This window comes from Tardiphaga sp. 20_F10_N6_6 (assembly GCF_052076045.1).
Lineage (GTDB): Bacteria > Pseudomonadota > Alphaproteobacteria > Rhizobiales > Xanthobacteraceae > Tardiphaga > Tardiphaga robiniae.
In genome coordinates this window covers 1,190,884-1,641,266 of the sequence record NZ_CP197239.1, presented here as the reverse complement: position 1 = coordinate 1,641,266, position 450,383 = coordinate 1,190,884, and the positions used below count along the sequence as shown (strand labels likewise).

452 protein-coding genes, 1 tRNA gene and 3 pseudogenes (1 of these 456 running past the window's edge) are annotated in these 450,383 nt (G+C 61.9%); 277 read left to right on the top strand and 179 right to left on the bottom strand.

Annotated features, from left to right (window positions below; translation table 11 throughout):
* The first annotated feature begins 2 nt into the window (after nt 1-2).
* The 30 genes from fusA (at nt 3) to AB7813_RS07765 (ending at nt 19,110) form a co-directional block, all read left to right on the top strand.
* Complete coding sequence (gene fusA / locus AB7813_RS07910) at nt 3-2,075, top strand: elongation factor G (protein ID WP_089268268.1); 2,073 nt, start codon at nt 3-5, stop codon at nt 2,073-2,075.
* A gap of 39 nt (nt 2,076-2,114) precedes the next feature.
* Nucleotides 2,115-3,305, top strand: a complete 1,191-nt coding sequence (tuf, locus tag AB7813_RS07905; RefSeq protein WP_184517871.1) for an elongation factor Tu — start codon at nt 2,115-2,117, stop codon at nt 3,303-3,305.
* A gap of 83 nt (nt 3,306-3,388) precedes the next feature.
* Nucleotides 3,389-3,697 carry a 30S ribosomal protein S10 gene (gene rpsJ / locus AB7813_RS07900; RefSeq protein WP_013166261.1) on the top strand — a complete coding sequence of 103 codons (309 nt, stop codon included), beginning with the start codon at nt 3,389-3,391 and terminating at the stop codon, nt 3,695-3,697.
* 51 nt (nt 3,698-3,748) lie between these two features.
* Nucleotides 3,749-4,474 carry a 50S ribosomal protein L3 gene (gene rplC / locus AB7813_RS07895; RefSeq protein WP_068731496.1) on the top strand — a complete coding sequence of 242 codons (726 nt, stop codon included), beginning with the start codon at nt 3,749-3,751 and terminating at the stop codon, nt 4,472-4,474.
* 1 nt (nt 4,475) lies between these two features.
* Nucleotides 4,476-5,096, top strand: coding sequence for a 50S ribosomal protein L4 (rplD, locus tag AB7813_RS07890; protein WP_120291944.1), 621 nt, complete (start codon nt 4,476-4,478; stop codon nt 5,094-5,096).
* Nucleotides 5,093-5,392: a 50S ribosomal protein L23 gene (locus AB7813_RS07885; protein WP_068731492.1), complete on the top strand. Its 300-nt coding sequence runs from the start codon at nt 5,093-5,095 to the stop codon at nt 5,390-5,392. Before rplD ends, AB7813_RS07885 begins: the two co-directional genes overlap by 4 nt.
* Nucleotides 5,393-5,404: 12 nt before the next feature.
* Nucleotides 5,405-6,238 carry a 50S ribosomal protein L2 gene (gene rplB / locus AB7813_RS07880; RefSeq protein ID WP_068731490.1) on the top strand — a complete coding sequence of 278 codons (834 nt, stop codon included), beginning with the start codon at nt 5,405-5,407 and terminating at the stop codon, nt 6,236-6,238.
* A 12-nt stretch (nt 6,239-6,250) separates the two neighbouring features.
* Complete coding sequence (rpsS, locus tag AB7813_RS07875; RefSeq protein WP_089268170.1) at nt 6,251-6,529, top strand: 30S ribosomal protein S19; 279 nt, start codon at nt 6,251-6,253, stop codon at nt 6,527-6,529.
* Between the two features lie 10 nt (nt 6,530-6,539).
* Nucleotides 6,540-6,926, top strand: coding sequence for a 50S ribosomal protein L22 (rplV, locus tag AB7813_RS07870; RefSeq protein ID WP_068731486.1), 387 nt, complete (start codon nt 6,540-6,542; stop codon nt 6,924-6,926).
* A 19-nt stretch (nt 6,927-6,945) separates the two neighbouring features.
* Nucleotides 6,946-7,644: a 30S ribosomal protein S3 gene (rpsC, locus tag AB7813_RS07865; RefSeq protein ID WP_068731624.1), complete on the top strand. Its 699-nt coding sequence runs from the start codon at nt 6,946-6,948 to the stop codon at nt 7,642-7,644.
* A gap of 32 nt (nt 7,645-7,676) precedes the next feature.
* Complete coding sequence (gene rplP, locus AB7813_RS07860) at nt 7,677-8,090, top strand: 50S ribosomal protein L16 (protein ID WP_089268171.1); 414 nt, start codon at nt 7,677-7,679, stop codon at nt 8,088-8,090.
* Nucleotides 8,091-8,094: 4 nt separating this feature from the next.
* Nucleotides 8,095-8,304 (top strand): 50S ribosomal protein L29, encoded by a 210-nt coding sequence (gene rpmC / locus AB7813_RS07855; protein ID WP_089268172.1) that lies wholly within the window; start codon nt 8,095-8,097, stop codon nt 8,302-8,304.
* Between the two features lie 10 nt (nt 8,305-8,314).
* Nucleotides 8,315-8,563 (top strand): 30S ribosomal protein S17, encoded by a 249-nt coding sequence (gene rpsQ, locus AB7813_RS07850; protein ID WP_089268173.1) that lies wholly within the window; start codon nt 8,315-8,317, stop codon nt 8,561-8,563.
* 41 nt (nt 8,564-8,604) lie between these two features.
* Nucleotides 8,605-8,973 carry a 50S ribosomal protein L14 gene (gene rplN / locus AB7813_RS07845; RefSeq protein ID WP_068731479.1) on the top strand — a complete coding sequence of 123 codons (369 nt, stop codon included), beginning with the start codon at nt 8,605-8,607 and terminating at the stop codon, nt 8,971-8,973.
* Entirely contained in the window at nt 8,973-9,287 is a 315-nt protein-coding gene (gene rplX / locus AB7813_RS07840) for a 50S ribosomal protein L24 (protein WP_068731477.1), read from the top strand. Before rplN ends, rplX begins: the two co-directional genes overlap by 1 nt.
* Nucleotides 9,280-9,840 (top strand): 50S ribosomal protein L5, encoded by a 561-nt coding sequence (rplE, locus tag AB7813_RS07835; protein WP_120291946.1) that lies wholly within the window; start codon nt 9,280-9,282, stop codon nt 9,838-9,840. Before rplX ends, rplE begins: the two co-directional genes overlap by 8 nt.
* Before the next feature lie 43 nt (nt 9,841-9,883).
* Nucleotides 9,884-10,189 (top strand): 30S ribosomal protein S14, encoded by a 306-nt coding sequence (rpsN, locus tag AB7813_RS07830; RefSeq protein WP_089268175.1) that lies wholly within the window; start codon nt 9,884-9,886, stop codon nt 10,187-10,189.
* Between the two features lie 12 nt (nt 10,190-10,201).
* Entirely contained in the window at nt 10,202-10,600 is a 399-nt protein-coding gene (gene rpsH, locus AB7813_RS07825) for a 30S ribosomal protein S8 (RefSeq protein WP_089268176.1), read from the top strand.
* A gap of 13 nt (nt 10,601-10,613) precedes the next feature.
* On the top strand, nt 10,614-11,147 hold the full coding sequence (gene rplF / locus AB7813_RS07820; protein WP_089268177.1) for a 50S ribosomal protein L6: 534 nt from the start codon (nt 10,614-10,616) through the stop codon (nt 11,145-11,147).
* Between the two features lie 11 nt (nt 11,148-11,158).
* Nucleotides 11,159-11,521, top strand: a complete 363-nt coding sequence (gene rplR / locus AB7813_RS07815) for a 50S ribosomal protein L18 (protein WP_068731467.1) — start codon at nt 11,159-11,161, stop codon at nt 11,519-11,521.
* Between the two features lie 87 nt (nt 11,522-11,608).
* Nucleotides 11,609-12,181, top strand: coding sequence for a 30S ribosomal protein S5 (rpsE, locus tag AB7813_RS07810; protein ID WP_068731465.1), 573 nt, complete (start codon nt 11,609-11,611; stop codon nt 12,179-12,181).
* A gap of 80 nt (nt 12,182-12,261) precedes the next feature.
* Nucleotides 12,262-12,456 (top strand): 50S ribosomal protein L30, encoded by a 195-nt coding sequence (rpmD, locus tag AB7813_RS07805; RefSeq protein ID WP_068731463.1) that lies wholly within the window; start codon nt 12,262-12,264, stop codon nt 12,454-12,456.
* 115 nt (nt 12,457-12,571) lie between these two features.
* A complete protein-coding gene (gene rplO, locus AB7813_RS07800) occupies nt 12,572-13,057 on the top strand; it encodes a 50S ribosomal protein L15 (protein WP_068731461.1) in 486 nt (161 codons plus the stop codon).
* Between the two features lie 150 nt (nt 13,058-13,207).
* Entirely contained in the window at nt 13,208-14,539 is a 1,332-nt protein-coding gene (gene secY, locus AB7813_RS07795) for a preprotein translocase subunit SecY (protein ID WP_089268179.1), read from the top strand.
* A complete protein-coding gene (locus AB7813_RS07790; RefSeq protein ID WP_439083238.1) occupies nt 14,536-15,465 on the top strand; it encodes an adenylate kinase in 930 nt (309 codons plus the stop codon). The genes secY and AB7813_RS07790 overlap by 4 nt, the downstream gene beginning before the upstream one ends.
* Before the next feature lie 179 nt (nt 15,466-15,644).
* Nucleotides 15,645-16,013: a 30S ribosomal protein S13 gene (gene rpsM, locus AB7813_RS07785; RefSeq protein ID WP_068731455.1), complete on the top strand. Its 369-nt coding sequence runs from the start codon at nt 15,645-15,647 to the stop codon at nt 16,011-16,013.
* Nucleotides 16,014-16,120: 107 nt separating this feature from the next.
* Complete coding sequence (rpsK, locus tag AB7813_RS07780) at nt 16,121-16,510, top strand: 30S ribosomal protein S11 (RefSeq protein WP_068731453.1); 390 nt, start codon at nt 16,121-16,123, stop codon at nt 16,508-16,510.
* Nucleotides 16,511-16,609: 99 nt separating this feature from the next.
* Nucleotides 16,610-17,641, top strand: coding sequence for a DNA-directed RNA polymerase subunit alpha (locus tag AB7813_RS07775; RefSeq protein WP_089268181.1), 1,032 nt, complete (start codon nt 16,610-16,612; stop codon nt 17,639-17,641).
* 124 nt (nt 17,642-17,765) lie between these two features.
* Nucleotides 17,766-18,179, top strand: coding sequence for a 50S ribosomal protein L17 (gene rplQ, locus AB7813_RS07770; protein ID WP_320444597.1), 414 nt, complete (start codon nt 17,766-17,768; stop codon nt 18,177-18,179).
* A 136-nt stretch (nt 18,180-18,315) separates the two neighbouring features.
* Nucleotides 18,316-19,110, top strand: a complete 795-nt coding sequence (locus AB7813_RS07765; protein ID WP_439083239.1) for an SDR family NAD(P)-dependent oxidoreductase — start codon at nt 18,316-18,318, stop codon at nt 19,108-19,110.
* Nucleotides 19,111-19,205: 95 nt separating this feature from the next.
* On the opposite strand, the gene AB7813_RS07760 is transcribed toward AB7813_RS07765, so the two are convergent.
* Both AB7813_RS07760 and AB7813_RS07755 read right to left on the bottom strand, forming a co-directional pair.
* Nucleotides 19,206-20,651 (bottom strand): porin, encoded by a 1,446-nt coding sequence (locus tag AB7813_RS07760; RefSeq protein WP_439083240.1) that lies wholly within the window; start codon nt 20,649-20,651, stop codon nt 19,206-19,208.
* Between the two features lie 365 nt (nt 20,652-21,016).
* The gene (locus AB7813_RS07755; RefSeq protein WP_439064212.1) at nt 21,017-22,030 is read right to left on the bottom strand and encodes a zinc-binding alcohol dehydrogenase family protein; all 1,014 of its coding nucleotides are present in this window, start codon (nt 22,028-22,030) and stop codon (nt 21,017-21,019) included.
* 119 nt (nt 22,031-22,149) lie between these two features.
* Here AB7813_RS07755 and AB7813_RS07750 point away from each other — a divergent pair, with 119 nt between their 5' ends.
* The 12 genes from AB7813_RS07750 to AB7813_RS07695 all read left to right on the top strand — a co-directional run bounded on the left by AB7813_RS07750 (nt 22,150) and on the right by AB7813_RS07695 (nt 33,461).
* Nucleotides 22,150-22,554: a winged helix-turn-helix transcriptional regulator gene (locus AB7813_RS07750; protein ID WP_439064211.1), complete on the top strand. Its 405-nt coding sequence runs from the start codon at nt 22,150-22,152 to the stop codon at nt 22,552-22,554.
* Between the two features lie 65 nt (nt 22,555-22,619).
* Nucleotides 22,620-24,032, top strand: coding sequence for a DegQ family serine endoprotease (locus AB7813_RS07745; protein WP_120292498.1), 1,413 nt, complete (start codon nt 22,620-22,622; stop codon nt 24,030-24,032).
* A complete protein-coding gene (locus AB7813_RS07740; protein ID WP_439064210.1) occupies nt 24,029-25,360 on the top strand; it encodes a replication-associated recombination protein A in 1,332 nt (443 codons plus the stop codon). Before AB7813_RS07745 ends, AB7813_RS07740 begins: the two co-directional genes overlap by 4 nt.
* Nucleotides 25,357-26,817 carry an RluA family pseudouridine synthase gene (locus AB7813_RS07735; protein ID WP_439064209.1) on the top strand — a complete coding sequence of 487 codons (1,461 nt, stop codon included), beginning with the start codon at nt 25,357-25,359 and terminating at the stop codon, nt 26,815-26,817. Before AB7813_RS07740 ends, AB7813_RS07735 begins: the two co-directional genes overlap by 4 nt.
* A gap of 52 nt (nt 26,818-26,869) precedes the next feature.
* Entirely contained in the window at nt 26,870-27,502 is a 633-nt protein-coding gene (bluB, locus tag AB7813_RS07730) for a 5,6-dimethylbenzimidazole synthase (protein WP_439068993.1), read from the top strand.
* Nucleotides 27,503-27,531: 29 nt separating this feature from the next.
* A complete protein-coding gene (locus tag AB7813_RS07725) occupies nt 27,532-27,855 on the top strand; it encodes a hypothetical protein (RefSeq protein WP_439064208.1) in 324 nt (107 codons plus the stop codon).
* A 75-nt stretch (nt 27,856-27,930) separates the two neighbouring features.
* A complete protein-coding gene (locus AB7813_RS07720) occupies nt 27,931-28,722 on the top strand; it encodes an ATP12 family chaperone protein (protein ID WP_439064207.1) in 792 nt (263 codons plus the stop codon).
* Between the two features lie 57 nt (nt 28,723-28,779).
* The gene (gene fliK / locus AB7813_RS07715; protein ID WP_439064206.1) at nt 28,780-30,504 is read left to right on the top strand and encodes a flagellar hook-length control protein FliK; all 1,725 of its coding nucleotides are present in this window, start codon (nt 28,780-28,782) and stop codon (nt 30,502-30,504) included.
* Complete coding sequence (locus tag AB7813_RS07710; protein ID WP_093761235.1) at nt 30,501-30,767, top strand: EscU/YscU/HrcU family type III secretion system export apparatus switch protein; 267 nt, start codon at nt 30,501-30,503, stop codon at nt 30,765-30,767. Before fliK ends, AB7813_RS07710 begins: the two co-directional genes overlap by 4 nt.
* Before the next feature lie 238 nt (nt 30,768-31,005).
* Nucleotides 31,006-31,455, top strand: a complete 450-nt coding sequence (locus AB7813_RS07705) for a hypothetical protein (protein ID WP_320444588.1) — start codon at nt 31,006-31,008, stop codon at nt 31,453-31,455.
* The gene (locus tag AB7813_RS07700; protein WP_439064205.1) at nt 31,448-32,677 is read left to right on the top strand and encodes an HlyD family secretion protein; all 1,230 of its coding nucleotides are present in this window, start codon (nt 31,448-31,450) and stop codon (nt 32,675-32,677) included. The genes AB7813_RS07705 and AB7813_RS07700 overlap by 8 nt, the downstream gene beginning before the upstream one ends.
* A 112-nt stretch (nt 32,678-32,789) precedes the next feature.
* Nucleotides 32,790-33,461 carry a carboxymuconolactone decarboxylase family protein gene (locus AB7813_RS07695; protein ID WP_231080301.1) on the top strand — a complete coding sequence of 224 codons (672 nt, stop codon included), beginning with the start codon at nt 32,790-32,792 and terminating at the stop codon, nt 33,459-33,461.
* A 9-nt stretch (nt 33,462-33,470) separates the two neighbouring features.
* Here the strand turns inward: AB7813_RS07695 and AB7813_RS07690 are convergent, their stop codons facing one another.
* Nucleotides 33,471-33,929: a DUF4260 domain-containing protein gene (locus AB7813_RS07690; RefSeq protein ID WP_093761539.1), complete on the bottom strand. Its 459-nt coding sequence runs from the start codon at nt 33,927-33,929 to the stop codon at nt 33,471-33,473.
* A gap of 178 nt (nt 33,930-34,107) precedes the next feature.
* On the opposite strand from AB7813_RS07690, the gene AB7813_RS07685 reads away from it, so the two are divergent.
* The 4 genes from AB7813_RS07685 (at nt 34,108) to AB7813_RS07670 (ending at nt 37,784) form a co-directional block, all read left to right on the top strand.
* A complete protein-coding gene (locus tag AB7813_RS07685; RefSeq protein WP_309945196.1) occupies nt 34,108-35,640 on the top strand; it encodes an acyl-CoA carboxylase subunit beta in 1,533 nt (510 codons plus the stop codon).
* Complete coding sequence (locus tag AB7813_RS07680) at nt 35,637-36,587, top strand: hypothetical protein (RefSeq protein WP_439083241.1); 951 nt, start codon at nt 35,637-35,639, stop codon at nt 36,585-36,587. Before AB7813_RS07685 ends, AB7813_RS07680 begins: the two co-directional genes overlap by 4 nt.
* A gap of 138 nt (nt 36,588-36,725) precedes the next feature.
* Nucleotides 36,726-37,373: an alpha/beta hydrolase gene (locus AB7813_RS07675; protein WP_441227967.1), complete on the top strand. Its 648-nt coding sequence runs from the start codon at nt 36,726-36,728 to the stop codon at nt 37,371-37,373.
* Nucleotides 37,374-37,472: 99 nt separating this feature from the next.
* A complete protein-coding gene (locus AB7813_RS07670; RefSeq protein WP_439064201.1) occupies nt 37,473-37,784 on the top strand; it encodes a twin-arginine translocation (Tat) in 312 nt (103 codons plus the stop codon).
* A gap of 23 nt (nt 37,785-37,807) precedes the next feature.
* Here the strand turns inward: AB7813_RS07670 and AB7813_RS07665 are convergent, their stop codons facing one another.
* The gene (locus AB7813_RS07665) at nt 37,808-38,077 is read right to left on the bottom strand and encodes a hypothetical protein (protein WP_139212566.1); all 270 of its coding nucleotides are present in this window, start codon (nt 38,075-38,077) and stop codon (nt 37,808-37,810) included.
* Between the two features lie 122 nt (nt 38,078-38,199).
* Here AB7813_RS07665 and AB7813_RS07660 point away from each other — a divergent pair, with 122 nt between their 5' ends.
* A complete protein-coding gene (locus AB7813_RS07660) occupies nt 38,200-38,832 on the top strand; it encodes a trimeric intracellular cation channel family protein (protein ID WP_439064200.1) in 633 nt (210 codons plus the stop codon).
* A gap of 9 nt (nt 38,833-38,841) precedes the next feature.
* Here AB7813_RS07660 and AB7813_RS07655 read toward each other — a convergent pair whose 3' ends face one another.
* The 4 genes from AB7813_RS07655 to AB7813_RS07640 form a co-directional block, all read right to left on the bottom strand.
* Complete coding sequence (locus AB7813_RS07655; RefSeq protein WP_439064199.1) at nt 38,842-40,086, bottom strand: glycerophosphodiester phosphodiesterase family protein; 1,245 nt, start codon at nt 40,084-40,086, stop codon at nt 38,842-38,844.
* 120 nt (nt 40,087-40,206) lie between these two features.
* Nucleotides 40,207-40,467 (bottom strand): GCG_CRPN prefix-to-repeats domain-containing protein, encoded by a 261-nt coding sequence (locus AB7813_RS07650; RefSeq protein WP_320444581.1) that lies wholly within the window; start codon nt 40,465-40,467, stop codon nt 40,207-40,209.
* Between the two features lie 188 nt (nt 40,468-40,655).
* The gene (locus AB7813_RS07645; RefSeq protein WP_439064198.1) at nt 40,656-41,663 is read right to left on the bottom strand and encodes an alpha/beta fold hydrolase; all 1,008 of its coding nucleotides are present in this window, start codon (nt 41,661-41,663) and stop codon (nt 40,656-40,658) included.
* A gap of 73 nt (nt 41,664-41,736) precedes the next feature.
* Complete coding sequence (locus AB7813_RS07640) at nt 41,737-42,450, bottom strand: ArsR/SmtB family transcription factor (protein WP_439058814.1); 714 nt, start codon at nt 42,448-42,450, stop codon at nt 41,737-41,739.
* 70 nt (nt 42,451-42,520) lie between these two features.
* On the opposite strand from AB7813_RS07640, the gene AB7813_RS07635 reads away from it, so the two are divergent.
* Nucleotides 42,521-42,829, top strand: coding sequence for an NIPSNAP family protein (locus AB7813_RS07635; RefSeq protein WP_309945212.1), 309 nt, complete (start codon nt 42,521-42,523; stop codon nt 42,827-42,829).
* Between the two features lie 61 nt (nt 42,830-42,890).
* On the opposite strand, the gene AB7813_RS07630 is transcribed toward AB7813_RS07635, so the two are convergent.
* Entirely contained in the window at nt 42,891-43,352 is a 462-nt protein-coding gene (locus AB7813_RS07630) for a hypothetical protein (protein ID WP_439064197.1), read from the bottom strand.
* Nucleotides 43,353-43,447: 95 nt separating this feature from the next.
* Here AB7813_RS07630 and AB7813_RS07625 point away from each other — a divergent pair, with 95 nt between their 5' ends.
* Complete coding sequence (locus AB7813_RS07625; protein WP_439064196.1) at nt 43,448-44,236, top strand: formyltransferase family protein; 789 nt, start codon at nt 43,448-43,450, stop codon at nt 44,234-44,236.
* Here the strand turns inward: AB7813_RS07625 and AB7813_RS07620 are convergent.
* Nucleotides 44,233-44,484, bottom strand: a complete 252-nt coding sequence (locus AB7813_RS07620) for a hypothetical protein (protein ID WP_184517809.1) — start codon at nt 44,482-44,484, stop codon at nt 44,233-44,235. The two genes, AB7813_RS07625 and AB7813_RS07620, sit on opposite strands and share 4 nt — an antisense overlap.
* A 210-nt stretch (nt 44,485-44,694) precedes the next feature.
* On the opposite strand from AB7813_RS07620, the gene AB7813_RS07615 reads away from it, so the two are divergent.
* The 3 genes from AB7813_RS07615 to AB7813_RS07605 all read left to right on the top strand — a co-directional run bounded on the left by AB7813_RS07615 (nt 44,695) and on the right by AB7813_RS07605 (nt 50,339).
* Nucleotides 44,695-46,182, top strand: a complete 1,488-nt coding sequence (locus tag AB7813_RS07615) for an ATPase domain-containing protein (protein ID WP_120291987.1) — start codon at nt 44,695-44,697, stop codon at nt 46,180-46,182.
* Between the two features lie 2 nt (nt 46,183-46,184).
* A complete protein-coding gene (locus tag AB7813_RS07610) occupies nt 46,185-46,550 on the top strand; it encodes a response regulator (protein WP_068731403.1) in 366 nt (121 codons plus the stop codon).
* 300 nt (nt 46,551-46,850) lie between these two features.
* A complete protein-coding gene (locus AB7813_RS07605) occupies nt 46,851-50,339 on the top strand; it encodes an indolepyruvate ferredoxin oxidoreductase family protein (RefSeq protein WP_439064195.1) in 3,489 nt (1,162 codons plus the stop codon).
* Nucleotides 50,340-51,220: 881 nt separating this feature from the next.
* On the opposite strand, the gene panC is transcribed toward AB7813_RS07605, so the two are convergent.
* Entirely contained in the window at nt 51,221-52,072 is an 852-nt protein-coding gene (panC, locus tag AB7813_RS07600; RefSeq protein WP_439083243.1) for a pantoate--beta-alanine ligase, read from the bottom strand.
* A 234-nt stretch (nt 52,073-52,306) separates the two neighbouring features.
* Between panC and AB7813_RS07595 the strand changes: the two genes are divergently transcribed.
* A complete protein-coding gene (locus tag AB7813_RS07595; RefSeq protein ID WP_439083244.1) occupies nt 52,307-53,230 on the top strand; it encodes a division plane positioning ATPase MipZ in 924 nt (307 codons plus the stop codon).
* A 7-nt stretch (nt 53,231-53,237) separates the two neighbouring features.
* On the opposite strand, the gene AB7813_RS07590 is transcribed toward AB7813_RS07595, so the two are convergent.
* Nucleotides 53,238-53,417, bottom strand: a complete 180-nt coding sequence (locus AB7813_RS07590; protein ID WP_439083245.1) for a hypothetical protein — start codon at nt 53,415-53,417, stop codon at nt 53,238-53,240.
* A 209-nt stretch (nt 53,418-53,626) separates the two neighbouring features.
* Between AB7813_RS07590 and AB7813_RS07585 the strand changes: the two genes are divergently transcribed.
* The 3 genes from AB7813_RS07585 (at nt 53,627) to AB7813_RS07575 (ending at nt 56,072) form a co-directional block, all read left to right on the top strand.
* The gene (locus AB7813_RS07585) at nt 53,627-54,502 is read left to right on the top strand and encodes an alpha/beta fold hydrolase (protein WP_089263722.1); all 876 of its coding nucleotides are present in this window, start codon (nt 53,627-53,629) and stop codon (nt 54,500-54,502) included.
* 70 nt (nt 54,503-54,572) lie between these two features.
* Nucleotides 54,573-55,295, top strand: coding sequence for a VWA domain-containing protein (locus tag AB7813_RS07580; RefSeq protein ID WP_320444569.1), 723 nt, complete (start codon nt 54,573-54,575; stop codon nt 55,293-55,295).
* A 51-nt stretch (nt 55,296-55,346) separates the two neighbouring features.
* Nucleotides 55,347-56,072, top strand: a complete 726-nt coding sequence (locus AB7813_RS07575; protein WP_439083246.1) for a DnaJ domain-containing protein — start codon at nt 55,347-55,349, stop codon at nt 56,070-56,072.
* A 217-nt stretch (nt 56,073-56,289) separates the two neighbouring features.
* Here the strand turns inward: AB7813_RS07575 and AB7813_RS07570 are convergent, their stop codons facing one another.
* Nucleotides 56,290-58,113, bottom strand: coding sequence for a serine hydrolase (locus tag AB7813_RS07570; RefSeq protein ID WP_439083247.1), 1,824 nt, complete (start codon nt 58,111-58,113; stop codon nt 56,290-56,292).
* Nucleotides 58,114-58,511: 398 nt separating this feature from the next.
* Here AB7813_RS07570 and AB7813_RS07565 point away from each other — a divergent pair, with 398 nt between their 5' ends.
* Entirely contained in the window at nt 58,512-58,847 is a 336-nt protein-coding gene (locus tag AB7813_RS07565; protein WP_439083248.1) for a phasin family protein, read from the top strand.
* Nucleotides 58,848-58,919: 72 nt separating this feature from the next.
* On the opposite strand, the gene AB7813_RS07560 is transcribed toward AB7813_RS07565, so the two are convergent.
* Nucleotides 58,920-60,287 (bottom strand): TadE/TadG family type IV pilus assembly protein, encoded by a 1,368-nt coding sequence (locus AB7813_RS07560; RefSeq protein WP_116661847.1) that lies wholly within the window; start codon nt 60,285-60,287, stop codon nt 58,920-58,922.
* Between the two features lie 522 nt (nt 60,288-60,809).
* On the opposite strand from AB7813_RS07560, the gene clpS reads away from it, so the two are divergent.
* Both clpS and clpA read left to right on the top strand, forming a co-directional pair.
* Nucleotides 60,810-61,142, top strand: a complete 333-nt coding sequence (gene clpS / locus AB7813_RS07555; protein WP_068734422.1) for an ATP-dependent Clp protease adapter ClpS — start codon at nt 60,810-60,812, stop codon at nt 61,140-61,142.
* 252 nt (nt 61,143-61,394) lie between these two features.
* Entirely contained in the window at nt 61,395-63,794 is a 2,400-nt protein-coding gene (gene clpA / locus AB7813_RS07550) for an ATP-dependent Clp protease ATP-binding subunit ClpA (protein WP_089263729.1), read from the top strand.
* Between the two features lie 212 nt (nt 63,795-64,006).
* On the opposite strand, the gene AB7813_RS07545 is transcribed toward clpA, so the two are convergent.
* Entirely contained in the window at nt 64,007-64,357 is a 351-nt protein-coding gene (locus AB7813_RS07545) for a PilZ domain-containing protein (RefSeq protein ID WP_068734400.1), read from the bottom strand.
* A gap of 145 nt (nt 64,358-64,502) precedes the next feature.
* Complete coding sequence (locus AB7813_RS07540) at nt 64,503-65,438, bottom strand: glycine/sarcosine/betaine reductase selenoprotein B family protein (protein ID WP_439083249.1); 936 nt, start codon at nt 65,436-65,438, stop codon at nt 64,503-64,505.
* A 90-nt stretch (nt 65,439-65,528) separates the two neighbouring features.
* Here AB7813_RS07540 and AB7813_RS07535 point away from each other — a divergent pair, with 90 nt between their 5' ends.
* The 5 genes from AB7813_RS07535 (at nt 65,529) to tsaA (ending at nt 69,251) form a co-directional block, all read left to right on the top strand.
* Complete coding sequence (locus AB7813_RS07535) at nt 65,529-66,500, top strand: transglycosylase SLT domain-containing protein (protein ID WP_414716944.1); 972 nt, start codon at nt 65,529-65,531, stop codon at nt 66,498-66,500.
* Nucleotides 66,501-66,591: 91 nt separating this feature from the next.
* A complete protein-coding gene (locus tag AB7813_RS07530; RefSeq protein WP_315842666.1) occupies nt 66,592-67,326 on the top strand; it encodes an AzlC family ABC transporter permease in 735 nt (244 codons plus the stop codon).
* Entirely contained in the window at nt 67,323-67,667 is a 345-nt protein-coding gene (locus AB7813_RS07525) for an AzlD domain-containing protein (protein ID WP_309945246.1), read from the top strand. Before AB7813_RS07530 ends, AB7813_RS07525 begins: the two co-directional genes overlap by 4 nt.
* Nucleotides 67,668-67,757: 90 nt before the next feature.
* A complete protein-coding gene (locus AB7813_RS07520; RefSeq protein WP_309945247.1) occupies nt 67,758-68,744 on the top strand; it encodes a Bug family tripartite tricarboxylate transporter substrate binding protein in 987 nt (328 codons plus the stop codon).
* Nucleotides 68,745-68,759: 15 nt separating this feature from the next.
* The gene (gene tsaA / locus AB7813_RS07515; RefSeq protein WP_089263736.1) at nt 68,760-69,251 is read left to right on the top strand and encodes a tRNA (N6-threonylcarbamoyladenosine(37)-N6)-methyltransferase TrmO; all 492 of its coding nucleotides are present in this window, start codon (nt 68,760-68,762) and stop codon (nt 69,249-69,251) included.
* Nucleotides 69,252-69,295: 44 nt separating this feature from the next.
* On the opposite strand, the gene AB7813_RS07510 is transcribed toward tsaA, so the two are convergent.
* The 4 genes from AB7813_RS07510 to AB7813_RS07495 form a co-directional block, all read right to left on the bottom strand.
* The gene (locus AB7813_RS07510) at nt 69,296-69,727 is read right to left on the bottom strand and encodes an HIT family protein (protein ID WP_320444560.1); all 432 of its coding nucleotides are present in this window, start codon (nt 69,725-69,727) and stop codon (nt 69,296-69,298) included.
* Between the two features lie 71 nt (nt 69,728-69,798).
* Entirely contained in the window at nt 69,799-71,034 is a 1,236-nt protein-coding gene (locus AB7813_RS07505) for a GNAT family N-acetyltransferase (RefSeq protein WP_439083250.1), read from the bottom strand.
* 102 nt (nt 71,035-71,136) lie between these two features.
* On the bottom strand, nt 71,137-71,883 hold the full coding sequence (locus AB7813_RS07500) for a glycerophosphodiester phosphodiesterase (protein WP_439083251.1): 747 nt from the start codon (nt 71,881-71,883) through the stop codon (nt 71,137-71,139).
* Nucleotides 71,884-71,961: 78 nt separating this feature from the next.
* On the bottom strand, nt 71,962-72,429 hold the full coding sequence (locus AB7813_RS07495) for a RidA family protein (RefSeq protein ID WP_092144382.1): 468 nt from the start codon (nt 72,427-72,429) through the stop codon (nt 71,962-71,964).
* Between the two features lie 252 nt (nt 72,430-72,681).
* Here AB7813_RS07495 and AB7813_RS07490 point away from each other — a divergent pair, with 252 nt between their 5' ends.
* On the top strand, nt 72,682-73,557 hold the full coding sequence (locus AB7813_RS07490) for a cell envelope integrity EipB family protein (protein ID WP_093761299.1): 876 nt from the start codon (nt 72,682-72,684) through the stop codon (nt 73,555-73,557).
* A 175-nt stretch (nt 73,558-73,732) separates the two neighbouring features.
* Here the strand turns inward: AB7813_RS07490 and AB7813_RS07485 are convergent, their stop codons facing one another.
* Nucleotides 73,733-75,112 carry a malonyl-CoA decarboxylase gene (locus AB7813_RS07485; RefSeq protein WP_068732361.1) on the bottom strand — a complete coding sequence of 460 codons (1,380 nt, stop codon included), beginning with the start codon at nt 75,110-75,112 and terminating at the stop codon, nt 73,733-73,735.
* Between the two features lie 174 nt (nt 75,113-75,286).
* Between AB7813_RS07485 and AB7813_RS07480 the strand changes: the two genes are divergently transcribed.
* The gene (locus AB7813_RS07480; RefSeq protein ID WP_120292027.1) at nt 75,287-76,273 is read left to right on the top strand and encodes an ABC transporter substrate-binding protein; all 987 of its coding nucleotides are present in this window, start codon (nt 75,287-75,289) and stop codon (nt 76,271-76,273) included.
* A 179-nt stretch (nt 76,274-76,452) separates the two neighbouring features.
* Here the strand turns inward: AB7813_RS07480 and AB7813_RS07475 are convergent, their stop codons facing one another.
* Nucleotides 76,453-77,457, bottom strand: coding sequence for a flavin reductase (locus AB7813_RS07475; RefSeq protein WP_439083253.1), 1,005 nt, complete (start codon nt 77,455-77,457; stop codon nt 76,453-76,455).
* 140 nt (nt 77,458-77,597) lie between these two features.
* Between AB7813_RS07475 and AB7813_RS07470 the strand changes: the two genes are divergently transcribed.
* Nucleotides 77,598-78,644, top strand: coding sequence for a peptidase M29 (locus tag AB7813_RS07470; protein ID WP_439083254.1), 1,047 nt, complete (start codon nt 77,598-77,600; stop codon nt 78,642-78,644).
* Between the two features lie 28 nt (nt 78,645-78,672).
* On the opposite strand, the gene AB7813_RS07465 is transcribed toward AB7813_RS07470, so the two are convergent.
* The 5 genes from AB7813_RS07465 to AB7813_RS07445 all read right to left on the bottom strand — a co-directional run bounded on the left by AB7813_RS07465 (nt 78,673) and on the right by AB7813_RS07445 (nt 85,749).
* Nucleotides 78,673-81,828, bottom strand: a complete 3,156-nt coding sequence (locus AB7813_RS07465) for an efflux RND transporter permease subunit (RefSeq protein WP_439083255.1) — start codon at nt 81,826-81,828, stop codon at nt 78,673-78,675.
* On the bottom strand, nt 81,825-83,240 hold the full coding sequence (locus AB7813_RS07460) for an efflux RND transporter periplasmic adaptor subunit (protein WP_439083256.1): 1,416 nt from the start codon (nt 83,238-83,240) through the stop codon (nt 81,825-81,827). The genes AB7813_RS07465 and AB7813_RS07460 overlap by 4 nt, the downstream gene beginning before the upstream one ends.
* Nucleotides 83,237-83,644 (bottom strand): FixH family protein, encoded by a 408-nt coding sequence (locus AB7813_RS07455; RefSeq protein ID WP_439083257.1) that lies wholly within the window; start codon nt 83,642-83,644, stop codon nt 83,237-83,239. The genes AB7813_RS07460 and AB7813_RS07455 overlap by 4 nt, the downstream gene beginning before the upstream one ends.
* A 519-nt stretch (nt 83,645-84,163) precedes the next feature.
* Complete coding sequence (locus AB7813_RS07450; protein ID WP_093761315.1) at nt 84,164-85,459, bottom strand: DNA polymerase IV; 1,296 nt, start codon at nt 85,457-85,459, stop codon at nt 84,164-84,166.
* Nucleotides 85,456-85,749, bottom strand: coding sequence for a DUF3572 domain-containing protein (locus AB7813_RS07445; RefSeq protein ID WP_092144364.1), 294 nt, complete (start codon nt 85,747-85,749; stop codon nt 85,456-85,458). Before AB7813_RS07445 ends, AB7813_RS07450 begins: the two co-directional genes overlap by 4 nt.
* A 221-nt stretch (nt 85,750-85,970) precedes the next feature.
* On the opposite strand from AB7813_RS07445, the gene AB7813_RS07440 reads away from it, so the two are divergent.
* Together AB7813_RS07440 and AB7813_RS07435 are read left to right on the top strand one after the other, a co-directional pair.
* Nucleotides 85,971-86,336 (top strand): response regulator, encoded by a 366-nt coding sequence (locus AB7813_RS07440; RefSeq protein WP_068732379.1) that lies wholly within the window; start codon nt 85,971-85,973, stop codon nt 86,334-86,336.
* 10 nt (nt 86,337-86,346) lie between these two features.
* The gene (locus AB7813_RS07435) at nt 86,347-87,720 is read left to right on the top strand and encodes a PleD family two-component system response regulator (RefSeq protein WP_089263751.1); all 1,374 of its coding nucleotides are present in this window, start codon (nt 86,347-86,349) and stop codon (nt 87,718-87,720) included.
* 7 nt (nt 87,721-87,727) lie between these two features.
* Here AB7813_RS07435 and AB7813_RS07430 read toward each other — a convergent pair whose 3' ends face one another.
* The 4 genes from AB7813_RS07430 to AB7813_RS07415 form a co-directional block, all read right to left on the bottom strand.
* Nucleotides 87,728-88,501, bottom strand: a complete 774-nt coding sequence (locus AB7813_RS07430; RefSeq protein WP_439064175.1) for a hypothetical protein — start codon at nt 88,499-88,501, stop codon at nt 87,728-87,730.
* Between the two features lie 262 nt (nt 88,502-88,763).
* Complete coding sequence (gene rpmG, locus AB7813_RS07425) at nt 88,764-88,931, bottom strand: 50S ribosomal protein L33 (RefSeq protein ID WP_068732385.1); 168 nt, start codon at nt 88,929-88,931, stop codon at nt 88,764-88,766.
* A 126-nt stretch (nt 88,932-89,057) separates the two neighbouring features.
* Nucleotides 89,058-90,383: an LLM class flavin-dependent oxidoreductase gene (locus tag AB7813_RS07420; protein ID WP_439064643.1), complete on the bottom strand. Its 1,326-nt coding sequence runs from the start codon at nt 90,381-90,383 to the stop codon at nt 89,058-89,060.
* Between the two features lie 211 nt (nt 90,384-90,594).
* A complete protein-coding gene (locus tag AB7813_RS07415) occupies nt 90,595-91,509 on the bottom strand; it encodes a LysR substrate-binding domain-containing protein (RefSeq protein WP_439064174.1) in 915 nt (304 codons plus the stop codon).
* A 117-nt stretch (nt 91,510-91,626) separates the two neighbouring features.
* Here AB7813_RS07415 and AB7813_RS07410 point away from each other — a divergent pair, with 117 nt between their 5' ends.
* The gene (locus tag AB7813_RS07410) at nt 91,627-92,364 is read left to right on the top strand and encodes an SDR family oxidoreductase (protein ID WP_089264610.1); all 738 of its coding nucleotides are present in this window, start codon (nt 91,627-91,629) and stop codon (nt 92,362-92,364) included.
* 51 nt (nt 92,365-92,415) lie between these two features.
* Here the strand turns inward: AB7813_RS07410 and AB7813_RS07405 are convergent, their stop codons facing one another.
* The 5 genes from AB7813_RS07405 to topA all read right to left on the bottom strand — a co-directional run bounded on the left by AB7813_RS07405 (nt 92,416) and on the right by topA (nt 99,132).
* The gene (locus tag AB7813_RS07405) at nt 92,416-92,643 is read right to left on the bottom strand and encodes a hypothetical protein (RefSeq protein ID WP_092144352.1); all 228 of its coding nucleotides are present in this window, start codon (nt 92,641-92,643) and stop codon (nt 92,416-92,418) included.
* A gap of 117 nt (nt 92,644-92,760) precedes the next feature.
* Complete coding sequence (locus tag AB7813_RS07400; RefSeq protein ID WP_184517759.1) at nt 92,761-93,498, bottom strand: NUDIX hydrolase; 738 nt, start codon at nt 93,496-93,498, stop codon at nt 92,761-92,763.
* A 54-nt stretch (nt 93,499-93,552) separates the two neighbouring features.
* Complete coding sequence (locus tag AB7813_RS07395; protein WP_089263757.1) at nt 93,553-93,975, bottom strand: DUF983 domain-containing protein; 423 nt, start codon at nt 93,973-93,975, stop codon at nt 93,553-93,555.
* A 4-nt stretch (nt 93,976-93,979) separates the two neighbouring features.
* On the bottom strand, nt 93,980-96,376 hold the full coding sequence (gene rnr, locus AB7813_RS07390; RefSeq protein WP_439083259.1) for a ribonuclease R: 2,397 nt from the start codon (nt 96,374-96,376) through the stop codon (nt 93,980-93,982).
* Between the two features lie 11 nt (nt 96,377-96,387).
* Nucleotides 96,388-99,132 (bottom strand): type I DNA topoisomerase, encoded by a 2,745-nt coding sequence (gene topA, locus AB7813_RS07385; protein WP_089263759.1) that lies wholly within the window; start codon nt 99,130-99,132, stop codon nt 96,388-96,390.
* A gap of 232 nt (nt 99,133-99,364) precedes the next feature.
* Here topA and AB7813_RS07380 point away from each other — a divergent pair, with 232 nt between their 5' ends.
* Nucleotides 99,365-99,568 (top strand): hypothetical protein, encoded by a 204-nt coding sequence (locus AB7813_RS07380; RefSeq protein WP_439064172.1) that lies wholly within the window; start codon nt 99,365-99,367, stop codon nt 99,566-99,568.
* Here the strand turns inward: AB7813_RS07380 and AB7813_RS07375 are convergent.
* Nucleotides 99,557-100,006 carry a winged helix-turn-helix transcriptional regulator gene (locus AB7813_RS07375; protein WP_439058756.1) on the bottom strand — a complete coding sequence of 150 codons (450 nt, stop codon included), beginning with the start codon at nt 100,004-100,006 and terminating at the stop codon, nt 99,557-99,559. The two genes, AB7813_RS07380 and AB7813_RS07375, sit on opposite strands and share 12 nt — an antisense overlap.
* 126 nt (nt 100,007-100,132) lie before the next feature.
* Between AB7813_RS07375 and AB7813_RS07370 the strand changes: the two genes are divergently transcribed.
* Both AB7813_RS07370 and AB7813_RS07365 read left to right on the top strand, forming a co-directional pair.
* A complete protein-coding gene (locus tag AB7813_RS07370; protein ID WP_089263762.1) occupies nt 100,133-100,906 on the top strand; it encodes a glucose 1-dehydrogenase in 774 nt (257 codons plus the stop codon).
* A 150-nt stretch (nt 100,907-101,056) separates the two neighbouring features.
* Nucleotides 101,057-101,212 carry a hypothetical protein gene (locus AB7813_RS07365; protein ID WP_170849816.1) on the top strand — a complete coding sequence of 52 codons (156 nt, stop codon included), beginning with the start codon at nt 101,057-101,059 and terminating at the stop codon, nt 101,210-101,212.
* A gap of 71 nt (nt 101,213-101,283) precedes the next feature.
* Here the strand turns inward: AB7813_RS07365 and AB7813_RS07360 are convergent, their stop codons facing one another.
* On the bottom strand, nt 101,284-101,892 hold the full coding sequence (locus AB7813_RS07360; RefSeq protein WP_120292059.1) for an FMN-dependent NADH-azoreductase: 609 nt from the start codon (nt 101,890-101,892) through the stop codon (nt 101,284-101,286).
* Between the two features lie 97 nt (nt 101,893-101,989).
* On the opposite strand from AB7813_RS07360, the gene AB7813_RS07355 reads away from it, so the two are divergent.
* Nucleotides 101,990-102,370 (top strand): winged helix-turn-helix transcriptional regulator, encoded by a 381-nt coding sequence (locus tag AB7813_RS07355; RefSeq protein ID WP_439064171.1) that lies wholly within the window; start codon nt 101,990-101,992, stop codon nt 102,368-102,370.
* A gap of 4 nt (nt 102,371-102,374) precedes the next feature.
* On the opposite strand, the gene dprA is transcribed toward AB7813_RS07355, so the two are convergent.
* A complete protein-coding gene (gene dprA / locus AB7813_RS07350) occupies nt 102,375-103,493 on the bottom strand; it encodes a DNA-processing protein DprA (RefSeq protein WP_439064170.1) in 1,119 nt (372 codons plus the stop codon).
* Between the two features lie 108 nt (nt 103,494-103,601).
* Here dprA and AB7813_RS07345 point away from each other — a divergent pair, with 108 nt between their 5' ends.
* Nucleotides 103,602-104,066 (top strand): hypothetical protein, encoded by a 465-nt coding sequence (locus AB7813_RS07345; RefSeq protein WP_081421847.1) that lies wholly within the window; start codon nt 103,602-103,604, stop codon nt 104,064-104,066.
* A 28-nt stretch (nt 104,067-104,094) separates the two neighbouring features.
* Here the strand turns inward: AB7813_RS07345 and AB7813_RS07340 are convergent, their stop codons facing one another.
* The 7 genes from AB7813_RS07340 to AB7813_RS07310 form a co-directional block, all read right to left on the bottom strand.
* Entirely contained in the window at nt 104,095-105,291 is a 1,197-nt protein-coding gene (locus tag AB7813_RS07340) for a carboxymuconolactone decarboxylase family protein (RefSeq protein WP_158596846.1), read from the bottom strand.
* Nucleotides 105,292-105,442: 151 nt separating this feature from the next.
* Entirely contained in the window at nt 105,443-105,874 is a 432-nt protein-coding gene (locus tag AB7813_RS07335; RefSeq protein ID WP_120292065.1) for a MerR family transcriptional regulator, read from the bottom strand.
* A gap of 213 nt (nt 105,875-106,087) precedes the next feature.
* The gene (plsY, locus tag AB7813_RS07330) at nt 106,088-106,678 is read right to left on the bottom strand and encodes a glycerol-3-phosphate 1-O-acyltransferase PlsY (RefSeq protein WP_120292067.1); all 591 of its coding nucleotides are present in this window, start codon (nt 106,676-106,678) and stop codon (nt 106,088-106,090) included.
* 58 nt (nt 106,679-106,736) lie between these two features.
* Nucleotides 106,737-108,038, bottom strand: coding sequence for a dihydroorotase (locus AB7813_RS07325; RefSeq protein ID WP_320444539.1), 1,302 nt, complete (start codon nt 108,036-108,038; stop codon nt 106,737-106,739).
* A gap of 4 nt (nt 108,039-108,042) precedes the next feature.
* A complete protein-coding gene (locus AB7813_RS07320) occupies nt 108,043-108,996 on the bottom strand; it encodes an aspartate carbamoyltransferase catalytic subunit (RefSeq protein WP_089263769.1) in 954 nt (317 codons plus the stop codon).
* Nucleotides 108,997-109,222: 226 nt separating this feature from the next.
* A complete protein-coding gene (locus AB7813_RS07315; protein WP_120292069.1) occupies nt 109,223-110,362 on the bottom strand; it encodes an MFS transporter in 1,140 nt (379 codons plus the stop codon).
* A 99-nt stretch (nt 110,363-110,461) separates the two neighbouring features.
* A complete protein-coding gene (locus AB7813_RS07310; protein ID WP_120292071.1) occupies nt 110,462-111,019 on the bottom strand; it encodes a TetR/AcrR family transcriptional regulator in 558 nt (185 codons plus the stop codon).
* A gap of 331 nt (nt 111,020-111,350) precedes the next feature.
* Here AB7813_RS07310 and AB7813_RS07305 point away from each other — a divergent pair, with 331 nt between their 5' ends.
* The 3 genes from AB7813_RS07305 to AB7813_RS07295 all read left to right on the top strand — a co-directional run bounded on the left by AB7813_RS07305 (nt 111,351) and on the right by AB7813_RS07295 (nt 114,599).
* Nucleotides 111,351-112,094 carry a M15 family metallopeptidase gene (locus AB7813_RS07305; RefSeq protein ID WP_439062669.1) on the top strand — a complete coding sequence of 248 codons (744 nt, stop codon included), beginning with the start codon at nt 111,351-111,353 and terminating at the stop codon, nt 112,092-112,094.
* A gap of 67 nt (nt 112,095-112,161) precedes the next feature.
* The gene (locus tag AB7813_RS07300) at nt 112,162-113,808 is read left to right on the top strand and encodes an acyl-CoA dehydrogenase family protein (RefSeq protein ID WP_439064169.1); all 1,647 of its coding nucleotides are present in this window, start codon (nt 112,162-112,164) and stop codon (nt 113,806-113,808) included.
* Nucleotides 113,805-114,599: a lysostaphin resistance A-like protein gene (locus AB7813_RS07295; RefSeq protein WP_439064168.1), complete on the top strand. Its 795-nt coding sequence runs from the start codon at nt 113,805-113,807 to the stop codon at nt 114,597-114,599. The genes AB7813_RS07300 and AB7813_RS07295 overlap by 4 nt, the downstream gene beginning before the upstream one ends.
* Before the next feature lie 62 nt (nt 114,600-114,661).
* Here AB7813_RS07295 and AB7813_RS07290 read toward each other — a convergent pair whose 3' ends face one another.
* The 3 genes from AB7813_RS07290 to AB7813_RS07280 are packed head-to-tail and all read right to left on the bottom strand — an operon-like array spanning nt 114,662 to nt 116,689.
* Nucleotides 114,662-115,588 carry an AEC family transporter gene (locus tag AB7813_RS07290; RefSeq protein WP_439064167.1) on the bottom strand — a complete coding sequence of 309 codons (927 nt, stop codon included), beginning with the start codon at nt 115,586-115,588 and terminating at the stop codon, nt 114,662-114,664.
* A gap of 4 nt (nt 115,589-115,592) precedes the next feature.
* Nucleotides 115,593-116,084 (bottom strand): Holliday junction resolvase RuvX, encoded by a 492-nt coding sequence (ruvX, locus tag AB7813_RS07285; protein WP_089263773.1) that lies wholly within the window; start codon nt 116,082-116,084, stop codon nt 115,593-115,595.
* Between the two features lie 47 nt (nt 116,085-116,131).
* Nucleotides 116,132-116,689, bottom strand: a complete 558-nt coding sequence (locus tag AB7813_RS07280) for a GNAT family N-acetyltransferase (protein WP_439064166.1) — start codon at nt 116,687-116,689, stop codon at nt 116,132-116,134.
* An 80-nt stretch (nt 116,690-116,769) separates the two neighbouring features.
* On the opposite strand from AB7813_RS07280, the gene AB7813_RS07275 reads away from it, so the two are divergent.
* The 9 genes from AB7813_RS07275 (at nt 116,770) to AB7813_RS07235 (ending at nt 126,412) form a co-directional block, all read left to right on the top strand.
* Nucleotides 116,770-116,994 (top strand): hypothetical protein, encoded by a 225-nt coding sequence (locus AB7813_RS07275; RefSeq protein WP_093761358.1) that lies wholly within the window; start codon nt 116,770-116,772, stop codon nt 116,992-116,994.
* A gap of 148 nt (nt 116,995-117,142) precedes the next feature.
* Nucleotides 117,143-118,219, top strand: a complete 1,077-nt coding sequence (locus AB7813_RS07270; protein WP_439064165.1) for an NAD(P)H-dependent flavin oxidoreductase — start codon at nt 117,143-117,145, stop codon at nt 118,217-118,219.
* A 90-nt stretch (nt 118,220-118,309) separates the two neighbouring features.
* The gene (gene gatC / locus AB7813_RS07265; RefSeq protein ID WP_093761362.1) at nt 118,310-118,597 is read left to right on the top strand and encodes an Asp-tRNA(Asn)/Glu-tRNA(Gln) amidotransferase subunit GatC; all 288 of its coding nucleotides are present in this window, start codon (nt 118,310-118,312) and stop codon (nt 118,595-118,597) included.
* 31 nt (nt 118,598-118,628) lie between these two features.
* Nucleotides 118,629-118,862 (top strand): hypothetical protein, encoded by a 234-nt coding sequence (locus tag AB7813_RS07260; RefSeq protein ID WP_439058739.1) that lies wholly within the window; start codon nt 118,629-118,631, stop codon nt 118,860-118,862.
* Nucleotides 118,863-120,341: an Asp-tRNA(Asn)/Glu-tRNA(Gln) amidotransferase subunit GatA gene (gatA, locus tag AB7813_RS07255; protein WP_439064164.1), complete on the top strand. Its 1,479-nt coding sequence runs from the start codon at nt 118,863-118,865 to the stop codon at nt 120,339-120,341.
* Between the two features lie 147 nt (nt 120,342-120,488).
* The gene (locus tag AB7813_RS07250; RefSeq protein WP_439064163.1) at nt 120,489-121,586 is read left to right on the top strand and encodes a sensor histidine kinase; all 1,098 of its coding nucleotides are present in this window, start codon (nt 120,489-120,491) and stop codon (nt 121,584-121,586) included.
* 201 nt (nt 121,587-121,787) lie between these two features.
* Nucleotides 121,788-123,176 carry a patatin-like phospholipase family protein gene (locus tag AB7813_RS07245; RefSeq protein ID WP_439064162.1) on the top strand — a complete coding sequence of 463 codons (1,389 nt, stop codon included), beginning with the start codon at nt 121,788-121,790 and terminating at the stop codon, nt 123,174-123,176.
* An 87-nt stretch (nt 123,177-123,263) separates the two neighbouring features.
* Nucleotides 123,264-124,748 carry an Asp-tRNA(Asn)/Glu-tRNA(Gln) amidotransferase subunit GatB gene (gene gatB, locus AB7813_RS07240; RefSeq protein ID WP_439064161.1) on the top strand — a complete coding sequence of 495 codons (1,485 nt, stop codon included), beginning with the start codon at nt 123,264-123,266 and terminating at the stop codon, nt 124,746-124,748.
* 1,394 nt (nt 124,749-126,142) lie between these two features.
* Entirely contained in the window at nt 126,143-126,412 is a 270-nt protein-coding gene (locus tag AB7813_RS07235) for a hypothetical protein (protein ID WP_068732448.1), read from the top strand.
* A gap of 155 nt (nt 126,413-126,567) precedes the next feature.
* Here AB7813_RS07235 and AB7813_RS07230 read toward each other — a convergent pair whose 3' ends face one another.
* On the bottom strand, nt 126,568-126,960 hold the full coding sequence (locus AB7813_RS07230; protein WP_439064160.1) for an AprI/Inh family metalloprotease inhibitor: 393 nt from the start codon (nt 126,958-126,960) through the stop codon (nt 126,568-126,570).
* Nucleotides 126,961-127,111: 151 nt separating this feature from the next.
* Here AB7813_RS07230 and AB7813_RS07225 point away from each other — a divergent pair, with 151 nt between their 5' ends.
* Nucleotides 127,112-127,420 (top strand): hypothetical protein, encoded by a 309-nt coding sequence (locus AB7813_RS07225; RefSeq protein WP_439064159.1) that lies wholly within the window; start codon nt 127,112-127,114, stop codon nt 127,418-127,420.
* A 174-nt stretch (nt 127,421-127,594) separates the two neighbouring features.
* Here the strand turns inward: AB7813_RS07225 and AB7813_RS07220 are convergent, their stop codons facing one another.
* The 3 genes from AB7813_RS07220 to AB7813_RS07210 form a co-directional block, all read right to left on the bottom strand.
* On the bottom strand, nt 127,595-128,518 hold the full coding sequence (locus AB7813_RS07220) for an HpcH/HpaI aldolase/citrate lyase family protein (RefSeq protein WP_441227966.1): 924 nt from the start codon (nt 128,516-128,518) through the stop codon (nt 127,595-127,597).
* Nucleotides 128,515-129,681 (bottom strand): CaiB/BaiF CoA transferase family protein, encoded by a 1,167-nt coding sequence (locus AB7813_RS07215; protein WP_439083260.1) that lies wholly within the window; start codon nt 129,679-129,681, stop codon nt 128,515-128,517. Before AB7813_RS07215 ends, AB7813_RS07220 begins: the two co-directional genes overlap by 4 nt.
* Nucleotides 129,682-129,782: 101 nt before the next feature.
* Nucleotides 129,783-130,694 carry a LysR substrate-binding domain-containing protein gene (locus AB7813_RS07210; RefSeq protein ID WP_439083261.1) on the bottom strand — a complete coding sequence of 304 codons (912 nt, stop codon included), beginning with the start codon at nt 130,692-130,694 and terminating at the stop codon, nt 129,783-129,785.
* Between the two features lie 207 nt (nt 130,695-130,901).
* Here AB7813_RS07210 and AB7813_RS07205 point away from each other — a divergent pair, with 207 nt between their 5' ends.
* Nucleotides 130,902-131,864 carry a Bug family tripartite tricarboxylate transporter substrate binding protein gene (locus tag AB7813_RS07205; RefSeq protein WP_439064155.1) on the top strand — a complete coding sequence of 321 codons (963 nt, stop codon included), beginning with the start codon at nt 130,902-130,904 and terminating at the stop codon, nt 131,862-131,864.
* Nucleotides 131,865-132,068: 204 nt separating this feature from the next.
* On the opposite strand, the gene AB7813_RS07200 is transcribed toward AB7813_RS07205, so the two are convergent.
* On the bottom strand, nt 132,069-132,986 hold the full coding sequence (locus AB7813_RS07200; protein ID WP_089263791.1) for a LysR family transcriptional regulator: 918 nt from the start codon (nt 132,984-132,986) through the stop codon (nt 132,069-132,071).
* Between the two features lie 163 nt (nt 132,987-133,149).
* Here AB7813_RS07200 and AB7813_RS07195 point away from each other — a divergent pair, with 163 nt between their 5' ends.
* The 8 genes from AB7813_RS07195 (at nt 133,150) to AB7813_RS07160 (ending at nt 141,486) form a co-directional block, all read left to right on the top strand.
* Entirely contained in the window at nt 133,150-134,760 is a 1,611-nt protein-coding gene (locus tag AB7813_RS07195; protein ID WP_441227965.1) for a flavin-containing monooxygenase, read from the top strand.
* 267 nt (nt 134,761-135,027) lie between these two features.
* A complete protein-coding gene (locus AB7813_RS07190) occupies nt 135,028-136,290 on the top strand; it encodes an ABC transporter substrate-binding protein (protein WP_439083262.1) in 1,263 nt (420 codons plus the stop codon).
* Nucleotides 136,291-136,437: 147 nt separating this feature from the next.
* Nucleotides 136,438-137,343, top strand: a complete 906-nt coding sequence (locus tag AB7813_RS07185) for a branched-chain amino acid ABC transporter permease (protein ID WP_439064152.1) — start codon at nt 136,438-136,440, stop codon at nt 137,341-137,343.
* Nucleotides 137,340-138,344 (top strand): branched-chain amino acid ABC transporter permease, encoded by a 1,005-nt coding sequence (locus tag AB7813_RS07180; protein ID WP_439064151.1) that lies wholly within the window; start codon nt 137,340-137,342, stop codon nt 138,342-138,344. Before AB7813_RS07185 ends, AB7813_RS07180 begins: the two co-directional genes overlap by 4 nt.
* Nucleotides 138,344-139,111 (top strand): ABC transporter ATP-binding protein, encoded by a 768-nt coding sequence (locus tag AB7813_RS07175; RefSeq protein WP_439064150.1) that lies wholly within the window; start codon nt 138,344-138,346, stop codon nt 139,109-139,111. Before AB7813_RS07180 ends, AB7813_RS07175 begins: the two co-directional genes overlap by 1 nt.
* On the top strand, nt 139,111-139,824 hold the full coding sequence (locus AB7813_RS07170; RefSeq protein WP_439064149.1) for an ABC transporter ATP-binding protein: 714 nt from the start codon (nt 139,111-139,113) through the stop codon (nt 139,822-139,824). Before AB7813_RS07175 ends, AB7813_RS07170 begins: the two co-directional genes overlap by 1 nt.
* A gap of 62 nt (nt 139,825-139,886) precedes the next feature.
* Entirely contained in the window at nt 139,887-140,672 is a 786-nt protein-coding gene (locus AB7813_RS07165) for an SDR family NAD(P)-dependent oxidoreductase (RefSeq protein ID WP_439064148.1), read from the top strand.
* Nucleotides 140,673-140,742: 70 nt separating this feature from the next.
* Nucleotides 140,743-141,486: an SDR family NAD(P)-dependent oxidoreductase gene (locus AB7813_RS07160; RefSeq protein WP_439064147.1), complete on the top strand. Its 744-nt coding sequence runs from the start codon at nt 140,743-140,745 to the stop codon at nt 141,484-141,486.
* Nucleotides 141,487-142,500: 1,014 nt separating this feature from the next.
* Here the strand turns inward: AB7813_RS07160 and AB7813_RS07155 are convergent.
* Nucleotides 142,501-142,591, bottom strand: a tRNA-Ser gene (locus AB7813_RS07155).
* Nucleotides 142,592-143,263: 672 nt separating this feature from the next.
* On the opposite strand from AB7813_RS07155, the gene AB7813_RS07150 reads away from it, so the two are divergent.
* Nucleotides 143,264-144,796 carry a porin gene (locus AB7813_RS07150; RefSeq protein WP_439064146.1) on the top strand — a complete coding sequence of 511 codons (1,533 nt, stop codon included), beginning with the start codon at nt 143,264-143,266 and terminating at the stop codon, nt 144,794-144,796.
* A 173-nt stretch (nt 144,797-144,969) separates the two neighbouring features.
* Here the strand turns inward: AB7813_RS07150 and AB7813_RS07145 are convergent, their stop codons facing one another.
* Nucleotides 144,970-147,129 carry a lytic transglycosylase domain-containing protein gene (locus AB7813_RS07145; RefSeq protein WP_439064642.1) on the bottom strand — a complete coding sequence of 720 codons (2,160 nt, stop codon included), beginning with the start codon at nt 147,127-147,129 and terminating at the stop codon, nt 144,970-144,972.
* Nucleotides 147,130-147,465: 336 nt separating this feature from the next.
* Between AB7813_RS07145 and dapA the strand changes: the two genes are divergently transcribed.
* The 4 genes from dapA (at nt 147,466) to AB7813_RS07125 (ending at nt 150,028) form a co-directional block, all read left to right on the top strand.
* On the top strand, nt 147,466-148,359 hold the full coding sequence (gene dapA, locus AB7813_RS07140) for a 4-hydroxy-tetrahydrodipicolinate synthase (protein WP_120292101.1): 894 nt from the start codon (nt 147,466-147,468) through the stop codon (nt 148,357-148,359).
* 99 nt (nt 148,360-148,458) lie between these two features.
* Nucleotides 148,459-148,875 (top strand): large conductance mechanosensitive channel protein MscL, encoded by a 417-nt coding sequence (gene mscL, locus AB7813_RS07135; protein ID WP_089263809.1) that lies wholly within the window; start codon nt 148,459-148,461, stop codon nt 148,873-148,875.
* Nucleotides 148,876-148,940: 65 nt separating this feature from the next.
* Nucleotides 148,941-149,414, top strand: coding sequence for an SsrA-binding protein SmpB (gene smpB / locus AB7813_RS07130; protein WP_068732465.1), 474 nt, complete (start codon nt 148,941-148,943; stop codon nt 149,412-149,414).
* 38 nt (nt 149,415-149,452) lie between these two features.
* The gene (locus AB7813_RS07125) at nt 149,453-150,028 is read left to right on the top strand and encodes a peroxiredoxin (protein ID WP_120292103.1); all 576 of its coding nucleotides are present in this window, start codon (nt 149,453-149,455) and stop codon (nt 150,026-150,028) included.
* Between the two features lie 53 nt (nt 150,029-150,081).
* On the opposite strand, the gene AB7813_RS07120 is transcribed toward AB7813_RS07125, so the two are convergent.
* Both AB7813_RS07120 and AB7813_RS07115 read right to left on the bottom strand, forming a co-directional pair.
* A complete protein-coding gene (locus tag AB7813_RS07120; protein ID WP_120292105.1) occupies nt 150,082-150,792 on the bottom strand; it encodes a uracil-DNA glycosylase in 711 nt (236 codons plus the stop codon).
* Complete coding sequence (locus AB7813_RS07115; protein WP_068732474.1) at nt 150,773-151,399, bottom strand: LabA-like NYN domain-containing protein; 627 nt, start codon at nt 151,397-151,399, stop codon at nt 150,773-150,775. Before AB7813_RS07115 ends, AB7813_RS07120 begins: the two co-directional genes overlap by 20 nt.
* Before the next feature lie 369 nt (nt 151,400-151,768).
* Here AB7813_RS07115 and rpoZ point away from each other — a divergent pair, with 369 nt between their 5' ends.
* From rpoZ to arsC, 17 genes are all read left to right on the top strand, one after another.
* Nucleotides 151,769-152,161, top strand: a complete 393-nt coding sequence (gene rpoZ / locus AB7813_RS07110; RefSeq protein WP_068732476.1) for a DNA-directed RNA polymerase subunit omega — start codon at nt 151,769-151,771, stop codon at nt 152,159-152,161.
* A 153-nt stretch (nt 152,162-152,314) separates the two neighbouring features.
* On the top strand, nt 152,315-154,636 hold the full coding sequence (locus AB7813_RS07105) for a RelA/SpoT family protein (protein WP_093761398.1): 2,322 nt from the start codon (nt 152,315-152,317) through the stop codon (nt 154,634-154,636).
* A 32-nt stretch (nt 154,637-154,668) separates the two neighbouring features.
* Nucleotides 154,669-155,433: a pyridoxine 5'-phosphate synthase gene (locus tag AB7813_RS07100; RefSeq protein ID WP_439064145.1), complete on the top strand. Its 765-nt coding sequence runs from the start codon at nt 154,669-154,671 to the stop codon at nt 155,431-155,433.
* A complete protein-coding gene (gene acpS / locus AB7813_RS07095; RefSeq protein WP_175368494.1) occupies nt 155,430-155,849 on the top strand; it encodes a holo-ACP synthase in 420 nt (139 codons plus the stop codon). The genes AB7813_RS07100 and acpS overlap by 4 nt, the downstream gene beginning before the upstream one ends.
* A gap of 285 nt (nt 155,850-156,134) precedes the next feature.
* Nucleotides 156,135-156,893, top strand: a complete 759-nt coding sequence (lepB, locus tag AB7813_RS07090; RefSeq protein ID WP_089264616.1) for a signal peptidase I — start codon at nt 156,135-156,137, stop codon at nt 156,891-156,893.
* Nucleotides 156,890-157,711, top strand: a complete 822-nt coding sequence (gene rnc, locus AB7813_RS07085) for a ribonuclease III (RefSeq protein ID WP_089263817.1) — start codon at nt 156,890-156,892, stop codon at nt 157,709-157,711. The genes lepB and rnc overlap by 4 nt, the downstream gene beginning before the upstream one ends.
* Nucleotides 157,701-158,654 (top strand): GTPase Era, encoded by a 954-nt coding sequence (era, locus tag AB7813_RS07080; RefSeq protein ID WP_184517685.1) that lies wholly within the window; start codon nt 157,701-157,703, stop codon nt 158,652-158,654. Before rnc ends, era begins: the two co-directional genes overlap by 11 nt.
* A 33-nt stretch (nt 158,655-158,687) precedes the next feature.
* A complete protein-coding gene (locus tag AB7813_RS07075) occupies nt 158,688-159,080 on the top strand; it encodes a hypothetical protein (RefSeq protein WP_089263819.1) in 393 nt (130 codons plus the stop codon).
* Nucleotides 159,081-159,124: 44 nt separating this feature from the next.
* Nucleotides 159,125-159,874, top strand: a complete 750-nt coding sequence (gene recO, locus AB7813_RS07070) for a DNA repair protein RecO (RefSeq protein ID WP_089263820.1) — start codon at nt 159,125-159,127, stop codon at nt 159,872-159,874.
* Between the two features lie 81 nt (nt 159,875-159,955).
* Nucleotides 159,956-160,444, top strand: a complete 489-nt coding sequence (locus tag AB7813_RS07065) for a hypothetical protein (protein ID WP_439061703.1) — start codon at nt 159,956-159,958, stop codon at nt 160,442-160,444.
* A 77-nt stretch (nt 160,445-160,521) separates the two neighbouring features.
* Nucleotides 160,522-160,815: a hypothetical protein gene (locus AB7813_RS07060; RefSeq protein ID WP_439064144.1), complete on the top strand. Its 294-nt coding sequence runs from the start codon at nt 160,522-160,524 to the stop codon at nt 160,813-160,815.
* Nucleotides 160,816-160,824: 9 nt separating this feature from the next.
* The gene (locus AB7813_RS07055; protein WP_439064143.1) at nt 160,825-162,285 is read left to right on the top strand and encodes a TolC family protein; all 1,461 of its coding nucleotides are present in this window, start codon (nt 160,825-160,827) and stop codon (nt 162,283-162,285) included.
* 13 nt (nt 162,286-162,298) lie between these two features.
* Complete coding sequence (locus AB7813_RS07050) at nt 162,299-163,684, top strand: multicopper oxidase family protein (protein ID WP_439064142.1); 1,386 nt, start codon at nt 162,299-162,301, stop codon at nt 163,682-163,684.
* A gap of 52 nt (nt 163,685-163,736) precedes the next feature.
* Nucleotides 163,737-164,198 carry a cupredoxin domain-containing protein gene (locus AB7813_RS07045; protein WP_439064141.1) on the top strand — a complete coding sequence of 154 codons (462 nt, stop codon included), beginning with the start codon at nt 163,737-163,739 and terminating at the stop codon, nt 164,196-164,198.
* Between the two features lie 88 nt (nt 164,199-164,286).
* Nucleotides 164,287-164,541 (top strand): copper-binding protein, encoded by a 255-nt coding sequence (locus tag AB7813_RS07040; protein WP_244528470.1) that lies wholly within the window; start codon nt 164,287-164,289, stop codon nt 164,539-164,541.
* Nucleotides 164,542-164,722: 181 nt separating this feature from the next.
* Entirely contained in the window at nt 164,723-166,981 is a 2,259-nt protein-coding gene (gene parC, locus AB7813_RS07035) for a DNA topoisomerase IV subunit A (RefSeq protein ID WP_439064140.1), read from the top strand.
* A gap of 11 nt (nt 166,982-166,992) precedes the next feature.
* Nucleotides 166,993-167,340, top strand: coding sequence for an arsenate reductase (glutaredoxin) (gene arsC / locus AB7813_RS07030; RefSeq protein ID WP_439064139.1), 348 nt, complete (start codon nt 166,993-166,995; stop codon nt 167,338-167,340).
* 175 nt (nt 167,341-167,515) lie between these two features.
* Here arsC and AB7813_RS07025 read toward each other — a convergent pair whose 3' ends face one another.
* Complete coding sequence (locus AB7813_RS07025) at nt 167,516-168,484, bottom strand: amidohydrolase family protein (protein WP_439064138.1); 969 nt, start codon at nt 168,482-168,484, stop codon at nt 167,516-167,518.
* 424 nt (nt 168,485-168,908) lie between these two features.
* On the opposite strand from AB7813_RS07025, the gene AB7813_RS07020 reads away from it, so the two are divergent.
* Together AB7813_RS07020 and AB7813_RS07015 are read left to right on the top strand one after the other, a co-directional pair.
* The gene (locus tag AB7813_RS07020) at nt 168,909-170,387 is read left to right on the top strand and encodes an MmgE/PrpD family protein (protein ID WP_439083309.1); all 1,479 of its coding nucleotides are present in this window, start codon (nt 168,909-168,911) and stop codon (nt 170,385-170,387) included.
* Between the two features lie 142 nt (nt 170,388-170,529).
* Entirely contained in the window at nt 170,530-171,990 is a 1,461-nt protein-coding gene (locus AB7813_RS07015) for an MmgE/PrpD family protein (RefSeq protein WP_439083310.1), read from the top strand.
* Between the two features lie 29 nt (nt 171,991-172,019).
* On the opposite strand, the gene AB7813_RS07010 is transcribed toward AB7813_RS07015, so the two are convergent.
* Nucleotides 172,020-173,321: a hemolysin family protein gene (locus AB7813_RS07010; protein ID WP_439083311.1), complete on the bottom strand. Its 1,302-nt coding sequence runs from the start codon at nt 173,319-173,321 to the stop codon at nt 172,020-172,022.
* A 386-nt stretch (nt 173,322-173,707) separates the two neighbouring features.
* Between AB7813_RS07010 and AB7813_RS07005 the strand changes: the two genes are divergently transcribed.
* From AB7813_RS07005 to AB7813_RS06995, 3 genes are read left to right on the top strand one after another with little or no spacing between them, the layout of a single operon-like run.
* The gene (locus AB7813_RS07005; protein ID WP_439083312.1) at nt 173,708-174,856 is read left to right on the top strand and encodes an efflux RND transporter periplasmic adaptor subunit; all 1,149 of its coding nucleotides are present in this window, start codon (nt 173,708-173,710) and stop codon (nt 174,854-174,856) included.
* Nucleotides 174,853-178,020, top strand: coding sequence for an efflux RND transporter permease subunit (locus AB7813_RS07000; RefSeq protein WP_439064134.1), 3,168 nt, complete (start codon nt 174,853-174,855; stop codon nt 178,018-178,020). Before AB7813_RS07005 ends, AB7813_RS07000 begins: the two co-directional genes overlap by 4 nt.
* 51 nt (nt 178,021-178,071) lie before the next feature.
* Entirely contained in the window at nt 178,072-179,334 is a 1,263-nt protein-coding gene (locus AB7813_RS06995; protein ID WP_093761424.1) for an adenylate/guanylate cyclase domain-containing protein, read from the top strand.
* Here AB7813_RS06995 and AB7813_RS06990 read toward each other — a convergent pair.
* The 5 genes from AB7813_RS06990 to AB7813_RS06970 all read right to left on the bottom strand — a co-directional run bounded on the left by AB7813_RS06990 (nt 179,331) and on the right by AB7813_RS06970 (nt 185,925).
* Nucleotides 179,331-180,557 (bottom strand): multidrug effflux MFS transporter, encoded by a 1,227-nt coding sequence (locus AB7813_RS06990; protein ID WP_309945372.1) that lies wholly within the window; start codon nt 180,555-180,557, stop codon nt 179,331-179,333. The genes AB7813_RS06995 and AB7813_RS06990 overlap by 4 nt on opposite strands.
* Nucleotides 180,558-180,687: 130 nt before the next feature.
* On the bottom strand, nt 180,688-182,550 hold the full coding sequence (locus AB7813_RS06985) for a TRAP transporter large permease (RefSeq protein WP_309945374.1): 1,863 nt from the start codon (nt 182,548-182,550) through the stop codon (nt 180,688-180,690).
* A complete protein-coding gene (locus AB7813_RS06980; RefSeq protein ID WP_120292142.1) occupies nt 182,547-183,215 on the bottom strand; it encodes a TRAP transporter small permease subunit in 669 nt (222 codons plus the stop codon). The genes AB7813_RS06985 and AB7813_RS06980 overlap by 4 nt, the downstream gene beginning before the upstream one ends.
* A gap of 118 nt (nt 183,216-183,333) precedes the next feature.
* The gene (locus AB7813_RS06975; protein WP_439064133.1) at nt 183,334-184,467 is read right to left on the bottom strand and encodes a TRAP transporter substrate-binding protein; all 1,134 of its coding nucleotides are present in this window, start codon (nt 184,465-184,467) and stop codon (nt 183,334-183,336) included.
* A gap of 198 nt (nt 184,468-184,665) precedes the next feature.
* Nucleotides 184,666-185,925, bottom strand: coding sequence for an MFS transporter (locus AB7813_RS06970; protein WP_439064132.1), 1,260 nt, complete (start codon nt 185,923-185,925; stop codon nt 184,666-184,668).
* Nucleotides 185,926-186,079: 154 nt separating this feature from the next.
* Here AB7813_RS06970 and AB7813_RS06965 point away from each other — a divergent pair, with 154 nt between their 5' ends.
* Complete coding sequence (locus tag AB7813_RS06965) at nt 186,080-187,474, top strand: Nramp family divalent metal transporter (protein ID WP_439064131.1); 1,395 nt, start codon at nt 186,080-186,082, stop codon at nt 187,472-187,474.
* Between the two features lie 347 nt (nt 187,475-187,821).
* Here the strand turns inward: AB7813_RS06965 and AB7813_RS06960 are convergent, their stop codons facing one another.
* Together AB7813_RS06960 and AB7813_RS06955 are read right to left on the bottom strand one after the other, a co-directional pair.
* Complete coding sequence (locus tag AB7813_RS06960) at nt 187,822-188,502, bottom strand: peroxiredoxin-like family protein (RefSeq protein ID WP_371424942.1); 681 nt, start codon at nt 188,500-188,502, stop codon at nt 187,822-187,824.
* Nucleotides 188,503-188,521: 19 nt separating this feature from the next.
* On the bottom strand, nt 188,522-191,848 hold the full coding sequence (locus AB7813_RS06955; RefSeq protein ID WP_439083314.1) for an adenylate/guanylate cyclase domain-containing protein: 3,327 nt from the start codon (nt 191,846-191,848) through the stop codon (nt 188,522-188,524).
* Nucleotides 191,849-192,190: 342 nt separating this feature from the next.
* Between AB7813_RS06955 and AB7813_RS06950 the strand changes: the two are divergent.
* Nucleotides 192,191-192,679 (top strand): annotated as a pseudogene (locus tag AB7813_RS06950) (divalent metal cation transporter); the annotation flags it as partial.
* 59 nt (nt 192,680-192,738) lie between these two features.
* On the opposite strand, the gene AB7813_RS06945 reads toward AB7813_RS06950, so the two are convergent.
* The 3 genes from AB7813_RS06945 to hemB form a co-directional block, all read right to left on the bottom strand.
* Nucleotides 192,739-193,515: an arginyltransferase gene (locus AB7813_RS06945; protein ID WP_089263842.1), complete on the bottom strand. Its 777-nt coding sequence runs from the start codon at nt 193,513-193,515 to the stop codon at nt 192,739-192,741.
* A 99-nt stretch (nt 193,516-193,614) separates the two neighbouring features.
* A complete protein-coding gene (locus AB7813_RS06940) occupies nt 193,615-194,196 on the bottom strand; it encodes an RDD family protein (protein ID WP_439083315.1) in 582 nt (193 codons plus the stop codon).
* A 143-nt stretch (nt 194,197-194,339) separates the two neighbouring features.
* Nucleotides 194,340-195,401, bottom strand: coding sequence for a porphobilinogen synthase (hemB, locus tag AB7813_RS06935; protein ID WP_441227964.1), 1,062 nt, complete (start codon nt 195,399-195,401; stop codon nt 194,340-194,342).
* 228 nt (nt 195,402-195,629) lie between these two features.
* Here hemB and AB7813_RS06930 point away from each other — a divergent pair, with 228 nt between their 5' ends.
* The 7 genes from AB7813_RS06930 to AB7813_RS06900 all read left to right on the top strand — a co-directional run bounded on the left by AB7813_RS06930 (nt 195,630) and on the right by AB7813_RS06900 (nt 200,541).
* A complete protein-coding gene (locus AB7813_RS06930) occupies nt 195,630-196,109 on the top strand; it encodes a DUF6163 family protein (RefSeq protein ID WP_175368516.1) in 480 nt (159 codons plus the stop codon).
* Between the two features lie 55 nt (nt 196,110-196,164).
* Complete coding sequence (locus tag AB7813_RS06925) at nt 196,165-197,727, top strand: AMP-binding protein (protein WP_441227963.1); 1,563 nt, start codon at nt 196,165-196,167, stop codon at nt 197,725-197,727.
* A gap of 339 nt (nt 197,728-198,066) precedes the next feature.
* The gene (gene ldtR, locus AB7813_RS06920; RefSeq protein WP_068732529.1) at nt 198,067-198,579 is read left to right on the top strand and encodes a transcriptional regulator LdtR; all 513 of its coding nucleotides are present in this window, start codon (nt 198,067-198,069) and stop codon (nt 198,577-198,579) included.
* Between the two features lie 201 nt (nt 198,580-198,780).
* Complete coding sequence (locus AB7813_RS06915; RefSeq protein WP_439064128.1) at nt 198,781-199,140, top strand: hypothetical protein; 360 nt, start codon at nt 198,781-198,783, stop codon at nt 199,138-199,140.
* A gap of 136 nt (nt 199,141-199,276) precedes the next feature.
* The gene (locus AB7813_RS06910) at nt 199,277-199,930 is read left to right on the top strand and encodes a hypothetical protein (protein ID WP_439064127.1); all 654 of its coding nucleotides are present in this window, start codon (nt 199,277-199,279) and stop codon (nt 199,928-199,930) included.
* Between the two features lie 123 nt (nt 199,931-200,053).
* Nucleotides 200,054-200,284 (top strand): hypothetical protein, encoded by a 231-nt coding sequence (locus AB7813_RS06905; protein WP_089263849.1) that lies wholly within the window; start codon nt 200,054-200,056, stop codon nt 200,282-200,284.
* 35 nt (nt 200,285-200,319) lie between these two features.
* Nucleotides 200,320-200,541: a hypothetical protein gene (locus AB7813_RS06900; RefSeq protein WP_068732570.1), complete on the top strand. Its 222-nt coding sequence runs from the start codon at nt 200,320-200,322 to the stop codon at nt 200,539-200,541.
* Nucleotides 200,542-201,514: 973 nt separating this feature from the next.
* On the opposite strand, the gene AB7813_RS06895 is transcribed toward AB7813_RS06900, so the two are convergent.
* On the bottom strand, nt 201,515-201,883 hold the full coding sequence (locus tag AB7813_RS06895) for a nuclear transport factor 2 family protein (RefSeq protein ID WP_439064126.1): 369 nt from the start codon (nt 201,881-201,883) through the stop codon (nt 201,515-201,517).
* 222 nt (nt 201,884-202,105) lie between these two features.
* Here AB7813_RS06895 and AB7813_RS06890 point away from each other — a divergent pair, with 222 nt between their 5' ends.
* From AB7813_RS06890 to AB7813_RS06840, 11 genes are all read left to right on the top strand, one after another.
* Nucleotides 202,106-202,732 carry a glutathione S-transferase family protein gene (locus tag AB7813_RS06890; RefSeq protein WP_439064125.1) on the top strand — a complete coding sequence of 209 codons (627 nt, stop codon included), beginning with the start codon at nt 202,106-202,108 and terminating at the stop codon, nt 202,730-202,732.
* 54 nt (nt 202,733-202,786) lie between these two features.
* Complete coding sequence (locus AB7813_RS06885) at nt 202,787-203,047, top strand: BrnT family toxin (protein WP_093761454.1); 261 nt, start codon at nt 202,787-202,789, stop codon at nt 203,045-203,047.
* Complete coding sequence (locus tag AB7813_RS06880; RefSeq protein ID WP_120292169.1) at nt 203,037-203,321, top strand: BrnA antitoxin family protein; 285 nt, start codon at nt 203,037-203,039, stop codon at nt 203,319-203,321. The genes AB7813_RS06885 and AB7813_RS06880 overlap by 11 nt, the downstream gene beginning before the upstream one ends.
* Before the next feature lie 203 nt (nt 203,322-203,524).
* Nucleotides 203,525-204,826: a serine hydroxymethyltransferase gene (gene glyA, locus AB7813_RS06875; protein ID WP_184517620.1), complete on the top strand. Its 1,302-nt coding sequence runs from the start codon at nt 203,525-203,527 to the stop codon at nt 204,824-204,826.
* A gap of 72 nt (nt 204,827-204,898) precedes the next feature.
* A complete protein-coding gene (gene nrdR, locus AB7813_RS06870) occupies nt 204,899-205,381 on the top strand; it encodes a transcriptional regulator NrdR (protein ID WP_068732542.1) in 483 nt (160 codons plus the stop codon).
* Nucleotides 205,378-206,532, top strand: a complete 1,155-nt coding sequence (ribD, locus tag AB7813_RS06865; protein WP_439064124.1) for a bifunctional diaminohydroxyphosphoribosylaminopyrimidine deaminase/5-amino-6-(5-phosphoribosylamino)uracil reductase RibD — start codon at nt 205,378-205,380, stop codon at nt 206,530-206,532. The genes nrdR and ribD overlap by 4 nt, the downstream gene beginning before the upstream one ends.
* A complete protein-coding gene (locus AB7813_RS06860; RefSeq protein WP_439064123.1) occupies nt 206,532-207,146 on the top strand; it encodes a riboflavin synthase in 615 nt (204 codons plus the stop codon). The genes ribD and AB7813_RS06860 overlap by 1 nt, the downstream gene beginning before the upstream one ends.
* Before the next feature lie 211 nt (nt 207,147-207,357).
* Nucleotides 207,358-207,849, top strand: a complete 492-nt coding sequence (gene ribH / locus AB7813_RS06855; protein ID WP_089263855.1) for a 6,7-dimethyl-8-ribityllumazine synthase — start codon at nt 207,358-207,360, stop codon at nt 207,847-207,849.
* A gap of 19 nt (nt 207,850-207,868) precedes the next feature.
* On the top strand, nt 207,869-208,381 hold the full coding sequence (nusB, locus tag AB7813_RS06850; protein WP_092144204.1) for a transcription antitermination factor NusB: 513 nt from the start codon (nt 207,869-207,871) through the stop codon (nt 208,379-208,381).
* Between the two features lie 2 nt (nt 208,382-208,383).
* Nucleotides 208,384-209,382, top strand: a complete 999-nt coding sequence (gene thiL / locus AB7813_RS06845) for a thiamine-phosphate kinase (RefSeq protein ID WP_439064122.1) — start codon at nt 208,384-208,386, stop codon at nt 209,380-209,382.
* Between the two features lie 358 nt (nt 209,383-209,740).
* Nucleotides 209,741-211,861 carry a sodium-translocating pyrophosphatase gene (locus tag AB7813_RS06840; protein ID WP_439064121.1) on the top strand — a complete coding sequence of 707 codons (2,121 nt, stop codon included), beginning with the start codon at nt 209,741-209,743 and terminating at the stop codon, nt 211,859-211,861.
* On the opposite strand, the gene AB7813_RS06835 is transcribed toward AB7813_RS06840, so the two are convergent.
* Nucleotides 211,858-212,118 carry a hypothetical protein gene (locus AB7813_RS06835; protein WP_244558270.1) on the bottom strand — a complete coding sequence of 87 codons (261 nt, stop codon included), beginning with the start codon at nt 212,116-212,118 and terminating at the stop codon, nt 211,858-211,860. The two genes, AB7813_RS06840 and AB7813_RS06835, sit on opposite strands and share 4 nt — an antisense overlap.
* Between AB7813_RS06835 and AB7813_RS06830 the strand changes: the two genes are divergently transcribed.
* On the top strand, nt 212,117-212,359 hold the full coding sequence (locus AB7813_RS06830) for a hypothetical protein (protein WP_439064120.1): 243 nt from the start codon (nt 212,117-212,119) through the stop codon (nt 212,357-212,359). The two genes, AB7813_RS06835 and AB7813_RS06830, sit on opposite strands and share 2 nt — an antisense overlap.
* An 88-nt stretch (nt 212,360-212,447) precedes the next feature.
* Here AB7813_RS06830 and AB7813_RS06825 read toward each other — a convergent pair whose 3' ends face one another.
* A complete protein-coding gene (locus tag AB7813_RS06825; protein ID WP_441227962.1) occupies nt 212,448-214,820 on the bottom strand; it encodes a xanthine dehydrogenase family protein molybdopterin-binding subunit in 2,373 nt (790 codons plus the stop codon).
* Nucleotides 214,821-215,037: 217 nt separating this feature from the next.
* Here AB7813_RS06825 and AB7813_RS06820 point away from each other — a divergent pair, with 217 nt between their 5' ends.
* Together AB7813_RS06820 and AB7813_RS06815 are read left to right on the top strand one after the other, a co-directional pair.
* Nucleotides 215,038-216,102: a Ppx/GppA phosphatase family protein gene (locus tag AB7813_RS06820; protein WP_439064118.1), complete on the top strand. Its 1,065-nt coding sequence runs from the start codon at nt 215,038-215,040 to the stop codon at nt 216,100-216,102.
* 90 nt (nt 216,103-216,192) lie between these two features.
* On the top strand, nt 216,193-216,903 hold the full coding sequence (locus tag AB7813_RS06815; RefSeq protein WP_068730972.1) for an RlmE family RNA methyltransferase: 711 nt from the start codon (nt 216,193-216,195) through the stop codon (nt 216,901-216,903).
* A 21-nt stretch (nt 216,904-216,924) separates the two neighbouring features.
* On the opposite strand, the gene AB7813_RS06810 is transcribed toward AB7813_RS06815, so the two are convergent.
* The 4 genes from AB7813_RS06810 to AB7813_RS06795 form a co-directional block, all read right to left on the bottom strand.
* Nucleotides 216,925-217,791: a DMT family transporter gene (locus AB7813_RS06810; RefSeq protein WP_439083318.1), complete on the bottom strand. Its 867-nt coding sequence runs from the start codon at nt 217,789-217,791 to the stop codon at nt 216,925-216,927.
* Nucleotides 217,792-217,857: 66 nt separating this feature from the next.
* Nucleotides 217,858-218,394 carry a TetR/AcrR family transcriptional regulator gene (locus AB7813_RS06805; protein WP_231080403.1) on the bottom strand — a complete coding sequence of 179 codons (537 nt, stop codon included), beginning with the start codon at nt 218,392-218,394 and terminating at the stop codon, nt 217,858-217,860.
* Nucleotides 218,395-218,596: 202 nt separating this feature from the next.
* A complete protein-coding gene (locus AB7813_RS06800; RefSeq protein WP_231080404.1) occupies nt 218,597-218,860 on the bottom strand; it encodes a hypothetical protein in 264 nt (87 codons plus the stop codon).
* Between the two features lie 3 nt (nt 218,861-218,863).
* A complete protein-coding gene (locus tag AB7813_RS06795; RefSeq protein WP_115029190.1) occupies nt 218,864-220,339 on the bottom strand; it encodes an MFS transporter in 1,476 nt (491 codons plus the stop codon).
* Between the two features lie 310 nt (nt 220,340-220,649).
* Between AB7813_RS06795 and guaB the strand changes: the two genes are divergently transcribed.
* The 3 genes from guaB to AB7813_RS06780 all read left to right on the top strand — a co-directional run bounded on the left by guaB (nt 220,650) and on the right by AB7813_RS06780 (nt 224,129).
* Nucleotides 220,650-222,137 (top strand): IMP dehydrogenase, encoded by a 1,488-nt coding sequence (gene guaB / locus AB7813_RS06790; protein ID WP_089263865.1) that lies wholly within the window; start codon nt 220,650-220,652, stop codon nt 222,135-222,137.
* A gap of 255 nt (nt 222,138-222,392) precedes the next feature.
* Nucleotides 222,393-223,019, top strand: a complete 627-nt coding sequence (locus AB7813_RS06785) for a hypothetical protein (RefSeq protein WP_089263866.1) — start codon at nt 222,393-222,395, stop codon at nt 223,017-223,019.
* Between the two features lie 87 nt (nt 223,020-223,106).
* Nucleotides 223,107-224,129, top strand: a complete 1,023-nt coding sequence (locus AB7813_RS06780) for an NADP-dependent oxidoreductase (RefSeq protein ID WP_231080406.1) — start codon at nt 223,107-223,109, stop codon at nt 224,127-224,129.
* 24 nt (nt 224,130-224,153) lie between these two features.
* On the opposite strand, the gene AB7813_RS06775 is transcribed toward AB7813_RS06780, so the two are convergent.
* Together AB7813_RS06775 and AB7813_RS06770 are read right to left on the bottom strand one after the other, a co-directional pair.
* Entirely contained in the window at nt 224,154-225,005 is an 852-nt protein-coding gene (locus AB7813_RS06775; RefSeq protein WP_231080407.1) for a metallophosphoesterase family protein, read from the bottom strand.
* A gap of 70 nt (nt 225,006-225,075) precedes the next feature.
* Entirely contained in the window at nt 225,076-225,771 is a 696-nt protein-coding gene (locus tag AB7813_RS06770; RefSeq protein ID WP_231080408.1) for an acriflavin resistance protein, read from the bottom strand.
* Between the two features lie 165 nt (nt 225,772-225,936).
* Here AB7813_RS06770 and AB7813_RS06765 point away from each other — a divergent pair, with 165 nt between their 5' ends.
* From AB7813_RS06765 to AB7813_RS06750, 4 genes are all read left to right on the top strand, one after another.
* A complete protein-coding gene (locus AB7813_RS06765) occupies nt 225,937-226,287 on the top strand; it encodes a hypothetical protein (RefSeq protein ID WP_231080409.1) in 351 nt (116 codons plus the stop codon).
* A 40-nt stretch (nt 226,288-226,327) separates the two neighbouring features.
* Nucleotides 226,328-227,635, top strand: a complete 1,308-nt coding sequence (locus tag AB7813_RS06760; protein ID WP_231080411.1) for an RsmB/NOP family class I SAM-dependent RNA methyltransferase — start codon at nt 226,328-226,330, stop codon at nt 227,633-227,635.
* 172 nt (nt 227,636-227,807) lie between these two features.
* Entirely contained in the window at nt 227,808-229,415 is a 1,608-nt protein-coding gene (gene guaA / locus AB7813_RS06755; RefSeq protein WP_231080413.1) for a glutamine-hydrolyzing GMP synthase, read from the top strand.
* Nucleotides 229,416-229,574: 159 nt separating this feature from the next.
* Complete coding sequence (locus tag AB7813_RS06750) at nt 229,575-231,950, top strand: DUF262 domain-containing protein (protein WP_439083321.1); 2,376 nt, start codon at nt 229,575-229,577, stop codon at nt 231,948-231,950.
* 185 nt (nt 231,951-232,135) lie between these two features.
* On the opposite strand, the gene AB7813_RS06745 is transcribed toward AB7813_RS06750, so the two are convergent.
* Both AB7813_RS06745 and AB7813_RS06740 read right to left on the bottom strand, forming a co-directional pair.
* A complete protein-coding gene (locus tag AB7813_RS06745) occupies nt 232,136-232,735 on the bottom strand; it encodes an NADPH-dependent F420 reductase (RefSeq protein WP_439083322.1) in 600 nt (199 codons plus the stop codon).
* A gap of 109 nt (nt 232,736-232,844) precedes the next feature.
* Nucleotides 232,845-233,579 (bottom strand): SDR family NAD(P)-dependent oxidoreductase, encoded by a 735-nt coding sequence (locus AB7813_RS06740; protein ID WP_439083323.1) that lies wholly within the window; start codon nt 233,577-233,579, stop codon nt 232,845-232,847.
* Between the two features lie 262 nt (nt 233,580-233,841).
* On the opposite strand from AB7813_RS06740, the gene AB7813_RS06735 reads away from it, so the two are divergent.
* The 5 genes and pseudogenes from AB7813_RS06735 (at nt 233,842) to AB7813_RS06715 (ending at nt 239,525) form a co-directional block, all read left to right on the top strand.
* On the top strand, nt 233,842-234,738 hold the full coding sequence (locus AB7813_RS06735; protein ID WP_439083324.1) for a LysR family transcriptional regulator: 897 nt from the start codon (nt 233,842-233,844) through the stop codon (nt 234,736-234,738).
* A 312-nt stretch (nt 234,739-235,050) separates the two neighbouring features.
* The gene (locus AB7813_RS06730) at nt 235,051-237,837 is read left to right on the top strand and encodes a bifunctional aconitate hydratase 2/2-methylisocitrate dehydratase (protein WP_439083325.1); all 2,787 of its coding nucleotides are present in this window, start codon (nt 235,051-235,053) and stop codon (nt 237,835-237,837) included.
* A gap of 106 nt (nt 237,838-237,943) precedes the next feature.
* Nucleotides 237,944-238,228, top strand: a pseudogene (locus AB7813_RS06725) (GMP synthase (glutamine-hydrolyzing)); the annotation flags it as partial.
* Between the two features lie 89 nt (nt 238,229-238,317).
* The gene (locus AB7813_RS06720; RefSeq protein ID WP_439064108.1) at nt 238,318-239,190 is read left to right on the top strand and encodes a restriction endonuclease; all 873 of its coding nucleotides are present in this window, start codon (nt 238,318-238,320) and stop codon (nt 239,188-239,190) included.
* 80 nt (nt 239,191-239,270) lie between these two features.
* Nucleotides 239,271-239,525 (top strand): hypothetical protein, encoded by a 255-nt coding sequence (locus AB7813_RS06715; protein WP_439083327.1) that lies wholly within the window; start codon nt 239,271-239,273, stop codon nt 239,523-239,525.
* 18 nt (nt 239,526-239,543) lie between these two features.
* On the opposite strand, the pseudogene AB7813_RS06710 reads toward AB7813_RS06715, so the two are convergent.
* Nucleotides 239,544-240,193: pseudogene (locus tag AB7813_RS06710) on the bottom strand (glutathione S-transferase family protein).
* A 371-nt stretch (nt 240,194-240,564) separates the two neighbouring features.
* Between AB7813_RS06710 and AB7813_RS06705 the strand changes: the two are divergent.
* The 8 genes from AB7813_RS06705 to AB7813_RS06670 all read left to right on the top strand — a co-directional run bounded on the left by AB7813_RS06705 (nt 240,565) and on the right by AB7813_RS06670 (nt 246,736).
* Nucleotides 240,565-241,818 (top strand): serine hydrolase domain-containing protein, encoded by a 1,254-nt coding sequence (locus AB7813_RS06705; RefSeq protein WP_439064105.1) that lies wholly within the window; start codon nt 240,565-240,567, stop codon nt 241,816-241,818.
* Nucleotides 241,819-242,698: 880 nt separating this feature from the next.
* Complete coding sequence (locus AB7813_RS06700) at nt 242,699-243,856, top strand: substrate-binding protein (RefSeq protein WP_439083328.1); 1,158 nt, start codon at nt 242,699-242,701, stop codon at nt 243,854-243,856.
* Between the two features lie 91 nt (nt 243,857-243,947).
* The gene (locus AB7813_RS06695) at nt 243,948-244,292 is read left to right on the top strand and encodes a Lin0512 family protein (protein ID WP_439083329.1); all 345 of its coding nucleotides are present in this window, start codon (nt 243,948-243,950) and stop codon (nt 244,290-244,292) included.
* Between the two features lie 130 nt (nt 244,293-244,422).
* Nucleotides 244,423-244,746 (top strand): ArsR/SmtB family transcription factor, encoded by a 324-nt coding sequence (locus AB7813_RS06690; protein WP_093761570.1) that lies wholly within the window; start codon nt 244,423-244,425, stop codon nt 244,744-244,746.
* Nucleotides 244,743-245,153 (top strand): SRPBCC family protein, encoded by a 411-nt coding sequence (locus AB7813_RS06685; protein WP_175366199.1) that lies wholly within the window; start codon nt 244,743-244,745, stop codon nt 245,151-245,153. The genes AB7813_RS06690 and AB7813_RS06685 overlap by 4 nt, the downstream gene beginning before the upstream one ends.
* Nucleotides 245,154-245,209: 56 nt before the next feature.
* Nucleotides 245,210-245,437, top strand: coding sequence for a hypothetical protein (locus AB7813_RS06680; protein WP_439083330.1), 228 nt, complete (start codon nt 245,210-245,212; stop codon nt 245,435-245,437).
* 12 nt (nt 245,438-245,449) lie between these two features.
* Nucleotides 245,450-246,109 carry a TenA family protein gene (locus AB7813_RS06675; protein ID WP_439083331.1) on the top strand — a complete coding sequence of 220 codons (660 nt, stop codon included), beginning with the start codon at nt 245,450-245,452 and terminating at the stop codon, nt 246,107-246,109.
* 27 nt (nt 246,110-246,136) lie between these two features.
* A complete protein-coding gene (locus AB7813_RS06670; RefSeq protein WP_439083332.1) occupies nt 246,137-246,736 on the top strand; it encodes a YdeI/OmpD-associated family protein in 600 nt (199 codons plus the stop codon).
* A gap of 30 nt (nt 246,737-246,766) precedes the next feature.
* Here the strand turns inward: AB7813_RS06670 and AB7813_RS06665 are convergent, their stop codons facing one another.
* Together AB7813_RS06665 and AB7813_RS06660 are read right to left on the bottom strand one after the other, a co-directional pair.
* Entirely contained in the window at nt 246,767-247,405 is a 639-nt protein-coding gene (locus AB7813_RS06665; protein WP_439083333.1) for a Vgb family protein, read from the bottom strand.
* A gap of 31 nt (nt 247,406-247,436) precedes the next feature.
* Entirely contained in the window at nt 247,437-248,657 is a 1,221-nt protein-coding gene (locus tag AB7813_RS06660; protein WP_175366194.1) for a helix-turn-helix domain-containing protein, read from the bottom strand.
* A 122-nt stretch (nt 248,658-248,779) separates the two neighbouring features.
* Between AB7813_RS06660 and AB7813_RS06655 the strand changes: the two genes are divergently transcribed.
* Both AB7813_RS06655 and AB7813_RS06650 read left to right on the top strand, forming a co-directional pair.
* Nucleotides 248,780-249,529, top strand: coding sequence for a DUF899 domain-containing protein (locus tag AB7813_RS06655; protein ID WP_246297412.1), 750 nt, complete (start codon nt 248,780-248,782; stop codon nt 249,527-249,529).
* Entirely contained in the window at nt 249,522-249,815 is a 294-nt protein-coding gene (locus tag AB7813_RS06650) for a hypothetical protein (RefSeq protein ID WP_439083334.1), read from the top strand. Before AB7813_RS06655 ends, AB7813_RS06650 begins: the two co-directional genes overlap by 8 nt.
* Nucleotides 249,816-249,830: 15 nt before the next feature.
* On the opposite strand, the gene AB7813_RS06645 is transcribed toward AB7813_RS06650, so the two are convergent.
* Nucleotides 249,831-250,328: a peptide deformylase gene (locus AB7813_RS06645; protein ID WP_439083335.1), complete on the bottom strand. Its 498-nt coding sequence runs from the start codon at nt 250,326-250,328 to the stop codon at nt 249,831-249,833.
* A complete protein-coding gene (locus tag AB7813_RS06640; RefSeq protein ID WP_439083336.1) occupies nt 250,325-251,905 on the bottom strand; it encodes a winged helix-turn-helix domain-containing protein in 1,581 nt (526 codons plus the stop codon). The genes AB7813_RS06645 and AB7813_RS06640 overlap by 4 nt, the downstream gene beginning before the upstream one ends.
* Before the next feature lie 254 nt (nt 251,906-252,159).
* Between AB7813_RS06640 and AB7813_RS06635 the strand changes: the two genes are divergently transcribed.
* Both AB7813_RS06635 and AB7813_RS06630 read left to right on the top strand, forming a co-directional pair.
* Nucleotides 252,160-253,164 (top strand): alpha/beta fold hydrolase, encoded by a 1,005-nt coding sequence (locus AB7813_RS06635; protein WP_439064641.1) that lies wholly within the window; start codon nt 252,160-252,162, stop codon nt 253,162-253,164.
* 12 nt (nt 253,165-253,176) lie between these two features.
* On the top strand, nt 253,177-253,683 hold the full coding sequence (locus tag AB7813_RS06630) for a cytochrome P460 family protein (protein WP_439064095.1): 507 nt from the start codon (nt 253,177-253,179) through the stop codon (nt 253,681-253,683).
* Nucleotides 253,684-253,692: 9 nt separating this feature from the next.
* On the opposite strand, the gene AB7813_RS06625 is transcribed toward AB7813_RS06630, so the two are convergent.
* The gene (locus AB7813_RS06625) at nt 253,693-254,352 is read right to left on the bottom strand and encodes an HD domain-containing protein (protein ID WP_439083337.1); all 660 of its coding nucleotides are present in this window, start codon (nt 254,350-254,352) and stop codon (nt 253,693-253,695) included.
* Between the two features lie 140 nt (nt 254,353-254,492).
* Between AB7813_RS06625 and AB7813_RS06620 the strand changes: the two genes are divergently transcribed.
* Nucleotides 254,493-255,407 (top strand): hypothetical protein, encoded by a 915-nt coding sequence (locus AB7813_RS06620; protein ID WP_439064093.1) that lies wholly within the window; start codon nt 254,493-254,495, stop codon nt 255,405-255,407.
* Between the two features lie 54 nt (nt 255,408-255,461).
* Here the strand turns inward: AB7813_RS06620 and AB7813_RS06615 are convergent, their stop codons facing one another.
* From AB7813_RS06615 to AB7813_RS06605, 3 genes are all read right to left on the bottom strand, one after another.
* Nucleotides 255,462-256,010 carry a disulfide bond formation protein B gene (locus tag AB7813_RS06615; RefSeq protein WP_439064092.1) on the bottom strand — a complete coding sequence of 183 codons (549 nt, stop codon included), beginning with the start codon at nt 256,008-256,010 and terminating at the stop codon, nt 255,462-255,464.
* Between the two features lie 7 nt (nt 256,011-256,017).
* Nucleotides 256,018-256,176 (bottom strand): DUF5993 family protein, encoded by a 159-nt coding sequence (locus AB7813_RS06610; protein WP_175366187.1) that lies wholly within the window; start codon nt 256,174-256,176, stop codon nt 256,018-256,020.
* Nucleotides 256,177-256,248: 72 nt separating this feature from the next.
* Nucleotides 256,249-256,662, bottom strand: a complete 414-nt coding sequence (locus AB7813_RS06605; protein ID WP_089264628.1) for a MarR family winged helix-turn-helix transcriptional regulator — start codon at nt 256,660-256,662, stop codon at nt 256,249-256,251.
* A 240-nt stretch (nt 256,663-256,902) separates the two neighbouring features.
* Here AB7813_RS06605 and AB7813_RS06600 point away from each other — a divergent pair, with 240 nt between their 5' ends.
* Together AB7813_RS06600 and AB7813_RS06595 are read left to right on the top strand one after the other, a co-directional pair.
* Entirely contained in the window at nt 256,903-257,478 is a 576-nt protein-coding gene (locus tag AB7813_RS06600) for a DUF308 domain-containing protein (protein ID WP_439064091.1), read from the top strand.
* Between the two features lie 143 nt (nt 257,479-257,621).
* A complete protein-coding gene (locus AB7813_RS06595) occupies nt 257,622-257,969 on the top strand; it encodes an ArsC family reductase (protein ID WP_120292243.1) in 348 nt (115 codons plus the stop codon).
* Nucleotides 257,970-257,972: 3 nt separating this feature from the next.
* Here AB7813_RS06595 and AB7813_RS06590 read toward each other — a convergent pair whose 3' ends face one another.
* Complete coding sequence (locus tag AB7813_RS06590; protein ID WP_120292245.1) at nt 257,973-258,575, bottom strand: hypothetical protein; 603 nt, start codon at nt 258,573-258,575, stop codon at nt 257,973-257,975.
* A gap of 404 nt (nt 258,576-258,979) precedes the next feature.
* On the opposite strand from AB7813_RS06590, the gene AB7813_RS06585 reads away from it, so the two are divergent.
* The 9 genes from AB7813_RS06585 to AB7813_RS06545 all read left to right on the top strand — a co-directional run bounded on the left by AB7813_RS06585 (nt 258,980) and on the right by AB7813_RS06545 (nt 267,573).
* Complete coding sequence (locus AB7813_RS06585; protein WP_089263895.1) at nt 258,980-259,735, top strand: ABC transporter ATP-binding protein; 756 nt, start codon at nt 258,980-258,982, stop codon at nt 259,733-259,735.
* Nucleotides 259,728-260,474 (top strand): ABC transporter ATP-binding protein, encoded by a 747-nt coding sequence (locus AB7813_RS06580; protein WP_089263896.1) that lies wholly within the window; start codon nt 259,728-259,730, stop codon nt 260,472-260,474. The genes AB7813_RS06585 and AB7813_RS06580 overlap by 8 nt, the downstream gene beginning before the upstream one ends.
* A 70-nt stretch (nt 260,475-260,544) precedes the next feature.
* The gene (locus AB7813_RS06575) at nt 260,545-261,768 is read left to right on the top strand and encodes an ABC transporter substrate-binding protein (protein WP_439083339.1); all 1,224 of its coding nucleotides are present in this window, start codon (nt 260,545-260,547) and stop codon (nt 261,766-261,768) included.
* Between the two features lie 37 nt (nt 261,769-261,805).
* A complete protein-coding gene (locus AB7813_RS06570; RefSeq protein ID WP_089263898.1) occupies nt 261,806-263,026 on the top strand; it encodes an ABC transporter substrate-binding protein in 1,221 nt (406 codons plus the stop codon).
* 66 nt (nt 263,027-263,092) lie between these two features.
* Nucleotides 263,093-263,968, top strand: coding sequence for a branched-chain amino acid ABC transporter permease (locus AB7813_RS06565; protein WP_089263899.1), 876 nt, complete (start codon nt 263,093-263,095; stop codon nt 263,966-263,968).
* A gap of 1 nt (nt 263,969) precedes the next feature.
* Nucleotides 263,970-264,938, top strand: coding sequence for a branched-chain amino acid ABC transporter permease (locus tag AB7813_RS06560; protein WP_439072054.1), 969 nt, complete (start codon nt 263,970-263,972; stop codon nt 264,936-264,938).
* Between the two features lie 7 nt (nt 264,939-264,945).
* Nucleotides 264,946-265,620 carry a class I SAM-dependent methyltransferase gene (locus AB7813_RS06555; protein WP_439064087.1) on the top strand — a complete coding sequence of 225 codons (675 nt, stop codon included), beginning with the start codon at nt 264,946-264,948 and terminating at the stop codon, nt 265,618-265,620.
* A 277-nt stretch (nt 265,621-265,897) separates the two neighbouring features.
* Nucleotides 265,898-266,542 carry a DUF47 domain-containing protein gene (locus AB7813_RS06550; protein WP_089264630.1) on the top strand — a complete coding sequence of 215 codons (645 nt, stop codon included), beginning with the start codon at nt 265,898-265,900 and terminating at the stop codon, nt 266,540-266,542.
* A 14-nt stretch (nt 266,543-266,556) separates the two neighbouring features.
* The gene (locus tag AB7813_RS06545) at nt 266,557-267,573 is read left to right on the top strand and encodes an inorganic phosphate transporter (protein WP_175366181.1); all 1,017 of its coding nucleotides are present in this window, start codon (nt 266,557-266,559) and stop codon (nt 267,571-267,573) included.
* A 6-nt stretch (nt 267,574-267,579) separates the two neighbouring features.
* Here the strand turns inward: AB7813_RS06545 and sugE are convergent, their stop codons facing one another.
* Nucleotides 267,580-267,894: a quaternary ammonium compound efflux SMR transporter SugE gene (gene sugE / locus AB7813_RS06540; protein ID WP_439064086.1), complete on the bottom strand. Its 315-nt coding sequence runs from the start codon at nt 267,892-267,894 to the stop codon at nt 267,580-267,582.
* A 183-nt stretch (nt 267,895-268,077) separates the two neighbouring features.
* Between sugE and AB7813_RS06535 the strand changes: the two genes are divergently transcribed.
* A complete protein-coding gene (locus AB7813_RS06535; RefSeq protein ID WP_439083340.1) occupies nt 268,078-269,697 on the top strand; it encodes a peptide chain release factor 3 in 1,620 nt (539 codons plus the stop codon).
* Between the two features lie 281 nt (nt 269,698-269,978).
* On the opposite strand, the gene AB7813_RS06530 is transcribed toward AB7813_RS06535, so the two are convergent.
* Nucleotides 269,979-270,437, bottom strand: coding sequence for an SRPBCC family protein (locus AB7813_RS06530; protein ID WP_439083341.1), 459 nt, complete (start codon nt 270,435-270,437; stop codon nt 269,979-269,981).
* A 271-nt stretch (nt 270,438-270,708) separates the two neighbouring features.
* Here AB7813_RS06530 and AB7813_RS06525 point away from each other — a divergent pair, with 271 nt between their 5' ends.
* Entirely contained in the window at nt 270,709-272,079 is a 1,371-nt protein-coding gene (locus AB7813_RS06525; protein ID WP_439088853.1) for a GGDEF domain-containing protein, read from the top strand.
* A gap of 98 nt (nt 272,080-272,177) precedes the next feature.
* On the opposite strand, the gene AB7813_RS06520 is transcribed toward AB7813_RS06525, so the two are convergent.
* Nucleotides 272,178-272,843, bottom strand: coding sequence for a VOC family protein (locus tag AB7813_RS06520; RefSeq protein ID WP_439083343.1), 666 nt, complete (start codon nt 272,841-272,843; stop codon nt 272,178-272,180).
* A 198-nt stretch (nt 272,844-273,041) separates the two neighbouring features.
* Between AB7813_RS06520 and AB7813_RS06515 the strand changes: the two genes are divergently transcribed.
* Both AB7813_RS06515 and AB7813_RS06510 read left to right on the top strand, forming a co-directional pair.
* A complete protein-coding gene (locus AB7813_RS06515) occupies nt 273,042-273,647 on the top strand; it encodes a hypothetical protein (protein ID WP_439083344.1) in 606 nt (201 codons plus the stop codon).
* Between the two features lie 287 nt (nt 273,648-273,934).
* Nucleotides 273,935-274,312: a hypothetical protein gene (locus tag AB7813_RS06510; RefSeq protein WP_439083345.1), complete on the top strand. Its 378-nt coding sequence runs from the start codon at nt 273,935-273,937 to the stop codon at nt 274,310-274,312.
* 71 nt (nt 274,313-274,383) lie between these two features.
* Here the strand turns inward: AB7813_RS06510 and AB7813_RS06505 are convergent, their stop codons facing one another.
* Complete coding sequence (locus tag AB7813_RS06505) at nt 274,384-275,379, bottom strand: Bug family tripartite tricarboxylate transporter substrate binding protein (protein WP_439083346.1); 996 nt, start codon at nt 275,377-275,379, stop codon at nt 274,384-274,386.
* A 150-nt stretch (nt 275,380-275,529) separates the two neighbouring features.
* On the opposite strand from AB7813_RS06505, the gene AB7813_RS06500 reads away from it, so the two are divergent.
* From AB7813_RS06500 to der, 6 genes are all read left to right on the top strand, one after another.
* Nucleotides 275,530-276,114 (top strand): NnrU family protein, encoded by a 585-nt coding sequence (locus AB7813_RS06500; protein ID WP_439083347.1) that lies wholly within the window; start codon nt 275,530-275,532, stop codon nt 276,112-276,114.
* A gap of 4 nt (nt 276,115-276,118) precedes the next feature.
* A complete protein-coding gene (gene panB / locus AB7813_RS06495; protein WP_439083348.1) occupies nt 276,119-276,967 on the top strand; it encodes a 3-methyl-2-oxobutanoate hydroxymethyltransferase in 849 nt (282 codons plus the stop codon).
* A gap of 95 nt (nt 276,968-277,062) precedes the next feature.
* Nucleotides 277,063-277,317, top strand: a complete 255-nt coding sequence (locus tag AB7813_RS06490) for a hypothetical protein (RefSeq protein ID WP_441227961.1) — start codon at nt 277,063-277,065, stop codon at nt 277,315-277,317.
* Nucleotides 277,318-277,489: 172 nt separating this feature from the next.
* Nucleotides 277,490-278,143: a tetratricopeptide repeat protein gene (locus AB7813_RS06485; RefSeq protein WP_068731023.1), complete on the top strand. Its 654-nt coding sequence runs from the start codon at nt 277,490-277,492 to the stop codon at nt 278,141-278,143.
* Nucleotides 278,144-278,215: 72 nt separating this feature from the next.
* Entirely contained in the window at nt 278,216-278,767 is a 552-nt protein-coding gene (locus AB7813_RS06480; protein ID WP_184517489.1) for a hypothetical protein, read from the top strand.
* A gap of 53 nt (nt 278,768-278,820) precedes the next feature.
* Nucleotides 278,821-280,206 carry a ribosome biogenesis GTPase Der gene (gene der, locus AB7813_RS06475; RefSeq protein ID WP_439083350.1) on the top strand — a complete coding sequence of 462 codons (1,386 nt, stop codon included), beginning with the start codon at nt 278,821-278,823 and terminating at the stop codon, nt 280,204-280,206.
* A 58-nt stretch (nt 280,207-280,264) separates the two neighbouring features.
* Here the strand turns inward: der and mddA are convergent, their stop codons facing one another.
* Nucleotides 280,265-281,047: a methanethiol S-methyltransferase gene (gene mddA / locus AB7813_RS06470; protein ID WP_439083351.1), complete on the bottom strand. Its 783-nt coding sequence runs from the start codon at nt 281,045-281,047 to the stop codon at nt 280,265-280,267.
* A gap of 54 nt (nt 281,048-281,101) precedes the next feature.
* Entirely contained in the window at nt 281,102-281,737 is a 636-nt protein-coding gene (locus AB7813_RS06465) for a hypothetical protein (protein WP_439083352.1), read from the bottom strand.
* Between the two features lie 81 nt (nt 281,738-281,818).
* On the opposite strand from AB7813_RS06465, the gene AB7813_RS06460 reads away from it, so the two are divergent.
* Nucleotides 281,819-282,859, top strand: a complete 1,041-nt coding sequence (locus AB7813_RS06460) for an AraC family transcriptional regulator (RefSeq protein WP_439058642.1) — start codon at nt 281,819-281,821, stop codon at nt 282,857-282,859.
* A 16-nt stretch (nt 282,860-282,875) separates the two neighbouring features.
* Here AB7813_RS06460 and AB7813_RS06455 read toward each other — a convergent pair whose 3' ends face one another.
* The 13 genes from AB7813_RS06455 to radA form a co-directional block, all read right to left on the bottom strand.
* Nucleotides 282,876-284,186 (bottom strand): HlyD family type I secretion periplasmic adaptor subunit, encoded by a 1,311-nt coding sequence (locus tag AB7813_RS06455; protein WP_439064074.1) that lies wholly within the window; start codon nt 284,184-284,186, stop codon nt 282,876-282,878.
* Nucleotides 284,176-286,020, bottom strand: coding sequence for a type I secretion system permease/ATPase (locus AB7813_RS06450; protein ID WP_439064640.1), 1,845 nt, complete (start codon nt 286,018-286,020; stop codon nt 284,176-284,178). The genes AB7813_RS06455 and AB7813_RS06450 overlap by 11 nt, the downstream gene beginning before the upstream one ends.
* 14 nt (nt 286,021-286,034) lie before the next feature.
* Complete coding sequence (locus tag AB7813_RS06445) at nt 286,035-286,790, bottom strand: hypothetical protein (protein WP_439064073.1); 756 nt, start codon at nt 286,788-286,790, stop codon at nt 286,035-286,037.
* 145 nt (nt 286,791-286,935) lie between these two features.
* The gene (locus AB7813_RS06440; RefSeq protein ID WP_439064072.1) at nt 286,936-287,751 is read right to left on the bottom strand and encodes a hypothetical protein; all 816 of its coding nucleotides are present in this window, start codon (nt 287,749-287,751) and stop codon (nt 286,936-286,938) included.
* A 74-nt stretch (nt 287,752-287,825) separates the two neighbouring features.
* On the bottom strand, nt 287,826-290,465 hold the full coding sequence (locus AB7813_RS06435; protein ID WP_439064071.1) for a TonB-dependent hemoglobin/transferrin/lactoferrin family receptor: 2,640 nt from the start codon (nt 290,463-290,465) through the stop codon (nt 287,826-287,828).
* A gap of 154 nt (nt 290,466-290,619) precedes the next feature.
* Nucleotides 290,620-291,564: a FecR family protein gene (locus AB7813_RS06430; protein WP_184517463.1), complete on the bottom strand. Its 945-nt coding sequence runs from the start codon at nt 291,562-291,564 to the stop codon at nt 290,620-290,622.
* A 112-nt stretch (nt 291,565-291,676) separates the two neighbouring features.
* Nucleotides 291,677-292,207: an RNA polymerase sigma factor gene (locus tag AB7813_RS06425; protein WP_439064070.1), complete on the bottom strand. Its 531-nt coding sequence runs from the start codon at nt 292,205-292,207 to the stop codon at nt 291,677-291,679.
* Between the two features lie 311 nt (nt 292,208-292,518).
* Entirely contained in the window at nt 292,519-293,331 is an 813-nt protein-coding gene (locus AB7813_RS06420; RefSeq protein WP_439083354.1) for a class I SAM-dependent methyltransferase, read from the bottom strand.
* A 248-nt stretch (nt 293,332-293,579) separates the two neighbouring features.
* Entirely contained in the window at nt 293,580-294,713 is a 1,134-nt protein-coding gene (locus AB7813_RS06415) for a hypothetical protein (protein WP_439083355.1), read from the bottom strand.
* 173 nt (nt 294,714-294,886) lie between these two features.
* On the bottom strand, nt 294,887-295,627 hold the full coding sequence (locus AB7813_RS06410) for an SDR family NAD(P)-dependent oxidoreductase (protein WP_439083356.1): 741 nt from the start codon (nt 295,625-295,627) through the stop codon (nt 294,887-294,889).
* Between the two features lie 163 nt (nt 295,628-295,790).
* The gene (gene purF / locus AB7813_RS06405; protein WP_081421779.1) at nt 295,791-297,284 is read right to left on the bottom strand and encodes an amidophosphoribosyltransferase; all 1,494 of its coding nucleotides are present in this window, start codon (nt 297,282-297,284) and stop codon (nt 295,791-295,793) included.
* A gap of 35 nt (nt 297,285-297,319) precedes the next feature.
* Nucleotides 297,320-297,952, bottom strand: coding sequence for a CvpA family protein (locus tag AB7813_RS06400; protein WP_068731040.1), 633 nt, complete (start codon nt 297,950-297,952; stop codon nt 297,320-297,322).
* 238 nt (nt 297,953-298,190) lie between these two features.
* Nucleotides 298,191-299,651, bottom strand: a complete 1,461-nt coding sequence (gene radA / locus AB7813_RS06395) for a DNA repair protein RadA (RefSeq protein WP_120292301.1) — start codon at nt 299,649-299,651, stop codon at nt 298,191-298,193.
* A gap of 108 nt (nt 299,652-299,759) precedes the next feature.
* On the opposite strand from radA, the gene AB7813_RS06390 reads away from it, so the two are divergent.
* From AB7813_RS06390 to AB7813_RS06380, 3 genes are all read left to right on the top strand, one after another.
* Nucleotides 299,760-299,927: a hypothetical protein gene (locus AB7813_RS06390; protein WP_439083358.1), complete on the top strand. Its 168-nt coding sequence runs from the start codon at nt 299,760-299,762 to the stop codon at nt 299,925-299,927.
* 197 nt (nt 299,928-300,124) lie between these two features.
* The gene (locus AB7813_RS06385; RefSeq protein ID WP_439083359.1) at nt 300,125-300,391 is read left to right on the top strand and encodes a hypothetical protein; all 267 of its coding nucleotides are present in this window, start codon (nt 300,125-300,127) and stop codon (nt 300,389-300,391) included.
* A gap of 276 nt (nt 300,392-300,667) precedes the next feature.
* A complete protein-coding gene (locus AB7813_RS06380) occupies nt 300,668-301,021 on the top strand; it encodes a hypothetical protein (protein WP_439084225.1) in 354 nt (117 codons plus the stop codon).
* 90 nt (nt 301,022-301,111) lie between these two features.
* On the opposite strand, the gene AB7813_RS06375 is transcribed toward AB7813_RS06380, so the two are convergent.
* Entirely contained in the window at nt 301,112-304,588 is a 3,477-nt protein-coding gene (locus AB7813_RS06375; RefSeq protein WP_439083360.1) for a bifunctional diguanylate cyclase/phosphodiesterase, read from the bottom strand.
* Between the two features lie 369 nt (nt 304,589-304,957).
* The gene (locus tag AB7813_RS06370; RefSeq protein ID WP_309945537.1) at nt 304,958-305,686 is read right to left on the bottom strand and encodes a sulfite exporter TauE/SafE family protein; all 729 of its coding nucleotides are present in this window, start codon (nt 305,684-305,686) and stop codon (nt 304,958-304,960) included.
* Nucleotides 305,687-305,763: 77 nt separating this feature from the next.
* Here AB7813_RS06370 and AB7813_RS06365 point away from each other — a divergent pair, with 77 nt between their 5' ends.
* Nucleotides 305,764-306,150, top strand: coding sequence for a tautomerase family protein (locus tag AB7813_RS06365; protein WP_184517443.1), 387 nt, complete (start codon nt 305,764-305,766; stop codon nt 306,148-306,150).
* Here AB7813_RS06365 and alr read toward each other — a convergent pair.
* Together alr and AB7813_RS06355 are read right to left on the bottom strand one after the other, a co-directional pair.
* Entirely contained in the window at nt 306,147-307,337 is a 1,191-nt protein-coding gene (alr, locus tag AB7813_RS06360) for an alanine racemase (protein WP_439083361.1), read from the bottom strand. The two genes, AB7813_RS06365 and alr, sit on opposite strands and share 4 nt — an antisense overlap.
* 98 nt (nt 307,338-307,435) lie before the next feature.
* A complete protein-coding gene (locus tag AB7813_RS06355) occupies nt 307,436-308,935 on the bottom strand; it encodes a replicative DNA helicase (RefSeq protein ID WP_068731048.1) in 1,500 nt (499 codons plus the stop codon).
* A gap of 357 nt (nt 308,936-309,292) precedes the next feature.
* On the opposite strand from AB7813_RS06355, the gene AB7813_RS06350 reads away from it, so the two are divergent.
* Complete coding sequence (locus tag AB7813_RS06350; protein ID WP_093758286.1) at nt 309,293-309,523, top strand: hypothetical protein; 231 nt, start codon at nt 309,293-309,295, stop codon at nt 309,521-309,523.
* Between the two features lie 6 nt (nt 309,524-309,529).
* On the opposite strand, the gene AB7813_RS06345 is transcribed toward AB7813_RS06350, so the two are convergent.
* The gene (locus AB7813_RS06345) at nt 309,530-310,780 is read right to left on the bottom strand and encodes an SAM-dependent methyltransferase (RefSeq protein WP_184517437.1); all 1,251 of its coding nucleotides are present in this window, start codon (nt 310,778-310,780) and stop codon (nt 309,530-309,532) included.
* 256 nt (nt 310,781-311,036) lie between these two features.
* Between AB7813_RS06345 and AB7813_RS06340 the strand changes: the two genes are divergently transcribed.
* Complete coding sequence (locus tag AB7813_RS06340; protein ID WP_120292323.1) at nt 311,037-312,161, top strand: hypothetical protein; 1,125 nt, start codon at nt 311,037-311,039, stop codon at nt 312,159-312,161.
* A gap of 89 nt (nt 312,162-312,250) precedes the next feature.
* Here the strand turns inward: AB7813_RS06340 and rplI are convergent, their stop codons facing one another.
* The 4 genes from rplI to rpsF all read right to left on the bottom strand — a co-directional run bounded on the left by rplI (nt 312,251) and on the right by rpsF (nt 314,696).
* The gene (gene rplI / locus AB7813_RS06335; protein WP_089263933.1) at nt 312,251-312,835 is read right to left on the bottom strand and encodes a 50S ribosomal protein L9; all 585 of its coding nucleotides are present in this window, start codon (nt 312,833-312,835) and stop codon (nt 312,251-312,253) included.
* Nucleotides 312,836-312,884: 49 nt separating this feature from the next.
* Complete coding sequence (locus tag AB7813_RS06330) at nt 312,885-313,853, bottom strand: hypothetical protein (RefSeq protein WP_175366147.1); 969 nt, start codon at nt 313,851-313,853, stop codon at nt 312,885-312,887.
* A 124-nt stretch (nt 313,854-313,977) separates the two neighbouring features.
* Nucleotides 313,978-314,217, bottom strand: coding sequence for a 30S ribosomal protein S18 (gene rpsR / locus AB7813_RS06325; RefSeq protein ID WP_002711478.1), 240 nt, complete (start codon nt 314,215-314,217; stop codon nt 313,978-313,980).
* A gap of 5 nt (nt 314,218-314,222) precedes the next feature.
* Nucleotides 314,223-314,696 (bottom strand): 30S ribosomal protein S6, encoded by a 474-nt coding sequence (rpsF, locus tag AB7813_RS06320; RefSeq protein ID WP_439064061.1) that lies wholly within the window; start codon nt 314,694-314,696, stop codon nt 314,223-314,225.
* Between the two features lie 369 nt (nt 314,697-315,065).
* Between rpsF and fabD the strand changes: the two genes are divergently transcribed.
* The 12 genes from fabD to AB7813_RS06260 all read left to right on the top strand — a co-directional run bounded on the left by fabD (nt 315,066) and on the right by AB7813_RS06260 (nt 326,318).
* Nucleotides 315,066-316,025 carry an ACP S-malonyltransferase gene (gene fabD, locus AB7813_RS06315; RefSeq protein WP_439064060.1) on the top strand — a complete coding sequence of 320 codons (960 nt, stop codon included), beginning with the start codon at nt 315,066-315,068 and terminating at the stop codon, nt 316,023-316,025.
* Nucleotides 316,026-316,046: 21 nt separating this feature from the next.
* Complete coding sequence (gene fabG, locus AB7813_RS06310) at nt 316,047-316,784, top strand: 3-oxoacyl-[acyl-carrier-protein] reductase (RefSeq protein ID WP_309945593.1); 738 nt, start codon at nt 316,047-316,049, stop codon at nt 316,782-316,784.
* A gap of 296 nt (nt 316,785-317,080) precedes the next feature.
* Complete coding sequence (locus AB7813_RS06305) at nt 317,081-317,320, top strand: acyl carrier protein (RefSeq protein WP_006020277.1); 240 nt, start codon at nt 317,081-317,083, stop codon at nt 317,318-317,320.
* Between the two features lie 124 nt (nt 317,321-317,444).
* Nucleotides 317,445-318,710 carry a beta-ketoacyl-ACP synthase II gene (gene fabF, locus AB7813_RS06300; protein WP_309945642.1) on the top strand — a complete coding sequence of 422 codons (1,266 nt, stop codon included), beginning with the start codon at nt 317,445-317,447 and terminating at the stop codon, nt 318,708-318,710.
* 114 nt (nt 318,711-318,824) lie between these two features.
* Nucleotides 318,825-320,108, top strand: coding sequence for an endolytic transglycosylase MltG (gene mltG, locus AB7813_RS06295; protein WP_175366145.1), 1,284 nt, complete (start codon nt 318,825-318,827; stop codon nt 320,106-320,108).
* Between the two features lie 118 nt (nt 320,109-320,226).
* Nucleotides 320,227-321,114: a YicC/YloC family endoribonuclease gene (locus AB7813_RS06290; RefSeq protein WP_175366144.1), complete on the top strand. Its 888-nt coding sequence runs from the start codon at nt 320,227-320,229 to the stop codon at nt 321,112-321,114.
* A 2-nt stretch (nt 321,115-321,116) separates the two neighbouring features.
* Nucleotides 321,117-321,791: a guanylate kinase gene (gmk, locus tag AB7813_RS06285; RefSeq protein ID WP_093758293.1), complete on the top strand. Its 675-nt coding sequence runs from the start codon at nt 321,117-321,119 to the stop codon at nt 321,789-321,791.
* A gap of 4 nt (nt 321,792-321,795) precedes the next feature.
* The gene (locus AB7813_RS06280; RefSeq protein ID WP_309945645.1) at nt 321,796-322,419 is read left to right on the top strand and encodes a TIGR00725 family protein; all 624 of its coding nucleotides are present in this window, start codon (nt 321,796-321,798) and stop codon (nt 322,417-322,419) included.
* Between the two features lie 85 nt (nt 322,420-322,504).
* On the top strand, nt 322,505-323,293 hold the full coding sequence (locus tag AB7813_RS06275) for an ABC transporter permease (RefSeq protein ID WP_309945647.1): 789 nt from the start codon (nt 322,505-322,507) through the stop codon (nt 323,291-323,293).
* The gene (locus AB7813_RS06270) at nt 323,290-324,330 is read left to right on the top strand and encodes an ABC transporter ATP-binding protein (RefSeq protein WP_120292339.1); all 1,041 of its coding nucleotides are present in this window, start codon (nt 323,290-323,292) and stop codon (nt 324,328-324,330) included. The genes AB7813_RS06275 and AB7813_RS06270 overlap by 4 nt, the downstream gene beginning before the upstream one ends.
* An 11-nt stretch (nt 324,331-324,341) precedes the next feature.
* Nucleotides 324,342-325,421, top strand: coding sequence for an extracellular solute-binding protein (locus tag AB7813_RS06265; RefSeq protein ID WP_309945652.1), 1,080 nt, complete (start codon nt 324,342-324,344; stop codon nt 325,419-325,421).
* Between the two features lie 72 nt (nt 325,422-325,493).
* Nucleotides 325,494-326,318, top strand: coding sequence for an ABC transporter permease (locus AB7813_RS06260; protein WP_439064059.1), 825 nt, complete (start codon nt 325,494-325,496; stop codon nt 326,316-326,318).
* 13 nt (nt 326,319-326,331) lie between these two features.
* On the opposite strand, the gene AB7813_RS06255 is transcribed toward AB7813_RS06260, so the two are convergent.
* From AB7813_RS06255 to AB7813_RS06235, 5 genes are all read right to left on the bottom strand, one after another.
* Nucleotides 326,332-326,829 (bottom strand): hypothetical protein, encoded by a 498-nt coding sequence (locus tag AB7813_RS06255; protein WP_441227960.1) that lies wholly within the window; start codon nt 326,827-326,829, stop codon nt 326,332-326,334.
* Nucleotides 326,830-326,835: 6 nt separating this feature from the next.
* Nucleotides 326,836-327,333: a hypothetical protein gene (locus AB7813_RS06250; RefSeq protein WP_120292355.1), complete on the bottom strand. Its 498-nt coding sequence runs from the start codon at nt 327,331-327,333 to the stop codon at nt 326,836-326,838.
* Between the two features lie 29 nt (nt 327,334-327,362).
* Complete coding sequence (locus AB7813_RS06245; RefSeq protein ID WP_120292551.1) at nt 327,363-328,742, bottom strand: caspase family protein; 1,380 nt, start codon at nt 328,740-328,742, stop codon at nt 327,363-327,365.
* A 71-nt stretch (nt 328,743-328,813) separates the two neighbouring features.
* Entirely contained in the window at nt 328,814-329,872 is a 1,059-nt protein-coding gene (locus AB7813_RS06240) for an alcohol dehydrogenase (protein WP_439064057.1), read from the bottom strand.
* Nucleotides 329,873-329,978: 106 nt separating this feature from the next.
* Nucleotides 329,979-331,292 (bottom strand): HdeD family acid-resistance protein, encoded by a 1,314-nt coding sequence (locus AB7813_RS06235; RefSeq protein ID WP_439088854.1) that lies wholly within the window; start codon nt 331,290-331,292, stop codon nt 329,979-329,981.
* A gap of 96 nt (nt 331,293-331,388) precedes the next feature.
* On the opposite strand from AB7813_RS06235, the gene AB7813_RS06230 reads away from it, so the two are divergent.
* The gene (locus AB7813_RS06230) at nt 331,389-332,558 is read left to right on the top strand and encodes an MFS transporter (RefSeq protein WP_439064055.1); all 1,170 of its coding nucleotides are present in this window, start codon (nt 331,389-331,391) and stop codon (nt 332,556-332,558) included.
* Here AB7813_RS06230 and rsmA read toward each other — a convergent pair.
* The 6 genes from rsmA to lptF form a co-directional block, all read right to left on the bottom strand.
* Complete coding sequence (gene rsmA / locus AB7813_RS06225) at nt 332,542-333,414, bottom strand: 16S rRNA (adenine(1518)-N(6)/adenine(1519)-N(6))-dimethyltransferase RsmA (RefSeq protein WP_439064054.1); 873 nt, start codon at nt 333,412-333,414, stop codon at nt 332,542-332,544. The genes AB7813_RS06230 and rsmA overlap by 17 nt on opposite strands.
* Complete coding sequence (gene pdxA, locus AB7813_RS06220) at nt 333,411-334,415, bottom strand: 4-hydroxythreonine-4-phosphate dehydrogenase PdxA (protein ID WP_439064053.1); 1,005 nt, start codon at nt 334,413-334,415, stop codon at nt 333,411-333,413. The genes rsmA and pdxA overlap by 4 nt, the downstream gene beginning before the upstream one ends.
* 42 nt (nt 334,416-334,457) lie before the next feature.
* A complete protein-coding gene (locus AB7813_RS06215; RefSeq protein WP_439064639.1) occupies nt 334,458-335,387 on the bottom strand; it encodes a SurA N-terminal domain-containing protein in 930 nt (309 codons plus the stop codon).
* Between the two features lie 94 nt (nt 335,388-335,481).
* Nucleotides 335,482-337,875, bottom strand: coding sequence for an LPS-assembly protein LptD (locus AB7813_RS06210; protein WP_439064638.1), 2,394 nt, complete (start codon nt 337,873-337,875; stop codon nt 335,482-335,484).
* Nucleotides 337,876-337,973: 98 nt separating this feature from the next.
* On the bottom strand, nt 337,974-339,071 hold the full coding sequence (gene lptG / locus AB7813_RS06205; protein ID WP_175366134.1) for an LPS export ABC transporter permease LptG: 1,098 nt from the start codon (nt 339,069-339,071) through the stop codon (nt 337,974-337,976).
* On the bottom strand, nt 339,068-340,237 hold the full coding sequence (lptF, locus tag AB7813_RS06200) for an LPS export ABC transporter permease LptF (protein ID WP_089263952.1): 1,170 nt from the start codon (nt 340,235-340,237) through the stop codon (nt 339,068-339,070). The genes lptG and lptF overlap by 4 nt, the downstream gene beginning before the upstream one ends.
* Nucleotides 340,238-340,740: 503 nt before the next feature.
* Between lptF and AB7813_RS06195 the strand changes: the two genes are divergently transcribed.
* The 3 genes from AB7813_RS06195 (at nt 340,741) to AB7813_RS06185 (ending at nt 343,383) form a co-directional block, all read left to right on the top strand.
* Nucleotides 340,741-342,243, top strand: coding sequence for a leucyl aminopeptidase (locus AB7813_RS06195; protein ID WP_439064052.1), 1,503 nt, complete (start codon nt 340,741-340,743; stop codon nt 342,241-342,243).
* 9 nt (nt 342,244-342,252) lie between these two features.
* Nucleotides 342,253-342,705 (top strand): DNA polymerase III subunit chi, encoded by a 453-nt coding sequence (locus tag AB7813_RS06190; RefSeq protein WP_093758304.1) that lies wholly within the window; start codon nt 342,253-342,255, stop codon nt 342,703-342,705.
* A gap of 84 nt (nt 342,706-342,789) precedes the next feature.
* Complete coding sequence (locus tag AB7813_RS06185; RefSeq protein ID WP_246297406.1) at nt 342,790-343,383, top strand: hypothetical protein; 594 nt, start codon at nt 342,790-342,792, stop codon at nt 343,381-343,383.
* Nucleotides 343,384-343,423: 40 nt separating this feature from the next.
* Here AB7813_RS06185 and AB7813_RS06180 read toward each other — a convergent pair whose 3' ends face one another.
* The 3 genes from AB7813_RS06180 to AB7813_RS06170 form a co-directional block, all read right to left on the bottom strand.
* Nucleotides 343,424-345,286: an ABC-F family ATP-binding cassette domain-containing protein gene (locus tag AB7813_RS06180; RefSeq protein ID WP_439064051.1), complete on the bottom strand. Its 1,863-nt coding sequence runs from the start codon at nt 345,284-345,286 to the stop codon at nt 343,424-343,426.
* A gap of 85 nt (nt 345,287-345,371) precedes the next feature.
* The gene (locus AB7813_RS06175; RefSeq protein ID WP_175366131.1) at nt 345,372-345,548 is read right to left on the bottom strand and encodes a hypothetical protein; all 177 of its coding nucleotides are present in this window, start codon (nt 345,546-345,548) and stop codon (nt 345,372-345,374) included.
* A 180-nt stretch (nt 345,549-345,728) separates the two neighbouring features.
* Nucleotides 345,729-345,992 carry a sulfur globule protein precursor gene (locus AB7813_RS06170; protein WP_068731077.1) on the bottom strand — a complete coding sequence of 88 codons (264 nt, stop codon included), beginning with the start codon at nt 345,990-345,992 and terminating at the stop codon, nt 345,729-345,731.
* A gap of 278 nt (nt 345,993-346,270) precedes the next feature.
* Here AB7813_RS06170 and ndk point away from each other — a divergent pair, with 278 nt between their 5' ends.
* Nucleotides 346,271-346,693, top strand: a complete 423-nt coding sequence (gene ndk, locus AB7813_RS06165; protein WP_068731078.1) for a nucleoside-diphosphate kinase — start codon at nt 346,271-346,273, stop codon at nt 346,691-346,693.
* 83 nt (nt 346,694-346,776) lie between these two features.
* On the top strand, nt 346,777-347,610 hold the full coding sequence (locus AB7813_RS06160; protein WP_093758307.1) for a TerC family protein: 834 nt from the start codon (nt 346,777-346,779) through the stop codon (nt 347,608-347,610).
* Between the two features lie 74 nt (nt 347,611-347,684).
* Here the strand turns inward: AB7813_RS06160 and AB7813_RS06155 are convergent, their stop codons facing one another.
* Nucleotides 347,685-348,842, bottom strand: a complete 1,158-nt coding sequence (locus AB7813_RS06155) for an autotransporter outer membrane beta-barrel domain-containing protein (protein ID WP_439083365.1) — start codon at nt 348,840-348,842, stop codon at nt 347,685-347,687.
* A gap of 463 nt (nt 348,843-349,305) precedes the next feature.
* On the opposite strand from AB7813_RS06155, the gene AB7813_RS06150 reads away from it, so the two are divergent.
* The gene (locus AB7813_RS06150) at nt 349,306-349,509 is read left to right on the top strand and encodes a cold-shock protein (protein ID WP_089263958.1); all 204 of its coding nucleotides are present in this window, start codon (nt 349,306-349,308) and stop codon (nt 349,507-349,509) included.
* A gap of 123 nt (nt 349,510-349,632) precedes the next feature.
* Here AB7813_RS06150 and AB7813_RS06145 read toward each other — a convergent pair whose 3' ends face one another.
* Nucleotides 349,633-350,016 (bottom strand): hypothetical protein, encoded by a 384-nt coding sequence (locus AB7813_RS06145; RefSeq protein WP_439064049.1) that lies wholly within the window; start codon nt 350,014-350,016, stop codon nt 349,633-349,635.
* Nucleotides 350,017-350,301: 285 nt separating this feature from the next.
* On the opposite strand from AB7813_RS06145, the gene AB7813_RS06140 reads away from it, so the two are divergent.
* Nucleotides 350,302-352,269 (top strand): adenylate/guanylate cyclase domain-containing protein, encoded by a 1,968-nt coding sequence (locus tag AB7813_RS06140; protein ID WP_439064048.1) that lies wholly within the window; start codon nt 350,302-350,304, stop codon nt 352,267-352,269.
* Nucleotides 352,270-352,326: 57 nt separating this feature from the next.
* The gene (locus tag AB7813_RS06135; protein ID WP_439064047.1) at nt 352,327-352,908 is read left to right on the top strand and encodes a TetR/AcrR family transcriptional regulator; all 582 of its coding nucleotides are present in this window, start codon (nt 352,327-352,329) and stop codon (nt 352,906-352,908) included.
* Here the strand turns inward: AB7813_RS06135 and AB7813_RS06130 are convergent, their stop codons facing one another.
* Complete coding sequence (locus tag AB7813_RS06130) at nt 352,909-353,859, bottom strand: fatty acid desaturase (RefSeq protein WP_439064046.1); 951 nt, start codon at nt 353,857-353,859, stop codon at nt 352,909-352,911. It abuts the gene before it with no gap.
* 20 nt (nt 353,860-353,879) lie between these two features.
* Nucleotides 353,880-354,917: an alpha/beta fold hydrolase gene (locus tag AB7813_RS06125; protein WP_231080487.1), complete on the bottom strand. Its 1,038-nt coding sequence runs from the start codon at nt 354,915-354,917 to the stop codon at nt 353,880-353,882.
* Between the two features lie 337 nt (nt 354,918-355,254).
* Between AB7813_RS06125 and AB7813_RS06120 the strand changes: the two genes are divergently transcribed.
* A complete protein-coding gene (locus AB7813_RS06120; RefSeq protein ID WP_439058599.1) occupies nt 355,255-356,079 on the top strand; it encodes an alpha/beta fold hydrolase in 825 nt (274 codons plus the stop codon).
* 267 nt (nt 356,080-356,346) lie between these two features.
* Nucleotides 356,347-358,323: a DNA/RNA non-specific endonuclease gene (locus tag AB7813_RS06115; RefSeq protein WP_439083366.1), complete on the top strand. Its 1,977-nt coding sequence runs from the start codon at nt 356,347-356,349 to the stop codon at nt 358,321-358,323.
* A 45-nt stretch (nt 358,324-358,368) separates the two neighbouring features.
* Here the strand turns inward: AB7813_RS06115 and purN are convergent, their stop codons facing one another.
* Entirely contained in the window at nt 358,369-359,025 is a 657-nt protein-coding gene (gene purN, locus AB7813_RS06110; protein ID WP_439064044.1) for a phosphoribosylglycinamide formyltransferase, read from the bottom strand.
* A gap of 7 nt (nt 359,026-359,032) precedes the next feature.
* Nucleotides 359,033-360,106: a phosphoribosylformylglycinamidine cyclo-ligase gene (gene purM / locus AB7813_RS06105; protein WP_441227959.1), complete on the bottom strand. Its 1,074-nt coding sequence runs from the start codon at nt 360,104-360,106 to the stop codon at nt 359,033-359,035.
* Between the two features lie 168 nt (nt 360,107-360,274).
* Between purM and AB7813_RS06100 the strand changes: the two genes are divergently transcribed.
* From AB7813_RS06100 to AB7813_RS06080, 5 genes are all read left to right on the top strand, one after another.
* Nucleotides 360,275-360,829, top strand: a complete 555-nt coding sequence (locus tag AB7813_RS06100) for a CDP-alcohol phosphatidyltransferase family protein (RefSeq protein WP_068731090.1) — start codon at nt 360,275-360,277, stop codon at nt 360,827-360,829.
* Nucleotides 360,830-360,875: 46 nt separating this feature from the next.
* Entirely contained in the window at nt 360,876-361,553 is a 678-nt protein-coding gene (locus AB7813_RS06095) for a chromosomal replication initiator DnaA (protein ID WP_439064042.1), read from the top strand.
* 156 nt (nt 361,554-361,709) lie between these two features.
* Entirely contained in the window at nt 361,710-363,911 is a 2,202-nt protein-coding gene (locus AB7813_RS06090) for an RNA degradosome polyphosphate kinase (RefSeq protein WP_089264645.1), read from the top strand.
* Nucleotides 363,912-363,923: 12 nt separating this feature from the next.
* Nucleotides 363,924-365,429, top strand: a complete 1,506-nt coding sequence (gene ppx / locus AB7813_RS06085; RefSeq protein WP_439083367.1) for an exopolyphosphatase — start codon at nt 363,924-363,926, stop codon at nt 365,427-365,429.
* Nucleotides 365,430-365,567: 138 nt separating this feature from the next.
* Nucleotides 365,568-365,861 carry a hypothetical protein gene (locus tag AB7813_RS06080; protein ID WP_089263970.1) on the top strand — a complete coding sequence of 98 codons (294 nt, stop codon included), beginning with the start codon at nt 365,568-365,570 and terminating at the stop codon, nt 365,859-365,861.
* 94 nt (nt 365,862-365,955) lie between these two features.
* Here AB7813_RS06080 and rnd read toward each other — a convergent pair whose 3' ends face one another.
* The 3 genes from rnd to AB7813_RS06065 form a co-directional block, all read right to left on the bottom strand.
* On the bottom strand, nt 365,956-367,104 hold the full coding sequence (gene rnd, locus AB7813_RS06075; RefSeq protein ID WP_089263971.1) for a ribonuclease D: 1,149 nt from the start codon (nt 367,102-367,104) through the stop codon (nt 365,956-365,958).
* Between the two features lie 101 nt (nt 367,105-367,205).
* Complete coding sequence (locus AB7813_RS06070; RefSeq protein WP_439064040.1) at nt 367,206-368,681, bottom strand: protein adenylyltransferase SelO; 1,476 nt, start codon at nt 368,679-368,681, stop codon at nt 367,206-367,208.
* Between the two features lie 50 nt (nt 368,682-368,731).
* Nucleotides 368,732-370,411, bottom strand: coding sequence for a methyl-accepting chemotaxis protein (locus AB7813_RS06065; protein ID WP_175366118.1), 1,680 nt, complete (start codon nt 370,409-370,411; stop codon nt 368,732-368,734).
* Here AB7813_RS06065 and AB7813_RS06060 point away from each other — a divergent pair.
* The 4 genes from AB7813_RS06060 to AB7813_RS06045 all read left to right on the top strand — a co-directional run bounded on the left by AB7813_RS06060 (nt 370,383) and on the right by AB7813_RS06045 (nt 375,722).
* A complete protein-coding gene (locus AB7813_RS06060; protein WP_158596856.1) occupies nt 370,383-370,610 on the top strand; it encodes a hypothetical protein in 228 nt (75 codons plus the stop codon). The two genes, AB7813_RS06065 and AB7813_RS06060, sit on opposite strands and share 29 nt — an antisense overlap.
* Nucleotides 370,611-370,919: 309 nt before the next feature.
* Nucleotides 370,920-372,692, top strand: coding sequence for an aspartate--tRNA ligase (aspS, locus tag AB7813_RS06055; protein ID WP_175366117.1), 1,773 nt, complete (start codon nt 370,920-370,922; stop codon nt 372,690-372,692).
* Between the two features lie 67 nt (nt 372,693-372,759).
* A complete protein-coding gene (locus AB7813_RS06050; protein WP_068731100.1) occupies nt 372,760-375,069 on the top strand; it encodes an NADP-dependent malic enzyme in 2,310 nt (769 codons plus the stop codon).
* Nucleotides 375,070-375,266: 197 nt separating this feature from the next.
* Complete coding sequence (locus AB7813_RS06045) at nt 375,267-375,722, top strand: DoxX family protein (protein ID WP_439064039.1); 456 nt, start codon at nt 375,267-375,269, stop codon at nt 375,720-375,722.
* A 7-nt stretch (nt 375,723-375,729) separates the two neighbouring features.
* On the opposite strand, the gene AB7813_RS06040 is transcribed toward AB7813_RS06045, so the two are convergent.
* The 4 genes from AB7813_RS06040 to AB7813_RS06025 all read right to left on the bottom strand — a co-directional run bounded on the left by AB7813_RS06040 (nt 375,730) and on the right by AB7813_RS06025 (nt 379,697).
* A complete protein-coding gene (locus AB7813_RS06040; RefSeq protein WP_439064038.1) occupies nt 375,730-376,287 on the bottom strand; it encodes a dihydrofolate reductase family protein in 558 nt (185 codons plus the stop codon).
* A gap of 22 nt (nt 376,288-376,309) precedes the next feature.
* On the bottom strand, nt 376,310-377,254 hold the full coding sequence (locus tag AB7813_RS06035) for a polysaccharide deacetylase family protein (RefSeq protein WP_439064037.1): 945 nt from the start codon (nt 377,252-377,254) through the stop codon (nt 376,310-376,312).
* Nucleotides 377,255-377,404: 150 nt separating this feature from the next.
* Entirely contained in the window at nt 377,405-377,980 is a 576-nt protein-coding gene (locus tag AB7813_RS06030) for a glutathione peroxidase (RefSeq protein WP_441228966.1), read from the bottom strand.
* A gap of 97 nt (nt 377,981-378,077) precedes the next feature.
* A complete protein-coding gene (locus AB7813_RS06025) occupies nt 378,078-379,697 on the bottom strand; it encodes a L,D-transpeptidase family protein (RefSeq protein ID WP_439064036.1) in 1,620 nt (539 codons plus the stop codon).
* Nucleotides 379,698-379,926: 229 nt separating this feature from the next.
* Between AB7813_RS06025 and AB7813_RS06020 the strand changes: the two genes are divergently transcribed.
* Nucleotides 379,927-380,442: a CreA family protein gene (locus AB7813_RS06020; protein WP_439064636.1), complete on the top strand. Its 516-nt coding sequence runs from the start codon at nt 379,927-379,929 to the stop codon at nt 380,440-380,442.
* Between the two features lie 36 nt (nt 380,443-380,478).
* Here AB7813_RS06020 and AB7813_RS06015 read toward each other — a convergent pair whose 3' ends face one another.
* Entirely contained in the window at nt 380,479-380,724 is a 246-nt protein-coding gene (locus tag AB7813_RS06015) for a hypothetical protein (RefSeq protein ID WP_439064035.1), read from the bottom strand.
* Between the two features lie 333 nt (nt 380,725-381,057).
* Between AB7813_RS06015 and AB7813_RS06010 the strand changes: the two genes are divergently transcribed.
* The 4 genes from AB7813_RS06010 to AB7813_RS05995 all read left to right on the top strand — a co-directional run bounded on the left by AB7813_RS06010 (nt 381,058) and on the right by AB7813_RS05995 (nt 383,114).
* The gene (locus AB7813_RS06010) at nt 381,058-381,219 is read left to right on the top strand and encodes a hypothetical protein (protein WP_175366113.1); all 162 of its coding nucleotides are present in this window, start codon (nt 381,058-381,060) and stop codon (nt 381,217-381,219) included.
* Nucleotides 381,220-381,266: 47 nt separating this feature from the next.
* Nucleotides 381,267-381,653: a hypothetical protein gene (locus tag AB7813_RS06005; RefSeq protein ID WP_439064034.1), complete on the top strand. Its 387-nt coding sequence runs from the start codon at nt 381,267-381,269 to the stop codon at nt 381,651-381,653.
* A 211-nt stretch (nt 381,654-381,864) separates the two neighbouring features.
* Nucleotides 381,865-382,278 carry a nuclear transport factor 2 family protein gene (locus AB7813_RS06000; RefSeq protein ID WP_439064635.1) on the top strand — a complete coding sequence of 138 codons (414 nt, stop codon included), beginning with the start codon at nt 381,865-381,867 and terminating at the stop codon, nt 382,276-382,278.
* Entirely contained in the window at nt 382,278-383,114 is an 837-nt protein-coding gene (locus AB7813_RS05995; protein ID WP_439064033.1) for an SDR family NAD(P)-dependent oxidoreductase, read from the top strand. The genes AB7813_RS06000 and AB7813_RS05995 overlap by 1 nt, the downstream gene beginning before the upstream one ends.
* A 15-nt stretch (nt 383,115-383,129) precedes the next feature.
* On the opposite strand, the gene AB7813_RS05990 is transcribed toward AB7813_RS05995, so the two are convergent.
* The 3 genes from AB7813_RS05990 to pdxR form a co-directional block, all read right to left on the bottom strand.
* A complete protein-coding gene (locus tag AB7813_RS05990; RefSeq protein WP_439064032.1) occupies nt 383,130-383,375 on the bottom strand; it encodes a DUF6719 family protein in 246 nt (81 codons plus the stop codon).
* A 13-nt stretch (nt 383,376-383,388) separates the two neighbouring features.
* Nucleotides 383,389-383,541, bottom strand: coding sequence for a hypothetical protein (locus tag AB7813_RS05985; RefSeq protein WP_165826841.1), 153 nt, complete (start codon nt 383,539-383,541; stop codon nt 383,389-383,391).
* Between the two features lie 122 nt (nt 383,542-383,663).
* Nucleotides 383,664-385,157: a MocR-like pyridoxine biosynthesis transcription factor PdxR gene (gene pdxR / locus AB7813_RS05980; RefSeq protein WP_439083368.1), complete on the bottom strand. Its 1,494-nt coding sequence runs from the start codon at nt 385,155-385,157 to the stop codon at nt 383,664-383,666.
* A gap of 118 nt (nt 385,158-385,275) precedes the next feature.
* Between pdxR and AB7813_RS05975 the strand changes: the two genes are divergently transcribed.
* Complete coding sequence (locus AB7813_RS05975; RefSeq protein ID WP_439064634.1) at nt 385,276-385,983, top strand: pyridoxamine 5'-phosphate oxidase family protein; 708 nt, start codon at nt 385,276-385,278, stop codon at nt 385,981-385,983.
* Between the two features lie 41 nt (nt 385,984-386,024).
* On the opposite strand, the gene AB7813_RS05970 is transcribed toward AB7813_RS05975, so the two are convergent.
* The gene (locus tag AB7813_RS05970; RefSeq protein ID WP_439064030.1) at nt 386,025-386,807 is read right to left on the bottom strand and encodes a cobalamin-binding protein; all 783 of its coding nucleotides are present in this window, start codon (nt 386,805-386,807) and stop codon (nt 386,025-386,027) included.
* Nucleotides 386,808-386,920: 113 nt separating this feature from the next.
* Here AB7813_RS05970 and AB7813_RS05965 point away from each other — a divergent pair, with 113 nt between their 5' ends.
* Both AB7813_RS05965 and AB7813_RS05960 read left to right on the top strand, forming a co-directional pair.
* Entirely contained in the window at nt 386,921-387,319 is a 399-nt protein-coding gene (locus AB7813_RS05965) for a PaaI family thioesterase (RefSeq protein ID WP_093759062.1), read from the top strand.
* A 173-nt stretch (nt 387,320-387,492) separates the two neighbouring features.
* Nucleotides 387,493-388,125 carry a GNAT family N-acetyltransferase gene (locus AB7813_RS05960; protein WP_309945721.1) on the top strand — a complete coding sequence of 211 codons (633 nt, stop codon included), beginning with the start codon at nt 387,493-387,495 and terminating at the stop codon, nt 388,123-388,125.
* A gap of 89 nt (nt 388,126-388,214) precedes the next feature.
* Here the strand turns inward: AB7813_RS05960 and AB7813_RS05955 are convergent, their stop codons facing one another.
* On the bottom strand, nt 388,215-388,514 hold the full coding sequence (locus tag AB7813_RS05955) for a hypothetical protein (RefSeq protein ID WP_089263988.1): 300 nt from the start codon (nt 388,512-388,514) through the stop codon (nt 388,215-388,217).
* Between the two features lie 126 nt (nt 388,515-388,640).
* Entirely contained in the window at nt 388,641-389,324 is a 684-nt protein-coding gene (locus AB7813_RS05950) for a DUF2161 domain-containing phosphodiesterase (RefSeq protein WP_439064029.1), read from the bottom strand.
* Between the two features lie 128 nt (nt 389,325-389,452).
* Here AB7813_RS05950 and AB7813_RS05945 point away from each other — a divergent pair, with 128 nt between their 5' ends.
* Both AB7813_RS05945 and AB7813_RS05940 read left to right on the top strand, forming a co-directional pair.
* The gene (locus AB7813_RS05945) at nt 389,453-389,932 is read left to right on the top strand and encodes an MgtC/SapB family protein (RefSeq protein WP_093758331.1); all 480 of its coding nucleotides are present in this window, start codon (nt 389,453-389,455) and stop codon (nt 389,930-389,932) included.
* Between the two features lie 264 nt (nt 389,933-390,196).
* The gene (locus tag AB7813_RS05940) at nt 390,197-392,302 is read left to right on the top strand and encodes a DEAD/DEAH box helicase (RefSeq protein ID WP_441227958.1); all 2,106 of its coding nucleotides are present in this window, start codon (nt 390,197-390,199) and stop codon (nt 392,300-392,302) included.
* 141 nt (nt 392,303-392,443) lie between these two features.
* Here AB7813_RS05940 and fabG (AB7813_RS05935) read toward each other — a convergent pair whose 3' ends face one another.
* From fabG (AB7813_RS05935) to AB7813_RS05920, 4 genes are all read right to left on the bottom strand, one after another.
* The gene (gene fabG / locus AB7813_RS05935; protein ID WP_439064027.1) at nt 392,444-393,124 is read right to left on the bottom strand and encodes a 3-oxoacyl-ACP reductase FabG; all 681 of its coding nucleotides are present in this window, start codon (nt 393,122-393,124) and stop codon (nt 392,444-392,446) included.
* A gap of 12 nt (nt 393,125-393,136) precedes the next feature.
* Nucleotides 393,137-394,354: a multidrug effflux MFS transporter gene (locus AB7813_RS05930; protein ID WP_439064026.1), complete on the bottom strand. Its 1,218-nt coding sequence runs from the start codon at nt 394,352-394,354 to the stop codon at nt 393,137-393,139.
* Nucleotides 394,355-394,400: 46 nt separating this feature from the next.
* The gene (locus tag AB7813_RS05925; protein WP_439083369.1) at nt 394,401-395,549 is read right to left on the bottom strand and encodes an MFS transporter; all 1,149 of its coding nucleotides are present in this window, start codon (nt 395,547-395,549) and stop codon (nt 394,401-394,403) included.
* Between the two features lie 223 nt (nt 395,550-395,772).
* Nucleotides 395,773-396,360 (bottom strand): TetR/AcrR family transcriptional regulator, encoded by a 588-nt coding sequence (locus AB7813_RS05920; protein ID WP_068736841.1) that lies wholly within the window; start codon nt 396,358-396,360, stop codon nt 395,773-395,775.
* 199 nt (nt 396,361-396,559) lie between these two features.
* Between AB7813_RS05920 and AB7813_RS05915 the strand changes: the two genes are divergently transcribed.
* The 4 genes from AB7813_RS05915 to AB7813_RS05900 all read left to right on the top strand — a co-directional run bounded on the left by AB7813_RS05915 (nt 396,560) and on the right by AB7813_RS05900 (nt 402,960).
* Nucleotides 396,560-397,768, top strand: a complete 1,209-nt coding sequence (locus AB7813_RS05915; protein ID WP_093758336.1) for an efflux RND transporter periplasmic adaptor subunit — start codon at nt 396,560-396,562, stop codon at nt 397,766-397,768.
* Nucleotides 397,769-397,894: 126 nt separating this feature from the next.
* The gene (locus AB7813_RS05910) at nt 397,895-401,125 is read left to right on the top strand and encodes an efflux RND transporter permease subunit (protein WP_439064024.1); all 3,231 of its coding nucleotides are present in this window, start codon (nt 397,895-397,897) and stop codon (nt 401,123-401,125) included.
* 194 nt (nt 401,126-401,319) lie between these two features.
* Complete coding sequence (locus AB7813_RS05905) at nt 401,320-402,027, top strand: GrlR family regulatory protein (RefSeq protein ID WP_439064023.1); 708 nt, start codon at nt 401,320-401,322, stop codon at nt 402,025-402,027.
* Nucleotides 402,028-402,108: 81 nt separating this feature from the next.
* Entirely contained in the window at nt 402,109-402,960 is an 852-nt protein-coding gene (locus AB7813_RS05900; protein ID WP_439083370.1) for a tetratricopeptide repeat protein, read from the top strand.
* A 5-nt stretch (nt 402,961-402,965) separates the two neighbouring features.
* Here the strand turns inward: AB7813_RS05900 and AB7813_RS05895 are convergent, their stop codons facing one another.
* Complete coding sequence (locus AB7813_RS05895) at nt 402,966-403,427, bottom strand: ClpXP protease specificity-enhancing factor SspB (protein ID WP_439064021.1); 462 nt, start codon at nt 403,425-403,427, stop codon at nt 402,966-402,968.
* A 131-nt stretch (nt 403,428-403,558) separates the two neighbouring features.
* Here AB7813_RS05895 and AB7813_RS05890 point away from each other — a divergent pair, with 131 nt between their 5' ends.
* The gene (locus AB7813_RS05890) at nt 403,559-403,840 is read left to right on the top strand and encodes a hypothetical protein (protein ID WP_089263998.1); all 282 of its coding nucleotides are present in this window, start codon (nt 403,559-403,561) and stop codon (nt 403,838-403,840) included.
* Nucleotides 403,841-403,857: 17 nt separating this feature from the next.
* On the opposite strand, the gene AB7813_RS05885 is transcribed toward AB7813_RS05890, so the two are convergent.
* Both AB7813_RS05885 and AB7813_RS05880 read right to left on the bottom strand, forming a co-directional pair.
* The gene (locus AB7813_RS05885; protein ID WP_184517320.1) at nt 403,858-404,475 is read right to left on the bottom strand and encodes a CPBP family intramembrane glutamic endopeptidase; all 618 of its coding nucleotides are present in this window, start codon (nt 404,473-404,475) and stop codon (nt 403,858-403,860) included.
* Between the two features lie 183 nt (nt 404,476-404,658).
* Nucleotides 404,659-405,120 carry an MEKHLA domain-containing protein gene (locus AB7813_RS05880; protein ID WP_439077353.1) on the bottom strand — a complete coding sequence of 154 codons (462 nt, stop codon included), beginning with the start codon at nt 405,118-405,120 and terminating at the stop codon, nt 404,659-404,661.
* Between the two features lie 328 nt (nt 405,121-405,448).
* Between AB7813_RS05880 and AB7813_RS05875 the strand changes: the two genes are divergently transcribed.
* On the top strand, nt 405,449-406,432 hold the full coding sequence (locus AB7813_RS05875; protein WP_439083371.1) for a Bug family tripartite tricarboxylate transporter substrate binding protein: 984 nt from the start codon (nt 405,449-405,451) through the stop codon (nt 406,430-406,432).
* 30 nt (nt 406,433-406,462) lie between these two features.
* On the top strand, nt 406,463-407,257 hold the full coding sequence (locus AB7813_RS05870) for a class II aldolase/adducin family protein (RefSeq protein ID WP_068736808.1): 795 nt from the start codon (nt 406,463-406,465) through the stop codon (nt 407,255-407,257).
* Nucleotides 407,258-407,489: 232 nt separating this feature from the next.
* Here the strand turns inward: AB7813_RS05870 and AB7813_RS05865 are convergent, their stop codons facing one another.
* The 3 genes from AB7813_RS05865 to AB7813_RS05855 all read right to left on the bottom strand — a co-directional run bounded on the left by AB7813_RS05865 (nt 407,490) and on the right by AB7813_RS05855 (nt 409,933).
* The gene (locus tag AB7813_RS05865; protein WP_089264009.1) at nt 407,490-407,807 is read right to left on the bottom strand and encodes an NIPSNAP family protein; all 318 of its coding nucleotides are present in this window, start codon (nt 407,805-407,807) and stop codon (nt 407,490-407,492) included.
* A 33-nt stretch (nt 407,808-407,840) separates the two neighbouring features.
* Entirely contained in the window at nt 407,841-408,815 is a 975-nt protein-coding gene (locus AB7813_RS05860; protein ID WP_089264010.1) for a Bug family tripartite tricarboxylate transporter substrate binding protein, read from the bottom strand.
* A 218-nt stretch (nt 408,816-409,033) separates the two neighbouring features.
* The gene (locus AB7813_RS05855) at nt 409,034-409,933 is read right to left on the bottom strand and encodes a helix-turn-helix domain-containing protein (protein ID WP_089264011.1); all 900 of its coding nucleotides are present in this window, start codon (nt 409,931-409,933) and stop codon (nt 409,034-409,036) included.
* Nucleotides 409,934-410,267: 334 nt separating this feature from the next.
* Here AB7813_RS05855 and AB7813_RS05850 point away from each other — a divergent pair, with 334 nt between their 5' ends.
* Together AB7813_RS05850 and AB7813_RS05845 are read left to right on the top strand one after the other, a co-directional pair.
* On the top strand, nt 410,268-410,690 hold the full coding sequence (locus AB7813_RS05850; protein ID WP_439083372.1) for a group III truncated hemoglobin: 423 nt from the start codon (nt 410,268-410,270) through the stop codon (nt 410,688-410,690).
* Nucleotides 410,691-410,774: 84 nt separating this feature from the next.
* Nucleotides 410,775-410,996, top strand: a complete 222-nt coding sequence (locus tag AB7813_RS05845) for a hypothetical protein (RefSeq protein ID WP_093758344.1) — start codon at nt 410,775-410,777, stop codon at nt 410,994-410,996.
* Nucleotides 410,997-411,090: 94 nt separating this feature from the next.
* Here AB7813_RS05845 and yghU read toward each other — a convergent pair whose 3' ends face one another.
* Complete coding sequence (gene yghU, locus AB7813_RS05840; protein WP_439083373.1) at nt 411,091-411,963, bottom strand: glutathione-dependent disulfide-bond oxidoreductase; 873 nt, start codon at nt 411,961-411,963, stop codon at nt 411,091-411,093.
* A gap of 197 nt (nt 411,964-412,160) precedes the next feature.
* Here yghU and AB7813_RS05835 point away from each other — a divergent pair, with 197 nt between their 5' ends.
* Complete coding sequence (locus tag AB7813_RS05835; protein ID WP_439083374.1) at nt 412,161-413,408, top strand: MFS transporter; 1,248 nt, start codon at nt 412,161-412,163, stop codon at nt 413,406-413,408.
* A gap of 20 nt (nt 413,409-413,428) precedes the next feature.
* On the opposite strand, the gene AB7813_RS05830 is transcribed toward AB7813_RS05835, so the two are convergent.
* Nucleotides 413,429-413,833, bottom strand: coding sequence for a GFA family protein (locus tag AB7813_RS05830; RefSeq protein WP_120292451.1), 405 nt, complete (start codon nt 413,831-413,833; stop codon nt 413,429-413,431).
* Between the two features lie 96 nt (nt 413,834-413,929).
* Nucleotides 413,930-414,817: a BJP family subclass B3 metallo-beta-lactamase gene (gene blaBJP, locus AB7813_RS05825; RefSeq protein WP_120292453.1), complete on the bottom strand. Its 888-nt coding sequence runs from the start codon at nt 414,815-414,817 to the stop codon at nt 413,930-413,932.
* A 177-nt stretch (nt 414,818-414,994) separates the two neighbouring features.
* On the opposite strand from blaBJP, the gene AB7813_RS05820 reads away from it, so the two are divergent.
* Nucleotides 414,995-415,978: a putative zinc-binding metallopeptidase gene (locus AB7813_RS05820; protein ID WP_120292455.1), complete on the top strand. Its 984-nt coding sequence runs from the start codon at nt 414,995-414,997 to the stop codon at nt 415,976-415,978.
* Between the two features lie 75 nt (nt 415,979-416,053).
* On the opposite strand, the gene AB7813_RS05815 is transcribed toward AB7813_RS05820, so the two are convergent.
* Both AB7813_RS05815 and AB7813_RS05810 read right to left on the bottom strand, forming a co-directional pair.
* Nucleotides 416,054-417,034 carry a tripartite tricarboxylate transporter substrate binding protein gene (locus AB7813_RS05815; RefSeq protein WP_120292580.1) on the bottom strand — a complete coding sequence of 327 codons (981 nt, stop codon included), beginning with the start codon at nt 417,032-417,034 and terminating at the stop codon, nt 416,054-416,056.
* A gap of 826 nt (nt 417,035-417,860) precedes the next feature.
* Nucleotides 417,861-418,514, bottom strand: coding sequence for a cation transporter (locus AB7813_RS05810; RefSeq protein WP_439083375.1), 654 nt, complete (start codon nt 418,512-418,514; stop codon nt 417,861-417,863).
* A gap of 61 nt (nt 418,515-418,575) precedes the next feature.
* Here AB7813_RS05810 and AB7813_RS05805 point away from each other — a divergent pair, with 61 nt between their 5' ends.
* Entirely contained in the window at nt 418,576-418,968 is a 393-nt protein-coding gene (locus AB7813_RS05805; RefSeq protein ID WP_120292459.1) for a MerR family transcriptional regulator, read from the top strand.
* Nucleotides 418,969-419,427: 459 nt separating this feature from the next.
* On the opposite strand, the gene fabA is transcribed toward AB7813_RS05805, so the two are convergent.
* Complete coding sequence (gene fabA, locus AB7813_RS05800; protein WP_120292461.1) at nt 419,428-419,961, bottom strand: bifunctional 3-hydroxydecanoyl-ACP dehydratase/trans-2-decenoyl-ACP isomerase; 534 nt, start codon at nt 419,959-419,961, stop codon at nt 419,428-419,430.
* 407 nt (nt 419,962-420,368) lie between these two features.
* On the opposite strand from fabA, the gene AB7813_RS05795 reads away from it, so the two are divergent.
* On the top strand, nt 420,369-420,659 hold the full coding sequence (locus AB7813_RS05795; protein WP_089264020.1) for a hypothetical protein: 291 nt from the start codon (nt 420,369-420,371) through the stop codon (nt 420,657-420,659).
* 84 nt (nt 420,660-420,743) lie between these two features.
* Here the strand turns inward: AB7813_RS05795 and AB7813_RS05790 are convergent, their stop codons facing one another.
* The gene (locus tag AB7813_RS05790) at nt 420,744-422,075 is read right to left on the bottom strand and encodes an aspartate aminotransferase family protein (RefSeq protein WP_439061675.1); all 1,332 of its coding nucleotides are present in this window, start codon (nt 422,073-422,075) and stop codon (nt 420,744-420,746) included.
* 147 nt (nt 422,076-422,222) lie between these two features.
* Here AB7813_RS05790 and AB7813_RS05785 point away from each other — a divergent pair, with 147 nt between their 5' ends.
* A complete protein-coding gene (locus AB7813_RS05785) occupies nt 422,223-422,771 on the top strand; it encodes a cupin domain-containing protein (RefSeq protein WP_089264656.1) in 549 nt (182 codons plus the stop codon).
* A gap of 20 nt (nt 422,772-422,791) precedes the next feature.
* Here the strand turns inward: AB7813_RS05785 and AB7813_RS05780 are convergent, their stop codons facing one another.
* The gene (locus AB7813_RS05780; protein WP_120292463.1) at nt 422,792-423,418 is read right to left on the bottom strand and encodes a TetR/AcrR family transcriptional regulator; all 627 of its coding nucleotides are present in this window, start codon (nt 423,416-423,418) and stop codon (nt 422,792-422,794) included.
* Between the two features lie 236 nt (nt 423,419-423,654).
* Here AB7813_RS05780 and AB7813_RS05775 point away from each other — a divergent pair, with 236 nt between their 5' ends.
* From AB7813_RS05775 to AB7813_RS05765, 3 genes are all read left to right on the top strand, one after another.
* Nucleotides 423,655-423,933 carry a hypothetical protein gene (locus AB7813_RS05775; protein ID WP_439061674.1) on the top strand — a complete coding sequence of 93 codons (279 nt, stop codon included), beginning with the start codon at nt 423,655-423,657 and terminating at the stop codon, nt 423,931-423,933.
* A 23-nt stretch (nt 423,934-423,956) separates the two neighbouring features.
* Complete coding sequence (locus AB7813_RS05770; protein WP_439084226.1) at nt 423,957-425,168, top strand: patatin-like phospholipase family protein; 1,212 nt, start codon at nt 423,957-423,959, stop codon at nt 425,166-425,168.
* A gap of 66 nt (nt 425,169-425,234) precedes the next feature.
* Nucleotides 425,235-425,723 (top strand): hypothetical protein, encoded by a 489-nt coding sequence (locus AB7813_RS05765; RefSeq protein ID WP_089264023.1) that lies wholly within the window; start codon nt 425,235-425,237, stop codon nt 425,721-425,723.
* A gap of 36 nt (nt 425,724-425,759) precedes the next feature.
* Here the strand turns inward: AB7813_RS05765 and AB7813_RS05760 are convergent, their stop codons facing one another.
* Nucleotides 425,760-426,056 carry a type II toxin-antitoxin system RelE/ParE family toxin gene (locus tag AB7813_RS05760; protein WP_120292466.1) on the bottom strand — a complete coding sequence of 99 codons (297 nt, stop codon included), beginning with the start codon at nt 426,054-426,056 and terminating at the stop codon, nt 425,760-425,762.
* Nucleotides 426,056-426,289, bottom strand: coding sequence for a hypothetical protein (locus AB7813_RS05755; RefSeq protein WP_089264025.1), 234 nt, complete (start codon nt 426,287-426,289; stop codon nt 426,056-426,058). Before AB7813_RS05755 ends, AB7813_RS05760 begins: the two co-directional genes overlap by 1 nt.
* Nucleotides 426,290-426,401: 112 nt before the next feature.
* Between AB7813_RS05755 and AB7813_RS05750 the strand changes: the two genes are divergently transcribed.
* The 5 genes from AB7813_RS05750 (at nt 426,402) to AB7813_RS05730 (ending at nt 431,414) form a co-directional block, all read left to right on the top strand.
* Nucleotides 426,402-426,761, top strand: a complete 360-nt coding sequence (locus AB7813_RS05750; RefSeq protein ID WP_089264657.1) for a hypothetical protein — start codon at nt 426,402-426,404, stop codon at nt 426,759-426,761.
* 215 nt (nt 426,762-426,976) lie between these two features.
* The gene (locus tag AB7813_RS05745) at nt 426,977-428,233 is read left to right on the top strand and encodes an amidohydrolase family protein (protein ID WP_089264026.1); all 1,257 of its coding nucleotides are present in this window, start codon (nt 426,977-426,979) and stop codon (nt 428,231-428,233) included.
* Nucleotides 428,234-428,475: 242 nt separating this feature from the next.
* Complete coding sequence (locus AB7813_RS05740; protein WP_439083376.1) at nt 428,476-429,948, top strand: amidase; 1,473 nt, start codon at nt 428,476-428,478, stop codon at nt 429,946-429,948.
* A gap of 68 nt (nt 429,949-430,016) precedes the next feature.
* Nucleotides 430,017-430,964 carry a Dyp-type peroxidase gene (locus tag AB7813_RS05735; protein WP_439083377.1) on the top strand — a complete coding sequence of 316 codons (948 nt, stop codon included), beginning with the start codon at nt 430,017-430,019 and terminating at the stop codon, nt 430,962-430,964.
* 48 nt (nt 430,965-431,012) lie between these two features.
* Complete coding sequence (locus AB7813_RS05730; protein WP_439077340.1) at nt 431,013-431,414, top strand: DUF1330 domain-containing protein; 402 nt, start codon at nt 431,013-431,015, stop codon at nt 431,412-431,414.
* A gap of 42 nt (nt 431,415-431,456) precedes the next feature.
* Here the strand turns inward: AB7813_RS05730 and AB7813_RS05725 are convergent, their stop codons facing one another.
* Nucleotides 431,457-432,920 (bottom strand): L-lactate permease, encoded by a 1,464-nt coding sequence (locus tag AB7813_RS05725; RefSeq protein ID WP_439077339.1) that lies wholly within the window; start codon nt 432,918-432,920, stop codon nt 431,457-431,459.
* A 187-nt stretch (nt 432,921-433,107) separates the two neighbouring features.
* Between AB7813_RS05725 and AB7813_RS05720 the strand changes: the two genes are divergently transcribed.
* The gene (locus tag AB7813_RS05720; protein WP_439077338.1) at nt 433,108-433,452 is read left to right on the top strand and encodes a hypothetical protein; all 345 of its coding nucleotides are present in this window, start codon (nt 433,108-433,110) and stop codon (nt 433,450-433,452) included.
* A gap of 8 nt (nt 433,453-433,460) precedes the next feature.
* Here AB7813_RS05720 and AB7813_RS05715 read toward each other — a convergent pair whose 3' ends face one another.
* On the bottom strand, nt 433,461-434,138 hold the full coding sequence (locus AB7813_RS05715; protein ID WP_120292480.1) for a nitroreductase: 678 nt from the start codon (nt 434,136-434,138) through the stop codon (nt 433,461-433,463).
* Nucleotides 434,139-434,404: 266 nt separating this feature from the next.
* On the opposite strand from AB7813_RS05715, the gene AB7813_RS05710 reads away from it, so the two are divergent.
* The 6 genes from AB7813_RS05710 to AB7813_RS05685 all read left to right on the top strand — a co-directional run bounded on the left by AB7813_RS05710 (nt 434,405) and on the right by AB7813_RS05685 (nt 441,409).
* Nucleotides 434,405-434,863 (top strand): ester cyclase, encoded by a 459-nt coding sequence (locus tag AB7813_RS05710; protein ID WP_439058547.1) that lies wholly within the window; start codon nt 434,405-434,407, stop codon nt 434,861-434,863.
* Nucleotides 434,864-435,105: 242 nt separating this feature from the next.
* On the top strand, nt 435,106-435,465 hold the full coding sequence (locus AB7813_RS05705) for a hypothetical protein (protein ID WP_439083378.1): 360 nt from the start codon (nt 435,106-435,108) through the stop codon (nt 435,463-435,465).
* Between the two features lie 54 nt (nt 435,466-435,519).
* The gene (ihpA, locus tag AB7813_RS05700) at nt 435,520-436,791 is read left to right on the top strand and encodes a divalent metal ion exporter subunit IhpA (protein WP_439077335.1); all 1,272 of its coding nucleotides are present in this window, start codon (nt 435,520-435,522) and stop codon (nt 436,789-436,791) included.
* Nucleotides 436,788-437,798 carry a divalent metal ion exporter adaptor subunit IhpB gene (gene ihpB, locus AB7813_RS05695; protein ID WP_439083379.1) on the top strand — a complete coding sequence of 337 codons (1,011 nt, stop codon included), beginning with the start codon at nt 436,788-436,790 and terminating at the stop codon, nt 437,796-437,798. Before ihpA ends, ihpB begins: the two co-directional genes overlap by 4 nt.
* A gap of 21 nt (nt 437,799-437,819) precedes the next feature.
* Complete coding sequence (locus AB7813_RS05690; RefSeq protein ID WP_439083380.1) at nt 437,820-441,041, top strand: efflux RND transporter permease subunit; 3,222 nt, start codon at nt 437,820-437,822, stop codon at nt 441,039-441,041.
* Entirely contained in the window at nt 441,041-441,409 is a 369-nt protein-coding gene (locus tag AB7813_RS05685) for a hypothetical protein (RefSeq protein WP_439083381.1), read from the top strand. The genes AB7813_RS05690 and AB7813_RS05685 overlap by 1 nt, the downstream gene beginning before the upstream one ends.
* A gap of 65 nt (nt 441,410-441,474) precedes the next feature.
* Here the strand turns inward: AB7813_RS05685 and AB7813_RS05680 are convergent, their stop codons facing one another.
* From AB7813_RS05680 to AB7813_RS05670, 3 genes are all read right to left on the bottom strand, one after another.
* Nucleotides 441,475-442,272 (bottom strand): lytic transglycosylase domain-containing protein, encoded by a 798-nt coding sequence (locus AB7813_RS05680; RefSeq protein WP_439083382.1) that lies wholly within the window; start codon nt 442,270-442,272, stop codon nt 441,475-441,477.
* A 16-nt stretch (nt 442,273-442,288) separates the two neighbouring features.
* Nucleotides 442,289-442,465, bottom strand: a complete 177-nt coding sequence (locus AB7813_RS05675) for a hypothetical protein (RefSeq protein ID WP_439071931.1) — start codon at nt 442,463-442,465, stop codon at nt 442,289-442,291.
* A 210-nt stretch (nt 442,466-442,675) separates the two neighbouring features.
* Entirely contained in the window at nt 442,676-443,224 is a 549-nt protein-coding gene (locus tag AB7813_RS05670) for a hypothetical protein (RefSeq protein ID WP_439083383.1), read from the bottom strand.
* 341 nt (nt 443,225-443,565) lie between these two features.
* Here AB7813_RS05670 and AB7813_RS05665 point away from each other — a divergent pair, with 341 nt between their 5' ends.
* The 6 genes from AB7813_RS05665 (at nt 443,566) to AB7813_RS05640 (ending at nt 449,195) form a co-directional block, all read left to right on the top strand.
* A complete protein-coding gene (locus AB7813_RS05665; protein WP_439083384.1) occupies nt 443,566-444,834 on the top strand; it encodes an alpha-hydroxy acid oxidase in 1,269 nt (422 codons plus the stop codon).
* A 146-nt stretch (nt 444,835-444,980) separates the two neighbouring features.
* On the top strand, nt 444,981-445,235 hold the full coding sequence (locus tag AB7813_RS05660) for an ester cyclase (protein WP_439083385.1): 255 nt from the start codon (nt 444,981-444,983) through the stop codon (nt 445,233-445,235).
* Nucleotides 445,236-445,349: 114 nt separating this feature from the next.
* Nucleotides 445,350-445,490 carry a helix-turn-helix domain-containing protein gene (locus AB7813_RS05655; protein ID WP_309946277.1) on the top strand — a complete coding sequence of 47 codons (141 nt, stop codon included), beginning with the start codon at nt 445,350-445,352 and terminating at the stop codon, nt 445,488-445,490.
* 254 nt (nt 445,491-445,744) lie between these two features.
* Entirely contained in the window at nt 445,745-446,575 is an 831-nt protein-coding gene (locus AB7813_RS05650) for an alpha/beta fold hydrolase (protein ID WP_093758371.1), read from the top strand.
* A gap of 148 nt (nt 446,576-446,723) precedes the next feature.
* Nucleotides 446,724-448,379 (top strand): acetolactate synthase large subunit, encoded by a 1,656-nt coding sequence (locus AB7813_RS05645; protein WP_439083386.1) that lies wholly within the window; start codon nt 446,724-446,726, stop codon nt 448,377-448,379.
* 444 nt (nt 448,380-448,823) lie between these two features.
* Nucleotides 448,824-449,195, top strand: coding sequence for an alpha-hydroxy-acid oxidizing protein (locus tag AB7813_RS05640; protein WP_439083387.1), 372 nt, complete (start codon nt 448,824-448,826; stop codon nt 449,193-449,195).
* Between the two features lie 121 nt (nt 449,196-449,316).
* Here the strand turns inward: AB7813_RS05640 and AB7813_RS05635 are convergent, their stop codons facing one another.
* Nucleotides 449,317-450,383 carry the 3' portion of an ImmA/IrrE family metallo-endopeptidase gene (locus AB7813_RS05635; RefSeq protein WP_439083388.1) on the bottom strand. It continues 97 nt past the right edge of the window, so 1,067 of the gene's 1,164 nt are visible here — the last part of the coding sequence; the start codon falls outside the window, past its right edge; it ends in the stop codon at nt 449,317-449,319.

Genomic DNA, 450,383 nt, shown 5'->3' with positions numbered 1-450,383 from the left:
CCATGCCTCGCGTACATGCCATTGAGGACTACCGTAACTTCGGTATCATGGCGCATATCGATGCCGGTAAGACGACAACGACCGAGCGCATCCTCTATTACACCGGCAAGAGCCACAAAATCGGCGAAGTGCACGAAGGTGCCGCGACGATGGATTGGATGGAGCAGGAGCAGGAGCGTGGCATCACCATCACGTCCGCTGCCACCACTGCATTCTGGAATGGCCATCGCCTGAACATCATCGACACCCCCGGCCACGTCGACTTCACGATTGAAGTCGAGCGTTCGCTGCGCGTGCTCGACGGCGCCGTGTGCGTTCTCGACTCCAACCAGGGCGTCGAGCCGCAGACCGAAACCGTCTGGCGTCAGGGCGACAAGTACAAGGTTCCGCGGATCGTTTTCGCGAACAAGATGGATAAGACCGGCGCTGACTTCTACAAGTGCCTGCAGGACATCATCGACCGTCTCGGCGCGAAGCCCGTTGCGATCCAGCTGCCGATCGGCGCTGAGAACGACTTCGTCGGCATGGTCGATCTCGTGATCATGAAGGCCTATATCTGGAACAACGAGGCCCTCGGCGCGAAGTACGAGACCGTCGACATTCCGGCTGACCTGGTCGAGAAGGCCAAGGAATATCGCGAGAAGCTGCTCGAAGCCGCCGTCGAACTCGACGATGAGGCGATGACTGCTTACCTCGACGGCACCGAGCCGGACGAGGCGACCCTCAAGCGTCTGATCCGTAAGGCCGTGCTGACTGGCGCGTTCTACCCGGTTCTCTGCGGCTCGGCCTTCAAGAACAAGGGCGTGCAGCCTTTGCTCGACGCGGTTGTCGATTATCTGCCGTCGCCGGTTGACGTTCCTGCCATCAAGGGTACGGACGAAGACGGCAACGAGATCCTCCGCAAGGCGGACGACAAGGAGCCGTTGGCTCTGCTCGCATTCAAGATCATGGACGATCCGTTCGTCGGCACCATCACGTTCTGCCGCATCTATTCGGGTGTTCTGCAGAGCGGCACCGGTGTCGTGAACTCGACCCGTGAGAAGAAAGAACGTATCGGCCGCATGCTGCTGATGCATGCGAACAACCGTGAAGACATCAAGGAAGCCTTTGCCGGCGACATCGTCGCTCTGGCTGGCCTCAAGGAAGCCCGCACCGGTGACACGCTTTGCGATCCGGACAAGCAGGTCATTCTCGAGCGCATGGAATTCCCGGAGCCGGTGATCGAAATCGCGATCGAGCCGAAGTCCAAGGCCGACCAGGAAAAGCTGGGCGTCGCTCTGGCGAAGCTCGCTGCAGAAGATCCGTCGTTCCGCGTGTCGACCGACCACGAGTCCGGCCAGACCATCCTGAAGGGCATGGGCGAACTCCATCTCGACATCAAGGTCGACATTCTGCGCCGTACCTACAAGGTCGACGCGAATATCGGCGCACCGCAGGTGGCGTTCCGTGAGAAGATCACGAAGCGCGCTGAAGTCGACTATACCCACAAGAAGCAGACCGGTGGTACCGGCCAGTTCGCCCGCGTCAAGTTCGTGGTCGAGCCGGGCGAGCCGGGTTCGGGCTTCGTGTTCGAATCCAAGGTCGTCGGTGGTTCGGTTCCGAAGGAATACATCCCCGGCGTCGAAAAGGGGCTCAACAGCGTCATGACCTCGGGCGTGGTCGCGGGCTTCCCCGTGGTCGACGTTCATGTCCAGCTGGTTGACGGCGCCTATCACGACGTCGACTCGTCGGCACTGGCCTTCGAAATTGCTTCGCGCGCGGCACTCCGCGACGCGCTGCAGAAGGGCAAGTCCGTTCTGCTCGAGCCGATCATGAAGGTCGAATGCGTGACCCCGGAAGACTACACCGGTTCGGTCATCGGCGACTTGAACTCGCGGCGCGGTCAGATCCAGGGTCAGGACATGCGCGGCAACGCCAACGTCATCAACGCGATGGTGCCGCTCATGAACATGTTCGGTTACGTGAACACGCTGCGCTCGATGAGCCAGGGTCGTGCAACGTTCTCGATGTCATTCGATCACTACGCGGAAGCGCCGGCCAATGTGTCGGCAGAAGTCCAGAAGAAGTTTGCCTGATTGTCGTTAGCGACAGTTGACGACTAAACGGAGAGAGTCATGGCCAAAGCAAAATTTGAACGTAACAAGCCGCACTGCAATATTGGTACGATCGGTCACGTTGACCACGGCAAGACGTCGCTGACGGCGGCGATCACGAAGGTGCTGGCAGAGACGGGCGGTGCCACGTTCACCGCTTACGACCAGATCGACAAGGCGCCCGAGGAAAAGGCCCGCGGCATCACCATTTCGACCGCGCACGTCGAATACGAGACCGCCAACCGGCACTACGCCCACGTCGACTGCCCCGGCCACGCCGACTATGTGAAGAACATGATCACCGGCGCCGCGCAGATGGACGGTGGCATCCTGGTCGTGTCGGCCGCTGACGGCCCGATGCCGCAGACCCGCGAGCACATCCTGCTCGCCCGCCAGGTCGGCGTGCCCGCGCTGGTCGTGTTCCTGAACAAGTGCGACATGGTCGATGATCCGGAACTGCTCGAGCTCGTGGAAATGGAAGTGCGCGAACTGCTCTCGAAGTACGACTTCCCGGGCGACGACATTCCGATCATCAAGGGTTCGGCGCTGGCCGCTCTCGAAAACTCGGACCAGAAGCTCGGTCACGACGCCATTCTCGAACTGATGAAGAATGTCGACAGCTACATCCCGCAGCCGGAGCGTCCGGTTGACCAGCCGTTCCTGATGCCAGTGGAAGACGTGTTCTCGATCTCGGGCCGTGGTACGGTCGTGACCGGCCGCGTCGAGCGCGGCATCGTCAAGGTCGGCGAGGAAATCGAAATCGTCGGCATCCGCGCCACGCAGAAGACGATCTGCACCGGCGTTGAAATGTTCCGCAAGCTGCTCGATCAGGGCCAGGCCGGCGACAACATCGGCGCGCTGCTGCGCGGCACCAAGCGTGAAGACGTCGAGCGCGGCCAGGTGCTGTGCAAGCCGGGTTCGGTGAAGCCGCACACCAAGTTCAAGGCCGAGGCTTACATCCTCACCAAGGAAGAGGGTGGCCGTCACACGCCGTTCTTCACCAACTACCGTCCGCAGTTCTACTTCCGCACCACCGACGTGACCGGTGTGGTGCATCTGCCGGAAGGCACCGAAATGGTGATGCCGGGCGACAACATCGCCATGGAAGTGCACCTGATCGTGCCGATCGCGATGGAAGAAAAGCTGCGCTTCGCCATCCGTGAAGGCGGCCGCACCGTCGGTGCAGGCGTCGTCGCTAGCATCATCGAGTAAGGACGCGAACAGGAAGTCGTGAGTAGCGGGTCTCGCTACTCGCTACTCGCAACAACCATTCGCTTTCAAAGAAAGACACGGCAATGAACGGCCAGAATATCCGCATTCGTCTCAAGGCGTTCGATCATCGTATCCTCGATGCATCGACCCGTGAGATCGTAAGCACCGCGAAGCGCACGGGTGCACAGGTCCGTGGACCCATCCCGCTGCCGACGCGCATCGAGAAGTTCACGGTCAACCGTTCGCCGCACGTCGACAAGAAGAGCCGCGAGCAGTTCGAGATGCGCACTCATAAGCGTCTTCTCGATATCGTCGATCCGACCCCGCAGACAGTCGATGCTTTGATGAAGCTCGACCTGGCCGCCGGTGTCGACGTCGAGATCAAGCTCTAAGTATTTAGGTCCCGTCCGGTCAAACGGACAGAAAGAACAGGAAGCACGCCGATGCGCTCCGGAGTGATCGCACAAAAGGTCGGGATGACCCGGGTCTTCACAGACGCCGGTGAACATATCCCTGTGACCGTGCTCAAGCTGGGTAACTGCCAGGTGGTTGGCCACCTCACCAGCGAGAAGAACGGTTACGTCGCGCTGCAGCTCGGATCGGGCTCGCGCAAGACCGTGTATTTGCCCAAGGCTGAACGCGGCCAGTTCGCGGTCGCCAAGGTTGAACCCAAGCGGAAGGTCGCGGAATTCCGCGTGTCGGAAGACGCGCTGATCCCGGTCGGCGCCGAGATTCAGGCAGACCACTTCGTGGTTGGCCAGTTCGTCGATGTCACCGGCACCTCGGTCGGTAAGGGCTTCGCCGGTGGTATGAAGCGCTGGAATTTCGGCGGTCTTCGCGCCACGCACGGTGTGTCGGTTTCGCATCGTTCGATCGGTTCGACCGGTGGTCGTCAGGATCCCGGCAAGACCTTCAAGAACAAGAAGATGCCCGGTCACATGGGTGTCGATCGTATCACCACGCTCAACCTGCGCGTCGTGCAGCTTGATGTCGAGCGCGGCCTGATCCTCGTCGAAGGTGCCGTTCCCGGCTCCAAGGGTGGCTGGATTTCGGTTCGCGATGCGGTGAAGAAGGCTCTGCCGAAGGACGCGCCGAAGCCCGGCAAGTTCAAGCTGGCAGGAGAGGGTGCGACCGTTGAAGCACCTGCGGCCGAGCAGGAAGGAGCGTGAGATGAAACTGAACGTCACCACGCTTGAGGGCAAGGACGCCGGCTCGATCGAGCTGTCGGATGCCATCTTCGGTCTCGATCCGCGCGCCGATATCATCCAGCGTTGCGTCAACTGGCAGCTCGCAAAGCGCCAGTCGGGCAACCACAAGGCCAAGGGTCGCGCCGAAATCTGGCGCACCGGCAAGAAGATGTACAAGCAGAAGGGCACCGGCGGTGCTCGTCACGGTTCGGCTCGCGTTCCGCAGTTCCGCGGCGGCGGTCGTGCCTTCGGTCCGGTCGTTCGCTCCCATGCGTTCGATCTGCCGAAGAAGGTCCGTGCACTCGCGCTGAAGCATGCTCTGTCGGCGAAGGCCAAGGACGGCGGCTTGATCGTGATCGAGAACGCCAACCTGGAAGCCGCCAAGACCAAGGCTCTGCTCGGTCACTTCTCGGGTCTCGGCCTGACCAATGCGCTGATCATCGATGGCGCCGAGGTTCATGTCGGTTTCGCTCAGGCGGCCCGTAACATTCCGAACATCGACGTGCTGCCGATCCAGGGCATCAACGTCTATGACATTCTGCGTCGTCAGAAGCTGGTTCTGACCAAGGCGGCGCTTGATGCGTTGGAGGCGCGCTTCAAATGAAGAATATCGACCCGCGCCATTACGACGTGATCGTCGCCCCTGTGGTGACGGAAAAGGCCACTGTCGCTTCTGAATTCAACAAGGTTGTTTTCAAGGTCGACGGCAAGGCCACCAAGCCGCAGATCAAGGAAGCCGTCGAAAAGCTGTTCGACGTCAAGGTAAAGAGCGTGAACACGCTGGTTCGCAAGGGCAAGACGAAGATCTTCCGTGGCAACCTCGGTTCACAGTCGAACGTCAAGCGTGCGATCGTGACCCTCGAAGAGGGCCACCGCATCGACGTTACGACCGGACTGTAAGGGCGATCAACGATGGCACTTAAGACATTCAACCCAACGACACCCGGCCAGCGTCAGCTGGTCATGGTGGATCGTTCCGCGCTGTACAAGGGCAAGCCTGTCAAGGCTCTGACCGAAGGCAAGCACTCGGCTGGCGGTCGTAACAACACCGGTCGCATCACGGTGCGCTTCCGTGGCGGTGGCCACAAGAAGTCCTATCGTATCGTCGACTTCAAGCGTTCCAAGGTCGACGTTCCGGCCGTGGTCGAGCGTCTGGAATACGATCCGAACCGCACCGCGTTTATCGCGCTGATCAAGTACACCGATGGCGAGCAGGCTTATATCCTGGCGCCGCAGCGTCTGGCCGTTGGCGATACCGTCATCGCCGGCAGCTATGTCGACGTGAAGCCGGGCAATGTCATGCCGCTCGGCAACATGCCGATCGGCACGATCATCCACAACGTCGAGATGAAGATCGGGAAGGGCGGCCAGATCGCTCGTTCCGCTGGCACCTATGCCCAGCTCGTCGGTCGTGACCATGATTACGTGATCATCCGTCTGAACTCGGGCGAACAGCGTCTGGTTCACGGGCGTTGCACCGCCACCATCGGCGCTGTGTCGAACCCGGATCACATGAACATCTCGATCGGCAAGGCCGGTCGTACTCGCTGGCTCGGCTGGCGTCCGCATAACCGCGGCGTCGTCATGAACCCGATCGACCATCCGCACGGTGGTGGTGAAGGTCGTACCTCGGGTGGTCGTCACCCGGTTACGCCCTGGGGCAAGCCGACCAAGGGCAAGAAGACCCGGTCGAACAAGTCGACCAACAAGTTCATTCTCATCAGCCGCCACAAGCGGAAGAAGTAAGGATCGCCGGACATGGTTCGTTCAGTCTGGAAAGGCCCGTTCGTCGAGGGTTCGCTGCTCAAGAAGGCAGATGCCGCTCGTTCGTCTGGTCGTCATGATGTGATCAAGATCTGGAGCCGTCGCTCGACGATCTTGCCGCAGTTCGTGGGTCTCACCTTCGGCGTTTACAACGGCCAGAAGCATGTACCTGTCGCTGTGAACGAGGAAATGGTTGGTCACAAGTTCGGCGAGTTCTCGCCGACCCGTACCTTCCATGGCCACGCCGGCGACAAGAAAGCCAAGAAGGGCTGAGGACTAAGTCATGAGCAAGCCAAAGCGCGAACGGAGCCTCCCGGATAACGAGGCCAAGGCGATCGCCCGCATGTTGCGCGTGAGCCCGCAGAAGCTGAACCTGGTTGCGCAGATGATCCGCGGCCGCAAGGCTTCGGCTGCACTCGCCGATCTGCAGTTCTCGCGTAAGCGGATCGCGGTCGACGTGAAGAAGTGCCTGGAATCGGCGATCGCTAACGCCGAGAACAACCATGACCTCGACGTTGACGCACTGATCGTCTCCGAGGCGCATGTCGGCAAGGGCATCGTGATGAAGCGTTTCAGTCCGCGCGGCCGTGGCCGTTCGGGCCGTATCTTTAAACCGTTTGCGCAGCTGACGATTGTCGTTCGTCAGGTCGAAGCAGAAGCAGCAGCGTAAGCAGGCGCAGGAGAATAAGATGGGTCAGAAGATCAATCCAATCGGTCTGCGTCTTGGCATCAACCGTACGTGGGATTCACGTTGGTATGCCGGCAAGAACGAATACGGCAAGTTGTTGCACGAAGACGTCAAGATCCGCGAGATCCTGCACAAGGAGCTCAAGCAGGCTGCCGTCGCCAAGATCATCATCGAGCGCCCGCACAAGAAGTGCCGCGTGACTATTCAGTCGGCTCGTCCGGGTGTTGTCATCGGCAAGAAGGGCGCTGACATCGACAAGCTTCGCAAGAAGGTTGCCGACATCACCTCGTCGGACGTGGTGATCAACATCGTCGAAATCCGCAAGCCGGAGCTCGATGCGACCCTGGTCGCCGAGTCGATCGCGCAGCAGCTCGAGCGCCGCGTTGCGTTCCGCCGTGCGATGAAGCGGGCAGTGCAGTCGGCAATGCGTCTCGGCGCCGAAGGCATTCGTATCAACTGCTCGGGTCGTCTGGGCGGTGCGGAAATCGCGCGTATGGAATGGTATCGCGAAGGTCGCGTGCCGCTGCACACGCTGCGTGCGGATATCGATTACGGCGTAGCCACCGCGTTCACGACGTTCGGCACCTGCGGCGTCAAGGTCTGGATCTTCAAGGGCGAAATCCTCGAGCACGATCCGATGGCTCAGGACAAGCGCATGGCCGAGGGTGACAATTCCCGGCCGCGTCGCGACGCCGCTTGAGCGTTTAATTAGAAGGTTTGAGGGCGTAAGCCATGATGCAACCAAAGAAGACCAAGTTCCGGAAGGCGCATAAGGGCCGGATCCACGGCGTTGCGACTTCGGGCGCCACGCTGGCTTTCGGTCAGTTCGGCCTGAAGGCAATGGCGCCGGAACGTCTGACCGCGCGTCAGATCGAAGCTGCCCGTCGCGCGCTGACCCGTCACATGAAGCGTGCCGGCCGCGTCTGGATCCGGGTGTTCCCGGATCTTCCGGTTTCGAAGAAGCCCGCTGAAGTCCGAATGGGCTCCGGCAAGGGTACCCCGGAACTGTGGGTTGCGCGCGTCAAGCCAGGCCGAGTGATCTTCGAGATCGACGGTGTCACCACGCAGATTGCCAAGGAAGCGATGACCCTCGCTGCCGCCAAGCTGCCGATCAAGACGCGTTTCGTTACGCGCATTGCGGAGTAGAGCCATGGCCGAAATGAAAACCAGCGATATCCGCGCAATGAGCCCCGATCAGATGGACGACGCCGTCCTCAATCTGAAGAAGGAGCGTTTCAACCTGCGCTTCCAGCGCGCCACCGGGCAGCTGGAAAACACCTCTCGCCTTCGTGAGGCGCGTCGTGATATTGCACGAATCAAGACCATCGCCGCGCAGAAGCGCGACGGTAAGTCGAAGTAAGGGGCCGAACATGCCGAAACGTACTCTGCAGGGCGTGGTCGTCAGCGACAAGCAAGCCAAGACGGTTGTTGTTCGCGTTGACCGTCGCTTTACGCACCCGATCTACAAGAAGACCATTCGCCGTTCGAAAAACTACCATGCCCACGACGAGAACAACGAGTTCAAGCCGGGCGACATGGTGTGGATCGAAGAGAGCAAGCCGATGTCGAAGCTGAAGCACTGGACGGTTGTCCGGGGCGAACAGAAGAAGACTGCCTAAAAATCGCGCATTAGCGCATAAACAGAGGACGAGGTGCATCAATGATTCAGATGCAGACCAACCTCGACGTGGCCGATAATTCAGGCGCACGCCGTGTCATGTGCATTAAGGTGATTGGTGGATCCAAGCGCCGTTATGCATCCGTTGGCGACGTAATTGTCGTATCGATCAAGGAAGCCATCCCACGCGGGAAGGTGAAGAAGGGCGACGTCATGAAGGCGGTCGTCGTGCGCGTCCGCAAGGACATTCGCCGCCCGGATGGCTCTGTCATCCGCTTCGATCGCAACGCTGCCGTGCTGATCAACAATCAGTCCGAGCCGATCGGTACCCGTATCTTCGGGCCCGTGCCGCGTGAGCTGCGCGCCAAGAACCACATGAAGATCATCTCGCTTGCGCCGGAGGTGCTGTAATGGCTGCCAAAATTCGCAAGGGTGACAAGGTCATCGTGCTGAACGGTCGCGACAAGGGCCGTACCGGCGAAGTGTTTGAAGTGCGCCCGACCGAGGGCAAGGCGCTGGTTCGCGGCGTCAACCTGGTCAAGCGTCACCAGAAGCAGACCCAGGCACAGGAAGGCGGCATCATCTCGAAAGAGGCGCCGATCCAACTGTCCAACATCGCGATCGTCGGCAAGGACGGCAAGCCGACTCGCGTTGGTTTCAAGATCCAGGCTGATGGCACCAAGGTGCGTATCGCCAAGCGTTCGGGAGCAGAGATCGATGTCTGAGACCGTCTACATTCCGCGCCTGCGCGTCGAATACGACAAGTCCATTCGTGCCAAGCTGACTGAACAGTTCGGCTACGAAAACGTCATGCAGGTTCCGCGCCTCGACAAGATCGTCCTGAACATGGGCGTTGGCGAAGCTGTGAACGACCGCAAGAAGGCCGAAACCGCTGCCAGCGACCTGTCGCTGATCGCTGGTCAGAAGGCCATCGTGACCTATTCGCGCGTTGCTATCGCGACCTTCAAGCTGCGTGAAAACCAGCCGATCGGCGCCAAGGTGACTCTCCGCAAGACGAAGATGTACGAGTTCATCGATCGTCTGGTGAACGTCGCTCTGCCGCGCGTGCGAGATTTCCGTGGCCTGAACGCCAAGAGCTTCGACGGCCGTGGCAACTACTCGCTCGGTCTCAAAGAGCACATCATTTTCCCGGAAATCGATTTCGACAAGGCCGGGGATACGCCGCTGGGCATGGACATCACGGTGTGCACCACTGCGCGCACCGACGACGAGGCCCGCGCTTTGTTGACCGCTTTCAATTTCCCGTTCCGGCAGTGAGTAGCTGAAAAGCTTCTCAAACGCGGTAACCCAGGAGCCAAGCATGGCAAAGAAGAGTTCGATCGAGAAGAACAACCGTCGGAAGAAGATGTCCGCGAACGCTGCGCCGAAGCGCGCGCGTCTCAAGGCCATCATCGCCGACAAGACCAAGCCGATGGAAGAGCGGTTCGCCGCAACGCTGAAGCTCGCCGAGCTTCCGCGCAATTCGTCGCCCGTTCGGATCATGAACCGTTGCGAAATCACCGGTCGTCCGCATTCGGTCTATCGTATCAACAAGCTCAGCCGTATCGCGCTGCGTGAATTGGGCTCGAAGGGCCTGGTTCCCGGGCTCGTGAAGTCCAGCTGGTAAGGGGGGCGGAACATGTCGACCCACGATCCAATCAGCGATCTCATCACCCGTATCCGCAATGCGCAGATGCGTACCAAGTCCAAGGTTTCGACCCCGGGCTCCAAGATGCGCGCCAACGTGCTCGAAGTGCTGAAGAACGAAGGCTACATCCGTGGCTTCGCCAGCGTCGAGCATTCGTCGGGCCGTTCGGAACTCGAGATCGAACTCAAGTATTTCGATGGCGAACCGGTCATCCGCGAAATCGAGCGTGTTTCGAAGCCAGGACGTCGCGTTTACGTCTCGGTGAAGAACCTGCCGCGCGTGAAGAACGGCCTCGGTATCTCCGTTTTGTCGACGCCCAAGGGAATTATGGCCGACCACGACGCGCGCGACGCGAATGTGGGCGGTGAAGTTCTCTTCACGGTGTTCTGAGGAAGGATCAGTCATGTCACGAGTTGGCAAGAAGCCAGTGGCGGTGACCGCGGGAGTTACCGCGTCCGTCGAAGGCCAGACCGTCAAGATGAAGGGCCCCAAGGGCGCTCTTCAGTTCGTCGTGCACGACGACGTGGTGGTGAAGATGGAAGAGGGCGCAATCAAGGTTGCTCCTCGCGTCGAAACCAACCGCGCCCGTGCACTGTACGGTACCGCTCGCGCGCAGATCGCGAATCTGCTCGAAGGCGTTACCAAGGGTTTCGAGAAGAAGCTCGAGATCACCGGCGTCGGTTATCGTGCGGCCCTGCAGGGCAAGAACCTGCAGCTGGCGCTCGGTTACAGCCACGATGTCGTCTACGCGATCCCGGAAGGCATCACCATCACGGTGCCGAAGCCGACCGAGATCAACGTCGCCGGCAACGACTCGCAGCGCGTCGGTCAGGTAGCCGCGGAGATCCGCAGCTATCGTCCGCCAGAGCCTTATAAGGGCAAGGGCGTACGTTATTCCGACGAGTTTATCTTCCGCAAGGAAGGCAAGAAGAAGTAACGGAGCCGGTCATGTCGAAACTCAAGATTACGAATGCCCGGCGCAAGCAACGCGTGCGGCTCTCGCTCCGCCGGACTGCCAATGGCCGTCCGCGCCTGTCGATCTTCCGCTCGTCGAAGCACATCTACGCGCAGGTCATCGACGACCTGAAGGGCGAGACGCTCGCTTCCGCGTCGTCGCTGGAGAAGGCGATGCGCGAAACCGGCAAGACCGGTGCGGACGTCGATGCGGCGCAGGCTGTCGGCAAGCTGCTGGCAGAGCGCGCGGTCAAGAATGGCGTCAAGGAAGTGGTGTTCGACCGTGGTCAGTATCTGTACCACGGCCGCGTCAAGGCGCTGGCAGATGCGGCTCGCGAAGGCGGGCTCAGCTTCTAAGCGATTTCACTTTCGTTGATTTGCAAGTTGCAGATTTGAACGGACACAGGGTTAGAAGCGAAAGCTTCGCAAGGATTGGAAAACACCATGGCAGGTGAACGCGAACGCGGCGGACGCGACCGGGGCCCCCGGGAAGAGCGTGATAGTGAGTTCGTCGACAAGCTCGTCCACATCAATCGTGTGGCGAAGGTCGTCAAGGGCGGTAAGCGCTTCGGCTTTGCAGCTCTGGTCGTCATTGGCGATCAGAAGGGCAGGGTCGGGTTCGGTCACGGTAAGGCCCGTGAAGTTCCGGAAGCAATCCGCAAGGCAACCGAGTCGGCCAAGCGCAACCTGACGCGCGTCGCTCTGCGCGAAGGTCGCACGCTGCATCACGACATCGCTGGCCGTCATGGCGCGGGTCGCGTGTATCTGCGTGCTGCTCCGGCTGGTACCGGCATCATCGCCGGCGGTCCGATGCGCGCTGTGTTCGAAACGCTGGGTATCCAGGACGTCGTGGCCAAGTCGATCGGTTCGTCGAATCCTTACAACATGGTTCGCGCCACTTTCGACGCGCTGAAGCATCAGGATTCGCCGCGTTCGGTTGCTGCTCGCCGCAACATCAAGGTGTCCACCCTGCAGTCGCGCCGCGTTGGCGGTGACGCCGAGCTGGTTGCCGAATAACAGGCATGATTCGGAAAAGTGGATCTCCACTTTTCTGATAAGGATCATGCCCTCTAAAAAGACTTTTTGGAGTTATCACGATGGCCAAGGCCGCAAAGATGATCAAGGTCGAGCAGGTCGCCAGCGCAATTCGCCGGCACCACTCGCAGCGTTCTACGCTGATCGGCCTCAAGCTCAACAAGATCGGTCGCGTCAGCGAATTGCAGGACACTCCTGAAGTTCGCGGCATGATCACCAAAGTGCAGCACCTCGTCCGCGTGGTCGAGGATAAGTAAGTTCACGTCGTCTCACTGCGGCCGCCAGGTTGCCGCAGGGATGACACTGTTGACCTTCGAGGTCCGGATCTGCCGGTAAGCCTCGGGAAGACAGGGCGAAACAGGGAAAAGAACGATGAAGCTCAGCGATATCGCCGATAACGCCGGCTCCCGTAAGAAGCGTATGCGCGTCGGCCGTGGCATCGGCTCCGGCAAGGGCAAGACCGCGGGCCGCGGCGGCAAGGGCCAGACCGCGCGTTCCGGCGTCCGCATCAAGGGCTTCGAGGGCGGCCAGATGCCGTTGCATCGTCGTCTGCCGAAGCGCGGCTTCAACAACATCTTCCGTCTCGATTACGCCGAGATCAACCTGGACCGTCTCCAGGACGCGATCGATGCGAAGACCATCGACATCAAGGCCGTGATCAACGCTGAATCGCTGGTGAAGGCTGGCGTTCTGCGCCGCTCGAAGGCCGGTGTGCGTGTTCTCGGCCGTGGCGAGATCAAGGCCAAGATCAACATCGAAGTGCACGGCGCCACCAAGACGGCGATCGAAGCCATCGAGAAGGCCGGCGGTTCGGTGAAGATCATCGCGCCGAAGAAGGCCGACGGCGAAGCTGCGTAACATCTGCGGCATCGCCTGCGTCTGTGGGCGGCCTTGCGTGATGTGGCAGTAGATTTTATCAATGCCGAGCACCAAATAATGTCCGGCCTCCGCTGCATGCCCCGCTCTTTCGGGGCATGATGGCGAAAGGGGCGCGGGAGAAAGCCAAACATGGTCTCTGCAGCAGAGCAATTAGCAGCAAACCTCAACTTTTCGGCCCTCGGCAAGGCCGATGAACTGAAGAAGCGCATCTGGTTCACACTGGGTGCGCTGCTTGTTTATCGGCTCGGCACCTATATTCCGCTGCCCGGCATCGATCCGGCCGCGTGGGAACAGGTGTTCAAGCAGCAGGCCGGCGGCATCCTCGGCATGTTCAACATGTTCGCGGGCGGCGGCATCAATCGCATGGCGATTTTTGCGCTGAACATCATGCCGTATATTTCGGCATCGATTATCATTCAGCTGCTGACCACCGTGTCGCCCCAGCTCGAAGCTCTCAAGAAAGAGGGCGAGGCGGGCCGCAAGACGCTGAACCAGTACACCCGTTACCTGACTGTCATCCTCGCTGCATTCCAGTCCTATGCCATTGCGGCGGGTCTGCAGGGCGCCGGCAATGTCGTCAGCGAGCCCGGCATGTTCTTCCTGATCTCGACCTCGGTCACGCTGACCGGCGGCACCATGTTCCTGATGTGGCTGGGTGAGCAGATCACCTCGCGCGGCATCGGCAACGGCATCTCGCTGATCATTCTGGCCGGCATCGTGGCCGAGCTTCCGTCGGCGATCGCCAATATGCTCGAACTGGGTCGTCAGGGCGCACTGTCGACCGGTCTGATCCTGGTCGTCATCGTGATGGCCGTGGTCGTGATCGCCTTCATCGTGTTTATGGAGCGCGCCCAGCGCCGCCTGCTGATCCAGTATCCGAAGCGCCAGGTCGGCAACAAGATGTTCGAGGGCCAGTCCTCGCATCTGCCGCTGAAGCTCAACACCTCGGGCGTGATCCCGCCGATCTTCGCGTCGTCGCTGCTGTTGCTGCCAGCGACCATCGCGAGCTTCAACGCAGGCAAGGGGCCGGAGTGGTTCCAGTGGCTGACCACGCAGCTCAGCCATGGTCGTCCGCTGTTCCTGATCATGTATGTATCGTTGATCGTGTTCTTCGCGTTCTTCTACACGGCGATCGTGTTCAACCCGACCGAGACTGCCGACAATCTGAAGAAGCATGGCGGCTTCATCCCAGGCATTCGCCCGGGTGAGCGGACCGCGGAATACATCGACTATGTGCTCTCGCGCATCACTGTGCTCGGCGCTGCCTATCTCGCCGTGGTCTGCTTGATCCCCGAGATCCTGATTTCCTACGCCTCGGTGCCGTTCTACTTCGGCGGCACGTCGCTGCTGATCGTGGTCAGTGTCACCATGGATACTGTGGCGCAGGTGCAAGGCTATCTGCTGGCGCACCAGTATGAAGGTTTGATCCGCAAGTCGAAGCTGAGGGGCCGGCGCAAATGAGGTTGATTCTTCTCGGGCCGCCGGGGGCGGGCAAGGGAACTCAGGCACATCGTCTTGTCGAACGTCACAACATCGTTCAGCTGTCCACCGGTGACATGCTGCGTGCTGCCGTGGCTGCCGAGACCGAAGTTGGCCTCAAGGCCAAGGACATCATGGCCGCTGGCGGCCTGGTGCCCGATGATATTGTGATCGGGATCATCTCGGATCGCATCGAGCTGCCGGATGCCGCCAATGGCTTCATCCTCGACGGCTTCCCGCGCACCGTGCCGCAGGCTGAAGCGCTGGATGCACTGCTGAAGTCCAAGGGGCTTCATCTCGATGCTGCTGTTGAGCTCCGCGTCAACGAAAGCGCGCTGTTGCAGCGTGTCGAAGCCCGTGTCGCGCAGATGATGGAGCGCGGTGAGACCGTGCGCATCGACGATACGCCGGAAGTGCTGTCGAAACGCCTGGCGAGCTACCGCACGTCGACCGAGCCGCTGGTCCACTACTATTCGGAAAAGCGGAAGCTCGTGACCATCGATGGCATGATGACCATCGAAGAGGTGACGGCTGAGATCAACCGCGTGCTGGCAGCGATTCTCGCCGCCGATGAGTCGGCAAAGAAGCCGGCCCGCAAGCCCGCCAAGAAGGCTGCTGCCGCCAAGCGCGGATCTGCTCCGGCCAAGAAGGCAGCCAAATCGGCCAAAAAAGCCGCGAAGGCAGTCAAGAAGGCCAAGAAGGCGCCGGTAAAGGTCGCCAAGAAGGCAAAGGCGGCCAAGAAAGCCGTAAAGAAGACTGTCAAGAAAACGGTCAAAAAGGCGGTAAAAGTAGCCAAAAAGGCTGCAAAATCGGCTTCGAAGGCCAAAACCAGCAAGTCGGCCAAAAAGCCAGCCAAGAAGGCCGGTAAAGTGGCCAAGAAAGCCGGCAAAAAGCGCGTCAAACGCTAGAGCAGGTTGACGAAACGAAGTCGAATACTTTAATAAGGCCCTCATCCAGTCGGAAGATTCCAACGATGCCGGGCCCCACTGAAATCCAGGGGACGGGCGTCGTGTTCGCGTTTGTGAATACCCGCCCGACAAATGATGATAATGCCGGTTCGTGATGGACTGGTGACAGGAGAGAAGTTGTGGCCCGTATCGCCGGTGTAAACATCCCGACCAACAAGCGCGTGCTGATCGCGCTGCAGTACATTCATGGCATCGGCCAGAAGAACGCCGCCGATATCATCGAGAAGGTGAAGATCACTCCGGAGCGCCGCGTCAATCAGCTCAGCGACGCGGAAGTTCTGCAAATCCGTGAAGTCATCGACCGCGACTATCTGGTCGAGGGCGATCTTCGTCGTGAGACGGGCATGAACATCAAGCGTCTGATGGACCTCGGCTGCTATCGTGGCCTACGCCATCGTCGCGGTCTGCCGGTTCGTGGTCAGCGCACGCATACCAATGCGCGCACCCGCAAGGGTCCGGCCAAGTCGATCGCCGGCAAGAAGAAGTAAGCTTTCGAATACGAGTTTGCGGAAGCGGATGATCATCCGCTTCTGCAATTATTTTTGGTGTAGCCGCTGGCATTACGGCGGCGTTGAGATCCTCAGAAAGGTTAGAGATGGCAAAGGAAGCCGGACGTATTCGTCGCCGCGAGCGCAAGAACATTGCATCGGGCATCGCGCACGTGAATTCGTCGTTCAATAACACGACCATCACCATCACCGACGCGCAGGGCAACACCATTGCCTGGTCGTCGGCTGGCACGATGGGCTTCAAGGGCTCGCGCAAGTCGACCCCGTACGCAGCGCAGGTTGCTGCTGAAGACGTGTCGAAGAAGGCGCAGGAACACGGCATGCGAACGCTGGAAGTCGAAGTCGGCGGTCCGGGTTCGGGTCGTGAATCGGCTCTCCGCGCTCTGCAGGCCGCGGGCTTCACGGTTACCTCGATCCGCGACGTGACCTCGATCCCGCACAACGGTTGCCGCCCGCGCAAGCGTCGGCGCGTTTAATACTTTTTGATCGCGGGTGGCTCGGCTGCCCGCGATCGCTTTTGCGATGCGACTTACGCGGACTGATCCGCGATCTCCAACGCCAGTGAGTTTGATGGCATGGGTGACACAGTGACGATCCAGAAAAATTGGCAAGAACTTATCCGGCCGAACAAGCTGCAGGTAACGCCTGGCAGCGATCCTACCCGTTTTGCGACCCTGGTTGCCGAACCGCTCGAGCGTGGTTTCGGTCAGACCCTCGGTAACGCACTCCGCCGCATCCTGCTGTCCTCGCTGCAGGGCGCTGCCGTGCAGTCGGTGCACATCGACGGCGTGCTGCATGAATTCTCCTCGATTGCCGGCGTGCGCGAAGACGTCACCGACATCGTGCTGAACGTGAAGGACATCTCGATCAAGATGCTGGGCGAAGGCCCGAAGCGCATGGTCGTGAAGAAGCAGGGCCCGGGCGTCGTGACCGCCGGCGACATTCAGACTGTCGGCGATGTGACCGTTCTCAATCCTGACCTGCAGATCTGCACCCTCGACGAGGGCGCCGAGATCCGCATGGAATTCACCGTTGCCGGCGGCAAGGGCTACGTCGCTGCCGAGCATAACCGTCCGGAAGACGCGCCGATCGGCCTGATCCCGATCGACAGCCTGTACTCGCCGGTTCGCAAGGTGTCGTACAAGGTCGAGAACACCCGTGAGGGCCAGATCCTCGATTACGACAAGCTGACGATGACCATCGAGACCAACGGCGCGCTGACGCCGGATGACGCGGTCGCTTATGCCGCGCGCATCCTGCAGGACCAGCTCAACGTGTTCGTGAACTTCGAAGAGCCCCGCAAGGAAGTTGCTCAGGAAGTCATCCCGGATCTCGCTTTCAACCCGGCTTTCCTCAAGAAGGTCGACGAGCTCGAGCTCTCGGTGCGTTCGGCAAACTGCTTGAAGAACGACAACATCGTTTACATCGGCGACCTCGTTCAGAAGTCGGAAGCAGAAATGCTCCGCACTCCGAACTTCGGCCGCAAGTCGCTGAACGAAATCAAGGAAGTGCTCGCCCAGATGGGTCTGCACCTCGGCATGGAAGTGCCCGGTTGGCCGCCGGAAAATATCGACGAGTTGGCCAAGCGCTTCGAAGATCACTACTGAGCATCACGAGCGGCGTGGCCGGGGTCTAACCCGGCCATGGCGTTATGGGCGAACGCAGGCAGCCCACCTGCAACATGATGTCCGACGAACCGTCGCGGCAAACTGAAATATAAGGAATATTCCAATGCGTCACGGCAAGGTTCATCGCAAGCTCAACCGCACCGCAGAACATCGCAAGGCGATGTTCGCCAATATGTGCGCGTCGCTGATCAAGCACGAGCAGATCATCACCACGCTTCCGAAGGCAAAGGAGCTCCGCCCGATCGTGGAGAAGCTCGTCACCCTCGGCAAGAAGGGCGGCCTCCACATGCGTCGCCAGGCCATCAGCGAGATGAAGGACCAGGATCAGGTCCGCAAGCTGTTCGACGTGCTGGCCAAGCGCTACGCTGATCGCCAGGGCGGTTACACCCGCATCATCAAGGCCGGCTTCCGCTACGGCGACAACGCCCCGATGGCTCTGATCGAATTCGTCGATCGCGACGAAGACGCCAAGGGTAAGGATTCGGGTCCGGTGCAGGGCACGTCCGAAGCGGCATAAGCCGCGTCACATCAGATTTTCGGAAAAGCGGCGCCTTGTGCGCCGCTTTTTTGTTGTGCTTTCGTCTTTTGGATGCAGTTGCATCTTTCAATCCGCGTTCCGATATCAGCTCCGTCATTCAAACGGGAGTACGCATATGAAAATCGATCTGACGGGCAAGACAGCACTCGTGACGGGCTCGACCTCGGGCATTGGTCACGCCATTGCCAAGGGCCTGGCCGCCACTGGCGCTCAGGTTGTTGTGAACGGCCGCAGTCAGGGCAAGGTGGACGCGGCAATCGCCGCGATCACCAAGGCCGTGCCCGGGGCCAAGGTGACAGGCGTCGCTGCCGACGTGTCGACAGCGGAGGGCTGCAACGCGCTCGCCTCGGCACTCCCCGAGGTCGATATCCTCATCAACAATGCCGGCATCTTCGAGCCCAAGGGTTTCTTCGACATTCCCGACGAGGACTGGACGCGCTTCTTCGAGGTCAATGTGATGTCGGGCATCCGTCTATCGCGCGCCTACATGCAGGGTATGCTGAAGCGCAACTGGGGCCGCATCGTTTTCATCTCATCGGAGTCCGGACTGAACATTCCCGGCGAGATGATCCACTACGGGATGACGAAGACAGCGCAGCTCGCGATCTCGCGTGGCCTCGCGGAGCTCACCAAGGGCACGGCCGTAACGGTCAATTCCGTGCTGCCCGGACCGACCATGTCGGAAGGCGTGGAGACCTTCGTCAAGGATCTCGCCAAACAGAATGGGCAATCGGTCGAAGAGGCGGCTTCCAACTTCGTCAAGCAGCACCGTTCGACGTCGCTGATCCAGCGTTTTGCGACCGTCGAGGAGATCGCGAACATGGTCGTCTATGTTTCGTCGAAGGAGGCATCGGTGACCAACGGTGCAGCGTTGCGTGCCGAGGGCGGGATCGTCCAGACCATCGCATAAGTGTACGCCCCGCAAAGATAAAAAGGCGGCGCCGAAGCGCCGCCTTTATTCGTTGAGGACGTCATGCCGCGAGACCGCGGAGACGATGCGTGCGCTTAGAAGGCCACCTGAGTGCGCATCGCGAACGCGTCATAGTCGGCACCGGTGTTCACGTTGCTGTTGACGGCGAACTTGTCGACGGTGCCGTGGATCCAGTTGAACATGAAGCGCATGTTCTGGTTCACGTACCAATTCACGCCGACCGTGGTGTTCTTCAGTTCACCGCCGCGAATGACGCCGTCATTCAGGCTGGCATAGCTGTAGCGCACCGCCAGTTCCCACGCACCGAGATCGCCGGTTGCGAAGTTGACCGGGCGAGCCGGGTTGATGCCGCCGAAGGCACCGGCCGATGCGTTGTACTTGTGCTGTTCGCCGGTGATGACGTAGCTGGCCTGGCCGTAACCGCCATTGAAGCTCAGGTCGGACAGACCGTTGCTGCGCTGGATGTTGTAGTCGAAGTATTCGCCCGATGCCATGAAGCTGCCGAACTTGACGGCGGCTTCACCGCTCAGCACACGGGCATTGTTCACGAAGTTCATGGTGCCGGTGTTAAGCAATGCGTTGGTCGCCGGATCGACGCGAACTTCGATGCGATCGGACATGCCGAGCGTATTGTTGGTCACACCACCGGGCTGGGCGAGATACAGCGCATCGAAGCCGACCAGCACGGTGCCAACTTCGTTGTTGATCGGCAGGCCGACCGCACGGAAAGTTGCGCCGAGCGGCTGCGGCTGGCTGTGATTGACGTTGAGGCCGGTCGTCGGACCGGTCACGTAGGCGCCGACCCAGTATTGATCGCCGAATACCTGACCACCGAACGCGGCGCGGTTGTCGCCTGCCGCGAGGCTGGTCGCGAGAACCTGCGAAGCTGCGCGTTCCATGAACATGATGTTGTTCGAGCTGGTCGCTTCGTCCAGCGTATAGGGGACGTCGATGTAACCGCCTTGGATCAACAGGCCTTTGACGCCCTTATAGGCGACATAGGCGTTGTTGAGCGTGACGTCGCCATCGGTGGTACCGCCGGCATCGACAATCACGCCGTATTCCCAATCCTTGTTGAAGGTGCCGATCAGGCCGAGACGTGCGCGACGGGCATTGATGCCGTCATTCACGCTCTGCGGGCTGGTGCCGGCGGACTTCGGCGAGAACGAATAGGCGGCAGTGTCGAGGTGCAGACGGCCGGTGATGGCGATGCAGTTCAGACCGTCGTCGGTGCAGAAGGTCGGACGGTTGCCGGGCATCGTCAGGTTCGCGTTGATGAAGGGCACAGCCTTCTTGTGCATGGCAGCGTTGGCATTCGCGAAGTTCTGCTTGACCGTTTCCGTCTGCTTTTGCGTCGTGTTGGCCTGCTTCTGAACGTTATCGAGCTTCTTTTCCAGCGCGCGGAGCTGCGCTTTCAATACGGCGATCTCATCATTCGATGACTGCGCATGCGCCGGGCCTGCGGCCAGCGCGCCGATCACGCCGAGCGTGCCCAGGATTTTGTGTGTCGTGAAAGACATGGAGTACCCCTGTAGAAGACAAAATCCGACACGCCCCGCGAATTGCTCCGCAGGTGATGGACGCGTATGGATCTGTGTTTGTGATCTTGCGAAAGAGAATGTCCGGAGGCTCTCGCCAGGGGCCGTTCTCATTTAACAAGCGAGCTACCGTTGAGCTCGCGGGCAACCTAGGCAAGCTTTGCGACAGTTCTGTAAAACCCGCATCGCATTGTGGTGAACGACACCGCTGTGTCGCTTTTCGATCACAAGCGATTTAGATAATTAGCTATCTTAATTAGCTATTATGCGAGAAGAGCGCATCCATGGATGCGCTCTGTTATCGTAGGTGTCTCCAGGCGGGAATTTTGTAGGTAGCAGTTTCGTGATCACCAGCCTTCAAGCACGATCTTGCCGTGCGACTTGCCGGATTCGAGCAGCGCATGCGCGCGCTTGAGATTCGCGGCGTTGATGGTGCCGAAGGTCTTGTCGAGCGTCGTGCGCAGCACGCCCTTGTCGATGAGGTCCGCGACGTCGTTGAGGAGGTAATGCTGCGCGATCATGTCGGGCGTCTGGAATGACGATCGCGTGAACATGGATTCCCAGTGCACCGAGACGGCCTTGCCTTTGAACGCGGACATGTTGAACTCAACGGGATCGTCGATCAGCCCCAACTTGCCCTGCGGTGCGATCAGGTCGGCAAGCGCCTTGTAGTGCTGTTCCGTCCCCGTGAGGCTGGCGACGAGTGAGACCGGCGGCAGTTTCAATGCGTCGATCTGCTCCTTCAGCGGCTTACTGTGATCGATCACCGCATGTGCGCCGAGATCCTGGCACCACTTGATCGTCTCGGGTCGCGATGCCGTTGCCACTACCGTGAGGCCGGTGAGGCGGCGTGCGAGCTGGATGAGGATCGAGCCGACGCCGCCGGCACCGCCCATGATCAGCAGCGTGCGCGGATCGAGGCTCTTGCCGGGTGCAACGCCGAGTCGATCGAAAAGCAGTTCCCAGGCGGTGATCGCGGTAAGCGGCAACGCCGCAGACTGTGCGAAGGAGAGCGAGGAGGGCTTGCGGCCGACAATGCGCTCATCGACCAGATGGAACTCTGCATTGGTGCCCTGGCGCTGGATCGAGCCGGCATAGAACACCTCGTCGCCCGGCTTGAACATCGTCACATCGGGGCCGACAGCATCGACGACGCCGGCAGCGTCATAGCCGAGGATCTTGGTTTCGCCGGTCGGCGGCGCCGCGCGCTTGCGCACCTTGAAATCGACGGGATTGGCCGAGATCGCCTTCACCGATACGCGGATGTCGCGACCGGTCGGTTCGGGCTTCGGAGCCTCGAAATCGACCAGCGCGTCAGCGGCGTCGATCGGGAGGGATTTGGTGTAGCCGACTGCCTTCATTGGGTGCGCTCCATGCTCCTGGCGGGAATGTCCCGAAGAGGTGTCCCGAGGCGACAATAATTGCAAGTACTGTCATTTCAGGGATATAGTCACCGAATGGATACTATTGGGTATTTGCGATGAAACGGCGTGATTTCGGCAATGGGCCGGGCTGTCCGGTCGAGGTGACGCTCGATCTGATCGACGGCAAATGGAAGGGCGTGATCCTGTATCATCTGCAGCAGGGGCGGCTGCGTTTCGGCGAACTGCGCAAGCTGATGCCACGGATCACCCAACGTATGCTGACCAAACAGCTGCGCGCGCTCGAGGAGGATGGGCTGATCGTCCGGACGGTCTATGCCGAGGTCCCGCCGCGGGTCGAATATGCACTGTCGGAAACCGGGCTCGGATTGCGCCCGGTCATCGATGCCCTCAAGGCGTGGGGTGATGCGCACAAGATGCGTCAGAAGTCGGTCGCGGCCGTAGCGCCCCAGCCGCGCAAAAAAGCGCCGGTGGAGAAGGATGTGCCGGCGGACGCAAGCTAGTTCCCGCCCTTCTATTGCCCCGCTCAGCAGCCTATATTCGCCGCGATTTCCTCAAAGAGGCCCCGATGATCCCATTTTTCCGCAACGCTGCGACCGCTTCCGCTCTGTGCGCCATTGTCCTGTCGTCCGCACTCGCGCCGGCTGTTGCACAAGATCGCCGGGTCCCGACATCGCCGACGGAAATGAAGCTGTCCTACGCGCCGATCGTGCAGCGGGTGCAGCCGGCCGTGGTGAATGTCTATGCAGCCAAGACGGTGCAGAACCGCAATCCGCTGCTGGACGATCCGGTGTTCCGCCGCTTCTTCGGCGGCCAGGGCATGCAGCCGGAGCAGATGCAGCGTTCGCTCGGTTCGGGTGTGATGGTCGACGCATCGGGCCTCGTCGTTACGAACAACCACGTCATCGAAGGCGCCGACCAAGTGAAGGTGTCGCTGGCGGACAAGCGCGAGTTCGAGGCCGAGATCGTGCTCAAGGACAGCCGCACTGATCTGGCGGTGCTGCGCATCAAGGACAGCAAGGAGAAATTCCCGACGCTGGATTTCTCGAACTCGGATGACTTGCTGGTCGGTGACGTTGTCCTCGCCATCGGCAATCCGTTCGGCGTTGGCCAGACCGTGACCCACGGTATCGTGTCGGCGCTTGCGCGCACCCAGGTCGGCATCACCGACTATCAGTTCTTCATCCAGACCGATGCTGCGATCAATCCCGGCAATTCCGGCGGCGCGCTGGTCGACATGACCGGCAAGCTGGTCGGCGTGAACACCGCGATCTTCTCGCGCTCCGGCGGCTCGCAGGGCATCGGCTTTGCGATCCCGGCGAATATGGTGCGCGTCGTCGTTGCCTCCGCCAAGAGCGGTGGCAAGGCCGTGAAGCGTCCGTGGCTCGGCGCGCGGCTGCAGAACATCACGCCTGAGATCGCCGAGACGCTCGGCCTGAAGACGCCTTCGGGTGCGCTGGTCGTCAATGTCACCGCGAACAGCCCGGCTGCAAAGGCCGGTCTCAAGGTCTCCGATCTCGTGACTGCCATCGATGGCCAGGCCATCGAGGATCCGAATGCATTCGAGTATCGCTTCGCGACGCGGCCGCTCGGCGGCACTGCGCAGCTCGATGCACAACGCAGCGGCAAGCCGGTGAAGCTGACCGTTGCGCTCGAGGCGGCCCCTGACACGGGCCGTGACGAGATCACGCTGACGGCGCGTTCGCCATTCCAGGGCGCCAAGGTCGCCAATATCTCGCCGGCCGTTGCCGACGAGTTGCGGCTGGATTCCAGCACCGAAGGCGTCGTCATTACAGAGCTGACCGATACGGCCACAGCGGCTGGCGTCGGCTTCCAGAAGGGCGATCTCATCATCGCGGTCAACGGCACCAAGATCGGCAAGACCAGCGATCTCGACAAGGTGACGCGCGAGGGTGCGCGGCTGTGGCGCATCGTGGTGGTGCGCGGCGGTCAGCAGATCAACGTTACACTCGGCGGATGAGCCCGAAACAACCCACTCTGTCCGCAAACCTGTTTGCCGCAGCCGGGCTGGAGCAGGACGCGCCGCGCCCGTTGCCGGAGCGGCTGCGGCCGCGTGTGCTGTCCGATGTGGTCGGGCAGGATCACATTCTCGGTCCTGATGGTGCGCTGACGCGCATGCTGGAAACGCGCACGCTGGGTTCGCTGGTATTCTGGGGACCGCCAGGCACCGGCAAGACCACCGTTGCGCGGCTGCTTGCGGACGCAACGGAGCTTCAATTCGAGCAGATATCTGCGGTGTTCTCTGGCGTCGCCGATCTGAAGAAAGTGTTTGAAGCTGCGCGCGCGCGCCGCGAGATGGGCAAGGGCACGCTGCTGTTCGTCGACGAGGTGCACCGCTTCAATAAGGCGCAGCAGGACTCGTTCTTGCCTGTGATGGAAGACGGCACCGTAGTGCTGGTCGGCGCCACCACCGAGAACCCGTCATTCGAACTCAACGCCGCTTTGCTGTCGCGCGCGCGCGTGCTGGTGTTCCAGTCGCTGGATGCGGCCGCCATCGAGAAACTGTTCGTGCATGCGGAGAAGGTCGAAGGCCGTGCATTGCCGCTCGATGCCGAGGCGCGCGCCGTGCTGGTGCGGATGGCCGATGGCGATGGCCGCGCTGCACTGACGCTGGTCGAGGAGGTCTGGCGCGCCGCGCGGACCAATGAGATCTTCAATGCCGCGCAGTTGCAGGACATCCTGCAACGCCGTGCGCCGATCTACGACAAGTCGGCCGATGGCCACTACAATCTGATCTCGGCACTGCATAAGTCGGTGCGCGGCAGCGATCCCGACGCAGCGCTGTATTACCTGTGCCGGATGTTAGACGCCGGCGAGGACCCGCTGTTCCTGGCGCGCCGCGTGGTGCGGATGGCCGTGGAGGACATCGGTCTTGCCGATCCGCAGGCGCTGGTGATCTGCAATGCCGCCAAGGATGCCTATGATTTTCTCGGCCATCCCGAAGGCGAACTCGCCATTGCGCAGGCCGTGATCTATATCGCCACCGCGCCGAAATCGAATGCCGCCTATATGGCCTACAAGGCCGCGATGCGGACAGCGAAAGAAGGCGGTTCGCTGCTGCCACCGAAGCACATCCTGAACTCGCCGACCAAGCTCATGAAGTCCGAAGGCTATGGCGACGGGTACCAATACGACCACGACACGCCAGAAGGTTTCTCCGGGCAAGACTATTTCCCGGAAGCCTTGGGGCGGCAGACCTTCTATGATCCGCCCGAGCGCGGGTTCGAACGCGAGATTCGCAAGCGGCTAGATTACTGGACCAGACTGAGGAACGAGAGACAATCATGAGCCGTCGCGACAAGAAGCCTCTCGCCAAGCGTGGTCCCGGTGGTGAGCGTAGCAAGGCGCCGCGTGGCAAGGGCGCCGCGCCGAAGGGCGCTGCCTCCAAAGCCGCCGCGTCGAAGGGCGAGCGGCCGTCATTCGGCAAGGCCGGCCGCGTGAGCAGCGATCGCCCGATGAGTGCACGTCCGCCGCGTGCGCGTGCCGGTGAACGCTCTGAGTGGGCCGAGCGGCCGGAACGTGCCGAGCGATCCGAACGCCCTCAGCGTGCCGAACGAGCCGAGCGCTTCGATGCGCCGCAGCGCTCCGAGCGTCCGGCCGGCAAGCGTCCACCAAGCGCGCGTCCTTCCGGTTCGCGTCCGGGCGGCAAGGCCGCGCCGCGTTATGGTAACGCGCCGCTGCGTGAGCCGCGGATGCCCGCGCCTTATCTCGATGAAGAACCGGCGAAGCCGGAAGTTGCGCCGGCGCCGCTGCCCACCGCCGTGCAGAACGTCATTGTTACGCCTGATGAGAATGGCATGCGCGTCGATCGCTTTCTCGAAGCGCATTTTCCCGGCCTGTCATTCTCCCATATCCAGCGCATCGTCCGCAAAGGCGAGCTGCGCGTGAACGGCAAGCGCGCTGACAGCAAGGACCGGCTGGAAGAAGGACAGACCGTCCGCATTCCGCCGCTGAAGCTCGATGCGCCGAAGGTCGTCGGTGAACTCTCGGAGGCTGCCAACAAAACTCTGCAGGCGCTCAAGGAGATGACGATCTACGAGGACGCCGACGTCATGGTGTTGAACAAGCCGGCTGGTCTTGCCGTGCAGGGCGGTTCGGGCATGACGCGTCACGTCGACATGATGCTGGAGGTGATGCGCGACGCCAAGGGACAGAAGCCGCGCCTGGTGCACCGTCTCGACCGTGAAACGTCGGGCTGCCTGTTGATCGCCAAAACGCGCTTCGCCGCCACCAAACTCACCGGCGCGTTCCGCGAACGCTCTGCGCGAAAAATCTATTGGGCGCTGGTTGCCGGCGTACCGAAGCCCAAGCAGGGACGCATCTCGACCTATCTGGCCAAGGAAGAGAACGAGGAAGACACCATCATGCGCGTCGCCAAGCATGGCGACGAGGGCGCAAGCCACGCGGTGACCTATTACGCCGTGGTGGAGACCTCGGCGCAGAAACTCGCCTGGGTGTCGCTGAAGCCGGTGACGGGGCGTACGCATCAGTTGCGCGCGCATATGGCGCATATCGGCCACGCGATCGTCGGCGACCCGAAATATTTCAACATCGAGAACTGGCAGTTGCCGGGCGGCATTCAGAAGCGTTTGCATCTGCTGGCGCGCCGCATTGTGATCCCGCATCCGCGTGGCGGCGTGATCGACGCGACGGCGCCGCTGCCGCCGCATATGCTGCAATCGTGGAACTTGCTCGGTCTCGAACACGACCGGTTCGATCCGATCGAGAACGCACCGGAAGAGTAGGGCGTTGTCGGGCTCCGACAACATCCCGTGCGCGACGTCGGCAACCGCCGACGTGCCCGATTTCGACGCCGCGTTTCGCGCGCGTCTGCATGATCTGTTTGTGTGGCGCCGCGATATCAGGCGCTTCAAGTCCGATCCACTGCCTGCGGGCTTTCTCGATCGCCTGCTCGATACCGCGTGCCTCGCGCCTTCGGTGGGCCTGAGCCAGCCATGGCGCTTTGTCATCGTCGACGATGCGTCACGTCGTCAGGCGGTGTTGGAGAATTTCAGCGCCTGCAATGCCGAGGCGTTGAGCGCCTATACCGGCGAACTCGCGCAGAGCTATGCGACGCTCAAGCTCGCCGGTCTGCGCGAAGCGCCATGCCACCTCGCGGTATTTGCAGACCACGCGACGGATGTTGGCCACGGCCTTGGCCGCCGCACCATGCCGGAGATGGCGGACTATTCGGTGGTGACGGCGATCGCAACCATGTGGCTCGCCGCGCGCGCTGAAGGCATCGGCATGGGCTGGGTCTCGATCCTCGATCCTGCTGCGATTGCCGTGACACTCGATATACCTCGTGACTGGCGGTTGATTGGCTATTTCTGCATCGGTTATCCGGAGATCGACGACGATCGGCCGGAACTCGAGCGCGCCGGATGGGAACGCCGTCATGCGGCAGCGGATCACATTGTCCGGCGCTGACACTTGATGTGATGCGGGATCGTGACAACATGAGACCAATGAGACATCGCTCCATCCCATTCGCTGTGTTGGTCGCCGTTGCGGCGGCGCTCTCTGCTGCGCCTGCGGTCGCGCAGGTTATCGGAGTGCCCGGCAACCCGGCTTTGATCACGCCACTGCCGCCCGCACCGCCACCGCCGCGGATAGAAGTACCTGTCGTGCCGCAACTCGGCGATCTGCCACGACAACAGAGTGTGCCGCAGGCGCGGCGCTCCTTCAGTGATCGCATCACCGACTGCCTTCAGGACGGGGCCGCTGCGGGTCTCGGCCCGAATGATCGTGCGACCTATTCGCGGGCCTGTGCCAATCGCTGACACGAGCGATTTGGTCTCGCGTGGCGCCCGTCTGTCGCGTAAATTGACGGCTGCGAACAGGAATTGAGACCATCGATGCGTGAATTGTTTGACGAAGTGTACGGCCAGTCGCAGCTCGATCCGCAAGAGGCGGTGCGACGGTCGACGCGAGGTCCGCAGCGCAAGCGCTTCTACAAGACCGTTGGGCTGAGCGAGACGCCGGATGGCTTTGCCATCATGCTCGACGACAAGACCGTACGCACGCCGTCGCGCCATCCGCTGGTCGTTCCTACATCAGCCATTGCCGAGGTCATGATTGCGGAATGGGATGCGCAGCAGGATGTCATCGACCCCACGAGCATGCCGGTGACGCGCCTTGCCAATAGCGTGATCGATGCGATCCGCGATGAGGCGCAGACCCAGGCAGTGGCTGACGATATCGCAAAATACTTCAGCACGGATCTGCTGTTCTATCGCGCCGGCTATCCCGAGGCGCTTATCGCGCGCGAGGCTGCGGCATGGGACCCTGTCTTGTTCTGGGCTGCCGATGATCTCGGCGCGCATTTCATCCTGGCTGAGGGCATCGTGCATGTCAGCCAGCCCGAACAGGCCGTCGCATCTGCCCGCGCGGCGCTGCCGAGCGATCCATGGGCGATCGCCCCGCTGCATCTGGTGACGACGATCACCGGCTCGGCGCTGCTCGCGCTGGCGCTGCTCCATGGCCATCTGAATGCCGATCAGGTCTGGACAGCCGCCTTTGTCGACGAGGACTGGAATATCGAGAAGTGGGGCCTCGACGAGGAAGTCGCTGCGCGGCGCGCAGCGCGACAAGTGGATTTCAAGGCTGCCGTGCTGGTGCTGAAGGCGGTCACGCCGTCAGCGGGTTAATCGGAAGTTAACGACCGTTAACTAGCGTAGCTGCACCATTGTCCGGTGCCGCTCACCATGCCGACTCCCGTCAACTCGATCTTACCGGTTGTCTCCGCGCAGGGCGTGGCGAGCGAAGTCGCGTTTCAGCCCGGCAGCGTGATTGCCGGCCGCGTGCTCTCGGTCTCGCCAGACAATCAGGTCCGTATCGCCATCGGGCACAGCACGATCGACGTGCAATCGCAGGTGCCGTTGCAGGCCGGGCAGGTGCTGCAATTCGCAGTGTCGAAGACCGACAACGGCAATGTCCAGCTTGCCATCGTCACACCGCAGAATACAGGTGCGGGGCAGGCGGGCGGTACGTCCTCCGGCGACGTGACCCTCGCGCCAGACCTGCCGATCAATCTCGCCAATGCCATCGCGACCTCCAAGATCCAGCTGACATCGCTGGAAGCACAGGCGGTCTCCACCGCCACGCAAAGCGCCGTGACGCAGCAGGCGAGCCTTGCGACGCTATTTGCCAATCTCGGTGTCGCCACTTCGTTGAAGGGGCTGCCGCAGCAGTTGCAGCAGGCTGTCGCGCAGGTACTGGCGCAACGCCCGCCGCTCGACAGCCAGCTCACCGGCGAGGAAGTCAAATCGGCATTCCAGAATTCCGGCCTGTTTCTGGAATCATCGCTCGCCAAGGGATCGCTGCCGCAAGGCGGGCTGCCCGACATGAAAGCAGCATTGATCGTGCTGCGTCAGGCGTTGGCGACGACGCTCGCCACAGCGAGTCCGACCCAGAGCACGACGCCAGCGACGGCGAATGCAGCGACACCGGAGCAGCCAGCATCGGCATTGGCAAACGCGCTTCCCAGTGTCGCGGCGCAGGTCGCTGCACAGCAGGCGCAAGCCGCTGCAGCGACAGTGGTCATGCTGCCCAAGACCGGCATCAAGAACGATCCGCTGCAGCAGGCTGGACTTCTCGCCGCAGACGAGCACGTGCTCGATGTCCCGGCTCAAGCCGCACCGGGCGTGGCAAAAGCTCCCGAAGCGGCTGCACGCTTGGCGACCAATGGCGCAGCGCTCAACCTGCTTAGGGAAGCGCTGCAGACGGCTCCGAAGGGCATGGGAAGCGCAGCATCGCTGGTGTTCGACGACAGCATGATGATGGATCTGCTGCCCGCCGCGAAGGCGCCAGCGGGCCAGCCGGGTGCCGAAACGAACATCGCGCGCAACACCCTTCCGCCGCCGCCATTGCGCGGCGGGCTGCCGACGGCGCAGGCGATGGCACTGCCGACGCTCCCGACAAATGTGCCGCTGGGCACCACCGTGCATCATCTGCTCGCGGATACCGATGCGGCGCTGGCGCGCCAGACCCTGCTGCAGGTGGCATCCTTGCCGGATCGTGCGGATGGTCTTGCAGCGCCGCGGCTCGATCAGGCATCGCCGCGCTGGAGTTTTGAAATTCCGTTTGCGGTGCCGGCCGGCACGGCCATGGCGCAATTCGAAATTTCGCGTGATGGCGGCAATGGTAGTGAGGCTGAAGCGGCCAAGCAGGTCTGGCGTGCGCGCTTCTCACTCGATGTCGAGCCCGCTGGCCCGGTCCATGCGCTGGTCTCGCTGACCGGCGACAAGACGTCGGTGCGGATGTGGGCCGAGCGTCCGGCGACGGCGCTGCAGTTGCAGGCCGGTACGGCGCAGCTCAATCAGGCGCTGATCCGCGCCAATCTGCAGCCCGGGGATATCGTGGTCCGCGAGGGCGCACCGATGCAGCCCGCGCCGGCATCGGCGGGGCATTTTCTGGATCGCGCGCTATGATCGTGCAGCCCAAAAGATCGCTGGCTGTCGCGCTGCATTACGACAAGACCGGCGCGCCTGTTGTCACCGCGAAAGGCAAGGGCGCGATCGGTGAGAAGATCATCGAGGTCGCCAAGGCCCACGACATTCCCATCGAGGAAAATGAGGTACTCGCCGGCGCACTCTCGAATGTCGAAATCGGTGATGAGATTCCAGCCGAGCTCTACAAGGCTGTCGCGGAAGTGCTGGTCTTCGTGCTCAGGCTGTCGGGCCGCGCGCACTAGCCTCGTCATTTGACTGCGATACATGTCAGATCGTTGAGCTGTTCTGCAGCGACCTTTCGAGGCTGGTGATCTCGCATCCGCGAGCTATCAACCCGCAGTCCGCCCGTTATGAATGTAGATTTGTTGCAGCGCATTTCCTATCGCGCACAAGCTCATGCTTGCCAAGTTCCAGCTTTGTGCAACTATGAAACCCGGGAGAGGCTAGTGCTCGCCTGACGCTGTTGGAATGGGGGATCACGTGAGTGAGACGCTGCATCCGAACGCTCCGCATCATCTGCCTGGCTTCATTACCGCTCCCGGCGAGACTGACACGCTCATGGTTGTGGTCGGAATCGTTCTGATCGGCTCCATCATGATGGTCGGCAATCTGTATCTGCGCCTGCACAGCATGCCGGAGCGCATGGCGCACAAATCGCAGAAGCTGCAGTTTGAAATCGTGGCCGTGTTGGGTTTGATCGCGTTGTTCACCCACAACCATCTGTTCTGGATAATCGGGCTGTTGCTGGCGATGATCGATTTGCCGGATTTCAGCACGCCATTGCGCAGTATCGCAGGATCGGTGCGAAAGATTGCCGACGGCGATGCTACCAGCGAAACCACCGAGCTGTCCGGTGAACCACCACCGCTCCCTGTCACGGCAGAAACTTCGAGCCGTCCCGGCGAAGCCGGAGGGCACGGTCATGCTTGAACTTCTCCTCTGCTCGCTGCTGACGGTTTTTCCGGACTATCTCTATCGCCGCTACGCACAAGGCAAGCGCCTGGGGCGGGAGATCACGTTCTATTCGGTGTGGTTCGAACTCAGATGGGGAATCACGGCCTGCGTCATGCTGACCGTCGCTCTGATCACCGTCATCTTCTATTTTCATCCGTCGACGACAAGCGCGACCTTGTTCTATCGGACCGTGCCGATCCTGCCCGAGGTCAATGGCCGGGTGGCGGAGGTGCACGTTCAGTTCAGCGCGCCGGTCAGGAAAGGCGACGTGATCTTCCGGCTCGATAACGCCAAGCAGGAAGCGTCGATGGAGACCGCGCGGCGCAAGATTGCCGAGGTCGATGCCGCCATGCTGGCGGCGCAGGCCGATATTCTGAAGGCCGAAGGGCAGGCGCAGGAGGCCAAGGGTTCCTATCAGCAGACCTCGGACGAACTCGATACCAAACGTGAGTTGCAGAAGCGCAATCCCGGCATGGTGCCGCAACGCGACATCGAAAAACTCGAGGTGCTGCTGACCGGCCGTCAGGGGGCGCTTGATGCGGCCATGGCCGCGCGACAATCCGCGATGACGCGTATCTCCGCGCTGCTGCCGGCGGAGAAGGCCAGCGCGCAGGCGGCACTCGCGGAGGCGCAAGTCGATCTCGACAAGACGTTCATTCGCGCAGGCGTGGACGGGCGCGTCGAGCAGTTCACGCTTCGCGTTGGCGATGTCGTCAATCCCGTCATGCGATCGGCGGGCATTCTCATTCCGGAGAATGCGGGCCGCGTGCTCTCTGCAGGATTTGGGCAGATCGAAGCGCAGGTGATGAAGGTGGGCATGGTTGCCGAGGCGACCTGTATTTCGAAGCCGTGGACCGTCATCCCGATGGTGGTGACCGGCGTCCAGAACTATATCGCGGCCGGTCAGTTTCGCGGCGGTGAGCAGTTGGTGGAAGCGCAGCAAGTCCGCGCACCGGGCACCATCCTCACATTCCTGGAGCCAATCTATCAGGGCGGTCTCGACGGCGTGACGCCCGGCAGCAGTTGTATCGTCAATGCCTATACCAGCAATCATGACGCCATCGCCGCGAAGGGGATCGGTTCTTTCAAGTGGCTGGCGCTTCATGCCGTCGATGCCGTTGGGGTCGTCCACGCGATGTTGCTGCGGATCCAGGCGTTGTTGCTTCCTGTCAAGACGCTGGTGATGAGCGGTCACTGAGCTCCGCGCGTTCTGCGGGGCGAGGCGATCGTTCTGGGACGCTCCGGAACTGGCGCTGTCATGCCCGTTGAACTAGCCTTCGTGAACAAGAAAAAAGCTCACGGAGGAAATCATGAAATCACCATCGCTCTGGATGTCGTCCATCGGACTGTCGTCGCTCGCGCTCGCCGCAGCCAGCGGCTGGTTCGCCGCCACGATGTTTGCGCAGCCTGCCACCAGCAAGGAGCCGCGGTTTCCGCAGCTCACCATGGATCAGCTCGACGCCAGGCAGAAGCCGCTCGGCGAGCAGGTGATGAAGGTCTCAAGCGTGGGGCTCGCCGGTCCCTATAATCCGATGATGCGCAGCCCGGTGCTCGGGCAAAAGCTGTTCGATCTGTTCGCGTATCTGCGCTGGGACACGTCCGTTCCGGTCAAGCTCAACGAATTCGCGATCATCATCATCGGCCGGCAATGGCGATCGCAGGTCGAGTGGTTCGCGCATGCGCCGCTAGCGCAGAAGGCGGGGCTGTCGCCCGATATCATCGCCGATCTCAAGGCCAACAAGCGGCCGGCGAACATGGCTGAAGACGAGGCGACGGTGTATGACTTCGTCACCGAGCTGACGGGCACGCACAAAGTCTCCGACGCGACCTATGCGCGCGCCAAGAAGATCTTCAACGATCAGCAGATCGTCGATCTCACGGCCGTGGCCGGCAATTATGTGATGGTGGCGATGTTACTGGCGATGGCAGAGGAGAGCACACCGCCCGGCAAGGAGGCGCCGTTCAAGCCCGGCGAGCCGTGAGGCCGCGCGTCAGGCAGCCTTGATCGGGTTGCCGGTTGTCGGGTTTTCCGCCGTGGCCGGTGCGGTCGCATCCTTGCCGATGCGGCCGAGATGGGTGAAGCGGAAACCGGCGTCGTATTTGAGGCCGTAGCCGAGCGCGCGATCGAAGCCGATATGGGCGAACCAGACCAGTGCGATCGAACCGGCGATCGGCTCGGCGGTGGCGATACCGGCCAGCGCGAGCAGCAGCGGCGCGATGGTCGCATGCACCAGATTATAGACGCCCGCGCCGATCCGCGGGCCCGCCAGATAGGCCAGCATGCTGAGGTCCGGGACGAAGAAAAACAGGGCATAGATCTGCCAGGGCGCGCCCGAGATCCAGTAGAACAGCGTCATTCCGACAAACAGCGCCACGCCTTCCCAGCGCAGCAGGTCACGCACGCCACCCGTGGCTGCGCCACTATTTTCATTGATCACGATATTGGTCATCCGGCGCTCTCCCTTGTCTGACCCGATATAGGCAGGATCGTCGCCGGCGCCATGCGATTTTGGGGGATTCAACCCTTCCTGACGGGCGTTTCCACCGCCGAAAACCCCATGCTAGAACCTCGCCCAAACCCTGCGGCTGCCGCGGGCGATAACACGTGACATTGACGGGCTGGAGCACATGAAAGACATCCTGGACACCCTCGAAGCGCGTCGTGCAGGCGCCAAACTGGGCGGCGGCGAGACGCGCATCGAGTCGCAGCACAGCAAGGGCAAGCTGACCGCCCGCGAGCGCATCGAGCTGTTGCTCGACAAGGGATCGTTCGAGGAATTCGACATGTTCGTCGAACACCGCTCCGTGGAATTTGGCATGGAAAAGTCCAAGATTCCCGGTGACGGCGTCGTCACCGGCTGGGGCACCGTCAACGGCCGCAAGACCTTCGTCTTCGCCAAGGATTTCACCGTGTTCGGCGGCTCGCTGTCCGAAACCCACGCGCTCAAGATCACCAAGCTGCAGGACATGGCGATGAAGGCGCGGGCGCCGATCATCGGCCTCTATGACGCCGGCGGCGCGCGCATCCAGGAGGGCGTCGCGGCCCTCGCGGGCTATTCCTACGTGTTCCGCCGCAACGTGCAGGCCTCGGGCGTGATCCCGCAGATCTCGGTCATCATGGGACCTTGTGCCGGCGGTGACGTCTATTCGCCGGCCATGACCGACTTCATCTTCATGGTGAAGAACACCAGCTACATGTTCGTCACCGGGCCCGACGTGGTGAAGACCGTGACCAACGAGGTCGTCACCGCAGAAGAACTCGGCGGCGCCAGCGTGCATGCGACGAAGTCCTCGATCGCCGACGGCGCCTTCGAGAACGACGTCGAGACGCTGTTGCAGATGCGCCGGCTGATCGACTTCCTGCCGGCCAACAACACCGAAGGCGTGCCGGAATGGCCGAGCTTCGACGATATCGAACGCACGGATCTCTCGCTCGATACGCTGATCCCCGACAATCCGAACAAGCCCTATGACATGAAGGAACTGATCCTCAAGGTCGTGGACGAGGGCGACTTCTTCGAGATCGCGGAAACCTTCGCCAAGAACATCGTCACAGGTTTTGGCCGCATCGCCGGCAAGACCGTGGGCTTCGTCGCCAACCAGCCGATGGTGCTGGCCGGCGTGCTCGACAGTGACGCCTCGCGCAAGGCGGCGCGCTTCGTGCGCTTCTGCGACGCCTTCAACATTCCGATCGTCACCTTCGTCGACGTGCCGGGGTTCCTGCCGGGCACCGCGCAGGAATATGGCGGCCTCATCAAGCACGGCGCCAAGCTGCTGTTCGCCTACAGCCAGTGCACCGTCCCCCTGGTGACCGTGATCACCCGCAAGGCCTATGGCGGCGCGTTCGACGTGATGGCCTCGAAGGAAATCGGCGCCGACATGAACTATGCTTGGCCAACGGCGCAGATCGCCGTGATGGGTGCCAAGGGCGCGGTGGAGATCATCTTCCGCCAGGACATCGGCGACGCCGACAAGATCGCCGCGCGCACCAAGGAATATGAAGACCGCTTCCTGTCGCCCTTCGTCGCGGCCGAGCGCGGCTATATCGACGACGTGATCATGCCGCACTCCACCCGCAAGCGGATCGCGCGGGCACTGGCGATGCTGAAGGACAAGCATCTGGAAGTGCCGATGAAGAAGCACGACAACATGCCGTTGTGAGCAAATCTGCCCACGATATCTACCTGAAGGAGATGCGAAAGCGCATCCGCAAGGTCTATCGCCAGAAAGGAGTACGTCGCGCGAATCAAAGCTCTCCGGGAGAGGAGCTGCGCTTGATCGTTAAAGAATACCGAAAAACTTTGAACGATATTCCTTCAGATCTAGAGCTTTGGGTTGCACTGTTTGATGAAGCTGCAGCATTCTGGCTCGCTGTTTGGGCAACATATCGCGAGAGGCTCGTTGAACCGGCAGATAAGCGACTCTTGTGTTTGATGACGCTTGGGGGCCGCGCTCTCCAAGACATTCTGTGTGTGCGTGAGTTGATTGTTGGGGGATTTTTCGTTCAATCGAATGTGGTTACTCGTTCTTTGATTGAAGCTATCGATGTGATGCACCTTATTAGCAGCCATCCTGAGTTAGCAGGCGAGTTTGCGCAGACGAAAGACAATGATCGAGCGTCGGAGTTTTGGCATGAGCATTGTGCAAGAGGTAGGATAGGAAAGCTCGTCAAAACGCGCTGGCTATGGTTCTTTAATGGGGCTGAGGAGCCCGCCGTTGCTTTTCCCAGCGTACGACAGAATTACATTGATTTAATGGGCATGTCTGCGCATCCGAGTTTTGGAGCTTCTTTCTCTACTTTTATGGATTCGCAGAAGGTGGATTCCAACATCGCAAAGAACGCGATGGGGGTTATCTCACCGATGTCAAAATTCACCATCCATCTCATCCTGCTGCGCGTATTCGAATACGGAATTCTTTGGGCTGGACCGGAGAATGCGATCTACAAAGGCGACGATCAGCTAGCGAATAAATCGACACTTCATGAAAATCTATCAAAGGGGTTGAACATGATGCTGTCGATTGTGATGATGTTAAATGAGCGCTCGGATGGTGATCCATTTTTCCCCGAGTTCAAGACGTATTGGCCACAAGTGAATTTTAAGTAGCTTAACTCGTAGGCTGGATTGGCGCAGCAGTATCAACTGCTTGTGACAGCATGCATTTCAGGCCGGAGATTTGCGAGGATGCGCACGATGAACGCCCATACCAGGATTGTCCTTGTCGCTGCCGCACTAGTTTGTCTTATGACCACGACCGCCCGCGCCGACGAAACCGTGACCGTCGGCGGCTCACGCGCCGTGCTCATCAAGCCTGCGTCGCCGCGCGCCAGCGTGATCTTGATGCCCGGCGGCAGCGGGGCGATCAATCCGGGCGAACATGGCGAGATCAACGGGCTGAAGGGCAATCAGTTGGTCCGCACCCGCAGCGCCTATGCGGCGCGGGGTCTGGCGGTGCTGGTGGTCGACGCGTCAGTCGATCTGCAGAGTGCGGTGCAATACATGGCCGCGATCAAGCGCCCAGTCACGGTGGTGGCGACCAGCCGCGGGACGCAACGTGCCGCCGAAGGCATTGCGCGCGGTGCGCGGCCGGATGCACTGGTGCTGACCTCGGGCTTTCTCAGTGCGGAGTCGGGTGGCGGCAGCAATGTCATGTCGATCATCGGCTCGCCGTCGGCGCTGCCGCGCACGCTGGTCATCCATCATCGCAACGACGGCTGCAAATTCACTGCGCCGGCGGGCGTCGATCCATTCGTGAAATGGTCGGCCGGGCGCGCTCGCGTGGCGTGGCTGAGCGGCGGACGCAACGAAGGCGATCCCTGCGAGGCGTGGGGATATCATGGTTTCAACGGCCTCGATGGTCAGGTCGTCGGACTGGCCGCGGGCTTTCGATAACGGCGAGATGTCGAATGTGCGAGTTCCCACGCGCATTCAGTTTCCATTCATGCCGCTGGTCCGATCCTGATGCCCTCACGGATATCAGGAGGGATCGCGATGGAACGCCGTCATTTTCTGAAGATCGCCTTCGGCTTTGCTGCGGGCGTCGGCCTGGCCGCTCAGGCCATCACGCAGGCTCAGGCCGCGCCGCTGCTGCCGGCCAATCCGCTCGATAACTACAAACCGGACACAGAACCTCAAGCCGCGGTGGCGTCGCAGGACGACGTCGATCGTCTCCAGCCTGAGCAAGTCCAGTGGCGTCGCCGCGGCTGGCGTCGGCGTCGTTTCTGGGGTTATCGCCGCCGGCATTGGGGCTGGCGTCGCCGTTATCGGGTCCGTCGTCGGTACTGGCGCCGCCGGTACTGGTAGGGCAAGCCCGTTTGTGCTGACGCTCAGTCTCTCCAGGGCGTCAGCGGTTTGGTCTGGCCGGGTTCAATGCCGCTCAGGTGGCGACGCACGTTGTCATAGCTGCGATCGCCGGGGGCAAAGGTCTGCGAGCCGTCAGCCGGCTTGCCGTCCACCGTGCGGGTGAAATGCAGCACCAGGCTGTCATCGGCATTCATGGTGGCGCTGCCGTAATAGGGCATCGACAGCCGCGCGTCCTCCGCCATGGCCGCGCCAGCCATGAGTAGAATGGGGAGGGTGAGAAACAGACGGGTCATGACACCTCCTGCTGTGAGGTTGTGATGGAGGCTCAGGAAGATGGCGGGGATTTGTCCGCCGCCGGTCACCGCATGCACGGATTTGTGTTACAGGTCGCCGTCATCCGCTACCGACGAGTCCCATGCCCCATACCGAAGCCCTGCTGTTTCCGCTCGCCATGATCGCGCTCGTTGCCGAGGCGATGACGGCTGCGCTGGCGGCCGGGCGGCGCAAGATGGACTGGCTTGGCGTTGCCATGCTCGGCTGCATCACGGCGCTCGGCGGCGGCTCGGTGCGCGACATGCTGCTCGGGCACTATCCGCTGTGGTGGGTGAAAAGCCCTTATCTGCTGTTGCTGACCGGCGGCGCGGCGCTGCTGACCATCGGGCTTGCGCGCGTGGTGCATCGCTTTCACGCGCTGTTTCTGGTGCTCGATGCCATCGGTCTTGTGGTTTTCACCATCATGGGCTGCAACATCGCCCTCGCCATGGATCAGCCGCTGCTGATCGTGGTCGTGGCCGGGATGATCACCGGCTGCGTCGGCGGCGTGCTCCGCGACGTGCTGTGCAACGACGTGCCCCTGCTGTTTCGCGCCGAACTCTATGCCAGCGTGTCGATCGTCACGGGGCTTCTGTATATCGGCGGCATCAAATACGGATTCAGTCCCGATCTCGTGACGCTGGTCGCCGCCGCGACCGGTTTAGTATTCCGCCTGCTGGCAATCCGGCTGAAGCTGGAGATGCCGAAATTCGTCTATGACAGCGACGCCAAATAGCGTGCTGCGTCAGCGCAGCCGCATGCAGCTCGCATAGAACGTGGTCGTCGCCGGCCAATCGGAAAACACACCGCGCACGCCGACGTCTCTCGCCAGCACGTCCAGCACCGTCAGCGTGTCGCCCTCGCGATCGATGGCGGGTTTGATCGAGCGATGGAAGAAACCGCCGCCGTTTGCGAGCGGCCCGTCGCGCTCCAGCGACCATGTGATCAGATCGAGCCCGGCATCGCGCGCTGCTTTGGCATAAGGGGAGGGCACGATCTGACCGCTGCCATCGAGCGTCAGCAGCATGTAGATCGGAGGCGCGAGGATCTTCACGCCGGTGGCTTTCAGCTCCGGCATCGACGGTTTCCACGTCTCTTGTCGCATGTGATCAAAACCCGGTGTTTCATAGCGGCCGTCGAGATAGACTGCCTGCGCGCCGAAGTCCGGCGCGGTGCGGATCCAGAACTTGATGTCGTTGAGATCGAAGCTCTGGGCAAATACGTCGCCAGGCGGAATGCCGGCGGCGCGATACTCGTCGAGCATCTGGGTCGCGTACTTCTCCGGACTATAATCGCCGTCGAACGGCATCGGCACCTCCGGCGCCTTCAGCTCCGGCGTGAATTTGGCGCCGAGGCTCTTGATCAGCGCGATGCTCTCCGCGTGGGTCATCAACGTGCCCGAGCTCGCATAAAGGTCGGTGCGCCAGCGCGGCGTGCCGTTCTGATAATCCGCGACGGTCGTGGCAGAGGTGTTGGCGGCATCCATCTTCGCCGTCAGCGTCCTGAACTCCGCCAGCGTGATGTCGCTGGTACAGCATTTCGCTGATGCCTTCTTGCCGGTGGCGAGATCGGCGGGGCTGAAGGGTTGTGTGCACTTCGCTGCAAGCGACGGCACCGACAGGATGTTCGTTGTCGTGTGCAGGTCGCATTGCGAATGACGGCAGACCAACTGGCGGTCCTTGGTGAAGGTCACGTCGCATTCGATTACGCCGGCACCCATGCGTGCGGCGGCCAGATAGGACTCGCGGCTGTGCTCGGGGAATTGCAGCGGCGCGCCGCGATGGGCGATGGAAAAATCGCTCTTGCGAAACGGCCCGGTACAGGTGCTCAGCTTTGCCTTTAGCGGGCCGTCTTTCATCTTGTCGACGAGATAGAATGGCCGCGGACCGAGCTGCGGCTCGGGCAGTGCGATGGTGTCGGCGCGGCCGGTCGTCAGCGATGAGAGGCCGAGCAGCCCGGCCAGTATGAGACGACGCAAGGTGCGCGACATGACGATCTCCAGAATAGCGAAGTGCCATTCTGTCATCTTCGTGTGACGGCTGTAACCGGCGCGTGGGCAACAGAAAACCCCGCCAGTGGCGGGGTTTTCGTCGTCAGGATTGTGCAGCGATCACCAGCGGCGGATGCAGCGGCCGTAGGGATTGCGGAAGAAGCCGGGGGGGCAGTAACCCGGGCCGCGCGGCGGCGGGCCGCGGAACATCGGGCGGCAACCGCCATAGGGACCGCGGGCATAGCCGGGGCCGCAGCCCTGAGCGACCTGGATTACGCCAGCCGTCTCGACTGCGCTGAGCGGCGCCAGTGGCATTGCATTGGCGGCACCAAGGCCTCCGACGCTGACGGCGAACAGAGCCGCAGCAAAGATCGTCTTCATTCGTGTTCTCCCTCGATGGTGCCGCGATGCGGCGCAGAGAATAATGATGGCATCGCATCACCCGCTGCAGGACTCTTACGGGGCAAGAAAATTGCTGGGGATCAACGCTGCACAGCACGATTAAGCCGATTCGATCTGAATACAGCATGAATGTTTCGGGATATGCGCGTAGCAGGGCGCGGCAGTTGCTACTTCGCCGCGAGGAAGCCCAGCATCAATTCGTTGAATTTGGCCGGTGCATCGAGAAACACGATATGGCCCGCGTCCGGCAGCACCTCGGCCTTCGCGTTCGGCATCTTCGCCGCCAGCGCCTTGGCCAGATCGGCGTTCTGCCCCATCTTCGACCGTAGCGCCTCCGGCGCATTCGGCTTGCCCGGTGCGTTATGATCGTCGGCGCCCATGATGAACAGGGTCGGCAGCGCGATCAGCGGAATTTCGTGGACCACGGGTTCGCGATAGATCATCTGCGCCGAACTGACGAAGGCGCGCAGCCAGCGCGGATATTCCGGCGACCCCTTGATGTTGAAACGCGCGTCGATAAAGGGCGTTACCTGGTCGGGCTGCATCTTCAGCGAATAGTTCACCTCGAGCTGTTTGCGGTAACCTTCCGCCGTCAGCTTGTCTTCGTTCTCCAAGATCTTCTCGGTTGGTGTCGGTGGCACATAGAGCCGATAGTCCTCAAGCCCGATCGGCGCCGCGAGCAGCAGGTGATCGATACGATCGGGATAAGCGCGGGCAATGCGCACGCTCAACATGCCGCCCAGGGAATGCGCGACGATGTCGAATTTCGCGATCCCGAGGTGATCCATCAGCGCAACAGTGTTGCGGGCAAGGTTGTCAAAATGCAGATCGCCTGATGGCTTCGACGATTTGCCGAAGCCGATCTGATCGGGGACCACGACGCGGTAGCCGGCTTCGTTCAACGTGCCGATCACCGGCGCCCAGTAGCTCGAAGGGAAATTGCGGCCATGCAGCAGTATGACGGTTCGACCATTGGGCTTGGTCGATGGCACGTCCATATAGGCCATGCGCAGCTGTTCGCCGTCATTGACCAGCGGCAGCATGTTGACGCGGTAGGGATAGGGGAAGCCTTCGAGGCCGATGCCATAGGGCTCGCGTGCCGCAGGAGGCTCGGCCGCCTGCGATGAGGTGAAAGGCAGGGTTGCAATCAGCGCGGCGAGCAGCAGGCGGTTCATTAGGAAAAGCTCCGGGAGAAAGAAGGTCCGGCGCGGTTTCGGGCTGCATTGCGGCGAAGGTAAGCCGGCGTCTTCACGTTTTCCGGATGGCGTCGCCGGTGGTGCCGAACAATGCCTCGAAGCGCTTCTCGCCGCTGCGGGTGAAATGCACCACGCGGCTGCCGGGCGAGGGGTCTCTGGCCGCCCATTTCATGGCAGTAAATGAGATCATGATGGCGGCGCCAAGTGTCCCGGCCAGATGGTGGCGGCGCTCGCTCCAGTCGAGGCAGGCCTTGCAGACCGGCCGGCGCGGATGCGCCAGCGTCGTCGGATCGATCCTCAATTCTTCAGCAACGAACCTGCTGCCCTGGGTCGTGAGTTCGATGACCCGCTCGGTCTGCCGGATCAGCTTCTGTGCCCGCATACTGTCGAGCATCTGCACGCCGAGATCGCCGGCGAGATGATCGTAGCAAATCCGTGCGCGGCGCAATGCGGGTTCTTTCGGCCCGGTGCGAACGCGAAGATGGCCGGCGCGGGCTGCCAGGCCGGCCAGACCTTCCAGCACTCCGGCGACATCGGGACCGGTGAGGCGATAATAGCGATGGCGCCCTTGTTTTTCCGGCTCGATCAGGCCACCGGCTTCGAGCTTGGAGAGGTGTGAGCTCGCGGTCGGCGCCGTAATCCCGGCTTCCTGGGCGAGCTCGCTCGCAGTCAACGCACGGCCTGTCATGAGTGCCGTCAGCATATTGGCGCGTGCAGGGTCGCCAACAAGTGCGGCGACCATGGCGATGTCCGGACCTGCTTTCATACTTCGACGCTAATCGAAGTATCACAGTCGATCAAGCGGCTATATCCAGGCATCTGCAGAGGGAGCTGTCATGACGATCACTGTCTTCATTCGCTATCAGATCGATCCGTTCAAACGCACATTGTTCGAGGCCTATGCCAAGCGCTGGCTGACGATTATTCCCAAATGCGGTGGCGATCTGCAGGGCTATTGGATGCCCCATGAAGGAACGAACAACGTCGCATTCGGCCTGATCTCGTTCCCAAGTCTCGCGGCCTATGAAGCCTATCGCGCCAGACTGCGGAGCGATGAGGAAGGCGTTGCGAATTTCGCGTCGGCCGAAGAGCACCAGTTCATCCTCGCGGAGGAACGCACGTTCCTGCGTCAGGTGACCGTATAGTCCATGCGCAACAAGGCCGCGGGCATCGATGCCCGCAGCCTTAATCTGCCCGGTCGCGCCGTTACTTCGGCGCGCCGCCCTTCGTGCTGTCAATCTCGGTGCCGGTCGGAGCCGATTGCGGAGCCTGCGGCCGTGCCGGTGCCGCACCGGTGGTGACGCCGGGCTGGTTGTTGGTGGGCGTCACGTCACGTACGCCGGGAGCCACTGGCGGCTTCGAATAGGAATCCGCGACGTTGTTGGTTGGCGCCGGCGCCTTTGGCGTGCTGTCCTGCGTCGCCGGGGCGGATTGGGATGCGGTCTTCGTCGCGTCGCCCGGATTCATCGATGTATTGTTCAGGCCGTAGAATACGGCGCCGAGCAAGACAACAATGCCAAGTGCATAAATAGCCATGCGGCTGCCGCTCGCTGGCCCTTCCGCGAGTTCAGGATCGGCCTGCAGCTCATTGTCGAGCCGCGCAGGATTGCGGATGTCATCAGCGGGATTTGGACGATACGGATCATTGGGATTGGGAATGTTCGCCATGTCGTGTCCTCCTGTGCGGCAAGACAATCGTCAGATGAGGTGCATGTTCCAGAGATTGTGCCATTCCAGAGCCTCATCCTATGTGGCAATGCAGCGTGATCGGGGCTGCTCATCAGATGTTAAGGCCTGGCTGCGACGCTGAGGCGATTATTGATTCGCAGAAGCGCGTGGCAGCCCGAATGTTCGATACGATTATCCTCCTGACGGGTCCTGCTGAGCACTCGGTCTTTACAACCCTGCTCCGTGGTCACAATCCGGCCCTCACGGTGCTTCCTGTTTTCACTGCTGAAGATCTGGCGGCGATCGAGCCCGACTGGCTGCGCCGAGCGCGGATGATTTCGTTCACCACTGGCGTCATAGTCCCCGGTGCGGTGCTCGATCAGCTTGGCTTTGGCGCCTACAATTTCCATCCCGGTCCGCCGCAATATCCCGGCTGGGCCCCGGCACATTTTGCGCTCTACGATCATGCGACCGACTTCGGCTGCACTGTCCATCGCATGATTGCACGTGTCGATGCCGGACCGATCGTGGATGTCGAGGCGTTCCCAATTCCGGCGGACATCAGTGTCGCGGGTCTGGAAGAGATTGCCTATACGAAGCTGGTCCAGACTTTCTGGCGGATGGCACGCGTCCTGGCCACACAGCCGGTGCCGCTCATCGAGCGGGCGCTGCGCTGGGACAGCACGCGTCACACGCGTAAGGCCTATGAGCAGATCTGCGATATCCCGGTAAGCATCCAGAAAGACGAATTGCAGCATCGGGTCAAAGTCTTCGGCACCGACCATTTCGGCATCGTACCGACGATCGGTCTGCACGGCTTCCAGTTTCGGGTCGTCGTGCCCGACACTGAAAGCGCTATTGCGGACGAAGCTGTCGAAGCCTAGCGGTTAGCCGCGAAGCTCTGGTGCTGCGCGGGCGGGGTCGCTGACGTGTGCGTCTTGGACACCTTGCCGTTGAATTCATAGAGCAGGAAACTCAGCACCACGAGTAGTCCCACGCCGATGATGGCCTTGGTCGGCTTGTGATCATGCTCTTCGCCGCAATCCGGATGATAAGAACCGTCATTCGTCGACGCCATATCGCTGCCGGCGAGTTCAGGCTGCGACGTCCAGGTATTCAGCTTCTGATCCATTTCCGTCCTCCATGCCTGATGTTGTCAGGGTGACCGGACAGCAATGGCCCGTAAAGGCCGATGTTCCGTTTCGGGTGCGCTATTAGCGGGATGCTGCCTTGCTGAGAGGCAGCGTTTCGAAATATTTCTGAAAAAGCTTTGGAACCCATCGCTCCCCGACACGTTTCAACATCTCACCGGTATAGGTGACACGTTAGGGGCAGTTTCGGAATGAGTGGCGATAACGGCCGGTTTGCAACCGGCGTACCGGGTCTCGATGCGATCCTGGGCGGGGGCGTTTTCGACGGCGGCATCTACATCATTCAGGGCGCCCCGGGCGCCGGAAAGACGATTCTGGGCAACCAGATCTGTTTCGCGCAGGCCGCGCAGGGGCGGAACGCGCTTTACATCACGCTGCTTGCCGAGAGCCACGCCCGCATGATCGGACACATGCGGCGGATGACCTTCTTCGATGAAGCAGCAATTCCCGACCGCATGTCCTATGTCGGCGCCTTCAAGACGCTGGAAGACGACGGGCTGCGCGGACTGCTGGACGTGGTCCGCCGCGAGGTTCGCACGCGCAAGGCCAGCATCCTCGTGCTCGATGGTCTCATCACCGTGCACGAAAAGGCGCGCTCCGAGCTTGAGCTGAAGAAGTTCATCCACGAATTGCAGACCCAGGCCGCCTTCAGCAACTGCACCATGTTCCTTCTGACCAGCGCCTTCGATGCCGATGCGCATCCGCCTGAGCATACGATGGTGGACGGTCTCATCGAGCTGCAGTCGGCACTGCATGGCCGCCGCGCCGAGCGGTCACTTCAGGTCCACAAGCTGCGTGGCACCTGGTTCATGGGCGGCAAGCACTCCTATCGCATCACCGAGAATGGACACGCCATCTATCCGCGTATCGAGGCGCTGCTGGAGACACCCAGCGTCTGGGACAGCGCCGACGGTCCCATGGTGTCCGTCGGCATTGGCGGCGTGGACAAGATGCTCGGCGGCGGCGTCGATACGCATTCGGTGACAGTGGTGCTCGGGCCTTCCGGGTCGGGCAAAACCACGGCCGGTCTTCAGTTCCTGACCGGCGGTCCCGCCAATGAACCGGCGATGCTGTTCGGGTTTCACGAGAATCCGATGGCGCTGCGGATCAAGGCCGACAGCCTCAAGCTGCCGCTGAAATCGCGGGCCGACAAGGTCACGCTGATGTGGCGCCCGCAGACAGAAGCGGTGCTCGACGAGGTCGCAACCGAGCTGCTCTCGACCATCAGGCAGAACGGCGTGCGCCGTCTGGTGATCGATGGCATCGAAGGCTTCTCGAAGCTCACCGACGAAAAGGAGCGCATCGGCTCTTTTTTGTCGGCGCTGTGCAACGAGTTGCGCGCACTCGGTGTTACCACGCTGGCAACCGCAGAAACGGACCACGCTGGCATGACACCCGGGCAGCCGCTCAAGGGCGTTAACCAGACGGGTCTCTCCGCGGTTGCCGAGAACATCATCGCGCTGCATCTCGCAGCCCTGCGCTCGGAAAACCATCGTCTGATGACCATTCTGAAATCGCGTGACCGCCGGACCGATATGCGCATGCGCCGCTTTGAAATTCTCGACGGCGGCATCGTTCTCGATGCCGATTTCCAGAGCGCGGAGCGCATCCTCAGGGACATTTCTAGTCAGGGACCTGCACCAACTCCATCGACGGATCTTAAGTTGACTGGAGAATAGCGGTGCGAACTGTCCTGATTGTCGAGGACGAATGGGCGATCGCCGACTGGCTCGAAGTCCTGTTGAGCGAATATGCCTTCAATGTCCTCGTAGCCGGCAACGGCCGTGAGGCGCTCGACATTCTGCATCGGGACACGCCCGATCTGGTGCTTACCGATTTCATGATGCCGTTCCTCGACGGCGCCGGCCTGATCGCAGCGATGGGGCAGGACGAGCGGCTGAGCGGAATTCCGGTGGTCGTCATGACCTCGTTGCTGGAGCATGTCGTACGCGACCGGGCAGGGCGTTTTCGCGCCTATCTGCGCAAGCCGTTTCGCGAGGCCGATCTGATGAAGATCATCAGCGAGATATTCCCGGGCGAGGCCTGAGCCTCCTTTGGCAGTTTGTGCTGCATCGCACTGCAGCGTGAAGCCGTTACGTCCTTGCGCCAAAGGCCTTTGCGGCGACACAACGTGACAAGTCTACCGGCCGCATTCATCACGAAATTGCGTTCTTTGGACGCGGGGCTCCATTGCCCAGAATTGTGGTGCGCCCCGTTCAAAATCCAACATAGACTGTTTCTAAGGGAGTCGAACGACCCCAGATAATAGGCGCGAGCAGGCCGGACGGTGCAGTCCGGGGCGATAGCCCCGGGCGACAGCTCAGAGGCCGCAGTGACGAGGGTGGGAATGGGAATTAATCAAGGCGCGATCAGTCTCGATCAGAAATACACCCAGGGCTCTGGCCACATCTTCCTGACCGGCATTCAGGCGCTGGTGCGACTGCCGATGGCGCAGGTCCGCAGGGACCGCGCGGCGGGTCTGAACACCGCAGCCTTTGTGACCGGCTATCGCGGCTCGCCGCTCGGCGGTTACGACCAGCAGCTCGTGGCCGCGCGGAAACATCTCGATCAATACGGCGTCAAATTCCAGCCCGGCGTCAACGAAGATCTCGCAGCCACCGCGATCTGGGGCACCCAGCAGCTCAATCTCTCGCCCGGCGCCGAATATGATGGCGTGGTCGGCATCTGGTACGGCAAGGGCCCCGGCGTCGATCGCTGCGGCGATGTCTTCCGCCACGGCAATGCCGCCGGCTCCGCGAAATTCGGTGGCGTCCTCTGTCTCGCCGGCGACGACCACGGCGCCAAGTCCTCGACCGTTCCGCATCAGTCCGACCATGCCTTCATATCGGCGCTGATGCCTTATCTTTATCCTTCGAGCATCCACGAGATGATCGAGATGGGTCTGCTCGGTATCGCGATGTCGCGCTATTCCGGCTGCTGGGTTGGCATGAAGGTGATCACCGAAACCGTGGAGACCACGGCGGAGATCAACCTCAATGACGAGATGACGCCGTTCAATATTCCCACCGATTTCGAACTACCGCCGGATGGTCTGAACCTGCGCTGGCCGGACGACCGCTATGTGCAGGATCGCCGCTTGCAGGACTACAAGGGCTTCGCGGCGATTGCCTTTGCCCGCGCCAACAACATCAACCGTGTCACCATGGACTCGCCAAATGCGCGCTTCGGCATCATGGCCTCCGGCAAGAGCTATGAGGACGTGCGCCAGGCACTGCGCGAGCTCGGCATTACCGAAGAGGTGGCCGCGAAGATTGGTCTGCGGCTGTACAAGATCGGCATGCCGTGGCCGCTGGAGCCGGAAGGCGTGCGCAAGTTCGCGGTAGGTCTCGATGAAATCTTCATCGTCGAGGAGCGCCGCGAGATCGTCGAAAACCAGGTCAAGCAGGAGCTGTTCAACTGGCGCGACGATGTGCGGCCACGCATCGTCGGCAAGATGGATTCCCACGATCATCGCTTCCTGCCATTCGCCGAAGAACTGAGCGTCGCCAAGGTCGCGACCTCGCTGGTGGATCGCCTGCTGGCGATGGAGATAGACCCCGAGATCGCCGCACTGCTGCGTGCCAAGGCCGACTGGTTTCACGGCCGCGAGGCCTCGCAGGTCCAGAACGTCGTGCCGATCACGCGCACGCCGTATTTCTGTTCGGGCTGCCCGCACAATACCTCGACCAAGGTTCCGGAGGGCTCGCGTGCGCTGGCCGGCATTGGCTGCCACTTCATGTCGCTGTGGATGGATCGCTCCACCGAGACCTTCACCCATATGGGCGGTGAGGGCGTGCCGTGGACCGGCATCGCGCCGTTCACCAAAGAGAAGCATATCTTCGCCAATCTCGGCGACGGCACATACTTCCATTCCGGTTCGCTGGCGATCCGCCAGTCGATCGCCTCCAAGGCCAACATCACCTACAAGATACTCTACAACGATGCGGTGGCGATGACCGGTGGTCAGCACCATGACGGTGACCTGTCGCCGCAGAAGATCACGTTCCAGCTCCACAGCGAGGGCATCCGCGACATCTATCTCGTGTCCGAGAATCCCGATGCCTATCCCGCCAGCACCATTGCGCCGGGCGTGAAGCTGGCGCATCGCGACGAACTCGACAACGTGATGAAGACGCTACGCGACGTGCCGGGCTGCTCGGCCATCGTGTTCGTGCAGACCTGCGCTGCCGAGAAGCGTCGCCGCCGCAAGAAGGGCATTCTGGAAGACCCGCAGCGCCGCGTGCTCATCAACCCGGCAGTCTGCGAAGGCTGCGGCGATTGCTCGGTGCAGTCGAACTGCATTTCGGTGGAGCCGCTGGAGACCGCATTGGGTCGCAAGCGCACCATCAATCAGTCGTCCTGCAACAAGGACTATTCGTGCCTCAAGGGCTTTTGCCCGTCCTTCGTCACGGTCGATGGCGGCAAGCTGAAGCGCAAGGCGCCCGTCGAACTTGGCGCCATCGGTGCATTGCCGGAGCCGGCCACGCGGCCGACCCTCGACAAGCCCTATAATGTCGCCGTCGGCGGCGTCGGCGGCACCGGCGTGCTGACCATCGGCGCGCTGCTCGGCATGGCTGCGCATATCGAGGGCAAAGCCTCGATGATCCTCGACATGTCCGGCCTCGCGCAGAAGGGTGGCGCGGTGCTCAGCCATGTGCGTCTCGCCAACGACACCGGCGACGTCACCTGTTCGCGCATCGTCACCGGCACAGCGGATGTCCTGATCGCGGCCGATGAAGTGGTGGCCATTGCCAAGGACACGATCTCGCTCTGCGAGAGCTCGCGCACCTATGGCATCGTCAACACCCATCTCATTCCGATCGCGGATTTCGTGCGCAACCGCGATTTCAATTTCCAGTCCCGCAAGGTCAACAACGTGCTGGAAATGTCGCTGCGCAAGGAATCGACATTCCTCGACTTCACCAAGGCGGCCGAAGCGCTGCTTGGCGATTCCATCGCCACCAACATGATGATGATGGGCTTTGCCTATCAGCAGGGGCTGCTGCCGTTGCAGGCGGCGTCCATCGAACAGGCCATCGAACTCAATGGCGTCTCGATCAAGATGAACATGCTGGCGTTCCAGCTTGGCCGTCTTGCCGCCGCCGATCCGGCACGGCTCGCCAATATGCTCAAGGGCGCCGATGAGACCATCGCGCCAAAGACGCTGGATGAGATGAGCCTCGACGAGATCGTCGCTCATCGCAGCGGATTGCTGACGGACTATCAGAACAGCAAGCTCGCCGAGCGCTACCAGGCGATGGTCGATCTGGTCCGTGAGGCCGCCATGCGTGGTGGCTATGACGATGAACTGCCGCGCGCGGTGGCGATCAACTATGCCAAGCTGCTCGCCTACAAGGACGAATACGAAGTCGCGCGGCTCTATACCGATGGCAAGTTCGAGAAGCAGTTGCGCGATCAGTTTGAGGGGGACGTCAAGATCAGCTTTAACCTCGCACCGCCGATGCTGCCCGGCACCGATGCGTCGGGCCGCCCGAAGAAGCGCGCCTTCGGCGCCTGGATGCTGCCGCTGTTTCGCATTCTGGCGAAGCTGCGCACCTTGCGCGGCACGCCGCTGGATGTGTTCGGCTACAGCGCCGACCGCAGACTGGAGCGCGATCTGATTGCGGGGTACGAGAAGGACGTCGCGACGGTGTTGAACCTGCTGTCGCCGCTCACGGTGGATACGGCCGTGCAGCTCCTCTCGTTGCCGGACAGCATTCGTGGCTACGGCCCGGTGAAGGAAGCCTCGGTGCAGGCCGCGAAGGTGCGTTACGCCGAACTCGCCAAGGACCTCGTCAATCCGCCGCCGGCGCCGCGCCAGATCGCAGCGGAGTAGGGCTCTTGCTTTTCCCTCCCCCAAGCGGCGAAGCCGCGCAGTGGGGGAGGGACACCTTTGACGCCTGCGCGTCATCGCGGATTTGAATTTCAAACAGCCACTACCCTTCAGACATGCGTCATCGCCCCCATTATTTGCGGCGCGGGGGCGCCGTCGTGTCTCGCATTCCTGCCCCCTGGTGAGAGGGCGTGCGGAACGCCGGGTGCCCGTTGCACCCTTGGGCCTGATGCGAATGCGGTCTTCCGCAGAGTAGTGTGCATCAGGACTTTCGGAGGCGCCGAGCGATTGCCCGACGTTCCGCCTGCGGTGTTTTTTCGGTTGCCTGCACATCTGCCTTGGCGAACGGCCCCATCACCAAAATTAGTGTCCCAGGGCGGAGGGACAGGGTAGCCTCAAGCTCTTGGCCGGACGCGTTTCGATTTGGTCGTCCGTCACACTGTCCAGGGCTCTTTCCATCTCAAGGTCGGCCGTCTCCTTGCCAGTGGCAGTGCTGGCGCAGATCCGTCCTGCCCGAAGACAGACGTCCCCCGTGAACCGCGTAACGCCGCATCTCCGGCGTCCACCGCATCCCACCCCGCGAACGTGACGATCGCGATCGCCCCTCTCGGTGGGGCAGGACGAAGGGGAATATAAACCTGGTGGGGATGTTGTCAACGGGAGATAGGAAAAAATGTTTGGGTGCTGTCTTGCCGCCCTACACTGTCATTCCCCGGCAAACCAATTGGTTTGCCTGAGGGCGCGGCCGGCACTTGCCGGACGCGAACCCGGAATCTCGGCATGGGAGTCTCTTGTCAGTGCAAAACACTCTGGGATTCCGGGTTCGCACTTCAGCGGCTTCGCCGCTTTCGTGCGCCCCGGAATGACGAGTCAGGACGAAAGCCTCACACCCCGATATTGTCGATCAAGCGCGTCTTGCCGATCCTCGCGGCCACCAGCAGTCGCACCGGGCCGTCCTTCATCGAACTGACCGGCGCCAGTGACTCCGCGTGGCGCGCCTCGAAGTAGTCGAGTGCGAAGCCTGCCGCGGTGATCATCGCGGCGCCACCGGCCATGGCGGCTTCAAGGTCATCGCCCGCCTTCAGGCGCTTGGCGGTTTCTTTCATCGCGCGATACAGCACCGGCGCCGTGGCGCGGTCGTCCGGCGAGAGATAGACGTTGCGCGACGACATCGCGAGACCGTCGCGCTCGCGCACCGTGGTTGCGCCGGTCACCTTGACGCCGAGATCGAGATCCCGCGCCATGCGCGTCACGACCTTGAGCTGCTGGTAGTCCTTCTCGCCGAAGAACGCCATGTCCGGCCGCACCTGCGTGAACAGCTTGCCGACGACTGTCGCGACGCCGCCGAAGAAATGCGGGCGGAAGCGATCTTCGAGGTCGGCGGTGGCCGGGCCTCCGGTCGTGATCTTCGTTGCGAAGCCTTCCGGATACATCACCTTGGCGTCGGGATTCCAGATCAGGTCGACGCCGGCTTCGGTGAGTTTGGCGACGTCGCTTTTCCAGGTGCGCGGATAGGAGCCAAAGTCCTCGGTCGGCGCGAACTGCGTTGGATTGACGAAAATCGACACCACGACCTTGCTGGTGCGGCGCTGGGCGAGGCGCACCAGCGAGACGTGGCCATCATGCAGTGCGCCCATGGTCGGCACCAGGCCAATGGTCGCCTTGCGTGCCCGCAGGCCTTCGAGCGCCTTCCGAAGGGCAGGCAGGGTGCGGGCGACGATCGGGGTGCGGGGCATTGCGGCTCGTTCTTGTTGTTGGCTGCGGCGGGTGAGGGCGTGCGCGCCCTGCTTATCAAAGCTCGCGGGATCACCCAAGCCTCACGATACCGGGCTGGCGGGTGTCCTGATGCCGCAACCGGCCGCCGGGATTCATGATTAAGCGCGGCTGATCGCCCGCACAGCAGGATGCCCCTGTATTTAGCTTGACCCTTGCCACGCCTCGCGATTTGAAGATGATCGAAGGATCGCGCGATGTTGATGCAAACCACCCAGGGCCAGTCCGGCACGGCGCATGTGATCGTGCTCGGCAATGAGAAGGGCGGGTCGGGCAAATCGACCACTGCGCTTCATATTGCCGTGGCGCTGCTGAAGGCCGGTCAGCGCGTCGCCACCATCGATCTCGATAGTCGCCAGCAGAGCTTCACGCGCTATATTGCCAACCGCGCAGCCTGGGCACAGAGCGCCGGACTTGCGCTGGAAGTGCCGACCCATAGCTGCGTCAAGCTCGGCGAGACGATGCAGATCGCCGACAACGAAGCCTTCGAACTCGATCAGTTCATGACCGCGGTGAGCGCGGTAGAACGTACCCACCATTTCATCGTCATCGACACGCCTGGCAGCGATACCTATCTGATGCGTCTGGCGCATTCGATGGCCGATACGCTGGTGACGCCGATCAATGACAGCTTTCTCGACTTCGACGTGCTCGGCGCCGTCGATGCTACAAGCTACAAGGTGACCGGCGAGAGCCACTATTCGAAGATGGCGCGCGAAGCCCGGAGCAAGCGCCGTCAGCACGATGGCTCCACCACCGACTGGATCGTGGTGCGCAACCGGCTCTCGGTGCTCGGCTCGCGCAACAAGATGCTGGTCGTCGGCGTCCTTGATCAACTTTCGCTGCAGCTCGGTTTCCGCGCCATCGACGGTCTCGCCGAGCGCGTGATGTATCGTGAGTTCTTCCCGCGTGGCCTGACGGCGCTCGACGATCTCAACGAAGCCACGCTCGGGCGTCGCCCGAGCATGGGCCATGTCACGGCGCGCGAGGAAGTCATCGAACTGCTGCGCAAGTTGAAGCTGCCGCTCGATGAGCGTGGCCGTCGCCGCGCCGCCAATCGCGCCGAGTGGTTTGCCCAGGTCGACAAGCCGCTGGATGTTCACGACATCCTTGGCAACTGAGTCGCGTTCACTGTGCAAAGCCAGCGCTGCCGGTTCGGCAGGCCATGAACGATCCCGCACTCAACTTCACGCTGATACCACAGGTATCATTTTCTTTTACCGGGGAACGAGTCACCCGTTCGACAGTTGATTTGTCGTTGAAAACAGGGCGTTTTTGAAATTCCGATCCCTTGCGAAACTTGTTCAAAATCGCTCAATTCGACCGTGGCTTTCTTTAGCAACTGCACAAGAAACGGGTGCGGCGCACAATAACATGGCTCGGAATTCACAATATTTAGCCTTTCTGTCACCGGGCTGTGACATATATGCTGTTGAAGCAGCCGCTTGAGGCCATTCCGGCCCATAAGTGCTGTAGCCGGCTGAGACCTATCTCTAGCTGGCCGATCAGGGACGAACATGAAACGCGGACTTCTCATTCTGCTTTCGGTTTGCGTGCTGACCACCGCCGCGTACTTCACCGCGTCGAAGTGGGCCATTCGGCATGAGACGCTGACGTTCTTCGACGCGTCGCGTAATCGTCCTGTGCAGGTCGACATCGCCGTTCGCCGCGACAAGGAAATGCAGGCCAATGCCGGCATGATCACTCTGCCAGTCGCGGTCCTCAATCACGGTAACACCGTCAAGTTCACCGAATACTCGTTTCTTGCGAACGTGTTTGCGGCGCGCGGCTATATGGCCGTCAGCATCCAGCACGATCTCGATACCGACGCTCCGCTCGTGACCAAGGTCGGCGAGCTCTATGTCGGCCGTCTGCCGGTCTATGAGCGCGGCGTTCAGAACATCAAATATGCGGTGAAAGAGCTGAAGAAGATTCAGCCGAACTCCGACTACGATCATCTGACGCTGGTCGGTCATTCCAACGGCGGCGACATCTCGATGTTCTACGCCAAGGAATTCCCTGATGACGTCAAGAAGGTCGTAACGCTGGATAACCTGCGCGTGCCGTTCATGACCGATGGCAAATTCAAGATCCTGTCGTTCCGTTCGCACGATACGGTGTTCAAGCCGGATCCCGGTGTCGTGCCGGATGACGAGATCTGCGAGAAGGCCGGTATCACGGTCGTCAACACCGGCGCGCAGCACACCGACATGAGCGATCGCGGTCCGGAAACCCTGAAGACCAAGATTCAGGGGCTGCTCGACAAGTTCCTCGACGACGACAGCAAGCTGTCGCCGGTCACCGGCAAGCCGAAGATCATCGAGCAGCCTGCGCAGCAGAGCAGTGCGACTGATCCGAACAAGATCGCGCAGTATACGCCCAGCGTGAACTGAGTTCTGCGCTGCGCGGTTGACCGCGCGGCCTATGCTCGCCACATGAAGCTTGCAGCAAGCGCGAGTTCAAATGGCCAGCGATCCCACGATCCCCAAATCGAAAACCGATGCGCTGGCGCAGCCATCGGCGTCGGCTGACATTGCCGCCTTCGTCGCTAAGGCGAAAGCAATGGCGCCGCATGCAGCGGGCGGGCGCGGGCGGCTGGTGTTTGCACTCGATGCCACCATGAGCCGGCAGCCGACCTGGGACATGGCCTGCACGCTGCAGGCCGACATGTTTCGCGAGGCCGCATCGATCGGCAGTCTCGATATCCGTCTCGTCTATTTCCGTGGTCTCAGCGAGTGCCGCGCGACCGGCTGGATTTCGGACACCGCACAACTGGCGCGGCTGATGGGCAAGATCGCTTGCCAGGGCGGTCAGACCCAGATCGGCAAGGTGCTGTCGGAGACACGGCGCGAGGCGGTGGCCTCCGGCGTGCGTGCATTGGTGTTCGTGGGCGACGCCATGGAGGAGTCCGTCGACGAGCTCTGTGCGCGGGCCGGTGAACTCGGCCTGCTGAAAGTACCGGTCTTCATGTTCCAGGAAGGGCAAGACCCGGCGGCCGAACAGGCGTTTCGCGAGATTGCCCGGCTGACTGGTGGCGCCTGGTGCCGGTTCGATCCGGGAGCCGCTGCACAGCTCCGCGAATTGCTGCGCGCGGTAGCCGCCTATGCCGCGGGCGGACGGGAGGCGCTGACGCGGCTGGCGTCGTCGGCGCCGGGTGCGGCAAAGCTGCTCGGCCAGATGCGATAAACGGTCTGCAAAACCGTTTCGCGGATCGCGGCAACCGACTATCTATCCCTCATGCCTACTTTGATCGCCGGCGCGCTCGCCGTCTTTGTGCTCTACATGCTGCTGCAGATGTTCCGCTCGGCCAACCCGGCGCTGCTGGCGCGCGGCATCAAGCTGGCTGGCGGCGTGCTGGCGCTGGCGGTGGCGGCCTTCACCGGGATCAAGGGCGAACTGGCCGTGGCGATCCCGCTCGGCATATTCGGCGCGGGTCTCTTGGGCTGGGCGCCGTTCGGCACCGCGGGCTTCAGCAATATCGGCGGCATGTTCGGGGGCGGGACCAAATCGTCGGGCCAGACTTCGCAGGTCCGCTCGGCGTTTCTCGAGATGACCCTCGATCATGACAGTGGCCAGCTCAGCGGAAAGATCGTCGCCGGCCCCTATGCCGGGCAATCGCTCGATGCATTCGATCTGCCGCAACTGGCGGCGATGATGGCCGGCTTCGATGCGGAGAGCGTGGCGCTACTTGAAAGTTATCTTGACCGCCGGTTTCCCGCCTGGCGTCAGAACGCGCAGGGCGATACGGCAGGGCGGCACGACCGCCCGGCGTCGAGCAGTAAAATGACGGAAGAGGAGGCTTATCAGATCCTTGGCGTGAAGCCGGGTGCGACCCGCGACGAGATCAGCCGCGCGCACCGATCCCTCATGAAGAAACTGCATCCCGACCAGGGGGGCTCGACGTACCTGGCGGCCCGTGTCAACGAGGCCAAGGACACTCTGCTTCGCACGCATCGTAGCTAACTCCAGCACGCTTTTACGCTACAACTGCGAGCAGCTTCCGTTTCTCTGAGAACGCCCCGTCGCCCGCCGTTGCCCGGCGTGGTCGATCAATCCCCTGTCTGAATTTGTACCGGCTAAGTCTTGACGAGAAGTTGTCGCCACGGGGATTTATGGTGACCAAAAGCAAAATGGCCGGGACAATGTCCCGGCCATTTGCGTATCCGACGGTATCAGTCGATCAGTTCTTGATGGTGATGCAGGAGATCTCGGAACGCTTCAGCGTCTTGCAGACGGCTTCGGCTTTTTCGCGGTCGAGGCCGGCGAAGCGGGCACGGTAGAGTTTCCTGTCGCCCTTGCCGACGACGGCTTCAGTGAACGGGTCGGCCTTGCCGAGCAGGCCGCGGGCCTGTTCACGCGCGGCGTCGAGGCGGATCCGTGCTTCGCTCTCGCTCTCGAGGGCACCGACCTGAATGATCCAGCCGGTGTGGATCGCGGCGGGTTTGATAGCGCCGCCCTGTTGTACCGTCTGCGGAGCGGGAGCCTGAGGGGCTGGCACGTTACGCGGGGCAGGGTCGGCATAGGCCATCTGGGTGCCGCCCTGAGCGGCGCCAGAGGCTGGAAGAACACCGAGAAGTCCATTGCCGGTTCCGAAGCCTGCCGGCTGGCGCGGCATCTCCGAGCGGGCATAGAGCGAATTGGTGGTCTCGGGCGAGCGGGCGGCGGGCTCAGAGCGCGCCGTGATGGCATTGGTGGCGGCCGGAGGGGCGGGTTGCTCGCCGCCGGCGGAGGCCAGCTTGTACTGACCGGACTTGACCTGGACGGTGCGGACCCGAACCGGCTTCATCGGCTCTGACGAGCCCGGAATGGTCGAGATGGGCTCGGATTGGATGACACCTGAATTCAGCGGGCCAGGCTCGGGCTTGCGGGCCTGCGGCATCGGCGCTGCCGGGGGCAGGGCTGCGGTGGCGGCGGCGAAGACCGACGGGCGCGCCGCTGGCGCGGCGGGACGAGCCGGGGGCTCGGAGACGGGTTCAGCGACCACCGGCGTTGCAGCAGCCACCTGAATGGCGCCGTTGACCTGTTTGGTTTCGATCGGACGCGCCTGGGCCTCGGCTTCGGCGACCTCGGTCGCGGCTTCGGACGGATTGCGCTCGGTGATCGCGGCCACGGTGCGGCGGGTGGCACCCTTGTCCAGGTTCTCGGCAAGCAGGTTGCGCATGGCCGCGTCGCGGGCGCCGCCGCTGCGGCCGCCAAGCACGACACCGACCAGATGGCGGTTGCCGCGCTTCATCGACGAGACGAGGTTGAAGCCGGAAGCGCGGGTGTAGCCGGTCTTGATGCCGTCGACGCCTTCGACTGACCCGATCAGGCGGTTGTGGTTGCGGATGTTGCGGCCGCGATAGTTGAACGAGGCGGTGGCAAAGTAGCGGTAGTAGCGCGGGAAGCGATCCTGGATGGCACGGCCGAGTACCGACTGGTCGCGCGCGGTGGTCACCTGCGCATCGTCAGGGAGGCCGGAGGCATTGCGATACACCGTGCGGCTCATGCCGAGCGCGCGGGCCTTCTTGGTCATCAGCTTGGCGAAATCGTCTTCATCGCCGGCAATGGCTTCGGCGATGACAACGGCGGCGTCGTTGGCGGAGCGGGTCACCAGGGCCTTGATCGCGTCCTCGACGCGCAACGTCTGACCAGGGCGCAGGCCCAGTTTGGTCGGAGCCTGCACGGACGCGTGCTGCGAGACGTCCATTTCGCTGTCCAGCGTGAGCTTGCCGGATTCCAGCTTCTCGAACAGCATGTACAGCGTCATGATCTTGGTCAGCGACGCCGGATGCCGCGAGCCATCGGGATTGTTGGACGAGAGGACCGCACCGGAATTGCCATCGACGATGATCGACGAGAAAGCGGGATTGTAGCTCGAGACGCGCGCGACGTGGCTTCGCGATTTATGTCGCCGGCGGGCATCCGCACTGTCAGTCGTAAAGATGACCGCGATGCTGAGAGTTGCCAGCCCAAGAGCGCACACCCGCAAGGTGCGCGACGAAGCAAACGTTGTGCGAAGCATGGACTTCCCCGTCAGATCAGTCTCATTCCCCGGATCGTGAGGCTAAATTATGCCCAACAACCGGGGATGTGTCTCAGTTTTAAGCGTCAGCCTGAGCGGTTCTCTCGGCGGGATGGCAGAAGCATACGCGGCCATTCTGGCTAAGAGTATGTACTCATGCAGTTTTTGGGCTTTTTGGCCCCAACGCACCAATGCAAGAAATCAGGGTAGGTCCGGCGAGTTTCCAAAAGGTTAAGCAACCCTTGCCAGTTACCCGTGCATTTATTGCCAATGGTAAAAATTGTGCATCGCACAGGATTCTTGACGTCATTGTGCACTGCACGATAGATGAGCGGGTCAGATCAGACCGGGGTCCACCCGGCCGCGGCTGACCCGTCCAATCCGGGAAAGGATTTGCAGTGATCAAGGTCGAAGACATCCAGCAGTACGGCAAGGAGCAGTTCGAGAGTGCAGTCGCATCGGCGGCCACGCTTCAGAACGGTGCACAGGCTATCGCTGTCGCGGTTGGCGACTACACCAAGAAGTCGTTCGAGGACGGCAACGCCTTCGTGACCAAGCTGTCCGGCGTGCAGTCGCTCGACAAGATGCTCGAAGTGCAGACCGAATACGCCAAGTCGGCCTATGAATCCTTCGTCGCTGAATCGCACAAGATCAGCGAACTCTATGTCGATCTCGCCAAGCAGGCGTACAAGCCGTTCGAAGGCTTCGTCGCCAAGATGACCCCGGCGCGCTAAGCGATACGGTCTTCAAATCAAAACGCCCGGCCTGATGGCCGGGCGTTTTTGTTTGAAGGTGTCGCCGCCGCTTTACTTTGACACGCGCAATGCGTTGAGCGAGTTGCCGATTGCCTTGAAGGCGTCGGCGATGCCGGCGTTGGTGCTTGTAGGAAAGAAATTGCCGGGATCGGCGCAGGATTTCAAAACTGCGGACTCCGGATCGCCGCCCGTGTTGACCTGGATCGTATAGATCACGGTGTCCTGCTTGTTGGTCACCGGGTTCAGCTTTTTGATATTGGCACACAGTAACTTCTGTCGATCGTCAACCAGTGTCGACCAATTGGCGCCGTCACCGTACCATCGGTCCTTGGTATTCATGCCGTCCGACAAGATGATAAGTGCATCTGTGTATTTGTAGTTCGAATCCTTGGCCGGTGCCGGGAATGGATCGCTACCGATCTGCAAGGTGCGCCAGGCCCAGGCCATGCCGATCGGCTGGTTGGTGCCGCCATTCGCCGACAGGGCATCGATCTTGTCTGTCAGCGTCTTAACGTTGGCAGGACCATAAGCCGATGTCATCCCAAGAATGGCTGAGGGGCATGCATTGTATTGGTAGGCCGGATAACGTGCTGTGCCCGACGGGGCTTCGTTGGTGGTGTCGTAAGGCTGATCACGGTCAGTGACGCAGCCATTCCAGGCGTTCTTGTTGGAGCTCGCGTTCCAGGTTTGGCCAGCCGCTTGGCACTCGGCTTTGGTGTCGTAGTACGGATAGCTGCAGGATCCATATTCGTCCCATTTGAGCCAGGTCGCGTTCTTGTTCGACGCGCCGACATTGACCATCTGCGCAAACGGAATGATCGAGATATAAGTGTCCTCGGTCATGCGCGAGTTGGCGCTCAGCGTCTTGATGAGACCCGTTGCTGCGTCCTGCATCGCCTTCAATTTGCCGGTCCCCATACCCATCGACCCGGTGACGTCGAGCGCCATGGCGACGCGCATGCGCGTCGAGCCCCAGGTCGTGGTCGAGCCGCTGCCGATCCCTAGTTGCGGGAGGCCGACCATCTTCATGAAATCGGTTGCGACGGCGCCGGAGCCGTTGACCGTGACCGTGGAGCCGTCCTTGGTGTTGGTCGTGTAGCTCGCCGTCACCGTGATCTGGCCGGCATTCGTGTTGGTGTACAGCGCGTTGAAATAGGCCTTCGCCTTGTCGGTGACATCGGTCGCCGACATGGTCGGATTGGCGGACAGGTCCTTCGAAACCATCAAGGCTGCAGAGTCGAGCGCCGCTTGCATCGCCGAGCGGGCAGCGTTGGCCCGGGAGTAGTCGACGGCGGCGCCCACGAAGCCGAGCAGGGGCACCAGAGCGACGGCGAAGGTCATCGCGATATTGCCGCCATCGTGGCGTGCAAATCGGGATGCGATGCGCTTCGCCTGGCTTGAAATCGATTGAATAAACATCGTGACCGCCAATGGTGAGTTTCTGGAGGTCATTTCGGGGGCGGCGGCTGAACAGGTGGTAAAGGCGTCCTCAGAAAATCGGTAAAAGGCCAACTATTGGCGTGCCGCTGCGTCAGCGCCCGGTATTATCGTGAACGACGGTTAAATGGCTCGTTTGCTTGTCCGGTCAAATCGAGCACGATCGGTTAACCCTGACCGGACCGGGGGCCATCAGGCGGGGGCGCGGCGAGCCATTCCAGGTGCTTGCAGTGTGCTTGCGAGAACGGCCACAGGAACCCATATTGGCTCCATCGGTCCTGTAACGGACAGCGTCGCACCCATGCGGCGACCCGGGGCGCCTCTGTGCCCGAGGCGTCCGGCAGCACGTCGTGGCTGGGGACGCTGTCAATTCGGGGCTGGCCAATATCGGCTAGGGACTTTTATACAGGCGCTATGTTCCAGAAACCTTCGAAATTCATGCCTGACGGCATCCTGATGCCTGTGGCCGGCGCCCTCGACGATCGCCGCCGGCGGCCGCGTGGCATGGCAGAGGACGACAACCGGTCCAATGCGCCCGGTGGGCCGGCCACCTCGGTCATCACCAAGGTCAAACCCAAGACCAAGCGTCCCAACCTGTATCGCGTGCTGATCCTCAACGACGATTACACGCCGATGGAATTCGTCGTGCATGTGCTGGAAAAGTTCTTCCAGAAGGACGCCGAGGCGGCGACGCAGATCATGCTCCACGTTCATCATCACGGGATCGGGGAATGCGGCGTTTTCACCTATGAGATCGCCGAAACCAAAGTGACGCAGGTGATGGATTTTGCGCGCAAGCACCAGCACCCTTTGCAATGCGTGATGGAAAAGAAGTAGCCTCGCGTGAATTCCCGGAAACTGGGAACGGGTCTTGCATTGAACTGATGTGAGTCGAACGCGGTCGTTCGGCTGCGTCAACAGCGCATGTGACAATGCGCTGGAATGAACAGACGTGCTCTGCGGACGCGTCACAACAAGCAGCGGGAACCAGCCTTTCACCACGATCAGACATCACTATATGTGAGAAAGGTTCTTGTTGCCTGACCCGGCAACGACGATCATGATGGTGGGGGCCAACGAGGACGCGGAATGCCAACTTTTTCTCAAAGCCTTGAACAATCGCTGCATCGGGCGCTCTCGATTGCGAACGAGCGGCACCACCAATATGCGACGCTGGAGCATCTCCTGCTGTCGCTGGTGGATGACAGCGACGCAGCGGCAGTGATGCGGGCGTGCAGCGTCGATCTCGACAAGCTGCGCGGCAGTCTGGTCAATTATCTCGAAACCGAATTCGAAAACCTGGTGACGGATGGCGCAGATGACGCCAAGCCGACTGCCGGTTTCCAGCGCGTGATCCAGCGCGCCGTCATTCATGTGCAGTCGTCGGGTCGCGAAGAAGTGACCGGCGCCAATGTGCTGATCGCGATCTTCGCCGAGCGCGAAAGCCATGCCGCGTATTTCCTGCAGGAGCAGGATATGACGCGCTATGACGCAGTGAATTACATCAGCCACGGCATTGCCAAGCGGCCGGGCGTTTCCGAGGCGCGGCCGGTGCGCGGCGTCGATGAGGAGACCGAGACCAAGAACGGCGACGACGCCAAGAAGAAGGGCGAGGCGCTCGATACCTATTGCGTCAACCTCAACAAGAAGGCGCGTGACGGCAAGATCGATCCGGTGATCGGGCGTACGGCCGAGATCAATCGCGCGATCCAGGTCCTGTGCCGCCGGCAGAAGAACAATCCGCTGTTCGTCGGCGAAGCCGGCGTCGGCAAGACGGCGATTGCCGAAGGTCTGGCCAAGCGCATCGTGGACAGCGACGTGCCGGAAGTGTTGTCGGCGGCTACCGTGTTCTCGCTGGACATGGGCACGCTGCTGGCCGGCACGCGTTATCGCGGTGACTTCGAAGAACGCCTGAAGCAGGTGCTCAAGGAACTCGAAGCGCATCCGAATGCGATCCTGTTCATCGACGAAATCCACACGGTGATCGGCGCCGGCGCCACCTCGGGCGGCGCGATGGATGCCTCGAATCTGCTCAAGCCCGCGCTGGCTTCGGGTGCGATCCGTTGCATGGGTTCGACCACCTACAAGGAATATCGCCAGCACTTCGAGAAGGATCGCGCATTGGTGCGCCGGTTCCAGAAGATCGACGTCAACGAACCGACTGTTGAAGATGCGATCTCGATCCTGAAGGGCCTCAAGCCGTATTTCGAGGATTACCACAAGCTCAAATACACCAACGAGGCCATCGAGGCTGCGGTGCAGCTCTCGTCGCGCTATATCCACGACCGCAAGCTGCCGGACAAAGCGATCGACGTGATCGACGAGTCGGGTGCGGCGCAGATGCTGGTGGCCGAGAGCAAGCGCAAGAAGACAATCGGCATCAAGGAAATCGAGACCACGATCGCGACCATGGCGCGAATCCCGCCCAAGAGCGTGTCGAAGGACGATGCCGAGGTGCTGCGGCATCTTGAGTCGACTTTGAAGCGCGTGGTGTTCGGGCAGGACAAGGCGATCGAAGCCTTGGCGGCATCGATCAAGCTGGCGCGTGCCGGCCTGCGCGAGCCGGAGAAGCCGATTGGCAGCTACCTGTTCTCGGGCCCCACCGGCGTCGGCAAGACCGAAGTGGCGAAGCAGCTGGCGTCGTCGCTGGGTGTCGAGCTCATTCGGTTCGACATGTCCGAATATATGGAGCGGCATACCGTGTCGCGCCTGATCGGCGCGCCTCCCGGCTATGTCGGCTTCGATCAGGGCGGTTTGCTCACCGATGGCGTGGACCAGCATCCGCATTGCGTGGTGCTGCTCGACGAAATCGAGAAGGCGCATCCGGATCTGTACAACGTGCTGCTGCAGGTGATGGATCACGGCCGTCTGACCGACCACAACGGCAAGCAGGTCTCGTTCCGCAACGTGATCCTGATCATGACAACCAATGCCGGCGCCGCCGACATGGCGCGTGCGGCCTTCGGCTTCACGCGCGGCAAGCGGGAAGGCGAGGATCAGGAGGCGATCAACCGGCAGTTCGCGCCGGAATTCCGCAACCGCCTCGATGCGGTCGTGTCCTTCGCACATCTGAATTCGGATGTGATCGGCATGGTGGTGGAGAAGTTCGTGCTGCAGCTCGAAGCCCAGCTCGCAGACCGCGACGTCACCATCGAACTGTCCGATCCCGCCAAGGCCTGGCTGATCCAGCACGGCTATGACGAGCAGATGGGTGCGCGCCCGATGGGCCGCGTGATCCAGGAGCACATCAAGAAGCCGCTGGCCGACGAACTGCTGTTCGGCAAGCTCAAGAATGGCGGCCACGTCCGCGTCATCCTGAAGAAGGACGAGGCGGTGCTCGGTGTCGAGCAGGAGAGCATCGGCTTCGAATTCGTCGATGGTCCCGTGACGCCGAAGCCGGAGAAGCTGCCGGCGAAGCGTGGTGCCGCCAAGAAGCCGAAGTCGGGCAAGGGGTCGGGTTCAGCCAAGGGGCCGCTGGAGAAGGCGTAAGCCGCCAGCCAATTGAACAAATGAAAACGGCCGGTGAGAGATCACCGGCCGTTTTGTTTTGGGAGATACGCTCTCTGTCCTCATGGTGAGGAGGCGCCTCTTCGGCGCCGTCTCGAACCATGAATGCATATGCACCCATCCTTCGAGACGCGCGCAAGCGCGCTCCTCAGGATGAGGGCTGAGTTTGCGGTTTTGTTATTTGGCCAAACGCCTTACTGCCCCAGCAGTTTCTGAATCTGCTTTTGCAATTCGCGCTTTTTCTTCTCGCTCTTGCGCAGGCGCTCTTCGATGTCGGAGCTTTCCTTGCTCTCCACCGGCGGATCGGTGAAGGCGACGCCGACGATGTTGTCGCGCCACCAGACGATCCTGGCGAGGAACGAACGGCCCTTTCGCGCGATGTTGAGCGTCAGCTCATCCTTTGGCAGTCGCGCGCCGCTTCCAAATTCGATGCGGGCGCCATCCTCGGAAATGTCGCGCACGACACATTCCTTGGCCTTCTGGTCCTTGGACGCGACGGCACCGTAGATCACCTTGTCCCTGACGTTCTTGCGCCGCTCGTCCATGTCCTGAGGTCCCCTGAGGTTGCAGGCGGGGACTGTACGCAGTTCCATCCGCCGGGGAAGGCTTTCGCGCGGATTGAGCGGATTTAACGTAAACCAAAGTTAAGGGCGATCGCCGAAAGACGGGGTGATCGGCCTCAGGGCGGGCTCAGGCCGCCGTCTCGCGTAATCCGCGGGCGATGTCCTTCTGCTTGTCGAATTCGGCCCGGCGGCGCGCCAGTTCCTCGGCGCTGAGCAGGGCGACATTGTTGTAGTCGCGCTTCCAGATGGCATCGCTGGCCCAGCGCTGCGGCGACTGCAGGGTCGTTTGCGGACCCACGGCGGATTCCAGCAGGCGCAGGGCCAATTCTAGGGTTTGCGCCTGCGAGGCCTTGTCATGCGGCTTGCCGGCGGAATTGCCCAGGGGGAAGTCGCTGAACAGAAAACGGGGCACGGCAGCGTGTTCGACAATGTCCTTGGCGCAGCCCGTTACCACGGTGGCAATGCCATTGGCCTCCAGCTCGCGGGCGACGAGACTGATGGTCTGGTGGCAGACCGGGCAATTCGGCACCAGGACGGCGACATCGACACCATCGGCCTTGGCGCGCTTGACGATCTCCGGCGCATCGGTCTCAAGGGTCACGCGGTGGCTGCGATTGGTTGGTGCGCCATAGAAGCGCGGCGCGACCTCGCCGATGCGTCCGGATGCCGCGAGTGCGCGTAGCGCGGGCAGGGGAAACCAGGTGCCGCTGTCGTCCGCCCTCGTGTGCACGCGATCATAGGCGATGTGCGAGATGCGCAGGTCATGATCGACCGACGTATCGCCGTCATAGACCTGATAGAATTTGGCGCCGCCGTTATAGAGCGCGCCCGGACCCTGATCGCCCTTGGCGGGATCGAAGGGCGCTGCGGTGGTGACGATGGCGACGCGCGACTGCGCCAGCGGCTTCTTCAGCGGCTGGAACGGCGTGTCGATGTGATGCGCCCAGCGATAGGGAACGTCATAGCCGATCGCCTGATAATAGGCGCGGGTGCGCGCCATATACTGGATCGGAACATCGTCGTCGCTGGCAAAGCCGGATGTGTCGTCGCGCGCGTCGGCCATTGTTTGCACTCCCGCTTTTGCCGTCTTTCATTCATAGCTAGCTGCTGGGGTCCCGCTGTCAAGGCGCGGGGAATCCGCGCGGGATAAGGCATGGCGTTCGGAAGCATCATCGGCCGGATAATTTGCCTCGCGGCGCTGTTGCTTGCGCCGGTCGCGGGCGTGCGCGCCGAGGAGCTCCCGATCAGCGAACTGGCGAAGCCCGGCGCGGACCGGATGCTGCCAATGGCGACTCCGGAAAAGCCTAATCTGGCGCGGGACAGTGGTGCCCGCGAGTCGATGTGTCTGATGATCGAGTCTGCAGCGCGAGCCAACGACCTGCCGCTGGAATTCTTCGCCCGTGTGATCTGGCAGGAAAGCCGGTTTCAGCCCGATGCCGTCGGTCCCGTGACGCGCAATGGCCAGCGCGCACAGGGCATCGCGCAATTCATGCCGGGCACGGCCAATGAGCGGCGTCTGCTCGATCCGTTCGATCCGGTGCAGGCACTGCCGAAATCGGCGGAGTTTCTCAGCGAGCTGCGCAACCAGTTCGGTAATCTCGGCCTCGCGGCTGCGGCCTATAATGCAGGACCACGCCGCGTGCAGGACTGGCTCGACGGCAAGGGATACATGCCCGGCGAGACCCGCAACTACGTCTCCGCGATCACCGGGGCGACGGTCGAGGACTGGCAGGCTGCGGGCCGTAACGGCAAGACGCCGCCGCGTGCCGCGACGTCGAGCTGCCGTGAATTGATGGCACTCCTGCAGCGCGCGCCCAATCCCTTCGTTACGCAACTGGAAGCGCGCGTGAAGCTCGGCGAAGCACGGCCATGGGGTGTGCAACTGGCGGCAGGCTTCAATCGTGATCGTGCGCTGATGTCCTATGCGCGCGTGATGCTGCGTTTGCGCACGGTGGTCGGCGAACGCGATCCCAACCTGCTGAGTTCGCTATTCCGAAGCCGCGGCACGCGAACCTTCTACCAGGTGAGGATCGGGACCGACACGCGTGACGAGGCCAACGATCTCTGCGGCAAGATCCGCCGGGCCGGGCAAGGCTGTCTGGTGCTGCGTAACGGCAGAGCGTGACTGCTGGCACCCCATGCATTGGCGCCTCTTGACGCCGGCGGCTTTCGGCAGCCTATGACAGGCCGGATCAAACAAGAAGAAACAAACACACGTGTCGCTTCCTGCACTGGATTCACCGAGATGGCAGGGCAGTGCGGCGGCCTTCCTTTACGGCATGCGGTCGATCACCACGACCATCCTGACGCTGGTCTTGTTCGCGACCTATATCGGCATCGGCGCGCTGGCCCATGACACGCATTTCAGCCTGTTCTGGGCGCTCGCCAGCACATTGTTCGTCTGGGCCGGTCCCGCACAGATTATTCTTCTCGTCGCGCTCGGCTCCGGCGCCACGGTCATTCAGGCGGCGCTCGCGGTGACTGTGAGCGCGATCCGTCTGTTTCCCATGGTGGTGTCGGTGCTTCCGATGCTGCGCATGCCGGAGACCAAAAAGCGGCAACTGATCTTGCCGTCGCATTTCATCGCAGTGACGCTGTGGGTGGAATGCTTCCGGTTGATGCCGCTGGTCCCGCGCGAGCGACGCATCGCCTTCGTCAACGGGCTCGGCCTCGGACTTGTGTTGTCGTCGCTGACCGCGACCTTCATCGGCTATCACCTCGCGGCCAATCTGCCGCCGCTGTTCGGCGCGGCGATCCTGTTGCTGACGCCGCTGGCATTTCTGCTGTCGACGGCGCGCAACTGCAAGCAGCTCGCCGATGTCGTGGCGCTCGTGCTCGGTCTCGCGCTGTTTCCTGTCGTGTCGCTCTTCAACACCGGCGTCGATATTCTGATCTCCGGCGTCTCGGCCGGGACGATCGCCTATGGCGTGCATCGCTGGAGGCGGCGGTGAGCGACTTCATCGGCGACTGGCATGCGTTGCTCGTACTGCTGCTGGCGGGTTTCCTGCCCAATGAAGTCTGGCGCATGCTCGGCCTGTGGCTCGGCGGCGGCGTCGACGAAGAGTCCGAGATCCTGATCTGGGTGAGGGCGGTGGCCACCGCGATCCTCGCCGGTGTCATTGCGCAAATTCTTGTCGTGCCGCCCGGCGCGCTGGCGAGTATTCCGCCGCCGTTGCGCTATGGCGCGGTGGCTGTCGGCCTCGTCGTCTTCGTTGCTTTCAGGCGCTCGATCTTTCTCGGCGTCGCATGCGGCGAGCTGGCGATGGTCACCGGCAAATACATCCTCGGTTGATAGACGACAGCGTCAGGCTGTATCGGCCTTGTATGACTGCGTGAACGCGATAGTCTCCGCTCAACTTAAAAATAGGGGTCGGGAGCCGATATGAGATTGCGCGCAAGTTCTGCCTTGATAACCGGCATCGTTATCGCTGCGCTGGGTTTTGCCGCGCCGCTCGCCCGTGCGGCGGAATATCCGACGCGCACGATCAAGCTCGTGGTGCCCTATGCAGCCGGCGGGCCGACCGACGTGCTCGCGCGTCTCGTGGCGGATTATCTCGGCCGCGATCTCAAGCAGACGACGATCGTCGAGAACAAGCCGGGCGCGCAGGGCGCCATCGCCGCCGAAATGGTGACGCGTGCAGAGCCCGATGGCTACACGCTGTTTGTCACGGCCGCGTCCATCATGGTGCTCAATCCGCTGCTCTACAAAAAGCTGTCCTACGACCCGCAGAAGGATCTGCGGATGCTGACGGTGGTCACCGATCTGCCCGTCGTGATGGAAGTGCATCCATCCGTACCGGCCAAGACGGTGAAGGAGTTCGTGGCTTACGCGAAGGCCAATCCCGGCAAGCTGAATTTCGGATCGGCCGGCACCGGCGGCACGATTCATCTGGCGGGCGAGATGTTCAAGCAGATTGCCGGCGTCGAGATGACCCATGTGCCTTACAAGGGCGCCGGGCCGGCGCTGACCGATCTCCTCTCCGGCAATATCCAGGTGATGTTCGATACGCTCTCCACGGCGCTGCCGCCCGTGAAGGCCGGGTTGTTGCGGCCGCTCGGTGTCAGCTCCAAGGAGCGCAGTCCCGATCTGCCTGACGTGCCCACCGTCATCGAGAGCGGATATGCGGACTATCAGGTCGGCGTCTGGTTCGGTCTGGCGGGATCGTCGAAACTGCCGGACGATGTCGTGAAGACGGTGATGACCAGCATGGACCGTGCCTTGAACGACAATACATTCCGCGCCTCGCTGGAGAAGATCGGCTTCCCGGTGCTGCGACCGAAGACGGTCAAGGAGATCAACGAATTCGTTGACGAGGACCGGGCGCGGTGGTCGAAGGTGATCAAGGCGCAGAACATCTCGCTGGATTGATCAGAATGGTGGGCAATGGTTCGTGAAAGTGAAATCCGCGCCGGCGAACTCGCCGTCGATGCACCGAAGCCGAACCATGCGGGCCTCGTCTATATCGGGCGCATCCGCACGCCCTGGACGTCGCGGCTGGAAACGCCGCGGCAGGGCCGCCATGACGGTCCGGTGTGCCGGCTCGAGATCTTCGAGCCGTGGGTGCCGGGGCTGAAGGATCTCGACCTCTACAAGCATCTCGAAGTGATCTACTGGCTGCATTTGTCGCGCCGCGACCTCGTGCTGCAGAGCCCCAAGAACGACGGCAATGCGCGCGGCATCTTCTCGTTGCGCACACCGGTGCGGCCCAATCCGCTGGGCACATCCATGGTGAAGCTGGTGGGGATTGAGGGGGCGACCGTGCTGGTGCGCGGGCTCGATTGCCTCGACGAGACGCCGCTGCTGGATGTGAAGCCCGACCGCTGCGAGTTCACGCCGCTGGCCCCGCCGCAGCCGGGCGACTTTCAGACGGAGTAGTTGCCCTCTCCCCGCAAGCGGGGCGAGGTAAGACAGGCGACGATCTATCCAATCGCCGCCAATGCCGCGATCAGTTTCGTCGCGTTGTCTTCCAGCACCTTCGGGTCTTCCTTGCGCGATGCCGGCGGCAGCAGGCCGACATTGTCGTGGCGCGGCATCACATGCATGTGCAGGTGAAACACCACCTGGCCGCCGGCCGCTTCCGAATATTGCGCGACGGTCATGCCGTCGGCCTTGAAGGCCTGTTTGCAGGCAGCGGCGATCTTGTGGGCGGCGCGGATCACATGGGCGTAGTCGTCCGGAGTGATGTCGAAGATGTTGCGCGCGGGCGCCTTGGGGATCACCAGCGTATGGCCGGGGGAGCGCGGCATGATGTCGAGGAACGCCAGCACGTGGTCGTTCTCATAGACCTTGTAGCAGGGGAATTCGCCGCGCAGGATCTTGGCGAAGATGTTGTTCGGGTCATACGCGGTCATGGAATCCTCCGGAGAATTTCGGCGCAAGTTTGGGCGACTGTCGCCGCCAGAGGGGAGCCGGTCAAGACAACTTAATCCTGCTCGTCGCCCTTCCTGAACGGGCCGGCCTCGGTCAATTCGCGGACGGCCTCCGCGACATATTCGCGCTCGCGCTGAAGATATTCACCGACGGCCTGACGCAGTCCGCGATCGGCGATGTAATGCGCCGAATAGGTGGTTTGCGGCAGATAGCCCCGTGCGATCTTGTGTTCGCCTTGCGCGCCGGCCTCGACGGTCTTCAACCCGCGGCGGATCGCGAAGTCGATGGCCTGATAGTAGCAGACCTCGAAATGCAGAAACGGGTGATGCTCGATGGCGCCCCAGTGGCGGCCGAACAGCGTATCCGAGCCGATGAAGTTGATGGCGCCGGCGATCCACTTGCCATCGCGCCTGGCCATGATCAGCGCGACGTCATTGCTCATGCTCTCGGCGATCAGCGTATAAAATTCGCGGGTCAGATAGGGGCGTCCCCATTTGCGCGAGCCGGTCTCCATGTAGAAGGCGAAGAACGCGTCCCAGGCATCCTCGGTGATCTCGCTGCCGGTGAGGGGATGGATGGTGATGCCATTGGCCAGCGCATCGCGGCGCTCGCGCTTTATCGCCTTGCGATGGCGCGAATTCAGCGTTGCCAGGAAATCGTCGAAGGTGCTGTAGCCATCATTGCGGAAATGAAACTGCTGGTCTGTCCGCTGCAGGAAGCCGCGTGCGGCGAGAAATTGCCATTCGCTCTCGCGCGCGAAAGTGATATGGACGGACGATGCATCGGTGGCCTCGCAGAGACCGACGAGGCCGCCGGCCAGCGCCGCGCCGACGCGTTCCACATCGACGCCGTCGCGGATCAGCAGGCGCGGACCGGTGGCGGGGGTGAACGGAACCGAGGCCTGAAGCTTGGGGTAATATTGCCCGCCGGCGCGCTCATAGGCATCGGCCCAGCCGCGGTCGAACACGTATTCGCCCTGCGAGTGCGATTTCAGATAACAGGGCACGACACCGACGATGCGGCCATCACTCTTGGCGATCAGATGGCGCGGTCCCCAGCCGGTGCGGGCGCAGGCCGAATTCGACTTCTCGACGGCCGTGAAAAAGGCATGGGACACGAACGGGTTGTAATTGGCTTTCGAGGCGTAACCGTTGGCCGCGGGGGCCAGCGTATCGAGGCTCTCAATGCCACCGAGATCGGCATGGCCGGTGGCACAGGCATCCCAGTCCGTGGCCGGAATCTGGCTGATGGACGCCACTGCTTCGAGCGTAATTTCCGATGACGTCATCAATCACTTGAACCGGTCATATGCGATCAACCGTCGCGGCGACCGCTCCTAAGATTGTGCATCGCGCCGGACACTTCAAGACCCGGCCGCAACGCCTTCAATTTACGGCACGAAGCCCTCGAAGGTCATCTGGTCGGCATAGCGGGCGGTGACGGCACGCTGTTCCGGCGTGCGCACGGTCCAGGTCAGCAGCGCGCAGCCGAACAGGTTGCGGGCGATCCAGGGCGCCGGGGCCGGCAGTTCCTTGACCCAGTAGGAGACGAAATGGGGGCGGGTGCGGAAGGCATGGCGGAGATGGCGCATGCCGTCGCGCTGGGCCTGCGTCAGTGTCAGCCATTCGCCGTCGTCATAGGTGCGCTGGGCGGTGATGCCGCGCGGGATCTCGGGGGCGATCTCGCGCATCGCGAGAACCTGATCGGGATCGAACGACATCCAGGCAACCGGCCCGCGATAGGTTTTGAGAATCTCGGCGACGCGGGCGACCAGTTTGCGATCGCCGTCGAAATGGCTCTTGATCTCGATCACGAGCCCGACGCGGCCATCGATCAGAGCGAGCAGATCGCCGAGCGACATCATGTGCTCGGGCGTGTCCTTGAAATTGATCTGTTTCAGTTCGGCGGATGTCTTGGAGAGCAGGGCGCCGGAGCCCTCCGTCAGGCGGCCGAGTTTATCGTCATGATGCACCATCGCCTCGCCATCGGCGGTGAGCTGCACATCGGTCTCGATGCTGAAATTTCCTGATATGGCGGCGTGCATGGCGCCGGGCATGTTCTCGATAACGCCGCGGGTGCGATCATGCAGGCCACGATGCGCGACCGGCCGGGCGATGAGCCAGTCAGGTGCGCGCATCGGGATTGTCCTGCATCAGAGCGCTTTCAAGCGAAGTGGATACCGGTTCGCGTGAAGAAAACGCGTCAAAACGAAAAGCTAGATGACTTCAAACACCGCGTCGACCTCGACCGCGCAATCGGCGGGCAGCGAGGCGACGCCGACAGCGGCGCGGGAGTGACGGCCCTTGTCGCCGAAGGCGGCGACCATCAGGTCCGATGCGCCATTGATGATTTTCGGCGCGTCGATGAAATCCGGCGTCGAATTGACGAAGCCGCCGAGACGGACGACGCGGGCCACCTTGTCGAGATCGCCGAGCGCAGCCTTGACCTGGGCCAGGATGTTGATGGCGCAGCCGCGCGCGGCATTGACGCCCTGTTCGAGCGTGACGCCGGCGCCGAGCTTGCCCTTGGCGATCAGCTGGCCGTCGGCGCCCATGCAGATCTGGCCGGAGACGAACAGCAGATTGCCCGTGCGGACGAAGCCGACATAGTTCGCCACCGGGCTCACCGGCTCGTGAAGCTTGACCCCCAGATCCGCAAGTTTCTGCTCCACCGTTCCTGCCATCGTGATTCCCCAAACAATTGATGATGTGCCCGAACAAAAGTCCCCAAAGGGTTCAGGCACCGTCTGTTTCACCCATACCGCGTCGCCGCGCAAGTGACGATCGGGCGACACCGGGCCGCCGCCGCAACTGTGCGGATTTGGCAAGATTCGCTGCAGAATATGGCATTTCCGCAGTGCGAATCCGGCGTGGCCGTAGTTGCGACGCAATAGGACGCTCTCTATTGTTGTAGTTCCAGAATCCAGGGAAAACCCATGCGCCGCATTTCCTCCGTTTCGCGCCTCCAGGCCGCTTCGCTGGCACTGACCATCGCGACCTTCGTAGCGCCGGTGTCGGCATTCGCGGCTCCGCCTGCTGCGGGCACGCCGTTCGTCGCGCACCAGGCGCTGTATGAACTGAAGCTGTTGAAGTCGCGCGGCAATGCCAGCGTGAACAGCGCCAGCGGCCGCATCCTCTATAATTTTACCGGCAGTGCCTGCGAAGGCTACACGTCGGATTTCCGTCAGGTTTCGGAGCTCAACAGCGGCGAGGACAAGACCACGCTGAGCGATCTGCGCTCCACCAGCTGGGAAGCCGGTGACGGCAAGAGCTATCGCTTCAAGATCGACACCCGCATGAATGACGGTGATGCCAGCGCCGTCGACGGCATGGCGGAGCGCGAGGGCGATCACGTCACCGTCAAGCTGAAGCAGCCGGTGGCGAAGACCTTCACGCTGGAGGGTTCCACCGTGTTTCCGACCGAGCAAATCCACCGCATCATCGCCGCCGCACGCGAAGGCAAGTCGGTGCTGGAACTGAATGTCTATGACGGGTCGGATACAGGCGAGAAAGTCTACAGCACGCTCACGGTGATCGGGCAGGCGATCCCCGGGGATCGCAAGGTCAGCGAACCCGATCCTTCGACGGGCGATGACGGGATGAAGAAGCTGACGCGCTGGCCGGTCACCGTCAGCTATTACGACAAATCGGCCAAATCCTCCGACGGCGGCGAGCAGACGCCGGTCTATGCGATGTCGTTCGAACTCTATGAGAACGGCGTCTCGCGGTCGCTGATGCTGGACTACAATGACTTCGTCATCGGCGGCGCCATGAGCAAGTTCAATGTGAAGGACAGCAAGCCTTGTAAGTGAGGAGTATGAGCTTTTTGCTCGGTTCTCTCAATTGTCATCCCCGCGTAGGCGGGGATCCATAACCACTACTTCTAAAAATTGAAACGTGGTCGAAACCATAGCGCTCCGATTTGAATTCGGAGTCTATGGGTCCCCGCCTTCGCGGGGACGACAGCCATAAACCTAAAAGCCTATCTCACTCCGCCCGCGACAGCCGCATGCTGTCCAGCAAACGCAGGCCACCGCCGCTTTCACTCTTCAGCAGCTTCTTCACCGCGCTCGATGCCGCGATCTCATAATGGTCGGCATAGGCTTCGTGGTTCTTCTCAATATCGTCGAGACGATACAGATAGTTCACCATCAGACTGGCGGACTCACGCAGGCCCTTGGCCGACGTGTCGCCAAGCCAGTCGATGCGCTCGAGCCGTGCGCCGTTGCCGAGATGGAAACGGGCGACGGAATCGATCGGGCCGCCGCGCGGGCTCTTGGCCTTCAGGAAGTAATGCGCAGCGAGCTGCTCCATCACGGGCTTGAGCTGCGCCGTCAGTGCCGTGTCGTTGACCCATAGCGGATCGGCGAGCATGTCGACCAGCGCCTGATCCTCATTGGACAGGTTGAGGTCATCGGCCTTCTTGAGCCACTTCATGAAACCCGGCACCGGCGACAGCGTCACGAAAGTGTCGAGCTTCGGCAATTCGCGGCGCAGTTCCTCGACCACCTGCTTGATCAGGAAGTTGCCGAACGAAATACCGCCGAGACCGCGCTGGCAGTTGGAGATCGAATAGAACACGGCGGTGCGCGCGCGCTCGATCGGCACCGGCTGGCGATCGACCGCGAGCAGCGGGGCGATGGCGCCCGGAATGGTTTCGGTGAGCGCAACCTCGACGAAGATCAGCGGTTCATCGACCAATGCAGGGTGGAAGAACGCGTAGCAGCGGCGATCCACGGGATCGATGCGGCGGCGCAGATCGTCCCAGTCGTGGATCTCATGCACCGCTTCATATTTGATGACTTTTTCGAGCACATTGGCGGGCGTGGACCAGTCGATCTTGCGCAGCACCAGAAATCCCCTGTTGAACCAGGATGCCAAGAGATGAACGACGTCGCGATCGACGGCGTTGAGGTCTTTGTTACCATTCTTCAGATCGAGAAGATCTTCACGCATCTTCACGAGTTCGCTGGTCGCGTTCGGCGCGCGGTTTAGCCGGCGAAACAGTTCCTGCCGCTGCGGCTCGGATGCGAAATGCAACTCGCCGGAGACGTCGCCGGTCGGCTTGGCACGCCATGCTTCGATGGCCTTTTCAAGCTTGTCACGATCGGGACCGTAATTCTGTGCGAGGTTTTCGAAGAAGGTGAGGCGGCCGGCCTCGTCGAGACTCTTGTAGCGATCGAGCACGCCGCGCGCGAGGACCGTGCCGGACGCTTCGCCGCGTCCTGACAACAGCTCCGTACAGAGTTCGATCAGATCCGATGCGTTCTGTTTGGGATCGACAGATGCCGGACCGAGCCGCAGCAGAGTGCGTCCGCGTTCCGAGATGGATGCGAGGAGATCGGAGAAGAAGGAGTCATTGCTCATGGTGAATCAATTCCCGGGCTGGCAGTCCAACCAGTCTGCTTCAATATAGCCCATAGCGAGGCATATTGCGCGATCATTTGAAGCATGAAACAATTGTGAGTGGGGAGCGCTTCGGCAAGAGAATTGCATTCGTTTCTGACTGCGGCCGGATCGCTGAAAACAGAGGAATTCAGGATGAAGCGGATCGCATCGAAGCGTGGCGTAGTGGCGGCTCTGGCACTCGGAGCGTTGCTGAGCAGTGGCTCGGCATTTGCCCAACAAACCATCAAGGTTGGCTGGACCATCCCGGCCGAAGAATCCAAATACTGGATGATGAAGCGTCCGCAGGAATTCGCGGATCTCGGCAAGAAATACAATATCGAGTGGGTGCAGTTTCAGGGCACCGCGCCGATGACGCAGGCACTCGCGGCCGGCGCGCTGGACTGCGCGACGCAATCGGTGCTGGCGCTCGCGCAAGGCGTGCAGAGCGGCAACCTCAAGGCTTCTATCGTCGCGCAGCACGTGTTCGAAAAGCCGGGCAGCTTCTCGGTCTATTGGGCGGTAAAGGACGACTCGCCGATCAAGACCATCGCCGACCTCAAGGGGAAGACGATGTCGATCAACACGCTGGGCTCCGGCATCTATGGCCCGATGGCGATCCTGCTGAAGCAGGCTGGCCTCGATCCGGCCAAGGACGTCAAGCTGGTTGAAGTCGGCTTCGCGCTCTCGGAAGAAGCGCTGCGCTCGGGCCGTGTCGATTCCGCCGTGATGAACCAGCCGTTCGCGGCGCGCATGGAAGCCAAGGGCGGCACCCGCAAACTGTTCTCGCTGTCGCAGCAGCAGGACGGCATCGTGCACATTCTCGAAGCCTGCCGTGCCGACTTCATCGAGAAGAATCCGGAACTGGCCAAAATGTATGTGCGTGATCTGACGCTGGGCATGCAGAAGGCGCTGGCCAACCGCGATGAAACGCTGAAGGTCGTTAATGAAGTGATGAAGGCGCCGATCCCGGTGCTGGAAACCTATCTGCTGAAGGACAATGATTTCGCCAGGGATCCGGGTGCTGCGCCGAACTTCGACGCGATCCAGAAGATGCTCGACACCTATGTCGAATCCGGAATGCTGCCGAAGAAGCTCGACGTCTCCGAGCTGAAGGGCAAGGTCGTCGCGCCGATCAAGTAACGGCGTCGCTCACCTACAAACCCTACAAACAATGACACTCTCTCCGTCATGCCCGGCCTTGTGCCGGGCATCCACGTCTTGGCCACAAGGAAGGCGTGGATGGCCGGGACATCCAGCGAAGCCGCGCTTCGCGCTTTGCCCGGCCATGACGTGGAGAGAGCAGTGCTTGATCGCGATCGTTATTGTGAAGTTGTATCGTCCGACATGCCGCTGTCGATCAGGAGATCCAGCGTGTATTTGATGGTTGCGCGCTCGTCGTCGCTGAAGCGGCTCAGCAGCTCTGTCTCATGTTCGAGCGCCGCCTTCTGCACCGGCTTGACGCGTGCGCGACCCTTTGCGGTCAGGTAGAGCGTGACGCGGCGCCGATCGTTCGAGGTGCTCTTGCGCTTCAGCAGATCGTCGCGCTCCATGCGGTCGAGCACTTTCGTCAGGCCGGGTTGCTTCATCAAAGCCATTGCGGCGAGCTCGCCAACCGAGAGCCCTTCGACATCGGCAAGGCAGGCCAGCACGCGCCATTCCGGCACGGTGAGGTCCCATTCCTTCAGCCGCGTGTGGAACGAACTGGATACGTTGAAGCTGGCTCGCGCCAGCAGATAGGACAGGTAGCTGCGCGCAAAACTGTTGCTGGCCAGAGCCGGCGCACGTGGCTGTGCCTTGTCGATGCGGCGGAGTTGTCCGGAGTGGAAGACGAGGGGGTCGTGATTGCGCTCGACGAAGTGCACGACTTCACCGACCAGGATCGTGTGGTCGCCGCCGGGATAGCGCGCCCAGGTCTTGCATTCGAAGATCGGTGCGAGGCCCTCGATCAGCGGTGCACCGCTGATGCCCGGCGCATGGGCGATATCAGCAAACTTGTCGGAGCCGCGGCGGCCGAAACGCATCGCGAGCTCGCCATGATCGGCGCCGAGAAAATGAATGGCGAAAGCGTCGGCTTCGACGAAGGGATCGTGGCTCGGTGAAGATTTCGCGACGCTCCACAGCACCAGCGGCGGATCGAGCGACACCGACGAGAACGAATTGGCAGTCATGCCGACAGGATGATCGCCTGTCGTTGCGGTGACCACGGTGACGCCGGTCGGAAACTGGCCCAGCGCCTGACGAAACGTCGCGGGGTTGACCGCCTGCGCCTTGTCCGGGAGCTTGTTATCCGCGACCTTGTCCTGCGCCGTCTTGTCAAACGCCATGGAATTCGCCGCTCCGCAACATCCGCGACTGCCCAAAATACAGCGCCGGATTGTCCTTCAAGATTAAAAATATTCCTTTTCATATAACATGACCGCGCCTATCATCCAACCATAATCGCTTTAAAACATGGAGAAACGGCATGCTGGCGGATCGCATCGAGGCGAAATGGATCGACGCATTCTGCGAGATCTTCGAGCGCTGCGCGGTCAAGCCCGGCGACACTGCCGCCATCCTCTCCGAGACGCAATCGCGCGCATTGAATGTGCACATTGCCGAATTGGCATTGCTGCGTATGGGCGCGCGGCCGTTCCACGTTGTGGTGCCGACGCCGCGCAACAAGCAGGTGGTGCCGATCCGCTCCACCGGCGCGTCCGAAGCGATCCAGCAACTCGGGCCGGTTGTATCAGCGCTGCAGCAGGCCGGCTTCGTCGTCGACTGCACCATCGAAGGCCTGATGCATGCCAAGGAAACACCGGAGATCCTGAAGGCCGGCGCGCGCATTCTCGTGATCTCCAACGAGCATCCCGAAGCGCTCGAACGCATGGTACCGGACTCGGCGCTCGAGAAGCGCGTGCGCGCGGCGGCGAAGATGCTGCGCGGCACGAAGCACATGAAGGTGACCTCGAAGGCGGGCACCGATCTCGACGTCAACATGGAAGGCGCGGCCACCGTCGGTGTCTGGGGCTGGACCGACAAGCCGGGCACGCTGGCGCATTGGCCGGGCGGCATCGTCGTGAGCTTCCCGAAGAGCAAGACCATCAACGGCACAGTGGTGATGGATGCAGGCGATATCAACCTGACCTTCAAGCGCTATCTGACCTCGCCGGTGAAGATGCTGTTCAAGGACGACTATCTCACCGAGCTGACGGGCGAGGGCGCCGATGCCGAGATGATGAAGCGCTATCTCGCCGCCTGGGGCGATCGTGAAGCTTACGCCGTGTCGCATGTGGGCTGGGGCATGAACCCCAATGCGCGTTACGAGGCGCTGCAGATGTATGACCAGCGCGATACCAACGGCACGGAAATCCGCGCAGTGGCCGGCAACTTCCTGTTCTCCACCGGCGCCAATGAATTCGCCGGGCGCTACACAGCGGGGCATTTCGATCTGCCGATCTTCAAGACCACAATCACGCTGGATGGTGTGGCTGTGATCAAGGACGGCGTGGTGCAGGACGTGTTCGGCTGAGTCCGAACACGTCCCTCCAAGCTCCGGGCTATCTGGTCACGGGCACTATCCCTTTTGCCGAGATCAAGCCGGCCTGAGGCAGCCCATAGCCCTTAACAATTGCATAGATCGCGGGGATCACAATCAACGTCAGCAGCGTCGACGAGATCATGCCGCCGATCATCGGCACCGCAATGCGCTGCATGATCTCCGAGCCCGTGCCGGTGCTCCACATGATCGGCAGCAGGCCCGCCATGATGGCGACCACCGTCATCATCTTGGGACGGACGCGTTCGACCGCTCCCTCCATGATGGCATCGTACAGGTCGTTGCGCGTCAGCGGCCGTCCTTCAATGTCCCGTCGCGCCTGGATCGCGGTCAATGCCTGATTCAAATAGATCAGCATCACCACGCCGGTCTCGGCGGCAACGCCGGCCAGCGCAATGAAACCGACGACGACTGCAACCGACAGGTTGAAGCCGAGCCACCACATCAGCCAGAGGCCGCCGACCAGTGCGAAGGGCAGCGACAGCATGACGATCATCGTTTCGGTGATCGACCGGAAGTTCAGGTACAGCAGCAGGAAGATGATCAACAGCGTCACCGGCACGACGATCTTCAGGCGCGCCGTCGCGCGTTCGAGATATTCGTACTGGCCGCTCCACATCACGTAGTAGCCGGGCGGGAATTGAATGCTCGCCTGGACGGCGTGCTGCGCGTCGGCCACGTAGCCGCCGAGGTCGCGGTCGCGGATGTCGACATAGATGTATGTGGCCAACTGTCCGTTTTCCGTCCGGATCGACGTCGGGCCTCTCGCCAGCGCAATCCTGGCCACTTCGCCGAGCGGGACCGCGCCACCTCCGGGCATCGGCACCAGCACGTCACTGGCGATAGCCTGCGGACTGTCTCTGAGGTCGCGGGGGTACCGCATGTTGACGGTGAAGCGTTGCCGGCCTTCCACGGTCGTCGTCACCGTCTGGCCGCCGAGCGCGGTTCCGATCACGTCCTGAACGTCCTGGATCATGATGCCGTAGCGCGCCAATGCCTCTCGATCCGGTGTCACATCGAGGTAGTAGCCGCCGATGCCGCGCTCGGCATAGGCCGACGATGTGCCCGGCACAGCCTTGAGCACCTGCTCGATCTGCTTGGCAAGCCGATCGATCTCGACGAGGTCGGTGCCGATCACCTTCACGCCGATGGGCGTGCGGATGCCTGTCGACAGCATGTCGATGCGGGCCTTGATCGGCATGGTCCAGGCATTCGACACGCCCGGAAACTGCAGCGCCTTGTCCATCTCGGCGATCAGTCCATCGACCGTGAGACCGGATCGCCACTCTTCCTTCGGCTTGAGGTTAATGATTGTCTCGAACATTTCGGAGGGCGCCGGATCGGTCGCCGTGGCAGCGCGCCCCGCCTTGCCATAGACCGAAGCCACCTCCGGAAACGACCGAATGATCCTGTCCTGCATCTGCAGCAGTTCTCCGGCCTTGGTAACGGAGATGCCCGGCAGCGTCGTCGGCATATACACGAGCGTGCCCTCGTTGAGGCTGGGCATGAACTCGGTGCCGAGCTGACGGGCCGGCCAGACACTCGCCGCGAGAATGGCGAGTGCGAGCAGTACGACCAGCGTCTTCGCGCGCATCACAACATTGATGACCGGCCGGTAGACCCAGATCAGAAAGCGGTTGATCGGGTTCTTGTGTTCCGGAACGATCCGGCCGCGGACGAAGATGATCATCAGGGCCGGGACCAGTGTCACTGACAGGATAGCCGCGGCCGCCATCGCAAACGTCTTGGTGAACGCCAGAGGGCTGAACAGACGTCCTTCCTGGGATTCCAGCGTGAAGATCGGCATGAACGACACGGTGATGATCAACAGGCTGAAGAATAGCGCCGGGCCGACTTCGGAGGCTGCCTCGATCAGGACCTCGACGCGCGACTTGCCGGGATCCGCGCGTTCGAGATGTTTGTGGGCGTTCTCGATCATGACGATGGCGGCATCGACCATGGCGCCGATGGCGATCGCGATGCCGCCGAGACTCATGATGTTGGAGCCAAGACCGAGCAGTTTCATGGCGCCGAACGCCATCAGCACGCCGACCGGCAGCATCAGGATCGCAACCAGGGCACTGCGGACATGCAGCAAGAATAAGATGCAGACGAGTGCGACGACCACGCTTTCCTCCAGCAATGTGTGCTTGAGCGTGGCGATGGCGGCGTTGATCAGGTTGGAGCGGTCGTAAACCGGAACGATCTCGACGGAGTTCGGCAGACTGCTGGCGATCTCCTTGAAGCGCTTCTTGACGTTCTCGATGACGTCGAGCGCATTGACGCCGAAGCGTTGCAGCACGATACCGCTGGCGACTTCGCCTTCACCGTTGAGTTCGGTGATGCCGCGCCGCTCGTCGGGGCCCAGTTCGACGCGCGCGACATCGCGCAGCAGGACCGGCGTGCCGTTGTTGGTCTTGAGCACGACATTCCCGAGGTCGTTGATCGACTTCAGATAGCCCTTGCCGCGGATGACATATTCGAATTCGGACAGCTCCACCGTGCGACCGCCGACATCGGCGTTGCTGGCGCGGATAGCGTCGCGCATCTTCTGCATGGTGATGCCGAGGTCGCGCATCCGAAGTGGATCGAGCACGACGTTGTATTGCTTGACGAAGCCACCGACGCTGGCGACTTCGGCGACGCCTTCGGCTTTGGCGAGCGCAAACTTCAGATTCCAGTCCTGGATCGCCCGTGTGTCGGCAAGGTTCAATTCCTTGGACATCACCGCGTATTGGTAGACCCAGCCGACGCCGGTGGCATCGGGGCCCATCGTTGGCGTGACGCCGGCGGGCAGGCGGGACGTGGCTCCGTTCAGGAATTCGAGAACGCGCGACCGGGCCCAGTAGATGTCGGTCCCGTCTTCGAAGATGACATAGACGAACGACACGCCGAAGAACGAGAACCCGCGCACCACTTTCGACTTCGGCACCGTGAGCATTGCCGTCGTCAACGGATAGGTGACCTGATCCTCGATCACCTGCGGCGCCTGGCCGGGGTACTCGGTATAGACGATAACCTGCGTGTCGGAGAGATCCGGGATGGCGTCGAGCGGCAGATGGGCCAGCGCGTAGATGCCAGCGGCTGCAGCGAACCCCGTGCCGAACAACACCAGCAGCAGATTGCGCGCCGACCATGCGATGATGCGGGCGATCACTGTGGGCTCCTCGCGTCGGAAAAGCCCTTCAGCGCGGCCTTCAGATTGCTTTCCGCATCGATCAGGAAATTGGCCGAAATGACGACTGGTTCGCCGTTTGCGACTCCCTCGTTGATTTCGACATAGCCGCCGCCGCGACGGCCGAGTTCGACGCCGCGCGGTTCGAAGCGGCCCTGTCCTTTGTCAATGAATACCGATTGCCGCGTGCCGGTGTCGATCACAGCGCTCTCCGGGACGGACACGACCGGATCCGCACTTCCGGTTTCGATCGAAGCGTCGATATACATGTCCGGTAGCAGAGCGAGATCGGCGTTTGTGAGTTCGATACGGACGCGTGTCGTCCGGGTCTCGCGATTGACCTGCGGGTAGATCACGTTGATCTTGCCGGCAAACTGCCTGCCGGAGAGGCTACGCGTCCGGACGTTCACCGGCTGTCCGACGGCGATGGCTCCAAGATCGCGCTCCGCGACATCGACCATTGCCCAGACGAGCGACGTGTCGGCGATACGAAAGAGGATGTCGCCGGGTTGCGCCCGCATCCCTTCGATGGCGTTGCGCTCAAGCACGATGCCGTCCCGCGGTGCGGCCCAGGCGATGGAGATCGGGACGATACGGCTCTTCTCGATTTCGGCAATCACCGTGTCCGGAACGTCGAGATTCATGATCCGTTGACGTGACCCGCGCCCGTACAGTCCATCGCCGCCCGTCGTCTTCGACGTGATCGTCGCGACATATTCCGCCGCAGCGGACGAGATCGCCGGGCTGTAGATATCCATCAAGGGCTGCCCGCTGCGGACCTTCGTGCCGGTGGTGACATCGGCAACCTTCTGCACCCAGCTTTCCGCGCGCATCGAGATCACGGAGATGCGCCGCTCGTCGAGCTGGATCGTACCGGGTGCGCGGATCTGCGTCCGGATCACGCGCCTGGTGGCTGGCTCGGACTTCACGCCCGTGCGCTGTATCTTGCCCGGAGAGAGCTTGACTGATCCATCGTCGGAATCGTCGCCGTCGAACACCGGGATGTAATCCATCCCCATGGAGTCCTTCTTCGGCGTTGGCGACGTGTCAGGAAGTCCCATCGGATTGCGGTAATACTTGATCTTGCGGCTCGTGTCGGTGCCAGCCGACGCTGGCTCCGAAATCGGCATGGTCTCCGTGAGGTCTTCGAAGCTGACGTCGGCCCCGGCGGGCACGGCGCGGTAGTCGCGACCTGACGCCGTTTTCTTCGGCGTCAATGAATAAGCCGGCTTTCCGTCCGGATCTTGATAGTAGATGGGCGCGCCGGCTTCCTGCGCATCGGCGGAGGTGACTACGGCGAGGGCGTGCGTCAACGGTCGCTGCGCGATGATGAATCCGCCTCCGGCCGCCGCGATGAACGCGACGGCGGTACCAGCTAAAACGGCGCGGTTCATTTCTGCGCCGTGATGACGAGCTTGTTCTCGACGGAGCCGGTTTCTCCCTGCACCTTGGCGCCCAGAGAAAGCTGCCAGCGACCGGCCATTCCGAAAGTGGCCTTGAACTTGTAGGTGCCGGGCTCGGCCCCCGATACTGGCGTGACCTTGGTGGCCATCTCCTGCATGCCGTCAGGAGCCATGTCGAGACGGCTTGCGAAAATGACGGCATCAGGCACAGGCTTGCCGGTCTTGGTGTTCATCAGACGGACGGTGATGATCTTGTCGGGGCCGGCCTGTACGGACTGATCGACGAGCTCGAACGTGTAGTCCTTGATGTCAGCCAGTGCAGCCGTGCTTGCGCTGCCCAAAGCGACAGCGATCAACGCAGCCCGGAAGGCGCGCGGGGAGTTAGACGTCTTCATGATTTGGTATCCTCGATTGAATCTGATGTGCCGCGAACGGCATGCGTCATCCACGCGCCTGGAGGCACGCGGCAGCGACGGCGCTCAGCGCCGCTCAGATCGAAGTGCGAGGAGGGTGGTCTGGAGGGGGACGGTTGACGCCATCGGTCAGCGCGTCGTTCAGCAACGAGTGGTAGGTTCGGACGGCGTGGCGAACCGTCATGGGTGGCGCCAGGGAGGGGCCCGCCTGGGCGGTCTTCAACGCGCAAATTGCGAGAAGTGGACAGTCCTGGCAATCCTTACTCTTCTGTTCGGATGGGCAGCAGGGCATGTCTCCAGACATCGCCGACATGTCGGTCATCGTGGCCGACGGACCGTTGGCAGTCGCCGGAGTCACCATTGGCGCCACCGACAGGCCGATGGTCACGACAATCGCCAGAAAGAGTTTCAGGAGTCGACGAAGATCCATATTCGACCATCTCACGGCCACCACAGCGTGGGAAGCCCGGGCACATCACAAGTTCGCAATCCCTATGGGGATTATGTCCTTGGCTTCTCCGGTCCGTCATAGGCAATGCCGCGGATCACCGCGGCGCTGCCGAACTTCTTCCTGAGATCGTCCATCGCCCGCTCGGCATGCGACGAGCGGCGGTCGAGCATGTTGTCGTCGCCGGCCTCGTTGCCGGGCTTGAGTGCGCTGACGCCGGTGCCGATCAGGCGAAAGGCCGTGCCGTCGATTTCCTTTGCCAGCATCTCGCGGCTGATATCGAAGATGCGCGCGGCCATCTGCGTCGGCGACTGGATCGACTGCGAGCGGGTGCGCTGGCGGAAATCGGCGGTCTTGAGTTTCAGCGTCACCGTTGTGCCGGACAATTCGCTGCTCTTGAGACGCGATGAAACCTTCTCCGACAATCGCCACAGGATCTTTTCCAGCGTGGCGTAATCGCGGATGTCCTCATTGAACGTCGTCTCGTTGGAAATTGTCTTCGCGCCGCGATCTGCGACGACGAGGCGATCGTCGATGCCGCGGGCGAGGCGCCACAGCCTGCGGCCTTCGCCGCCGAACTGTTTCATGAGGTCGGTCTCGTCGGCCTTCTGGATATCGCTGATCTTGCGGAAGCCACGCTGCGAGAGCTTCTCGGCCGTCGCGGGGCCGACGCCGAAGATGAAGCTGACGGGCCGATCCGCGAGCATGGCCACAGCGTCTTCCTGATCGAGCGTGGCGAAACCGCGCGGCTTGTCGAGATCGCTGGCGATCTTGGCGAGGAATTTGTTGACCGACAGGCCGACCGAAACCGTGATGCCGACAGTGCGTTCGATATCGGCGGCGAATTTCGCCAGCACCTTGGCGGGAATCATGCCGTGGACGCGCTGCGTGCCCGACAGGTCGAGGAAGGCTTCGTCGATCGACAATGGTTCGACCAGCGGCGTCAGCGCCTGCATGGCATGGCGGACCTCGCGGCCGACGCGGACATATTTCGCCATGTCAGGCCGCACCACGACGGCGTCGGGGCAGAGATCGAGCGCCTTGAACATGGGCATCGCCGAGCGCACGCCAAAGGTGCGCGCGATGTAGCAGGCCGCGGACACCACGCCACGCTTGCCGCCGCCGATGATGACGGGGCGATCGACGATGTCGGGATTGTCGCGCTTCTCGACGGTGGCGTAGAACGCATCGCAGTCGATATGTGCCAGCGTCAGCGACGGCAGCGCGTGGTGTCGCACCAGGCGGGGCGACCCGCATGACGTGCAGCGCTTGACGCGTGCATCCAGATCGACAAGGCAATCCCGGCAGAAGCAGCGCGGTCCGCTCAGCTCTGCCGGAGAGGGGCTCACGTAAAGTCCTGCCCGCGGGGATCGAGCGCCTGCCGCGCGGCGGCGATGGTGGTCGGATCCAGTTGCGACGACGCCGAAAACGCCTTCACGGTCTCGTCGTCGCGCAGCACGAAATCGAGCACGCTGACGAGGAACTGTGGATCCTTTGCAGCCGAGCGGAGAGTCTCCGGACCGATTCCGCTCTCGGACAGGAACAGGCCCAGCCGCTCGGGGTCGCCGGCAACGAAGGACAGCGCCTGAATCGCAACGATTTCAGCAACTTCGCTGGGGTGGCGCTGGGGTTTTTTCATCACGCGTGTTTGCCTTTCCGTAACTTATCGTCTCTATTTTAAGTCATCATGCCCGAGTCACCGGGGCGATTCCAGTTGCAGGGATACGCGCGGTACACGGGCACTTCGGCGGGTGGCCGAAGTGAATTTGGAAGTTCGCTTCGAACATCACATTGGCCGGTGACGCAGGGCAATCATGCTCCGCGAAACAAGAACGCTCGGGTTCTGGATTGGAGGGCGGGATGGCAAAAACCGTCCTGATCGTGGAGGACAACGAGCTCAACATGAAGCTCTTCCGTGACCTGCTGGAAGCCCATGGCTATCAGACAGTCGGCACGAGCAATGGCTATGAAGCGCTCGATCTTGTCCGCTCGCTCCGCCCCGATCTCATCCTCATGGATATTCAGCTACCGCAGGTCTCCGGTCTCGAAGTGACCGGCTGGATCAAGAAGGATCCTGCGATCAGCATGATCCCCGTCGTCGCCGTCACAGCCTTCGCCATGAAGGGCGACGAAGAACGTATCCGCGAAGGCGGCTGCGAAGCCTATTTATCAAAGCCCATTTCGGTCGGAAAATTTATCGAAACCGTGCGTCGGTTCATCGGTTAGGGAGTTCCCTATGTCAGCGCGTATTCTTGTCGTCGATGACATCCCCGCCAACGTGAAACTTCTGGAAGCCCGTCTCTCGGCGGAGTATTTCGACGTCATCACCGCCTCCAACGGCGCACAGGCGCTGGAAGTCTGCGCGCGTTCCGAATGCGACCTGATCCTGCTCGACGTCATGATGCCCGACATGGACGGCTTCGAAGTCTGCCGTCGCCTGAAAGCCAATCCGAAGACGCATTTCATTCCGGTGGTCATGGTCACCGCGCTGGATTCGCCGTCTGATCGCGTGCGCGGCCTCGAAGCCGGCGCCGATGACTTCCTCACCAAGCCCGTCGCCGATGCCGTGCTGGTGGCGCGCGTACGCTCGCTGACGCGTTTGAAGATGATGACCGATGAGTTGCGCATGCGCGCCATCACCTCGCTGGAAATCGGCGTACAGGCGCCCGAGCGCAGCGCCGTGTCTGATCTGGGTGTGGGCGGACGCATCCTGCTGGTCGACGACCGTCCGTCATCCTATGAGCGGCTGGCGCCGGTCCTGTCGGCCGAACACACCGTCGATGTCGAACCCAATCCGACCGAGGCGCTGTTTCATGCCGCCGAGGGCAATTACGACCTGCTCATTGTCTCGCTGAGCCTCGAGAATTACGACGGATTGCGGCTGTGCAGCCAGGCGCGTTCGCTGGAGCGCACGCGGCAGATTCCGATTCTCGCGATTGCTGATGCCGATAACAATCCGCGGCTGCTGCGCGGTCTCGAGATCGGCGTCAACGACTACCTGATGCGTCCGGTGGACAAGAACGAGCTGCTGGCGCGTGCGCGGACGCAGGTCCGTCGCCGCCGTTACACCGATCATCTGCGCGACAATGTGCAGCACTCCATCGAAGCCGCGATCACAGACGGTCTGACCGGACTGCACAACCGCCGCTACATGGAAAGCCATCTGGAAACGCTGGCAGAGCAGGCGGCCACCCGCGGCAAGCCGCTGGCGCTGATGATGCTCGACATCGACTTCTTCAAGTCGATCAATGACAATCATGGCCATGATTGCGGTGACGACGTGCTGCGCGAATTCGCCGTGCGCATTCGCAAGTCAATCCGCGGCATCGATCTGGCCTGTCGCTACGGCGGCGAGGAATTCGTCATCGTCATGCCGGAAACCGACATGCATGTGGCCAGCATGGTCGCCGAACGTCTGCGTCGTTCGATCGCCGGCGAACCGTTCTCCATCGACAAGGGCAACAAGCGTATCGAGGTCACGATCTCGATCGGGTTGTCGACGCTGGAGAAGAAGGGCGAGCCCGTCGCCGACGTGCTCAAGCGTGCCGACGTGGCGCTGTACCGCGCCAAGCACGACGGCCGCAACCGCGTGGTTGCTGCGGCCGCCTGAGTTACTATCAGAGCCGCGTTCGCGCTGACGGCTGCGACCATCGGGACGGCGGCGAGATCGGGCGCGATCCCGTATCGAAGGTCTGTGAGACCTGCCGGGACGAACAGAACGCCGGCCGTGTCATGCGTTCCCGCAGATAGGCGTCGGCTTCCTTGGTCGGCAATTCCTTGTCGATCACCAGCTTGTCGAGTGCGCAGGCAAGGGCATCGGCGCCGGGCTTGGTGCCCGTCGCATCGCAGGTCCAGCCGGCGACAAATACCACGTTCGTGTCGAAGCGTGAGCTGAAGGCTAGGCACTGTTTCCAGCGACCATCGGCCTCGATGCGCATTTCAACGGCATGGTAGGGACCGTAGCGCGTCTCGAGATCGAAATGCCCGGCGAGCGTCCGGAAATTGAGATCAGTGAGCAAGCCGTTGCTCAGCACACCCATGCCCGGCGACGTCATTCCGCTGCCACGGCTCGGGAATGTGATCGCCAGCGCCAAGTCCGTCGTGCGATTTTGCAGCGTACCATAGCGCAGGATGTCGATCCGCGCCTTCGATGCGCGCGAAACGATGTCGGTGCTCACGGGAAGTCTGGCGATACTCCCGTCTGCAATCCTGAAAGCGGGCTTGTCATCGATGATCCGGGTTCGGTTGTGCCACTGCCAGATCAAGGCGAGGGCGATGATCCCGAAAACGATCATTCCGAAGAAATAGAATGCGTAGCGGACGGCGATGCCTGCCATGGACACGGCGGAGGTGAGCTGGCCAGCCGTCGTGTCTGTGTCGCGAAAAGACAAGGGTCGCTCCCGATGCAAATCAATTGCGTCGAATGATACCGACTTGTCGCACGAAATGACGTGAATACCGTTTCAATCGCAGGCTTCATGCCCGCCATAGTTGTGGCAGGGTAAACACGATACTGCACGCATCGCTAAAATTGAAACGATTGAGCTCGGCTTCTTACTTAACCTCGCCCCGCGCGTTGCGCGGGAGAGGTCAAAAGAAAACGGGGCCCGATAAGGGCCCCGTTCAAAATCCGTCAGCAGCTGTAATCAGCGCTTACTTGATCTTGGCTTCCTTGAATTCGACGTGCTTGCGCGCGACCGGATCGTACTTCTTCTTGACCATCTTGTCGGTCATGGTGCGCGAATTCTTCTTGGCGGTGTAGTAGAAGCCGGTGTCCGCGGTGGAAACGAGCTTGACCTTGATGGTGACCGCTTTGGCCATGGCAGAACCTCTGAATGTCGGGAATCGGGTGACAGCCAGAGAACTGGCCGTGTTGGGGCGCAACCTAGCCCCGAACGCCCCAAAGTCAAGGTTTTCTGGGGCGGTAAATCCGGGGATTTGCGGGTCTTAACCCGGAAAGAAGCGGTTTTTGGGCCGCGGTAGCCCCAAATTCTCGCGGAGCGTCCGGCCTTCATACTCCGTGCGGAAAATCCCGCGCTTCTGGAGTTCCGGGATCACCCGGTCGACGAAGTCGTTCAGCCCCTCCGGCAGATAGGGGAACATGATGTTGAAGCCATCTGAGGCCTCGGTTTCCAGCCATTCCTGCATCTCGTCGGCGATGGTCTGGGGCGTGCCCACGAAGGCGGAGCCGCCATAGCCGCCGAGGCGCTGGGCAAGCTGGCGCACGGTCAGGTTCTCGCGCCGGGCGAGGGCGATGACGCGCTCGCGGCCGCTCTTGCTGGCATTGGTCTCCGGGATCTCGGGCAGTGGGCCATCGGGATCGAAGCCGGAAGCATCGGTGCCGAGATTGATCGAAAGCGAGGCGATGGCATTGGCGTAATGCACCTTGCTGTCGAGCAGCGCGCGTTTCTCTTTAGCTTCCTCGACGCTGTCGCCGACCACCACGAAGGCGCCGGGCAGGATCTTGAGATGATCGCGATTGCGGCCGAGCTTCTCCATGCGGCCCTTGATGTCCGCATAGAGCTTCTGCGCATCGCCGATGGCGCCGCCGCCGGTGAACACGGCTTCTGCGGTTTCGGCGGCAAGCTGCTTACCGTCTTCGGATGCGCCGGCCTGCACGATCACCGGCCAGCCCTGCACGGGCCTGGCGATGTTCAGTGGGCCGCGCACCGAGAGATGTGGGCCCTTGTGATCGAGCACATGCATCTTGTCGGGGTCCATGAAGATGCCGCTCTCGACGTCGCGGATGAAGGCGTCATCAGCGAAGGAATCCCACAGGCCGGTGACCACGTCATAGAATTCACGCGCGCGCTTGTAGCGCTCGGCATGCTCCATGTGATCATCAAGGCCGAAGTTCAGCGCTGCGTCGGGATTGGATGTGGTGACGATATTCCAGCCGGCGCGGCCGCCCGAGATATGGTCCAGCGAGGCGAAGCGGCGGGCGACGTGATAGGGCGCGTCAAAGGTGGTGGAGCCGGTGGCGACGAGGCCGATATTGTCGGTGACGGCGGCCAGCGCTGACAGCAGCGTGAACGGCTCGAACGATGTCACCGTGTGGCTGCGCTTCAGCGCCTCGACCGGCATATTCAGCACGGCAAGATGATCGGCCATGAAGAAGGCGTCGAACTTGCCGGCCTCGAGCTTGCGGATCATCTGTTTGAGGAAGGGAAAGTTGAAGTTGGCGTCAGGCTGAGCGCCGGGATAGCGCCATGCGCCGGTGTGGATGCTGATCGGGCGCATGAAGGCCCCGAGCTTCAACTGACGCTTCGCCATCTGGAATTCCCCGTGATGCTGGTCGGGAACAGATAGGGACGCCAGCGCGCGCAGGTAGATGCTGCTCACGAGAAGATTATTGCGATTTGTGGATTATCTGCAGAACCTCATCCTGAGGAGCGGCGTCTTCGCCGCGTCTCGAAGGATGGAGGCCGGCGCTCATGGTTCGAGACGGCGCTGAAGTAGCGCCTCCTCACCATGAGGACGGAGCTCACACCCGCTTCGGATTCAGCGTCGGGTCCATCGCAAATTGCGTTTCCAGGTAGTCGATCATGGCGCGGGTCTTCTGCGGCACGAAGCGGCGCGAGGGATAGACCGCGCTGATCGGCACCGGTTTCGGTTCGAAGGCTTCGAGCAACACTATGAGACGGCCGGTCTCGATCTCATCCCTGAAATGCCAGATCGGCACGAAGCCGATGCCAAGGCCGGACATCACGGCTTCGCGAATGCCTTCCGAACTCTGCGTGCGCACCGGTCCCGTGGCTTCGATGGCGATCGGGCCGTCCGGACTTTCGAAGCGCCAGGTCACGCCGCCCGTGAAGCGCGTATAGGGGATGCAATCATGCCCGATGAGATCGTTCGGATGCGCAGGCAGTGTCTTGCCGCGCAGATAGGACGGCGACGCCACCAGGATGCGGCGTGTCACGCCGATCTTCCGGGCGATCAGGTTCGGGTCGGTCACGACGCCGGAGCGGATCGCGAGATCGATGCCATCCTCGACCAGATCGCTGAAGCCGTCATTCATCACGAGGTCGACACTGACCTCGGGGTAGCGCGCCAAAAAGCCCTTCAGATGCGGGATCACTCGCAGCCGTCCGAACACCACCGGGAGGGCCAGTTGCAACGTGCCTGATGGTCTGGCCCGGCGGCGTCCCACCGCGCCCTCGGCCTCGGCAACGGCTTCCAGCGCCAGTTTGGCGCGCTCGTAGAAGCTGCGGCCGTCATCGGTGAGCGTCAGCTTGCGCGTGGTGCGGGTGAACAATCGGGTGCCGAGATGGTCTTCCAGCGTTGCCACTTGGCGGCTGACGGTCGGCTGGCTGGAATTCTGCTCCTCAGCCACACGGGTGAATGAGCCCGCTTCGACGACACGGATGAAAGCCTGGAAAAGGGCGACGGTATCGGTCATTCATTCAGAATACGGATAAATAATATCCGAACAAGCCCATAACCGCTATTGAGCGAATGGACGATGTTCTCCATGTCGGACGGCGATGGCGCCGCCCCAGATCAAATGGAGAGCATCATGACCCGCAAACTCGAAGGCAAAATCGCAGTCGTCACCGGTGGCAGCGCCGGCATCGGTCTGGCCGCCGCGCAGCGCTTTATCGACGAAGGTGCCACCGTGTTCATCACCGGCCGCCGCCAGGCCGAACTCGATGCCGCCGTGAAGCAGCTCGGACCGAAGGCCGTCGGCGTGCAGGCGGACGCGGCCAAGCTCGCCGATCTCGCGCATCTGTTCGATACGGTGAAGGCTGCCAAGGGCAAGATCGACGTGCTGTTCGCCAATGCCGGCGGCTATGAATTGAGCGCGTTCGGCCAGATCACCGAAGACGTCTATGACAAGATGTTCGACATCAATGTGAAGGGCGTCCTGTTCACGGTGCAGCAGGCACTGCCGCTGCTCTCCGACGGCGCCTCGGTGGTTCTCACCGGCTCGGTGTCGGGATCGAAGGGCATGGAGTCCTTCAGCGTCTACAACGCCACCAAGGCAGCGATCCGCTCGTTCGCGCGCAGCTGGACCTCGGACCTCAAGGCGCGCAAAATTCGCGTGAATGTCGTCAGCCCCGGACCGATCCAGACCCCCGGCCTCGACGTCTTCGCCAATGACGATGTGAAGGGCTACCTCAAGACCATCGTGCCGCTCGGCCGTCTCGGTACCGCGGACGAAGTCGCGAAGGCGGTTCTGTTCCTGGCATCGGATGACTCCAGCTTCGTCGCCGGCGCAGAATTGTTCGTCGACGGTGGTCTCGCTCAGATCTGACGATGGGCTTGGCAGAGCAGGAAGGCGCCGCGTATGCGGCGTCTTCTCGTGTCAGAAACTGTGCATGTGTGCGCTGGCGCGATACTCGCTCGCCATCAGCTCTTCGTTTTCAGCAACCTGAATCCACGAGATGGCGAGTTGTAGCAATGCACGAATTTTACGTGGGTCAGCTTCCACGCTGGCGCGCTGGCTGAGTGCCGACGCCTTGCGACGATATTCCAGTGACGCGCGCGTAAATGTCGAAGACTCGACCTGCGGCGTCCAATTCATCTGTCCCATAACTGGGAATTCCTGTGAGCAAGACAACGGTAGCTTACCGTGCCTCACCAGTTATCCCACTACGGAAACAGTTAGAATTAGAATAGATCGAAAAGCGAGACCTCTTACTTGATTAACTCAGCTTTCGCTGGGCAGCATGTCGAGTTGCATCTTGCCGCTGTACCAATGGAAGAAGGGCAGCGGCGCGTCGTGACGGAGCGGGCCGGTGGCGAGACGCTGCTGCAATTGATTGAGCACGTTCTTCGTCATTGCGTGCGCGTCGGCGAGATGTGCGGAGCCGAGTTCGACCCAGACCAGTTCCACCAGTTCGGCATCGGCATGCACGACGCCCTCGACGCGATGCGCGATCGACGATGCATCTGCTGTGAAGAAACGCGTATCGAAGCGCTTGATACGGCCGGGTGGTGTGATGGCGCGCGCAATCAGGAACAGGCCCGAGGGATCGGGCAGGAGACCTGCATCGCTAAAAGCCTCCCATACGCCGGGGAGCTTCCTGGTCGCGCCATCAACCTTGCGGCCGAGGCAGAGGCCGGTTTCTTCGCAGGCTTCGCGGATCGCAGCAACGGCAAGCGAACGCGCGCGCGACGGCGGCGTCTTCGGGCTGCCTTTCATCAGGTTGGCTTCAAGCTCCGGCGGCAAAGGTGCAGCCACCGGAATCTTGTTGTCGGTCGTGTCGACGCTGCCGCCGGGGAAGACGAACTTGCCGGGCATGAACACGACCTTGTCGTGACGCTTGCCGACAAGCACTTTCGGAATCGGGCCGGAGCGATCGACCAGCATCAGGGTCGCTGCGTCGCGCGGACGCTTATAGGGATGGTGGTCGGCTTCTTTGCCGATCTCGACTGCGTCGCTCATTCCGTCTCCTGAAATTCTTCTTATTACGTGCTGTTCAAGGGGACGGAGAACGTATCAGTCAGCCGGGCCGTCGCCAAATCCATGCATGCGGAATGCCCACTGCAATCCAACCACGGCGCCCTTGACCGGCTGCAACAACAACAGCGACGCGATCAGTGTGATCGGCAGGTAGATCGCAAGTTGCAGCGCGACCGATGGCGAATAGTTGGTCTCGATCCACAATGCGATCGGTACGACGATGTGACCGACGATGACGATCACGAGATAGGCGGGAAGATCATCGGCGCGGTGTGCAGAGAAATCCTGTCCGCACTTATCGCAGTGATCGGCGGTTTTGAGGAAGGCGCGAAACATCTTGCCTTCGCCGCAGTTCGGGCAGCGACAGGCGAAGCCGCGCTTCATCGCGGTCCACACATTGCGTTTGGCGGAGGAATCCAGCGTCGCGCTCCAGATCTTCGGTGTGGTCAATGTCATCATGACGTTACCCCTTTTTCGGCTTGCCGGGGTTACCACCGGCGCGAGCCTTGTCAGCTTTGGCAGCCTGCCGGGCATTGCGACCGGGTTTGGCTTTCTTGGGCGCCTTGAGCTTCTTCGACGATTTGAACTTCGTCGCACCAGAAGGCTTGGCACCCGGATGACGCGGCCGGTCTGCAGCGTCATTGCTGCGGGCATGTTCGCGTCGGCGGTTCCGTGGGGCGGTATTGCCCTCGGAGAGCATTTCGAACCGCAAGGCACCTGCAACGGGGGCTGCCTCGACCAGACGGACATCGACGACGTCGCCCAACCGGTGCATGGCACCACTGCGTGTACCGACGAGGGCGTGGCGAGCTTCGTCATAGTTGAAGTATTCGGTGCCCAACGTGCGGATCGGGATCAGGCCATCGGCTCCGGTCTCGGTCAATCGGACAAAGAGTCCAGCCCTCGTGACGCCGGAGATCCGGCCCCGGAAGGTGGCGCCGATCTTGTCGGCCAGAAAATGCGCAATCAGCCGGTCGGAGGTCTCGCGCTCGGCCTTCATGGCCCGGCGTTCGGTGGCCGAAATCTGCGCCGAGATTTCGCTCAGCGTTTCCACCGTTTCGGTCTCGGGTAGCGCGCCTTCGCCGAGCCCGAGCGCACGGATCAATGCGCGATGCACGATCAGATCTGCGTATCGCCTGATAGGTGAGGTAAAATGCGCGTAGCGGCGCAGGTTCAGACCGAAATGTCCGTAATTCTCGGCGGCATATTCCGCTTGGGCTTGCGAGCGCAAAACCACTTCATTCACCAGCGGTTCGGAATCCTGACCTTTGACCTGTGACAGCACCCGGTTGAAGACCGATGGCCGCAATGCGCCCGCTTTGGCGAACGGCATGTCGAGGGTCTTGAGGAATTCCTGCAGGTTGTGAACCTTCTCCACCGAAGGCTCATCATGTACCCGATAGATAAGCGGCAGAGCCTTCTTTTCAAGCGTTTCGGCTGCGGCGACGTTGGCCAGGATCATGAACTCTTCGATGAGCTTATGCGCGTCGAGCCGCTCCGGTACGATGACGCGATCGACGGTGCCGTCCTTCTTCAGCAGGATTTTTCGCTCGGGGATGTCTAGATCCAGCGGTTCGCGTTCGTCGCGCGCGAGCTTTACCTGCGCATAGGCCGCATAGAGCGGCTTCAGGATCGGTTCGAGCAGGGGGCCGGTAGTATCGTCGGGATGGCCATTGATGGCGGCTTGCGCCTGTGCGTAATTCAGCTTGGCCGCCGAGCGCATCAGGATGCGATGGAACGTGTGCGACTTCTTGCGGCCATCGACACCGATCACCATGCGTACGGCGAGGGCGCCGCGCGGTTCGCCCGGCACCAGCGAACACAGGTCGTTGGAGATGCGCTCCGGCAGCATCGGTACGACGCGATCGGGGAAGTAGACGGAGTTGCCGCGGATCAGCGCATCGCGATCCAGCGCAGAGCCGGGGCGCACATAGAAAGCGACATCGGCGATCGCGACGCTGACAATGTATCCGCCTGTATTGTTCGGATCGGAATCGAGCTCCGCGTAAACGGCGTCGTCATGATCCTTGGCGTCCGGCGGATCGATGGTGACCAGCGGCACGTCGCGCCAGTCTTCGCGTCCTTGCAATGTCGCAGGCTGCGCCGCTTCCGCTTCCTTCAGCGCATCGCGGGAGAACGCTTGCGGGATATCGTGGGAATGGATCGCGATCAGGCTGACCGCTTTCTCGGAGGAGAGCGAACCGAGCCGTTCCTTGACCTTGCCGGAGCCGAGGCCATAGCCACGGGTACGAATGAGATCGACGCTGACGAGATCGCCGTCCTCGGCGCCGTTAGCGTCTGACGCGGCGATGTTGAGTTCGCGCCCGGCCTGCTTCTTGTCGACCGGGATCAATCGTCCGCCGCCATTCGGCAGCGCGCGATAGATGCCGAGCAGGCGCGTGCGGGCACCTTCGAGCACCCGCACGACGCGGCCCTGATAGCTGGCTAACTCGCCATCGTTCTCGATCTTCTCGATACGCAACAATGCGCGGTCACCGACACCGGCGGCGGTGCCGGGCAGGGGACGGCGCGGCGTATGAATGCGAATTTTTGGTACGACGCCGTCTGCCTCGTCCCATTCGACAGGCGTGGCGATCAACTCGCCATCGGCATCCCTGGAGGTGATGTCGACCAGCACTGTCGGCGGCAGCGCTGCGGGCTCCCGCAAGCTGCGGCCTTTCTTGGCGATGGCGCCTTCGTCGGCGAGCTCGCGCAGCATGCGCTTGAGCTCGACACGGGCGGCGTTCTTCAGTCCGAATTCACGCGCGATCTCGCGGGTGCCGATCTTGCCGGGATACGCGCGAACGAACGCGACGATGGCATCCCTGGTTGGAAAGCTGCTGTCACGTTTCTTGTTCACAATTATCCGTTCTAGCCAGCGCTTTTCTTCGCGACCGTTTTCGCGGCCTTCTTCTTCGCAGGCGATGTCTTCGCCTTCACCGGCGCGCGCGCCTTGCTGGCGGCAGCCGTTTCAGCCTTTGGCTTTGCCGCGGCTTTCTTCGCAACGGCCTTCTTGGCCGCCGGCTTCTTCTCGGCCGCGTCGGCCTTCTTGGCGACAGCCTTCTTCGCCGGTGCTTTCTTGGCGCCGCGCTTCGGCTTGATGCCGCCCTTGGCCACGCGCTCGTCGATCAGCGCGATCGCCTCTTCGAGCGTGATCGTCTCCTGCGTCTTGTCGCTCGGGATCGTCGCATTGACGCCGCCCGCGGTGACATAGGCGCCGTAACGCCCACCCTTCACGGCGACGCCGCCGAGGGTCGGATGGTCGCCGAGCGGCTTGCCGGGATCGGCGCCGAAGCGGCGGCCTGATGGCCCCTTGGCGATCTTCTCGGCGATCAGCGTGACCGCGCGGTTGAGGCCGATGTCGAACACCTCGTCGCCGGCCTCGAGGCTGGCATAGGTTTTCTCATGCTTCACGAACGGTCCGAAACGTCCGAGGCCCGCGGTGATCGGCTCGCCGGTCTCCGGGTGCTTGCCGATCTCGCGCGGCAGCGACAGGAGCTTGAGTGCCAGATCGAGTTCGACATCGCTGGGCGACGTGTTCTTCGGAATGCCGGCGCGCTTCGGCTTCTCGCCTTCTTCGTAATCCTTGGCGTCGCCAAGCTGGATATAGGGCCCGAAGCGTCCGGCCTTCACCGCGACTTCGAGACCTGACACCGGATCGGGGCCGAGCACGCGATCGGCGTTGGCGCCGCTATCGGCGGCGAGCGGACGCGTGTAGCGGCATTCCGGATAATTCGTGCAGCCGACGAAGGCGCCGAACTTGCCGGCCTTGAGGTTGAGGCGGCCGGTGCCGCAGGTCGGGCACTGGCGCGGATCGCCGCCATCCTCGCGCGGGGCGTAGATGTGCGGGCCGAGCATTTCATCGAGCGCATCCAGCACCTGCGCGACGCGCAGATCCTTGATCTCGTTCACGGCGCCGATGAAGTCGGTCCAGAAATCCTTGAGCACCTGCTGCCAGGAAATCTCGTTGTTGGAGATTCTATCGAGGTTCTCTTCCAGCGCCGCGGTGAAATCGTATTCCACATATTTGGCGAAGAAGTTTTCGAGGAAGGCGACGACGACGCGGCCCTTGTCCTCGCCATAGAGGCGCTTCTTTTCGAGACGAACGTAACCGCGATCCTTCAGCACCTGCAGGATCGATGCATAGGTCGAGGGACGGCCGATGCCGAGCTCTTCCATGCGCTTGACCAGCGAGGCTTCCGAGAAGCGCGGTGGCGGTTCGGTGAAATGCTGGGTGACCGCGAGGTTCTCTTTCTTCAGCGCTTCACCTTCGCTCATGGCGGGCAGGCGGCGTGAATCTTCATCCTCGGCGTCGTCGTCCTTGCCTTCCTGATAGACGGCAAGGAAACCATCGAACTTCACGACCTGACCGGTGGCGCGCAGTTCGAGCAGGCGCGATCCTGCCTTGGCAGCGATATCGACGGTGGTGCGCTCCATCTCGGCTGATTCCATCTGGCTGGCGATGGTGCGCATCCAGATCAATTCATAAAGCCGCGACTGATCGCTATCGAGACGGCCGCGCAGGCTCGCCGGGCGACGCGACATATCGGTCGGACGGATCGCTTCGTGCGCTTCCTGCGCGTTCTTGGCCTTGCTCGTATATTGCCGCGCGGCGTCCGGCACATATTGCTTGCCGTAGTCTTCGCCGATGACAGAGCGGGCCTGCGTGATGGCGGAGGGGTCGATCTGCACGCCGTCGGTTCGCATATAGGTGATGAGACCGGTGGTTTCGCCGCCGATGTCGATGCCTTCATACAGACGCTGCGCGATGCGCATGGTGTGCGCCGGCGCGAAGCCGAGCTTGCGGCTGGCTTCCTGCTGCAGCGTGGAGGTCGTGAACGGCGCCTGCGGATTGCGGCGTGCTGGTTTTGCATCGACGGTGGAGACCGTGAAGTTGGCGGCTTCGATGGCCTTCTTGAAGTCTTCGGCTTCCGCACCGGTGCCGATATCAAGACGCTGGATCTTCTTGCCGTCAGCGCCGACCAGGCGGGCTTCGAAACTCTCGCCGCGCGGCGTCGCCAGCGTGGTCACCAGCGACCAGTATTCGCGCGGGATGAACTTCTCGATTTCCTGCTCGCGGTCGCAGACCAGGCGCAGCGCGACCGATTGCACGCGGCCCGCGGAGCGGGCGCCGGGCAGCTTGCGCCACAGCACAGGAGAAAGCGTAAAGCCCACCAGATAATCGAGTGCACGGCGCGCCATATAGGCGTCGACCAGTGCGCCATCGATCTCGCGCGGGTTCTTCATCGCGTCGGTGACGGCCTGCTTGGTGATCGCGTTGAACACCACGCGCTCGATCTTCTGGTCTTTCAGCGCGCGCTTCTGCTTGAGGACTTCGAGCACGTGCCAGGAGATGGCCTCACCTTCGCGATCAGGGTCGGTCGCGAGAATGAGCTTGTCGGCGCCTTTGACCGCCTTGGCGATGTCGTTCAGTCGGCTGGCGGCCTTGGGGTCGATCTCCCAGATCATCTGGAAATTGGCGTCGGGATCGACCGATCCGTTCTTGGCGGGAAGGTCGCGGACATGGCCGAACGACGCCAGGACCTCATAGTCCTTGCCCAGATACTTGTTGATCGTCTTGGCCTTTGAAGGCGACTCGACAATGACGAGATTCATGTGATTCCAATAACTTACAGGGGGAATCCGGCTTGGGTCTGCGAGAGTCGCGCCAGCCGTTTCGCGGCGAACATGGGTGCGAAGGGGTCCCGTGTCAAATCGTGAGTTGTTGATGGCCGCGTCTGTTGGTTCCCAGTCACTTACCAGGGGTTGTAAAATGCAACCATTAGGAGTATGATTTGATGCTTCTTTGGTGCTGATTTCGCCCGGACTGCGCGGGTAGGGAATGCCTATGACACCGCCCATTCCGGACGATCAGCCGCAGGGCGATGGCGGGCCCGAGGAGGCGGCTCTTTATATAAAGAGTGCGGTCCGCGATCTGTCGCGGATGGCGCGCCGCCATCGCCACGACATGCTCGCTTACTTGCTCGATATGGCGCATCTCGAAACCGAGGAGATCCTGCGGCATGGACTGCGCAAGCCCTCAGGCAGTTGAGGGCACAATCGTGGTGTCGCCATAGCTGAGCAGCCTGCCGTCGGCCGCATGCAGTTCCAGCTTTTTGATCTGCTTGCCACTCTTGCGATCGACCATGATGGTCGTCGGTTCGCCGGGGTTGAACGCATAATCCTCGCCCCACTGGCGCAGCGCCACCATGATTGGATGAACCGCCTGGCCTTTCGGGGTCAGCACATAGTCCTGATAGGCGCTGCCGTCGGCTGCCGGCTCCAGTTTCAGGATGCCGTCCTCCACGAGGGCTTTCAGCCTGACGGCGAGAATGTTCTTCGCCAGTCCGAGACTCTTCTGGAATTCGCCGAAGCGCCGCGCGCCCAGCATGGCGTCGCGGATGATCATCATCGTCCAGCAGTCGCCGATCACCTCCATGGAGCGGGCGACCGGGCAGGTGGAGTCCTTGAGACTGGTGCGTTTGGCCATGCGACTTTCCAGCGGCGGGAAAAAGAAATGCAGTGATTAGCGGACATGTGGTTGCATTATGAAACCATCCGCCCTAAATGGCAATGTGGTTTTAAAAAGCAACCACTTGATCATCAGGAGATCACCATGCGTTTGGCGAACAAGACGGCGCTCATCACGGGCGGCAATAGCGGTATCGGACTGACCACGGCGAAGCTCTTCGTCGCTGAGGGCGCCAAAGTGGCCATCACCGGCCGCGACAAGGCGAGGCTCGACGCGGCGGTGGCCGAACTCGGCCCGAATGCGATCGGCATCGTGGCTGACGCGACTGACATCGCTGCCACCGAGAATGCCGTTGCCAAAGCTGTCGAGAAATTCGGCAAGCTCGACATCGTGTTCGCGAATGCAGGCATCAGCGCACACACGCCGGTGGGCGGTACTGCGCTCGATGTATTCGAGTCCGTTTTGAAGACCAACATCACCGCCGTGTTCTTCACCGTGCAGGCGGCAGCCGCGCATCTCAATGACGGCGCGTCGATCATTCTCAACGGTTCGGTGATCTCCGTGCTCGGAAATCCCGGCTATGCAGCCTATGCGGCGAGCAAGGCCGGCGTGCGCGCCATGGCGCGCGTAATGGCGTCCGAGCTGTCGCCGCGCAATATCCGCGTAAACGTGGTCTCGCCCGGTGGCACGACGACACCGATCTGGGATCGCACCGCGCCGACGCCGGAAGCCAAGGTAGCGCTGGAGGCCAGGATTTCGCAGACCATTCCGCTCGGGCGTTTCGGCAAGCCCGAAGAAGTCGCCAAGACGGTGCTGTTTCTGGCATCGGACGATTCATCAAACGTGCAGGGGGCGGAGATCTTTGTCGATGGCGGCGTCACGTCGTCGCCAGCCGGCGCGCCGGCGTTTCGTGGCTGATCGCTGATCAAACAGTACAAGAGTGCCGGCGTCTCTCGTACGCGTTCGAGGTACGTCGGTATCTCTTGAAGGTAATGTTTGGATGCGCTGAACCATTGTGGCTGCCGGTCAGACATTTGAAGCGGGCTGGAGCGACGCACAGGAGGCCACATGACCAAAGTCGCGCGCATCTCCGAACCTGCGGTCATTTCTGCACGTACCGAAAGTCACCCACTCGCTACGGTCGCACTGTTTAGCGCAATCGGCCTGTTGATCTCGTTGAGCGTTTTGTTGCTCGATAAATATGTGCCGGGTGAGTGGTTCTGAGGTCTCGCTTCCCGACGAGCAAAACCGCTTGAACCGGCGGGCCGGTTCAAGCTCGCTATGGCAGTCTTGGCTTACGCCGCGTGCAGATCTGTCGCTGCCTGCAAGGCACCGGCAACGGCTTTCTCGCGTAGCTCCGGTCCCATCATGATGCCGTCGGCGGCGATGAATTCGAGATTGGTGACGCCGATGAAGCCGAACACCCAGCGCAGATAGGTTTCGAGATGTTCGCCGGCAGCCGTTGGCATGTCCGCGCCGTAGAAGCCGCCGCGTGAAATGGCGACGATGACGCGCTTGCTGCCCGCGAGGCCTTCGGCACCCTTGTCGCCGTATTTGAATGTCTTGCCGGCGACGAGGATGCGATCAATCCACGCCTTGAGCTGGCTCGGAATGGTGAAGTTGTACATTGGTGCGCCGATCACCACGATATCGGCAGCAAGAAACTCCTCCAGCACGGCACTACCGGCGGCGAGATCGGGCTGAAGCGCCGCATCGGGCGCTGCGCCCTGTGCGACGGCGAGATGGGAGCCGGACAGATGCGCCAGCGGCGTGGTGGTGAGATCGCGATAGGTGGTCTCAAGGCCGGGATTGGCCTTGGCCAGCCGGTCGGTAATGGCGGCGGAAACCTGCCGGCTGACGGAGTGGGGGCCGAGAACGCTGGAATCGATATGGAGCAGTTTCATGTGGTCACCTCATGGTATAGGTTTGTAACTGACGCTACATGAGTGACTGGCCGAAACTGCACAAGAAGGCACAATTTTGAAACCCGAGCACAAAAAGGTGCCTGCTTTGCCGGCGATTCCGCATCAGGAGAGCGATTGTCGCGGCGTTGCCTCGGTGCTGGCGCGGGTCGGCGACAAGTGGAGCGTCCTGGTGATCATGCTGCTCGGCGAGGGTCCACGGCGCTTCAACGAGTTGAAACGGATGGTCGGCGGCATCTCGCAGCGGATGCTGACCCTCACGCTGCGCGGGCTCGAACGCGACGGTCTGGTGACGCGTACCGTGTTTCCGACCGTGCCTCCGCGCGTGGACTATGAACTTACGGATCTCGGCCGAGGCCTGAGCGATCCGGTCATAAAGCTCGGCGCATGGGCGCAGCAACATCTGCCCGATATCGACACCGCACGAAAAAAATTCGACGGGCGCAATTCGCAGGACTGAGTCCTCAGATCATCGACACCAACCCTCCGCCATGACGCTCCAGCCGTCCGGCAAGCTCGAGCTCCAGCAGCACGATGCGTACGGTGGCAGCCGATGTACCGGCAAGGCGAATAAGATCGTCGATGCCGACCGGGCTTGGACCGAGCAATGCGATCACGCGTGCGCGGTCGCTGCTGTCTGGTTCATCGAATGACGTGACATCATCAGGTTCACGGCTCGGCAATTCGATCGGCCGCTCCATGATCGGCGCGACGGCATTGATCACGTCGGCCGCTTCGGTCACCAGCGCTGCGCCTTGCTTGATGAGGTCGTTGGTGCCGGCGGCGCGGGGATCGAGCGGCGAGCCCGGCACGGCAAACACTTCGCGGCCCTGTTCGGCGGCCATCCGCGCGGTGATCAGCGAGCCCGAGCGATGCGCCGCTTCGATCACGACGACGCCGAGCGCTGCACCCGAGATCAGGCGATTGCGACGCGGGAAATCGCGAGCACGTGGGACATGGCCGAGCGGCATCTCGGAAATCGCGCCGCCGTTGTCCAGCAGGGCGAACAGCAGGCCCTCGTGTTCGGGCGGATAGATTTTGTCATGACCGCCAGCCAGCACAGCGACCGTCCCGCTGGTGGTGCTGGCGCGATGCGCGGCCTGATCGATGCCACGTGCGAGGCCCGACACGATCACGAAGCCTGCGTCGCCGAGATCGCGCGCCAGTCTCTCGGCGAACTTCAGTCCTGCGCCGGACGCATTGCGCGAGCCGACGATGGCGATCATCGGCCGCATCAGCGCGTCCACTTTGCCGCGGATGCCGAGCAGCGGCGGTGCATCGTCGATCCCCGCCAATCGCGGCGGGTAGCCGGGCTCACCGGGCGCGACAAGCGCGACATCCATCTTGCGTCCGAGGTCGAGTTCACGCTGTGCGTCGTCGGCGCTGCAGATCCGGCCGGCGCGGGCAGCGCCGCCGCGGCGCGCCAGATCGGGCAGTCGCTCCAGCGCGGCGCGTGCGCTGCCGAAATGGTTGATCAGTGACCGGAAGGTGCGCGGCCCCACATTGTCGCTGCGGATCAGCCGCAACCAGTCTAGCCGCTGGGCGTCCGTGAGCTGTGTGCTGCCCTGTGAGATGCTGTCCAAGCCATGCTCCCCCGGTGGAGAGTGTCTATCAACTTAAGGATGCATTCAATTGACATTCGCACTTAAGGTGCGAGAGTAGGGGTGAGCCCTGATGGCTTGTGTTCAGTGATGGCAATGCTTTGGGACGTGAACAACTTCCAGCGGATCGGCGCATCGAGCAACGCCGCCGTTGGGCGTGAGTTCGAGGAAGCGGCGCAGATCTTCTTTCATTCCGAGGGCGTGCAGCTTGCGCGCAATTTCGTCGTACCCGTCGGTCACCGGCTGCAGAAGAACAAGCGCTTCGATCTCGGCAGCGCCAGTCCGCGCATCCTGGTCGAATGCAAGTCCTACACCTGGACAGTGTCCGGCAATCGGCCGAGCGCCAAGATCCGCGGCATGAACGAAGCCATGCTGCTGTTCGGTGCGGCGCCGCGCGACTATCGGAAGATTCTGTTCGTGCTCAAACATCTTCACCCGCATTCGAAGGTGAGTCTGATCTCGCACTATATCAAGAACAACGGTCACCTGATCAGCCGCGGTGTCGAGATCTGGGAGTTCGATCTCGACGCGAAGCAGGGCGCGCGGGTGTTTTAAACTGACACTGACGCCGGGTTGGCCGCGGCTAGCTTCGTTTGCCGAATTCCTCAGCCGCGATCCGGACCGCCTGTTGGACGGCAGGATAGCCGCTATAGGGTGCTAGGTTGAGCAATGTCTCCAGAATTTCGTCTCGGCTGGCTCCCACATTCAGGGCGGCATTGATGTGCACGCGAAGCGGTGTCTCGGCGGTCTTCGATCCGACGGCGGCGAGGGCTGCGCAGGCGGTTAGCTCTCGCGTCCTAGCGTCAATCCCCGTGCGCGAAAAGATCTCGCCATAGGAGTGTTCGACAATCATTCGCCCGAGGTCAGGGGCGATATCGTCAAAGCTTCGGACTACGGCATCTCCGGATGCGCCCGAGGTCTTTCCGAGCGCCGCGCGTCCGCGCTCCAATCGCATCTGCCGGGTTTCGGCATTGGCCGGGCGGAACGATATTGGCTGGCTTGCGGCGGTGTCGCCAAAGGCTTCCTTGGCAACCGCAAAGGCATTCAAGGCGCACGGAAAGCCGCGATAGACGCTAACCTGCATCAAAAGTTCGACCACTTCGTCTCGCGTTATGCCTAGGGCTAGTGCGCCTTGGATGTGCTGGCGAAGGGCAGCTGCATGATTGCCACCCGCCGCCAGCATGGCGACGATCACAAGCGCCTTGGCCTTGAAATCCAGACCCTGTCGGGAAAGTGCTTCGCCGAAAGCGAACTCGACCGAGAGCCGCGCCAGATCGGGCGAGGCTTTTTCAAACTCGCCGAAATATGCCTGCATGTCGCCGCCGGTGAGGCGGCTTGCAGCTTCGCTGCCGTTCTGCGCACGTCCGGTTCCATCGTCCGTGGCGGGCTCGACCGGCACAAAAGCGAGCTTTCGTTCGGCGAAAATGCTGCGCAACAGCCCGACCGCATTGATGGTCGGAGGAAAACCGAGCAAGGCGACGGAGACGAACATCAGTTCGATGAGGACGCGCGGCTCGCCGCCGACATTGAGATACCCCGCCATATGATACTTCAGTTGCGGCTGGGCACTCCCATCGGCGAGCAGCATTGCCGCCGTACAAAGTTGTCGCAGCGGAAGCGCGAGCCCGGGGCGAGACAGCACGTCGCCATACGGATACTCAACAGTGAAGCGCGCGAGATCCGCAGATACTTCCGCCAGGCTGTTGACGGGGCCGTCGAAATTCTCGCCGCCGACCTTGCGCAGTATGTCGAGGCCGCGTGCGAATCGCTCATTGCCCATTGCTGTTGTTCCTGCATTGGCTTCTTGCGCGCGAACGGCCAACGAAGCCCCCGCTGCGCCGAGCGCTGTGAGAAAGTTGCGGCGGGAGGCAATTTTGTCCGGCGGACTGTCCTCGCTGGCGGGGGCGTCCGCGTTCTCCTGCGGGGCGATCTCAATCTTTAAGGGCGCGCGCGAGCGTTTCGCGGATGTGCCGTGTCTGGTGATCCGTGGCAGCGTCATTGTCCTTCTCCACCGTGTTCAGGCCGGAATAGCCGGCGATTTTGGTGTCGAGGACGGCAAGGCAGTCATGAAGTTCGGCCAGACGAGCACGGACGTTGGTCCGATGTTGCTCGAGGATGAGCCGGCGGTCTTCCGTGGTTTGCGAACCTCGCTCGCGCAGCTGAGCGTATCGCAGCATGTCGCGGATCGGCATCCCGGTCGTCCTGAGGCGTCCGAGAAAGGCAATCCACACCAAGATGGAAGCGTCATATTCGCGTTGACGGGAGGCGTTGCGCGGTGCGCCAGGAAGCAGCCCGATCCGCTCGTAATAGCGGATCGTGTGTGCTGACAAGCCGGCGCGCTTAGCGAGTTCTCCGATTTTCATGTTCTGTCTTCTCGTCACGACGCTGACCTTGCTACAGGTTAGAGTGCGCTCTAAGTCAACAGCAAATACTTCTTCGCTCGGAGCTGACGAAGCGGCATTCGCATGCAGTTATCGGCATCAAAAGCGGTGATGCCGGATCGGGATCAGGCCGTGCAGGCAGCACGGTGGTGAAGGATATCGACCGTTCGCGATCACGAACATAGGCAGCCTGACTCAATTTTTCGCGCCGATCTTGCCTTCGGTGCCGTTCAGCAGTCGCTTGATGTTCTCGCGGTGCATGAACCACAGCAGCAGCGTCAGCACGGTGGCCAGCACGGCGAGCTGTGGCGCCTTGGCCCACCACAGGAAGATCGGCGTGATGGCGCTGGCGGTCAGCGCGGAGAATGACGAGTAGCGCGAGGTGAAGGCGCAGGCGAGCCAGGCAAGGCAGAACACGATGGCGGCAGGCCAGTACAGGCCGAACATGATGCCGATATAGACGGCGACACCCTTGCCGCCCTTGAAGCCGAGCCAGACCGGGAAGAGGTGGCCCAGGAACGCGAAGAGACCGGCGATCATGGCCGGGATTGGACCACCGACGCTGCCGGCGATGATCACGGCGACGGTGCCCTTGAGGGCATCGAGCAGCAGCGTCGCCGCGGCGAGGCCTTTGCGGCCGGTGCGCAGCACATTGGTGGCGCCGATATTGCCCGAGCCGATGGTGCGGATGTCCTGCGTGCCGGCGAGCTTGGTCAGCACCAGTCCGAAAGGAACCGAGCCGAGGAAATAACCGAGCGCGGCAGCGAATATGTAGAGAACGATCATCGGACCTCTATTCTAAGACACGCTTCGCACTTTCGTGTTCGCAGACGCGCTTATCGCGTCAGACGTGCTCGTAAACGGTGCGTCCGCCGACAATAGTGCGTGCGACGCGCCCCGTGAAGCGGGCTTCGTCGAATGGTGTATTCTTGCATTGCGATTTCAGATCCGCGGGATCCAGCACCCACGGTACATCGGCGTCAATGACAATGATGTCGGCGACAGCGCCGGGGCGCAGTGTGCCGCCCGGCAGGCCGAGCAGTTCGGCCGGGCGTGTCGACATCGCACGGATCAACTGGGTGAAGGTGAGCTCGCCATTGTGGATCAGCCGCAATCCCGCCGACAGCATTGTTTCGAGGCCGATGGCACCCGGCGCGGCTTCGGCGAATGGCAGCCGCTTGGTCTCGACATCCTGCGGATTGTGGTCGGACATGATGACGTCGATCAATCCTGACGCGACGGCCTCGACCAGCGCGCGGCGGTTCTCTTCGGTGCGGAGCGGCGGCGACAATTTGAGATAGGAGCGATAGGGCCCGATGTCGTTTTCGTTCAACGTCAGGTGATTGATCGACGCGGAGGCGCTGACACGCAAGCCGGCGTCGCGGGCGCGCTTCAGGATCTCGATGGATTCGATGCAGGTCAGTGAGGCCGCATGGTAGCGCCCGCCGGTGAGGGCGACGAGACGCATGTCGCGCTCCAGCATGATGGCTTCGGCGGCATTCGGAATGCCCATCAGGCCGAGGCGTGACGCGCGCTCGCCTTCATTCATCACGCCTTCGCCGACGAGGTCGGGATCCTCGGTGTAATGCACGATCAGCGCGTCGAAATCGCGCGCATAGGTCAGGGCGCGGCGCATGATCTGCGCGTTGGTGATGCTCTTGTCGGCATCTGTGAAAGCGACGGCGCCGGCCGCTTTCAGCAGCCCGATCTCGGTCATCTCATGGCCTTCGAGGCCCTTGGTCAGGGCGGCCATCGGATGGATGTTGACAATGGCGGTGTCGCGGGCGCGCCGCAGCACGAAATCGACCGTGGCGGAATTGTCGATGGTCGGCGACGTATCCGGCTGGCAGATGATGGTGGTGATGCCGCCGGCTGCGGCTGCACGGCTGGCAGAGGCGAAAGTCTCGCGGTGGCTGGCGCCGGGCTCGCCGACGAAGGCGCGCATGTCGACGAGGCCGGGGGCCACGACCTTGCCGGCGCAATTGATGATGTCGGTGCCTTCGGGCACGCCGGCCGCGCCAATGCCGCGGCGGGCGTCGCGGATCATGCCGTCGGCGATCAGCACATCCCCGATACCGTCGAGGTCACATGACGGATCGATCAGGTGCGCATTGGCGAGGAGGATAGGGCGGCGATCTGTCAGCATGGCGTCACGCGTTCGGGAGGTTGCGCGCGAGCGCTTCGAGCACGGCCATGCGGACCGCTACGCCCATCTCGACCTGTTCGCGGATCAGCGATTGCGCGCCGTCCGCGACGAGGGAGTCGATCTCGACGCCGCGGTTCATCGGGCCGGGATGCATCACCAGCGCATCGGGCTTGGCATAAGCGAGCTTCTTCTGGTCGAGGCCGAAATATTGGAAGTATTCGGCAGAGGACGGCACGAAGGAGCCGTTCATGCGCTCGCGCTGCAGCCGCAGCATCATCACGATGTCGGCGCCGTTGAGGCCCTCGCGCATATCGCGCGCGACCTCGACACCCATGCGCTCGATGCCCGGCGGCAGCAGCGTGGAGGGCGCGACCACACGGACGCGTGCGCCCATGGTGTTGAGCAAGAGAATGTTGGAACGCGCGACCCGCGAATGCAGCACGTCGCCGCAGATCGCGATCACGAGACCTTCGAGGCGGCCCTTGTTGCGACGGATGGTCAATGCGTCGAGCAGGGCTTGCGTCGGATGTTCATGGGCGCCGTCGCCGGCATTGATGACGGAGCCGTCGACCTTGCGGGCCAGCAGTTCGACCGCGCCGGAAGCGTGATGGCGCATCACCAGAATGTCCGGATGCATCGCGTTCAGCGTCATCGCGGTGTCGATCAGCGTCTCGCCCTTTTTGATCGAGGACGATGACACCGACATGTTCATGACGTCGGCGCCGAGCCGCTTGCCGGCCAGTTCGAACGACGACTGGGTGCGCGTCGAATTCTCAAAAAACAGATTGATCTGGGTACGACCGCGCAGCGAGGAGCGCTTTTTGTCGACCTGGCGGTTCAGCTCGACATATTCCTCGGACAGGTCGAGGAGGCCGGTGATATCCGCGGCGGAAAGGCCCTCGATGCCCAGCAAATGCCGGTGTCCGAGGACGAAAGAGGATTTCGTGGCTTGGGTCATTAAAACGAAAGCTATAGGCAGAGTTGAAAAGCGGAGCAAGCGCGATTCGCCCGCTTTTCGGTTATCCCCCGGTCAGTCCGACCACATTCTTGCCGTCATGCCCGACGAATGCCGGGTATCCTCTCCACGGCGTACCGTTTTGGGACCACCTTCAGCGAGGGGCGACGCCGAGGCCGACAAGCCGCGTCCAAAGAGCTGACAGCGGCTGGGCAGTCTCGGCATCGTTCTATTCCGTTACGAAGTACACGACCGCCACGACGGGGAACGCGAAACCGACCCATGAGGCGAGTGTCCATCCTCCCTGCGCGTAGGCCCATCCGCCTGCCGCCGAGCCAACCGCCCCGCCGACAAAAAACGTCGCCATGTAGAGCCCGTTGAGACGGCTGCGGAATTCCGCACTAAGTGAGAAGATCGCGCGCTGCCCGAGAGTCAGATTAGCCGAGACGCCGAAATCGAGGAGGATCGCTGCTGCGACGAGGAGACCGAGGGCCAGCATCGAACCTTCAGGCGCGATGTGCGTCATCAGGAAAGCACCGGCCACCGCAAGCATGGCGACAGCGGTCGCAGGGCGACTCCATCCGCGATCGGCAATCCGGCCCGCGATCGGGGCGGCGACAGCACCGGCAACACCCGCCAGCGCGAAAAGCGCGATCCCGCCTTGCGACAGGTGGAATTCCGGCCCCGCGAGCAACAGCGGCGTCGTGGTCCAGAACAGACTGAACGCACCGAACAGGCAGGCGTGATAGAGCGCACGCCTTTGCAGGATCGGCGTCGTCACCGCCAGATGCCCCATCGAGGCCAGCAGTTCTCCGTAACGAAGTTTCGACGTCGGCATACGCCGTGGCAGCGCGTGGCTGAGAACCAATGCGAGGACAATCATCGCACCCGCCGACAGGAAGAACACGGCGTGCCATGACGACAATTCAGCGATGAAACTGGACACCGGGCGGGCCAGCATGATGCCAAGCATCAACCCGCTCATGACGTTGCCGACAACGCGGCCCCGGCTCGCTTCAGGAGCCATATGAGCTGCATAGGGAACGAGAACCTGCACCGCGACCGACCCGAGGCCGATGAAGAGGGCTGCGATCAGGAACGGAAGTGCGTGAGGTGACAGTGCCGCGCCCAGCAGCCCTAGGGTGGCGACGCCAAGCATAATGAGGGTGAGACGACGGTTCTCGATGAGATCGCCGAGCGGCACGATCAGCAGCAGACCCGCCCCGTATCCGATCTGCGTCAAGGTGACGATAAGTCCCGTCGCCTGCGGCGAGAGGCCGAGCGCGGCACTGATCGGCCCGGCCAGTGGCTGGGCATAATAAACATTGGCCGCGATAAGCCCGCAGGCGGCGGCGAGGAGGAAAGTCATTCCAGTGGAAACAATCCGCCTGTCGGGCAGGTGGTCGGTGATGGTGGTCACGGTCGTCCTCACAATAGGAAACATTCGTTTTCTAATTTGGCAAAAAAATCAGGTGAGCGTGCGCATGGCAACCTCCACTACGGCTGCCATCTCCGCGCGGGTTCGCCCGGTCTTCCCGATGACCCTCATGCCTTGAAGCAGGCAGAGCATCAGCCGGGCGGTTGCCTTGCTGTCGATCCCGGTGGGAATGGAGCCGTCAACCTGCCCTTGTTGAATCAACTCGGCCATCATGGCCTCATTCCGCTTGAAGGATGCCGTGACACGCTCGGCGACTTCCTTGTCGAAGATCGCAAGTTCCGTTGCGCTCCCGACGACAAGGCATCCCTGCAACCCCTCCGCGCCGTGTGACGATTCGACGTAGAAGGCCAGGGCATTACGAATACGCTCCAGTCCCGTTGCGCCATTTTTGATGGCGCGAGCTAGCTTTTCATTGCGAACCGCCTTGTTCCGATCGAAGGCGGCAATAAAAACCGCGCGCTTGTCTTTGAACGCCTTGTAGATGCTGCCTTGGGTCAGTTCCATTGCATCTGTCAGATCGCCGATCGACGTGGCGTGATAGCCACGCTCACAAAACACCCGAACGGCTTTATCGAGAGCTTCGTCCACGTCGAACTCACGCGGTCGGCCGGGGCCTCGGGAAGCGGATGATGGTACGGCGTTCGACATCACTCTTTATAGAAAATGAACGTTTCCAAATCAAGGGCTTTGAGCAGGTAAAGCGCCAAGCTTTCGGTCCTTTCCAAACGGTCAGCACGCCGATACGACTGTCTCCTGACACGGGGGGCGCCCTGTTCGGTCAATCATTGGCGGCGGGTCCGTCAGCTCGAACCACTTGACCCGACTTATCGGCGCGTTCGCCCCAGCCGCCTTTGCATCAAGTCGCCCCGATTGGATGGCGGAAGCCCTGATGATCAATTGTCTCAAACGATCCGTTGCGATGATGTGGGGCCTTTCCGCGATCATGCTTGGCGTTACGCCCGCGCAATCACAGACGCTGCCCGATGATTTCGTGTTCCTGCGCGATATCGATCCCTCGATCCGGCAGGACATCCGCTATGCCGACGTCAACAATTTTGTCGGCCGCAAGCTCAGTGGCTATGATAGCGCGGAATGCGTGGTGAAGCGCCCGGTCGGCCTCGCGCTGCAGAATGTGCAGCGTGAGTTGATGGCGCAAAACCTGTCGCTGAAAATGCTGGATTGCTATCGGCCGGTGCGGGCGTCGCGCGACATGGTGGCGTGGGCGCGCGATGGCAACGAGACACCGGCGCAGAAGCGTTACAATCCATCCTTCAGCAAGGTGGATCTGTTCAGGCTCGGCTACATCGCCGAGCGCTCAGGCCACTCCACCGGTGCGGCGCTCGATCTGACGCTGGTCGATCTGCGTGCGCCTGCGTCGCCGGCATTCGATCCGAACAAGGCCTATGCAAGCTGCATCGCGCCGGAAGCACAGCGCGCGCCCGAGGGCAGCGTCGACATGGGCACGGGTTACGATTGCTCCGATGCCAAGGCGCATACCGGATCGCGCGCGATTTCACCCGCGCAGCGGCGCTGGCGGGATCTCCTGGTAACTGCGATGGGCAGGCAGGGCTTTGTGAATTATTCCAAGGAATGGTGGCACTTCTCGCTGCCGGGCATAGGCGCGCGCGCCTACGATTTCCCGATTGCGCGGCAGGCAAGATAGCCCCGTGAAATCCCGGCCGATCCGGCGTAAAATGATTCGCAATACCGCCTCCAGCCGGAACTGATTCATGACCGACGCCACCTCTGCCATTCATGCGGTGCTTAACCAGTCGCCTCCCTTCGAGGACGTCAATCTGTTCGAGCTGGACCGGCCGCTCGTGGAAGCGGTCGCGATGAATGAGGGCTCGTTCGCCTATGTCGACCACGCCGAATTCGGTCAGCTCTGGGGATCGGCCGAGATGGCACAGCGCGCGCGGCTGGCCAACGAGAATACGCCGAAGCTGCGGACTTTTGATGCACGCGGTAACCGGCGCGACGAGATTGAGTTTCATCCAGCCTATCACGAGCTGATGGCACAGAGCGTTGCAGCGGGAATTCACAATTCGACATGGACGCGTGACGGCAAGTCCGCACGCGGCGCGTCCGAAGTGGCGCGCGCCGCAAAATTTTACATGGCGGCGCAGGTCGAAACCGGACATCTATGCCCGATCACCATGACACGCGCTGCCGTCGGCGCGCTGGCGATGCAGCCGGATGTGCTGGCGCAGGTGATGCCGGTCATCGCCAGCCGCGATTACGATCCGAGTTTTGCGCCTTGGTCGGCCAAGCGCGGCATGACGCTGGGCATGGGGATGACCGAGCGGCAGGGCGGCACGGACGTGCGCAGCAACATGACGCGCGCCGTGCGCGACGGCGATGCGTATCGGATCAGCGGCCACAAATGGTTCATGTCGGCACCGATGTGCGACGCGTTTCTGGTACTCGCGCAAGCCGAAGATGGCCTCAGCTGTTTCTTCATGCCGCGATTCCGGCCCGACGGCTCGCTCAACGCGCTGAACTTCCAGCGCCTGAAGGACAAGCTCGGCAATCGCTCCAATGCGTCGTCGGAAGTCGAGTTCAACGATGCCTATGCACTGCGCGTCGGCGACGAGGGCAAGGGCATCCGCACCATCATCCAGATGGTGCAGCTGACGCGGCAGGATTGCGCCACAGCATCCGCCGGTTTGATGCGCTCGGGTCTGGTCCATGCGCTGCATCACGCAAGGCATCGCAGCGTGTTCCAGAAACACCTCGCCGATCAGCCGATGATGCAAAGTGTGCTCGCCGACATGGCCCTGCATGTCGAGGCCTCAACGGCGCTGGTGATGCGGCTGTGTCGCGCCTTCGATCTGGCGCCGGAGGATACGTCCGAGGCCGCCTATATGCGCTTCCTGACGCCGGTGGTGAAGTACTGGGTCTGCAAATCGGCGCCGGGCTTCCTCTATGAGGCGATGGAATGCATGGGCGGCAACGGCTATGTCGAGGAGGGCATTCTGGCGCGGCACTATCGTGAGGCGCCGGTCAATGCGATCTGGGAAGGCTCCGGCAATGTGATGTGCCTCGATGTGCTGCGGGCGCTGTCGCGCGAAGGCGACGCATCGACCGCGGTGCTGCAGGAGCTGATGCTGGAGACGCGCGGACTGCCCGGCGCGGCCGAAGCCGCTGCCTTCATCATCCGCACCTTGCTGCGGCCCGACAGCGAGCGTGTTGCGCGGCAGGCGGTGGAATCGCTGGCATTGCTAGCGGCCTGCGCCGCACTGAACATGGTGCATCCGCCCCATGCTGAACTGTTTGCGCGGACACGCCTCGATGGTGCGCGCAACGCGATCTACGGCACCGCTGAATTGACCGAAGCTCAGGGCCGGGGACTGCTCGAGCGGGCGTTGCCGCAGTGAGTGCACTGGAGACGCCGATCGCTCCCGTCGCACCCTCGGATCTGCCACCCGCGACGAAGCCGCCGCGGGTCTGGAAATTCTGGGGTACGAGCCTCTGGGGACTGTTCGCTTTTGCAGCGATGTTCGTCGGTCAGTTGACCGTCGTTGCCTATTATCTGCTGATCAAGGATGCGCCACTCGATGCGACGCTGCTGATCAAGGCGATGAGCAGCGGTACGACCATCGCCGCGTCGGTTCTCATGGGGCTTCCGGCAGTGTGCCTGGCGCTGTGGCTGGCGACGCGCATGGCGCGGCAATCCTTTGCGGACTATCTGGGGCTACGCGGCACGTCCTGGAAAAACTATGTCATTGGCACGGTGGCGCTGATCGCGCTGGTCGGCGCCTGGGAGCTGGTCGCAAAAGGCATGGGTCGCGACTCCGCGCCGACTTTCATGCTGGAAGTGTTGAAGTCGGCCCGCGCCGACGGCGCGCTATGGCTGCTGATCATCGCGTTCTGCGTCGGCGCGCCGATGACCGAAGAGTTCTTCGCGCGCGGCTTCCTCTATCGCGGCTGGTCGGAATCGTTTTTGCGGCCGTTCGGCGCCATCGTAGCGTCATCGCTGGTCTGGACGGCGATGCATCTGCAATACGATTGGTTCTTCTTCGTCGAGATTTTCACCATCGGCCTGCTGTTCGGCTATATGCGCTATCGCAGCCACTCGACATGGCTGACGATCTTTCTGCATGGCCTCAACAATCTGGCGGCGACTGTTCAGACGCTGCTCATCGCGAACGGTGTGATATCGCCCTAGAGCATGATCCCGAAAAGTAGGAACCGGTTTTCGGGCAAGATCATGCTCAAAAAAAGAAAAACCTATTCCGCCAGTGCAATGAAGATGGGCATGGTCAGGACCGCCAGCGTGGTCTGAATGGTCAGGATCTGCGCCAGGAGGGGCGCGTCGCCGCCCATCTGCCGCGCCAGAATATAGCCGTTCGATGCCGACGGCACCGACGCGCAGCAGACGACCACCGCAAGGTTGGTGCCGGACAGGCCGAAGGCGATGCCAAGGCCCATGGCAATCAGTGGCATCACGGCGAGTTTCAAGACGACTGTCAGTGCTGCAGCCATGCCGGGTCTGTGCAGGCCTTCGAGCTGAAGACCGGCGCCGACGATCAGCAGACCCATCGCCAGAGAGCAGCGCCCGAGCGCATCGAGGAATTCGTGCGCGGGGCGCGGCACGGGCAATCCGGCCAGGTTGATCGCGAGGCCGATCACGCAGGCCCAGATCAGCGGGTTCCTGGCGATGGTCAGCAGCAGCGCCGGCCACGCCATCCGCTGCGGTGAGGCGTAATGCGCCAGCACCCAGACCGCCAGAATATTCAGCAGCGGGATCATCGCCACCATGGCGACGGAGGCCAGCGTGATGCCGAGATCGCCCCACAGATTGCCGGCGACCGATAGTGCCACGAAGGTCTGCCAACGCGTGGCGCCCTGAAACAGTGACGTAAATGCCGGCCCATCGAGGCCGATGGCCCGCGCCAGCAACGGACGCAGCGCCAGACATAGCGCGGACATCAGGATGACGGAGAGCAACAAGGCACCGCCGACACCTGCGATCGGCACCGACGCCAGATTGGCCCGCGCCAGCGTGTCGATGAGCAGGGCGGGGAACAGCACGTAATAGACGAGCTGTTCCAGCCCGACCCATTCGATGTTCTGTTTCAGTAGCAGGCGCCGCAGCGCGTAGCCGAGCACGATGAGCAGGAAGACCGGGACGAGAGCGGCAAATACCGTCAGCATGGGGTCAGCGAATATCCGGCGTGCGCAGCAAGGCGGCGAGGCGATCTAGCGCACCCTGAAGAATGAAGATCGCGGCATGTTCGTCGATGACTTTGGCGCGTTTGGCGCGGCTGACATCATTGGCAATCAGTTCGCGCTCGACCGCAGATGTGGAGAGCCGCTCGTCCCAGAAGGCGATCGGCAGTTCGGTCAGTTTCGAGAAGTTGCGAGCGAAGGCGCGTGTCGATTGCGCGCGCGGTCCCTCGCTGCCGTCCATATTGATGGGAAGACCAAGGACGAAGCCGCAGATATTTCGCTCAGCGGCAAGCTTGATGAGGCGTGCGGCATCCGCCTTGAAGGCAGTTCGCTCGACAGTCTCAATGCCGGTGGCGAGACGGCGATCGGGATCGGACACCGCGACACCAATGGTCTTGGTGCCGAGATCGAGACCGATCAGCGCACCGCGGGCCGGAAGATGTGCGGCGGCTTCGACGAGGGGAAGGATGACTGCAGGCATGGTCCCGCATAACATGCGGAGCCATCAGATCAAACGCTGCGCCGCAATTATCGGGGCGGACGGCGGCTGCGCCATTCCTCGGCGGTCATTTCCCAGATTTCCGAGGGCCAACGGCCGGAGACGTAGTCGCGATCCTCGGTGGCGATCACGCGCATGCCGGAGGTTTCCGAAATCCGGCGTGAAGCCGTGTTGGCGATGGCCTTGATGACGCGCAGGACGGGCCGCTGCAGGGTGTCGAACCAGTAATCGGTCACGGCATCGCTGGCCTCGGTCATCAGCCCTTGTCCTTGCCAGGCGGGATCGAGCCAGAAGCCGCGGTTTTCGTCGCCGCTGTTCCTGACATTGATCATGCCGATCAGTTGCTCCGGTGCGCTCTTCAGGCGGATCGACCAGTGCCATTCGGTGCCGCGCTCCATGCCTGGCAGCACGACATCGCGCAGGAAAGTGCAGGCGCCGTCAGCCGGGTAGGGCCATGGCACGCGGCTGGCCAGGAAACGCACCACCTCTATTCGCGGGAAAAGCTTTTGCACGGCATCGGAGTCCGCCAGCACGAGTGGGCGCAGGATCAGCCTGGGCGTGGTGAGTTCGGGAATGGCAGCGGTCATCGGTCGCGTTTCACATCGGGAGCGATCTGCGGCAATGTGATATCGCCTTCGCTTCCTCGCCTGCAAGTCACGAGCCCTCCATGGATCCGCTCAGCCTGTTTGGACTGTTCGCCGTCAGCGCTATGCTGGTCTGCTACGCGCTGGAGGCACGCAGTCCGTGGTTCACGCTGGCCTTTGCCGGCGCCTGCGGGCTCGGATCGCTCTATGGCTTCCTGCAGGGCGCCTGGCCGTTCGGGCTGGTGGAGGCAATCTGGGCCGGCGTGGCGCTGCGCAAGTGGATGCTCATCCCCCGCGCAACCGCATAGCTCACGCGGGTGCGGCCGTGTTAGCCTGAGCAAGGCTCGGCAATGATGCGCGTGCCATTTCCTCACGTTTGTCTCAAGATCGTCACTGCTTTGCCGCTGGATTCAGAGGCATTGCCGCAAGATTGTCGCAAGAATCCGGAGATCCCCCATGTGGCCCGACCGCCGACTGATCGACTTATTCGGCACCGAATTTCCCATCGTGCAGGCGCCAATGGCAGGTGTGCAGGATGCCGACATCATGATCGGCGCAGCGGAGGGCGGCGCGCTGGCCTCGTTGCCGTGCGCAATGATCTCGCCGGAGAAAGCCCGTGAGCAGATCAATATCGTGCGCCAGCGCGTCTCCGCGCCGGTCAACATGAATTACTTCTGCCATACGGCGGTGGACGCCGATCCGGCACGCGAGGCCAACTGGCGCAAGCGGCTGTCGTCCTATTACGCCGAACTCGGGCTCGATCCGAATGCAGACATCAATGCGGCCAACCGCGCGCCGTTCGATGAGGCGATGTGCGCGCTGGTGGAAGAGCTGAAGCCCGAAGTGGTCAGCTTTCACTTCGGCCTGCCGGACCCGGCGCTCTTGAAGCGCATCAAGGCAGCCGGCTGTCGGGTCATCGCCTCTGCGACCATCGTCAAGGAAGCCGTCTGGCTCGAAGAGCGCGGCGTCGACGCGGTCATTGCGCAGGGGGCGGAGGCCGGCGGTCATCGCGGCATGTTCCTGACCGAGGATATCGCCACGCAGCCCGGCCTGTTCGCGCTGTTGCCGCAGGTGGTGGATGCGGTGAAGGTGCCGGTGATCGCGGCCGGCGGTATCGCCGATGGGCGCGGCATTGCCGCAGCCTTTGCGCTCGGCGCAGCCGGTGTGCAGATCGGCACCGCCTATCTGCGTACGCCGGAATCGAAGGTCAGCGGGCCGGGTCGTGCAGCCCTGGCCGGGGCGTCGGATGCCTCCACCGTCATTACCAATGTCATGACCGGGCGACCCGCCCGCGGCGTCATCAATCGCGTGATGCGCGAGGTCGGGCCGGTCTCGCCCGATGCGCCGGCATTCCCGCATTCGGCGACCGCGCTGGGGCCGCTGAAAGCCGCCGCCGAGAAGCTCGGTCGGGCCGATTTTACCAATCTCTGGGCCGGACAGTCGGTCGGAATGGGCAGCGAACGGCCTGCGGCAGAGCTGACGCGGTCGCTGGCGGCGGCGGCATTGGCGCGGATGGCCGAATTGCGGGGCTAGGGCGTCAAACAAGGCGGAGGCGTCCGCCGGTTGCGGCGCGAAACCTCCGTCTGCTATACGGCGGGCAGATTTTGCCTGAGGCCCTATATAATGTCCGTCGATGCTGCCACCGTTCGCCGTATCGCGCATCTCGCGCGGATCGCGGTCACAGACGCTGAAGTTCCCCATCTGCAGGGCGAGCTGAACGCGATGCTGGCCTTTGTCGAGCAGTTGCAGGAAGTGAATGTCGACGGCGTTGAGCCGATGACCTCGGTGATGCCCATGGAAATGAAGAAGCGCGCCGATGTCGTCAATGACGGCGAGATCGTCGACGCGGTGACGGCGAATGCGCCGGAGTCCGAAGATCATTTCTTCCTGGTGCCGAAAGTCGTCGAGTAATCGAGCAAGAACCGTTCGAACGGAAACCGCCATGTGCCTGCTTTGCGACGATGAAAAGTCCTATCAGCTCTATATGGACTACCTCGACGAGATGGAGCGTCAGGGGAAGGTCAAGAACGTCGACGCGGCCATGGATGCCATCCTCGACAAGGTTCAGGCCGCACAGGAGGCTGACGACAAGCTCCGCCGCAGCTCTTTCAAAAAAGATGCACCTGAAAACGACAAGACGCTCTCTCCCTTCTTTTGCAGCCCGGTCAATAAATAGATGACAGATCTGACGTCGCTGACACTCGCCGAGGCGCGTGACGGCCTTGCGACCAAATCCTTCACGTCAGTCGAACTGACCGATGCGCATCTCAAGGCGATGGAAGCCGCACGCGTGCTAAACGCCTATGTGCTGGAGACGCCGGATCAGGCGCGCGCCATGGCGCAGGCGGCCGACGCGAAACTCGCCAAGGGCGAGGGCGGCTGGCTCGGCGGCGTCCCGCTCGGCATCAAGGATCTGTTCGCGACCAAGGGCGTGCGCACAACCGCATGTTCGAAGATACTTGGCAATTTCGTGCCGCCTTACGAGTCGACCGTGACCGCACAGCTATGGCGTGACGGTGCCGTGATGCTCGGCAAGCTCAATAACGACGAATTCGCCATGGGCTCGGCGAACGAGACTTCGTTCTTCGGTCCGGTGATCAATCCGTGGCGGCGCGACGGCTCCGACGTCAATCTGGTGCCCGGTGGCTCGTCCGGCGGTTCGGCATCGGCGGTCGCTGCAGGTCTGTGCCTCGGTGCCACCGCGACCGACACCGGCGGTTCGATCCGCCAGCCCGCGGCCTTCGCCGGCATCGTCGGCATGAAGCCGACCTATGGCCGCTGCTCGCGCTGGGGCACCGTCGCTTTCGCATCGTCGCTCGACCAGGCCGGGCCGATTGCGCGCACCGTGCGCGATACCGCGATCCTGATGCGCTCGATGGCCGGCTACGATCCCAAGGATTCCACCTCGGTCGATCGCGACGTGCCGGATTACGAGGCGGCGATCGGCAAGTCCGTCAAGGGCATGAAGATCGGCATTCCCAAGGAGTATCGCATCGACGGCATGCCGGCCGAGATCGAGAAGCTCTGGTCGGAAGGCGCTGCGCAGCTCAAGGCCGCCGGTGCCGAACTCGTCGACGTGTCGCTGCCGCACACCAAATACGCGCTGCCGGCCTATTACATCGTGGCGCCCGCCGAAGCCTCGTCGAACCTCGCGCGCTATGACGGCGTGCGTTACGGCCTGCGCGTACCCGGCCGCAGCATCAGCGACATGTATGAAAATACCCGCGCCGAAGGTTTTGGCGCGGAAGTGCGCCGCCGCGTCATGATCGGAACCTATGTCCTCTCGGCTGGCTATTACGACGCTTACTATCTCCGCGCGCAAAAAGTCCGCACGCTGATCAAGCGCGACTTCGAAGAATGCTTCGCCAAGGGCATCCATGCGATCCTGACGCCGGCGACACCGTCGGCCGCCTTCGGCATTGGTGAGAAGGGCGGCGCCGATCCGATCGAGATGTATCTCAACGACATCTTCACGGTGACGGTGAACATGGCCGGCCTGCCGGGCATCGCGGTTCCCGCCGGCAAGGACGCGCAGGGATTGCCGCTCGGGCTGCAGCTGATCGGGCGTCCATTCGACGAGGAAACGCTGTTCTCGCTCGGCGAAACCATTGAGCAGGCATCGGGGCGTTTCACGCCAACGAAGTGGTGGGCCTGACGTCATCTGTCTGGAGGTCTTGTGTGGCGCGCTTTCTTGACGCGAGCCAGCAGCCATTTCGCTTGAGAACGCTTTAGGGTGTTGCGCGTTTGACATTGCGTTTTGCGGTGCACTTGGCCATGGTTTGCCTATGAGCATGGACCGTGCATGAGCACCGACGACGGGCTTCCGCCTTCCCAACAGGTCGATCAGATTCTGGGTTCCCCGAAGCTTGCGCAGGCGATCGAGAATGATCGCTACAAGCATCTGCTGGATCATGTTCCCGTTGCGCTCGCCATCTCGCGCGGGTTGGGCAGCGATCAGCAGGTTGTCTATATCAACAAGGCCTTCGAGCAATTGATGACAATGGCGCCGGCCGATGTCGAAGGCCAGAGCTGGACCTGTCTCGACGGCTTTCTCAACGAAGACAACCAGAGCCAGACGCTGGGCGAAGCGATCCGCGACGGCGAGGATTTCATCGGTGTTTTCCGTCCGTCGGTGCCGGTCGATCGGCTGGTGATCGTGCAGGCCTATGCCTCGGTGATCGAGAGTGACGACGGCGTCGAAAATTTCCGGATCGCCGCGCTGGTCGATGTCGGCGGCCGCGAGCGTGCGCAGATCGAGCAATTCGAGAACCAGATACGCGACCGCGACATGCTGATGCGCGAGCTGCAGCATCGGGTGAAGAACAATCTGCAGCTCATCACGGCGCTGGTGCGGCTCGAAGCCCGCTCGGCAGTAGAAGGCGAGGCTGTTGCGCTCGGCCGGCTGGCGAGCCGGATCGATGCGCTGACAGTACTGTACCGGACGCTGTCCGACGAGAATGCGACGCCCGAGATCGATCTTGGCCAGTATCTGTCGGACATCGCCAATGCCGTGATGGCTGCGAGCGCGACGGCGGATATCACGCTCGATCTGCAGGTTGGCTATTGCCCGATGTCGATCAATATCGCGATGCCGGCGGGACTGCTGGTCAACGAGATGCTGACCAATGCGCTGAAATACGCCTTCGTCGGCCGTGCCGGTGGTCAGATCAAACTGATCTGCAAGCTGGAAGGCGGCCACGTCACGGTGGTTGTCGCCGATGACGGCGTTGGCCTCGGCGAAGGCCAGGACTGGCCGTCGCCGCGCAAGCTCGGCGCGCTGATCCTGCAGACGCTCAAAGAGAATGCGCCGAACGTGAAGTTCAACGCCGAGAGCATTCGCGGGCAGGGCAGCTGGTTCACGCTGGTATTTGATGCCGCGCCAGGCACGCAGCTGAACTGAGGATTGGTGCTGCGCCATTTGGCGCGCACCTTTTTTCACCATTCATTAGCCACGTTGCTGGCGCGATTGGTGCCGGATCGTCAGTTTGCATCGAATTGCAACGCTTTACGGTAATATCTGATTGAGATTCCGGATTGGGGACCGTCCGGACACGGTCCGTGCCGTTTGGTGCGGCCGTCTTGTGGGATCGGTAGAGAAGTGATGAGTGCGTTGCGTTCGATCGGTGTCGTGGTCACGACCTGTGCGCTGCTGCTGGGCTGTACGTCGGTCTACAACCTTCCCGCCAACGTGCCGCTGGCCGGCGCCTCCCTCGATCCCAATCTCGACGCCGTTTTCAAGGATGCTGCCGAGCAGGACGACCTGCTGATCGGTTTGTCGTTCTCAGGCGGTGGCACGCGCGCTGCGGCGTTTTCGTTCGGTGTCCTGGAAGAACTGGGCAGCATCCGCATGCGCGGTGCATCCGACACCATGCTGGAGCGCATCGATTTTCTGTCCGGCGTTTCCGGCGGTTCGGTCACGGCGGCCTATTACGGATTGAAGAAGCGCGCGGCGCTGTCTGATTTCCGCGAGCGCTTCCTGCTGCAGAATGCCGAGGCCGGACTGACGACGCAGTTGTCGCTAGGTACTATCGGCCGTGCCTTGGGCGGCGGCATCAATGACTCCAAGGGCTTCACCAGTTGGCTCGACGCCAACCTGTTCCACAATGCGACTTTTGGCAGCCTGCGAAATAGCGGTTCGCCACGGGTCTGGATCAACGCCTCGGACATCTATAACCGCGTGCCCTTCGTGTTCGACAACACGGCCTTCGCCGCGATCTGCAGTGATCTCAGCAAGTATCCGCTGTCGGGCGCAGTGGCTGCGTCGGCAGCGGTGCCGCTCGCCTTTGCGCCGGCCGTGGTGCAGGCCTTCCCCGGCACATGCAACGAGCCGCTGCCGCCTTGGGTCGCGCGCGCAGCCGCGAACCGCAATGCGTCGCCGATGTTGAGTGCCTATTCCAAGGCAGTGATGCGTTATCGCGACGGCGCGGTGCCCTACATCAAGCTGATGGATGGCGGGCTGGTCGACAATTACGGCGTCTCTGCGCTGACCATCGTGCGCGAATCCTCCGAGACACCCTACGGCCCGATGACACCGCAGCAGGCGGTCCGGCTTCGTCGCGGCATATTTATGGTGGTGGATTCCAAAGTCGGTCTCTCCGGCAACTGGATCAATACGGTGGAAGGGCCTGAAGGCGTCGATCTGATCAAGGCTGCGGTGGACACCACTATGGATGCCAGCATCGGCTCCAGCTACACCGCATTCGACCGAACCATGAAGGACTGGCAATCGTCGCTGATCAAGTGGCGCTGCGGCTTGTCGGCGGCAGAGCGTGCCCGCTATGGCGCGCGGCCCGGCTGGCGCTGTACCGATTTGCAGCTCTTCGTCGGCCGGCTCGGCTTCGATCAGCTAGATCCGGCGCGGGCCGCAGTGCTCGAAGCCGTTCCGACGCGCTTCCAGCTGCCGCAGGGGCAGGTCGATGACTTGATCCTCGCCGGTCGCGAGACGTTGCGTGCCAGCTCCGTGTTCAGGGCGTTCGCTTCGGGCATCTGATCGGATAGGGGCAAATGCCCTAGAAGCGAAGCTGGAAAGCCTCGCTGGGGGTTTTCCCGCGCCCGCGGTCGCGGTAGAAACCGCTCCATGAACGCACCTGTCAAACCTTCGAAGCTCATCAAGGGCGCCACCGGCGACTGGGAAATGGTCATCGGTCTGGAGATCCACGCCCAGGTCAATTCTCACGCCAAACTGTTCTCCGGCTCGTCCACGGAGTTCGGCGGCGCGCCGAACAGCCATGTGTCGCTGGTCGATGCGGCCATGCCGGGCATGCTGCCGGTCATCAACGAGGAATGCGTCAAGCAGGCGGTGCGCACCGGGCTTGGCCTGAACGCACAGATCAACCGGCGCTCGACCTTCGACCGCAAGAATTATTTTTATCCGGACCTGCCGCAGGGCTATCAGATCAGCCAGTACAAGTCGCCGATCGTCGGCGAGGGCGAGGTCACGATCGAATTGGCCGATGGCGAGACCGCCACCGTCGGCATCGAGCGCCTGCATCTCGAACAGGATGCCGGCAAGCTGGTGCACGACCGCAATCCGTCCAGTACCTCGGTCGATCTCAACCGCTCGGGCGTCGCGCTGATGGAGATCGTCTCCAAGCCAGACATGCGCTCCAGCGAGCAGGCCCAGGCCTATGTGTCGAAGCTGCGCACCATCCTGCGCTATCTCGGCACCTGCGACGGCGACATGGAGAAGGGCAACCTGCGCGCCGACTGCAACGTCTCGGTCCGCAAGCCCGGTGATCCCCTGGGAACCCGCTGCGAGATCAAGAACGTCAATTCGATCCGCTTCATCGGCCAGGCCATCGACTACGAGGCGCGCCGCCAGATCGGCATCCTCGAGGATGGCGGGTCGATCGAGCAGGAGACGCGGCTCTACGACCCCAACAAGGGCGAGACCCGCTCGATGCGCTCCAAGGAAGAGGCGCATGACTACCGCTATTTCCCGGATCCCGATCTGCTGCCGCTGGAATTCAGCGAGGCCTATGTCGCAGCGCTGAAGGCCGAGTTGCCGGAACTGCCGGACGAGAAGAAGGCGCGTTTCATCGGCGCGTTCGGCCTGTCAGCCTATGACGCTGCCGTGCTGGTGGCCGAGCGCGAGAGCGCGGAGTTCTTCGAGGCAACGCTCGCCGGGCTCGCCGACAAAGTGCGCGACGGCAAGCTGGCCGCCAACTGGGTGATCAACGAACTGTTCGGGCGCCTCAACAAGGAAGGCCAGGACATCGCGTCGTCACCGGTGTCGGCGGCACAGATGGCCGCCATCATCGACCTGATCGGCGCAGGCGTGATCTCCGGCAAGATCGCCAAGGATCTGTTCGAGATCGTCTGGACGGAAGGCGGCGATCCGCGCGCGCTGGTCGAAGAGCGCGGCATGAAGCAGGTGACGGACACCGGCGCCATTGAGAAGGTGGTCGACGACATCATCGCAGCCAATCCCGACAAGGTCGCACAGGCGCAGGCCAAGCCGGCTCTGATGGGCTGGTTCGTCGGCCAGGTGATGAAGTCCTCGGGCGGCAAAGCCAATCCGCAGGTCGTCAACGACCTCCTCAAGAGCAAACTCGGGATCTGACAATTACCCTTTCGATGACCGCGGCGCCGCCTCGAGCGGCGCCGTTTTCGTTTCAGCGAACCGCGTTGGCGCGTCGTAACGTAGGCGATGAACGGTCGCGCGCGCGGAATTAGATCGCGAATCGGCGTGCCGTCAGTCGACAGAAAGTGCGGTTGTGGCCAGCACCGATAAGTCGCGAACGCGTTTTCCCGAAAAATATTTTCATTGCCAAAAATACCGACTCAGAGTCCGCGGCACCTGTTTTCAGTGCCCCGACTCACGCTTGGGGGCGACAGAAGTTTGTGTAGTTGTTTGATAGTACGAATTGCGGGCGTACGGAAAAATAAGCACTTTCTGCAATCTTGACATTTGTGGACGCCGCGTTTCCGGGCGTTTCTCGCGCCACCCCGCATGCCGGATTTCAAGTTGTGACTGAGCCCGTGGGGGAAGTGGCGCGTTGCGCTCATCAACACTTCCTTAAGCGAGAGACTGTTCTTTTGAAATCGTTGGTGTATTCGGGATGAAGTGCATTTCGATTCCCGAGTGCACGCAGCGATCAAGTCATCTCTTTATGGAGGGCAACATGGCCAAGAAAGCTACGAAGAAGGCAGTCAAGAAGACCGTCAAGAAGGCAGCGAAGAGCGCTGTGAAGAAGACCGCGAAGAAGACCAAGAAGGTCGCCAAGAAGAAGTAACTTCTTCTGCCACGATCGACGCCGGTGGCAACGCCGGCGACGTCACGAGAGCCTTGACGACAATTTGCTTCTCGAAGCGGATATTGATCGCAGCTCTGGTCGACGAAAGAGGGTGTCGGCGAGACATCAGGTCAAACGGCTGGACCGTCACTCCGGGGCAGGGCTTGCTCTTCCCGCGAGCCGGTCCGGCAAAGAAGCCGGTCATCCCGTGATTGGCGTTCTTTATTCGGTGCGGATCATTGGTCCGCAGTTTCATCGGTGGCTCCGGCCACATGAGATATGATCCTGACGTGTTGCCGACGCCCTCGTTTTTGCCGGTGCGGTTCATCCCCGGCGCTTTGAATGTCCCGATCCCGAATAGCTTTTGATCTGCTCGCTGTGACGTCTCTCGCGTTGGCGTCGTCGCATGTGCGGAGCAGGCCCTTTTAATATCCCTGGTCGCCGACGCTGCCGAGATGGTTACGGCATCCCCAAACAGCAGGGTAAACCGAATTCCGCCAAAATGCAGAAAACCCGCATCAATGCTGGGTTTTTGGCGGCGTATGAGCCGGTTTCGGCTTCGGCTCTTCAGATTTCGTTCATCCCGATACTTAAACTGCTCTTCAAATTTGATCGGTCATATTGATCCCAACAAGCCGGCAAACGGCGGTTGGGATTGCATCAAATAACGGACAGGAGCCGCGCTCGGTTGGGGCGGCAAAAGCAAAAAAAGGAATGACCGATGTTTCAGGGGCAGATCGATTTTGAAGCTGCGATGCCGATCGCAGAGACCGCCATCCAGGACGTGCTGTTCGAGCGCGGTCTGTACTGGGCGTCGGGCCGTTCGGGGATCGTTGACCTCGTCGCCGCGCACAAGTGGTTCAACCTCGCTGCCCTCAAGGGCCGGGTCGATGCCATCCCGATGCGCCGCGAAGTAGCCGAGATGATGTCGGATGTCGAGATCGCAGCCGCGCAGCGCGATGCCCGCGCCTGGCTGTCGACGGTTCACTGATCCGACTACGTGTTTTCGCGGTGGTTCGGCAGGCGCGATGCCCGCCGGGGCAGCGTGGGTCTCGCTCGAATTGCGGCGTGAGCCGCAAGAGATGCGAGCCGCAATGATCGGGTCAGGTCGTTGGCCGAGATTGACCCGAGCAGGGTGATGAGCCGCTACTTCTTGACGATGGTGAAGATGCCGTCGGTCTCCGGCTCCGCCACATAGCGGTTGTCCGGCGTCGAGAACCGGATGCGCAGTTTGCGGGTCGCGTCGGCAAAGCCGATCGTCCATCCCTCATAGAGCCGCCACGCCGCGATCTCGTCCATGACGGGGAAAGTCCTGGCGCAGTCCTTGGCCACGTCGATCTGTGAGCCGCCGATGGTGCTTCCGCTCTTCAAAACCACGCGGCAGCGTTTCCTGCCCTTGGTGTCCTGGAGTTCCCTGGTCCCGTAGATATCCCTGAGCAGCGCCGGATCGACCTCCTTGAGATCCATCAGCTTGAGGGTCTGCCCCGAGGCGGCAGATGAGATCGTCATCGCGACGGCAATCACGGCGCCCCATTTCATATCGCGCACTCCCTCGCATGTTTCCAACTGTACCGTAGCCACGTCACGGCCTTGTTACGAGCATCACGGTTGTAACGGGCATGTGCGCCCCAATGTCTGTCTCGTCGCTTGCAACGAGGCCGAGAGGCCGCGCAACAAAAAGGACAATGCCATGTCGACGAAGAAACTCACGCTCCCATCGATCATCCGCGCCAGCGGCCTTGCGAGTCTGGTGGTTATTGCCGTTGGCGCAGCCCAGCCTGCAGTTGCTGCATCGGCGCCCGCATATCTGCAATCGATCAGCGCGCCCGCTGTTGTCACATCCACCGATATCAGTGCGGCACGCAAGAACCGGCAGGTGAGGCGCACATCTCCGCGTGATGCCTATGGTAGCTATGTTGGGGCGCCCGGCGGGGTATCGCAGTCCTATCCCGGCTACGGTTACGGCGTTGGAGACAATTCGCGGAACCAGACCTGGTAGATCCGTCATCCAGGACGTGACGACTCGGCGGCGACCGCGAGCGTCGTCCGGGGAGGGTGTGCACGTGACAGCACCGCTGTCAGTTCTCGTCCTCAACGAGCTGTTGCAAGCCATCCGACGATGCGGCAACGCGTGTTTGCGAGAAGCAAGCGCGAGTGAACCGGGCCCAGTCCTTTATGACGCAAAGCGAAGGATGCGCTCGGCCATTCTCAAATTGGCGAGATCGAGCATCCGGCCGTCCAGTGTCACGGCGCCATGCCCGTCCCGTTCGGCGGCACGCATCGCTTCGATGACACGTTTCGCCGAAGTGATGTCGCTGGCTGACGGGACGAATGCGGAGCGCGTTGGCTCGATCTGGTCGGGATGGATCACCTGCTTGCCGTCATAGCCCATGCTTGCCGCCTTGACCGCGGAGCCGAGCGTGCCTTGGTTGTCCCGGAATGCGCCAAAAGGCCCGTCGATCGCCCTCAGCTGGAAGGCGCGCGCCGCGATCAGAATCCGCATCATCGGATAGGCGAAGAGGTCGAGCGCTGTTTCCCGGTGCTCCTCCGCTGAGGAGGCGACGTGCCTGTAGTCGCGGGGGGACAATCCGATCTCGTCGCTGCGCGCGCCGATCGAGGCGCTGAAATCGCCGACACCGAAATGCAGCGCGGCGACCGTCGCATGCGCAGCGGCGAGGGGATCGACATTGACCACGCCGAGCGCGGTTTCGATCAGGAGCTCAAGCTCCAGCGGATGGTTTCGGTCGCCGCGATGCTGCGACAGCCGCTGGCCGATGCCGATCACATCGGCCACGCGTTCCGCTTTCGGCAGCAAGACGGCGTCCAGCCTTGCGAGGCCGGACAGTTTTTCGACTTCCTCCGCGATGGACGGGCTGTCGATCGCATTGATGCGAACCGTGACGGTCTTCTGCCCCCAGTCCAGCCGCGTGATGGCATCGATCGCCGTCCGCAAGGCGGCGTTCTTTTCGCCGACGGGGACAGCGTCTTCGAGATCGAGAAACACGGCGTCCGCCGTAGATCCCGCGGCGCGCTCGACCATGCGTTCGCGATGCGCCGGCACGGCAAGATAGGTCCGCGTCAGTCGAGGGGCGGTCATAAGCGGGCTCGTTCTCGGAGTTCAGAGAGGATCGCGTCGGTGTGCTGCCCGACCGCGGGGACCGGACCCATCTGCGGCGTCAGGCCGGCGATCGTGATGGCCGGGAGATAGCTGGTGACAGCGCCATTCGGCGTACCGACATTGACGACGCGATGACGGCTATGCAGTTGCGGGTGATCGAGAAATTCCTCGACGCTGTTGAGGCGCGCATTGGCGATCGAGGCCTGCTCCAACTGGGCCAGCAACTGGTCGCTGGTGGCGCCGGCAATGCGGCTTTCGATCAGACGTTCGAGCTCGTCGCGGTTGGTCATGCGATCCGGATTAGTCACGAATCGCGGATCGATGGCGAGATCGGCGTCATCCAGTACGTTCGTGCAGAGCGAAAGCCATTCGCGTTCGTTCTGGATTCCGAAAAACACCGTCTTGCCGTCGCCGGCGCGAAACGGACCGTAGGGCGCGATCGTGGCGTGGCGCATGCCGGTCCGTTTCAGCGGCTTTCCGGCGCCCGCTGTATAGAGCGAGGGATAGCTCATCCATTCGGTCATCGCATCGAACAGCGACACCTCGAAGGCGGTGCCGCGGCCGGTGCGTTCGCGCGCATAGAGCGCCATCAGAACGCCGTTCAGCACATACATGCCGGTGGCGATATCCGCGATGGCGATGGCGCCCTTGGCGGGATGGTCTTCCGAACCGTTGATCGAGAGCAGGCCGGTCTCGCATTGCACCAGCAGGTCATAGGCCTTTTTGTCGCTATACGGTCCGCCCGATCCGTAGCCGGAGATGTCGCAAGCGATCAGGCGGGGAAAGCGCTCAACCAGCGCCTTGGCATCCAGCCCGAGCCGCTGCGCCGCTCCCGGCGCCAGGTTCTGCAGAAAGACGTCGGCGCCGGCGAGCAGGCTTTCCAGCGCGTCGCGGTCCTGCGGCTGCTTGATGTCGAGCGTCAGGCTTTCCTTCGACCGGTTGGTCCAGACAAACTGGCTCGACATGCCGTTCAGGACGAAGTCGTAATCCCTGCAGAAATCGCCGCGTCCCGGCCGCTCGATCTTGATAACGCGGGCGCCCCAATCCGCCAGATGTCGGCTGGCCAAGGGTGCAGCAATCGCCTGTTCGAGCGATACCACGGTGACGCCCGACAGGGGCAAGGCGCGCTTTTCTTGGTCCATCTGCTGTCCCGACAATTTTGCTCCGCGCACTCTTAACCGCAGCGATGCGCGCAGGGGCATACTGGTTTGCCATCGCCGGTATAGGCTGAACCAATGGCGGGTCAGTCAGTGGCCTTGTCCCAGACCGCCGCGTGCTCGCGCGCCAGCGTGCGGATCGTCTCCTCCGCGGCCAGCGCGGCTGCGGTCTGCGGGATGCCGGTCGGCAGGCAGAGACTCACGGTGCGATTGATGGCGGGGTTCACCAGTCGTCTCGACAGGATGGGTGTTTCTGCGACCCGGGCGACCCCGGAGGAGTTGATCGTCGCGGCGGTGCCGTTGCGCACGAGTTTCATCATAACCGGCAGGGAGTCGATGTCGGACATCACATTCAGCGGCACGCCGGCTTCCGAGAACGCTTGCTCGACGAGAAGGCGCAGCCCGTTGGTTCTGTCCGGAAGGACCATCGGGACATCGGCCAGGGATGCGAGATCGCAGGTCGTCGCTTCGGGATCGCCTATGCCGGGGGCGCCGAATACGGACAATTGCTCGGTAAACAGCGGCCTGACGGTCATGCCCGGCGCGTCGGAGCTGCGAAACAGAATGGCCATGTCAAGGCGGCCATTGGCCAGCAACTCGTTGAGATAGCCGCTGAAGCTCTCGAAGAGCTGGAGCTTCACGCCGGGGTGGTCGTGCCGCAGGCGCTCTACCAGCGGCACGGCGAGCACCGAGGCGATGCTGGTGGGAAGGCCGACGGCCACGGGTCCGACGGCGCCGCTGCCCTCGTCAGCAATGTCGGCCGCGAGCTCCTGCATCTGCCGCAACACGATGCGGGCATGACGATACAGTTTGGCGCCGGCATCGGTCGGCTTCACGCCCGTCGCGCTACGCAGCAGAAGCGGCACGCCTAGGTCGTGCTCCATCGCGGCGATCTGCTGGCTCAGCGAGGGCTGCGACACCGCGAGCAGCACCGCGGCCTTCGACAGGCTGCCCATGTCGACCACGTTGACGAAGTAGCGAAGCTGTCTCAGTTCCAAGGCATCGATCCAGTGAAGATGCGGGCAAGCTCGTTTGCTTACACCGAACCGCACTTCGCTGGCCATTACCAGCGGCGGCGATGGGGCCGGTGCCCGATCTTATACCCCTCAGAGCAACAGCCTATGGGACGGAGCCCGGCGAGTATGCCAGAAGGACAACAAAGGCGCGCCAAGCGCCCATCGGCAAATATCAAGGGGAGGGTCCACGTGCGCCTTCTGTTTATTGCACTGCTCTGGATCGCACCTTCGCTTACGTCTGCACGGGCGGACAGCTATCCGGACCGCCCAATCACGCTAGTCGTGCCCTATGCGGCCGGTGGCACCACGGACGTGCTGGCTCGCATTCTCGCCAAGGCACTCGGCGCCGAACTCAAACAGACGGTGATCGTCGAGAATGTCGGTGGTGCCGGCGGCACGATCGGCACCCAGCGCGTGGTTCGGGCCAAACCCGATGGCTACACGCTCAATTTCGGTAATATGGGCTCGATGGCGGCGATCGTGCCACTGTATCCGAATCTGGGCTTCGATCCGCGCAAGGACCTGACCGGCATCGGCGTGTTCGCGAATGTCCCGATGATGCTTTCGGTCAGCAAAAAGAGCGGCATCGAGAATCTGAGCCAACTGGTCGAGCGCCTCAAGGTGCCGAACAACCGCATCACCTTCGGGCAATCCGGGGCGGGTTCGACCGCGCAGCTCGCCGCAGCGATGTTGCTCTATCTGACGCAGACCAATGCGATGCTGGTGCCCTATCGTGGCTCGGGGCCTGCCATCCAGGATTTGATCGCTGGCAATATCGAGGCGGTGATCGACCAAACCGTCACGATGATTCCGGCGCATCAAAACGGGCTGGTGCGGGCCATCGGCGTCACCGGGCCGCAGCGACTGGTGCAGGCGCCCGACGTGCCGACTTTCGTCGAAAGCAATCTGCCGAAATTCGATCTGCAAGTGTGGAATGCGCTGGCGGCCCCTGCCGGCACGCCGCCCGAAGTGATCGCCAGATTGGAAGCGGCGCTCGCCAAGTCGCTCGAGAATGAAGACGTTAAGGCGCGCTTCGCCGAACTGGCGGCGCAGGCGCCATCTGCGCAAGGCCGCACGGCCTTGCAGCAACTCATCAACTCGGAGGTCGACCGCTGGTCGATCATCGTGAAGGAAGCGAAGCTCGAACCCTGACACGCGCGAGATGAATTTATCTCTCGCGAGATCGCTGCGCGGCTAGGCCGGATCGATGACTATCTCGAGGTTAAGTGTCTTTGCATGGGCTGGATCTGATTGGCGCCGTTGAGCCCAGATGCTCGCCCGCGAGCAACTTAACGTCACGCTTAGGCATTAAGTTATTTTGAGTTGGACAGGCCGCTTGTGGCGCAAAGCGGACGTCTATTGGTCCCGCCAATACCGCCAAGGCGGCGGATCGGGTAGTTTCGTCTTGAGGAAGTCCAAGAAGACCCTGACACGGTTACTTACCAGTCGGCGGCTCTGATACACCGCATAGATGGGATGTTCCTCCGGGCACTGATGTTCCGGAAAGAGCTCGACCAAGCGGCCTTGGGCGAGATCGTCGGCGATTTGGACTTCGACCAATCGCACGATGCCGAGGCCAGCGCGCGCGAACTCGATAAGGATCGAAGCCTGGTTCGAGCGTACACGGCTCTTGACGGCGAGCGGTGTGGACAAGCCATCGGCACCGCGAACGGTCCATGTGCTGGCGGCAATGGACGAATGAAAATTGAGACAGGCGTGGTCCGCCAACTCGTTGGGATGTGACGGCGTGCCGTACTCGGCCAGATAGCTCGGCGACGCACAAATGATCCATCGCGTGCTCGTAAATCGCGTGGCCACGAGCGAGGAGTCATTGAGGTGCCCAACATGAATCGCAACGTCGGTTCCCTCGTCGAGTAGCGGCCCGGGATCGATCCGCAGCTGAAGTTCGACCTGAAGGTCGGGATGCTGCCGGCAGAACTCCGGGAGCTTCTTGGCGAGGATGACCTGTCCGAAGATCGGCATCGAGCGAATGCGCAGGGTTTCGCGACCGAGCTTGCCGCTGAAGATCGTCGCGTCAGCGGCCTCGACGGCTTCGATGGCTGCAAGCGCCGCCCGATAGAAGACCTCTCCCTCCGGAGTCATGACGATGTTGCGGTGCGCACGGCGGAATAACAGCGCGCCCAACCGTTCTTCCATCCGCGCAATCAGCTTGCTGACTGCGGACGGCGTGATGGCAAGGTTTCGGGCCGCTGCAGAGAAGCTGCCGTCTTCCGCGGCCCTGACGAAAACCTGCATCTCTGTGTAGCGGTTCACGTTTTTCTCTTGTGACGGAAATTCACATCAGGTTTGAACGATAGAGTATGGAAAGCCATCCGGCAAATCTCTAGCCTTCGAGGCAATAGCGCGGCCATGCGAAGCCGCTCATAAACGAACGGGGAGACGACCGTTGGCGAGCAAGGAGAGCACTGCTTTTGCAGTGAACGAACAATCGAGCCATGCCTGTGACGCGATCATTATCGGCGCCGGATTTTCAGGCCTCTACCAGTTGCACAAATTACGGGACGAACTCGGCCTCGACGTCGTTGTGCTTGAAAAGGGCGATGGCATCGGCGGGACCTGGTTCTGGAACCGCTATCCGGGCGCGCGCTGCGATTCCGAGAGCTATTACTATTGCTACTCCTTTAACAAGGAGATCGAGCAGGAGTGGAGCTGGAGTGAGCGCTATCCCGAACATCCTGAAATCCGGAAATACCTGAATTTCGTCGCCGACAAGCTCGATCTCAAGCGCGATATCCGGCTGAACACCGAGGTCACCGCGGCCGCGTTCGATGACGATGCCAATCTCTGGACGGTGCAGACGAAGAACGGACAGTTCTTCTCCGCGCCATTCCTGATTACGGCAGTGGGGTGTCTCTCGACAGCCAATGTGCCTGATATCAAGGGCCTCGATAGCTTCAAGGGCCAATGGTACCATACCGGCCTGTGGCCGCATGAGGGCGTCGATTTCAGCGGCAAGCGTGTGGGCCAGATCGGAACCGGATCGACCGGGATTCAGACCGCACCTGTCATTGCCGAGCAGGCAAGACATCTCACGGTTTTCCAGCGTACGGCAAATTACAGCATTCCGGCGCGCAACGGCCCGGTGACGGCGAACGACATCAAGCATACAAGGGACAATTACGACGAGATCTGGCGTCTTGCGCGCGCCGGCACCAACGGACATCCGTTCACGATCTCGACGCGTTCCGCGCTGTCGGTGTCCGATGCGGAGCGGCAGGAGATCTATGAAAAGGCGTGGGAGCGCGGCGGATTGCGCTTCCGTGCATCGTTTTCCGATGTCCTGCAGAACGTCGAGGCAAACCTCACGGCCTCAGACTTCCTCCGCGACAAGATCAAGACCGTCGTCAAGAATCCGGCGGTCGCAGAGATGTTGACGCCGCGCGATCATGGCTTTGCGACCAAGCGCCCGCCGATCGACAGTGGCTATTTCGAAACATTCAACCGGGACAATGTGCTGCTGGTCGATCTCAAGGCAGAGCCGATCGTCGAGGTCACGGCGAAAGGTATCCGGACAACGAAGCAGGAGTACGAGCTCGACATCATCGTGTTCGCGACGGGCTTCGACGCCCTGACTGGGCCGCTCGTCAATCTGAACATCAGTGGCAGCCAGGGTACGAAGCTGAAGGATGCCTGGGCGGCCGGCCCGCGCACTTACCTCGGCCTGCAGTCGCCGAAATTCCCGAATCTGTTCACCATTACCGGTCCTGGTAGCCCGTCGGTGCTATGCAACATGCCGATTGCCATCGAGCAGCATGTGGACTGGATCACCAATTGTATTCGCGACATGCGCGCGAAGGGTCTCAAGCGGATTGAGGCCAGGACCGACTCGACCGAAAAGTGGGTCGCGCATGTCAACGAAGCTGCGGACGCGACGCTGCTGCCGATGGCCAGCTCGTCCTGGTATCTCGGCGCCAATGTGCCGGGCAAGCCGCGCGTCTTCATGCCCTATGCCGGCGGACTTGCGCGCTACACCTCGATCTGTGACGACGTCGCACAAAGCGGTTATCGCGGTTTCGCGCTGAGCTAACGGCACATGCCGCGGATGTCCAAGCGGGCTCCGCGGGCAACAGGCGTCGACGCCGCAGCATCGGTCCCTAACCTTCGCTGCCGCGAATTTGCGCGAGGTATTCGGAAAGTCCGTTGGACAGCGCGCCGTTCCTGCGGCACGATCTTCGGAGTGCGCTGATCGACGAGAGAACCTAGTGAGGAGAGCAAGCGACGGGAAGACGACGCTGATCTGGAAATAATAAAATCTGTACCGGCAAAGCCGGACATCAAAATCAGGGAGGGTTCAATGACCAAGACGACCAAGGGCATTTCACGCCGACGCGTCCTCAAGGGCGCTGGCGCCATGGTAGGCCTTGCCGCATTCGGCGCGCCGCATGTCGCCGGAGCGCAGGCGAAGGTGATCAAGATCGGCCTGCCGACGATCCTGTCGGGGCGCGTGGCGATCCTCGGCACGTCCAGCCGGTTTGCAGTCCAGCTCGCTTTCAATCAGATCAATGAAGCCGGTGGCATCAACGGCCGCAAATTCGAAGTGGTCGACCGCGATTCCAAAGGTCGTCCCGATGAAGCCGCAAAGGTCACGCGCGATCTCATCAACAACGACGGTTGCGATATCATCATCGATGGCGAGGCGTCGTCGGGCAGCTTCGCGGTGCATGAGGTCGTGCGCGATCTCGGCATTCTTTGCCTCCATACCTGCAGCGAAACCTCGTCGCTGACGGCAGACCCCAAGCAGTTCAGCAAGAATGTGTTCAGATGCGCCCGACAGGGCATCCATGATGCCGTCGCAGGTGGTAGCTACGCAGCGAAGATTGCCAAGGAGAAGGGGCTCAAGAAGTGGGCGACCTGTTCGCCCGACTACGCCTATGGCCGCGACAACACCGCGGAATTTCTGCAATACGCCAAGGTGTTCGAGCCGTCGATCGAAGTGGTCGATCAGCTCTGGCCGAAACTGTTTGCGCCCGATTACACCGAGAGCATCACCAAGCTGATGCAGGTGAAGCCGCAGGCGGTCTATTCGGCGCTGTGGGGCGGCGATCTCGTCGCGTTTATCGAGCAGTCGAACCTGTATCGCCTGTTCCAGAACACCGCCTATTTCTCCGGTGGTCTTGGCGATCCGCCGATCCTGACGGCAATCAAGAACCTGCCGCAGGGACTCAACACGGCCTATCGGTACAACAACGGATTTCCGAGTTCACCCGAGAACACCGCCTTCTGCGATGCCTATGTCAAGGTGGCGCCGCACGAGCCGACCAACTGGGCGTGGCAGAACTACGCGGCGTCGCAATTCATTATCGAGGCGCTGCGTCGCACGAACGGCAATACCGACAGTTCTGCGCTGGCCAAGGAAATCTCCGGCATGACGGTGAAGAAGCCGTTTGGCGGTGCCGGCATCACCATGCGTGACAGCGATCATACGATCATCAATTACCCCGTCGCATGGGGCAAGACGGTCAGCAAGTCACCCTGGGTGGTCGATTACGTCGATACGGAATGGTCGAAGATCGTCGAGCTCGAGAAGGAGTGGAAGAAAGAAAAGGGTTACGCCTGAGCTGTCTGCGGGCGTCGTCGCTAGATGACGCGGCCCGTCGCATTGCGACGGGCTCGGCGGCTCCGTCGCACATCCGGCCTGCCGTTCGCGGCGGCCGGAACAGGCTCGTTCAGACCATCGAAGGTCAGACCATCAAAGGACTGCGCTGTGAACCTCGAAGCCCTTGCCTCCTGCCTGTCATCGTCAGCCTGCGCCGTGACGCAGATATCGACGGCGCTCATCATCGGCATGCTGCTGTTCATGGTGGCGTCCGGCCTGTCGCTGATCTTCGGCGTGCTCGGCGTCATCAATTTCGCCCATGGCGCGTTCTATATGGCTGGCGCCTATATCGCCTTCTTCACCTATCAGGCGACGCAGAGCTTTTTACTGGCGTTCCTGGCCGGCGCGCTCGGGGCAGGCCTGATCGGGGTCATCTTTGAGCGGTTCATCATCAGCAAGGTGTATGGCAAGGACATCCTGATGCAGTTGCTGGTTTGCTACGCCATCATCCTGATCTTCGACGATCTGGTGAAGATCATCGCCGGCCCGGAGTACAAGATGATGGGCATGCCCGACGTGTTCGCGCTTCCGCCGCTTGAATTCGCCGGCGGCTTCGTTCCGGCCTATTATGTCTTCATGATCGTCGCGAGCCTGTCGATCGGCGCGATGCTCTGGCTCGCAATCGAGAAGACCCGGATCGGCAAGATCATTCGCGCCCTCGCCATCAATCCGCAGATGGTCGGCGCACTCGGGATCAACACGACGCTGCTCTACGCGGCCGTGTTTGGCGTCGGCAGCATGCTGGCGGGTATCGCCGGCTCCCTCGCGGCGCCGACACGCACATTGACGCCGGGTATGGGTCTATCGATCCTGATCGAAAGCTTCATCGTCACCGTGATCGGCGGGATGGGATCGATCGTCGGCGCGCTGATCGCAGCGTTGCTCATCGGCTTCACGCGGGCCTTCGGAGCGATCGGCTTTCCGCTCTTCGTTGACGGGATCATGTTCGGCATGATGGCCGTCGTTCTGATCGTCAAGCCCAGCGGTCTGCTCGGCCGGGAGATCGCGCGATGATGAAAGCGGGGTTCCTGCGCGATCTGCTCTTTGCGGCTGCCGTGCTGATCGTTTTGATTGTCGCACCGTTCATCTTCACCAAGCCGTCGCTGCGCGACTTCCTCATCTATGTGATGGCCTATGGGCTGCTGGCGATGTCGCTGAATCTCCTCGTGGGGCTCACGGGGCTGGTCTCGTTCGGACACGCTGCCTTCTTCGTATCCGGCGCCTATATGTTCGGTCTGCTGATGCAGTCCGGCCGCGTGTCGATACCAATCGCAATTCTCATCACGGTGCTCGGTACGTCGGTACTTGCTCTGGTGATCGGCGCGATCTGCGTGCGCCTGAAGGAAATCTATTTCTCCTTCATCACGCTGGCGTTCCAGATGTTCATCCACTCAATCATCCTGACCTGGGTCAGCCTGACCGGCGGCGATCAGGGGTTGCGCGGCGGCATTCCGCGGCCCCCGTTCTTCGGCATCGATCTCAGCAGCGGTGTGTCGCTTTATATCTTCTCGGCTTGCATCTTCGTCGTCTGTATCCTGATCATGCGTCAGGTATGGCAGTCGCCGTTCGGCTATACGCTGCGCCTGATCCGTGACAATCCGAACCGGGCCAATTACCTCGGCGTCGATATCGTTCGCATGAAGCTCGGCGTGTTCATCCTCGCCGGTGCGATGGCCAGCGTGGCCGGCATCCTGCTGTCGCTGTTCGTCTCCGGCGCCTATCCGGAATTCGGTTTTTGGACGACGTCGGGCGAGGCCATCTTCATGATCATGCTCGGCGGCTCGCAGCTCTTCGTCGGGCCGATCATCGGCGCCATCCTGCTGCGCCTGCTCGAGCATTTCGTATCCATCTACACCGAATATCACGGCCTTGTGCTGGGCATCGCTATTCTGGCCATCGTGCTGGGCCTGCGGCAGGGCATCGCCGATTACGTCGTCGAATTTCTGCAGCGACGCAAAGAGGCCAGGTCGGCTCCCGCCAAAGAGGCGGCCTTCGTCAAGGAGAGGATCGCCTGATGCTCTCGGTGCAGAACCTCGACAAGCGCTTCGGCGGTGTTCACGCCACGCGCAACGTCTCGATCGATTTTCCCGATGGCTCGCTCACGGCGATCATCGGACCGAACGGCGCGGGCAAGACCACCTTCTTCAACCTGATCTCGGGGGCGTTCCGGCCGAACTCCGGCAAGATCATTTTCGACGGGCAGGATATCGTCGGCAAATCGAGCCTTGAGGTCGTACGTCTTGGCATGACGCGGGCTTTTCAGGTCGCCGAGATCTTTCCCAGCCTGACTGTCACCGAGGCGATCATGGCGACGGTGATCTCTCACTTGCGCAAGTCATGGACCTTCCTGCGGCGGTTTCCCGTCGCGGAAGCCAGGGCACGGACCGACGAGATCATCGAACTGCTCGGGATCGCGGACAAGGCCGGAACGCTCTCGCGCAATCTTTCGCATGGCGACCAAAAGCTGCTCGATATCGGTCTTGCGCTCGCCATGGAGCCCAAGGTGCTGCTGCTCGACGAGCCGACGGCGGGCATGGGTCCGGATGAGCGCTGGCGCATGATCGGCAAGGTGCAACATCTGTGGCAGGTCAAGAAGATGACGGTGCTCTTCATCGAGCATGACATGGATATCGTGTTCAAGATCGCCCAGAAGATCCACGTCCTGAAATACGGCGCCGTGCTCGCGCAGGGCACGGCCGACGAGATCCGGCGCAATCAGGATGTCATCGACGCCTATCTTGGCGCCGATCATCATCTCTCCGCAGCGGTGGGAGAGGCATGATGGCCGACCCGTTCCTTCATGTCGAAGCGGCCGACGTCTATTATGGTGCCAGCCAGATCCTGTTCGGCGTCGATCTCGCGGTCGAGCAGGGGCAAACCATGGCGCTGCTCGGCCGTAACGGCGCCGGCAAGTCGACCACGTTCAAAATGATCGCCGGCCTCGCGCCGCCACGCCGCGGCAAGGTTGCGCTCGCAGGGCAGGGGCTGGCTGGTCGGCCGTCCTACAGGATCGCGCGCGCGGGGATCGGCTACGTTCCGGAGAACCGGCAGGTGTTCCCCGACCATACGGTCGATGACAATCTCATCGTCGCCGCCAAGAAGGGGCCGCGCGGCGACCATCACTGGAATCGCGAGCGCATCTATGAAGTGTTTCCGATCCTCGCCTCGATGAAGGACCGCCTGGCCGGCCGGCTGTCGGGTGGCGAGCAGCAGATGCTGACCATCGCGCGCACGCTGATGGGCAATCCCGATGTGTTGTTGCTCGACGAGCCCAGTGAGGGCCTCGCGCCGATCATCGTCCAGGCCATCGGCGAACTTATCAAGACGCTGCGCGGCATGGGCGTCACAATTCTGCTGGCCGAGCAGAACATGCATTTCTGCCTGGGTATCGCGACCCATGCCACGGTGATCGACAAGGGCCAGATCGTCTATCGCGCGACCATCGACGAACTCCGGCACAACGAGGACATCAAGCAACGCTATCTTGCGGTCTAGCACCGTCGCCATCCGCGCAGCTTTGCTGCGTGCAACAAGAAACGGACAACGGGAGTGCAACGATGAAACGAGATGAAGGGCGCGGCCGCATCGCCGTGGTGACGGGCGGAGCAAGCGGAATCGGTCTGGCCACAGCTGGTATCTTAATCGAGCGCGGATGGCGCGTTGTCATTTCAGATATCAATGCGAAGGCCAATCAGGAATCTGCAGCGAAGATCGGCGCCGATTCAGTGCCGTTCGACGTGACTGATGAACACGCGACCGAAGCGGCTTTCACGGATATCGAGGCGCGGCTGGGGCCGGTCGAGGCGCTGTTCGCCAATGCCGGCGTGATCCAGTCGGGCGGCCGCGCGGAGAACCTGCCGCTCGCCGAATTCGACAAAGTGATCGCCGCAAATCTGCGCGGCGTCTACGTGTCCTGCCTCGCGGCCGGCAAGCGGATGGTCACGCGCGGCCGCGGTGGTATCGTGATCACCGGTTCGGTCACCGCGTCGCGCACTGCGCCACTGCATGCCTATGCGCCCTCGAAGGCTGCGGCGGTTCATATGGCGGCGTGCCTCGCGGCCGATTGGGGCCGTTCGGGTGTGCGGGTCAATGCGGTGTCGCCGGGCTATGTGGGAACCCCACCGGTGCTCGCCAACATCGAACGTGGGACGCGAGATCCGAAACTGCTGATCGAAGGCTCCGCGCTGGGACGCATGGTCGATCCGGAAGAAATCGGACGCGGCGTCGCGTTTCTGCTGTCCGACGACGCGTCGGCGGTTACCGGGATCAATCTTCCGATTGATGCTGGGTGGCTCGCGAGTTCGCATCTGACGACCTATGGCGGCGTGCCGCCGGCGCGCTGATCGCCGTTACGTCAACCCGTACACTGCGTGGGTTTGCAGAGGTGTGGCATCACAAACGGGAATTATCGTCATGACGTCTTCTGAAAAATCCCCATTCGATCTCACCGGACAGCGCATTGTGATCGCGGGCGCGGCCGGCGGCATCGGCAGCGCTACGGCGAAGCTATGCGCACAGCAAGGCGCGACGCTTGTGCTGGTCGATATCGCAGGCAAGGATCGTATCCGCGAACGCGTCGGTGCCGAGGTTGCGGACCGCTCTGAAATTTACGGCCTCGACACCGGCTCGCGGGCCGACGTGACGGCTCTCGCGAGGCAGACTGGACCGGTCTATGGACTGATCGATACGGCGGCGATCGCACCGCATGACGACTGGATGGCCGAGGACTGGGAAGAGTCGCTTGATCGCGTCATTCGCGCCAATGTGAAGGGACCGATCAATCTGACCCGCGCCTTCCTGCCCGGCATGATGGAGGCGGGCGAAGGCCGCATCGTGCTGTGCGGATCGGTCGCCGGCTGGATGGGCGGTCTGCGCACCGGGCCGCATTATGCCTTTGCCAAAGGCGGCATCCATTCCTTCGTGCGCTGGCTGGCGAGCAAGGCCGCACCGCGCAACGTCCTCGTGAACGGCATTGCGCCGGGGCCGGTAGAGACCGCGATGACCGAGGGCAAAGGCTATGACACGTCGCTCTATCCGTTGAAGCGCATGGCCAAGCCGGAAGAGATCGCCGCCACCGCGGTGTTCTTATGCGGCGCTGGCAGTGGTTACGCCTCCGGTGCGATTTTCGATATCAACGGGGCGACCCACTTCCATTGACTGCTGCGGGCGCTGATCGTCTACAGGACGCGGCGGATCTGCGCGCTGCGCCACCCACGATAAGGCGTGCCACCGAGAAGATAGGCGGCACGCATTGTTTTCGCCGCAATATGTGCGGTCACATCCGCCGATCCGTCGGCTTGCGAGACAAAGGGATATCACTTATTCGCTTGCAAGGTCTATGTCAGCTCATGGCGCAAAGCGGCCATCAACGACAGCGGACGTCGCTGCGAATTTCTTTGACGGGTTAGCCAATCTGACGACCGCCAATCGAGCGCGGTAGCGTTCACATATTTGACTGGCTTCCTGACCACACTCTCCAACTCCAAGGTCACAGCGAGCGTCAGTCCGGAGCGAATTCTCAAGCGCCCATCTCCCGCATAGACTATCGAGCGTTTCGACTAACTCCGGCTTCTCGATTTTGCTCGGATGAAGCATTTGCTCTCTGCTATAGCCGCTGCGCCCGGTCTTCGGAATCTGACTGGTCGCTCGTTTCACCATCTCGGGCACATCAACGATGCCGGATGTTTCCGAGAGTTGCCAGCGGTTGACCGCGCGGGTGATTGCTTTGCGAAGTTCGTCTGGCGTCGTGAAGCCTCCAGTGCATCTTCCCGACGTCCAACCTTGCGCTTCTCTGATCAGTGCGGGGTGCTTTTTTGTCGGGAGTTACATTGGTTTGCACGAAGACGAATAGCGGTTTGTTGTGGCGCCGCGCCTCAGGGGGAGGCATCGCCGTGACGCTCGTTCAACACAAGCACCACGAAGTCGGCATCCCGGACGCCAGGCAGGCCACTCGGGGCGACTTTGGGGAAGCGGCAAATTGTTCGGCGCGACTGATGGAGTGATCGAGGGTGTCAGAGCGTCCTCAGCAGCGGCTGAAATCTTTGAATCCCGAAATGTCCGAGAAAAAAAACGTTCATGCGATCCTCAGCTCCGAACAAGGGCGGCGGGTTGTGGGTCGACATGTGGGTAGAAGTTGAAACGCCAATGAAAACAATATCGTAGGAAAAAGGATGGCGGAGCCGGAGGGATTCGAACCCTCGATACCCTTGAGAGGTATGCCGCTTTAGCAAAGCGGTGCCTTCAGCCACTCGGCCACAGCTCCATCATTGCTGCATATGCCCGACACCGTCGCGAGCCGCAAGCGCCAGATCGCAGTCTGTAGCGCATGTTCGCAGAAATCGGACACGTCCGATGTAGCTGTGTCTCTATAATCTTCAGATGCTGCCTCCGCTTGTCGTGCATTTGCCGCCGGGAAATAGGCCCCCGGGGCTGTTTATCGACGGCCATCCGCCGTTCCGCACTTGCCGGAATTTATCGCTCCGGCAGATGTGAGACGATTCGGCCGAGGGACTAGGAAAGCCAGCCAGACACATCGAATGCGAGTAAGAATGTGTTTCTGCTCGTTATGGGATGGGTCGGTGCCCTGAAATGCGGCGCTGGAAATTCTGATGTTGAAACAATTGCTTGCCAGGAATGCGCATTCACGAGTCCGTGTGATTTAAGCAACACAGCCCGGGAAACGGCCGAATGGAGGCCGCTTTGAGGCGTTCCATTGTTGCGGAGCGAGAGACCTTAGGAGATGGTCTCGGTGCGACGGAGGGGGGCATCCCGAGGTCGTCCCGTAAGGTGGTTCGTCCTGAATCTCGTCGGCACGCTCGTGCGACGGGGTTTGCGATTCGGAGCGTTTGCGGGTTGTCAGGGATTAAGGGGACTTGTCTTCAGGGTGGCCTCCACCCCGTTGCAGAACCTTCCCTAAAGCAACTTGGAGGTTTACATGAAGACGATTAAGGGCCTTATTCTCGGCTCGACGGCAGCTCTGCTCGCCGTTGGCGGAGCTCAGGCAGCCGATCTTCCCGTCAAGGCCAAAGCGGTCGAATACGTGAAGATCTGCTCCCTCTACGGCGCGGGTTTCTACTACATCCCGGGCACCGATACCTGCATCAAGATCGGCGGCGCGATCCGTTTGGACACCTCGTTCAACGCGAACGCCTATGACACCCCGTTCTGGCAGGGTGGCGCTGGCGGTGCCGGCGTGTTCACGAAGGACTACTTCATCACCCGTGAACGTATCAACCTGACCACCGATACGCGCACCGCCACCGAATACGGCGTCGTTCGTACCTACGCAAACATCCAGTTCGACTTCTCGCAGAACCGTGAATCGATCGCTGGCGGCTTCACCGAAGTCGACTACGCTTTCATCCAGTTCGCCGGCTTCACCTTTGGTAAGGCCGTCTCGCAGTTCGACCCGCAGTGGGCGCTCGCGAAGCCGTACATCTCGTCGGGCTTCCTCGCCGGTTCGAACAACACCACCGGTATCCCGCAGATCGCCTACACCGCTTCGTTCGGTAACGGCGTGTCGGGCACGATCTCGCTCGAGAACGCCTCGCCCTATCGCAACGCCGGTGTCTACAACAACACCGCTCTGATCCTCGCTCCGTTCGGCTCGAACGCTGCCTCGGCTGGTGTCTACGGCGTGTCGTCGAACTCCTTCGTCGGCAACTCCTACGGTGGCAACCACATTCCGGACGTGGTCGGCAACCTGCGCCTCGATCAGGCCTGGGGCACGCTGCACTTCGGTGCTGCCATGCACACGATCACCCCGACCTTCTACACCACCGCTGCTGGCGCTGCCGGTAACGAGTCGCTCGGCCACGCCGACGACTCCTACGGCTTCGCTGTCAACGGCGCTGTCGAGTTCAAGAACCTGCCGACCGGCGCGGGCGACAGCCTGAAGATTGAAGCAGTCTACGCCAAGGGCGCGGCCAAGTATGCCTTCACCGGCGGTACCACCGACACCTCGGGCGGCGGCCGTTTTGCCGCGGCTTCGGGCAACTCGCTGGCCTTCGGCTACGTGCTTGACGGCGTCTACACCAACGGCGGCAATATCGTTCAGAGCAACGCTTGGGCGGTCGCAGCCTTCTACGAGCACTACTGGAACCCGGCATGGCGTACGTCGCTGTTCGGCAGCTACAGCAGCATCTCGTACGGCAATGAAGGCAACGCGCTGCTCGCCGCTGCCTTCAGCCCGACCAACCCGCTCGGTACCCGTGCGAACAATGGTGGCACGCTTGTTGGTTCGACCGGCAACTTCGACTTCGCTATCGCCCAGATCGGTACCCGTACCGCCTGGACCCCGGTCAAGAACCTGACCCTGTCGGCCGAATTTACCTACTCCCGTCTGGAGCAGAACCTCGGTGGCGCCTGGACCGGTGCTGTGACTGGCAAGCCGACCCCGGTCGGCGGCTACGCGCTCCAGAACCAGAACCTCTACAACGGTTCGGTTCAGATCCTGCGCTCGTTCTAATATCGACTGCCTCACGGCAATCGCTATCTGAAACAAAGACCCCCGGCAGGAAACTGCCGGGGGTTTTTGCTTGCGTGATCGATCGCTGTGCCAAGGCGTAGGATGGGTTTCGCTCGACGCTTACGCGTCTGCGGTCTACCCCATTCGACGTATTCGCACTGTCCTGGTTGATGCTACTCGACGCTGCTGCTGGCACCGCGATGCAGGTCGGCCTCGATCTGCAGCCGTGAGCCACCGCCGAAGCGGGCGCGATAGACCTGCAGGTTCTCCATGATGCGCTGGACGTAGTTGCGCGTTTCCGAGAACGGAATCGACTCGACCCAGTCGACCGGATCGACCTTGGGGTCACGTGGATCACCGTAGCGTTCGATCCATTTGCGCACGCTACCGCGCCCGGCGTTGTAGCCGGCGAAGGTCATGATGTAGGAGCCGCGATAGTCCTCAAGGAGGCCACCGAGTTCGGCGGCGCCCAGCGTGGCGTTGTAGACCGAATCGCCCTTGAGGCGCGCAAGGTCATAGGTGCCGCCGTGCCGCTTGGTGACGTATTGCGCCGCGCTCGGCGTCACCTGCATCAGACCATAGGCTTGGGCCGGTGACACGACGGCCGGGTTGAAGGCGCTTTCCTGCCGTGCGATCGCATAGACCACGGCAGACTCGACCTCGGGCCCGATCGGGCGGTAGCTCGGAATGCCCGTCGTCGGATAGGCATAGTGATCGAAGGGCAGGCCGCGATTGAGGGCCGCCTTGCCGACCAGCAATGTGCCGCGGGCATCCTTGTTCTGTTGCGCGAGCTCGGCAAGGCCGAGCACGGCTTCCGGATCGCCGTTCTCGCCGACATCGGCGAAGATCGGGATGGCGACTTCGCGCTCGTCGATGGCGTAGAGCAGTTGCACCGCGCGAACGATTTCCAGTCGATCGAGCCCACGCGCGCGGGCGGTCAATGCACCGCTGATATCAAGCTGCTGCAGGCCAAGCTTGGCGCGCGCGAGCTGGCCGTAATAGCTGGTGGATTGCTCTGCTGCGCGCGTGTAGGCGGCGCGCGCTTCCTGGCTGCGGCCTGCGGCTTCTGCAGCACGGCCCTGCCAGTAACCGGCGCGGGCGAGAGCTGTCGGATTGACGCTGCCGACGCCGATACGTGCGAAGTGCTGTGCGGCGGTTGCGGGATCTTTCAGGAAGCGGAGCGCGATCCAGCCGGCAGTGAACTCCTGCTCGGTCTTGTAGATGTCGCGCGCGGGCAGGGCAGCATCGCGTGCCACGAGATAGGCCGAGCGATGTTCGCCGACGTCGAGTAACTTGCGCGCCGTGAGACGTCGCTCGATCCACCATTCGTCGAGATTGTGCAGGCGCTGCGGTTCGCGCGGCGCTGCAATCATCAGCCGCGCTGCTTCGCCGAATTTCTCCTCGCGGCGCAGCTGCTGAATGTGGCTGAAGATGTAGCCGGGGTCGCTATGCAGCTCGGACGGCACTGCAGCGAGCAGCGCGTTGGCGTTCGATGCCTTCTTGGTGACGCCGATGCGCGCCCGGGCCAGAGCCATCTGCGCGCCGCCGAGGCGTTTGGCAGAGCGCAGCGCGGCATCTGAATCGCTGCCATAGAGCAGCATGTCCATGCGCGCCTTGTGATCGCCGGGTGTGATCAGCGGACCGAACATGTCGATGGCCATGTTCTCGGTATCGCCCGATAACGGATCGCTGCGCCATGCATCACGGATCAGCCGCTCCGCGCCGGCGCGGTCGCCGCGCGCGAGGAGCGACTTGGCCAGAGCGAATTTGCCCTTGGCGGAAATCGGCTTCTCGCTCTCGAAATAAGACTGGATCGCGGAGTCGTCGCGCTTGTCGTCCCACAGCGCCGCTTCGATGCGGCGTCGCAGGAAGGTCTGCGATGGCCAGCTCGGATTGGCGGCGACGAAAGCGCGGTAGCGCTCGACCGAAGCGCCATTGTCATCGCTGCGCAGATAGATCCATTCGCCGAGCTTGCGCGCCACCGGATCGCCAATCGTTTGCACGACCTGCGCGGCTTCCGAACCCTTGCGCTTGCGGATCAGCTCGATGACGCTTTCGAGCGTTTCGGCATCCGCCTGTGGGGTGGATGTTGTTGCCGCCACCGCGGCGCGGGCGACTGGCTTCTTGGCAGCAGGGGGAATCGCCGCATGCTGGCGTGTGGCGGGCTGGATTACCGGAGCCGGGCTCGCAGCATCTGGCGCGAGCGGCTTCGCCGGGGCCGCCACGGCCGTGGCGGCCTGTGCGGCGCTACGCGCAATGGGGCGCGCTTTCGGCAATGGAACTTTGGTGGCCGCCCAGGCCTCGACGGCCAGCACCGATACTCCGACCGCCAGCGCCAGACCGGAGCCCAAGGCTGTCCGTTGCAAGGCCGTCCGCCGCGCAGTCGTGGTGAGGAACAGGTGCTTCACGGCATTCCCTCGCGGCGAATCAGGCAATCGCACGCATTCCCATGATGTATTTGATTGAAACGGTGACCAAATCGTCAATTTCTGTAACCGCTTGCTCCTCTCTGCCCGGCTACGGCGGCGAAATCACGGCCAAACAGCCGGTAAACCGCGCTGAAACCGCTTCGGGCGGTCTTTCGCCGCAGCCATAGACTCGATAAGACTTGCTGTTCAATCAATCGGTTCAAGCAGACGGCTAAAGCCGCATCGCGTTCGGAGCAGACCATGGCAGCCACCAAGACGAATTTCCGGGGGTCTTACACCGCGCTGGTCACGCCGTTCAAAGATGGCGCGCTGGACGAGGCAGGCTTTCGTGCGCTCGTCAGCTGGCAGATCGCCGAGGGCAGCAACGGCCTCGTTCCGGTCGGCACCACGGGCGAGAGCCCGACGCTGAGCCACGAAGAGCACTACAAGGTCGTCGAATGGTGCATTGACGAAGCCAAGGGCCGTGTGCCGGTGATCGCTGGCGCCGGGTCCAACTCCACCAAGGAAGCGGTAGCTTTGGCGAAGCACGCCGAGAAGGCCGGTGCGGATGCGGTGCTGGTGGTGACGCCGTATTACAACAAGCCCACGCAAGAGGGCATGTATCAGCACTTCAAGGCGGTGAACGACGCGATCGGCATTCCGATCCTGATCTATAACATTCCGCCGCGTTCGGTGGTGGACATGTCCGTCGAGACCATGACCCGGCTGTTCGAATTGAAGAACATCGCCGGCGTCAAGGATGCCACTGCCAATCTCGCGCGCGTGTCGCAGCAGCGCCATGCCATGGGGCCGGATTTCATCCAGATGTCCGGCGAAGACATGACTGCGCTGGCCTATATGGCGGCGGGTGGCCATGGCTGCATTTCGGTGACGGCGAATGTTGCGCCGAAGCTCTGTGCCGAACTGATGTCGCTGGTGCTCAAGGGCGACTATGCCGGGGCGCTCAAGGTCCAGGATCGCCTGACGCCGCTGCATGACACGATCTTCAAGGAGCCGGGCCTTGCCGGCGCCAAGCACGGCCTCGCACTGTTGGGCCGCATCAAGGAAGAAGTACGTCTGCCGCTGATGACGGTGACGCCGCCCACCGGCAAGGTGATCCGCGATGCCATGGTCTTCGCGGGCCTTATCAACTAGGCATCTGCATCAACCAGATGTTGAGTGACTTGGCTGCGTCATCTCTCCTTGTTTGTAAGCGCGTACGCGTCGTTCGTTGAAAACAAAAAGGAATTGCAGATGCTGAAGGAATTTCGCGATTTCGCGATGAAGGGCAATGTGGTCGATCTCGCCGTCGGCGTGATCATCGGCGCAGCCTTTGGTGCCATCGTCTCGTCGATGGTGGCCGATGTCATCATGCCGATCATCGGTGCGATCACCGGCGGTCTCGATTTCTCGAATTACTTCACGGGTCTCTCGAAATCCGTTACGGCAACCAATCTGGCCGACGCCAAGAAGCAGGGCGCCGTGCTCGCCTGGGGCAGCTTCCTGACCCTGACGCTGAACTTCATCATTGTCGCCTTTGTCCTGTTCTTGGTGATCCGCTTCATGAACCAGCTGAAGCGCAATGATGCCGCCAAGCCGGTTGAACCGCCGAAGCCGACCCGTGAAGAAGAACTGCTGACCGAGATCCGCGACCTGCTCAAGAAGGCCTGAGCCCAAGGCTTGGGTCGGGCATTCGCGGCACCTATATTCGGTCAGCATGCTGAAAGTATTGAACGATGGCCGAAAAGAACGAACGCCCGATCAAGGTGATCGCCGAGAACCGCAAGGCGCGGTTCAACTACGCCGTCGAGGATACGGTCGAGGCGGGCATCGCCTTGACCGGGACCGAGGTGAAGTCGATCCGCAACGGCAAGAGCACCATTGCGGAATCCTACGCCGATCCGAAGGACGGTGAGATCTGGCTGATCAACTGCAACATCCCTGAATATCTGCAGGCCAACCGCTTCAACCACGAGCCGAAGCGGCCGCGGAAGCTGCTGCTGCATCGCAAGCAGATCAACAAGCTGATGGGTGCGGTAGAACGCCAGGGCATGACCCTTGTGCCGTTGAAGATGTACTTCAACGAACGCGGCCGCGTTAAGCTGCAGCTCGCGCTGGCAAAGGGCAAGCAGCTCCACGACAAGCGCGCGAGCGAGAAGGACCGTGACTGGGGCCGCGAGAAGGGCCGTCTGTTACGCGCGCGGGGATAAGGCTGGGCGTCGCCCATTCTTTCAAACAAGAGGATGAGATGACGCAAGGCAACCTGCTCGAAGTCGACTGGAGCAAGATTCCGGCGCCGGAAGACGACGGTGCCGCCAATCATCTGACCGGCATGACGATCCCTCCGGTCAGCCTGCGCGCAACGAACGATACGGCGGTCACGCTGTCCGAACTCACCGGCCGCACCGTGGTGTTCGGCTATCCGCGTACAGGCGAGCCCGGTAAAATTGGGCTGGTCGATGACTGGGACATGATTCCGGGCGCGCGTGGCTGCACGCCGCAAACCTGTTCGTTCCGGGATCTGTTCGCGGAGCTGAAGGCCGCTGGCGCCAAGCATGTGTTTGGCCTGTCGACGCAGAGCAACGAATATCAGACCGAAATGGCCGGGCGGCTGCATCTGCCGTTTCCGGTGTTGTCCGACAAGCACCTTGAGCTGAGTGACGCACTCAGCCTGCCGACTATGGAGGTTGCCGATCTCACGATGATCAAGCGCATGGCCATGATCATCGACGACGGCAAGATCACCCATGTGTTCTATCCGGTGTTTCCACCGGACCGGAACGCGGGCGATGTGCTGGAATGGATGAAGGCGAACCCGGTTTGATCGCGTTGTCGCGGTCCTAGCCCGGATAGCGCTTCGCTCGTCCGGGCTACAGGTTAGGCATCACTCAGATCCGCCTTTACCCGCGCAAACACCGCACGGAACATCTCGGGCGTCAGTACGCGCGTGTTCGTGTTGTAGCGCGAGCAGTGATAGCTGTCGTAGAGCTTGAAGCGGCCGACATCGTGAACGGCGCCGTGCGCAAAGGGCGCTGTCACGGCGCGAATGCCGAGCGTCCTCAGCATCGTGTCGTGGGCGACGCGGCCCAGCAGCACGATAGCGCGCAATCGCGGCATGGTGTCCATCGTGGCAATCAGAAACGGCCGGCAGGTGGTGATCTCGACGGGCAGCGGCTTGTTCTGTGGTGGTACGCAGCGCACGGCATTGGTGATCCGGCAATCCTGCAGCATTAGCCCGTCATCAGGGCGTGCTTCATAGGTGCCGGAGGCAAAGCCGAAATCGAGCAAGGTCTCGTAGAGCAGATCGCCGGCATAGTCGCCGGTAAAGGGACGCCCGGTACGATTGGCGCCCTGCACGCCGGGGGCGAGGCCCACGATCAGGAGGGCAGCATCGGACATGCCGAACGACGGCACGGGTCCGTTGTAGCCGTCGGGGTCGCGCTCGCGCACCTCCAGCCGGTACTCGACGAGGCGGGGGCACAGGGGACAATCGCGCCCGGGATCGGTGGAAGTGCCAGCGGAAATCGCGGTTGCGACCACCGCCGGCTGTTGTCTGCTGAGTTGCGTCTTAGTCTTCGAAATCTTCATCGCCTCGTGGCGCCATGGTGGTCGCGCGCTGCAGGAATTGCGGCGTCTGGTGACGCGGCTCGCGCGGAGCAGGGCGCTCTGCCGGATCGCGGCCAAGCTTGCTCTGCAGTTCCATGAGATCGGTAAACACGTCTGCCTGCCGGCGCAACTCGTCGGCGATCATGGGGGGCTGGCTCGAGATGGTGGACACCACGGTGACGCGGACGCCGCGGCGCTGCACGGCTTCGACCAGGGAGCGGAAGTCGCCGTCGCCCGAGAACAGCACGATCTGGTCGACATGTTCGGCCAGTTCCATGGCATCGACGGCGAGCTCGATGTCCATATTGCCCTTCACCTTGCGTCGGCCGGACGCATCGATGAATTCCTTGGTGGCCTTGGTTACCACCGTATACCCGTTGTAATCGAGCCAATCGATCAGCGGGCGAATCGACGAGTATTCCTGATCCTCGATAATCGCGGTGTAATAGAAGGCCCGGACGAGGGTCCCGCGGCTCTGAAATTCCTTGAGGAGGCGCTTGTAGTCGATGTCGAAGCCGAGGGTCTTGGCGGTGGCGTACAGGTTGGCGCCGTCGATGAAGAGTGCGATCTTGTTAGATGTGAGGGACATCAAGTTTTCTCATGTGGTTTGTTGTTGTTAGCGTTTTTGGCGCGACTTCGTCGTTGCGCATTTGAATCACATTTGTCGTCCGCTCTTCGTCGGATCGGCTTTATTGACGCCACGCAATCAGCTGGTCTGGAACTGCCCGAATATGCCGATCCATCTTCCCTTGCAATGAAGCCTTTTGGTGTCGAGATATCCGCTTCTGGCCAGATGGTGCCACCGCTTCTGCGGTCTTTTTGAGGGTACCATAGTGCGGCAGAAAACCAAGCCAAGAAGGACGCAATTCCAAATTGGTCCTTGCGAATGCTGCAAAGCCCCTATACCTACGGGACTTAATCATCATATTCGGTCCCACAACAAACGGAGCGACATTTTATGGCGCGCGTAACCGTCGAAGATTGCATCGATAAGGTCGACAACCGGTTCGACCTGGTGTTGCTGGCAGCACACCGGGCACGAATGATCTCGTCCGGTTCACAACTTACGATTGATCGCGACAACGACAAGAATCCCGTTGTTTCGCTGCGCGAAATCGCTGATCAGACCATTTCCCCGGAAGATCTCCGTGAGGAACTGGTCCATTCGCTGCAGAAGTTCGTGGAAGTGGACGAGCCAGAGCCGGATACGATTCCGCTGATCGGCTCCGCCGGCGCCAGCGTCGATGCCGACGATACCGAAGTGGCTGTCGAGCGCATGACCGAAGAAGAGCTCCTCAAGGGTCTCGAAGGCCTCGCTCCGCCGGAAGAGCAGCCCGAAGAAGACGAGTAAAGCGATACACACGGTCTTTTGCTTAACCGTTTTGATTATCAGTCATCACAAAGGCCCGGACATGCGTCCGGGCCTTTGCTTTTGCAGTCCGTTTCGGGGCAAACTTGAGACGAAGAATCCAGGTCGCTGCTGACCGGATCGAACGAGGCTAGGATGGCGACTTCGCGCCGTAATAAACGGCAGATGCAGGCTGCGAACGACACGGTCGCCGCGGTCTCGCCAGTTTCGCCTGAAGCGCTGTCTGCAGAGACGCCAATTCCGGCCAAGGTGCCGCGGACGTCCCGTGTCCGGATGATGCGGCAATACGATCTGGTGGACCGCGTCCGGGCCTATAACCCGAACACCGATGAGGATCTGCTCAACCGCGCCTATGTCTATGCCATGGTCGCCCATGGCGAGCAGACACGGGCCTCCGGCGACCCGTATTTCTCCCACCCGCTGGAAGTGGCAGCGATCCTCACCGACCTCAAGCTCGACGACGCCACCATCGTGGCGGCGCTGCTGCACGACACGATCGAGGATACTGAGGCCACCCGGACCGAAATCGACAAGCTGTTCGGCGCCGAAATCGGCGCGCTGGTCGAGGGCCTGACCAAGCTGAAGCGGCTCGAACTGGTGTCGCGCGAAGCCAAGCAGGCGGAGAACCTGCGCAAGCTGCTGCTGGCGATCGCCGACGACGTCCGGGTCCTGCTGATCAAGCTCGCCGACCGTCTGCACAATATGCGGACGATGGAGTTCATGCCGCCAGCCTCGCGCCGCCGCATCGCCGAGGAGACCCTCGACATCTATGCGCCGCTCGCCGGACGCATGGGTATGCAGGCGATGCGCGAGGAGCTTGAGGAACTGTCGTTCAAGGTGCTCGATCCCGACGCCTATCTGGTGGTGATGCAGCGCCTGGACTCACTGACCGAACGCAATCGCAACCTCATCGACATGATCGAGAGTCATCTCTCCACGAAGCTGGAGAAGAACGGCATCACGGCGCGCGTCACCGGCCGACGCAAGAAGCCGTTTTCGATCTGGACCAAGATGAAGCGCAAGTCGGTGGGGTTCGAGCAGCTGTCGGACATTTACGGCTTCCGCGTCGTGCTGCAGGACATGGAGGCGTGCTACCGCGCACTCGGCGTGGTGCACACGACCTGGCCGGTGGTGCCGGGCCGCTTCAAGGATTACATCTCGACGCCGAAGCAGAACGACTATCGCTCGATCCACACCACGGTGATCGGCCCCGGCAACCAGCGCGTCGAACTGCAGATCCGCACCGAGGACATGAACAGCATCGCCGAATACGGCATCGCGGCGCATGCGTTCTACAAGGATGGCATTGGCTCGCCGACCGAAATGCTCAAGCGCGAATCCAACGCGTTCTCGTGGCTGCGCCATACCATCGGCATTCTCTCGGAGAGCACCAATCCGGAAGAATTCCTCGAGCATACCAAGCTCGAACTGTTCCACGACCAGGTGTTCTGCTTCACCCCGAAGGGCAAGCTGATCGCGCTGCCGCGCAATGCCAATGTCGTCGACTTCGCTTATGCCGTGCATACCGACGTCGGCAACAGTGCGGTGGGTTGCAAGATCAACGGCAAATTCGCGCCGCTGTCGTCCGAATTGCAGAATGGCGACGAAGTCGAGGTGCTGACTTCGGCCGCACAGCAGGCGCCGCCATCCGCATGGGAAGGCCTGGCGGTCACTGGCAAAGCGCGCGCCGCCATTCGCCGTGCGACGCGAACGGCGGTCCGTGATCAATATGCCAGCCTTGGCCGCCGGATCGTCGAGCGCCTGTTCGTGCGCGCCAAGATGGAATATTCGGACGACCAGTTGAAGGGCGCGCTGCCGCGTCTGGCGCGCACGTCTATCGACGACGTGATGGCCTCGGTCGGCCGCGGCGAATTGCGCGCCGCGGACGTCGCGCGTGCGATGTATCCCGACTACAAGGAAGAGCGCATCGGCCGCTTTTCGGCCAACAACAAGAAGTCGACGGCGGACAAGGTCAGAACGCCGGATGGCGCGGCACGCTTCACCTCGATCATCTCGATCGGTGGCGTCGATTCCGATCTGCCAATTAAATTCGCTCCGAACGGTGGCGCCGTGCCGGGCGACCGCATCGTCGGCATCGTTACGCCGGGCGAGGGCATCACGATCTATCCGATCCAGTCACCGGCGTTGAAAGACTTCGAGGAAGAGCCGGAGCGCTGGGTCGACGTGCGCTGGGATATCGATGAATCCTCGCCGCAGCGTTTTCCGGCGCGGCTGTTCCTGCAGAATGTCAACGAGCCCGGCAGCCTGGCGCAGATCGCTCAGGTCATCGCCGACCATGACGGCAATATCGACAATATCAGCATGCACCGCCGCTCGCCCGATTTCACCGAACAGACCATCGATCTCGGGGTCTACGACCTCAAGCATCTCAGCGCGATCATCAATCAGTTGCGCGCCAAGGCCGTTGTCGCCAAGGTCGAGCGGGTCAATGGGTAGCGTCTTCCCTTAAGGTTTTCTGGAATTTCGTCATGTCCTCATCCTCGCTGCGCCTCGGCGTCAACATCGATCACGTCGCGACCCTGCGCAACGCGCGGGGCGGCAAGCACCCGGATCCCGTTCGTGCTGCGCTGGAAGCCATTTCGGCCGGTGCCGACGGCATCACCGCGCATCTGCGGGAGGATCGTCGCCACATCCGTGACGCCGATATGGAACGACTGAAGGCGGAGATCTCCAAGCCGCTGAATTTCGAAATGGCGGCGACGCCTGACATGGTGCGGATCGCGCTGGCGGTGAAGCCTCATGCCGTCTGTCTGGTGCCGGAGCGGCGCGAAGAATTGACGACCGAGGGCGGCCTCGACGTGGTCGGCCAGCGTGAATCGCTGGAGCCGTCGATCGCGCGCTTCACTGAAGCCGGCATACGGGTGTCGCTGTTCATAGCGGCAGATCCCAAGCAGATCGAAATGGCCGCTAAACTAAAGGCCCCCGTGATCGAACTCCACACGGGCGCCTGGTGCGACGCGATCACCGATGGCGATACCGCGAAGGCCGCTCATGAATGGCAGCGCATTGCCGCCGGCGCGAGGCTGGCGAAATCCGCAGGCCTGGAAGTACATGCCGGCCATGGTCTCGACTATGCCACCGCCGAGACGATCTCAGCGCTGCCCGAAATCATGGAGCTGAACATCGGCTACTATATGATTGGCGAGGCACTGTTCATCGGTCTGTCCGATACGGTGCGTCTGATGCGCGCGGCGATGGATCGCGGGCGGATGCAGTCCAAGAGCGCCTCATGATCATCGGCATCGGTTCCGATCTGATCGACATTACGCGCGTCGCCAAGGTGATCGAACGCCATGGCGACCGCTTTCTCGATCGCATCTTCACCGAGGCCGAACGGGCGCGGGCACAGCGCCGCGTGAAGAGCGAGAGGATGGTGGTGGCGACATATGCCAAGCGTTTCGCTGCCAAGGAGGCCATGTCCAAGGCGCTGGGCACCGGCATCCGCCAGGGGGTCTGGTGGCGGGATATGGGCGTCGTCAACCTACCCGGGGGGAAGCCCTCCATGAAGCTCACCGGCGGTGCGCTGGTGCGGCTGCAGGCCCTGATACCGCCGGGGCATGATGCCCAGATCGATCTGTCGATCACGGACGATTGGCCGCTGGCGCAGGCTTTCGTCATAATTTCGGCCGTCCCGTCGCCCAAGCCCTGAGGGCTGGCCGGGAGCCGCACCTGAAGCGGTGCGATCACAAGCCGGCACGTCAAACTGGCGGGAAATAGCGGCTTTTCGGGGCGGTTCATTGCACCGTTACCAACAACCGTTTAAACCTGCGAGGACACCGAACCGACGCCAATTCTCGCTGACGCCGCTCATGGCATTTGCAGGACTTTGCCGTAATTATATGAATCTAATGCATTTTTCGTGCGAGGCGCGACGCCGCCTTGCCCCAAAATGCGCTGCCAGCCGCGCGGCGACGCTGCGGGAATCGGGAAAGCGATGAGTGTGACATCCGGGACCAAGACTGAAAGCGGCGTCGGCGAGACCATCCGTGTTGTCATCAACGCACTGCTGATCGCGCTGGTGATCCGGACCTTCCTGTTCCAGCCCTTCAATATCCCGTCGGGCTCGATGAAGGCCACGCTTCTGGTCGGCGATTACCTCTTCGTCTCGAAATATTCCTACGGCTACAGCCACTATTCGATCCCGCTGTCGCCGAATATCTTCTCCGGCCGCGTCTTCGGTTCCGAGCCGTCACGCGGTGACGTCGTGGTGTTCCGTCTGCCGAAGGACGACTCCACCGACTACATCAAGCGCGTGATCGGTCTGCCCGGTGACCGCGTCCAGATGAAAGAGGGGCTGCTCTACATCAACGAGAAGCCCGTGCAGCGCGAGCGTATGAGCGACTTCGTCGGCGAAGATCCGTGCGGTTCCGACGCAACGGCGCGCGTCAAGCGCTGGAAGGAAACGCTGCCCAATAACGTCACCTATGAGACGCTCGATTGCGTCGACAACGGTTTCTACGACAACACCAATGTCTACACCGTGCCGCCCGGCAACTTCTTCATGATGGGCGACAACCGCGACAATTCGACGGACAGCCGGGTGCTGTCGGCCGTCGGCTATGTGCCGTTCGAGAATCTAGTCGGTCGCGCGCAAATGATCTTCTTCTCGATCGCCGAAGGCGAACATGCTTGGCAGATCTGGCGCTGGCCGACCGCCGTACGCTGGAATCGAATTTTCTCTATCGTGCGATGACCGACGACTCCAACAATCCCATCGAGACCGCGCCGAAGACCGACGAAGTTAGCTCGACGACCGAGGCTACGCCGGAGACGGCTGCTGCCCGCAAGAAGAAGGCACGCGCAGCGGCGAAGGTCGCCGCAGCCGAGATCGAAACGCGCATCGGCCACAGCTTCAAGGATCCTCTGCTGCTGGCGACAGCCTTCACCCATGTGTCGGCCCTGAAGTCGCAGCGCAGCCGGACCGAGAGCTACCAGCGTCTTGAGTTTCTCGGCGACCACGTACTCGGCCTCGTGGTCTCCGACATGTTGTTTCGCGCTTTCCCGAATGCGGATGAAGGCGAGTTGTCGAAGCGGCTCGCCGACCTCGTCCGCAAGGAAGCATGCGCCGACGTCGCACGGCTGTTGGGTCTCCTCGAGGGTATCAAGCTCGGCACGGTCGGCGCCGGCGCCGGTCAGCGGTTGCGCAAGTCGGTCCTCGGCGATATCTGCGAAGCCGTGATCGGCGCGATCTTCCTCGATGGCGGCTATCCGGCTGCGGAAAGCTTCGTGCAGCGCAACTGGACCGAGCGCATGCGCAAGCCGGTGCGTCCGTTGCGCGATCCCAAGACGGTGCTGCAGGAATGGGCCCAGGGCCGCGGTCTGCCGACACCGGCCTATCGGGAGGTCGAACGCTCCGGTCCGCACCACGATCCGCATTTCAAGATCGAGGTGGATGTGAAGGGGTTTGCGCCGGCCGAAGGCGAGGGTGGCAGCAAGCGCGCCGCCGAGAAAGCCGCGGCGCAGGCGATGATTGCGCGTGAAGGCGTCAGCAGTGGCGGCAATGAAGGATAATGTCGTGAGCGATGCTGAACCAGACCATGAGTCCGAAGGGACACCCGTTGAAACCCGCTGCGGCTTTGTCGCGCTGATCGGTGCGCCCAATGTCGGCAAGTCGACGCTGGTCAATGCGCTGGTCGGCTCCAAGGTCACCATCGTCTCGCGCAAGGTGCAGACCACCCGCGCGCTGATCCGCGGCATCGTGATCGAGAACCACGCTCAGATCATTCTGGTCGATACGCCCGGCATCTTCCTGCCGAAGCGGCGCCTCGATCGGGCGATGGTCAAGACGGCATGGAGCGGTGCGCATGATGCCGACGTCGTTTGCGTGCTGCTTGATGCCAAAGCGGGCATCAACGAGGAAGCCGAGGCGATCTTCGCGCAGCTTGCGAGCGTCAATCACCCGAAGATCCTCGTGATCAACAAGGTCGACATCGTCTCCAAGGAAAAGCTGCTGAAGCTGGCGCAGATGGCCAATGAGCGGTTGAAGTTCGAAGAGACCTTCATGATCTCGGCGATGACCGGTGACGGCGTCGACGACCTGCGCCGCAGGCTCGCAGCCGACGTTCCCGCCGGCCCGTATCATTATCCCGAAGACCAGATGTCGGATGCGCCGATGCGGCATCTCGCGGCGGAAATCACCCGCGAGAAGATCTTTCGTCAGTTGCATCAGGAACTGCCGTACCAGTCGACGGTGGAGACCGATAGCTGGACCGAGCGCAAGGACAAGTCGGTACGGATCGAGCAGACGATTTTCGTCGAGCGCGAAAGCCAGCGCAAGATCGTGCTCGGCAAGGGCGGTGCGACGATCAAGCAGATCGGTGCGGACTCGCGCAGGGAGCTGACCGAGATCGTGGGCGCGCCCGTGCATCTATTCCTGTTCGTGAAGGTGCGCGAGAACTGGGGCGACGATCCCAATCGTTATCGCGAAATGGGCCTCGAATTTCCTCACGAGTGATCGAGGAGCGATGATGGAAGTGCAGCCGACAAGATGACCGCTCCCGCCAACCTTCCGAAGAACGTCTTCTATTTCGAAGTCCTGCTCTACATGTCGCTGATCCTCGACGCGCTGTCGATCGCGTTCCAGGACCGCACGCCTGACCTTGCGATGTCCGAGAGCACCATCATGGCGGCGAATCTGGTCGCCGCTTGCATGCTGTTGTTCTTCGTCTGGCTCGTGTGGCTCGCCGCCTATCGCCGCAAGGGCTGGCCGCGCTGGGTGCTGGTGGTGTCGCTGGCCTTCTCGGTATTGTCTCTGTTTCAGGTGCTTGGCCTGTACGGACTGCAGTTCGACAGTGCGATCGAGATCGTGTCATGCATCCTGACCGGGCTCGGACTGTATTGCGCTTTCACTGGCGACGCGAAAACCTGGTTCAAGGCCTGATCGCATTTACTGCGGCGGCTGCCGAATTCCTGTAAACTGCCCCCATGGAATGGACCGATGAAGGCATCATCCTGGGCGTGCGGCGGCATGGCGAATCCAGTGCCATCGTCGAATTGCTGACGCGTAGCCATGGTCGTCATCTCGGCCTGGTGCGCGGTGGTGCGGGGTCAAAGATGCGACCGCTGCTGCAACCCGGCAATAGCGTGCAGGCGATATGGCGGGCGCGGCTGGACGAACAGCTCGGCTATTACCTGATGGAAGGCACGTTGATGCGTGCTGCGACGCTGCTGGGTTCGTCCCATGCGGTCTACGGCATCACCCATCTCGCCTCGCTGGCGCGGTTGCTGCCGGAGCGCGATCCGCATGAAGACATCTACGAGACGCTGGAGCGCATCCTGGATGACTTCGATGATGTCGGCGAAGCCGCGCTCCATGTGATCCGGTTTGAGCTGGCGATGCTGACCGAACTCGGCTTCGGCCTCGATCTGGAGAATTGCGCCGCCACCGGCGTGACCTCTGACCTGATTTACGTGTCACCCAAATCTGGCAACGCAGTGTCCCGGACCGCGGGTGAACCGTATCGCGACCGGCTGATGCGGCTGCCGTCATTCCTGCGCGAGAGTGAAGACGGCCAAAACAGCATCTCCGACCGCGACCTGCAGGACGGCTTCGACCTGACCGGCCGCTTTCTGCTCCGCAACGTGCTGGAACCGCGCGGGCAGGGCCATTCCGACGCCCGCGAAGGGTTCATCAACGCGGTGACGCGGCACCTCGCGCGAATCTCATCGTCCTGAGGCAAGTTCGACATTGGCGAATGCCGGATTCGCGTCTATGTTCCGTGCATTGACGGGTTGATAGGAAGATATCGCATCCAGATGCTGGTTCGTCTGACCAGAGTGCAGCGACTAAGAGCAGGGTGGTTCGTCGCCCTGGCATATCTGTTGTGCGTGCTGGCGCCGACAATCTCCTTTGCCTTGCCGGGACAGCACCCGGTCGCGCCGTGCCTGACTGGCGAAAGTCATATGGCCGGCATGGTTCATGTTAATAGCAGCGCGTCTGCGCACATGCATGGGGATGGTCACGCGCACGATCATTCTGTCGCGCACTCATCAGCCGCACACTCTGCAGCCGCACATGCTGATGGCGACCACGCATTGACGGCGATCGACGATGCCTCCGGTTCGCACAAAGTGCCGCATTCGCCGAACGGTCCATGCTGCGGCCTGATGTGTATTTCCGCACTGCCGGCACCGCTGACTGACATCGTGACCCCTTCGGTGCCGACGGTTCTTCGTGTCACCGAAGGCTATCGCGCGGTCACCGACAGTGCGCCCGCCCGGCTCTACCGCCCTCCCATTTCCTGATCTGATCGTATCGACGCGGTGCCGCGCCCGTTAAGGGCACGCGCACCTGTGATCCATCGTCATTTCAGGAAAATAACATGCTTGCGCAGCTTGGGGCGAAGCTCGCCGCCGTTTGTTCGGTGGTCGGGAAGCTATTCGATATCAGATTTGGAATCCTCGCAGCGATGACCGCTGCCAGTATGGCGCTCGGTGGCTGCATGCCAGTGACCGCATCGTTGGCTGGCGCCGACCCGGCAGATCCCGGCACCAAGGTCGCTGGTGTCGGCTATCGCTCCACCGTGGCTCCTTACAGCAGCCTTCGGCCGGTTGCCCCGTCGTCATGGCGCGAGCAGAACGACCGTGTCGCTCCTGTGCCGAAATCTGGCCGGTAGGGGCACGTCATGTTCAACAAGCATCACAAGTCGCGCACGCATGCGCGCCAGTTCGGTTCAAGGTCTGCAGCCGGCATTACGCTGCTATCGACGCTGTTGCTGGCGGGATGTGCATCGTTCTCGCCTGATGGCGGTATGGGCGTCGTCGCCGGGGTCGCAAGCGAGACCATCAACAAGGACGTGATTGCGATCCGGACGCCGGATGACGCACAACGTGCCGATGCAACCGTCAAAGCCCTGCTGCGGCGGGCATTGACAGTCGACAGCTCGGTGCAGATCGCATTGCTCAGCAATCGCGGCCTGCAGGCTGCGTATAATGAATTGGCGCTTGCGGAAACGGATCTCGTCGGCGACAGCCTGCCGCCTAATCCGACATTCTCGATCTCGCGCATTTCCGGCAACGGTGCGTTGGAAATCGAGCGACAGGTCGTCGGCGATATTCTCGCGCTGGCGACACTGCCGTTCCGCTCCGAGATCGCCCGTCAGCGATTCCAGAAGGCGCAATTGCGCGCTGCGGAGGAGACGCTGCGGCTGGCCGCTGACGTCAGACGCGCCTACTACCGCGCCGTCGCTGCCAACGAACTTGTCGGCCTGCTGACGGATGCCAAGTCGACGGCGGAAACCACGGCGCAACTCGCACAGAAGCTGGGCGAGACCGGATCGCTGAACAAGCTCGACCAAGCCCGCGAGCAGGTATTCTACGCGGAGACGACCGCCGATCTCGCAACGCTCCGTCAGGAGGCCACGAGTTCGCGCGAGCGTTTGATCCGTCTGCTCGGACTCTGGGACACCGACATCAGATTGCCCCAGAAGTTGCCGGTGCTGCCGCGTCAGCCGCTGTCGTTGCCGCGCATCGAGGTCGATGCCGTTGCACACCGCATTGACCTGCAGATCGCCCGCATTGAACTCGCCGCTCTCGCCAAGTCGCTGAACCTCACCGAAGCAAGTCGGTTCGTGACGTTGCTCGACGTCGCCGGCATCGACCGTAAGACGCGTGATCCGGAGGGGACGCCGTTCCGCGAACGCGGCTTCGACGTGCAATTTCAGATTCCGATCTTTGACGGCGGTGAAGTGCGCGTCCGACAGGCGGCGGAGACCTATAACCAGGCCTTCAACCTGTTGATCGAGAAGGCCGTGAATATCCGCTCCGAAGCGCGCTATGCCTTCAGGGTGTATCGCTCGACCTACGATATCGCCGGTCACTACCAGCGCGAGGTGTTGCCGCTGCGCAAGATCATCTCGGACGAGATGCAATTGCGCTTCAGCAGCATGCAGGTCGATGTATTCGCGCTGTTGACCGAGGCCCGCCAACGCATCGCAGCTTTGCGCGCAGCCATTGAAGCCAAACGCAATTTCTGGCTCGCGCAGTCGGAACTGCAGACCGCGATCAATGGCGGCGGCCGCAGCGAACCATCATCCGAAACAAGATCCGCGCCGGCCGCGCAGGCGTCCAGTGGAGGAGGGCACTGAAATGGAGAAAACCATGTTGTCCCGGCGAAACTTTCTCGGCACAGCCACGGTGCTTGCCAGTGCGGCTGCGGTGACCGGCCGCGCCCAGGCGGCGAGTATTCCCGAAGCGCCCATGATGGACAAAGTAACGATGCAGCCACCGCTGCATCCGCCGAGCGGGCCCGACTACAATCCGGTGGTTACGCTCAACGGCTGGACATTGCCGTGGCGTATGAATGGCGACTGGAAGGAATTCCATCTGGTCGCCGAGCCCGTCGAGCGCGAATTCGCGGACGGCATGAAAGCATATCTCTGGGGCTACAACGGCCAGTCGCCGGGGCCGACGATCGAAACTGTCGAAGGCGACAAGGTTCGCATCTTCGTTACCAACAAACTGCCGGAGCACACCACCGTGCATTGGCACGGTGTGATCCTGCCAAGTGGCATGGATGGCGTCGGCGGGCTGAGCCAGCCGCACATCAAGCCCGGCAAGACCTTCGTCTACGAATTCGAGATGAAGCACAGCGGCACGTTCATGTACCACCCGCATTCGGACGAGATGGTCCAGATGGCGATGGGCATGATGGGGATGATGGTCGTGCATCCCCGCGACAACAGCTTCCGGCCCGCCGATCGCGATTTCGTCTTCATCATGAGCAGCTATCTCATCGATCCCGGCACCTATCTGCCGAAGGTCAACGAGATGACCGACTTCAATATGTGGGCGTGGAACAGTCGCGTCTTTCCCGGCATCGATCCGTTGCCGGTGCGTCTCGGCGACCGTGTGCGGATACGGGTGGGCAATCTCACGATGACCAACCATCCGATCCATCTGCATGGGCACAAGTTTGCGGTCAGCTGTACCGATGGAGGATGGGTGCCTGACAGCGCGCAATGGCCGGAAGTCACCACTGACGTGCCGGTGGGTGCGATCCGCGCATTCGATTTTGTCGCCGACAATCCCGGCGATTGGGCGTTCCACTGCCACAAGTCGCATCACACCATGAATGCGATGGGTCACGACGTCAGAAACCTGATCGGCGTCTCCAAAAAGGATCTGGCGAAGGCAGTCGGCAAGCTGGCGCCGGACGCGATGGTGATGGGATCCACCGGCGGTGCCATGGGCGAGATGGAGATGCCGATGCCTGACAACACTCTGCCGATGATGACGGGATCAGGTCAGTTCGGTCCGATCGAGATGGGCGGCATGTTCAGCATCATGAAGGTGCGGGACGGACTCGCGCGCGACGATTACCGCGATCCGGGTCCTTACGATTTCCCGAAGGGTACGGTGGCCTATGAGATCGAGGCGCCGCAGAGCGAAGCGCCACGACAGACGAGCGTGAAGGACAAAACCATCAAAGGCCAGGGATCGAAGCCGATGGACATGAAGAAGGGTATGAAAATGAAGGGAATGTAGGGCCAGGACTGCACATCGTCATCGCAGACAACAATCAACACGGAAAACTGAAATGAACGAGACTCGAAAATACATTGGTCGCGGCGTCATACTGGCCGCGATGGCTTACGCGGCTGCTGCTGTGGCCCACGACAAGCATGGAGGATATTCGGCTGGCGAACCCGGCGATCCCAAGAAGCCGGCGCGCGAGATCGTCGTCAGCATGAACGAGATGGATTATTCGCCTGCGGTCATTGAGGTGAAGCGCGGCGAGCAGATTCGCTTCGTCATACGTAACGTGGGGACCGAAGCACATGAGTTCCTGCTGGCGACCACGGCAGAAAATCTGAAGCATGGCGAAGCGATGAAGAAAAATCCCGACATGGAGCATGACGAGCCCAATGGCCTGCGTCTTGCCGCCAAAAAGTCCGGGGAAGTCCTGTGGAAGTTCTCGAAGGCAGGGACGTTCGAATATTCATGCCTGATCCCGACGCATCGTGAATTGGGGATGACCGGCAAGGTCATCGTGAAATAGCGCGATGCAAACAGCTCAAGTTCACGCAAAGGACTGCACTATGAAGACCAATGGATCTGTCGCGCTTGTCGCGTTTGTTGCGCTCTCAATGTTCTGCGTCGCGGGTTACGCGCAGGATGCTGCGGTGCGCGGAGAAGTGAAGAAGATCGATGAAGCGGCAGGCAAGATCACTCTGAAGCACGGTCCGATCAAGAGCCTCGATATGGACGAGGGCATGACCATGGTGTTTCGCGTGAAAGACCCGGCGATGCTGAAATCGGTCAAGGTGGGCGACAAGGTGAAGTTCGATGCCGGTCGCGTCGATGGTCAGATCGTCGTGACCTCCATCCAGAAATCCAAATAGCCGCGGGAAGATGGCGTCTAGGCTGAGCCTGGAACCGCCATCTATCCCATCGCCTAATGGCTGACGAAATGACGTGGGCGGCCTCTCCCCGGGGCGAGGGCGCCCCGATATCGATGGAACTTGATCGGTGGCGCGTGATTCATTTCTTGCCCGATTCGCCGGGAGGCGCTAACCCCTCGCCATGGGAAAAAGACTGATTCCGCCGGAGCCGGCTGAAATTCACGAAGTGCAACTGCGGGACGCGCTCGAGGAGCGCTATCTCGCTTATGCGCTGTCAACGATCATGCATCGGGCGCTGCCGGATGCGCGGGACGGCTTGAAGCCGGTTCACCGCCGCATCCTCTATGGCATGCGCCTGCTGCGGCTCGACCCGGGTACGCCGTTCAAGAAATCCGCCAAGATCGTCGGCGACGTGATGGGCTCGTTCCATCCGCATGGCGACCAGTCGATCTATGACGCGTTGGTGCGCCTCGCGCAGGACTTCTCGTCACGCTATCCGCTGGTCGACGGCCAGGGCAATTTCGGCAATATCGACGGCGATAGCGCGGCGGCCTATCGTTACACCGAAGCGCGCATGACCGATGTCGCGCGGTTGCTGCTCGAGGGGATCGACGAAGACGCGGTCGAGCTGCGCCCGAACTACGACGGCCAGACCAAGGAGCCGGCCGTGCTGCCGGGCGGTTTCCCGAACCTGTTGGCCAATGGCGCGCAGGGCATCGCGGTCGGCATGGCCACCTCGATCCCGCCGCACAATGTCGCCGAACTCTGCGACGCCGCGCTGCATCTGATCGACAAGCCCGACGCCAAATCGAAATCGCTGATGCGCTGGGTGAAGGGGCCGGACTTCCCGACCGGCGGCATCATCGTCGATTCCAAGGAAAGCATCGCCGAGGCCTATATGACCGGGCGCGGTTCGTTCCGCACTCGCGCCAAGTGGCATGTAGAAGAGGGCGCCCGCGGCGCCTGGAATGTCGTCGTCACCGAGATTCCATGGCTGGTGCAGAAGTCGCGGCTGATCGAGAAGATCGCCGAGCTCTTGAACGACAAGAAGCTGCCGCTGATCGGTGACATCCGCGACGAGTCCGCCGAAGACATCCGCGTCGTCATCGAGCCGAAGACGCGCAATGTCGATGCCGGTCTGGTGATGGAGTCGCTGTTCAAGCTCACCGAGCTCGAAAGCAAGATTCCGCTGAACCTCAACGTGCTGGTCAAGGGCCGCATCCCCAAGGTGCTCGGTCTCGCCGAATGTCTGCGCGAATGGCTCGATCATCTGCGTGACGTGCTGCTGCGCCGCTCCAACTTCCGCAAGAACCAGATCGAACATCGGCTGGAAGTGCTCGGCGGTTACCTGATCGCCTATCTCAATATCGATGAAGTCATCCGGATCATCCGCACCGAGGATGAGCCGAAGCCGGCTTTGATGAAGGCGTTCAGCCTCACCGAATTGCAGGCCGAGTCGATCCTGAACATGCGGCTGCGCAGCTTGCGCAAGCTCGAAGAGTTCGAGATCAGGAAAGAAGACAAGGAGCTCCGCGCGGAGCTCAAGGGCATCAACGCGATCCTGAAGTCCGAAACCGAGCAGTGGGCCAAGGTCGGCGAGCAGGTCCGCAAGGTGCGCGACATCTTCGGGCCGAAGACGCCGCTCGGCAAGCGCCGCACGGTGTTTGCCGACGCGCCGGAGCACGATCTCGCTGCCCTCGAAGAGTCGCTGGTCGAGCGCGAGCCCGTCACGGTCGTGATTTCCGAGAAGGGCTGGGTCCGCACGCTGAAGGGCCAGGTCGCAGATCTCTCCAATCTGACGTTCAAGACCGACGACAAGCTCGACAAGGCGTTCTTTGCCGAGACCACCTCGAAGCTGATGCTGCTGGCCACCAATGGACGGTTCTATTCGCTCGACGTGTCGAAGCTGCCGGGCGGTCGTGGCCATGGCGAGCCGATCCGCCTATTCATCGACATGGAAGGCGATGCCGCCATCGTTTCGATGTTCGTACACAAGGGCGGCCGCAAGTTCCTGATCGCCAGCCATGACGGCCAAGGCTTCCTCGTCAATGAGGACGACTGCGTCGGCACCACCCGTAAGGGCAAGCAGGTGCTGAATGTCGAGATGCCGAACGAGGCGCGGGCGCTGACGGTGGTCGGCGAAGGCAGCGATCAGGTCGCGGTTATCGGCACCAACCACAAGATGGTGATCTTCCCGCTCGATCAGGTGCCGGAGATGGCGCGTGGCCGCGGCGTGCGTTTGCAGAAGTACACCAGCGCAGGCCTGTCGGATGTCGCCACTTTCGTGGCCAAGGAAGGCCTGACCTGGAAGGATTCGTCGGACCGCGAACATCGTCTGACCTGGAAAGAATTGGCCGACTGGCGCGGCAACCGTGCGGACGCCGGCCGTCTCGCGGCCGGGCTGCCGAAGTCGAACAAGTTCGGCCGGGTGATCGAGTAACCTCGCGCGTTATGACGGTCACCATCTTCCACCATCCCTCCTGCGGGACATCGCGCAATACGCTCGCGATGATCCGACAGAGTGGGATTGAGCCGGTGGTGATCGACTATCTCAAGATGCCGCCGGATCGCGCCCGGCTGGTCGCGCTCATCGGCGCCATGGGCGGAGGCGTTCGGGCGCTGTTACGTGAGAAGGAAAGTGTCTATGGCGAGCTTGGGCTTGCTGATCCCTCGCTCGGCGATGACGCACTGATCGACGCGATCATCGCGCATCCGATCCTGATGAACCGACCCATCGTCGAGACGTCGAAGGGCACGCGATTGTGCCGGCCGGCAGATGTGGTGCTGGAGCTGCTCTAGGGGTCCAACTCGCCGATCAAACGACGGCCTCATCCTGAGGAGCCGCGCTCTTGTGCGGCGTCTCGAAGGATGGCGGCAAAGTTGGTGTCAACGAGCCCATGGTTCGAGACGAGTGCAAAAGGCGCGCTCCTCACCATGAGGGCTGCAGATCTCGGCGCCAGATGGGCCGCGGCAACTACGTCACCGGCGCGAACTTGAACAGCTTCTCTGGGTTGGTCACCAGCAGTTTGCGTTGAACCGCAGGATCCGGCGCGTAAAGCGGGATCAGATCCACCAGCGTGCCGTCATTGGGCATGATCTTGACATTCGGATGCGGCCAGTCGGTGCCCCACAACACGCGGTCCGGCGCATTGTCGATCAACTGCTTCGCGAACGGCACGGAGTCATGGAATGGCGCTGCGCCAGCCGAGGCGCGTTCGAGACCTGTAATTTTCATCCAGCACTTATCGTCGCTGGCCTGCAGATCGAGCAGTGCCTTGAATTCGGGATCGTCGAGGCCCTTGGCGGCGCTGATCGTCCCCATGTGATCGATCACGTAAGTCACCGGGAGCGCTTTCAGGATCGGCACGAACTCACGGACTGTGCCGGCTTCGAGATAAATGTCCACATGCCAGCCGATGGCGGCGACGCGGTCGACCAGCGTACGGAAGACCTTCATGTCGCCGACGCCGCCAAGTCGTTTGAGGAAGGCGAAGCGGCAGGCGCGGATGCCGCCTGTGTCGAGCGCCATGAGATCGGCTTCCGACATGCTGTTGTTCACATTGGCGACGCCCCTGTACCTGCCGCCGCTCTGCGCGATCGCGTCGATCACCACGCGGTTGTCAAACCCATGGACGGTCGCATTAACGATGACGGCGCGTTCGACGCCGATCGCTTCATGCAGCTTGCGAAACATCTCAAGCGGAGCATCAGGCGGCGAGTAGGGGCGCTTGGGCGAGAAAGGATACACCGCGGCAGGGCCAAAGATGTGTGTATGCGTATCGACGCTTCCGGCGGGCGCGCGGAATTTTGGAGGAATTGTATTGAGATCGGGGCCTGCAATGGCCGGGATTGCGGGTTCGTCGGCAGCCTGCGCTATTCGGCTTCCAATCACATTTGTGAGGCCAAGTGATGCCATCGCGGCCAGAACGTCACGTCGGTGCATTTAATCTCCTTGCGTCTGCATGCGCTGTGGCATGCACCAGACGTGAATCATCGGTGCATGTGTCGCCGTAGAGCGGCACCTGCAAATTTGTTTGCTGTCGAAACGATATATGTCTCTGCGGGAATGCGAGCAGCGCTCATGGCCGGATGATGAATCTCTGCAGCGTTTCACCCTGAAAGTTATTTGTTGGAATCCAGAGCGCGCATGACGTGCAACGGAAACAGACCGCATTAAAGCTAGTGGGGGCGAATTTATGAAACAAATGAGAAATTCGGGATAATAGCGCTATCTCGTGCATATATTGCAAATCCGTAAGGTCGCCTGAATTCGAACTGCTTGCTATCGAATTGTAATAGGCGTATCGCCGCAGCCCGACGAAGCGGCGCGTCGATCGCGCGAAGAATGATAGTTCGGAGGAAATTCCATGGCATACACCAATCGCAGGACCATCTTGCAGGCAGCTGCCGCGCTCCCGGCTCTGGCTGCAGCGGGGCGTGGTGCCTTGGCTGCGGAGCCAGCTGCCAGTGAGGCGCCGAAGAAAGTCGCATCGGTTGCTCCGCCGCATGTGACGCAGATTCTCGCGCACTACATCGTCAACGCCAAATACGATGACCTTCCGGCAAGTGTCCGTAAGGAAGGCGTGCGCACGCTGTTGAACTGGGTCGGTGTCGCTATTGGTGGTTCGCATCATCAGACGGTGGACATCGCGGCGTCGGCGCTGGCGCCATTCTCCGGTCCGGCGAAGGCCTCGCTGTTCGGGCGCAACGAACGCTTCGACATCATGAACGCCGCTTTCATCAATGGTGTCTCGAGCCACATCTTCGATTATGACGACACCCATCTGAAGACGATCATTCATCCGGCTGGTCCAGTCACATCTGCGATTCTGGCGATTGCGGAAATGAAGCCGGTGTCCGGCAAGGATTTCCTCAATGCGCTGGTGCTCGGTATCGAGACCGAATGCCGGATCGGCAATGCCGTTTATCCAAACCACTATGACGTCGGCTGGCACATCACCGGCACCGCCGGCGTATTCGGCGCGGCCGCCGCGGCCGGCAAGCTGCTCGGTCTCAACGAACAGCAGATGATCTGGGCGCTGGGGCTCGCGGCCTCGCAGCCTGTCGGCCTGCGGGAGTCCTTCGGTTCGATGAACAAGAGCTTCAATCCCGGCCGTGCTGCCAGCAACGGCATCTTTGCCGCTATCCTTGCGGCAAAGAATTACACCAGCTCCGATGGCATGATCGAGGCCAAGCGCGGCTGGGCCAATGCCATCAGCACCAAGCAGGACTATGCCGAGATCACCGAGGGGCTCGGCAAGCGTTACGAGTCAGCGCTCAACACCTACAAGCCGTTTGCCTGCGGCATCGTCCTGCATCCGCTGATCGACGCGGCGATCCAGCTCAGGAATGAGAACAAGCTGACGCCGGATATGATCAAGCAGGTCGACGTGAAGGTTCATCCGCTGGTGCTCGAGCTTACCGGCAAGAAGACCCCCAGGGAGGGGCTCGAAGGAAAATTCAGCGTCTACCATGCGGTTGCCATCGCCTTTATCGAAGGCGCCGGCGGCGAGAAGCAGTTCAGCGATGGGGCGGTGCGCGACGCGAAGACGATCGAATTGCGCGGCAAAGTCGTTCCGACTGTCGATCAATCGATCAAGCCGGAACAGGTCGAGATGTCCGTCGAGTTGAATGACGGGCGCGTGCTCAAGAAGCGGATCGAGCACGCCATCGGCAGCCTCGAGAAGCCCATGAGCGATGCCGATCTCGAACGCAAGTTCAAGGATCTCGCTGAAGGAATCCTGCCGCACAAGCAGGCGGCAAAGGTCATGGAGCTGTGCTGGAAGGTGGAGGGCTTGGCGAGCGCCGGAGATATTGCAAGGGCAGGCGCGCGGTCCACTGCCTGACAGCCGTTGCCCGCGATGAAGCATTGAGGCCTTCGCGAGGTGGCCTGAACGTACGTCAATCGTCACGCCGTCAGTATTGTGAGCAGAAACCCCGCCGCATCCCTCCAGGGAGCCTTGCGGCCAACACTCCTTAAAGGATGACATGTCCCAGCGTCGTACGCCTTCACGCCGTCGCGTTCTCCAGTCTGCCAGTGCTCTCGCCGCATTAACGCTTTTGCCGTCCATCATTCGCAAGGCTGCAGCAGCGGATGCGGATGTCACCGGGCGTCTTGCACGCTACATGGTCTCGGCGCGCGACAAGGCGCTTCCTGATGTGGTGATGACGGAATGCAAACACCGCATCCTCGATACGTTCGGCGCGATGGTCTCCGGTGCGCGGATGCATCCGGGCGAGATGGCCCTGAAATATGTTCGCGTGCTCGGCGGCGAACAGCAGGCGTCGGTGATCGGATCCAGTTTCCGCACTACCGCCGTCAACGCCGCGCTGGCCAATGCCATGTGCGCGCATGCGGACGAGACCGATGATTTCGAGCCGGTCACCAAGGCGCATCCGGGAAGCGCTGTCGTGCCGTCCGCGCTGGCGATGGCGGAAAAGGAAGGTGGCCGGTCGGGTATCGAATTCATTCGGGCCGTGACGCTCGGATATGATCTCACTTGCCGGCTGCTGATGGCGCTTGGACCGGATCTCGTCCGTGGTTCGCACCGCAGTGCGGAGGGGACCAGCTCCACCTTCGGTTCTCTTGGTGCAGCGGCGTCGCTGGCTCGGCTGGACGAGAAGGGTATGCGTTATGCGATCTCCTATTCCTCGCAGCAGATGGCTGGTCTGTGGAGCTGGGTGAAGGACGAGGATCACGTCGAGAAGGCTTTCGACTTCGCGGGCATGGGCGCCCGCAACGGCCTGACCGCCGTGACCATGGTTCAGGCCGGTTTGACCGGCGTTCATGACGTCCTCGATGGCACGCATAACCTGTTCATTGCGCTGTCCACGGATCCGAAGCCGGAAGAAATGCTCGCCGGTCTCGGCAGCCGCTTCTACGTCACTGAAACGGCGATCAAGACATTCTCGGTCGGCTATCCGATCCAGTCGCCTCTCGACGCCATCCTGACTCTGCGCAAGCAGAATGGCCTGACACCGGGCAATGTGAAGAGCATCCTTGTCAAGATTCCGACCGATGCGACAGGGATCGTCGGCACCAGCGCGATGCCCGACGTCAACTGCCCGCATCTGGTGGCGGTCGCGCTCGTCAAGGGTGCCGTGTCGTTCGTCGACAGCCATGACCAGGCGCTGATGAAGGATTCCAAGATCCTTGAGCAGCGCGCCAAGGTAACCGTGGTCGGCGACGAGGCTCTAATGGACCCTGCCGCGCCGCGCGGCGCCATCGTCGAAGTGACGATGATGGACGGGAAAAAGGTCGAGCACTTCACCAAGTTCCCGCCCGGCACCAAGGAAAATCCGCTGAGCACCGACGCCGTCAGTGCGAAGACCCGTGACTTGATCGCGCCGGTTCTCGGGGCCGAAAAGGCGAAGAAGCTGATTGATCAGATCAACAATCTGGAGAAGGTCAAGGATATCCGCTCGCTGCGGCCACTGTTCACGGCCTGATACCCGATACGCGAAGCGCTGGGATCAATTTACCCCAGCGCTTCTTCCTTGACGCGGCTCGCCAATACCTTGTCGATGCGACGGGCGTCGAGGTCCATGACCTCGAACCGCCAGGCATGCGAGACGATCTCGTCGCCGACCTCAGGAATCTTGCCGAACTCCTGCAGCAGAAATCCTGCAAAGGTCTGATAGGGGCGCGACTGCGCGGGCAAGTCGATGCCGAGCAGGGCGGCGAACTCCACCGCGGGCATCCAGCCGGAGATGAGGTAGGAGCCGTCCTCGCGTTTGTGGAAGGCGACCTCGGCCGGGCCTTCCTCGGTGTGAAAGGCGCCGACGATCGACTCCAGAATATCCGCTGATGTCACCACCCCCTGGAACACGCCGTATTCGTCATGCACGAGGCCGATATGGAATGGTGAGTCACGCAGGATCGCCACCACGTCGCGCGCATCGACCGTGTCGGGAATGACCGGCGCCTCGCGCACCAGCGCGCGGATGTTCGGCGTCTTGCCGCTCAAATACGCATCGAGCAGATCCTTGGCCTGCACGATGCCGATGGCGGAATCGCCGTCGCCATCGAACACCGCAAAGCGCGAATGCGAGCTGCCGGCGAGTTCGGCCTGGATGGTCTCTATGGGATCGGCAAGATCGATCATCGCCACTTCATGGCGCGGCGTCATGACGGCACCGACGGGCAGGTCACCGAGGCGCATCACGCCTGCGATCATTTCCTTCTCGCCGGGCTCAAGCACGCCGGCGGTTTCCGCTTCAGTCACGAGCGTGCGGATTTCGTCTTCGCTGACCTTCTCTTCGGCTTCACCGCGCTGCCCAAGTAGAAACAGGATCGCCTTGCCGGAGCGGTCAAGCAGCCACACCAGCGGCAGCGAGATTTTTGCGAGCAGTACCATGGCCGGCGCAACGCGCACGGCCACGGCCTCGGGGTCGCGCAACGCGATCTGCTTCGGCACCAGTTCGCCGATGATCAGCGAAGCGTAAGTAATGATCGATACGACGATGCCGACGCCGAGCGTATCGGCGAGACCTTTTGATACGCCAAGGTCAAGCAACAGTACGGTGAGACGCTGGCCCAGCGTCGCACCGGAGAAGGCGCCCGACAAAACACCGATCAGTGTAATGCCGATTTGTACGGTGGAGAGGAACTTGCCGGGATCGGAGGCCAGCGTCAGTGCGCGGCGTGAACCTGTCACGCCTTTTTCAACCAAAGCGGCGAGGCGGGCAGGACGGGAGGACACGATCGCCAGCTCCGACATTGCGAGCAGGCCGTTGACGACGATCAGGACCGTGACGATCCCGAGTTCGAGAGATAACACGCTCAATCCTTTTGGATGATGGGCAGGTATTATAGTCGATCCGCTTATCTCGCGCCATGGTGGCAAGTGGTGTTGCGACACTCCGCCGGGCGGGTTGAATTCCTCGGTGCGCCCATAGGTCGCTCCCCCCGAACCGACGCCTTGCGGGCGCGCGTCCCGCAGCAGGACGTGATTATAACGTCGGTATGACGCGAGGCGTCGCGTGGATGTGGCAAGACAATGGCCGCAGGATAGCAGCCCATTCGGGCATCAATTATTTCGCTTGATGTCGAATTGATATAGCGCATGATGATGGCCATATCGCGTGTCGTGGCGGGGGTCTGGTTTTGAAACATTCAATCAGTTTGTCGCGATCATATGACGTTGGAAATGTCTTTGCGTCGTGTTTGTCGGTCGTGACGCCTGTTGTGGCTCTTCTCCTGCTCGCTGGCTGCGGCAAGAAGGAAGAGGCCGCTGCACCTCCGCCGCCACCCGTCACGGTCGCCAATCCCACCAAGAAGGTCACGACCGACTGGGATGAATTCACCGGTCGCTTCGATGCGATCGAACAGGTGCAGATCCGTGCCCGCGTAACCGGCTTCGTTACCAAGGTTGCTTTCACGGATGGTGCCGTCGTCAAGGTCGGCGATCTGCTGTACGAAATCGATCCGCGCCAATATCAGGCAGCAGCGGAGCAGGCGCAGGGCCAGCTCGACGATGCCAAGGCCAAGGTTGTGCTGGCGGAGAAGGAGCTGGAGCGCGCCACCACGCTGATCAAGACGCAGGCGATCTCCGAGAATATCGTCGATCAACGCAGCCAGGCAATAGCAGCCGCGCAAGCAGCCACTCTGCAGGCCGAAGGTGCGCTCAAGCAAGCGCAACTCAATGTCGAATATACCAAGGTGGTCGCGCCGATCGCTGGCCGCGTCAGCCGTCATCTCGTGACGGTCGGCAACCTGGTGCAAGGCAGTGAGAGTGGCGCGACGCTGCTGACCTCGATCGTGTCGCTGAGCCCGATCTATGTCTATTTCGACACCGATGAAGCCACCTATGTCCGCAACAGCAAGCTGTGGTTTGAGGGCAAGCGGCCGAGTTCGCGCGATACGCCCAATCCCGTGCAGATCACGCTGGTCGGCGAAACCAAGCCGTCGCACGAGGGCAAGATGGATTTCCTCGACAACCGGCTCGACGTCGGCACGGGCACACTGCGCGGTCGTGCCATTGTCGACAACAAGGATCTCTCCATCCTGCCTGGCCAGTTCGCCCGGGTCCGGGTCATTGCCAGCGGCGAATATGAAGCGCTGTTGATTCCTGACGCTGCGGTCGCCAACGACCAATCACGCAAGATCGTGATGGTGGTGAAAGCCGATGACACGGTGGAAGCGCGGCCTGTGACACTCGGGCCGCTGGATGGCGGATTGCGGGTGATCAGGGAAGGGCTCAAACCCGACGATCGGGTAATCGTCGACGGGATTCAGCGCGCCCGTGTGGGCGCCAAGGTGGCGCCGAAGATGACAGCCGCGACGCCCGCACCAGCAGCTGGCACAAAGCCATGAATCTGGGCAGCCTCTCCGTCAACCGGCCCATCCTGGCGATGGTGCTCTCCATCGTGCTGCTGATCGTCGGCGCGCTTGCTTACACGACCTTGCCGGTTGCGGAATATCCGCAGGTGGCGCCGCCGACCGTGGTCGTGACCACGCAATATCCCGGCGCATCGGCACAGACTGTGTCGGATACCGTCGCGACGCCGATCGAGCAGGAGATCAATGGCGTCGAGGACATGCTGTATATCTACAGCCAGGCCACCTCGAACGGCCAGCTCAACATCACCGTGACTTTCAAGCTCGGCACCGATCTGGATAAAGCCCAGGTGCTGGTGCAGAACCGCGTGGCCATCGCGCAGCCGCGGCTGCCGGAGGAGGTCCAGCGCAACGGCGTCGTCACCCGCAAGAACAGTCCCGACCTGATGATGGTCGTGTTCATGCTGTCGCCTAACGACACTTACGACCAGCTCTACATTTCGAATTACGCGCTGCGTCAGGTCCGCGATCCGCTCCTGCGCCTCGATGGCATCGGCGACATTACCATCTTCGGCGCGCGCGATTATTCGATGCGGCTGTGGCTGGATCCTGACAAGATTGCCACGCTGGGCATGACCGCAGGCGACGTGCTGACTGCCATTCGCGCGCAGAATTTGCAGATTGCGGGCGGCCAGGTCGCCGAGCCGCCGATTGCAGATCGCGCGTTTCAGCCTAACCTGACCTTCACCGGTCGTCTGAAGGAGCCGCGGCAGTTCGAGGACATCGTACTGAAAGCCGGCGACGATGGCCGTCTGGTGCGTCTCCGCGATGTCGCGCGCGTCGAGATAGGCGCGCTGTCGTCGACCACCAACGGCTTCCTGTTGCGCAAGGAAGCGGTGGCCATGCTGGTCTATCAGCGTCCGGGTTCCAACGCGTTGGCGACCGCGAAGAACATCGAAGAGGAGATGAAGAAGCTCAAGGCCGATTTTCCGAAGGGGCTGGACTACAATATCGGTTACAACCCGACCGAATTCATCGCGCAGTCTGTCTCGGAGCTGATCAAGACCATCTATGAAGCCATGGTGCTCGTGGTCATCGTCGTGCTGGTGTTCCTGCAGGGCTGGCGACCGGCGATCATTCCCATCATCGCCATTCCGGTGTCGCTGGTCGGCACATTCGCTGTGATGGCCGCGCTAGGCTTCTCGATTAACAATCTTACTCTGTTCGGGCTTGTGCTCGCGGTCGGCATTGTCGTCGACGACGCCATCGTGGTGGTGGAGAATGTCGAGCGACATCTCGGTGACGGCATGAGCCGGCGCGACGCGGCACTGCTGACCATGGACGAGGTCGGCGGCGCGCTGATCTCGATCGCGCTGGTGCTGTGTGCGGTGTTCGTGCCCACGGCATTTCTCGGCGGCATCTCCGGGCAGTTCTTCCAACAATTCGCCATCACCATTGCGGTGGCGACAGCGATCTCGTGTTTCTGCTCGCTCACATTGTCGCCGGCACTGGCGTCGCTGATCCTGCAGCCGCATCACGAGAAGAAACCGCCGGCGAGCTGGAATTTTCTGGCACGAGGATGGGCGGCGTTCACCGGCGTGTTCAATCGCGGTTTCGACCGCCTGTCGCATGCCTATGGTGGCCTCGCAGGCTTTGTCATCAGACATTCGGCGCTGATGCTGATCTTGTATGTCGCCCTGATCGGCTCCGCCGGCTGGCTGCTCTACGCCACACCGCAAGGCTTCATTCCGGCGCAGGACCGTGGCTATGTCATCGTGGTCGCGCAATTGCCCGGTGCCTCATCACTGGCGCGCACGACGGCGATCGTCAAGCAGATCGAAGGCATCGTGCTGGATACGCCCGGTGTCGCGCGCATGCCGGCGCTGGCTGGCCTGTCCGGCGCGACCTTCACCCAGGCCGGCAATGCGGCCGCCATGTTCCCCGTGTTCGAGAATCCCGAGGAGCGCGCCAAGAAGGGGCTGAGCGCGGGAGCCATCACGGCTGAATTGCGCAAGCGCCTCTCGGTGATCGAAGGCGCCTTCATCATCGTGCTGCCGCCACCCGCGGTGCCGGGCATCGGCACCGGCGGTGGTTTCGCCATGCGGATCGAGGATCGTCAGGGCAGGGGGCCGCAGCTGCTGGCCGCGGCGACCGATGAACTCGTCAATGCCGCGCGCCGTGCGCCGGGCCTGACTTCGGTGTTCTCGCCCTTCTCCGCCAACACGCCGCAGGTGTTCGTCGATATCGATCGCCAGAAGGCGCAGATGCTCGGCGTGCCCATGCAGAATGTGACCGAGGCGATCGAGACCTATTTCGGCTCGACCTATGTCAACGACTTCAACATTCTCGGCCGCACCTATCACGTCACCGCGCAGGCGGATTATCCGTTCCGCAAGGAAACGGCGGATCTGGCGCGGCTGCAGACCCGCAACAGCGCGGGCAACATGGTGATGCTGGGCAGTGTCGTGAATTTCAGCGACACGGCAGGTCCGGACCGCGTCGCGCGCTATAATCTCTATCCGTCGTCCGAGTTGCAAGGTGACACGCTGCCGGGCACCAGTTCGGCGACGGCGCTCACGACCATGAAGAAGCTCGCGGACGACACGCTGCCGAGCGGCTTTGCCTTCGAATGGACCGATCTGTCCTATCAGCAGTCCACCGGCGCGAATGCGGGTCTCTATATTTTCCCGATCTGCGTGCTGTTCGTGTTCCTGGTGCTGGCCGCGCAATATGGCAGCTGGACATTGCCGTTCACGATCATCCTGATCGTGCCGATGTGCCTGCTCGCGGCCACCATCGGCGTACGCATCATGGGGCAGGACATCAACATCCTCACCCAGATCGGTTTCGTCGTGCTGGTCGGCTTGGCGGCAAAGAATGCGATCCTGATCGTCGAGTTTGCCCGCGACATCGAGCAGGAAGGCCGCAACCAGCTCGAAGCCGTGATCGAGGCCTGCCGTTTGCGTATCCGCCCGATCCTGATGACGTCTTTCGCCTTCATTCTCGGCGTGCTGCCGCTGGTGATCTCGTCGGGCTCCGGCTCGGAGATGCGTCAGGCCGTCGGTGTTGCGGTGTTCTTCGGCATGATCGGCGTCACGATCTTCGGCCTCGTTTTCACGCCGGTCTTCTACATCCTGATCCGGCGCCTGTTCCCCGGCTCCGTCGAGGTTCACGCCAAGAAGCAAGGCGCGCATGGTTAAAGCGCCGCAGGATGGGTTTCGCAAAGGCTCAACCCATCCTACAAGTGTCTCATGGAAACTGCCGCACGCATTGAACTGATGAGCTGGCTGGTCGGCGAGGGTCTGACCGGCCTTCCCGAAAACGACCTGATCCGTGGCTTCTGCGAGCGCTGCCGTGCCGGCGGCATCGATGTATCCCGTGGCCTAGTCTTCATTGACACGCTGCATCCGATCTTCGAGGGCCGTGGCTTCCGCTGGAACGACACGGCCAGCAACGAGAGCGACGTGTTCGAATACGGCTCGACCGAGATCGGCGAGGCTGCCGCGAACTGGCGACGATCGGTATTCTTCCACATGCTGGAAGAGGGGCACGACGAATTGCGGCTCGATCTGCACGCGCCCGGGATCGCCGACCGCTTCTCGATGGTCAGCAGCTTGCAGGAAGGCGGTCACCGCCATGGCGCCGTGTTCCTGCACAAGTTCGGCGAGGCTGGCTCGATGGGGCAGATGGATTGCCTCTATTCCTATTGGGCCACGCGCCATGAAGACGGGTTCGACGAGCGCCAGATGTCGGCGCTGCGCGAACTGGTGCCGATGCTCGGTCTCGCCATCAAGTCGGGAGCCCAGATGGAGATCGCGCGCACGCTTGGCCGCGTCTATCTCGGCCGCGATGCCGCCGAACAGGTTCTGCGCGGCAAGATCGCGCGAGGCGTCACCGAGCGTATCAATGCGGTGTTGTGGTTTTCCGACTTGCGCAACTCCACGGGGATCAGCGAGGCGATTGGACCGGACGAGATCATCCCGTTCTTGAATGACTATGCCGAAGCCTCGATCGCTGCGATCCATGATGTCGGCGGCGACGTGCTCAAACTTATCGGCGACGGCATTCTGGCGATGTTCACCGGCGACGACATGGTGAAGGCGAAGCGCAACGCCTTGCGCGCCGAACATCAGTTCCGCAAGAATATCGCCAAGCTGAATGCGAAACGACTAGCGGCGAACCGGCCGGTCACGACGGCCTATGTCGGTCTGCATGAGGGTGAGGTATTCTACGGCAATATCGGCAGCGACGAGCGGCTCGATTTCACCGTGGTTGGTCCCTCGGTCAATGAGGTGAGCCGCATCGCTTCCATGTGCTCGTCGGTCGATCGGCCGCTGCTGACCTCGTCCGCGTTCCAGGCCGGGCTCGACGCAGCTGGCCGCAAATATCTGGTCTCCACGGGCCGCTACGCCTTGCGCGGCATTGGCCGCGCGCAGGACCTCTATACGCTGGATCCCGAGATCGACAGCGACGAGGTCGTACGTGGCGGCTATGAGCGCTATCTGGCCCGTTAGCTGACTGCCGTGGTTTGCTGGCGCATCGCGTAGAGCACGATGGCGATCAGGCAGGCCGCGCCGAGGACGATGCCGAGCGCCAATGCGGCCTGCGGCACGATCATGGCCGACAGGGATACGCCGATCGCGGCCCCCATCATCTGCCAGAAGCCGAGCAGTGCCGAGGCGGCGCCGGCATGGGTGCCGAACGGCGACAGCGCCTGCGCCGTGCCGAGCGGATTGACTACGCCCATGCCCAGCAGGAACACGCAAGTCGCGGCGATGAAGGTGACAACGTTGCCGTGGAAGTAGGCGGTTGCGAGCACCGCAATACTGCCGATGAACGCGATCAGCAATCCATAGCGAATGGCCCGATCCAGCCCGAAGCGCGGGGCGAGGCGGGCGGCCAGCATGCCCGAGCCGAACACGACCAGCACGGTGCCCGCAAAGAACAGCCCGAGCGCAATCGGTGTGAAGCCGTAGCCCTCAATGAGAATGCGAGGTGCTGCGGAGAAGATCGAGAACAGTCCTCCCATGATCAGGCCAACTGTGGCGGCTGGGATCAGGAAATGGCGGTTCACCGAGAGCTTGAGATAGGTTGCGCTGACGGCGAGCGGATTGAGCGGGATGCGCGTCGTGTTGTGGGTTTCGCCGAGCACCAGGACATAGCTGAGAGCCGACAACACAGCGAAGGCGCCGACGAAAACAAATTCTGAACGCCATCCGAAAAAATAATCGAGACCGCCACCGAGCAGCGGGGAGAAGCCGGGGGCTGCTGCCTGCGCGATCATCACCAAGGTGAGTGCGCGTGCCAGCGCCGCGCCGCTGAACAGGTCGCGGGCGATCGCGCGCGAGAGAACCGAGGTCGAACAGGCACCGGCGGCCTGGATCGCGCGGCCGATCAGCAGCGAAGGAAGATCATTCGAGATCCCGCACCAGATGCTGCCGATGATGAAGACAGCGAAGCCGGCCAGCACCGGCATGCGGCGCCCGTAACGGTCGGAGATCGGTCCGACCAGCAATTGGCCAAGCGCGAAGACTAGCAAAAACACGGTGATCGATGCCGTGACCGCGGGCGTCGTTACCTGCAACGATACCGCCATCTGTGGCAGCGATGGCAGGAGAATGTTGGTCGCCAGGGTACCCATCGAGGCCAGCCCCGCGAGGACTGCGATCTGCAGTGCGGTGGAGGATGCTTCCTGCGGCGGGGTGTCTGCCATGGCGTCTGCCGTGCGGTCGGTCATATGATGATCCTCATTTTATAAATGATGTACATCATATAAAGCGAGCTGCAAAGAGCAGGGCAGTCATGCGGTATTCCGGGAGGACGTGAGTGCCACTGCCGCGTTCCCGGCGGTGGTCGAGGCTGATGGATCAGTTGCCGTAGAGGTAATTCGGCAGCCACAGCGTCAGGCCGGGCCAGATATACATCAGCACCATGCAGATGATGACGATGAGCATATAGGGCATCATGCCGGAGAAGATCTGGTTCAGCGTCACGTGCGATGGCGCGACGCCTTTCAGATAGAAGGCGGACATCGCGACCGGCGGCGACAGGAAGGCGGCCTGCAGGTTCACGAAGACGAGAACGCCCCACAAGATCGGGTCGATGCCGAAATGCTTCAGCATCGGCAGGAAGATCGGCACGAAGATCACGATGATCTCCGTCCATTCCAGCGGCCAGCCGAGGATGAAGATGATCGCCTGCGACAGGATCATGAACTGGACCGGCGTCAGGTTCAGCGACAATACCCAGCTCTCCAGCAGCGCCTGTCCGCCGAGAATGGCGAACACCGCGGAGAACAGCGCCGATCCGACGAATAGCCAGCACACCATGGATGTGGTCTTGGCGGTCAGGAATACGGCCTCCTTGGTGCGCTTCCAGTCCAGCGTCCGCGCCTGGAAGGCGAGCAGGAACGCGCCGGCGGCACCGACGGCGGCGGACTCCGTTGCCGTCGTGATGCCGAGCAGGATCACGGCCAATACGATGGCGGTCAGAATGCCGAGCGGCATCACGGACGATGTCAGCAGTCGCAATACCTCGAACTGCGCGGCGCCCATGGTCCAGTAATAATAGAACAGCATCAGGGCGATGATGGCTGCGGTGAAGGCGAAGTAGGTGTAGAATTCCGGCGGCGGCCCGGCATCGACCGGCGCATTCGTCGGACTGTTTTGCAAATCGGCATTGCCCATCTGCTGCAACACTTCCGGTTCACTCTCTTTTGCCGAGCCGGACTGGGCGGCGCCCAGCTCCTCCAGTTTTTCTTCTTCAGGTGTGGCGGTGCTGGCGTCGCCGGACTGAACCCGCTCGGTGATCGCGGCGGGTGCGGGGGCGTCGGGCTGCGGATGGATGACGACATACCACCACGCGGCCCATAGCGTGGTCAGCGCCAGGATCAGTGGCACCAATGCAAAACCGAGATTCTTCAGGATCGTCGCATAGGTGATCCGTGCGCCGTCCATGGTCAGGGCCATCGCGCGCGACGGCGCCACGGCTGCCGTCAGCAAAGCCGGCAGCATCTGGTGCGAATAGGCTTGCTGCAGATCGGCGATCCACGGCCGGACGGGCACGCGTGTTTCGCTCTCGGGCAGCTTCGGCGCGATCTTGGGGTTAATGAGCGCCCAGCCGATGATGTAGACGAGATAGAGGAAGGCCAGAAAGAAGCCCGGAAACATCGCAGCGGCATAGAGCTTCACGACAGACTGCCCGGCGACCGCGGCATAGACGATGATCATCACCGATGGCGGGATCAGGATGCCCAGCGTGCCGCCGGCCGTGATCACGCCGGACGCCAGCTTGACGTCATAGCCGGCCTTCAGCATCGGATTGAAGGCGATCACGCCCATCAGTACGACGACAGCGCCGACCAGACCGGATGCTATGCCCCAGAAAGTGCAGACGATCAGCGTCGCCACCGCCAGCGAGGCCGGGACGCGGCGGAAGGCGAGCTGGATCGAATAGAACATCTTGTCGACCAGCGCGCCGCGTTCCATCACATAGCCCATCAGCACGAAGAGCGGAATGGAGATCAGGACGTCGTTGGTCATGGCGCCATAGGTGCGCTGGACCATCAGGTCGAAGATGTGGTTGTCGGCCCAGGACTCACCCGCGCGGTAATAGGCGAAGAAGCCGAAGAACATGCCGAGACCCATCAGCGTGAAGGCCGTGGGGAAGCCCAGCATGATCACGACAACGATGAGGCCGAGCATCAGGAGGCCGAGTGCAGGATCGCTCATTTTTGCGTCTCCCCGCCCATGCCGCGCTGGCGTGCGCTCTCCTCGATCTCCTGCGCCTGCGCGATGGCGTTCCTGCGCACGTCATCATCGACGTGTTCGCTATGCGCGAGCTGCTCCTCGACGACATCGATTTCGGACACGTCCTTGAGCCGGCTCGGCCACACCCCTGTCTTCAGGCAAATCGCGGCGCGGGTGATTTCAGCCATGCCCTGCAACAACAGCAACGCGCCGGCGAGCGGGATCATTGCCTTGAAATGATAGACGGGCGGTCCGTCCGCCGTGACGTTGGAATGCTCGCGGATGCGCCAGCTGTCGCCCGCATAGTCCCAGCCCGCATAGACCAGCGCGGCAATGCCGGGCAGGAAGAACACGATGTAGAGAACGAGATCGAGCGAGGCCTGCGTGCGCGGCCGCATCGAGCTGTATAGAAAGTCGCCACGGACATGACCGTTCTGCGCCAGCGTATAGGCGCCGCACAGCATGAATAGCGTGCCATAGAGCATGTTCGACGCGTCGAAGATCCATGCCGTCGGCATGTTCAGCATATAGCGCTTGAACACTTCGGCGCAGACGAGGCCCATCAATCCCAAAATGAGCCAGGCCGCGGCCTTGCCGGCGAATGTACTGATACCGTCGATGGATTGCAGGAAACGCTCGGCGGTCATTTCATGGAGGCCAGTCTACAGGACATGTGGGTAGGTGAAGATCGGCGATATCAGGCAACAACAAAGCATCATCCGGGAGAAAGTCCCGGATGATGCGGGATATGTGCGCCTGATGGCGTCAGGTCTTCTTCTTCGCGTTCGGGCCGAAGTAATGGTTGTAGGCCATGCGGCGATTCACGACCGTGTCCTGCTCCCACTGCGTGGCGCGCTTGGCGAAGGCCTGCTGGGACTCGGAGATTTCCTTGAACAGGGGATTCTCGGCCGATTTCTTGGCGACGACCTCGTCATAGACCTCAAGCTGCTTCTGCAGGATCGAGTCCGGCGTCTTGTAGAACTTGACCTTGTCCTTGCTCTGCATCTCCGCATAATCCTGCGAATAGCGGTCGATGGCCTTCCAGGACATCTCCTGACCGGCCGCATCGGCGGCGCCCGCGATGATCGCCCGCAGCTTCTCGGGCAGAGCGTCATATTTGGTTTTGTTGAACAGGATTTCGAACTGTTCGGCATTCTGGTGATAGCTCTGCAGCATGCAGGTCTTGGATACGTCGGGGAATCCAAGGATGCGGTCCGACGAAGCGTTGTTGAACTCGGCCGCATCGAGCAGGCCGCGATCCATCGCCGAGACGATTTCGCCGCCCGGCAATGCGTTCACTGCTGCACCAAGGCCGGTAAACACGTCGATGGAGATGCCGACGGTGCGGAATTTCACACCCTTGAGATCATCGGCCTTGGTCACCGGCTTTTTGAACCAGCCGAGTGGCTGGGTCGGCATCGGTCCGTAGGGAAGTGACACGACATTGGCGTTGATCGATGCATAGAGCTTTGCCAGAAGCTCCTTGCCGCCGCCAAATTTGTGCCAGGCTAGCAGCATGTTGGCATCCATCGCATAGGCCGGGCCAGAGCCCCACAGCGCCAGCGCGGTCTGCTTGCCGTAGTGATAGACCATCACGCCGTGGCCGCCGTCGAGCGTGCCTTTGGAAACCGCATCGAGCAGGCCGAAGGCCGGGACTACGGCGCCAGCCGGAAGCACCTCGATCTTCAGGTCGCCACCGGTCATGTCGTTGACCTTCTTGGCGTAGTCGAGCGCGTATTCGTGGAAGATGTCCTTGGCCGGCCAGGTGCTCTGCCAGCGCATGCTGATCGGGCCCTGCGCCCGGGCGATTGCCGGTGCGACGACGCTTGCAGCGGCACCGGCGGTGGCGACCTTCAGAAAACGGCGCCGAGACGGAGTCCTGTCCTTGGATGAAGCCATTGTGTTCTCCCCGAATGGTCGTCCTTTTGCGGACTGACCTTGTTGATTGGTGACAAGACAAAGGCTTGCTTGCCGCTTTGGCAAGAAAGTTCGCTTTGCTGCGACGCTTCGACGCGGCGTAACTACACTAACTATCCGTGCTGCGGTGCGGGGAGATCATGAGCGAGTGCGAACTACAGATGAACTACACCAAGCCTGTTAGACTTTCGTCGGAACGTATCCGGTCACATCGCCGACCATGTCCGGCTGCCGTTCCAGTGTAACCGCCGGAGAGGTCAGGATCACCACGGCCTGCCAGGCGAAACCCGCGACGGCGAGGTAGAGGCACGCCTCCGCGTGATAGAGCCCGCCGACAACGGCCGCGATCCCGGTTCCGATCGGACGGGCGCCGTAACTCAGGATGTTGATCGCGGAGACGCGTCCGAGCAGGCTCGGCGGCGTTACCGACTGTCGCAACGTCGCGGTGGAGATCACCCACAGGATCGGACCGACGCCGAGCAGGAAGAAGCTCAGGCCCGCCAAAGCCGGCGAGGGGATCCATGTGGTCAGTGCCATCACAACGGCGGAAACGAAGCCGGTGACGGGGCCAAGCGCGATCACGGTGCCGAACGGCAACCGTCTCATCACACGTGTTGCCAGCAGTGCGCCGATCACCATGCCCACGCCATACATCGCGAGTGTCACGCCGACGCCGGAGGCGGAGAGGCCGAGACGGCGAACCGCGTAAGGCACGAACACTGCCAGCACCATGAAGGATGCGGCGCTGAAGATGAACTGCGTGATGAAGACCGGTCGCAAATACTGGTGATAACAGACGAAGGACAGACCTTCGGCGATGTCCTGCACCGGATTGCGTCGCTGTACTGTCGTGCGCGTAGGCTCGTGGATGCCCGATAGCAACGCGACAGCGATGATCGACAGCGCTGCGGCAAAGCCGAAGGCAGGCGCGGCGCCAGTGAAGCCGACGAGCGCGCCGCCGATGGCAGGACCACTCGCAAAAGCCGCGGTGCGCGCGAGTTCGATCCGCGCATTCGCCGCGCCAAGCAATTGCGGCACGACCAGCGATGGCACAAGAGAGGGCGCGGCGACGCTGTAGACCACGGTGCCGCACACCGCGACGAAGCCGAGCAAAGCGAGCAGCGGCATCGTCAGCGCGCCGAACCAGATCAGCCCCAGCGTCAGCAACAGTGCGATCGCGCGCAGCGCCTCAGCTCCGGCCATCAGGGTGCGGCGCGACATCCGGTCGGCGAGCAGACCGGCGGGAATGGCGAACAGCACGAAGGGCAGGGTCAGCGCGGTCTGCAGCAATCCGGTCGGGCCTTCGCCGACGCCGAGCAACAGCACCGCGACGATCGGCGCCGCCGCCAGTGCGATCTGCTCGGCCGACTGCGCCGCGAGGTTCGACCAGGCGAGGCGGTTGAAGGTTGGTGGCAGTCGGTCAGTCGGCGTGCGGGGCATGGTGATTCCTGTCTGTGACAGCCACCATGGGGTCCGGACGAGCACGCAGCCACCCGATTACTGAGCACACGCCGTGACAAGGAGTGCCCACCAACCGGCTAGATGCAGTTGCAAATGAGTTGCAACAAGGGAGAGATTGCTCTATTGAGCTCTGATGGATGCACTTTCGCCGAAAACCTCGCCCGATTCGTCAACGTCTCCAATCCCCGGCAGCGTTCCAGACGCGGCCGGCTGGCGCTCCGGCCTTGGCGGAGATTTCCGGCGCAGCCTTTCGGAAGTCAATTCGTCGATCCCGGTTCCGATCGGCGGGCACTGGTTTCGGCGGCTGCTGGCATTCGCGGGACCGGGTTACATGGTCTCGGTCGGCTATATGGACCCCGGCAACTGGGCGACCGATCTCGCAGGTGGCTCGAAATTCGGCTACACGCTGCTCTCGGTGATCCTGCTGTCGAACGTGATGGCGATCCTGCTTCAGGCATTGGCCGCGCGTCTGGGCATCGTCACCGACCGCGACCTGGCGCAGGCCTGCCGCGACAGCTTTTCCCGGCCGGTCAACATCATGCTGTGGCTGGCCTGCGAGACGGCGATCATCGCCTGCGATCTGGCGGAAGTGATCGGTACCGCGATTGCGCTGCAGCTGCTGTTCGGCATTCCGCTGATCGGGGGTGCGCTCATCACTGCGCTGGATGCCTTTCTGCTGCTGTTGCTGATGAACAAGGGTTTCCGTTTTCTCGAAGCTTTCGTGATCGCGCTGCTCATCGTCATCGCGGTCTGTTTCACGGTTCAGATTGTCGCTGCGGCGCCGCCCGTGGCTGCCGTGTTGAGCGGCTTCCTGCCGTCCACCGCGATCGTGACCAATCCCGAAATGCTCTACATTGCGATCGGCATTATCGGCGCAACCGTGATGCCGCATAACCTCTATCTGCATTCGTCGATCGTGCAGACCCGTGCCTATCCGCGCACCGATGCAGGCCGCCGCGACGCGATCAAGTGGGCGACGACGGACAGCACCATCGCGCTGATGCTGGCGCTGTTCATCAACGCGGCGATCCTCATCGTCGCCGCCGCGACGTTCCATACGTCAGGTCATGCCGATGTGGCTGAGATCGGTCAGGCTTACGAGCTGTTGTCGCCGTTGCTAGGCCTCGGCATCGCATCGACGCTTTTCGCGATCGCATTGCTGGCATCCGGTCTCAACTCGACGGTGACGGCAACGCTGGCCGGCCAGATCGTGATGGAAGGCTTTCTCCGGCTGCGCCTGCCGAACTGGGCGCGCCGGCTCGTGACTCGCGGGATCGCGATCGTTCCGGTCGTGGTCGTCACTGCGCTCTATGGCGAACGCGGCACCGGACAACTCCTCGTCTTCAGTCAGGTCATCCTGTCGATGCAATTGCCATTTGCAGTCATCCCGCTGGTGCGGTTTGTCTCGGATCGGCGAAAGATGGGTGACTTCGTAATTTCGCGGTCGGTCGCCACGGTGGCATGGATCATCGCTGGCATCATCGTGATCCTGAACTGCAAGCTGCTTTACGACACCTTTTTCGGCTGAAGCCTTGAAATTTAAGGCAGCTGCAGATGATGCCACCAACTTTGGTGAAGGGGACTGGCCTTTGTGGCTATGTGCGACGTAATCCTGCCGCGCTGGATTTCGCGATCTCCCGCGTGAGCTCCATGACAGTCCAGCATGCCAGCGTCAGGCTTCCGTGACGCGACATCGCCTGAGCAATGTGACGCGTGACGACCGAATCGACCAGTTTCGACGATTGCAGACGGCACATCCTTCGATGCCGCGGCGACTGCATAGGGTCCCAGCAAAGCGTAGATGCTTCCTTCGGCGACAATATGCGTTTGCAGGCTGAGTGAAACGGCCTCCAAGGCGACGTTGAGCGAAATGCCTTAGCCTGCAACCTCGGAAGCCGCCGACATCAGCTCTCGCGGAGTGGGAGCCCCGAACATGCGATGGCCACCCTCAGGAACTTCGGTAAAGCTCCAACGTACGATGCCCTCCCGGTCAAGCAGGAATTGGCCAAAGAGCTGACCCTGGCCAGTTGCCAGCATGTGCTCGTCGGCTTCGGTTATTTCGTAGCCGTCCTTGGTGTTGAGAAGATCAGCCGCCGCCATCGGATTCATCGGCTCGGGCAGCTCGCCCGGCATGTCCATCCGCATGCTCATGACGGCGTTCATACCCAGCTTGCGCGGCCATTCGGTTTCGCTCTCCGTGAACTCGAGATTGGGCAAGCCAAACGCGCGGTGCGAGACGCGCTCGGGGTCGGACGCGGCGAGCAGATTGGGCAAGGGATGATACCGGAAATAGAGCCGCGCACGGTCGATAGGCGTGTTGACCACCACGAGACTCTCGACGCCTTTCTCGCGCAGGGCCGGGTCAAGTTGCGCCTGGGCCGCGAGATGGCGCCGGCAGAACGGGCAGTGCAGACCTCGAAACAAGCCGACCAGTACTGGGCTGTGGCCGCGAAAGTCATCAAGCGCGATCTTGCCGTCACGTGTGATCGCATCCAGCACAATGTTCGGTGCGCGGTCGCCCGGGTGGAGTAACCCATCGACATGATGCTCAGACATGGTCAACCTCCTCTACTTGCTAATCAAGAAATGGCAGTACGACCAGCGCTTCGGGATTAAGCCCGTGCCGGGCGCAGACATCGTGCGCCAGAGCAAAATACCGCTCGGCCTCAGGCATGTCGCCTCGATCGAGGTTCAGCGTCGCGAGACCATCATAGCATGGAAAGAGCTGCTGGGGCTCGCCCGTTTCCTGCGCCACCTCAATTGCTTCATTGTAGCAGCGGGCGGCGAGTTCCGGCTGGCCATGGCATTGATGAATTTGCCCGAGCACAATCAATGGCACAGCGAGATGTTCGCGCTGATCAAGCGAGCGGTCGAGTTCGATCGCCTTTTCGGCCGCCGGCACGCCTTCGTCGGCACACCTGTCCGTGAAGGTGCAACAGGCGACAGCGAGATTGACAAGGAGACGCGCCTGAAAACCGAGATCGCCGATCTGGCGGGCGACATCAAGACCGCGCCGACATACTTCCATGGCTTGCGCCGGATCGATCATCGTGTAGAGCACGCCAAGATTGGTGTAGCCGCGGCAGGCTGCGCTGAGAAGGCCAGCGGCTTCGGCAACTGCGACGCTTCGCTCCACCTCGCGAACGGCCTCCTGGCTTCGGCCCAGCCGCGCCAATGCAACCCCCTTGGTATTAAGTGCCTCCGCGGTGGCGCGAGCCGCTTCTAGTCCGGCTTGCTTGTCTACCTCCGGCGGCACGGATTGAGCGTAGCCAAGCGCATCGTCTGCCCATCTCGCGGCCGCAGCATGATCGCCGATGCGAAACGCGAGGTGGCCGCGCTCCTGTAACAGGTGCGCCCACTCGATCGGCGCGTCCGTTCCTTCGAGCAACGCAGCCGCCTCGGCGTAATGCGCCTCCGCCCCGTTTCGTTTGCCGGCATCCCACATCAAACGGCCAAGCTTGCGAAGTATCCGCGCTCCGGCGGCGCGGTCCCCGGCCGCGCGGTGGGCCTCCAATACCGTCTGGTAATGTTCGTCGGCCGTGTCACGCCGGCCCGCCGCTCCACACAGGTCCGCAATTCGTTCGTATAGCACAAGCCGTTCCGGTCCTTGATCGCCAGCGGTCAACAAGACGGCGAGGGCCTGCTGATAGAGGCGGATGGCGTCGTCGTTGGCATAGATCGCGCGTGCGCGATCGCCGGCCGCGCTCAGGTAATGTGCACCCTTCGGCTTGCTCGCGCTGAGGCTGAAATGATGTCCCAGTAGGGAGAGGTCTTCGAGCCGCTCCGGATCATCTCCGCACAGCCGCTCCAGGGCAGCACCGATCCGCCCATGCATCTCAATGCGCCGTTGCAGAAGGAGGTTTTGGTAGATCACATCCTGAAGCATGGTTTGCGTGAAACGATAGGATTGCAGCGAAATCGAGTTTGCGCCCGCGATCTCCTCGATGATCTCGGCGTCGCATAGCAGTTCAAGCCCTGCCTCTACTTTCGCCGGGTCGGTCGCTGTGGCACCGAGAAGGGCCGCATCAAAGCGCGGCCCGATGACCGCTGCCTCCTGAGCCAACCTGCGCACGCCGTGTGGCAGTCGGTCCACTCGCGCGAGCAGCAGCGCCTGAATGCTCGCCGGGATGTCAGCGGCCGCTTCATCTGACTTGATCTGCCAATGCGAGCCGTCACGTTCCAAAATGCCAGCTTCGATGAGACCGCGTATGATTTCTTCGACGAACAGCGGATTCCCACTCGCGCGTTCAAGAATTCGATTGAACAGATTGCCGGATGATCCATTCCAACCGTCACCGAAGAACGCCGCGAGTAGCTTTTGTCCGTCGGCGATGCCAAGGGGTGCCAGCCGCAGTGTTGTATGGCTAATTCGACTTGAGTCGAGCTGGTCCATTTCAAGTGTCGGCCGGTGTGTGAACAATAGCATCAGCCGCCCGCGCTCCAGCCGATCCATTACGAACCGTAGCGCCTCAAGCGATACGGCGTCGGCCCAGTGCAGGTCCTCGACAATGATCAGGAGGGGCGATAGGGCCAGACGCCGTTCGAAGACGGTGCGGATCGCGAAAAAAATCTGTCGTCGAAGCTGTTCCGGTTCAACGTGCTGCAGGGCGTCGTCGGGGTCGCAGAGACCAAGAACATAAAAATAGAGGGGCATCAGCCGCTCGACCTCTTCGGTCGCCACGCCCAGCCCCGACAACGCTTCGGCTAGCTTGGCTTGCGCCTCTGCCGCCGAAGCCTTGTGCGCGATGCCGTAGGCGCTACGCAGCACTGCGGCAAGAGTACCGTAGGATTGCTCGCCCAGCGGCGAGCAAGCGGCCCGCCGGATCGCCACGCCTGCGAAGCGATCCTCATCGCGAGCGCGGGTAGCGAATTCATCCACCAGACGCGATTTTCCGATGCCGGCTTCGCCAACCAGCCGCATCAGCTGGGCAGCTCCGTTACACGCCAGGTCAAGGCACCCCATCATACGGGCTATCTCCGCGTCGCGCCCGATCAGCGGCGCGCTCAGGCCCAGTATCTCGAGTCCGCGTGCCGCACGCGGTGTCTCGAGCGGCCCCCTCAGACGATGGACCAGGACGCTGCCTGCCTTGCCGCGCAGCGCAACGTCGCCGAGCGATTCATACGAGAATGCATGCCGGGTGAGGCGGTAGGTCAGCGGTCCCACCAGCACGTCGCCCGGGGGGGCCATCGACTGCAAGCGTTGAGCGGTATTCACCGTGTCGCCGGTCACGGAATAGGATTTGGCAACGCCTGCGCCCAATCCACCCGCAACCACGTGCCCGGTGTTGATTCCGACATGAAGCATGAGCGGCAAACCGGCAGATATCTTCGAGCGTTCGCTCAAGCACGCCGTGCGCTTGATCATGTCGAGAGCCGCGCGGAGCGCCCGCTCAGGATCGTCCTCGTGCGCGGCCGGCGCACCAAACAGAGCGAGTAGCGCATCGCCAATGAATTTGTCCACGAAGCCGCCGAAATTTTGCACCGCTGCGGTCAGTTCCTCGAATAATTCGTTCTGAAACGCCTGCATGACTTCCGGGTCGAGCCGTTCGCTCATCGTGGTGAAGCCGCTGAGGTCGGCAAACAGCACCGTGATGGTGCGGCGGTTAGCTTCGCTGTCGACCTTATGGAGCGTCCGCCGGGGTGCGCGCTCGGGCTCGACAAGCATCAGCGCCGGTGAACGGGCGCCAGTCGTGACCGTCGCCGGAATTGTTGGCGATGACGGCTCCCGCTGGTTGCCGGCCTTGGGGGCGTGATCGACGCGGGCGCCGCATTTCGGGCAATACGCAAAATCCGGTGCGCACGCGTAGCCGCAACTGGGGCATGGGTCCGGCTGCTTCGCGCCGCATTTTGGGCAGAACGCAAAGCCGCTCTGAACCTCGAAACCGCAACACGAGCAGTTCATGGATCAAGACCTCGCGGAAGCCGCGATGGCACGATCTAATCCTGGACCTCGTCGAACAGGCCCTGGATCCTTGGTAACAATGGGCTTATGGCGCCGGAAGAGCAAGCCATGGCTGCGGCCCTGCCAGCGCGCATGCGCGACCGGGATCACCGATGCCGCTGATCGGGCCTCGACTACGCGCGGCGTAGTCCTGCCGCGCTGGATTTCGCGATCTCCCGCGCGAGCTCCATGACAGTCCGGCATGCCAGGGTCAGGCTTCCATGACGCGACATCGCCAGAGCAATGTGGCGCGTGACGATCGGATCGACCAGTTTCGACGATTGCAGACGGCACTCCTTCGATGCCGCGGCGTCCTTCCGTACCAGCGGTCATGCCGATGTGGCCGAGATCGGTCAGGCTTACGAGCTGTTGTCGCCGTTGCTAGGCCTCGGTATCGCATCGACGCTTTTCGCGATCGCATTGCTGGCATCCGGCCTCAACTCGACGGTGACGGCAACGCTGGCCGGCCAGATTGTGATGGAGGGCTTTCTCCGGCTGCGCCTGCCGAACTGGGCGCGCCGGCTCGTGACGCGCGGCATCGCGATCGTTCCGGTCGTGGTCGTCACCGCGCTCTATGGCGAACGCGGCACCGGACAACTCCTCGTCTTCAGTCAGGTCATCCTGTCGATGCAATTGCCATTTGCAGTCATCCCGCTGGTGCGGTTTGTCTCGGATAGGCGAAAGATGGGTGACTTCGTAATTTCGCGGTCGGTCGCCACGGTGGCATGGATCATCGCTGGCATCATCGTGATCCTGAACTGCAAGCTGCTTTACGACACCTTTTTCGGCTGAAGACCTGAAATCCAGGACGGTCGCGGATGATGCCGAAGACGGATCGTCAGCCGGACCAGCTAATCCTGCGGCTCGGGCATCGTTTCGCCTGTCGCGTCCACGCGCAGCCATCCTGATGGCGCCAGCCGCTGCTGCGGCAGATAGCGGCCCTTGTAGTCCATCTTCTTGGAGCCTTCGATCCAGTAGCCGAGATAGACGTAAGGCAGGCCGAGCCGCCTGGCGCGGGCGATGTGGTCGAGGATCATGAAGGTGCCGAGCGAGCGGCTTTCCTCGCCGGGCTCGAAAAACGAATAGACCATCGAGAGGCCATCGCTCAGCACGTCGGTGAGCGCGACCGCGAGCAGGTCCTCGCCGCGTCCGGTGATGCCTGTATCGGGGCCGCGGCGTCGATATTCGATGATGCGGGTTTCGACGTGGCTGTCTTCCACCATCATGGCGTAGTCGAGCACGGTCATGTCGGCCATGCCGCCATGGCGATGGCGCTGGTCGAGATAGGCGCGGAACACGGAATACTGTTCGGAGGTCGGCACCGCGCTGCGCTGCTCGCCGATCACGTCGGCATTGCGTGCCTGGATCTTGCGGAAGTTGCGCGACGGCTTGAATTCATTGGCGATGACCCGGACGGAGACGCAGGCGCGGCACTGGTCGCAGGCCGGACGATAGGCGATCGACTGGCTGCGCCGGAAGCCGCCATGGGTGAGCAGGTCGTTGAGATCGCCGGCCTTGTCGCCGACCAGATGGGTGAAAACTTTCCGTTCGTGCCGGCCCGGCAGGTAGGGGCAGGGCGACGGCGCCGTGAGGTAGAATTGCGGAGTGTCGCGGGAGTGCTGGGTCACGGGTTGCCGTCGGTCTCCGAAGCAGTTTGGCGTAGCATCGCGCCGGCCGGGCAAACGGTCAATTGCTTTGCCCGGCCAAGTTGGCGTTCTTAGTGGTTGTTAGTAGGCGCGGCCGGGCGGCTGGGCGTAAGCGGCGCGGACCACGGAATTATTCACCACCACGGTTCCCAGCACGAGGTCATGCAGCAACTGACGGCGGCCATTGAGCAGGCCGACCACCAGCACCAGCGGCGTGAGCAGCGACACCGAGGCCCAGAACAGGACCGCGTGCGCGGCGCCGAGCACGAAGTAGCCCGGCGTGCCTGAGAAGGTGCGCATCTGCAGGTCCATCATCCGCATGCCAACGGTGGCCGAATGCGGGCCGCCCAGCGACATGCCGTAATAGACGACTGGCCAGATCACCGTCGCCGGTGAGATCAGCCAGAACAGCGCCCAGCCAAGGCCGAGGGTGACGACGCCAAACAGGAGAATGAAAATCCAAGCCAGCACGATCGGAATCGACAGCACCACGAGATCGATCAGGAAGGCGACAACGCGCCGCATCAACACGCCGCGGAACAAATCCGGCTGCGCATAGGGGTCGAAGGCATGGGCGCGGGGCGGGGTACCGGCACTGCGCCAAGTGTCACCCTGCCAGCTTCCGTTGTTGGGGCCGCCAGCATTCGGGCCGGTATCAGACATGACGCATCCCTCCGTTTGCATCCTCACGGTCCATCACATGGATATTACCAGACCGCGCAACAAGTGCGCGGAATCGTTACAGACTGTCCATGACGTAAATCAGGCGTGGATCTAAATCAGGCGAGGCTTGAGCGCGGATGCGCTCAGCGCGCAGCCTTGATGCGTTCCGCGGCATGCGGCGCGAAATAGGTCAGCACGCCATCGGCGCCTGCGCGCTTGAAGCCGAGCAGACTTTCCATGATGGCGCGGTCGCCGTCGATCCAGCCGTTGTTCGCGGCGGCCATGATCATCGCGTATTCGCCGGACACCTGATAGGCGAAGGTCGGAACCGCGAACGTGTCCTTCACGCGGCGCACAATATCCAGATAGGGCATGCCAGGCTTGACCATGACCATGTCGGCGCCTTCGGCGAGATCGAGTTCGACCTCGCGCAGCGCCTCGTCGGAATTGGCGCTATCCATCTGATAGGTACGCTTGTCGCCGGTTAGCGTCTTGGCCGAGCCAATGGCGTCGCGGAACGGGCCGTAGAAGGCCGAGGCATATTTCGCGGCATAGGCCATGATCTGGACGTCCAGGAATCCGGCGTCATCCAGCGCTTCGCGGATCGCGCCGACACGGCCGTCCATCATGTCCGATGGCGCAATGATGTCGCAGCCGGCTTCGGCCTGGACCAGCGCCTGCTGGACCAGCACGGCCACGGTCTCGTCGTTGAGAATCTTGCCGTTCCGGATCAGCCCGTCATGACCATGGCTGGTGAACGGATCCAGTGCCACGTCGCAGAGGATACCGAGGTCGGGGAATTCCTTCTTGATGGCGCGCACGGACTGGCAAACCAGATTGTTGGCGTTGCAGGCCTCGGTGCCCATCTCGTCACGCAGGGACGGGTCGGTATAAGGGAACAGCGCGATGCAGGGGATGTCCAGCTTCATGGCACGCTCGGCATCGCGCACCGCCTGATCGACGCTAAGGCGCTCCACGCCGGGCATCGAGGCAATCGCGGCGCGCTGGTTGTCGCCGTCGATCACGAAAAGCGGCCAGATCAGGTCGTCGGTGGTCAGCACGTTCTCGCGGACCAGCCGGCGGGCCCATTCGGACTTGCGGTTACGGCGGGGGCGGGTGGTCAGGCCGAGGGAGGGGGCATCATAAGTGGCCGGGCGGGGGGCGTGATCGCGCAATTCGATGGGGCGCCCGAACTTGATTGCCATAATACCGTCTCCCGCGGGCCTTCGTGAGGTCGAAAGCCCCTTAAATTCGACCTGTTCTAAGTCTAGCACCTTGATGTCCCGGCGTCACCGCGATCATGCACGTCATGCGCGCGTGACGTGACGGGCTGGGTCATTGATTTTGCAGGCCCAAAGGCTCACAAAAAGCCCCCATGAATCGCCTGAACCATCGCCCAAACGTCCAGTTCCCACCCGTGAGATCGCATTCGCATGTCTGAGCAGATGCCGCGCGACCTTGGGTCGAGAGACCCCACGTCGCGGGACCATGCCATGTCGGTTGCGGCGATCTCGTCCGGACGCATCGAATCCGACGAAAACATCTGGACCCGGCGCCTGGTCTTGTTCCTGCGCGTGATGGCCGTCGTCTCGATGATGCAGGGCCTCTATCACTGGGCGCAGGTCACCGGCTTTGTCGGCACCGAGGATGACGCCTTCGAGGTCCAGACCATGGGCTGGCAGACCGCCACGGTCTATTTCGCCGTCATCGAGCTGGTCAGCGCCGTCGGCCTCTGGCTCGCGACACCGTGGGGCGCCGTCGTCTGGCTGACGACCGTGGTGTCCATGGCGGTTATCGAGCTGATGTTTCCGACCATCTATGGCGGCAATCTCCTGATCGTCGGCATCCAGGCTGCGTTTCTCGCAGGCTACCTTGCGCTGGCATGGATGGCGGCGCGCGAGCGGCCGCCATAGGCTCAGGACGTCAAGCAGAGGCCTCGCAGAAGGCCCTGCATTCAGGGAGGTTATGTTGAACCAGCTTTATTCCGGCGGCACCGCCGGCAGCCTCATCGTCAGCGCCATTGCCCGCTACGGCGACCAGCCCGCGCTCGCGGACGGCCGTGTCCGCTGGAGCTACCGCGAATTCGGCGACGTGGTCGCGCGCTTCATCAGCCTGTTCCGCAGCCTCGGCCTCAAGAAGGGCGATGCGCTGTCCATTCTTTCCGGCAACCGCGCCGAGAGCTGGGCCGCGATATCAGCCGCCGCCGTGATGGGCCTGCGCTACACGCCGCTGCATCCGATGGCCGCCGAAGACGACCACGCCTTCATTCTCGAGGACGCCGAGATTTCCGCGCTGATCGTGGAGGCCGGCAAGTTCGCCGCGCGCGGCCTCGCGCTGCGCAGCCGCGTGCCGGGCCTGAAACATCTGCTGTCCTTCGCGCTCGATGGCGCGCGCGATCTGCTGGCCGAACTGCCCAATGCGACGCCGGCGCCGCTGGTGGACGAGAGCAGCACCGGCGATATCTGCTGGCTGGCTTATACCGGCGGCACCACGGGTCGTTCCAAGGGCGTGATGCTGCCGCATCGCGTGCTGGTGGCGATGTCGCTCGCGATCTATGCGGACTGGGACTGGCCGGCCGATATCCGCTATCTCGCCGCGACGCCGATCAGCCACGCCGCCGGCATCACGCTGTTTCCGGTGATGCTGCGCGGCGGTTTCGCACGGCTGGTGCAGGGTTTCGATGCGGAAACCTATTGCCGCGTGGTGCATGAGGAGAAGATTACCGCGACCTTCCTGGTGCCGACGCTGATCTATGCGCTGATCGACGCGCCGGAGCTGCGCGCCAAATACGACATGTCGTCATTGCAGATGATCGTCTACGGCGCGGCGCCGATGTCGCCGGACCGGCTGCGCGAGGGCGTAGGCATCTTCGGCAATGTGTTCGTGCAGCTCTACGGCCAGACCGAAGCGCCGCAGATCATCACCACCATGCGCAAGATCGATCACGACGACAGCAAGCCGGGCCGTCTCGGCTCCTGCGGCCGCGCCAATCCGATGGTCGAGGTCAAACTGTTCGATGCCGAGATGCGCGAAGTGGCGACAGGGGAGCCCGGCGAGATCTGCGTGCGCGGCTCGCTGGTGATGGATGGTTACTGGAAACGGCCGGATGCCACCGAAGACGCGTTTCGAGGTGGCTGGCTGCACACCGGCGATGTCGCGGTGAAGGACAGCGACGGCTTCTTCTATATCGTCGACCGCACCAAGGACATGATCATCTCGGGCGGCTTCAACATCTATCCGCGTGAAGTCGAGGATGCCCTGATGGCGCATCATGCGGTGGCGTCCGCTGCGGTCATCGGAATTCCCGATGCGAAGTGGGGCGAGGCGGTGAAGGCCTTCGTGGTGCTGAAAGCCGGCGCGAATAATTCCGTGGAGGAACTTCAGGCGCATGTGAAAGACAAGCGCGGCGCGCCGTGGTCGCCGAAGACCATCGATTTCGTCAGTGAGATCCCCGTGACGGGGCTCGGCAAGATCGATCGCAAGGCATTGCGCGCGCCCTATTGGGACGGGCGAACGCGCGGAGTTGCGTAAAATTGTCGAATTAATTTTCGGGGCGTTGGCGGTAAGACTTCGGTCACCCTAACGCCCCGGTTACGAACCTTACGCGAGTGTTTCGAATTTTACGGAAGCTGTTCCGCTATGCGACAGATCGGGCGGACAAAGCTGGAACATGGGCTCTGCAGCGTGAATCAAACCTTGCGAAAACCCCTTGTTTCACCGGCTTAATCTCAGATTCACTGTCTCAAATTCATGATCTCTTTATTGTCTTATTTAAGCGGTTCTTCAAACGCTCCCCCTTAAGTTGGCCCTATCAGACGGGACACAAGTTTCGTCGAATAAGTCGATAAAAACGACAACAGGGGTAGTGTCATGATGAAGACCGTTGCGACGGTGGAAAGCGTCGATCTCGTTCCGGGCCAGGCGCCGGTTCAGCCGCTTTATCTGGAAGCCTTGACGTTGGTGGAGCGTCTGCATCGCCGTCTGCTCGACGTCATCAAGGATGAATTCGATCGCCGCGGCCGCGCTGATATCAATTCGGTCCAGGCACTGCTGCTCTACAATATCGGCGACAAGGAATTGACCGCCGGCGAGCTGCGCACCCGTGGTTACTATCTCGGCTCCAACGTGTCCTATAACCTGAAGAAGCTCGTCGAACTCGGCTTCCTCGATCATCAGCGCTCGCGCGTCGATCGTCGTTCGGTTCGCATCCGTCTGACGGCGCAGGGCCAGGAAATCCGCCACATCGTCGACGCGCTGTATCAGAAGCACGTCAAGACGGTCGAGCAGGTCGGTGGCATCTCCAACGAGGAATTCGCGACCCTCAACAAGTCGCTGCACCGCCTCGAGCGCTTCTGGACCGACCAGATCCTGTATCGTCTCTGAGACTTTCGACCTCCAAGTCGCCGAACCACTGCCGACGGATTGCCCTCCGAAAGCACATCGAAATGCGCGCAAGACGCATGCGACACTGAAATTGATCAAGGCGCCCTCGCAGGGCGCCTTTTTCTTTGGCGTTACGCGCATCCCACGCTTGCTGAACGAAAACACCTCCAAGACAGACACAGAGATATTGGAGATGATTTCATGAAGCGCTTGTTGATCTTTCTGCTCCTCTTTCCTGCCGTTGCGACTGTCGCGTTCTACGCAGTGACGTACGTCCTGACGGGCGCAGCGGTGGATAGCGGTACAGGGCCGGTGTTCATGTATCTCGTCTTTATTGTGCCGGGGCTCCTGGTCGCTTTGCTCGACTGGCTGATTGCCAGGACGTCCATGCCTGCGGTCATGACGACGACACTTCTTGCCTACGGGCTGTCAGTGTTGGCGATGGCCTTGCTTCTCGGCTCCAGCAAGCAACTCGTGGCACTCGGTCTGATCGGCGCAATTCCAGCCGCCGTGTGTTCGTGGCTGTCAAATAAACCAACGGAAAGCGTGAAGGCGGCGTGAGCGATTCGTCACTCGTGCCAAGCAGGAGTGGAATTGCCGCCGACCAACTTGAATTTTAAGTCTCAGAAATTGCAATCGTGCTGCCCAACACGTAAGCTTGCTGTAGGCAAGTTGGAGCAAACTCTCTGAGAGAGCAGTGGCGACACCAAAGGATTATCTCGCTAACGCCGAACGGCTCGTCTCCGATGCCGCCTATTTGCACGCGCAGGATAGGGCGCGTTCCGCTGCCACATTGATAGTAGTTGCGCTTGAGCAAATGGGCGAATTTGTCGAAGTTCTGACAAAAGTCTCGTATCCCGATGCAGAGGTGCATATGGGCATCTTTGGCGGCAAGACGAATGCACATGCAAAGCGTCAGGATGCCCTTGCTGGCCATATAATGAACTACGCATTCGGCTCATTCTTCGTCCGAACGATGGCAAAGCGCTACGCGGATGAATTCCCGAGCAATAGCACAGAAGACATCGCATCTTGGATTGCGCGTACGCAACCTCATAGCCTGAGCGATGAAGAGCAAAAGGATCAGAGGTCCTGTCCCGATATAGCGGCGGCTCATTTATTGCTGCACTTTGTGCGGTCTAATATCCTTAGAGACTTGAGAGAATACGGCCTTTACGAAAACAACAGCCGAGCCTTTTCTGACGACGAAATAAAGCAGACGATAAGCTTGGCTTTTAAAGTTCGCGCCATGTTGGAAAGGTCGTGGGTCACACCCGAACCGTTTAAATTGGTCGGCGTGAATATGCCAGAAGGCCTAAAATTCGATCTGTCCGGCAATCGTCTTGCGTGACTATTGCTTGGCTAAGCTCTCGATTCGCCTAGATCGCTCAGTAGCAGTCTCACAACTTTCTTCCATGTCGATGGAACCGGTTCCATTCTCGCGGCTTATCGCTTCGTCAGAAGGGATCAAGTCATGCTGGTCGAACGCGGTCTGAAAGTGATGAATGTCGAGGCGGTGGGCGACGCCTATGCCATCGCTGCGAACTACCTGCGCAAGTCCGGCGCGATCCCCGATACTTATCTCACCAACGATCGCCTGCTCGAAATCATCGTCCGGATGTTTCATCGCGGCGAAGACAACAAGCTTCGCCTTGCGAACAGAGCGATCGCGCAATTCCAGGCTGCACGGGCTGAAGCCGCGTAGCCGGTTTTCTGATGTCCAACGGGGAAAATGACGACATGCAGATTGCCATCGACCGCATCATGCACACCTATGACCTGATGATGAGCCGCACGCAGGCTGCATCCGACGAAGCCCGCACCAAGGTGACCGACTATGTGCAGTCGCTGTTCGACGGTGGCGAGAAGGATCCGCACCGGCTGACGGTGTTCGGCTTGACCTATTTGCGTGAGCTCGATGGCAGCAACGATCCGGTGAAGGCCGGGTTTACCGGCCTTTGAGGGAGTAGGGCGCAATAGCGCTGCGTTTAAGCGCTGGCGCCCTGTCCAGGGCTTCATCAGATTCAAATTTCAAACAGCTACTACCCTTCAGACATGCGTCATCACCCCTGTTATTTGCAGCGCGGGGGCGCCGTCGTCTCCTGCATTCCCGGCCCCCTGTGAGAGGGCGTGCGGAACGCCGGGTGCCCGTTGCACCCTTGGGCCTGATGCGATGCGGTCTTCCGCAGGGTTAGAGTGCATCAGGACTTTCGGAGGCGCCGAGCAAGTGCCCGACGTTCCGCATGCGGTGTTTTTTCGGTTGCTTGCACTTTGCCTCGACGAACGCTCCGATCGCGAATTAAAGTCCCAAGGCGATGGGAAGGGAGCCTCAAGCGACTGGGCCGAACGCGTTTCGAATTGGTCGTCCGTCACACTGTCCAGGATTCTTTCCATCTCAAGGCCAGCCGTCTCCTTGCCAGTGGCAGTGCTGGCGCAGATCCGTCCTGCCCGAAGACAGACGTCACCCGTGAACCGCGCGACGCCGCATCTCCGGCGTCCACCGCATCCCACCCCGCGAACGTGACGATCGCGATCGCCCCTCTCGGTGGGGCAGGACGGAGGAGAATATAATCAAGTTAGGGATGCAGTCAATGGGGAATAGGAAAAAATGTTTGGGTGCTGTCTTGCCGCCCCACACTGTCATTCCCCGGCGAACCAATTGGTTTGCCTGAGGGCGGCTGCGCGCCTTCGCGCAGGCGAACCCGGAATCTCAGCATGGGAGTCTCCTATCGTGCCAAACACTTCGAGATTCCCAGCCGCTCCAATTGGAGTGGCTGGGGTTCGCACTACGCGGCTGCGCCGCTTCGTGCGCCCCGGAATGACAAGTGTGGCGTCCGGCAAGCCCTAGTCGCGCGCCGGAATGACGAGCGGGACGCGATGCGCTCATCGCATATGTGCTCATCGAAGCACTGTCGTCGCGGTTCTGCCACTCGAACTATCGCTCGACAAGATGCGCGCGCGAGACCGCAGGTTCAAACCGATCGGCGAAATACTGCGTTTCGTTGGCCACCCGTCCGTCGCGGAACTCCATGATGCTTACCGCGTAGGATGGTATACCGTCATAGGTCAGGATGAATTCGGTGACCCATAATTCGCCGCTGCCGATAATCCGCCGAACCGTAAAACGTTTCTCATTTGGCTGGACAAGTCGGCTCATCTGAATGTTGTGCCGACCGCGGATGCGTTCCCCCGATTGGGGATAATAAAGCATCGCATCCTCATGGTAGATGTCATGTTCGATATTGAAATCGTTCGCGTCCGATGCAGTCCAATGACGCTCCAGGGCGGCCCGTACATCGTCCATCTCAACCTCCTGCGATAGGCCTCAGGTTGGCGGCTTGGCTTGGTGCAGAGGGGAAGGAGAGCCGAACCTCTCCACAACGACAGACAGTCGCCTTACCGGCAAACTAGCATGGAAAAGCTCGTGAAGATTTTCTTGTTCGCTGTTTCCGCGCGATAATCCTCGAAGACTTCTCTCACGCCGACGGTCTACAGATCGGGCCGGGGACAACACAAGGACACGCCCATGCTTACGCTTCATCATCTCAACGACTCCCGCTCGCAGCGGATCATCTGGCTGCTGGAAGAGCTCGGCGCGCCCTACGATCTGACAACCTATCAGCGCGATGCGCAGACGCGGCTGGCGCCGCCGGAGCTCGAGGCGGTGCATCCGCTCGGCAAGTCGCCTGTCATCGTCGACGGCGATGTGACCATCGCGGAATCCGCAGCCGTCGTCGACTACGTCATCCGCCGCTACGGCAAGGGCGCGATGCGGCCGGCGGAGGGCACTCCGGAGCATGAGGCCTATCTCGAATGGCTGCATTATGCCGAGGGCTCGGCGATGTTGCCGCTGATGCTCAATCTCTACGTGTCTCGCCTGAAGGAGGCCGGTGCGCCGTTGCGGCCGCGGATCGACAGCGAGATGGCCCGGCATCTCGGTCATGCCAACCGGGCGCTGCAGGGCCGCGCGTTCTTTGTCGGCGACAGCCTGACCGGCGCGGATATCCAGATGAGTTTCGTCGCCGAGGTTGCCGGCAGCTTCGACCGGCTCAAGGCCTATCCCGATCTGGCCGCCTGGATCGGCCGGATGCATGCCCGCCCGGCGTTCCAGCGCAGCGTGGAGAAGGGCGGGGTATACCGGCTGGCGAAATAGGGACGGAGCACTTCGGACGTTGACCGATGATTATAATGTAGCTACATTATAGTCATGAAAATCCTCTGGGACGAGCCGAAGCGTCTCGCCAACCTAGACAAGCACGGGTTGGATTTCGCCGATCTCGATGAGGCCTTTTTCGAAAGCGCTCTGGTTCTGCCGTCACAGGTGAAAGCCAAGCGTTGGATTGGCATCGGCCGGAATATCCGCGGCGTCATTGTGGTGGTGTTCGTGGTTCTCGGAAAGGAGGCCTTGAGCGTGATTAGCATGCGTCCCGCCAGTAAGAATGAGAGGAGGCTCTACAATGACCGTTAAAAAGCGGGGTTATAGCGCCAAAGATATGCGAGAGGTCAGCGACACCCCGGAATTGACGAAGGACGACTTTGCCAAGGCTAAGCCCTTTGCTGAAGCCTTGCCGGATCTGGCCAAATCGATCCGCAAGGGGCGTGGTCCCAACAAGGCGCCCACCAAAACGCTCGTGTCGCTGCGGCTCAGTCCGGACGTCCTGACCCATTTCAAGTCTAAGGGGCCGGGCTGGCAATCGAAGATCGACGAGGTCCTGCGTAAGGCGGCGGGCGTCAAGCGATAGGGGCGGAATCGCCGTTTACTTCGGGCGGTAGGCAATCGGCATGTGCAATCGCCGCATTTGCCGCTGCTGCCTAAATATCGCGCCCTGAAGCGCAAAACCTTGGCCCCGCCAGCCAGATATGGTATTCGGGGCACCGTTTCCTGATCGCCACTCGTGACCGTCCGCACGCCGAAAGAAGGCCGCGGCGGTGGAGATATTGCCCTATGACCACTTCGGCCAAAACCGGCTCCGCGCCCGACTCGTTCTTCTCCGCCACGCTTGCTCAGGCCGATCCCGAGATTGCCGAGGCGATCAAGGGTGAACTCGGTCGCCAGCGTCACGAGATCGAGCTGATCGCGTCGGAAAACATCGTCAGCCGCGCCGTGATGGAGGCGCAGGGCTCGGTGATGACCAACAAATATGCCGAGGGTTATCCGGGCGCGCGCTATTATGGCGGCTGCGAATTCGTCGATATCGCTGAGAACCTCGCCATCGAACGCGCCAAGAAGCTGTTTGGCGCCCAGTTCGCCAATGTGCAGCCAAACTCCGGCAGCCAGATGAACCAGGCGGTGTTCCTGGCGCTGCTGCAGCCGGGCGATACCTTCATGGGTCTCGACCTCGCAGCCGGCGGCCATCTCACCCACGGCTCGCCCGTCAACATGTCCGGCAAGTGGTTCAAGCCGGTGCACTACACCGTGCGCAAGGACGACCAGATCCTCGACATGGATGCGATCGCCAAGCAGGCCGAGGAGGTGAAGCCGAAACTGATCATCGCCGGCGGCTCGGCCTATTCGCGCTCGTGGGACTTCAAGCGCTTCCGCGAGATCGCCGACAGCGTCGGCGCGTATCTGCTCGTCGACATGGCCCACTTTGCGGGCCTCGTTGCCGGCGGCGTCCATGCCTCGCCGGTGCCGCATGCCCATGTCACGACGACGACCACGCACAAGTCGCTGCGCGGCCCGCGCGGCGGCCTGATCCTCACCAATGACGAGGCGCTGCACAAGAAGCTGAACTCGGCGATCTTCCCGGGCCTGCAGGGCGGCCCGCTGATGCATGTCATCGCGGCGAAAGCCGTGGCCTTCAAGGAAGCGCTGCAGCCGGACTTCAAGGTCTATGCCAAGAACGTTGTCGAGAATGCCAAGGCGCTGGCCGAAACGCTGCGCGCGCAGGGCTACGACATTGTCTCGGGCGGCACCGATAACCACCTGATGCTCGTCGACCTCCGGCCGAAGGGCCTGAAGGGCAACGTCTCGGAGAAGGCACTGGTCCGCGCCGGCATCACCTGCAACAAGAACGGCGTGCCGTTCGATCCGGAAAAGCCGTGGATCACCTCGGGCATCCGTCTCGGCACGCCCGCCGCCACCACGCGCGGTTTCGGCATTGCCGAATTCAAGGCAACCGGCGAGATGATTGCCGAAGTGCTGAGCGCGGTGGCGCAGTCCGGCGACGGCAGTGCGCCGCTGGTCGAAGCGGCCGTGAAGGAGAAGGTCAAGGCGCTGACGGATCGTTTCCCGATCTATCAGTAAGGCCTGCTACGAGGCGGAGACCTGCGCGGTCAGAAGGTCGCGCAGGAACGAGTGTCTGGAAGGTTCTTTGGAATGCGCTGTCCGAACTGCAATAGCCTCGATACGCAGGTGAAGGACTCGCGTCCCGCGGAAGATTCCGCCGTGATCCGCAGGCGGCGCGTATGCGTCACCTGCAACTTCCGCTTCACCACCTTCGAGCGCGTGCAACTGCGCGAGCTCACGGTGATCAAGCGCAATGGCCGCCGCGTCCCGTTCGACCGCGACAAGCTGGTGCGTTCGCTGTCGATCAGTCTGCGCAAGCGCCCGGTCGATCCGGAGCGGGTGGAGACCATGGTCTCGGCCATCGTGCGCGAGCTGGAAAGCGGCGGCGAGGCGGAGATTTCGTCGGAGACCATCGGCGAGATCGTGATGGAGCATCTGCGCGGGCTCGATGACGTCGCCTATGTGCGCTTCGCCTCGGTCTATCGCAATTTTCGCGAGGCCAAGGACTTCGAGGCCGTGCTCGGCGAATTGCATGCCGATGACGACGGCCGGCCGGTGGTGGTCCGAAAATGATCTTCCGGATCCTGGAAGATCAATACGCTCAAAAATCTGCCGACGCGAAAGCAACCGACCTGCGCTTCATGCAGCTGGCGCTGACGCTCGGCCGGCGCGGGCAGGGCCGGACATGGCCCAATCCCGCGGTCGGCGCGGTCATCGTGAAGGACGGTGTTATTATTGGCCGCGGCTGGACGCAGCCCGGCGGCCGTCCCCATGCCGAGCCTGTCGCACTTGCGCAGGCCGGCGAGGCCACACGCGGTGCCACGCTCTATGTGACGCTGGAGCCATGCTCGCATTTCGGCAAGTCGCCGCCTTGCGCGGATGCGATCGTCGCTGCGGGCATCGCGCGCGTCGTCGCGGCGATTGAAGATCCCAATCCGGACGTGGCGGGCCAAGGTCATGCGCGGCTGCGTGCGGCGGGCATCAGGGTCGATGTCGGGCTCTGCGCCGAACAGGCCGCGCGCGATCACGCCGGGCATTTTCGGCGTATCCGCGACAAGCGCCCGCATGTCGTGTTGAAGCTCGCGGTGTCGCCGGACGACAAGATCGCGGCAGCCGGTCACAAGCCGGTCGCCGTCACCGGCGAGATGGTGCGGTCGCGCGTGCATCTCTTGCGGGCGCAATGCGATGCGGTGCTGGTCGGCATGGGCACCGTCATCGCTGACGATCCCGAACTGACCTGTCGCTTGCCGGGCATGATGAAGCGCTCGCCGGTGCGCGTGGTGCTCGACCGTGCGCTGCGCATGTCCGGTAATACCCGACTGGTGCATTCGGCGCGTACGACGCCGCTGTGGGTGATGACCTCCAGCCTGTCGGAAGCCCCCGCCGCGATGGCGCTGGGCGCTGCCGGCACGCAGGTGCTGCGCGTGCCGACCACGACCGCGCCGCCGCCGGGGCTGGATTTGCTCGCCGTGCTGCATAGCTTGTCGGAGAAGGGCATTACGAAGCTGCTGGTGGAAGGCGGATCGAAAGTCGCGGCGTCTTTCGTGACGGCGGGGCTGGTCGACGAGGTCTGGCTGTTTCGCGGGCCGAAGGAGATCGGCGAGGGTGGCATCGCCGCGCTGGATGCATTGCCGCTATCGGCGATCACCGGGTCGCCGGACTTCGTGCAGCGTGCTAGCGAGACGATCGAAAACGACACTCTGACCATCTACGAAAGAAGCTAATGTTCACCGGCATTGTCACCGACATCGGCGAGATCGAGAGCCTTACGCAAGTGGCGCAGGGCCAGCTCCACCGGCTGCGCATTCTCTGCGACTACGACCAGACCACCATCGCCGACGGCGCCTCGATCGCCTGCAACGGCGTCTGCCTCACAGTGGTCGGCTCCGGCGTGGCCAATGGCAAAACCTGGTTCGACGTTGACGCTGCCGCCGAGACGCTGGGCATGACCACGGCAAAGCACTGGAAGCTGGGCACCAGGCTCAATCTCGAGCGCGCGCTGAAGATCGGCGACGAGCTTGGCGGCCATATCGTCGCCGGCCATGCCGATGGCATCGCCACCATCGTATCGCGCGAGAGCCTGCCGGACATGGCGCGGATCACCTTCCGCACCACGCGCGAACTGGCGCGTTTCATCGCCACCAAGGGCTCCATCACGCTGGATGGCGTGTCGCTGACGGTGAATACCGTCGATGACGTGCAGTTCGCCGTGCTGATCATTCCGCACACGCTGAGCGTCACCACGCTGGGCAAGGCGTGGGAAGCAGGCGCCGAGGTCAATATCGAGGTCGATCTGATGGCCCGCTATGCGGCGCGGCTCAGCGAAATGCCTGTTTAAGGTTCCGACCTCTCGGCCGTCATGGCCGGGCTTGTCCCGGCCATCCACGTCTTCGTGCCCGGCCAAGACGTGGATACCCGGCATGCGCCGGGCATGACGGCGCTAAATTGCCAAGTATTGCCCTTGGCTTCACTGCCCGCGACGACTACAAACACGCGTTGTTGACAATCTTCATTCTTGGAGATGTTCAACGTTTTTAACAGGTTGAGATATGGCAGACGCGCGACGCGCTCATTTGCAGGACCAGACCGACATCACGGGCGCGCGCGTCCTGATCGTCGAGGCGCGGTTCTATGACGACATTCAGGATGCACTGCTGGAAGGCGCGATCGTCGAGCTGAAGGCAGCCGGCGTCACCCATGACGTGTTGACGGTGCCGGGCGCGCTGGAAATTCCCTCGACCATCGCGATTGCAGTCGATGCTGCCGCGAAAAGCGGCAAGCCTTATGAAGCGGCAATTGCGCTGGGTTGTGTCGTGCGCGGCGAGACGTTCCATTTCGAGATCGTCTCGATGGAGTCGTCGCGCGGGCTGATGGATTTGTCCGTCGATCTGCGGCTGCCCCTCGGCAACGGGATCATCACGGTGGATACCGACGAGCAGGCCTGGGCGCGCGCGCGCGCCGGTGAATTGAACAAGGGCGGCGATGCGGCCCGTGCGGCACTGTCCGTGCTGCGCATCAAGCGCCGTCTGGCGAAGGCCTGAGCCGATGTCTGAGAAGAAAATGGCTGACAAGAAAGCGGACTTCAAGAAGCCGATCCCCAAAGGCGACCGCAAGGCCAACCGCCGCGGTGCCGCGCGCCTCGCGGCCGTGCAGGCGCTCTATCAGATGGATGTGGGCGGCTCCGGCATCAACGACGTGTTCGCCGAGTTCGAGAGCTTCTGGCTCGGCAGCGAGATCGAGGGTGACCAGTATCTCCCGGCCGAAGAGGCGTTCTTCCGCGACATCGTGTCCGGCGTGGTGCGCGACCAGAACAAGCTCGATCCGCTGATCGACGACGCGCTCTCCAGAGGCTGGCCGCTGCAGCGGATCGAGGCGATCCTGCGCGCGGTGATGCGCGCCGGCGCCTATGAGCTGGAACATCGCAAGGACATTCCCGGCCGTGTCGTGGTGTCGGAATATGTCGACGTTGCGCATGCCTTCGTCGAAGGCGACGAGACCGGCATGGTCAATGCGGTGCTCGACCAGATCGCCCGGCAGTTTCGCGCGGAAGAGTTTTCGCGCGCAGGACACTGACCATGTCAGCCGGGTCCAACGCATCCGGCGAAGACACCCTGATCGCGCGCTACTTCAAGCCGCTCGCGACTGATCCCGGTGCGTTCGGCCTGACCGACGACGCCGCGGTGCTCAAGGCCGACGGCGAGGATATCGTCGTCAACACCGATGCCATCGTCGAAGGCGTGCACTTTCTCCCTGACGATCCCCCGGACACCATCGCGCGCAAGGCGCTGCGGGTGAACCTCTCCGACCTCGCCGCCAAGGGTGCCACGCCGGCAGGCTTCGTGCTGACGCTGGCGCTGCGGACACATGATGAGGCGTGGCTGGCGGAGTTCGCGCGCGGTCTCGGCGAAGACATCGCAATATTCGGCTGTGCGTTGCTCGGCGGCGATACGGTCTCGACGCCGGGGCCGCTGATGGTCTCAGTCACCGCCTTCGGACGCGTTCCGGTGGGCAAGATGGTCCGCCGCCACGGCGCGGCGGTGGGGGACCGCGTGGTCGTGAGTGGCATGATCGGTGATGCCGCGCTTGGCCTTGCGGCGCTGAAAGGCGGCGCGGTCGCGGCGGCGCTGACTGGCGACAGCAACGCGCGTGACGCGCTCGTGGCACGCTATCGCGTGCCGCAGCCACGCAACGCGCTGGCATTTGCGGTGCGCGATTTCGCGACGGCGTCGATGGATGTCTCCGACGGATTGGCCGGCGATCTCGCCAAGCTCTGTGCGGTGTCGGGCATCTCTGCCGTCATCGATGCATCGGCTATTCCGCTGTCGGATCCGGCGGCAGCACTGCTGGATCGCGGTGTGATCGGTCTCGAAACGGTCGTTGCCGGCGGCGACGACTACGAAGTCCTCTGCACCATCCCAGAGAATCGCACGACCGGTTTCGTGCAGGCCGCGCACCAGGCGGGCGTGCGGGTCGCGGTCATCGGGACAATTGTTGCAGGTGCGTCATCGCCCCGCTTCGTCGACCAGGCGGGCAGGGACATCGTGTTGAAGCGCCTGTCCTACAGCCACTTCTAGGAACAGCTCTGGAAGTAATCTCCGTGTCGTCCCCGCCTAGCACGCCGAAGGCGTGCGCGGGGCGGGGCCCCATACACTCTTGAGAGCTGTTCAACGCAGGACGGAGAGGCCTTCCTTTTAATTGAGCGGCCTGAGGTTATGGATCCCCGCCTCCGCGGGGATGACACCCGAAAGGCCAACGTTCCTCTTCCCCCTACATCCCCTCCAAAAATCCTGCATTAGCCCATTGGCAGCGTTGCACGGCGATACCGATTTTGCCATGCTCATCAAACGAGAGGCCGTCCTCACGTGCTGGGCAGGCCTCCTTTTTATGCGCCAACTAACAAGGCGCCGGGCAGGAAGGACTGAGGCAGATTCCATGACAGCATTGTGGGTGATCGTGCTCTGCGGGGCACTGTCGATCGTTTACGCGATCTGGGCGACGAGTTCTGTGTTGAAGGCCGATGCGGGTAACGCACGGATGCAGGAAATTGCAGAGGCCGTGCGAGAGGGCGCACAGGCCTATCTGAAGCGACAATATCTCACCATCGGCATCGTCGGCGTCGTGATCTTCGCGCTGCTGGCTTACTTCCTCGGCATGCTCGTGGCCTTCGGCTTCCTGATCGGCGCCGTGCTGTCGGGCGCAGCCGGCTTCATCGGCATGAACGTGTCGGTGCGTGCCAATGTCCGCACCGCGCAGGCGGCGACGATCTCGCTGGCCGGCGGCCTCGAACTCGCCTTCAAGGCCGGTGCCATCACCGGCATGCTGGTGGCGGGTCTGGCGTTGCTCGGCGTCACCATCTACTTCGCCTATCTCACGCACGCCCTCGGCCTCGCTGCCAACAGCCGCACCGTGATCGATGCGCTGGTGGCGCTCGGCTTCGGCGCGTCGCTGATCTCGATCTTCGCCCGTCTCGGCGGCGGCATCTTCACCAAGGGCGCTGACGTCGGCGGCGATCTCGTCGGCAAGGTCGAAGCCGGGATTCCCGAAGACGATCCGCGCAATCCGGCAACGATCGCCGACAATGTGGGCGACAATGTCGGCGACTGCGCCGGCATGGCCGCCGACTTGTTCGAGACCTATGCGGTGACCGCGGTCGCCACCATGGTTCTGGCGGCGATCTTCTTCGCGAGCTCGCCATTGCTGGTCAACATGATGACGCTGCCGCTCGCCATTGGCGGCATCTGCATCCTGACCTCGATTGCCGGCACGTTCTTCGTCAAGCTCGGTGCCAGCCAGTCGATCATGGGCGCGCTGTATAAGGGCCTGATCGCCACCGGCGTGTTGTCACTGTTTGGCGTTGCCGCCGTGATCTACTGGCTGATCGGTTTCGGTCCGCTGGCCGGCGTGAAGTATACGGGTCTGGCGCTGTTCCAATGCGGCGTCGCCGGCCTCGTTGTCACGGCGCTGATCATCGTGATCACCGAATACTACACCGGCACCGACTATCGTCCGGTGAAGTCCATCGCGCAGTCGTCGGTCACCGGTCACGGCACCAATGTGATCCAGGGTCTCGCGATCTCGATGGAGTCGACAGCGGGTCCTGCGATCGTCATCATCGCCGGCATTCTCGTCACCTACAGCCTCGCGGGCCTGTTCGGTATCGCGATTGCCACCACGACGATGCTGGCGCTGGCCGGCATGATCGTGGCGCTCGACGCCTTCGGTCCAGTCACCGACAATGCCGGCGGCATTGCCGAAATGGCCGGATTGCCGAAGGAAGTCCGCAAGGCCACCGACGCGCTCGACGCGGTCGGCAACACCACCAAGGCGGTCACTAAGGGCTATGCCATCGGCTCGGCAGGCCTCGGCGCACTGGTGCTGTTCGCGGCTTACAATGAAGACCTCAAATTCTTCATCGCCAATGCCGCGAAGTATCCGTACTTCAAGGATGTGCTGCCGGACTTCTCGCTGAACAATCCCTATGTGGTGGTCGGTCTGCTGTTCGGCGGTCTGCTGCCATACCTGTTCGGTGCGATGGGCATGACGGCGGTGGGCCGTGCAGCCAGCGCCATCGTCGAGGAAGTGCGTCGTCAGTTCCGCGAGAAGCCGGGCATCATGCAGGGCACCGACAAGCCGGATTACGGCCGCGCGGTGGATCTGCTGACCAAGGCCGCGATCAAGGAAATGATCATCCCGTCGCTGCTTCCGGTGCTGTCGCCCATCGTGGTGTACTTCATCATCTACGCCATTGCCGGCGGCGGCGCAGTCGGCAAGTCGGCGGCATTCTCCGCGGTCGGCGCGATGCTGCTTGGCGTGATCGTCACGGGTCTCTTTGTGGCGATCTCGATGACCTCGGGCGGCGGCGCCTGGGACAATGCCAAGAAGTATATCGAGGACGGTCATTTCGGCGGCAAGGGCTCCGACGCTCATAAAGCTGCGGTGACCGGCGACACCGTCGGCGATCCCTACAAGGACACGGCAGGCCCCGCGGTGAACCCGATGATCAAGATCACCAACATCGTGGCGCTCCTGTTGTTGGCGATTCTCGCGCACTAGACGGCGGCAACGGCCAATGTAAAAGTCTCGCGGTGAAAGCCGCGGGACTTTCTTTTTTGGTCATTTTGAAAGACGAAAACGATGCGTGGAATTGGCGTTGCTTTATTCGCGGTGTTTGCTTTTTCAACGCCTGTTCTCGCCGCCGCAGAAAAATGCCCCATCAGTGATGCAGCCGAAGCGAAGGCCGGCGGCCTCCACCAGGCCATTGAGGCCGCGATGAAGGCCGAGTTCAGCTGCGAAGGCGCATATCGGATCATGGAACTCTGCCAGCTCGGTTCGTCCGGCGATAATGCGTTCTCGACCATTGTGCTGTCGAAATGCGAACCACGGTTCTTGCCGAAGGCGCTGCCCGCGACCAAGGCGGCCTATGAGAAGGCGCGTGCGAAATGCGATAAGATCGCAGAGAAGAACGAGGGCTCGATGTATCAGAGTCAGGCAGCTGTTTGTATCGCGCGATCCGGGCGGGATTTCGCGCGGAAATACGGGACGAAGAGCTAGGGGTCCTGTCGGCCACGGCGCGTTAGCGTAGACGACACAGAAAAGCCCCGCGATGTGATCGCGGGGCTTTTTGTTGAGTTGGTCGGGCTTACGCCGCCTTGCTCTGCTTGCCGTCCTGGATGGCGCGCCAGATGCGCTCGGAGGTCAACGGCATGTCGATATGCGTGACGCCGTAGTCGCTGAGTGCATCGACCACCGCATTGACGATGGTGCAGAGTGAGCCGGCGCAGCCGGCTTCGCCGCAGCCTTTGGTGCCCAGCGGGTTGGTCGTCGCCGGCGAGGGATGATCGCCGACCAGCATCAGCGGAATGTCGCCGGCGCGGGGCATCGCATAGTCCATGAAGGAGCCGGTGATCGGCTGGCCCGACGCGTCATAGCTGACTTTCTCCATCAGCGCCTGGCCGATGCCCTGGGCCACGCCGCCATGCAACTGGCCGGCGACGATCATCGGATTGACGATGGTGCCGAAGTCGTTGACCGCCGCGTAATTGACGATGGTCAGCACGCCGGTGTCGGGATCGATCTCGACTTCGGCGACGTGACAGCCGTTCGGGAATGTCGAGGGCACGTCCGATGAGGTGTGGTCGACGTCGAGCGAGGAGGGTACGCCGTCCGGCATCTTGCCCTCGCGCACACGCTGCGACAGTTCCATGATGTCGATGGAGCGGTCAGTGCCGGCGATGGTGAAGCGGCCGGCCTTGAACTCGATATCGGCTTCGGACGCTTCCATCAGATGTGCGGCGGCAGCCTTGCCCTTGGCAATGACGAGATCCGACGCCTCGACGATGGCCTGGCCCGAGGCGGTAATCGAACGCGAGCCGCCAGTGCCATTGCCCATGCGCACGAGGTCGCTGTCGTTCTGCTCCAGGCGAATAGCGTCGAACGGCACGCCGAGCTGCGCCGACAGCACCTGTGCGAAAGGCGTAGCGTGGCCCTGGCCATAATCCAGTGTGCCGGTGGTTAGCGTCACGGTGCCGTCTTCGCCGAAGGTCAGTTTGCCGAGTTCGCCTGAGGGGGGAGCGGTGACTTCGAGATAGGAGCCCACCGCAATGCCGCGCAGCTTGCCATTCTTGCGGCTGTCCTTCTTGCGTTTGGCGAAGCCGGCGTGATCGGAAATTGCCAGCGCCTTTTCGAACACGCCCTGGAAATCGCCGCTGTCATAGGTGACGCCGGAGGCGGCCGCGAAGGGCAACTGCGACGGCTTGATGAAGTTGCGCTTGCGCAGCGTGAAGCGATCGATGCCCATCTCGTCGGCGGCGCGATCGATCAGGCGCTCCATGAAGTAGTTGGCCTCGGGGCGCCCGGCGCCGCGATAGGCGCCCATCAGCGTGGTGTTGGTGAGCACGCATTTGATGTCCACCGACAGCAGCGGCGTCTTGTAGACGCTGGCGAGATTCTTGCCGGTGTTGAGCGACAACGGGCTCGGCGACACGCCGGTGATATAGGCGCCGAGATTACCGTAGCCTTTCAGGCGCACCGCGAGGAACTTGCCGTCCTTGTCGAGGGCGAGTTCGGCATGGATATCCTGGGCGCGGCCCTGGCTGTCGGACAGGAAGCTGGAGGAGCGCTCGTCGAGCCACTTCACCGGCTTGTCCAGTTCCTTCGCCGCATGCAGCAGGCAGATGTATTCGGGATAGCTGATGTTCTTCATGCCGAACGATCCGCCGACATTGCCGGTGAGGATGCGGACCTTGTCGGGCGCGACGTTGAGCTGCTTGGCCAGCGTATTGCGGTTGCCAGCGACGCCCTGGGTCGGCACCTGGATCACGTAGCGGCCGCCGGATTTTTCGTAAGTGGCGAGCGCGCAGCGTGGCTCCATCGACCCCACGGCGACGCGGGTGTTCTCGATGTCGAGCTTGGTGACATGGGCGGCAGAGGCGAATGCCGCCTCGACGGCGGCGGTGTCGCCATAGTGATAGTCGAGTGCGACATTGTTCGGGATGTGGTCGTAGAGAACAGGCGCGCCGGGCTTCGTTGCGGCCTCGCAATCGGTGACGGCGGGCAGGGCGTCGATATCGAGGACGACGGCTTCGGCGGCGTCGCGCGCCTGCGCGACTGTTTCAGCCACCACGAAGGCGACGGGGTCGCCGACATAGCGCACCTTGTCGGTCATCAAAGCATGGCGATTGGTCTGGAACAGCGGGGTGCCGTCCTGGCTCTTCAGCGGCAGACCGCAGGTGAAGGGGCCATAATTGGCGGCTTCGAGATCCCGGCCGGTCCAGATGCCGCGGACACCCGGCATCGCCTTGGCAGCCTCGGTATCGATGCCGCGGATCACGCCATGGGCATGGGGACTGCGGACGATCCAGGCATAGAGCTGGCCGGGCAGGTTGACGTCGTCGGTATATTTGCCCTTGCCGCGGACGAGGGTGTCGTCCTCCTTGCGGCGGACAGGCTGGCCGACCCCGTATTTCTGCATGGCGATGGCATTGTCGACGGGCGAGCCGGTAAAATCTTGCATGATGAATCCATCAAATGTGGATGATTCCAGGATTTGGCGCGGGGGCGCGCCCCTGTAAGTCCCTGAGATAAGGCAGCGTGACCTGTACGACAACGGACGATTGGGCATGGGGGTGCGCCAAGGTTGCGCTGATCCTGTGCCCTGCTAAACTTTCCGTGAAAGATATTTCCAAGAAGGTTTCCACGCCGGCCGGAACGGTCGCGGAAAGACAGATTGAATGGATGATGACACGCGGCTTCGCGGCGGCCATGGGCCGGGCGAGGGTGTGCAGGGATTGGTTGCGGTATTGGCCGACGGCGGGCGCGAAGCCGCATGCGCCAACACCTATGCCGCGCTCGATCTCGGAACCAATAATTGCCGTCTCCTGATCGCCTGTCCCACGGGCGACAGTTTTCGCGTGGTCGATTCGTTTTCACGGATCATCCGGCTGGGCGAGGGCGTCTCGACATCCGGCGTGATCAGCGACGCCGCGATTGCCCGTGCGATTTCGGCGCTCAGCATCTGTCGTGACAAGATCCGCGCACGGGACGCACAGCGGCTGCGGCTGATCGCAACCGAGGCCTGCCGCGCGGCCTCGAATTCGGACGCGTTTCTCGACCAGGTGGCGCGCGAAACCGGCATCACGCTGGAGATCATCGATCGCGAGACCGAAGCGGCGCTGGCTGTGATTGGCTGCTCGCCGCTGATCGATCCGCAGGGCCGCGGCGCCATCCTGTTCGATATCGGCGGCGGCTCGTCGGAACTGGTGCGCATCGAGCGTGATCCCACCGATCCCTTGGGCAAGCCGTTGATCAAGGCGTGGATGTCGATCCCGCTCGGCGTGGTGACGCTGGCCGAGAAATTCGGCGGCAAGCACGTCACCCGCGAGAGCTACACGCAGATGATTGCGGAGGTCGCCCGGCACGTGGCGCCGTTCGCCGCCGAACATGCCGGCGATCTCGACGGCATGCATATGCTGGGCACCTCGGGCACAGTAACCACGCTGGCCGGCGTCTATCAGGGGCTGGCGCGCTACGATCGCCGCCGCATCGACGGCATCTGGCTCAGCAATGCCGAGCTCGACGAGACCATCTCCAGGCTGCTCGACATGACCTATGCGGAACGCGCCGCCAACCAGTGTATCGGCCCCGACCGTGCCGATCTGGTGCTGTGTGGCTGTGCCATTCTGGACGCCATCCGCAACGCGTTCCCCCTGCCGCGGCTGCGTGTGGCGGATCGGGGGCTGCGCGAGGGCATGCTGGTGGAAATGATGCGCGAGGATGGCGCGATCCGCGCGTCCTGAGCCTGATTTTCCCGATTCAGAGCGAATATTCGGGTTTCCCGCCATGCCGTGCTAAGGGAAACGCGAATAGCTGAAAGCAAGCACGAGACCATGGCCAAAGACACCACCGGACGCCTGCGGATCCAGGTCAAGAGCGCCGGCAGAATGAAACTGTCGTCGAAGCTCTGGCTCGACCGCCAGCTCAATGACCCCTATGTGCAGCAGGCCAAGAAGGACGGCCTGCGGTCGCGCGCGGCCTACAAGATCATCGAAATCGACGATAAGTACCGCTTCTTGAAGCCCGGCCTGTCCGTGGTCGATCTCGGCGCTGCGCCTGGCGGCTGGAGCCAGATCGCGGCGCGGCGCGTCGGCTCGGCCGAGGGCAAGGGGCAAGTGGTGGCCATCGATCTCCTGGAAATGCCGGAGATCGTCGGCGTGACCTTCGCCCAGATGGACTTTCTCGACAATGATGCGCCCGACAGATTGAAGGCGATGATGGGCGGTCTCGCCGACGTGGTGATGTCCGACATGGCGGCCAACACCACCGGCCATCGCAAGACCGATCAGCTGCGCATCGTTGGCCTCGTCGAGGATGCTGCGGCCTTCGCCGCTGACGTGCTCAAGCCCGGCGGCACCTTCGTCGCCAAGGTGTTCCAGAGCGGCGCCGACGCCACGCTGATGACCCAGCTGAAGCGCGACTTCGCGACGGTGAAACATGTGAAGCCAGCCGCCAGCCGCAAGGACTCGTCGGAGCGCTACGTGCTGGCCATGGGTTTTCGCGGCGTGGCAGGTGATCACCGGCTCGGTGAGCACGACAACTAGGTCGTGAGCGCATAGGCGACTCTAAGTCCGATTTGGTAGAGCGCTCGATCTCACTTGTGTGATGGCAACACCGGAGATGGCGAGCAGCGCCCCGACAATCAACGTTGGAGTGATATGCTCGTCAAGGAACAGCACGCTTGAAATCAGGGCAAAGACCGGAAGAAGCAAACCGAATGGCGCCACGCGGCCCATGGTGCAGCGAGCGATGAGCCAGAACCAAAGGCTAAATCCAACAATTCCTCCGATGAAAACGGTGTAGGCGAGCGCGAGCCAACCACGTTCATCCGCCGTGACGAGGGACGTCAATTGTCCATCTTCAAGGACAAACGACATCAGCATCACCCGTGGCACCGTGAAGAGAGAGGACCAGCCCGTCAACATCAAGGGGTCGAAGGGTCCGTGCCGCTTCGTTAAGACGTTGGCGACCGCGAAGGCGAGTGCTGCCCCGACCACCAGCAGAATCGGAATAGCGTTCGCAGACACACCAGGCCCCGCTGCAAGCACGACCACGCCGAGAAATGCCAGCAACACCCCACTAGACGTTACGAGAGACGGTCTCTCCGCGAGCAGCGGCCAAGCCAACAGGATGGTGAAGGGCGTGGCGAGTTGATATGCGACGGCCGAAACACTTCCGGAGCCGAGCGCGAGGCCGACATAGAAGAGGCCGAAGTTCAGCCCACCAAGAAAGACCGAGATCGCGGCGACAGGGCTGAGTTCCTGACGTGCAGGCTTTTTGACGAACGGAACGAGCAGCAATGCCATAGCCAGAAAGCGCAGGCCAAGGAAGAAAAGCGGCGGAAATTCCACAATGCCCACCTTGATGACCACGAACTGATAACCCCAAAGCAAGGGTACCATCACCGCGCAGACAATCTGGATGAGCGACATGACACTTTCCATTCAAGACTGTTCGGTCCAGATATAGGTGCGCTCAACCAGCCACGCCTTGACGCGTTACCTGATGAAGCGTTCGAGAAGAGCGTCAACGGTGGCTTGCGATGTGCTTCGTGTCGGACGTGTTTTACCTACGACACGCAGCCCCTCGACGAAGCAGACCAGCAGTCGCGCCGCGCTTGCGGGCTCGACACCATGAGCCAACTCGCCTGCGGCCTTCGCGCGCGACAGCGCATTGGCTACTTTGGTCTCCATAGCTTTGAAAAAGCCGCCGATGCGGCGATCGACTTCCGGGTCGCGGCCACCCAACTCCATGGCTGTCGCGACCAGCAGGCATCCGCGGCGACCATTGGCGCCACTCGTCCGATCGACGTAACCAGCAAGGTAGGCCCGTAGGCCAGCGACTGGCGCGCCACGCGGGTCGAGTTCGATGTCGATTCGTAGCAGGGCGTCGGCAATGTAGCGATCGAGCGCACGCAGGAAGAGTCCGCGCTTGTCACCGAAGGCGGCGTAGAGACTGCCACGCGAGAGGTTCGTCGCTTGAAGAAGGTCCGGAAGCGCCGTGGCATGATAGCCGCGCGACCAGAACACGTTCATGGCGCGCTCGATGGCAGCTTCCGTGTCGAAACCTCGGGGGCGGCCGCGCGGCAACCGCACAGGGGAATGATGTTCCATTGGTGATATATGGACCGATTGGTCATTAATTGCAAATGACAGCTTAAGGTGATGGGAGGGGGAGTTTGTGACAGGGCGCGCTTTGAGCGATCTGTCGGCTCTCGTCATCTTGCGGTCGGATGATTTACTTCGCGCTCTCGCATTTCGGCGACAGCATCGGCACGTTCGGCCATGACCAGTTTCGCCAGGATCCATCGCGCTCGACGCAGGCTGGCGGTGTTTTAGCGGCATCCGGATCGGTCTGCTCTTTGGCATCCTGCGCGGTCACCTGCTCAATGGGCGCGGGCTTCGGCGGAAATCGCCTGTTCACATATTCGAACGACATGACGCCGGCGATGATCGTGAGGACGATCGTGGCGAGACCTATGGCCCATTGCGAGCGCGTCACAACTCACCCCAGCTTCTGATCCCTTGCATCTGCGGTGCCTTCGCTGGCCGCTTTGACAGCGGCTTTTGCCTCGCCCTTGCGGCTGGCGATATCGATCACTTTGCGGCCGGAGATTTCGTGGCCGGCGTCGTCCGGCATCTGCCAGAAGAACCAGGCCGAGGCTGCCGAGATCACGGACACCACGAGGAAGGCCGGTGCAAAGTCGGCAGCCGACAATTCGGTCATGCCGCGCATCAGCATGGTGGATTCCACCGAGAATGCACCGATCGCGACGCCGGCGGAGATCGACAGCTGCTGGTTGACGCTGACCAGCGTGGTGGCGCGGCTCATCTGCGCCGTCTCGACTTCGGCATAGGCAACCGTATTGATCGCGGTGAATTCGAGCGAGCGGAAGAAGCCGCCGACCACCAGGATAATCAGGATCAGCATCAGCGGCGTGGTCACCGTGAACAGCGCACAGGCGGCGAGAAATACCGAACTCACCACGGCGTTGACGGTCATGACATTGCGGAAGCCGAAGGCGCGGATGATGCGCGCCGCCAATGTCTTCATCCCCATGGCGCCCACTGCCGAGCCGAAGGTCACCATGCCCGACTGGAACGGCGACAGGCCGAAGCCGACCTGCATCAATAGCGGCAGCAGGAACGGCAATGCGCCGATGCCGAGCCGGAACAGGAAGCCGCCGATGATGGCGGCGCGCAAGGTCACCAGCCGCATCAGCGAGAAGTCCAGCACCGGGGACGCGGTGCGCCGGGCGTGGATCACGTAGAGGGTCATGGACACCGTGCCGATGCCGACCAGTGCGGCGACGATCGGCCATGGCAGCAGATTGAGGCCCGCGACCGAGAGGCCGAAGGCAATGCCGGCGAGCCCGACGCCGGCCAGCACCAGACCCAGCAGATCGAAGCGCTCCGGATCCTCCGAGCGGATCGGATCGATGAAGCGCAACGCAAGATAGATGCCGAGGCAGCCGATCGGGATATTGATCAGGAAGATCCAGTGCCACGAGAAGTAGGTGGTGATGAAACCGCCCAGCGGCGGTCCGATCACCGGGCCGATCAGCGCCGGCACCGTCATCCACGCCATGGCACTGACGAGCGCGCTTTTGTCGATGGAGCGCAGCAGCACGAGGCGTCCCACCGGCGTCATCATGGCGCCGCCGAGGCCCTGGATGATACGGGCGATGACGAAATGCGTGACCGATTGCGACAGCGCGCAGCCGATCGAGCCGATCATGAACACGCCAATGGCGATGGAGAACACGGCGCGTGCGCCGAACCGGTCGGCGGTCCAGCCGGATGCCGGAATGAATACCGCGAGCGAGAGCAGGTAGGAGGTGATCGCCAGCTTCAACGTCAGCGGACTGGTGCCGATATCGGCGGCGATGGCCGGCAGCGAGGTCGCGATCACCGTGGAGTCCATGTTTTCCATGAACAAGGCGGAGGCGACGATGAGCGGGATCAGGCGTTCTTTATTCATGAAATTATTGATGATTCTTACGAGTGCCCAAGCTGCGGGCGCTTTAACATCCTGCCGGGGCGTGGGCTATTGCGAGAGGCCGAATACCTCCTAAATCATCCGTGACTGCGCCCGCCCGGCTGGAGGCCGAAAACGCCTAAAATCCCTGTGCATGGCTGCCAAACGCTTTGATTTCGTGCAGCAGCATGCTATCGACCACCGCCAATCCTACTTATGGGTTCAGATTCGACGACGGTGTCCTGCGCCGCCGTCGAATTGGTGCATCCAGAGGTTTCTACCGCGATCCCGAGGTCGCCGCATGGAGTTGGCAATGGCAGTCGTTCAGAAGATCCGCGAAGCGTACACGTTCGATGACGTTCTGCTGAAGCCCGGCCTGTCGGACATCCTGCCTTCCGACGCCGATATCCGCTCCCACGCCACCCGTGCCATTCCGCTCAATATTCCGATCATCGCATCGGCGATGGATACCGTCACCGAGGCCCGCATGGCGATCGCCATGGCGCAGGCCGGCGGTCTCGGCGTGATCCACCGCAACTTCGATCCGGAGGGCCAGGCCGCGCAGGTCCGGCAGGTCAAGAAGTACGAATCCGGCATGGTGGTAAATCCGCTCACCATCGGCCCCGATGCCAAGCTGGCCGAAGCGCTGGCGCTGATGAGCGAGCACGGCTTCTCCGGCATTCCCGTCGTCACCGGTGCGAGCAAGGACGTCCCCGGCAAGCTGGTCGGCATTCTCACCAATCGCGACGTGCGCTTCGCCAGCAATCCGAACCAGAAAATTTCCGAACTGATGACGCACGAGAATCTCGTCACCGTGCGTGAAGGCGTCAGCCAGGATGAAGCCAAGCGCATGCTGCACAAGCATCGCATCGAGAAGCTGCTCGTCGTCGACGATCAGTATCGCTGCGTCGGCCTGATCACCGTGAAGGACATGGACAAGGCCGTCGCGCATCCGCTTGCCAGCAAGGACGCGCAGGGCCGTCTGCGTGTAGCTGCCGCAACCACTGTGGGCGAGGGTGGTTTCGAGCGCACCGAACGTCTGATCGATGCGGGCGTCGATGTCGTTGTTGTCGACACCGCGCATGGTCATTCGATGCGCGTGCTGGAAGCCGTCACGCGCATCAAGAAGATTTCGAACTCCGTGCAGGTGATCGCCGGCAACATCGCCACCACCGAAGGCGCGCAGGCGCTGATCGATGCAGGTGCGGATGCGATCAAGGTCGGCATCGGCCCGGGCTCGATCTGCACCACACGCATCGTCGCCGGCGTCGGCGTGCCGCAGCTCACCGCGATCATGGATGCGGTGGAAGCCGCGAAGAAGCACAACATTCCGATCATCGCCGACGGCGGCATCAAATTCTCCGGCGATCTCGCCAAGGCGCTCGCTGCCGGCGCTGACATCGCCATGGTCGGCTCGCTGCTCGCGGGCACCGACGAGACCCCCGGCGAAGTGTTCCTGTGGCAGGGCCGTTCCTACAAGGCCTATCGCGGCATGGGCTCGGTGGGCGCCATGGCGCGCGGTTCGGCGGATCGCTACTTCCAGCAGGACATCAAGGACACGCTCAAGCTGGTGCCGGAAGGCATCGAGGGCCAGGTGCCCTATAAGGGCCCGGTGGCCAATGTGATGCATCAGCTCGCCGGCGGCCTGCGCGCCGCCATGGGCTATGTGGGCGCCAAGACGCTGACCGAATTCCACGACAAGGCAGAATTCGTCCGCATCACCAGCGCCGGCCTGCGGGAAAGCCACGTGCATGACGTGACGATTACCCGTGAAAGCCCGAACTATCCGGGCGGCGCTTAACTATATGCGTGATATGCGGCACTTTCGCAGTGCCGCATAGGCATCGCTGCCTAAATTGAGCCCCACAGATCGGCGAAAACGCGCTATTGTTCGCGCGTCACGTGCGCTGTCGGCCATGGATGTCCCGTTATGGATTTCCAGGGCCGGACGAACCCGGCCGCGGAGCTTGGCTCCGCGCCGCGTTGTGATGCTCATTTTCGACAATGACCTCGTCACGCGTCGAAGTAACACCCGCAGAAAAGAACGTTGGATACTATGGCCATTGAATGGACGGACGAACGCATTGCGGCTCTCGACACCGCGCAACTGAAAAACCTGCGTGAGAACGCCACACGCCGCGAGGTCACGGCGCTGGTTGAGCTTTGCACCACCGAGCTCGCCAAGCGTAATGCCGACAAGCCGCGCAGGATCGGCCAGCCGCGCAGCGAGGCCAAGCAGTTCGAGCATGACATGTCGGCGGAGCTCGCCACGGTCGGCAAGGCGATGGCCGAGAAATACGATCTCTCCGAAGCGACCGCCAAGGCGAAGTCCGAAGGCGTGAAGGGCTTCAAGGCGCACAAGCTGCTCGGCTCCGATGGCCATGCCAAGCTCGGCGGCATGCAGCGCGATGGCTCGGTCGCAGTCGATCGCTACATCTCCTATCGTCGCGGCACCGATATCGCGTCGCTCAGCGTGTTCCTGCTCAAGGATCAGCCGATCGAGGCGCATGAATTTCAGGTGATCGCACCGCTGACGATGCTCGACGGCGGCAAGCCCGTGGCTGAAATCCGTCCGACGGCAACGGCGGCGCAGAAGCAGTCGGCCGACGGCGGTCTGTCCTTCAAGGATCTCGACAGCGCAGCTGCAGCATTCGACAAGGTGCTGGCGAAGATCACGGCCTGATATTTGCCGGTTTACGTTTTGAATGCGGCGCGCGATCATCGCGCGCCGCATTTTTTTGCGATCAAGAAATAGAAACGGAGAATTCCCATGTCAGCAGCCAAACGCGTCGTTCTCGCATCGCGCCCACACGGTGAGCCCGGCCCATCGAATTTCCGTATCGAGGATTATGCGGTGCCGACGCCGGGTGAGGGCGAAGTGCTGCTGCGCACGATCTGGCTGTCGCTCGATCCCTATATGCGCGGCCGCATGAATGACGGCCCGTCCTATGCCGCGCCGGTGCCGGTGGATGGCGTGATGGAAGGCGGTACCGTGTGCGAGGTGATCGCTTCGAACAATCCGGGTTTCGCGAAGGACGATATCGTGCTGGCTCATGCCGGCTGGCAGACCCACGCGATCTCCGACGGCAAGGGGCTGCGCAAGCTCGATCCGAAGCTGGCACCGATCTCGACGGCCGTCGGCATTCTCGGGATGCCGGGCATGACCGCCTATACCGGCCTGCTTGCCATTGGAAATCCGCAGGCCGGCGAAACTGTGGTCGTTGCCGCAGCCTCCGGCGCGGTCGGCTCTGCGGTCGGCCAGATTGCGAAGATCAAGGGCGCACGTGCCATCGGTATCGCGGGCGGCGCCGACAAGTGCCGCTATGTGAAGGAAGAACTCGGCTTCGATGAATGCCTCGATCATCGCGATCCGGATTTTCCGGCAAAGCTCAAGGCCGCGTGCCCCAACGGCATCGATGTGTATTTCGAGAATGTCGGCGGCGCGGTGTTCGAGGCAGTGTTTCCGCTGCTGAACTTCTTCGCGCGCATTCCGGTTTGCGGATTGATCGCACAATACAACGATACGACGTCGGAGGCGCCGAAATGGGCCGGCGCGATGATGCGCAACGTGCTCACCAAGCGCCTCAACTTCCGCGGATTCATCGTGCGTGACTTTGCGTCGATGCATGGCGACTTCCTGCGTGACATGTCGCAATGGGTGCGCGAGGGCAAGGTAAAGTACAAGGAGCACGTCACCGAAGGTCTCGATAACGCGCCAACGGCGTTCATGGGGCTGCTGAAGGGCGCGAATTTCGGCAAGCAGCTCGTGCGTGTCGGCGCCGACAAGGCGTAAGGCGAATACGCCTTCAGGCTGTCATCACTGCGGGCGCACCGTGCCGTCCGCATTGATGACGGTGAACAGATCGATGTCAGTCTGGCCCGGCGCGCGGCGGTGACGCACTTCAAAGCCGTCGGGCTGGAAACTGTATTCCACGAGCCCGACTTCCTTGACGCCGATCGTCTCCTGCTTGTCCTCCGGACCAATGATGAAACTACTTGAGGGCGCCCAGATGTGCCTGACGCCGCGCCATATGGTGTCGCGCCGCTGGTGCACATGACCACAGGCGACGAGCCGCAGATCGACAGGGTCAAGCAGATCGATGAGACGCCGGCGCGCCGGCATCGGGACGTAGCGGATCGACGTTGCGGCCAGTTCCGGATCGTCCGGTGCATTCAGAAATAGCGGCTTGTGGATGAACAGCGCCAGCGGCCGTCCGTTCAGGCCCGCCAGTTGCGAGGCGAGCCAGTCGAACTGTTCCTCTTCGCAGGCGAGCCCGCTATTCATGATCAACGAGTTCAGACCGATGAAACACCAGCCGGCCGCGTTGAAGCGCCAGTGGTCGTGTCCAAAGACCGAGACGAATGCCTGCCGGTTCTGCTCGGAAATCAGTTGGCTTGGCGGCGGGGCGACCAGAGTCGGGTTGTCGCCGATGTCGTGATTGCCCGGCAGATAGCGGCAGGCGACGGGAAGGGCGTCATGCAGTGACCTGGCAAAGGCGAGGTCATCGGGATGGCCCGGGCCATCGAAGGCAAGGTCGCCACTATTGATGACGAGGTCTGGCTTTGCCGCGTCGATGAACGCGCAGACGCGCTGGAAATTTGCGGCGAACTGCGGAAAGCCTGCGCCGAGATGCGTATCGGTGATCTGGATCAAGCGGAATTCGGACATGGCGGGAACTCCTCTAGTGGGGAGTGTAGCCGTTCCGGATGTCAGCCAGATGGCTTGTGCAACCGAAAGGTTAGATCACGCGATATCTGATTGCATAGCCGTCGTTGCGGGCCGTCTTGCCTGCACTGGCTGAAGCGCTCACGTGATCGACCAGATGCCACGGGCTGAATTCAGTCGAGTGGCTCGGGCTTGCGGCCAGCCGCAGTTTGAATATCAGCGGTGCTTCGCCCGGCACGTTCACGATCATCACACGCTGCGCCGTGCGAAATTTCAGCGGCACGGTACCCCTGAGAATGCTCTCGCCCTTGTTCGTGAAAGTCGGGCCTTCGCTGATGGCGGCGAGGGCCTGGTTGCGGTCGGTATGCAATTCGATCTGCGTGGCTTCCGCGATGATCTTCGCCGCGACCGCGTCGGGCAGGCGGATTTCGAATTCGACGGCGGGTCTGGTCGGATTGATGCCGAGATAGCCCAGTGCCGTGTGGCGCATGTCGGTGGCGGCGAAGGCCAGGAGGCCCAGCACGGCCAGCGCCGCGACGCCGTGGTGGACCACGTCATGGACCGAGCGATATCGGGCCCGGAAATAGAGATTCAGCAGGATGGCCACCGCGAGCGCCGCGGCGGCGCCGGCCAACGCCGACATCGTGAGGCCGGCCCAGCTGTCCGGGTCGCCGGGCGTCAGCATCGCAAAGAGGGCATCGAGATAGGCCATGGCGGGGCTCACGGGCAGAACTCTTGAGGCTGGCGCGCCGCCGGGCAGCGCCTGCAAATGGGTGTCGAGGGCCGCCCAGCCGGTTCAATGGAACCTGCATGGAACCGATATGGAACTCATATGGAACTCTTGGGCCGGTTAATCGTCATGTTCCAAGGGGCGGGTCTGTAGCGCGAGCGGGGTGCCGCGCGGCTCTGAATTCCCCGGGCTGAGGAAATTTCAATGTCGATTCAATGGGTTTTGTTGCCGGTTTTCGTGCTGGTGGCGATTACGCTGGGCATGTTCTTCTGGACCGGCCGGCGCGGCGGCCTGCTGAGCCGCAACGACGCCGGCGATCTGCCGAATACCGCTCCGCAGCTCGATCTGCTGTTCTATGCGCTGATCGCCATCGGCCTGCCGCTGCGCAAGATCGATCTGGTGCTGGTCTGCCTGTCCTGGATCTTCGTGATCGCCCGCTTCGTGGGCACCGGATTCATTGCCAATAGCCGGGGATCGCAGGCCTGGCTCGCCAGCGCGCTTGTGTTGTTGGCGATGTGGTTCTACTTCGCGCTACGGATGCTTCTCCTGATCTGATCGGGAGCGGCGTCGCGCCTCTCTCCGTTGAAAGATTGCCATGACTCCCGCCGCACGCCTCTCCGCCGCGATCGAAGTGATCGAGGCCATCGACACCCAGCGTGTCCCCGCCGCCAAGGCGCTGAAGGAATGGGGCACCGCGCACCGCTTCGCCGGCTCCGGCGACCGGGCCGGGATTTCCGGGCTGGTCTGGGACGTGCTGCGGCGGCGCGCCTCCAGCGCCTGGATCATGGACGACGACACGTCGCGGGCGCGGCTGCTCGGCATGCTCAAGGCCGAGCGCAGGATGGATGTCGATACGATTGCCGCGCTCTGTGACGGCAGCGGTTTTGCGCCGGCGCCGCTGTCTGACGCGGAGCGTTCGGCGCTGGCGTCGCGCACGGTGGCGGATGCACCGGCGCATATCGCCGGCGATTATCCGGAATGGCTCGACGGCCAGCTGGCCGATGTATTCGGCGACGATCGCGTGGCGGAAGCCACCGCCATGGCCAGCCGCGCGCCGCTGGACCTGCGCGTCAACACGCTGAAGGCCAAGCGCGAGAAGGTGCTGGGCTCGCTGCGCCATCTCGGCGCCACCGAAACGCTCTGGTCGCCTTTGGGGCTACGCATCGAGCTCGGCGCCGATGCGCGCAATCCCGGCATCCATGCCGAGGAGGATTTCATCAAGGGCGGCATCGAGGTGCAGGACGAGGGCTCGCAGCTCGCGGCCCTGCTGTCCGGTGCCAAGCCGGGTGAGCAGGTGATCGACCTCTGCGCGGGCGCCGGCGGCAAGACGCTGGCGCTGGCGGCGATGATGCAGGGCAAGGGCCGGCTGATCGCCACCGATGCCGACAAGCGCCAGCTCGCACCGATCCACGAGCGGCTGTCGCGCGCCGGTATCCACAATGCCGATATCCGCACCCCGAAGGGCCCGGATGATACGCTGAGCGACATTCACAACTCCGCGGACCTCGTGCTGATCGACGCGCCATGCACCGGCACCGGCACCTGGCGCCGCAATCCCGACGCCAAATGGCGGATGCGGCCGGGCGCCCTCGAGGTCCGGATCAAGGACCAGGCCGAGGTCCTCGACCGCGCGGTGGCGCTGGTGAAGCCGGGTGGCCGGATCGCCTATGTGACCTGTTCGGTGCTTCCCCAGGAAAACCGCGACCAGATCCGCGCCTTTACCGCCCGCCAGCCGGAGTTTTCGGTGGTCCCGCCGGCGCAGGTGATGTCGGTGCTGTGGGACAAAGCCGAGGATTTCGCCGCGGCGACCTATCAGAGCCCGGAAGGCCTGCTGATGACCCCGCGGAAGACGGGAACGGACGGGTTTTTCGTGTCGGTGATGAAGCGCCAGCCGGTAGGCTGAGACCCCTTCGCCGTCATTGCGAGCGCAGCGAAGCAATCCAGAAGGCCACAAGCGAAGACTGGATTGCTTCGTCGCAAGGGCTCCTCGCAATGACGGGGATAGGCCGGTGCAGGGCTGCCATGACAGCCTTTTCAGCCTTGCGACCCCGCCGTGAGTCGCGTAATTCCTCGCTATGACAGCCCCCAGCAAAAGCTCCGTTTCGCCCGCCGATCCGTCACCCCATGTGGCCTCGGCGCATGACAAGATTCTGATCGTCGATTTCGGCTCTCAGGTGACGCAGCTGATTGCGCGGCGCGTCCGCGAGGAGGGCGTCTATTCCGAAATCGTGCCGTTCAACAAGGCGGAGGCTGCCTTCGCCGAAATGAAGCCGAAGGCCGTGATCCTGTCCGGCGGCCCGGCCTCGGTGCTCGACGACAACGCGCCGTCGGCGCCGCTGTCGATCCTCACCGCTGGCGTGCCGGTGCTGGGCATCTGCTACGGCGAACAGACCATGGCGCAGCAGCTCGGCGGCACTGTCGAGGCTGGGCATCATCGCGAATTCGGCCGCGCCGCCATCGAGATCACCGATACCTGCGCGCTGTTCGACGGGGTGTGGGAAGTGGGTGGCAAATACGACGTCTGGATGAGCCATGGCGACCGCGTCACCAAGATGCCCGACGGCTTTCGCGCCGTCGCCAAGGCGCCGGGCTCGCCGATCTCGATCATCGCCGACGACACCAGAAAATTCTACGCGATGCAGTTTCATCCGGAAGTGGCGCATACGCCCGACGGCGCGAAGCTGATCCGCAACTTCGTGCGCAACATCGCCGGCTTCACCGGCGACTGGACCATGCGCGCCTTCCGCGAGGAAGCCATCGAGAAGATCCGCGCCCAGGTTGGCAAGGGCAAGGTGATCTGCGGTCTCTCCGGCGGCGTCGACTCCGCTGTGGCCGCTGTGCTGATCCATGAAGCGATCGGCGACCAGCTCACTTGCGTATTCGTCGATCACGGCATGCTGCGCAAGGACGAGGCCAAGACCGTCGTTGATCTGTTCCGGCACCACTACAACATCCCGCTGGTGCATGTGGATGCATCGAAGACGTTCCTCGGCGAGCTCGAAGGCGTCACCGATCCCGAAGTGAAGCGCAAGACCATCGGCCGTCTGTTCATCGACGTGTTCGATGCCGAGGCCAAGAAGATCGGCGGCGCGGATTTCCTCGCGCAGGGCACGCTGTATCCCGACGTGATCGAGAGCGTCTCCTTCACCGGCGGACCTTCAGTCACCATCAAGTCGCACCACAATGTCGGCGGCCTTCCGGCCCGCATGAACATGAAGCTGGTCGAGCCTTTGCGCGAACTGTTCAAGGACGAGGTCCGCGATCTCGGCCGCGAACTCGGCCTGCCGGACATCTTCGTCGGCCGCCATCCGTTCCCGGGCCCCGGCCTCGCGATCCGCTGCCCCGGCGAGATCACGCGCGAGAAGCTCGACATCCTCAGAGAGGCGGATGCGGTCTATATCGACCAGATCCGCAAGGCCGATCTCTACGACACCATCTGGCAGGCCTTCGCCGTGCTGCTGCCGGTGAAGACCGTCGGTGTCATGGGCGACGGCCGCACCTATGAATACGTCGTCGGCCTGCGCGCCGTGACCTCCACCGATGGCATGACCGCCGACTTCTACGCCTTCGACATGAAATTCCTCGGCGAGACCGCGACGCGCATCATCAACGAGGTCAAGGGCGTCAACCGCGTGGTGTATGACATCACGAGCAAGCCGCCGGGGACGATTGAGTGGGAGTAGGGGAAGGCATGGTCGCCGCGACCAAGCTCTATTTCTCGGCGATTGCGGTTTAGTTTCGATTTTTAGAAGGGTCCTGTATCGGGCGATAAGAAGTTAGGTCTAGAGCGTTGCAACTCTTGGGTGTTCGTTTAATGTTGCGCATCTTCTTTGGGGGGCGCAATGAAGCCGGAAAAGCTGACGATCTATGACTTGTTTATCCGGGAACGGCGATATGTCGTGCCACTTTACCAGCGTGCTTATGTTTGGACAGAGCAGAGCCAGTGGGAGCCGCTTTGGGAAGACATCGAACGGTTAGCCGAAGCCTCAGTCGTTGAGCCCGATACAGGTGGTGCGCGTTCGCATTTTTTAGGCGCGATCGTTCTCAACGTTGCGAAGATTGTAGGTAGCGGTGTAGCCCGTTCGGAAGTCATAGACGGCCAACAACGTCTGACAACCCTTCAGTTGTTCTTGGCGGCACTGCGAGACTATGCGGTTGGCATACAGTCTCAGCAGACCGATCGTTTAAGAGCATTGACGCTTAATCCGTACCAGAGTGACGGTTCGGAGACTTCATTTAAGGTTTGGCCAACCAATGCGGATCGGAATACGTTCCGAACCGTCCTGACAAGTAAGTCGCCTAATGCTCTCCTGAATGCTCTAGGCGTTTCGGCAGCTGGCGCAGCGCCTCTGTTGGCGCAAGCATATTTTTACTTCTTTCAGCGCATCGCGGACTTCGTTGGTTCCGGCGATTTTGGCCAAAAGGAAGTGCGACTGCTCGGTCTGACTCAAGCACTTCGTACGGCCTTGCAATTGGTTGTTATTGAGCTGGAAAGTCATGACGACCCACAAGTGATCTTCGAGACGTTGAACGCGCGCGGTCAGCCTTTGTTGCCATCGGATTTGATCCGTAACTACATCTTCATGCAGACATCAGCTTCCGAAAGCCAAGCCGATGCGTTCTATGATCGATACTGGCGGCCATTCGATGACCTGCGGCAGAGTGAAACAGTCAAGGGCGAAAGCCGATTCTGGCATGTGGATGAACGCCAAGGTCGGTTGACGCGCCCGCGGATTGACTTGTTCCTTTTCCACTATCTGGTGATAAAACGGGAGCGTGAGCTAAATATAGGCCAGCTATTTCGCGAGTTCAAAGAGTGGCGTGAAGCCGAAAATGTAGCAACCGAGTCCTTGCTCGCGGACCTCAAAGCCTACAGTGAATTATTCTCCAAACTAGTAGCGCCGGCTGGCTATGATCGGATTGCGACCTTCGCCAAGCGACTTAAGTCGCTCGACAACAGTACAGTTTATCCCTTGCTGCTATACGTGCTGTCACTCAATAAAGATGTCTTGCCGATTAAGGCTCGCGACCAAATTTTAGCGGATTTGGAATCTTGGTTGGTGCGACGGTTTATCTGCCAACTCACCAATAAGAATTATAATAACTTCTTTGCCTCACTGCTGGCCAAGGTGAAAAAATGCGAGCCCAATGGCGATATTTCTGCCGTTGTCCGGTCCGAGTTGAGCAGGTCAGTCGAAGTTACAGGTCGCTGGCCTGCTGATGAAGAGTTCCGCGCAGCTTGGCTATCCAAGCCTCTATATGCGAAGTCGCGGCCCGACCGCTCTGCAATGGTGTTGGCCGCGATAGAGGCGCAAATTCGAACGGCAAAGAACGAGGCTGTTACTGTACTGGATGGCCTTTCAGTGGAGCATCTACTGCCGCAGAAGGGCGAATTGTCCGATTACCCATTCGCTAATCCCATGCCGCTTGCTCTCGGAGAGGTGCCCGCAACTGCACGAGAGCGACTGCTCCATACGGTAGGAAATTTGACACTGTTGACGGTTGCGTTGAATTCTTCAGTTAGCAATGGTCCGTTCTTGGAGAAAACAGAAAAGATCGTAGCCGACAGCGATCTTCGCTTGAATGCTTGGCTGAGAACAGATCCACCAAAGGAATGGTCAGAACATTCGATCGTAGATCGTGGGATCGAGCTTTTTAAGGCGGCTGTTGCAATCTGGAGCAACCCCAATGAAGTGCAGCCCAAACTTGATTGGAAGGCTGACAGCGCCGAGCAGTCCTCATGGCAGTTTACTGATGCAGCGTCGCTCGCCGCTAAGCGACAGCAAATTCTCAACGGATTTGGTGAGTTAAAGCAGGTTGAATTTATCTCGGAAACTGCCGCCAAACATCGCAGCGTCGATGGGAAGGTTAGAGCAGCGGTAGCGGTGTCCAAGCGCTATGAGGCTCAGGCAGGAAATCCATATTGGTATGGATATCACCTTCAATGGGACCGTTTTCTCAACGAAGGCCAGGATAGCTACTTTGTTCTTGGTTGTATGGATATTGACACGGCCTACGTCATTCCAAAAGCGGTATTGGACGCACTACTGCCGTCTATGCACACAACGAAGCGTGCTGGGCCTGGTCAATCATATTGGCACATTCATTTAGCCGAGAAGAATGGCCAGTTGGTGATGCTTCTTCCTAAGGGGGTAGGCGAGTTCGACTTGACGCCTTACAAAATGCGAGTAAGTGCTGCCGAGACAACACCAGCTTAGGCGCCTTGGGTAGCTGAGCCCGCGGTTGCGCCAATTAGTATACCGGACCGTGCGTTGTGATCTCGACCGATTGCCGTGTCATATCCGCTCAAACGCGGTGGCCTTCAAATATTCGGTCGCGCGCTGCTCGAAGACGTTAGCGCGCGCGACCAGTTGTCCGCGTCGATCACACCGCCGCAGATCAACTACTGCTCCTTCTTGAACAAATCCTGGAAGATCAGCTGGCCCCAAATGCGGCCGCGTGCGTGCACCAGCGCGCCACCTTCGTTGAGCTTTCCCAGCTTGACGGGTGCGAAGCCGAGTTGCTTGGCCAGGGCCGCCACGGGAGCGATCGCGTCCTCGTCGTCAGCAGACAGAAAGACGACCCGATGTCCGCCCGCGACGATCGGATCGGTAGCCAGAGTGGCTGCGCCCAGGTGATTGAAGCCTTTCACGAACCTGGCGCCGGTGAATGCCTTCGCGACGACGGCGGAGCCCGGGAGACCGTCCGGCTCGTCGGGGCCCGGAAACAGGTTCATCGCGTCGATGACCGTCTTGCCGTCCCAGCTCGGCAGGATCTTCGCAACGTCGCGATGCTCGCCGAAAGGGACCGCCAGGATGATGGTGTCGGCCTCGAGCGCATCCCGCAGCGACCTGGCGACGACCCCGGGTCCGATCGCCCGGGCCTGTGGCGCCAATGCCTCGGGCGGCCGGCGGCTCGCGACGGTCACGTCGATGTTTTTGCGAGCGAAGGCGTGGGCGAGGGCCTGGCCTATCTTGCCGAATCCGATAATTGCGTAGCTCATAATCTTCTCCGATTTTGTTTTGATATTGATTCACGGCCTTCGAGGGCGCCGGGTTATTCGGTCCGCGGTGGCGCCCGCGTAGAGGTCCTGCGGTGAACGAGGTGCGATTTCAGATCGCCGAGAAGCCGCCGTCGACAGACAACTCCAGCCCATTCACGAAGCTTGAATCGTCTGACGCAAGAAACAGTGCGACCGCCGCAATTTCCTCAGGGCGACCCATCGTTCCGCGCGGGATCAGGGATTCGAACATCTGCTTCGCCTCCGGGGTGAGAACCTGGTCCTGCATCGGTGTGGCGATCGGTCCCGGGTGCAGCACGTTCACCCGGATATTCCTGCTCTTGAGTTCGTTGAGCCATCCGCGTGCGAATGCGTGCAGCGTCGCCTTGCTCGCCGCATACACGCTGTAACCGGGAAAACCTTTCAGCGACGCGACCGACCCGGTCATGAAGATCGATCCGCCATCGTTGAACAGCGGCAACGCCTTCTGCACGGTGAACAGCGTGCCGCGCGTATTCAGGCCGAAGGTCGCATCGAAATGCTGCTCGGTGATCTCGCCCAATGGCACGGCTTCGCCCGTGCCGGCGCTTGCGTACAGGACGTCGATCCTGCCCTTTTCCCGCTTGACCGTATCGAACAGGCGGTCGAGGTCGTCGAGATTGGCCGCGTCGCCGCGTACGCCGGTCACATTCCGGCCAATCAGCTTGATGGCCTCGTCGAGCGCCTCCTGCCTCCGGCCCGTGATGAACACATAGGCGCCTTCTTCGACGAACCGCTTGGCGCTCGCCAGCGCCATGCCGCTCGATCCACCCGTGATGACTGCAACCTTACCGTCTAGCTTTCCCATAACTTCTCCTGTCGTGGTGTCGGGACTGTCCCCGAGAACCTGGAGATGGGTCTGCCGGCGTCAGGCGTTGAGTGCGGAAGCGCGCACATCGGTGGTGCGAAATCGATCCGGATGGACGACTAACGCCAGCCGCGGCGATCGGTGTCCGCCGTTCGGAATTGGGTCGCGCTTGCCGGCACAGGCTATGAGAACCGCCCGTACCGCTGTTCGATGTGTTAGATATGGGCTTAGGAAGGCGCACCGTGCGGTGCGGGATTGCACCATGATCGACTGGGATGACGTTCGCTATTTTCTTGCCGTCGCGCGCGGAGGCTCGGTGCGGGCTGCCGCCGAGCGCCTCGGTGTGAACCACGCGACCGTGTTGCGACGCATCGCCCAGCTCGAGGCACGCCTCGGGGTGCAGATGTTCGAAAAGCTGCCTTCGGGCTACCGCCTGACGGCTGCGGGCGAGGAGGTTCTCGAGTTCGCGGACCAGATGGAAGCGTCGTCGCATTTGCTGGAGACGCGCATCTTCGGTCGCGACCAGAGCGCGCGCGGGCTTTTGCGGGTGACGCTTCCACCGTTCCTCGCGACACACCTGCTTATGCCGGATCTCGCCGATTTCGCGCGTATGCATCCGGACATCGAGATGGAAATCATGTCGACCGGCGAGGTGGCAAATCTGACCAACCGAGAGGCCGACGTGGCGATCCGCATTGTCGCCAACCGCAAGACTCTGCCGCTCAATCTTCACGGCCTGAAAGGACCGGAGCTGTTCAGCGGTGTCTACATGTCTCGCGATCGACTAGCCGCGTGGCGTGCGGGCACGCCTGATCCCATCCGGTGGATCGTCATAGACAATCATGGACTCCCGGCCTGGGCGCGCGAGGGAGAGGTTCACACCACGGGAGTTCCGTTCAGGACCCCGGACGCCGAGACGCAGATCGTTGCTGTACGGCAAGGGATCGGGATGACAAAACTGCCGTGCTTCGTCGGAGATGCTGACGCTCTATTGGTGAGGGTGCCGGGCACCGACCTGCCCATGCATGGGACGCTCTGGCTTCTTACACAGGGGGAGACACGCAAGACGAAGCGCGTGCGGCTCTTCACCGAGTTCGTATCCGGAAGGCTCGCCGCCTACGCGCCGCTGCTCGCGGGGCTGTCCGTATCGCGCGACTGACGCGCGGCGGGTCGCCGACCACCAATTTGCTGACGGTGGCGGGTCAGGCCGACCTTTCGGACGTGTCTTCGGAGAGTTTTTTTGCGACAGGTCGGGTGAGAACCAGCATTTCAGCCCGGCAAGCATGCCTGCCGTCATGTTTTGACCGTTGAACGCTGAATTTAAAGGGCTATTTTTACTGCAATGCAGTATCTTGTCAGTCGGTCGCGATTGACGTACTCGAAGCCGAATTCGCCTTTAGACCGGTTTTAACAATAACGGTTGGTGGCGCTGCGTTTCCAGCGTCAACCACCTCATGACGTTGGGATGACGATGAGCCTCTATTCAGATTACCTCGCTGAAATCGAAAGCAGAAAAGCTCAAGGCCTCGCTCCCAAACCGATCGACGACGGCGCACTCACCGGCGAAATCATCGCCCTGATCAAGGACAACGGCAGCGAATACCGCGCCGACGCCCTGAAATTCTTCATCTACAACACCCTGCCGGGCACCACGAGCGCCGCAGGCGTCAAGGCCGCCTTCCTGAAGGAGATTATCCTCGGTGAGGCGATCGTCCCGGAAATCACGCCGACCTTCGCGCTGGAACTGCTGTCGCATATGAAGGGCGGCCCCTCGATCGGCGTGCTGCTCGACGTCACGCTCGGCAGTGATGCCGGGCTGGCGAAGCAGGCCGGTGAAGTTCTGAAGACTCAGTTCTTCCTCTACGACGCCGACATGTTCCGGCTGCGCGATGCCTTCAAGGCGGGCAATGCCGTCGCCAAGGGCGTGCTCGAGAGCTATGCCAAGGCCGAGTTCTTCACCAAGCTTCCTGACGTCGCGGACGAGATCAAGGTCGTGACCTACGTCGCCGCCGAAGGCGATATCTCGACCGACCTGCTGTCGCCCGGCAACCAGGCGCATTCGCGTTCGGACCGTGAGCTGCACGGCCAGTGCATGATGACGCCGCAGGCGCAGCAGGAAATCGTGGCGCTGCAGAAGCAGCATCCCGATAAGCGCGTGATGATGATCGCCGAAAAGGGCACAATGGGCGTGGGTTCGTCGCGCATGTCCGGTGTGAACAACGTGGCGCTGTGGACCGGCAAGCCGGCCAGCCCCTATGTGCCCTTCGTCAACTTCGCCCCGGTCGTCGCCGGCACCAACGGCATCTCGCCGATCTTCGCGACGACGGTGGACGTGACCGGCGGCATCGGCGTCAACCTCAAGAACTGGGTCAAGAAGCTCGACGCGGACGGCAAGCCGATCCTGAACAACGACGGCAACCCGGTCCTCGAACAGAAATTTGCGGTCGATACCGGCACCGTCCTGACGCTCGATGCCAAGGGCAAGAAGCTGTGCGACGAAAACGGCAAGGAACTGGTCGACGTCGCTGCCGCCTTCACGCCGCAGAAGATGGAGTTCATGAAGGCCGGCAGCTCCTATGCCATCGTGTTTGGCAAGAAGCTGCAGACCTTTGCCGCCGAAACGCTCGGCGTCGAGCCGACCCCGGTTTTCGCTCCGAACAAGGAGATCTCGGTCGAAGGCCAGGGCCTGACTGCGGTCGAGAAGATCTTCAACCGCAACGCCGTGGGCGTGCTCGGCGGCAAGGTGCTGCATGCGGGCTCGGACGTGCGCGTCAAGGTCAACATCGTCGGCTCGCAGGACACCACCGGCCTGATGACCGCGCAGGAGCTGGAAGCGATGGCGGCCACCGTCATCTCGCCGATCGTCGACGGCGCCTATCAGTCGGGCTGCCACACGGCATCGGTGTGGGACAAGAAGGCGCAGGTCAACATTCCGAAGCTGATGAGCTTCATGAACAATTTCGGCGTGATCACCGCGCGCGATCCCAAGGGCAGCTATCATGCGATGACCGATGTCATCCACAAGGTGCTGAACGACATCACCGTGGATGACTGGGCGATCATCATCGGCGGCGACAGCCACACCCGCATGTCCAAGGGCGTCGCCTTCGGTGCCGATTCCGGCACCGTGGCGCTGGCGCTGGCGACGGGCGAGGCGACCATGCCGATCCCGCAATCGGTCAAGGTCACCTTCAAGGGCGCGATGCAGCCGCATATGGACTTCCGCGACGTGGTGCATGCGACCCAGGCGCAGATGCTCAAGCAATGCGGCGACAATGTTTTCCAGGGCCGGATCATCGAGGTCCATCTCGGCACGCTGCTCGCCGACCAGGCCTTCACCTTCACCGACTGGACGGCCGAGATGAAGGCCAAGGCGTCGATCTGCATTTCGCAGGACGACACGCTGATCGAGTCGCTGGAGATCGCCAAGTCGCGCATCCAGATCATGATCGACAAGGGCATGGACAATGCCGCGGGCACGCTGAAGGGCCTGATCGCCAAGGCCGATGCGCGCATCGCCGAGATTCGTTCGGGCGAGAAGCCCGCGCTGACGCCGGACGCCAATGCGAAATACTTCGCCGAAGTCGTCGTCGATCTTGATATCATCGACGAGCCGATGATCGCCGATCCCGACGTGAACAACGCCGATGTGTCCAGGCGCTACACCCACGACACGATCCGTCCGATTTCTTATTACGGCGGCACCAAGAAGGTCGACCTCGGCTTCGTGGGCTCGTGCATGGTGCACAAGGGCGACATGAAGATCGTCGCCCAGATGCTCAAGAACATCGAGAAGGCCGAAGGCAAGGTCGCGTTCAACGCGCCGCTGGTCGTCGCGGCTCCGACCTACAACATCATCGACGAGCTGAAGGCCGAAGGGGATTGGGAAATCCTGCAGAAGTATTCCGGCTTCGAATTCGACGATGTGAAGCCGAAGACCGCGAACCGGACCACCTACGAGAACATCCTCTATCTCGAGCGTCCGGGCTGCAACCTGTGCATGGGCAACCAGGAAAAGGCGGAGAAGGGCGATACCGTTCTGGCGACCTCAACCCGTCTGTTCCAGGGCCGCGTCGTGGAAGACACCACCGAGAAGAAGGGTGAATCGCTGCTGGCCTCGACCCCGGTCGTGGTGCTGTCGGCGATCCTCGGTCGCACGCCGAGCGCCGAAGAATACAAGGCCGCGGTCGAAGGCATCGACCTGACGAAGTTCGCACCGCCCAAGATCGGTGCGATGGGGGCGTCCGTCCACTACTAGGGTGGAGAGCGAGAGCTGTTCAAAAATTGGCGCGGCAGGTGAAGGCCTGCCGCGCCCCGGGGCTGGTACGCGAGCGGGCATCCTGTACGAGGCCTATACCATTTGTATCGACTATATCCGCAAGGTGGGCCTTTAGGACGCCAACTGGCTGGCCTTTGCCATGCTGCTGCCGGTGAAGACCGTCGGCGTGATGGGCGACGGCCGCACCTATGAATACGTCGTCGGCCTGCGCGCAGTGACCTCGACCGATGGCATGACTGCGGACTTCTGCGCTTTCGACATGAAGTTTCTCGGCGAGACCGCAACGCGGATCATCAACGAGGTGAAGGGCGTCAATCGCGTGGTGTATGACATCACCAGCAAGCCGCCAGTAACGCTTGAATGGAAGTGAAAGGAGCGCGTGATCCAGCATCAGTTTGTGCTGCCTCCGCCTCTGATGTTCTGGACCATCGTTAGATTGGTTGATCAGAGAGCTTGCAGATGTGGCGCCACAACTCTTCGACAGATCAAATCGACGTGCGATGGTTTCAGGAAAGATGCGAGTTCTGCAACTCGAAGCTGGTCGCGATTTCCATACCCGATCGTTGGCCACTTGATCGAGCGCTTTTGAAAGAAGAGCATGAATTGCGCGTCAATTCGGTCTCAGGGATAGATGACAACTACGTAGAGAATCTTGAAATATGTTCGGACTTCCACGTCGAGGATGTGCAGTTTCGACTATGTGCTGCGTGCGGCTGGTGGTGCATTGTTCAAGGCATCCACTACGAGACCTGTCGCCCATTCATTACGTTTAATTGGGCCGCGGGGTGCCTGCGTAACGAACAGGCATCGCTTTCAGCCATCCCTGTGAAAGAAATGCGGCAGGCCTTGTGCGCCTGCTATGAGCGACGATGGTCGATAGAACCTCGTCAAATGGAAGACATAGTTGCAAGCGTTTTCAAGTCATCGGGGTGTCAGACAAGAATTTCCAAGCAGTCTCACGACGGCGGAATCGACGTCTTCGGAATCGATCAAGCTGGCTCTCCGTTTGGAGTCCAAGTGAAAAGGCACCAGAATAAAATTCGTATCGAGGAGATACGATCGTTCTTGGGTGCTCTGCTGCTGCACGGCATCGCACAAGGCGTCTTTGTAACAACGTCAACCTTCACTAGCGGAGCGTCAAGACTTCAACAGCAAGCACGTTTCGCAGGAATTCGATTGGAATGTATTGATGCGCAGCATCTCTTTGAGATGATTAAGGCAGCACAAGTGTCGGACTTTAATTTAGCTGTGGCGCCCGAGCTGGCAGAGGAATACGCGCGTCAGATTTCCTCATTGCATTTTGGATACTGTTCTCACCTCGGTAGCCACTAGCTCTGCCCGTTAGTTTGCGCCAGCCGAGCGCGGCGCGCGATACCGGTGGATCGACGTCGACCACCATGGATGGTCGACCGATGACCCTCACTCGCATGTTCGACGAAACCTATGCCGACGTCATCGCGGTGCTGCACGAGAGCAAACTGATTTACGAGCGGTATGCCGGCGCGCCGAAGCTGTACAAACCACATGTCGCCATGTCAGTGACAATTCGTTCACCGGCACGCTGGCCAGCATTCTGGTTGCCGAGGGCAAGATCGATCTGCGGGCACCGATCCCGCTTTCGATCCATTGCTGCCGTCCACAGGTCAGACCATGAAAGGCTCGAGTAAGCCCAGAGCGGACTTTTGTTAGCCGGTCGGTGGCTTGCCGGTGAAGACCGCCAGTTGATCGGCGAAGGCGCGCTTGTAGGCGGGCCGCGCTTCGCCGCGGGCGATATAGGCGCAGAGGTTCGATAGTCCTCCAGTAGTCCTGATCCGTTCAATCTGCGCAGCACCGTCACCATCAGCAGGTCGCCGGCGCTGAACCTGCCGTCGAGCCAGTCGGCGTCACCAAGGCGGATGGACAGGTCTGCCAGTCGGGCGCGAACGCGATCGTCGAGGATTGGCAGGCGCGTCGCGTACCAGGTCTTGTCGCGCTCCGTGAGCGTGGCGGCTCCGCGTTCCACGATCGGCGGCTCTACGGTGCTGAGCGCGGCGAACATCCAGGCGATCGCGCGCGCCCGGGCATTCGCATCGTCTGGCAGCAGGCCCGGATGGCATTCCGCGATATGGAAGACGATCGCCCCCGACTCGAACAGCATGAGATCGCCGTCTTCGTAGGTCGGGATCTGTCCGAAGGGATGAAGCCTGCGATGCGCGGGTTCTTTCATCTCAGCGAACGACAGTAGACGGACGTCGTAAGGCTGGCCCACCTCTTCGAGCGCCCAGCGAACGCTCATGTCACGCGCCAATCCCCTTCCGCGATCGGGAGATCGTTCAAAGGCGCTAATCGTGGGCATCGTTTCTCTCCACCTGGGTGTTTCGCATCCCCAGGACGAACGAGCGGCGCCTCTCCCGACAACCGATTTTGATTTTTGGCCGCGGAATTTCGCGGGCCGAACCTGTCATCGGACCCCGCCGGACTACGGATATTCTTCGAAACCGAGAGCATTGACCATTGAGCGAGCTGCTAACTTAGAGATGAAATTACGGAGCGTCACACGCTCGATTCAGAATGATCAAAGATGAGGTGGCTGTTCGAGTGAAGGACGGTCGCCTGCAGCAGTCGCCAGACGACATGCGACTGATCAATGCACCCCCGCTCAAACGCGGGATGTGCGTCATTCTCCGCGATGTTACGACTGGCTCACCATCCTCCCGGAGAGCCTTCATGTCTGACGCGCCTGCACCGAGCCAAGTACCCACCGCCGCCGAGACCGATCCCGAGACGCTCGGCTGGATGAAGGGCTTTCCGCCTGCGCAGGACAAGACCATCCAATTTCACGACGGCTCGTTCCGCAACTTTCCCGAGCTGCGTTGGGCTTGGAGCAATGTCCGCCAGCTGGTGCCGACGGTGAATGTCTGGCGCGGCGCAGGCGGCGCTTCGGTGCTGCCGCGCGCGGAGCGCGATATCGGCGGAATCGCGTCGACCACCATGGATAGCCGGCCGATGACGTTTGCCCGCATGTTTGACGAGACCTATGCCGACGGCATTGCCGTGCTGCACAAGGGCAAACTCATTTACGAGCGCTATGCCGGCGCGCTGAAGCCGCACAAGCCGCATATCGCGATGTCGGTGACCAAGTCGTTTACCGGCACGCTGGCCGGCATTCTGGTCGCGGAAGGCAAGATCGATCCGCAGGCACCGGTCACCGACTATGTGCCGGAGTTGAAGGCCACGGCCTTTGGCGATGCTGATGTGCATGAGGTCATGGATATGACCACGGGGCTTCTCTACACCGAGGTTTATACGGACAAGAATTCCGATGTGTGGGGGCTGCGGCGCGCCAATGGCATGGCGCCGATCCCTCCGGATTACGAAGGCGCGAGCGACATCTTCGCCTTTCTCTGCACGCAGCAGAAGCAGGGCGAGCATGGCAAGGCGTTCGCCTACAAGACCGTCAACACCGACGTGCTGGCCTGGATCATCCGCCGCGCCAGCGGCATGACGCTGTCCGATCTTCTGTCGGAGCGCATCTGGGCGCCGATGGGGGCGGAGGAGGACGCGCATTATCACGTCGACCGCATCGGCACCGAAAGCGGCGGCGGCGGACTGTCGACGACGCTGCGCGATCTCGCGCGCTTCGGCGAGGTGATGCGCAATCACGGGCGCTTCAATGGCCGCCAGATCGTGCCTAGCGCAGTGGTCGAGGACATCGAGCGCGGCGCCGATCCCGAGAAGTTCAAGCCGGCCGGCTACACCACGCTGCCTGGCGCGTCCTATCGCAACCAGTGGTGGGTGACCCACAATCAACACGGCGCGTATATGGCGCGCGGCGTCTACGGGCAGGGGCTCTATATCGATCCGAAGGCCGAGATGGTGATCGCGCGCTATGCCTCGCATCCGGTCGCCGGTAATGCCGCCAACGATCCGGTGACGCTGCCGGCCTATATGGCGCTGGCGAAGGAACTGATGGCGGGCTGACCATCAGGGTTCGTGGAACCCGAGGGAACCCGGTCGGGAACCTTGGGGCAGGTTGGGCGTATGCTTGGCGGCCGACATCTTCCGTCGGCGCCAGGCGGACCCCTCCAGAATGATAAAACCCTTGTCCATCGCTCCGTGGCTGCGCTGCTCGTGTGCGGCGCTGTTGATGTCATGCACCGTCGTCGCAACGGCGCCTCTGTATGCACAGGAGCGGACGTCTGGCGCGCGGGCTGCCCGCAGCAATCCGGCTGTCGCCACTGACGGTGCGACGCTGATTCATGGCAATTACTGCGGTGCCGGCAACCGGCCGGGCAAGCCACCCATCGATGCCCTCGATCTTGCCTGCATGAATCACGATGCCTGCACGCCGGCGAGCGGCATTCCTAACTGCGACTGCAACGCCAGGCTTCGCGACGAAGCGGCCGCAGTGGCAGGGGACCCCCGACAAGCGCCGGAGCTCCAGAGTCTGGCGGCATTGACCTCAGCGGCTGCGGCCGTGATGATCTGCAAGCCGATGATCGATGCCGCAGTTCCTCCGGTGGCTGCTCCTGTCCCTGTGGCTCGGGACGCTCCTGCAGCAGGCGCGCCAGTGGCAATCGCGCCGGCTCCCGTTGCTGGAGCACCTGTGTCGATTGTCCCTGAGACTGTGGCGCCAGTGCCCACATCTACGGCTCCTGAAACAGCGGCAACTGAAGCGCCTGTCAGCGTGGCGCCCGTCACGGAAGCTCCCGCGTCTGCGGCGCCCGCGCCCAGGTCGCGGTCGTTGCCCTGAGCCGCCGCGAGCCTCGATCAGCCCTTGCACCTCGTGATTTTTCCGGCTCAATCGTCATTGTGATTTGCGCCTCGCCATTGGTGAGGCCGATGGCGGAGTAGGGTGCGCATGAAGTTATCTGTCGCAGGGTTTGTGACATTCGCAGTCCTGCTGGGGCCTTTAGCGTTCGACTCTGCGGCGATGGCCGCCGATCCCATCCGTATCGGCGCGGTCCTGCCGTTTTCCGGCGGTGTCGAACTTTATGGTGAGCAAGCAAAACTCGGGCTCGATCTCGCTGCCAGGGAGATCAACGCGGCGGGTGGCATTCTCGGCAGGCCGCTCGAGGTCATCTATGTCGATGACAAGACCCGGCCGGCCTCCGCCGAGAGCGCGATGCGGTCGGTGATCGACAGCGGCGTCGTGGCGGTTGTCGGCCCTGTCACCTCGGCCAACTTCAATGCGATCAGGCCGCTTGCCGAGAGCACGAAGACGCCGCTGCTTTACGCCACCAATTTCGAAGGCGGCACATGCAGCCGCTACATCTTTTCGTTCAGCACGGTGCCGAACCAGGATCTCGGCCAGTTGCTGCCCTATGTGAACGAGGCTGTCGGCAACACCTACTTCCTGCTCGGCGCCGATCGCGTCTGGCCGCACCAGATGTTCGATATAGCCAGGCCGCTGATCGAGAAGCTCGGCGGCACCATCGTCGGCACGCAATATACGCAGGGGACCGAGACGGACTTCACGCCGCTGATTAAGCAGGTGGCGGCGGCCAAACCAAAGGTGCTGCTGTTCGCGCTGAAGGGTGACGGCATCGATTTCATCCGGCAGGCCGATGATCAGGGCTTGTTCAAGGAGACCACGGTTGCATTCCTGGGATTGTCCGAGATCGATCTCGGCATCTTCAAGGGCAAGGGCCAGAACATGATCACCGTCGTGCCATCGCTGGCGACCAGCGACGCGCCGGAGATGAAGGCGTTCGTCGCCAAGGTGCGGGCCTCAGCCGGCAACGACGTGCTGGTGTCGAACTATGTCATGAGCCACTACAACACGCTGATCGCGCTCAAGGCTGCGATCGAGAAAGTGGGCCGTGTCGACAAGGAGGCCATCGTCGATGCGCTGGCCGGGCTCACCATCCCGTCGCCGACTGGAACGGTTACCATCGATGCGAACCACTATGCGACCATGAGCATGTTCATCGCCAGGACGCAGGGCAGTGAATTGGTCACCGTCCGTGCGCTCGGCAGAATTCCGCCTCAGCCGGGTTGCACATTGGCTGGTCGCTGATCGGAACTGGCGAGCAGACGACTGGTGTAAGTCGCGCGAGATTGCTTAACTCGGCATCGACACAATTCTGGATGAGCGAAGAGGACAACGAATGGCACGTGTGCGCTGTATCACCGAGATGGGCATGGGCGTCGACGTCCACGGCCGCGACGCCACTAAGGCTGCGAAGCGAGCGGTCTCCGATGCAATCCGCCATTCCAGCGTTGGCTTCTTCCGGATGGTTGGCAAGACGCCGCATGACATGTTTGTCGATGTGACCGTCGCGGTGCCGAATCCGGACGACGTCGACACGGCGGCGGTCGCGCAGGAATTGCCTTACGGCACCGTGACCGTGACCGCGGTCAAAGGCGGCCTCGACATTCCGGCCGAGAGTGGCGGCGACGGCATTCTCATTGCCAATGCGGCGGTGATCGTGAGCCTCGACGACGGCAAATAGAGTCAACTTGCCTCAGACGACGATCGTGCTTCCGCGATCTCGAGAACTCCCTCCCGTCCTTTTCACGCTTGACTAATCCATAACTCATTGGTTATTGATCTGATCGATAGCTGACGGGTTATGGATGGCGATGCCGAACACCTTCGATGTGCTCTTCAAGACGCTCGCCGATCCGACCCGGCGAGCGATCTTCGAGCGACTTTGTCGTGAGGGGGAGCAGACCGTCGCGGCACTGACCGCGCAAGCCGGGGTTTCGCAGCCGGCGGTCTCCAAACATCTCGGTGTGCTGAAGCAGGCGGGGCTGGTGCTCGATCGCCAGAGCGGCCGTCAGACACATTATCGATCGCAACCGGCGGCCCTGGCGCCGCTGCTCGACTGGACCAGCCAGATGGCCGGGTTCTGGGAGAGCCGGTTCGACGATCTCGAACAACTGCTGAAGAGGATGGACAATTGACCAATACTGCAGCCGAAACACGTTCCGTCGTCGTCGAGCGGGAATTTGGCCATGCGCCGGAAAAGCTCTGGCGCGCGCTGACCCAGCCGCATCTGATCGCCGAGTGGCTGATGAAAAACGATTTCCAGCCCGTCCTCGGGCATCGTTTTGATCTGAGCGCAAACTGGGGCGTGGTCGCTTGCCGGGTCACGGAAGTCGAGCCGAACCAAAAGCTCGCTTACACGTGGGAGGCCCTGGGTCTCGAGAGTGTCGTAACCTGGACGCTTACGCCTTCGAGCAACGGGACACTGCTGCGGATGGAGCAGATCGGCTTCCGGCCGGATCAGGAGCAGGCCTATCAGGGCGCCAAGTTCGGATGGCCGCGCTTCCTGGCGTCGATGGAGCAGCTTCTGGCGCGACTGGACTGAATTCGGCCGACACAGAATCTCACGCCACTTCCGCATTGCACTGAGGGTCACTCAACATGAGCCTATGGATCAGATACGCACACCGCTGGCTGTCGCTGGCCTTTACCGTGACGGTCATCGCCAATTTCGCTGTCCGCGGATTTGGCGAGCCTCCAGCCTGGGTGACCTTCTCGCCGCTGCCACCGCTGTTTCTGTTGATGTTCAGCGGTCTCTATATGTTCGTGCTGCCCTATGCCGCAAAGTGGCGTAGAGCAACGCAGGGCAGTGGACGGATGAACGCGTGAATTGGAATGCGCATGGATATTTTTGATCGTCTCAAATCAGCTGCGGCCGATGACTGGTCCAGCTATGTCGATCATAGTTTCGTCCGACAGCTCGGGGCCGGCACGCTGCCAGAACCCGCGTTTCGCACCTATCTGGTGCAAGACTATCTGTTCTTGATCCAGTTCGCGCGCGCCTATGCGCTGGCGACGTACAAGAGCCGCTCGCTTGACGACATGAAGGCGGCCCAAGGCGGACTTGCGGCCATTCTCGGCGAGATGGAGCTTCACATAAAACTGTGCGGCCGCTGGGGACTGTCGCCCGCCGACATCGAGGCCGCGCCCGAGCTTCAGGCAACGGTGGCCTATACGCGCTTCGTACTGGATTGCGGCGCTGCCGGGGATCTGCTCGATCTGCATGTGGCGCTGGCGCCCTGCGTGATCGGTTATGCCGAGATCGGCAAGAAGCTTGCGCCTGACGGTGCCGATGTGCTCGGCGATCATCCGTATCGCGAATGGATCGGCGAATATGCCGGCGAGACCTATCAGGATATCGCGGTGAAAGCGCGCCGCCATCTCGACGATCTCGCCGCGCGTGCGATGACCGAGCGGCGCTTCACGGAGCTCGCAAAACTGTTCGGCCAGGCGTCGCGGCTGGAAGCTGACTTCTGGCAGATGGGGCTGGACGCGCGCTAGTGCGACGCGCAGCGGTCAGGACAGAGCATGGCACCCGTCAAAGTCGATCCCGCGAATGTGCGCGAGTTCAAGAACGCTGACGCGTTCTATAAATGGCTCGGCAAGAACCACGACAAGGCCGACGAGGTCTGGATCAAGGTTCACAAACTGAAATCTGGCCTTCCATCGATCACGCCGAAGGAGGCGATCGATGTCGTGCTGTGCTGGGGCTGGATCGACGGCATCCGCAAGGGACTGGACGAGGCAAGCTTTCTGCAGCGCTATTCGCCGCGCGGCAAAAAGAGCGTGTGGAGCAAGATCAACGTCGACAACATTGCGCGCCTCGTCGAGGAGGAGCGCATGACCGAGCATGGCCTCGTCCATGTCGAGGCGGCCAAGGCCGATGGTCGCTGGGATCGCGCCTATGGCAGCGGCAAGGACATGGCGATCCCCGCCGATCTGCAGGAAGCGATCGATGCCGAGCCGAAAGCCCGTGCGATGCTGGCCAAGCTCAGCGCCCAGAACCGCTTCTCGCTGGCATTTCGGGTGCACAATATGAAGACTGAAGCCGGCCGCAAGAAGCGGATTGCGGCCTTCGTCGAGATGCTGAAGAAGGGCGAGACGATCTATCCACAGGGGAAGAAGTGAGTCGCGACGGGACGCGGCTCACGCTAGCGATCACTTCCGCTTCGGTCGCCTGATCGCGCGTACCTTGCCGCTGGCTCCGCCGCCGGCGAAGAACTGATCGGCACCATCTGACTCGAGGCCGGAGACGCCACTGCCTGCCGGCAGTGCGAGCTTCTCCAGCGCTTCGCCGGTTTGCGGATCGATGCGCCTGATGTCGCTCTCGTCGTTTTCCCAGGTGCCGTGCCAGAGTTCGCCGTCCACCCAGGTGACGCCGGTGACGAAGCGGTTGCTCTCGATGGTGCGCAGAATCTTTCCAGTGTCGGGATCGATCTGGTGAATCTTGCGCTCGCGATATTGTCCCACCCACAGCGTGCCTTCGGCCCAGGCCATGCCGGAGTCGGCACCGCCGCCGGGCGCAGGGATGGTATTCAGCACGCGGCCGGTCGCCGGATCGATCTTCTGGATACGGTCCTCGGCGATCTGGAACAGATGCTTGCCGTCGAAGGCGGTGCCGGCGTGGGCGGCAACGTCGATGGCACGCACCGTCTTGCCGCTTGCGGGATCGAGTGCGTGGAGTTTGTTTCCGGATGCGAACCAGACTTGCGTGCCGTCATAGGTGACGCCATGCACGCCGTCGACGCCCTCGAAGGGGCCATATTCACGGACGATTTCTGCTGCGGATGTTTTCATGAGTGTTTCCCTCGTGACGATGGCGACGACCCTAATGATCCGGCAGCGGCGGCGGGAGTAACAACATCGTCGCGAGTCCCGGCAGGGATGGCGACATCCAGCGGCGCGCCCGTCCGCGTCCGAACGGTTGTACCTTGTTAGTGGCGGCAAGTTCGTCGAGTGCCCGCTGAACGCTGCGCTGGCTGGTATCGAGCGCGAGCGCCAGTGCAGAGCTCGACCAGGCTTCTCCATCGGCGAGAAGCGCGAGCACTGCGGCGTGTTCTTCCTCGACCGGCCGCGCCAGCACGACGACGTCGCGGGCGCGGCGCAGGACCAGCGCAAAACCGGGCTTGGTCGCGTTCACCTCGGCCAGCGGCGCAAGCAGTTTGCGCAGCCGTCCCATCTCGACGCGGAGCCGCGCGCGATGAGAGTCATCGGCATGTCTGGCGCGGAATGCGCGCGCCAGCAGCGTTTCGCGCGAAACATCCGCAGGCCATGCTTCGCCGAGTGCGCGGGCGAGGGCGAACAGAACGGGCCGGGTGGCCAGCGACAGCTCTGTCTTCTGACAGCGGATGACATGCCGGCACGCATCGATGACGATGGCTTTCGAATTCTGCAGCGCCTCGACATCGTCGAGCAGCAACACGCGTTCGCCGCCGCGTGCGATCAGACGCGCAGCGGGAGCATCGAGAAGTCGGGACGCAGTGTCCACTTCGGCCGTTAGCGCCGGAATGCGGGCAAGCCTGGCGGCACGCTGCGCGTCGGCAATCGCGGTGCGTGACTTTTTCGCCTGCAGGCGGCGCATCGCGATGCCGGCGACGACCAGCGCGTGAGCGGTACGCAAGGCGGGCGGCAGAGGCGCGGGATCGAGCGCGCCGAGCTTTCGCTCAGCTTCGTCGAGACGTCCGATCAGCAGAAGCCGCCTGACGTCGAGATAGCCGCCATAGGCCGCATTCACGTGGTCGCCATGGGCATCGAGCGTCAGCCGCGCGGCGTCGAGCGCCTTGGTGGGCCAGTTCAGATCGCGCGAGACGAGGGCGATCTCGGCCTCGGCGACGATGCACCGCGCACGCGCCACGGGTTCCTTCGCACCGAAGGCGCGCGCGGCCCGTTTCACGAGCTCCTTCGCGCGTGCGAAATCGCCGAGCTGCGCCATTGCGATGCCGCGTAGCGCAAGCGCCGGCGCGTCATCACGCAATGCAACACGCTTCAACGCACCCAGCGGATCACCCGCCGCGAGCGCGTGACCTGCGGCGGTGATCAGGGAGTCCATTCAAATCCCGCCACACTTGTCACTCCCACCCGTCCATTGCCGGATCCTAATCTACCTCATGACGATCAACCGGCAAGTCGTGTCGGGAACGCATGACGATGGACGAAAGTGGAGAGAAGGCCATGACGGCACCGATGAAAACACCACCGATTGTGTCACCGCAGGTATGGGAGGCAGCGCGAACGGACATGCTCGTGAAGGAGAAGGCTGTCATGCGCGCGCGCGACGCGCTCGCTGCCGAGCGCCGGCGGATGCCGTGGATGGAAGTGGATAAGGCCTATGCGTTCGAGGGGCCGGGCGGCACAGCCAGCTTGCTCGACCTGTTCGACGGCCGCCGCCAGTTGATCGTCTACCGCGCCTTCTTCGAGCCCGGCGTGTTCGGCTGGCCTGATCACGCCTGCCGCGGCTGTTCCCTGGGTGCCGATCAGGTCGCCCACCTCGCGCATCTGAATGCCCGTGATACCACGCTCGTCTATGCCTCGCGGGCACCGCAGGCGGACATCGCACGCCTGAAGGCGCGGATGGATTGGGAGATGCCGTGGGTCACGATCACAGACAGTTTCGACGCCGACTTCGGTGTCGACGAGTGGCACGGCCATAACGTGTTCTTCCGCGACGGTGACCGCGTGTTCCGCACCTATTTCATCAACAGCCGCGGCGACGAGGCGATGGGGACCACCTGGAGCTATCTCGACGCGACGCCGCTCGGCCGCCAGGAGGTCTGGGAGGATTCGCCCGAAGGCTACCCTCAGACTCCGACCTACAAATGGTGGAATTGGCACGACAACTATGTCGCCGGCGCCGCACCCGACAAGAAATGGGTCGAAGTCTCGGCCGCCGGCGAGGCGACATTCCGGAAGACCGATGAGTAGCGTCCTCAACGATGTCATGGATCGTGCGAAGGCCTATCGCTGGAAAATGGGTAGTCTTGCGCCGGCTGCCCACTGGCTATGCCTTGCGGCCGCACCGGCCTTCGCATTGATGGCGCTGCTCACGGGTGTGCTCGATGGCAGTTCGCCGGACCTGCTCTGTTCAACGTCGCGTTCATCGCCGTGGAGCGGAATGGTGGTGATGTATGCCCTGATGAGTTTGTTCCATACCGTGCCTTGGCTCAGGCTGATATCCGGCCGATGTCGCCAATCGCGGTGGCGGACGTGACGGTTGTCGCGCGCGTCAGGCGCGCGACAACTTCTCGAACCGCTTGACCAGCCGCTCGCGCTTGAGGCGCGACAGGCGCTGGATCCAGAACATGCCGTTCAGCTGGTCGATCTCGTGCTGGTGGCAAACCGCACGCAGGCCGTCGGACTCTTCGAGCTGCGTATTGCCGTCGAGATCCTGATAGGCGAGTCGGATACGCGCATGACGTTGGATGTCGTCATTCACACCGGGCATCGAGACACTGCCTTCCTGATGCATGATCAGTTCGGGCGAGGCCCATGCGATCTCCGGATTGACGTAGGTGTGGGCGCCATTGACGGGATCGAGATCGAGCACGACCACGCGCAGCAGCACGCCGATATGCGGCGCGGTGATGCCGATGCCGGCGGCGGCATGCATGGTGTCGCGCAGATCGTCAGCGAGCGCGCGCAGCACATCGTCGAACACGGTGACATCAGCGGCCGGCTGCGTGAGGCGCAGGTCGGGATAGCGGACGATAGGGCGGATACTCATTCCGGCAGCCCCGCGGCCTTCAGCGCATCCGCATAGGTCTTCGCCATGGATTCGACGGGGACGGGGATGCGCGCAAAGAAAGCGGAGACCGTTAGCTCCGGTTCGATGGTGAGCAGTTCCTCGACTACCTGCGCGGCGCGTTCGTGCGCGCCGGTTTTCACGAGCGCCACGGCAAGCGCGCGCAGCGCGACGGCGAAGCGGCGGTTCTGCAGCAGCGCCTTGTCCGCCCAAGCGATCGCCTCCGGATAGTTCTCGTCGATGATCGCGGCGATGGCCAGCGCACCGGAGACGAACCAGCCGTGCGGATCGAGCGGGTTCAGGCGACGCGCACGGTCGAGCAGAGCGCTGCCGGCCTGCTGCTGGCCGCGCATGGTCTCGATCCAGCCGGCCAGTGCGAGTGCAGTGGCGGAGTTTGGATTGATCGCGAGCGAGCGGCTGAACAATTCGATGGCCGCGTCCTTCGCCGTCTGTGGCTCGGCGAGATTCCAGATCGCAAACGCGGCCATCCAGAGGATCTGCGGATCGTTCGGCATCCGCTCAATGGCGCGATGCGCCAGTGCCAGGCCTTCGCTGCGATGGGCGTCGTCCGGGCTGATCCAGCCCTGGAAATGTCGCTGCGCATGGCAATAGGCGGCCGCTGCCATCGCGGGCGCGTAAGTCGGGTCGAGCGCCAGCGCCTGATGCAGGCAATCCAGCGCCGCACTCATGCTCGCCGGCGTGAAGTCGTGTTCGAATCCATAGGCGCGTAGCAGCAGGTCATAGGCATCAGGCGCGTTTGGCCGGCTGTGCTTGCGCCGTTCGATTTCGGCGATGCGCAGCGTCGGCTCGATGGTGGCGACGGCTTGTTCGGTGATGCGGTCCTGCAGGTCGAATACATCGCTGCGGTCGCCGTCGAATTTGTCGGCCCAGAGATGCGCACCGGAACGGGCGTCGATCAATTGCGCAATGATGCGAAGCCGCTCGCCGGCGCGGCGGACGCTGCCTTCGAGCACGTAGTTGACGCCGAGGGTGCGGCCGATCTCGCGAATGTCGACCTGCTTGGACTTGTAGGTGAAGGACGAGTTGCGCGCGATCACGAACAGTCCGCTGCAGCGGGACAGCGCGGTGATGATTTCCTCGGCGATACCGTCGCCGAAATAATCCTGCTCGGGATCCGCGCTCATATTGGTGAAGGGCAGCACCGCGATCGACAAACCTGCGGGATCGGCGGTAGCGGGCAGGAGTGCAGTTGCGGGCGTTGTCACCACGGACGGAGAGGGGCTGTCGGTCTGTTCGATGACCTCGCCGACGAAGCGAAACCCCTTCCGCGGTAAAGTGCGGATCAGCCGCTGCTGCTCGCCATTGTCGCCGATGGCCGTGCGGGCCGCGTTGACCCGGCTGCTGAGCGTCGCCTCGGACACGATGCGGCCGTGCCAGACTTCGGCCAGCAGATCGTCACGGCTGACGACCTTGTCCCGCGCGCGGATCAGGAATTCCAGCACATCGAACACCTGCGGCTCCACCGCCACCGTGTCCGTGCCCCGCCGTAGCTCCCGCCGGTCAGTGTCGAGGACGAATTCGTCGAACCGGAACAGCAAGATAGGGGTCCAATACCTGTTGTCGCGCCAAGGCCTTGTGCGCAGGAGCCTCCCCTAGCACACCCCGTCTCAACGATAAATCATGGCCTTCTCAAGAGAAAATCTAAGAATCCTTCAAGCGGATGCCGCCACGCCGCGGCATGGTCCGCATATCGACGGCCTCAACCGTCATTGCCCGGAGGACCTGCACCATGACGAATGACAAGCGCGACACCAGCCACTTCAACCGCCGCAGCCTGCTGGGCGCGGCGCTCATGGGCATCGCCGCGGCCCCGTTCGGCGGCATCGGCTCCGCCGCGGCGCAGGCCGCCAAGGCCGGCAAGCAGCTCCCGGCCATCAAGCGCGGCACGCATACGTCGTTCAAGCCGCTGAAGCAGATCAATGCCGGCGACCTCAGCGTCGCCTATGCCGAGGACGGCCCGGCGAACGGCCCCGTTGTGCTGCTGCTGCACGGCTGGCCCTATGACATCTACAGCTATGTGGATGTCGCGCCGCTGCTGGCCTCGGCCGGCTACCGCGTCATCATCCCGTATCTGCGCGGCTATGGCGGGACGCGCTTCCTCTCCGACGCGACGGTGCGCAATGGCCAGCCGGCAGCGCTCGCCACCGACATCGTCGCGTTCATGGACGCACTGAAGATCGAGAAGGCGGTGGTCGGCGGCTACGACTGGGGTGGCCGCACGGCCGACATTCTGGCTGCGATCTGGCCCGAGCGCGTCAAGGCGCTGGTCGCCGTCAGCGGCTATCTGATCGGCAGCCAGGAGGGCAACCGCATGCCGTTGCCGCCGAAGGCTGAACTGGAATGGTGGTACCAGTTCTACTTCACCACGGAGCGCGGCCGGCTGGGCTATGACAAGTACCGGCACGACTTCGCCAAGCTGATCTGGAAGCTGGCCTCGCCGAAGTGGAATTTCGATGACGCCACCTATGACCGATCAGCCAAGGCGTTCGAGAATCCCGATCACGTCGCCATTACCATCCACAACTATCGCTGGCGGCTCGAACTCGCCCAGGGCGAGGCGAAATATGATGAGCTGGAGAAGCGGCTGGCGCAGGGGCCGGTGATTGCGGTGCCGACCATCACCATGGAAGGCGACGCCAATGGCGCGCCGCATCCCGATCCCAAGGCCTATGCGAAGAAGTTCACCGGCAAGTACGAGCATCGCACGGTGAATGGCGGGATCGGTCACAACCTGCCGCAGGAAGCACCGCGTGAATTCGCCCAGGCCATCATCGACGCCGACGCGATGGCACGCTGAGAGAGAGCCGCGATGCGATGGATTCTTGCAGCGAGCCTCGCAGCAGGCGTGGTGTCATCCGTGGTGGTGGCGGCCTTTGCCGCCAACACGGTCAGTCCCGCCAACCTGTCGCCGATCTATGGCGTCGGGCTTCCCGATGGCTACCGCAAATGGGAGCTGATCGCGCCGGCGCAGGAGGCCGAGCCTCTGAATGAATTACGCGCCGTGGTCGGCAACGACATCGCCGTCAAAGCCTATCGGGACGGCCAGCTCCCGTTTCCCGATGGCACGGTGCTGGTGAAGCTCGCCTGGAAGCACACCCAGTCGCCGGAATTCGAATCTGCCTCGATCCCCGGCGCCGCGACCACGGTTCAGGTCATGGTGAAGGATTCGAAGAAATACCCCGCGTCAGGCGGCTGGGGCTTCGGCCGCTTCATCGACGGCAAGCCGGTGGATCAGGCACAGCACGAAACCTGCTTTGCGTGTCACGAGGCACGCGTGAAGGAGCGGGATTACGTGTTCACGAAGTGGGCGCCGTAAGCGCCCATTTCACGAAACGCCGACCTCGGCCAGAAACGCCGTGAGGAAAGCCTCGGTCCGCGCGTGGCGTTCTTGTGCCATGCGTCGGCCGGTGGCGGTGTTGAAGCCGTCCGCGAGCGTCAGTTTCGCCGGCAGATGGTCGATCGCAAAATTGCGATCGTCAAAGGCGCGACGGCGTGCAGCGGGATCCTCGGGATCGTACAGCAGGGACTGCATCCGCCCGGCGGTGTAGAAGCAGCGCGCGATGCCGATGGCGCCGATAGCATCCAGCCGGTCGGCATCCTGCAGGATCTGCGCCTCGATCGTCTCGGGCGTGATCTTGGCCGAGAAACTATGCGCCGCGATGGCGTGGGCGACACGGTCCAGCCGATCGTTCGTCCAGCCCAGCGGCGCCAGCAGGATCACGGCATGTTCGGCAGCGAGGCGCGAGGCACTGGCGCGGAGCGGTGAGCTCTTCTCGACGGCGACGCAGTCGTGCAGCAGCGTCGCTGCCGCGAGGATCTCGGGATCGCCGCCCTCGGCCTTCTGGATGGCGCGGACATTGGACCAGACACGCGCCAGATGCGCGACGTCATGCGATCCGTCATCGGTCTCGATGTGATGCAGAAGTGAAGAGGCCAGCGTTTCGAACGGAGCGAAGGCGGCAGCGATACCGGTGATCTCAGTCATGGCGTCGTTGTTAGATTGGCCGCCGGGCGTTGCCAAGCGTGTTTTGATGTCATTAGATTCGGATTGCGAACGGGTAGAACTCAGGCGGCAAGGCTGAGTGTGTATGCCGTTTTATCGCCGAAGCAGCATCATGAGGAATTGTGGCCAATAACCCCGTCAACAGCCTTAGCGCCTTGCTTGAGCAGAGCAGCGATAATTTGGCTCTGATCATCGGAAACGGCATCCACCGATACGTAGAATCGAAACGTGTAAATTCCTGGGATCAGCTGCTCGTCGAGATTGCTCAAGAGTGCTCGCCCGGGCTTGTTGAGGTGCCACCTGGCACGACGCTTACAGAATTTTATGATGTGCTGGAGCTCTTGTCTGGGAGTAAGATCGGTGCTCTGCAGGAGCAATTTTGTGCGCTCCTGGACGGTTGGGATGTACTCCCACATCACCGGAAGATCATGAACTGGGCAGTACGACACTGTACTCCAGTGCTCACGACGAACTTCGATCAAGTGTTGAGCGATGCCGTCAATGCACAGTTCTGGCGTCCGCAAAATCCGAAATTTACGAGCTACTACCCGTGGGAGTGTCACTTTAGCCAAACAGCTATCACTGATCCGTGCGCTTCTTTCGGCGTTTGGCACATTAACGGGATGGTAAAATACAAGCGCAGCATTCGCTTGGGACTTAGCCACTATATGGGGTCGGTTCAGCGAGCCCGGACTTGGCTTCATCGCAGCGGCGCCGCCCCTCTCTTTGGAGCAAAGGATCGTCGCATTTGGGCAGGTGCGAATACCTGGATTCATGTTGTATTCAATAAGCCCTTGCTCATCTTTGGTTTGGCTCTTGAAGAAAACGAAGTCTTTCTCGGCTGGCTTCTTATTGAGCGTGCCAAGTACTTCAAGAAGTTTCGCGAGCGCTTTCATCCAGCTTGGTATGTTTACAAAAACGATATGTCTGACGACAGGCAGGCCGGAAAGCTCTTTTTCTTGGAGTCGATGGGAGTCAACTGTATCGCGGTTCAGACGTTCGGAGAGATCTACGACAATACGGGTTGGTCGTCCTGACGTGCCAGCTCAACGCATTTGTAAGGTCGCTCGCACCCGCGGGGAACGACGCCGCTATCGCTTCAGTAGCTCATACACCACGGGATCATCCGCACAGGCCTTGAAGCCGCATTCGAGCAAGGTCGAGGCGACGTTCGCAGCCGTCAGGCCGATCACGAGCCAGACGGCAACATGGGCGATGACGCTGGGCGCCGAGTGAGCAGCGGGGGCCTTCTCGAATTGCCGGTCGAACAGCAGCACCAGCGACAACAGAACGATGGCTGCGATGAAGCCGATCAGTGCCCAGGTGTAATAGTGATAGCCGAACAGCGCGGTGCCGAAGCCGGGATCGCCGGGCGTGATGTGTAGAAGCACCTGCCGCGTCGAGACGATGGCGCCGACCACGGCGGCGAGCAGCGACAGCGCGTAATGGCTGGGACGTGGGCCGAAGCGGATGTTGAGGATCGGACCTATGGCGAGCAGTGCGAACATGATCCGCTGCAGCAGGCATAGCGGGCAGGGCAGCTCGCCCAAAATGAACTGGGCGGCAAAGGCGGCCGCGAGCAGCGCGGCGAGCGCGTAGAGTGCGAGGACGTTGAGGGCGATAGCGCGATGTGAGGTCATGATGGCCTCAGAACGACAGTTTCAGCGCGTCGGTGGCGTGGTGCAGGAAGGTCGCCACGCAGGCAATCAGCACAACGGCGAACAGAGAGAATGCGAGGCTGCGGCTGCCATACCATGCGACGAGCATGGTGATGGCGATCGCCAGGAAAAGTGCGGTGAACTCCATGGTCGCTCCGGCGCTGAATGTGTCCGGTATCTTACGACAGATTCGCTGGCGCCCTGTCGCGTGTCATCTGCGTCAGTCGGCGGTCTCCGCCACGGTCGCACCTGTCTTGCCGGTGTAGTTGGTCACGGCATCCCGAAAGGCATGGACCTCGCTGTTCAGGGCGATCAGCCGTTCCGGCGTCATGCCGGCTGCGGCGAACAACGTCTCGCCAAGGCAGCGGGATTTTTCGCGCAGACCCACGCCTTTGGCAGTGAGGCTGACGACGACCTGCCGCTCATCGTCCGGATTGCGCTTGCGCGCGACGAAGCCGGCCTGTTCGAGCCGCTTCACCAGCGGCGTGACCGTGCTCGATTCCAGCGCCAGCCGGTCGGCGATGCCGCCGACGCTCTGTGCGCCGCCCTCCCACAATGTGCTCAGCACGAGATATTGCGGGTACGTGATCTCGAGCGCGTCGAGCAGCGGCTTGTAGGCGCGGCCGATGGCCATGCTGGCGCTGTAGAGCGAAAAACAGAGCTGGTGATCCAGCGGAATGTCGGCGGGCACCACGGCAACTCTCCTCACGTCGATATCACAATAACGTATATCGCGATAAGTAAATATGGACAAGGCGGCCTGCTCGAGCCAATAAACATATCGCGATATTAGTTATCGTAATATGTAATTTGACCAAGGTTCTTCCGCCAGCCCGGTGGAGAGCGCCCGGTCCAAGCTTCGATGGAGACCAGAATGACCGTCCCACAGGGAACCGCCAGCCTGCCGGCCGTAGCGAGCGGAGACCTCGCACGTTATTACCTCGTCCGCGGCATCGTCGCGGCAGCCTGGGTGGCAGCCGCCTTCACCGTTGGCGTCTCGTCGCCCGGGGCCGCCGCCATCCTGCTGGTCAGTTACCCCGCCTGGGATGCACTTGCGAACTGGTTCGATGCCCAGGGCAGCGGCGGCTTGCTGGCCAATCCCTCGCAGGCGCTGAATGTGGGGGTGAGCCTCATTGCCGCACTGGCCGTGGCCATCGCCTTGCGCACGGGGATGAATGCCGTACTCGCGGTGTTCGGCGTCTGGGCGGCATTGGCGGGCCTCGCGCAACTCGTGACCGGCGTTCGACGCTGGCGCGCATTCGGTGCGCAGTGGGCGATGATCCTGAGCGGCGCGCAGTCGACCGCGGCCGGCCTGTTCTTTGTCAAGCAGGCGGGCGGCGCCACAGTGCCGACAATCGTGGACGTCGCACCCTATGCCGGTTTCGGCGCCTTCTATTTCCTGGTGTCGGCGCTGTGGTTGATCTTCGCGAACCGCGGGCGTACGGCCTGAGATCTGAGGATAAACCGATGATGCCGGCCCCAGCATCATCGGCCGCCTCTGTGGATGATCGCGGATTTGCTGTCAGCCGCTGCTGCCTGATCTGCTAGTCAGGTCAGAACGACGATCACTCCTGGCAGGCACGGCGACATCTCATGGCCATCACCATCTACGGTATCAAGAATTGCGATACGATGAAGAAAGCGCGCGTCTGGCTCGACAGCCATGGCGTCGCCTACAGCTTCCATGACTACAAGGCCGAAGGCATCGACAAGGCGCGGCTGCAGCGCTGGGCCAAGGAGGTCGGCTGGGAGACGCTGCTCAATCGCGCCGGCACCACGTTTCGCAAGCTGGATGACGCTGCCAAGGAAGGTCTGAACGAGAGCAAGGCAATCGCGCTGATGCTCGAGCAGCCCTCGATGATCAAGCGGCCTGTGCTCGATCTTGGCGGCAAGCTTGTGGTTGGCTTCAAGCCGGAGATTTACGCAAAAGACGTAAAATAGCGATCAGTCGATCTCGACGACGTCGCCGGCCGCGAGCCGGTGCGGTGCACGATAGGACAGGCTGCGATCGATCACCGCGCGGAGTTTCGGCACCGGCACGCTGTGATGGCCGCGCATCAGATTTTTGATTTCGAATCCACCGTCCTCGCTGATCGTCTTGAGCGACGCGATGATATGGGTGACGCCATTGCCTGATGAGAACGGCATCAGCATCCGCTCATAGGCGACAACACGACCGTTGACATCGTCGATCATCGAGACGGTGTAAGTCGGCAACTCGCGTGCGATACATTCATGATAGGCCGGCAGCACGACAGGACCGAGGATCGGACCGAGATAATCGTCGAGATAGCGGCCCTTGCCGGTGGTACCATAGGCGCTCGCCATGCGGGTGCCGTTGCTGTCGATGATGAGCCGCGGCGGTGCCGTGCTGTGATTAACAATGTAGTCGACGAGATCAGGACGTTCGTCGTCCATCCGATCCGGGCGATAGTTGGCGATATCGGGCAGGGCCTGTTGCGGCGCATAGAGCCGTAGCCAGCAGTTCAGCAGATCGCGCTGCCGAATGGACTTCACCACGGACGCGTCGGCGCTCTGGAAGTCCACGGCAACGATCCCCCTGATATCGATCGAGGGTAGTATGAGTACAGCAAGCAAATAATCAATGAACGCGGGAAGTCGCCTCGCAATACAATTAACGAGCGATTTTCAAAGCTCCTTGCGGCGCAAACAGATGGTGCGTTCTGCACGGTGGACCGGTCGCAGGCGGACTCTGCTTTCTGCATGCGCAGGGGGCTAACTGCCTACGACTAAGGGCGAAGTCGGTGCGACAGGCAGTCCACCCAATTCTGCCGCATTGCACCTTGCGTTCGCCGTCGCGTTGACGGCATATTCGCGCCACTCGATGTGGCCGCGCGGGGATGACTTTCAGTTTTCCCCGAAATGCGGCTGCGCAAAAAGTTGGCCACTGGCGGAGACACACGCCGGGAAGGTCGATGGGGGAAATTTGCTTGACCGATGAGTTCATTCTCGAAACCAACGGATTGACCAAGGAATTTGCGGGCTTTTTCGCAGTCCGCGATGTCAGTCTCAAAGTTCGCCGCGGCACCATTCACGCATTGATCGGCCCTAACGGGGCCGGCAAGACGACGTGTTTCAATCTGCTGACCAAGTTCATGCAGCCGTCCGCCGGCCAGATTTTCTACAAGGGCAAGGATATCACCGCGACGGCGCCCGCCGACGTGGCGCGCCTTGGCCTCGTACGTTCGTTCCAGATTTCCGCGGTGTTTCCGCATCTGACGGCGCTGGAAAATGTCCGTGTTGCACTGCAGCGCCAGCATGGATCGTCGTTTGACTTCTGGCGGTCCAAGAGCGTGCTGGATCAGTACAATCAACGCGCCGCTGAACTGCTCGACGACGTCGGCCTCAGCGAATTTGCCAATACGCCCGCCGTGGAAATGCCCTATGGCCGCAAGCGGGCATTAGAGATCGCCACTACGCTGGCGCTCGACCCCGAGATGATGCTGCTCGACGAGCCGATGGCCGGCATGGGCCACGAGGACATCGACAAGATCGCAGCGCTGATCAAGCGCATCTCGGCGAAGTATACCATCCTGATGGTCGAACATAACCTCAGCGTCGTGTCCAATCTGTCGGACATCATTACCGTTCTGACTCGCGGAAAGGTTCTTGCGGAAGGCAGCTACGCCGATCTGACCAAGGACGAGCGCGTCAAGGAAGCTTATCTGGGAGCCGGGCATGGCTGAGATCACAATGGCCGCACCGGCAACGACTGCAGCAACTGGCAATCCAATTCTCAGCATCGAGAATCTCGAAGCCTGGTATGGCGAGTCGCACATTCTTCACGGCATCAATTTCAACGTGAAGCCGGGCGAAGTCGTCACGCTGCTCGGCCGCAACGGCGCCGGCAAGACCACGACGCTGAAGTCCATCATGGGCATCATCGGCAAGCGCACCGGCTCGATAAAGTTCGAAGGCAACGAGATCATCAAGACCTCGTCGGACAAGATCGCGAAGCAGGGCATCGCATTCTGTCCGGAAGAACGCGGCATCTTCTCCAGCCTCGACGTGAAAGAGAATCTGATGCTGCCGCCGACGATCCGGCCGGGCGGGTTGTCTCTGGATCAGATCTTCGAGCTGTTTCCAAATCTGAAAGAGCGTCTCAACAGCCAAGGGACAAAACTCTCCGGCGGTGAGCAGCAGATGCTGGCGATCGGGCGCATCCTGCGCACCGGCGCGCGCTTCCTGATGCTGGACGAGCCAACCGAGGGGCTGGCGCCCGTCATCATCCAGCAGATCGGCCACACCATTGCGCGGCTGAAGTCGGAAGGCTTCACCATCCTGTTGGTCGAGCAGAACTTCCGTTTCGCTGCCACGGTAGCGGATCGCTACTACATCGTCGAGCACGGCAAGATCATCGATGGCTTCGCCAATTCCGAGCTCTCGGCGAATATGGACAAGCTGCATACGTATCTCGGCGTCTAATATCGAATAACGGACCGAGCCAACGGTCCGACGATAGACACAACCATCAATACGGGTAGGGAAGCACAGAATGAAAAAAGCCGTTTCGACGTCGCTGCTGGGTTTTGCGCTGATGATGAGCGCAAGCTCGCTTGCGTTCGCCCAGGACAAGACCGCCAAGATCGGCGTGCTGAACGACCAGTCGGGCCTTTATGCCGACGTGACCGGTCCGGGTTCGGTGGTCGCGGCCCAAATGGCCGTCGAGGACTCCGGGCTCCTGGCCAAGGGCTGGAAGATCGACGTCGTGATCGGCGATCACCAGAACAAGCCCGACGTCGGCTCCAACATCGCGCGTCAATGGTTCGACGTCGACAAGGTCGACACCATCGTCGACGTGCCGACGTCGTCGGTCGGCCTTGTGGTCAACAATATCGTCAAGGAAAAGAACGGCGTTTATCTGAATTCGGGATCGGGCACCTCCGATCTCTCCAACGCACAGTGCTCGCCCAACACCATTCACTGGGCTTACGACACCTATCAGCTCGCCAACGGCACCGGCTCCGCCATGGTCAAGAACGGTGGTGACACCTGGTTCTTCCTGACGGCGGATTATGCTTTCGGCACCGCGTTGGAGCGCGATACCACCAACGCTGTCACTGCGAAGGGCGGCAAGATCATCGGCAGCGTCCGGCCGCCGCTCAACACGGCGGACTTTTCGTCGTTCCTGCTGCAGGCGCAGGCGTCCAAGGCCAAGGTGATCGGCCTCGCCAATGCCGGCGGCGACACCATCAACTCGATCAAGCAGGCGTCGGAATTCGGTATCATCAAGGGCGGGCAGAAATTGGCTGGTCTCTTGATGTTCATCACCGACATCCATGCGCTCGGACTTCCGGTCGCCAATGGTCTGAGCTTTACCGAGACGTTCTATTGGGATCTCAACGACGGCACGCGCGGGTTCTCCAAGCGCTTCCAGGCGCGCATGAAGAACAAGAACATGCCGACCACCGTGCAGGCCGGCGTTTATTCGTCCCTGATCCATTACTTCAAGACGCTCGACGCCATGGGCGGCAACCCCCATGACGGCCTGAAGATCATCAATGCGATGAAGGCGACCCCGACCGACGACATCATCTTCGGCAAGGGCACGATTCAGCCGAACGGCCGCAAGCTGCACCCGGCCTATCTGTTCGAGGTCAAGAAGCCCGAGGAGTCGAAGGGACCCTGGGATTACTACAAGCTGGTGGCGACGATCCCTGCCGATCAGGCCTTCACGCCGCTCGACAAGAGTGCTTGTCCGCTTTTGAAGAAGACCTAATTTAGAAGCCCGTCGTCCAAATCATTGAGAGGAAGTCATGAAAAACAAGATTTCGACCGCACTTCTCGGCACGGCGCTTTCGCTGGCCATGGCGGGCGTCGTCATGGCCCAGGACAAGACTGTCAAGATCGGCGCACTCAGCGATCAGTCCGGTCTCTATGCCGATCTCGGCGGCCCGGGCTCGACCTTGGCTGCGCAGATGGCGGCGGAGGATTCCGGTCTGATGGCCAAGGGCTGGAAGATCGACATCATCTCTGGCGATCACCAGAACAAGCCGGATATCGGCTCCAACATCGCGCGGCAGTGGTTCGACGTGGACAAGGTCGACACCATCGTCGACGTGCCGAATTCCGGCGTGGCGCTGGCGGTGAACAACATCGTCAAGGAGAAGAACGGCGTCTACATCAATTCGGGCGCCGCGACATCGGATCTCACCAATGCACAGTGTTCGCCGAACACCGTGCACTGGACCTACGACACCTACATGCTCGCGCATTCGACCGGGCAGGCGATGGTCAAGGCCGGCGGCGACAGTTGGTTCTTCCTCACCGCCGACTACGCCTTCGGTGCCGCGCTGGAGCGCGATACCTCGGAAGTCGTCAAATCCTCGGGCGGCAAGGTGGTCGGCGGCGTCAAGCATCCGCTCAACACCGCGGACTTCTCCTCCTTCCTGCTGCAGGCGCAGTCGTCGAAGGCCAAGGTCATCGGTCTGGCCAATGCCGGCGGCGACACCACCAACTCGATCAAGCAGGCGGCTGAATTCGGCATCGCCAAGGGCGGTCAGAAGCTCGCGGCGTTGCTGCTGTTCATCACCGACGTCAAGGCGATCGGTCTTGAAACCGCACAGGGCCTCAGCTTCACCGAGACTTTCTACTGGGACCTGAACGACAAGACCCGCGACTTCTCCAAGAAGTTCGCAGCGCGCATGAAGAACGGCGCTCCGCCGTCGATGGTGCAGGCGGGCGTGTATGCCGGCCTCATCCACTACTTCAAGGCGCTGGAAGCGCTCGGCAGCAATCCGCATGATGGCGCGAAGATCGTTGCCAAGATGAAGGAATTGCCGACCGACGATCCGCTGTTCGGGCAGGGCAAGATCGAAGCCAATGGCCGCAAGATTCACCCGGGCTATCTGTTCGAAGTGAAGAAGCCGTCGGAATCGAAGGCGCCGTGGGATTTCTACAAGCTTGCCGGTACAGTGCCAGCCGATCAGGCCTTTACACCGATTGAGAAGAGCACTTGTGCGCTGCTGAAGAAATAAGACCGTTGGCCCGGCGGCGCCGCGCTGCCGGGCCAAGACTCTCCTGCGATAAAAGTTGAGAACAACATGTCGATCAATCTACAGGCCCTGTCTGCGCAATTGCTGGTCGGACTCATCAACGGCTCGTTCTATGCGCTGTTAAGTCTCGGCCTCGCCGTGATCTTCGGCATGCTGAACATCATCAATTTCGCCCATGGCGCCGTCTATATGATGGGCGCGTTTGCGGCATACTTCCTGCTCAATCTGGCCGGCATCGGCTACTGGCCGGCGCTGATCCTGGCGCCGCTGGCGGTCGGCCTGTTCGGCATGGTGATGGAACGCACCATGCTGAAATGGATCGCCAATCTCGACCATCTCTATGGCCTGCTGCTGACCTTCGGTCTGGCGCTGATCATCCAGGGCGTGTTCCAGAATTATTTCGGCTCGTCGGGTCTGCCTTACGCGATCCCGGATGCGCTCAAGGGCGGCATGAATCTCGGCTTCATGTTCCTGCCGATCTATCGCGGCTGGGTCGTTATCTTCTCGCTGGTGGTCTGTATCGCGACCTGGTTCCTGATCGAGCGCACGCGGCTCGGCGCTTACCTGCGCGCTGCCACCGAAAACCCGACGCTGGTCCGCGCCTTCGGCATCAACGTGCCGCTGATGATCACGCTGACCTACGGGCTCGGCGTCGGTCTCGCAGCACTCGCCGGTGTGCTGTCGGCGCCGATCAACCAGGTGCGCCCGCTGATGGGCGCGGACTTGATCATCGTCGTGTTCGCAGTCGTCGTGATCGGCGGCATGGGCTCGATCATGGGCTCCATCATCACCGGTTTCGCCCTCGGCATCATCGAGGGTCTGACCAAGTATTTTTACCCCGAGGCCTCCAACACCGTCGTCTTCGTGCTGATGGTGCTGGTGCTCCTTGTGAAACCTTCCGGACTGACGGGACGGGCTGCCTGATATGACAACGATCACTGAAAACGCCATTCCGTCACCCCGCCGCACCGTCAAAGACGAGATGGTTGCCTTTGCGATCATGACCGCACTGTTGCTGGTCGTGCCGCTCACTGGCGTCTATCCGTTCTTCGTGATGCAGGCGCTCTGCTTCGCGCTACTCGCCTGTGCCTTCAACCTTTTGATCGGCTATGGCGGTCTGCTGTCCTTCGGCCACGCGATGTTCCTGGGCACCGCCGGCTACTGCACGGCGCATGCGCTGAAAGTGTGGGGCCTGACGCCCGAACTCGGCATCGTCGTCGGTGTCGTCGCGGCCGCTGCGCTCAGCGTCGTCACCGGCCTGATCGCCATTCGTCGTCAGGGCATCTACTTCGCCATGATCACGCTGGCGCTGTCGCAGCTCCTGTACTTCGTTTATCTGCAGACGCCGTTCACCCATGGTGAAGACGGTATCCAGGGCATTCCGCAGGGCACACTGTTCGGCCTGTTCAATCTCTCGAAGCCGATCACGCTGTATTACGTGGTCCTGGCCGGCTTCACGCTGGGCTTCCTGATCATCTACCGCGCCATCAACTCGCCATTCGGCGAGGTGCTCAAGGCGATCCGTGAGAACGAGCCGCGTGCGGTGTCGCTGGGCTACAAGACCGATCAATACAAGCTGTTGGCCTATATCCTGTCCGGCACGCTGGCCGGTTTCGCCGGCGCGCTGAAGGTGTTTGTGGCGCAGAACGCCTCGCTCACCGACGTGCACTGGAGCATGTCCGGTGAAATCGTGCTGATCACGCTGGTCGGCGGCCTCGGCACGCTGTTCGGGCCGGTGGTGGGCGCCTTCGTCATCATCGCCATGCAGCAATATCTCGCCGGCTTCGGCCAGTGGGTGACGGTGATCCAAGGCGTGATCTTTGTGGTCTGCGTGCTGACCTTCCGCCGCGGCGTCATTGGCGAAATCGCGCATTACTTCAAGCGGTCGCTGTAGTTCGCCGTTGTCCTACTTCTCCGATCCGGAGGCGGTGGCACGCTATGCAGAAGGCCCGGTGCGGCAAGTGCCGGGCTTCCTTGGGCTGCAGCAGATGGCGGGTATTCTCCTTGCGGAACGAGCGCCGGACGACGCCCATGTGCTCGTGCTTGGCGCGGGCGGCGGACTGGAGCTGAAAGCATTCGCGGCGACGCGGCCTGGATGGCGTTTTTGCGGCGTCGATCCATCGGCCGAGATGCTGGGACTGGCCAAGCGCATGCTCGGTCCGCTTGCATCGCGCGTCGATCTCCATGAAGGCTATATCGACGGCGCGCCCGAGGGGCCGTTCGATGCGGCGACCTGCATCCTGACCCTGCATTTCATCCCGGAGGAGGAGCGTCGACGCACGCTGGCCGAGGTGCACCGGCGGCTCAAGCCGGGTGCTCCCTTCGTCGTCGCCCACCACAGCTTTCCCCAGCACGACGGAGAAAAGGCCAGATGGTTGTCCCGTTACGCAGCTTTTGCGGCGGCATCCGGCGTACCGGCCGCCAATGCGGAGAATGCGATCTCGGCGATCGGCGAACGCTTGCCGCTGCTGTCGCCGGAGCAGGACGAAGCCCTGCTGCGGGACGCGGGCTTCACCGACATCGCCCTTTTCTATGCCGGGTTCACGTTCCGGGGCTGGGTCGCCTACAGGGCGTAGCTGTCGAGGGGGCTGCGGTCGACTTTCCGCCGCAGCGTGAATGGCGAAATCGCGCATTACTTCAAGCGGTCGCTCTAAATCCAGGCACTGCCTTAGGAAAAGCAGGCTGTCATAAAGCGGTGGATGATCGGGCCTAAAAGGTGTGCGATTGCCCGTCTTGGCCGGAAATGCTTTATGACATCCGTGTGACACAGGGCCGCCCGGCGGTGGCCCCGCGGGACCATGTCCGCCATCTGGCGGTCCGGTCGCTGCGTTTTCCTGACAGTTGGATGAGATGATGCTGCGCTGGTTCCGGTCCTTTCTGCCCCGGGAGGAAAGGTTTTTCGACCTGTTCGCCCGCCATTCAGTGACCGTGGTCGAGGGCTCCAAGGCGCTTGCGGGGATGCTGGAAGGCGGCGACGAGACGCCGGTCTACTGTCAGCGCGTCAACCAGTTCGAGAACGACGCCGACGCCATCACCCGCGAGGTGCTGACCGCCGTTCGCCGCACTTTCATCACGCCGTTCGATCGCGTCGACATCAAGAACCTCATCACGGCGATGGATGATTCCATCGACCAGATGCAGCAGACGGCGAAAGCGGTGATGCTGTTCGAGGTGCGCCAGTTCGAGCCGCCGATGCGCGAAATCGGCACGCTGCTGGTGGAGTGTGCCAACCTTGTCGGTCGCGCCGTGCCGCTGATGAGCGCCATCGGCGATAATGTCGGCCTGCTCACCGCGATCACCGAGGAAGTCGGCAAGCTCGAAGGCCGCGTCGACGATCTGCATGACATCGGGCTCAAGGAGCTGTTTCTCAAGCATCGTGACGCCAACACCATGGATTTCGTGGTCGGCGCCGAGATCTACAAGCACCTTGAAAAGGTGGCCGACCGCTTCGACGACGTCGCGAACGAGATCAACAGCATCGTCATCGAACAAGTATAAGGCAGGGCCATCAGGTGGACGCCACGCTCGCCTTTCCGGTGCTGATCGGCCTCATCGCCATCGCATTGCTGTTCGACTTTCTCAACGGCTTGCATGACGCTGCCAATTCGATCGCGACGATCGTCTCGACGCGCGTGCTGCGGCCGCAATATGCGGTGCTGTGGGCCGCATTCTTCAACTTCATCGCCTTCCTGGTGTTCGGTCTGCATGTCGCCAACACCATCGGCACCGGGATCATCGAGCCCAGCGTCATCGATCCCGCGGTGATCTTCGCAGCACTCATGGGTGCCATCGTCTGGAACGTGATCACCTGGGGCCTCGGCATTCCCTCGAGCTCGTCGCATGCGCTGATCGGTGGCTTGCTCGGGGCAGGTGTTGCCAAGGCAGGTCTCTCGGCAGCCTTGTGGACCGGGCTGTCCAAGGCGCTGCTGGCCATTGTGCTGTCGCCGCTGGTGGGCTTCCTGCTGGCGCTGGTGCTGGTGGCTATCGTGTCATGGGCCTCGGTGCGCTCGACGCCTTTTGCCGTGGACCGCGCCTTCCGCATTCTACAATTCGTCTCGGCCTCGCTCTATTCGCTCGGCCATGGCGGCAATGATGCGCAGAAGACCATGGGCATCATCGCAGTGCTGCTGTATTCGCAGGGCCATCTCGGCACGGAATTCTCGGTGCCGTTCTGGGTCGTGCTGTCATGTCAGGCGGCGATGGCGCTGGGCACGCTGATGGGCGGCTGGCGCATCGTCCGCACCATGGGCCTGCGCATCACCAAACTCACGCCGATGCAGGGCTTCTGCGCGGAGACCGGTGGTGCAGCGACGCTGTTCGCGGCGACGTTCCTCGGCGTTCCCGTCTCGACCACGCACACCATCACCGGTGCGATCGTCGGCGTTGGCGCAGCCCGTCGCGTATCAGCGGTGCGCTGGAACGTGGCGAGTTCGATCGTCTATGCCTGGGTGATCACGATCCCGGCCGCGGCGATCGTCGCCGCCGCGACTTACTGGATCGTGAAGCTGCTGCATCTGAGCTTTATCTGACGCAGGTCACGACACCAGCTTCAGTCCCGCAATGCCCGCCACGATCAGCCCGATACAGGTGATCCGCGCTACGGTGGCCGGGTCGCCGAACAAGTACATGCCCAGCGCCGCGGTGCCGACCGCGCCGATGCCGGTCCACACCGCATAGGCGGTTCCCATCGGCAGTTCCTTGAGGGCGAGGGCGAGCATGCCGACGGACGCAGTCATGCTGATGAGGGTGAGGACGGAGGGGATGAGGCGGGTGAAGCCTTCGGTATATTTGAGCCCGACGGCCCAGCCGACTTCAAGCAGACCCGCAACGAACAACAATAGCCAAGCCATGGGATGACCCCTGTAAACAGGCAGGGCCGTCCCTGCGGATGATGATGATTTGGAGGTCGTCCTCGCAGGGGTTATATGGGACCCACGCAGCCGGATCGCAACGCGGCCGATGGTCGCCACTTCGGCCAGTTTCCCGCCCAAAATCCCTTGATTGCGCCCGTTTTCCCTGCCACAGGCACGTTTATGTCCGATATCGCCCTTTCCGCCGACTCAGCCGCGCGTTCCCCGCTTGCCACTGAGGTCGCCCGCCGCCGCACTTTCGCGATCATCTCGCATCCTGACGCCGGCAAGACCACGCTGACCGAAAAGCTGCTGCTGTTCGGTGGCGCCATCAACCTGGCGGGCCAGGTCAAGGCCAAGGGCGAGCGCCGCAACACGCGTTCCGACTGGATGAAGATCGAGCGCGATCGCGGCATCTCCGTCGTCACTTCGGTGATGACCTTCGAATTCCAGGGCCACGTCTTCAACCTCCTGGATACGCCGGGCCATGAAGACTTCTCGGAAGACACCTATCGCACGCTGACCGCGGTCGACAGCGCGGTGATGGTGATCGATGCCGCGAAGGGCATCGAGGCGCGGACGCTGAAGCTGATCGAGGTTTGTCGTCTCCGCGACATCCCGATCATCACCTTCGTCAACAAGATGGACCGCGAGAGCCGCGATGTGTTCGATCTGCTGGACGAGATCGAGAAGACGCTGGCGCTCGACACCACGCCGATCAACTGGCCGGTCGGCCGCGGCCGCGATTTCATGGGCACCTATGACATCGAGACTGGCGGCATCCGCCTGTTAGAGGGCGGCGGCGCCAAGACGGGTGCCGCCGAGAAGATCGAGATTGCCGATCTGGCCGGCCGCAACCCCAATCTCGATGCCAGCGAGGTCGCCGACGAACTCGAACTGGTGAAGGAAGCCTCCAAGCCGTTCGACCTGCAGTCGTTCCGCGAGGGTCATATGACGCCAGTCTATTTCGGCAGTGCGCTGCGCAATTTCGGCGTCGGCGATCTGCTCGAAGGTCTCGGCCGTTTTGCGCCATCGCCGCGCGCGCAGGAATCTAATTTGCGTAAGGTCGAGGCCGACGAGCCCCGGATGTCGGCCTTCGTGTTCAAGATCCAGGCGAACATGGATCCCAACCACCGCGACCGTATCGCCTTTGCGCGGCTGTGCTCGGGCAAACTGACAAGGGGCATGAAGGCCAAGCTGGTGCGCACCGGCAAGAACATGTCGCTGTCGTCGCCGCAATTCTTCTTCGCGCAGGACCGCGCCATTGCGGACGAAGCCTATGCCGGCGACGTGGTCGGTATTCCCAATCACGGCACGCTGCGGATCGGCGACACGCTGACCGATGGCGAGGATATCACCTTCATCGGCGTGCCCAGCTTCGCGCCGGAAATCGTGCGCCGCGTACGCCTCGGCGATGCGATGAAGGCGAAGAAGCTGAAAGAGGCTTTGCAGCAGATGTCGGAAGAGGGCGTCGTGCAGGTGTTTCGCCCACGCGACGGCGCGCCGGCTTTGGTCGGCGTCGTCGGCCCGCTGCAGCTCGACGTGCTGAAGGCGCGGCTCGACGCTGAGTATCAGTTGCCGGTGAGTTTCGAAGTCTCGGAATTCTCGCTGGCGCGCTGGATCTCGTCGGACGACAAGAAGAAGCTCGAGACCTTCATGTCCAACAACAATTCCGGCGTCGCGGATGACGTCGACGGCGATCCGGTGTTCCTGGCGAAGAATGACTTCTATCTCAACTACACCAAGGAACGGGCGGAGGGGATCGTGTTCTCTGATATCAAGGACGTGAAGAAGCAGGGGTAAGGCGACGCGTTGGACGTCGGCCTTTCGTAGGCCGACGCAGCTGCCTCCCGACAGAGTCAGGACGATCCGCCGGGTCGCTCCGGCGGATCTCAACCTGCTAGCGGTACGCAATACATGAACCGCTTGAGAAGACCGTATCGCTGAATTCTTAAAGAAAGATTCCTGACCGCGAAGCGTGTCCGCAACTATCGTCAGTCAAGGCAACAGAGAACCGGCCGCTGCCCCTACATAGTTAAGTCGCGGAATGGATATGAAGTTTGTGCGGCCTTCAGGCCACAGCCTCAGGTGCCGGATTCCACGATCCTCTTGATATTCGCCAGACCCAACTCCGCTTCTTCATCGATCCGCTGAACCACTTCCGGCGTCGGCGCCTTCGGCCGCGCAGGATTACGCACAGTCCGCGTGAATTTCGTCCCGCCATCCACGACGTCGCAGACATACTGCACCACGATTGGGCCGGTGACGCTCATATGCGTCAGGCCGATCCACAGACGCGGGCGTTCGCAGGCGATCACAAGCCAGTCCAGCGCGACCGGGCCCGACCGCGTCGACCAGTGTTCGTGAAAAGTGTCGCCGAAACGCATCGGGCGATCCTCGCAGTCGATGTCGTGCGAGGAGGGCAGCCATTGCGGCCATGATTTGGGATTGGTGACGTAGTCGAACACGGCTTCGGGCGCAGCCGCGATCACGATGGAGTGGCTGCGCTCGAACGGATGCGTCGGTGTCTTGGGTGTGGTCATGGCTGGCAGTTCCTCCGCGGTCTGTTCGCGCAGTTGTGAACGGTCTTGTTCTTGATGAATGCGCAACGGCGCTGCGTATTGTGTGGAGGCTTTGTCGGGGAAGATGGGTACGCGGGTCAAGCCCGTGTATGACGTATGAGTTGGGCGGTAGACTCTCCCCACGTCTTGGCTGTGCAAAGCGCGAAGCGCGGCTTCGCGAGATGACCTGGCCATCCATCTTCCCTTGTGAGCCGGGCGGCTGACGATGTATTCGCGGCCTTTGACGTCGGGCGTGACGAACCCGGTTCCCGTCAATCGACTCGCATTTGAGGCATTTCCGGTCAAATTTGATAGTGTTCTCTGGCTACGAGGTACCAGTGCCCAAGCCGTGCGTCACGACGACCTGGGCCTATTGGAAAGTTTGAGCGAGATGAATGGGGTCATCGTCAGAACTACGCTCCAACTGATAACGCCGGGAATATTGTTTGTCTTCGGAGCTGCCTTCGTCTGCGCGTGGCTCGTCGAGAAGAAGCGCAACTACCTGCTCTTACTGGCCAGCGCGTGCGTCCTGTTTGCCCTCGGTGCGATGTCGCAGATTTTGAGTTGGCCGCCCGGCGCGGGGCCCAATGCCATCGTCTCGGGCGCGCTCTACACGTCGGCGGTTATCGCCGCCGTGGAGGGCATCCTGGTGCGTTCGGGGAAGGGGCTCGGTCCGGTCATCGATATGGCGATCCTTGCCGGCTTCGTTCTTCTGCTCGCCTATTTCTTTTATATCGATCGCAGTCTCATCGCCCGGGTCTACATCCAGAATTTCGGCTACGGCCTCCTGATGCTGATCGCAGCGGGGCGGCTCACCGCATTGGCGCGCGGGCCGTATGTCGATCGGGCTCTGTTCTGGGTGCTGTTGCTGTTTGGTTTGCATTTTTTTCCGCGAACCCTGCTCACGGTCGGATTTTCCGCGCCGGTCGACAGAACCGCGTTCAGCAATTCAACGTTCTGGCAGGCACTCCAGCTTTCGCTCGCCGTGCTTGGCGCCGGTCTGGCGCTGGCCATCCTCGCCGCGGCGGTGTCCGACATGATCGACGATCTCCGTCGCGAACGCGATCTCGATCTGTTGACCGGCATCCTGAACCGGCGCGGCTTTCAAGAACGGGTATCCGCCCATCTGCGCAAACACGGACCGAGCCGTGCTGCGCTCGCTCTGTGCGACATCGACAACTTCAAGAGCATCAATGACACCCTCGGTCATGACGTCGGAGACGATGTCCTTGGGGAGGTGGGGCGCATGCTGCGCAACGCGTCGCGCAAACGCGACATCGTCGGGCGGCTGGGCGGCGAGGAATTTGCGGTGTTCCTCCCGGATACGGACGAACAGGAAGCGGTTGATTATGCCGAACGGTTGAGGATCGCGATCGAGCAGAACAGCTTTGCCGTCCCGGGTGGAGCGAGGCAGGTCACTGCGAGCTTCGGCGTGGGGACGTTGCAGCCGGGAGATAGCTGGCCGAGCCTGTACAAGCGGGTCGATGGGCGACTTTACGAAGCGAAGCGGACCGGCCGCAACCGCACAATTTCCCGCACGCTAAGCGCCTCTGCCGACGCGCCAGTCGCTGGATCCGGATACGCGCTTCCGCAGCTGCAGAGCCAGGACGGCGCCCGGCTCTGACGTCGAATTCGGTTTCGCAAAGATGGGTGCGCGAGTCATCCAGCTTTGCGTCAGACGATTCAGTTGCGATGTATTCCATGTGCTGTGCAGTACGGTCGCTATGTCGGTAATGAATCGCCGGTCTGCTCGCGCACGATATAGTCGGCATACCAGTCCGGCCAGTTCTCGTCATGCTGGCCGCCGGTACGCTTCTCGTGTTCACCATGCGCGATCGCCGCTCGCCGCAAGGCGGCTGCGAGATCCGCGGAAGAGTTGAACGTCGTAGCGTTGGCATCGACACGTCCGGGCAGTCGCGCGGTGATCTCCTGAAACAGCCAGCCGTTGCCGTCCGGGTCGCTGAATGATGCGAAGGAGCGATAGCTGGCCCGTGCGGGATCCGGGCCATGCACCCGAAGTCGCCCGAACAAATAGGGTTCGTCCGGCCCGACATTGACATCTCCGGCGTGGAAGGCGTCGCTCACCTTGATGCCGCGGCCGAGCAGGTCTGCACGGGCGGCCTCGATGTCGGAGACGATCAGATACAGACCCTGCGCCGAGCCCGGCGTCGCGGCGGTGACGTTCTTGCCGAAGATGACCGAGCAATCCGAACCCGGCGGCGTGAACTGGATCACGCGATAGTCGTCGCCGACCACGAAGTCGGCGTCGAGCCTCCAGCCGAGATTTGCGTAAAAACTCTTGGCCGTGTCGACATTCGACACGGGAATGACGACGATTTCGAGCTTCATAGTGATGGAAGTATCACGATGCACCTGGGGACTGCTCATGTCGGTCTCCTGAGGTCGGGGTGTGATGATGACGACGTGTGGTGCCGGGCTGCGCGCAGGCGCAACGATGTCTGCAATCGGTCGTTTGGCCGGCGTTCCGCTTGTTGGTCTGCTCGTGCAGTTGTGACCCATCCCGATCTTGATGACGCCACACCCCTGTATCATTTCAGGTGAGGGCGCATTTGCAAGGGTGTCCGAATGACACGGAACCTCACGTTACTGTTGATCGTCAGCGTGTTGGTGGCATTCGCTGGCCAGGCGGAGGCGCGGCGGCTGCGCGCGGGCGATGCAGTGCCTTTCTCGCACCGGCCGTGCAGCGTGCTTGATGGCGAGCCGTGCACGCCGTCCACCTGTAGCGTGTTCGATCACGGGCCGTGCATTCCCGAAATCGATTATCCGATCGGGCAAAACCTACAGGTCACCGTGCTAAGCGCGCCGCCGGGTGATCAGCAGGCTCTCTACCGCCGGCCCGATCATGATCTCGATACGATCGGTGATCTGCTCGCCACCTTGCGGTCGTGCTGGTCGCCGCCCGCGGCGGAGAGTGCGCGTGCGGGCATGCAGATGTCGGTGATGTTCTCGTTCAACACGGCCGGCACGCCCATTGCGCCGCCGCGCGTGACCTTTGCCAGCAAGGACGCGCCGCAGGACACACGCGACACCTATCTCAAGGCCATCAACGCCTCGCTCCATAGCTGCCTGCCGTTGAAACTCACCAAGGGTCTCGGTGGCGCCGTCGCCGGGCGCCCGATCATGATCCGCTATGTCGATAACCGGGAGTTGGAGAAGCGGTCCGGGAAGTAAGCTGCTTCCTAACCTCGCCCCGCATTTGCGGGGAGAGGTCGGAGTCGGCGCGTAGCGACGGCTCCGGGTGAGGGGCCTTGAATGGCGGGGGGGGGGGGGAGGACGCGGGTCTGCAGTATCGAGATCCGAGGGTGCTTCTTCGTGGCTGGCTTTGTGCCATGCCCCTCACCCGAAACACGCGCTGCGCACGCGTTTCGACCTCTCCCCGCGCAGAGCGGGGAGAGGTTAAGAGAGTGAACCGCTGCGTCACCCGCCGCGACGAAGGGGAAATCACTCCGGAGGCGGCGATGTTTGGACGCAGGTTTGTGTTGATTGCGGCGATTGTTGGCGCTGTCGGCGCGCTCACCGGCGGCAGCGCACTGTTGTTCTGGCCGGAGGCCGACAACTGGACCGAGGAAGCCAAGGCCTGCGTCGGCGACAAGTATGTCGGGTTCTGGCAGGACAACGGCAAGTATTCGTTCAAGATGGATTTCGAGAACAACTGCGCCCGCAAGATTGCCTGCGGCATCGACGTCACGGTCACCAACGCCAAGGGCTCGGTGAAGGACCACGGTACGGTGATCATCCCCGCACGCGGCCAAACGCCGAGCGAGGCGAGCTACAGCATTCCGACCTCGTCGTCGTCCGGCATGGCGCAAACCTCGCGAAACTGCCGGTTCGTGTGACGGTCTTTCTTACCTCGCCCCGCCTAGCGAAGCTTCGCTTCGCGCGGGGCGGGGAGAGGTTAGGAAGTCCCTCAATCGATCCTGATCTTCGCCGCCTTGATGACCTCCGCCCACAGCGCCTTCTCGTCGGCCATGCGCTTGCGGAGTTGATCCGGCGTGGTTGGTGACGGCGTGATGAGCTGCAGCTTCAGTTTCTCGATTACGGCGGGCTCGGCCAGCGTCTGCGTCACTTCGGCATTGATTGTCGCCACCACATCCTTTGAGAGCCCGCCCGGGCCGACCAGCGCGTTCCAGGCGTCGGACTGCACGTCGATGCCGCTCTCGGTCAGCGTCGGCACATCCGGCAGGAACGGCGAGCGCTTCGCGGTGGTGACGGCGAGGATCTTCACGGCGCCGGTGGCGAGCTGCGGCGTGACGCCGATGGCGGGGAGGCATGCGACCTGCACATCGCCGCGGATCAGCGCGGTGGTCGCCGCGGGGGACGACGGATAGGGGATGTGCACCATATTGGCGCCGGCCTTTTGCGCGATCGCTTCCATGCAGAGCTGCGACAGCGTGCCGACGCCGATCGAGCCGTAGCCGAGGCCCTTCGGATCGGCTTTGGCCTTGGCGAGGAATTCCGCGACCGTATTGACGCCGAGGCTGGTCGGCACTGCGAGCACGCTCGGGAGCTGCGTCAGCAAAGTGATCGGTGCGATGTCGGTGTCGGGATTGTAGGGCAGCTTGGCAAACAGCAGCGTGTTGATGGCGAGCGGGCCGCCGAGCGAGATGCCGACGGTCGAACCATCCGGCGTGGATTTGGCGATGGCGTCGGTGCCGATATTGCCGGAGGCGCCGGGCTTATTCTCCACCACGAAATTGGTGCCGGGATGCCGCGTCTGCAGACTGTCGGCGAGCACGCGACCGACGATGTCCGGGCTCGCACCGGCGCCGAACGGCACGATGATGCGCACCAGCTTGGGCGGCCAGACGGGCGCCTGCGCGTGCGCTGCGAAGGGCAGCGTCGCGAACAACAGCGCTGCGAGCGCAAGGTGAAGGCGGGTAGGTGTCGTGTCGTTTCGCAGCATTGCGTGCGTCCCCTGAAAAGTGATACCCGGAAACCCTCTGACCGGCGCCAAAGGCGGCTAAAATCCGCTGGCCGGGCGGGACCATAGTGGGAATTTCAGGGCGGGCAACCCATCCGGCACGCAACCGCCCGGGCGAGAGGACTGAACATCATGGGACTGATCGTGATGATCCTCGGCCTCGTGCTGTTTCTCGGCATTCACCTGTTCATCATCAGGCGCGAGGCGCGTGCGCAGTTGATCGCGCGTCTGGGCGAGAGCGTCTACAAGCTCGGCTTTGCACTGATCTCCGCCGTCGGCCTCGCGCTGATCATCTGGGGCTTCGCGCAATATCGCGCGACCGGCTGGATCGATGTCTGGACGCCGCCGCTGGCGATGAAGCACATCACCGTCGCCCTGATGCTGCCGGCGGTGATCATGGTCACCGCGTCCTATATCCGCGGCCGCATTTACACGACGCTGAAACATCCGATGCTTGCCGGCATCAAATTGTGGGCCGCGGCGCATCTGCTCGCCAATGGCGATCTCGGCTCGATCATCCTGTTCGGATCATTCCTGGCCTGGGCGGTGATCGATCGCATCTCGATGAAACATCGCGCTGACGCCGGCGGTCCGCCGATCCCGGTGGGCGGTCCGATGAATGATGCGATTGCGGTCGCGGTCGGCGTCGTCGCGTATCTCGCTTTGGGTTTCGCCTTCCATCCGGTGGTGATCGGCGTTCCCGTGTTCGGAGCTTAAGTTCATGTCAGTTCAGTCAGCCATCAAGCGCAAGACCGCACCGGATATTCTCGCGCGCAAGAACGGCGAGCCGATCGTGATGCTCACCTCGTATCATGCGCATACGGCCTCATTGGTCGATCGCTATTGCGACGTCATCCTTGTCGGGGACTCGCTCGGCAATGTGATGCACGGTTTCGAGACCACAATCCCCGTGACGCTCGAGATGATGATCCTGCAGGGACACGCGGTGATGCGCGGCTCGAAGCAGTCGCTGGTCGTCGTCGACATGCCGTTCGGCTCCTATGAAGCCTCGAAAGAGCAGGCGTTTCATTCTGCCGCGCGCATCCTGAAAGAGACCCATTGCGGCGCCGTGAAGCTGGAAGGCGGCGCGCGCATGGCCGAGACCATCGCCTTCCTCACCGAGCGCAGCATTCCGGTGATGGCGCATATTGGTCTGACGCCGCAGTCGATCGCGGCGCTCGGTTCGTTCCGTTCGCAAGGTAAGGCCGAGGCCGAGGCACTGGCGCGCGGTGAGAACGTGCCGGGTCCGATTCAGAATGATGCGATTGCTATCGCGCAGGCCGGTGCGTTCTCGGTGGTGATCGAAGCGGTGGCTGAACCGCTCGCGCGAAAGATTACAGAGACGATTCCGATCCCGACCATCGGCATCGGCGCGAGCCCGGCTTGTGACGGTCAGGTATTGGTACTCGAAGATATGCTCGGCCTGTCGGCGCGGGTGCCGAAATTCGTCAAGCGCTACGGCAATCTCGGACCCATGATCGAGGCCGCCATCGAGGGCTACGCAACCGATGTGCGTTCGCGCGCGTTTCCGGGGCCGGAACATGTCTATGGCGGCAAGCCGAAGGGCTGACGCAGGTTTGACGCAAGACGAACGCAGGATTTCCGCAGGAATTTTGCGGCCCGGCCGGGGTTGAAAGAGCAGGGGCAATGCGAAGGATGTTGATGATGAAGGCCTTGAAATTCCTGAGCTTTGTCGCCGTTTTGGCGCTGCTTCCCGCGGTTTCCCACGCGGAGCCAGCCAAAAAGGAGCGGAAGCCCCATTATCGTGTCGAGGAGCCGCGTCCGGTCCCAAACCCGCTTAACGACACCCGCGGCAATGCGGCGCTGGGCGGCAACAACGCCAATTCGGCCTTCGGCGACAACAGCGCCGGGTCCAATGCCAATGGCCGCACCAGCGGCGGCGCCGGTGGCATGAACTGACGGGCCTAAAAGGCATCGGTTCGAAATTAAGCATTTCGGGATAACGCTTTGATCGCGCTGGCTTTGCCTTGCCAGCGCCATAACGCTAGGGTATCGCCGCCGCCATGCCGGAGCGTATATGCCCGGCGCCGCTCGGGGTGAGCGCGGCCCATCGGGGACAGGATACCTTTAAGTGTCTGAATTATTTAATGAAGTCGACGAAGACCTGCGTCGCGAGCAGCTCAAGAAGATCTGGGAGAAGTATTCGCTCCTGATCATCGCAGTCGCGATTCTGATCGTGGTCGGCGTCGGCGGCTGGCGGGGCTACAGCTATCTCGAGGCCAAGAAGGCCGCCGTGGCCGGTGCGGCGTTCGACCGTGCGGTCGAGCTGGCCGAGCAGAACAAGCATGCCGAGGCGGAAGCCGCCTTCACCAAGCTCGCGGCCGAGGCGCCGTCCGGCTACCGCACGCTGGCGCGTTTGCGCGCCGCTGCCGAGGCTGCTTCGCGCGATCCGCAGGCTGCGGTGAAGCTCTATGACGACATCATCGCCGACCGCACCGTTCCAGCACCCGAACAGGATCTCGCGCGTATCCGCGCCGGCAGCCTGTTGCTGGAGACCACGCCCTATGAGGCGATGCAGACCCGCCTGGAGCCGGCGACGACCAATACCAGCACCTATCGCCATTCGGCGCGTGAACTGCTGGCGCTGTCGGCATGGAAGGCCAACAACGCCGTGGCGACGCGGCAGTGGCTGGACATGATGTCCAACGATGCGGAGACGCCGGCGAGCCTGCGCACCCGTGCCGAAGCGTTGCAAGCGCTGCTGCCGCCCGCGGCGAAAAGCTGAGCAAGACAAGAGCCGAATTAAAGCTGACCTGAAGCCGATCGTTCAGATCACGAGTTGAGTGAGAAGTCGTCCATGCGCCCGATGCAACGCCTCGTTTCCGCCGCCGTCCTGATCGCGCTGTCCAGCGCGCTCTCGGGCTGCGGCAGCATGACCGGCTGGGACCCGTCCGACATGCTCGACTTCCTCGATACCAAGAAGAAGCTGCCCGGCGACCGCAAGCCGGTGTTCCCCGACGGCGTCCCCGGTCTCGAGCAGGGCGTGCCGCGCGATCTCTACAAGGAGAATGTCGAGCGCCAGCGCGCGCAGGAGGCTGCGCCCGTCGCAGCCGCCCCACTGCAGCCGCCGCCGGGCGCGCCAGAGCCGAAGGGCCGCAAGGCGAAGAGCCGTGGCTCTGTTCAGGTCGGCACCGTCCGTCAGGACGGCGCAGCGCCCGCCGATCCCGATGCCGCACCGGCCGAGGAAGGCAGCACGGCTGCCGCACCGCCTCCGCCGCAAGGCAAGAAGGTCGCCCGCCGCCGCAGCACCACCGCGCCGCCGCCGGATGAGCCGGCAGCAGCCGCGCCGGCCCAGCAGGCCACCACACCGTTCCCGGCACCAGTGCCGTCGGGCAGTTTCTCGCGCTGAGTTCGCGCGCCCTCTCATTGACAGGCTGTCCGTAAAGGGCGCACGGATCACCTATGTCCTATACTATTGCCATCATCGGCCGACCCAATGTCGGCAAGTCCACGCTGTTCAACCGTCTGGTTGGGCAGAAGCTTGCGCTGGTCGATGACACCCCCGGTGTCACCCGCGACCGCCGCGAGGGCGAGGGCAAGCTTGGCGATCTCGAATTCACGCTGGTCGACACGGCCGGTCTCGATGAAGGCCCGAAGGGCTCGCTGACCGCGCGCATGCAGGAACAGACCGAGACGGCGATCGCGCTCGCCGACGCGCTGTTCTTCGTCATCGATGCGCGCATGGGCCTGACACCGAACGACCGCGCCTTTGCGGATTTCGCACGCCGCGCCAACAAGCCGGTGCTGCTGCTCGCCAACAAGAGCGAAGGCAAGCACGGCGAAGTCGGCGCGATGGAATCGTACGCGCTGGGTCTCGGTGATCCCATCCAGGTCTCCGCTGAGCACGGCGAAGGCCTCGGCGAGCTCTATGATGCGCTGCGCGTGCTGATGCCGGAGCCGGTCGAAGAGCGCGAAGAATTCGACGACGACGACGTCATCATTCCCGAAGAAGAGATCGAGACGCGACCGATCCGCGTCGCCATCGTCGGCCGCCCCAATGCCGGCAAGTCGACGACCATCAACTATCTGCTCGGCGAAGAGCGGCTGCTGACCTCGCCGGAGGCCGGCACCACGCGCGATTCTATTTCGGTCGAGCTCAACTACAAGGGCCGCGACTTCCGCATCTTCGATACCGCCGGCCTGCGCCGCCGGTCGCGCATTGAGGAGAAGCTGGAAAAGCTGTCCGTCGCCGATACGCTGCGGGCCGTGCGTTTCGCCGAAGTCGTCGTGCTGATGATGGACTCGCAGAACAAGTTCGAGGAACAGGATCTGCGCATTGCCGATCTGGTTGAACGCGAGGGACGCGCGCTGGTGATCGCGGTCAACAAATGGGATCTCGTCGAAAAGCAAGGCGGCCTGATTGGAGCGCTGCGCACCGATGCCGATCACTTGTTGCCGCAGATCAGGGGGGTGCCGGTCGTAGCGATCTCCGGGCTGATGGGCGAGGGCGTCGAACGGCTGATGAAGGCGATACAGGATTCCTACGCGGTCTGGAATCGCCGCATTCCCACCGCAGGCCTCAATCGCTGGTTCGAGGATGCGATCGACAAGAATCCGCCGCCGTCGGTATCGGGTCGCCGGCTGAAACTGAACTACGTCACCCAGGCGAAAGCACGTCCACCGAGCTTCATCGTGTTCTGCTCGCGCGCCGATGCGGTGCCGACGAGCTATCTGCGCTATCTCACCAATACGCTGCGCGAAGCCTTCGACCTGCCGGGCACGCCAATCCGCATCACGCTGCGTGAAAAGGCTAATCCCTTCGCGCACAAGCGCAAGCGGCCGAACTGAACGGCCAGCAAAAGCGCTGGATCGCGGTGCACGCGATCCAGCGTTTTTATTTTGTGTCCTATCGCTCGCCGCTGAGCCCGAACGGATTGGCGTGCCTCTGCGTCGGCGGACGCTCTGATTTGCGCCACGGCAGGATCATCGACACCCGATCGCGGTAGCGGCGATAGTCGTCGCCGAACAGCTCGACCAGATCGCGTTCTTCCAGAAAGATCCCGACGAAGATGTAGGCGGTGGTGACGGCCGCAAACAACAGATGTCCGACCGTCATGAGCGGCGTCGCCCAGAAGGCGATGATGAAGCCGAGATAGATCGGATGACGCACGAACTTGTAGTAGAGCGGCGTGCGAAACACCGGCGCAGATGGCTTCTGGTCAGACAGATTCTGCACCACCTGCTGCACGCCGAACAACTCGAAATGGTTGATCAGGAACGTGCTGGTGAAGACGAGGACCCATCCGAACAGGGAAAGCCCTGTCATCGCCATGGCCAGTTGCGGATTATCGATCTGCCAGACGATCGCCGACATCGGGCGCCACTGCCAGAACAGCAGCAGAAGGCTCAGACTGGCGAACAGCACATAGGTGCTGCGCTCGACCGAAGCCGGGACATATTGCGTCCACCACTGCTTGAACGACTTCCGCGCCATGACGCTGTGCTGGATTGCAAACAGCGACATCAGAGCGAGATTGACGAGCACAGCTTCCAGCCACGGAACCTGCGTTCCGGCGTTGATGTCTTTTGGTACCATCATTCCGTCGACGAAACCGATGGCGTAAAGGATCGTGATGAAGAAGATCGCGTAGGACGCGAGCCCGTAGATGAGTGCAATGAGGCGGGTCATGGAACTATCCTTTGCTGGTTGTCTTGTCGATTTGAACCAAGCGTAAGCGTTGCCTTAGCCGGTCCGTCCGGGAGGACCGGCGCGCGCTTCGGGTTGCCTGCTGCGCGGCTGGCTGGGGAGGAGAGATGCCTCGGCCACGCGCTCGCTTGACGGCGTGATCGGCGATAGATGAATGAGATTCGGCCGCAACTGACAGCGCGCGGGCTGATCACGGCGGATTTGTGCCGCATTGTGATTGGGCAGGCTGCCAGAGCAAGCACTCAGGGCGCCGACGGCGACGAGCACGCCAGCTGTAAGTATCCGAATGCGGACACTCACCATTTGTCGGATCGCGCGCGTGATGGTTTCCCGGTGCAGCGTATCAATCTGCGCGCGGTGGCCGTCGAAAGCGATCGATTCATCTGCGAGATGTTGAGTCGGGTCCGGTTGGGGCAGCGACACTTGACCCGACTCAAGAGCGGTATCGACGTCTTGCATATCGCGCTGCGCATGCTTGCTACTGAAGAAGCGGTGCGGGTCGGTTCGGAGCGGACTCTCGAGGAACTCGGCCACCGCGGCGCGTGATATTCCTGCCTTGGATAGCGATCTGTCGTCGATGCTGATTAGCCGCGCAATGGCGCGCCGCATCAACAGTGCTGCAATCAAGCGGAAGCTACGATCGGCGGCTTTGGACAGCCGTTTCTTGATCATCATCGTCTCCATCGGATACAATGCGCCACATGCCGCGCATGGTTGGGGCTGCGGACGATGATCGGAGGTTCAGGACCTCACATGATCGAGACACCGCCATCATTTGCAGCGACGCCGGATATTGATCGCGGCGGGGATTTGCTCGCAGATATGCTGCGGTCGATCCGGCTCAGCGGATCGGTATTTCTGAACGCCAGCCTGACCGAGCCCTTCGGCCTCATTAGTCCGAAACATTTCGACGAACGCACTCCGATGGCGCATTTGCGCCATGTCAGCATTTTTCATTTGATCGCGGCGGGCGAATGCACCGTCGAACTCGCCAGTGGCGAGCGAGGCACCATTGCTGCGGGCGACGTTCTGCTGATGCCGTTCGCCGACACGCACAGGTTCTACAGCGGCGGCGGCGCGGAGTTATGTTCCGCGATGGAACTGGTGCGGGCCGGTCCACTATCCGGCATGTGGACGATCGAGCATGGCGGCGGAGGGCGGGAGACCCGCATGGTCTGCGGCTTCATCGAATCGTCGGAGTTGCTGCATTCTCCGGTCTTTCGGACCCTGCCGCCGATGCTGATCGATCGCGCCGGCGACGACAAGGTGAGCGCGATTCTCGCCACGACGGTGCGCGAAATTCTCTCACTGACCGAAGATGCGACGCCCGGCAGTGAGATCATGCTCGGCCGGCTGATGGAGCTGCTGTTCGTCGAGGTGCTGCGTCGCTATGCTGCGGGATTGCCGCCAAGTGCACATGGCTGGTTCGCGGCGCTGAATGATCCCGTGCTCGGACGCGCCATGTGGCATGTCCACGGAAATCCCGGTCATCGCTGGACGGTCGACGATCTGGCCCGCGAATGCGGCACGTCGCGCACGGTGCTCGCCGAGCGCTTCAACGAGGTGTTGGGCCAGGCTCCGATCGAATATGTGACCAGCTGGCGGATGCAGTTGGCAGCGGAGCGCATGCGAACGGGTGGCGACAGTCTTGCTGTCATCGCCAGCGACGTCGGCTACGATTCCGAGGCGGCCTTCAATCGCGCGTTCAAGCGCGTGACCGGCATAGCGCCGGGGCGCTGGCGTGACGGCGCGAAGTCGGCGAAGCCGTATCCCAGCCCCATGCGCAGGGGCTGAACTCGACTTGAACCAGCTACTCCTCACGAAATGATCGTGCGATCTGGTCGCCGATGGGCTTGACCAGAAAAGACAGGACTGTGCGCTCGCCGGTCTGAATGAAGGCTTCCGCAGGCATTCCGGGAACGAGGGCGAGTTTGCCGAGGCGCGCCAGTTGCTGCGGCGGGATGGTGATCCGCACGATGTAATGGGAAAGCCCGGACTTCTGATCCAGCGTCAGGTCGGCGGCGATGCGGCTGACGCTGCCGTTCAGTTCGGGAGTGGTACGCTGGTTGAAGGCCGACATGCGCAGCACGGCAGGCTGGCCGAGCCGTATCTGGTCGATATCCTGCGGGTTGATTTGTACTTCGAGCGCCAGCCTGTCGCTGTCGGGCACGATCAGCATGACGGTATCGGCTGGCGAAATGACGCCGCCAACGGTGTGCACCGCGAGCTCATGGACCAGTCCGCCTTGCGGCGCGACAATATCGATCCGCTTGAGCTGATCTTCTGCAGTCACCTTCCGTTCGACATATTCCGCCGTCTGGCCCTCGATGTCGCGCAGGCTGCTGGCGACTTCGCTGCGGAGGTCCTGGTCGACCTGAATCATCTGCAACTGTGTTTCGGAAATCTTGCCGCCGGATTGCGCCTGGGCTTCGACGAGCCGGCCGCGTTCGCCGTCGAGGTTTGCCGCTTCGCGCTCCAGCGCCATCATGCGCTGAATGGGCACGAGGCCCTTCTCCCAGAGTTCGCGCACGCCTGTCAGTTCGCGTTGGATCAGACCGATGCCGCGAATTTTCGCTTCCTCCTGAGCCACCAGGCCGCGCACTTCCTTGCCGTATTGAAGGGCGCGTTCGCGAAGCTGCGCTTTTTGGCCGAGGCGGGCGTCGCGGCGCAGTTCGAACAGTCTGCTTTCGCCTGCCATGAGCTGTGCGATCTCCGGATCGGCGGCGCGTGATCTGATTTCGTCGGGGAAGGCGATGACGCCGACCTCGTCGCGCTCGGCGCGGAGCCGGGCCCGTCGGACCGCGAATTCGTCGAGCCGTTTGGTAACGATGGCGAGATTGGCGCGCGTCTGCGTCGCGTCGAGGCGCATTACAATGTCGCCTGCAGTCACGCGCTGTCCTTCGCGGACCAGAATTTCGCCGACCACGCCGCCGGTCGGGTGCTGGACCTTCTTGACGTTGGTATCCACGACGAAGTGTCCTGCGGCGACGACCGCACCGGCCAGATTGGTTGCCGCTGCCCATCCGCCGATGCCGCCCACCAGCACAACACCCGCCAGCGTGGCGATGCCGAGGTGGCGCAGGATCGAGTGGGAGACCGCCGAGACATTGCTATCGGACATCGCGATCTTCCATATCGTCGTGAGGATGTGTGCTCATTCCCGACTTGTCGGCGGGATTGGCGATCACCCGTAGCGGCGCCGGAGACCGCGCGGTGGCCGCATGGCCCGTCATCGTGCCGCTGCCGTGTGCTGCGGCGGCGGGAGCCTTCAGCGCTTTGCTGAGGACGTCTGCACGCGGACCGAATGCCTTGGCACGACCCCCTTCCATCACCAGGACGAGGTCAACGGCGCCGATTGCGCTCGGACGATGAGCGATGACAATGGCAATGCCCTTGCGCTCGCGGATAGCGGCGATGGCGCGGATGACCGCCGCTTCGCCCTCGACGTCGAGATTGGCATTGGGCTCGTCGAGCACGACCAGGAACGGATCGCCATACAGCGCGCGTGCCAGCCCGACGCGCTGGCGCTGGCCGGCGGACAGGGCGGAGCCGGCTTCGCCGATCCGCGTCTGGTAGCCATGTTCCAGCCGCAGGATGAGATCGTGCACGCCGGCAGCCTTGGCGGCAGCGACGATGGCCTCAGAGTCCGGGTCATCTTCGAAGCGGGAGATATTCTCGGCAATGGTGCCATCGAACAGTTCGACGCCCTGCGGCAGATAACCGATATCGCGACCGAGCATCTCGCGGTCCCACTGGTCGAAGCTGGCGCCGTCGATGCGTACCTTGCCGCTGGCGGGTCGCCAGGCCCCGACCAGTGCGCGTGCCAGTGTGGACTTGCCGCTGCCACTATGGCCGATGATGCCAAGAGCACTTCCGGCGGAGACGGTAAAGCTCAGCCCCGTGACGCTCGGCCGTTTCTCTCCGGGCGGCGCGATGGTCATCGCTTCGACGCGCAGATCGATATGCGCGCGTGGCAGCGCCATCGTCTTTGGGGCTTCCGGCATGCGGGTCAGCAATTCGTCGAGCCGTGCCCAACTCTGCCGCGCCATCAGGAACGGCTTCCATGTCGAGATGGCCAGATCCACGGGAGCAAGCGCGCGGCCCATCATGATCGAACTCGCCACCATCACACCGGCGCTGGCTTCCTGCCTGATCACGAGATAGGCGCCGACACCGAGCATGGTCGACTGCAGCAGCGCACGCAGCGCGCGGGCGACGCCACCGAGGCCTCCCGCCACATCGCCAGCCCGGCGATTGGCCGCCAGATAATCCGAATTGGTACGATGCCAGCGCGCGGCCATCCGGCCGCCGAGGCCCATCGCGCGCACCACTTCGGCATTGCGACGGCTGGCCTCCATGAGCGCGTTGCGAAACATGCCGTGTTGCACGGTCTCGCGGGCGGGTCCCCTGGAGCGGGCATTGGTGAGAAGGGTGAGGGATACGAGGATGACGGCGCCCACGAGGGCCGTGATGCCGATCCAGAAGTGAAACACGAAGCAGATGGCGAGGTAGAATGGCATCCACGGCAGGTCGAAAAAGGCGGTCGGGCCGGGGCCGGACAGGAAGCCGCGCACATTGTCGAGATCGCGTAACGGCTGCAGGCCATCGCCCGGCAAAGGCATCTCAAGCGGCAGGCCGACAACGGCATCATGCACACGGCCGGACAACTGATGATCGAAGCGCTCGCCGATGCGCAGCAGAATGCGCGATCGAATGATGTCGAAAAGGGACTGAAAAGCGTAGAGCGTGGCCGCCAGCACACCTAGGCCGATCAACGTCGAAACGCTGCGGCTGGCCAGCACACGGTCATAGACCTGCAGCATGAACAGCGGCGCGGTCAGCGCGAGCACGTTCACGATGCCGCTGATCACGGCGATCCCCGCGATGGCGGGCTTGAGTGGCGAGATGGCCGCCGCAGCCAATGGCTGCGACGGACTTCGCTGCGAAGCTTTCACCACGACAGCTCTGCTCAGACGGTGAAGTGGCCGTCCAGGATCAGACCAAGCATGTCTGTCCCGACATAGCCATCGAGCTGGATCGAGTTGGCGCCGTCGGTGATGGTGAGCACGTTGCTATTGTCCCACCAGTTGCTGTGGTTGAAGAACAGGTCGACATAGTTCGAGATGTTGGTCACGCCCTGCAGGTCGAGGACGTCGAAATCGCCTGCGGCCGCGTGAAAATCCAGCACGACGTCATTGGCCCACCCGTCGGCGAAAACGAGCGTATCGTTGCCAAGACCGCCAGTGAAGCTGTCATTGCCACCGAAGCTCAGCATGACATCGTCGCCGGCCGTGCCGGTCTGGATGGTGCCCTGTTCGGCAAAGTAGCCGTAAAGGCCGTTCAGGCTGCCGTTCTGCGAGAGGTCGGTGATTGCGGCGTCGAAGGCCGGCGTCAGCGTTGCGCCGCTGAATCCGATCGACAGACCGGGATCCTGGACCCACAGATCGGTCGGCGCGACATAGGCCAGATTGCTGCCGAGTGTCAGGTTGGTGACCGTGCCGTCGATGACGCCCGGCGTATAGGAGAAGTCATCACCGCTCACGATGACCGACGACTTGTCGTTATCGACGCCGCCGCCGATGCGTGTGCCGGCATACCATTGGTCGGTGGTGTTCTTCACGGCGTTAAAATTTCCGGTGCCGCGATATTCGAAATTGTCGATCCAGTTGTCCAGATAAGCGGGCAGGTTGCTGCTTGCTTCGCTATAGGTGATAGTCAGTGCCATTGTCGTTCCTCAGAATTTGGGTTGTCGGGACGTCGTGATTCAGCGGCGTGTCGTGATCACTGCAGGCGATCCCGATTGGAGGGGCTGACGCGACATCAGCGTCGCGTCAGCAGGTCGCGTGGCCGCCCGTTCGCAGCGAAGCCTGTTAGACGAAGGCGATATCGCTCCAGTCCAGCGTGCCCGATCCAGTGAAGTTCACTGTGATGGTGCTGGTCAGCCCGTTCGTCGCGTCGGCATAGGTGATGACATTGCCGGACAGGCTGCCGCCGGCGCTCTGGAATGCCGTGGCATTGGCCCAACCGAAGCCGGAGAGCTGGATCTGGTCGGCTCCGTCGAAGAAGTCCGTGATGACGTCGTCGCCCCAGCCCTGTGCTGCTGTACCTGCGGCAGTATCGTAGTAATTCGCGTTCCAGAGGAACGTATCGACCAGCACAGCTCCATTGCCGGTCAGAACGTCGTCGCCGGCGAAACTGACAAGGACGTCATCGTTTGTCGTGCCGGTCTGGTTCGTGCCCTGTTCGGCGAAGTAGTCGGTCAGACCCGCGAATGACTGACCGAAGAACGTCCCACCATCGACCAGCCCGCCATGCGATAGCGAATAGATCGCCTGATTGAAGGTGGTGGTGACGGGCATGTAGCCACTGCTATTGGTGATGATCAGTTCCTGATCTTGCACCCACAGATCCGTGGCCGGTACATATTCAAGATTATGGCCGAGCGTCAGCGATTCCACGTCGCCGTTGAATGTACCGGGCGAATAGCTGTAGTCATGGATGTTCATGATGACGGAAGGTAGATTATTGTCGGTTCCTTCGGTATCGACACCGGCCGACCACTGATCCTGGCCGGTGAACGAGGTGGAGAACCAGCCGTTTCCATTGTAGGTGAAGTTGGCGTCGTACGACGCCAGATATGTTGCGAGGTCGCTGCTTGCTGCCGTCAGCTGAAGATTGAGTGCCATTCTCGAAGCCCTTCTCTGCTTGCTTTGCCCGCTTGTGGCGGGCCCACCATCCACGCCAATGGGGCGGGGAATTCCTAGAACTTGTAGTTCAACGACACCGTCGCGGTACGGCCCGGCGCGGCGTAGAAATTGGCGCCGACCGCCGGCGCATAAGCGAGATCGGTGACGTTGTTCACCGCAAAGCGCAGCTTGGTCGCCTCGTCGAAGGCATAGGATCCGTAGATGTCGTAGACGCGGTAGCCCGGCATTTCGTAGCCACTGCGCAGCGAGCCCAGGGCAGGGACGGTCTTCGAGACGTCGACGATGCGCGTGCCCAGCGTCAGCTTCTCGTCGAACAGACGGATGCCGGCATCGAGTGTCACGCGCAGTTTCGGCTGCTCGAAGATGACAGGGGCGCCGAGGCCGCTGTTGATCGGCATGTCCCGCCCTGTCGGGCTGGTGAAACTGTCGGCGAAATCCGTGTCGATGCGCGTGACGGTGCCACCAATATAGAGGAAGCGCGCGTCGTAATTGGCCTCGACCTCGACGCCCTTCATTCGGGTGACGCCGTTGAGATTGACGTACGAGGTGTATTGTTGGGCGTTGTTCGCATTCTCGATTCGACCGAAGCTGATATAGTCGGTGATCTCACGATAGAAGCCGACGGCCTTGAAGCGGACGGTGTCGCGCTCGGTCAGGATGCCGTTGGCCAGAACATTGAATCCGGCCTCGTAGGTGTCGCCGCGTTCCGGACGCAGGAACGGGTTCGGAGCGTAGCCATTGATCTCATTTGCATCGTGGCCGCCGTTCAGGAATGATTCCATGATCGTTGGCGGCCGATAGCTCTTGGAATATTTTACGAAGGGCTGCAGCCAATCGACTGGTTGAAACGCGACCGTGAAATTCGGGAGCCAGGCCCCGCCCGATTTATCGACATCGAGATTGTACGGCCTATAAACGGTGCCAACGATGGGCACATATGTCGGTGGGACGGCTGCGCCGCAGCCGCGCGCATTGCAGATGGCCGGTCTTCCGGGATTGGTCATCCGTTGCCCGACGATCTCCTGGCTTTCGCCGTAGATCGTCGCGTTGCCCGCGACATGATACCAGTCGTAACGCACGCCGCCGATCAGGGTCACCCATTCCGCCGGCTTGAGTGTCGCGGTGCCGAAACCGCTGGCGACGTCGCGGTTTCCGCTCGGCGTGCCGCCGGTCAGCGTGCTCGAATAGTCGACACCGTTGCCGGCGACAAAACCGCGCTGCAGCGTCGTCTTGCCGGTGTCGCTGAACGCTTCCACGCCGTAATTGAGTGCCAGTGCACCGATGCCTGTCGCGAAACGGCTGGTGTTCTCGACGCTTCCGCCTAGTGTTGAGAACACGAAATTCGATGGCCCGGTCAGTGCAAACGCGCCATCGGAAACCGTGTCGTTCTTGAGGTGGTTGTAATAGAGCTTGGCTTTCAGATCGACGATGTCATTGCCCGGATTCCAGTCGACCGCGGACGTGAACGTGTCGTTGGCGACTTGCTCGCTGGACTTCAGGATTCCGCCGCGTGCGATCGTGTCATCGTAGTTTCCGGTATTGTACCGGGAGTCGTTATGCAGCCAGCCGATCGTGATCTTCACGTCCTCGGTCGTTAGCGCCTCGGCCTTGAGGATCGTCGAGAATACCTCCTGGCCGGAGAACAGGAAGACATTGCCGTCATAGGCCTTCATGCCATCGCCGATGGTACCGTTCTGGCCGATATCGTAGGCGCCGATGTTCTTGTAGCTGACGCCGCCGAGCACCGAGAAGCGTTCCGACACGCGGACGGCTGCTGCCGTCGAGCCATCGAAATTATAGGCGTTGGTACCCGTGGTGGCATTCACCACGCCGCCATACTGATTGCCGGGCTTGATCAAATCGTCGGCGATGAAGGTGCGAAAATTGACCAGGCCGCCAAGCGCACCGGCGCTGCCGACGCCCGACGTCGTACTTTTCTCCACGTCGATCTGGCGCAGGAAGGCCGTATCGACATAGGTCCGCTGCGTCGCACCGTGGCCGCCGCGCTGGAAATTCTGCCGCGCTCCGTCGATCATGGTGGCAATGCGGTCCTGGTCCTGCAGGCCGCGGATATTGACGCTGATGCCAGGGTTCTGCGCCGCCGAGCGGTTGGCATAGACGCCCGCGACATTGTCGAGCAGATCGCGTGCGTTGCGTGTCGGGCTGCTCTCGATCGCTTCGCGTGAGATCACGCTGACGGCTGCGGGTCGCTGGTAGACCCAGTCCGGCGTTCCCTGATAGCCGGAGCCCGTCGTATTATCGCTCCTGGCCGCATCGACGACGATCGTATCGAGCTGGACGCCGTCGCCGGAAGGGACGGGGCCCGCGCGGCTCTGCGACGGATCGATCAGCAGCGCGGCTTTCGGGCCGGTGATGCGATACGTAATTCCCGTGCCGGCCAGCAGTTGTCCCAGCGCTTGCGCTACCGTGTAATTGCCGTTCAACGGTTGGCTGCGCATGTCTGGCGCGAGCTGGATCGTGTAGAGGATGCGCCATCCGCTGCTGGCGCCGAGATCGGCAATTGCTGCTGCGAGAGGTTTGGCGGAAATGTTGAGCGGGTAGGTCGTAGGGGTGGTCGCTGTTGCTTCGACATTGTTTTGGCCAAAGGCCGGTACTGTCGTGATCAACGGCAATATGCCGATCAGCCCGCCCGCCACATGGCGAGCGACGCCCCGTCTACCCACGAACCGCATTACGCACGAACTCCGTTGTCTCATTGTTTGCTGTGCGCCGCCCCAGCGCCGCGAAGAGCTTCTGCTCTTCATCCAGTTCAACGAGTCACGAAATCAAACCCACATCAGGTCTATGGGTGTTGCGGTTTAGAATTCCGGTAAACAGCGGAGGAGTTCAGTAGATAACGGTCACCCAGGGGGTGAGATGGGCGACGTTGCCCTCGATCATGCCGGCAATGGCTGTGAGGCTTTCATCGACATTCGCAGTCGGAAACGTGCCGGAGACGAGCAGATCGCTGAAGCGGCCGCGGATGACAATGCGGCTTGATGTCTGGCGCTGCAGGGCTTCGACGACCCGATGCAGCGGGACGCGGTCGAAGACCAGGCGGCCGGATATCCATGCGAGCCTGGCGTCAATGTCTCCGGTTTCGACGGTGCCGAGCTTTCCGCCGGACACGCGCACATGCTGGTTTGCCGATAGCTTGACGGTCGCATCGCGATCCTCGCCGGCGACCGACACCAGTCCGCGCTGAACTGTCACCTCGACACCATCAGCCGTCCGGTCGATATTGAAGGCAGTCCCGAGCACGCGGATTTCGCCTGCGCCGCTGTCGACCGTGAAGGCCGTCTGGTCTGGCTTTACATCGAAAAAGGCCTGGCCACGGCGCAGAACGACCCGGCGTCGACCATCCTTGAAGTCCAGGTCCAGGGCAGTGTCGGCACCGATGTTCAGGCGGGAGCCGTCCGGCAGGTCGCGGGCCATCACCTGACCACGCGCAGTGACAATATCTGCCTGCCAGTTCTCAAGCATCGATGGATTGATGACCCAGATGACGCAGGCTGCAGCGATCGCTGCGGGCAATGCCGGCCACCATCTCATCTGGCGCCGGGCAGCGATGTTGCCGAGACGATGGTCGCGTGCAGCCAGCCGAATGGCAGGCTCCTCAAGCTGCTGCCAGATCGCCGCTGCTTCGCGATAGGCAAGTTGATGACGATGATCCTCATTGAGCCATTGCCGAAAGGACGCTTCGTCGGCCTCGGTTGTCGTCCCGTCGCGTCGGATGAGCCAGAGATCAGCGGCGGCGCACTGTGCTTTCGTTGGCCGGTCGCCAGGTTTCATCAGCAATTCCTTCGATCGATCGAAAAGGCGATGCGGGAATGCTCCTGCCGTTAGAAGCGTTCCAGCTACTCCTACCTTTACAACGAGCGACGAGAAAGAACCCACATCCATTTTAGCGGAAATCTTTGCTGGCGAGGTTGAGATGATCGTCCACGGCGGCGCGGCAGTGTTGCATGGCGCGTAGCAGATGTTTTTCGACGGCACTCACGGAAATGCCGAACCGCTGTCCGATCTCGGCATTGGATTCGCCATTGACACGTCGGCGAATGAAGATCTCGCGGGTTCGGGCGGGAAGCTGCGCGAGCGCGTGATCCAGCGCGGCAACGGCCTCGCGCGCCTGCAGTGCTGCGTCTTCCGATGGCTGCCCGGGACTGAGCTGTTCAGGCAATACATCGGCGAGCATATGATGCCGCCGCGATGCCGTCAGGTTATGATCGATCGCGGCGTTCCGCGCAGCAGCATAGAGAACGCGCTTGTTGTCTTCGTCCGAGCCATTGGTGCCGGCGGCAAGTACGCGAGCGAAGACGTCCTGGACGATCTCCGAAGCCACTTCACGATCACGGACCCGGCGACGCACGAGCGTTTCGAGATGAGCGCGATGTGACGTAAAGAGCCTCGCGATCGTGCTCTTCCAGAGGGTCATGATGTCACGCGTTCGAACAAGACGGGCTTCGATGCGTTGCGGCGATCATTGAGAACGGGGCAATAGCTGACCCATACAAACGATATGTTGTCTGTATGACGAGATCGTCGACCATGTCACCGACGGCGCCAATGTCGCTATCGGAAATCTCGCTCATCACCGGTTCCTGTAGTCAGGATATTCCTGATTGTCCGGCAGAGATAGACGGTACCACTGTCCAGCTCAAGTTATTGATGAGGACGTGATATAGAACGGTTCGAAATTCACGGAAGCCCGGCCATGCGAAGTGCCGGCACGGGATATTCCGACACTCAGGCCGCAGCCACGATCACGTGTGCCTGAATTTTAGCAGCAACCTCGCCGTTGCCATGTCTGCGCGCAATTTCAGATGCTGCGTAGTCAGTTGCAGCTTCCAGTTTTCCCGCGTCTCTGGCTTCGATTTCGGTGCGAAGAACAGTTCCCTGACAATAAGCAACGGCCGGAAGGCGCGGCGAGGATGCACGGCTTTGTTCGGCTCTCGTCTCGATCATCACATGGGAGAAACCTGCGTCCTCCAGCTCGCGACGGATCAGTGCCGTATCGTGGTAGCCGTGTGGCGTGCGCGCCAGAAAGCGCGGCGGATCGTCCGGGAAAATCTTTGCGAGAGCATTCGTCACATCGTCAGCAAATACATTGTCCTCGATGCGATCCCATACATTGAATAAAAGATGTCCTCCGGGCTTCAGAACTCGCTTCGCTTCGCGGTAGGCAGATGGGCGATTAGGAAAGAACATCGCACCGAACTGACAACACACGAGATCGAAGGCCGCATTTTCAAACGGGAGCGCCAGAGCATCCGCTTGTCGCCACGTGATGCGATTGTCCGGAGCTTGTCGCGACGCGGCGTAGTCGAGCATCGGCTGGTTGAGGTCGGTGACAATATAGCTTGCGCCAGGGGATAATCTTGGCGCCAACGCGCGGGTGACAACTCCGGTGCCCGCGGCGATTTCCAGAACGGCGCCTAGCGCGAAAGACGCTGCGCGTTGTGCGAGATCTGCGGCGTAGGGCTCGAAAATCAACGGCACCATATAGCGGTCGTAGTTTTCCGGAATCGAGCCAGCGAATAACTTGTCCGTTTCCAGCATTGCTATCACCCGTCGTCCGTTTGATGGCGCGCGAGACTAGCATGTATTGTCGGCGTCGTCCCGAAGGGCGAGAGCCGAGCCAGGGCCATTGCGTCTGGCCGAACGTCAGTGATTCAAATTCTCCAACCGGGCGCTCGAACGATGGAGCTGTCCAGATGATGGACGGCTCCATTGTTCGCATGCACCAGCATGGGGCGTGCATCGTCGGGACCGGAAACAGACGATCTGGCTATAACTCGTAGCGACAGCTACTTCAGCGCATCCGAGACAAGCCTGAACTTCTGGATGCGCTTTCCGGTGTCGACTTCGGCCGTGTAGACGTTGCCCATGGTATCGACTGCCATGGCGTGAATCCAGTGGAACTGGCCGGCCTGACGGCCATTACGGCCGAAGGTGCCGACGACCTTGCCGTCGTCGCGATTGATGACGCGGATCTCGTTGTTCTCACCATCCGCTGTTAGCAGCCAGCTCTGCTTAGGATCGGGCCACACCGCGAGATCCCACACCGCGCCGTTGCCGAGGGTGGCCTTCTCGTAGAACCACTCCTTCACGAAGCTGCCGTCCTTCTTGAACACCTGCACGCGGTTGTTGATGCGGTCGCAGACATAGACGAGGCCGTCATTGGCGAGCTTCACGCAATGCACGGGATTGCCGAACTGCTGCGACACCGGCGCATTGGGGTCGTAGGCCGCCTGCTTGTCGTCATTCGGCTTGTTGCCATAGGCACCCCAGTGCCGCTTGTAGGCGCCGGTGGTGGCGTCGAACACGATGACGCGGCGATTGCCGTAGCCGTCTGCGACATAGATCTCGTTGGCATCCTTGTCGATGGCGGTCTCGGCGGGCTTGCCGAGCTGGGTGGTGTCGTTGCTGCCCTTGCTCGGCGCGATCTTGCCGATCTGCATGACGAACTTGCCGTCGGTGGTGAATTTCAGGATCGCATTGTCGTTGTCGAGATTGCCACCGACCCAGACGAAGCCTTTCTCGTCGACTTCGATGCCATGCTCGCGGCCGACCCATTCATAGCCTTCGCCAGGACCGCCCCATGAGCGCAACAGATTGCCGGCGGCATCGAACTCCAGCACCGGCGGCGCTGAGACGCAGCACTTCGAACGCGGCGGATTGAGTGCCGCGCCTTTCTCGTCATCGGTGAGCGAGCGCGGGCGGTGGATCACCCAGATGTGGCCGTCCTTGTCGGTCGTGATGCCGCCGACCTGGCCGAGGATCCAGTTGTTCGGCAGCGGCTTCGGCCAGGACGCGTCGACCTCGAAGCGGGGGATATCGGCGGCGCGGGAGGAGGGAGGTGCGAGGGACAGCGCGGCGAAAGCGAGGGCTGCTGTTGCAAGTGCACGCAGTGACCGCGCGCGATGAGTTGGCGACGCCATGACGACCTCCCTGATTGTCGGTGCGGGTTGTCCCGCTTGGGAGGGAGTGAAGTACCGTCGTGATGCAGAGTCAATCTTGCGGCGCGGTGCGTAGGGCGGATTAGCCGTAGGCGTAATCCGCCGCCCACATGATGAGTCGGCGGGTTACGCTTCGCTAACTCGCCCTACGGTGCTTACGCCGGCGGATGAAAGCCCATCACCTTGCCGGTCTTGTAATCAACGAACTTGCCCGTCTCCGTCCATGACGGCAGGCAGAGCGGCACGATGGTCTCGGCAACTTGCGCCGGCGTGTCGAGCGTCTCGGGATCCTCGCCGGGCATCACAATGGCGCGCATATGCGTGCGCACGGGACCGGGATTGAACAGGTTGACGCGGATATTCGTGGTCGCGGTTTCATTGGCCCAGACGCGCACCAGCGTTTCCAGCGCAGCCTTGGAGACGGCATAGGGGCCGCGATAGGCGGAAGCCTTGCTGGCGGTGCCGGATGTGAGGAACACCGCGCGCCCGGCATCGGACTGCTGCAGCAGCGGCTCCATGCAGCGAATGAGCTGGAAGTTCGCGGTGAGGTTCGCGGCCATGGTGTCATTCCAGGCCTTCAGCTCGATATGGCCGAGCGGCGACGAGGGGCCTGCGACGCCGGCATTGCCGACGAGAATGTCGAGCTTGCCGTGGCGCTCATGCAAAGCGGCGCCGAGGCGCGACAGGCCGTCGAGATCGGTGATGTTCAGCGGCACCAGCGTGGCGCTGCCGCCCTCGGCACGGATCGCGTCATCGAGTTCTTCAAGGCCACCCTGGGTGCGCGCCACGGCGACGATGTGCGCGCCGGCCTTGGCCAGCGCCAGCGCAGTGGCATAGCCGATGCCGCGCGAGGCGCCGGTGACGAGGGCGATGCGGGAGGCGAGAGGTTTGGTCATGGCGCGGCTCATAAATCTCAGGCGTCATCCCCGCGAAGGCGGGGATCCATACACGGGAGGGTTATGATGCGGAAAGGTGGTTGTGTCTAATCCAGAGCCAAACAAATTAGATCGTGGCTATGGATCCCCGCTTTCGCGGGGATGACACCCGATAAGACTGCGATCAGCTCGCCTCAGCCAGCAGCGAGAGCTGCCGCGGAGCGTCGATCTCGCTCATGTCGGTGAGCGGGGTCGGGTAGTCGCCGGTGAAGCAGTGATCGGCGAATTTCGGATGGGCAGGATCGCGGCCGGGTTCGCCCATGGCGCGGTAGATGCCGTCGACCGAGACGAAGGCCAGCGAGTCCGCGCCGATCAGGTCGCGCATTTCTTCCAGCGTGTGCGTGGCGGCGAGCAGGCCGGCGCGGTCCGGCGTGTCGATGCCGTAATAGTCCGGATGGGTGATCGGCGGCGACGCGATGCGGAAGTGGACTTCCCTGGCGCCGGCGTCGCGCATCATCTTGACGATCTTCTTCGACGTGGTGCCGCGCACCAGACTGTCGTCGATCAGCACAATGCGCTTGCCTTCGATGGCGGCGCGGTTGGCCGAATGTTTCATGCGCACGCCGAGTTCGCGCACGCTCTGGGTCGGCTGGATGAAGGTGCGGCCGACATAGTGATTACGGATGATGCCGAGTTCGAACGGCACGCCCGAAGCGCGGGAGTAGCCGATCGCGGCAGGCACGCCGGAGTCCGGCACCGGCACGATCACGTCGGCTTCCACATGGGTCTCGCGGGCGAGCTGTTCGCCCATCGCCTTGCGGGTGTCGTAGACCGAGCGGCCGCCGACGATCGAGTCGGGGCGCGCGAAGTAGATATATTCGAAGATGCAGGGGCGCGGCGCTTGCGGTGCGAACGGCTTGTGGCTCTGCGCGCCGTTCTCGTCGAACACGATGACTTCGCCAGGCTCGATGTCGCGGATGTACTTGGCGCCGATGATATCGAGCGCGCAGGTCTCGGATGCGAGGATCGGCGAGCCGTCAAGTTCACCCAGCACCAGCGGACGGATGCCGAGCGGATCGCGGGCGCCGACCAGCTTCTTGTTGGTCAGCGACACCAGCGCATAGGCGCCTTCGATGGCACGGAGTGCTTCAATATAGCGGTCGATGAAACGGTTGCGCTTGGAATGCGCGACGAGGTGCAGGATGACCTCGGTGTCGGTGGTCGACTGCATCATCGCGCCGTTCTTCACGAGCTCGCGGCGCAGGGTCAGACCGTTGGTGAGGTTGCCGTTATGGGCCACTGCAAAACCGCCGGCATTGAGTTCGGCGAATAGCGGCTGGACGTTGCGGAGAATGGTTTCGCCCGTGGTGGAGTAGCGGGTGTGGCCGACAGCGGCGGTGCCGGGCAGGCGCTCGATCACTTCGCGGCGGGAGAAGGTGTCGCCGACGAGGCCGAGGCGACGTTCGGAATGGAAGCGCTTGCCGTCGAAGGCGACGATGCCGGCCGCTTCCTGGCCGCGATGCTGGAGGGCGTGGAGACCGAGCGCGGTGATCGCCGCCGCATCGGGATGGCCGTAGATACCAAATACACCGCATTTTTCGCGGAGCATGTCGCCGTCTAGATCGGGATTTCGCATGGTGGTGCTCGCGTCGTCGGAAGGGCTCTGCATCGGATCCATCGCGCCTTTCAGGTGTCGCGAGAAACTAAGAACGCCTAGCGTCCCGCCGGTTTGCCATCGATCAGCTTTTTCAGGCTGTCGCGGGCAGGTTTGGAATAGCCATCCGCGGCGCCGGGCGCTGCGGGCTCGGCGTCGGTCGTATCCTCATCGGGTTTGTTTTTCTTGAACCTCTTCAAGATGGTGTTTTCAGGGTCATCCGGCAAGAGTGCCATCAGCCAATCGCCGGTTCCCTGCAGAACGACGCGCGATTTGGCACCCGTGACCCAGTCCGGACGCTGCTTGTCCGGGACCAGCCATGAGAAGAACAGGAAGGCGACGACCACGATCAGGAGGCCGCGGGCGAGGCCGAACAGGAAGCCGAGCGTGCGGTCCAGCGCACCGATGCGCGAATCCAGGATCATGTCGGAGATGCGGACGGTGATGATCGAGACCACGATCAGCGTGCCGATGAACACGCCGGCCACCACCACGATGCTGGCGACGGTATCGTTGTTGAAATAAGTTTTAGCGGTCGGGAGCAGCTTCTGGAAAGCAAACAGGGTGACCAGCGCCGCCGCGCCCCAGGCCGCGATCGACAGGATCTCGCGCATGAAGCCGCGGACCATGGCCAGCAGGCCGGAGATCAGCATGACGCCGAGCAGGACAAGGTCGAGAATCGTGATCGGCATCGGCTGGTCAGGTCCGCTCGTGAATCAGAAACCGCGAATCGGCACAGGCGGCCGCTTCAGGTGACGGTGATATGGCACGTCTCGCAAGGCCGGAAAACCGCTATCGGCCGCAAGAGCACACCAGATCACACCATTGTTCCGCTTTCGGCAGAGTGCCTTAACGGAGCGTGTTGCACATCTGCGCAGTCTGTCGCGCGCGCATTCTATAGCGGCCGCGGCAGCGCAGGTCACGTCGCTGTCAGCCGTCCTGGCGCTTGAATCGCGCCGGTACGGTATTTTTCTCGGCATCTGTGCTTTTGCTGTTGTCGCGCGTGGGTTTGACGCCGCGCGCAGCGATATCGGCGACCAGCGAGGTCAGGCCGCCGATGGTATTCAGCGACAGTCCGGCATCGCCGCCGGGATCGCCGCGCGCCGATTCCGGCAGCACTGCGCGGCCGAAGCCGAGTTTTGCCGCCTCTTTCAGCCGCGCCGAGGTCTGCGCCACCGGGCGCACCGCGCCGGACAGCGAGATTTCGCCGAAATAGACCGCGTCGGTGGGCAGCGGCGCATTGCACAGCGAAGAGACCAGGGCTGCGGCCGCGGCCATGTCGGCGGCCGGCTCGTTGATGCGCAATCCGCCGGCGACGTTGAAATAGACGTCGTAGCCCGACAGCTTGACCCCGCAATGGGCCTCCAGCACGGCCAGCACCATGGACAGCCGGGAGGAATCCCAACCCACCACGGCGCGGCGCGGCGTGCCCAAAGTCGTCGGCGCAACCAGAGCCTGCAGTTCCACCAGCACCGGGCGGGTGCCCTCCATGCCGGCGAAGACGGCGGTGCCCGGCGAGCCGAGATCGCGATCGGACAGGAACAGTTCGGACGGGTTGGAGACCTCGCGCAGGCCAAGCCCGGTCATCTCGAACACGCCGATCTCGTCGGTCGGGCCGAAGCGGTTCTTCACCGCGCGCAGGATGCGGAACTGCTGCGAGCCTTCGCCCTCGAAGGACATCACGGCATCGACCATATGCTCGACCACACGGGGCCCGGCGATCTGGCCGTCCTTGGTGACATGGCCGACCAGGATGATGGTGGCGCCGGATTTCTTGGCAAAGCGAATGAGCGCCTGCGCCGAGGCGCGGACCTGAGTCACTGTGCCCGGCGCGGATTCCACGGTGTCGGTCCACATGGTCTGGATCGAGTCGATCACGATCAGCCGCGGCACCGTGCCTTCGGACAGCGTGGCGATGATATCCTCGACCGAGGTCTCGGACGCGAGCTGCACCGAGGCGTCTGCAAGGCCCAACCGCGACGCGCGCAGCCGCACCTGTGCCACGGCTTCTTCGCCGGAGATGTAGACCACGCGGTGGCCGGCCCGCGCCATCAGGCTGGTGGCCTGGGTCAGCAGCGTCGATTTGCCGATGCCGGGATCGCCGCCGATCAAGAGCACCGAGCCGCGCACGAAACCGCCGCCGGTGACGCGGTCGAGTTCGCCCATCCCCGAGGCAATGCGCGGCGCATCGTTGCTCTGGCCGGTCAGGCTTTCGAGATTGAAGGTGCGCCCCTTGCGCTTGGAGCGCGCGCTGACCGGAATCGTGGTGACGCCGGTGGTGTCCTCCTCGGCCAGCGAATTCCACTCGCCGCAGGCGTCGCACTTGCCCTGCCACTTGTTATAGGCGGCACCGCAATTCTGGCAGACGAAGGAGAGGAGGTTCTTGGCCATTGGCGGAAGGAATCGCGTCTGTAGGTGTTTTTGGTTTGTTCTCTTGGTCTACGCGGTTGAACGGGGCATTTGCAAGTTTCTTCTCGAAGGGTTTGCCAGCTTCGCCGGGTGGGACGCATCGACCGGCACATGGGCAAGGTCTATTCGGTTGCCAAAATTCCGACGCGCGAGAACTGGTCGGCAATGTCGGCCTGGATCGCCTTTGCCGCGGCGATGCCGGAGGTGCAGCCTCTGCAGTGGTCCTTCTTCAGCTTGGCGATTGCTTACGCTCGGTAGACGCGCCGCGAGCAGAATCCAGATGCAAGCAGTGGTGAGCGATCGAGGCTGCTCGACCAACCAGCTGAGCCGCAGTCCAGCGCTTCGCGAGTCCAATTTGTTCCGCGCAGGAGCTCGCGTGGAACTGCCATGCGACGAATCCTTCATTAACCTCCGCCCGATAGCCTCACCGCAGTGACGTCAGCGTGAGGTGTGCCGTGCGTGTTTTGATAATCGTGCTGGGTGCAGCGACGCTGGCGACGCCGGTACTTGCCTCTGACTACCGTGATGCGCGCTATCGCGCCGGCACCGCGCGCTATCCCATCACGATGGATACCGGCATTCGCGCGCCGCCGCCGCTTTACTATGTGGAAGCGCCGCCGCGTTATGTGCGGGATCTGAGAACGGGCGAACCGGGCCAATGGGTGGTTCGCCAACCGAGTGTGTTCGAGCAACTCTTCGGGCTGCCCCGCGACGGTTATTAGGTTGGCTGCTGAGGCCGATTGATCTCACGTCGGGCTCTGCGGTGAATCCAGGCGCAGTGCAGCTGTGTCTGCCTTGGCATCCTCATATGTTGCCGTCATCAAATCTTAAGCACGTTCATCAAGGTAAATATCAGGACCGCGTTGACCGGTGGTGGTGCTTGGCTGAGTGTCGCCCATCAGAGCGATACGAACTCATTTCAAACAAGCTCGCCACGGGGTCTCATCATGAAGAAATTGATTGCTGCTGCGATGTTCGCCACTGTCGCCGGAATGGCGATGCCCGGTGTTGCCTCGGCAGGTTGCTATAACTGCTACACACCACCGCCGTGCCAGACCTGCTTTCAGCAGCAGGTGGTGCCGCCGCAGTATCGCACGGTCGAAGAGACGGTGATGGTCGCTCCCGGTCGCACCGTCGCGCGCCGCACGCCAGCGCAGTACGAGACGGTGATGGTGCCGAAGACCGTGATGGTCGCGCCTGCGCGCGTCGATTACGAGCGCATTCCGGCGCAATACGCCACGCAGCAGCGTGTCCAGATGGTCGCTCCGGCGCAGGTCTATTACGCACCGGTGCAGCAGGGCTGCTCGACCTGCAATCGCGGCTTCAGCTTCGGCTCAAGCTACGGTTACTAAGCCGCGGATAGCTCAGATTTTCAGGACTGCGATCGGCCGCCTCAGGGTGGCCGATTTGCGTTTGGGGGAGGCCACCGGTGGCGGCGGCGGTCATCTCCCTGCGGTGATGACCTCTCCGCACAACTCGCCGTCAGCAGCACCATTTCCAAATGAAACTGCGGCATCGAGGTCGAATTCGGAGAGCGGGACGGGCCGACCGAACAGAAAGCCCTGGACGAGGTCCACGCCTGCAGCCTGCAGATATTCAAATTGCTCTTCGGTCTCGACACCCTCGGCCGTCGTTGCGATGCCAAGACCACGGGCCAGCGCAAGCACCGAGGACACTACCGCTGCGCAATCGCGGCGATTGGGAGCGCCTTGTGCGAAGGATTTGTCGATCTTGATCCTGTCGAACGGGAAATTGGTCAAATAACTCGCCGTTGAATAACCAGTGCCAAAATCATCGAGCGCTATGGAGATGCCGAGATTCTTCAGCTGCCGTATCGTCCCCAGATGCGCCGTCGCGTTCTCAAGAAGAGCCGTCTCCGTAATTTCCAACTCCAGCCGTTCAGGCGAAAGACCCGTCTCCATCAGAGTATCCAGCATGACGTCGAGCAGCTTTCCCTTACTGACTTGAACCGCAGAGATGTTGACCATGATCTTGAGGTGAGCCGGCCACGACGCTGCATCCGTGCAAGCCTGGTGCAGGATCCACTCGCCAAGAGGAAGGATCAGCCCCGTCGCTTCCGCGAGCGGAATAAATTGATCGGGAGCAACGAGCCCTTTCGACGGATGCCGCCAGCGGACCAGCGCCTCGGCGCCGCGGATCTGCCGTGTCTTGGCGTCAACCACCGGCTGATAGTGCACTTCGAATTCATTTCGCGCGATCGCGTCCCGCAGTTCGTTTGCCAATATCTTCTGCGAGTGGGCAGCCTCAATCATTTCGGACTGGAACAGGCGGAAATCGTTTCGCCCGCCCGTCTTGGCGTCGTAGAGCGCGAGATCTGCTTTTCTCAACAGGTCCTCGGGATCGACGCCCTGTTCCGGAGCGAGGGCAATTCCAATGCTGATCCCGATGCTGGCCTGGTGGCCGTTGAGATCAAATGGCTGAGCAATGGCATCGATGATCCTGAGGGCAAGCACGATTGCACCCTCCTGCGGATTGGGGCCGCCGTCCTGGATGATCGCAAACTCGTCACCGCCAAGGCGGGCCACCACATCGGTTTCGCGAGTCGACGATTTCAGTCGTTGTGCGAACTCAACAAGCAAACGATCCCCAGCGGGATGTCCCAGCGTGTCGTTAACGGTCTTGAATCTATCGAGGTCGAGCATGACCACGGCAAAGCCATCGTCATGGCGGCTAAGACGCTGGCTCGCCTCCTCAAGTTTCTCGGTAAACAGTGTTCGGTTGGCAAGTCCCGTGAGCGCATCGTGACGCGCCAGGTGAACGATCTCGGCCTCTGCGCGCCGCCGTTCGGTGATGTCTTCGTGCGTTGCAACCCAACCGCCGTCCTTCATCGGCTGTCGGGTGACGAGCATCAATCGCCCATCCGCAAATTCATCGACCCTGGCCGAGCTTGAATCGGTCGAGTGCTGGCCCAATTCAGCTATCTTTTTCCTGATGGCTGGTTCGCTCGTCCCGCCCTTGAGAATGCCACGGGAGACGCGATCGGCGATGATAGCCTCATGAGGCGTCCCGACTTTCAACAAAGCCGCAGGCAACTGGTATAGTTCCGCATAACGATCATTCCAGACAACGAGCCGTTTCGCTCCGTCGAACATGCAGAGACCCTGCGACATGTTGCTCAGCGCAATGTCGAAGCGTTCGTTGGTCTGCTCCAGCTCCACGGCTTTCGTGGCCAGCAACTGCTCCCTGTGTTTTTGCGCCGTGACATCTTCATGAGTCGCCAGCCACCCTTCGGTCGGCATCAGATGGCGCGTCATCGAAATGAGGCGCCCGTCGACAAGCTCCTGGACCTCTTTCTCCAGTTTCAGTTTGGCGTCGACAAGGACATCCGCAGCCATTTCGCAATTTGTTCTCTTCGCCCGGCGATATTCAATGATTTGCCGCAGCGTAGTCCCTGGCTTCACCTGTTCCTCGCTGAGGTGATAGATTTCCGCATAGCGCGCATTTGAAAGAATGATCCTCTGCTCACCATCAAATAGCGAAAGACCCTGCGACATGTTGTTCATCGCGGCGTCGAAGCGCATGTTGATCCGCTCGAGTTCAGCAGCTTTATCAGTCAACAAGCGCTGTGCGCGTTTCTGCTCGGTGATGTCTTCATGGGTTGCGACCCATCCGCCATCCGCAATCGACCTGCGTTGAATTAAAATCACGCGACCGTCGGCAGTCATAAAAATCTGTCTTTGCTTCGTCGGAATCTCCTGAACATCCCCCTCGATGGACAAATCGTGCTTTCCGCGATCTTTGAGGGCCTGCAGCATGAGAGACAAAGGTGTTCCGGGCCTGACGAGTTCTTCCGGGAAACCGTACATCTCGCGGAAGCGGCCATTCGAAACCACCAGATTCTTGTTCGCGTCAAACAGGCAGAGCCCTAGCGACATGTTGCTCAAGGCAGCATCGAACTGCATGTTCGTTCGTTCCAGAATCCTAGTTTTCACGGCAAGACTATTCGTCTGGCGCAAAATCCTAAACGTGCCGAACAAGATGACGGCAACGATCATGGCGACGAGCGGGCCCACCATGTAAAGGTGCTGGCGCCATGGTCCCAGCACCTCACTGCGGGCGTATGTGATGACCAAGACCAGCGGCAGTCCGGGCACAGCCTTGTACCCCGCGAGGCGCGCGATGCCGTCGATAACGCCTATCGTCTCGTAGGTGCCCGCTTCCGATTTTGGCAGATATTCGGAGACGAGCGGGCTATCCGCGAAAGATTTTCCGATGGCTCCTTTTCTCGCGGGCTCTCGCGCAAGAACCCGCCCCGTGCCCGCGCGATGCAGCAACAGCACGGATCCGCCCTTGCCGACATCGATCGCGCGATAGACCTGCGTGAAATGTGTCGGGTCGAGCGGCGCAGTTACGACCCCTGCAAAGCTGCCGTCGGCGTTGCTTAACCGGCGCGACGCCGCCGTCAACCATTTGTCGGTGACAGCCGAGGGATAGGGGGGCGCAATAAACAGCCGGCCATCGGCCTGATCGCGTTGAGCGGTGAAGTGCAACATGTCGGAGATATTGCTTCGCGGCGGCGTGCGATCGTAGGAATGCGCCAGAAGGTTACCGGCTGCATCTGTCCAGCCGACGGCAACGATGATCGATGAGGCCTTCTTGAGAAGACGCAAGGCGGTATTTGCGGCTTCGGGCGTTGCATACTTTCCCGAAAGGTTATCTTCGCGAATTCTCTCGGCTTCGAGCAGTGTTCGATCGATCCCCTCAAAGGTCAGCGCCGTGTGTTCGGCGAGAATCTCGGCGATGTTCAGTGCTGCCTTTCTTGCCTCAGAAAGCGCCGCATGATGGCGCGCCTGCAGATCCACCAAAAACACAACGATGATCGACGTCGCAAAGAAGACGCCGAGCACCACCAATGAAAATCCTGGCAGCCGGGCCAGTCTTCCATAGAACGCGCGCATGAAGCGTCCAGTAGTCGTTACAAATGAAACAAATGAAATTCCGGATTTCAGCGTGGATGACGAACCTTAATAATAGGTTGGAAATATTGGCTTTACTGTACGCGGCGAGGCAAAGGATTATGTTGCACTGCGCACGTTGGAAATGCGGATTCGCGAGATACTAATACCTGTTGCTGGTTGATCGCCATCTATGAACATCAGTCGTACGTACTTGTAAGTAATCGATACAACTTTAAACAGCGCCAGTTTCCAGCGGCCCGCCGTTTGGAAATCTCCTGTTGGCGCTTTTCGGACCCGAGTCGATGTCCTGTTTGAGCCTGCAACTCGCGGGGTAGCGGACATACTTACCGCGATTTGTGAGTCCACTCCCTAGATCAGCGCCATGCCTGACAGCACCATGCTTGCGCCAGCCAGAAGCATGATCCCGTCCATGACCAGGCGGAACGTCTCGACGCTCAGCTTCAGTACGTAGCGCTTGGCGATGAATGCGCCGGCCATCAGCGAGGCGCCGGCGATCAGGCCTTTCACAAGCACGTCGAGATCGAGCGCGCCAAACCGCTGGAAGGTGACAGACTTGCTGAGATACAGGCCGAGCGAACTCGCGGCTTCGGTGGCGAGGAAGGCGCCCTTGGCGAGGCCGTAAAACAGAAACAGCGGCACGCTGAGTGGGCCGCTGGAGACGACGATGCCGGTCAGATAGCCAATGATCGCGCCGCCAAGTGCGAGTTGCCACAGGCTGATGGTGAAGGAGCGCCGCGCCAGCCAGTGGCGCAGCGGCACCATGGCAATGAAGAACAGTCCGATGGTGAGATCGACCACATGCGACGGCAGCACCAGCAGCGTGCGTGCGCCCAGGGCTGCAGCTGGAATGCCGGTGAGCGAATAGGCGGCGGTGGCGCGCCAGTCGACCTCGCGCCACCAGGCGAGGATGCGCGACAGGTTGGCCATCACGGCGGCGACCGCCATGATCGGCACGGCTTCCTTCGGCCCGAATTGCCAGACCAGCACCGGCATCAGCATGATCGACGAGCCGGTGCCGACGATCCCGGAAATGGTGCCGGCGATAAGGCCGACCGTGCAGACGAAGATGAAGTTCAAGGCGCGACTCTCCAAGCGCGGGACGTTACAAGAGCGCTCCAGTCGTGTGGGTGCAACCGATCCGATGGGAGACGACGATGCCAGTCACAAGAATAGTCACCGGAGAATGGGCGCGGGGCCGTGAGATCGAGGTCATCGAGGCCGTGCAGTCGGCGATGCTGGCGGCGCTCAAAATTCCCGACTGGGACCGCGACGTGACAGTGGACACCTATAGCGAAACGCAGCGCATCGTGCCGACCGGGCGCTCGCAGCGTTTTACGCGGGTCGAGATCACGATGTTTGCCGGCCGCTCCATCGAGGCCAAGCGAAGCCTCTATAAGACGATCGTGCAGAACCTTGCGGCGCTCGGCGTTCCGGAACTCGAGATCAAGATCGTCCTGAACGAACAGCCTTTGGAGAACTGGGGCGTGCGCGGCGGCCTGCCGGCCTCCGAGATCGAACTCAGCTTCAAGGTCGACGTCTAGGACGCGGCGGCGGGCTCTGCGGCGGCGGTGCCGTCGTCGCCCTTGTAGACCCGCAGGTAGCGTCGGCCGAGGCTGGTCAGCACCTCATAGGCGATGGTGCCGTAGTGATGCGCAAGTTCGTCGACGGTGATGCCGTCGCCGATCAGCGTCGCCAGATGGCCGCGGCGGGCGGCGTTATGGGGCAGGTCGGTGATGTCCACCGCGAGCAGATCCATGGAGATGCGGCCGGCGATTGGGCAGCGCTGGCCGGCGATAATCACCTCGGCGCCGCGGGTGCCGTCGCTGCTGCCGGCCGCGCGGAAATAGCCATCGGCATAGCCGGCCGCGATGATCGCAAGTCTGGTCGGACGCCGCGCCACCCAGGTGGCACCGTAGCCGACACTGTCGCCGCGCTCGACACTGCGGGTCTGCAGGATGCGCACCTTGAGATCGACCACAGGTGCCATCGGGTTGTCGGCTTCCGGCGTCGGATTAACGCCGTAGAGCGCAGCACCCGGACGCATCAGATCGAACTGATAGGCCGCGCCGAGATAGATGCCCGACGAATTCGCGAGGGATGCAGGCACGCCGGAGAACAGCGATGACGCCTCGCGGAAACTGGAATATTGCCGGGCGTTCATCGGATTGTGCAGTTGTTCAGCACAGGCGAGGTGGCTCATCACCAGCGTGAAGCCGTGATCGCCCGAGCCGAGGCGCGGGATCAGGCCCTGTACGTCAACCAGGCCAAGGCCCAGCCGGTTCATGCCGGTGTCGATATGCACCGCCGCGCCGCCCTTCCAGCCGGTGCGGCGACAGAACATGTCCCATTCGGCGAGTTCGTTGAGGTCGCCGATCACAGGCTGCACATTGATAGCGGCCAGCGCATCGCCGGAATTCGGCGGAAAACCATTCAACAGAAAGATCGCGGCTTCGGGCGCGGCGGCGCGCGCGGCGCGGGCTTCATCGAAGGTGGCGACAAAGAAGGTCCTGCAGCCCGCCTTCGCCAGCGCGCGCACCACGGGGGTGATGCCGCAGCCATAGGCGTCGGCTTTCACCGCTGCGCCGCATTCGGCGGGCACGCCGTGTTTTTCGAGCTTGCGCCAATTGGCGACGATGGCGTCGAGATCGATGGTCAGGATGCCGCTGGCGTCTGCGGACAACTCCATGTCGGCGGGAGCTGTTGGTTTCGGGGCGGAGACGCTGTTCATCGAAATGTCCTGGCACAGGGATCGTGTGATGGGATCACACGATCGAATTCTGCGCCGCACAATATGCGCGCGTCAGAGACGGTTCAACCGCACGCGCGTCACTCCTGCGGGGCGCGGAACTGGGCGCCACCGGCGAGATCGCTGAAGCGGGTGAACTGGCCTTCGAACTGCAGGTCGACGGTGCCTGTGGGGCCGTGACGCTGCTTGGCGATGATGACTTCGGCCTTGCCGTGCGCAAGATCCATCTCGAGCTGCCATTTCTCGTGTTCGGGAGTGCCGAGTCGCGGCTCCTTGGCCTGCAGATAGTATTCCTCGCGATACACGAAGACCACCACGTCGGCGTCCTGCTCGATCGATCCGGATTCACGCAAGTCGGACAGCTGCGGATGCTTGTCTTCACGATTTTCGACCTGACGCGAGAGCTGCGACAGCGCGACTACCGGGCAGTTCAGTTCCTTCGCCAGCGCCTTGAGGCTGGTGGTGATCTCGGTGACTTCCTGCACGCGGTTGTCGGAGCGCTTGCCGGAGCCCTGCAGCAGCTGGATGTAGTCCACCATGATGACGTCGAGGCCCTTTTGCCGCTTCAGGCGGCGGGCGCGGGCGGTGAGCTGCGAGATCGACAGGCCGCCGGTTTCGTCGACGTAAAGCGGCAGGTTCTGCAGCTTGATGGTGTAGTCGCGGATCTTGTCGAATTCGGCTTGGGTGATGCCGCCGCGGCGGATCGCGCTGGAGGAAATCTCGGTCTGCTCTGCGAGAATACGCGTGGCGAGCTGTTCGGCCGACATTTCGCAGGAGAAGAAGCCGACGACGCCGCCATTGATGGTCTTCATGCTGCCGTCGGGCTGCACTTCGGACTGATAGGCGGCGGCGATGTTGTAGGCGATGTTGGTGGCCAGCGAGGTCTTGCCCATGCCGGGACGTCCGGCTAGCACGATCAAGTCGGAGCGCTGCAACCCGCCCATACGGGCGTCGAGATCGCGCAAACCGCTTGAGATGCCCGAAAGCTTGCCGTCGCGCTGATAGGCGTTGGCCGCCATGTCGAGCGCGGTGGTCATCGCCTGGGAGAAGCGCTGGAAGCCGCCGTCATAGCGGCCGGCTTCGGCCAGCTCATACAGCCGGCGCTCGGCATCCTCGATCTGGGCGCGGGGAGCGAAGTCCACCGGCGCGTCATAGGCGACGTTGACCATGTCCTCGCCGACATTGATCAGCTGGCGGCGGATTGCCAGTTCGTAGATCGTGCGGCCGTAATCCTGCGCATTGATGATGGTGGTGGCTTCGGCGGCGAGGCGGGCGAGATATTGGCCCACGGTCATGCCGCCGAGATCCGTGTCGGTCGGCAGGAAGGTCTTCAGCGTCACGGGAGTGGCGATCTTGCCGGCGCGCACGATGGCAGCGGCCGTTTCGAAGATGGTCTGGTGGATCGGCTCGAAGAAATGCTCGGCCTTGAGGAAGTCCGAGACCCGGTAGAAGGCGTCGTTATTGACCAGGATCGCGCCCAGCACGCCCTGTTCCGCCTCGATATTGTGCGGCGCCGACCGATAGGCGGGGGTGCCCGCCTCGGGGGTGAGCTTGAGAACGTTCGAATCGAATGCGGCCATGGTCTCTATTGGGTCTTCCGAATTGGGCGGATGAACGGCGTGGTCACGCGGGCGTCGGCGACTAAGCGCCTGACGGTCTCCGAGTGGAAGGACGAAGCGGCCTTATGCACGATTCACACATCAAGGCGGGGGAATTCCGGCCGGTGGCGCGCATTGCGCTTGACGCTTCCACCGCAGCAAGGGGAGGGGTCTGAATCATTGCTTAAGGAACCCGGAAAAATTGCGCCCCGCGCCTGAACCGGATGGCGATCTCTCGCACTTATAAGAGAGCCAGCCGCTGGCAGGCACGGCAGTGCCGGAACCCCACGGGGAGCCGGGCGTTGGCTTCAAAACGAATAAGAGGCGAAGGATAGATCCATGAGCCAGCGTCACCAGCATCCCGATGCCGGAACTCAGGCTGCCGGAACCGACGGTTCTGCGTGGTTGTCCACGCTGATCGACACGTTCGAGCGCACCGCGCAGCTTGAAAATGTCCCATGCGATACGAAAGCGCTCTCCGCCGCCAAAGCGCGCCTCCAGCGCCCCGCCATTTTGCGGCCGCGGCCTGTCTTGCGCCGCCGGCAGGCGACGCTCCTATTCCAGCACTAAACCAGCCTATTCGCCGGCAATCTGCAGACGCGGTTGCCGGGTCCGTTCCCTGGCTCGAAGCCGATCTTCCTCCCGCCCGATATAATCCCGCGTGAACGGCACAACGTCCTGACGTTTGGTGAGTTGGATTTGGAAGTTCATCACGTTCTGCATGCGAAACGACATTTCGGACGCCGCCAGATAGAACTCCCACATCCGCGCAAAGCGCTCGTCATAGAGCCGCACGGCTTCCTCGCGTCGTGCCATGAAGCGCTCGCGCCATGCCTTGAGCGTCTCGGCATAATGCAGCCGCAGGATTTCGATGTCCGAGACCAGTAACCCGGCCCGTTCGATCGCCGGGAGAACTTCCGACAAAGCGGGGATGTAGCCGCCGGGGAAAATGTACTTGGCGACCCATGGATTGGTGATGCCAGGTCCCTCAGGGCGACCGATGGAGTGCAGCACCATGACGCCGTCCTCGGTCAGGAGTTCAGCGCATCGCTTGAAGTAGGTGTCGTAATGGTCGACGCCGACATGTTCGAACATGCCGACGGAGACGATGCGGTGGAATGGACCGGGGATGTCGCGATAGTCCTCGAGCAGGAATTTTGCGCGGTCTTTGAGGTTTTTCTCGCCGGCCCGGGCATTGGCGACCTGCAGCTGTTCGGTGGACAGCGTAACGCCGGTGACATTGGCACCGGTCATCTCTGCCAGATAGAGCCCAAGCCCGCCCCAGCCGGAGCCGATGTCGAGTACGCGTTGGCCTTTTTCGATGAGCATCTTGGCCGCGAGGTGGCGCTTCTTGGCGAGTTGGGCGTCGTCCAGGGTCGCGTCCGGTCCTTCGAAATAGGCACAGCTATATTGCTTGTCGGCATCCAGAAACAATGAGTAGAGTCGGGCGTCCAGATCGTAGTGATGGGCAACGTTGTTGCGGGAGCGCGTGCGGGGATTGAACTGCTGGGCGTGGCGCAGGACGTAGCGGAGCCACCATTGCAGCTTGGCCCAGCGGGGCGCCATGTCGGGCTGGTTCAGGGCGATGGCGAGCAGGTCGGCAATGGTGCCACGCTCCATAACGAGGAGCCCGTCCATGAATATCTCGCCGAGTGCCAGTTCGGGATCGAGAAGTAGTCGGCGTTGGGCGGCTTTGGTGACGAAGCGGGCAGAGACGGGAGGCCCGGAGCCATCACCGAAGGTAAACTGTTGGCCGGAGGCCGTGGTGAAGGTTATTGCCCCTCGGCGAATGTACTGACTCAGGAAGAATCGCAACAGACGGTCCATCGAAATCACCCCAATGATCCGATCACGCGCAAACTGAAGCAACAGCGTAACTTCCCGCCGTGCACGAGATCAACTGTCTCCCTAGCTCTTGTGTAGAAGATAGTAGCGGTGCACCGCCTGTGCCAATGCGCACGCTGCAATGCCGCTATCCCGATTGTTCCGATCACATCGTTGCGATATGTCGATGCTTCCATTCACGTCACAATCGGATACAAGGTGATCCGCGTGATTAAGCTAGCCACATCAGGAGATTGAAATGTTGAGCCGAGCGCTCAGTTTAGCGACGGTGATGCTCCTGATTAGCTTCGCGGCAGTCCCGGCACAGGCCCAAAACCTCGAAGCCGGAAAGTCACCCTCCCAGATTTTCGCGGGCGGCTGTGCCGTCTGCCATAAAAGTCCGCGCGGGCTGCTGAAGACGGTGGCACCCGGTCAGTTGCCGGCCTTCCTGCGCCAGCACTACACCACAAGTACAGATATGGCGGCGTCCATGGCCGCTTATGTCGTGTCCAACGGGGCGGCCGACCGCCGTCCTGCCGGGGATAACCTGACGCGTCAGGGCCGTGAACTCACGACCGAGCAGAAGCCGGCCCCGGCCGATGCCAAGCCCGGTGCTGCGCCGCCGTCCGAGGCTCCGCCGCCGGGACGCCGGCTACGTCCGCAGGAGGCCGCCAAGCCCGATGCCGATGTTGCACCAGCTCAGGCCGAGCCCGGCACGCGCCAGGGCCGCAATGCCCGGCGACAGGCGCGCCCGGCGACAGACAATCCCGAAGCGAAGCCCGATGCGGCCAAGCCCGTAGACGCACAGTCGCCGGCTGCCGCCGAAGCAGAGCGTCCCGCGCAGAAGCAAAAGCTCGGTAAGAAGGGGCGCCGTCATCAGGAAGAGCCGCCGAAGGCCGAACCTGTGAAGGACGAGCCCAAGGTCGAACCCAAGACTGAGCCGAAGGCTGAACCCAAGTCTGAGCCACGGCCTGAGCCGGCCAAGACCGAGCCTGCGAAGCCCGCTGAAGAGAGCAAGCCTGAGGCGAAGCCCGAAGCCAAGCCTGAGACGCCGGCACTTCGTCCAGATCCCGTTCCGTCGGTCACGCCGGCTCCGAAGGCGCCTGAAGGGGAAAGCCGTCCGGCGCCGGCAGCCCCTGCGTCTCCGCCCGCAGCAACGCCGGCCCCGGCACCTGTGGCTCCAACGCCTCCGCCAGCCGCAGCTCCGCCGCCAGCGGTCGCGCCTCCCGCAACTCCGCCAGTGCCCGCGCCGACTCCTGTGGCCCCGGCTCCAGCTGCGCCTTCGCCGGCACCGGCCGCGCCGCCACCACCGCCTCCGGCGTCGGCTGCACCACCGGCGCCTCCGGCCTCGTCAGGCTCGCCGGTGCCGCCGATCTCGCAGTAGTAGATCAGCCGTTTGAGTGACGATACAAAAAAGCCCGGCCAATCTGGCCGGGCTTTTCTCGTTTGAGCAGAAGCTCCGAGGTCCGTGACTTAGCCGTTGTCTTCTTCGGCGTTGCCCTGTGCGTCCGGATCGAAGAACTCGCCGGCGGCGGCGAGTGCTTCGGCGGCTGCGTCCTGATCTTCCTGACGGCTCGAGATGTCTTCGCCGCGGTTGATGCGCTCGGCTTCGTCGGCCGAACGGGCAACGGTGACGCTGACGCTGACTTCGACTTCCGGATGCACGGCGATCGAGATCTTGTGCTGGCCGATGGTCTTGATCGGCGCGTCGAGCAGCACCTGGCTGCGGGCGAAGGTGACGCCGTCAGCCTCGAAGGTGGCGATGATGTCGCGCACCGACACCGAACCGAACAGCTGACCGGTTTCCGACGCCTGACGGATGATGACGACGTTGCGGCCGTCGATCTTCTCGGCAACCGTGGTGGCTTCCGCCTTGGCCTTGATGTTGTTGGCTTCGAGGTCAGCCTTCATGCCGTCGTACTTGGCGCGGTTGTCGGCGGTGGCGCGCAGCGCCTTGCCACGCTTCAGTAGAAAGTTGCGGCCGTAGCCGTCCTTGACGCGGACGACTTCGCCCATCTGGCCGAGCTTAGCAACGCGTTCGAGCAAAATGACTTCCATGATCGTTCTCCTTTAAGTGGTGAGCAGGTGTTGAGTTGAGGTGAGTTGGTCAGGCCACCGTCGAAGAAGGCGGCTTGCGTGCGAGAAAACGTTGGCGAAATCCGAAGAAGGCATCGGCGAGGCCGAGGCCAACCATGGTGAGGATGGGCCAGCCGAGGACGAGCACCATGGCGTAGGTCAGGCCCAGCACCATCACGCGGCTTTTCATGCCCATGGTCAGCGTATGCAGCGCGGCGAAGCCGGTGAGGGCATAGGCCATCATCAGCGCCGAGGTGACGATCTGCGAAAAGATGCCGACGATGCCGCCCATGAAGGACAGCGCGATGGCCAGACACAGCGCGACCATCGTCATCGGCGGCAGTGCTGCGGATTTCAGCTCAGGCCACGGCCGATTCAGTCGGCCCGATGTCACGATGATGCGGCCGGCGAGCCAGAGATTGAGCGTCAGTGTCATGATCGCGACGATGGCGGCGGCAGCCGGCGCGATCGTCACCAGCGCATTGATGACCTGTTCGGAGTCGCCAGCGCCGCCGCGCGATCCCAGGATGCGGGTCAGAGCGCGGCGCAGCGCCGAGACGATAGTGTCGCCATCGGTGCCGAGGGTCAGCAGCGCGCCCATGGTCGTGAATGCGGCGAAACCCGCGGTCCACAGTAACATGCGGCCGACCGGATACCATTCGACCACGGGGGGGGTCGCGGCTGCGCCATTCACGCCCGGCACTTCTGCAGCAACAGGGCGGCCGAGCAATGCGAGATGGCCAAGCCACCAGGCGGGCAGGGCCACAGTGAAGACGAAGGCGGCGAGATAGGGCATGCCGAACAACAGGCCGAGCGAGGTGCCGGCTGCGATGCCGCCGATGGCAGCAGTCACCGGACCCCACCCGAGAGCGGCCACCATCAAGGGCAGCGGCGCGAGATAGAACAGCAAAAGGGAAATCAACGCGCCCGAAATGATCGAGGCGAACATCAGCGCTGAGGCAGCGCCGGCGGCAAACGCGATGAGAAGACTTGCGATCATCAGCTGTCCCGCCCCCTTTGAGCGGTTAGAGGCACTTGCCCCAACCATCGGCGACCGGACGACCCGGAAGCCTTATGAGAAATAAAAGCGACCGGCGGCACGAGGCCGCCGGTCGAAAACCGCCTTAGCGGATAACGTAGGGCAGCAGACCGAGGAAACGCGAGCGCTTGATGGCGCGAGCGAGTTCCCGCTGCTTCTTGGCGGAGACGGCCGTGATGCGGCTCGGCACGATCTTGCCGCGCTCAGAGACGTAACGCATCAGCAGCTTGGAATCCTTGTAGTCGATCTTCGGCGCGTTCGGACCTGTGAACGGGCAGGTCTTGCGACGGCGGAAAAACGGACGACGTGCACCAGCTTCAGCCATTATTCTTACTCCTCAACCGATGCTGCTTCGTCGTCACGCGGACGACGCGGACCACGATCACCACGGAAGCCACCGCCGTCACGGTCGCCACGGAAACCGCCGCCTTCGCGGTCGCCACGGAAGCCACCACCACGGTCGTCGCGTTCACGATCACGATCAGCCTTGCGCATCATGGCGCTCGGGCCTTCCTCGTGCTCTTCGACGCGGACGGTCAGATAACGGATGACGTCTTCGCTGATACGCTCCTGGCGCTCAATCTCGGTGACCGCCGCGGATGGGGCATCGAGGTTCATCAGCACGAAGTGCGCCTTGCGATTCTTGTTCATGCGATAGGTCAGGGAGCGCACGCCCCAGTTTTCCATCTTCACGACCTTGCCGCCGAGACCTTCGACGATGCCGGTCATCTGGGTGGTGAGGTCTTCGACCTGCTGCGCGCTCGCATCCTGACGTGCGAGAAATACATGCTCATAAAGAGGCATGGCTGTCCTTTCCAAGGTTAGCGCGTTTCCCGGCGGCAAGCCCTTCGAACCCTTATGGAAAGGACTCGATATTGCTCAGAAGGCGGGAGCACGGGACGACGGACCAACTGGCCCTATCGCAACAAACCTGTGTGTGATTTTGCTGTGACCGTCCGTTCAGCTCCCGGCCGGGATCTGCGGATCGGGGCCTTATACGGATTTTCCCAGTAATGGCAAGCGAAACGGGGGCCAAATGAGCGGATTCCGGGAGCGGGCGGGAACCCGGATCGTGGTGCATCCTGGGCGCTGCGGCTTGACATTCCCCGTCGTGCCAGTGTCTTACGGCGCACGTTTGAACGAGTTTAAGCCAAAAAACATGACGGGGCGTCAATGACCGCAGCATTTACCTTTCCGGGGCAGGGGTCCCAGGCGGTCGGCATGGGCAAGGCGCTTGCGGATGCATTTCCCGCCGCCAGGGCCGTGTTCGACGAGGTCGATTCGGCTCTCAGCGAGAAGCTGACCGGCATTATCTGGGACGGCCCGGCCGAAACCCTGCAATTGACCGAAAACGCCCAGCCGGCGCTGATGGCGGTGTCGCTGGCGACCATGCGAGTGCTCGAGGCCGAGGCCGGCATCTCGCTGGCCCGGGACGCCGCTTTCGTGGCCGGCCACTCGCTCGGCGAATATTCGGCGCTGGCAGCGGCCGGAAGCCTCTCAGTCACGGATGCGGCCCGCCTGCTGCGGACCCGTGGTCTGGCCATGCAGAAGGCCGTGCCGGTGGGTGTCGGCGCCATGGCGGCGTTGCTCGGCCTCGATTACGAGACCGCCGTGGCCGTGGCTGAAGAAGCTGCACAGGGCGAAGTGTGCCACGCCGCCAACGACAATGGCGGCGGTCAGGTGGTGGTGTCCGGCAACAAGGCTGCGGTCGAACGCGCGCTGGAGATCGCCAAGACGAAGGGCGCCAAGCGTGCGATGTTGCTGCCGGTGTCGGCGCCGTTCCATTGCGGCCTGATGCAGCCCGCCGCCGACGTGATGGCGGAGGCGCTGGCCAAGGTCACGATCAACAAGCCGGTGGTGCCGCTGGTGTCCAACGTGCTGGCCGCGCCGATCTTGGATCCCGATGAAATCCGCCACCGCCTGGTCGAGCAGGTCACCGGCACCGTGCGCTGGCGCGAATGCGTATCCTATATGGCAGGCCAGGGCGTGACGCGTTTCCTTGAGGTCGGTTCCGGCAAGGTGCTGAGCGGGCTCGTCAAACGCATTGCCGAAGGCGCCGTCGGCGTCGCCATCGGTGGACCCAATGACATTGCCGCCGCCAAGGATGCGCTCGCAGCAGCGCGTTCGGCGTAAGCGGCCAGAGGAGAAGACAAGATGTTCGATTTGACAGGCAAGACGGCGCTCGTGACCGGCGCGACTGGTGGCATCGGCGAAGCCATCGCCACGGCTTTGCATGCGCAGGGCGCGACGGTGGCACTGTCCGGAACGCGCAAGGCGGTTCTCGAAACGCTGGCTGCGAAGCTCGGCGATCGCACGCATGTGCTGCCGTGCAATCTTTCCGACGCCGCTGAGGTCGAAGAGTTGGTGCCGTCAGCCGAGAAAGCCATGGGCCAGCTCGATATCCTCGTCAGCAATGCCGGCATCACCCGCGATAATCTGTTCGTGCAGTTGAAGGACGAAGACTGGGATGACGTGATCAACGTCAATCTGACCGCGACCTTCCGCCTCGCACGCGCCGCGACCAAGTTGATGATGCGCAAGCGCTTCGGCCGCATCATTGCCATCACCTCGGTGGTCGGCGTCACCGGAAATCCCGGGCAGGGGAATTACACCGCGGCGAAAGCCGGTCTGATCGGCATGATGAAGACACTGGGTGCGGAATACGCCAAGCGCAACGTGACGGCCAATTGCATTGCACCCGGTTTCATCGCAACGCCGATGACCGATGTGCTCAATGACAAGCAGCGCGAAACGATTCTGACCAAGGTGCCGGCAGGGCGTCTCGGCTCGCCGGAAGATATTGCGGCAGCAGCGGTCTATCTGAGCTCAAATGAGGCGGCTTACGTCACCGGACAGACGATTCATGTCAATGGCGGCATGGCGATGATCTAAGCGTCGGGGAACCCCAACGTCGTGATTTAATTGAGGTTTGGACAGTCGCCGGGCTATGTGGCCAAGCCAAATGAAGTATGGTAACCGAACCTCCAACGGTGGGGCAAAGAAGGCCATTGCAGGAATTTGAAACCCTGTATATTGGCGGGGACGAGCCTGCCGTTTTCGCGAGGCTCCGTCCGGGACGACGGGGTCAATCCAGAGACGCGCAACTGCGCAAGGTTTAACGAGTTAAACGCTCCACGATGGCTCGTATCGTCTGCGGACGGGCCCAATGTAACAAGCACGAGGTTGATATGAGCGAGATTGGCGAGCGAGTGAAGAAGATCGTGGTTGAACACCTTGGTGTTGAACCCGAGAAGGTGGTCGATGCCGCGAGCTTCATCGATGATCTCGGCGCTGACAGCCTCGACACGGTCGAGCTCGTGATGGCGTTCGAAGAAGAGTTCGGCTGCGAAATTCCGGACGATGCCGCCGAGACGATTCTGACCGTCGGCGACGCAACCAAGTTTCTCGAGAAGAACGCAAAGAGCTGACACCTTCGCGCGACACATTTTGAAGCCGGCCGGATCGCGTTTGTGCGATCCACCGGCTTCTTGCTGTGACGCGTAGGCATTGCTCAAAGGCATTGGCTCAAGGATGGGCCATGGAGGTACGACAATGAGGCGGGTGGTCGTCACAGGCCTTGGCATGGTGTCGCCACTTGGCTGCGGCGTCGAGCCGACCTGGAAGCGCATCCTCAACGGTGAGAGCGGCGCAAAGCGGATCGATACATTCGATGTATCCGATCTCACCAGCCAGATCGCCTGTGTGATTCCACGCGGCGACGGCACGGGCGGTACCTTCAATCCCGACCACTGGATGGAGCCGAAAGACCAGCGCAAGGTCGACGACTTCATCATCTATGCGATGTGCGCCGCCAAGCAGGCGCTCGACGATGCCAACTGGCACCCCGACAATGAAGACGATCGCTGCGCCACCGGCGTGATGATCGGCTCCGGCATCGGCGGTCTGTCCGGCATTGCCGATACCGCATTGCTTCTGAAAGAGCGCGGCCCGCGCAAAGTGTCGCCGTTCTTCATCCCCGGTCGCCTGATCAATCTCGCTTCGGGATATGTCTCGATCGAGCACGGCCTTAAAGGCCCCAATCACTCCGTCGTCACCGCATGTTCGACCGGCGCACATGCGATCGGCGATGCCGGCCGTCTGATCGCGCTCGGCGATGCCGATGTCATGGTCGCCGGCGGTACCGAGTCGCCAATCAGCCGTTTGGCGATGGCCGGCTTCGCGGCAGCACGCGCGCTGTCGACCAATTTCAACGAAGCGCCGGAGAAAGCGTCGCGGCCCTACGATAGGGATCGCGATGGTTTCGTCATGGGCGAGGGTGCCGGCGTCGTCGTGCTCGAAGAGTACGAGCACGCCAAAGCGCGCGGCGCACGCATCTATGCCGAGATCATCGGCTACGGTATGTCGGGCGATGCCTATCACATCACCTCACCGACGCCCGATGGCGATGGTGCGTTCCGCAGCATGAACGCTGCGATGAAGCGCGCCGGCATTGCCGCGGCCGACATCGACTACATCAATGCGCACGGCACCTCGACGCCACTCGGCGACGAGATCGAACTCGGCGCGGTTCAGCGCCTGCTCGGCAATGCCGCGTCAAAAGTGTCGATGTCATCGACGAAGTCGTCGATCGGCCACCTGCTCGGTGCGGCTGGTGCGGTCGAGGCCATCTTCTGTGTGCTCGCGATTCGGGATAACATCGCGCCGCCGACGATCAATCTCGACAATCCGTCGGTGGAAACTGCGATCGATCTCGTCGCATTGACCCCGCGCAAGCGCGAGATCAACATTGCCTTGTCGAATTCATTCGGTTTCGGCGGTACTAATGCGTCCGTGATCCTACAGCGCGTGGCTGGTTAGAGAACCTCCACCGTTTCGCCGTATTCCGCGCTAATTCCTACACTGGGCGTATGTTATTGATGGGGATCGTGTTTGTCCCCGTCACGATTGAACCGACAGGATCAGGTACTATCGATGAGTGAGAGGCCGCCCATTTCGCCGAGGAGTCCGCGTGCCGCGCTGGAGCCGGAGCAGGTTCCGCCGCCGCCGAAGCGTTCCGATCATGCGCGTAATCCGCTCGTGGTTGCCGGTAATGCCATCATCACCATCATTATCGTCGCCATGCTCGGTGCAGGTGGCGCCTATGTCTATGGTCGCCAGGCGCTGGAAGCGCCGGGGCCGCTGCAGGAAGAAAAGGTCGTCAATATCCCCGCGCGTGCGGGCAAAGGCGACATCGCCGAAGCGTTGCTGCGCGAAGGCGTGATCTCAGCCAATCGCTGGGTTTTCATCGGCGCCGTGTTTGCGTTGAAGGCCAGCTCGGAACTGAAGCCCGGCGAATATCTGTTCCAGAAGAACGCCAATCTGCGCGATGTCATCGGCACCATTGTCGAAGGCAAGGTCGTGCAACACTCCATCACGATTCCCGAGGGCCTGACCTCCGAGCAGATCGTCGCGCGTTTGACCGATAACGACATCTTCACCGGCTCGATCCGTGAAATGCCACGCGAAGGCACGTTGTTGCCCGAGACATACAAATTCCCCCGTGGCACGCCGCGCGACCAGGTGATCCAGCGCATGCAGCAATTGCAGAAGCGCGTGCTGGCCGAAGTCTGGGAACGCCGTAACGCCGACATTCCGGCGAAGACGCCTGAACAACTGGTGACGCTCGCCTCGATCGTCGAGAAGGAAACCGGCCGCGCCGATGAGCGCAGCCGGGTGGCCGCCGTGTTCGCCAACCGCTTGCGCCAGAAGATGAAGCTGCAGTCGGATCCGACGATCATCTATGGCATCGTCGGCGGCAAGGGCACATTGGGCCGTCCGATCAAGCGCAGCGAGATCCAGCAGCCGTCGCCCTACAATACCTATGTGGTCGAAGGCCTACCGCCGGGCCCGATCGCCAATCCGGGCCGTGCGTCGCTTGAGGCGACTGCCAATCCGGCACGCACCCGCGACCTGTTCTTCGTTGCCGACGGCACCGGCGGTCACGCCTTTACCGAAACCTACGACGCACACCAGAAGAACGTCAGCAAGCTGCGCGCGCTCGAGAAGGCCGTCCAGAACGACGCTGTCGAGCCGCCGGAAGAGGCTACTGCTGCGCCTACCGGAGCGGCGACGGATCCTGCCGCCGCGACGGGTACAAGTCCGGTCAGGCCCGCCGCACCGGCCAAACAGCGTGCCCGTACGGCTCCTGCGCCAGCCGCGCCGGCCCGTCAGGGCGCTGCGCAGTCGACGGGTACACCGCCGGTTGTCCAGCAATAGGCCGTACCACCAAGCCTGCGCTGGCTTCTGCTTCGAATTCCCCTTGGCCTGAAAAGGCCCTAACCTGAGCCGGTTCGCGCCTTGCGAATCTTACTCGTATCTTTGGAGACGTTCCGCGATGGCGTTGTCGAGCATGACCGGCTTTGCGCGAAGCCACGGCACCAGCGGGCCTTACAGCTTCGAGTGGGAGCTGAAATCCGTCAACGCCAAGGGCTTCGACCTGCGCTTCCGGATGCCCCCGGGTTTCGACGAAGTCGAGGCGGTCGCCCGCAAGCGCGCCACTGAAGTGCTGTCACGCGGCACGGTTTACGCGAACCTCACCGTTAAGCGCAGCAATGCGGCTTCGACCGTGCGGATCAACGAAGAGGTGCTGAATTCGGTGCTGCGTATTGCCGCCGAATTGGCCAGCAAGATCGACGCCGTCGCGCCGAGCGTCGATGGCCTGATGAACATCAAGGGCGTCATCGAAGTGGTCGAGCCCGAGGCTGACGAGGCCGAGGACAAGGCGGCGAAGGCTGCCGTGACCGCAGCATTCGAAGAGGCCCTCACCGCGCTGGTCGCCATGCGCAAGCGTGAGGGCATGACGCTTGGTGACATCCTGTCCCAGCGTCTGAATGAAATCGAGGCACTGTCGAAGAAGGCCGAGGCTGCGCCCGGCCGCAAGCCGGAAGCCATTCGTGCACGGCTTGCCGAACAGATCGCGACGTTGCTCGAGGCGTCGGATCGTTTCGATAGTGATCGGCTGAATCAGGAAGCGTTGATGATGGCGACCAAGGCTGACATCCGCGAAGAACTCGACCGCATCGCGTCGCACATTTCGCAGTCGCGCGAAATGATCAAGAAGGGCGGTCCGGTGGGACGGCGGCTGGATTTCCTGTCGCAGGAGTTCAACCGCGAGGTCAACACCTGCTGCTCGAAATCCAACGATCTGGAATTGACCAGCACCGGCCTTGAGATGAAGAACGTGGTCGAGCAATTCCGTGAACAGGTACAAAATCTGGAGTGACCATGTCCGGGGGCAGCCGAAATTCTCAAGAAGCTGGCTTTGACGGAGTCGAGCGGCGCGGGCTGATGTTCGTGCTGTCATCGCCATCCGGTGCCGGTAAGACGACGCTGACGCGGCTGCTGATCGACCGGATGCCGGGGCTGCAACTGTCGGTCTCGGCCACGACGCGCCCGATGCGGCCCGGCGAGGTTGACGGCAAGGACTACATCTTCGTCGACAAGCCGCGCTTCGAGAAGATGGCCAAGGGCAATGAACTGCTCGAATGGGCCACGGTGTTCGATAACCGCTACGGCACGCCGCGTGCGCCGGTGGAAGCCGCGCTATCAGCCGGCAATGACGTGCTGTTTGATATCGACTGGCAGGGTACGCAGCAACTGCGTGAGAAAGCCCGGGCCGACGTCGTCAGCGTCTTCATTCTGCCGCCCTCGGCGGCCGATCTCGAAAAGCGTCTGCATACCCGCGCGCAGGATTCCGACGAAGTGATCCGCGGGCGCATGAGCCGTGCCAGCCACGAGATGAGCCACTGGGCTGAATACGACTATATTGTCATCAACCACAATGTGGAGGAGGCCTATAGCGAGGTGCAGTCGATCCTCAAGGCTGAACGTCTGAAGCGCGAACGTCGTACCGGGCTGACATCTTTCGTCCGCGGGTTGCAGCAAGAACTCGAAGGCTAACATCATGCAGGCATTGTTCTGGAATGAGCGCACGCAGCAGCTCAGCGATGGCGCACGGCTATTCGATCCGCTGGCGCTCACGTGGCGTGATGATGCCGTGGAGCAGGGTGGAGAAGCTGTGACGGCTTCCGAAGCACTGCTGCGGCTCGCAGCAACGCGCAAGCTGCGCCGTGTGCCCATCGGGATCATTGGGCCGCGAGACGCGACACAAGCGCAATACGATCTCGCCGAACAGATGGGCGCGGCATTGGCGCGCCATGGCCTGCAACTGTTGTGCGGCGGCAAGAACGGCGTGATGGAAGCGGCGTGCAAGGGCCATGCACAGGAGGGCGGCATGCCCGTCGGCCTGTTGCCCGATGAGGAGTGGCACGCAGCCAATCCCTATGTCGCGATCCCCATCGCAACGGGCATCGGCCCCGCACGGAATGCCATTATCGCGCGCGCATGTCTCGTGCTGGTCGCGATTGGCGGAGGTGTCGGGACACTCTCGGAGATGGCGCTGGGACTACAGTTCAATCGTCTGGTGCTGGCGATGGCCGATGCGCCGGAGGTGAATACGGTAGAGCGCGTCGCTGATGTCGACGGCGTCATTGCTCGCATCGCAGCACGCCTTCTCGCAAATGCATAACTTTGCCGCTCTGTCATAAAACTGATATGCCGCCGTTATACTGAGGCGCAGACTTCAGCATCACATTTGACAGGGGACATGGCTCGTGCCGTTCGTCGCGATCGCCTATCTGATTTTTCTCGCGGCGCCAGTCCTGTTATTGTTCGTCGGCTCTTTTGGAGAAGTCTGGAGCGGCACGCTGCTGCCGTCGGGTTTCACCTGGCGCTGGTATCAGGAAGTCGCCGGCGATCCCAGCTTTCGCCGCGCTTTCACCACCAGCCTGAAGATCGTCGCGACCACCTGCATCCTCAATATCCTGATTGGACTTCCGCTCGCTTACGCCATTCATGCCGGCGCGCGGGGTGGTGTGCGGCTTGCAGCGCGGATCGTCACGCTGATGCCGATTGCCGTGCCCGAACTCGTTCTGGCTTTCGGCTTCATCCTCGTCTTCTCGTCGGACGCATTGCCGTGGCTCGGCAGTTTTTGGCTGCTGGCGGCGGGGCACCTCGTATTGACGCTGCCCTATACGGTGACGGCTCTTGTCGCCGATATGGATCAGCTCGGGCTCGCCGAATATGAGCATGCGGCTGCAACGCTCGGCGCATCTTTTCCGGCCCGTATGTGGGACGTGACGCTGCCGCAGCTGCATACGAGTCTGCTGTCCTGCATGCTGACAGTGGCAGCGCTGTCGATCGGTGAATTTCAATTATCCAACCTGGTCTCTGGCTTTCTGTCGCGCACCTATCCTGTGGTGCTGTTGCAGGCGTTCTATGGCGCGACGGGCTTTGCCTGCGCGGCCACCGTCGTATTGCTTGGGCTTGCGATGATCGCATCGCTGACCAGCGGGCTGACGGCGCGGGTCACCGGCCGGCGTAAAGTGGGGGCAGACGCGTGACGCTGCGATACGATCAAGTGAGCTACAGCTATCCCGGCACGAGCACTGGTGTGTTCGACATTGCCCTAGAGATCGGCCGCGGCGAATTGCTGGCAATCATCGGCGCGTCGGGGTCGGGCAAGTCGACGATTTTGAAATTGCTGGCGGGCTTCCTCAAGCCTGACACCGGGCGCATCCTGATCGATGGCAAGGACGTCGGCGCGTCACTGCCCGAGGCGCGTCGTCTGGGTGTCGTGTTTCAGAACTATGCGTTGTTCCCGCATATGCGGCTTTGGGAAAACATCGCCTATCCGCTGAAGGTGCGCGGTATCGCTAAACAGGCTCGGCGCGCGCGTGCCATCGAGATGCTGGGACGTGTCGGCATGGGTAAGCGGGCAGAGGACTATCCAGCGGAATTGTCGGGCGGCCAGCAGCAGCGCGTTGCGCTGGCCCGTGCGCTGGTGTTCGAGCCGCAGGGACTGCTGCTCGACGAGCCGCTGTCGGCGCTCGATGCGGGGTTGCGACTGGAAATGCGCGACGAAATTCTGCGCGTGCAGCGTCAGGCCGGCATTGCGACGCTACTGGTGACGCATGATCAGGAAGAGGCGCTGTCAATTGCCGACAAGGTCGTGATGATGCGCGATGGTCGCATCGTGCAGATCGGCACGCCGCGCGAACTGTACGAGACGCCGGCCGATGCAAGTGTCGCGGCCTTTGTCGGTCAATCCAATCTGTGGTCCGGCAGCGTCTCCGGCGATGGCATGGTGACGACGCCGATTGGCGCGCTGGCCTGCGATACGCATGGCAAGAGCCTCGGCACAAAGGTCACCGTCTTCGTACGCCCCGAGCGGGTCGAGCCCATCACGGGTCCGGTCGACGCGAGCAATCCCTGCTGCTTCGCGGGCAGCATGTCGGCCGACCGCTATCTTGGTCCCGTCAGGCGGATCGATATGGCCGTCGCCGGCGGGGCCATCCGTCTCGAAACTCATCTGCGCGGGCCGATCACCGGCGTGACGATCCCGCACGATGCCATCCGCCTTCTTCCCCCGACCTCATAAAGGAGATCGACATGAACCGACGCAAGTTTCTGAGCGGCGTTGCCGCAGCTTCCCTCGCCATTGCCATCAGCCCAACCGCATGGGCCTTCGAAGGTGCCGAACTCTACGCCGGCGAGAAGACGCTGTACGAAGCCGCGCGCAAGGAGGGCCTCGTCGTGTCGTTCGATACCGGACCGACCTGGGCCAACTGGGCCAACCAGTTCAAGGCTTTCCAGAAACGCTATCCCGGCGTCGAGATGGTCTACAATGACCTTGGCTCGGCGGCGACCGTCGTTGCCCTCGACAAGGCGCGCAATCGCCCGCAGGCCGACACGGCTTATTACTTCGCGGCCTCGGCGCTCGACGCTGCCAAGGCCGGCGTCGTCGATGGCTTCAAGCCGGTAAATTTCGACAAGCTTGCCGAGCCGCTGCGCGAGACCGATGGCCGCTGGTTCACCATTCACACGCTGAGCGTAGCCTTCCTAGTCAACACCAAGCTGGTCAAGACCGTGCCGGAGAGCTGGGCTGATCTTCTGAAGCCGGAATACAAGAACGCCATTGTGTATCAGGACCCGCGCTCGACGGGGCAGGGCCAGGTGGTGGCTTTCGCCGCGGCTTTCGGCAATGGCGGCAGCATGGACAATGTCGCGCCGGGTATCGACTATCTGGGCAAGCTGACCAAGGCCGGCAACGTACTGCGCACGGTCGGCACCACGCCTTACGCGCAGTTCCTGAAGGGCGAGATCCCGATCTGGATCGGCTACGAGAACGATGGTTTGAAGGCCAAGTTCACCGACGGTCTCGGCGATGGCGTGTCTGTCGTCATTCCGAAGGAAGCTTCAGCCGCCGCGCCATACGCGATCTCGCTGGTGAAGAACGGCCCGAACCCGAACGCCGGCAAGCTCTGGCTCAACTTCATCATGAGCGATGAAGGTCAGAAGATCTTCGCCGAAGGTTATGTGCGTCCGGCCGTGCCCGGTGTCGCCCTGCCGCCGAGCGTTGCCGACAAGATGCCGGCCGCGCCGCAGGTGCAGGCCATGGATATCGCCAAGGCCACCGCAAAGAAGGCGGAGATCGACGCCGGCTGGGCCAAGGCCGTTCTCGGCCAGTAAGCCGAACTCACCAAAGCGATCTCCGCGATAGCGCGGGGATCGCGTTTTCGTCATTACGGAATAAAGATCACGATGAGCGCGCGCGTTCCGACATCCATGCTCGCTGCCTTTGCCGTTCCCGGCAGCGTGGTGCTGGGACTGTTCTTCCTGATCCCCGTCTGTGCGGTGCTCGTCGGCGCCTTTGCGGATGGCGGCAGTGCGTTCGGTCGTCTCGCGGGCGATCCCGTGTTCTGGAACGGCCTGCGCGGCACGATGGTGCTGGGCACCGTCGCACCGCTGTTCTCGCTCGTTGTCGGCTTCTGCGTTGCACTTGCGCTGGCGCGTTTCGCGCCAGGCCTCCGTACGGCAGCCTTGATCGCGATCTCGCTACCGCTGACATTTTCCGGGCTGATCGTCGCTTACGGTTTCATTCTTCTGCTCGGCCGCGCCGGCTTCGTGACACTGCTGCTCGCCAAACTGGGCTTCGATCCCGCCGTCATCGGTGGCTTCATCTTTTCACCGGTGGGGCTCGGGCTGGCCTATTCCTATTATCTCGTGCCGCGCGTCGTGTTGATCGTGCTGCCGGCGATCAGCAATTTCGATCGTAATCAGATGCTCGCCTCGCGCTCGCTCGGTGCAGGGAGCTTCCGCACGCTCGTCGAGGTGATGCTGCCGCAAATACTACCGAGCCTGATTGCAGCCTATTGCCTGACGGCCGCAGTTGCCGTCGGCGCCTATGGTACGGCGCTGGCGCTCGCCGGCACGCAGGTGAATATCCTGCCGCTGGTGCTCTACAGCAAGATCTCGGAGACGGGGACCGATCTGCCGGCCGCATCCGCAGCATCGATCGTTCTGGTCGCGATCTGCGCCGTCGTGGTGTCCATCGGCGAAGCGATGCGTCCGCAGCGCAAGTCGTAGGCGCTACCGCCGATCATTGCTTGCTGGCGGTCCAGCGGCCGGTGCAGCCATTCGACATTTGCATCGAGCCGCCGCCACCGCGGCCGGACAGGCGGCCGGTCATGACCGCGCTCACACTGCCGCTGCTGCCGACCCCTTGCAATACGCCGCTCGGACTGATGCTGCCGCCTCCGCCGACGCTCCCACCGGAGATCGTCAATGTGCTGCTGGCGGTTTTGCCCGCGCACACCGCCGACTGACCGGTGAAAGTGATCTGCCACATGCCGTCGAATCTGGCGGCGCTGCCGCCCTCACCAGCGCCGCGGCGGGCTGGAGCTGCACGCTGCTCGGATCGCTCGCGGCGGGCTGGCTTGGCGGCAGGCGGCTCGGAAGACGAGCCGGACAGCGTCTTGTTGTCATTGCCGAGGCTGCCGCCGGTTGCGCCCTGACTCCATGCGTCGCTGCCGCCGAGTGCGATGATGAGCAGACAGGGGAGGATGACGGATTTCATGATGATCTGCGGGATTGTCATGGGCGGTTACTGCTTGCTTGCGACCCAGCGGCCCGAGCATCCATCGGATCGCTGGAAAACTCCCGAACCGGTACGGCCGGAGAGGCGACCCTGGCTGGTGACGCGGATGCCGCTGTAGTTTCCGCTTCCGCGCACTGTCCCGTTGGCGCTGACCGGGGCGCTGCCGTCTTTGCCGATCATCCTTCCGTTGGCCACGACGAAGCTTTCCGTGAATGTGTCGGAACAGCCGGAGGTGCCTACGCTCGATATCGACCAGGCGCCGTCGAAATTTCCGCCGCCTCCCGCGCCCTCGCCACGGTTGCGCGGCGCGGTCTGACGGCGCGGCGCGCGGCGTTCGGAGCTTTCGCGTTGGGCAGGCGCCGCTGATCGGGATTCGGGGGAGGAGCCCGACAGCGTCTTGCTGTCATTGCCAAGGCTGCCACCGGTTGCGCCCTGTGCCAGAGCTGTGTCTCCCGAAAATATCAGAATGGCCAAACCAATCAGAAGTCCAGATCGAAAAATCATGTTCAATAACTTTCAAAAAAAGATCGAACTTACAATTTCGCGTCAGGCCCCATCGTGGCGTTGGCGCAGATGGCGCCGACAATCGGACATGATTTTCCTGTTTTGGTGCATTGATCGATGGCCGCATCGCGCGCCTGTGCAAGCGTGGGCCGCGCGACAAGCGACCAGTTGCCGCCGAGAGCTGCGAAGGCGCCGCAATTCGCTCCGTAAAACGACAGTTCGAGCGGGCAGGGAGCCGTGCCGCATTGGGCGCGTGCCTTGGTCACGGCTGACTTGCGGGACGGTTGATCCCACGACATGCCCCATTTCTTGTTCTTGATGTCATAGACGATCGAGCCCCATTGTTTCTGGTCGCTCGCGCTGCGCAAACGCTGCAGCAGGCCCTCGGTCGCTTCTCCCGTTGGTGGCATGCCGCCCTTGACCTGGAAATCGCGGATCGCAACCGCGATTCCATTCTTGCTGTTCAGCGGTTCGGGATCGAAATTCAGCTCATAAAGCCGATCGCTGATTTCCGTAAGCTTGATTGGATCGGTGATCGGCAATTTGTCGAAGTCGATCCGTGGCGCATCGGGCAGGCGTGCTTCCTGCACGGCCTTCTGCGGCACGACGAGCGGCACGGTGGCGGTTGGTGCCACGAAGTAGAATGTGCCATCGATCGGCGATGACGACACCCAAGGCTGTTGCGAGCCGCCGGTGGCGCGCTTCACGGCAAGGCCGACCTGATTGAAGGTCTGGAAAATATCAAGCCCAGCCTGACGCACGGTACTCGCCAATGCCTTGGTATAGGGGCTGTTACCATCGCTGCCGTCCTGCGCCACGCTGCCGGGCTGGGTCGCATAGGAGATCAGGGTGCCTTCCGGTGCGCGCATCTGGGCAAGGCCGCCTTCCGAGGCGCGCAGGCCACGCGACCCGAACGGATTGTTCCGGCATGCGTCCAGGATAACCATGTTGAGCCGCGTGCCGGAGCCCTGCATCTGGCGCAGCACCAGATTGATATCGACCATCTGGAAATCGACATCCGCCTCGCGGGTCGGATTGGCGTTCACCGGCACGAGGTAATTGGAGCCGCTGACCTGCACGCCGTGGCCCGCGTAATAGAACAGGGCGACGTCAGCGCCCTGAACCTGCCGCCCGAAATTCTGCACGGCGAGATCAAGTGCGCTTTTGTCCAGGTCCAATTGCGCAGTGCCGCCGATCAACGTGAAGCCGAGACCGCTCAGCGTCTCCGCCATCAGCTTCGCGTCGTTCTTCGGGTTATCGAGGCGGGTGATGTTCTGGTAGCCGGAGTTGCCGACCACAAGCGCAATGCGCTTCTCGGCCAATGCAGCGCTGACCGAGAGCAGCAAAGTCAGGGCTATCAGCGCGGCAATTCGCGCAAGCGACCTGACCGGTTGGACGAAATGGTCCATGAATCCCATCCTGCAATGGGACATATCCTAGCCCGGATCGCATGAAGCGCAATCCGGGCCAAGGCCTCAGCTCAGTTGGTCAGCATGATCCGGCCGACGACCTTGCCGGCGCGCAGTTCATCGATCCACTTCTGGGCATCGCCCATCGGTTCCGCCTTCATCGGCGTCGGCTTGAGTTTGCCGGCGCGGGCCAGAGCCATCAGCTCCTTGGCTTCCTCAAGCGTGCCGACCATGAAGCCCTCGATGGTCATGCGCTTGTAGATCCATTGCACCATGGGCAGGCTGAACTCGCCGCCCATCAGGCCGGACACCACAATCTTGCCACCGCGCGCAACAGTGGCCACCGCGAAGTTCATGGATTTGTCGTTGCCGGCAAAGTCGACCACGCCATCGAAGCCGCCGTCATTTTCCTTCACCATGCGCCTGGCGACATCGGGCTCGGAAGGGTCATAGGCGAAGGCGGCGCCGTTCTTGAGCGCGGCTTCGCGTGCGGCGGGGTTGAGGTCGGCGACCGAAATCGGCTGCTTGAACATCGCCTGTGCCAGCGCGAGACCGGCCATGCCGACGCCGCCGAGACCCACCAGCAGCAGGTTGCGTTGCCGCGGGCGATCAACGAGACGCTTGAGCGCGCCGTAAGCGGTGATGCCCGAGCACATCAGAGTCGCCGCCATGTTGATCGGTAGCGGATCGTAATCGAGCAGATACTTCTCGTCCGGCACGAGGACATGCGTTGCGAAACCGCCGTCGAGCGACACGCCGAGGAAGCGGTTCTTGGCGCAGAGGTTCTCATCGCCTGCCAGGCAGTCGCGGCATTTGCCGCAGCCGATCCACGGGAAGACAGCCTTCTTTTTGCCGATCAGCGATTGATCGCCATCGGGACCGACCTCATCGACGATGCCGGCGATCTCGTGGCCGAGGGTGAAGGGAAGCGTCATACCGCGCGTGGTGTCGAGCTTCTTGCCGCCGCCGAGATCCGCGTAGCCGTCCTGGATGTGTAAATCGGAATGACAGAGTCCGCAGCACTCGATGCGGACCAGCACTTCCTTGCCCTGCGGCTTCGGCGTGTCGACGATGGTTTCGCAGAGCGGAGCGTCGAATTTCACCAGAGACTGGCGTTTCATAAGAGCCATTTTTGTTTTCCCTAGACTTCGTTGCATCCTAGCAATCACAGGATGGGGGCGAGTTCAAGGGTGCCCAAGAGCACCGGGTTCGCACCTGCGCCACACGTGCGGAAGGTCATGCTGTGCGCGTGCGGGCCCGTGCTGCTCGGCGGATACTGTGCCGTCTGAGGCGCGACCAGTCCGGGGAGGTCTGTTCCGGCGTGGGTTCGACCAACACCTGGAGCAGCCGCGCATAGTCGAGGACCAATCCGGGTGTCCAGGCCATCGCTTCGGCGCGCTGCCGCAAGACGCCCGCGACCCATAATTCGGGCGTGACCGCGGCCCGGAAAAATGCGCGCCACGGTCGCTCGGTGCGTCCGAGTACGCCTTCGAGTGCTGCATCGAGCGCGTGTGCCACGGCGGTCGAGCAGTTGCGGCTGGTGAGGTTGTAGGTCGTATCAACGCGGTAGGTGCGCCAGAAGTGGCGGACGCGAACGCGATCGATGCGCGTGAAACGGACATGTTCAGTGGCCTCGCACCATCCTTGTGCTTCCTCGGCATAGCTCGGCTGGAAACGGCCGGGCAGGTCGTTCTCGACGCCCGCGCGCAGCACGCGGCCGAACTCATCCGGCGCGCGATCTATTTCGACGGCGGGGTAGTGGCTGACATAGACATTGGGCGCCAGCTCGAGTGCTGCATGCCCGGTAGAAACAATCCCATTGGCATCAACGGCGGCAATGTAGCGATCCACCAGCGGACGGCGCCGCGCGTTGCGGCCCGGACCTGCGGGTGTCCAGACATGCACGACGAGATCGTCCTTGCCGGCATCATCCGGCGTGGCGGGCACCCACAATGCGGTCGGAAACGCGCCGCCCACCAGCATCGAGATGGGGGCATCCGGTGGCAATCGCCGCAAGCGATTAGCCAGCAATGTCGTGCTCAACCCCGATACGATCAGGAGCGCGCCGATGTTAAAGCCGATCGTGCCCTCGTACCAGGTCGGCCACGGCTCCAGTGTCGTGGCGGCGAGCATCACCTCGACAGTGCCGGCACCGATTGCCATCCGCCAGTTCTCGAAGCGCACCAGCCAGGCGCTGACGATGCGCGCGCTGCCGTCGAGCAGCAGCACGCCGCCCAGCAGCATCGCGATCAACAGGTTGGAATGACGCGGCTGCGCGATGATGATAACGGCCGGTACGATCAGGATAACGGCCTTGGCGAACTGATAGGGCCGGCGCGTGACGGCAAGCAGGGCAGCCAGCAGGCTGGCAATGCCTTCCAGCAGGAGCAGATAGCCGAAATAGGGAGGGCGCACGATTGTGCTGCCATCGAACGCGTCGATCACGATAGCGAGGCCCAAGGCAGCCCACAGCACGCCGATCGCGAGCAGCAACCGCCAGCGCCGTTGCACCACTTCCGCGCCCAGCAGGAGGAGCAGCAGTCGTATCATCGGTTACCCATGATCCCGGTTTTCCAGGGCCAGATATAGCCAGCGGATGATTAATGTTTTTATGCGAGGAGCTCTGCGTTCATCGTGGGGTCACGCATGCAGTCTTCAGCCGGTTCCATACCCGGTTCCACGCTCTGGTCGCGCGCCGCAGTGATCATGGCAGCGATGATCTTCGGCCTGACTTACAGCCTCAGTGCCGCACTGATTGCGCTGGATCTCGCAGAACGCGGCTCGTCCGACGCGTTCATCGGGGCGAATGCTGCGATGCATGCGGTCGGTGTGCTGGCGATGGCATTTGTGCTGCCAAGGTTTGCCGCCCGTATCGGCATGCGGCGTATGGTGATCGGTGCGCTGGCCGTCGCTGTTGTCCTGCTCGTGCTGTTTCCGGCCGTGCCGTCGATCTGGCTCTGGTTTCCGATCCGCATCGTGCTTGGCGCTGCGTCCGAAACCCTGTTCGTGATGTCGGAAACCTGGCTGAACAGCCTGAGCACCGATGCGACGCGGGCCCGCGCCATGGCTGCCTATACTGCAGCACTCTCGGTCGGCTTCGCGCTCGGTCCGTTTACGCCGTCCCTTGTGGGGACGCAGGGCGGGACCGCTTATTGGATCGGTGCGGGCTTCTCCATCCTTGCCTTGATGTGTCTGGCGATGCCCGGGATTGCGCAGCCGGTGTTCGATGGACCCGCGGATGCCAATCCGCTGCGCTTCATCATGCTGGCGCCGCTCGCGATGGCGGCAACGGTGCTGCATGCAACGGTGGAAAGCGCCGGGCTGTCGTTCCTCGCGCTTTATGCCGTGAAGCTCGGCTGGCTCGAGACAGAAGCGACGCAGTTGATGTCGTGCATGATGGTCGGCGCCATCATACTGCAACTGCCGATCGGCTGGCTCGGCGACAAGCTCGACCGCCGTCGCATGATCATCGTCCTGGCGGGACTGGCCGTGATCGGTGCGCTCGTGTGGCCATGGGCGCTGCTGTCACCATGGACCACCTATCCGTTGCTGTTTGTATGGGGAGGTGTGTTTGTCGGCATCTATACGATCATGCTGACCATTGTCGGCAGTCGCTTCAGCGGCAGCCAGCTGGTTGGTATCTATGCGGCGATGGGACTGATGTGGGGCGCGGGTGCGCTGATCGGCCCGGTCTTCGCCGGCGTTGCGATGCAGGGACTGACGCATGGGCTGCCGCTGTTCGTGGCACTCGCCTGCACATGTTTCATGTGCGCGGCGATCTGCAGTCCTGCACGGGACGTCAGGGCGTTGGCGTGATGCTCTTTGTCTTTCTGATCTCTGACAATTCGCGCGCCATCGCGACAAAGCCCGACACCGGAACCGTCTCGGCGCGCCGGGTAACGTCGACATCGGCAGCTGCGGCGAGCCGCTCCGGATCGGCGCCGAGGGACTTCAGGCTCTGTCGCAGCATCTTGCGGCGTTGGTTGAAGGCGGCGGCCGCCACCTGCTCCAGCAGGCGTCGTTCGCAGGCCTCGGGCTCCGTACGGGGAACGAGGCGCACGACCGATGACGTCACCTTCGGTGGCGGCGTGAAGGCGGCCGGCGAGATGTCGAACAGGATCTTGGTTTCGGCGCGCCAATTGGAGAGCACACCGAGCCGGCCATAGGCTTCGTCATCTTCGACGGCGACGATGCGTTCGGCGACCTCGCGCTGGAACATCAGCACCATCATGTCGTACCAGGGTGGCCAAGGCTCGGTGCACAGCCAGTCGATCAGGAGCTGGGTGCCGATATTATAGGGCAGGTTGGCGACGATCTTGGCACGCTCGCCTGATAGCATCGGGCGCGGATCGAAGGTCTGGGCGTCGCCGATGACGATCTCGAGCCGACCAGGATAGTGCGCGGCGATTTCCTTGAGTGGGCCGAGCGCGCGCTCGTCACGCTCAACGGCGATAACGCGCCTGGCGCCGGCGGCCAGCAATGCACGGGTGAGGCCGCCGGGGCCGGGACCAACCTCGATGACCGTGCAATCTTCCAGCGGGCCGGCGGCGCGGGCGATGCGTGCGGTGAGATTGAGGTCGAGCAGAAAATTCTGGCCGAGCGATTTGCGCGCCTGCAGATCGAAACGTTTGATGACGTCACGCAGCGGCGGCAGATCGTCGATCCCGCTCATGCGGATTGCGTCGCAGCCATGCGGGCCGCGAGTTTCAGCGCTGCAATCAGGCTCGACGGATTGGCGCGCCCGGTGCCGGCGATATCGAAGGCCGTGCCGTGATCCGGCGAGGTCCGGATGAAGGGAAGGCCGAGCGTGACGTTGACGCCCTCATCGAAAGCGATGGTCTTGATCGGGATCAGGGCTTGGTCGTGATACATGCAGATCGCGCAGTCATAGGTCGCGCGGGCTGCCGGATGGAACATGGTGTCGGAGGGCAAAGGCCCGCGTGCGTCGATGCCTTCATTCTGCAATACGGTGACCGCGTGCATGATGAACGCCTGCTCCTCATCTCCCATCGAACCGTCTTCGCCGGCATGCGGATTGAGGCCAGCAATTGCCAGTCGTGGCCGCTTGATGCCGAAACGGGTCTTCATGTCGTTGACCACGATGCGCGCGGTGGCAGTGATCAGCGGGCCGCTCAGTTGGGCAATGGCATCGCGCAGCGAGACATGGATCGTGACCGGCACCACGGCCAGTTCCGGCGACCACAACAGCATCACCGGCAGCGGGACCTTTCCGTCGCGGGCGGCCAGCTCGGCGAGAAATTCGGTGTGACCGGGGTGAGTGAAACCTGCGCGATAGAGCACGCTCTTGGCGATCGGATTGGTTACGACGGCGCTGGCACGGCCGGCTTCCACATCCGCGACAGCCTGACGGATCGAGGCGACGGCTGCGGGCGCGCTGGAAGCGTCAGGACGACGGGGAGGCGCGGTGACCGTCTGCCCGATCGACACCACTGGTAACGCGTCAGCAAACGTCTCAGCAGCACCGGCGGGCGTTGCGTCGGCCAGCCTGACGTCGAGGCCGAGCGTTTTGGCACGTTCCGCCATGAAGTCACGGTCACCAAGCAGATAGAACGAGGGCAGGTCGAGTTCGTGCCGACGCAGCCAGGCAGCGATGGCAATGTCCGGGCCGATGCCGGCCGGTTCGCCCAATGTCAGCGCAAGAGGTTTGGTCATGGTGCCGCCCTAAGCCAGTCGCGGCCTAAGCCGGATCGGAAATTACCGATATTCGATCATCGCCGCTTTGCGCACTTCCTGCAGGTAGGATTTCGATTTCGCTTCGAATTTGTCGGCAAACATCTTGTCGCGGACTTCCCGCTTCTTCGGTGTATCGACCTTGGTCGGCTTGCGCGCGCATAGAGCGACCATTTCCACGCCCTGGCGGGTCACTTCCGGAGGCGTGAGACGTCCGATCGGGGTCTTGTCGAGCAGTTCTCGCAGCGACGGCGGCAGATCGGCAGAGGTTTTCACGACCGTATCGCGGATGGTCGCATTCTGCATCGACTTGAAGGTACGGTTGGCGTCTTCGCAGCTCTGGATACGCTCGCGCAGCCCTTCGGCTTCCTTATGCCGCGCTTCCATCATGCCGGACGCCGCTCCGCGGGGGACGACCAGCACGACAGGTCGCATCTGATATTCGAATGCTTCGGTCATCGCGTCGCCGCCGGCTCCCTGAACCGCTGCGTCAACTTCCTTTTCACCGACCTGCAGGCTCTGCTTGAAGCGGCCACGGACGATGGCATTCCAAACCATGTCGGCTTTCAAGCGGCTCTTCAACGTGTCCGGGCGAATGCCTTTGGATGCCAGCGATTGCACGAGCTGATCCGGCGTGAGGCGCATGCGCGAGCTCATGTTCTGAAATGCACCATCGACTTCCGAGGCACCAGGATCGACGCTGTATTTCTTGCCTTCCTTGATCTTCACCTTCTCGTTGATCAATTCGTCGATCACGTCCTGGCGGCTGTTTGTCTTCGCACCTGACAGTGCATTCAACTTGGTGCGCTGCTCGATATCGAAATTGGTGATGGGCTCGCCATTGACCATAACGGCGACGGATTGGGCCCGAGCCGGCGATCCCGCGCAAATGAAAAGGGTAACTGCCGTCGCCAAAGCGGCTTGCAGAACGCGTCCGGAAATCATCGTACCCATCATTGTCTAAACCGCGGTGTCAAAGCTCTCTTGAAAGCAGAATTCGCATACATCGCGACGGAAAACGGAGATTTCACGGCACAAACGACCGATACTAGTAAGTGCCGCCGGTTCCGCTCGCAGACGTGGTATTGCCAATTGTCCGCAGGCCAATCTGGAACATGAATGAATGGCTCAGAACGGGCGGCGTGCTCAGGTTAGTCACGTAGTTGTAGGACGTGACATAATTGACGCCGAGCACGAAACAATCGTCCACATAGCCTGCGCCGACCGTGTACTGGTTGATCTTGTTGGCCTCGAGATCCCAGCGCGCGCCACCGGTGACTACCCAGTTCGATGCCAGTTTGATCGAGCCGGTGCCAAGGAGGCCTTCGCGGCGGGTGAGGTAGCCCAACTCCGCCTGCGGTGCGTAGTTGCCATACATCAGGCTGACCGACCAGCGGTCGAAGCTTGCGCGACCCTCCGCCTCAAAGCGCGACACGTTACCGGTCGCCTCGTCGATCCGCGCACGCGTGCTGACCGTGTAGGTCCGGTTCGGCGAATAAGCGAGGCTGGCGACATAGTCTGACCGTGAGGTAGCCAGTCCGGAGTCGACACCGGTGTTGGTGCTATCTGCAACTGCGAACGAGTTCAGGCCGAACAGTTGGTAGGACTGACCGAACAGGACTTTGACGGAGCCGCCACGGTCGAACTGCGTGGTGGCCTGCACGCCAACATTGGCGCGACCGCCGCCTTCGACACGGTCATAACCGGAGAACTTGTTGACGCTGAACAGATTGCTCGCATCGAAGCTCATGCTCTGCGCGTCTTCGTTCGGCAACTTACCGGCGTAGGTTTCGTTCGGACGAATGATCACTTGAGCGATGGGTTCGAGTGTCGTGGTGCCCCACGGCTGAACGTTGATGAACGGATAGCGATACTCGAGGCCCACGGTCGGCATTACCCGCAGCGCGGTCGTGTCGCCGGTCGGCAGGAAGTTGGAGACGCCGGGCTGGTTCGAGATCGAGGCATCGATCGCATCGACGCGCAGGATCGCGAACGGCGTGAATATCTGGCCGAACGAGTCCGTATAGGAACGGCGCCACTGAGCTTCACCGGTCACGCGGGTATAGGTGCCAGGAATGCCGTTCATCAGGCAATTGGTTGGCGTTCTCGCGAGCGGATCTGCGGAAGTCAGATTGCACAATCCGTTGGTATTGGCGAGGGATGTGATCGGCGTGAATGAGGCCTGATCACGGCTCAGACTGGTCATGTTGAACTTGTAACTGAACTCGCCGCCCAGAATGTTCTGGTTGAGCACATTATTGTAATCGATCACCGGGTGAATGACCGGGACCTGGCTCTGATTACCGGAGAAGCTCAGATAGTAGATCGTGCGTGCATCGAAGAAGCTACGCTTGCCGACGCCCGTCAGATAGAGTTGCGAAACGGCTTCCGTCTGCAGGTTCAGGAACGAGGCGTACGGATCCTTGTACATGGACAAGCGATAGTCCTGCAGGAAGTTGTAATCGCTGAGTGCGACCGCGTCCCAGCCCCAGACCCATTTGTCGTTCAGCGCGAACTGGCCTTTGGACTCGACTCCGCCGCGCCAGTCTTTGTCGCCGACCGTGTTGGCGAAGGCGCTGCGATCCTGCTGATTGATGCCATAGGCACGGATCTGGTAGGCGCCATCCATCAGGCGCTGCCGGAACTCTCCTTGCATCAACAGGCCTTGCTTGCTGGTGTAGCGTGGCGAGATGGTTGCATCGTAATCAGGCGCGATTGCCCAATAGAACGGGGTTTCAACGCCGAAGCCTGTATTGGTGTTCTGCGTGAAGCCCGGCATCAGGAAGCCGGTCTTGCGCTTCACCGTCGGATCGGGCGTCGAAAAATACGGGATATAGGCGAGGGGCACGCCGAAGAACTCGATCCGGGCGTCCTCGAAATACATCATCTTTTCGGTCTGGTCGTGGATGACGCGGGCACCCTTGACCTGCCACAGCGGCGGCTTTTTCGGATCTTCCTTACAGGCGGCGCAGGCCGTGTAGACACCGTTCTGGAACACGGTGTAGTTGCCGGCGGTGCGCTCGGCGCGTGTCGCGGCCATGCGCGTCGCATCGGCCGTATCGACGCGCAGCGAATCCACGAAACCGTCGCGGTAGTCGTCGCTGAGATCGAGCAGGTTGGCATAGGTGATCTTGCCGTCGGCGTCCGTCATGCGGACATTGCCTTCGGCGTGCAGGCGCTTGGTCTTCTGGTCGTAGATGACCTTGTCGGCTTCGACGGACGTACCGTTGTAATACATCTGCACGCTGCCGACTGCGGCGACGCGCGAGTTGTTATAGTCGTAATTGACCTCGGTCGCCTGGACCAGCATCTGCCCGGTCTGGGCGGCAGGCGGCGGCTTCGGCCGGGTGGCGGGGCGATTGTAAGTGAAACTCTGGGCAGCCGCCGGGGTCGTCGCCGCGACGCCAAATGCAGCCGCCAGACCCAAAACGGTTGCGAGCATCGGGGCCAGTACGCCAGACGTGCAGAAACGGTCAGCGCGCACGGTCATGCGCAGCTTCCAATCAAATGCCTGCTCACGGAGGGCGGCAAACACAGCCACTATCCGTCCTCCTGGTACAACAAGGCCAAAAAGCCGGTGAGGCCGCCCACACACACAGGCAGCCACGCCGCAGCAATCGGATGCATCAACTCAGCCTTGCTCAAATCTTCCGTAACTTTCGACAGGACGTAGAGCAGAAAGCCTGCGCCCACGCCACTCAAAACCATCTTCTGGACACCGCCCATCCGAAAGAACCTCAGGCTCACGGAAGCAGCCAGCATCACCATCGCAACCAGCAAAAACGGCTGTGCGATAAGCTTATGATACTGCAAGCGATACCCCGCCGTCGCGAAACCCGAACTCTCTGAGGATTTGATATACGAAGGAAGTTGCCAAAATGACACTGTTTCGGGGGTCGAAAAACTGTTTCTGACCTGCAGCGGGGTCAGGGTCGTGGCCAGGTACATGCTGTCCTGCTCAACCACGGGCGAATCGAGGGTGTAGCGTCGCACCCCTTTGAACAACCAGCGGCCGGGCTCCAGCGATGCCTCGCGAGCTTCGATCCGTTCCTTGAACTGGGATTCGGTGTCGAACCGGAACACGGTCAGGCCGGTCAGGCGGACGCCCTGCTGCTCGCTGCGGGCGGCATTGATGATGGATTGGCCCTCGCGGTTGACCTGGTTGATCCAGAAGCCGGAGGCGTCTTGGACGCCGCCGCCCGGCGCATCGCCGAACATCTGGGCCTCCATCCGCTTCGATTCCTCGCGCAGGTTGGCCGACAGGGGATTGTAGCCCACAGTCGCCAGCACGCCCAGGATGAGAGCGCTGGCCAGTGCAGGGGAAATAAACTGCCAGGCCGAGACGCCGGCGGCGCGGGCGACCACCAATTCGAGCCGCCGCGACAGCGCGAGATAACAGGTCATAGCACCGATCAGGATGCAAAACGGCATCATCTTCTCGAGCAACTGGGGTACCCGGTACAGCGACGTCTGCGCCACCATCAGAGCGGAGGCCGAGGCCAGCCCGGAGGTGCGCCTGACCATCTCGATGTAGTCGACCAGCACCAGCAGCATGAAGATACTGGTGAACACGCCAAGGGCTGCCACCAGGAAGCGACCGGCGAAGTATCTGCCGATGGTGTTGGTGATCATGCTCATGCGGTGGCTGGCCGTCGGAAGAGGCGCAACAACCGCTCGTTGGATCTGTTGATTGCTTCCACCAGCTTGGCCGGCGGTTCCACCACAATACCGGCAGAGATGATCCAGAAGCTGACGCCGATCGCTGTCGCCAGCAAGGCATATTGAAGCGGTGCGGCGAAGTCCGATTTCGCTGCCACGACGGAGCAGGCAAAGCCCGCCATGCGTAGGCCGAACACCGCGGCAATTGCGCTACCCATCGAGAAGTTGCGGCTCTGCCGCGTCGTCCGTGGCGAGCCCAGGAATGCAAAGGTCAAGGCGGCAAAGGCAAGCGGATAGATCGGCGCCATCAAGCGGTCGTGCATCTCGGCGCTGAACTGCCGCGGCACCTGCTTGTAAAGCGGGTCATCCACTGGCGGCACCATCAATTCCCAGAGATATCGTTCACGAATTCCGTAGGTGACGTCCTGGCTGCGATTGGAGAACTTCGACATATCGAAAGCGTAGCGGCCGAACGCTACCATGGCGGGGTCGGTCTTGCCTGTCTCGAAACGCTGCAGATTGCCGTCTTCCAGGATCAGGAACGAGCCATCCTTGTTCTTCAGCACCGTGCCATGGTCCGCGATAATGGTGACGCGCTCCTTCGGGTCGCGGCGATCATCCACGAAGATGCCAACCAGTAATCCGCCGGGCTGACGCTCCCGGACGCGGATAGTCAGGTTCTGGTCGAGCTGTGCGAAGCGGCCTGGCTGCAGGATATTCGCCAGAACATCGGCCGTGATCTCGGCGTCCCAGCGCTTCAGCCGGCGCATACCATCCGGTGCCAGATATGAGCCAATGAAAGCCACGAGCAGCGATACGACCATTGTCGCGAACAGGAAGGGACGAAATAGCCGTCGCGGCGACAGGCCGGCGGCATTCATCACGATGATTTCGGAGTCGGTCGCGAGCTTGGTCAGGGTGTGGGACACCGCGATCATCAGGGCGATCGGAGCAATGATCAGAACGAGAACGGGAATCGCCAGGCTGGTGACGCCGAGGAAGGTCAGAATGGTCTGACCCTGGCTCGTCATCAGGTCGATTCCGCGCAACGCTTGCGTGATCCAGATCACGCCCGTCAGGCTGACCAGAACCACCGCAAACGACGCCAGCGTCGTGCGGAAAATATACTTGTCGATAGACCCCATCGGTCCGATCAATCCCCATTCCGGCCGTTAAAGCCGCCCGCATGCCCAATCCCGCAAGGGGGACCCCCGAGGACATGCCGCGATCCTCACTAGCCCATCATCTCACTTAGCATCCCTTTGATTGGTCAACAAAATGGCCGGGGGATGGCTCGCTCAAGATATGGTTAATTATGTGCCTGATGTGTCCCTTGGGCCACTGAAATGCTTCGCAACCCGCGTGGCGACGAGGAGGCGTATCCGTCGGTGGGGCCTATTCGTTGGCAAGACCGTCGCCTAAGGCCAGAGTCGACACATTCGGACACAGGCAATGCCCGAATCGTGGGTTACGGGCGGTTTGGTTTCCCTCGGGGGAAACACAAGAAACTATCGATCCTTGGCGGTTTCGGTCAGAACCTGTCTTGACGGTTCACGCTGCGACGACAACAAAACACTTGAACCCCGCCGCACTGACCGGATTCCGCGCCGACCCCTGCGACAGCCCTGATCTTCTGGAGGAATTTGCCATGTCCGACGCCGTCAAGGTCGGCTTCGTCCCGTTTGCCACTGCTGCGCGCGGTGCTCTTGTGGTGTTCTGCGACGAAGCGCTGAAATTCGGTCCTGCCGCGACCAAGGCTCTCGGGGACGCCGCAGCAACTGTGAAGCGCGCGGCTACAACCAGCAAGTTCAAGGGCAAGAGCGCGTCGACGCTCGACATCCTGGCCCCAGACGGCATCAAGGCGTCCCGTCTCATCGTGATCGGCACCGGCAAGCCGGCCGATCTGAAGGAGACCGATCTGCTGAAATTTGGCGGCGTGCTCGCCGGCAAGGTCGGCGGCAGCAATGAGGCGGTGACCGTCATCGCGGAGCTGGCTTCGGGTGCAATGACGCCGGAGCAGGCGGCATCGGTTGCCTCCGGCGTATTGCTGCGCGCCTACAAATTCGATCGTTACAAAACCAAGAAGAAGGATGCCGACGAGACGCCCGGCAGCGTCGCGGTTTCGTTGGCCGTCGGTGACGTCGCTGCAGCCAAGAGGGCCTTTGTGCCGGGCAATCATATCGTCAACGGCGTCGTGCTGGCCCGCGAACTCGTGAATGAGCCGCCGAATGTGCTGTTTCCCGCCGAATTCGCGCGCCGCGCAGGTGAGTTAAAGAAGCTCGGCGTCACGGTCGAAGTGCTCGACGTCAAGGCGATGACCAAGCTTGGCATGGGCGCGCTGCTCGGTGTGTCCCAGGGATCTGTGCGTCCCGGCCGCATGGTGGTGATGCGCTGGAACGGTGGCAAGAAGGGCGAGCAGCCCGTCGCCTTCGTCGGCAAGGGCGTCACCTTTGATACCGGTGGCATCTCCATCAAGCCGGCCGGCAGCATGGAAGACATGAAGGGCGATATGGGCGGCGCAGCCTGCGTCGTTGGCCTGATGCATGCACTCGCGGGCCGCAAGGCCAAGGTCAATGTGGTTGGCGCCATCGGCATCGTCGAAAACATGCCGGATGGCAACGCGCAGCGTCCGGGCGACATCGTGACGTCGATGTCCGGTCAGACCATCGAAATCATCAACACCGACGCTGAAGGCCGTCTCGTACTGGCCGATGTGCTCTGGTATGTGGCGAAGAAGTTCAAGCCGAAATTCATGGTCGATCTGGCGACGCTGACCGGTGCGATCATGGTCGCGCTCGGTACCGAATATGCTGGCATGTTCTCCAACAATGATGAACTCGCAGAGCGTCTGTCCACCGTGGGACAGACCACCGGCGAACGTGTCTGGCGGATGCCGCTCGGTCCGGAATACGACAAGCAGATCGACTCGCAATTCGCCGACATGAAGAACACCGGCACGCGCAATGGCGGCTCGATCACTGCGGCGCAGTTCCTGCAGCGTTTCGTCGACGATACGCCGTGGGCGCATCTCGATATCGCCGGCACCGCCATGGGCGCGCCGAAGACAGAGATCAATCAGAGCTGGGGCTCGGGTTACGGCGTGCGGCTGCTGGATCGGCTTGTGGCCGACTATTACGAGGCGAAGAAGTAGTCCGACACGATGACCGAGGTCCTGTTCTATCACCTGCAGAACATGACGCTGGAGAGCGTGCTGCCGCCGCTGCTCGAGAAGTCACTCGAGCGCGGCTGGCGTGTCGTGGTGCAATCCACGTCAGAAGAACGCGCCGATGCGCTCGATGCGCATTTGTGGACCTATCGTGATGATTCATTTCTGCCGCACGCCACCTGGCGTGTGGCGGACGCTGCGGATCAGCCGATCATTCTCGCGATCGAAGAGGGGAATCCCAATCGTGCCCAGGTCCGGTTCCTTGTGGACAGCGCAGCAGTGCCGGCGGATGCCGACGGCTATGAGCGCATGGTGCTGGTATTCAACGGCGACGATGCCGATGCGCTCGCTGCAGCGCGAGCAGCCTGGACTGATTGTAAGGCGAGGGGCTTTACCGCCACTTACTGGCAGACCGATGAACGTGGCCGGTGGCAGCGTAAGAATTAGCTGGCGATTGGCGATCTGCTGCAATTAATGATAATTGTAGATTTCCTCACCGGTATCTGCCGCTGTGTCATGGTGGTGCCGCAAATGAATGATGTTACAGGCGCTTATCGCCTGTCTTGGGGTTGCGTAATCGTGCGACAAGAAAAGCTTCATCGAAACGGTCTGCTCGTGCTGCTGCTTGCTGCGCCATTGCTTGCTGGCTGCGCCGGCGTGGGCGGTGACGCATTCTCCACGGACCTGCTGTCCAAGGATGCCGACTGGTTCTCCAAGCCAGGTCGCGTGTTCATCAAGAATGTTTCGATTGAGACGCCGCCGCTGTCGCCTGAGCAGGCCGTCAGTCCGCAGGATCTCATCAGCGCTGACGGTGCGTGCCCGGGCATGGCGCCGCGTGATGCCAACGCGCTTGCCGATGGTACCGCTGGTGCGCCGGTTCAAACTGGCGTCGTGGCGCTCGGCCATACCGAATGCGACGTGGCGCGCGGTGCAGGCGCACCAGACAATGTCAGTCTCTCGACCAGCCCGCGCGGCGATCGCGTTGCCGTGCTGACCTATCTGCGCGGTCCGCGCGCTGGCATCTATACGTTTACCGCCGGTCGTCTGACCGTGGTCGAACGCGGTCCGGAAGTTGAGCAGCCGAAGACCGCGCGTCCGAAGGCGAAGAAGCGCGCCGCGACCTGATCTTTTCGTGATGATGTCGAAGTAAGCGACGGCTGCGTTTTCAGCCGTTCGCTTCTTCATGCAGAGAACTCGCGCTCAGCCATTGCTCTTCGGCGCGTTGCAATGCGTCCGCCGCAGCGGCGCGCGCTTTGGTGAGTTGCGTGGCCTGCTTCGGATCTTTCTTGAACAGGTCAGGCAATGCGAGCGCAGTATCGATCTTGGCGATGATGGCGGTGATCCGCTCCATCTCGGATTCTGCTTCGGCGACCTGCTGCTTGAGCGGGACCTTCTTTTCTTTAGGCTTCGCCAGCTTTTCGCGGTCCGTGTTTGCGCGGTCGCGTGTCGGCGCGCGCATGCCGCGGGCTTGCATGACGACTTTGCGATAGTCGTCGAGATCGCCGTCGAAATTGGTGACGGTGCGGTCGGCCACGACCCAGAGCTGGTCTGCGCAGGCCTCGATCAGATAGCGATCATGCGAGACCATGATCACCGCGCCGGGGAATTCGTTGATCGCTTCGGCCAGCGCTGCGCGGCTGTCGATATCGAGATGGTTGGTCGGTTCGTCCAGAATGATCATGTTCGGACCGTAGAACGTCGCGAGCCCCAGCAGTAGCCGCGCCTTTTCGCCGCCGGACAGGCTTTTTACGATCGTATCCGCGGCCTTGCCGGAAAAGCCGATATTGCCGGCGCGCGCGCGGATTTTCGATTCCGGCATGTCGGGCATCAGCTTGCGGACGTGATCATAGACGGAGTTGTCCATCACCAATTCGTCGAGCTGATGCTGGGCAAAGTAAGCAATCGACAGTTTGTCGGCGCGCGTAATCGATCCCGAAAATGGCTTCAGCTTGTTTGCCAGCAGCTTGACCAGCGTCGACTTGCCGTTGCCGTTGGAGCCGAGCAGGGCAATGCGATCCTCGGTATCGATGCGGAGTGTCACCTGATTGAGGACCGGCTTGCCGGGCTCATAGCCGACCGACACATTGTCCACTGCGAGAATCGGCGGCGACAGGATCTTTTCGGGCGCAGGGAAGACGATCTCGCGCACGTCTTGCGTTACTAGCGCCGAGATTGGCTTCATGCGCTCAAGCATCTTTACGCGCGATTGTGCCTGACGTGCCTTGGAGGCCTTGGCCTTGAAGCGATCGACGAAGTCCTGCAGCCGCTTGCGCTCGGCTTCCTGACGCTTGACGTTCTTGGCGTCGAGTGCCTCCTTGTTAGCGTGGAACTCTTCGTAATTTGAGTAAGTCCCGCGATAATGCACGAGCTTGCCACGGTCGAGATGCAGGATCTCGTTCACCGACGTATCGAGCAGGTCGCGGTCATGGCTGATGACGATGACCGTGCGCGGATAGTTGGCGAGATGATCCTCGAGCCACAGCGTGCCTTCGAGATCCAGATAGTTGGTCGGTTCGTCCAGCAGCAACAGGTCCGGCGCTGAGAACAACGTGGCCGCAAGCGCGACGCGCATGCGCCAGCCGCCAGAGAATTCGGAACAGGAGCGCAACTGGGCGTCAGCCGAAAAGCCAAGGCCGCTCAGAATCGCTGCGGCGCGAGCGGGCGCGGAATGCGCATCGATATCGACAAGGCGGGTCTGGATGTCGGAAATGCGCTCCGGATCGGAGGCGGTCTCAGCTTCCTTCAGCAATGCGTCGCGCTCGAGATCGGCTTTCAAGACGACGGAGATCAGGCTTTCGGGGCCGTCCGGCGCCTCCTGGGCGAGGCTGCCGATACGCCAGCGGGGCGGAATCGAAATACTTCCGGTTTCGGTGGCCAGATCGCCGCGAATGGCGTGAAAAAGTGTCGATTTACCGACGCCGTTGCGGCCCACGAAACCCACGCGGGCTCCCGGCGCAATCTGTACCGTGCTCTCGTCAATGAGCAGGCGTCCGGCGATCCGGATCGAAATGTCTGTGATGGAAAGCATGCGGGGTTGTCACCGCTGCGACGCACAAAGGCAACCCCGATTTGCTCGCTGCTGGTGCGCGGAAGGTCAATTATGCCGTCAACGGCTACCGCTTTTCGTCCTGCTGCCGCATCCGGTCGATCAACGTCTGGAGATGGGAGGGCAGGGTGTCATCATCCGACCCGATATCACGGCGCAACCGCTCGCCGATGGCATTGCAGATCGCCACGCTGGTGGTGCGGTCGATGTGTTCTTCGCCATCATTGATGAACTGGTTCTGCATTGTCTTCCCGGCGCTCGTGGCAGTTGAATGACACTAAGGCAAGTCGTCCGGGCCGAAATTGTTTCAAGATTTATGGATTTGAGGCTGTTTGAGTCAAAATTCGATGAATCGTCGATGGATCTGCCAAGAAAAAGCCCGGCCGAGGGAACGGCCGGGCGGTATTTCTCTGCTCGTGGAGCGTCAGTAGCAGCGATTGACCAGTCGCCAACGCGGTCCCCACGGGGTCGGAACGACCCGGCGGACGAGACATCCGCCGCCGCCATAGCCGTAAACCGGCCCGCCGACGAAGCGTGGCCCGCCCCAGCCGCGATGCCATCCGCCGCCATGCCAGCCACCGCCGTGCCATCCGCCGTGGCCGCCCCAGGCGGAAGCCGAGGTCGGAGCCAGCGCCGCGGCGCCCAATGAGGCCGCTGCAACCAAAGTCAGTGCGATCTTGCGGAACATTCTCATCTCCTCTGGTACGGCGCGTGTTGCGCCTGCCGTGAACATGGCACCGGGGGCAAATGCCGTTGGCCGGGGTCATTGCAGGCAGTCTAGGAGGAGGAAGCTGAACCGGATCGCGCCAATCCTGTCAGGAATGGTTCATGTGGATGACATCTCGGTAATTTCGGCACGGGATTGGCCAAAAAGGGGCCTGCGACATTTAGACGGATCGCTTGCCGTTCCCGGATGGCGTCGATATAAGCCGCCATCTTCCAGCGACTGTTATTCAAGGATAAATCATGGCTATCGAGCGTACCTTTTCGATTCTGAAGCCCGACGCGACCGAGCGCAATCTGACCGGTGCGATCAACGCGCTGATCGAAAAGGCCGGCCTGCGGATCGTCGCGCAAAAGCGCATCCGCATGACCCGCGAACAGGCCGGCACCTTCTACGCCGTTCACAAGGAACGCCCCTTCTTCGGCGAACTGGTGGACTTCATGACCTCGGGTCCGGTTGTCGTGCAGGTGCTGGAAGGCGAGAACGCCGTCCTCAAGCATCGCGATGTGATGGGCGCAACCGATCCGTCGAAGGCTGCTGATGGCACCATCCGCAAGCTTCACGCCAAGTCGATCGGCGAGAACTCGGTTCATGGTTCGGACGCTCCGGAAACTGCGGCGATCGAGATCGCACAGTTCTTCTCGGGCAACGAGATCGTCGGCTAAACTTCCAGCCGAATTGACGACCGGTCGGCGCGCGGGGGCGCGCCGACCTTTCCAATCAAAACGAACAAACAAAGGGGCGCGCTGTGGACTGGTTGCTGCATATTCTCGATCCGGCGACGATCAAGTCGGTTTTCGTTCAGTTTCAGGTCGAAATGCAGCAGCCCGCATTCTGGGTAGCCGTTGGCAAGATCATCTGGATCAACGTTCTGCTGTCCGGCGACAACGCGCTGGTGATTGCACTGGCCTGCCGCGGTCTCGAACCGAAGCAGCGCATGTGGGGCATGATCCTCGGTGCCGCTGCGGCCGTCATCCTGCGCATCATTTTCACCGGCATCGTCGCCACATTGATGGAACTGCCATACCTCAAGCTGGTGGGTGGTCTCGCGCTGATCGTGATCGCGGCCAAACTGCTGGTCCCCGAGCAGGAAGAAGAGGACGGCGTAAAGGCTGCCTCGCATCTGTGGGCCGCCGTGCAGATCGTCGTCGTTGCCGACATCGTGATGAGCCTCGACAACGTCATTGCAGTTGCTGCCGCTGCCAATGGCAGCGTGCCGCTGCTGATCCTTGGCCTGGCCATCAGCGTCCCGCTGATCGTCGCCGGCGCGGCGCTGATCATGGCGCTGCTGACCCGTCTGCCCGTTCTGGTCTGGCTCGGTGCGGCCCTGCTGGGCTGGGTCGCCGGCGAAGTGATCGCGACGGATCCTGCGGTCCTGCCGCTGATGCACAGCTTCTTCAGCGGCTCGGTCGGCACTGGCCTCGACAGCCTGATGTCATCGCTGGGCCTTGGCGTTCGTTTCACCAATGGGGGACATGGTGGCGAGATCGTCTGCGGTCTGATTGGTGTCGCTGTGGTGCTCGCTGTCGGAACGTTGTGGCGTCGTCGCAGCATGGCAGGGCACGCCGAACAGGCAGCCTAACGCATTAAAAGCGCAGGGTGGGCGAGGGGTATTTGCCTTTCGCCCACTTTTTTGTTTCTAGAACCTGATCATTTCTAGAACTTGAATTCGACGCCCAGCGTTCCTTGGTGGGACTGCGAATAGGCGCGGAACTTGCCGTCATAATTGAGATAGAGACGCGCGGTGTTGCTGAGGCTCAGCGACGCCGATGCGCCGGCATCCGCGCCGTACTGGCTTTCGCCAATCCCCTGAACGGTGATGCTCTCGGAACCCAGGCTAACCGTGACGTTGCTAAAGCGCTGATGCACGTTGTCGACGAATTTGGCATAGCCCGACAGATCCAGAATCTTCTGATCGAATATCCAGTAACGACCGACTTCTGCGCCAATCAGGATACGCGCACGCTCGGCTGAGGCGCCGCTCGCGTTGACAGGATTGAGGCCGCCAAGCTCCTGCATCGCGCCGGTCGTCGCGCGGGTGTATTCGAAAGCAGCCTTGGGCACGATCCGTGCCTGTTCGTAACTCCAGTAATAGCTCAGCTCGGTGAGCGCGCCGTCGATCCGCGCATTGTAGCCGGCGCTCGCGAGCCCCAGACCCGTGTCGCGGCGCGAGTTGATGTCGCCGAAGCCGTGCACCAATGCGATTGCCCAGGTCCAGGCGCCTTGGTCGACCGAAGCGTTGACTCCGATTTGCGTGAGGTCGAGCGTCGCTGATTGCAGCGCCAGCGGAACATCGATCGTGGTGTGGCTCTGGTCCACCGACAGCCCGACATTGACACCCGGCATCAGCCGCGCGCCGATCCCGGCGACGCCGCCGATGGTCCGGCGCTTGTCGCCGACGAAATCCCCGATCGTGCTGGTATGCGCGCCAACGCCATAGAATTCGGCCCAGCTTCGGAAGCGGGGCGTCTCGGTGGTCTCCGACGCACCGCCGCCGCCGGGATTGGCGCGCGACGCGCGGTTGAAGCCGTAGCTTGCCTGATCGCCGAGGCGGCGCAGGAACTGGCTACCGAGATCGCTGATGGCGATGCCGGCGGATTGCCCGGCGTTGAAGTCGGTCGATGAGGGCACCGGTGCGGCTGCTGGCGGTGGCGGCGTGGTTGGGGGCGGCGTGGTAGGCGGCGGCGCGACCTGGGCGGATGCAAGCGAAGGCGCAACGACAAGCGCGACGGCAAGGCCGAGTACAATGGTCCGGCGTTGCCGACTGGCAGCCGGGCGCCTGTCCGTTTGGGCGTATCGCGATGGATCGCGCATTGTTACTCGTTTCGAAATTGTCGCTGCAGTGCCGTTCGACTGCGGCAGAGCATACGCGATCCAATGAGCATTGCCGCTGCGCATTGAGCGCCTCCGGTGGCGATTGACGCGTATTGTTGTGCGATTGCCACAGCGGATTCGTGTCGCTTTTCATCACGTTATGGCCATTCACGCAGGACGGGCCGACGATGTTTCAATCCGGCACGTCTGCTCATGGGTCCGGTCAGCGGCTTTCGATAGGTACGTTTGAACGCGGCCGGGGATATCAAAACCTCTGCCGTAAAAAGCCGAAGACTTGCGTAGCCAAAATTTTCATGTTGGAATTCTTGCGCAATCGGATTGAGGCCGTTCGACTGTGCGTTTTGCGAGCAGGACATTCAGCAGACACCGGGAAGCCCGCTTGTGGCGTGGTACGCATGATGCGTGGCCGCGTCTTTTTTGTATCTAGATCGGGAGACAGGCGATGCAGAAGGGCACCGTCAAATGGTTCAACCCCACCAAGGGTTATGGCTTCATCAAGCCGACTGTCGGCGACAAGGATGTCTTCGTGCACATCTCCGCCGTGGAGCGCGCGGGCCTTAGCACCCTCAATGAAAATCAGACCATCGAATACGACCTGGTGGAAAATCGCGGCAAGGCGTCTGCCGAGAACCTCAAGGTCTCATAACTAAGTCTTGCTGTGCCGACCCTGACATACATATGGGCCGGCCGACTGATGTAACTCCGGCGCAAGCCGGGCCTTTTGTAGCTCCGGTGCGGATCGTGCCGAGCGGGCGAGGTTATGCCCGCATTATCGCTTCTTTGGCTTCTTCGCCTTTTTGGCCGTTTTCTTGGCGGGTACAGCCTTCTTGGGGGCCGTGTCCTTTTCGGCGTTCTGAGCCTTCATCACTTGCGCTGCTTCTGCGATCTGAAGTGCTTCAACGGCCTTACGCATCGATCGCGCATAGCTATCGGCGGCATTATCGGCGGACATCTGAAGGCGCTTGGCGGCGGCCATGCCTTGCTCCGTCACGTCCTTCGCCAGTTGCTTGAAACGGTCCTTGGCGGTCTTGTCCTTGGCCTTTACGGCCAGGCCCGCATAGCGATCGCGTTGTGCCTTGACGGCTGCCATCAGTGTCTTGTTTTGCTGCTTAGCAGTCTGCCGGATGATCACATCCAGATCGGCGCCCGTCATTCTTCATTTCCTTAAGTGACAGCCAAAATAGTCAATTGTTTCAATTATGCAGTTGCCATTGAGGCATTGCAATCGTCGCAGCTCGTGGCGCTTGCCGGCGTACTGGACGAGGTGAGCTCATTGTCCGATGTCGTAAGCACGGATCGGGTTTCTTTACCGTAAAGATACTCGGCAATTGCGCTTGCGTGGCGGAATCATGATACCGCGAGACGTCCCGTCCGGCGCAGCCAGGTCTGGCCTGTCGATATGCGGTGCCAGATTGGCTGGCGTGTGGAGCATCCTGCGATGACGGTGCCGGCGAGATCGCGTTTCCGGATTGGCTTCAGGACGTCGATCATTGCCTTGTTCGTCGGCGTCGTCCTGACGGTCGGTCTGGCGCTGGTTTATCTCAGCTTCAGCAGGGTCAATACGATCATCCGGACCGCGGCTTCGTCGTATCTCAGCGTGGTCGCGCAGGCTGCGACCGATCGCATCGATGCGCAGCTCAAGAGCGTTCACGACAATCTGGATATCCTGCGCGGTATCACATCGGTCCAGTCCGCGGAGCTCAAGAATAACCCGCGGCTGAACATCCTGCTGGCGTCGATGCTGCGCAACAACAAGCAGCTCTTCAGCCTGTACATGGGATATGAGGACGGCTCGTTCCTGGAAATGGACCTGATCGACCGAACGGGAGCTGGGGTGAAAGCGCGCTTCGGGGCGCCGGACGGGGCCAGATTTCGCCTGTTCACGATCGTGAAAGCAGGCGATTTTGGACCGCTTCAGACCACGACCTCCTATCTCGACGATGCGCTGCGGCCTTTGGCAAGTCTGCCCGGGCCTGTCGATTTCGATCCTCGCGTTCGGCCGTGGTATCGCGGCGCCTTCGAGCCCAATGCCAGTCTGCTGACCGAGCCCTATATTTTCTATCAGACCGGTGACATCGGCTACACGCTGCGGATGCCCATTGTCGAGGGGCAGCGGGGTGTTGTGGCCGGCGATATCCTGCTCAGTGAAGCCGAGGCCATGCTGCGCAAGCAGCAGCTTGGGCATTCGGGGGTGGCCTATCTGTTCGACGATGCCGACCGGGTGCTGGCGCATCCCGAGATGTCCCGCTGGCTTGAAGCCACGAGTGTGCCGAACAAACTGTCGGAGCTGCCGCGACTGAGCGATGTCGATACGATCGGCGCTACTGCGGCTATCAAGGCGTGGCGCCAGACCGGCGTTGAACAACAGTTCTTCGATGACGGAACCGGGCGTGCCTATGCGGCGGCATTCAGGCCTGTAGAGATGGCTGGATCGGCCAATCTTCGCGTTGGCTTCTTCGCTCCGCTCGATGAGTTCTATGCCGAGATCGAGCAAGAAAAGCGCACGCTCTTCATTCTCGCATTTTGTTTTGTGCTCGCGGCCGTACCGATTGCGTTCTGGATCGGCAACAAGCTGTCGCTCTCCCTGCGAATTTTGGCGCGCGAGGTCGATCGCATCCAGAATTTCCGGTTTTCGTCGATGCCGCAACTGCGTTCGCCGATCCGCGAAATCGACGATCTCGGCCGATCGGTCTTCACCATGCGTACGCTGGTGCAGACATTCTCGAATTTCGTTCCTAAGCGTCTGGTTCAGCAACTGGTCGAAACCGGCACGGCCATGCAATTGGGCGGAGAGCGCCGCGAAGCGACCATCCTGTTCACGGATGTCGAGAATTTCACGGGAATGACGGAGAACGAAGATCCGACCCGGGTGATGCTCTACACGTCGCGCTATTTCGCTGCGATTTCGGACGTCATTGCTACGCATCAGGGCACGGTCGATAAATATATCGGCGATGCGGTTATGGGGCTGTGGAACGCACCCGTCGAGCACACCAACCATGTCGCGCAGGCTTGCGCCGCTGTGCTCGATTGCGTCGAAGCCAATCGGAAGCTCAATGAGGAATTCGAGCGTGAGGGCTGGCCCGTCTACAGGACCCGGTTTGGCCTGCATGTCGGCGATGTCATGATCGGCAATATCGGGTCACCCGACCGCATGAACTACACGGCGCTCGGCGCGACCGTAAATCTCGCGTCACGGCTCGAGACGCTGAACAAGGACTACGGAACCAGCGTCCTGGTCAGCGAAGCCGTCAAGGAGCGGGTGGACTCCCTGTTCCTTTTCCGCAGCGTCGCCCGGATCAAGCCGAAAGGCTTTGCCGCGGAAGTGCAGATCTATGAGTTGCTCGGTGCGCGAGACCAACATTCCGTCGCCGCGTCTGATCGCCACGCCAATTTCCCTGTTTGATCTAAGGGGGCCGCGCTATAGTGAACGCATGGCAGCCAACAGAGAAATATTGCGACGATGACCGACGTGACCCCGGTGCGGCGAGGTCGTCCTCGATCGGTCGAGACCGAGGATGCGATCCTGGACAGCGCCTATCGCATGATGGCGGCTGAGGGGCTTGCTGCGACGACCATCGATGCGATTGCGCGGGATTCCGGCGTTTCCAAGATGACGATATATAAATGGTGGCCGTCGCGCGAAGCGGTACTGATCGACGCATTTCTGCGGCAGGCGTCGACCATGCTACCGCTTTCCGAGAGCGGCGATCCGTTCACGCGCATCACGAAACATGCCACCGCCTATGCCGTGGCGCTGAACAGCGATTTTGGCAAGGTACAGCTCGCTGTCATCGCCGAATGCATCTCGCGGACCGGTTCAGCGAAAATCTTCTCCGAACGCTATCTCGGTATCCGCCGGGACATATCGCTGGCGATTATCAAGGACGGCCAGAAGGACGGCAGCATCGTTGCTTCGGAGCCAGCCGGCGATCTCTATGATCGGATCTATGGCACGCTGTTTTATGAGTATGTCTTTGGATTTCGGCCGCTGACGGCCGACTATGCCCGCAAGCTCGTCAAATCCGTGTTGTCGGTGCAATAGTCAGATGCCGCCTTGCCGCGCGCGGCGAAACCAGCGCCAGGTTTCGCGTGTGACGGCCCGGTAACCCCAACCGCGATGCGTGATACGTTCGTCGATGATGGCGTTGAGCTTTGGCAATGCGTGGAAGGGCACCGACGGATAGGCGTGATGTTCGACATGGAATGGCATGTTCCAGGTGAACCACTTCGTCAGCCTATCGGTATAGGTCGTGCGGGTGTTCTCATAGGCGCTGCGGGTATGCTCGCAGCCGGTGTGTTCGGCATAGAGATAGGGCCGCAGGAATAGCTGGCCGACATAGAGCGGGACGAGCCAGCACCACAGCAGCATCGTGCTGGAGAAGGCGATAGAAGCGATCAGCAGCGCCAGATAGACGAGGGCATAGATGCGGGCTTCGCGCACCACCATGCCTTGCTTGGATTCCGGGATCCACGGCGCTACGGCTTGTCCGGTCACGGCACGCCGGACCAGCAGGCGGATCCGGTTGGTCAGTTGCACGATGCCGGTATAGGCAATCGCGAGCCTGGTATCCGACGATGGAATTGTCGCGGTGACGAGTTCAGGATCGCGGTCGGGATCCTGCGTGAAGCGGTGATGGTCCCAGTGAAATAGCGCATAGTGTTCATAGGGTAGAACGATCATCAGCGACGAGACATGGCCGAGGGCCTCGTTCAGCCGCCGGCTGGTGAACACAGTCTTGTGCGCGGCCTCGTGCACCGCCATGAACAGGAAGGCGATGAGATAACCCTGGATGATGATCAGCGGGATCGCCCACACCACGCCGTAGCGGGTGGCGACCTGCCAGATCAGCGTTCCAACCAAAGCGATCAAGGCATAATGGCTGATCGAGCGAATGAGCCCCGGAAGATTGGCGCGAACCGACAGGTCCTTCAGCTGTGCGGGCGTTAGGGCGCGGGTTTCGATCTTGCCATGGCCAACTGCATCCATCGTCATCGGTTCGTTCCGTTCTCGGTTCAGGCGTCGGCGGCGAGCAGCGTGGAGACCTTCATGTTGATGAAGGCTGCGTCGGTTGGAATCTTGACGGGATTGCCGGCGCGGTGTCCGTGCAGCGAGGGGATCGGACACAGTTCGGCCTTGCGTGCGTTGGTTAGCAGGGGGAGTTCGTCTTCGTTGTCGCCAACCTGAAAATAGTTGTCAGTTTGTCCGGGCATCAGCAGAACGCGCGCCTTGATAGCAGCCATGGCTTTCCGGAAGTCGCCACGGAATTCATCGCAGCGGCTGATATCGCCATTTTGCCAGGTCCAGAGTTGAGCGAGCAGATTGTTGGCATCACGATGCGCAAAGGCGACATCCCATGATCGTGTCAGATAGTCTCCCAGTGAGGTGAAGCCGGCCTCACGCCAGAGCTCATCGCGGTAGAAGCCGTGCGACATCGCCCAGCCTGCATAGACGCGTCCCATGGCGCGGAGACCGGCCAATGGTTTCGAAGCAAAGCGGCCATCGACAAAGGCAGGATCGGTCGTTAGAGCGGCCCGCACGCTTTCGAGAAACACGGCGTTGAACGGCGAACAACGGGCGCTGCCGCAGACCACTGCCGCGCGTGCCACCATGTCCGGATAGCGGGCGGCCCAGTGATAGGCCTGCATGCCGCCCATCGACCAGCCATAGACTAGTGCCAGACGGGCGATGCCGAATTGCTCGGTCAGCAGGCGATGCTGGATCGAAATAGCGTCATGATAGCTGATGTTCGGATAGGGGGCGCCAGCCAGAGCTTCCAGCGAATTCGATGGCGATGACGACAGCCCGTTTCCGAACAGATTGGGGATGACGATGAAGTAGCGGTCCGGATCGAGTGCGGCGCCCGGCGCGATCAGCCACTCAGTGTCGTAGTGTTGTGCGCCGAACGACGTCGGATAGAGGATGACGTTATCTTTGGCAGCATTGAGTGCGCCATAGGTCTTGTAAGCAAGCTGCAGGCGCGGGTGCCGCTGGCCGGATTGCAGCAGCACGTCACCCGCCTCGAAGATCTGGTAGTCGTTCGGCGTATTCATGCTGCAGCTCCGGAAGGTCCGTTGACGCTTGCCGAGGGTGCGACAAGCGATCCGCTCGACAAAATTTAATAACTGTACTATTGGTATATTAATTGGCGAAGAGCGCAATGCCGAAACTTCGGCATTGCCGCCTGAATAGCATGGAGCTGGTCGTCGCCCGTTGGCGGCTCGGCGACATCTTGTTTTTGTATTCGAAACGTACAAGAGACTTGCGGCCCGTTAGTCTATTCACTGGCCTGTCATCGGCGCAGAGGCGGAAAGCGGCCAAGTTGTCCGCATAAGCCGCTGCGAATTCGAAGTCGCGCTTGCCCGCAACCCACTCAAAGGAGTCTGGATCATGGGAACCATCACCACCAAAGACGGCACCGAGATTTTTTACAAGGATTGGGGCACCGGGCAGCCGATCGTGTTTCATCACGGCTGGCCCCTAAGTGCGGACGACTGGGACAACCAGATGATGTTCTTCCTCAATCAGGGCTATCGCGTCATCGCGCACGACCGCCGTGGCCATGGTCGCTCCAGCCAGACCGCGACCGGTAATGAGATGGACACCTATGCGGCCGACGTCGCCGAACTCACCGATGCACTCGATCTCAAGGACGCCGTGCATATCGGTCACTCCACCGGCGGCGGCGAAGTTGCGCGTTACGTCGCACGTGCCAAGAAGGGACGCGTCGCCAAGGCGGTGCTGGTCAGCGCCGTGCCGCCGATCATGCTCAAGACCGAGAACAATCCCGGCGGCCTGCCGCTCGAAGTGTTCGACGGCTTCCGTGCTGCGCTTGTTGCCAACCGCGCGCAGTTCTACGTCGATGTCCCGGCCGGGCCATTCTACGGCTTCAACCGGCCGGGCGCGAAAGTCTATCAGGGCGTGATCGACAACTGGTGGCGGCAGGGCATGATCGGCGGCGCCAAGGCGCACTATGATTGCATCAAGGCATTTTCGGAAACCGACTTCACCGAAGACCTGAAGGCGATCGATGTGCCGGTGCTCGTTTTGCACGGCGATGATGACCAGATCGTGCCTTATGCCGACGCTGCACCACTGACGGTGAAGCTGCTCAAGAACGGCACGCTGAAGACCTATCCGGGCTTCCCGCACGGCATGCTGACCACCCATGCGGATGTGATCAACCCGGATCTGCTGGCATTTGTTCGCAGCTAAACGAACCAGTGTGAACGACGCAGTGCGTGTTGCGTCGTTCACATTGTCTTTAATGGTCCTGCGACCGGCGCTCGCGAACTGAGCGGTCCCTCGTTGATGACCGGGATATGACAGTTCGGGGCGCCTGCCGAACAATAAATGCGTTGTCCTCGTTGCGGAAAAGTTACGATCAGGCCAATATGCAACCTTTGATAGCGCGCGCCGTGCCGACTTGGTACGGGCGCTTTGTTGACGATGCATTTTTTGGGCGGTTTGTGGGGACGCGCAATGGATTCCGGTCACGAAGCGAGTGAGTCTCAGAAAGACGTTGTTGCAACGACATCGACGGCACTGTCCGCACAGCTGGAGAAGATCATATCCAGGGCGGATTCGAGTTATGTGCCGCCTTCAGCGCGCGCCAAACGACGCAGCCGAGCCAAGGCAGATGATCGTTTTGCTATCCGCAAGAATTTCCTCGAGGCGCCGCGCAGCGATCCCAATGCGTTCGAGCGTATCATCGGCGAAAGCGATCTGCTGTCGATCAATTTTCTGGATCGAGGCAAGCGTGCAGCGGCGGCCGTGTGCCGGATCAGAGTGCCGAGTGACGGCGGGGCGTGGTACGGCACCGGCTTTTTGGTCGGACCACGACTGTTGCTCACCAATCATCACGTGCTTGGCGACGAAGACGAGGCGAGCCAGTGTGAGGCCGAGTTCGGCTACGAGCACGACATCGATGGCGTGTTGCGCGATCCGGTCTGCTTCAACCTGCGTCCGCATGAAATATTCTATACCAACGCCGAACTCGATATCACCTTTGTGGCGATTACGCCGTTGTCGGATGACGGCGTACCGCTCGACCGCTACGGCCGGCTTCCACTGATCCCGCTGTCGGGCAAAGCAGTCGATGGCGAATGGGTCACGATCATTCAGCATCCGGGCAGCGAACCGAAGCAGATCGCGATCCGCGCCAGCCAGATCGTCACGCTTGACCCAACCTCGGCTGTCGGGATCGACCTTAGTCAGTTCATCCATTATTCGACAGATACGCAACCGGGGTCTTCGGGCGCGCCAGTGCTGAATGACCAGTGGCAGGTGCTGGCGTTGCATCACAAGGCGGTTCCTGCGCCGAGCAAGCCCGGCGCAGTCGTCAAGGATCCGGTATGGATCGCCAATGAAGGCATTCGGATCAGTGCCATCTTTTCACTGCTCGAAAAGGAACGATTTGCAAAACGGCAGGCAGGGCTCGTTCTCGACAGGCTCGACAAGTCGCTCGGCCTCAGTCCGATGTCCCAGGGCATATCGGTTGGCGAGACGCTTCTGGAGGCTGACCGTAAGCCGCTTCAAGTGTCACGCTGGGCAGGTGTTCGTGGCTATGATGCGGGGTTCTTCAAGAGCAATCCCATCGATCTTGCGACGATCTATGCACCGCTGCTTGCCGCCGGCAAGGTTGCGCCATTGCTGGATGGCTCGGGATATGAACTGGCCTATCATCATTTTACGTCGGTGATCCATGAAGAGCGCAAGTTTCCACTGATCACGGCGGTCAACATTGCCGGGGGGAAACTCATCCATCCCGGTAAGCGAAAGGATACGTGGCGGCGCGACGCGCGGATCGCGGACGAGTATCAGCCGGACGGTGCCTTCTACGAAAAGGCCAAGGGTAACGATCCAGTTCAATTCAGCCGGGGGCATCAGGTCCGTCTGCTCGATCCATGCTGGAGCGCACTATCCGACGATGTGGAACGTCTTGAGGAAGCCCAAGCGGGTTCCGAGGATACGTTCCACTACACCAATGCAGCGCCGCAGGTGCAAAGCTACAACGATATCGACTGGGGCAATCTCGAGGACTATCTGCTGGATAAGGCGCAGACCTCCGAGAAGCGGTTGACGGTTTTTACCGGACCGATCTATCGCGATGACGATCCCTATTATGGCAAGGGTCGCAAGGGCGGACCGTGGAAGGTGCCGCTCTCGTTCTGGAAAGTGGCGGTGCTGCAAAAGACGACGACCAAGATCGCCGCGGCGGCGTTCATCGTCGGGCAGACCCAGTATGTCCAGGCGCTGTATGAGGCCAAGGTGTTCTCCGGATTGAAGCCGTACACCGTGGATGAAATGCGCAAGCGCAGGATTCAAACCACGATCGTGGCGATCGAGGAGGCGACCGGTCTGGATTTCTCGGTGGTGAAGCCGTTCGATGCACACGGGACGCTGGAATCGACGCGAAGAACCCGGTGGATCAACGATATGGATGACGTCGTAATCTGACCTGCCGGGCTGCAGTGCGGGGCAGTGCGACCCGGGACGTCTCGCCTAGATCACCGTCGGTGAGATCAGCGTGTCGTCGCGGCTGGCGCTGGCGCCGGTACTGGTGGTGCAGGTGTCGCCGGTGATGCCGACGCTGTTGGTGGCCAACAGCCGTAATGCCTGCGGATAGATCTTGTGCTCGATGTCGAGCACGCGCGCGGCGAGGGTGTCGGGGGTGTCGTTATCGGCCACGGCCACGGCGCCCTGCATCACGATCGGGCCGGCATCGGTCTCTGGAATGACAAAATGCACCGTGGCGCCGGAAATCTTGACGCCGGCGCGCAATGCCTGGCCGTGCGGATCGAGGCCGGGGAAGGAGGGCAGCAGCGACGGGTGGATGTTCAGCATCCGGCCGTACCAGTGTCGCACGAATTCCGCCGTGAACAGGCGCATGAAGCCGCCGAGGCAGATCAGCTCGATCTTGTGCTCGTCGAGGGTCGCCTGCAGCAGCTTCTCGAAGCCTGCGCGATCCTTGCCGAACGGCTTGCTCTCGATCACCAGCGTCTTGACGCCATTGGCCTGCGCAGTGGCGAGGCCGGGAGCGTCAACCCTGTTGGAAATCACCAGCGCAATCTCGGCCGGGAAGCCATCTGCTGCGGCGGCCTCGATCAATGCGGTCATGTTCGACCCGCGGCCGGAAATCAGGATGGCGACGCGACGCATCACGGCCTCACAGGTTGAGTTCGAGATGTCCGTCATAGACGACGCGCTCGTCGCCCTCAGCTTCGATGACGTCGCCGAGCAGCGCCACGGTCTCGCCGCCCTCGCGCAGGATGTCCATCACCTGCTGCACGGCTTCGCGCTTGACGATGGCGATCATGCCGACGCCGCAGTTGAAGGTGCGCAGCAGCTCGAGTTCGGCGATATCGCCTTCCTTTGCCAGCCACTTGAACACCGGCAGGACGGTGAGGGAGGGCAGGTCGATGCGAACGCCGAGGTTCTTTGGCAGCACGCGCGGGATGTTGTCCGTGAAGCCGCCGCCAGTGATATGCGCGAGGCCCTTCACGGCGCCGGTCTCGCGGATCGCGCGCAAGCAGGATTTCACATAGAGCCGGGTCGGGGTCAGCAGCGCACCGCCAAGCGTCATCACCGGCGAGAACGGCGCTTTGTCGGCGTAAGAGAGGCCCGTGCGCTCGACAATCTTGCGGACCAGCGAGAAGCCGTTGGAGTGGACGCCAGACGAGGCCATGCCGATGACGGCATCGCCCACGCCGATATCATTGGTCGGCAGCAGCGTGCCGCGCTCGGCAGCGCCGACCGAGAAACCTGCGAGGTCGTAGTCGCCGTCTTTGTACAGGCCGGGCATCTCGGCGGTCTCGCCGCCGATGAGCGCGCAGCCGGACTCACGGCAGCCCTCTGCGATACCAGCAACAATTGAGGCGGTGGCTTCTGGGTCGAGCTTGCCGCATGCGAAGTAGTCGAGAAAGAACAGCGGCTCGGCGCCCTGGACCACGAGGTCGTTGACCGACATGGCGACGAGATCGATGCCGATGCCGTTATGGATGCCGGCTTCGATAGCGATCTTGACCTTGGTGCCAACGCCGTCGGTAGCGGCGACGAGAACCGGATCCTTGAAGCCGGCGGCCTTGAGGTCGAACAGTCCGCCGAAGCCGCCGATCTCGGCGTCAGCGCCGGCACGGGCGGTTGCGCGAACCATCGGCTTGATGAGGTCCACCAGACGGTTGCCAGCATCGATATCGACGCCCGCGTCCGCGTAAGTGAGGCCTTTTTTCTGGTCGGTCATGCCGGGTATCCTGCCGGAGCTGCGAAACTGTGTATTTTCGGCTGGTTACGTCGGAATCCCCGCCTGCGCAATGGCTCGTAAACGCTATCCCGATTACTATGTAGGCGGTAAGCCGGTCGGAGCCCCCAAGCTCGGATTGCGAAACAGGCCGGAGCCGGGAAGCGCCGCGTGAGTATCCCCAATTTAATCACCCTCGGGCGCATCCTGCTGGTGCCCGTGATCGTCTGGGCGATTGCCTCGAACCAGATGGAAATCGCCTTTGCAATCTTCGTGATTGCGGGGGTCAGCGATGCCGTGGACGGCTTTCTCGCCAAGCGTTTCAACATGGCCAGCGAACTCGGTGCGCTGCTCGACCCCTTGGCCGATAAGGCGCTGCTGGTCTCGATCTATGTCTCCCTGGGGATATGGGGGGCAGTTCCGCGCTGGATCGTGATTCTCGTGGTGTCGCGGGATATCATGATCGTGGGCGCCGTCATTGTGTCGTGGTTGTTCGGCAAACCGATCCCGATGAAGCCGCTGATGGTATCGAAGCTCAATACGGTGGCGCAGGTGGCCTTCGCAGCCTTGGTTCTTGCTGCCCTCGGATTTGGTTTCAAATCCTCGCCTTACGATTTGATTTTAATGGGCTTTGTGACCGTCTTGACGCTGCTCTCTGTGTCCTTCTATCTCGTCGAGTGGATGCGACACATGAGCACCATCGAACCCGGTCAAGAGCCCCGGTAAACCGGTATTCGTGACGTTCGCCGGCGGAGCCGGCAGGAGTATTTGCGTGGTCGCCCGCGTCCAACCCCGTCAACTGGCGTTCGCGCTGCCCCATGCGGAGAGTCTGTCCCGCGACAACTTCCTTGAGGGCCCGGCCAATGCCGAGGCGCTGGGACTGATCGACTGCTGGCCGGACTGGCCGAACCGGGTCATGCTCCTTGTCGGCCCGGAAGGGTCCGGCAAGAGCCATCTGGCGGCGATCTGGGCCGAGGAGGCCGGGGCACGCTCCACCATGGCGCACAGCCTGACGGCTGCGACGGTTCCGGCTGAGTTGGTGACCAACGCACTGGTGGTGGAGGATCTCAATGCCGGTGCCTTCGACGAGCGGGCGCTGTTCCATCTTCTTAATCTGGCACGTCAGGACAACGCCTATGTGCTGATTACGGCGCGGGTCGCCCCGGCCGCCATGGAGGTCGAGTTGCGCGATCTGCGGTCGCGGCTCCGTGCGATCCCGGTAGTCAATCTGCTGCCGCCGGATAACGGGTTGTTTCGGGCGCTGATCGTGAAGTTTTGCGCCGACCGCCAGCTCAGCATCGACGAGAGCGTGGTCAGCTATGTGGCCAGCCGCATCGAGCGGTCATTCGCCGCCGCCCGCCATACGGTGGAATTGCTGGATAGCGAGGCGCTCCGGCTTGGGCGGCCGGTGACCCGTGCATTGGCTGCGGAACTGCTGCGCGACGCCTGACTTAGCCTTGGACGTCAAACGCGGCGCGTCACACCGTGCCTTGACGGCGCGGCAGGCAGGTTCCTCAATGTCATCGAAGCGTCACGCAACTGACGCAATGTCCGCTGTGATTTGCCGGCACTATAGCGCTGCTTGAACTGGATGGATTGCTGTCTCATGGACTCCGCAGAAGAGATTGTTATTGAAGAGAAAAAGGGCGAAGCGAAGCCGGCAGAGGTGGTCGCGTCGGGTCCCGAGCGCTTCATCAATCGCGAGCTGTCCTGGCTGCATTTCAATCGCCGCGTCCTTGAGGAGTCCGTCAATCCGGGCCATCCGGCGCTGGAGCGCGTCCGCTTCCTGTCGATTTCCGCAAACAACCTTGATGAATTCTTCATGGTCCGCGTCGCCGGTATCAAAGCGCAGGTCCGTGAGGGAATCAGCGAGCGCAGTCCGGACGGCTTGACCCCGGCCGAGCAACTGGTGCTGATCAACAGCGCGGTCTCCAAGCTCGGCAGCGACCAGCAGGCGATCTGGCGCGACCAGCGCGGCATGCTGGCCGATGTCGGAATCGTGCTGCTCGACGGCAAGGAGGTCAGCAAAGCCGACCGGTCCTGGATCGAGGACCACTTCCTCCACAATATTTTCCCGCTGCTGACGCCGCTGGCGATCGACCCGGCGCATCCGTTCCCGTTCATTCCGAGTCTGGGCTTCACCATCGCGCTGCATCTGTCGCGGGTGTCCGACGGCAAGACGATGAACGCGCTGATCCGCATGCCCGGCAAGATCGATCGCTTCATCCGCCTGCCGACCCCCGGCAAGGACGGCGCGGTCCGCCTTATCACGCTGGAACAGGCCACTGGCCTGTTCATCGCGCGTCTATTCCCGGGCTACACTGTTCAGGGGCAGGGTGCCTTCCGCATCATCCGCGACAGTGAACTTGAAGTCGAAGAAGAGGCCGAGGATCTGGTCCGGCTGTTCGAGACTGCGCTGAAGCGTCGCCGCAGAGGGTCGGTGATCCGCCTCGAAATCGAAGCCGGCATGCCGGCAGAACTCCGTGCCTTCGTGCAGCGCGCGCTGGCGACCTCGGATGACGAAATCCTGCTGGTCGACGGCATTCTCGCCATGAACGAGGTCTCGCAGCTCACGCGGCTCGATCGGCCCGATCTCGAATTCGTGCCCTATGTGCCGCGTCATCCGGAACGTGTCCGCGATCATGGCGGCGACATCTTTGCGGCGATCCGTCAGAAGGACCTGATTGTCCATCATCCCTATGAGTCCTTCGACGTCGTCGTGCAGTTCCTGCAGCAGGCCGCGCGCGATCCGGATGTGGTGGCGATCAAGCAGACTCTGTATCGCACCTCCAACAATTCGCCGATTGTCCGCACGCTGGTGGAGGCCGCTGAGGCCGGTAAGTCGGTAACGGCGCTCGTCGAACTGCGTGCGCGGTTTGATGAAGAGGCCAATATCCGCTGGGCGCGCGATCTCGAACGCGCCGGTGTCCAGGTGGTCTATGGCTTCCTGGAATTGAAGACCCACGCCAAGCTGTCGCTGGTGGTGCGCCGCGAGGGCGGCTCGCTCACGACCTATGTGCACACCGGCACCGGCAACTATCATCCGGTCACCGCGCGCATCTACACCGATCTGTCATATTTCACATCCGACCCGATCATCGGTCGCGATGCCGCACGCGTGTTCAACTATATCACCGGTTATGCCGAGCCGAGCGACATCGAGAAGATGGCCGTATCGCCGCTGACCTTGCGCGGGCGCATGCTCGAACACATCCGCGGCGAAGCGGCATTCGCCCGCAGCGGCAAGCCCGGTGCGATCTGGCTCAAGATGAATTCGCTGGTCGATCCGGAAATCATCGATGCGCTCTATGAGGCGTCGAATGCCGGTGTATCCGTTGAACTGATCGTGCGTGGCATCTGCTGCCTGCGGCCGGGCGTGCCCGGCCTGTCCGAAAACATTCGCGTCAAGTCGATCATCGGCCGCTTCCTTGAACATGGTCGAATCTATTGCTTCGGTATGGGCAATGGCCTGCCGAGCCCGAAGGCGGCGATATACATATCGTCGGCTGACATGATGCCGCGCAATCTGGATCGCCGCGTCGAGGTTCTGTGTCCGCTGCAGAACCCCACCGTGCATACCCAGGTGCTCGAGCAGATCATGGTGGCCAATCTCAAGGATACGGAACAGAGCTGGCAATTGTTGCCGGACGGGTCGTCAACGCGTATGAAGGCAGCGAAGGGCGAGGAACCCTTCAATGTGCACAATTACTTCATGACGAATCCGAGTCTGTCTGGCCGTGGAAAGTCGCTTGAGAAATCATCCCCGCGCCGGCTCACCCGCCGTTCGGAGCGTCACCAATCCTCGTAAGGAACCAGCAACGTGGTAACGCGTGCCAATCAACGCGCGACCAGCGTCGCCGTCATCGATATTGGCTCCAACTCGGTGCGTCTCGTTGTCTACGAGTCGCTGACGCGAAGCCTTGTTACGCTCTTCAATGAGAAGGCGCTGTGCGGTCTCGGCCGCGAAGTGCAGAGCACTGGACTGCTGGCCAAGGACGCTGTCGACAAGGCGCTGACGGCGCTGCGGCGCTTCCGTGCGCTGTGCAGGGTCATGAAGGTCGGTCGCGTCTACGCCATCGCGACCGCTGCGGCGCGCGATGCGAGCAATGGACCTGCCTTCATCACAGCAGCCGAGAAAATCTGCGGCTGCGAGATCCAGATCATATCGGGGCCGCGCGAAGCGAAGCTCTCGGCGCTGGGCGTGATTTCGGGCGTGCACAAGCCGGATGGCCTGGTTGGCGATCTCGGGGGCGGTTCGCTCGAACTGATCGATGTCAAAGGCAATGCGGTCCGGCAGGGCGTGACGCTGCCGCTCGGCAGTCTCGCATTGCAGGATGCCTCACAGAAATCACCGAAGAAGGCGGAGCGCATCGTCAGGCTGGCGCTGGCTGACGTCGCGCAGCTCAAGGCGGGCGTAGGTCGCAATTTCTATGCGGTCGGCGGCACCTGGCGTGCATTGGCGCGGCTGCACATCATCCAGAGCGGCTATCCGCTACGTGTGATGCATGGCTATTCGATCCCGGCCACCGAAGCGCTCGATTTCGTGCGCCGCTTGCGCCGGCTCGCAACAGCCAACATTCTTGCCAACATCGAAGCCATAGCCGAACAGCGCCAGCCTCTGCTGGTCTACGCGGCGCTCGTGCTTGAATATGTCATTCGCACCGCCAAGCCGAAGACTATCGTGTTCTCGACCTATGGCGTCCGTGAAGGCTTGCTGTACGAAATGCTGCCGCAAGCGCAGCGCATGCAAGATGGTCTGGTCGGCGCCGCGCAGACCATGAACGAGTTGATGTCGCGTTCGGCCCGCCACGCGCAGGAGCTGAGCGACTGGAGTGATCGGTTCGCCCGTGTCGCCAAGCTCAAAGAGACCGACGAGGATCGTCGGCTACGCCGGGTGGCGTGTCTGTTGTCCGATATCGGCTGGCGGGTCCATCCGGATCATCGCGGCGAGCAGACGCTCAGTCTGATCACGAACGGCAATTTCGGCTCCGTCGATCATCACGGTCGCGCATTCCTCGCGCTCTGTGTGTACTACCGCTACGCAGGATTCGGCGCCGAGAACGAGCCCCCGGAGCTGGTCCGCGCGCTTGTCTCGCCGGCGCAGGTCGAACGCGCCCGTTTGCTCGGCGCGTTGTTCAGGGTCGCGCATCTCATTTCGGCGGCGCGGCCGGGCGTGCTGCCCGCCACGCATTTCGCCACCAAGGATCGCAAGATGATGCTCGTCTTCGAGCATCGCATGGTCGATCTCGTCGCCGACCGCGTCGGCAGCCGCTTCAAGCAGCTGGCACGATTAGTGGGGAAGTCCGGGACGATCGTCAGGCGATAGCCACCGTCGCTCATTCTGAATGACACTACTGATTGCAGCGCGGCGTGACTCTCGGTTTCCGTGCGTATACCCTTTTCCGGCGCGGCCGTTTTGGTCCACGCGGCAAGTACATACGATTTCCGGACCGGGAGAGTCGAAATGTCAGCCCTTCTGATCAACCTTATCGTTCAACTGATTGGCGGCGCGATTGGCGGAAATGTTGCCGGCGGTGCATCGAAGTCTGTCGATCTTGGTACAATCGGCAACACGATCGCAGGTGCAATAGGTGGCGGCGTTGGCGGTCAAATTCTCGGAATGCTGATTCCTATGCTTTCAAACGCATCGGCGACCACCGATATCGGTTCGCTGATCGGTCAGGTGGCCGGAGGCGGTGTCGCGGGTGCGGTGCTGACGGCAATCGTCGGAGCCATCAAGAACAGATCGGCGGCGTAAAGCGATCGTCATTGCGTCTCGCAGGGCGAGGTCTGGTACGCCCCGTCCTGCTGTTTGCGGCAGCCAATTAGAACGCTACCTTGGACGACGTAGCCTACGCGCGATCCACCCGGATCACCCGGCCTTTTTCCATCGCCAATGCAAGGCGGCCATGCTTGAGCGCCAGGGCGGCCTCGCCGAACAACTCACGCCGCCAGCCGTGCAGGGCGCCGACGTCGGCATTGTCGTCGGTGGCGATCTGCTCGAGATCGTCGACGGTGGCGATGACCTTGCTGGCGACGGCGTGACGTTCCGACGTCATGCGTAGCAGCACTTTCAGCAGTTCGACGGTGGCCGCGCCATTGGAATTGCCGCGCGGCTTCTCGATCTTCGGCAACGTGGCGGGATCGCGGGCGACGCCACGCTGGACGGCGGCAACAATGTCGCTGCCCCACTTGGAGCGATCAAAGCCCTTCGGCAGGGAACGCAGATTGGCAAGCTTCTCCAGTGACGTCGGCGCATGGGTCGCGATATCGCCGACGGCATCGTCCTTCAGCACGCGCGAGCGCGGCACATCGCGGCTCTGTGCTTCCTGTTCGCGCCAGGCAGCGACTTCCATCAGCACTGCGAGCTCTTTCGGCTTGCGGACGCGGGTCTTCAGCCGTTCCCAGGCGCGCTCGGGATGGAAATCATAGGTCTTTGGCGAGGTGAGAATTTCCATTTCCTCGCTGACCCAGTCGCTGCGGTCGCGCTTCTTCAGATCGGCATCGAGCTTGGCGAACACGTCGCGCAGATGGGTGACGTCGGAGACGGCGTAGTGCAACTGCTCTTCGGTCAGCGGACGGCGCGACCAATCGGTAAAGCGGTGGGTCTTGTCGGGGCGGTGGCCGGTGACGCGTTCGACGAGTTGGTCATAGGCAATGCTGTCGCCGTAGCCGAGCACCATGGCTGCGACCTGGGTGTCGAAGATCGGATGCGGCACCACGCCGGCGCGGTGCACGATTATTTCGATGTCCTGCCGCGCGGCATGGAAGACCTTCAGCACGGCCTCGTTGGCCATCAGGTCGAAGAACGACGTGAGGTCGATGCCCTCGGCAAGCGTGTCGATCACCACCGCGTCTTCCGCGCTGGCCATCTGGACCACGCAGAGCAGCGGGTAATAAGTGGTCTCGCGGAGGAATTCCGTATCGACCGTAATGACGGGGTGCTTGGCAAGTCGCTCGCACGCGGCGGTCAGCTGGGCAGTGGTCGTGATCAGTTCCATGGACGGTCCATAACGCTTTTGCCAAGGCGTTCGGCCGAAAAACCTGTTGAGTCAAGGTGTTTCGGGCAGATTGGAGGTCTGCTCCGATAGAATGAGGGTGTTTAGGTGCCGCAGAAGGTCTTCAGTACGCGCTGATCCGGCTCCGGCGGCTCGGCGTAATCCGCCATCTCCGGTTGATCTTCATAGGGTTTCGCCAGCACGGCCAGCAATTTCTCGAACGGCGCGTAGTCGTCGGCCAGCGCCGCCTGGATCACCGCCTCGACGCGATGATTGCGGGGGATGAAGGCCGGATTAACTGCCTGCATGGCCTGATAGCGTGCCTCGGAGGTCTCCGACTCCCGGCCGAGTCGCTGCCGCCAGTTCATGGCCCAGGCGTCGAACGCTGTCGGATCGATGAACAGGCCGCGCACGGCTTCGTCGCTGTCTGCGTCAACCGCGGCGGCGCCGAGGCGGCGGAAGGTCAGGGTGAAATCGGCCTGATTGACCGTCATGGCGGTAAGCAGATCCTGCGCCAATGCGGCATCGTCCGGCTGGCTGGTGAACAGCCCGAGCTTCCGGCGGAGACCGGCCTGATAGGCCGTGTCGAAAATATCGGAGAATTCGCCCAATGCGGCCTGCGCAATCTCTATGCCGGTCTTCTCATCGCTGTCGATCAGCGGCAGCAGCGTCTCGGCGAAGCGCGTCAGATTCCACAGCGCGATGCGCGGCTGGTTCGCATAAGCGTAGCGGCCCATCTCGTCGATCGAGCTGTACACCGTCGCGGGATCGTAGGCGTCCATGAAGGCGCAGGGGCCGTAATCGATGGTCTCACCGGATACCGAGCAGTTATCGGTGTTCATCACGCCGTGGATGAAGCCGACATGGAGCCAGCGTGCGACAAGTTCGGCCTGACGGCGGATCACCGCATCGAGTAGCGCGCGAATAGGATGTTCGGCTTCGGCTGCGTCGGGATAGTGCCGGGCGATCACATGATCGGCGAGTTGTTTCACCCCGGCGATATCCTCGCGCGCGGCAAAAAACTGGAAGGTGCCGACGCGGATGTGGCTTGAGGCGACGCGCGTCAGCACGGCACCCGGCAGCATCGTCTCACGCTGAACCCGTTCGCCTGTGAGGACGGCGGCGAGGGAGCGCGTTGTGGGAATGCCCAGGGCCGCCATGGCTTCGCTGACGATATATTCCCGGATCACTGGACCAAGCGCAGCACGGCCATCGCCGCGGCGCGAGAAAGGCGTTGGACCGGAGCCTTTAAGCTGGATGTCGCGGCGCACACCGTCGCGGTCAATGACCTCGCCGAGCAGGATCGCGCGGCCATCGCCGAGCTGCGCCACGAAATGTCCGAACTGATGTCCGGCATAGGCCATCGCGAGGGGATCGGCGCCATCCGGCACGCGCTTGCCGGCGAGGACTTCGACGCCTTCGGGACTGGCCAGCCAGTCAGGATCGATGCGGAGTTGGTCGGCCAGCGCGCGGTTCAGCTTAATCAGCCTCGGCGCTGTCACCGGCGTCGGTGCAACGCGGGCGAAGAAATTCGCGGGCAGGGCGGCATAGCTGTTGTCGAACGGGAAGTGGACTGTCATGGCCCCAAGATGGGGGGCCACGACGTGTTAGGCAACCGCTGAAAGCGGTCTCAGGCGGCGCGAACCGTGTCGAGGAACCGGTCGACTTCATCCTTCAGGCGATTGCTTTCGAGCGACAGCGACTGCGCTGCGGCCAGCACCTGGGTCGATGCGGAGCCAGTCTCGCTGGCGCCGCGATTGACCTCGGTGACCTCGCTGGCGACCTGGGTGCTGAGCTGGGCCGACTGCTGGACATTGCGCGCGATTTCCTGTGTCGCTGCGCCCTGTTCCTCAACCGCCGCTGCGATGGCCGACGAGACTTCGGAAATCAGCGTGATGGTCGAGCCGATCTCCTTGATGGTCTCGATCGTCTCCGCACTGGCCGCCTGCATGCCGGCGATCTGCATGCTGATTTCGTCGGTGGCCTTGGCGGTCTGCGACGCCAGCGCCTTCACTTCGGCGGCGACGACTGCGAAGCCGCGGCCGGCGTCACCGGCGCGCGCCGCCTCGATGGTGGCGTTGAGCGCCAGCAGGTTGGTTTGTTCGGCAACGGCGGTGATGAGCTTCACGACGTCATCGATCCGTGCAGTGGCCTGCGTGAGTTTGGTAATGCTTTCATTGGTCTTCTCGGCCTGCAGCACGGCGGTCGAAGCGATACGATTCGATTCATGAACCTGGCGGCCGATTTCATTCACCGACGAGGTGATTTCTTCCGTTGCCGCGGCCACCGACTGAACGTTGCTCGACACCGTATGCGATGCAGACGCTGCCGAGCCCGACAGCGTCATGGTGATATCCGACGTGCGGGTCAGCGTGGTGGCAGAGGCTTCGAGTTCGGTCGAGGCCGATGACAAGGAGCCCACCAGTTCGCTGATCATCGACTCGAAGTTGCTGGTCGCCTTCGTGATGGTTTCTGCACGGGCGGCCTTGATGGCGGCCTCGGCACCGGCAGCCTGATCCGCAGCACGCTTGGCGATGAGGGCGTCCTTGAAGATCTGCAACGCGCTGGCGATACGGCCGATCTCGGTGCTTTCGCCCTGATGCGGAATGACGGCCTCCAACTGACCATCGGTCAGCTGGCCCATTGGCTTCAGGATCGAGGCGATGCCGCCGGAGATGTCGCGCACCAGATACATGGCAGCGCTGAGACCGAGCACGACCGAGGCGCCGAGAATGATAACCATCATCCAGATCGCGTTGGCATAGGTGGCGTTCGCGTTGCTGCCGGCCACTTCGGCGCCCTTGTCGTTCAGCTCGACGAGCTTGGCCAATGTGCCGTCCATGGCGCGGCCGGTCGGAACGACCTTCTTGGCGTTGATCTCTTTGGCTGCCGCCACGTCGCCCTTGTTGGCGAGGGCCTGGACGTCGTTGCCGGCGGCGATGAAGGCCTTCCATTCCGCGTCAAGCTTATCGGCCAGTTCGCGTTCGGCTGGCGACGATACCAGCGGGGCGTAGGCCTTCGCGGCCTTGTCGAAGTCAGACTTGCGGGCGGCGAGGTTCTTGTCGACATCCGGACGGTCGGCATCGGCCACGATCAGGTGGTCGCGCAGCACAGCGCGATACCGCGCCGACTGAACGCGCATCTCACCGATCCAGCGGACGCTCGGGAGCCATTGCGTCTGGATATCCTGGGTCGCTGCGTTGATGGCTCGCATCTGCATGAAGGCGAGGGTGCCGATGCCCGCGATCACGACGAAAAGAAAAGCAACAATGACAAACAGCTTGGTACTGATCGAATATCTGGCGAGCACGAACATATTCCTCGGCGGTTCTAAGGCTGCGACGCCGGTCAGCCGAAATGGCGGCTGCCTTGGGTTGCGGCAGGGCAAGAAGCAGCAAGTTCCAGTTGAATCACCTGCCTTCAAAACGGGCTGGGTTCACGGCAAGACAGTGAATGGTGGTCGTCAACGTTCAGTAAATTTTGACACAAATACCGCTTTAAGTAGTTGAATCTGGTGCTGAAATACCGACGCGACGTATCCGGGTGCCGATGGTGCTTGACCCGAGGTAGCTGGTTATTGCGTGTGCAATCATGTAGTTCCCGCGTTGCGGGAGGTTTTCCGATCGCTCGATTGCATTTGGAAATGGTAGTCCGAAATTCATCGGTCGGAGGCCTCCGGTGATGCAGTCGCGGCCCGCAAATTCGGGCGATCTGATCGCCGAGCTTTGGTTGCCGCGTCGGATGCGGTCGGGTAAACCCTGCGCTTCGCGCTTGATCGCGAACCCGATTCCGCCCTCTGACGTATTTCCAGGATACCCATGCATCGCTACCGGTCTCACACCTGCGGCGCGCTCCGCGACAGCCATATCGACCAGACCGTTCGCCTGTCGGGGTGGTGCCATCGTATCCGCGACCATGGCGGCGTGCTCTTCATCGATCTGCGCGACCATTACGGCCTGACGCAATGCGTCGCCGATCCGGACTCGCCGGCGTTCAAGGTCGCCGAGACGCTGCGTTCGGAATGGGTCGTGAAGATCGACGGAAAGGTGCGTCGTCGTCCTGGCGGCACCGAGAATGCCGAACTGCCCACCGGCGATGTCGAGATCTATATCGATGCCATCGAGGTGCTCGGCCCCGCAGCCGAATTGCCGCTGCCGGTATTCGGCGATCAGGACTATCCGGAAGACATCCGGCTTAAATATCGCTTCCTCGACCTGCGTCGCGAGAAGCTGCATCAGAACATCATGACCCGCGGCGCCATCGTCGACTCGATGCGCAAGCGGATGAAGGAGCAGGGCTTCTTCGAATTCCAGACGCCCATCCTCACCGCGTCGTCGCCGGAAGGCGCGCGCGACTTCCTGGTGCCGTCGCGCATCCATCCCGGCAAGTTCTACGCGCTGCCGCAGGCACCGCAGCAGTACAAGCAGCTGCTGATGATGTCGGGCTTCGACCGCTACTTCCAGATCGCGCCATGTTTCCGCGACGAGGATCCGCGCGCCGATCGTCTGCCGGGCGAGTTCTACCAGCTCGATCTCGAAATGAGCTTCGTCGAACAGGAAGACGTGTTCGCGGCGGTGCAGCCCGTGATCACCGGCGTGTTCGAGGAGTTCGCCAAGGGCAAGCCGGTCAACAAGGACTGGCCGAAGATTCCCTACGCAGAGTCGCTCCGCAAATACGGCACCGACAAGCCGGACCTGCGCAACCCGATCGAGATGCAGAACACGGCGGAGCACTTCCGCGGCTCCGGCTTCAAGGTGTTCGCGCGCATGCTCGAAGACGACAAGAATCAGGTCTGGGCGATCCCCGGTCCCGGTGGCGGCAGCCGTGCATTCTGCGACCGCATGAATTCCTGGGCGCAAGGCGAAGGCCAGCCGGGCCTCGGTTACATCATGTGGCGCGAGGGCGGTGAGGGCGCTGGTCCCTTGGCCAACAACATCGGACCGGAGCGTACCGAAGCGATCCGTCAGCAGCTCGGCCTGAAGGCCGGCGATGCCGCGTTCTTCGTCGCGGGCGATCCCGAGAAATTCTACAAGTTCGCCGGTCTCGCACGCACCAAGGTCGGCGAAGAGCTCAACCTGATCGATAAGGAGCGCTTCGCGCTGGCCTGGATCGTCGATTTCCCGATGTACGAGTACAACGAGGACGACAAGAAGGTCGACTTCTCGCACAACCCGTTCTCGATGCCGCAGGGTGGCATGGATGCGCTGACAGGTCAGGATCCGCTGACCATCAAGGCTTTCCAATACGACATCACCTGCAACGGCTACGAGATCGCGTCGGGCGGCATCCGTAATCACAAGCCGGAAGCAATGGTGAAGGCGTTCGAGATCGCCGGTTATGGCGAGGAGACGGTGGTCGAGCGCTTCGGCGGCATGTATCGCGCCTTCCAGTACGGCGCACCGCCCCATGGCGGCATGGCGGCAGGCGTCGATCGTATCGTGATGCTGCTCTGCGGTACGAACAACCTGCGCGAGATCTCGCTCTTCCCGATGAACCAGCGTGCTGAAGATTTGTTGATGGGCGCGCCGTCAGAGGCTTCGCCGAAGCAGTTGCGTGAAGCGCATATCCGTCTCAATCTGCAGGACAAGTAGTCCGGCAAACCAACAAGAAGAAACGCCCTTCTACCTAACTTTTGTTTTATGACGCGCGGGAGCACGCATGTCTTCTTCATCTTCTGACGATCTCTCGCGCGCGGCGCTTGCCTATCATCGCCTTCCCAGGCCGGGTAAGCTGGAAATCCAGGCCACCAAGCCGCTTGCCAACCAGCGCGATCTGGCACTGGCCTATTCGCCGGGCGTAGCCGCGCCGTGTCTCGCGATCGCAGCCGACCCCAACGAAGCCGCTTCGCTGACCTCGCGCGCCAATCTCGTGGCCGTCGTCTCCAACGGCACGGCCGTCCTCGGTCTCGGCAATATCGGTCCGCTGGCGTCGAAGCCGGTAATGGAAGGCAAGGCGGTCCTGTTCAAGAAGTTCGCCGGCATCGACGTGTTCGACATCGAGATCGCCGCCGACACCATCGAGCGCGTGGTCGAGGTCGTCTCGGCACTGGAGCCGACCTTCGGTGGCATCAACCTTGAGGACATCAAGGGTCCGGAATGTTTCGAGATCGAGGCGCAGCTTAAAGAGCGGATGAAGATCCCGGTGTTTCACGACGATCAGCATGGCACCGCCATCATCGTCGGCGCCGCGATCAAGAATGCGCTGCTGCTCAACGGCAAGAACATAAAGAACGTCAAGATCGTCTGCTCGGGTGCTGGCGCTGCGGCGATCGCCTGTCTCAATCTTCTGGTGTCGCTGGGCGCGCAGAAGAAGAACATCTGGGTCTGCGATATCGACGGTGTCGTGCATGAGGGCCGCAACACCCTGATGGATCGCTGGAAAGCGGTCTATGCGCAGAAGACCGATGCGCGCGTGCTGGGCGATGTCATCGCCGGCGCCGATATTTTCTTGGGCGTCTCCGCTCCGGGCGTGCTGAAGCCCGAGATGGTCAAGGCGATGGCCGACAAGCCGCTGGTGATGGCGCTGGCCAATCCGACGCCGGAGATCATGCCGGACGAAGCGCGCAAGGCACGCCCGGACGCGATGATCTGCACCGGCCGGTCGGACTTTCCGAACCAGGTCAATAACGTCCTTTGTTTCCCGTTTATCTTCCGCGGTGCACTCGATTGTGGTGCGACGGCGATCAATGAGGCAATGAAGATCGCTGCCGTCGATGCCATCGCGCAGCTTGCGCAAGACCCGCCGTCGGATGCTGTGACCGCCGGCTTCGACAACGAGACCCAGGGCTTCGGTCCGGGGTCGCTGATCCCGAGCCCGTTCGATCCACGCCTGATCCTGCGCATCGCGCCGGCCGTCGCCAAGGCGGCGATGGAATCCGGCGTGGCCTCGCGCCCGATCGCCAATTTCGAGGAATACACCGCAGGTCTCGAGCGTTTCGCATTCCGCTCCGGTTTGGTGATGAAGCCGGTCTTCGCGAAGGCAAAGACCCAGCCGGTGCGCGTGATCTATGCCGAAGGCGAAGACGAGCGCGTGCTGCGCGCCGTGCAGGTGGTGCTGGAAGAGAAGCTGGCGCGTCCGATTCTCGTTGGCCGTCCGTCGGTCGTTGAAGCCCGCATCAAGCGGTTCGGTCTGGCGATCCAGGCCGGACAGGATTTCGACCTGATCAATCCCGAGGACGATCCGCGTTATCGCTCTTACGTGCAGTCCTATATCGACGTGGCTGGCCGTCGCGGCGTGACGCCGGATGCGGCGCGCACGGTCGTCCGCACCAATGCGACGGTGATCGCCGCGCTCGCCGTGATCCGCGGCGAGGCGGATGCAATGATCTGCGGCGTCGAAGGCCGCTACATGAGCCATCTGCGCCATGTGCGCGAGATCATCGGCTTCCTGCCGGGCGTCAGCGATTTTGCAGCGCTGTCGCTGATGATCACCAGCAAGGGTGCGCACTTCATCGCTGATACGCAGGTGCGTCCGAATCCGAGCGCGGAAGAACTCGCGGAAATCGCGGCGCTCGCTGCCAACCACGTGCAGCGCTTCGCCATGAAGCCGAAGATCGCTTTCGTGTCGCATTCTGACTTTGGCAGCTACGATACGGACTCTTCGCGCAAGATGCGCCGCGCCGCAGCATTGCTGCGTGAGAAGCATCCGGAAATCGAGTCCGATGGCGAAATGCAGGGCGACACCGCGCTGTCGGAAGCAGCCCGCAAGATCGTGCTGCCGCATTCGAAACTCGAGGGCTCGGCGAATGTCCTCATCATGCCGACGCTCGATGCCGCCAATGTCGCTTATCAGATGATCAAGACGCTGGCGGATGCGCTCCCGGTCGGCCCGATCCTGATCGGCCCGGCGCGTCCGGCGCATATCCTGACGCCGGGGGTAACAGCGCGTGGTATCCTCAACATGACGGCGGTTGCGGCTGTCGAGGCGCAGGAGCGGGCTGGGCGTCCGCAGGCGAGCCTTTTCGGCTAGCGCGTTCAGTCAGCCTCGCGCTGGCTGGATGCTTCCCGGCCGTTGCGCTTTTGGATAGTTCGCCGATCTGAAAGGCATCGCGACAAATGGATGACGCCAACGAGGTCATCCATTTGTTCGTTTGAAAAATGTGATGGAATGATCATACTCGTCACGTATTTCGACAAGTATTCATTGCAGTCCAGCGAGGCCGACCAATGCCAGCGTTTATTACTTTCGGGCGCATTCTCTTTGCCGTGATCTTCATTGCGTCCGGCGCATCCAAGTTTCTCGACCTCAGCGCAACGGCAGATGCGATCGCGAACAAGGTTATCCCGACGATCCCCACGGTTGTGACGCCCTATGCGACGCAGCTCGAAGGGCTGGCAGGCATGGAATTGAAGCAGATTCTCGCAATCGCCGTTGCAACACTGGAACTGGTCGGTGGTATCCTCGTCGCGCTGAACCTGGGCGCGCGCTTCTTCGCTCTGGTGCTGGTGCTGTTCGTGATGGCCGCAACGTTCTACTTCCACGACTTCTGGAACCTGGCAGGCCCTGAGGCCAAGAACCAGATGATCCACGCGCTGAAGAACCTGTCGTTGATCGGCGGCCTCTTCATGATCGCCGGTATCGGCCGCAGCGCGCGGCTGCCGGGCGGCTACAACGAAGTATAGTCCTCGCTCAGGACACCCGCCGCCAGGCCGTTACTGTGACTTCATGCGCGGAGTCGAGGATCTGGACCTCGCTCGCTTGCAGGCCGTGACTGGAGAGAATGTCCTGCGGTGATCGTTCGGGGACGCCGGGGAAGCATCCCTCGCCGCCGGGCAGGCGGACATGCGGCGCCTGCGACAGCCAAAACACGTCGATGCGATCAAAGAACATCTCGAATACGCTGGGGCCGCCGATGACGGCGACGGTGCCGGCATAAACGCTCGCATGCGCGCAAGCGTCTTCGAAAGATGCGCCGGCCGGATTCCACAGCGTGGCTTTGTTGTTTTCGGGATCGGGGCCTACGGCAGCGATGCTGCGGCTGACGATGATGCGCTTGCGCTTCGGTGAGTTCGGCTGATCCTCGAACGAATGCCTGCCGTGCACGATCAGGTCGGCACGGTCGAGACCTGCGGTGAAAAAGGCGAGGTCGCCGGGAAATTTGAGGGTATCGGGCATCACGCCACTGGCGTCGGCGAGCATGCCGTCCGCCGAGACGATGACGTAGCCGTTGAAGCGAAATGCAGGCATCAGGGGCGTCGACGAGTCCTCATTATTCCGAGATCGTCTGGACGACGCTGTTCACAGGACGGCTGCTGACCGTCGGCAGCTTGGCGTCTTTGACGATCGCTTCATCATAGGACGCGATGGTCTGCACGGGCGCCTTGGCACGCATATGCACGACCTTGTAGCCACCGGCCTTGAGCTTGCGCAGCAGGGTCGGCAACGCTTCGGCGGTGTGCTTCTGGAAGTCGTGCATCAGGATGATACCCTTGCCGAGCTTGTCGAGCTTGGTCATCACATTGGTGATGACCTGTTCGGATTTGCGCGTCTTGAAGTCGAACGAGTCGATGTCACAGGAGAAGATCGCCATGTTGCGCGTGCCCAGATAGGTGACGATTTCCGGCGGGTGCTGCAGCGCCGGAGCGCGGAAGAACGGTGCTGGGGCTGAGCCGAGTGCCCACTTCACGGCGCTGAAGCCTTTCTCGATTTCATCGATACGCTGCTGCTGGGTCAGTTTCTTGTTGGTCAGCGCGATATGGGCCCAGGTGTGTCCGCCGATGGTATGGCCGGCCGCAGCGACCTGCTTGAGCACCTCCGGATAATAGGTAGCGTGCTTGCCGATCGGAAAGAAGACTGCCTTGACGCATTCGTCGGCCAGCGTCTTCAACACGGTCGGCGTTGTGGTCTGCCATGGACCATCATCGAAGGTCAGCACCACTTCCTTGTCGCGCAGGAAGTCGAGCTGCTTGAAATGTTCGAAGCCGAAGCCCGGACCGCCCGTCGTGTCGATCTCGACCACACGGCTGACGCCGAGCGCATCGGGATTGGCGCAGGTCGATTTGGCGGGAGCAGGTGCAGCCGCGGGCGCCGGTGGCGGCGCGGGCGTTGCCGTGGGGGCGGGCGCTGGGGCTCCGGCTTTGGGTGTCTGCGCCTGTGCGCCTGCCGCCCACAATGAAATCGCGCTCGCAAAAATCAGACCTGCCGCACTGCGCATCACGTTCCCCTTGACCTACGACCAGCGTCGTCAGCGAGGTGGCCGGGCTGATCCAGATGGTCGTGGCAGCAATTCTAGCGCGATTTCAGGCGGTACCGCTATGGCAACGGCCCTTATCCCCAGTCAGTGGCTGGATCGATATTGAACCGCTCAAGCCGCGGTCAGGGCACGTCCGACGGCGGTCTTGATGCGTGTATCGGTCGGTTCGAATTCGGAGGCGAAGGAGTCGGTGAGATAGCCATCGCGGCCGACCAGATATTTGTGGAAGTTCCACCGCGGCAGGTCGCGCGGCCGTGCCTCGGCCGCCCATTTGTAGAAGGGGTGCGCGTTCGGTCCCTTCACGATTGTCTTGGCGGCCATCGGGAAACCGATGCCGAAATGTCCCTCGGTAATGTCGGCGATCTCCTTGGCGCCCCCCGGCTCCTGTCCGCCGAAGTCATTGGAGGGCACGCCGACGATCATCAAGCCGCGCTCGCGGAACTCGGTCCACAGTGTCTGAAGCCCGGCATATTGCGGGGTGAAGCCGCATTGCGAGGCGGTGTTGACCACCATGATCGGGCGGCCGGCATAGTCGGCAAGTTTGATTTCGCCACCCTTGAGGCCGGGAAACACGAAGCCATAGGCGGTCATGCGGCTCACGGCGCCTTGCGCCGAGGCGTGACGCGCGACCGCTACGGCACTTGCCGCGCCCAATACCGTTGTCAGTATCTGCCTGCGATTGATCATCGCCATTCGTCGTAGCCCAGCCTGTTTCGCGAGCAGAGTAGCGTCATCTCCGAGATGACGCACTCAACAAGCTGTTACAGGGCCGGAGTGAACGAAGCTAGCGCAGCGGCACCACGAATTCAGTGCCCTGGCCGGTCTCGCCGCCGGCGGCAATGCCCTGATCGGACACCACGATGGAGCCGCCACTCGCGAGCGCTTCGGTGATCTGGGCCATCGCGTCCGCAGGGATCGTCAGGCGGTCGAGCGCCTCTGCGGCGCTGTTTGGCAGAGGACGGGTTTTCACTTCAACCGCGCCAGTGGATTTGCGGCGACGCGAAACATTGTCGTCCTCGTCGGCGCGACGCGGGACGGCAGGCAGCGAGACTGCAGTCCAGTGAAATGCCTTGGCATGATCCTTGTCGGTACGGGCGGTAAAGACGTGAGTGCCGAGCGGGCGATCGCTGGGCTTGATGGCGATCGGCGTCTCGAACAGCGGCGCGAAATTCTGCCGCACATAGAGCTTGCCGTCCTTGCCGCTGACCAGCACGGCAATCTGGCCGGACCGCTTTGGCGTCGCATCGGCGGCAGGCATCTCGGCCTTGGCTGAATCGGCGGGGCGCGTTTCGTCCTTCTTGACGTCGGGTACGCTGGCGGCGACCGGTGCGACATCAGCTTTTGCGATTTCCGCCTTCGGGGCTTCCGTTTTGGCAGGCTCAAGCTTGGCTGGCGCTTCCGCGACGGTCTCTGCCGATTTGACCTCGGGGGTCGGCAATTCGACGACCTTGGCGATCGCGGCGTCGAGATCGCGGCGCGTCATGATCTCGGGCTCGGCGGCTTTGACGGCGGTTTCGACCTTTGTAGGTGTGGCGTCCGACATCACAGTCGCAGGCGCCGGTTTTGTCATCGCATTGCTGGCATCGGCGGTCTGGGTCTTGTCCTGAGTCTTGGAGCGGTCGGCGGCGGATGGCCTCAGACCGAGGTCTTGGAGCTTCGCATCTGCCGATGCCTTATCAGCCTTGGGCGACGCCTGGACGTCTTGAGGCGCCGCTGCCGCGACTGGACCCGGCGCGGCCTTCTGAGCGGCGAGCAGCGGATGCGAGATTTCCGCCGGGGAGATTTCGCCGGGCGCGATGATCACGCGGGCGCCCATGCGGGTCCAGCCCCAGATCTTGGTCGCAAAGGCCATCGGCATGCGGATGCAGCCGTGGGACGCCGGATAGCCTGGCAGCGCGCCGGCATGCAAAGCAATGCCCGACCAGGTGATGCGCTGCATGTAGGGCATCGGCGCGCCGCTATAGATGTTGGAGCGGTGCCATTTGTTCTTCTGGATGATGCTGAACACGCCCATGGGCGTCGAATGGCCGCGCATGCCGGTGGAGACCGGCGTCTCCGCGAACAGGCCATTGGCGTCGAATACCCGCAGGGACTGTCGCTCGATCGAGATGGCGATCACCAGCGGGCCGACCGGCTTGGCGTGTTCCTTGACCTGTTTCTCGAGTTTGGCGCCAAGGCGCTTCAGCTTTTTCTGGCGCTGCTGCGGTTGCGGCGCCGGCGGTTCGATCTCCCGCATGATCATTGGATTTTCGTCGGTCCAGAACACCGCCGCATCGGCAGGCGCCGCCACGGTCATGCCGGCCATGGCGACGAGTGCGATCCGCAGGAAGCTGCCGGAAAAAATCGTGCTGCCCAGAAAGTGGCTCTTGTCCGTTGATCTCCACGACAACTGAAATACACCCACGTCCAATATCCTCGAATCCATCTGAAAACATTAGTCTCGCAGGCGCGAGATGGGTTCACCAGCATGAGTGATCTGGCTACCGCTGAGTCGGGATCAGCCTAGCAAAAAAGCCTCACATTGAATTAACAGAGGGGCATCCTGGCTTCCGAATCCGGTTGGAATGCCTACATATTCTGGATCGGTCACGGAGAGTTGCATGACGTTTAATGGATCTGGCGGGCTCACCAAGATGTTGCGGCGCGGCGTCCTGGCGCTTTCGGCATTCGCGGCGTTGGCAATTGTCCCGGCACACGCTGCGGACGAGCCGGATCTGATCTTTCGGCGCTCCACCGTGTTCAAATGGCTCAGTCCGAACGACAAGCTGGCGACCTATGGCGTCGACGACCCCGAAGTCGACGGCGTGGCCTGTCACTTCACGGTGCCGGAAAAAGGCGGCTTCAAGGGCTGGCTCGGTCTGGCCGAAGAAGTCTCGGACATCTCGCTCGCGTGCCGGCAGATCGGTCCCATCACGTTCAAGGCCAAGAGCGATCAGGGCGAGGACATGTTCCGTCAGCGCCGCAGCCTTTTCTTCAAGAAAATGCAAATCGTCCGCGGCTGCGACGCCAAGCGAAACGTGCTGGTTTACATGGTGTATTCGGACCGGATCATCGAGGGTTCGCCGAAGAACTCGACGTCATCAGTTCCGATCATGCCCTGGGGGCAGTCAGACGCCGCCGTGCAGAAATGCGGCGACTTCATCAAATAAGCGAGCTATTGGCCGCTAGAACTTAGCTGTGCTTCGCTATTCAACGGAGTGGGTGATGACGCGTTTCGTGCGCAAGCGGTCCCATGACTGCTGCGGCTGCGGGTCACGATAGCCCACGAGCTGGACCAGCTGCTGCGGATAGCACTCGTTGCCGTGCGAGCCGTAGCCCTGCTGCGACATGGCGCCTTGGCATTTAGCGCGCGCGTGTACCGTGGAGATCAGTGGCCGTCCGGGGGCGCTGATCGGGGTATCCTTGCCAACGTCGTTGTTGCCAGTTCCCACGACTGCATTCCTTCTCTTCCAAGTGAACAGAAACGCGCAGTCGCCTGAAAAGGTTGCATACGCTCTCCTGAAGTCGCTTTAGCCGCGTTTAGGTTCAGTTTTGTTAAGGGCGTGCGACAGCCAGACGAACTTTCGAGACATCCTTTCCAAGGCGTTCTTTTCGAGCCGTTCGCATAGTAACCGCCCGGATTGTGTCGTCGGATGGGCGCGACGAAACAATTGAGCAGGCAGACGAAACCATTTTCCTCTTGGGTCGCAGACGTGCCGAAACCGCCATTGGTTATCCATTTGCCAACGACGCGGCGGGAAGCGCTGCCGAACTGGAGACGTCAGATGCGCACCATCAGCTTCATCCTCGCTTTCGCCTTCATCCTGGCCGGCCCGTCGATGGCCGGTTCCACCGATGGTAACCTACCCGGTATCGGTACGTTCGCCTTTACCGGTTCGCCCGCGATCAGTGCTGCTGCGCCGATGGTTGTGGCCTACGTACGCTGATTTCGATCGCGGGTAGACAACCGAGAAACAACAAGAAAAGTTTTGAAATGACCCGACCACGTGTTCTGACCGCCATTGTTGTCGCTGCCACCCTTGCAAGTTCCATCACGGGAAGTGCAGCGCAGGCGCAGATCTGGTCGTGGCGGAAATTGCCGGACCAGCGCGGCGAATTCGTCCGCCTGTGCTCGCCGCATATGGTCGGGCGATGGGCGCATCCAGAAGAAGTGTGCGGCTGCCTGCATGACCATGCTGTAGCAACGGTGGAAGACGTCGATTTGCGCGAGGCACTGCTGCGGGGCATTAGCGAGCGCGGCGTGCCTGCCATCGAGAAGGACTGGATCCCGGCATCCAAGCAGTCGATGATCAGCGCGACCTTCACGCAGATCGCGAAGCCGACCCTGCAATGCATGTATGATCCGGCGCCGCTGGATTGAACCACTCAGTTAGTTCGCGTGATCTTTTTGCGCTGCGTCGTCGCGCCAAAATGATCGCGGATTTCTGTCTTTCCCTCTCGTCATCCCGTTACTGCCGATGATAGCGTTTTGCTACACCACCGTTAGGTGGGTGGATTCGCTACTAATTGAATTGGTGGGAACCGAGGGATTTTTTATGCGATTTGTTTCGATCGGCTTCGCCTGTGTGTCAATGTTTCTGTCCAGCGCGGCGTTGGCCGCAGATGCCAGCACCCAGGACACCAACAAGAAAACCGTCGTCGAATTCTATGAGAAGGGCCTCAACCAAAAGGACTTCGAGGCGGCATCCAAATATTTCGGTCCGCGTTACGTTCAGCACAATCCCAATGCGGCTGACGGCATCGAGGGCTTCAAAGGCTTTATTGGTTTCCTGCGGGAGAAATTCCCGGACTCGCATAGCGAGATCAAGCAGGTCTTCGCCGACGGTGATTATGTGATCCTGCATGTCCATGCCGTGCGCGAAAAGGGCACGCGCGGCAACGCGATCATCGACATCTTCAAGCTTGAGAATGGCAAGATCGTCGAGCATTGGGATGCCGTTCAACCGATCCCGGAAAAGTCCGCAAACAGCAACGGCATGTTCTGATGGATATGGCCCGGCCCCAGCGTGACGATCGATTGAAAGGCAAGGTTGCCATTATCACCGGCGCGGGTTCCCGCGGCGATGGCATTGGCAACGGACGTGCCGCGGCGGTGCTACTTGCACGGCACGGCGCGCGCGTCGCGTTGGTCGACACCGACGTAGACGCTGCCGAAGAAACCGCGCGATTGATCGCTGTGGAGGGCGGCATCACGCAGATCTATGACGGCGATGTCAGTGATCGCGCGTCATGCGAGGCGATCGTCGAACGCACCGTCGAAGGCTTTGGCCGTCTTGATATCCTCGTCAACAATGTTGGCCTCACCGGGCCGCGCGGCGACGCCATCGAGGTCGACGACCGCGCCTGGGACGGCGCCATGCGTATCAACGTTGCCTCAATGATGCTGATGGCGAAGTATGCGATTCCGGAAATGATGAAATCCGGCGGCGGCTCGATCATCAACCTGACGTCGATCGCCGGCCTGCGTGGTGGCCATCCGAGCTTGTTGTATCCAACGTCGAAATCGGCGGTGATCGGCCTCACCAGAGCGATGGCGGCACATCACGGCCGCGACGGCATTCGCGTCAACTGCATCGCTCCCGGCACGGTCTATACGCCGATGGTGGCGTCGCGTGGCATGAGCGATGAGATGCGCAAGGCGCGCGCAGCGGGCACACTGCTGGGTACCGAAGGGACCGGCTGGGATATCGGGTATGGTGTTCTGTTTCTTGCCAGCGACGAGGCGCGCTGGATCACGGGGATTACGCTGGCGATCGATGGCGGTGCGAGTGTGGGCCAGACCGGTTCACCGGTGCCGCCAAGCGAGCCACTGCGGCATTGATGAGCATCTCTTGGACTAGCGCGTCTTGGTACCCGCGCGGGGAACGCATTTGCGAACACGCGTCACACCGGACGTGGTCAGCGTCGTGCCGGACACTTCCTTGATCTGGCCGGTGGGGCAAGAGCCGTCATCGACCAGAATGCGCTGGCCGAGGCGGACATCAACAATGTCCTGTTCGCGGTTGACCTGATCGATCGCCAGCGCCGGCGTCGTCAACGCAAGCGAAGCCAGAATTCCTGATAGCCAAATTGCCGAGCGCATTGTGCGACCTTTATTACTTGTTCTGGATCTTGAGGCCGTCGGGGCCGACATTGATCTGCAGCCCGCTGGGTTCTTTCTTGGTCTGGTAGAGATTGTAGCCGAGCACGCCGATGCCGACGATCAGCGCGCCGATGATCAGATAGAGCACGTTGCGATTGCCGGACATGAGGTCTCCGTTGGGCGGCAGATCTGCCTGCTGGGCATTCTGTCTGCCTGGATTGTAGGGAGGCGCATCCGATTCTAGAAGCGCAGCGATCGCCGGCACTGAGTGCCAGCCAGCCTTAAGTTTTAGCCCCCCGCGCGGGTTCCACGCGTCTTTGCCGCAGGCTTGCGGTGCGCGCGCAAACTCGCCGCTGAGGCTTTCGCCAGTTTTTCCGCCGATGCGACAAGTTGACGAATGGGATGGCCGGCGAAGCCGAGCACGAAGCCCGGCGCAGGGCGGGCACGCAGATAGGTGTCAGCCAGCAACCAGCCCTCGACGCCGGCCGCAGCCTTGGCCTCTGCGGCGATCTCAAGCGACGTCGCGGGCGCGAACTTCGCCACCAGATGCAGGCCCTGTGACGGCACCGGCACGGTCAGTTGCCCGTCCGACGCATCCGTCAACGTCGTCGCCAGAGCGTCGCGCGCCTCGCGATAGATGTTCCGCATCTTGCGCAGGTTGGCTGCGAAGGCGCCGGAGTTCAACATGTCGGCGACGGCGCCTTCCATCAATGTGCCGGGAAAGCGGTCCATCGCCGCGCGCGCCGTCGTGACCGGGCCAATCAGGCGTTCGGGCAGGGCGCAGTAGCCGATGCGCAGACCGGGAAACAGAGTCTTGGCAAACGTGCCCATATAGATCACGCGTTGCAGGTGATCGATGCCGGCGAGCGACAGCAACGGCGCGCCGTCATAGCGAAACTCGCTGTCGTAATCGTCTTCGAATATCCATGCGCCGGCGTCCTTCGCCCAGTCGAGCAATTCAAGACGCCGCGGCATCGCCATTTGCACGCCGAGTGGAAATTGATGCGAGGGCGTGACATAGGCCGCGCGCGCAGATGGCGCCGTGGCACGGCCCCTGGCGACGATCAGGCCGAAGTCATCGACCGGGACCGACACCGGCCGCGCGCCGCAATGTTCAATCGACTTTCGAGCGGCAGGATAGCCGGGGTCTTCGCACCAGATCTGTTCGCCTGGCTTGAGGATAGCACTGAGCACGATGCGCAGCCCATGCTGTGTGCCCGATGTCAGCATGATCTGATCGGGATCGCAGCGCAGCCCGCGCGCTGACAGAAGATGATTGGCGATGGCGGTGCGCAGCTCAAAGCTGCCGCGCGGATCGCCGTAATGCAGATGCTCGCTGCCGAATGCGCGCAGGCGGCGGCCGGCGAATGCGCGAAAGCGGCGCAGCGCGTGTTCGTCGATATGCGTGCAGCCGAGCGCGAGCGTGCCCCGCTGCGGTGCGTCGATGGCGATGGTCTTTGTCGGCTTGCTGCTGCTCCGCGTCGGGATACGCGCGGCGACGAAAGTGCCGGAGCCGACGCGTGCAATGGCAAAGCCATCGGCGATCAGCCGCTCATAGGCATTGGTGACGGCGTTGCGCTGAATGCCGGTTTGCTTGGCGAGAATACGGGACGGCGGCAAAGCTTCGCCGGGCTTGGCGACGCCGCCGGTGATGGCATGACACAGCGCCTGATAGAGCCGATCCTGCGAGGACGATCCTTCGGTGATATGCGCGCCCGTGAGATCGAGCGGCAGCTCGGGCTTCGAAATTGGCTTCGCTGAATTGGTCGGAATTTTTCGCATGGAATTGGCACTATCGCAGACCAAATGTGGCGGTACAACACATTCGAACGCTTCCAATTGACGGGGAATTGCCGTGACCACAGCCGAACTGAAGACCGATGAACCGACGAACGCAGACATCGCGTCATATCCGCTCACGGCGCGCAATCGCGTGAAGCGACGCCATGACCGCGGCTTCTATGACCACGAGACCGTGCATCAAATTCTGGACGCATCGATGATGTGCCATGTGTCCTACGTGATCGACGGGCAGCCCTATTGCACGCCGACCTTCTTCTGGCGCGAAGGCACGAAACTGTACTGGCACGGCAGTAGCGCGAGCCGCATGCTGAAGAACCAGAACGCGCAGCAACGGGTCTGTCTCACGGTGGCCTTTCTCGACAGCCTCGTGCTGGCACGTTGCGGCTTCAATCATTCAGCGGACTACCGTGCGGTGATGGCATTCGGAAACGCTTATCTCGTCACCGATCCCGACGAGAAGGAGCAGGCTGGCATCGCCATGGTCGACCGTTTCTTTCCGGATCGTACGGCAAGTCTGCGCGAGACCACGGCACAGGAGATGAAGGCGACGTCCTTCATCGCCATGGAGATCGAGGAGGCGTCGGCAAAAATTCGCGCCAAGGGCGTGGCTGACGATGAGGAGGATTACGAACTGCCGATCTATGCCGAGCGCATTCCGGTGAGGACGGTGATCGGTGCGCCGGAGCCGTGTCCGCGGTTGTTGCCCGGCGTCGAACGGCCTGCATCCTTGCAAGCATATTCGGAAGGCCGGCTGCTCGAAGATGCGCTGACAGATGCCTATTTTCTGCAATTCCCGAAGGGGTAAGGGGCGAGCATCGCAGATGACGGCGTCGGTGCTCGTGCCGGTTACGGCCACAGCGCCGCGACGATCGCGTCGAGTCCGTCCGTCAACGCTGCTGGTCCTGGCTGCAGGATCAGCGGCGATTTGATTTCGACGATGCGATTGTCGCGCACGGCAGGAATCGTGTTCCAGCCCGGTCGCTGCCGGATTTTATCGGGCACGACTTTCTTGCCGCACCACGAAGCGAGGATCACATCGGGGGCCGCGGCAATCACGTCGGCAGGCATGACGATGCGATCCTTCGCTGCCTTCTGATGTCGAAGCTGCGGAAAAGCGTCTTCGCCGCCGGCGATCTCGATCAGTTCGGACACCCAGCCGATCCCGGTAATCAGCGGCTCGTCCCATTCCTCGAAATAGACGCGCGGCTTGTTTTGCCGCAAGTTTGCTGCAGCATTGACGCTGGAAAGTCGCAGCTCCAAGCGCGTTGCGAGCTGATTTGCGCGTTCGCTGGCGTCCACCATCGCGCCGAGCGTGCGGATCATCGCCAGAATGCCGGCGATGTCGCGCTGGTTGAATACATGAACGGCGATGCCAGCGCGCGTCAGGTCTGCGGCGATTTCAGCCTGCAGATCGGAGAAGCACAGCACAAGGTCAGGATCGAGTGCGAGGATCTTCGGCACATCGGCTGAGATGAACGCGGACACCCGCGGCTTCTCGCGCCGCACCTGCGGCGGCCGCACCGCATAGCCGGAAACGCCGACGATGCGATCCTGCTCGCCGAGTAGATACAGCGTCTCCACGGTCTCTTCCGTAAGGCAGACGATCCGGCGTGGCGGGAAGTGGCGCATGACGTCGATATGCCTGTTAACAAAGAGCTTGTCACGGCAGGGTGTTGTGTCGTGAAATTTCATCAAGCCCGCATGATGATGGGCAAGACAAACCCCAGGGAGTTGAGGCCAGCATGACGCCGCTCGACAAGATCCACAGCCTCGCGATGCCGTTTTCCGTCTCGATGGGTGTGACCTTTACCGACGCCGACCTGGAGCGCGTCGTTGCCACGATGCTGGTGCGCGAGGACCTGTGCACACTCGGCCATACGATCCATGGCGGCGCGGTGATGGCGCTCGCCGATGCGGTTGGTGCGGCGGCGACGGTCATCAATCTGCCGGAGGGCGCCAAGGGAACGACGACCATCGAGAGTAAGACCAATTTCACAGGCGGGGCGAAAGCAGGAAGCACCGTGCGCGCGATCGCAACGCCGGTTCATCGGGGGCGCAGAACGCAGGTATGGCAGACCCGAATCGAGACCGAAGAGGGCAAGCTGGTGGGCGTCGTGACGCAGACCCAACTGGTGCTGTAAGGCGGTGGTGTGTCGCGCTTAAGGTTTTGTTAATGCTGGATAATTGCATGGCTCACTTGCAGTGGGCGCTGGCAGGTGCGGCATCTACGCCCTTGAATTTCATGGTGCGTCGCACAATATAGGGTGTCTAGGGAATCGACGCTTTCCTCGAGGGCAACTTGAGGATTTTGACCATGTTAGACGCAGCCACCACCATTGCCATTTCGACTCGGGCTCCGGCCCGCGGACATGTGCGTGTCCTTGCAGCCCGCGAGCTGCCGCTGTTCCGCGAACATCTCTTGAGACTGGATCGCGAGAGCCGCCGCGATCGTTTCAACGGTTCGCTCGACGACGAATGGGTCGCACGTTACGCCGAGAAGTCCGTCAATACCGGCACCGTCATTCTCGTTTACTTCGAGGATGGCATCGTGCGCGGCGCCGCCGAATTGCATCAAGCCGACCTGTCGCCGGACTCGCTGCCCGAGATTGCCTTCAGCGTTGAAGCCATCGTGCGCCGCAAGGGCGTTGGCAGCATCCTGTTCACGAAGCTGATCGCGAAGGCGCAGTCGATGGGCTATACGAAGCTGCGCATCACCACCGGCGCGCAGAACGATGCGATGCGTGCACTGGCCAACAAGTTTGGTGCGCACCTGTCGTTCCGGCACGGCGAATCCACGGGAGTTATAGACCTGCGCGATCCCATGGGCGCTGGTGTCGCGCCGCAGCCCAAGACCTCGGCGCTCGATGTGGCGCGCGCGGTGGCCGACTATAACCGGGCTTACTGGGGTCTGTGGTTGAAGCTCGCCGGCTGGGGCAAATCGTCCTGAGCCAAGAAACTATCGCGACAAAGAAAAAGGCCTCGTGGTGAACGAGGCCTTTTTTGCGACTGCGGGGAGGGCTGTGAGCGCCCTCAAAATCAGATGCGCTTGTCGTTACCGAATTTGCGCGTCACGCGACGTTCCACGACCACCGAACGCTGAGCACCTTGCTCGCCTGCGATAACGCGGGTCACGCGCAGCGTGCCGGTCGAACGATTGGCCTTCTTCACTTCAGCCTGCACGGCGTCGAACGGCATGCCCATCAGCGAGGCGGCGATCTCCGCCTGCTGATCGAGGTCCTCGGTGATACCCATCGCGGCGAAGATGGCTTCTTCCAGGGTCGGGGGATCGCGCCGTACGCGCCGCGTTCCATATTTCGTGTTCCAGTCTTCGCTCATCGCTCGCCTCAGTGTTGATTTGCGATACCTAAGCGAGCAGTTGTTGCATTGCAATATGGAATTACCGCGACAAAGCAGCCATGCAAACTTGTTCCCGGAACACGAGAAAGAGTTTGGTCAGTAGCTTTACGACAAAGCGGATGGCGGGGCGGTATCCCGTTGGGGTTGCGGCCAGCGTTTCAGCGCCGCGTGGCCGGCATCGGTGAGCGCGTAGGTGCCGCGCGCGGGACTTTCGAACCAGCCATAGACGTTGCGATGCAGGATCTTCTGCGCGTCCGGATAATCAGGCGTGAGCTCGCGCACCTTGCGCGGACCGACGACAAGCATCGCAGCGCAGGCCAGCGCCTGCTGGCGATAGGCCGTCATGATCGGTGCGCGGGTGCTCCCACCCAGCGCAGGATCGCCTTGGCGCTTCTTGTGCTCGGTGATGAGGCGTGAACGCTTCTTCGGATTGCGTCGGGGCGCGACAGTGGCAGGCGCGACCAGAACCTCGACGCCGCCGGCATCGGTGATTCCCAACATCCCGAAGCCAAGTCGGCGGCAGAGGTTGCGGTAGCGCGCATCGCTTTCACGGCCCTTGCCCTTGATCGAAAGCTTGGCCGCCACCCAGACTTCATCGCTAGCGCTAGCGCGATCGACGGCCTGCAGGATCAATTCGAGATTGAAGCTGAGCTTGAGCTCGCCGATCACGACGATCGGCGGATCATCACCATTCAGGGCCACGAGATCGCAACCGCCAATCTCGCCTTTGACCGAAAAGCCAAGGCCTTCAAGGAAGTGTTTCACCGGAAGGTAGAGCGAAGTTTCCAAATCGAACGTCCAAGCCGAGGTCCATGAGACGATGCGCCGCTGCAACCGCGACTCACCGGCCGAGTTTATCCGGGTTGGCCCGCGGCGACACCCGAGGCGCCTTATCCCTGTGCGATCGGAGACCCGCGGTGAAGACCCTTCTGGAAATGTCGGACAGCTTTCGTCTGTTGCCGCATCTGATCGCCATGTCGATCGCCTATGTTCTGGCGCTGCCCATCGGCTGGAATCGCGAGCGCGCCGAGCGCAGCGCCGGGCTGCGGACCTTTCCGCTGGTGGCGCTTGCCACTTGCGGCATCGTCCAGGCGACCGAGGGGTTTCTGAACGGTCATCCCGAAGGCACGGCGCGTATCATCGAAGGCCTGATGACCGGCATGGGATTTATCGGCGGCGGCGCCATTTTGAAAGACAACGGCTCGGTGCGTGGTACCGCCACTGCAGCCAGTCTGTGGGCAACCGGCGCAACTGGCGCTGCCGTGGGCCTCGGCGCCTATGACGTGGCGGTCGTCATCTCGCTGTTCACCTTCCTGACTCTTTGGCTCCTGGTACCTTTCAAGCAGGAGGGGCCAAAGACGGAAGAGGACGTTAAAAAGCCTCCCAGCGAAATTTGAGCGACAAAATACCGGTGCTGGCGCAATTCTGTGAGGGTTAACCTCAATTCGCCCGATTTCGCCGGCACATGGCAGCAATGATTGGCCTTTTGCTGCGAAGCAGCGTAAAGCTCCGTCGATCCCGATACGCACCGGACTCCTGGACCCGACGTGACCGCCAACTGAAGGGCGGCAGATTCGTTTCCGTTTGGTCCCAAGTATTGATCCCGTGGATCTCAATGAGTCCGACCGCGACGCGGTCCGCTGCAACCAAGGTTTACATCTGTGTCATTTCTCTCGACTGGTCCGTCGCTCGCCCGCGCGTTGGCTGAGCGCAACTACAATGAATCCACCCCCGTCCAGGCCGCCGTCCTCGCTGACGATGCTGTCGGTCGTGATCTTCTCGTGTCTGCGCAGACTGGCTCCGGCAAGACCGTCGCTTATGGTCTGGCGATCGCCGAAAATCTGCTCGAAGGCGCGGAGAAGCTGCCGAAGGCTGGATCGCCGCTGGCGCTGATCGTCGCACCGACGCGCGAACTCGCGCTGCAGGTGCATGGCGAACTGACCTGGCTCTATCAATATGCCGGCGCACGCGTCGTTTCCTGCGTCGGTGGTATGGATCCACGCAAGGAGCAGCGCGAGTTGGCCGCAGGCGCGCATATCGTCGTCGGTACGCCCGGCCGTCTATGCGACCATCTGCGTCGCAACCGCCTCGACGTCTCCGAACTGAAGGCCGTGGTACTCGATGAAGCCGACGAAATGCTCGACATGGGCTTTCGCGAGGACATGGAGTTCATCCTCAAGACCACGCCGGCATCCCGCCGTACGCTGCTGTTCTCGGCAACGTTGCCGCGCGGCATCGCCAATCTGGCCAAGCAGTATCAGCAGCAGGCGTTCCGCGTCGAAGTCGCTGGCACCGAAGGTGGCCACTCCGACATCGAATATCGTGCGATCCGGATTTCGCCGAACGACGTCGAACACGCTGTCGTCAACGTGCTCCGCTATTTTGAATCGCCGAGCAGCATCGTGTTCTGCAACACCCGCAATGCGGTGAACCATCTGCAGACCGTTCTGCTGGAGCGCGGCTTCTCGGTTGTCGCTCTGTCGGGCGAACTGTCCCAGAACGAGCGTACTCACGCGCTGCAGGCGCTGCGCGATAGTCGCGCACGGGTTTGCGTCGCCACCGACGTGGCTGCGCGCGGTATCGATTTGCCCAATCTCGGTCTCGTCATTCACTCCGACCTGCCGAACGATCCGGAAGTGATGCAGCATCGCTCGGGTCGTACTGGCCGTGCCGGCCGCAAGGGCGTCAGTGTTCTCTTGGTGCCACCATCGCGCCGTCGCCGCGCCGAGATGCTGCTCAATCTCGCTGGCACGGATGCCGTCTGGGGATCAGCGCCGACCGTCGAGGAAATCCGCGTGCTCGATCAGCAGCGCATGCTGCAGGATACGTTGTTCACTGAAGAGTCCACCGAGGACGATCTGACGCTGGCGCGCGCGATGCTCGCCGAGCGTTCGGCCGAGGAGATCGCAGCGGCGCTGGCGCGGCTGTATCGTTCGCGTCTGCCGTCGCCGGAAGATGTGCAGGATCCCGGCACGTTCCGCGGTCGCGAGGATCGCCCCGGCAGCCGTCGCCGGGACGAAGAAGGCGCTCCGGTCCGCAAGACCCCGAAGAAGAGCGAACCGATGGGCGAGGGCGCCAAGTGGTTCCGCGTCGCCATCGGCCGGCAGAAGAATGCCGAAGCGCGTTGGTTGCTGCCGATGATCTGCCGTCGCGGCGGCATCGAGAAGGCCGATATCGGCGCGATCAAGATCTATGACGGCAATTCGGAATTCGAGATTTCGGCAGCCGCGGCTGAGAAGTTCGCGACCATGATCAAGCGTCCGGACAAGGAAGACAATATCCACATCGAGCCGCTAGCTAACGGTCCGGAAGGCGCGGTCGCATCGAGCCGCACGGCGCCGGAAGATCGCGACTATTCCAACAAGCGCCCGCGCAAGCCCAGCTTCAGATCCGATGGCGACCGTCCGGACTTCAAGGACAAGGGTGCCTATAAGGAGAAGTCCTGGAAGGACAAGCCGAAGAGCGACAAGCCTTACCAGGGCGACAAGCCGCGCTACGAGGGCAAACCGCGTTTCGACGACAAGCCGAAGTATGAAGGCAAGCCCAAGTTCGACGGCAAGCCGAAATACGATCCGGTGCGCGCCGACAAGCCGGCTTATGCAAAGCCCCGCAGCGAAGACACGCGTTACGAAGGCAAGCCGAAGTTCGAAAAGAAACCACGCGCGGACAAGCCGCCCTACGTCGCCAAGGCCAAGCGCGATGGCGGTGCGCCAGCTGCCAAGCCGGCTTTCGGCAAGAAGAAAAAGATCTGGGGCAACGCCGGGTAGTCTGGGCTCCGACCTCATGGTGAGGAGCGCGCTACTTTAGCGCGCGTCTCGAACCATGAGTTGGTGATATGCAATCATCCTTCGAGACGCGGCCAAGCGGCCGCTCCTCAGGATGAGGGCGGAGCGTGGGACAAATAGTGGCTAAACCCGTCCGCTTACCGGCAGCAGCGCGCCGGTCAACGCACTCGCCGCATCGCTCGCCAGGAACAGGATCACGCTGGCGAGTTCGTCCGGCGTGACCCACTTTGAAAAATCGGCATTGGGCATATCGCGGCGGTTCGCGGCTGTGTCGATCGTCGACGGCAATACGGCATTGACCGTGACCTTGCCCTTCAGCTCGGCGGCGAGCGTTTCCGTCAGCCGATGCACGCCAGCCTTCGAGGCGGCGTAAGGCCCCATGCCGGCGCCGGCCTGTAGCGCACCCATCGCACCGATATTGATGATCCGTCCGGCCTTCGACGACGTCAGATGCGGGATTGCCGCGCGCGAGGCATTGAGAGCCGTGAGCAGGTTGAGCCGATGCATCGTCTCCCAGCTCTTGTTGTTACCGTCGGCAATATTCTCGAAGGTGAATGCGCCGGCGATATTGATCAGCACGTCGATCTTGCCGAATTGTTTGACCACTGCAGCGATGGCGGCGTCGGCTTGCGCGGCATCGGAGAGGTCGACGCCGCCGATCTGCAAGCGATCTGGCGTTGAGGCCGGCGTCTTGGCGGAATGGTCGATGGCGGCAATGGTTGCACCGCTCTTAACGGCGCGTTCGAGCACGACCTGACCCAGCGCACCGGACGCTCCGGTGATGACGATGATCTTTCCGTTCATGGGGAACTCCTGTTACGCGCGATGATCCTGCCCGGAATTGGCCCTGGGTAATAGCCACAGATAGATCGCGCCGGCGGCGAGCGCCATGCCGGCCATCAGGCCGGTCATCACCAGCACCGGATGCCCGAACGGTTCGAACACCGCGATCATGGCGCTGGCGAAGGCGCCCATGACCATTTGCATACATCGCATCACGCCGGCTGCCGCACCTGCCACATGCGACAGGTTCTGCAAGGCTTCGTGGTTGGTGCTCGGTGCAAGCAGGCCGAAGGAAAAGATCGTGAGCGCCATCAGCGGCATCAACGACAGCGTCGTGATGGCGCCGGCAGGCACCAAAGCGACGGCTGCAACGGCGCTGGCGATCATCAGCAGCAGACCGGCCATGATGATCTGGCGTGAGGCCACATGGCGGCGGCTCAGGCTTCCGCTGATCAGCGAGGCAACCAGCACGCCGCAGGAGGTCAGTCCGAACAGCAGCGCAAACATCGTGGTGGAGAGACCGAGGCTGCCGATCAACACGGATGGCGCGCCCGAGATGAAGGCGAACATGCAGGCAAAGGCGAAGGCGTAGAGCAGGGAGAAGCCGACGAAGATGCGATCGGACAGCACCATGCGGTAGCTCTCGAGCAATTGCTTAGGGTTGAGCGAGCGGCGTTTCTCGACGGGCTGGGATTCGTCGAGGCTGATGGCGCCGACGATCAGCAGGATCAGGCCGACGGCGGCCTGCACCGCATAGATCGTTCGCCAGTCACTGACGGTCATCACCCAGCCGCCCAGCACCGGCGCGATCATCGGCGCGATGCCGAGTACGGCGGCGATTTGCGACAGCTTGTGGCGCGCCGTGCCGTGTTCGAACAGGTCGCGCACGATGGCGAAGGGCAGGATGGCGCAGGCGCCTGCAGCGAGGCCCTGCAGCAATCGAAACACGAGCAGCACGGTGAAGGATGGCGCGAGCGCGCAGGCGCCCGCCGCGATCGAGAACAGCAGCAGTCCATCCAGCAAGGTTGCGCGGCGCCCGAAGCGGTCTGCGAGGGGGCCGCAGATCAGCGGCGAAATCGCAAAGCCCGCCAGGAACAGGCTGAGCGTCAGCGGCCCGCGTCCTGCGGCGTCGGCGAAACTCGCCTCGATCGCCGGAAGGCCCGGCAATCCCATGTCGATCGAAAGCGGTGGCAATGCGGTCAATGTGCCCAGAAAGGCGGTGAAGGCGAAACTGTCGCGCCTGAGGGCCAAAATCGATTCCTTGAAAATGCGAAAAAGTGTTTATGCGGTCGCGGCGCTATTCTGCCGGACTGATTTGCGCCGGCAAGATCCGGCGGTCAATGAGACTGCTCAGCGTGAGCCCAAGCCCGACCATGGCAACGAGCGCTGCGAGCAGCGGAAGCTGCGCATAATGCATGCCGGCATTCAGCGCCACGCCGCCGATCCATGCGCCGGTGGCATTGCCGAGATTGAACGCGCCCTGGTTCAGGGTCGAGGCGAGGTTTGGCGCATCCGTGGCGGCATCGACCACCCAGATCTGCAGCGGCGAGACCAGCGCGAAGGCGATACCGCCCCACAGGATCAGTAGCACCAGGGTCGGAAGCGTCATGTGCACCACAAGCGCAAGTGCGCCGAGCACGATGACGAGACAGATGAATGCACCGATGATGGTCAAGAGCAGGTTGCGGTCGGCGAGGCGGCCACCGATCAGATTGCCGATGGTGAGGCCGACGCCGATCGCCAGCAGTGCGCCGGTGACGCCATGCGGCGTGAGGCCGGTGACCTCTTCGAGCAGCGGCGTGATGTAGGTGAAGAGGCTGAACATGCTGACTGAAGCCATGGTCGAGATCAGCATCGGCAGCAGCACCGGCCAGCGGCCCAAGGCGCGAAACTCTTTCGCCAGTCCGCCGCGTGTGCCCGGCATGCCCGATGGAACGAAACGCGTGATCGCGAGGAACGCAACGATACCGATCACCACGACCGCCCAGAATGTCGCACGCCATCCGGCGGACTGTCCCAGAGCTGTGCCGAATGGCACACTGAGCACATTGGCCAGCGTAAGGCCGGCGAACATCAACGACACCGCTCGCGTGCGCTGCTCACGTGGCACCAGATTGCTGGCAACGACGGCGCCAATTCCGAAGAACGCGCCATGGGCAAAGGCAGTGACCACGCGCGCGGTCATCAGCAACCAGTAATCCGGCGCGAGGGCGCAGCCGAGATTACCGATCGTGAACAGCGCCATCAGAACCAGGAGAGCAGTCTTGCGCGGGATGCCTGCGGTCGCCATTGCCACGATGGGTGCGCCGATCACGACGCCCAATGCATAACCCGACACGAGATAGCCGGCTTGCGGGATGGTCACCGACAGGCTGCGCGCGACGTCGGGCAGCAGGCCCATGATGACGAACTCGGTCGTGCCGATGCCGAAAGATGCAGCAGCCAATGCGAGAATAGGAAGGGATAGTCGGATGGGTATCTCCTGAGCGGAAATATTGCGATGCAATATCAGGAGATGTGCCACGACCTCAGCGATTTGGCGACCGCCTCGCGGGGGAGGCAGCATTGCGCGCCTCGGTCATCAAACTGTCGAGAGGCGTTTCGATGGAGCGGCTGTCGGCGGACAACAGGCCGACTGTGCGACTTCAGCGCAAATGCAGGCGGACGGCTCAGACCGGAGGCCAGCTGCGCATGGCCATGTCGGCGAGTTTTCGCAATTGCTCGCGCGGTGCGCCGCCTGCGGCTTGCACGGCCATGCCCTGCAAGATGGCAGACACGTAGCGCGCGAGATCGCCGGCATCCGCGTCGGCTGGCAGATCGCCTTCGGCGAGGGCGCGTGTGAAGCGAAGGCGCAGATCGTCCTCGCTCTTCGAGCGACGCGCCATCAGTTCCTGCTTGATCGTCTCCGCGGCATCACCGCAGCAGAGGGCGCCCTGGACCGCGAGACAACCGGGATTCCTGGGATCAGTCACCGCCTCAACGGATTCGTAGAGGATATGTTCGACCGCTTCGCGGGCCGTGGCCTTCTCCAGGCCGGTGCGGAAATAGCCGCCGGGGCCATCGACGTAGCGATCCAGCGCCTTGCGGAACAGATCTTCCTTGTTGCCAAACGCTGCATAGAGACTGGGCTTGGTGATGCCCATGGCTTCGGTGAGGTCGGCCATCGACGCGCCTTCGTAACCCTTGCGCCAGAACACATGCAGCGCGAGGTCGAGGGCCGTGTCGGTATCGAATTCACGAGGACGTCCCAGTGCCACGACGGGCCCTCCAAAGTTTTCTACCGTTCAGTAGATAAGTCTCTTGACAGTGGATGTCGATAGTCCATCTATACCGGACGTTACGAATGTGTGCGTTGCAGCGAGATGCCCGGCGGGACCGGCCAGACGCGGAATGTACAGCTTAGCTACTGAAATGACAGGGCTTTACAAGGCCCACGCAGATTAAATGGGGTTCACAATGGCACATAATCTCCCTCGCAAGATCGCTTTTGGCGCCGGAATCGCGTTGGTAGCGGTCGCCGTTGGCGGCGGTGCGGCGCTGATGAATCTGTCCAGCGTTGCAGCTCAAGCCGAGTCCGGTGCGGTTGTTCCCGCTGCTGTTCAGGCTTCGGTTGCCCTGGTGGAAGCCAAGGCCACGGCGCCTTCGGACGAGTTCTCGGGCCGCCTTGAGGCAATTGAGCGCGTGGAGATTCGCTCCCGCGTCGCAGGCGCCGTTCAGGAGATCCACTTTCGCGAAGGCGCGCTGGTCAAGAAGGACGACCTTCTGGTGCTGATCGATCCGGCGCTCTACGCCGCCGACGTCGATCGTGCCCAGGGACAGGTGTCCGCGTCGCGGGCGCGCCTGATCCTGACTAAGGCCGATTTCGACCGCGGTCAGCAACTGACCAGCTCCAGCATCACCCAGCGCGACCTCGACAATCGTATCAATGCGTATCGTGAGGCCGAAGCCAACCTCAAGGCTGCAGAAGCCGCGCTCAAGACCGCCGAGCTCAATCTCAGCTACACTGAAGTGCGCGCGCCGGTCGCGGGCCGGGTCGGCAAGGTGGAGATCACCGTCGGCAACCTGATTTCGGCCGGCCCGTCCGCGCCGCTGCTGACGACGCTGGTCTCGGTCAATCCGATCTATGCAAGCTTCAATGCCGACGAACAGGTGGTGTCGCGCGCGCTGAAGACGCTGGCAGACGAGAAGACGCCGGGCGATATCGACCGCATCCCGGTTCACATGACCACCGTCACTGATAGCGCACCGGTGAAGGGCCGCATGCAGTTCATCGATAATCAGGTCGATCCGCGCAGCGGCACGGTGCGGGTGCGTGCGATGTTCGACAATGCCGATGGTCGCTTGATGCCCGGCCAGTTCGCGCGGCTCACAATGGGTCAGCCGAAGGCAGAACAGACGCTGCTGATTAGCGAGCGGGCAGTTGGCACCGACCAGAATAAGAAGTTCGTCATGGTGGTCGATGCCAAGGACAAGGCGCAATATCGCGAAGTGATCCTGGGGCCCTCGGTTGATGGCATGCGCGTGATCCTCAACGGCCTCAAAGCCGGTGAACGGATCGTCGTCAACGGACTTCAGCGCGTGCGGCCGGGTGTGACCATCAAGCCGGAGATGGTGGCGATGAACGCCGCGTCTCTCGTCTCGATTAAGGCCGTCGCGCAGAACTGATAACGACCGCCCTGTCCGCAGGCGGGCAGGGCGCTCTTCCTAATACACAGCACGTCATCGAGGTCGAGCGATCGGCCGCGCGGGGCCCTTGTACCCCGCAGGTCTGGATCATCACGGAATAGCGCCATGAACTTTTCAAAATTCTTTATTGATCGTCCGATCTTTGCCGGCGTGTTGTCGACGGTGATTTTTCTCGCCGGCCTGTTGTCGATGCCGGTGCTGCCGATCTCCGAATATCCGGAAGTCGCGCCGCCGACCGTGGTGGTGACAGCGAATTATCCCGGCGCCAATCCAAAGGTGATTGCGGAAACGGTCTCGACGCCTATCGAAGAGCAGATCAATGGCGTCGAGAACATGCTTTATATGAGCAGCCAGGCGACCACCGACGGCAGGATGACGCTCAACGTCACCTTCCGCCTTGGCACCGATCCCGACAAGGCGCAGCAACTGGTGCAGAACCGCGTCTCGCAGGCCGAGCCGCGCTTGCCGGCGGAAGTGCGCGCGCTGGGCGTGACGACGATCAAGAGCGCGCCAGACCTCACCATGGTCGTGCATCTGCTGTCGCCGAATGACCGCTATGACATGACCTATCTGCGCAACTACGCGGTGCTCAACGTGAAGGACCGCCTCGCGCGCATCGAAGGCGTCGGTCAGGTGCAGCTGTTCGGCTCGGGCGACTACTCCATGCGCGTCTGGCTCGATCCGCAGAAGGTCGCCGAGCGCGGCCTGTCGCCGAGCGATGTCGTGCGTGAGATCCGCGCGCAGAACGTGCAGGCAGCAGCGGGGCAGGTGGGCGGTTCGCCCAATGAGCCGGGCCTCGACCTGCAGCTCTCGATCAATGCGCAGGGGCGCCTGCAGACCGAAGAGGAATTCGGCGAGATCATCGTCAAGAACGGCGACAATGGCGAGGTGACGCGGCTGCGCGACATCGCCCGTATCGAACTCGGCGCCGCCGACTATGCACTGCGCTCGCTGCTGAACAACAAGTCCGCAGTGGCAGTTCCGATCTTCCAGTCGCCGGGCTCCAATGCGATCCAGATCTCCGACAATGTCCGCAAGACCATGAAGGAGCTGAAGGAGAATATGCCGGACGGTGTCACCTACGACATCGTCTACGACCCCACGCAATTCGTTCGCGCCTCGATCGAGGCGGTGATCCATACGCTGCTCGAGGCCATCGCACTGGTGGTGCTCGTCGTCATCCTGTTCCTGCAGACATGGCGAGCCTCGATCATCCCGCTGATCGCTGTGCCGGTGTCGGTGGTCGGCACTTTCGCCGTGATGCATGTGTTCGGCTTCTCGGTGAATGCGCTGACGCTGTTCGGCCTCGTTCTGGCGATCGGCATTGTGGTCGACGACGCCATCGTCGTGGTGGAAAACGTTGAGCGCAATATCGAGCGCGGGCTCGATCCGAAGAGCGCGGCCTATCAGGCCATGCGCGAAGTGACCGGCCCGATCATCGCCATCGCGCTGGTGCTGGTCGCCGTGTTCGTGCCGTTGGCCTTCATCACCGGCTTGACCGGGCAGTTCTACAAACAGTTCGCACTGACGGTGGCGATCTCGACGGTGATCTCCGCCTTCAACTCACTGACACTGTCGCCAGCACTCGCCGCGCTGCTTCTGAAGGGCCATGACGCGCCGAAGGATGCGTTGACGCGCTTCATGGACAAGACGCTCGGCTGGTTTTTCGTCCGCTTCAACCGCTTCTTTGCCAGAAGCTCTGACGCGTATAGCGGCGGCGTGAAGCGCGTCGTCTCGCGCCGCGCGGCGGTGATGGGAATCTACGTTCTGCTGATTGGCGTCACCGGTTATCTGTTCCACGCAGTCCCGGGCGGTTTCGTGCCCGGTCAGGACAAGCAGTACCTGGTCGGGTTTGCGCAGCTCCCCGACGGCGCTACGCTGGATCGTACCGAAGAGGTGATCCGTCGCATGGGCGAGATTGCGCAGAAGGAGCCCGGCGTCGAGAATTCGATCCAGTTTCCGGGCCTGTCGATCAACGGCTTCACAAACTCGTCCAACTCCGGCATCGTCTTCATCGGTCTGGATGCGTTTGACAAACGCAAGGATCCGAGCCTGAGCGGAAATGCCATTGCGTTGTCTCTGAACAAGAAGTTTGCCGGCATTCAGGACGCCTTTATTGCCATGTTCCCGCCGCCGCCTGTGTCGGGTCTTGGCACGATCGGTGGCTTCAAGCTGCAGATCGAGGATCGCGCCGGTCTCGGCTATGAGGCGCTGAACGACGCTACCAAGGCTTTTATCGGCAAGGCAATGCAGCAGAAGGAGCTGGCCGGTCTGTTCTCAAGCTATCAGATCAATGTGCCGCAGCTCTATGCGGATGTCGATCGCACCAAAGCGCGGCAGCTCAACGTGCCGGTTACCTCGGTGTTCGACACGATGCAGATCTATCTCGGCTCGCTCTATGTGAACGACTTCAACAAATTCGGTCGCACCTATTCGGTGCGCGTCCAGGCTGACGCCAAATTCCGGGCGCGGGCCGACGATATTGGCCAGTTGAAAGTTCGCTCCGACAGCAACGAGATGATCCCGCTCTCGACGCTGCTGCGCGTTAAGGAAAGTGCAGGGCCGGAGCGCGCCATGCGCTACAACGGTTTCCTGTCGGCCGACATCAATGGCGGCGCGGCGCCCGGCTATTCCACCGGCCAGGCGCAGGACGCCGTGGCGCGTGTCGCCAAGGAGACGCTGCCCAAGGGCATCGACTTCGAATGGACTGAACTGACCTATCAGGAAATCATCGCCGGCAATTCGTCGCTGATCGTGTTCCCGGTGGCGATGCTGCTGGTGTTCCTGGTGCTCGCCGCGCAATACGAAAGCCTGACACTGCCATTGTCGATCATCATGATTGTGCCGATGGGCTTGCTGGCGGCGATGTTCGGCGTCTGGTTGACCAAGGGCGACAACAACGTCTTCACCCAGATTGGTTTGATCGTGTTGGTGGGTCTGTCGGCGAAGAACGCCATCCTGATCGTGGAGTTTGCCCGCGAGCTGGAATTTGCCGGGCGGACACCGATCCAGGCCGCGATCGAGGCCAGCCGTCTGCGGTTGCGGCCGATCCTGATGACGTCGCTGGCCTTCATCATGGGCGTCGTGCCGCTGGTGACGTCCACTGGCGCAGGCTCGGAGATGCGTCATGCCATGGGTGTCGCGGTGTTCGCCGGCATGATTGGCGTCACGGCCTTCGGCATCTTCTTCACGCCGATGTTCTATGTGCTGCTGCGCGCCATGGCAGGCAACCGTCCGCTGACCCAGCATGGCGAAGCGACGGTCGATCAGGCGGCGCCGCTGGCACCGGGATCGCACGAAGCACAATCGCGCCCGCACGCCACGTCGCATTCGTAACACCCGGGACCGGGGAAGGAGACGCCTGATGAGGGCTGCTGGTCCACGAATGCGCCGTTTCGACCCATTCTAAGGCGAGGAATTGCGTAGCCTGCGTCCAAGGCTGTTGGAATCGCCCCCAATTGGCCGGGTGCGCTTTCCTCCACTGCACATCTTCCGCTACAATGCGAAAGGCACTGCAGGGGAATGACGGGTTGCGGACGGGCTTCTACAAATGCGAATACCGGGTTGATGAGGCGGTCGGTCGCAGTGTGATGTTTGTCGAGCATGGCAGCATGCTCGGCGGCAATTCCGCTTTTGCCCATATCGGCAGCTATGAGCTCCGGGGTGACGAGGTGGTGGCGGAGATCGAGAGCCGCCGCCACATGAACGATCCCAACTATCCCTCGCTGCTCGGCCAGGATGTGGCGACCATCAGCGTCATCGGCCGGCCCTATGGCGACACCTATCGTTTTCAGGGTTCGTCGCCGCAAATGCCGGGTGCGAAATTCGAGTCGGTCATGACGACGATCGATGACGGCGAGATGCCTCCGGCCGGACCGATCGGTGCGGGTGGCATCGCCAACGGGCTGTATTCGATCCATCTGCGCACACTTGACGGCATCGATGGCGGGCTCAACGGCGTGATGCTGCTGCATGACGGGCGCATCCTCGGCGGAGACGCGTTCTTCTATTATCTCGGCGCCTATTCCTCCGCGGACGGACGCTGGAAGGGCGAGATGCTCAATCAGGAGCACACGCCGACAAAGGGCGAGAACCCGGTCTTCGGCGGCCATGAAATCGGTATCGGCTTTTCCGGCACCTGCGACGAAACCGGCGCCGAACTGGAAGCCACGGCGCTGGCCGGCAAACGGAGCCTGCGGTTGCAGGCAGTGCTGAAGCTGATCCGCAAGGCCGTGTAAGTTCCAGGCTGGCGCACGGCTTGATGGGGTGCGCGCCTGTCCGTAATGTCACCGGCGAATGACACAGATGGCGACAAATCCATGACCCAGCGTATCGGCGCGACCGCTCTGATCTGGTTGCTCGGCGTCGCGGCCGGACTGGCTGTGCTGTCCGCGCCAACGCGCGCGCAGGCCCAGTCCGCCGATCTGGTTCTGTGCGATCGCCTCGCGGCCGATCCTGCCGATCCCGACAAGCCTGCCGATGTGAAGGGCGTGGCCGATATTGCCAAAGCCGATATTGCCACCGCCACCAAATTCTGCCGGACCGCGTCCGGCGGGTCGCGCCGTGCGATGTTCCAGCTCGGGCGTGCTTACGCGGCCAATGCGCAGGTAGCTGAGGCGCTCGCGGCATGGCGCAAGGCGGCTGACAAAGGCAGTACCTCCGCCATGGTCGAACTCGGCGTCGCCTATGGCAACGGAACCGGCGTCGCGCGCGACGAAGCGCAGGCGCGCAAACTGTTCGAGCGTGCGGCTGAAGCCGGCAATCCGCGCGGCGTAAGCAATCTTGCGGCACTATCCGGAGGCGCAGGCGCGGGTTCAGACCCGGTGCGTGCACGGCAATTGCTGGCGAAATCCGCGGAGACCAATGCCGAGGCGCAATATCAGCTCGGCATGATGCTGTCGGAAGGCATCGGCGGCGCGAAAGACGATGTTGCGGCACGCAGCCTGTTCGAGAAGGCGGCAGCACAGAACCATGCGGGCGCGTTGGAGCGCATGGGCGCGTTCGCGCAAAGCGGCCGCGGTGGTGCGTCGGATAAGGATGCCGCGAAGGCCTATTATGAGAAGGCCGCAGCGCTCGGCGACGACGATGCGAAGAAGGCGCTGGAACGCATCAAGTGCCCTTATGTGCTCAAGGACAAGCGCGGCAACGTGGTCAGCAATATGTGCTTCTGATCAGCCTAGCCTGACTGCGGTCTGTCGCAGGCGCGCGCCGGCGTACCCACGTCGAATTCGCGCCGGTCATTCACCGACGGATCAACGAAATAGGTGACGGCGTTGAACGGCACCGTGACGCGCGACTTGATCCCCTTGAACCACAGGTTGACGCTGAAGCGATCCGCGGTGACGTTCAGTCGTTCGAACTGGTGCTGCAGCACGAACGTCATCTCTTCGGGATATTTGGCGCGCTGGGCATCGAGCACGATGACGCCGTCGAACGAGGTCCTGAACGTGATCTCGTAATAGTGCCGGCCGCGCAGACCGCATCTGGCGACGTCGGCAAGCGTGGATCTCACCTCGGCATATTGTGCGAGCGGGGCGGTGGTGCAGGGCTGTTGTGCTGCCGCGTGTGATGTGAGCGCGGCCAGCATCATCATGGCAACGGCGAGGGTGCGGAGGTCGCGAGGCAAGGATGGTGTCATGATCCTTTGTCGCGGCGGCAGCGGGCGGGTTCATGGGGCTGCGACAGCGATTTTCTGCCGCATATTTCCGCAACCATTTGTTTCAAATTGGCCGCTTAACCTGCCGGTTCTGAGTCGCAATGGAGCCGCCTGTGAACGAGAGCCTGATCGCCATCTGCCAGTTGTTTCTGGTGCCGCTGACCATTCTGTTTGCCGCGGTGGGGGTGGCCAATGCGCGCTTCGTCAAGCTGTTGGTGTGTTTGCTCGGCGTCGGTCTCGCCGGCCTCTGGCTCTATCGCATCTATCTCTGGACCGGCCTGTCGGTGATCGATCGCCGCACGGCCTACGGGCTCGCGGGAGCCTTCGCGCTATGCTGGGTGCTGACGCTGCTGCATCAGATCAAGAGCAGCTTCGGCGGCGGATACGATCGCTAGGCTCAGGCAAATCTGAATCAGGCCAGCCCGAGCGAGAAGGCCAGCGTGCCGATCGCGGCATGCGACAGGATCACCGGCCAGATGTTGCGCATCCGCAGATAGGCGAAACCCCAGACGATGCCGACCAGGAACGTGTTGAGCAGCAGCACGCTGTCGCCATAGGCGATGTGGATCAGCGAGAATACCGCCGAGGAATAGATCACATAGGTCCAGGGCCTGACCTGCAGCCGATCGGTCATCAGTTTCGGAATCGATCGGCACACGACTTCCTGGCAAGGGCTCGAGACCAGGACATAGAACGGCGCAAAGCTGAGCCAGACCGGTGGCTTGTGGTCGAAGGTGAGAAACCGGGTCTGCGCCACCATGATTGCCGCGATGCCTGCCGTGATCGCGGCACAGAACAGCCAGTGCCTGATGTCAGAGGGACGGCTGAGGCCGAGTTCCGCGACCGAGAAGCCGGCCAGCAGGCACAGCGCGATACACAGCACGGACACCAGCAGCAACGCGGGAATGCGATATTCGAACGGCAGAAAGCCCCAGTGAATGGCGAGACCAGGCGCCAGCAGCAGCGCGGCAAATCCCGGCAGTGGAGCGATCAATCGCCATTGGAATCGTTGCTGTCGTAAAACCGTCATGATGTTCTATAGCTGAAATCATGTGGTGGTTTAAGGGCGGAGTGGCCACGCAGGCTGAAAGCGACGAAAGCGTGATCGTCGATATGTCAGCAGCAGGTGGTGACATTTCCGTCGGACGGTCTGCTCGGCCGTTGCTGGCCGCCCCGATGCGACAAAGTGGAACTCGCCGACTAGTATTGTGTCTCACACATCCGTCCATGACGTGAACAGCGCTGCCTGACCGCGTCGCTCGCCGTTCTCACTTCTCAGTTCCCAGACGATGCCACCTTCGATCCAGAAGCGGCGACCGGACTTCGCGATCCGCAACCCACGATAATTGTCGATGAAGCCGTTGCGCGCGACGGCATCCAGCAGGCGCTGGCGCTCGTCGCGGTTCGGCGCTTCCGCCGACAGCCGCGACGGGATGGTGACGAATTCGTCCCACTTATATTCGAAGCAAGATTGCGCGGTGCGATTGGCATAGGTGAACGCCGGATCGGCGTCGGTGTTATGTGCGAGCACCGCGAATGGTGCGTCGCTGTAGAGCCACGCTGCATCTTGCCCAGGCGCCAACAGGGGCTTCCCGACAGTGCGGAGATAGCTCCCGGTGAGGAGTTTGAAGAAGGGTGCATCGAGTGCGAAAGCAGGGAGCGTCGGAGCGGTCACGGGACTCTCTCGGGGATAGGCTATGAGGACATAGCCCGCATGGCTCTATACGACATCGGCAGCGAAAGCGGTGCTGACTGCCGCGGAATGCATGGAGCAGCCGCTATCGGTCGGCAGGAAGGATCAGGTCGTGATCAACCTGTTTTCGAACGCCACGGTGCATTGAGTCACCGAGACGGCCGCGTCCCGTTCGTCGATTGCGCGTCCCGTGTAATCCGATAGCTGCCCGGCTTATTTAGTCGTCGCATCGGCTGGGCTCTTGTTTTAGCCTCTCCCGAAAATGTCGTTCCAGGCGAAAGCCCAATGGACCGGCGCAAAGGGAGAAAACGTGAGCAACAACAAGAAGGGGCGATGGTTTGCCATCGCCGCGGTCCTTGCCGCATCGCTGTTCGCCGTAGCGCCAGGGCAGGCGCAGCAATATCCCGAGCGCAACATCACCATGGTCGTGCCATTTCCGCCCGGCGGAACGACCGACATCGTCGCGCGCATCCTCACCGAACAGCTCAGCACCGAACTCGGCAAGCAGGTGGTGATCGAGAACCGCGGCGGCGCGAGTACGTCGATCGGTGCGCAAGTCGTGGCCGGTGCCGACAAGGATGGTTACACCCTGCTATTCGCCAGCGCGACGACCTTCACGACCAACCCGCATCTGCTGGCCTCCATCAAATACAAGCTCGAGGACTTTGCGCCGGTCGCGATGGTGGTGAAGGTGCCGTTTGCCTTCGTCGTGAAGAAGGACTTTCCGGCCGCCGACGTCGCGGCGTTTCGTGCCTATGCGCTGGCCAATCCGAGCAAGGTCAACAATGCCACCAACGGACCGGGCAGCACCGTGCACCTTATGGGTGAGATCGTGGCCCGCGGACTCGGCGTGAAGCTGCAGCATGTACACTATCGCGGTGCTGCGCCGGCGATGAACGACATGCTTGCGGGCATCGTCGACAGCAATGTGGAGGCGCTGACCAATACCGTGCCAAACCACAAGGCGGGCATGTACCGCGCGCTGGCGGTCTTGTCCGAGGAGCGCCTTCCGCAATTGCCTGATGTGCCGACCTTCAAGGAGCTCGGATTCCCCTCGATCGTCGGCGCGACATGGTTCGCAGTCTTCGCGCCCGCGGGTACGCCGCAGCCGGTGCTGAACAGGCTCAGCGCCGCCATCACCCGCATCGTCAAGACGCCGGAATTTGCAAAGAAGATGGAGCCGATCGGCAATCAGCCGTGGCCGATGACGCCGGCAGAACTCGAAACCCATGTGAAGAACGAGCGCGACCGCTTGGGCAAACTCATTCGCGAAGCCAACATCACGGTCGACTGACCGCATGAACAAGATCAAGGGAGAACATCAATGAATGCAGCCGTCAGCTCACCCGCCGTGAAAGTCGTCCGTTCGGTGCAGGATCAGGTCAGTCCCGAGGAGTGGCAGTCGCGCGTCAATCTCGCGGCCTGCTACCGTCTCACGGCGATGTACGGCATGACCGAGATGATCGCCAACCATATCTCCTGCCGCGTGCCGGGAACGGAAGATCAGTTCCTGATCAATCCGTATGGCATGCTCTATGAGGAGATCGATGCGTCGAGCCTCGTCAAGATCGACCTCGACGGCAACACGCTGTTCAACGCGTCCGACTACGCTGTGAATGCTGCGGGCTTTGTGATCCACAGTGCCATCCACATGGCGCGTCACGATGTCGATTGCGTCGCGCATACTCATACAGTGGCCGGCATGGCTGTATCGGCGATGGAATGCGGGTTGTTGCCGGTGGCGCAGACCTGCATGCGCTTCCTTCATGTCGCCTATCATGACTTCGAGGGCATCGCGGACAATCCAGAAGAGCGGGAACGACTGATCGCGCATCTCGGCAATCACGAGGCGATGGTGTTGCGTAATCACGGCCTGCTGGTGGTGGGCAAGACCATCGCCGCGGCTTTCAACGTGCTGTTCCGGATGGAGCGGGCCTGTCAGGTTCAGGTTGCAGCGTTGTCATGCAACACCAAGCTGATCACGCCGCCGCAGAAGGTCCTGCAGGACACTTATGACCGCATGAAGCCGCGCGACAATGTTCCGGGCCTCAGCGGCGAACTGGCCTGGCCGGCGCTGCTCCGCAAGCTCGACCGGGTCGATCCATCCTATCGCAACTGAGCTTGCGCTAGAGTCTGATCCATCTTCGATGGATCAGACTCTAGCTATTTTCTCTATGAGAGCATGATCTTGTCCGAAAACCGGCGTCCACTTTTCGGGATCATGCTCCAGCAGGCTCCGCGGCTGCCGGGCCCGCAGGCGTGGCATCCACCTGATGAACAGAAGGGATGCGCGGCATCAAGAATGCGGCGCATCATAGGTTCGGCAGTCAGATGCGCGACTGCAGGTCCGCCTACGGCTTGAAGAAGGACACCGGCGTCATCAACTGGTTTTCCTGGCTGATGAGGTAGGCGGCCTCGGCGCTGATCTTCAGGTAGTCGGCCCAGGCCGGGTCCTTCTGCAGCGCCTGGCGCTTGGCCTCGCGATCGGCTGGGCTGTCATAGACCCAGATGTGCATGTAGCTGTTGACGTTGCCGGTTTCGGTTTGCATGTAGGCCAGCGGCTTGCCCAGATGGCGGCTCTGGATCTCGTAACCGTGCTCGGCATACAGCGCCAAGTGTTTCTTGATCGTGCCGGGGCGGCAGGTGTAGGTGCGAACGTCAAGCAGCATGGGGTTTCCTCAAGTGGTGGCGGATCAATAGGGTCATTCGGCGGTGGCGCCGGACTGCGCGACAAGCACGGCCCAGCGCGCCACCTCGTCGTTCACGTATTTCTGGAATGTCGCCCGATCGTCGCCGACGGGGTCGGCGCCGAGCCCTTTGAGCCGCTCCTGGACAGCGGGGTCAGCCACGCTCTGAACAATGGTCTGCGCAAGCTTCTCGACGATAGCGGGGGGCGTGCCGGCCGGTGCGAACAGGCCGAACCACGAGCGCGCGTTCATGCCGGGGAACGGCGTTTCTGAGAAAGCGGGCACGTCGGGCAAGGCGGCGTGACGCGTGCTGCCCGTCACCGCCAGCGCCTTGAGCTTGCCACTCTGCACCAGAGAGAGAACTTCGGGCAGGTTGGCGAACATGATCTGCACTTGGCCGCCGATCATATCGTTGAGCGCCTGTGCGCCGCCCTTGTAAGCGACGTGCGTGATCTTCGCACCAGCCAGTGTGCTGAACTGCTCGCCGGACAGATGGGACGCGGTGCCCACGCCGCCCGATGCATAGTTGACGCTCGCGGCATTGGCCTTGGCGTAAGCGGCGAGTTCGCTCACCGAATTGACTGGCACCGACGGGTGCACCACCAGCAGCAGGGGCACCGACGCCAGGTTCGACAAGGCCGCGAAATCGCGCGTGAGGCTGTAGCTGAGCTTCTGGTAGAGCGATGCATTGATCGCGTGGCTCGATGTGGCCATCAGCAGCGTATAGCCGTCGGGCTCCGAGCGCGCCGCCGCGGCACCGCCGATATTGCCGTTGGCGCCGGCCTTGTTTTCCACCACGATCGACTGGCCGAGCCGTACCGACATGGCTTGCGCCACGGTGCGCGCGATCACGTCGGTGGCACCACCGGCGGCGAACGGCACGATCACGCGCAGGGGACGTTCTGGATAATCGGCCATCGCGCTGACTGAGGTGAGGGCCAATGCTGCGGCCACGACGAGGCTCCGCAACGGGATGATTGCTTTGTGCATTTTGTTTCCTCTGCCTCTTGTTTTTATGTCCTGCCGACGGCGCGCTCCGCAGATGCGGGGCGGTCGTGGCGGTGGGCGTCATGCCATGCCGACCTGCGCATACAAACGCGCAGGTGGCGATGGCAGCGCCCGGTCAGGCGTCCATGCGGGACACTCTATGCAGCCGCGCGGCGACGGCGCTAGGACGGATCAGACGTTGTGTTGGACTTTTTCGCGTGTCAGTCCAGTGGACGGCAATGCTTCCTCCGGAAGTCGCCCGGCGTGAGGCCGGTCTGCTTCTTGAAGAAGCGCGCGAAGTAGGCCGGATCCTCGATATTGAGGCGGAACGCGATCTCGGCGATGCCCGTTTCGGTGTTGCTGAGCCAGCGCTTGGCTTCGAGGACCACGCGCTCCTGCACCACCTGGCTGGCCGTGCGCGCCACAGTGCGCTTGACCGCATCGTTGAGCTGGCGCTCGCTCACGCCAAGCGCCTCGGCGTACTGGCCGATGGTACCGAAGCGCAGGTAGTGCGTTTCCACCAGCATCGCGAAACGGCGCGCGAGCGCCTGGTGTGGACCAACGCCACCGGCGGGCTCGTTGTCGGGGCACACACGGCGCAGGCGCGTGAGCAGGATCAGCAGGCTGGCCCGCACCACATCGGGAAATCCCGGCTGGCGATCGCGTGCCTCACGCTCCATCTCGCAGAGCAGTGGCAGCATGCCGTCATGCTGGGCCTGCGTGAGATAGAGCGCGCTGTTGCCGCGCGCAGGGTGGAAGAACGGAAGTTTCGCGACATCTTCGGCGCGCGGAAACATCCGCGCGAAGAAGTCGGTGCTGAAGTTCAGCACGTAGCCGTGAGGCTTGACCGATGACGTCCAGGCATGGACCTGGCCCGGCGAAAGAAAGAACACTGAGTGGTCGCGCACGTCGAAATGCGCGAAGTCGAGTGTGTGCGTGCCGCTCGCCCGGGTCATCCAGAGCAGATGGTAGTAGTTGTGCCGGTGCAGGAAACCGCGCGGGATGTCGTCACGGTCCTCCAGTCGTACGAGGTCGAAGTAGAACGAGCCTTCGCCCGCGAAATCCGAGGTTTCAAAGGTCGGAAACTCGCCGGAGCGGGCGGAGAGGAGAGCTTCGGGCAAGTGAAGGTGTCCTTGCGGTTTCGGGGCACGGTTATCAGCGTCATCCTATCGCAAAAAGCCGGAGAGTACCGCGTGTTGGCGAATGCGACGCCGGACGGTCTCTCCGAGGAGTTCGGCAGCTCTATAAGAATTCTGGGTGCCGCTCCATCACACCCGGGAAGTTGCGTCGGGGGATGCTCCTGCAGGCATTTTATGGCGTTCGCTCGGAAGGGGACCTGATGGAACGGACGCCGACGGCGGGTCGTCGCAACTGAGTTTGCGCTGGATCAATTGCAGAACGGATTTCGGGCGATGGCGGTTGCCGAGCTGGCCGCCGTCGCCTACATCAGGGCGCATGACGCAGACCTCCGAAATCGGCTTCACCAGCTTCCAGCCCTCCCTGAATGAGGAAAATGTCGCGCTTCTGGTGCAGACCTTTTACGGCCGCGCCCGCGAGGATGATTTGCTGGGGCCGATCTTCAATAGCGCCGTGACCGACTGGGATCATCACATCGCGCAGATCAGCGATTTCTGGTCGTCGATGATGCTGAAGACCGGCCGCTACAATGGCCGGCCGATGCGTCCACATCTCGTGCTGCCGCTGAAGGGCGAACATTTCGATCGCTGGCTTTTGCTGTTCGAACAGACCGCGCGCGAGATATTTCCGGCTGAGGTCACCGAGGCCTTCATGATCCGCGCGCGCCGTATCGCTGACAGTTTCGAGATGGGCGTTGCCTCTGTGCGCGGCGAAATCGCTGCGCCGCGACATAGCGTTTAAGCGGTAGGCACGTGATGCATAGCCGGTCTTGCGAGAGCCCGTGGTTGCGCTAGGCTGCAGCTCCAACAAACCGGGAGTCGGTCCATGAAACGTCTGTCTGTCCTCGTTCTCTTGAGCCTGTTCAGTGCTGCGCCCGCAATGGCGCAATCCTGCAACGCCGTCAGCGGCGACGGCAAGCCGCTCGCGGGCGCTGCCAAGAAGAGCTTCATGAAGAAGTGCTGCGAGGACAACGCCAAGAGCGCCGAGGGCAAGCCACTGGCCGGCGCCGCCAAGACCTCATCGGTCAACAAGTGCATGAAGGGCTGAGGCTGCTGCCTCACGCATCCAGACGTGCAAAAGCCCCGCGCGCGCGGGGCTTTTCGATTCCGGGCTGAAGCGACGTCAACTCGAAGTCTTCGTCTCAGCTCTTCGCTTCGAGCTTGTCCTGAGTCTTCGTGTCGAAGTCGCTGGCGTCATGGCGTTCGCGCAACTGGCCGGCCGGATCGCCCGAGGTGCGATTGACCATGCGACCGCGCTTCACGGCAGGTCGTGCCGCGATGGTCCTGGTCCAGCGCTGCAGGTTCTTGTAGCTCTGCACATCGAGGAACGTGCCGGCATCGCCGTAGATGGCGCTCTCCGCAAGGCCGCCATACCAGGGGAAGATCGCCATGTCGGCGATGCTGTAATCCTTGCCGGCGATGAATTCGTTGTTGGCCAATTGACGATCGAGCACGTCGAGCTGGCGCTTGGTCTCCATGGCGTAGCGGTCGATGGCATATTCGATCTTGCTGGGCGCATAGGCATAGAAGTGCCCGAAGCCGCCGCCGAGGAACGGCGCGCTGCCCATCTGCCAGAACAGCCAGGATAGGCACTCGGCGCGTTCGGGGCCACCCTTTGGAAGGAAGGCGCCGAATTTCTCGGCGAGATGCACCAGGATCGCGCCGGACTCGAAGATACGGAACGGCTTGTCGCCGCTGCGATCCATCAGCGCCGGGATCTTGGAGTTCGGATTGACATCGACGAAACCCGAACCGAACTGGTTGCCGTCGATCCGGATCAGCCAGGCATCGTATTCCGCGCCTGTATGGCCGGCAGCGAGCAGTTCCTCGAACATGATCGTGACCTTCTGGCCGTTCGGCGTCGCCAGCGAATAGAGCTGGAACGGATGTTTGCCGGTCGGGAGCTCCTTCTCATGGGTGGGGCCGGCGATGGGCCGGTTGGTCGAGGCAAATTTGCCGCCGTTTTCCTTGTCCCAGGTCCAGACTTTGGGAGGCGTGTAGGGGGCGTCGGTCATGTCAGGCTGGCTCCGGAAAAGGGGCAGGGTTGATGGTTGCCGGGGACAGGTAGGGATGAATGCAATTGCATGCAAGATGGCGAGGCGTCCTATGCCGGAAGCCGCCTTGTGCCGGGCGAAGACATGCGATGTAACGAGTCCGAACCGCCGTCATTGCCGATGGCGGCGTTTCCCTCCGTCCGAAGATTCCCCTCCCGATGAGCGACACCCCAGCGCAGACCGTCGGCGCACCGCCCGCCAAACGATCTTTCGCGGCGCTGCATCACCCGGGATTCCGCGCCCAGTTCATCACCTATGTGCTGGCCATGATGGCCGACAATATCGAGCATGTGATCAGCTACTGGGTGGTGTTTCAGAAATTCCAGTCGCCCGCGCTCGGTGGGTTTGCCATCGTCTCGCACTGGCTGCCGTTCCTGCTGTTCTCGGTCACATCTGGCGCGCTGGCGGAGCGTTTCGACCCGCGGCGCGTGATCCAGTGCGGCATGGCGCTGTTCATTCTGGCATCGCTGGGCTGGGGCTATTTCTTCATCACTGACACGCTGCAGATGTGGCAGGCCATGGTGCTGCTGGTGATCCATGGCTGTGCTGGCGTGCTCTGGCAGACCCCGAACCAGATGCTGCTCTACGACGTCGTCGGTTCCGCCGACTTGCCGAGCGCGGTGCGTTTGAACGCGATGGCGCGCTATCTCGGCGTCATGGTCGGGCCTGCGGTCGGCGGCGTGATCCTGCTCGCGCTGGGCCCGGCCTATGGCATCATGCTCAACACCATTTTCTATCTGCCGCTGGTGCTGTGGCTGATCAAGGCGCCCTATGGTCCGCGCTTTCGCACCGGCGCGCCCGCGCCTCAGCGCGCCGTGCGGGGCTTTGCGGACATCGTCCAGACCATGCGCGACGTTCGCCACCGGCCGGTGATCGTCTCCATGATCGCACTGGCCGGCGCGGCCTCGTTCTTCGTCGGCAACGCCTATAGTTCGCAGATGCCGGGCTTCGCCAGTGATCTCGGCCATGGCGATCCCGGCATGTCCTACAGCATGCTGCTGGCGGCTGACGCAGCTGGTGGCCTGCTTGCCGGCCTGGCGCTGGAGGGCAGGCAATTGCTGGCGCCGAAGCCGCGTACGGCGATCATACTGGCGCTGCTCTGGTGCGGCGCGCTGGCGATCTTCGCGCTGACCGGTCATTACGCCATCGCGCTGTTGTTCCTGTTTGCGGCGGGATTCCTCGAATTGTCGTTCAACGCCATGGCACAGAGCCTTGTGCAGCTCGATGCACCCCTGGACAAGCGCGGTCGCGTCATCGGTCTGTTCAATATGGCGAGCCTGGGCTTGCGCGCCTTCAGCGGCATCTCGGTCGGCGTCGTCGGCAGCATGATCGGAATCCATTGGTCGCTGGCGCTGTCGGCGCTGGCGACCATGATTGTTGCTGGAGGCCTGCTGGCGCTGCCCTAGCGAGGAAAAACCTCGGCGTCCTACCAGTCGACCAGCCGGTCGTCGCCGCCGAACGCCGCCGGCATGGCGGCGTAATGTGGCAGGCCGTCGCGGACCGGAGCGATCGCCTCGCTGCAATTGATATGCAGGCTCGGCTTGAACGCGTCCCCGAGCAGATAGCCGTTGATGCTGCGCATGCCGATCCCGTCGAGTTCGATAATCAGCCGCGTGGCACACATTGCGCAACTGAGGCGCGGGGTCGTCTTCAGCGCGAACGATGTCGTGTCGCCCTGAACGACTTCAACACCGTCAGCCGGATAGACGGCCTCGGCCACATAAGCCGCGCCGTGGACGGTCTGGCAGTCGGCGCAGTGGCACCAGAAATGGGCGATGGGGTCGGCTGAAATCCTGAGCTTCACGGCGTTGCAGGGGCAGGCGAGTTCCATGGGCGCACCTCATCTGATGCGCAAAACTACCAGCCGACCGCAATCGCCGACAACTGCCGCGGCTTGCGACAAATCGCTCGCCGCGGCTGGCAGTCGCTATTTGCCGCTTTGCAGCGCAGCCGTTTGCTTGGCGAGCTGCTTGTCGAAATCCTGTTCGAGCACTGCAGCGTAAGCGGCAAGCTCGCCCGGTTTCACGAACGGATTCGGCGCGCCGTCCTTCATCGCAGCACGCTTGGCCTGCATGCCATAGACTTCCGGATGCGGCCCGAGCAGCACTTCGATCTTCATGGCCTTGGCCTTGGCATAGGTCGACCGATAATCGTCGACGATGCCGGCATGGGTTGGATTGCCGACCAGCCGGTTCAGCGCCACGGTGCCGCTGCAGAAGAACAGGACCTCACGGTTCTCGCTGCCGTCCTTCACGGTCATCTCCCAGCTCGTGCAGCCCGGCGAATGGCCGGGTGTCGCATGCGCCGTCAGCGTGGTGCCGCCGAGCGTGACCTTATCGCCCTCGGTGACGGTGCGATCCACCTTGACCGGCGGGAAACCAATATCGGTGTTCTTTTCATCGCCCGGGTAGGTGCCGCTTTCGAGCAATGGCTTGTCCCGTCGGCCTGCGATCAGTTGCGCGCCGGTGTCCTTCTTGATCTCCGCAAAACCGCCGGTGTGATCGAAATGGGCATGGCTGTTGAGGATGATCTTGATATCGGCTTCCTTGAAGCCGAGCTTTGCGATGTGCTCCTTGATCATCCCGGTCGATTGCGGGACGCCCGTATCCATCAGGATCAGGCCGTCGGATGTCTTGATGAGATAGACCGCGATGCCGTCGGTGCCGACGTAATAGATGTTGTCGATCAGCTGAAAAGGCTCGAATGGCGCGGTCCACTTGACCATCACCTGCGCCAGAAAATCCTTGACGGTCTGCGCCTGCGCGTTGCCTGCAAATAGCGCCAGAGCGCAGATGGCTCCTGCGAGCGTCTTCATGATGGCCTCCCGGTCTGATTTTATTGGTTCTTCTGAACGCCAGGATTGAAGCGCGATTTGGGCGGATGGCTCAAGCGCCATTCCTGCATGCCGGCATCGCGCATGACTGGCACGGCCGGGCGGCGAATGTTGTGAGCGCGTTGAACCATCCCGGCCGTTTCGGGTTAGACTTCACCCATGAAACAACTGATCTGCCCCAATTGCCAGACACGCGTCTTCTTCGAGCAGAGCGATTGCGTGCAATGCGGCGAGGCGCTGATCTTCGACACCGCGCAGTCCAATGTCGTCAGCGCTGCGTCGGCCATGTCCTGTGCCAATCGCGATCTGATCGCCTGCAACTGGGCCACGGATGACAGCGATCCGTTCTGTCCGTCCTGCCGGCTTACGCGAACAATTCCCAATCTGGTATCCGATCGCAATGTCGCGCTCTGGAAGCGGGTTGAGCAAGCCAAGCGACGTCTGACCTATGACCTGATGCGGCTCAGACTGCCCCTTGCCGTGTCGAGCGGCGCGCATATCGCGTTCGACATTCTCTCGGACGAGACCGCCGGACATCCGATCATGACCGGGCATTTGTCGGGGCTGATCACGATGAACCTCTCGGAAGCTGACGATGCCGAGCGCGAGGCGCGGCGCGCGGCGTTTCGCGAACCGTATCGAACGCTGCTCGGGCATTTCCGCCACGAGGTCGGGCATTTCTACTGGGAAGCGCTGGTCGATCAGTCGCAGCTCATCGGTCCGTTCCGTCTGATCTTCGGCGATGAAACCCGCGACTACGGTGAAGCACTCGCGGCCTATCACAATCGCGCCGATCGCTCGTGGAATAGCGATGCCTTCATCAGCGAATATGCGACATCGCATCCGTGGGAAGACTGGGCCGAGACCTTCGCGCATTTCCTGCATATCGTCTCGACGCTGGACACCGCGTCGTCGCTGCCGCTGTCACTGGACGAACGCTCGCGCCATACGCTGGACGATCCCTATCTCGAGCGTGACTTCGAAGCGTTGCTGTCGCTGTGGGATGCTGTGTCCTACAGCATGAACGAACTCAATCGTTCGATGGGCATGAGCGACGCTTATCCGTTTCACCTGACGCAAGCGGTGAGGGGAAAGCTACATTTCGTGCATCTGGCGATTTTGAAAACGCGCAGCGAAGGGTGAGGGCGGCTCTGTCATTCCGGGTTCGCGCCGGTCTGCTTCGCAGATCAGCGCGCCCCGGAATGACGAGCTATGTACTTACTGCTCCATCTTGATCCCGGCGTCCGTGATCACCTTTTTCCAGCGCGCGATTTCGTCGGTGAGGAAGGCGCGGAATTCATCCGGGGTGGTGCCCATGGGGACGATACCCTGATCGTCGAGCTTCTTCTTCAGGTCGGGATCGGTGAGCGCCTTCTTTGCCTCCGCGGCTACGCGATCCACGATCTCCTTCGGCGTGCCCGCCGGCGCGATGATGCCGGACCAGGTGCCGGAGACGAAATCCGGCACGCCGGCTTCCGCCATGGTCGGCACGTCGCCGGCCGCCGGTACGCGCTCCTTGGCAGCCACGGCGAGCGCCTTGGCATTGCCGGACTTCACCTGCGACATCAGCGGGCCGATGACGTCGAACATCACATTGATCTGGCCGCCGACCGTATCCTGCAGCGCGCCGGACGTGCCCTTGTAGGGAATGTGCTGCAGATTGATGCCTTCGCGGCTCTTCAGCATTTCCATGGTCAGATGCGCCGCCGAGCCGATGCCGCTGGAGGCAAAATTGAGCGAGCCGGGCTTCGCCTTGGCGAGCGCGATGAATTCCTTCATGTCCTTGGCGGGCAGGGACGGCGTCGCAATCAAAATCAGCGGCGCGACCGAGGTCAGCGACACGTAAGTGAAGTCCTTCATCGCATCATAGGGCAGCTTCGGATTGAGCGTCGGATTCACTGAATGCGCCGCGATCACGGTGCCGAAGGTGTAGCCGTCGGGGGCTGCCTTGGCGACGGCGTCGGTGCCGATGGCGGCATTGGCGCCCGGCTTGTTCTCGATGACGATCGGCTGGCCCAGCGCCGCCGACATCTTTTCGGAAACGAGGCGCGCCATCAGGTCGGTATAGCCGCCCGGCGTATAGGGCACGACCATGCGGATCGGCCGGTTCGGCCAGCTCTGCGCAAAGGCAGTCTCGGCGCTGCCGGCGCCGGCTGCCATCACGGCGATCACGCTCACGGCGCGGACGAAGCTCTTCATCATTTCATTTCCTCGACTGCCGGCGCGCTCCAGAGCGGCGGGAGCGCCGTAGCGCTCGCTCTGGATCGCAGACCGTTCTTCTTGTTGTCTGCCCGTTCTGCGCCGTGACGGATGTCGCGGAATGCAGAGTCCCGCAGGCAGGCTACCGCATCGCACGGTAACGGGGAAAGTAGACGAAAGGCCGCTAACGTCTGCTGCCGCAGCGTGGAATTTGTCGATGTGAGACGCGGATACTTGTGACCAAGGAGCATGTGACCTCCCGTGATGATGTTGTTGATCGCTGTGATGCAGGTGAGGGACGGGCGTGAGCCATCCTTGCCCGCGCCTGTGCGCGTGAGTGGCCGTCCCGGTGGCCTCCCTCGCAAATGAGGGAGATGAAGCGCCGAAAGGCGCGACTTGGGTACAGTGCCGCAGCGTAGTGTCCGGATCGCCGGACAGCAGAGGCCGCGGAAACGCCTTTCGACGCTCCATCGTGGCGATTTCTGTCCCCGGGACCGTTCTTCCGGGCAAAGGCGCAGACCTCCGCAGTCCGCTTATCCCGACGGTTTCCCGCCGTTCACCAATGCCACGTCCAGCCAGCATGAGTGGCAGACCCCCGTAGTGGGGCCGGACGGTGACCCAAGGCCTCCCGAGTGCGTGAGGAAACGTCTTCCTCCCGCCCGCAGGCGCCACATCCCGCCCCGCGCTAACAAGCGTCCCTGGCAACGCCCCTCAAAGTGGGACGGGATGTAATGGAATATAATCTCTCCGAAAACAACGTCAAGGATTATTTTCAAGGCCATCGCCGCGGGCGAGCACGTCAGCAATAGAGGGCAGCATGTTAGGCTCAGGAACGCTGGGACAGGCCAACGGGCGCGGGCTGTTCGGAATATTCAGTCCGGGCCTGACGGAGTATCTGCACCGAGGAGGAGAGAAATATGAAGGCCCGGGAACACAGCCAGACAGAGCGCACATTGGCGTCGCCGTCCTTGTAACGCATCAGGAGCAGCACCGAGGCGAGGTTGGCTGCCAGCGCCAGGAAGCCGATCGCGCCCATGACCTCGGCACTTGGAACGCCCAGGATAAGCGTGTGGTAGACGGTCGAACCGAACACCCATAGAGCCATGACGCTGAGCGAAAGGCCCTTGAACAAAGCCGCCGTTGCCCGCGTCCTGATGCCGGTGCCGATGACCGCGAGGCTCAGCCCGTAAGTGACGGTATCGCCGAGGAAGTCGAGCGCATCCGCTTTCAGCGCCTGCGATCCCGCGATTTGTCCCGCGATCATCTCGACAAGAAACATGATGCCGTTGATGGCAATGACCGTCCACAGCACGCGCTTGTAGCGGGGATCGACGCCGTCGAAGACCGGAACGCCGCCGGAGCAACCACATGCCTCGGTCTCGCAGGCCGCCGGGGAGACAGGCTTCGCGTTCGCCTTCGAAAAATCGATGGGCGGCGGCTCGCAGCAGGTGTCGGTGGTGCAACAGGTCTTGTCGGACATCGGCTTCCTCTCAATGTGAGACAAGCGTACAATCTCTAGCGACTAGAGGTTCAAGGGAAAAATGGATTACGCAATCGGAGAAGCGTCGCGTCTGACGGGCATCAAGGTGCCGACGATCCGTTACTACGAGGGGATTGGCCTTCTGGCCGCGCCCACGAGGACGGAGGGAAAGCAGCGCCGCTATCGGCCGGAGGATGTCGCCCGCCTGAATTTCATCCGGCACGCCCGCGAGCTCGGCTTCGAGATCGCCGACATCGCCGAATTGCTGACCCTGAGCGAGGGACCAGATCAGTCTTGCGCAGAGGTCGACCGGATCACGCGCCGGCACCTGTCGGACGTCGAGCGCCGGATTGCGCAACTCACCGCTTTACGCGAAGAATTGAAGCGCATGGTGGAAGAGTGCAGTCACGGCAGAGTCTGTGAGTGTCGTGTCATCGAGACGCTGTCCGGATGACACGAAGCATGGCGATTGCTCGCCGTGTCGAGGTGCTCGTCCTCGTGAAGATGTGATGACCGATATGCGGCGATCATCTGGGTGCGCCGGGCGCGGGAAACCAGGGAGCGCAAGGCGAGGGGCTGCTGGGTCAGCCTCAGGGCGCGAAGCTCGACCCGCACGGGGCCTATCTGCAAGGCTTGATCGACGCCGACCGCGACATCACGCTGGCCGAAATGCAGGCGAGCTGCCTGAGGAGCGCGGCGTGAAGGCCGCCATCGGCACGCTCTGGAAGTTCCTCGACCGGCGTGGCCTGACCATCAAAAAAAGACCGCGCTCGCGTCGAGTTTGGTCCCCCCGAATTCGACGACCAATTTCGAGAGCGCATAGGATGGCAGGAGCGAAGCGGCGCCATCACTGTCGCGTGACGCGCCGTGATGAATTTCGCGAAGGGCTCAACCCGTCCTACGCTTGCTCAGCTCAGTCCGCGGGCGTCACCAGACTAACGCGCATATCCTTCGCGACGTAGACACATGTGTCATCGGCAAGCACGCGGCCATTCGCAATTCCGAGAGTCAGTTTGCCGCGTCTCACCTGACGCATATCCACCTCATAGCGCACGCGTTTGATGTCTGGCGTGACATGCCCGCTGAGCGTCACCTCGCCAACGCCGATGGCTCGCCCTTTGCCTGGCGAGCCCGACCAGCCAAGCCAATAGCCGATCATCTGCCACATGGCGTCTAGACCGAGAGATGCTGGCATCACCGGGTCGCCGAGGGCATGGCACGTGAAGAACCAAAGGCTCGGGGTGATGTCCAGCTGGCCGACGATCTGGCCCTTGCCGAATTCGCCGCCATTCAGGGTGATTTCTGTGATCCGATCCATCATCAGCATCGGCGGCGCGGGCAATTGTGCATTGCCCGGACCGAAATAGCCGCCCTCGCTCGACCTGAGCAGATCATCCTTTGTGTAGGATGTTTGCGGTGTGTGAAACGCATGCGGCGGGCTGGGCAAGACGACAAGACCTCATGGTGGACGCTCGGCAGTTGGCCGGTAGGCAACCTCGCTGAAGTTGTATGGTGTTGTGTATGCATGCTTTGGTCAAGGTGCGAGATGCCGCGCACCTGTTCGAGTATGGGCGACCGGAGCCGTAGTTCAGAGTAGCCTTGCAAAGCTCCCGGATTTCGCAACGGCTCTATCCGGGCCACGCCGGGTCAGCTTCTCCTATGTAGCTTGCCCGTCCTCATGAAGATGTGATGACCGATATTGGGCGACTCTTCGCGACGTGATCGGTTGCGAGCTTTGTTGTTCGCGGCATCAGACCGGATAGTCACAGTTGATCGCTAAAATGGCGCGCGACGTCGACCCGTCGGCGCGCTCCCACCTTGGTGCGTGCGCATCCTCAAGCCAATGAGCCCGCGATGCCGATCCAATTCCGCAAGACCTCAATCAGATCTCGCAAGCGAACACTGGGACTGGCCGCCTTCGGCCTGATCGTGGACGCGATCGTCAGCCATCCCCGCGTCGACGTGCCGGCGATGGTGAATGTCGCGATGATGTCGCGCTTTGCCATAGCGCCTGTCATGGCGTCGCTCGGCGGTCTCTCATGGACGACCAGCACAGGTTCGAGCGACACCGTTGCGCCGACGCCGGTGATGAGCGTGGATCATGTGACACGGATGTGCGCACGGGCGCATGGCAGCGCCAGCTGATCGACAGCCGGATCTCTTGAACAACAAGGCCCGGATGAAGCAGGGGCTTCATCCGGGCCTTGTTGGATCAGATCGTGTGTGGACTCAGGCGACGCGCTTGATGGCGTCGCTCAGGATCGAAACGATCTCGTCGATCTGGTTCTTCTCGACGATGAGGGGCGGCGACATCGCGAAGGCGTCGCCGCTCTGGCGCAGATAGAGTCCGCGGTTGAAGCAGTCGACCATGACGTCATAGCCGCGCGCAGCCGGTGCATCCTTGCGGGGTGCAAGTTCGACGGCGCCCATCAGGCCGCAATTGCGGATGTCGATGACATTGGGCAGGTCCTTGAGCGCGTGCAGGCTATCGCGCCAGTAGTCGGAGAGCGAGGCACCGCGCGTCAGCAGTCCCTCGCTCTTGTAGATGTCCAGCGTCGCGATGCCCGCGGCGCAGGCGACCGGATGCGCCGAATAGGTGTAGCCATGGAACAGCTCGATCTGGCTTTCCGGCCCGGTCATCAGCCCGTCGTAGATCTTGCGGCTGGCGAACACGGCGCCGCAGGGCACGGTACCGTTGGTGATGCCCTTCGCGGTGGTCATCAGGTCCGGCGTCACGCCGAAATAATCTGCGGCGAACGGCGTGCCGAGGCGGCCGAAGCCGGTGATGACTTCGTCGAAGATCAGCAGGATGCCGTGCTTGGTGCAGAGCTCGCGCAGGCGCTGCAGATAGTTCTTCGGCGGCGGCAGCACGCCGGTCGAACCGGGCACCGGCTCGACGATGACGGCGGCAATGGTGTCGGCGCCATGCAGCGCGACCAGACGCTCGACGTCGTCGGCGAGTTCGGCGCCGTGCTCCGGGAGGTCCTTGGAGAATGCGTTGCGTGCGAGATCGTGGGTGTGGCGGATGTGATCGGTGCCGGGCAGTTGGGCTGACGAGAAGGCGCGGCGGTTATTGACCATGCCGCCGACGGAGGTGCCGCCGAAGCCGACGCCGTGATAGCCGCGTTCCCTGCCGATCAGGCGCGTGCGCGAGGCCTGGCCGTTGGCGCGATGATAGGCCAGCGCGATCTTCAGCGCGGTATCGCCCGACTCCGAACCGGAATTGGTGAAGAAGATGCGGTCGAGGCCGGCGGGTGCGATCTCGGCCAGACGATTGGCGAATTCGAAGGCGAGCGGATGGCCCATCTGGAACGCGGGGGCGAAGTCGAGGGTGGTAAGCTGCTTCTCAACGGCGCTGGCGATCTCGCGGCGGCCGTGGCCGGCATTGGTGCACCAGAGGCCAGCCGATCCGTCGATCACCTTGCGGCCGTCTTCGGTGGTGTAATACATGCCCTGCGCGGATGCGAACATGCGCGGTGCCGCCTTGAACTGGCGGTTGGCCGTGAACGGCATCCAGAACGACTCGAGTTGTAGCGTGTTCGGAATCTGATGAACGGTCACGGCGCGGCTCCCTTGGCTGATTCAGCATCTGGATCATGTTCGCCCGAATGCAACAAGTCCTTTTCTCGATCTGATTAACCTGTTGATTTTATTGAATGGGCCGGGTCATATTTGTTCGATCCGAAACACTCGCAACAGGGATTTGGCGTGACCATCGATCTAGGCGAACGGCTGCGCTTCGTGCGTGGGCGTCACAAGCTGTCGCAGCGTGAGCTGGCCAAGCGCGCGGGCGTGACCAATTCGACGATCTCGCTGATCGAGTCCAACCAGATGAACCCGTCGGTCGGCGCGCTCAAGCGTATTCTCGATGGCATTCCGATGGGGCTCGCCGACTTCTTCGCCATCGAACCGGACCGGCCGCGCAAGGCGTTCTACCGCTCGGATGAGCTGACCGAAATCGGCAAGACGCCAATCTCCTATCGCCAGGTCGGCGACAATCTGTTCGGCCGCAGCCTGCAGATCCTGAAGGAGCGCTACGAGCCGGGCAGCGACACCGGACGGGTGCCGCTGGTGCATGACGGCGAGGAGGGTGGCATCGTGGTGTCAGGCCGGCTGGAAGTGACCGTCGATGAGGAGCGCCGCATCCTCGATCCCGGCGATGCCTATTATTTCGAAAGCCGCCGTCCGCATCGCTTCCGCTGCGTCGGCGCGAAACCCTGCGAAGTGATCAGCGCCTGCACGCCGCCGACGTTTTGAGGACCTAAACCGCGTCGGGGCTAACGGGAGGTATCGATCCCTCGCATCAACAGGTCGATACTGGCATCGGTGAAGACCGCGACGTCGATCTGCCTTCGCGTTCCAAACAACAGTGACCACACGGTCAACAGCAGCGCCGGGCTCATCACGATTTCGGTGAATGTGCTTGCCTGCGACGGGCGGAATTCGCCAGCCGCGACTCCCGCTTCGATCACCATTCGGAACTGGTCGATGACGGGCCGCATGAACTCGTCATAGTGCCGGTCCACGAGGTCGGGGAAGCGGGAGCCGTCGGCGATCAGGAAGCGGAGTGTTTCGCGGAAAGGTCTGTCCTCGGCAATCTTGCGATAGACGAAGACCATGAGCGCACGCAGGCGTGCGTTGTATGATCCTTCCAATGTCCCGGCATAGCTTTCCAGTTCGGGAAAGAACGCCTGGGACTTGTATCGGATCATCTCGTCGAACACGCGCTCCTTGGTTTCGAAATAGAAATAGATCGTGCCCTTGGTGACGGAGGCGCGGGCGGCGACATCCTCCAGCCGGGTGGCGGCATAGCCGTTTTTGGCGAATTCCTCGAAGGCCGCGTCGAGGATCTCGATCGGTCGTTCCGCTTTTCGTCGGGCGCGCTTCTTCAGCTCAGCATTCATGGGACCAGGATAATCGATCCCCGGCAGGGCTGCTATTGACTTTTGAGTCAGTCAATAATAGTGAGTGATTGCTCACTTAACACGCGCGGTCAAATGCATAGTGCTTTCAAAATGATGTCTCCGTTGCCAGCCGATGCGGCCGGCACCGCAGATCGGCGACGCAAGCTGATCGAAACCGTGGCCACAGCGAAAGCGACACTGATTGCCCATCAGGCGCCCGACCGGGCGAGGGCTGCATGATGAATGCGGATAGTGACGCATCGCCGCCGCGGCTGTTCCGCGGTGCCCGTGTCCGGATGAGCGTTCTCGGTCGTGAGCGGCATCCCAAATACGGCGATCGCCAGGGAGTCATCGTGGGCCGCGGCTCGCCGAGCAGTTGGCGGGTGAAGTTCGACGAGCGCACGACCGTCCAGGCGATCCACCGGGACTACCTCGAACTCGTCGCTCAACCCGCGGCGGCATCCCTTCAGGTCGCCCTGCGACGCGGTTCTATGGACGGGGCGTCGAACCCGTGAGCGCTCTCCTGACCGAACATGTCATGCATGGCTACCATTGGCGGCCGTCGGTTTCGTTGCTTGTCGCTGCGGCGCTGAGCCTTCTGGTGGCCGGATGTTCGTCGCTGCCACGGACGCCGCATAGCGCCGCGGATGCATCCAGTGCGCGCGTCCTCGATCTTACGGACCTGCGCCGTTATGCGGACGAACCGGCCTCGACGTTCCGAAGCGGTCAGAACCAGGTCGTGTTGCGGGGGCCTCGAACCTATCTGGCGCTGTCCGGAGGCGGGGCGGACGGCGCCTATGGCGCCGGCGTGCTCAATGGCTGGACCGAGGCAGGGACGCGCCCGTCGTTCTCGATGGTCTCCGGTGTGAGCACCGGCGCACTGATCGCGCCCTTCGCGTTTCTCGGTTCCGACTATGACGCGACCTTGCGTGACGTCTACACCAGCGGCGTTGCCGCGAGCCTGCTCGATGCACCCAATCCGTTCAATGCGATCTTTGGTTCGGGCCTGTTCGGCAACACGCGGCTACGCGAGCTGGTGGCGAAGTATATCGACGAGACCTTCGTCGCGGCTGTCGCAGCCGAACACGCGAAGGGGCGGATGCTGTTCGTCGTCACGACCAACCTGGACTCCCAGCGGACCGCCATGTGGGACATGGGACGGATCGCTTCGCTGCGTACGCCCGAAGCACTGAACTTGTTCCGGGATGTTGTCGCGGCTTCGGCGAGTCTGCCCGTGGTGTTTCCGCCGATGCTGGTGACCGCGGAGGCGAACGGCAAGCGCTTCGAGGAGATGCATGTCGATGGCGGCGTCACTGCGCCTGTCCTGACATTGCCGGAGGCTTTCCTGCTGCGCGACGCCACATTCGCCAGGGCAGAGAAGCTGCAGCTCTACGTCCTGATCAACAACAAGATCGAACGGGAATTTCAGGTCATTCCCAATTCCACCATCGAAATCGCTGCGCGGGCGTCATCGACCGTGACGAAGATTCAGACACGGTCCATCCTTTACAACACCTATGCCTTCGCCCGCCGCAACAAGTTCGGATTCAATCTGACCTATATCGAGGGCGATCGACCGCCATCGCCGATGTCCGGCTTCGACACCGCCTATATGCGCGCGCTGTTCCAATACGGTTATGAGAGGGCGCGGGGCAACCGTCTCTGGTCGAAATCCCCGCCCTCCGACGATCAGGATGCCGTGGCGGCGTCACACAGAGCAATCACGCGGCAAGTCGCAAGCGGCAACTGATGCGCGATGCGACTTTCAAACCCGGCACATGCGTGCTGAAACAGGAGTGACCTCATGAGACTTTCCATGCTTCGCAAGATCGTTTCGCCCCGCCGGCTTGCCCTGGTGTCGATCCTGCTCGTCGCCGCCTCGGGTTCGGCGGCGGCGCAGTCGCCGCCGTTCACAGGCCTTACCGGATCCTGGGCAGGCGCGGGAGCGATCTCGCTGTCCGACGGATCGAAGGAGCGGCTTCGCTGCAAGGCGACATACCAGGTCAGCAATGGCGAAAGGCGGCTTCTGCAGAGCTTGCGTTGCGCGAGCGACAGCTACCGCTTCGATCTCAACAGCGACGTGGTCAGCCAGGATGGCACCATCGCCGGAACATGGAGCGAAACCAGTCGCGGAATCAGCGGAAGCATCGCGGGCAGGGAGTCCGGAGGCCTCATCTCGGCCGTCATCGACGCGCCGGGATTCTCGGCCAGCCTGTCGCTCTCGACGCGCGGCAACAAGCAGTCTTTCTCGATATCGTCCGAAGGCGACATCCGGAACGTCACCATCAATATGAGCAGAAACTGATCGGGGGATCGCGTCGCAGCGATCGCAGGCGTTTCGCTATGTTTTCTCGTTATCGTCCGGCGATTGTCGCGCTGCATGGTGGACGTGGAGGATTTCAATCGTGTCTGCTGTCACGCGATAGAAGACGACATAAGGATAGCGGCCGAGCGGTGCGGCGCGAACATGCGGGCGATCGGGAACGAGGCGGGCACTGTCTGGCCATCGTGCGATGCGCGCGACGACAGCCTGGATACGCCGTCCGACAGTGGGGGCGATCGCCGGATAATGGGCGATAAGCCAGTCAGCAATCTGATCGATGTCTGTGAGAGCTTCGTCGGTATAGACGACCTTCATCAGCGGCGGAATTTGGCGAAGGCGGCTTCGACATCAGTCACGGTGGCAAACCGGCCAGCATCGGCAGCCCGCAATCCGCGATCGATGCCGGCAAGTTCTTCCGGCGTTGGCTGATACGCGTCCCCCTTCACGCCGGCTTCAAGCTCGCGGGCATAGGCCGCCAGCTCGTCCTGCACATGTGGCGGCCACGTCTCGACGCGTTCCAGGATATCGGCAAGGGGCTTGGTTTTCATGGCGTCAAGGTATCACGACGGAGACACAACGTCACGGGGATGCCCTGAGGAATCCACCCGACCCACCTGAATTTGAATGGCTGCCCGCGTGCCAAATCTCTATGCTGTGGGCATGTCGCGATTCATGTGTCTATCGATTGCTCTCGTCCTGTCGCTCACCTCCGCCGCTGCGCTGGCGGCGCCGGTGAAGAAGAAGCCGCAGCAATGGAAGGGCTACGGCTTCCTGCCGGGCTATCACCAGCCGCTGAACAACAGCGTTCCGCTGTTCATGCAGAAGCGCGCGGACCTGCGCATGGCCAAACGCGATCGGCGCCATTGGTACATCGACCGTACCCCGGTCTATTATCGCTGGTCCGACGGCGAGAAGTATTATTTCGGCCGGCCCGGCTTCTATCGCGGCCAGTACAATGGCGGCAGCATGGGCCCATGCTGGACGCGAACCCCGATCGGACCGATCTGGAATTGCGGCTAGGCGAGGCGGCGCATGTCGCAGCGCCGGATTCCTGTGAAAGCTTTCGGTCGACATTGTCGCGACCCTCATTAAATCATCGCTGCGACTATCTGTTGCTCCGGTTTGATCGCGGCGGAGCTCAAAAGCGCCGCGAAATCAAAATCAACGAAAGCACATTTCGAGTTCCGGCCACTATCTTCGCCTGACAGGACTTTGGTTCAGGGGCGGAGATATCAGTGGCTAAGATTTCACGACGTGATGTGTTGGCAGGTGGCGCGGCCATGCTTGGGTCGCTTGGCGCATCCGGGGGGACGTTCGGCCAGCAGCCCACTGAGAGTTTCGATCTCGTAATCCGGGGCGGCGAGGTCATCGACCCCAGCCAGAATCTGCGCGGCATTCGCGATATCGGCATCAAGTTCGGGCAGGTCGCCGCCGTTGAGCCGAGCATTCCAGCGGAGCGCGCAAAGCAGAGCATCGATGCCAAGGGCAAACTGGTGACGCCCGGCCTCGTCGATCTTCACACCCATGTCTATCCCTATGGGTCGGCGATCGGCATTCCGCCGGATGAGCTAGTGCCGTTCTCGGCGACGACGACCTATGTGAGTGCCGGAGATGCCGGCGCCAACACATTTGCCGGATTCAAGCGCGATGTCGTCGGGCATTCGCGCAGCCGGCTGTTTGCCTTCGTGCACATCTCGACCATCGGCCTTGCGGGCTTTCCCGTCGGCGAGTTGCTGAATATCGATTACGCCAATGTCGATGCCGCGGCGCGCACGATTGCGGAAAATCCCGATCTCGTGCTCGGCGCCAAGGTGCGCGAGACGCTGGCATTCGTCGGCAATAACGGTATCGAACCGCTGAAGCGCGCCATTCTGGCCGTCGAACGCTCGGGCACCAAGGGGCGGGTGATGTGCCACATCGGCAATGCACCGGGCGATCTGTCGGTGCTGGTCGATACGCTGCGTCCCGGCGATATCCTGACTCATCCTTACAGCGCACTCGGCAACAACACGGTGCAGAACGGCAAGGTGCTTCCCGCGCTGTTGGAGGCCAAGAAGCGCGGCGTCATCATCGATGTCGGTCATGGCGCCGGCAGCTTCGACTATGACATTGCCGAGGAGGCGATCCAGCAGGGGCTCGTGTTCGATACGATTTCCAGCGACGTCCATGTGGCCGCGGCGAACACGCCCAGCAGGCCGTATTTGCCCTGGGTGCTCAGCAAGTTTCTCGCGCTCGGCTTCTCGCTCGACCAGGTGATCGCGGCCGCCACGATCAAGCCGGCCAATGTCATCAACCGCGTGCCGAAACTGGGCACGCTGCAGGTCGGCGCGCCCGCCGATGTCGCCATTCTCGAACTCGTCGAGGGGCCGATCGAACTGCTCGATACCTCGAACAAGCCGCGCACCGGCAAGGCCTATCTAAAGGCGGTTCAGACCGTGCGCGGCGGGGTCCCGTTCGGACGGCCGTATTCTCTGCCGTTCTCGGCAAACTGACGAGAGCGGCGCGGTGCCCGGGTGAGCGAAGCGACAACCGGGGCTATGCTGGCCCGGCTATGGTGCCGCACGCTGACGTCCTGCTGGAATTTACCGCCGCCGGGGAGGGGGACGGCGATCGCGCTTCGGCACGCTGGTCTGCCCTGCGTCTGCCGCGCGCTCAAGGCACCTGCCACGGCTTTCGAGAAAACAGCCATCCGGTCTAGGCTCGCACCAACCGAATCTCGAATTGGACGTGCGACATGACATTGGCGATGAGCTGGGACGAATGGGCCAAACACGACGCCGTGGCGCTGGCCGCGCGCGTGCGCAAGGGCGACCTGACGCCGGCCGATCTGGCGGCGCAGGCCGCCGCCGGCATCGCCAGCACCAATCCCGCGCTCGATGCCGTCGTCGAAGTGTTCGACGACGTCGTCGCCGATCCTGCCAAGGACGGTATGAATGCCGAGGGCGCGTTCGCTGGCGTTCCTTACCTGATGAAGGATCTCGGCCCGACCCTGAAGGGACGGCTGCAGGAATTCGGCTCCATGATCATGCAGGGGCATCGCCCCGCGCAGGACAGCTTCCTGACCGGCAAGATCCGGGGCGCCGGGCTCAACATCATGGGCCGCAGCACCACGCCGGAATTCGGCGTCTGCAGTTCTGCCGAGAACAAGCTCTATGTCACCCGCAATCCCTGGGACACCGACTACACCACCTGTGGCTCCTCCGCCGGCTCTGCGGCGATGGTCGCGGCCGGCGTGCTGCCGATCTCCCACGCCACGGATGGCGGTGGTTCGATCCGCATTCCCGCAGGTGTGAACGGCCTGATCGGTCTGAAGGTCTCGCGCGGCGTCTATTCGCTGGCGCCCGCGCTGTCGGATCTCTCCGGGTTGGTCTCGATCCAGGGCTGCGTCAGCCGCAGCGTGCGCGACACGGCTGCCTTCGTCGACAATTGCCGCGGCGGCGCACCCGGCGAATTCATGCCCTTCTGGTCGCCGGCCGAACCCTATAGCGAGTTGATCAAGCGCGACCCGGGCAGACTGCGCATCGCGCTGTCGCATGAGTGGGGCGACTACAAAGCGCCGCCGCATTTCGTTGCCGAACTCGAGCGTGTCGGCAAAATGCTCGAAGGGCTCGGCCATCACGTGGAATGGGCGCTGCCGGAGGTGGATTTCCGTAACGCATTTGCTGCGCAGACGACCTGCTACATCAGTAATTTCGCGCAGGTCATCGCCGGTCATCTGGCGCGGCTCGGTTTGGATAAACCGACCACCGATCTGCTGGAGCCGATCAATATCAAGATCTGGGAGAGCGGGCTGAACACTTCCTATGCCGAGCGCAACGCGATGCAGGCGGTGTTCAACACGACCTCGCGGGCCTTCGGCGCGTTCTTCGAGCGCTACGACATCATCCTGACGCCGATCACCGCCAAGCCGACGCCAAAGGTCGGCACATCGGAATATCTCACCACCAGCACCAATCCGTCGGTGCATGACTGGTTCGCCAATCTGTGGAAGAATTTCGCCTATACACCGCTCGCCAATCTGTGCGGCATCCCCGGCATCTCGCTGCCGCTGGCGGCGCAGGAGAACGGACTGCCGCTCGGCATTCAGGCGCAGACGCGTCAGGCCAATGACGGCCTGCTGCTGCAACTGGCCGCGCAGATCGAGCGCGTGATCGACGGCAAGTGGAACGGCGGCAAGCTGCCGGCAAAGCATGTCAGCCGGCAATAGGCGCGTCGGCAGATACTGTCTTCGTCACGCAAAAGGTACGTGACGCACGGATATCGAATGGATCGAACATGGTTTCAAGCTTACCGGCTCCCGTGTCCCAGTCGGTCGTTGCCAGGCTGACGCGGGCAGCGATATTCCTGGTCGTGACGATCAATCCCGGACCGGCCCCCGAGAAGGCGGTTCGTGGCTTGTGCGGCGACCTGTCCAGCCTGTTGCGCGGCGTGGGCTTCCGCAATCTCAACGGGCAGTTGTCCTGCATCATGGGGGTCGGCTCCGAGGCTTGGGCTCGGCTGTTCGGAGCGCCGGGTCCGAAAGACCTGCATCCGTTTCGCGAAATTCGCGGCGTGCATACCGCCGTTTCGACACCCGGCGACATCCTCTTTCACATCCGCGCGGCGAGCATGGATCTCTGTTTCGAGCTGGCGACGCACATCATGTCGCGGCTCGCCGACGCGGTTTCGGCCGTGGACGAGGTGCACGGTTTCAAATTCTTCGACGACCGCGATCTGATCGGCTTTGTTGACGGAACTGAAAACCCTGTCGGTCAGGCCGCTGACGCGGCCACCCTTGTCGGCGATGAAGACCCCGGCTTTGCCGGAGGCAGCTACGTGATCGTGCAAAAATATCTGCACGACGTCGCGCGATGGAACAAGGTGCCCGTCGAGGAACAGGAGAACATCATCGGCCGGCACAAGCTGTCCGATATCGAACAGCGCGATTCCGAGAAGAAGCCGTATGCGCACAATGTCCTGACGTCGATTGAAGAGAATGGGGAGCAGCTTCAAATTCTGCGCGACAACATGCCGTTCGGCGAGGTAGGCAAAGGTGAGTTCGGCACCTATTTCATTGGTTACGCCCGTTCCCCGCAGCGCATTGAGAAGATGCTGGAGAACATGTTCATCGGCAACCCGCCGGGCACTTACGACCATCTGCTGGATTTCAGCCGCGCGGTGACAGGGACGCTGTTCTTCGTACCCACAGCGACATTCCTGGACGATGTCGATCCCGAGGCTTAACCGGTGTTCGCTTATCTGCCCGCGGCTTGCTGAAACAGGAGATTGTGCATGGGTGTCGATCTCTTGAATATCAAGGGGCTCAAAGAGATGGAGCATCAGGGCCCGGTCGTCATGGTCAATCTGATGCGCTTCCGCGAGCGTTCGCTCGACGGTGACGGGTCGGGCTGGGATGCCTATCTGCGTTACAGCGCGCTGACCGTGCCGATGATCAAGGCCCGCGGTGGCACATTGCTGTGGACCGGTGACGCCAAGGCCGTCGCGCTCGGCGAACCGGATCACCAGCAGTGGGACTATCTGGCGCTGGTGTATTATCCCTCCGTTGCAGCCTTCATCGAGATGATGACGTCACCGGACTATGAAAATCTCTGCGACCCGCACCGGACCAACGGCTGTGCCGAGCATGTGATCATTTGCACGAGCGAGGCTTACAGCAAGTTCAAGATCGGCTGAGGGGATCGACACCGGATTCCGACTTATTCGAGCCACCAAACCTCATATGAGCCGGGTGGCGATGAGGACGGAGATCACGAGCAGAACCGCGGCGATGACCACGACGAAGGGGAACATCGCGCGATAGGCGTCCCGCTCGTGGCCGGGCGTGCCGGCGAGATTGCAGACGATCGACATTCGCACCGGTGAGACCATGTTGAGCGACAGCGCAGCGGCATGCTGAAGCGCGACGACGGCGGCGACGTCGAGGCCGGCCTCGGTGGCGAGGCTGAGCTGCGAGGGCATGAACAACCCGTTGGCCGCATTGCCGCTATTGGCCAGCGCGCCGAACACGGCGGAGATCATCGGGGTGACCGTCACCGACCAGACCCCGAACGTGTCGTACATGCCGCGGGCGAGGCCGCCGGCGATGCCAGAGCGCGACAGCAGTTCGGCCATCATCGAGAACACGATCACCGTAAGGACGGCGAGCCGGCCGGTCTTCCAGGCGGCTGCGATCTCCGCAGGGAAGGCCCGCTGATGGCCGTGCAGCAGGGCGGTCAGCACGGCGGCTGCGACCAGCCAGGTGCCGGCGTGAAACAACGGCGCCCAGATAGGCACGCCTGCGAAAGGCTGGATGCTCCAGGACGACTGCAGGAGGTGATTGAGCGGCGGCACGAGGCGCGTCAGCGCGAGCCAGCCGATCAGCAGTGTGAATGGCAGCATGCGCCGTGCCGCAGCGGCGATCGCCGCGCGGTCCGGCTTTTCGTCGATCAGATAACGCAGCACGATGGCCGGCCCGAACGCCGCCAGCATCGCCGGCTCCGGCCCGAGAAACGCCGTCGCGACGATGGCGAGGCCGAGACTGCCGAGCAGCCAGACCGCTTCGCTGGCGCGCTCGCGCCAGTCGGCATGGATGCCGGCGCGCTCCGCCATGCGCCAGTAGATCGGCAGCCACAGGATGTTGAACACGAGGTAGATGAGGCTGGTGCGTAGCGCGAGCGCCGTGGGATCGGTCCGCGCGAAGGCGGCGCCGACCACCGCGCCGCTGCCCATGGCGCCCCACACGATCATGGTCTGGCTGATCAGCGAGAAGGCGAGAAGCTCGATCGGCTTCAAGCCGAGGCGGCGGATCAGCACCATCGTCCCCATGATGCCGATGCCGAAGCCCGTCGCGGATTCCGCGAAGGGGCCGATCAGATAGCAGGCGGTGAACAGCAGGCGGCGCCGCGCTCGCGCATCCGGCAGCGACGTCTCGACCGGCATGGCCGCGTCGCCAGGGCGGATCGCCATTTGCCAGAACAGCAAGCCGCCGAGAATGTAGGGCACGACGATCCAGCCGATCCATGCGCCGCGCAGCAGCGCCGTTCCAGCGTCAGCGATCCCGAACAGTTGCGGGGCGGTGGCCAGTGCGACCGCAAGTGCCGTGGCGAGGCCGATCAGCGAGGCGGGAAGCGTGCCGGCGAGCCCGCTCGCGATGGCGCCGATCACCGCCAGCGCGGGCAGCGCCCAGATCAGGTAAAGCACGTTCCGCCCCCAGGTTTCTCGTTGGGGGCTGGATGCGCGGGAAAGGCAGGGACGTCAACCGCGCTGCGCGCATAGGGCGCGTGCAACGTCGATCCGCCCAGCGCTTGCTGAACCGCAACGCGTTTTGCCCGACCAACCCATGGTGAGCGCTATCGAGACGCGGCGTCACTCAATCAGCCCCGGGAGAATGCACGTGACGTCGAAAGCATTGGTGATCGCGCTGGCGCTCCTGGCGTCTCCGGCATTCGCCGCCTGCAACGAGCCCGGGACCGGTACCAAAGACACGCCGATCTTTTCGCCGCCGCTCGGCGCCGTCGTCACCGGTACGGGGCGCCTGCAATTCCATTCGGCGCCAAGCGCGCATTGCGCGATGGCCGGTGTGTTTGTCATCCCCAGGGATCATCTGGTCGCTTATGCTGAAACGCGCGACGGGTGGACCTCGGTGATGTATGCGCGTGCGACGGGCGGCGGCGTCACAGGCTGGGTCAGATCATCCCGCCTGAAACACACCGGCACAGTCGGACCGCAATAGGCGACACGTTAGTTGTCGAAGCCGACGAACACCGTCGCTTCCTCGACCGACTTGCGTTCGGACACCACCGCATTGGCGGGAAAGCTGTCATCGGGCCATCCGAGCGCAATGCTTTTCATGATGACCTGATCGTCCGCAATCCCGGCATGCTCGCGCACCACCGGTGACTGCATGATGCCCTGGCTGTTGATCACCGCGCCAAGGCCGCGCGACCAGGCCGCGTTGACGAGCGCGGTCGCCACGGCGCCGCAATCGAACGGCGTATCGTCGCTGCCGTCCAGCACGCGGTCATAGGTCACGATCACGCAGACCGGCGCGTCGAACTGACGGAAGCCACGCAGCACCCAGTCCTGCCGCATCTCCTTGTCGTCCCTGGCGATCCCCATGGCCGAGAACAACTGCTTGGCGACGCCGACCTGCCGGTCGCGGTGATGACCCCCGAAAGCCTGACCGGTGCGAAATTCGCGTGACTGCGGGATACCTGCGATCATCCGTTCGGTGTTGCCGGCGCGGATCCTGTCGAGCGGCTCGCCAGTGACGACATAGAAATTCCATGGCTGGGTGTTCATCGATGACGGCGCGCGCATCGCAAGGTTGATGATTTCCTCGATCAGCTTTTTGGGAACCGGATCGGGTTTGTAGCCGCGGATGCTGCGGCGGCCGAGAATGACGTCATCGAACTTCATAGGCCTGGAATCTCCCGGGGGGCGTTTCTGAATTGGGCGGGATATTCCCGGTTTCCTGGGCCGTGTGCAAGATTGACGTGAGGGGCAGGAGGCGGTCGCCGTTCAGTTGCAGGGCGGAACAGCGAAGCGTATTCCGCTGCGCAAACATCTCGATGGTGGCGGATTACGCTTCGCCAATCCGCCCTGCGATTGCTAGTGTTGTTGTTCAATCCCATCATGCCGGGCCGAGGGCGATGAACACACGCAGCGATCATCTTGAAAAGCCAATGACGTTCGATGGCGTGACGCTCACGCCGCAGAAGGAAGTGGTCCGCGCCTTCTACAAGGATATGTGGGACCATGCGGACGTGACTTTGATCCCGCAAATTTTCCATGAGGATTTCACCTTCAGGGGATCGCTCGGACCGGTGCTGGTCGGACATGCCCAGTTCGCCGACTATGTCCGCTGGGTCACCGGCGTGCTGCAGAATTATACGACGGACATTCTCCTGATGATCGAGGAGGGCAATCGCGTTTCCGGCAAGGTCTACTTCCATGGCGTTCAACGCGAAGCGATGTTCGGCAATCCGCCGACAGGAAAGCTCGTTGGTTGGCTTGGAGCGCCTATCTTTTCGTTCGACGGGCCGAAGGTGCGCGACCTCTGGGTGCTCGGTGACATCTACAGCCTGCTCGGGCAGATCAGGACAGATGGCATGCAGGGCAACGAATTTTCCACGTCTCGGTGAGACTGGCTGAAGCGAACTTAACCCATCCGATTGAGTTCCTCTCCTGCAGCCACGTCCAGCGATCATGACCATGTGGCCAGACGTCGCGCTTGCCACATTTGCGATCTGGTTACTCGTTAACGTGGTAACACGCGGGCAATGCGGTACCCTGCGCATAACCATATGTTGTTACATTGTTGCGGATCGACATGAATCGCCGATCCGTGCTACCTCGCTCGCAGAGTTTGAAAGAGACGCTCAAAGTGACGATTTTCGCCCGCATCTTCCGCCATGGCCTGCTGCGCATCTCGCGCAGGGCGTTGGTGATGGTCGTGCTGGCGACGTACATGTTCGCCGGCGCCATGCACGGTCTCTGCGAATTCGATGTGACCAATCCGTCCGGAGCGACGATCGTCTCGCTTGCGGAGAAGGCGATCGGCCATTCCGACAAGGGAGTCGTCGCGGATAATCACTGCCACGGCTGCTTCTCTGTGACGGCACAGCCGCTTGTCTTCGCGGCGATGCCCGTCTCCATCGAGACCCGCACTGCGGTTTTCCATGATGTCGAACGTGGCAGCCTGCCGCGCGGGATCGATCCTCCCCCACCCAAATTCCTGACCTGACCGTCCTCGCCGGGCGCTTGGCGCCCAGACTCCGTCATTCGTCAGGTTTCCATCATGTTCTCGAAGATCGCCACGCGTTTTGCGTGCGCGGCTGTGCTGTTCGTCAGTTCGTCGCTGACGGGGGTAGCCCATTCGCAAACCCTCACCATGGGGGCTGCGCTGCAGCGCGCGCTTGCCGCCAGTCCGCGTCTGACAGCCGCCGAGCGTGACGTCGGGATCGCGCGCGGCCAGCGCATCCAGTCAGGCGCGCTGATCAATCCGGAGATTTCTTACGAGCAGGACAATTCGTTCGGTTCGGGCGCCTACAGGGGAACCCGCTCGGCGGAGACCACGCTGCAGGTCAGCCAGATGTTCGAGCTGTGGGGCAAGCGCGATGCGCGCATCGCTTCCGGTCAGGCGGGCCTCGATGCTGCGGGCATCGGACGCCAGGCCGTCCGGCTTGAAGTGCTGTCCGAGACCGCGATCGCCTTCGTGAGCGTGCTCGGCCTGCAGCGACGGATTCAGATTCTCGACGAACAGATCGAGGCCATCGACAAGATCTCGCCGCTGTTGCAGAGGCGCGTCGAAGCTGGCGCCTCATCCATCGCAGAGACCGGACGCGCCGAGGTCGCATCGGCACTGGTCAAGGCCGACCGTGAGCGCACCAGGTCGTCGCTCGCGAGCGCGCGCCGTGAACTGGCGATCCTGATGGGCGATAGCGCGCCGAAATTCGCGGCCGTCTCCGGACGGCTGGAAGCGACCGGCAAGCCGCCGACCTTCCAGTCGGTGGTCGCGGCGATTGATGCGAATCCGCAGCTCGTCCGCTGGAAGGCGATCTACGCGCAGCGCAACGCCGAACTGCTGCTCGCCCGGCTGAAGCCCTATCCGGACGTCACGGTATCCGCCGGATGGCGCCGCTTCAGTGAGACCGGCGACAACGCCGTTCGGCTTTCGCTGTCGGTGCCGATCCCGGTGTTCGACCAGAACCAGGGCAACATCCTCTCTGCGCAGGAAAGCCTCGCCAAGACCGCCGCAGAACGCCAGGGCAACCGCAACATGCTGATCGTGGTGGCGGGCCGCGCCTACGACTCGCTGCAGGGCTCGCTGCGCGAACTCGCCATCCTGCGCGAGACCGCGATCCCCAAGTCCAGGGACGCGGCCGACGCGATTTCCGAAGGCTACGGGCAGGGACGCTATTCGCTGCTCGAAGTGCTCGACGCGCAGGCCAGCGTCGCGCAGGCGCGCCTGCGCGAGCAGGAAGCCCAGCAGAATTTCCACGTTGCCGTCGCCACCATCGAGGGGCTGGTCGGCAATCCGTTTGCACTGGCGCGGGGGAGCGCACGATGAACAAGCCAATCATGGTCCTGGTGAGCGCCGCCGCGATCTTCGCGCTCGGCGCCGGCGTCTACGCCACCGCACCGAGCAAGTCCGACACGCAGACCGCGGCCACCTCCAAGGCTGCCAGGCAGGGCGACAAGGCCAAGGGTGAAAAGGCGAAGGGTGAGAAGGGGCACGACGAGAAAGGCCACGGTGAAGAGGGCGTCGTGGAAATGAGCGACGCGCGCGTCGCCTCGTCCAACATCGAAATCCTCTCCGCCAGAAGCGAGACGCTGCACGATTCTCTGGTGCTGAACGGCATCCTGCAGCCCAATCAGGAAACGCTGGTACAGGTGACCCCGCGGTTTCCGGGTGTCGTGCGCGAGATCAAAAAGCGCATCGGCGACACCGTCGAGAAGGGCGAACTCCTCGCGAAGATCGAGAGCAACCAGAGCCTGAGCGTCTATGAGATGCGGGCGCCGATCTCGGGGACGGTGATCGACCGCCAGATCTCGCTTGGCGAATATGCCTCCGAGCAGAAGCCGGCCTTCATCGTCGCCGACATCTCGACGGTGTGGGTGGATCTGTCCGTCTACCGTCGCAACCTGCCGCGCGTCCGGATCGGCGACAAGATCCTGATCGACGTCGGCGATGGCGGGAAGCCGATCGAGGCGAGCCTGTCCTACATCTCGCCGGTCGGTAGCAGCGATACGCAGAGCGCGCTCGCGCGCGCCGTCGTGCCGAATATCGACATGCGCCTGCGCACGGGCCTGTTCGTCTCGGCACGGCTGATCCTGTCAGCCAAACCGGTCGCGATCGCCGTTCGGGCGTCGGCGATCCAGACGGTCGAGAACCGCAGCGTCGTCTTTGTCCGCAGCGGCGACAAGTTCGAGGTGCGTGACGTCGAACTCGGCGCGCGCGACGCTGACAACGTCGAAATCCTGTTCGGACTGCTCGATGGCGACAAATACGCGGCGAAGAACAGTTTCATCGTGAAAGCGGAGCTCGGAAAGGGATCGGCGTCCCATGAACACTGAGCTCGCTCCGGGAATTCAACCATGATCGACAGGCTTCTCGCATTCTCCGTGCACCAGCGCTGGCTGGTCATGATCGCCGTGCTAATGATGGGCGCCTTCGGCGTCTGGAACTTCACACGCCTGCCGATCGACGCCGTCCCTGATATCACGAATGTCCAGGTTCAGATCAATACCAACGCGCCGGGCTTCTCGCCACTGGAGGTCGAGCAGCGCATCACGTTCCCGATCGAAACGGGGATGGCCGGCCTGCCGAACCTCGTAAACACGCGCTCGCTGTCGCGCTACGGCCTCAGCCAGGTCACCGTCGTGTTCAAGGACGGCACGGACATCTATTTTGCGCGCCAGCTGGTCAACGAACGCGTCCAGCGGGTGAAGGACTCGTTGCCGACCGGTATCGAGACGGCGATGGGGCCGGTCTCCACCGGCCTCGGCGAGATCTACATGTACACGGTCGAGGCGAAGGAGGGGGCGAAGAACGCCGAAGGCAAGCCTTACACGCCGCGCGACCTGCGGACCGTGCAGGACTGGATCATCAAGCCTCAGCTCCGCAATGTGCAGGGGGTCAACGAGGTCAACACCATCGGCGGTTTCGAGAAGCAGTTCCACGTGCTTCCGGATCCGGCCAGGCTGATGGCCTATCGCCTCAGCTTCCGCGACGTCATGACGTCGCTCGCCAATAACAATGCGAATGTCGGCGCCGGCTATATCGAGAAGAACGGCGAACAGTATCTGGTGCGCACGCCCGGACAGGTCGCTGACGTCGAGGAGATCCGGCAGATCGTCATCGGCTCCCGGAACGGCGTCCCGGTCCGCATCCTCGACATCGCGGAGGTCAAGGAGGGCACGGACCTGCGCACCGGCGCGGCGACTGTCGACGGCAAGGAAGTCGTGCTCGGCACGGCGATGCTGCTGATCGGCGAGAACGGCCGGACCGTCGCGCAGCGTGTCGGGCAGAAGCTGGAGCAGATCCAGAAGTCGCTGCCGGAGGGCATCTCTCTCCGCGCGATCTACGACCGCACCCATCTGATCGACGCGACCATCGCGACCGTCGAGAAGAACCTGGTCGAGGGCGCGCTGCTCGTCATCGTGATCCTCTTCCTCATCCTCGGGAATTTCAAGGCGGCCTTCGCCACCGCGCTCGTCATTCCGCTGTCCATGCTGTTCACCATCACGGGCATGTTCGAGAACAAGGTCAGCGCCAACCTGATGAGCCTCGGCGCCATCGATTTCGGCATCATCATCGATGGCGCCGTCATCATCGTGGAGAACTGCCTGCGTCTGCTCGCCCATGAGCAGGCGAAGCGAGGGCGCCTGCTCAGCCGCGAGGAACGCTTCGAGACGATCATCGAAGCGTCGCGCGAGGTCATCAAGCCCAGCCTGTTCGGCACGCTGATTATCGCCGTCGTCTATCTGCCGGTGCTCACGCTGACCGGTGTCGAAGGCAAGATGTTCGCGCCAATGGCGCTGACCGTGCTGATGGCATTGCTGGGCGCCAGCATCCTGTCGATGACCTTCGTTCCGGCCGCTGTCGCGCTGTTCGTGACCGGCAAGGTCTCCGAGAAGGAGAACTGGTTCATGCGCGCCGCGCGCCGGACCTATGTGCCGCTGCTCGATATCGCGATCCGTCTGCGCATCGTCGTGGCGGCTGCGGCCGTGGCGCTGGTCGTCGTGAGCGGATACGCCGCGACGCGGATGGGCGGCGAGTTCATCCCGAGCCTCGACGAGGGCGACGTCGCGATCCAGGCGATGCGCATCCCCGGAACCAGCCTCACGCAATCGCTCGAGATGCAGATGGCGCTCGAGCGGCGGCTATTGAAGATTCCGGAGGTGAAGGAATCCTTCGCACGTACCGGTACCGCGGAGGTGGCGACAGATCCGATGCCGCCGTCGATCTCGGACGGCTATGTCATGCTCAAGCCGCGTGATCAGTGGCCCGATCCTAAGAAGTCGAAGCTCGATCTGATGAAGGAGATCGAGGCCGCATCCGAGGAGGTCGCAGGCAGTCTTTACGAACTCTCGCAGCCGATCCAGCTGCGCTTCAACGAACTGATCTCGGGCGTCCGCAGCGACGTCGGCGTCAAGATCTTCGGCGACGACCTCAATGTTCTAGCAGGGATCGCGGGGCAGGTGCAGTCGGCGCTGCAGAACATCCCGGGCGCTGCGGACGTCAAGACCGAGCAGGTCGCAGGGCTTCCGGTGCTGACGGTCAAGCTCGACCGCAAGGCGCTGGCGCGCTTCGGCATCAGCGTGTCGGACGTGCAGAACCTGATCGAGATCGCCGTGGGCGGCAAGACCGCGGGCCTGGTGTTCGAGGGCGACCGCCGCTTCGATCTCGTTGTGCGCCTTCCAGACGAACTGCGGACGGATATCGAGGCGATCAAGGCGCTGCCGATCCCGCTGCCGCCGCTGGAGGGCCAGCCCAGCCAGAACAAGGCGATGCCGGCGGCGTTCGGCACCTCGCCGCTGGCCCAGATGCGCTACGCGCCGCTGTCGGAACTGGCGGAGATCTCGGTCGCGCCGGGTCCGAACCAGATCAGCCGCGAGGACGGCAAGCGCCGTATTGTCGTCTCTGCCAATGTGCGCGGACGCGACCTCGGCTCCTTCGTCGGCGAGGCGCAGCAGCAGATCGCGCAGAAGGTCAAACTGCCCGCGGGCTACTGGATCGGTTGGGGCGGCCAGTTCGAGCAGCTCGTCTCGGCAACGCAGCGCCTGACCATCGTGGTTCCGATCGCGCTGTTGCTGATCTTCCTGCTGCTGTTCATCAGCCTCGGCTCCGTGGCCGATGCGCTGCTGGTCTTCAGCGGCGTGCCGCTGGCGCTCACGGGCGGCATCTTCGCGCTGCTGCTGCGTGACATCCCGCTGTCGATCAGCGCGGGCATCGGCTTCGTCGCGCTCTCGGGCGTCGCGGTGCTCAACGGTCTTGTCATCATCACCTTCATCGCGCGGCTGCGCCTCGAAGGAAAAAAGGTGGTGGAGGCCGTGCGCGAAGGCGCGCTGACCCGCCTGCGGCCTGTGCTGATGACGGCGCTGGTGGCCTCGCTCGGCTTCGTGCCGATGGCGATCGCGACGGGGGCGGGGGCCGAGGTGCAGCGCCCGCTCGCGACCGTTGTGATCGGCGGCATCGTCTCCTCGACCATCCTCACGCTTCTCGTTCTTCCGGCGCTCTACATCCTGTTCCGCCGGGAATCGTCGCCTGCCCATGCGGAGGCGAAGCCTGTCCATGCCATCCACGGAGACCATTGATGAAGACAATCCTGCTCGTCCTATCCGCGCTGGTGCTGGCGGCTCCGGCGATGGCGCAGCATGCCCATCAGAAGGGGCCGAATGGCGGGCCCATGGAGGATGTCGCCGGCGTGCATGTCGAGATGATCGCTGCGGGGAAGGTGCTGACCTTCAACATCCTCGACGAGGCCAATAAGCCGCTCCCGGCCAGCGGTTTTTCCGGCGCCGTGCTGCTGGCATCCGGAAGCGACCGTGAGACGCTGCCGCTCGTCACCTCCGGGACTGCATTGAAAGCCGAAGCGAAGGGCGACATCGCCAAGGGCGCGTCGGTGAGCGTCACGTTGAAAACACCGGCCGGCAAGTCTGGCCAGGCCAGGTTCAAGAACTGAGGGGATCAATCCCGGATGACGCAAGAGCTTCATCCCGGCTGCGCCTGCTCGACCCAAACTACGCGCTATTTATCGCTATCGGATGCCATCAGCAGGAACTTGCGCTTCAGCGCGTTGACCCTGGAGACATAACCCGCAACGGAATGGTCGCCGCATCGCTCACTGGCCGTCATCTGGAAACGACGGCGTGCATAAGCGGTGGCGGGTCCTCCACCGCACAGATGGATGAAGGCGGCGAGATTCTGCACCTGTTGCGGGGTCGGCGCCACGCCGCCGGCGCGCGCGAGGACCGCGGCGACATTGCGGTCCAGATAGATCGATGCGAGCTCGGTGGCATGGCTCGGGATGGCACGAATATAGGGGCCGAAGCCGCAGCCCGTATCCTGAACCGCGTTCGCCCGGATGCAGAAGCGCGAAACTTCGGCATAGGCCGGATCGGTCATTTGAAAGAGACCGACGGCGCTGGATGCGGGCCGATAGATCGCGAACGGATTGAAGCTGAACCGCCAGCGCCAATAGGTACGGTCCAGGGGATTGCCGGAACTCTCGACCTGCGCCAGCGCAGCGAGCAATTCGGGCGTGATCGACCGGGTCGAAAAGGCGCGAAACAGCGGCCCGTAATGCCGCCACGTCTCGGCCGGCTCCTTGTCCAGCCTGTGGCCGACAAAGAATAACAACTCGGTCGGCTTGTGGACCACGTGATAGATGAGGTTGGACAGCACGAGGGTGACAAGCACGATTGCGACGGCGCCAGTGATTTGAATGGCGCGCGGCAGTTTCGCGAGCTTCCGTTGCGCCGAGCGCAGGCTGCGCCGCCAGCGACGACGGCATTTGGTGCTGAAGATGAATGGGCCCTTCGTCATGGCTGATGGCAGCGCGCTAATCCACCTGCGGCTGGCTGATGCCGAGCTTCTTGACGCGGGTGCGGACTGATAGCGGTGACCGCTTCAACCGGATCGCGATCTCGTTGACGCTGCGACCGACCGACAATTGCCGCCGCAATTCTTCGTCCTGCTGTGAGGTCCAGACAGCGTCGGATTTCTGGCTTAGTTTCATGAGAATTTATAATAGTCTGTAGCCCGGGTGAAGCCAACGGGTCGCGCGTAGCGCGCCCGATGATAAACTCCGCGTAATCCGGGCTACGCTTGCTTTCGCGATATGCAGTCCCCCCGCTTCACAGCGCCGGACGGCGAGCGGCCGGGTTTCGTGATGCGCGGGTCGCGATGGTTTCACCGGCAGCAAACATCCCGACGTTGGTGCATCCGATTACTGGTTCTGGATGGAGACGCTCATTCCGCTCAGGTCGAAATCGAACTGGAGGCCCAGTTGCTCGCCTTCCAGCGTCAGGACGACGCCCTTGGCGTTGCGCATCTGGATGGCGCGCCTGCCTGCGCCGACCGCCACACCTGCACCGAGCGCCGTATAAATGCCTTCGATGTCCGAAGCCTGATGCATATTTTGCGCCGCGCCGACCAGATCGGTCGAGGAGCCCCCAAACGTCAGGCCCGCGCTCACGCCGCCGATGCGAAACGGATACATCTCCCCACGGAAACTGAGGATTCCGCTCCCTGCCTGCGCTCCGATGAACCATCCGGCCTTGAAGAACTTGAAGCGGACTTTGCCGGTTTCCGCGTGAGCGGGCAGCGACAGTGCGGCGGACAGCAGAGTTGCGACGGTGAGACGCGTGAGGCAGCGAGCTATTTGAAAGCGCATATTGATATTCCGGTCATCGGGCTGCCGCGTGACGGCCCCGCGGCAACTAGATAGAGCATCGCAGGACTCGTCAATAACGTACGACGCGCGGTCGCCTCCCAACGGGCGCAACGTCCGACGTCAACGCGTGGCGCGCAAGTGCGACCTGTCCGCCGTAGCTCGCAGAGCGAAGGCGAAAGCGTATTGCGTCGATACGACGATGGCGGATTACGCAGCGCTCATCCGGCCACCGCTTGCCGATGGACATGCGACCAAAATTGTCATTATATCGCCGGAATGTCATCGCCTACCTGATGACACTGACGTGACGACGATACAGACCAACCGCCTAACCTGCAGCACTCATTCGCATTCGAAAGAACACGATGATAGGTCTCTCGCGCAGGACGACGCTGGTGAAGGCGACAGGTGCAGCCGGGGCGCCGGACGTTTCAGAGCGCACCATGATCGCGCGCCGCCAGCTCCTTCGTTTTTTCGCCGCTAGTCCTCTTCTCACGGCGACCTCTCTCGGCGCAATCACCACCCTGTTGACGGCTAACTCGCATCAAGCGCTCGCGCAGAGCTACGACGTGCTGCGCGGCTCCCGAAGAGCGTTCGGCCCGGACGGCATCATCACCGCTCCAGCCGATGCGCTGGACGTGTTTGAGTTCGAGCCGGCGGCGAAGAAGGCCGTGCTCAGCCAGGATGCGCCGGCCCACTGGGGCTACCTCCAGAGCGGCGTCGACGGCGACGTGACGCGCGACGCCAACCACACGGCCTTCGCGAAGTACAACATCCGCGTTCAGCGTCTCATCGACGCGCGGAAGATCGACACCAGCGTGAAAATCTTCGGCGAAACCTGGGCCAGCCCCATCTTCATGTGCCCGGTCAGCAGCCTCGGCGCCTACGATCCCGAGGCGGGGGTCACCGTGGCGCGCGCCGCTGCCAAGCGCAACCATCAGATGATTCTCTCGACGGTCGATAATGCGAGCGTCGTCGACGTCAACAGGGCGCACGGCCGGCCCGCCTGGTTCATGTTGTATCCGACCGATGACTGGAATGTGACGCGCGCGCTGGTGCAGCGCGCCGAGAGTGCGGGCTCTCCGGCGATCGTTCTCACGGTCGATCGCCAGGGTGGCCGCAACACCGAAACCCTGTTCCGCGAGCGGCGCCAGGACCTGCGCGAGTGCTCGGGCTGTCACACACCGGGCTTCACCAACGAGGTCAGCCGCAAGGCCAACTTCTCGGACATCGACGTTTCCAAGGTCACGAACCTCTACGGCACCGGGATGACATGGGAATTCGTCGATCGCCTGCGCGGGATCGTCAAGGGCAAGCTCGTGCTGAAGGGCATCATGACGGGCGAGGACGCCAAGGAGGCGTTGCGCCACGGCGTGGACGGCCTGATCGTCTCCAACCACGGCGGGCGCGCGGAAGAGAGCGGGCAGTCGACGATCGGTGTGCTGGCAGAGGTCGTGGATTCGGTGGGCGGGCGCATCCCGGTGCTCATCGACGGGGGCGTACGCCGCGGCACCGATGTCCTGAAGGCGCTCGCTTTGGGCGCCACGGCCGTCGGTATTGGCCGGCCATACGTGTGGGGCCTAGCGTCGTTCGGCGAGACCGGCGTGGACCGGGTGCTGCAGATCCTGGACGATGAGTTCATCACGATCATGCGGCAGGTGGGGGCGCTGGACATCAACCACATCACGCGGCGCTGCGTCACCAGCGCCTAGCCGTGCCCGACCTCTGGTGAATGAAGCGCGCCTCGTGCCTCGACAATGGCCGTGGACGGTTTGACCGCGTACTGCAAGACATCCAAGGGACTAGGGAAAACGCAGCGCGTAGGGTGCAAGTGCGAAGCGTATTCCGCCGAGAAACAGTGGCGGCGGATTACGCTGCGCTAATCCGCGCTCGCTTGGCGCAGCACTACGCGACGGACATTTTGGTAGTGATCGAGGAAGGGCACCGCGTTTCCGGCGAGGTGTTCTTCCACGGCATCCAGCGCGAAGCGATGTTCGGCCATCCGCCGACTGGCAAGCATATCGACTGGCTGGGCGCGCCGATCTTCACCTTCGATGGTCCCAAAGTGCGCAACCTCTGGGTGCTCGGCTTCCGGTGCGTCGCGAGGTCTTGAGCGAAGCAGCAGACGGCATTGTAGCTGTAGATCGCTGAATGTCCGCATCTGTCGCCCACGGGGTGGATTGCGGCTTTCTGAACCGGAGGTCGGCAGTTCGATCTCTCCGGCACCATCCGACCAATTACTTCGTCCTCGCGGTCTCCGGGCGCCATCGCTGCAGCGCTGGGCTATTCGTCCCAAACCGCGTTCGCCCCGGCGTTCCGGAAGCTGACGGGCGAAACTCCGACCGATTGGCGCCGACGCGTTGTCTGACGGCAATCGCTCTGCAGGTCGAGCAATCGCTCTGGCGCAGAAGGACGCCTGCTTCACTAGAAATCATCGTGCCACGTCAACGACAGGAGACGAACGATGACCTCGAAACGCGTCGTCAGTGGGCTTGCGAAGCTTCCCGACGGAGGGTGCTTGCGACCACGCTTACGTATGCGATTTCGCTAGTCGTCAACTTCACGTCGGCCGCCGGCATCCAAACAATACCCCCCATATATCCAACGCAGAGGAACGATCCCATGACCTCCATCACCACCAAGGACGGCGTACAGATTTTCTACAAGGACTGGGGCACGAAATCGGCCCAACCGATTGTCTTCCATCATGGTTGGCCGTTGAGCTCAGATGACTGGGATAACCAGATGCTGCACTTCGTCGGCAAAGGCTTCCGCGTCATCGCCCATGATCGACGCGGTCACGGTCGATCGAGCCAGGTAAGCGACGGCCACGATATGGATCACTACGCGGCCGATGTCGCTGCGTTGGTCGAACATCTCGATCTGCGCAATGCGATTCACATCGGACATTCAACCGGCGGCGGCGAAGCGACACGGTATGTCGCTCGTCACGGTAAGGGCCGCGTAGCCAAGCTCGTGATCATCGGCGCAGTGCCGCCGTTGATGCTGAAAACCGCTGCCAATCCCGGAGGCTTGCCCATCGAGGCGTTCGATAACCTGCGCAGCCAGCTTGCAGCCAACAGGTCGCAATTCTACCTCGATTTCTCGGGCGGTCCGTTCTACGGATACAATCGTCCTGGAGCAGAACCGTCGCAGGCGATCATTCAAAACTGGTGGCGCCAAGGCATGATGGGCAGCGCAAAAGCGCACCACGACGGCATCAAGGCCTTCTCGGAGACGGATTTCAGCGAGGACCTGAAGAGCATCGCTGTGCCAACGCTCGTCCTGCACGGCGACGATGATCAGATCGTGCCTATCGCGGATTCCGCTCTTCTGTCCGCGAAACTTCTGAAAAACAGCACACTCAAAATCTACGAGAAGCTACCTCACGGCATGTGCACGACCCACGCCGACATCATCAATGCCGAGATTTTGTCCTTCATAAAGGCGTAGATTTTTCGCTTCACCGACCGCGTCACCGAAAGCCAAGCTCAGTCGCTCTCAAAGTGCGGCAACGGTGACGCGCGTCTGTTCCACCAAACGTTTCATTAAATGGGCCTGTTTGTCTAATACGCTAATGGGCAAACGGAGGAGCTTGACGATGAATAACGGGGACCGCGAAATGAAAGGCTCCGATCTGCTAGTGGCAGCCCTCGAAAACGAGGGCGTCGACCGCATCTTTGGCGTCCCCGGCGAGGAGAACCTCGACGTCGTCGAGAGCTTGCGCAAGTCTTCCATCGAGCTGGTCGTCACGCGTCACGAGCAGCCCGCCGCCTTCATGGCAGCGACCCACGGGCGCCTCACAGGGAGGCCTGGTGTCGCCCTCAGCACTTTGGGGCCCGGAGCCCTGAATCTCTCGACAGGGGCTGCCTATGGGCTCCTGGGAGGCATGCCGATGGTCCTGATCACTGGCCAGAAGGCGATCCACGCCAGCCGGCAGGCGCACTTCCAGATCGTGGATGTCGTTGCGAGCATGAAGCCGCTCACGAAATTGTCGCAGCAGATCGTAAGTGCGTCTTCCATCGCAACCGTCGTCCGGAACGCTTTCCGGATTGCGATGGAGGAGCGTCCTGGACCCGTGCACTTGGAGCTTCCGGAAGATGTCGCGGCGGAGAAGGTGTCCGGCGTTTCGGTCGTCCCGGTCCACCCGATCGATCTCCCGGCGCCCTCGATGGACGCCGTCCGGAAGGCGGCCGAGCTCATCCTCTCGGCGAAATGCCCGTTGCTCATGTTCGGTGCCGGTGCCAGCAGGCCCAGGCTGGCGCCCGCGCTCTCTGAATTCGTCCGCCGGGTGAAGATCCCATTCTTCAACACGCAGATGGGGAAGGGGGCCGTCGGCGGGGCGTCCGACTACTATGTCGGCACGGCGGCGCTGAGCGAACGCGACTACGTCCATCGCGCGATCGACTGCGCCGACCTGATCATCACCATCGGCCACGACACCATCGAAAAGCCGCCATTCATCATGGGGCGTGGCCGCCATCAGGTGCTCCACATCGGCTTCACGCCAGCGACGGTCGAGGAGGTTTACTACCCGCAAGCTGAACTTATCGGCGACATCGCGAAAGGTCTCGACATGTTGGCTACCGAGACCGAAGGGAAGCTCAAGCAGACCACGCAGTGGGACGGCGTGCGCGCGGATATCCTGCGCCATATCGGCGACCGGGCCAACGAAGACCGCTTTCCGCTGACCCCGCAGCGGATCGTCCACGACGTCCGCCAGGTCATGCCACCCGACGGCATCGTCGCGTTGGACAACGGGATGTACAAGATATGGTTCGCGCGTAACTACCGCACGGACGTCGCCAACACGCTGCTGCTCGACAATGCGCTTGCGACGATGGGAGCGGGGCTTCCGTCCGGCATGATGGCGGCGTTGCTGAATCCGAAGCGCCGTGTGCTCGTTGTCGCCGGCGACGGCGGTTTTATGATGAATTCGCAGGAACTGGAGACCGCGCAGCGTCTGAAGCTCGATCTCGTCGTACTCGTCATCGAGGATCACGCCTACGGGATGATCAGGTGGAAGCAGGCCGTCGACGGCTTCGCCGATGCGGGGATGACTTTCCGCAATCCGGATTTCGTTGCCTACGCGCAGTCCTACGGTGCCCAGGGTCATCGCGTGACAGAGGCGGGCGGTCTGGCGCCGACACTGGAGAAGGCCTTCGCGGCTGGTGGCCTCCACCTCGTGGTGGTGCCGGTGGACTACAGCGAGAATGTTCGCGTTTTGGTGGACGAACTGGCCGACATGCAGCACTAATCCGAAAAGGATTTGCCGATACGCGAGGTCGCCTTCCTCGTCACGGTGACCACGCGAAGATTGACCCAGAACGGACTTGGTCAGCCGGTCGATGAGGCGACGAAAACCGCCAACTGAGCATCGAAAGCGCGCTCGTATATCGGCAATAACAGCTACGATCTCGCGATCGAGCGCCGCGCAGCCGGCAAGATCGATGCTGGGGCCTTCGGGCGCCCGTTCATCGCCAATCCAGACCCGGTCGAGCGACTACGAAGAGGTGTGCCGCTGACCCCATGCGCCCCGCGAGTCCTACTACGGCGGCACGCATCGCCAATTATGCTGCCGTTCCGCCGGCGTTGCGTACCAAACACTGGCTTTTCGGAGACACAGGCGGGGTTCGCCTGAGGCGTTTTCTTTCTTGCTTATGCCGTCGGTTCGCCGATCTTCGCCGGCGTGCATGTCGAGATGATCGCTGCGGGGAAGGTGCTGACCTTCAACATCCTCAACGAGGCCAACAAGCCGCTCCCGGCCAGCGGCTTTTCCGGCGCCGTGCTGCGGACCTCCGGAAACGACCGCGAGACGCTGCCGCTCGTCATCTCCGGGACTGCATTGAAAGCCGAAGCGAAGGGCGACATCGTCAAGGGCGCTTCGGTGACCGTCGCGCTGAAAACGGCCGTCGGCATTGGCCGGCCTTACGTGTGGGGCCTGGCGTCGTTCGGCGAGGCCGGCGTGGACCGGGTGCTGCAGATCCTGGACGATGAGTTCATCACGATCATGCGGCAGGTGGGGGCGCTGGACATCACCCACATCACGCGGCGCTGCGTCACCAGCGCCTAGCCGTGCCGACCTCTGGTGAATGAAGCGCGCCTCGTGCCTGGATCATGGCCGTCGAGGGTTTGACCGCGCACTGCGTCGAGAGACAGGTGCGCTGGATTACGCTACGCGAAGGCGCCGCCTATTAGCGCGCTACACTCGTAGTATCGGGCAGAATCCGAATAAGCTTTTCGAGAAATTCAATTCTTAGAATTTCAGTCCAGTTTATGTCGTTGTCTTCATTGTACTCGTAATATCCTGCATATTCGTCTAAATGCAAGATAGTTGAAGATGAACTGATGCTTAGGTTGATTTGTTTGATGAAGGCAACGAGATAATCGCTCTCAAATGACATGCTAAGGGTAGCCTCTGTCGGCGTAGCAAGGTTTTTCTCCAAGCCTGTTAAGTCCACTCCCAAATATTTTGAGACAGCTTTCAGCGCGCATAGCTGATTTAGACTAAGTATCGTAGGCGAGAGCGTGCGGTAAATGCCTATCTCCCGTATCGGCTTGATTGCCAAAATAGCGGCAACTAGCGCTGCGGCGGAGTGTGTTCGCGTATCGACATTCGAAGAACGAGCGCTTTGATGAGCATCTTTCAGAAGACCTGCTGCGGCCGCTGTTGCAGTAGACGTGCTGAAAAGATTATTTTTGAACGGCTCCACTGGCAGTGCAGTCTCCGCGATGGTCGCCGCAGTCGCGGCGCAAATCGAAGCTGCCTGATCTTCAAGATCGATGTAATCTGCTGAACTCAAAGCATGGGCTTGTTGTTCTTGAGCTCCGATAGTTTTGTTATCCAGCTTAACTTCAGAGAAGCGGCGTCGCGCAGCAGGGCTGCTCAATCCAAATCTCTTACGAACTTGCTCGACTGAATTGCAGTCTTGAACGAGGTCTGTGGGGGCCAAAAATTCGGCAGCAAATATATGTGCTTGCTGCTCAATAGTAGCGTTCTTCTCTTCCAGTTTCTTTCGAAACGGCTTGCCCGGATGCTGCATGAGTACATGGCCGAGCTCATGCATAAATGTCCAGCGCGAGCGAGCTTCTCCGCGTAGGAGGCCCTCGCGCACACCGTGTCTCAGCTTAATGAGCCACTCATTCGGATATGCACGTGCTTCGGCTTCAAGGAGATGGGAGTCGGGAACTATTCGCAGCTTTAGCCTTGGAAAAATTTTTGAAAGTGCTTCGAATAAATGCAAGACATTGATCGTCGGTC

What these genes read in the sequence shown, in the direction of transcription:
- AB7813_RS07190 (WP_439083262.1), top strand. Translation starts at nt 135,028, where the DNA reads ATGACCAAGACGACCAAGGGCATTTCACGCCGACGCGTCCTCAAGGGC.
- rplQ (WP_320444597.1), top strand. Translation starts at nt 17,766, where the DNA reads ATGCGTCACGGCAAGGTTCATCGCAAGCTCAACCGCACCGCAGAACAT.
- fabG (WP_439064027.1), bottom strand. Translation starts at nt 393,124, where the DNA reads ATGAACGGAAAGATCATCGTCATCACCGGAGCGTCCGGTGCGCTGGGT.
- AB7813_RS06560 (WP_439072054.1), top strand. Translation starts at nt 263,970, where the DNA reads ATGACAACGATCACTGAAAACGCCATTCCGTCACCCCGCCGCACCGTC.
- AB7813_RS06185 (WP_246297406.1), top strand. Translation starts at nt 342,790, where the DNA reads ATGAATGATGTTACAGGCGCTTATCGCCTGTCTTGGGGTTGCGTAATC.
- AB7813_RS05885 (WP_184517320.1), bottom strand. Translation starts at nt 404,475, where the DNA reads ATGACGGTTTTACGACAGCAACGATTCCAATGGCGATTGATCGCTCCA.
- ihpA (WP_439077335.1), top strand. Translation starts at nt 435,520, where the DNA reads ATGTTCTCGAAGATCGCCACGCGTTTTGCGTGCGCGGCTGTGCTGTTC.
- ruvX (WP_089263773.1), bottom strand. Translation starts at nt 116,084, where the DNA reads ATGCCTGCAGTCATCCTTCCCCTCGTCGAAGCCGCCGCACATCTTCCG.
- purM (WP_441227959.1), bottom strand. Translation starts at nt 360,106, where the DNA reads ATGACCGACCAGAAAAAAGGCCTCACTTACGCGGACGCGGGCGTCGAT.
- AB7813_RS06570 (WP_089263898.1), top strand. Translation starts at nt 261,806, where the DNA reads ATGAAAAACAAGATTTCGACCGCACTTCTCGGCACGGCGCTTTCGCTG.
- AB7813_RS06535 (WP_439083340.1), top strand. Translation starts at nt 268,078, where the DNA reads ATGTCCGATATCGCCCTTTCCGCCGACTCAGCCGCGCGTTCCCCGCTT.
- AB7813_RS06010 (WP_175366113.1), top strand. Translation starts at nt 381,058, where the DNA reads ATGCGCACCATCAGCTTCATCCTCGCTTTCGCCTTCATCCTGGCCGGC.
- tsaA (WP_089263736.1), top strand. Translation starts at nt 68,760, where the DNA reads ATGGTTCGTGAAAGTGAAATCCGCGCCGGCGAACTCGCCGTCGATGCA.
- AB7813_RS06550 (WP_089264630.1), top strand. Translation starts at nt 265,898, where the DNA reads ATGCTGCGCTGGTTCCGGTCCTTTCTGCCCCGGGAGGAAAGGTTTTTC.
- AB7813_RS06795 (WP_115029190.1), bottom strand. Translation starts at nt 220,339, where the DNA reads ATGAATAAAGAACGCCTGATCCCGCTCATCGTCGCCTCCGCCTTGTTC.
- AB7813_RS06115 (WP_439083366.1), top strand. Translation starts at nt 356,347, where the DNA reads ATGGATTCCGGTCACGAAGCGAGTGAGTCTCAGAAAGACGTTGTTGCA.
- rplX (WP_068731477.1), top strand. Translation starts at nt 8,973, where the DNA reads ATGGCTGCCAAAATTCGCAAGGGTGACAAGGTCATCGTGCTGAACGGT.
- AB7813_RS06605 (WP_089264628.1), bottom strand. Translation starts at nt 256,662, where the DNA reads ATGGCCATCGGCCGCGCCTACAAGCCGCTGCTCGACGCGCTCGAGATC.
- AB7813_RS05870 (WP_068736808.1), top strand. Translation starts at nt 406,463, where the DNA reads ATGAATGCAGCCGTCAGCTCACCCGCCGTGAAAGTCGTCCGTTCGGTG.
- AB7813_RS07100 (WP_439064145.1), top strand. Translation starts at nt 154,669, where the DNA reads ATGTCCTCATCCTCGCTGCGCCTCGGCGTCAACATCGATCACGTCGCG.
- AB7813_RS06455 (WP_439064074.1), bottom strand. Translation starts at nt 284,186, where the DNA reads ATGTCCGATAGCAATGTCTCGGCGGTCTCCCACTCGATCCTGCGCCAC.
- AB7813_RS06280 (WP_309945645.1), top strand. Translation starts at nt 321,796, where the DNA reads ATGCAGGCATTGTTCTGGAATGAGCGCACGCAGCAGCTCAGCGATGGC.
- guaB (WP_089263865.1), top strand. Translation starts at nt 220,650, where the DNA reads ATGGCAGTCGTTCAGAAGATCCGCGAAGCGTACACGTTCGATGACGTT.
- AB7813_RS06885 (WP_093761454.1), top strand. Translation starts at nt 202,787, where the DNA reads ATGAAAATCCTCTGGGACGAGCCGAAGCGTCTCGCCAACCTAGACAAG.
- AB7813_RS07750 (WP_439064211.1), top strand. Translation starts at nt 22,150, where the DNA reads ATGAAACGGCGTGATTTCGGCAATGGGCCGGGCTGTCCGGTCGAGGTG.
- AB7813_RS06250 (WP_120292355.1), bottom strand. Translation starts at nt 327,333, where the DNA reads ATGATTTTTCGATCTGGACTTCTGATTGGTTTGGCCATTCTGATATTT.
- AB7813_RS06970 (WP_439064132.1), bottom strand. Translation starts at nt 185,925, where the DNA reads ATGCCCCGCACGCCGACTGACCGACTGCCACCAACCTTCAACCGCCTC.
- AB7813_RS06430 (WP_184517463.1), bottom strand. Translation starts at nt 291,564, where the DNA reads ATGAAACCTGGCGACCGGCCAACGAAAGCACAGTGCGCCGCCGCTGAT.
- AB7813_RS06125 (WP_231080487.1), bottom strand. Translation starts at nt 354,917, where the DNA reads ATGAATACGCCGAACGACTACCAGATCTTCGAGGCGGGTGACGTGCTG.
- rplC (WP_068731496.1), top strand. Translation starts at nt 3,749, where the DNA reads ATGCGCTCCGGAGTGATCGCACAAAAGGTCGGGATGACCCGGGTCTTC.
- AB7813_RS06000 (WP_439064635.1), top strand. Translation starts at nt 381,865, where the DNA reads ATGTTTCTGTCCAGCGCGGCGTTGGCCGCAGATGCCAGCACCCAGGAC.
- fabD (WP_439064060.1), top strand. Translation starts at nt 315,066, where the DNA reads ATGACCGCAGCATTTACCTTTCCGGGGCAGGGGTCCCAGGCGGTCGGC.
- AB7813_RS06580 (WP_089263896.1), top strand. Translation starts at nt 259,728, where the DNA reads ATGGCTGAGATCACAATGGCCGCACCGGCAACGACTGCAGCAACTGGC.
- secY (WP_089268179.1), top strand. Translation starts at nt 13,208, where the DNA reads ATGGTCTCTGCAGCAGAGCAATTAGCAGCAAACCTCAACTTTTCGGCC.
- rplO (WP_068731461.1), top strand. Translation starts at nt 12,572, where the DNA reads ATGAAGCTCAGCGATATCGCCGATAACGCCGGCTCCCGTAAGAAGCGT.
- alr (WP_439083361.1), bottom strand. Translation starts at nt 307,337, where the DNA reads ATGAACAGCGTCTCCGCCCCGAAACCAACAGCTCCCGCCGACATGGAG.
- AB7813_RS07275 (WP_093761358.1), top strand. Translation starts at nt 116,770, where the DNA reads ATGGATCCGCTCAGCCTGTTTGGACTGTTCGCCGTCAGCGCTATGCTG.
- AB7813_RS07305 (WP_439062669.1), top strand. Translation starts at nt 111,351, where the DNA reads ATGATGTGGGGCCTTTCCGCGATCATGCTTGGCGTTACGCCCGCGCAA.
- AB7813_RS06930 (WP_175368516.1), top strand. Translation starts at nt 195,630, where the DNA reads ATGTCTGAGCAGATGCCGCGCGACCTTGGGTCGAGAGACCCCACGTCG.
- AB7813_RS06670 (WP_439083332.1), top strand. Translation starts at nt 246,137, where the DNA reads ATGGCACCCGTCAAAGTCGATCCCGCGAATGTGCGCGAGTTCAAGAAC.
- gatB (WP_439064161.1), top strand. Translation starts at nt 123,264, where the DNA reads ATGAACGCACCTGTCAAACCTTCGAAGCTCATCAAGGGCGCCACCGGC.
- AB7813_RS07700 (WP_439064205.1), top strand. Translation starts at nt 31,448, where the DNA reads ATGCTTGAACTTCTCCTCTGCTCGCTGCTGACGGTTTTTCCGGACTAT.
- AB7813_RS06660 (WP_175366194.1), bottom strand. Translation starts at nt 248,657, where the DNA reads ATGGACTCCCTGATCACCGCCGCAGGTCACGCGCTCGCGGCGGGTGAT.
- rpsF (WP_439064061.1), bottom strand. Translation starts at nt 314,696, where the DNA reads ATGCCTCTTTATGAGCATGTATTTCTCGCACGTCAGGATGCGAGCGCG.
- rplF (WP_089268177.1), top strand. Translation starts at nt 10,614, where the DNA reads ATGTCACGAGTTGGCAAGAAGCCAGTGGCGGTGACCGCGGGAGTTACC.
- AB7813_RS05850 (WP_439083372.1), top strand. Translation starts at nt 410,268, where the DNA reads ATGACGCAGACCTCCGAAATCGGCTTCACCAGCTTCCAGCCCTCCCTG.
- AB7813_RS06170 (WP_068731077.1), bottom strand. Translation starts at nt 345,992, where the DNA reads ATGTTCCGCAAGATCGCACTGACTTTGGTTGCAGCGGCCTCATTGGGC.
- pdxA (WP_439064053.1), bottom strand. Translation starts at nt 334,415, where the DNA reads ATGACCAAACCTCTTGCGCTGACATTGGGCGAACCGGCCGGCATCGGC.
- AB7813_RS06005 (WP_439064034.1), top strand. Translation starts at nt 381,267, where the DNA reads ATGACCCGACCACGTGTTCTGACCGCCATTGTTGTCGCTGCCACCCTT.
- AB7813_RS06655 (WP_246297412.1), top strand. Translation starts at nt 248,780, where the DNA reads ATGACGGCACCGATGAAAACACCACCGATTGTGTCACCGCAGGTATGG.
- AB7813_RS06815 (WP_068730972.1), top strand. Translation starts at nt 216,193, where the DNA reads ATGGCCAAAGACACCACCGGACGCCTGCGGATCCAGGTCAAGAGCGCC.
- AB7813_RS06435 (WP_439064071.1), bottom strand. Translation starts at nt 290,465, where the DNA reads ATGCGGTTCGTGGGTAGACGGGGCGTCGCTCGCCATGTGGCGGGCGGG.
- AB7813_RS07645 (WP_439064198.1), bottom strand. Translation starts at nt 41,663, where the DNA reads ATGAACCGCCTGCTGCTCGCCGCGCTGATTGCAACCCTGCCTTTCACC.
- AB7813_RS07630 (WP_439064197.1), bottom strand. Translation starts at nt 43,352, where the DNA reads ATGGCGAACATTCCCAATCCCAATGATCCGTATCGTCCAAATCCCGCT.
- AB7813_RS06420 (WP_439083354.1), bottom strand. Translation starts at nt 293,331, where the DNA reads ATGCTGGAAACGGACAAGTTATTCGCTGGCTCGATTCCGGAAAACTAC.
- AB7813_RS06130 (WP_439064046.1), bottom strand. Translation starts at nt 353,859, where the DNA reads ATGACGATGGATGCAGTTGGCCATGGCAAGATCGAAACCCGCGCCCTA.
- AB7813_RS06415 (WP_439083355.1), bottom strand. Translation starts at nt 294,713, where the DNA reads ATGGCGTCGCCAACTCATCGCGCGCGGTCACTGCGTGCACTTGCAACA.
- rpsE (WP_068731465.1), top strand. Translation starts at nt 11,609, where the DNA reads ATGGCAGGTGAACGCGAACGCGGCGGACGCGACCGGGGCCCCCGGGAA.
- AB7813_RS07165 (WP_439064148.1), top strand. Translation starts at nt 139,887, where the DNA reads ATGAAACGAGATGAAGGGCGCGGCCGCATCGCCGTGGTGACGGGCGGA.
- AB7813_RS06350 (WP_093758286.1), top strand. Translation starts at nt 309,293, where the DNA reads ATGAGCCAGCGTCACCAGCATCCCGATGCCGGAACTCAGGCTGCCGGA.
- gmk (WP_093758293.1), top strand. Translation starts at nt 321,117, where the DNA reads ATGTCCGGGGGCAGCCGAAATTCTCAAGAAGCTGGCTTTGACGGAGTC.
- AB7813_RS06465 (WP_439083352.1), bottom strand. Translation starts at nt 281,737, where the DNA reads ATGATCAAGAAACGGCTGTCCAAAGCCGCCGATCGTAGCTTCCGCTTG.
- AB7813_RS06680 (WP_439083330.1), top strand. Translation starts at nt 245,210, where the DNA reads ATGAGCCTATGGATCAGATACGCACACCGCTGGCTGTCGCTGGCCTTT.
- AB7813_RS07105 (WP_093761398.1), top strand. Translation starts at nt 152,315, where the DNA reads ATGGCGACTTCGCGCCGTAATAAACGGCAGATGCAGGCTGCGAACGAC.
- AB7813_RS06760 (WP_231080411.1), top strand. Translation starts at nt 226,328, where the DNA reads ATGACTCCCGCCGCACGCCTCTCCGCCGCGATCGAAGTGATCGAGGCC.
- rpsN (WP_089268175.1), top strand. Translation starts at nt 9,884, where the DNA reads ATGGCAAAGAAGAGTTCGATCGAGAAGAACAACCGTCGGAAGAAGATG.
- AB7813_RS07410 (WP_089264610.1), top strand. Translation starts at nt 91,627, where the DNA reads ATGACCCGCAAACTCGAAGGCAAAATCGCAGTCGTCACCGGTGGCAGC.
- AB7813_RS07640 (WP_439058814.1), bottom strand. Translation starts at nt 42,450, where the DNA reads ATGAAAGCAGGTCCGGACATCGCCATGGTCGCCGCACTTGTTGGCGAC.
- rnc (WP_089263817.1), top strand. Translation starts at nt 156,890, where the DNA reads ATGACCGACGACTCCAACAATCCCATCGAGACCGCGCCGAAGACCGAC.
- AB7813_RS05720 (WP_439077338.1), top strand. Translation starts at nt 433,108, where the DNA reads ATGCACGTGACGTCGAAAGCATTGGTGATCGCGCTGGCGCTCCTGGCG.
- AB7813_RS07510 (WP_320444560.1), bottom strand. Translation starts at nt 69,727, where the DNA reads ATGACCGCGTATGACCCGAACAACATCTTCGCCAAGATCCTGCGCGGC.
- AB7813_RS07320 (WP_089263769.1), bottom strand. Translation starts at nt 108,996, where the DNA reads ATGACCCAAGCCACGAAATCCTCTTTCGTCCTCGGACACCGGCATTTG.
- AB7813_RS07545 (WP_068734400.1), bottom strand. Translation starts at nt 64,357, where the DNA reads ATGGACGAGCGGCGCAAGAACGTCAGGGACAAGGTGATCTACGGTGCC.
- AB7813_RS06715 (WP_439083327.1), top strand. Translation starts at nt 239,271, where the DNA reads ATGACCCTCACTCGCATGTTCGACGAAACCTATGCCGACGTCATCGCG.
- AB7813_RS06365 (WP_184517443.1), top strand. Translation starts at nt 305,764, where the DNA reads ATGCCAGTCACAAGAATAGTCACCGGAGAATGGGCGCGGGGCCGTGAG.
- AB7813_RS07025 (WP_439064138.1), bottom strand. Translation starts at nt 168,484, where the DNA reads ATGCACCGACGTGACGTTCTGGCCGCGATGGCATCACTTGGCCTCACA.
- AB7813_RS06135 (WP_439064047.1), top strand. Translation starts at nt 352,327, where the DNA reads ATGACCGACGTGACCCCGGTGCGGCGAGGTCGTCCTCGATCGGTCGAG.
- rpsR (WP_002711478.1), bottom strand. Translation starts at nt 314,217, where the DNA reads ATGGCTGAAGCTGGTGCACGTCGTCCGTTTTTCCGCCGTCGCAAGACC.
- AB7813_RS07595 (WP_439083244.1), top strand. Translation starts at nt 52,307, where the DNA reads ATGTTGATGCAAACCACCCAGGGCCAGTCCGGCACGGCGCATGTGATC.
- AB7813_RS06515 (WP_439083344.1), top strand. Translation starts at nt 273,042, where the DNA reads ATGACACGGAACCTCACGTTACTGTTGATCGTCAGCGTGTTGGTGGCA.
- AB7813_RS06675 (WP_439083331.1), top strand. Translation starts at nt 245,450, where the DNA reads ATGGATATTTTTGATCGTCTCAAATCAGCTGCGGCCGATGACTGGTCC.
- AB7813_RS06490 (WP_441227961.1), top strand. Translation starts at nt 277,063, where the DNA reads ATGAAGGCCTTGAAATTCCTGAGCTTTGTCGCCGTTTTGGCGCTGCTT.
- AB7813_RS06520 (WP_439083343.1), bottom strand. Translation starts at nt 272,843, where the DNA reads ATGAGCAGTCCCCAGGTGCATCGTGATACTTCCATCACTATGAAGCTC.
- AB7813_RS06260 (WP_439064059.1), top strand. Translation starts at nt 325,494, where the DNA reads ATGAGCGCGCGCGTTCCGACATCCATGCTCGCTGCCTTTGCCGTTCCC.
- AB7813_RS05810 (WP_439083375.1), bottom strand. Translation starts at nt 418,514, where the DNA reads ATGTCCGACAAGACCTGTTGCACCACCGACACCTGCTGCGAGCCGCCG.
- AB7813_RS07270 (WP_439064165.1), top strand. Translation starts at nt 117,143, where the DNA reads ATGTGGCCCGACCGCCGACTGATCGACTTATTCGGCACCGAATTTCCC.
- AB7813_RS07745 (WP_120292498.1), top strand. Translation starts at nt 22,620, where the DNA reads ATGATCCCATTTTTCCGCAACGCTGCGACCGCTTCCGCTCTGTGCGCC.
- AB7813_RS07475 (WP_439083253.1), bottom strand. Translation starts at nt 77,457, where the DNA reads ATGGCGTTTGACAAGACGGCGCAGGACAAGGTCGCGGATAACAAGCTC.
- AB7813_RS06080 (WP_089263970.1), top strand. Translation starts at nt 365,568, where the DNA reads ATGTCAGCCCTTCTGATCAACCTTATCGTTCAACTGATTGGCGGCGCG.
- AB7813_RS07170 (WP_439064149.1), top strand. Translation starts at nt 139,111, where the DNA reads ATGGCCGACCCGTTCCTTCATGTCGAAGCGGCCGACGTCTATTATGGT.
- AB7813_RS07065 (WP_439061703.1), top strand. Translation starts at nt 159,956, where the DNA reads ATGCTGGTTCGTCTGACCAGAGTGCAGCGACTAAGAGCAGGGTGGTTC.
- AB7813_RS05895 (WP_439064021.1), bottom strand. Translation starts at nt 403,427, where the DNA reads ATGACACCATCCTTGCCTCGCGACCTCCGCACCCTCGCCGTTGCCATG.
- AB7813_RS05970 (WP_439064030.1), bottom strand. Translation starts at nt 386,807, where the DNA reads ATGCGCCACTTCCCGCCACGCCGGATCGTCTGCCTTACGGAAGAGACC.
- AB7813_RS06975 (WP_439064133.1), bottom strand. Translation starts at nt 184,467, where the DNA reads ATGGCTTCATCCAAGGACAGGACTCCGTCTCGGCGCCGTTTTCTGAAG.
- AB7813_RS06805 (WP_231080403.1), bottom strand. Translation starts at nt 218,394, where the DNA reads ATGAACGTGTTCTGGTCGCGCGGCTATCATGCCACGGCGCTTCCGGAC.
- AB7813_RS06895 (WP_439064126.1), bottom strand. Translation starts at nt 201,883, where the DNA reads ATGGACGATGTACGGGCCGCCCTGGAGCGTCATTGGACTGCATCGGAC.
- thiL (WP_439064122.1), top strand. Translation starts at nt 208,384, where the DNA reads ATGTCAGCCGGGTCCAACGCATCCGGCGAAGACACCCTGATCGCGCGC.
- blaBJP (WP_120292453.1), bottom strand. Translation starts at nt 414,817, where the DNA reads ATGAAGACGCTCGCAGGAGCCATCTGCGCTCTGGCGCTATTTGCAGGC.
- lptF (WP_089263952.1), bottom strand. Translation starts at nt 340,237, where the DNA reads ATGGGGTCTATCGACAAGTATATTTTCCGCACGACGCTGGCGTCGTTT.
- AB7813_RS06380 (WP_439084225.1), top strand. Translation starts at nt 300,668, where the DNA reads ATGCCCGGTGTTGCCTCGGCAGGTTGCTATAACTGCTACACACCACCG.
- rpsK (WP_068731453.1), top strand. Translation starts at nt 16,121, where the DNA reads ATGGCAAAGGAAGCCGGACGTATTCGTCGCCGCGAGCGCAAGAACATT.
- AB7813_RS07505 (WP_439083250.1), bottom strand. Translation starts at nt 71,034, where the DNA reads ATGACGTCATCGGAAATTACGCTCGAAGCAGTGGCGTCCATCAGCCAG.
- AB7813_RS07235 (WP_068732448.1), top strand. Translation starts at nt 126,143, where the DNA reads ATGTTTCAGGGGCAGATCGATTTTGAAGCTGCGATGCCGATCGCAGAG.
- AB7813_RS07045 (WP_439064141.1), top strand. Translation starts at nt 163,737, where the DNA reads ATGAACGAGACTCGAAAATACATTGGTCGCGGCGTCATACTGGCCGCG.
- AB7813_RS05735 (WP_439083377.1), top strand. Translation starts at nt 430,017, where the DNA reads ATGGTTTCAAGCTTACCGGCTCCCGTGTCCCAGTCGGTCGTTGCCAGG.
- dapA (WP_120292101.1), top strand. Translation starts at nt 147,466, where the DNA reads ATGGCAGCCACCAAGACGAATTTCCGGGGGTCTTACACCGCGCTGGTC.
- AB7813_RS06235 (WP_439088854.1), bottom strand. Translation starts at nt 331,292, where the DNA reads ATGATACGACTGCTGCTCCTCCTGCTGGGCGCGGAAGTGGTGCAACGG.
- AB7813_RS07520 (WP_309945247.1), top strand. Translation starts at nt 67,758, where the DNA reads ATGAGATTGCGCGCAAGTTCTGCCTTGATAACCGGCATCGTTATCGCT.
- AB7813_RS07495 (WP_092144382.1), bottom strand. Translation starts at nt 72,429, where the DNA reads ATGGCAGGAACGGTGGAGCAGAAACTTGCGGATCTGGGGGTCAAGCTT.
- AB7813_RS05910 (WP_439064024.1), top strand. Translation starts at nt 397,895, where the DNA reads ATGAACTTTTCAAAATTCTTTATTGATCGTCCGATCTTTGCCGGCGTG.
- ribH (WP_089263855.1), top strand. Translation starts at nt 207,358, where the DNA reads ATGGCAGACGCGCGACGCGCTCATTTGCAGGACCAGACCGACATCACG.
- AB7813_RS07375 (WP_439058756.1), bottom strand. Translation starts at nt 100,006, where the DNA reads ATGGCCAAACGCACCAGTCTCAAGGACTCCACCTGCCCGGTCGCCCGC.
- rsmA (WP_439064054.1), bottom strand. Translation starts at nt 333,414, where the DNA reads ATGAGCGGGATCGACGATCTGCCGCCGCTGCGTGACGTCATCAAACGT.
- AB7813_RS07460 (WP_439083256.1), bottom strand. Translation starts at nt 83,240, where the DNA reads ATGAACCGCGCCGTTTTAGCTGGTACCGCCGTCGCGTTCATCGCGGCG.
- ndk (WP_068731078.1), top strand. Translation starts at nt 346,271, where the DNA reads ATGGCTATCGAGCGTACCTTTTCGATTCTGAAGCCCGACGCGACCGAG.
- rplI (WP_089263933.1), bottom strand. Translation starts at nt 312,835, where the DNA reads ATGGAAGTCATTTTGCTCGAACGCGTTGCTAAGCTCGGCCAGATGGGC.
- rplV (WP_068731486.1), top strand. Translation starts at nt 6,540, where the DNA reads ATGAGCAAGCCAAAGCGCGAACGGAGCCTCCCGGATAACGAGGCCAAG.
- AB7813_RS07340 (WP_158596846.1), bottom strand. Translation starts at nt 105,291, where the DNA reads ATGGGCAATGAGCGATTCGCACGCGGCCTCGACATACTGCGCAAGGTC.
- rpsQ (WP_089268173.1), top strand. Translation starts at nt 8,315, where the DNA reads ATGCCGAAACGTACTCTGCAGGGCGTGGTCGTCAGCGACAAGCAAGCC.
- AB7813_RS07635 (WP_309945212.1), top strand. Translation starts at nt 42,521, where the DNA reads ATGACGATCACTGTCTTCATTCGCTATCAGATCGATCCGTTCAAACGC.
- AB7813_RS06140 (WP_439064048.1), top strand. Translation starts at nt 350,302, where the DNA reads ATGACGGTGCCGGCGAGATCGCGTTTCCGGATTGGCTTCAGGACGTCG.
- sugE (WP_439064086.1), bottom strand. Translation starts at nt 267,894, where the DNA reads ATGGCTTGGCTATTGTTGTTCGTTGCGGGTCTGCTTGAAGTCGGCTGG.
- AB7813_RS06780 (WP_231080406.1), top strand. Translation starts at nt 223,107, where the DNA reads ATGTCAGCAGCCAAACGCGTCGTTCTCGCATCGCGCCCACACGGTGAG.
- AB7813_RS07485 (WP_068732361.1), bottom strand. Translation starts at nt 75,112, where the DNA reads ATGAGCAATGACTCCTTCTTCTCCGATCTCCTCGCATCCATCTCGGAA.
- radA (WP_120292301.1), bottom strand. Translation starts at nt 299,651, where the DNA reads ATGGCCAAGAACCTCCTCTCCTTCGTCTGCCAGAATTGCGGTGCCGCC.
- AB7813_RS06375 (WP_439083360.1), bottom strand. Translation starts at nt 304,588, where the DNA reads ATGCGCGCGTTCTATGGAAGACTGGCCCGGCTGCCAGGATTTTCATTG.
- AB7813_RS07405 (WP_092144352.1), bottom strand. Translation starts at nt 92,643, where the DNA reads ATGGGACAGATGAATTGGACGCCGCAGGTCGAGTCTTCGACATTTACG.
- AB7813_RS07685 (WP_309945196.1), top strand. Translation starts at nt 34,108, where the DNA reads ATGAAAGACATCCTGGACACCCTCGAAGCGCGTCGTGCAGGCGCCAAA.
- AB7813_RS07000 (WP_439064134.1), top strand. Translation starts at nt 174,853, where the DNA reads ATGAATCTGGGCAGCCTCTCCGTCAACCGGCCCATCCTGGCGATGGTG.
- AB7813_RS06230 (WP_439064055.1), top strand. Translation starts at nt 331,389, where the DNA reads ATGCAGTCTTCAGCCGGTTCCATACCCGGTTCCACGCTCTGGTCGCGC.
- mltG (WP_175366145.1), top strand. Translation starts at nt 318,825, where the DNA reads ATGAGTGAGAGGCCGCCCATTTCGCCGAGGAGTCCGCGTGCCGCGCTG.
- AB7813_RS07490 (WP_093761299.1), top strand. Translation starts at nt 72,682, where the DNA reads ATGCGCCGCATTTCCTCCGTTTCGCGCCTCCAGGCCGCTTCGCTGGCA.
- rpmC (WP_089268172.1), top strand. Translation starts at nt 8,095, where the DNA reads ATGGCCGAAATGAAAACCAGCGATATCCGCGCAATGAGCCCCGATCAG.
- rpmD (WP_068731463.1), top strand. Translation starts at nt 12,262, where the DNA reads ATGGCCAAGGCCGCAAAGATGATCAAGGTCGAGCAGGTCGCCAGCGCA.
- AB7813_RS07585 (WP_089263722.1), top strand. Translation starts at nt 53,627, where the DNA reads ATGAAACGCGGACTTCTCATTCTGCTTTCGGTTTGCGTGCTGACCACC.
- AB7813_RS07360 (WP_120292059.1), bottom strand. Translation starts at nt 101,892, where the DNA reads ATGAAACTGCTCCATATCGATTCCAGCGTTCTCGGCCCCCACTCCGTC.
- AB7813_RS06765 (WP_231080409.1), top strand. Translation starts at nt 225,937, where the DNA reads ATGTCGATTCAATGGGTTTTGTTGCCGGTTTTCGTGCTGGTGGCGATT.
- AB7813_RS05955 (WP_089263988.1), bottom strand. Translation starts at nt 388,514, where the DNA reads ATGAGCGAAGACTGGAACACGAAATATGGAACGCGGCGCGTACGGCGC.
- AB7813_RS06695 (WP_439083329.1), top strand. Translation starts at nt 243,948, where the DNA reads ATGGCACGTGTGCGCTGTATCACCGAGATGGGCATGGGCGTCGACGTC.
- AB7813_RS06995 (WP_093761424.1), top strand. Translation starts at nt 178,072, where the DNA reads ATGGAAACTGCCGCACGCATTGAACTGATGAGCTGGCTGGTCGGCGAG.
- fusA (WP_089268268.1), top strand. Translation starts at nt 3, where the DNA reads ATGCCTCGCGTACATGCCATTGAGGACTACCGTAACTTCGGTATCATG.
- AB7813_RS07050 (WP_439064142.1), top strand. Translation starts at nt 162,299, where the DNA reads ATGTTGTCCCGGCGAAACTTTCTCGGCACAGCCACGGTGCTTGCCAGT.
- AB7813_RS06905 (WP_089263849.1), top strand. Translation starts at nt 200,054, where the DNA reads ATGCTGGTCGAACGCGGTCTGAAAGTGATGAATGTCGAGGCGGTGGGC.
- AB7813_RS06195 (WP_439064052.1), top strand. Translation starts at nt 340,741, where the DNA reads ATGTCCGACGCCGTCAAGGTCGGCTTCGTCCCGTTTGCCACTGCTGCG.
- AB7813_RS06890 (WP_439064125.1), top strand. Translation starts at nt 202,106, where the DNA reads ATGCTTACGCTTCATCATCTCAACGACTCCCGCTCGCAGCGGATCATC.
- AB7813_RS07740 (WP_439064210.1), top strand. Translation starts at nt 24,029, where the DNA reads ATGAGCCCGAAACAACCCACTCTGTCCGCAAACCTGTTTGCCGCAGCC.
- AB7813_RS07575 (WP_439083246.1), top strand. Translation starts at nt 55,347, where the DNA reads ATGCCTACTTTGATCGCCGGCGCGCTCGCCGTCTTTGTGCTCTACATG.
- AB7813_RS07440 (WP_068732379.1), top strand. Translation starts at nt 85,971, where the DNA reads ATGGCAAAAACCGTCCTGATCGTGGAGGACAACGAGCTCAACATGAAG.
- AB7813_RS07315 (WP_120292069.1), bottom strand. Translation starts at nt 110,362, where the DNA reads ATGACTTTCCTCCTCGCCGCCGCCTGCGGGCTTATCGCGGCCAATGTT.
- AB7813_RS06720 (WP_439064108.1), top strand. Translation starts at nt 238,318, where the DNA reads ATGTGGCGCCACAACTCTTCGACAGATCAAATCGACGTGCGATGGTTT.
- AB7813_RS06120 (WP_439058599.1), top strand. Translation starts at nt 355,255, where the DNA reads ATGGGAACCATCACCACCAAAGACGGCACCGAGATTTTTTACAAGGAT.
- AB7813_RS06615 (WP_439064092.1), bottom strand. Translation starts at nt 256,010, where the DNA reads ATGACCTCACATCGCGCTATCGCCCTCAACGTCCTCGCACTCTACGCG.
- AB7813_RS06305 (WP_006020277.1), top strand. Translation starts at nt 317,081, where the DNA reads ATGAGCGAGATTGGCGAGCGAGTGAAGAAGATCGTGGTTGAACACCTT.
- AB7813_RS06730 (WP_439083325.1), top strand. Translation starts at nt 235,051, where the DNA reads ATGAGCCTCTATTCAGATTACCTCGCTGAAATCGAAAGCAGAAAAGCT.
- AB7813_RS07225 (WP_439064159.1), top strand. Translation starts at nt 127,112, where the DNA reads ATGTCGACGAAGAAACTCACGCTCCCATCGATCATCCGCGCCAGCGGC.
- panB (WP_439083348.1), top strand. Translation starts at nt 276,119, where the DNA reads ATGTCAGTTCAGTCAGCCATCAAGCGCAAGACCGCACCGGATATTCTC.
- AB7813_RS06600 (WP_439064091.1), top strand. Translation starts at nt 256,903, where the DNA reads ATGACCGTCCCACAGGGAACCGCCAGCCTGCCGGCCGTAGCGAGCGGA.
- plsY (WP_120292067.1), bottom strand. Translation starts at nt 106,678, where the DNA reads ATGATCGTTCTCTACATATTCGCTGCCGCGCTCGGTTATTTCCTCGGC.
- AB7813_RS05965 (WP_093759062.1), top strand. Translation starts at nt 386,921, where the DNA reads ATGACGCCGCTCGACAAGATCCACAGCCTCGCGATGCCGTTTTCCGTC.
- AB7813_RS06990 (WP_309945372.1), bottom strand. Translation starts at nt 180,557, where the DNA reads ATGACCGACCGCACGGCAGACGCCATGGCAGACACCCCGCCGCAGGAA.
- AB7813_RS06035 (WP_439064037.1), bottom strand. Translation starts at nt 377,254, where the DNA reads ATGCGCAGTGCGGCAGGTCTGATTTTTGCGAGCGCGATTTCATTGTGG.
- AB7813_RS07775 (WP_089268181.1), top strand. Translation starts at nt 16,610, where the DNA reads ATGGGTGACACAGTGACGATCCAGAAAAATTGGCAAGAACTTATCCGG.
- AB7813_RS05715 (WP_120292480.1), bottom strand. Translation starts at nt 434,138, where the DNA reads ATGAAGTTCGATGACGTCATTCTCGGCCGCCGCAGCATCCGCGGCTAC.
- AB7813_RS06330 (WP_175366147.1), bottom strand. Translation starts at nt 313,853, where the DNA reads ATGATCGCAAGTCTTCTCATCGCGTTTGCCGCCGGCGCTGCCTCAGCG.
- mscL (WP_089263809.1), top strand. Translation starts at nt 148,459, where the DNA reads ATGCTGAAGGAATTTCGCGATTTCGCGATGAAGGGCAATGTGGTCGAT.
- rpsC (WP_068731624.1), top strand. Translation starts at nt 6,946, where the DNA reads ATGGGTCAGAAGATCAATCCAATCGGTCTGCGTCTTGGCATCAACCGT.
- yghU (WP_439083373.1), bottom strand. Translation starts at nt 411,963, where the DNA reads ATGACCGACGCCCCCTACACGCCTCCCAAAGTCTGGACCTGGGACAAG.
- AB7813_RS06575 (WP_439083339.1), top strand. Translation starts at nt 260,545, where the DNA reads ATGAAAAAAGCCGTTTCGACGTCGCTGCTGGGTTTTGCGCTGATGATG.
- AB7813_RS07755 (WP_439064212.1), bottom strand. Translation starts at nt 22,030, where the DNA reads ATGAAGGCAGTCGGCTACACCAAATCCCTCCCGATCGACGCCGCTGAC.
- nrdR (WP_068732542.1), top strand. Translation starts at nt 204,899, where the DNA reads ATGCGCTGTCCGAACTGCAATAGCCTCGATACGCAGGTGAAGGACTCG.
- AB7813_RS07115 (WP_068732474.1), bottom strand. Translation starts at nt 151,399, where the DNA reads ATGTCCCTCACATCTAACAAGATCGCACTCTTCATCGACGGCGCCAAC.
- AB7813_RS07260 (WP_439058739.1), top strand. Translation starts at nt 118,629, where the DNA reads ATGTGCCTGCTTTGCGACGATGAAAAGTCCTATCAGCTCTATATGGAC.
- AB7813_RS06460 (WP_439058642.1), top strand. Translation starts at nt 281,819, where the DNA reads ATGATCGAGACACCGCCATCATTTGCAGCGACGCCGGATATTGATCGC.
- AB7813_RS06215 (WP_439064639.1), bottom strand. Translation starts at nt 335,387, where the DNA reads ATGGGTACGATGATTTCCGGACGCGTTCTGCAAGCCGCTTTGGCGACG.
- AB7813_RS06835 (WP_244558270.1), bottom strand. Translation starts at nt 212,118, where the DNA reads ATGATCCGATATGCGCCTTCGCAGCTGAACTCGGCCTTCATCGCGGCC.
- AB7813_RS07040 (WP_244528470.1), top strand. Translation starts at nt 164,287, where the DNA reads ATGTTCTGCGTCGCGGGTTACGCGCAGGATGCTGCGGTGCGCGGAGAA.
- AB7813_RS07760 (WP_439083240.1), bottom strand. Translation starts at nt 20,651, where the DNA reads ATGTCTTTCACGACACACAAAATCCTGGGCACGCTCGGCGTGATCGGC.
- AB7813_RS07605 (WP_439064195.1), top strand. Translation starts at nt 46,851, where the DNA reads ATGGGAATTAATCAAGGCGCGATCAGTCTCGATCAGAAATACACCCAG.
- rplN (WP_068731479.1), top strand. Translation starts at nt 8,605, where the DNA reads ATGATTCAGATGCAGACCAACCTCGACGTGGCCGATAATTCAGGCGCA.
- AB7813_RS07400 (WP_184517759.1), bottom strand. Translation starts at nt 93,498, where the DNA reads ATGAGCGACGCAGTCGAGATCGGCAAAGAAGCCGACCACCATCCCTAT.
- lepB (WP_089264616.1), top strand. Translation starts at nt 156,135, where the DNA reads ATGAGTGTGACATCCGGGACCAAGACTGAAAGCGGCGTCGGCGAGACC.
- AB7813_RS05815 (WP_120292580.1), bottom strand. Translation starts at nt 417,034, where the DNA reads ATGAAGAGCTTCGTCCGCGCCGTGAGCGTGATCGCCGTGATGGCAGCC.
- AB7813_RS07250 (WP_439064163.1), top strand. Translation starts at nt 120,489, where the DNA reads ATGAGCACCGACGACGGGCTTCCGCCTTCCCAACAGGTCGATCAGATT.
- AB7813_RS05805 (WP_120292459.1), top strand. Translation starts at nt 418,576, where the DNA reads ATGGATTACGCAATCGGAGAAGCGTCGCGTCTGACGGGCATCAAGGTG.
- AB7813_RS05985 (WP_165826841.1), bottom strand. Translation starts at nt 383,541, where the DNA reads ATGTCCGGCAATCGCAACGTGCTCTATCTGATCATCGGCGCGCTGATC.
- AB7813_RS05775 (WP_439061674.1), top strand. Translation starts at nt 423,655, where the DNA reads ATGATGAATGCGGATAGTGACGCATCGCCGCCGCGGCTGTTCCGCGGT.
- AB7813_RS06425 (WP_439064070.1), bottom strand. Translation starts at nt 292,207, where the DNA reads ATGACCCTCTGGAAGAGCACGATCGCGAGGCTCTTTACGTCACATCGC.
- AB7813_RS07675 (WP_441227967.1), top strand. Translation starts at nt 36,726, where the DNA reads ATGACCACGACCGCCCGCGCCGACGAAACCGTGACCGTCGGCGGCTCA.
- fabG (WP_309945593.1), top strand. Translation starts at nt 316,047, where the DNA reads ATGTTCGATTTGACAGGCAAGACGGCGCTCGTGACCGGCGCGACTGGT.
- AB7813_RS06245 (WP_120292551.1), bottom strand. Translation starts at nt 328,742, where the DNA reads ATGGACCATTTCGTCCAACCGGTCAGGTCGCTTGCGCGAATTGCCGCG.
- AB7813_RS07415 (WP_439064174.1), bottom strand. Translation starts at nt 91,509, where the DNA reads ATGACCGATACCGTCGCCCTTTTCCAGGCTTTCATCCGTGTCGTCGAA.
- AB7813_RS05740 (WP_439083376.1), top strand. Translation starts at nt 428,476, where the DNA reads ATGACATTGGCGATGAGCTGGGACGAATGGGCCAAACACGACGCCGTG.
- AB7813_RS06355 (WP_068731048.1), bottom strand. Translation starts at nt 308,935, where the DNA reads ATGGCCGCATTCGATTCGAACGTTCTCAAGCTCACCCCCGAGGCGGGC.
- AB7813_RS07325 (WP_320444539.1), bottom strand. Translation starts at nt 108,038, where the DNA reads ATGCTGACAGATCGCCGCCCTATCCTCCTCGCCAATGCGCACCTGATC.
- clpS (WP_068734422.1), top strand. Translation starts at nt 60,810, where the DNA reads ATGGCAGAGGACGACAACCGGTCCAATGCGCCCGGTGGGCCGGCCACC.
- AB7813_RS06030 (WP_441228966.1), bottom strand. Translation starts at nt 377,980, where the DNA reads ATGATCAATCGCAGGCAGATACTGACAACGGTATTGGGCGCGGCAAGT.
- AB7813_RS07670 (WP_439064201.1), top strand. Translation starts at nt 37,473, where the DNA reads ATGGAACGCCGTCATTTTCTGAAGATCGCCTTCGGCTTTGCTGCGGGC.
- rnd (WP_089263971.1), bottom strand. Translation starts at nt 367,104, where the DNA reads ATGGAACTGATCACGACCACTGCCCAGCTGACCGCCGCGTGCGAGCGA.
- aspS (WP_175366117.1), top strand. Translation starts at nt 370,920, where the DNA reads ATGCATCGCTACCGGTCTCACACCTGCGGCGCGCTCCGCGACAGCCAT.
- AB7813_RS05650 (WP_093758371.1), top strand. Translation starts at nt 445,745, where the DNA reads ATGACCTCCATCACCACCAAGGACGGCGTACAGATTTTCTACAAGGAC.
- AB7813_RS05845 (WP_093758344.1), top strand. Translation starts at nt 410,775, where the DNA reads ATGAAACGTCTGTCTGTCCTCGTTCTCTTGAGCCTGTTCAGTGCTGCG.
- AB7813_RS05645 (WP_439083386.1), top strand. Translation starts at nt 446,724, where the DNA reads ATGAATAACGGGGACCGCGAAATGAAAGGCTCCGATCTGCTAGTGGCA.
- AB7813_RS06500 (WP_439083347.1), top strand. Translation starts at nt 275,530, where the DNA reads ATGGGACTGATCGTGATGATCCTCGGCCTCGTGCTGTTTCTCGGCATT.
- AB7813_RS07665 (WP_139212566.1), bottom strand. Translation starts at nt 38,077, where the DNA reads ATGACCCGTCTGTTTCTCACCCTCCCCATTCTACTCATGGCTGGCGCG.
- AB7813_RS05680 (WP_439083382.1), bottom strand. Translation starts at nt 442,272, where the DNA reads ATGACGAAGGGCCCATTCATCTTCAGCACCAAATGCCGTCGTCGCTGG.
- AB7813_RS06180 (WP_439064051.1), bottom strand. Translation starts at nt 345,286, where the DNA reads ATGCTTTCCATCACAGACATTTCGATCCGGATCGCCGGACGCCTGCTC.
- AB7813_RS07620 (WP_184517809.1), bottom strand. Translation starts at nt 44,484, where the DNA reads ATGGATCAGAAGCTGAATACCTGGACGTCGCAGCCTGAACTCGCCGGC.
- AB7813_RS07655 (WP_439064199.1), bottom strand. Translation starts at nt 40,086, where the DNA reads ATGTCGCGCACCTTGCGTCGTCTCATACTGGCCGGGCTGCTCGGCCTC.
- AB7813_RS05960 (WP_309945721.1), top strand. Translation starts at nt 387,493, where the DNA reads ATGTTAGACGCAGCCACCACCATTGCCATTTCGACTCGGGCTCCGGCC.
- AB7813_RS06625 (WP_439083337.1), bottom strand. Translation starts at nt 254,352, where the DNA reads ATGACTGAGATCACCGGTATCGCTGCCGCCTTCGCTCCGTTCGAAACG.
- AB7813_RS06155 (WP_439083365.1), bottom strand. Translation starts at nt 348,842, where the DNA reads ATGCGCGATCCATCGCGATACGCCCAAACGGACAGGCGCCCGGCTGCC.
- AB7813_RS06650 (WP_439083334.1), top strand. Translation starts at nt 249,522, where the DNA reads ATGAGTAGCGTCCTCAACGATGTCATGGATCGTGCGAAGGCCTATCGC.
- AB7813_RS06020 (WP_439064636.1), top strand. Translation starts at nt 379,927, where the DNA reads ATGTTGCGGCGCGGCGTCCTGGCGCTTTCGGCATTCGCGGCGTTGGCA.
- AB7813_RS05710 (WP_439058547.1), top strand. Translation starts at nt 434,405, where the DNA reads ATGACGTTCGATGGCGTGACGCTCACGCCGCAGAAGGAAGTGGTCCGC.
- rplB (WP_068731490.1), top strand. Translation starts at nt 5,405, where the DNA reads ATGGCACTTAAGACATTCAACCCAACGACACCCGGCCAGCGTCAGCTG.
- guaA (WP_231080413.1), top strand. Translation starts at nt 227,808, where the DNA reads ATGACAGCCCCCAGCAAAAGCTCCGTTTCGCCCGCCGATCCGTCACCC.
- AB7813_RS07020 (WP_439083309.1), top strand. Translation starts at nt 168,909, where the DNA reads ATGGCATACACCAATCGCAGGACCATCTTGCAGGCAGCTGCCGCGCTC.
- AB7813_RS07615 (WP_120291987.1), top strand. Translation starts at nt 44,695, where the DNA reads ATGAGTGGCGATAACGGCCGGTTTGCAACCGGCGTACCGGGTCTCGAT.
- AB7813_RS06665 (WP_439083333.1), bottom strand. Translation starts at nt 247,405, where the DNA reads ATGAAAACATCCGCAGCAGAAATCGTCCGTGAATATGGCCCCTTCGAG.
- rplE (WP_120291946.1), top strand. Translation starts at nt 9,280, where the DNA reads ATGTCTGAGACCGTCTACATTCCGCGCCTGCGCGTCGAATACGACAAG.
- AB7813_RS07720 (WP_439064207.1), top strand. Translation starts at nt 27,931, where the DNA reads ATGCGTGAATTGTTTGACGAAGTGTACGGCCAGTCGCAGCTCGATCCG.
- acpS (WP_175368494.1), top strand. Translation starts at nt 155,430, where the DNA reads ATGATCATCGGCATCGGTTCCGATCTGATCGACATTACGCGCGTCGCC.
- AB7813_RS05830 (WP_120292451.1), bottom strand. Translation starts at nt 413,833, where the DNA reads ATGGAACTCGCCTGCCCCTGCAACGCCGTGAAGCTCAGGATTTCAGCC.
- AB7813_RS07365 (WP_170849816.1), top strand. Translation starts at nt 101,057, where the DNA reads ATGACCAAAGTCGCGCGCATCTCCGAACCTGCGGTCATTTCTGCACGT.
- AB7813_RS05820 (WP_120292455.1), top strand. Translation starts at nt 414,995, where the DNA reads ATGAAACAACTGATCTGCCCCAATTGCCAGACACGCGTCTTCTTCGAG.
- AB7813_RS05865 (WP_089264009.1), bottom strand. Translation starts at nt 407,807, where the DNA reads ATGCTGCTTGACGTTCGCACCTACACCTGCCGCCCCGGCACGATCAAG.
- AB7813_RS06445 (WP_439064073.1), bottom strand. Translation starts at nt 286,790, where the DNA reads ATGGCACTGACTATCACCTATAGCGAAGCAAGCAGCAACCTGCCCGCT.
- AB7813_RS06340 (WP_120292323.1), top strand. Translation starts at nt 311,037, where the DNA reads ATGTTGAGCCGAGCGCTCAGTTTAGCGACGGTGATGCTCCTGATTAGC.
- AB7813_RS07125 (WP_120292103.1), top strand. Translation starts at nt 149,453, where the DNA reads ATGACGCAAGGCAACCTGCTCGAAGTCGACTGGAGCAAGATTCCGGCG.
- smpB (WP_068732465.1), top strand. Translation starts at nt 148,941, where the DNA reads ATGGCCGAAAAGAACGAACGCCCGATCAAGGTGATCGCCGAGAACCGC.
- AB7813_RS06980 (WP_120292142.1), bottom strand. Translation starts at nt 183,215, where the DNA reads ATGACCGCCGAGCGTTTCCTGCAATCCATCGACGGTATCAGTACATTC.
- AB7813_RS06830 (WP_439064120.1), top strand. Translation starts at nt 212,117, where the DNA reads ATGGAACTCTGCCAGCTCGGTTCGTCCGGCGATAATGCGTTCTCGACC.
- AB7813_RS07215 (WP_439083260.1), bottom strand. Translation starts at nt 129,681, where the DNA reads ATGGACCAAGAAAAGCGCGCCTTGCCCCTGTCGGGCGTCACCGTGGTA.
- rpoZ (WP_068732476.1), top strand. Translation starts at nt 151,769, where the DNA reads ATGGCGCGCGTAACCGTCGAAGATTGCATCGATAAGGTCGACAACCGG.
- AB7813_RS06825 (WP_441227962.1), bottom strand. Translation starts at nt 214,820, where the DNA reads ATGCAAGATTTTACCGGCTCGCCCGTCGACAATGCCATCGCCATGCAG.
- AB7813_RS06400 (WP_068731040.1), bottom strand. Translation starts at nt 297,952, where the DNA reads ATGCCGATCACGATTCTCGACCTTGTCCTGCTCGGCGTCATGCTGATC.
- era (WP_184517685.1), top strand. Translation starts at nt 157,701, where the DNA reads ATGAAGGATAATGTCGTGAGCGATGCTGAACCAGACCATGAGTCCGAA.
- AB7813_RS06965 (WP_439064131.1), top strand. Translation starts at nt 186,080, where the DNA reads ATGGATGCACTTTCGCCGAAAACCTCGCCCGATTCGTCAACGTCTCCA.
- AB7813_RS06210 (WP_439064638.1), bottom strand. Translation starts at nt 337,875, where the DNA reads ATGCTCGCAACCGTTTTGGGTCTGGCGGCTGCATTTGGCGTCGCGGCG.
- AB7813_RS06345 (WP_184517437.1), bottom strand. Translation starts at nt 310,780, where the DNA reads ATGGACCGTCTGTTGCGATTCTTCCTGAGTCAGTACATTCGCCGAGGG.
- ihpB (WP_439083379.1), top strand. Translation starts at nt 436,788, where the DNA reads ATGAACAAGCCAATCATGGTCCTGGTGAGCGCCGCCGCGATCTTCGCG.
- AB7813_RS07150 (WP_439064146.1), top strand. Translation starts at nt 143,264, where the DNA reads ATGAAGACGATTAAGGGCCTTATTCTCGGCTCGACGGCAGCTCTGCTC.
- AB7813_RS07580 (WP_320444569.1), top strand. Translation starts at nt 54,573, where the DNA reads ATGGCCAGCGATCCCACGATCCCCAAATCGAAAACCGATGCGCTGGCG.
- AB7813_RS06505 (WP_439083346.1), bottom strand. Translation starts at nt 275,379, where the DNA reads ATGCTGCGAAACGACACGACACCTACCCGCCTTCACCTTGCGCTCGCA.
- AB7813_RS07370 (WP_089263762.1), top strand. Translation starts at nt 100,133, where the DNA reads ATGCGTTTGGCGAACAAGACGGCGCTCATCACGGGCGGCAATAGCGGT.
- AB7813_RS07725 (WP_439064208.1), top strand. Translation starts at nt 27,532, where the DNA reads ATGAGACCAATGAGACATCGCTCCATCCCATTCGCTGTGTTGGTCGCC.
- AB7813_RS07695 (WP_231080301.1), top strand. Translation starts at nt 32,790, where the DNA reads ATGAAATCACCATCGCTCTGGATGTCGTCCATCGGACTGTCGTCGCTC.
- rplR (WP_068731467.1), top strand. Translation starts at nt 11,159, where the DNA reads ATGTCGAAACTCAAGATTACGAATGCCCGGCGCAAGCAACGCGTGCGG.
- tuf (WP_184517871.1), top strand. Translation starts at nt 2,115, where the DNA reads ATGGCCAAAGCAAAATTTGAACGTAACAAGCCGCACTGCAATATTGGT.
- AB7813_RS07245 (WP_439064162.1), top strand. Translation starts at nt 121,788, where the DNA reads ATGAGTGCGTTGCGTTCGATCGGTGTCGTGGTCACGACCTGTGCGCTG.
- AB7813_RS07180 (WP_439064151.1), top strand. Translation starts at nt 137,340, where the DNA reads ATGATGAAAGCGGGGTTCCTGCGCGATCTGCTCTTTGCGGCTGCCGTG.
- AB7813_RS07075 (WP_089263819.1), top strand. Translation starts at nt 158,688, where the DNA reads ATGACCGCTCCCGCCAACCTTCCGAAGAACGTCTTCTATTTCGAAGTC.
- AB7813_RS06045 (WP_439064039.1), top strand. Translation starts at nt 375,267, where the DNA reads ATGCCAGCGTTTATTACTTTCGGGCGCATTCTCTTTGCCGTGATCTTC.
- AB7813_RS06960 (WP_371424942.1), bottom strand. Translation starts at nt 188,502, where the DNA reads ATGTCTGAGCATCATGTCGATGGGTTACTCCACCCGGGCGACCGCGCA.
- rpmG (WP_068732385.1), bottom strand. Translation starts at nt 88,931, where the DNA reads ATGGCCAAAGCGGTCACCATCAAGGTCAAGCTCGTTTCCACCGCGGAC.
- AB7813_RS07470 (WP_439083254.1), top strand. Translation starts at nt 77,598, where the DNA reads ATGCTGGCGGATCGCATCGAGGCGAAATGGATCGACGCATTCTGCGAG.
- AB7813_RS07015 (WP_439083310.1), top strand. Translation starts at nt 170,530, where the DNA reads ATGTCCCAGCGTCGTACGCCTTCACGCCGTCGCGTTCTCCAGTCTGCC.
- AB7813_RS06785 (WP_089263866.1), top strand. Translation starts at nt 222,393, where the DNA reads ATGGCCATTGAATGGACGGACGAACGCATTGCGGCTCTCGACACCGCG.
- AB7813_RS06410 (WP_439083356.1), bottom strand. Translation starts at nt 295,627, where the DNA reads ATGACCAAACCTCTCGCCTCCCGCATCGCCCTCGTCACCGGCGCCTCG.
- AB7813_RS06630 (WP_439064095.1), top strand. Translation starts at nt 253,177, where the DNA reads ATGCGATGGATTCTTGCAGCGAGCCTCGCAGCAGGCGTGGTGTCATCC.
- AB7813_RS07300 (WP_439064169.1), top strand. Translation starts at nt 112,162, where the DNA reads ATGACCGACGCCACCTCTGCCATTCATGCGGTGCTTAACCAGTCGCCT.
- topA (WP_089263759.1), bottom strand. Translation starts at nt 99,132, where the DNA reads ATGAATCTCGTCATTGTCGAGTCGCCTTCAAAGGCCAAGACGATCAAC.
- AB7813_RS05780 (WP_120292463.1), bottom strand. Translation starts at nt 423,418, where the DNA reads ATGAATGCTGAGCTGAAGAAGCGCGCCCGACGAAAAGCGGAACGACCG.
- AB7813_RS07480 (WP_120292027.1), top strand. Translation starts at nt 75,287, where the DNA reads ATGAAGCGGATCGCATCGAAGCGTGGCGTAGTGGCGGCTCTGGCACTC.
- AB7813_RS07735 (WP_439064209.1), top strand. Translation starts at nt 25,357, where the DNA reads ATGAGCCGTCGCGACAAGAAGCCTCTCGCCAAGCGTGGTCCCGGTGGT.
- AB7813_RS06480 (WP_184517489.1), top strand. Translation starts at nt 278,216, where the DNA reads ATGCGCCCGATGCAACGCCTCGTTTCCGCCGCCGTCCTGATCGCGCTG.
- AB7813_RS06820 (WP_439064118.1), top strand. Translation starts at nt 215,038, where the DNA reads ATGGATGATGACACGCGGCTTCGCGGCGGCCATGGGCCGGGCGAGGGT.
- AB7813_RS05690 (WP_439083380.1), top strand. Translation starts at nt 437,820, where the DNA reads ATGATCGACAGGCTTCTCGCATTCTCCGTGCACCAGCGCTGGCTGGTC.
- rplD (WP_120291944.1), top strand. Translation starts at nt 4,476, where the DNA reads ATGAAACTGAACGTCACCACGCTTGAGGGCAAGGACGCCGGCTCGATC.
- recO (WP_089263820.1), top strand. Translation starts at nt 159,125, where the DNA reads ATGGAATGGACCGATGAAGGCATCATCCTGGGCGTGCGGCGGCATGGC.
- ldtR (WP_068732529.1), top strand. Translation starts at nt 198,067, where the DNA reads ATGATGAAGACCGTTGCGACGGTGGAAAGCGTCGATCTCGTTCCGGGC.
- AB7813_RS05675 (WP_439071931.1), bottom strand. Translation starts at nt 442,465, where the DNA reads ATGAAACTAAGCCAGAAATCCGACGCTGTCTGGACCTCACAGCAGGAC.
- nusB (WP_092144204.1), top strand. Translation starts at nt 207,869, where the DNA reads ATGGCTGACAAGAAAGCGGACTTCAAGAAGCCGATCCCCAAAGGCGAC.
- fliK (WP_439064206.1), top strand. Translation starts at nt 28,780, where the DNA reads ATGCCGACTCCCGTCAACTCGATCTTACCGGTTGTCTCCGCGCAGGGC.
- AB7813_RS06145 (WP_439064049.1), bottom strand. Translation starts at nt 350,016, where the DNA reads ATGACGGGCGCCGATCTGGATGTGATCATCCGGCAGACTGCTAAGCAG.
- AB7813_RS06985 (WP_309945374.1), bottom strand. Translation starts at nt 182,550, where the DNA reads ATGAGCGATCCTGCACTCGGCCTCCTGATGCTCGGCCTCATCGTTGTC.
- der (WP_439083350.1), top strand. Translation starts at nt 278,821, where the DNA reads ATGTCCTATACTATTGCCATCATCGGCCGACCCAATGTCGGCAAGTCC.
- rpsJ (WP_013166261.1), top strand. Translation starts at nt 3,389, where the DNA reads ATGAACGGCCAGAATATCCGCATTCGTCTCAAGGCGTTCGATCATCGT.
- AB7813_RS06860 (WP_439064123.1), top strand. Translation starts at nt 206,532, where the DNA reads ATGTTCACCGGCATTGTCACCGACATCGGCGAGATCGAGAGCCTTACG.
- AB7813_RS07060 (WP_439064144.1), top strand. Translation starts at nt 160,522, where the DNA reads ATGCTTGCGCAGCTTGGGGCGAAGCTCGCCGCCGTTTGTTCGGTGGTC.
- gatC (WP_093761362.1), top strand. Translation starts at nt 118,310, where the DNA reads ATGTCCGTCGATGCTGCCACCGTTCGCCGTATCGCGCATCTCGCGCGG.
- AB7813_RS05900 (WP_439083370.1), top strand. Translation starts at nt 402,109, where the DNA reads ATGACCCAGCGTATCGGCGCGACCGCTCTGATCTGGTTGCTCGGCGTC.
- AB7813_RS07560 (WP_116661847.1), bottom strand. Translation starts at nt 60,287, where the DNA reads ATGTTTATTCAATCGATTTCAAGCCAGGCGAAGCGCATCGCATCCCGA.
- AB7813_RS07885 (WP_068731492.1), top strand. Translation starts at nt 5,093, where the DNA reads ATGAAGAATATCGACCCGCGCCATTACGACGTGATCGTCGCCCCTGTG.
- pdxR (WP_439083368.1), bottom strand. Translation starts at nt 385,157, where the DNA reads ATGCGAAAAATTCCGACCAATTCAGCGAAGCCAATTTCGAAGCCCGAG.
- AB7813_RS06735 (WP_439083324.1), top strand. Translation starts at nt 233,842, where the DNA reads ATGATCGACTGGGATGACGTTCGCTATTTTCTTGCCGTCGCGCGCGGA.
- AB7813_RS07570 (WP_439083247.1), bottom strand. Translation starts at nt 58,113, where the DNA reads ATGCTTCGCACAACGTTTGCTTCGTCGCGCACCTTGCGGGTGTGCGCT.
- AB7813_RS06265 (WP_309945652.1), top strand. Translation starts at nt 324,342, where the DNA reads ATGAACCGACGCAAGTTTCTGAGCGGCGTTGCCGCAGCTTCCCTCGCC.
- AB7813_RS07455 (WP_439083257.1), bottom strand. Translation starts at nt 83,644, where the DNA reads ATGAAGACGTCTAACTCCCCGCGCGCCTTCCGGGCTGCGTTGATCGCT.
- AB7813_RS07395 (WP_089263757.1), bottom strand. Translation starts at nt 93,975, where the DNA reads ATGATGACATTGACCACACCGAAGATCTGGAGCGCGACGCTGGATTCC.
- AB7813_RS06955 (WP_439083314.1), bottom strand. Translation starts at nt 191,848, where the DNA reads ATGAACTGCTCGTGTTGCGGTTTCGAGGTTCAGAGCGGCTTTGCGTTC.
- AB7813_RS06810 (WP_439083318.1), bottom strand. Translation starts at nt 217,791, where the DNA reads ATGTCGCTCATCCAGATTGTCTGCGCGGTGATGGTACCCTTGCTTTGG.
- AB7813_RS07535 (WP_414716944.1), top strand. Translation starts at nt 65,529, where the DNA reads ATGGCGTTCGGAAGCATCATCGGCCGGATAATTTGCCTCGCGGCGCTG.
- mddA (WP_439083351.1), bottom strand. Translation starts at nt 281,047, where the DNA reads ATGACCCGCCTCATTGCACTCATCTACGGGCTCGCGTCCTACGCGATC.
- AB7813_RS05860 (WP_089264010.1), bottom strand. Translation starts at nt 408,815, where the DNA reads ATGCACAAAGCAATCATCCCGTTGCGGAGCCTCGTCGTGGCCGCAGCA.
- AB7813_RS07280 (WP_439064166.1), bottom strand. Translation starts at nt 116,689, where the DNA reads ATGACCGCTGCCATTCCCGAACTCACCACGCCCAGGCTGATCCTGCGC.
- AB7813_RS07175 (WP_439064150.1), top strand. Translation starts at nt 138,344, where the DNA reads ATGCTCTCGGTGCAGAACCTCGACAAGCGCTTCGGCGGTGTTCACGCC.
- AB7813_RS07055 (WP_439064143.1), top strand. Translation starts at nt 160,825, where the DNA reads ATGTTCAACAAGCATCACAAGTCGCGCACGCATGCGCGCCAGTTCGGT.
- AB7813_RS06070 (WP_439064040.1), bottom strand. Translation starts at nt 368,681, where the DNA reads ATGACAGTCCACTTCCCGTTCGACAACAGCTATGCCGCCCTGCCCGCG.
- AB7813_RS05770 (WP_439084226.1), top strand. Translation starts at nt 423,957, where the DNA reads ATGCATGGCTACCATTGGCGGCCGTCGGTTTCGTTGCTTGTCGCTGCG.
- AB7813_RS05750 (WP_089264657.1), top strand. Translation starts at nt 426,402, where the DNA reads ATGTCGCGATTCATGTGTCTATCGATTGCTCTCGTCCTGTCGCTCACC.
- AB7813_RS07345 (WP_081421847.1), top strand. Translation starts at nt 103,602, where the DNA reads ATGGCAATGCTTTGGGACGTGAACAACTTCCAGCGGATCGGCGCATCG.
- AB7813_RS05915 (WP_093758336.1), top strand. Translation starts at nt 396,560, where the DNA reads ATGGCACATAATCTCCCTCGCAAGATCGCTTTTGGCGCCGGAATCGCG.
- AB7813_RS05755 (WP_089264025.1), bottom strand. Translation starts at nt 426,289, where the DNA reads ATGAAAACCAAGCCCCTTGCCGATATCCTGGAACGCGTCGAGACGTGG.
- AB7813_RS06750 (WP_439083321.1), top strand. Translation starts at nt 229,575, where the DNA reads ATGAAGCCGGAAAAGCTGACGATCTATGACTTGTTTATCCGGGAACGG.
- AB7813_RS06880 (WP_120292169.1), top strand. Translation starts at nt 203,037, where the DNA reads ATGACCGTTAAAAAGCGGGGTTATAGCGCCAAAGATATGCGAGAGGTC.
- AB7813_RS07120 (WP_120292105.1), bottom strand. Translation starts at nt 150,792, where the DNA reads ATGAAGATTTCGAAGACTAAGACGCAACTCAGCAGACAACAGCCGGCG.
- glyA (WP_184517620.1), top strand. Translation starts at nt 203,525, where the DNA reads ATGACCACTTCGGCCAAAACCGGCTCCGCGCCCGACTCGTTCTTCTCC.
- AB7813_RS06150 (WP_089263958.1), top strand. Translation starts at nt 349,306, where the DNA reads ATGCAGAAGGGCACCGTCAAATGGTTCAACCCCACCAAGGGTTATGGC.
- ribD (WP_439064124.1), top strand. Translation starts at nt 205,378, where the DNA reads ATGATCTTCCGGATCCTGGAAGATCAATACGCTCAAAAATCTGCCGAC.
- AB7813_RS06915 (WP_439064128.1), top strand. Translation starts at nt 198,781, where the DNA reads ATGAAGCGCTTGTTGATCTTTCTGCTCCTCTTTCCTGCCGTTGCGACT.
- AB7813_RS06690 (WP_093761570.1), top strand. Translation starts at nt 244,423, where the DNA reads ATGCCGAACACCTTCGATGTGCTCTTCAAGACGCTCGCCGATCCGACC.
- AB7813_RS06240 (WP_439064057.1), bottom strand. Translation starts at nt 329,872, where the DNA reads ATGGCTCTTATGAAACGCCAGTCTCTGGTGAAATTCGACGCTCCGCTC.
- AB7813_RS07540 (WP_439083249.1), bottom strand. Translation starts at nt 65,438, where the DNA reads ATGGCCGACGCGCGCGACGACACATCCGGCTTTGCCAGCGACGACGAT.
- AB7813_RS07445 (WP_092144364.1), bottom strand. Translation starts at nt 85,749, where the DNA reads ATGAAAAAACCCCAGCGCCACCCCAGCGAAGTTGCTGAAATCGTTGCG.
- purN (WP_439064044.1), bottom strand. Translation starts at nt 359,025, where the DNA reads ATGCGTCGCGTCGCCATCCTGATTTCCGGCCGCGGGTCGAACATGACC.
- AB7813_RS07230 (WP_439064160.1), bottom strand. Translation starts at nt 126,960, where the DNA reads ATGAAATGGGGCGCCGTGATTGCCGTCGCGATGACGATCTCATCTGCC.
- AB7813_RS05835 (WP_439083374.1), top strand. Translation starts at nt 412,161, where the DNA reads ATGAGCGACACCCCAGCGCAGACCGTCGGCGCACCGCCCGCCAAACGA.
- AB7813_RS06740 (WP_439083323.1), bottom strand. Translation starts at nt 233,579, where the DNA reads ATGGGAAAGCTAGACGGTAAGGTTGCAGTCATCACGGGTGGATCGAGC.
- lptG (WP_175366134.1), bottom strand. Translation starts at nt 339,071, where the DNA reads ATGAGCATGATCACCAACACCATCGGCAGATACTTCGCCGGTCGCTTC.
- gatA (WP_439064164.1), top strand. Translation starts at nt 118,863, where the DNA reads ATGACAGATCTGACGTCGCTGACACTCGCCGAGGCGCGTGACGGCCTT.
- AB7813_RS06900 (WP_068732570.1), top strand. Translation starts at nt 200,320, where the DNA reads ATGCAGATTGCCATCGACCGCATCATGCACACCTATGACCTGATGATG.
- AB7813_RS05795 (WP_089264020.1), top strand. Translation starts at nt 420,369, where the DNA reads ATGCCGATCCAATTCCGCAAGACCTCAATCAGATCTCGCAAGCGAACA.
- AB7813_RS07435 (WP_089263751.1), top strand. Translation starts at nt 86,347, where the DNA reads ATGTCAGCGCGTATTCTTGTCGTCGATGACATCCCCGCCAACGTGAAA.
- rpsS (WP_089268170.1), top strand. Translation starts at nt 6,251, where the DNA reads ATGGTTCGTTCAGTCTGGAAAGGCCCGTTCGTCGAGGGTTCGCTGCTC.
- panC (WP_439083243.1), bottom strand. Translation starts at nt 52,072, where the DNA reads ATGCCCCGCACCCCGATCGTCGCCCGCACCCTGCCTGCCCTTCGGAAG.
- rpsH (WP_089268176.1), top strand. Translation starts at nt 10,202, where the DNA reads ATGTCGACCCACGATCCAATCAGCGATCTCATCACCCGTATCCGCAAT.
- AB7813_RS06175 (WP_175366131.1), bottom strand. Translation starts at nt 345,548, where the DNA reads ATGCAGAACCAGTTCATCAATGATGGCGAAGAACACATCGACCGCACC.
- AB7813_RS06775 (WP_231080407.1), bottom strand. Translation starts at nt 225,005, where the DNA reads ATGTCCGAATTCCGCTTGATCCAGATCACCGATACGCATCTCGGCGCA.
- AB7813_RS05760 (WP_120292466.1), bottom strand. Translation starts at nt 426,056, where the DNA reads ATGAAGGTCGTCTATACCGACGAAGCTCTCACAGACATCGATCAGATT.
- AB7813_RS06840 (WP_439064121.1), top strand. Translation starts at nt 209,741, where the DNA reads ATGACAGCATTGTGGGTGATCGTGCTCTGCGGGGCACTGTCGATCGTT.
- AB7813_RS07660 (WP_439064200.1), top strand. Translation starts at nt 38,200, where the DNA reads ATGCCCCATACCGAAGCCCTGCTGTTTCCGCTCGCCATGATCGCGCTC.
- AB7813_RS05685 (WP_439083381.1), top strand. Translation starts at nt 441,041, where the DNA reads ATGAAGACAATCCTGCTCGTCCTATCCGCGCTGGTGCTGGCGGCTCCG.
- AB7813_RS05995 (WP_439064033.1), top strand. Translation starts at nt 382,278, where the DNA reads ATGGATATGGCCCGGCCCCAGCGTGACGATCGATTGAAAGGCAAGGTT.
- AB7813_RS07335 (WP_120292065.1), bottom strand. Translation starts at nt 105,874, where the DNA reads ATGAAAATCGGAGAACTCGCTAAGCGCGCCGGCTTGTCAGCACACACG.
- AB7813_RS07710 (WP_093761235.1), top strand. Translation starts at nt 30,501, where the DNA reads ATGATCGTGCAGCCCAAAAGATCGCTGGCTGTCGCGCTGCATTACGAC.
- AB7813_RS06440 (WP_439064072.1), bottom strand. Translation starts at nt 287,751, where the DNA reads ATGGCACTCAATCTTCAGCTGACGGCAGCAAGCAGCGACCTCGCAACA.
- AB7813_RS07220 (WP_441227966.1), bottom strand. Translation starts at nt 128,518, where the DNA reads ATGACCGCCCCTCGACTGACGCGGACCTATCTTGCCGTGCCGGCGCAT.
- AB7813_RS05640 (WP_439083387.1), top strand. Translation starts at nt 448,824, where the DNA reads ATGATCGCTGCGGGGAAGGTGCTGACCTTCAACATCCTCAACGAGGCC.
- AB7813_RS06190 (WP_093758304.1), top strand. Translation starts at nt 342,253, where the DNA reads ATGACCGAGGTCCTGTTCTATCACCTGCAGAACATGACGCTGGAGAGC.
- AB7813_RS05665 (WP_439083384.1), top strand. Translation starts at nt 443,566, where the DNA reads ATGATCGCGCGCCGCCAGCTCCTTCGTTTTTTCGCCGCTAGTCCTCTT.
- AB7813_RS07690 (WP_093761539.1), bottom strand. Translation starts at nt 33,929, where the DNA reads ATGACCAATATCGTGATCAATGAAAATAGTGGCGCAGCCACGGGTGGC.
- AB7813_RS06635 (WP_439064641.1), top strand. Translation starts at nt 252,160, where the DNA reads ATGGGCATCGCCGCGGCCCCGTTCGGCGGCATCGGCTCCGCCGCGGCG.
- AB7813_RS06255 (WP_441227960.1), bottom strand. Translation starts at nt 326,829, where the DNA reads ATGACAATCCCGCAGATCATCATGAAATCCGTCATCCTCCCCTGTCTG.
- AB7813_RS05730 (WP_439077340.1), top strand. Translation starts at nt 431,013, where the DNA reads ATGGGTGTCGATCTCTTGAATATCAAGGGGCTCAAAGAGATGGAGCAT.
- arsC (WP_439064139.1), top strand. Translation starts at nt 166,993, where the DNA reads ATGACGGTCACCATCTTCCACCATCCCTCCTGCGGGACATCGCGCAAT.
- AB7813_RS06050 (WP_068731100.1), top strand. Translation starts at nt 372,760, where the DNA reads ATGTCTTCTTCATCTTCTGACGATCTCTCGCGCGCGGCGCTTGCCTAT.
- parC (WP_439064140.1), top strand. Translation starts at nt 164,723, where the DNA reads ATGGGAAAAAGACTGATTCCGCCGGAGCCGGCTGAAATTCACGAAGTG.
- AB7813_RS06530 (WP_439083341.1), bottom strand. Translation starts at nt 270,437, where the DNA reads ATGACCACACCCAAGACACCGACGCATCCGTTCGAGCGCAGCCACTCC.
- AB7813_RS06700 (WP_439083328.1), top strand. Translation starts at nt 242,699, where the DNA reads ATGAAGTTATCTGTCGCAGGGTTTGTGACATTCGCAGTCCTGCTGGGG.
- AB7813_RS06705 (WP_439064105.1), top strand. Translation starts at nt 240,565, where the DNA reads ATGTCTGACGCGCCTGCACCGAGCCAAGTACCCACCGCCGCCGAGACC.
- AB7813_RS07650 (WP_320444581.1), bottom strand. Translation starts at nt 40,467, where the DNA reads ATGAAGACGATCTTTGCTGCGGCTCTGTTCGCCGTCAGCGTCGGAGGC.
- AB7813_RS07790 (WP_439083238.1), top strand. Translation starts at nt 14,536, where the DNA reads ATGAGGTTGATTCTTCTCGGGCCGCCGGGGGCGGGCAAGGGAACTCAG.
- AB7813_RS07160 (WP_439064147.1), top strand. Translation starts at nt 140,743, where the DNA reads ATGACGTCTTCTGAAAAATCCCCATTCGATCTCACCGGACAGCGCATT.
- AB7813_RS06940 (WP_439083315.1), bottom strand. Translation starts at nt 194,196, where the DNA reads ATGTCTGATACCGGCCCGAATGCTGGCGGCCCCAACAACGGAAGCTGG.
- AB7813_RS06090 (WP_089264645.1), top strand. Translation starts at nt 361,710, where the DNA reads ATGGACTCCGCAGAAGAGATTGTTATTGAAGAGAAAAAGGGCGAAGCG.
- hemB (WP_441227964.1), bottom strand. Translation starts at nt 195,401, where the DNA reads ATGGCAATCAAGTTCGGGCGCCCCATCGAATTGCGCGATCACGCCCCC.
- AB7813_RS07290 (WP_439064167.1), bottom strand. Translation starts at nt 115,588, where the DNA reads ATGCTGACGGTATTTGCCGCTCTCGTCCCGGTCTTCCTGCTCATCGTG.
- AB7813_RS07380 (WP_439064172.1), top strand. Translation starts at nt 99,365, where the DNA reads ATGACACCGCCCATTCCGGACGATCAGCCGCAGGGCGATGGCGGGCCC.
- AB7813_RS05990 (WP_439064032.1), bottom strand. Translation starts at nt 383,375, where the DNA reads ATGCGCTCGGCAATTTGGCTATCAGGAATTCTGGCTTCGCTTGCGTTG.
- AB7813_RS07765 (WP_439083239.1), top strand. Translation starts at nt 18,316, where the DNA reads ATGAAAATCGATCTGACGGGCAAGACAGCACTCGTGACGGGCTCGACC.
- AB7813_RS06745 (WP_439083322.1), bottom strand. Translation starts at nt 232,735, where the DNA reads ATGAGCTACGCAATTATCGGATTCGGCAAGATAGGCCAGGCCCTCGCC.
- clpA (WP_089263729.1), top strand. Translation starts at nt 61,395, where the DNA reads ATGCCAACTTTTTCTCAAAGCCTTGAACAATCGCTGCATCGGGCGCTC.
- AB7813_RS07500 (WP_439083251.1), bottom strand. Translation starts at nt 71,883, where the DNA reads ATGCGCGCACCTGACTGGCTCATCGCCCGGCCGGTCGCGCATCGTGGC.
- AB7813_RS06595 (WP_120292243.1), top strand. Translation starts at nt 257,622, where the DNA reads ATGGCCATCACCATCTACGGTATCAAGAATTGCGATACGATGAAGAAA.
- purF (WP_081421779.1), bottom strand. Translation starts at nt 297,284, where the DNA reads ATGGATCCGATGCAGAGCCCTTCCGACGACGCGAGCACCACCATGCGA.
- AB7813_RS07420 (WP_439064643.1), bottom strand. Translation starts at nt 90,383, where the DNA reads ATGGCGAAGCGTCAGTTGAAGCTCGGGGCCTTCATGCGCCCGATCAGC.
- fabF (WP_309945642.1), top strand. Translation starts at nt 317,445, where the DNA reads ATGAGGCGGGTGGTCGTCACAGGCCTTGGCATGGTGTCGCCACTTGGC.
- AB7813_RS06610 (WP_175366187.1), bottom strand. Translation starts at nt 256,176, where the DNA reads ATGGAGTTCACCGCACTTTTCCTGGCGATCGCCATCACCATGCTCGTC.
- AB7813_RS06565 (WP_089263899.1), top strand. Translation starts at nt 263,093, where the DNA reads ATGTCGATCAATCTACAGGCCCTGTCTGCGCAATTGCTGGTCGGACTC.
- AB7813_RS06040 (WP_439064038.1), bottom strand. Translation starts at nt 376,287, where the DNA reads ATGCCTGCATTTCGCTTCAACGGCTACGTCATCGTCTCGGCGGACGGC.
- AB7813_RS06290 (WP_175366144.1), top strand. Translation starts at nt 320,227, where the DNA reads ATGGCGTTGTCGAGCATGACCGGCTTTGCGCGAAGCCACGGCACCAGC.
- rplP (WP_089268171.1), top strand. Translation starts at nt 7,677, where the DNA reads ATGATGCAACCAAAGAAGACCAAGTTCCGGAAGGCGCATAAGGGCCGG.
- AB7813_RS06645 (WP_439083335.1), bottom strand. Translation starts at nt 250,328, where the DNA reads ATGAGTATCCGCCCTATCGTCCGCTATCCCGACCTGCGCCTCACGCAG.
- AB7813_RS06510 (WP_439083345.1), top strand. Translation starts at nt 273,935, where the DNA reads ATGTTTGGACGCAGGTTTGTGTTGATTGCGGCGATTGTTGGCGCTGTC.
- AB7813_RS05765 (WP_089264023.1), top strand. Translation starts at nt 425,235, where the DNA reads ATGCTTCGCAAGATCGTTTCGCCCCGCCGGCTTGCCCTGGTGTCGATC.